Annotated in this window: 429 protein-coding genes, 6 pseudogenes and 1 riboswitch (1 of these 436 running past the window's edge); of the genes and pseudogenes, 264 read left to right on the top strand and 171 right to left on the bottom strand. The window is 71.3% G+C overall.

Translation table 11 applies throughout. The annotated features are described in order from the left end of the window. The first annotated feature begins 87 nt into the window (after nt 1–87). On the top strand, nt 88–3,570 hold the full coding sequence (gene rpoB, locus OHT74_RS15955) for a DNA-directed RNA polymerase subunit beta (RefSeq protein WP_266664774.1): 3,483 nt from the start codon (nt 88–90) through the stop codon (nt 3,568–3,570). Nucleotides 3,571–3,667: 97 nt separating this feature from the next. Beyond that, nucleotides 3,668–7,567, top strand: a complete 3,900-nt coding sequence (locus tag OHT74_RS15950; protein WP_266664772.1) for a DNA-directed RNA polymerase subunit beta' — start codon at nt 3,668–3,670, stop codon at nt 7,565–7,567. A gap of 72 nt (nt 7,568–7,639) precedes the next feature. Here OHT74_RS15950 and OHT74_RS15945 read toward each other — a convergent pair whose 3' ends face one another. From OHT74_RS15945 to OHT74_RS15930, 4 genes are all read right to left on the bottom strand, one after another. Next, the gene (locus OHT74_RS15945; RefSeq protein WP_328620561.1) at nt 7,640–8,575 is read right to left on the bottom strand and encodes a M48 family metalloprotease; all 936 of its coding nucleotides are present in this window, start codon (nt 8,573–8,575) and stop codon (nt 7,640–7,642) included. A gap of 24 nt (nt 8,576–8,599) precedes the next feature. Then, the gene (locus OHT74_RS15940; RefSeq protein WP_328620560.1) at nt 8,600–8,878 is read right to left on the bottom strand and encodes a Pycsar system effector family protein; all 279 of its coding nucleotides are present in this window, start codon (nt 8,876–8,878) and stop codon (nt 8,600–8,602) included. A gap of 211 nt (nt 8,879–9,089) precedes the next feature. Continuing rightward, nucleotides 9,090–10,211: a hypothetical protein gene (locus OHT74_RS15935; protein WP_328620559.1), complete on the bottom strand. Its 1,122-nt coding sequence runs from the start codon at nt 10,209–10,211 to the stop codon at nt 9,090–9,092. Between the two features lie 12 nt (nt 10,212–10,223). Further along, entirely contained in the window at nt 10,224–12,119 is a 1,896-nt protein-coding gene (locus tag OHT74_RS15930) for a hypothetical protein (RefSeq protein ID WP_328620558.1), read from the bottom strand. Between the two features lie 20 nt (nt 12,120–12,139). Between OHT74_RS15930 and OHT74_RS15925 the strand changes: the two genes are divergently transcribed. Next, nucleotides 12,140–13,431, top strand: a protein-coding gene (locus OHT74_RS15925) for an IS3 family transposase (RefSeq protein WP_328620557.1) whose coding sequence is annotated in 2 segments (ribosomal slippage) — nt 12,140–12,425 and nt 12,425–13,431 — 1,293 coding nt in all. Because the reading frame shifts where the segments join, the coding sequence is not laid out codon by codon here. A 281-nt stretch (nt 13,432–13,712) separates the two neighbouring features. Here OHT74_RS15925 and OHT74_RS15920 read toward each other — a convergent pair. The 3 genes and pseudogenes from OHT74_RS15920 to OHT74_RS15910 form a co-directional block, all read right to left on the bottom strand. Then, nucleotides 13,713–14,438: a hypothetical protein gene (locus OHT74_RS15920; protein ID WP_328620556.1), complete on the bottom strand. Its 726-nt coding sequence runs from the start codon at nt 14,436–14,438 to the stop codon at nt 13,713–13,715. A 93-nt stretch (nt 14,439–14,531) separates the two neighbouring features. Next, nucleotides 14,532–15,252: pseudogene (locus OHT74_RS15915) on the bottom strand (Crp/Fnr family transcriptional regulator). Nucleotides 15,253–15,331: 79 nt separating this feature from the next. After that, nucleotides 15,332–17,818 (bottom strand): YfhO family protein, encoded by a 2,487-nt coding sequence (locus tag OHT74_RS15910; protein ID WP_328620555.1) that lies wholly within the window; start codon nt 17,816–17,818, stop codon nt 15,332–15,334. Nucleotides 17,819–18,260: 442 nt separating this feature from the next. On the opposite strand from OHT74_RS15910, the gene rpsL reads away from it, so the two are divergent. The 4 genes from rpsL (at nt 18,261) to tuf (ending at nt 22,618) form a co-directional block, all read left to right on the top strand. After that, nucleotides 18,261–18,632 carry a 30S ribosomal protein S12 gene (gene rpsL, locus OHT74_RS15905; protein WP_007265893.1) on the top strand — a complete coding sequence of 124 codons (372 nt, stop codon included), beginning with the start codon at nt 18,261–18,263 and terminating at the stop codon, nt 18,630–18,632. Between the two features lie 2 nt (nt 18,633–18,634). Further along, nucleotides 18,635–19,105 carry a 30S ribosomal protein S7 gene (gene rpsG / locus OHT74_RS15900; RefSeq protein WP_266626462.1) on the top strand — a complete coding sequence of 157 codons (471 nt, stop codon included), beginning with the start codon at nt 18,635–18,637 and terminating at the stop codon, nt 19,103–19,105. 39 nt (nt 19,106–19,144) lie between these two features. Further along, entirely contained in the window at nt 19,145–21,277 is a 2,133-nt protein-coding gene (gene fusA, locus OHT74_RS15895) for an elongation factor G (protein ID WP_266664768.1), read from the top strand. A gap of 147 nt (nt 21,278–21,424) precedes the next feature. Next, on the top strand, nt 21,425–22,618 hold the full coding sequence (tuf, locus tag OHT74_RS15890) for an elongation factor Tu (RefSeq protein ID WP_266626458.1): 1,194 nt from the start codon (nt 21,425–21,427) through the stop codon (nt 22,616–22,618). 186 nt (nt 22,619–22,804) lie between these two features. On the opposite strand, the gene rfbC is transcribed toward tuf, so the two are convergent. Together rfbC and rfbA are read right to left on the bottom strand one after the other, a co-directional pair. Further along, nucleotides 22,805–23,407, bottom strand: coding sequence for a dTDP-4-dehydrorhamnose 3,5-epimerase (gene rfbC, locus OHT74_RS15885; RefSeq protein ID WP_328620554.1), 603 nt, complete (start codon nt 23,405–23,407; stop codon nt 22,805–22,807). After that, the gene (gene rfbA / locus OHT74_RS15880; RefSeq protein WP_030298189.1) at nt 23,404–24,279 is read right to left on the bottom strand and encodes a glucose-1-phosphate thymidylyltransferase RfbA; all 876 of its coding nucleotides are present in this window, start codon (nt 24,277–24,279) and stop codon (nt 23,404–23,406) included. The genes rfbC and rfbA overlap by 4 nt, the downstream gene beginning before the upstream one ends. An 82-nt stretch (nt 24,280–24,361) precedes the next feature. Between rfbA and rfbB the strand changes: the two genes are divergently transcribed. From rfbB to glmM, 44 genes are all read left to right on the top strand, one after another. After that, nucleotides 24,362–25,339 carry a dTDP-glucose 4,6-dehydratase gene (gene rfbB / locus OHT74_RS15875; protein WP_266664760.1) on the top strand — a complete coding sequence of 326 codons (978 nt, stop codon included), beginning with the start codon at nt 24,362–24,364 and terminating at the stop codon, nt 25,337–25,339. Then, nucleotides 25,336–26,256 (top strand): dTDP-4-dehydrorhamnose reductase, encoded by a 921-nt coding sequence (gene rfbD / locus OHT74_RS15870; protein ID WP_328620553.1) that lies wholly within the window; start codon nt 25,336–25,338, stop codon nt 26,254–26,256. Before rfbB ends, rfbD begins: the two co-directional genes overlap by 4 nt. Continuing rightward, a complete protein-coding gene (locus tag OHT74_RS15865) occupies nt 26,253–28,340 on the top strand; it encodes a glycosyltransferase (protein ID WP_328620552.1) in 2,088 nt (695 codons plus the stop codon). Before rfbD ends, OHT74_RS15865 begins: the two co-directional genes overlap by 4 nt. Continuing rightward, nucleotides 28,340–28,783: a DUF2304 domain-containing protein gene (locus OHT74_RS15860; protein WP_328620551.1), complete on the top strand. Its 444-nt coding sequence runs from the start codon at nt 28,340–28,342 to the stop codon at nt 28,781–28,783. Before OHT74_RS15865 ends, OHT74_RS15860 begins: the two co-directional genes overlap by 1 nt. A gap of 9 nt (nt 28,784–28,792) precedes the next feature. Continuing rightward, the gene (locus tag OHT74_RS15855; RefSeq protein ID WP_266664750.1) at nt 28,793–29,695 is read left to right on the top strand and encodes a glycosyltransferase family 2 protein; all 903 of its coding nucleotides are present in this window, start codon (nt 28,793–28,795) and stop codon (nt 29,693–29,695) included. 24 nt (nt 29,696–29,719) lie between these two features. Next, nucleotides 29,720–31,618, top strand: a complete 1,899-nt coding sequence (locus tag OHT74_RS15850; RefSeq protein WP_328620550.1) for a hypothetical protein — start codon at nt 29,720–29,722, stop codon at nt 31,616–31,618. 146 nt (nt 31,619–31,764) lie between these two features. Further along, nucleotides 31,765–34,425, top strand: a complete 2,661-nt coding sequence (locus tag OHT74_RS15845; RefSeq protein ID WP_328620549.1) for an N-acetylmuramoyl-L-alanine amidase — start codon at nt 31,765–31,767, stop codon at nt 34,423–34,425. A 66-nt stretch (nt 34,426–34,491) separates the two neighbouring features. After that, nucleotides 34,492–35,619 (top strand): hypothetical protein, encoded by a 1,128-nt coding sequence (locus OHT74_RS15840; RefSeq protein ID WP_328620548.1) that lies wholly within the window; start codon nt 34,492–34,494, stop codon nt 35,617–35,619. Between the two features lie 512 nt (nt 35,620–36,131). Continuing rightward, nucleotides 36,132–36,440, top strand: a complete 309-nt coding sequence (rpsJ, locus tag OHT74_RS15835; protein ID WP_003948644.1) for a 30S ribosomal protein S10 — start codon at nt 36,132–36,134, stop codon at nt 36,438–36,440. A 14-nt stretch (nt 36,441–36,454) separates the two neighbouring features. Further along, nucleotides 36,455–37,099, top strand: coding sequence for a 50S ribosomal protein L3 (gene rplC / locus OHT74_RS15830; protein ID WP_007265899.1), 645 nt, complete (start codon nt 36,455–36,457; stop codon nt 37,097–37,099). Between the two features lie 5 nt (nt 37,100–37,104). Continuing rightward, nucleotides 37,105–37,755 (top strand): 50S ribosomal protein L4, encoded by a 651-nt coding sequence (rplD, locus tag OHT74_RS15825; protein ID WP_030008466.1) that lies wholly within the window; start codon nt 37,105–37,107, stop codon nt 37,753–37,755. Continuing rightward, a complete protein-coding gene (gene rplW, locus OHT74_RS15820; RefSeq protein WP_030154694.1) occupies nt 37,755–38,078 on the top strand; it encodes a 50S ribosomal protein L23 in 324 nt (107 codons plus the stop codon). Before rplD ends, rplW begins: the two co-directional genes overlap by 1 nt. Before the next feature lie 39 nt (nt 38,079–38,117). Continuing rightward, nucleotides 38,118–38,954 carry a 50S ribosomal protein L2 gene (rplB, locus tag OHT74_RS15815; RefSeq protein WP_266664742.1) on the top strand — a complete coding sequence of 279 codons (837 nt, stop codon included), beginning with the start codon at nt 38,118–38,120 and terminating at the stop codon, nt 38,952–38,954. Between the two features lie 12 nt (nt 38,955–38,966). After that, complete coding sequence (rpsS, locus tag OHT74_RS15810) at nt 38,967–39,248, top strand: 30S ribosomal protein S19 (protein WP_008739713.1); 282 nt, start codon at nt 38,967–38,969, stop codon at nt 39,246–39,248. Nucleotides 39,249–39,291: 43 nt separating this feature from the next. Beyond that, complete coding sequence (gene rplV, locus OHT74_RS15805) at nt 39,292–39,639, top strand: 50S ribosomal protein L22 (RefSeq protein WP_037792011.1); 348 nt, start codon at nt 39,292–39,294, stop codon at nt 39,637–39,639. Continuing rightward, nucleotides 39,639–40,481, top strand: coding sequence for a 30S ribosomal protein S3 (gene rpsC, locus OHT74_RS15800; protein ID WP_266626437.1), 843 nt, complete (start codon nt 39,639–39,641; stop codon nt 40,479–40,481). The genes rplV and rpsC overlap by 1 nt, the downstream gene beginning before the upstream one ends. 5 nt (nt 40,482–40,486) lie before the next feature. Continuing rightward, nucleotides 40,487–40,906, top strand: coding sequence for a 50S ribosomal protein L16 (gene rplP / locus OHT74_RS15795; protein ID WP_030026326.1), 420 nt, complete (start codon nt 40,487–40,489; stop codon nt 40,904–40,906). Then, complete coding sequence (gene rpmC, locus OHT74_RS15790) at nt 40,906–41,130, top strand: 50S ribosomal protein L29 (protein WP_008739703.1); 225 nt, start codon at nt 40,906–40,908, stop codon at nt 41,128–41,130. Before rplP ends, rpmC begins: the two co-directional genes overlap by 1 nt. Further along, complete coding sequence (rpsQ, locus tag OHT74_RS15785; RefSeq protein ID WP_266664738.1) at nt 41,130–41,411, top strand: 30S ribosomal protein S17; 282 nt, start codon at nt 41,130–41,132, stop codon at nt 41,409–41,411. Before rpmC ends, rpsQ begins: the two co-directional genes overlap by 1 nt. Before the next feature lie 101 nt (nt 41,412–41,512). After that, entirely contained in the window at nt 41,513–41,881 is a 369-nt protein-coding gene (rplN, locus tag OHT74_RS15780) for a 50S ribosomal protein L14 (protein ID WP_008739701.1), read from the top strand. A gap of 2 nt (nt 41,882–41,883) precedes the next feature. Beyond that, entirely contained in the window at nt 41,884–42,207 is a 324-nt protein-coding gene (gene rplX, locus OHT74_RS15775; RefSeq protein WP_266626434.1) for a 50S ribosomal protein L24, read from the top strand. Next, nucleotides 42,207–42,758: a 50S ribosomal protein L5 gene (gene rplE, locus OHT74_RS15770; RefSeq protein ID WP_030154702.1), complete on the top strand. Its 552-nt coding sequence runs from the start codon at nt 42,207–42,209 to the stop codon at nt 42,756–42,758. Before rplX ends, rplE begins: the two co-directional genes overlap by 1 nt. Before the next feature lie 5 nt (nt 42,759–42,763). Continuing rightward, nucleotides 42,764–42,949 (top strand): type Z 30S ribosomal protein S14, encoded by a 186-nt coding sequence (locus tag OHT74_RS15765; protein ID WP_003956452.1) that lies wholly within the window; start codon nt 42,764–42,766, stop codon nt 42,947–42,949. A 223-nt stretch (nt 42,950–43,172) separates the two neighbouring features. After that, on the top strand, nt 43,173–43,571 hold the full coding sequence (rpsH, locus tag OHT74_RS15760) for a 30S ribosomal protein S8 (RefSeq protein WP_007265911.1): 399 nt from the start codon (nt 43,173–43,175) through the stop codon (nt 43,569–43,571). Nucleotides 43,572–43,591: 20 nt separating this feature from the next. Beyond that, nucleotides 43,592–44,131, top strand: a complete 540-nt coding sequence (rplF, locus tag OHT74_RS15755; RefSeq protein WP_328620547.1) for a 50S ribosomal protein L6 — start codon at nt 43,592–43,594, stop codon at nt 44,129–44,131. 2 nt (nt 44,132–44,133) lie between these two features. Further along, nucleotides 44,134–44,517 carry a 50S ribosomal protein L18 gene (gene rplR, locus OHT74_RS15750; RefSeq protein ID WP_008739696.1) on the top strand — a complete coding sequence of 128 codons (384 nt, stop codon included), beginning with the start codon at nt 44,134–44,136 and terminating at the stop codon, nt 44,515–44,517. A gap of 45 nt (nt 44,518–44,562) precedes the next feature. Next, the gene (rpsE, locus tag OHT74_RS15745) at nt 44,563–45,165 is read left to right on the top strand and encodes a 30S ribosomal protein S5 (protein WP_073912880.1); all 603 of its coding nucleotides are present in this window, start codon (nt 44,563–44,565) and stop codon (nt 45,163–45,165) included. Next, nucleotides 45,165–45,347: a 50S ribosomal protein L30 gene (gene rpmD / locus OHT74_RS15740; RefSeq protein ID WP_053682614.1), complete on the top strand. Its 183-nt coding sequence runs from the start codon at nt 45,165–45,167 to the stop codon at nt 45,345–45,347. The genes rpsE and rpmD overlap by 1 nt, the downstream gene beginning before the upstream one ends. A gap of 2 nt (nt 45,348–45,349) precedes the next feature. Then, nucleotides 45,350–45,805 (top strand): 50S ribosomal protein L15, encoded by a 456-nt coding sequence (gene rplO / locus OHT74_RS15735; RefSeq protein ID WP_030154704.1) that lies wholly within the window; start codon nt 45,350–45,352, stop codon nt 45,803–45,805. 188 nt (nt 45,806–45,993) lie between these two features. Next, nucleotides 45,994–47,307 carry a preprotein translocase subunit SecY gene (secY, locus tag OHT74_RS15730; RefSeq protein ID WP_136227546.1) on the top strand — a complete coding sequence of 438 codons (1,314 nt, stop codon included), beginning with the start codon at nt 45,994–45,996 and terminating at the stop codon, nt 47,305–47,307. Then, a complete protein-coding gene (locus tag OHT74_RS15725; RefSeq protein ID WP_030298220.1) occupies nt 47,307–47,954 on the top strand; it encodes an adenylate kinase in 648 nt (215 codons plus the stop codon). The genes secY and OHT74_RS15725 overlap by 1 nt, the downstream gene beginning before the upstream one ends. A gap of 170 nt (nt 47,955–48,124) precedes the next feature. Then, entirely contained in the window at nt 48,125–48,976 is an 852-nt protein-coding gene (gene map / locus OHT74_RS15720; protein WP_266996570.1) for a type I methionyl aminopeptidase, read from the top strand. A 140-nt stretch (nt 48,977–49,116) separates the two neighbouring features. Then, nucleotides 49,117–49,338 carry a translation initiation factor IF-1 gene (gene infA / locus OHT74_RS15715; protein ID WP_003956442.1) on the top strand — a complete coding sequence of 74 codons (222 nt, stop codon included), beginning with the start codon at nt 49,117–49,119 and terminating at the stop codon, nt 49,336–49,338. 74 nt (nt 49,339–49,412) lie between these two features. After that, nucleotides 49,413–49,526 (top strand): 50S ribosomal protein L36, encoded by a 114-nt coding sequence (rpmJ, locus tag OHT74_RS15710; protein ID WP_003956441.1) that lies wholly within the window; start codon nt 49,413–49,415, stop codon nt 49,524–49,526. A 199-nt stretch (nt 49,527–49,725) separates the two neighbouring features. Beyond that, nucleotides 49,726–50,106: a 30S ribosomal protein S13 gene (gene rpsM, locus OHT74_RS15705; protein ID WP_266664727.1), complete on the top strand. Its 381-nt coding sequence runs from the start codon at nt 49,726–49,728 to the stop codon at nt 50,104–50,106. 54 nt (nt 50,107–50,160) lie between these two features. After that, nucleotides 50,161–50,565 (top strand): 30S ribosomal protein S11, encoded by a 405-nt coding sequence (gene rpsK / locus OHT74_RS15700; RefSeq protein WP_003956432.1) that lies wholly within the window; start codon nt 50,161–50,163, stop codon nt 50,563–50,565. A gap of 139 nt (nt 50,566–50,704) precedes the next feature. Continuing rightward, the gene (locus tag OHT74_RS15695) at nt 50,705–51,727 is read left to right on the top strand and encodes a DNA-directed RNA polymerase subunit alpha (protein WP_008739666.1); all 1,023 of its coding nucleotides are present in this window, start codon (nt 50,705–50,707) and stop codon (nt 51,725–51,727) included. A gap of 84 nt (nt 51,728–51,811) precedes the next feature. Further along, nucleotides 51,812–52,285, top strand: coding sequence for a 50S ribosomal protein L17 (rplQ, locus tag OHT74_RS15690; RefSeq protein WP_266664725.1), 474 nt, complete (start codon nt 51,812–51,814; stop codon nt 52,283–52,285). 112 nt (nt 52,286–52,397) lie between these two features. Beyond that, nucleotides 52,398–53,249: a tRNA pseudouridine(38-40) synthase TruA gene (truA, locus tag OHT74_RS15685; RefSeq protein WP_266626424.1), complete on the top strand. Its 852-nt coding sequence runs from the start codon at nt 52,398–52,400 to the stop codon at nt 53,247–53,249. A 55-nt stretch (nt 53,250–53,304) separates the two neighbouring features. Next, complete coding sequence (locus OHT74_RS15680; RefSeq protein ID WP_328620546.1) at nt 53,305–54,933, top strand: ABC-F family ATP-binding cassette domain-containing protein; 1,629 nt, start codon at nt 53,305–53,307, stop codon at nt 54,931–54,933. 68 nt (nt 54,934–55,001) lie between these two features. Beyond that, a complete protein-coding gene (locus OHT74_RS15675) occupies nt 55,002–56,258 on the top strand; it encodes a glycosyltransferase family 87 protein (RefSeq protein ID WP_328620545.1) in 1,257 nt (418 codons plus the stop codon). A gap of 232 nt (nt 56,259–56,490) precedes the next feature. Further along, entirely contained in the window at nt 56,491–56,934 is a 444-nt protein-coding gene (gene rplM / locus OHT74_RS15670; protein WP_266664718.1) for a 50S ribosomal protein L13, read from the top strand. A 42-nt stretch (nt 56,935–56,976) separates the two neighbouring features. Continuing rightward, nucleotides 56,977–57,498, top strand: a complete 522-nt coding sequence (gene rpsI / locus OHT74_RS15665) for a 30S ribosomal protein S9 (RefSeq protein WP_266664716.1) — start codon at nt 56,977–56,979, stop codon at nt 57,496–57,498. A 133-nt stretch (nt 57,499–57,631) separates the two neighbouring features. Next, nucleotides 57,632–58,990 (top strand): phosphoglucosamine mutase, encoded by a 1,359-nt coding sequence (gene glmM / locus OHT74_RS15660; RefSeq protein WP_266664714.1) that lies wholly within the window; start codon nt 57,632–57,634, stop codon nt 58,988–58,990. Nucleotides 58,991–59,062: 72 nt separating this feature from the next. On the opposite strand, the gene OHT74_RS15655 is transcribed toward glmM, so the two are convergent. Both OHT74_RS15655 and coaA read right to left on the bottom strand, forming a co-directional pair. After that, nucleotides 59,063–60,010, bottom strand: coding sequence for a DUF389 domain-containing protein (locus OHT74_RS15655; RefSeq protein WP_328620544.1), 948 nt, complete (start codon nt 60,008–60,010; stop codon nt 59,063–59,065). A gap of 25 nt (nt 60,011–60,035) precedes the next feature. Then, entirely contained in the window at nt 60,036–61,028 is a 993-nt protein-coding gene (coaA, locus tag OHT74_RS15650) for a type I pantothenate kinase (RefSeq protein ID WP_266664710.1), read from the bottom strand. A 366-nt stretch (nt 61,029–61,394) separates the two neighbouring features. Between coaA and OHT74_RS15645 the strand changes: the two genes are divergently transcribed. The 8 genes from OHT74_RS15645 (at nt 61,395) to OHT74_RS15610 (ending at nt 69,337) form a co-directional block, all read left to right on the top strand. Next, on the top strand, nt 61,395–62,132 hold the full coding sequence (locus OHT74_RS15645; RefSeq protein ID WP_328620543.1) for a hypothetical protein: 738 nt from the start codon (nt 61,395–61,397) through the stop codon (nt 62,130–62,132). Between the two features lie 125 nt (nt 62,133–62,257). Further along, the gene (gene glmS / locus OHT74_RS15640; protein WP_328620542.1) at nt 62,258–64,105 is read left to right on the top strand and encodes a glutamine--fructose-6-phosphate transaminase (isomerizing); all 1,848 of its coding nucleotides are present in this window, start codon (nt 62,258–62,260) and stop codon (nt 64,103–64,105) included. A 31-nt stretch (nt 64,106–64,136) separates the two neighbouring features. After that, on the top strand, nt 64,137–64,505 hold the full coding sequence (locus tag OHT74_RS15635) for a holo-ACP synthase (RefSeq protein ID WP_266664704.1): 369 nt from the start codon (nt 64,137–64,139) through the stop codon (nt 64,503–64,505). 37 nt (nt 64,506–64,542) lie between these two features. Beyond that, the gene (locus OHT74_RS15630) at nt 64,543–65,937 is read left to right on the top strand and encodes an NAD(P)H-hydrate dehydratase (protein WP_328620541.1); all 1,395 of its coding nucleotides are present in this window, start codon (nt 64,543–64,545) and stop codon (nt 65,935–65,937) included. A 156-nt stretch (nt 65,938–66,093) separates the two neighbouring features. Further along, nucleotides 66,094–67,230, top strand: a complete 1,137-nt coding sequence (gene alr / locus OHT74_RS15625) for an alanine racemase (RefSeq protein ID WP_266664700.1) — start codon at nt 66,094–66,096, stop codon at nt 67,228–67,230. 34 nt (nt 67,231–67,264) lie between these two features. Next, complete coding sequence (locus tag OHT74_RS15620; RefSeq protein ID WP_328620540.1) at nt 67,265–68,464, top strand: alpha/beta fold hydrolase; 1,200 nt, start codon at nt 67,265–67,267, stop codon at nt 68,462–68,464. Next, nucleotides 68,400–68,972, top strand: a complete 573-nt coding sequence (tsaE, locus tag OHT74_RS15615) for a tRNA (adenosine(37)-N6)-threonylcarbamoyltransferase complex ATPase subunit type 1 TsaE (protein WP_266664696.1) — start codon at nt 68,400–68,402, stop codon at nt 68,970–68,972. The genes OHT74_RS15620 and tsaE overlap by 65 nt, the downstream gene beginning before the upstream one ends. Nucleotides 68,973–69,142: 170 nt before the next feature. Then, nucleotides 69,143–69,337 carry a hypothetical protein gene (locus OHT74_RS15610; RefSeq protein WP_328620539.1) on the top strand — a complete coding sequence of 65 codons (195 nt, stop codon included), beginning with the start codon at nt 69,143–69,145 and terminating at the stop codon, nt 69,335–69,337. Nucleotides 69,338–69,435: 98 nt separating this feature from the next. On the opposite strand, the gene OHT74_RS15605 is transcribed toward OHT74_RS15610, so the two are convergent. Continuing rightward, a complete protein-coding gene (locus OHT74_RS15605) occupies nt 69,436–69,993 on the bottom strand; it encodes a hypothetical protein (protein ID WP_266996582.1) in 558 nt (185 codons plus the stop codon). Nucleotides 69,994–70,151: 158 nt separating this feature from the next. Between OHT74_RS15605 and tsaB the strand changes: the two genes are divergently transcribed. From tsaB to OHT74_RS15580, 5 genes are all read left to right on the top strand, one after another. Further along, entirely contained in the window at nt 70,152–70,814 is a 663-nt protein-coding gene (gene tsaB, locus OHT74_RS15600) for a tRNA (adenosine(37)-N6)-threonylcarbamoyltransferase complex dimerization subunit type 1 TsaB (RefSeq protein ID WP_266664692.1), read from the top strand. Next, entirely contained in the window at nt 70,811–71,356 is a 546-nt protein-coding gene (gene rimI / locus OHT74_RS15595) for a ribosomal protein S18-alanine N-acetyltransferase (protein WP_266664690.1), read from the top strand. The genes tsaB and rimI overlap by 4 nt, the downstream gene beginning before the upstream one ends. After that, nucleotides 71,349–72,467, top strand: coding sequence for a tRNA (adenosine(37)-N6)-threonylcarbamoyltransferase complex transferase subunit TsaD (tsaD, locus tag OHT74_RS15590; protein WP_328620538.1), 1,119 nt, complete (start codon nt 71,349–71,351; stop codon nt 72,465–72,467). Before rimI ends, tsaD begins: the two co-directional genes overlap by 8 nt. Beyond that, nucleotides 72,467–72,739: a hypothetical protein gene (locus tag OHT74_RS15585; RefSeq protein WP_328620537.1), complete on the top strand. Its 273-nt coding sequence runs from the start codon at nt 72,467–72,469 to the stop codon at nt 72,737–72,739. The genes tsaD and OHT74_RS15585 overlap by 1 nt, the downstream gene beginning before the upstream one ends. Nucleotides 72,740–72,837: 98 nt before the next feature. Then, nucleotides 72,838–73,470: a hypothetical protein gene (locus OHT74_RS15580; protein ID WP_266664684.1), complete on the top strand. Its 633-nt coding sequence runs from the start codon at nt 72,838–72,840 to the stop codon at nt 73,468–73,470. On the opposite strand, the gene OHT74_RS15575 is transcribed toward OHT74_RS15580, so the two are convergent. Next, on the bottom strand, nt 73,454–74,635 hold the full coding sequence (locus tag OHT74_RS15575) for a class I SAM-dependent methyltransferase (protein ID WP_266664682.1): 1,182 nt from the start codon (nt 74,633–74,635) through the stop codon (nt 73,454–73,456). The two genes, OHT74_RS15580 and OHT74_RS15575, sit on opposite strands and share 17 nt — an antisense overlap. Before the next feature lie 100 nt (nt 74,636–74,735). Between OHT74_RS15575 and OHT74_RS15570 the strand changes: the two genes are divergently transcribed. Continuing rightward, nucleotides 74,736–75,686 carry a polysaccharide deacetylase family protein gene (locus OHT74_RS15570; protein ID WP_443047405.1) on the top strand — a complete coding sequence of 317 codons (951 nt, stop codon included), beginning with the start codon at nt 74,736–74,738 and terminating at the stop codon, nt 75,684–75,686. A gap of 14 nt (nt 75,687–75,700) precedes the next feature. After that, nucleotides 75,701–76,552, top strand: coding sequence for a polysaccharide deacetylase family protein (locus OHT74_RS15565; protein WP_328620535.1), 852 nt, complete (start codon nt 75,701–75,703; stop codon nt 76,550–76,552). Nucleotides 76,553–76,678: 126 nt separating this feature from the next. Here OHT74_RS15565 and OHT74_RS15560 read toward each other — a convergent pair whose 3' ends face one another. The 4 genes and pseudogenes from OHT74_RS15560 to OHT74_RS15545 form a co-directional block, all read right to left on the bottom strand. After that, nucleotides 76,679–78,088 (bottom strand): FtsW/RodA/SpoVE family cell cycle protein, encoded by a 1,410-nt coding sequence (locus OHT74_RS15560; protein WP_328620534.1) that lies wholly within the window; start codon nt 78,086–78,088, stop codon nt 76,679–76,681. Next, a complete protein-coding gene (locus tag OHT74_RS15555; RefSeq protein WP_328620533.1) occupies nt 78,076–78,423 on the bottom strand; it encodes a hypothetical protein in 348 nt (115 codons plus the stop codon). Before OHT74_RS15555 ends, OHT74_RS15560 begins: the two co-directional genes overlap by 13 nt. 35 nt (nt 78,424–78,458) lie before the next feature. Beyond that, complete coding sequence (locus tag OHT74_RS15550; RefSeq protein WP_328620532.1) at nt 78,459–79,940, bottom strand: sensor histidine kinase; 1,482 nt, start codon at nt 79,938–79,940, stop codon at nt 78,459–78,461. A 79-nt stretch (nt 79,941–80,019) separates the two neighbouring features. Beyond that, nucleotides 80,020–80,722, bottom strand: a pseudogene (locus tag OHT74_RS15545) (response regulator transcription factor). 337 nt (nt 80,723–81,059) lie between these two features. Here OHT74_RS15545 and groES point away from each other — a divergent pair. Together groES and groL are read left to right on the top strand one after the other, a co-directional pair. Next, nucleotides 81,060–81,368, top strand: a complete 309-nt coding sequence (gene groES / locus OHT74_RS15540; RefSeq protein WP_030154760.1) for a co-chaperone GroES — start codon at nt 81,060–81,062, stop codon at nt 81,366–81,368. Nucleotides 81,369–81,491: 123 nt separating this feature from the next. After that, complete coding sequence (groL, locus tag OHT74_RS15535) at nt 81,492–83,120, top strand: chaperonin GroEL (RefSeq protein ID WP_266664667.1); 1,629 nt, start codon at nt 81,492–81,494, stop codon at nt 83,118–83,120. Between the two features lie 90 nt (nt 83,121–83,210). Here groL and OHT74_RS15530 read toward each other — a convergent pair whose 3' ends face one another. The 3 genes from OHT74_RS15530 to OHT74_RS15520 form a co-directional block, all read right to left on the bottom strand. Then, nucleotides 83,211–83,900, bottom strand: a complete 690-nt coding sequence (locus tag OHT74_RS15530) for an ester cyclase (protein WP_266664665.1) — start codon at nt 83,898–83,900, stop codon at nt 83,211–83,213. Between the two features lie 104 nt (nt 83,901–84,004). Next, a complete protein-coding gene (locus tag OHT74_RS15525; RefSeq protein ID WP_266664663.1) occupies nt 84,005–84,778 on the bottom strand; it encodes an SDR family NAD(P)-dependent oxidoreductase in 774 nt (257 codons plus the stop codon). 161 nt (nt 84,779–84,939) lie between these two features. Beyond that, nucleotides 84,940–85,620, bottom strand: a complete 681-nt coding sequence (locus tag OHT74_RS15520; protein ID WP_328623325.1) for an MOSC domain-containing protein — start codon at nt 85,618–85,620, stop codon at nt 84,940–84,942. A gap of 107 nt (nt 85,621–85,727) precedes the next feature. Between OHT74_RS15520 and OHT74_RS15515 the strand changes: the two genes are divergently transcribed. Then, nucleotides 85,728–86,627, top strand: coding sequence for a LysR family transcriptional regulator (locus tag OHT74_RS15515; protein WP_328620531.1), 900 nt, complete (start codon nt 85,728–85,730; stop codon nt 86,625–86,627). Nucleotides 86,628–86,730: 103 nt separating this feature from the next. Here OHT74_RS15515 and OHT74_RS15510 read toward each other — a convergent pair whose 3' ends face one another. Beyond that, nucleotides 86,731–87,057: a WhiB family transcriptional regulator gene (locus tag OHT74_RS15510; RefSeq protein WP_053786417.1), complete on the bottom strand. Its 327-nt coding sequence runs from the start codon at nt 87,055–87,057 to the stop codon at nt 86,731–86,733. A gap of 379 nt (nt 87,058–87,436) precedes the next feature. Between OHT74_RS15510 and OHT74_RS15505 the strand changes: the two genes are divergently transcribed. The 4 genes from OHT74_RS15505 (at nt 87,437) to OHT74_RS15490 (ending at nt 92,028) form a co-directional block, all read left to right on the top strand. Next, nucleotides 87,437–88,048, top strand: coding sequence for a response regulator transcription factor (locus OHT74_RS15505; protein ID WP_003948568.1), 612 nt, complete (start codon nt 87,437–87,439; stop codon nt 88,046–88,048). A gap of 409 nt (nt 88,049–88,457) precedes the next feature. Further along, nucleotides 88,458–89,087 (top strand): sigma-70 family RNA polymerase sigma factor, encoded by a 630-nt coding sequence (locus OHT74_RS15500; protein ID WP_328620530.1) that lies wholly within the window; start codon nt 88,458–88,460, stop codon nt 89,085–89,087. A gap of 165 nt (nt 89,088–89,252) precedes the next feature. Continuing rightward, a complete protein-coding gene (gene guaB, locus OHT74_RS15495) occupies nt 89,253–90,758 on the top strand; it encodes an IMP dehydrogenase (RefSeq protein WP_266664658.1) in 1,506 nt (501 codons plus the stop codon). Between the two features lie 145 nt (nt 90,759–90,903). Continuing rightward, nucleotides 90,904–92,028, top strand: a complete 1,125-nt coding sequence (locus OHT74_RS15490; protein WP_266626374.1) for a GuaB3 family IMP dehydrogenase-related protein — start codon at nt 90,904–90,906, stop codon at nt 92,026–92,028. A 66-nt stretch (nt 92,029–92,094) separates the two neighbouring features. Here the strand turns inward: OHT74_RS15490 and OHT74_RS15485 are convergent, their stop codons facing one another. From OHT74_RS15485 to OHT74_RS15475, 3 genes are all read right to left on the bottom strand, one after another. Further along, nucleotides 92,095–93,810 carry a M16 family metallopeptidase gene (locus OHT74_RS15485; RefSeq protein WP_328620529.1) on the bottom strand — a complete coding sequence of 572 codons (1,716 nt, stop codon included), beginning with the start codon at nt 93,808–93,810 and terminating at the stop codon, nt 92,095–92,097. A gap of 194 nt (nt 93,811–94,004) precedes the next feature. Next, nucleotides 94,005–94,484, bottom strand: coding sequence for a hypothetical protein (locus OHT74_RS15480; RefSeq protein ID WP_328620528.1), 480 nt, complete (start codon nt 94,482–94,484; stop codon nt 94,005–94,007). A 138-nt stretch (nt 94,485–94,622) separates the two neighbouring features. Continuing rightward, a complete protein-coding gene (locus tag OHT74_RS15475; protein ID WP_328620527.1) occupies nt 94,623–95,852 on the bottom strand; it encodes a nucleotide sugar dehydrogenase in 1,230 nt (409 codons plus the stop codon). A gap of 262 nt (nt 95,853–96,114) precedes the next feature. Here OHT74_RS15475 and OHT74_RS15470 point away from each other — a divergent pair, with 262 nt between their 5' ends. From OHT74_RS15470 to OHT74_RS15440, 7 genes are all read left to right on the top strand, one after another. After that, on the top strand, nt 96,115–97,821 hold the full coding sequence (locus OHT74_RS15470) for a glycerol-3-phosphate dehydrogenase/oxidase (RefSeq protein ID WP_266664649.1): 1,707 nt from the start codon (nt 96,115–96,117) through the stop codon (nt 97,819–97,821). A gap of 176 nt (nt 97,822–97,997) precedes the next feature. Beyond that, nucleotides 97,998–100,466, top strand: a complete 2,469-nt coding sequence (locus OHT74_RS15465) for a serine/threonine-protein kinase (RefSeq protein WP_328620526.1) — start codon at nt 97,998–98,000, stop codon at nt 100,464–100,466. A 111-nt stretch (nt 100,467–100,577) separates the two neighbouring features. Further along, nucleotides 100,578–103,322 carry a serine/threonine protein kinase gene (locus OHT74_RS15460; RefSeq protein WP_328620525.1) on the top strand — a complete coding sequence of 915 codons (2,745 nt, stop codon included), beginning with the start codon at nt 100,578–100,580 and terminating at the stop codon, nt 103,320–103,322. A gap of 124 nt (nt 103,323–103,446) precedes the next feature. Continuing rightward, nucleotides 103,447–105,087 carry a serine/threonine-protein kinase gene (locus OHT74_RS15455; protein ID WP_328620524.1) on the top strand — a complete coding sequence of 547 codons (1,641 nt, stop codon included), beginning with the start codon at nt 103,447–103,449 and terminating at the stop codon, nt 105,085–105,087. Between the two features lie 93 nt (nt 105,088–105,180). Further along, on the top strand, nt 105,181–106,809 hold the full coding sequence (locus OHT74_RS15450) for a succinic semialdehyde dehydrogenase (RefSeq protein ID WP_266664643.1): 1,629 nt from the start codon (nt 105,181–105,183) through the stop codon (nt 106,807–106,809). A gap of 32 nt (nt 106,810–106,841) precedes the next feature. Then, nucleotides 106,842–108,635, top strand: a complete 1,794-nt coding sequence (locus tag OHT74_RS15445) for a GMC family oxidoreductase (RefSeq protein WP_328620523.1) — start codon at nt 106,842–106,844, stop codon at nt 108,633–108,635. 192 nt (nt 108,636–108,827) lie between these two features. Then, complete coding sequence (locus tag OHT74_RS15440) at nt 108,828–110,468, top strand: peptidase (RefSeq protein ID WP_328620522.1); 1,641 nt, start codon at nt 108,828–108,830, stop codon at nt 110,466–110,468. A gap of 303 nt (nt 110,469–110,771) precedes the next feature. Here OHT74_RS15440 and OHT74_RS15435 read toward each other — a convergent pair. The 3 genes and pseudogenes from OHT74_RS15435 to OHT74_RS15425 form a co-directional block, all read right to left on the bottom strand. After that, a pseudogene (locus tag OHT74_RS15435) lies at nt 110,772–111,068 on the bottom strand (chorismate mutase); the annotation flags it as partial. A 142-nt stretch (nt 111,069–111,210) separates the two neighbouring features. Further along, nucleotides 111,211–111,495: a DUF7848 domain-containing protein gene (locus tag OHT74_RS15430; RefSeq protein ID WP_266664640.1), complete on the bottom strand. Its 285-nt coding sequence runs from the start codon at nt 111,493–111,495 to the stop codon at nt 111,211–111,213. Continuing rightward, on the bottom strand, nt 111,489–111,683 hold the full coding sequence (locus tag OHT74_RS15425) for a hypothetical protein (protein WP_266664639.1): 195 nt from the start codon (nt 111,681–111,683) through the stop codon (nt 111,489–111,491). Before OHT74_RS15425 ends, OHT74_RS15430 begins: the two co-directional genes overlap by 7 nt. Before the next feature lie 169 nt (nt 111,684–111,852). Between OHT74_RS15425 and OHT74_RS15420 the strand changes: the two genes are divergently transcribed. From OHT74_RS15420 to OHT74_RS15395, 6 genes are all read left to right on the top strand, one after another. Beyond that, nucleotides 111,853–112,593, top strand: coding sequence for a DUF6879 family protein (locus OHT74_RS15420; protein WP_328620521.1), 741 nt, complete (start codon nt 111,853–111,855; stop codon nt 112,591–112,593). 19 nt (nt 112,594–112,612) lie between these two features. Then, nucleotides 112,613–113,455, top strand: coding sequence for a helix-turn-helix domain-containing protein (locus OHT74_RS15415; protein WP_328620520.1), 843 nt, complete (start codon nt 112,613–112,615; stop codon nt 113,453–113,455). A gap of 116 nt (nt 113,456–113,571) precedes the next feature. Further along, on the top strand, nt 113,572–115,164 hold the full coding sequence (gene guaA, locus OHT74_RS15410; RefSeq protein WP_266664635.1) for a glutamine-hydrolyzing GMP synthase: 1,593 nt from the start codon (nt 113,572–113,574) through the stop codon (nt 115,162–115,164). Nucleotides 115,165–115,305: 141 nt separating this feature from the next. Then, nucleotides 115,306–116,073: a class II aldolase/adducin family protein gene (locus OHT74_RS15405; protein ID WP_328620519.1), complete on the top strand. Its 768-nt coding sequence runs from the start codon at nt 115,306–115,308 to the stop codon at nt 116,071–116,073. A 155-nt stretch (nt 116,074–116,228) separates the two neighbouring features. Beyond that, entirely contained in the window at nt 116,229–117,479 is a 1,251-nt protein-coding gene (locus OHT74_RS15400) for a hypothetical protein (protein WP_443047707.1), read from the top strand. Between the two features lie 18 nt (nt 117,480–117,497). Further along, nucleotides 117,498–118,001 carry a DoxX family membrane protein gene (locus tag OHT74_RS15395; RefSeq protein WP_266996619.1) on the top strand — a complete coding sequence of 168 codons (504 nt, stop codon included), beginning with the start codon at nt 117,498–117,500 and terminating at the stop codon, nt 117,999–118,001. On the opposite strand, the gene OHT74_RS15390 is transcribed toward OHT74_RS15395, so the two are convergent. Together OHT74_RS15390 and OHT74_RS15385 are read right to left on the bottom strand one after the other, a co-directional pair. After that, on the bottom strand, nt 117,947–118,171 hold the full coding sequence (locus OHT74_RS15390; protein ID WP_328620518.1) for a hypothetical protein: 225 nt from the start codon (nt 118,169–118,171) through the stop codon (nt 117,947–117,949). The two genes, OHT74_RS15395 and OHT74_RS15390, sit on opposite strands and share 55 nt — an antisense overlap. Beyond that, the gene (locus OHT74_RS15385) at nt 118,158–119,546 is read right to left on the bottom strand and encodes a PspC domain-containing protein (RefSeq protein WP_328620517.1); all 1,389 of its coding nucleotides are present in this window, start codon (nt 119,544–119,546) and stop codon (nt 118,158–118,160) included. Before OHT74_RS15385 ends, OHT74_RS15390 begins: the two co-directional genes overlap by 14 nt. A 131-nt stretch (nt 119,547–119,677) precedes the next feature. On the opposite strand from OHT74_RS15385, the gene OHT74_RS15380 reads away from it, so the two are divergent. The 3 genes from OHT74_RS15380 to OHT74_RS15370 all read left to right on the top strand — a co-directional run bounded on the left by OHT74_RS15380 (nt 119,678) and on the right by OHT74_RS15370 (nt 122,877). Next, nucleotides 119,678–120,973, top strand: coding sequence for an ATP-binding protein (locus tag OHT74_RS15380; RefSeq protein ID WP_266664624.1), 1,296 nt, complete (start codon nt 119,678–119,680; stop codon nt 120,971–120,973). Continuing rightward, a complete protein-coding gene (locus OHT74_RS15375) occupies nt 120,970–121,662 on the top strand; it encodes a LuxR C-terminal-related transcriptional regulator (protein WP_266664623.1) in 693 nt (230 codons plus the stop codon). Before OHT74_RS15380 ends, OHT74_RS15375 begins: the two co-directional genes overlap by 4 nt. A gap of 102 nt (nt 121,663–121,764) precedes the next feature. Next, on the top strand, nt 121,765–122,877 hold the full coding sequence (locus tag OHT74_RS15370; protein WP_328620516.1) for an alpha/beta hydrolase: 1,113 nt from the start codon (nt 121,765–121,767) through the stop codon (nt 122,875–122,877). A 57-nt stretch (nt 122,878–122,934) separates the two neighbouring features. Here OHT74_RS15370 and OHT74_RS15365 read toward each other — a convergent pair whose 3' ends face one another. Together OHT74_RS15365 and OHT74_RS15360 are read right to left on the bottom strand one after the other, a co-directional pair. Next, nucleotides 122,935–123,987 (bottom strand): C40 family peptidase, encoded by a 1,053-nt coding sequence (locus OHT74_RS15365; RefSeq protein ID WP_328620515.1) that lies wholly within the window; start codon nt 123,985–123,987, stop codon nt 122,935–122,937. 126 nt (nt 123,988–124,113) lie between these two features. After that, on the bottom strand, nt 124,114–124,467 hold the full coding sequence (locus tag OHT74_RS15360; RefSeq protein ID WP_328620514.1) for a hypothetical protein: 354 nt from the start codon (nt 124,465–124,467) through the stop codon (nt 124,114–124,116). 89 nt (nt 124,468–124,556) lie between these two features. On the opposite strand from OHT74_RS15360, the gene OHT74_RS15355 reads away from it, so the two are divergent. Continuing rightward, nucleotides 124,557–124,904, top strand: coding sequence for an ArsR/SmtB family transcription factor (locus tag OHT74_RS15355; RefSeq protein WP_266664618.1), 348 nt, complete (start codon nt 124,557–124,559; stop codon nt 124,902–124,904). Continuing rightward, complete coding sequence (gene pcrA / locus OHT74_RS15350; RefSeq protein ID WP_266664617.1) at nt 124,888–127,392, top strand: DNA helicase PcrA; 2,505 nt, start codon at nt 124,888–124,890, stop codon at nt 127,390–127,392. Before OHT74_RS15355 ends, pcrA begins: the two co-directional genes overlap by 17 nt. Before the next feature lie 53 nt (nt 127,393–127,445). Here pcrA and OHT74_RS15345 read toward each other — a convergent pair whose 3' ends face one another. Together OHT74_RS15345 and OHT74_RS15340 are read right to left on the bottom strand one after the other, a co-directional pair. Continuing rightward, nucleotides 127,446–129,065 carry a M23 family metallopeptidase gene (locus tag OHT74_RS15345; RefSeq protein ID WP_328620513.1) on the bottom strand — a complete coding sequence of 540 codons (1,620 nt, stop codon included), beginning with the start codon at nt 129,063–129,065 and terminating at the stop codon, nt 127,446–127,448. A 221-nt stretch (nt 129,066–129,286) separates the two neighbouring features. After that, nucleotides 129,287–130,072: an esterase/lipase family protein gene (locus tag OHT74_RS15340; RefSeq protein ID WP_328620512.1), complete on the bottom strand. Its 786-nt coding sequence runs from the start codon at nt 130,070–130,072 to the stop codon at nt 129,287–129,289. Nucleotides 130,073–130,294: 222 nt separating this feature from the next. Here OHT74_RS15340 and OHT74_RS15335 point away from each other — a divergent pair, with 222 nt between their 5' ends. Then, nucleotides 130,295–130,699: a cobalamin B12-binding domain-containing protein gene (locus tag OHT74_RS15335; RefSeq protein WP_266664611.1), complete on the top strand. Its 405-nt coding sequence runs from the start codon at nt 130,295–130,297 to the stop codon at nt 130,697–130,699. A gap of 54 nt (nt 130,700–130,753) precedes the next feature. Here the strand turns inward: OHT74_RS15335 and OHT74_RS15330 are convergent, their stop codons facing one another. Both OHT74_RS15330 and OHT74_RS15325 read right to left on the bottom strand, forming a co-directional pair. Continuing rightward, nucleotides 130,754–132,370, bottom strand: a complete 1,617-nt coding sequence (locus tag OHT74_RS15330; protein ID WP_328623324.1) for a DUF5691 domain-containing protein — start codon at nt 132,368–132,370, stop codon at nt 130,754–130,756. Nucleotides 132,371–132,578: 208 nt separating this feature from the next. Then, nucleotides 132,579–133,919 (bottom strand): SWIM zinc finger family protein, encoded by a 1,341-nt coding sequence (locus OHT74_RS15325; RefSeq protein WP_328620511.1) that lies wholly within the window; start codon nt 133,917–133,919, stop codon nt 132,579–132,581. Nucleotides 133,920–134,053: 134 nt separating this feature from the next. Between OHT74_RS15325 and OHT74_RS15320 the strand changes: the two genes are divergently transcribed. The 5 genes from OHT74_RS15320 to sucD all read left to right on the top strand — a co-directional run bounded on the left by OHT74_RS15320 (nt 134,054) and on the right by sucD (nt 141,151). Then, a complete protein-coding gene (locus OHT74_RS15320; protein WP_266996630.1) occupies nt 134,054–135,160 on the top strand; it encodes an ATP-binding protein in 1,107 nt (368 codons plus the stop codon). After that, a complete protein-coding gene (locus OHT74_RS15315; protein ID WP_328620510.1) occupies nt 135,157–137,421 on the top strand; it encodes a DUF5682 family protein in 2,265 nt (754 codons plus the stop codon). The genes OHT74_RS15320 and OHT74_RS15315 overlap by 4 nt, the downstream gene beginning before the upstream one ends. A gap of 202 nt (nt 137,422–137,623) precedes the next feature. Further along, complete coding sequence (locus tag OHT74_RS15310; protein WP_328620509.1) at nt 137,624–138,790, top strand: VWA domain-containing protein; 1,167 nt, start codon at nt 137,624–137,626, stop codon at nt 138,788–138,790. Nucleotides 138,791–139,060: 270 nt separating this feature from the next. Next, on the top strand, nt 139,061–140,239 hold the full coding sequence (sucC, locus tag OHT74_RS15305) for an ADP-forming succinate--CoA ligase subunit beta (protein WP_266626308.1): 1,179 nt from the start codon (nt 139,061–139,063) through the stop codon (nt 140,237–140,239). Nucleotides 140,240–140,260: 21 nt separating this feature from the next. Then, a complete protein-coding gene (sucD, locus tag OHT74_RS15300) occupies nt 140,261–141,151 on the top strand; it encodes a succinate--CoA ligase subunit alpha (protein ID WP_266664599.1) in 891 nt (296 codons plus the stop codon). 89 nt (nt 141,152–141,240) lie between these two features. Here sucD and OHT74_RS15295 read toward each other — a convergent pair whose 3' ends face one another. After that, complete coding sequence (locus OHT74_RS15295; RefSeq protein ID WP_328620508.1) at nt 141,241–142,992, bottom strand: helix-turn-helix domain-containing protein; 1,752 nt, start codon at nt 142,990–142,992, stop codon at nt 141,241–141,243. Nucleotides 142,993–143,114: 122 nt separating this feature from the next. On the opposite strand from OHT74_RS15295, the gene OHT74_RS15290 reads away from it, so the two are divergent. Further along, nucleotides 143,115–144,731 carry a cell division protein PerM gene (locus OHT74_RS15290; protein ID WP_328620507.1) on the top strand — a complete coding sequence of 539 codons (1,617 nt, stop codon included), beginning with the start codon at nt 143,115–143,117 and terminating at the stop codon, nt 144,729–144,731. A 39-nt stretch (nt 144,732–144,770) separates the two neighbouring features. Here OHT74_RS15290 and OHT74_RS15285 read toward each other — a convergent pair whose 3' ends face one another. Continuing rightward, the gene (locus OHT74_RS15285) at nt 144,771–145,379 is read right to left on the bottom strand and encodes a hypothetical protein (RefSeq protein WP_328620506.1); all 609 of its coding nucleotides are present in this window, start codon (nt 145,377–145,379) and stop codon (nt 144,771–144,773) included. A gap of 212 nt (nt 145,380–145,591) precedes the next feature. Here OHT74_RS15285 and purN point away from each other — a divergent pair, with 212 nt between their 5' ends. Both purN and purH read left to right on the top strand, forming a co-directional pair. Next, nucleotides 145,592–146,215: a phosphoribosylglycinamide formyltransferase gene (purN, locus tag OHT74_RS15280; protein WP_266664591.1), complete on the top strand. Its 624-nt coding sequence runs from the start codon at nt 145,592–145,594 to the stop codon at nt 146,213–146,215. Next, nucleotides 146,212–147,801: a bifunctional phosphoribosylaminoimidazolecarboxamide formyltransferase/IMP cyclohydrolase gene (gene purH / locus OHT74_RS15275; protein WP_266664589.1), complete on the top strand. Its 1,590-nt coding sequence runs from the start codon at nt 146,212–146,214 to the stop codon at nt 147,799–147,801. The genes purN and purH overlap by 4 nt, the downstream gene beginning before the upstream one ends. A 100-nt stretch (nt 147,802–147,901) precedes the next feature. Here the strand turns inward: purH and OHT74_RS15270 are convergent, their stop codons facing one another. Continuing rightward, a complete protein-coding gene (locus OHT74_RS15270) occupies nt 147,902–148,579 on the bottom strand; it encodes a hypothetical protein (RefSeq protein WP_266664587.1) in 678 nt (225 codons plus the stop codon). Between the two features lie 258 nt (nt 148,580–148,837). On the opposite strand from OHT74_RS15270, the gene OHT74_RS15265 reads away from it, so the two are divergent. The 6 genes from OHT74_RS15265 (at nt 148,838) to OHT74_RS15240 (ending at nt 154,529) form a co-directional block, all read left to right on the top strand. Next, nucleotides 148,838–149,701: a bifunctional methylenetetrahydrofolate dehydrogenase/methenyltetrahydrofolate cyclohydrolase gene (locus tag OHT74_RS15265; protein ID WP_266664585.1), complete on the top strand. Its 864-nt coding sequence runs from the start codon at nt 148,838–148,840 to the stop codon at nt 149,699–149,701. Continuing rightward, nucleotides 149,691–150,239 carry a DUF3017 domain-containing protein gene (locus OHT74_RS15260; RefSeq protein ID WP_328620505.1) on the top strand — a complete coding sequence of 183 codons (549 nt, stop codon included), beginning with the start codon at nt 149,691–149,693 and terminating at the stop codon, nt 150,237–150,239. The genes OHT74_RS15265 and OHT74_RS15260 overlap by 11 nt, the downstream gene beginning before the upstream one ends. Before the next feature lie 271 nt (nt 150,240–150,510). Next, nucleotides 150,511–151,500: a malate dehydrogenase gene (locus OHT74_RS15255; RefSeq protein WP_266626289.1), complete on the top strand. Its 990-nt coding sequence runs from the start codon at nt 150,511–150,513 to the stop codon at nt 151,498–151,500. 151 nt (nt 151,501–151,651) lie between these two features. Continuing rightward, on the top strand, nt 151,652–153,406 hold the full coding sequence (locus tag OHT74_RS15250) for a hypothetical protein (RefSeq protein ID WP_328620504.1): 1,755 nt from the start codon (nt 151,652–151,654) through the stop codon (nt 153,404–153,406). Next, the gene (locus OHT74_RS15245) at nt 153,396–153,797 is read left to right on the top strand and encodes a hypothetical protein (protein ID WP_328620503.1); all 402 of its coding nucleotides are present in this window, start codon (nt 153,396–153,398) and stop codon (nt 153,795–153,797) included. The genes OHT74_RS15250 and OHT74_RS15245 overlap by 11 nt, the downstream gene beginning before the upstream one ends. Before the next feature lie 3 nt (nt 153,798–153,800). Next, nucleotides 153,801–154,529, top strand: a complete 729-nt coding sequence (locus OHT74_RS15240; RefSeq protein WP_328620502.1) for a hypothetical protein — start codon at nt 153,801–153,803, stop codon at nt 154,527–154,529. Nucleotides 154,530–154,579: 50 nt separating this feature from the next. Here the strand turns inward: OHT74_RS15240 and OHT74_RS15235 are convergent, their stop codons facing one another. Next, a complete protein-coding gene (locus OHT74_RS15235; protein WP_266664575.1) occupies nt 154,580–155,083 on the bottom strand; it encodes a carboxymuconolactone decarboxylase family protein in 504 nt (167 codons plus the stop codon). A gap of 46 nt (nt 155,084–155,129) precedes the next feature. Here OHT74_RS15235 and pdxR point away from each other — a divergent pair, with 46 nt between their 5' ends. Next, nucleotides 155,130–156,524, top strand: coding sequence for a MocR-like pyridoxine biosynthesis transcription factor PdxR (gene pdxR / locus OHT74_RS15230; protein ID WP_328620501.1), 1,395 nt, complete (start codon nt 155,130–155,132; stop codon nt 156,522–156,524). A gap of 81 nt (nt 156,525–156,605) precedes the next feature. Here the strand turns inward: pdxR and OHT74_RS15225 are convergent, their stop codons facing one another. After that, entirely contained in the window at nt 156,606–157,442 is an 837-nt protein-coding gene (locus OHT74_RS15225) for a hypothetical protein (protein WP_266672788.1), read from the bottom strand. A 97-nt stretch (nt 157,443–157,539) separates the two neighbouring features. Between OHT74_RS15225 and OHT74_RS15220 the strand changes: the two genes are divergently transcribed. Both OHT74_RS15220 and OHT74_RS15215 read left to right on the top strand, forming a co-directional pair. Next, a complete protein-coding gene (locus tag OHT74_RS15220; RefSeq protein WP_443047403.1) occupies nt 157,540–157,875 on the top strand; it encodes a hypothetical protein in 336 nt (111 codons plus the stop codon). Nucleotides 157,876–157,880: 5 nt separating this feature from the next. Continuing rightward, on the top strand, nt 157,881–159,074 hold the full coding sequence (locus OHT74_RS15215) for a glutathionylspermidine synthase family protein (RefSeq protein ID WP_266664571.1): 1,194 nt from the start codon (nt 157,881–157,883) through the stop codon (nt 159,072–159,074). A gap of 224 nt (nt 159,075–159,298) precedes the next feature. On the opposite strand, the gene rocD is transcribed toward OHT74_RS15215, so the two are convergent. After that, nucleotides 159,299–160,486 (bottom strand): ornithine--oxo-acid transaminase, encoded by a 1,188-nt coding sequence (gene rocD / locus OHT74_RS15210; RefSeq protein WP_443047401.1) that lies wholly within the window; start codon nt 160,484–160,486, stop codon nt 159,299–159,301. A gap of 167 nt (nt 160,487–160,653) precedes the next feature. Then, a riboswitch (ZMP/ZTP riboswitch) is annotated at nt 160,654–160,744 on the top strand. Nucleotides 160,745–160,779: 35 nt separating this feature from the next. On the opposite strand from rocD, the gene glyA reads away from it, so the two are divergent. The 4 genes from glyA (at nt 160,780) to OHT74_RS15190 (ending at nt 165,045) form a co-directional block, all read left to right on the top strand. Continuing rightward, the gene (gene glyA, locus OHT74_RS15205) at nt 160,780–162,048 is read left to right on the top strand and encodes a serine hydroxymethyltransferase (RefSeq protein ID WP_266664570.1); all 1,269 of its coding nucleotides are present in this window, start codon (nt 160,780–160,782) and stop codon (nt 162,046–162,048) included. A 155-nt stretch (nt 162,049–162,203) separates the two neighbouring features. After that, nucleotides 162,204–163,217 carry a tryptophan--tRNA ligase gene (trpS, locus tag OHT74_RS15200; protein ID WP_266664567.1) on the top strand — a complete coding sequence of 338 codons (1,014 nt, stop codon included), beginning with the start codon at nt 162,204–162,206 and terminating at the stop codon, nt 163,215–163,217. 132 nt (nt 163,218–163,349) lie between these two features. Beyond that, nucleotides 163,350–163,967 carry a 2'-5' RNA ligase family protein gene (locus OHT74_RS15195; protein WP_328620499.1) on the top strand — a complete coding sequence of 206 codons (618 nt, stop codon included), beginning with the start codon at nt 163,350–163,352 and terminating at the stop codon, nt 163,965–163,967. Nucleotides 163,968–164,136: 169 nt separating this feature from the next. Further along, the gene (locus tag OHT74_RS15190; RefSeq protein ID WP_266664563.1) at nt 164,137–165,045 is read left to right on the top strand and encodes a YihY/virulence factor BrkB family protein; all 909 of its coding nucleotides are present in this window, start codon (nt 164,137–164,139) and stop codon (nt 165,043–165,045) included. A gap of 14 nt (nt 165,046–165,059) precedes the next feature. On the opposite strand, the gene OHT74_RS15185 is transcribed toward OHT74_RS15190, so the two are convergent. Continuing rightward, a complete protein-coding gene (locus tag OHT74_RS15185) occupies nt 165,060–166,313 on the bottom strand; it encodes a D-alanyl-D-alanine carboxypeptidase family protein (RefSeq protein ID WP_328620498.1) in 1,254 nt (417 codons plus the stop codon). Between the two features lie 121 nt (nt 166,314–166,434). On the opposite strand from OHT74_RS15185, the gene OHT74_RS15180 reads away from it, so the two are divergent. Both OHT74_RS15180 and OHT74_RS15175 read left to right on the top strand, forming a co-directional pair. Next, nucleotides 166,435–166,719, top strand: a complete 285-nt coding sequence (locus OHT74_RS15180) for an SCO4848 family membrane protein (protein WP_266664559.1) — start codon at nt 166,435–166,437, stop codon at nt 166,717–166,719. An 8-nt stretch (nt 166,720–166,727) separates the two neighbouring features. Next, on the top strand, nt 166,728–168,053 hold the full coding sequence (locus tag OHT74_RS15175) for a metallophosphoesterase (RefSeq protein WP_328623323.1): 1,326 nt from the start codon (nt 166,728–166,730) through the stop codon (nt 168,051–168,053). A gap of 45 nt (nt 168,054–168,098) precedes the next feature. Here OHT74_RS15175 and OHT74_RS15170 read toward each other — a convergent pair whose 3' ends face one another. From OHT74_RS15170 to OHT74_RS15145, 6 genes are all read right to left on the bottom strand, one after another. Beyond that, nucleotides 168,099–168,830 (bottom strand): TetR family transcriptional regulator, encoded by a 732-nt coding sequence (locus OHT74_RS15170; RefSeq protein ID WP_266664557.1) that lies wholly within the window; start codon nt 168,828–168,830, stop codon nt 168,099–168,101. A gap of 11 nt (nt 168,831–168,841) precedes the next feature. Beyond that, complete coding sequence (locus OHT74_RS15165; protein ID WP_266664555.1) at nt 168,842–169,282, bottom strand: thiol-disulfide oxidoreductase DCC family protein; 441 nt, start codon at nt 169,280–169,282, stop codon at nt 168,842–168,844. A gap of 3 nt (nt 169,283–169,285) precedes the next feature. Next, on the bottom strand, nt 169,286–169,690 hold the full coding sequence (locus OHT74_RS15160; RefSeq protein ID WP_266664553.1) for a hypothetical protein: 405 nt from the start codon (nt 169,688–169,690) through the stop codon (nt 169,286–169,288). Between the two features lie 88 nt (nt 169,691–169,778). Next, nucleotides 169,779–170,777, bottom strand: a complete 999-nt coding sequence (locus OHT74_RS15155) for a protein kinase family protein (protein ID WP_328620497.1) — start codon at nt 170,775–170,777, stop codon at nt 169,779–169,781. Nucleotides 170,778–170,877: 100 nt separating this feature from the next. After that, entirely contained in the window at nt 170,878–171,723 is an 846-nt protein-coding gene (locus tag OHT74_RS15150; protein WP_328620496.1) for a hypothetical protein, read from the bottom strand. Between the two features lie 60 nt (nt 171,724–171,783). Next, nucleotides 171,784–173,706: a bifunctional metallophosphatase/5'-nucleotidase gene (locus OHT74_RS15145; protein ID WP_328623322.1), complete on the bottom strand. Its 1,923-nt coding sequence runs from the start codon at nt 173,704–173,706 to the stop codon at nt 171,784–171,786. Nucleotides 173,707–173,966: 260 nt separating this feature from the next. Here OHT74_RS15145 and OHT74_RS15140 point away from each other — a divergent pair, with 260 nt between their 5' ends. Next, entirely contained in the window at nt 173,967–174,533 is a 567-nt protein-coding gene (locus OHT74_RS15140; protein WP_328620495.1) for a CAP domain-containing protein, read from the top strand. A 33-nt stretch (nt 174,534–174,566) separates the two neighbouring features. Here OHT74_RS15140 and OHT74_RS15135 read toward each other — a convergent pair whose 3' ends face one another. After that, complete coding sequence (locus OHT74_RS15135; RefSeq protein ID WP_328620494.1) at nt 174,567–175,040, bottom strand: hypothetical protein; 474 nt, start codon at nt 175,038–175,040, stop codon at nt 174,567–174,569. Further along, nucleotides 175,040–175,798, bottom strand: a complete 759-nt coding sequence (locus OHT74_RS15130; RefSeq protein ID WP_328620493.1) for an alpha/beta fold hydrolase — start codon at nt 175,796–175,798, stop codon at nt 175,040–175,042. Before OHT74_RS15130 ends, OHT74_RS15135 begins: the two co-directional genes overlap by 1 nt. Nucleotides 175,799–175,931: 133 nt before the next feature. Between OHT74_RS15130 and OHT74_RS15125 the strand changes: the two genes are divergently transcribed. Both OHT74_RS15125 and OHT74_RS15120 read left to right on the top strand, forming a co-directional pair. Beyond that, complete coding sequence (locus tag OHT74_RS15125; RefSeq protein ID WP_266996659.1) at nt 175,932–176,264, top strand: hypothetical protein; 333 nt, start codon at nt 175,932–175,934, stop codon at nt 176,262–176,264. A 1-nt stretch (nt 176,265) separates the two neighbouring features. After that, nucleotides 176,266–178,761: a DUF4132 domain-containing protein gene (locus OHT74_RS15120; protein ID WP_328620492.1), complete on the top strand. Its 2,496-nt coding sequence runs from the start codon at nt 176,266–176,268 to the stop codon at nt 178,759–178,761. Here the strand turns inward: OHT74_RS15120 and OHT74_RS15115 are convergent. From OHT74_RS15115 to OHT74_RS15085, 7 genes are all read right to left on the bottom strand, one after another. Then, nucleotides 178,737–179,321: a hypothetical protein gene (locus OHT74_RS15115; protein ID WP_266664535.1), complete on the bottom strand. Its 585-nt coding sequence runs from the start codon at nt 179,319–179,321 to the stop codon at nt 178,737–178,739. The genes OHT74_RS15120 and OHT74_RS15115 overlap by 25 nt on opposite strands. 42 nt (nt 179,322–179,363) lie before the next feature. After that, complete coding sequence (locus tag OHT74_RS15110; protein ID WP_266664533.1) at nt 179,364–179,993, bottom strand: Uma2 family endonuclease; 630 nt, start codon at nt 179,991–179,993, stop codon at nt 179,364–179,366. Between the two features lie 153 nt (nt 179,994–180,146). After that, on the bottom strand, nt 180,147–180,914 hold the full coding sequence (locus OHT74_RS15105) for a succinate dehydrogenase iron-sulfur subunit (RefSeq protein ID WP_266664531.1): 768 nt from the start codon (nt 180,912–180,914) through the stop codon (nt 180,147–180,149). Further along, nucleotides 180,914–182,668: a succinate dehydrogenase flavoprotein subunit gene (gene sdhA, locus OHT74_RS15100; protein WP_266664529.1), complete on the bottom strand. Its 1,755-nt coding sequence runs from the start codon at nt 182,666–182,668 to the stop codon at nt 180,914–180,916. Before sdhA ends, OHT74_RS15105 begins: the two co-directional genes overlap by 1 nt. 23 nt (nt 182,669–182,691) lie before the next feature. Beyond that, entirely contained in the window at nt 182,692–183,189 is a 498-nt protein-coding gene (locus tag OHT74_RS15095) for a succinate dehydrogenase hydrophobic membrane anchor subunit (RefSeq protein WP_266664523.1), read from the bottom strand. An 8-nt stretch (nt 183,190–183,197) separates the two neighbouring features. Next, nucleotides 183,198–183,578, bottom strand: coding sequence for a succinate dehydrogenase, cytochrome b556 subunit (gene sdhC, locus OHT74_RS15090; protein ID WP_078987295.1), 381 nt, complete (start codon nt 183,576–183,578; stop codon nt 183,198–183,200). A gap of 152 nt (nt 183,579–183,730) precedes the next feature. Further along, on the bottom strand, nt 183,731–184,336 hold the full coding sequence (locus tag OHT74_RS15085) for a 2-oxo-4-hydroxy-4-carboxy-5-ureidoimidazoline decarboxylase (RefSeq protein ID WP_443047400.1): 606 nt from the start codon (nt 184,334–184,336) through the stop codon (nt 183,731–183,733). Between the two features lie 365 nt (nt 184,337–184,701). On the opposite strand from OHT74_RS15085, the gene OHT74_RS15080 reads away from it, so the two are divergent. Together OHT74_RS15080 and OHT74_RS15075 are read left to right on the top strand one after the other, a co-directional pair. Beyond that, on the top strand, nt 184,702–185,445 hold the full coding sequence (locus OHT74_RS15080) for an RNA polymerase sigma factor (protein ID WP_266999591.1): 744 nt from the start codon (nt 184,702–184,704) through the stop codon (nt 185,443–185,445). After that, a complete protein-coding gene (locus OHT74_RS15075; protein ID WP_328620491.1) occupies nt 185,445–186,506 on the top strand; it encodes a hypothetical protein in 1,062 nt (353 codons plus the stop codon). The genes OHT74_RS15080 and OHT74_RS15075 overlap by 1 nt, the downstream gene beginning before the upstream one ends. Nucleotides 186,507–186,870: 364 nt before the next feature. Here the strand turns inward: OHT74_RS15075 and OHT74_RS15070 are convergent, their stop codons facing one another. Beyond that, nucleotides 186,871–187,743, bottom strand: coding sequence for a L,D-transpeptidase family protein (locus OHT74_RS15070; protein WP_328620490.1), 873 nt, complete (start codon nt 187,741–187,743; stop codon nt 186,871–186,873). A 266-nt stretch (nt 187,744–188,009) separates the two neighbouring features. Between OHT74_RS15070 and OHT74_RS15065 the strand changes: the two genes are divergently transcribed. From OHT74_RS15065 to leuE, 3 genes are read left to right on the top strand one after another with little or no spacing between them, the layout of a single operon-like run. Then, nucleotides 188,010–188,246 (top strand): hypothetical protein, encoded by a 237-nt coding sequence (locus tag OHT74_RS15065; protein WP_328620489.1) that lies wholly within the window; start codon nt 188,010–188,012, stop codon nt 188,244–188,246. A gap of 53 nt (nt 188,247–188,299) precedes the next feature. Beyond that, nucleotides 188,300–189,880 carry an acyl-CoA mutase large subunit family protein gene (locus OHT74_RS15060; protein WP_328620488.1) on the top strand — a complete coding sequence of 527 codons (1,581 nt, stop codon included), beginning with the start codon at nt 188,300–188,302 and terminating at the stop codon, nt 189,878–189,880. A gap of 57 nt (nt 189,881–189,937) precedes the next feature. Next, nucleotides 189,938–190,600, top strand: a complete 663-nt coding sequence (leuE, locus tag OHT74_RS15055; RefSeq protein ID WP_266664514.1) for a leucine efflux protein LeuE — start codon at nt 189,938–189,940, stop codon at nt 190,598–190,600. A gap of 33 nt (nt 190,601–190,633) precedes the next feature. On the opposite strand, the pseudogene OHT74_RS15050 reads toward leuE, so the two are convergent. From OHT74_RS15050 to OHT74_RS15040, 3 genes and pseudogenes are all read right to left on the bottom strand, one after another. Next, a pseudogene (locus OHT74_RS15050) lies at nt 190,634–191,696 on the bottom strand (acyltransferase family protein). 71 nt (nt 191,697–191,767) lie between these two features. After that, nucleotides 191,768–193,135: a polysialyltransferase family glycosyltransferase gene (locus OHT74_RS15045; protein ID WP_328620487.1), complete on the bottom strand. Its 1,368-nt coding sequence runs from the start codon at nt 193,133–193,135 to the stop codon at nt 191,768–191,770. Next, nucleotides 193,135–194,112, bottom strand: a complete 978-nt coding sequence (locus tag OHT74_RS15040) for a glycosyltransferase family 2 protein (protein WP_328620486.1) — start codon at nt 194,110–194,112, stop codon at nt 193,135–193,137. The genes OHT74_RS15045 and OHT74_RS15040 overlap by 1 nt, the downstream gene beginning before the upstream one ends. 176 nt (nt 194,113–194,288) lie before the next feature. On the opposite strand from OHT74_RS15040, the gene OHT74_RS15035 reads away from it, so the two are divergent. The 13 genes and pseudogenes from OHT74_RS15035 (at nt 194,289) to OHT74_RS14975 (ending at nt 208,472) form a co-directional block, all read left to right on the top strand. Continuing rightward, complete coding sequence (locus tag OHT74_RS15035) at nt 194,289–195,662, top strand: DUF6716 putative glycosyltransferase (protein ID WP_328620485.1); 1,374 nt, start codon at nt 194,289–194,291, stop codon at nt 195,660–195,662. Then, nucleotides 195,659–196,378: pseudogene (locus OHT74_RS15030) on the top strand (acylneuraminate cytidylyltransferase family protein); the annotation flags it as partial. The gene OHT74_RS15035 and the pseudogene OHT74_RS15030, both read left to right, overlap by 4 nt. 47 nt (nt 196,379–196,425) lie before the next feature. Further along, a complete protein-coding gene (locus OHT74_RS15025; protein WP_266626214.1) occupies nt 196,426–197,337 on the top strand; it encodes an N-acetylneuraminate synthase family protein in 912 nt (303 codons plus the stop codon). A gap of 93 nt (nt 197,338–197,430) precedes the next feature. Continuing rightward, nucleotides 197,431–198,702 carry a hypothetical protein gene (locus OHT74_RS15020; protein WP_328620484.1) on the top strand — a complete coding sequence of 424 codons (1,272 nt, stop codon included), beginning with the start codon at nt 197,431–197,433 and terminating at the stop codon, nt 198,700–198,702. A gap of 137 nt (nt 198,703–198,839) precedes the next feature. Continuing rightward, a complete protein-coding gene (locus tag OHT74_RS15015) occupies nt 198,840–200,084 on the top strand; it encodes an amidohydrolase (protein WP_266672774.1) in 1,245 nt (414 codons plus the stop codon). Nucleotides 200,085–200,302: 218 nt separating this feature from the next. Continuing rightward, complete coding sequence (locus OHT74_RS15010; RefSeq protein WP_266664502.1) at nt 200,303–201,364, top strand: BMP family lipoprotein; 1,062 nt, start codon at nt 200,303–200,305, stop codon at nt 201,362–201,364. Between the two features lie 226 nt (nt 201,365–201,590). Beyond that, nucleotides 201,591–203,246: an ABC transporter ATP-binding protein gene (locus OHT74_RS15005; RefSeq protein WP_443047706.1), complete on the top strand. Its 1,656-nt coding sequence runs from the start codon at nt 201,591–201,593 to the stop codon at nt 203,244–203,246. Beyond that, the gene (locus tag OHT74_RS15000) at nt 203,243–204,358 is read left to right on the top strand and encodes an ABC transporter permease (protein WP_266664500.1); all 1,116 of its coding nucleotides are present in this window, start codon (nt 203,243–203,245) and stop codon (nt 204,356–204,358) included. The genes OHT74_RS15005 and OHT74_RS15000 overlap by 4 nt, the downstream gene beginning before the upstream one ends. Next, nucleotides 204,355–205,620 carry an ABC transporter permease gene (locus OHT74_RS14995; RefSeq protein ID WP_266664498.1) on the top strand — a complete coding sequence of 422 codons (1,266 nt, stop codon included), beginning with the start codon at nt 204,355–204,357 and terminating at the stop codon, nt 205,618–205,620. The genes OHT74_RS15000 and OHT74_RS14995 overlap by 4 nt, the downstream gene beginning before the upstream one ends. After that, nucleotides 205,617–206,015: a cytidine deaminase gene (locus tag OHT74_RS14990; protein ID WP_266664496.1), complete on the top strand. Its 399-nt coding sequence runs from the start codon at nt 205,617–205,619 to the stop codon at nt 206,013–206,015. Before OHT74_RS14995 ends, OHT74_RS14990 begins: the two co-directional genes overlap by 4 nt. A 93-nt stretch (nt 206,016–206,108) precedes the next feature. Next, entirely contained in the window at nt 206,109–207,386 is a 1,278-nt protein-coding gene (locus OHT74_RS14985) for a thymidine phosphorylase (protein ID WP_266664494.1), read from the top strand. 95 nt (nt 207,387–207,481) lie between these two features. Continuing rightward, entirely contained in the window at nt 207,482–208,084 is a 603-nt protein-coding gene (locus tag OHT74_RS14980) for a Uma2 family endonuclease (RefSeq protein WP_328620483.1), read from the top strand. A gap of 52 nt (nt 208,085–208,136) precedes the next feature. Beyond that, complete coding sequence (locus OHT74_RS14975; RefSeq protein WP_328620482.1) at nt 208,137–208,472, top strand: STAS domain-containing protein; 336 nt, start codon at nt 208,137–208,139, stop codon at nt 208,470–208,472. On the opposite strand, the gene OHT74_RS14970 is transcribed toward OHT74_RS14975, so the two are convergent. From OHT74_RS14970 to OHT74_RS14960, 3 genes are all read right to left on the bottom strand, one after another. Further along, on the bottom strand, nt 208,359–209,372 hold the full coding sequence (locus tag OHT74_RS14970) for a sigma-70 family RNA polymerase sigma factor (RefSeq protein WP_328620481.1): 1,014 nt from the start codon (nt 209,370–209,372) through the stop codon (nt 208,359–208,361). The genes OHT74_RS14975 and OHT74_RS14970 overlap by 114 nt on opposite strands. Before the next feature lie 76 nt (nt 209,373–209,448). Continuing rightward, entirely contained in the window at nt 209,449–210,165 is a 717-nt protein-coding gene (locus OHT74_RS14965; RefSeq protein ID WP_328623321.1) for a L,D-transpeptidase family protein, read from the bottom strand. Between the two features lie 144 nt (nt 210,166–210,309). Next, complete coding sequence (locus tag OHT74_RS14960; RefSeq protein ID WP_328620480.1) at nt 210,310–211,593, bottom strand: MFS transporter; 1,284 nt, start codon at nt 211,591–211,593, stop codon at nt 210,310–210,312. A 99-nt stretch (nt 211,594–211,692) separates the two neighbouring features. Here OHT74_RS14960 and OHT74_RS14955 point away from each other — a divergent pair, with 99 nt between their 5' ends. Beyond that, nucleotides 211,693–212,694, top strand: coding sequence for a LysR family transcriptional regulator (locus OHT74_RS14955; RefSeq protein ID WP_328620479.1), 1,002 nt, complete (start codon nt 211,693–211,695; stop codon nt 212,692–212,694). Here OHT74_RS14955 and OHT74_RS14950 read toward each other — a convergent pair. After that, complete coding sequence (locus tag OHT74_RS14950; RefSeq protein ID WP_328620478.1) at nt 212,634–213,677, bottom strand: helix-turn-helix transcriptional regulator; 1,044 nt, start codon at nt 213,675–213,677, stop codon at nt 212,634–212,636. The two genes, OHT74_RS14955 and OHT74_RS14950, sit on opposite strands and share 61 nt — an antisense overlap. Before the next feature lie 419 nt (nt 213,678–214,096). Between OHT74_RS14950 and OHT74_RS14945 the strand changes: the two genes are divergently transcribed. Then, complete coding sequence (locus OHT74_RS14945) at nt 214,097–215,557, top strand: CehA/McbA family metallohydrolase (protein ID WP_328620477.1); 1,461 nt, start codon at nt 214,097–214,099, stop codon at nt 215,555–215,557. A gap of 62 nt (nt 215,558–215,619) precedes the next feature. Here OHT74_RS14945 and OHT74_RS14940 read toward each other — a convergent pair whose 3' ends face one another. Both OHT74_RS14940 and OHT74_RS14935 read right to left on the bottom strand, forming a co-directional pair. Then, a complete protein-coding gene (locus tag OHT74_RS14940; RefSeq protein WP_266664478.1) occupies nt 215,620–215,985 on the bottom strand; it encodes a cupin domain-containing protein in 366 nt (121 codons plus the stop codon). Nucleotides 215,986–216,082: 97 nt separating this feature from the next. Then, nucleotides 216,083–216,814, bottom strand: a complete 732-nt coding sequence (locus OHT74_RS14935) for an alpha/beta hydrolase (RefSeq protein WP_328620476.1) — start codon at nt 216,812–216,814, stop codon at nt 216,083–216,085. Nucleotides 216,815–216,927: 113 nt separating this feature from the next. Here OHT74_RS14935 and OHT74_RS14930 point away from each other — a divergent pair, with 113 nt between their 5' ends. The 3 genes from OHT74_RS14930 to OHT74_RS14920 all read left to right on the top strand — a co-directional run bounded on the left by OHT74_RS14930 (nt 216,928) and on the right by OHT74_RS14920 (nt 219,448). Further along, on the top strand, nt 216,928–218,076 hold the full coding sequence (locus OHT74_RS14930) for an adenosine deaminase (protein ID WP_266664474.1): 1,149 nt from the start codon (nt 216,928–216,930) through the stop codon (nt 218,074–218,076). A 140-nt stretch (nt 218,077–218,216) separates the two neighbouring features. Continuing rightward, nucleotides 218,217–218,495, top strand: a complete 279-nt coding sequence (locus OHT74_RS14925) for a hypothetical protein (RefSeq protein ID WP_266664472.1) — start codon at nt 218,217–218,219, stop codon at nt 218,493–218,495. 176 nt (nt 218,496–218,671) lie between these two features. After that, nucleotides 218,672–219,448, top strand: a complete 777-nt coding sequence (locus OHT74_RS14920; RefSeq protein ID WP_266664470.1) for a hypothetical protein — start codon at nt 218,672–218,674, stop codon at nt 219,446–219,448. Nucleotides 219,449–219,463: 15 nt separating this feature from the next. Here the strand turns inward: OHT74_RS14920 and OHT74_RS14915 are convergent, their stop codons facing one another. Together OHT74_RS14915 and OHT74_RS14910 are read right to left on the bottom strand one after the other, a co-directional pair. After that, a complete protein-coding gene (locus OHT74_RS14915; RefSeq protein ID WP_266664468.1) occupies nt 219,464–219,664 on the bottom strand; it encodes a PspC domain-containing protein in 201 nt (66 codons plus the stop codon). Between the two features lie 66 nt (nt 219,665–219,730). Continuing rightward, a complete protein-coding gene (locus tag OHT74_RS14910) occupies nt 219,731–220,321 on the bottom strand; it encodes a VanZ family protein (protein WP_266664466.1) in 591 nt (196 codons plus the stop codon). A gap of 176 nt (nt 220,322–220,497) precedes the next feature. Here OHT74_RS14910 and OHT74_RS14905 point away from each other — a divergent pair, with 176 nt between their 5' ends. Continuing rightward, a complete protein-coding gene (locus OHT74_RS14905; protein ID WP_266664464.1) occupies nt 220,498–220,635 on the top strand; it encodes a hypothetical protein in 138 nt (45 codons plus the stop codon). Between the two features lie 32 nt (nt 220,636–220,667). Here OHT74_RS14905 and OHT74_RS14900 read toward each other — a convergent pair whose 3' ends face one another. The 3 genes from OHT74_RS14900 to OHT74_RS14890 all read right to left on the bottom strand — a co-directional run bounded on the left by OHT74_RS14900 (nt 220,668) and on the right by OHT74_RS14890 (nt 222,785). Continuing rightward, nucleotides 220,668–221,315, bottom strand: a complete 648-nt coding sequence (locus OHT74_RS14900) for a PH domain-containing protein (protein WP_266664462.1) — start codon at nt 221,313–221,315, stop codon at nt 220,668–220,670. Between the two features lie 25 nt (nt 221,316–221,340). Continuing rightward, on the bottom strand, nt 221,341–221,979 hold the full coding sequence (locus OHT74_RS14895; RefSeq protein ID WP_328620475.1) for a class F sortase: 639 nt from the start codon (nt 221,977–221,979) through the stop codon (nt 221,341–221,343). A gap of 89 nt (nt 221,980–222,068) precedes the next feature. Then, nucleotides 222,069–222,785, bottom strand: a complete 717-nt coding sequence (locus OHT74_RS14890) for a hypothetical protein (protein ID WP_328620474.1) — start codon at nt 222,783–222,785, stop codon at nt 222,069–222,071. A 307-nt stretch (nt 222,786–223,092) separates the two neighbouring features. Here OHT74_RS14890 and deoC point away from each other — a divergent pair, with 307 nt between their 5' ends. From deoC to OHT74_RS14875, 3 genes are read left to right on the top strand one after another with little or no spacing between them, the layout of a single operon-like run. Further along, a complete protein-coding gene (gene deoC, locus OHT74_RS14885) occupies nt 223,093–224,055 on the top strand; it encodes a deoxyribose-phosphate aldolase (RefSeq protein ID WP_266664451.1) in 963 nt (320 codons plus the stop codon). Nucleotides 224,056–224,060: 5 nt separating this feature from the next. Further along, nucleotides 224,061–225,497 (top strand): aldehyde dehydrogenase family protein, encoded by a 1,437-nt coding sequence (locus OHT74_RS14880; RefSeq protein ID WP_328620473.1) that lies wholly within the window; start codon nt 224,061–224,063, stop codon nt 225,495–225,497. Further along, a complete protein-coding gene (locus tag OHT74_RS14875) occupies nt 225,490–226,386 on the top strand; it encodes an aldehyde dehydrogenase family protein (protein WP_266664447.1) in 897 nt (298 codons plus the stop codon). Before OHT74_RS14880 ends, OHT74_RS14875 begins: the two co-directional genes overlap by 8 nt. Nucleotides 226,387–226,488: 102 nt before the next feature. Here OHT74_RS14875 and OHT74_RS14870 read toward each other — a convergent pair whose 3' ends face one another. Beyond that, on the bottom strand, nt 226,489–226,833 hold the full coding sequence (locus OHT74_RS14870; protein WP_266664445.1) for a hypothetical protein: 345 nt from the start codon (nt 226,831–226,833) through the stop codon (nt 226,489–226,491). Nucleotides 226,834–226,887: 54 nt separating this feature from the next. Between OHT74_RS14870 and OHT74_RS14865 the strand changes: the two genes are divergently transcribed. Beyond that, on the top strand, nt 226,888–227,586 hold the full coding sequence (locus tag OHT74_RS14865; protein WP_266633288.1) for a uridine kinase family protein: 699 nt from the start codon (nt 226,888–226,890) through the stop codon (nt 227,584–227,586). Nucleotides 227,587–227,763: 177 nt separating this feature from the next. On the opposite strand, the gene OHT74_RS14860 is transcribed toward OHT74_RS14865, so the two are convergent. Next, nucleotides 227,764–228,468: a SigE family RNA polymerase sigma factor gene (locus OHT74_RS14860; RefSeq protein WP_266626161.1), complete on the bottom strand. Its 705-nt coding sequence runs from the start codon at nt 228,466–228,468 to the stop codon at nt 227,764–227,766. Nucleotides 228,469–228,646: 178 nt separating this feature from the next. On the opposite strand from OHT74_RS14860, the gene afsQ1 reads away from it, so the two are divergent. Genes afsQ1 through OHT74_RS14845 form a run of 3 tightly spaced genes read left to right on the top strand, consistent with a single transcriptional unit; the run spans nt 228,647 to nt 231,406 of the window. Then, nucleotides 228,647–229,324: a two-component system response regulator AfsQ1 gene (gene afsQ1 / locus OHT74_RS14855; protein ID WP_266664443.1), complete on the top strand. Its 678-nt coding sequence runs from the start codon at nt 228,647–228,649 to the stop codon at nt 229,322–229,324. A 53-nt stretch (nt 229,325–229,377) separates the two neighbouring features. Continuing rightward, nucleotides 229,378–230,805, top strand: coding sequence for a sensor histidine kinase (locus OHT74_RS14850; RefSeq protein WP_266672767.1), 1,428 nt, complete (start codon nt 229,378–229,380; stop codon nt 230,803–230,805). Further along, on the top strand, nt 230,789–231,406 hold the full coding sequence (locus OHT74_RS14845; protein ID WP_328620472.1) for a hypothetical protein: 618 nt from the start codon (nt 230,789–230,791) through the stop codon (nt 231,404–231,406). The genes OHT74_RS14850 and OHT74_RS14845 overlap by 17 nt, the downstream gene beginning before the upstream one ends. A gap of 373 nt (nt 231,407–231,779) precedes the next feature. Here OHT74_RS14845 and OHT74_RS14840 read toward each other — a convergent pair whose 3' ends face one another. From OHT74_RS14840 to OHT74_RS14830, 3 genes are all read right to left on the bottom strand, one after another. Further along, the gene (locus OHT74_RS14840; protein WP_266664439.1) at nt 231,780–233,426 is read right to left on the bottom strand and encodes a phospho-sugar mutase; all 1,647 of its coding nucleotides are present in this window, start codon (nt 233,424–233,426) and stop codon (nt 231,780–231,782) included. 50 nt (nt 233,427–233,476) lie between these two features. After that, nucleotides 233,477–234,283, bottom strand: a complete 807-nt coding sequence (locus OHT74_RS14835) for a purine-nucleoside phosphorylase (protein ID WP_266664437.1) — start codon at nt 234,281–234,283, stop codon at nt 233,477–233,479. Between the two features lie 141 nt (nt 234,284–234,424). Next, complete coding sequence (locus OHT74_RS14830; RefSeq protein WP_053786320.1) at nt 234,425–234,862, bottom strand: gamma-glutamylcyclotransferase; 438 nt, start codon at nt 234,860–234,862, stop codon at nt 234,425–234,427. A gap of 185 nt (nt 234,863–235,047) precedes the next feature. On the opposite strand from OHT74_RS14830, the gene OHT74_RS14825 reads away from it, so the two are divergent. Continuing rightward, nucleotides 235,048–236,487 carry an NAD(P)H-quinone dehydrogenase gene (locus tag OHT74_RS14825; protein ID WP_266664434.1) on the top strand — a complete coding sequence of 480 codons (1,440 nt, stop codon included), beginning with the start codon at nt 235,048–235,050 and terminating at the stop codon, nt 236,485–236,487. A 175-nt stretch (nt 236,488–236,662) separates the two neighbouring features. Beyond that, complete coding sequence (locus tag OHT74_RS14820; RefSeq protein ID WP_266664432.1) at nt 236,663–237,613, top strand: DeoR/GlpR family DNA-binding transcription regulator; 951 nt, start codon at nt 236,663–236,665, stop codon at nt 237,611–237,613. Nucleotides 237,614–237,767: 154 nt separating this feature from the next. Here OHT74_RS14820 and OHT74_RS14815 read toward each other — a convergent pair whose 3' ends face one another. Further along, nucleotides 237,768–239,522 carry an acetyl/propionyl/methylcrotonyl-CoA carboxylase subunit alpha gene (locus OHT74_RS14815; RefSeq protein ID WP_266664430.1) on the bottom strand — a complete coding sequence of 585 codons (1,755 nt, stop codon included), beginning with the start codon at nt 239,520–239,522 and terminating at the stop codon, nt 237,768–237,770. Nucleotides 239,523–239,875: 353 nt separating this feature from the next. On the opposite strand from OHT74_RS14815, the gene OHT74_RS14810 reads away from it, so the two are divergent. Further along, the gene (locus tag OHT74_RS14810) at nt 239,876–240,424 is read left to right on the top strand and encodes a hypothetical protein (RefSeq protein WP_328620471.1); all 549 of its coding nucleotides are present in this window, start codon (nt 239,876–239,878) and stop codon (nt 240,422–240,424) included. On the opposite strand, the gene OHT74_RS14805 is transcribed toward OHT74_RS14810, so the two are convergent. The 4 genes from OHT74_RS14805 to OHT74_RS14790 form a co-directional block, all read right to left on the bottom strand. Next, on the bottom strand, nt 240,405–241,019 hold the full coding sequence (locus OHT74_RS14805; RefSeq protein ID WP_328620470.1) for a Maf family protein: 615 nt from the start codon (nt 241,017–241,019) through the stop codon (nt 240,405–240,407). The two genes, OHT74_RS14810 and OHT74_RS14805, sit on opposite strands and share 20 nt — an antisense overlap. A gap of 64 nt (nt 241,020–241,083) precedes the next feature. Continuing rightward, entirely contained in the window at nt 241,084–241,215 is a 132-nt protein-coding gene (gene mmpB / locus OHT74_RS14800; protein ID WP_266664424.1) for a morphogenic membrane protein MmpB, read from the bottom strand. Between the two features lie 95 nt (nt 241,216–241,310). Further along, on the bottom strand, nt 241,311–241,517 hold the full coding sequence (locus OHT74_RS14795) for an acyl-CoA carboxylase epsilon subunit (protein WP_266999597.1): 207 nt from the start codon (nt 241,515–241,517) through the stop codon (nt 241,311–241,313). A gap of 22 nt (nt 241,518–241,539) precedes the next feature. Further along, complete coding sequence (locus OHT74_RS14790) at nt 241,540–243,135, bottom strand: acyl-CoA carboxylase subunit beta (RefSeq protein ID WP_053786314.1); 1,596 nt, start codon at nt 243,133–243,135, stop codon at nt 241,540–241,542. A gap of 131 nt (nt 243,136–243,266) precedes the next feature. Between OHT74_RS14790 and OHT74_RS14785 the strand changes: the two genes are divergently transcribed. The 3 genes from OHT74_RS14785 to OHT74_RS14775 all read left to right on the top strand — a co-directional run bounded on the left by OHT74_RS14785 (nt 243,267) and on the right by OHT74_RS14775 (nt 246,283). Further along, nucleotides 243,267–244,145 (top strand): biotin--[acetyl-CoA-carboxylase] ligase, encoded by an 879-nt coding sequence (locus OHT74_RS14785; RefSeq protein WP_328620469.1) that lies wholly within the window; start codon nt 243,267–243,269, stop codon nt 244,143–244,145. 129 nt (nt 244,146–244,274) lie between these two features. Further along, nucleotides 244,275–245,459 (top strand): adenylate/guanylate cyclase domain-containing protein, encoded by a 1,185-nt coding sequence (locus tag OHT74_RS14780; RefSeq protein ID WP_443047397.1) that lies wholly within the window; start codon nt 244,275–244,277, stop codon nt 245,457–245,459. Nucleotides 245,460–245,485: 26 nt separating this feature from the next. After that, the gene (locus tag OHT74_RS14775; protein ID WP_328620468.1) at nt 245,486–246,283 is read left to right on the top strand and encodes an enoyl-CoA hydratase/isomerase family protein; all 798 of its coding nucleotides are present in this window, start codon (nt 245,486–245,488) and stop codon (nt 246,281–246,283) included. Between the two features lie 45 nt (nt 246,284–246,328). Here the strand turns inward: OHT74_RS14775 and OHT74_RS14770 are convergent, their stop codons facing one another. Next, nucleotides 246,329–247,045, bottom strand: a complete 717-nt coding sequence (locus OHT74_RS14770) for a hypothetical protein (RefSeq protein ID WP_328620467.1) — start codon at nt 247,043–247,045, stop codon at nt 246,329–246,331. A gap of 296 nt (nt 247,046–247,341) precedes the next feature. Here OHT74_RS14770 and OHT74_RS14765 point away from each other — a divergent pair, with 296 nt between their 5' ends. Together OHT74_RS14765 and hutH are read left to right on the top strand one after the other, a co-directional pair. Continuing rightward, nucleotides 247,342–248,457 (top strand): GGDEF domain-containing protein, encoded by a 1,116-nt coding sequence (locus OHT74_RS14765; protein ID WP_328620466.1) that lies wholly within the window; start codon nt 247,342–247,344, stop codon nt 248,455–248,457. Between the two features lie 106 nt (nt 248,458–248,563). Then, a complete protein-coding gene (gene hutH, locus OHT74_RS14760) occupies nt 248,564–250,105 on the top strand; it encodes a histidine ammonia-lyase (RefSeq protein WP_266672761.1) in 1,542 nt (513 codons plus the stop codon). Between the two features lie 87 nt (nt 250,106–250,192). Here hutH and OHT74_RS14755 read toward each other — a convergent pair whose 3' ends face one another. Continuing rightward, nucleotides 250,193–250,543, bottom strand: a complete 351-nt coding sequence (locus tag OHT74_RS14755; RefSeq protein ID WP_328620465.1) for a hypothetical protein — start codon at nt 250,541–250,543, stop codon at nt 250,193–250,195. 107 nt (nt 250,544–250,650) lie between these two features. Here OHT74_RS14755 and OHT74_RS14750 point away from each other — a divergent pair, with 107 nt between their 5' ends. The 3 genes from OHT74_RS14750 to OHT74_RS14740 all read left to right on the top strand — a co-directional run bounded on the left by OHT74_RS14750 (nt 250,651) and on the right by OHT74_RS14740 (nt 253,539). Continuing rightward, complete coding sequence (locus OHT74_RS14750; RefSeq protein ID WP_328620464.1) at nt 250,651–250,995, top strand: hypothetical protein; 345 nt, start codon at nt 250,651–250,653, stop codon at nt 250,993–250,995. Nucleotides 250,996–251,142: 147 nt separating this feature from the next. Beyond that, complete coding sequence (locus tag OHT74_RS14745; protein WP_266664409.1) at nt 251,143–252,414, top strand: L,D-transpeptidase; 1,272 nt, start codon at nt 251,143–251,145, stop codon at nt 252,412–252,414. 129 nt (nt 252,415–252,543) lie between these two features. Continuing rightward, nucleotides 252,544–253,539 (top strand): GNAT family N-acetyltransferase, encoded by a 996-nt coding sequence (locus OHT74_RS14740; RefSeq protein ID WP_328620463.1) that lies wholly within the window; start codon nt 252,544–252,546, stop codon nt 253,537–253,539. Here the strand turns inward: OHT74_RS14740 and OHT74_RS14735 are convergent. After that, nucleotides 253,529–254,470 (bottom strand): helix-turn-helix domain-containing protein, encoded by a 942-nt coding sequence (locus OHT74_RS14735; protein ID WP_328620462.1) that lies wholly within the window; start codon nt 254,468–254,470, stop codon nt 253,529–253,531. The genes OHT74_RS14740 and OHT74_RS14735 overlap by 11 nt on opposite strands. Nucleotides 254,471–254,638: 168 nt before the next feature. Here OHT74_RS14735 and OHT74_RS14730 point away from each other — a divergent pair, with 168 nt between their 5' ends. Further along, the gene (locus OHT74_RS14730; protein WP_266664403.1) at nt 254,639–255,685 is read left to right on the top strand and encodes an NAD(P)-dependent alcohol dehydrogenase; all 1,047 of its coding nucleotides are present in this window, start codon (nt 254,639–254,641) and stop codon (nt 255,683–255,685) included. On the opposite strand, the gene OHT74_RS14725 is transcribed toward OHT74_RS14730, so the two are convergent. The 6 genes from OHT74_RS14725 to OHT74_RS14700 all read right to left on the bottom strand — a co-directional run bounded on the left by OHT74_RS14725 (nt 255,652) and on the right by OHT74_RS14700 (nt 261,733). Continuing rightward, nucleotides 255,652–256,029, bottom strand: a complete 378-nt coding sequence (locus OHT74_RS14725) for a MerR family transcriptional regulator (protein ID WP_266664401.1) — start codon at nt 256,027–256,029, stop codon at nt 255,652–255,654. The two genes, OHT74_RS14730 and OHT74_RS14725, sit on opposite strands and share 34 nt — an antisense overlap. Before the next feature lie 57 nt (nt 256,030–256,086). Next, entirely contained in the window at nt 256,087–256,848 is a 762-nt protein-coding gene (locus OHT74_RS14720) for an SDR family NAD(P)-dependent oxidoreductase (RefSeq protein ID WP_266626123.1), read from the bottom strand. A 115-nt stretch (nt 256,849–256,963) separates the two neighbouring features. After that, nucleotides 256,964–257,629, bottom strand: coding sequence for a peptide-methionine (S)-S-oxide reductase MsrA (gene msrA, locus OHT74_RS14715; RefSeq protein WP_266664398.1), 666 nt, complete (start codon nt 257,627–257,629; stop codon nt 256,964–256,966). 87 nt (nt 257,630–257,716) lie between these two features. Beyond that, nucleotides 257,717–258,808 carry a hypothetical protein gene (locus tag OHT74_RS14710; RefSeq protein ID WP_328620461.1) on the bottom strand — a complete coding sequence of 364 codons (1,092 nt, stop codon included), beginning with the start codon at nt 258,806–258,808 and terminating at the stop codon, nt 257,717–257,719. Further along, nucleotides 258,808–260,403 (bottom strand): M48 family metallopeptidase, encoded by a 1,596-nt coding sequence (locus OHT74_RS14705; protein WP_328620460.1) that lies wholly within the window; start codon nt 260,401–260,403, stop codon nt 258,808–258,810. Before OHT74_RS14705 ends, OHT74_RS14710 begins: the two co-directional genes overlap by 1 nt. Before the next feature lie 223 nt (nt 260,404–260,626). Continuing rightward, entirely contained in the window at nt 260,627–261,733 is a 1,107-nt protein-coding gene (locus tag OHT74_RS14700) for a hypothetical protein (protein WP_266664392.1), read from the bottom strand. 128 nt (nt 261,734–261,861) lie between these two features. Here OHT74_RS14700 and OHT74_RS14695 point away from each other — a divergent pair, with 128 nt between their 5' ends. Further along, nucleotides 261,862–263,019, top strand: coding sequence for a cystathionine gamma-synthase (locus OHT74_RS14695; RefSeq protein WP_266664390.1), 1,158 nt, complete (start codon nt 261,862–261,864; stop codon nt 263,017–263,019). A gap of 80 nt (nt 263,020–263,099) precedes the next feature. Here OHT74_RS14695 and OHT74_RS14690 read toward each other — a convergent pair whose 3' ends face one another. The 3 genes from OHT74_RS14690 to OHT74_RS14680 all read right to left on the bottom strand — a co-directional run bounded on the left by OHT74_RS14690 (nt 263,100) and on the right by OHT74_RS14680 (nt 264,367). After that, on the bottom strand, nt 263,100–263,351 hold the full coding sequence (locus OHT74_RS14690; RefSeq protein WP_030290839.1) for a hypothetical protein: 252 nt from the start codon (nt 263,349–263,351) through the stop codon (nt 263,100–263,102). Continuing rightward, on the bottom strand, nt 263,348–263,776 hold the full coding sequence (locus tag OHT74_RS14685) for a sigma factor-like helix-turn-helix DNA-binding protein (protein WP_323139558.1): 429 nt from the start codon (nt 263,774–263,776) through the stop codon (nt 263,348–263,350). The genes OHT74_RS14690 and OHT74_RS14685 overlap by 4 nt, the downstream gene beginning before the upstream one ends. 69 nt (nt 263,777–263,845) lie before the next feature. Beyond that, a complete protein-coding gene (locus OHT74_RS14680) occupies nt 263,846–264,367 on the bottom strand; it encodes a MarR family winged helix-turn-helix transcriptional regulator (protein WP_053786297.1) in 522 nt (173 codons plus the stop codon). 248 nt (nt 264,368–264,615) lie between these two features. Here OHT74_RS14680 and ilvA point away from each other — a divergent pair, with 248 nt between their 5' ends. The 3 genes from ilvA to OHT74_RS14665 all read left to right on the top strand — a co-directional run bounded on the left by ilvA (nt 264,616) and on the right by OHT74_RS14665 (nt 267,991). Next, the gene (ilvA, locus tag OHT74_RS14675) at nt 264,616–265,848 is read left to right on the top strand and encodes a threonine ammonia-lyase (RefSeq protein ID WP_266999601.1); all 1,233 of its coding nucleotides are present in this window, start codon (nt 264,616–264,618) and stop codon (nt 265,846–265,848) included. Between the two features lie 197 nt (nt 265,849–266,045). Next, on the top strand, nt 266,046–267,137 hold the full coding sequence (locus OHT74_RS14670) for an ATP-binding cassette domain-containing protein (RefSeq protein ID WP_328620459.1): 1,092 nt from the start codon (nt 266,046–266,048) through the stop codon (nt 267,135–267,137). After that, nucleotides 267,134–267,991: an ABC transporter permease gene (locus OHT74_RS14665; RefSeq protein ID WP_328620458.1), complete on the top strand. Its 858-nt coding sequence runs from the start codon at nt 267,134–267,136 to the stop codon at nt 267,989–267,991. The genes OHT74_RS14670 and OHT74_RS14665 overlap by 4 nt, the downstream gene beginning before the upstream one ends. 66 nt (nt 267,992–268,057) lie before the next feature. Here the strand turns inward: OHT74_RS14665 and greA are convergent, their stop codons facing one another. After that, a complete protein-coding gene (greA, locus tag OHT74_RS14660) occupies nt 268,058–268,555 on the bottom strand; it encodes a transcription elongation factor GreA (protein WP_266664378.1) in 498 nt (165 codons plus the stop codon). 136 nt (nt 268,556–268,691) lie between these two features. Then, nucleotides 268,692–269,117, bottom strand: coding sequence for a DUF4307 domain-containing protein (locus OHT74_RS14655; protein WP_266664376.1), 426 nt, complete (start codon nt 269,115–269,117; stop codon nt 268,692–268,694). A gap of 121 nt (nt 269,118–269,238) precedes the next feature. On the opposite strand from OHT74_RS14655, the gene mca reads away from it, so the two are divergent. Together mca and OHT74_RS14645 are read left to right on the top strand one after the other, a co-directional pair. Continuing rightward, complete coding sequence (mca, locus tag OHT74_RS14650; protein ID WP_328620457.1) at nt 269,239–270,126, top strand: mycothiol conjugate amidase Mca; 888 nt, start codon at nt 269,239–269,241, stop codon at nt 270,124–270,126. Further along, nucleotides 270,123–270,353: a hypothetical protein gene (locus tag OHT74_RS14645; RefSeq protein WP_266664372.1), complete on the top strand. Its 231-nt coding sequence runs from the start codon at nt 270,123–270,125 to the stop codon at nt 270,351–270,353. Before mca ends, OHT74_RS14645 begins: the two co-directional genes overlap by 4 nt. Before the next feature lie 174 nt (nt 270,354–270,527). On the opposite strand, the gene OHT74_RS14640 is transcribed toward OHT74_RS14645, so the two are convergent. After that, entirely contained in the window at nt 270,528–273,791 is a 3,264-nt protein-coding gene (locus tag OHT74_RS14640) for a tetratricopeptide repeat protein (protein ID WP_328620456.1), read from the bottom strand. 147 nt (nt 273,792–273,938) lie between these two features. On the opposite strand from OHT74_RS14640, the gene OHT74_RS14635 reads away from it, so the two are divergent. The 7 genes from OHT74_RS14635 to OHT74_RS14605 all read left to right on the top strand — a co-directional run bounded on the left by OHT74_RS14635 (nt 273,939) and on the right by OHT74_RS14605 (nt 285,261). Further along, nucleotides 273,939–274,661 carry a DUF4344 domain-containing metallopeptidase gene (locus OHT74_RS14635; RefSeq protein WP_328620455.1) on the top strand — a complete coding sequence of 241 codons (723 nt, stop codon included), beginning with the start codon at nt 273,939–273,941 and terminating at the stop codon, nt 274,659–274,661. 76 nt (nt 274,662–274,737) lie between these two features. Beyond that, nucleotides 274,738–276,054: a recombinase family protein gene (locus OHT74_RS14630; protein ID WP_328620454.1), complete on the top strand. Its 1,317-nt coding sequence runs from the start codon at nt 274,738–274,740 to the stop codon at nt 276,052–276,054. Between the two features lie 48 nt (nt 276,055–276,102). Beyond that, nucleotides 276,103–278,157 carry a thioredoxin domain-containing protein gene (locus OHT74_RS14625; protein WP_328620453.1) on the top strand — a complete coding sequence of 685 codons (2,055 nt, stop codon included), beginning with the start codon at nt 276,103–276,105 and terminating at the stop codon, nt 278,155–278,157. A gap of 236 nt (nt 278,158–278,393) precedes the next feature. Beyond that, nucleotides 278,394–279,710 carry a glycosyltransferase gene (locus OHT74_RS14620; protein WP_443047394.1) on the top strand — a complete coding sequence of 439 codons (1,317 nt, stop codon included), beginning with the start codon at nt 278,394–278,396 and terminating at the stop codon, nt 279,708–279,710. A gap of 191 nt (nt 279,711–279,901) precedes the next feature. Beyond that, on the top strand, nt 279,902–281,566 hold the full coding sequence (locus OHT74_RS14615) for an ArnT family glycosyltransferase (protein WP_443047392.1): 1,665 nt from the start codon (nt 279,902–279,904) through the stop codon (nt 281,564–281,566). Nucleotides 281,567–281,572: 6 nt separating this feature from the next. After that, nucleotides 281,573–282,799: a glycosyltransferase family 2 protein gene (locus tag OHT74_RS14610; RefSeq protein WP_328620452.1), complete on the top strand. Its 1,227-nt coding sequence runs from the start codon at nt 281,573–281,575 to the stop codon at nt 282,797–282,799. 38 nt (nt 282,800–282,837) lie between these two features. Further along, nucleotides 282,838–285,261, top strand: a complete 2,424-nt coding sequence (locus tag OHT74_RS14605) for a galactose oxidase-like domain-containing protein (RefSeq protein WP_328620451.1) — start codon at nt 282,838–282,840, stop codon at nt 285,259–285,261. A gap of 69 nt (nt 285,262–285,330) precedes the next feature. On the opposite strand, the gene trhA is transcribed toward OHT74_RS14605, so the two are convergent. Next, nucleotides 285,331–286,044, bottom strand: a complete 714-nt coding sequence (trhA, locus tag OHT74_RS14600; protein ID WP_443047389.1) for a PAQR family membrane homeostasis protein TrhA — start codon at nt 286,042–286,044, stop codon at nt 285,331–285,333. A gap of 220 nt (nt 286,045–286,264) precedes the next feature. Between trhA and OHT74_RS14595 the strand changes: the two genes are divergently transcribed. Further along, nucleotides 286,265–288,109: a phosphoenolpyruvate carboxykinase (GTP) gene (locus tag OHT74_RS14595; protein ID WP_266664354.1), complete on the top strand. Its 1,845-nt coding sequence runs from the start codon at nt 286,265–286,267 to the stop codon at nt 288,107–288,109. Nucleotides 288,110–288,231: 122 nt separating this feature from the next. Here the strand turns inward: OHT74_RS14595 and OHT74_RS14590 are convergent, their stop codons facing one another. From OHT74_RS14590 to OHT74_RS14575, 4 genes are read right to left on the bottom strand one after another with little or no spacing between them, the layout of a single operon-like run. After that, on the bottom strand, nt 288,232–288,873 hold the full coding sequence (locus tag OHT74_RS14590) for a hypothetical protein (RefSeq protein WP_266996732.1): 642 nt from the start codon (nt 288,871–288,873) through the stop codon (nt 288,232–288,234). Continuing rightward, nucleotides 288,860–290,479: a substrate-binding and vWA domain-containing protein gene (locus tag OHT74_RS14585; RefSeq protein ID WP_328620450.1), complete on the bottom strand. Its 1,620-nt coding sequence runs from the start codon at nt 290,477–290,479 to the stop codon at nt 288,860–288,862. Before OHT74_RS14585 ends, OHT74_RS14590 begins: the two co-directional genes overlap by 14 nt. After that, nucleotides 290,476–291,672: a toxic anion resistance protein gene (locus OHT74_RS14580; protein WP_328620449.1), complete on the bottom strand. Its 1,197-nt coding sequence runs from the start codon at nt 291,670–291,672 to the stop codon at nt 290,476–290,478. The genes OHT74_RS14585 and OHT74_RS14580 overlap by 4 nt, the downstream gene beginning before the upstream one ends. A gap of 13 nt (nt 291,673–291,685) precedes the next feature. After that, nucleotides 291,686–292,777, bottom strand: a complete 1,092-nt coding sequence (locus tag OHT74_RS14575) for a hypothetical protein (protein ID WP_328620448.1) — start codon at nt 292,775–292,777, stop codon at nt 291,686–291,688. Between the two features lie 143 nt (nt 292,778–292,920). On the opposite strand from OHT74_RS14575, the gene OHT74_RS14570 reads away from it, so the two are divergent. Continuing rightward, nucleotides 292,921–293,340, top strand: coding sequence for a hypothetical protein (locus OHT74_RS14570; RefSeq protein ID WP_266664344.1), 420 nt, complete (start codon nt 292,921–292,923; stop codon nt 293,338–293,340). Between the two features lie 114 nt (nt 293,341–293,454). Here OHT74_RS14570 and OHT74_RS14565 read toward each other — a convergent pair whose 3' ends face one another. Together OHT74_RS14565 and OHT74_RS14560 are read right to left on the bottom strand one after the other, a co-directional pair. Further along, entirely contained in the window at nt 293,455–293,868 is a 414-nt protein-coding gene (locus OHT74_RS14565; RefSeq protein WP_328620447.1) for an SCO4983 family protein, read from the bottom strand. 145 nt (nt 293,869–294,013) lie between these two features. Continuing rightward, on the bottom strand, nt 294,014–295,225 hold the full coding sequence (locus tag OHT74_RS14560; protein ID WP_266664340.1) for a pyridoxal phosphate-dependent aminotransferase: 1,212 nt from the start codon (nt 295,223–295,225) through the stop codon (nt 294,014–294,016). 312 nt (nt 295,226–295,537) lie between these two features. On the opposite strand from OHT74_RS14560, the gene OHT74_RS14555 reads away from it, so the two are divergent. Further along, entirely contained in the window at nt 295,538–296,014 is a 477-nt protein-coding gene (locus OHT74_RS14555; RefSeq protein ID WP_328620446.1) for a macro domain-containing protein, read from the top strand. A 68-nt stretch (nt 296,015–296,082) separates the two neighbouring features. Here the strand turns inward: OHT74_RS14555 and OHT74_RS14550 are convergent, their stop codons facing one another. The 5 genes from OHT74_RS14550 to OHT74_RS14530 form a co-directional block, all read right to left on the bottom strand. Further along, a complete protein-coding gene (locus OHT74_RS14550; RefSeq protein WP_266664336.1) occupies nt 296,083–296,547 on the bottom strand; it encodes a nitroreductase family deazaflavin-dependent oxidoreductase in 465 nt (154 codons plus the stop codon). Between the two features lie 161 nt (nt 296,548–296,708). After that, the gene (locus OHT74_RS14545) at nt 296,709–296,894 is read right to left on the bottom strand and encodes a hypothetical protein (protein WP_266664334.1); all 186 of its coding nucleotides are present in this window, start codon (nt 296,892–296,894) and stop codon (nt 296,709–296,711) included. Nucleotides 296,895–296,981: 87 nt separating this feature from the next. Next, nucleotides 296,982–297,992 carry a YdcF family protein gene (locus OHT74_RS14540; RefSeq protein WP_266664332.1) on the bottom strand — a complete coding sequence of 337 codons (1,011 nt, stop codon included), beginning with the start codon at nt 297,990–297,992 and terminating at the stop codon, nt 296,982–296,984. 57 nt (nt 297,993–298,049) lie between these two features. Beyond that, complete coding sequence (locus tag OHT74_RS14535; RefSeq protein ID WP_328620445.1) at nt 298,050–299,621, bottom strand: N-acyl-D-amino-acid deacylase family protein; 1,572 nt, start codon at nt 299,619–299,621, stop codon at nt 298,050–298,052. A gap of 8 nt (nt 299,622–299,629) precedes the next feature. Further along, entirely contained in the window at nt 299,630–300,910 is a 1,281-nt protein-coding gene (locus OHT74_RS14530; RefSeq protein ID WP_328620444.1) for an alanine racemase, read from the bottom strand. A gap of 155 nt (nt 300,911–301,065) precedes the next feature. On the opposite strand from OHT74_RS14530, the gene OHT74_RS14525 reads away from it, so the two are divergent. Together OHT74_RS14525 and OHT74_RS14520 are read left to right on the top strand one after the other, a co-directional pair. Next, nucleotides 301,066–301,848 carry an IclR family transcriptional regulator gene (locus OHT74_RS14525; protein ID WP_328620443.1) on the top strand — a complete coding sequence of 261 codons (783 nt, stop codon included), beginning with the start codon at nt 301,066–301,068 and terminating at the stop codon, nt 301,846–301,848. Continuing rightward, nucleotides 301,845–302,255: a RidA family protein gene (locus tag OHT74_RS14520; protein ID WP_266664324.1), complete on the top strand. Its 411-nt coding sequence runs from the start codon at nt 301,845–301,847 to the stop codon at nt 302,253–302,255. The genes OHT74_RS14525 and OHT74_RS14520 overlap by 4 nt, the downstream gene beginning before the upstream one ends. Nucleotides 302,256–302,262: 7 nt before the next feature. Here the strand turns inward: OHT74_RS14520 and OHT74_RS14515 are convergent, their stop codons facing one another. Continuing rightward, nucleotides 302,263–302,466: a hypothetical protein gene (locus tag OHT74_RS14515; RefSeq protein WP_266664322.1), complete on the bottom strand. Its 204-nt coding sequence runs from the start codon at nt 302,464–302,466 to the stop codon at nt 302,263–302,265. 231 nt (nt 302,467–302,697) lie between these two features. On the opposite strand from OHT74_RS14515, the gene OHT74_RS14510 reads away from it, so the two are divergent. Continuing rightward, the gene (locus tag OHT74_RS14510; protein ID WP_328620442.1) at nt 302,698–304,242 is read left to right on the top strand and encodes a tetratricopeptide repeat protein; all 1,545 of its coding nucleotides are present in this window, start codon (nt 302,698–302,700) and stop codon (nt 304,240–304,242) included. Between the two features lie 46 nt (nt 304,243–304,288). On the opposite strand, the gene OHT74_RS14505 is transcribed toward OHT74_RS14510, so the two are convergent. Together OHT74_RS14505 and OHT74_RS14500 are read right to left on the bottom strand one after the other, a co-directional pair. Next, on the bottom strand, nt 304,289–305,635 hold the full coding sequence (locus OHT74_RS14505) for a M14 family metallopeptidase (RefSeq protein ID WP_328620441.1): 1,347 nt from the start codon (nt 305,633–305,635) through the stop codon (nt 304,289–304,291). 125 nt (nt 305,636–305,760) lie between these two features. Continuing rightward, entirely contained in the window at nt 305,761–307,455 is a 1,695-nt protein-coding gene (locus OHT74_RS14500) for a chitinase (protein ID WP_328620440.1), read from the bottom strand. A gap of 381 nt (nt 307,456–307,836) precedes the next feature. Here OHT74_RS14500 and OHT74_RS14495 point away from each other — a divergent pair, with 381 nt between their 5' ends. The 14 genes and pseudogenes from OHT74_RS14495 to OHT74_RS14430 all read left to right on the top strand — a co-directional run bounded on the left by OHT74_RS14495 (nt 307,837) and on the right by OHT74_RS14430 (nt 318,928). Further along, entirely contained in the window at nt 307,837–308,820 is a 984-nt protein-coding gene (locus OHT74_RS14495; RefSeq protein WP_328620439.1) for a hypothetical protein, read from the top strand. Nucleotides 308,821–308,860: 40 nt separating this feature from the next. Next, nucleotides 308,861–309,562 carry a Flp pilus assembly protein CpaB gene (gene cpaB, locus OHT74_RS14490; protein ID WP_266664312.1) on the top strand — a complete coding sequence of 234 codons (702 nt, stop codon included), beginning with the start codon at nt 308,861–308,863 and terminating at the stop codon, nt 309,560–309,562. 7 nt (nt 309,563–309,569) lie between these two features. Then, nucleotides 309,570–310,883 (top strand): AAA family ATPase, encoded by a 1,314-nt coding sequence (locus OHT74_RS14485; RefSeq protein WP_266664310.1) that lies wholly within the window; start codon nt 309,570–309,572, stop codon nt 310,881–310,883. Between the two features lie 3 nt (nt 310,884–310,886). Further along, entirely contained in the window at nt 310,887–311,273 is a 387-nt protein-coding gene (locus tag OHT74_RS14480; RefSeq protein WP_266664308.1) for a TadE/TadG family type IV pilus assembly protein, read from the top strand. 1 nt (nt 311,274) lies between these two features. Then, nucleotides 311,275–311,637 (top strand): TadE/TadG family type IV pilus assembly protein, encoded by a 363-nt coding sequence (locus tag OHT74_RS14475; protein WP_266664306.1) that lies wholly within the window; start codon nt 311,275–311,277, stop codon nt 311,635–311,637. Then, a complete protein-coding gene (locus OHT74_RS14470) occupies nt 311,634–312,980 on the top strand; it encodes a CpaF family protein (protein ID WP_328620438.1) in 1,347 nt (448 codons plus the stop codon). The genes OHT74_RS14475 and OHT74_RS14470 overlap by 4 nt, the downstream gene beginning before the upstream one ends. Then, the gene (locus OHT74_RS14465) at nt 312,977–313,915 is read left to right on the top strand and encodes a type II secretion system F family protein (protein ID WP_266664302.1); all 939 of its coding nucleotides are present in this window, start codon (nt 312,977–312,979) and stop codon (nt 313,913–313,915) included. Before OHT74_RS14470 ends, OHT74_RS14465 begins: the two co-directional genes overlap by 4 nt. 13 nt (nt 313,916–313,928) lie before the next feature. Beyond that, complete coding sequence (locus tag OHT74_RS14460) at nt 313,929–314,822, top strand: DUF5936 domain-containing protein (protein ID WP_266664300.1); 894 nt, start codon at nt 313,929–313,931, stop codon at nt 314,820–314,822. Nucleotides 314,823–314,825: 3 nt separating this feature from the next. Continuing rightward, a pseudogene (locus tag OHT74_RS14455) lies at nt 314,826–315,941 on the top strand (sensor histidine kinase); the annotation flags it as partial. After that, the gene (locus OHT74_RS14450) at nt 315,851–316,711 is read left to right on the top strand and encodes a response regulator (RefSeq protein WP_443047705.1); all 861 of its coding nucleotides are present in this window, start codon (nt 315,851–315,853) and stop codon (nt 316,709–316,711) included. The pseudogene OHT74_RS14455 and the gene OHT74_RS14450, both read left to right, overlap by 91 nt. A gap of 110 nt (nt 316,712–316,821) precedes the next feature. After that, complete coding sequence (locus OHT74_RS14445) at nt 316,822–317,022, top strand: hypothetical protein (protein ID WP_328620436.1); 201 nt, start codon at nt 316,822–316,824, stop codon at nt 317,020–317,022. Then, nucleotides 317,019–317,660: a pilus assembly protein TadG-related protein gene (locus tag OHT74_RS14440; RefSeq protein ID WP_328620435.1), complete on the top strand. Its 642-nt coding sequence runs from the start codon at nt 317,019–317,021 to the stop codon at nt 317,658–317,660. Before OHT74_RS14445 ends, OHT74_RS14440 begins: the two co-directional genes overlap by 4 nt. 28 nt (nt 317,661–317,688) lie before the next feature. Further along, nucleotides 317,689–318,276 (top strand): hypothetical protein, encoded by a 588-nt coding sequence (locus OHT74_RS14435; protein WP_328620434.1) that lies wholly within the window; start codon nt 317,689–317,691, stop codon nt 318,274–318,276. Nucleotides 318,277–318,280: 4 nt separating this feature from the next. Then, a complete protein-coding gene (locus tag OHT74_RS14430) occupies nt 318,281–318,928 on the top strand; it encodes an OmpA family protein (protein WP_328620433.1) in 648 nt (215 codons plus the stop codon). Here OHT74_RS14430 and OHT74_RS14425 read toward each other — a convergent pair. Next, nucleotides 318,925–320,394 (bottom strand): MFS transporter, encoded by a 1,470-nt coding sequence (locus OHT74_RS14425; RefSeq protein ID WP_328620432.1) that lies wholly within the window; start codon nt 320,392–320,394, stop codon nt 318,925–318,927. The two genes, OHT74_RS14430 and OHT74_RS14425, sit on opposite strands and share 4 nt — an antisense overlap. A gap of 95 nt (nt 320,395–320,489) precedes the next feature. On the opposite strand from OHT74_RS14425, the gene OHT74_RS14420 reads away from it, so the two are divergent. Further along, nucleotides 320,490–320,969 carry a MarR family winged helix-turn-helix transcriptional regulator gene (locus OHT74_RS14420; RefSeq protein WP_328620431.1) on the top strand — a complete coding sequence of 160 codons (480 nt, stop codon included), beginning with the start codon at nt 320,490–320,492 and terminating at the stop codon, nt 320,967–320,969. Nucleotides 320,970–321,213: 244 nt separating this feature from the next. Here the strand turns inward: OHT74_RS14420 and OHT74_RS14415 are convergent, their stop codons facing one another. Continuing rightward, nucleotides 321,214–321,765 carry a TetR/AcrR family transcriptional regulator gene (locus tag OHT74_RS14415; protein WP_266664283.1) on the bottom strand — a complete coding sequence of 184 codons (552 nt, stop codon included), beginning with the start codon at nt 321,763–321,765 and terminating at the stop codon, nt 321,214–321,216. A gap of 107 nt (nt 321,766–321,872) precedes the next feature. On the opposite strand from OHT74_RS14415, the gene OHT74_RS14410 reads away from it, so the two are divergent. The 3 genes from OHT74_RS14410 (at nt 321,873) to OHT74_RS14400 (ending at nt 324,555) form a co-directional block, all read left to right on the top strand. Then, entirely contained in the window at nt 321,873–322,298 is a 426-nt protein-coding gene (locus OHT74_RS14410) for a nuclear transport factor 2 family protein (protein WP_328620430.1), read from the top strand. 91 nt (nt 322,299–322,389) lie between these two features. After that, nucleotides 322,390–323,211 carry an alpha/beta fold hydrolase gene (locus OHT74_RS14405; RefSeq protein ID WP_266664279.1) on the top strand — a complete coding sequence of 274 codons (822 nt, stop codon included), beginning with the start codon at nt 322,390–322,392 and terminating at the stop codon, nt 323,209–323,211. 273 nt (nt 323,212–323,484) lie between these two features. Next, nucleotides 323,485–324,555, top strand: coding sequence for a YncE family protein (locus OHT74_RS14400; RefSeq protein ID WP_328620429.1), 1,071 nt, complete (start codon nt 323,485–323,487; stop codon nt 324,553–324,555). A gap of 189 nt (nt 324,556–324,744) precedes the next feature. On the opposite strand, the gene OHT74_RS14395 is transcribed toward OHT74_RS14400, so the two are convergent. Next, on the bottom strand, nt 324,745–324,942 hold the full coding sequence (locus tag OHT74_RS14395) for a hypothetical protein (protein WP_266664275.1): 198 nt from the start codon (nt 324,940–324,942) through the stop codon (nt 324,745–324,747). An 11-nt stretch (nt 324,943–324,953) separates the two neighbouring features. Beyond that, the gene (locus tag OHT74_RS14390) at nt 324,954–325,805 is read right to left on the bottom strand and encodes a helix-turn-helix domain-containing protein (RefSeq protein WP_266996767.1); all 852 of its coding nucleotides are present in this window, start codon (nt 325,803–325,805) and stop codon (nt 324,954–324,956) included. Between the two features lie 210 nt (nt 325,806–326,015). Here OHT74_RS14390 and OHT74_RS14385 point away from each other — a divergent pair, with 210 nt between their 5' ends. Continuing rightward, nucleotides 326,016–326,558, top strand: a complete 543-nt coding sequence (locus tag OHT74_RS14385) for an ATP-binding protein (protein WP_327361770.1) — start codon at nt 326,016–326,018, stop codon at nt 326,556–326,558. Here the strand turns inward: OHT74_RS14385 and OHT74_RS14380 are convergent. Both OHT74_RS14380 and OHT74_RS14375 read right to left on the bottom strand, forming a co-directional pair. Further along, nucleotides 326,519–327,094, bottom strand: coding sequence for a hypothetical protein (locus tag OHT74_RS14380; RefSeq protein ID WP_328620428.1), 576 nt, complete (start codon nt 327,092–327,094; stop codon nt 326,519–326,521). The genes OHT74_RS14385 and OHT74_RS14380 overlap by 40 nt on opposite strands. Nucleotides 327,095–327,224: 130 nt before the next feature. Then, nucleotides 327,225–327,803, bottom strand: a complete 579-nt coding sequence (locus OHT74_RS14375) for a TetR/AcrR family transcriptional regulator (RefSeq protein WP_266664267.1) — start codon at nt 327,801–327,803, stop codon at nt 327,225–327,227. A 120-nt stretch (nt 327,804–327,923) separates the two neighbouring features. Here OHT74_RS14375 and OHT74_RS14370 point away from each other — a divergent pair, with 120 nt between their 5' ends. The 3 genes from OHT74_RS14370 (at nt 327,924) to OHT74_RS14360 (ending at nt 331,111) form a co-directional block, all read left to right on the top strand. Beyond that, on the top strand, nt 327,924–329,507 hold the full coding sequence (locus OHT74_RS14370; protein ID WP_328620427.1) for an MDR family MFS transporter: 1,584 nt from the start codon (nt 327,924–327,926) through the stop codon (nt 329,505–329,507). Between the two features lie 288 nt (nt 329,508–329,795). Beyond that, a complete protein-coding gene (locus OHT74_RS14365; RefSeq protein WP_328623319.1) occupies nt 329,796–330,686 on the top strand; it encodes a polysaccharide deacetylase family protein in 891 nt (296 codons plus the stop codon). Nucleotides 330,687–330,787: 101 nt separating this feature from the next. Further along, nucleotides 330,788–331,111 carry a nuclear transport factor 2 family protein gene (locus OHT74_RS14360; protein ID WP_328620426.1) on the top strand — a complete coding sequence of 108 codons (324 nt, stop codon included), beginning with the start codon at nt 330,788–330,790 and terminating at the stop codon, nt 331,109–331,111. Here the strand turns inward: OHT74_RS14360 and OHT74_RS14355 are convergent. Next, nucleotides 331,102–332,283, bottom strand: a complete 1,182-nt coding sequence (locus OHT74_RS14355; protein ID WP_328620425.1) for a serine hydrolase domain-containing protein — start codon at nt 332,281–332,283, stop codon at nt 331,102–331,104. The two genes, OHT74_RS14360 and OHT74_RS14355, sit on opposite strands and share 10 nt — an antisense overlap. A gap of 142 nt (nt 332,284–332,425) precedes the next feature. Here OHT74_RS14355 and OHT74_RS14350 point away from each other — a divergent pair, with 142 nt between their 5' ends. Beyond that, nucleotides 332,426–333,046 carry a hypothetical protein gene (locus OHT74_RS14350; protein WP_266664257.1) on the top strand — a complete coding sequence of 207 codons (621 nt, stop codon included), beginning with the start codon at nt 332,426–332,428 and terminating at the stop codon, nt 333,044–333,046. Nucleotides 333,047–333,220: 174 nt separating this feature from the next. On the opposite strand, the gene OHT74_RS14345 is transcribed toward OHT74_RS14350, so the two are convergent. The 3 genes from OHT74_RS14345 to OHT74_RS14335 form a co-directional block, all read right to left on the bottom strand. After that, entirely contained in the window at nt 333,221–334,504 is a 1,284-nt protein-coding gene (locus tag OHT74_RS14345; RefSeq protein WP_328620424.1) for an ABC transporter substrate-binding protein, read from the bottom strand. 295 nt (nt 334,505–334,799) lie between these two features. Beyond that, nucleotides 334,800–335,417 (bottom strand): SMI1/KNR4 family protein, encoded by a 618-nt coding sequence (locus tag OHT74_RS14340; protein WP_266664253.1) that lies wholly within the window; start codon nt 335,415–335,417, stop codon nt 334,800–334,802. A gap of 36 nt (nt 335,418–335,453) precedes the next feature. After that, the gene (locus tag OHT74_RS14335; RefSeq protein ID WP_266664251.1) at nt 335,454–335,855 is read right to left on the bottom strand and encodes a DUF192 domain-containing protein; all 402 of its coding nucleotides are present in this window, start codon (nt 335,853–335,855) and stop codon (nt 335,454–335,456) included. Between the two features lie 71 nt (nt 335,856–335,926). Here OHT74_RS14335 and OHT74_RS14330 point away from each other — a divergent pair, with 71 nt between their 5' ends. Further along, nucleotides 335,927–336,751: a prepilin peptidase gene (locus tag OHT74_RS14330; RefSeq protein ID WP_328620423.1), complete on the top strand. Its 825-nt coding sequence runs from the start codon at nt 335,927–335,929 to the stop codon at nt 336,749–336,751. Nucleotides 336,752–336,882: 131 nt separating this feature from the next. Here the strand turns inward: OHT74_RS14330 and mgrA are convergent, their stop codons facing one another. Continuing rightward, a complete protein-coding gene (gene mgrA, locus OHT74_RS14325) occupies nt 336,883–337,920 on the bottom strand; it encodes an L-glyceraldehyde 3-phosphate reductase (protein WP_266664247.1) in 1,038 nt (345 codons plus the stop codon). 129 nt (nt 337,921–338,049) lie between these two features. Here mgrA and OHT74_RS14320 point away from each other — a divergent pair, with 129 nt between their 5' ends. The 5 genes from OHT74_RS14320 to OHT74_RS14300 all read left to right on the top strand — a co-directional run bounded on the left by OHT74_RS14320 (nt 338,050) and on the right by OHT74_RS14300 (nt 343,832). Next, nucleotides 338,050–338,811, top strand: coding sequence for an isoprenyl transferase (locus OHT74_RS14320; protein ID WP_266664245.1), 762 nt, complete (start codon nt 338,050–338,052; stop codon nt 338,809–338,811). 384 nt (nt 338,812–339,195) lie between these two features. Next, nucleotides 339,196–340,512 (top strand): PhoH family protein, encoded by a 1,317-nt coding sequence (locus OHT74_RS14315; RefSeq protein WP_266664238.1) that lies wholly within the window; start codon nt 339,196–339,198, stop codon nt 340,510–340,512. A gap of 424 nt (nt 340,513–340,936) precedes the next feature. Then, nucleotides 340,937–341,635, top strand: a complete 699-nt coding sequence (locus OHT74_RS14310; RefSeq protein ID WP_443047387.1) for a transglycosylase SLT domain-containing protein — start codon at nt 340,937–340,939, stop codon at nt 341,633–341,635. Between the two features lie 108 nt (nt 341,636–341,743). After that, nucleotides 341,744–343,165: an AI-2E family transporter gene (locus OHT74_RS14305; RefSeq protein ID WP_266664236.1), complete on the top strand. Its 1,422-nt coding sequence runs from the start codon at nt 341,744–341,746 to the stop codon at nt 343,163–343,165. Continuing rightward, nucleotides 343,149–343,832, top strand: a complete 684-nt coding sequence (locus tag OHT74_RS14300; protein ID WP_328620422.1) for a hypothetical protein — start codon at nt 343,149–343,151, stop codon at nt 343,830–343,832. The genes OHT74_RS14305 and OHT74_RS14300 overlap by 17 nt, the downstream gene beginning before the upstream one ends. 72 nt (nt 343,833–343,904) lie before the next feature. On the opposite strand, the gene OHT74_RS14295 is transcribed toward OHT74_RS14300, so the two are convergent. Beyond that, a complete protein-coding gene (locus tag OHT74_RS14295; RefSeq protein WP_053786237.1) occupies nt 343,905–344,441 on the bottom strand; it encodes an alkyl hydroperoxide reductase in 537 nt (178 codons plus the stop codon). Nucleotides 344,442–344,444: 3 nt separating this feature from the next. Beyond that, the gene (locus tag OHT74_RS14290; RefSeq protein WP_266664233.1) at nt 344,445–344,999 is read right to left on the bottom strand and encodes a peroxiredoxin; all 555 of its coding nucleotides are present in this window, start codon (nt 344,997–344,999) and stop codon (nt 344,445–344,447) included. Nucleotides 345,000–345,135: 136 nt separating this feature from the next. Here OHT74_RS14290 and OHT74_RS14285 point away from each other — a divergent pair, with 136 nt between their 5' ends. After that, nucleotides 345,136–346,083 (top strand): hydrogen peroxide-inducible genes activator, encoded by a 948-nt coding sequence (locus OHT74_RS14285; RefSeq protein WP_266664231.1) that lies wholly within the window; start codon nt 345,136–345,138, stop codon nt 346,081–346,083. A 48-nt stretch (nt 346,084–346,131) separates the two neighbouring features. On the opposite strand, the gene OHT74_RS14280 is transcribed toward OHT74_RS14285, so the two are convergent. The 6 genes from OHT74_RS14280 to OHT74_RS14255 form a co-directional block, all read right to left on the bottom strand. Beyond that, nucleotides 346,132–348,480 (bottom strand): ABC transporter permease, encoded by a 2,349-nt coding sequence (locus OHT74_RS14280; protein WP_328620421.1) that lies wholly within the window; start codon nt 348,478–348,480, stop codon nt 346,132–346,134. Beyond that, a complete protein-coding gene (locus OHT74_RS14275) occupies nt 348,477–349,163 on the bottom strand; it encodes an ABC transporter ATP-binding protein (RefSeq protein ID WP_328620420.1) in 687 nt (228 codons plus the stop codon). The genes OHT74_RS14280 and OHT74_RS14275 overlap by 4 nt, the downstream gene beginning before the upstream one ends. Beyond that, nucleotides 349,160–349,684 (bottom strand): PadR family transcriptional regulator, encoded by a 525-nt coding sequence (locus OHT74_RS14270; protein ID WP_266996785.1) that lies wholly within the window; start codon nt 349,682–349,684, stop codon nt 349,160–349,162. The genes OHT74_RS14275 and OHT74_RS14270 overlap by 4 nt, the downstream gene beginning before the upstream one ends. A gap of 100 nt (nt 349,685–349,784) precedes the next feature. Then, nucleotides 349,785–351,104: a serine hydrolase domain-containing protein gene (locus tag OHT74_RS14265; RefSeq protein WP_328620419.1), complete on the bottom strand. Its 1,320-nt coding sequence runs from the start codon at nt 351,102–351,104 to the stop codon at nt 349,785–349,787. Between the two features lie 133 nt (nt 351,105–351,237). Beyond that, a complete protein-coding gene (locus tag OHT74_RS14260) occupies nt 351,238–351,522 on the bottom strand; it encodes a hypothetical protein (protein ID WP_266664223.1) in 285 nt (94 codons plus the stop codon). Further along, nucleotides 351,519–352,430, bottom strand: coding sequence for an SPFH domain-containing protein (locus OHT74_RS14255; protein ID WP_328620418.1), 912 nt, complete (start codon nt 352,428–352,430; stop codon nt 351,519–351,521). The genes OHT74_RS14260 and OHT74_RS14255 overlap by 4 nt, the downstream gene beginning before the upstream one ends. A gap of 230 nt (nt 352,431–352,660) precedes the next feature. Between OHT74_RS14255 and OHT74_RS14250 the strand changes: the two genes are divergently transcribed. Further along, on the top strand, nt 352,661–354,901 hold the full coding sequence (locus OHT74_RS14250) for a transglycosylase domain-containing protein (RefSeq protein WP_328620417.1): 2,241 nt from the start codon (nt 352,661–352,663) through the stop codon (nt 354,899–354,901). Between the two features lie 91 nt (nt 354,902–354,992). On the opposite strand, the gene OHT74_RS14245 is transcribed toward OHT74_RS14250, so the two are convergent. The 3 genes from OHT74_RS14245 to OHT74_RS14235 all read right to left on the bottom strand — a co-directional run bounded on the left by OHT74_RS14245 (nt 354,993) and on the right by OHT74_RS14235 (nt 359,997). After that, the gene (locus OHT74_RS14245; RefSeq protein WP_443047704.1) at nt 354,993–357,065 is read right to left on the bottom strand and encodes a SpoIIE family protein phosphatase; all 2,073 of its coding nucleotides are present in this window, start codon (nt 357,063–357,065) and stop codon (nt 354,993–354,995) included. 717 nt (nt 357,066–357,782) lie between these two features. Then, nucleotides 357,783–358,478 carry a cytidylyl-2-hydroxypropylphosphonate hydrolase gene (gene fomD / locus OHT74_RS14240; protein ID WP_266664215.1) on the bottom strand — a complete coding sequence of 232 codons (696 nt, stop codon included), beginning with the start codon at nt 358,476–358,478 and terminating at the stop codon, nt 357,783–357,785. Nucleotides 358,479–358,581: 103 nt separating this feature from the next. Continuing rightward, complete coding sequence (locus OHT74_RS14235) at nt 358,582–359,997, bottom strand: class II fumarate hydratase (RefSeq protein WP_328620416.1); 1,416 nt, start codon at nt 359,995–359,997, stop codon at nt 358,582–358,584. A gap of 105 nt (nt 359,998–360,102) precedes the next feature. Here OHT74_RS14235 and OHT74_RS14230 point away from each other — a divergent pair, with 105 nt between their 5' ends. Then, nucleotides 360,103–361,632, top strand: coding sequence for a ricin-type beta-trefoil lectin domain protein (locus OHT74_RS14230; RefSeq protein ID WP_328620415.1), 1,530 nt, complete (start codon nt 360,103–360,105; stop codon nt 361,630–361,632). An 83-nt stretch (nt 361,633–361,715) separates the two neighbouring features. Here OHT74_RS14230 and OHT74_RS14225 read toward each other — a convergent pair whose 3' ends face one another. The 8 genes from OHT74_RS14225 to OHT74_RS14190 all read right to left on the bottom strand — a co-directional run bounded on the left by OHT74_RS14225 (nt 361,716) and on the right by OHT74_RS14190 (nt 368,656). Beyond that, on the bottom strand, nt 361,716–362,489 hold the full coding sequence (locus OHT74_RS14225; protein WP_266996799.1) for a glycerophosphodiester phosphodiesterase: 774 nt from the start codon (nt 362,487–362,489) through the stop codon (nt 361,716–361,718). A 123-nt stretch (nt 362,490–362,612) separates the two neighbouring features. Beyond that, a complete protein-coding gene (locus OHT74_RS14220; RefSeq protein ID WP_266664209.1) occupies nt 362,613–363,227 on the bottom strand; it encodes a hypothetical protein in 615 nt (204 codons plus the stop codon). 152 nt (nt 363,228–363,379) lie between these two features. Continuing rightward, nucleotides 363,380–363,823 carry a hypothetical protein gene (locus OHT74_RS14215; protein WP_328620414.1) on the bottom strand — a complete coding sequence of 148 codons (444 nt, stop codon included), beginning with the start codon at nt 363,821–363,823 and terminating at the stop codon, nt 363,380–363,382. Between the two features lie 69 nt (nt 363,824–363,892). Then, nucleotides 363,893–364,732: a histidine kinase gene (locus OHT74_RS14210; protein WP_328620413.1), complete on the bottom strand. Its 840-nt coding sequence runs from the start codon at nt 364,730–364,732 to the stop codon at nt 363,893–363,895. A 44-nt stretch (nt 364,733–364,776) separates the two neighbouring features. Continuing rightward, the gene (locus OHT74_RS14205; RefSeq protein ID WP_328620412.1) at nt 364,777–365,388 is read right to left on the bottom strand and encodes a hypothetical protein; all 612 of its coding nucleotides are present in this window, start codon (nt 365,386–365,388) and stop codon (nt 364,777–364,779) included. Nucleotides 365,389–365,400: 12 nt separating this feature from the next. After that, entirely contained in the window at nt 365,401–366,519 is a 1,119-nt protein-coding gene (locus OHT74_RS14200; RefSeq protein ID WP_328620411.1) for a hypothetical protein, read from the bottom strand. A 174-nt stretch (nt 366,520–366,693) separates the two neighbouring features. Beyond that, nucleotides 366,694–366,840: a hypothetical protein gene (locus OHT74_RS14195; protein ID WP_328620410.1), complete on the bottom strand. Its 147-nt coding sequence runs from the start codon at nt 366,838–366,840 to the stop codon at nt 366,694–366,696. Between the two features lie 151 nt (nt 366,841–366,991). Beyond that, nucleotides 366,992–368,656 carry a fumarate hydratase gene (locus OHT74_RS14190; RefSeq protein WP_328620409.1) on the bottom strand — a complete coding sequence of 555 codons (1,665 nt, stop codon included), beginning with the start codon at nt 368,654–368,656 and terminating at the stop codon, nt 366,992–366,994. A 150-nt stretch (nt 368,657–368,806) separates the two neighbouring features. On the opposite strand from OHT74_RS14190, the gene OHT74_RS14185 reads away from it, so the two are divergent. Next, nucleotides 368,807–369,472, top strand: coding sequence for a DUF1707 SHOCT-like domain-containing protein (locus tag OHT74_RS14185; RefSeq protein WP_443047385.1), 666 nt, complete (start codon nt 368,807–368,809; stop codon nt 369,470–369,472). A 71-nt stretch (nt 369,473–369,543) separates the two neighbouring features. Here OHT74_RS14185 and OHT74_RS14180 read toward each other — a convergent pair whose 3' ends face one another. Continuing rightward, complete coding sequence (locus tag OHT74_RS14180) at nt 369,544–369,981, bottom strand: hypothetical protein (protein ID WP_328620407.1); 438 nt, start codon at nt 369,979–369,981, stop codon at nt 369,544–369,546. Between the two features lie 272 nt (nt 369,982–370,253). Between OHT74_RS14180 and OHT74_RS14175 the strand changes: the two genes are divergently transcribed. Beyond that, a complete protein-coding gene (locus OHT74_RS14175; protein ID WP_399246598.1) occupies nt 370,254–370,652 on the top strand; it encodes a WhiB family transcriptional regulator in 399 nt (132 codons plus the stop codon). 92 nt (nt 370,653–370,744) lie between these two features. Here the strand turns inward: OHT74_RS14175 and glpX are convergent, their stop codons facing one another. After that, nucleotides 370,745–371,776, bottom strand: a complete 1,032-nt coding sequence (glpX, locus tag OHT74_RS14170; RefSeq protein ID WP_266625948.1) for a class II fructose-bisphosphatase — start codon at nt 371,774–371,776, stop codon at nt 370,745–370,747. Nucleotides 371,777–371,988: 212 nt separating this feature from the next. On the opposite strand from glpX, the gene OHT74_RS14165 reads away from it, so the two are divergent. Next, a complete protein-coding gene (locus tag OHT74_RS14165) occupies nt 371,989–372,513 on the top strand; it encodes a DUF4245 domain-containing protein (RefSeq protein ID WP_328623316.1) in 525 nt (174 codons plus the stop codon). Between the two features lie 141 nt (nt 372,514–372,654). Here the strand turns inward: OHT74_RS14165 and OHT74_RS14160 are convergent, their stop codons facing one another. The 4 genes from OHT74_RS14160 to OHT74_RS14145 form a co-directional block, all read right to left on the bottom strand. Next, the gene (locus tag OHT74_RS14160; protein ID WP_266664201.1) at nt 372,655–373,245 is read right to left on the bottom strand and encodes a malonic semialdehyde reductase; all 591 of its coding nucleotides are present in this window, start codon (nt 373,243–373,245) and stop codon (nt 372,655–372,657) included. A 125-nt stretch (nt 373,246–373,370) separates the two neighbouring features. Further along, entirely contained in the window at nt 373,371–373,616 is a 246-nt protein-coding gene (locus OHT74_RS14155) for an exodeoxyribonuclease VII small subunit (protein WP_328620406.1), read from the bottom strand. A gap of 57 nt (nt 373,617–373,673) precedes the next feature. Further along, complete coding sequence (gene xseA, locus OHT74_RS14150) at nt 373,674–374,903, bottom strand: exodeoxyribonuclease VII large subunit (protein WP_328620405.1); 1,230 nt, start codon at nt 374,901–374,903, stop codon at nt 373,674–373,676. 108 nt (nt 374,904–375,011) lie between these two features. After that, entirely contained in the window at nt 375,012–376,382 is a 1,371-nt protein-coding gene (locus OHT74_RS14145) for an APC family permease (RefSeq protein ID WP_328623315.1), read from the bottom strand. Nucleotides 376,383–376,468: 86 nt separating this feature from the next. On the opposite strand from OHT74_RS14145, the gene OHT74_RS14140 reads away from it, so the two are divergent. Beyond that, nucleotides 376,469–377,473: a 4-hydroxy-3-methylbut-2-enyl diphosphate reductase gene (locus tag OHT74_RS14140; protein WP_266664193.1), complete on the top strand. Its 1,005-nt coding sequence runs from the start codon at nt 376,469–376,471 to the stop codon at nt 377,471–377,473. Nucleotides 377,474–377,506: 33 nt separating this feature from the next. After that, complete coding sequence (gene ppgK / locus OHT74_RS14135) at nt 377,507–378,253, top strand: polyphosphate--glucose phosphotransferase (RefSeq protein WP_266664191.1); 747 nt, start codon at nt 377,507–377,509, stop codon at nt 378,251–378,253. Nucleotides 378,254–378,262: 9 nt separating this feature from the next. Here the strand turns inward: ppgK and OHT74_RS14130 are convergent, their stop codons facing one another. Further along, the gene (locus OHT74_RS14130; RefSeq protein WP_266664189.1) at nt 378,263–378,793 is read right to left on the bottom strand and encodes a DUF6542 domain-containing protein; all 531 of its coding nucleotides are present in this window, start codon (nt 378,791–378,793) and stop codon (nt 378,263–378,265) included. 135 nt (nt 378,794–378,928) lie between these two features. Here OHT74_RS14130 and ychF point away from each other — a divergent pair, with 135 nt between their 5' ends. Further along, nucleotides 378,929–380,017 carry a redox-regulated ATPase YchF gene (ychF, locus tag OHT74_RS14125; protein WP_266625934.1) on the top strand — a complete coding sequence of 363 codons (1,089 nt, stop codon included), beginning with the start codon at nt 378,929–378,931 and terminating at the stop codon, nt 380,015–380,017. 111 nt (nt 380,018–380,128) lie between these two features. On the opposite strand, the gene OHT74_RS14120 is transcribed toward ychF, so the two are convergent. Further along, on the bottom strand, nt 380,129–380,710 hold the full coding sequence (locus tag OHT74_RS14120) for a Uma2 family endonuclease (protein WP_328620404.1): 582 nt from the start codon (nt 380,708–380,710) through the stop codon (nt 380,129–380,131). 108 nt (nt 380,711–380,818) lie between these two features. On the opposite strand from OHT74_RS14120, the gene OHT74_RS14115 reads away from it, so the two are divergent. The 3 genes from OHT74_RS14115 (at nt 380,819) to OHT74_RS14105 (ending at nt 385,562) form a co-directional block, all read left to right on the top strand. Next, complete coding sequence (locus tag OHT74_RS14115; RefSeq protein ID WP_328620403.1) at nt 380,819–381,571, top strand: hypothetical protein; 753 nt, start codon at nt 380,819–380,821, stop codon at nt 381,569–381,571. A gap of 354 nt (nt 381,572–381,925) precedes the next feature. After that, entirely contained in the window at nt 381,926–385,165 is a 3,240-nt protein-coding gene (locus OHT74_RS14110) for a M36 family metallopeptidase (RefSeq protein ID WP_328620402.1), read from the top strand. Then, nucleotides 385,158–385,562: a hypothetical protein gene (locus OHT74_RS14105; protein WP_328620401.1), complete on the top strand. Its 405-nt coding sequence runs from the start codon at nt 385,158–385,160 to the stop codon at nt 385,560–385,562. Before OHT74_RS14110 ends, OHT74_RS14105 begins: the two co-directional genes overlap by 8 nt. Before the next feature lie 78 nt (nt 385,563–385,640). On the opposite strand, the gene OHT74_RS14100 is transcribed toward OHT74_RS14105, so the two are convergent. The 3 genes from OHT74_RS14100 to OHT74_RS14090 form a co-directional block, all read right to left on the bottom strand. Then, the gene (locus OHT74_RS14100; protein ID WP_266664182.1) at nt 385,641–385,823 is read right to left on the bottom strand and encodes a hypothetical protein; all 183 of its coding nucleotides are present in this window, start codon (nt 385,821–385,823) and stop codon (nt 385,641–385,643) included. Between the two features lie 108 nt (nt 385,824–385,931). Continuing rightward, nucleotides 385,932–386,624, bottom strand: a complete 693-nt coding sequence (locus tag OHT74_RS14095) for an anti-sigma factor family protein (protein ID WP_266664180.1) — start codon at nt 386,622–386,624, stop codon at nt 385,932–385,934. Next, nucleotides 386,621–387,190, bottom strand: a complete 570-nt coding sequence (locus OHT74_RS14090) for an RNA polymerase sigma factor (protein WP_133896993.1) — start codon at nt 387,188–387,190, stop codon at nt 386,621–386,623. Before OHT74_RS14090 ends, OHT74_RS14095 begins: the two co-directional genes overlap by 4 nt. 140 nt (nt 387,191–387,330) lie before the next feature. Here OHT74_RS14090 and OHT74_RS14085 point away from each other — a divergent pair, with 140 nt between their 5' ends. Together OHT74_RS14085 and OHT74_RS14080 are read left to right on the top strand one after the other, a co-directional pair. Beyond that, the gene (locus OHT74_RS14085) at nt 387,331–387,771 is read left to right on the top strand and encodes a copper-binding protein (RefSeq protein WP_266996835.1); all 441 of its coding nucleotides are present in this window, start codon (nt 387,331–387,333) and stop codon (nt 387,769–387,771) included. 85 nt (nt 387,772–387,856) lie between these two features. After that, nucleotides 387,857–390,028 (top strand): DEAD/DEAH box helicase, encoded by a 2,172-nt coding sequence (locus tag OHT74_RS14080; protein ID WP_328620400.1) that lies wholly within the window; start codon nt 387,857–387,859, stop codon nt 390,026–390,028. A gap of 100 nt (nt 390,029–390,128) precedes the next feature. Here the strand turns inward: OHT74_RS14080 and OHT74_RS14075 are convergent, their stop codons facing one another. After that, on the bottom strand, nt 390,129–391,127 hold the full coding sequence (locus OHT74_RS14075; protein ID WP_266664173.1) for an SMP-30/gluconolactonase/LRE family protein: 999 nt from the start codon (nt 391,125–391,127) through the stop codon (nt 390,129–390,131). A 79-nt stretch (nt 391,128–391,206) separates the two neighbouring features. On the opposite strand from OHT74_RS14075, the gene OHT74_RS14070 reads away from it, so the two are divergent. The 4 genes from OHT74_RS14070 (at nt 391,207) to OHT74_RS14055 (ending at nt 394,957) form a co-directional block, all read left to right on the top strand. After that, nucleotides 391,207–391,644, top strand: a complete 438-nt coding sequence (locus OHT74_RS14070; protein WP_266664171.1) for a MarR family winged helix-turn-helix transcriptional regulator — start codon at nt 391,207–391,209, stop codon at nt 391,642–391,644. A gap of 205 nt (nt 391,645–391,849) precedes the next feature. After that, a complete protein-coding gene (locus OHT74_RS14065) occupies nt 391,850–392,881 on the top strand; it encodes an alpha/beta hydrolase (RefSeq protein WP_328620399.1) in 1,032 nt (343 codons plus the stop codon). Nucleotides 392,882–393,056: 175 nt separating this feature from the next. After that, nucleotides 393,057–394,163 carry an alpha/beta hydrolase gene (locus OHT74_RS14060; protein ID WP_266664167.1) on the top strand — a complete coding sequence of 369 codons (1,107 nt, stop codon included), beginning with the start codon at nt 393,057–393,059 and terminating at the stop codon, nt 394,161–394,163. Beyond that, nucleotides 394,160–394,957: a trypsin-like serine peptidase gene (locus OHT74_RS14055; RefSeq protein WP_328620398.1), complete on the top strand. Its 798-nt coding sequence runs from the start codon at nt 394,160–394,162 to the stop codon at nt 394,955–394,957. Before OHT74_RS14060 ends, OHT74_RS14055 begins: the two co-directional genes overlap by 4 nt. An 18-nt stretch (nt 394,958–394,975) precedes the next feature. Here the strand turns inward: OHT74_RS14055 and OHT74_RS14050 are convergent, their stop codons facing one another. From OHT74_RS14050 to OHT74_RS14040, 3 genes are all read right to left on the bottom strand, one after another. Further along, on the bottom strand, nt 394,976–395,911 hold the full coding sequence (locus tag OHT74_RS14050) for an EamA family transporter (protein WP_328620397.1): 936 nt from the start codon (nt 395,909–395,911) through the stop codon (nt 394,976–394,978). A 43-nt stretch (nt 395,912–395,954) separates the two neighbouring features. Next, a complete protein-coding gene (locus OHT74_RS14045; protein ID WP_266664161.1) occupies nt 395,955–396,764 on the bottom strand; it encodes an isocitrate lyase/PEP mutase family protein in 810 nt (269 codons plus the stop codon). 123 nt (nt 396,765–396,887) lie between these two features. After that, a complete protein-coding gene (locus OHT74_RS14040; RefSeq protein ID WP_266664159.1) occupies nt 396,888–397,997 on the bottom strand; it encodes a threonine synthase in 1,110 nt (369 codons plus the stop codon). Between the two features lie 197 nt (nt 397,998–398,194). On the opposite strand from OHT74_RS14040, the gene OHT74_RS14035 reads away from it, so the two are divergent. From OHT74_RS14035 to OHT74_RS14005, 7 genes are all read left to right on the top strand, one after another. After that, nucleotides 398,195–399,778, top strand: a complete 1,584-nt coding sequence (locus OHT74_RS14035) for a S8 family peptidase (protein ID WP_328620396.1) — start codon at nt 398,195–398,197, stop codon at nt 399,776–399,778. 125 nt (nt 399,779–399,903) lie between these two features. Beyond that, the gene (locus OHT74_RS14030; RefSeq protein ID WP_328620395.1) at nt 399,904–401,043 is read left to right on the top strand and encodes a DUF4190 domain-containing protein; all 1,140 of its coding nucleotides are present in this window, start codon (nt 399,904–399,906) and stop codon (nt 401,041–401,043) included. A 150-nt stretch (nt 401,044–401,193) separates the two neighbouring features. Further along, entirely contained in the window at nt 401,194–401,946 is a 753-nt protein-coding gene (locus OHT74_RS14025; protein ID WP_266664153.1) for a GntR family transcriptional regulator, read from the top strand. 326 nt (nt 401,947–402,272) lie between these two features. Continuing rightward, on the top strand, nt 402,273–402,458 hold the full coding sequence (locus tag OHT74_RS14020) for an SPOR domain-containing protein (protein ID WP_266664151.1): 186 nt from the start codon (nt 402,273–402,275) through the stop codon (nt 402,456–402,458). Nucleotides 402,459–402,488: 30 nt separating this feature from the next. Next, nucleotides 402,489–402,929 carry a (deoxy)nucleoside triphosphate pyrophosphohydrolase gene (locus tag OHT74_RS14015; RefSeq protein WP_328620394.1) on the top strand — a complete coding sequence of 147 codons (441 nt, stop codon included), beginning with the start codon at nt 402,489–402,491 and terminating at the stop codon, nt 402,927–402,929. A gap of 163 nt (nt 402,930–403,092) precedes the next feature. After that, nucleotides 403,093–403,521 (top strand): ATP-binding protein, encoded by a 429-nt coding sequence (locus OHT74_RS14010; RefSeq protein ID WP_266633254.1) that lies wholly within the window; start codon nt 403,093–403,095, stop codon nt 403,519–403,521. 158 nt (nt 403,522–403,679) lie between these two features. Further along, nucleotides 403,680–406,295: a SpoIIE family protein phosphatase gene (locus OHT74_RS14005; RefSeq protein WP_328623314.1), complete on the top strand. Its 2,616-nt coding sequence runs from the start codon at nt 403,680–403,682 to the stop codon at nt 406,293–406,295. 52 nt (nt 406,296–406,347) lie between these two features. On the opposite strand, the gene OHT74_RS14000 is transcribed toward OHT74_RS14005, so the two are convergent. The 7 genes from OHT74_RS14000 to OHT74_RS13970 form a co-directional block, all read right to left on the bottom strand. Continuing rightward, nucleotides 406,348–407,067, bottom strand: a complete 720-nt coding sequence (locus tag OHT74_RS14000) for a PspA/IM30 family protein (RefSeq protein WP_266664147.1) — start codon at nt 407,065–407,067, stop codon at nt 406,348–406,350. A 32-nt stretch (nt 407,068–407,099) separates the two neighbouring features. Further along, complete coding sequence (locus OHT74_RS13995) at nt 407,100–409,217, bottom strand: TPM domain-containing protein (RefSeq protein ID WP_443047703.1); 2,118 nt, start codon at nt 409,215–409,217, stop codon at nt 407,100–407,102. 91 nt (nt 409,218–409,308) lie between these two features. Beyond that, nucleotides 409,309–412,758, bottom strand: coding sequence for a serine/threonine-protein kinase (locus OHT74_RS13990; protein ID WP_328620393.1), 3,450 nt, complete (start codon nt 412,756–412,758; stop codon nt 409,309–409,311). Nucleotides 412,759–412,818: 60 nt separating this feature from the next. Further along, nucleotides 412,819–413,592: a succinate dehydrogenase/fumarate reductase iron-sulfur subunit gene (locus OHT74_RS13985; protein WP_266996866.1), complete on the bottom strand. Its 774-nt coding sequence runs from the start codon at nt 413,590–413,592 to the stop codon at nt 412,819–412,821. Then, complete coding sequence (locus OHT74_RS13980; RefSeq protein ID WP_328620392.1) at nt 413,589–415,508, bottom strand: fumarate reductase/succinate dehydrogenase flavoprotein subunit; 1,920 nt, start codon at nt 415,506–415,508, stop codon at nt 413,589–413,591. Before OHT74_RS13980 ends, OHT74_RS13985 begins: the two co-directional genes overlap by 4 nt. A gap of 1 nt (nt 415,509) precedes the next feature. Next, a complete protein-coding gene (locus tag OHT74_RS13975) occupies nt 415,510–416,331 on the bottom strand; it encodes a hypothetical protein (protein WP_328620391.1) in 822 nt (273 codons plus the stop codon). Nucleotides 416,332–416,448: 117 nt separating this feature from the next. Next, on the bottom strand, nt 416,449–416,670 hold the full coding sequence (locus OHT74_RS13970) for a hypothetical protein (protein ID WP_266664135.1): 222 nt from the start codon (nt 416,668–416,670) through the stop codon (nt 416,449–416,451). 350 nt (nt 416,671–417,020) lie between these two features. On the opposite strand from OHT74_RS13970, the gene OHT74_RS13965 reads away from it, so the two are divergent. The 21 genes from OHT74_RS13965 to OHT74_RS13865 all read left to right on the top strand — a co-directional run bounded on the left by OHT74_RS13965 (nt 417,021) and on the right by OHT74_RS13865 (nt 442,507). Beyond that, nucleotides 417,021–419,468, top strand: coding sequence for an ABC transporter family substrate-binding protein (locus tag OHT74_RS13965; protein WP_328620390.1), 2,448 nt, complete (start codon nt 417,021–417,023; stop codon nt 419,466–419,468). Nucleotides 419,469–419,796: 328 nt separating this feature from the next. Then, a complete protein-coding gene (gene typA, locus OHT74_RS13960; protein ID WP_266664131.1) occupies nt 419,797–421,701 on the top strand; it encodes a translational GTPase TypA in 1,905 nt (634 codons plus the stop codon). 426 nt (nt 421,702–422,127) lie between these two features. Then, nucleotides 422,128–423,750 carry a peptide ABC transporter substrate-binding protein gene (locus OHT74_RS13955; protein ID WP_266664129.1) on the top strand — a complete coding sequence of 541 codons (1,623 nt, stop codon included), beginning with the start codon at nt 422,128–422,130 and terminating at the stop codon, nt 423,748–423,750. 93 nt (nt 423,751–423,843) lie between these two features. After that, nucleotides 423,844–424,791 carry an ABC transporter permease gene (locus OHT74_RS13950; protein WP_266664127.1) on the top strand — a complete coding sequence of 316 codons (948 nt, stop codon included), beginning with the start codon at nt 423,844–423,846 and terminating at the stop codon, nt 424,789–424,791. Further along, nucleotides 424,784–425,740: an ABC transporter permease gene (locus OHT74_RS13945; RefSeq protein WP_266996874.1), complete on the top strand. Its 957-nt coding sequence runs from the start codon at nt 424,784–424,786 to the stop codon at nt 425,738–425,740. Before OHT74_RS13950 ends, OHT74_RS13945 begins: the two co-directional genes overlap by 8 nt. 13 nt (nt 425,741–425,753) lie before the next feature. Beyond that, on the top strand, nt 425,754–426,809 hold the full coding sequence (locus OHT74_RS13940) for an ABC transporter ATP-binding protein (RefSeq protein ID WP_328620389.1): 1,056 nt from the start codon (nt 425,754–425,756) through the stop codon (nt 426,807–426,809). Next, the gene (locus tag OHT74_RS13935) at nt 426,802–427,854 is read left to right on the top strand and encodes an ABC transporter ATP-binding protein (RefSeq protein WP_328620388.1); all 1,053 of its coding nucleotides are present in this window, start codon (nt 426,802–426,804) and stop codon (nt 427,852–427,854) included. The genes OHT74_RS13940 and OHT74_RS13935 overlap by 8 nt, the downstream gene beginning before the upstream one ends. 152 nt (nt 427,855–428,006) lie before the next feature. After that, entirely contained in the window at nt 428,007–428,972 is a 966-nt protein-coding gene (locus OHT74_RS13930; protein WP_328620387.1) for a GNAT family N-acetyltransferase, read from the top strand. Nucleotides 428,973–429,077: 105 nt separating this feature from the next. Next, nucleotides 429,078–430,706, top strand: coding sequence for a peptide ABC transporter substrate-binding protein (locus tag OHT74_RS13925; RefSeq protein WP_328620386.1), 1,629 nt, complete (start codon nt 429,078–429,080; stop codon nt 430,704–430,706). Nucleotides 430,707–430,736: 30 nt separating this feature from the next. Beyond that, a complete protein-coding gene (locus OHT74_RS13920; protein ID WP_266664115.1) occupies nt 430,737–431,660 on the top strand; it encodes an ABC transporter permease in 924 nt (307 codons plus the stop codon). Further along, the gene (locus OHT74_RS13915; protein ID WP_328620385.1) at nt 431,653–432,657 is read left to right on the top strand and encodes an ABC transporter permease; all 1,005 of its coding nucleotides are present in this window, start codon (nt 431,653–431,655) and stop codon (nt 432,655–432,657) included. Before OHT74_RS13920 ends, OHT74_RS13915 begins: the two co-directional genes overlap by 8 nt. An 11-nt stretch (nt 432,658–432,668) precedes the next feature. Continuing rightward, the gene (locus OHT74_RS13910; protein WP_328620384.1) at nt 432,669–433,643 is read left to right on the top strand and encodes an ABC transporter ATP-binding protein; all 975 of its coding nucleotides are present in this window, start codon (nt 432,669–432,671) and stop codon (nt 433,641–433,643) included. After that, nucleotides 433,636–434,706, top strand: coding sequence for an ABC transporter ATP-binding protein (locus OHT74_RS13905; protein ID WP_266664106.1), 1,071 nt, complete (start codon nt 433,636–433,638; stop codon nt 434,704–434,706). Before OHT74_RS13910 ends, OHT74_RS13905 begins: the two co-directional genes overlap by 8 nt. Before the next feature lie 366 nt (nt 434,707–435,072). Continuing rightward, a complete protein-coding gene (locus OHT74_RS13900; RefSeq protein ID WP_030291103.1) occupies nt 435,073–435,267 on the top strand; it encodes a hypothetical protein in 195 nt (64 codons plus the stop codon). 24 nt (nt 435,268–435,291) lie between these two features. After that, entirely contained in the window at nt 435,292–436,218 is a 927-nt protein-coding gene (gene mshB / locus OHT74_RS13895) for an N-acetyl-1-D-myo-inositol-2-amino-2-deoxy-alpha-D-glucopyranoside deacetylase (protein WP_328620383.1), read from the top strand. Continuing rightward, entirely contained in the window at nt 436,215–436,598 is a 384-nt protein-coding gene (locus tag OHT74_RS13890; protein ID WP_328620382.1) for a DUF6113 family protein, read from the top strand. Before mshB ends, OHT74_RS13890 begins: the two co-directional genes overlap by 4 nt. Before the next feature lie 206 nt (nt 436,599–436,804). Continuing rightward, nucleotides 436,805–438,763: a hypothetical protein gene (locus OHT74_RS13885; protein ID WP_443047383.1), complete on the top strand. Its 1,959-nt coding sequence runs from the start codon at nt 436,805–436,807 to the stop codon at nt 438,761–438,763. A gap of 189 nt (nt 438,764–438,952) precedes the next feature. Further along, entirely contained in the window at nt 438,953–439,915 is a 963-nt protein-coding gene (locus OHT74_RS13880; RefSeq protein ID WP_328620380.1) for an ABC transporter ATP-binding protein, read from the top strand. Next, the gene (locus tag OHT74_RS13875) at nt 439,909–440,664 is read left to right on the top strand and encodes an ABC transporter permease (protein ID WP_266664096.1); all 756 of its coding nucleotides are present in this window, start codon (nt 439,909–439,911) and stop codon (nt 440,662–440,664) included. The genes OHT74_RS13880 and OHT74_RS13875 overlap by 7 nt, the downstream gene beginning before the upstream one ends. Before the next feature lie 62 nt (nt 440,665–440,726). Then, nucleotides 440,727–441,893 (top strand): sensor histidine kinase, encoded by a 1,167-nt coding sequence (locus OHT74_RS13870; protein WP_266672746.1) that lies wholly within the window; start codon nt 440,727–440,729, stop codon nt 441,891–441,893. Next, nucleotides 441,890–442,507, top strand: coding sequence for a response regulator transcription factor (locus OHT74_RS13865; RefSeq protein WP_328620379.1), 618 nt, complete (start codon nt 441,890–441,892; stop codon nt 442,505–442,507). Before OHT74_RS13870 ends, OHT74_RS13865 begins: the two co-directional genes overlap by 4 nt. Nucleotides 442,508–442,564: 57 nt before the next feature. Here the strand turns inward: OHT74_RS13865 and OHT74_RS13860 are convergent, their stop codons facing one another. Continuing rightward, a complete protein-coding gene (locus OHT74_RS13860; protein WP_328620378.1) occupies nt 442,565–443,356 on the bottom strand; it encodes a transglutaminase-like domain-containing protein in 792 nt (263 codons plus the stop codon). Then, entirely contained in the window at nt 443,353–444,339 is a 987-nt protein-coding gene (locus OHT74_RS13855; protein ID WP_328620377.1) for a GNAT family N-acetyltransferase, read from the bottom strand. The genes OHT74_RS13860 and OHT74_RS13855 overlap by 4 nt, the downstream gene beginning before the upstream one ends. Nucleotides 444,340–444,456: 117 nt before the next feature. Here OHT74_RS13855 and fdxA point away from each other — a divergent pair, with 117 nt between their 5' ends. After that, the gene (gene fdxA / locus OHT74_RS13850; protein WP_030291119.1) at nt 444,457–444,783 is read left to right on the top strand and encodes a ferredoxin; all 327 of its coding nucleotides are present in this window, start codon (nt 444,457–444,459) and stop codon (nt 444,781–444,783) included. Nucleotides 444,784–444,905: 122 nt separating this feature from the next. Then, nucleotides 444,906–446,024, top strand: coding sequence for a succinyldiaminopimelate transaminase (gene dapC / locus OHT74_RS13845; RefSeq protein ID WP_266996890.1), 1,119 nt, complete (start codon nt 444,906–444,908; stop codon nt 446,022–446,024). A gap of 98 nt (nt 446,025–446,122) precedes the next feature. On the opposite strand, the gene OHT74_RS13840 is transcribed toward dapC, so the two are convergent. Further along, a complete protein-coding gene (locus OHT74_RS13840; protein ID WP_266664086.1) occupies nt 446,123–446,509 on the bottom strand; it encodes an ATP-binding protein in 387 nt (128 codons plus the stop codon). Nucleotides 446,510–446,778: 269 nt separating this feature from the next. Further along, nucleotides 446,779–447,735, bottom strand: coding sequence for a hypothetical protein (locus tag OHT74_RS13835; protein WP_266996892.1), 957 nt, complete (start codon nt 447,733–447,735; stop codon nt 446,779–446,781). 86 nt (nt 447,736–447,821) lie between these two features. Here OHT74_RS13835 and dapE point away from each other — a divergent pair, with 86 nt between their 5' ends. Both dapE and OHT74_RS13825 read left to right on the top strand, forming a co-directional pair. Beyond that, nucleotides 447,822–448,901 carry a succinyl-diaminopimelate desuccinylase gene (gene dapE, locus OHT74_RS13830; RefSeq protein WP_266664082.1) on the top strand — a complete coding sequence of 360 codons (1,080 nt, stop codon included), beginning with the start codon at nt 447,822–447,824 and terminating at the stop codon, nt 448,899–448,901. Between the two features lie 64 nt (nt 448,902–448,965). Beyond that, the gene (locus OHT74_RS13825; protein ID WP_266664080.1) at nt 448,966–449,724 is read left to right on the top strand and encodes a TIGR00730 family Rossman fold protein; all 759 of its coding nucleotides are present in this window, start codon (nt 448,966–448,968) and stop codon (nt 449,722–449,724) included. Between the two features lie 9 nt (nt 449,725–449,733). On the opposite strand, the gene folP is transcribed toward OHT74_RS13825, so the two are convergent. Then, nucleotides 449,734–450,594: a dihydropteroate synthase gene (gene folP / locus OHT74_RS13820; RefSeq protein WP_053784552.1), complete on the bottom strand. Its 861-nt coding sequence runs from the start codon at nt 450,592–450,594 to the stop codon at nt 449,734–449,736. Nucleotides 450,595–450,676: 82 nt separating this feature from the next. Between folP and OHT74_RS13815 the strand changes: the two genes are divergently transcribed. Beyond that, the gene (locus OHT74_RS13815) at nt 450,677–451,024 is read left to right on the top strand and encodes a DivIVA domain-containing protein (protein ID WP_266999614.1); all 348 of its coding nucleotides are present in this window, start codon (nt 450,677–450,679) and stop codon (nt 451,022–451,024) included. Continuing rightward, nucleotides 451,021–451,596, top strand: a complete 576-nt coding sequence (locus tag OHT74_RS13810) for a DNA-3-methyladenine glycosylase I (protein WP_323139556.1) — start codon at nt 451,021–451,023, stop codon at nt 451,594–451,596. The genes OHT74_RS13815 and OHT74_RS13810 overlap by 4 nt, the downstream gene beginning before the upstream one ends. Nucleotides 451,597–451,635: 39 nt before the next feature. Here OHT74_RS13810 and OHT74_RS13805 read toward each other — a convergent pair whose 3' ends face one another. Next, the gene (locus OHT74_RS13805; RefSeq protein WP_266625785.1) at nt 451,636–452,439 is read right to left on the bottom strand and encodes an enoyl-CoA hydratase/isomerase family protein; all 804 of its coding nucleotides are present in this window, start codon (nt 452,437–452,439) and stop codon (nt 451,636–451,638) included. A 333-nt stretch (nt 452,440–452,772) separates the two neighbouring features. Between OHT74_RS13805 and OHT74_RS13800 the strand changes: the two genes are divergently transcribed. Next, nucleotides 452,773–452,940, top strand: coding sequence for a DUF3117 domain-containing protein (locus OHT74_RS13800; protein ID WP_003966491.1), 168 nt, complete (start codon nt 452,773–452,775; stop codon nt 452,938–452,940). Nucleotides 452,941–453,079: 139 nt separating this feature from the next. Further along, nucleotides 453,080–453,697 (top strand): hypothetical protein, encoded by a 618-nt coding sequence (locus tag OHT74_RS13795; protein ID WP_266664076.1) that lies wholly within the window; start codon nt 453,080–453,082, stop codon nt 453,695–453,697. A gap of 28 nt (nt 453,698–453,725) precedes the next feature. On the opposite strand, the gene OHT74_RS13790 is transcribed toward OHT74_RS13795, so the two are convergent. Further along, nucleotides 453,726–454,388 carry an O-methyltransferase gene (locus OHT74_RS13790; protein ID WP_266664074.1) on the bottom strand — a complete coding sequence of 221 codons (663 nt, stop codon included), beginning with the start codon at nt 454,386–454,388 and terminating at the stop codon, nt 453,726–453,728. A 216-nt stretch (nt 454,389–454,604) separates the two neighbouring features. Here OHT74_RS13790 and sigE point away from each other — a divergent pair, with 216 nt between their 5' ends. After that, a protein-coding gene (gene sigE, locus OHT74_RS13785) for an RNA polymerase sigma factor SigE (protein ID WP_328620376.1) crosses the window boundary here: on the top strand, nt 454,605–455,215 show its 5' portion. 169 nt of this gene lie beyond the right edge of the window; only the first 611 of its 780 coding nucleotides appear in the window; it begins with the start codon at nt 454,605–454,607; its stop codon lies beyond the right edge, outside the window.

The raw sequence follows: 455,215 nt of genomic DNA, 5'->3' as shown, positions 1-455,215 counted from the left end.
TTATCGGCCAGATCAGGGGGGTTGTCTTCTGTGTCAGCTGGGACCGGTACGCGCGTAGTGAGTCCGAGCCCTCGGAAGGACCCCCTCTTGGCCGCCTCGCGCAACGCCTCGACCAATACGAACACCGGTGCCAGCACCGCCCCGCTGCGCATCTCCTTTGCAAAGATCAAGGAGCCCCTCGAGGTTCCGAACCTCCTGGCGCTGCAGACCGAGAGCTTTGACTGGCTTCTCGGCAATGCCGCCTGGAAGTCTCGCGTCGAGTCGGCGCTCGAGAGTGGACAGGACGTCCCCACCAAGTCCGGTCTGGAAGAGATCTTCGAGGAGATCTCGCCGATCGAGGACTTCTCCGGTTCCATGTCGCTGACGTTCCGCGACCACCGGTTCGAGCCGGCGAAGAACTCCGTCGACGAGTGCAAGGACCGCGACTTCACGTACGCGGCGCCGCTGTTTGTCACGGCCGAGTTCACGAACAACGAGACCGGAGAGATCAAGTCTCAGACGGTCTTCATGGGCGATTTCCCGCTCATGACCAACAAGGGCACCTTCGTCATCAACGGCACCGAGCGTGTCGTCGTGTCGCAGCTTGTCCGCTCCCCCGGTGTCTACTTCGACTCCTCCATCGACAAGACGTCCGACAAGGACATCTTCGCCGCCAAGATCATCCCGTCCCGGGGTGCCTGGCTCGAGATGGAGATCGACAAGCGCGACATGGTCGGTGTCCGCATCGACCGCAAGCGCAAGCAGTCCGTCACCGTCCTCCTGAAGGCTCTCGGCTGGACCACCGAGCAGATCCTCGAGGAGTTCGGTCAGTACGAGTCCATGCGCGCCACCCTGGAGAAGGACCACACCCAGGGTCAGGACGACGCGCTGCTCGACATCTACCGCAAGCTGCGTCCCGGCGAACCGCCGACCCGCGAGGCCGCTCAGACGCTGCTCGAGAACCTCTACTTCAACCCGAAGCGCTACGACCTCGCCAAGGTCGGCCGCTACAAGGTGAACAAGAAGCTCGGCGCCGACGAGCCGCTCGACGCCGGTGTGCTCACCACCGACGACGTCATCGCGACGATCAAGTACCTGGTCAAGCTGCACGCGGGCGAGACCGAGACGGTCGGCGAGTCGGGCCGGGAGATCGTCGTCGAGACCGACGACATCGACCACTTCGGCAACCGTCGTATCCGCAACGTCGGCGAGCTCATCCAGAACCAGGTCCGCACGGGTCTGGCTCGTATGGAGCGCGTCGTGCGCGAGCGCATGACGACCCAGGACGTCGAGGCGATCACGCCGCAGACCCTGATCAACATCCGGCCGGTCGTCGCCTCCATCAAGGAGTTCTTCGGCACCAGCCAGCTGTCGCAGTTCATGGACCAGAACAACCCGCTGTCGGGTCTGACGCACAAGCGTCGTCTCAACGCCCTCGGCCCGGGTGGTCTGTCCCGTGAGCGGGCCGGCTTCGAGGTCCGTGACGTTCACCCGTCGCACTACGGCCGCATGTGCCCGATCGAGACCCCTGAAGGCCCGAACATCGGTCTGATCGGCTCGCTGGCCTCCTACGGCCGGATCAACCCGTTCGGCTTCATCGAGACCCCGTACCGCAAGGTCATCGAGGGTGTCGTCACCGACGAGGTCGACTACCTCACGGCCGACGAGGAAGACCGCTTCGTCATCGCCCAGGCGAACGCCGCCCTGAACGATGAGATGCGCTTCACCGAGAACCGCGTCCTGGTCCGCCGTCGTGGTGGCGAGATCGACTACATCGCCGGCGGCGACGTCGACTACATGGACGTCTCGCCGCGCCAGATGGTGTCCGTCGCGACCGCGATGATCCCCTTCCTCGAGCACGACGACGCCAACCGTGCCCTCATGGGCGCGAACATGATGCGCCAGGCCGTTCCGCTCATCAAGGCGGAGGCGCCGCTCGTCGGCACCGGCATGGAGTACCGCTGTGCGGTCGACGCCGGTGACTCGATCAAGGCGGAGAAGGACGGTGTCGTCCAGGAGGTCTCGGCCGACTACATCACCGTCGCCAACGACGACGGCACGTACACCACGTACCGCGTCGCCAAGTTCTCCCGCTCGAACCAGGGCACCTCGGTCAACCAGAAGGTCATCGTCAACGAGGGTGACCGGATCATCGAGTCCCAGGTCCTCGCCGACGGTCCCGCGACCGAAGAGGGCGAAATGGCCCTCGGCAAGAACCTGCTCGTCGCGTTCATGCCCTGGGAAGGTCACAACTACGAGGACGCGATCATCCTGTCGCAGCGCCTCGTGCAGGACGACGTCCTCTCCTCGATCCACATCGAGGAGCACGAGGTCGATGCCCGTGACACCAAGCTGGGCCCCGAGGAGATCACCCGGGACATCCCGAACGTCTCCGAGGAGGTCCTCGCCGACCTCGACGAGCGCGGCATCATCCGCATCGGTGCGGACGTAGTCGCCGGCGACATCCTGGTCGGCAAGGTCACGCCCAAGGGTGAGACCGAGCTGACCCCGGAGGAGCGCCTGCTCCGCGCGATCTTCGGTGAGAAGGCCCGCGAGGTGCGTGACACCTCGCTCAAGGTCCCTCACGGTGAGATCGGCAAGGTCATCGGTGTCCGCGTCTTCGACCGCGAGGAGGGCGACGAGCTTCCTCCGGGCGTGAACCAGCTGGTCCGCGTCTACGTCGCCCAGAAGCGCAAGATCACCGACGGTGACAAGCTCGCCGGCCGCCACGGTAACAAGGGTGTCATCTCCAAGATCCTTCCGATCGAGGACATGCCCTTCCTGGAAGACGGCACGCCGGTCGACATCATCCTCAACCCGCTGGGTGTCCCGTCCCGAATGAACCCGGGACAGGTCCTGGAGATCCACCTCGGCTGGCTCGCCAGCCGCGGCTGGGACGTCTCCGGCCTCGGTGAGGAGTGGGCCGAGCGTCTGAAGGTCATCGGGGCCGACCGTGTCGAGCCCGGTACCAACGTCGCCACCCCCGTGTTCGACGGTGCCCGCGAGGACGAACTCGCCGGCCTCTTCGAGCACACGATCCCGAACCGCGACGGGGACCGCCTGGTCCTGCCGACCGGCAAGGCGCACCTGTTCGACGGCCGCTCCGGTGAGCCGTTCCCGGACCCGGTCTCGATCGGGTACATGTACATCCTCAAGCTCCACCACCTGGTCGACGACAAGCTCCACGCTCGGTCGACCGGTCCGTACTCGATGATCACGCAGCAGCCGCTGGGTGGTAAGGCGCAGTTCGGTGGCCAGCGCTTCGGTGAGATGGAGGTGTGGGCGCTCGAGGCTTATGGCGCCGCTTACGCCCTCCAGGAGCTGCTGACCATCAAGTCCGACGACGTTACCGGCCGCGTGAAGGTCTACGAGGCCATCGTCAAGGGCGAGAACATCCCCGAGCCGGGCATTCCCGAGTCCTTCAAGGTGCTCATCAAGGAAATGCAGTCGCTCTGCCTCAACGTGGAGGTGCTGTCCTCGGACGGCATGTCCATCGAGATGCGCGACACCGACGAGGACGTCTTCCGCGCGGCGGAGGAGCTCGGTATCGACCTGTCCCGGCGCGAGCCGAGCAGCGTCGAAGAGGTCTGACGGGCCTGACGGGGGGCTCGCTCAAGAGCCCCCCGTCATCCCCGGGACCGTTCAGACCATGATTGAGACTCGACCCCGAAAGAGGGATTGACGCACAGTGCTCGACGTCAACTTCTTCGACGAGCTGCGGATCGGCCTTGCCACCGCGGACGACATCCGAACCTGGTCCCACGGCGAGGTCAAGAAGCCGGAGACCATCAACTACCGCACCCTCAAGCCCGAGAAGGACGGACTCTTCTGCGAGAAGATCTTCGGTCCGACCCGGGACTGGGAGTGCTACTGCGGTAAGTACAAGCGTGTCCGCTTCAAGGGCATCATCTGTGAGCGCTGTGGCGTCGAGGTCACGCGCGCCAAGGTGCGTCGTGAGCGGATGGGCCACATCGAGCTTGCCGCTCCCGTCACCCACATCTGGTACTTCAAGGGCGTCCCGTCGCGCCTCGGCTACCTGCTGGACCTCGCGCCGAAGGACCTCGAAAAGGTCATCTACTTCGCCGCGTACATGATCACGTTCGTGGACGACGAGCGCCGCACCCGCGACCTCCCGTCGCTGGAGGCCCACGTCTCCGTCGAGCGTCAGCAGATCGAGAACCGCCGCGACTCGGACCTCGAAGGCCGTGCCAAGAAGCTCGAGACCGACCTGGCCGAGCTCGAGGCCGAGGGCGCGAAGGCCGACGTACGCCGCAAGGTGCGCGAAGGTGCCGAGCGCGAGATGAAGCAGCTCCGTGACCGCGCCCAGCGCGAGATCGACCGCCTCGACGAGGTCTGGGCGCGCTTCAAGAACCTCAAGGTCCAGGACCTCGAGGGCGACGAGCTGCTCTACCGCGAGCTGCGCGACCGCTTCGGTACGTACTTCGACGGTTGCATGGGTGCCGCGGCGCTGCAGAAGCGCCTGGAGTCCTTCGACCTCGACGAGGAGGCCGAGCGCCTCCGCGAGATCATCCGTACCGGCAAGGGCCAGAAGAAGACCCGTGCGCTCAAGCGCCTCAAGGTCGTCTCCGCGTTCCTGCAGACCAGCAACAAGCCCAAGGGCATGGTTCTGGACTGCGTCCCGGTGATCCCGCCGGACCTGCGTCCGATGGTGCAGCTGGACGGTGGCCGCTTCGCGACCTCCGACCTGAACGACCTGTACCGCCGCGTGATCAACCGCAACAACCGTCTGAAGCGTCTCCTCGACCTCGGTGCCCCCGAGATCATCGTGAACAACGAGAAGCGCATGCTTCAGGAGGCCGTGGACGCCCTCTTCGACAACGGTCGTCGTGGTCGTCCGGTGACCGGTCCCGGTAACCGCCCGCTGAAGTCCCTGAGCGACATGCTCAAGGGCAAGCAGGGTCGATTCCGTCAGAACCTTCTCGGCAAGCGCGTGGACTACTCCGCGCGTTCCGTGATCGTCGTCGGTCCGCAGCTGAAGCTGCACCAGTGTGGTCTGCCCAAGGCCATGGCGCTGGAGCTCTTCAAGCCGTTCGTGATGAAGCGCCTGGTCGACCTGAACCACGCGCAGAACATCAAGTCGGCGAAGCGCATGGTCGAGCGCGGCCGCACGGTCGTGTACGACGTGCTCGAAGAGGTCATCGCCGAGCACCCGGTGCTGCTGAACCGTGCACCCACGCTGCACCGCCTCGGCATCCAGGCCTTCGAGCCCCAGCTGGTCGAAGGCAAGGCCATCCAGATCCACCCGCTCGTCTGCACCGCGTTCAACGCGGACTTCGACGGTGACCAGATGGCCGTGCACCTGCCGCTCTCCGCGGAGGCGCAGGCCGAGGCCCGCATCCTGATGCTGTCCTCGAACAACATCCTGAAGCCGGCCGACGGCCGTCCGGTCACGATGCCGACCCAGGACATGGTCCTCGGTCTGTTCTTCCTGACCACCGACGGTGAGCTCCGTGACACCAAGGGCGAGGGCCGCGCGTTCGGCTCCACGGCCGAGGCGATCATGGCGTTCGACGCCGGCGAGCTCGCGCTGCAGTCGTCCGTCGACATCCGCTTCCCGGTGGGCACCATCCCGCCGCGTGGCTGGGTGCCGCCGGTCGCCGAAGAGGGCGAGCAGGAGTTCCAGCCGGGCGACAGCTTCCGTCTGCGCACCTCCCTGGGCCGCGCGCTCTTCAACGAGCTGCTGCCCGAGGACTACCCGTTCGTCGACTACTCGGTGGGCAAGAAGCAGCTCTCCGAGATCGTCAACGACCTGGCCGAGCGCTACCCCAAGGTCATCGTGGCGGCGACGCTCGACAACCTGAAGGCGGCCGGCTTCCACTGGGCGACCCGTTCGGGCGTCACCGTGGCCATCTCCGACGTCGTCGTGCCCGAGGCCAAGAAGGCCATCGTCGCGGGCTACGAGGCGATGGACGAGAAGGTCCAGAAGCAGTACGAGCGCGGTCTGATCACCAAGGACGAGCGCACGCAGGAGCTCATCGCGATCTGGACCAAGGCGACCAACGAGGTTGCCGAGGCGATGAACGCGAACTTCCCCAAGACGAACCCCATCTTCATGATGGTTGACTCGGGTGCCCGAGGAAACATGATGCAGATGCGACAGATCGCCGGTATGCGTGGTCTGGTGTCGAACGCGAAGAACGAGACCATCCCGCGTCCGATCAAGGCGTCCTTCCGTGAGGGCCTCACCGTTCTGGAGTACTTCATCTCCACGCACGGTGCCCGTAAGGGTCTGGCGGACACCGCCCTGCGTACCGCCGACTCGGGTTACCTGACCCGTCGTCTGGTGGACGTCTCGCAGGACGTGATCATCCGCGAGGAGGACTGCGGCACCGAGCGCGGCCTGAAGCTGAAGATCGCCGTTCGCGGCGAGGACGGCGTGCTGCGCAAGGCCGACGACGTCGAGACCTCGATCTACGCCCGCATGCTGGCCGAGGACGTCGTCATCGACGGCAAGGTCATCGCGCCGGCCAACGTCGACCTCGGTGACGTCCTGATCGACGCCCTGGTCGCCAACGGCGTCGAGGAGGTCAAGACCCGCTCGGTCCTGACCTGTGAGTCCGCGGTCGGCACCTGTGCCTTCTGCTACGGACGCTCGCTCGCCACCGGCAAGCTGGTCGACATCGGTGAGGCGGTCGGCATCATCGCCGCCCAGTCCATCGGTGAGCCCGGTACCCAGCTGACGATGCGTACCTTCCACACCGGTGGTGTGGCCGGTGACGACATCACGCAGGGTCTGCCGCGTGTCGTCGAGCTCTTCGAGGCCCGTACCCCGAAGGGTGTCGCCCCGATCTCCGAGGCCGCCGGCCGCGTGCGGATCGAGGAGACCGAGAAGACGAAGAAGATCGTCATCACGCCGGACGACGGCAGCGACGAGACGGCCTTCCCGATCTCGAAGCGCGCCAAGGTCATCGTGCACGAGGGTGACCACGTCGAGGTGGGCCAGAAGCTCACCGCGGGTGCCACCAACCCGCACGACGTGCTGCGCATCCTCGGCCAGCGTGCGGTCCAGGTCCACCTGGTCGGCGAAGTCCAGAAGGTCTACAACTCGCAGGGCGTGTCGATCCACGACAAGCACATCGAGATCATCATCCGGCAGATGCTCCGCCGCGTGACGATCATCGAGTCCGGCGATGCGGAGCTCCTGCCGGGCGAGCTCGTCGAGCGCTCGCGCTTCGAGACCGAGAACCGTCGTGTGGTCACCGAGGGCGGTCACCCCGCCTCCGGCCGTCCGCAGCTGATGGGTATCACCAAGGCCTCGCTGGCGACGGAATCCTGGCTGTCGGCCGCCTCCTTCCAGGAGACGACCCGAGTCCTGACGGATGCGGCGATCAACGCCAAGTCCGACAGCCTCATCGGCCTCAAGGAGAACGTCATCATCGGTAAGCTCATCCCGGCCGGTACGGGCCTCGCCCGCTACCGCAACATCCGGGTCGAGCCCACCGAGGAAGCGAAGGCCGCGATGTACTCGGCCGTCGGCTACGACGACATCGACTACTCGCCCTTCGGCACCGGCTCCGGCCAGGCTGTCCCGCTGGAGGACTACGACTACGGCCCGTACAACGGCTGAGTCGCAGCAGAGCAGTAACCGCAGGGCGGTCACCCGAGAGGGTGGCCGCCCTGCGGCGTTCCCGGCCACGCATCACAGGTACCGCTGGAGGTGGTGGAGCCGGGTGCGGTGGTCGGGGTGGTGCGACAGGAGGCGTGCCGCCAGCCCGGGCGCGGCGGACTGTTCGGTGAGCCGCTCGTGAAGGGACCGGGCGAGGGGCCGCCCGAAGCCGAGGCGAGCCGCGTGCACGTCGGCACGAAGCTCCGCCCGCCTGCCGACCGCGGCCGTCAGATAGGGCAGCACGAACAGGAGCAGAGGGAGGCCGTACGTGGCCTTCAGTGTGGTGAATGCCAGGTAGCAGGTGAGCACCGTGAGCACGCACAAGGCCATGCCCGAGGCGCCGCGCGCGGTCCGGATCATCCGGGGTTTCATTCGGGCCAGCCCCCGCCACACCAGGCGTCCGGGCATCGCGTACCACCAGCCGAGCATCCCCGACCACGAATGACCACTGGTGTGGTGTCCCAGCTCGTGCGCGAGTACGGCGGCCAGCCGGGAAGTGGGCAGGTCCCGCAGGGCCCGCCTGGTCACGGCGACGATGTGGCCGGCGGCGGCGAGGGCGTTCAGCTCGTCGCTGTCCTCGACCCACAGTTCGTACCGGCTGCCGTCCACCCCGGCGCGGGCCGTAACCTCGCGCCACACCGGCGCCAGCCTGGTCAGCTCGGTGGGGACGGGCCGGTGCAGGTGCAGTACGTGACGGGCGAGGAGCACTTCGGTCGGTCGGTGGAAAGCCAGGCCCCCGGAGGCTGCCCACAGCGCGACGGGCAGCCAGACCGGTACGCCCAGCAACGAGTCGAGTGCCAGGGCCACGGCCAGGACCACTGCGGAGCTGAGCAGGAACGCGGGCAGGTGCAGTGCAAGCCGAAGCCACACGGTGTGATCGGTCCGCCGCTGCCGGGCCCGGTAGGTGACACGGGTACCGGGGCCATTGCGGTATTCGAGGTCGTCGGGTGGCGCTGGTGTGTTGTCCATACGGGCCTCCACGGGCGGATCGGGTCAGTAGAGGAACAGGGCCGCGGGCAGAAGCAGCGCCCCGAAGCCATAGGCCACCAGGCCGACCCGGATCCACTGGTGCTTGCGGACTGCGATCAGGCTGTTCGCGGCCAGCGCGGCACGTACCGCGCTGCCCGGGTCATTGCCGGTGTCGGAGAGGGCCTCCGCCAGGCGGCCCTGCAGGTCGGCGGTGCGGATGTCGCCGAAGTAGGCCAGTGGGCTGCCCGCCTGCCAGTCTGAGCGCAGGGAACGGGGCAATACCGCGAGGAGAAGAGCCATCATGGCCACCGCCAGAGCCGCCGCACCGGCCCACCAGAGCGACAGGCCGCAGCCCGACAGGGAACCGGGGCCCGACGCGGCCCGGACTGCTGGCCACTGACTACACCGGCGGTCAGTCCCAGGGCTCCGACGAGCAAGGCCGCCTTGCTGTCGGCGCGGGCGATCTCGACGCGCAGGTCGGCGAGGAGCCGGACCGCGACCTCGTCATCGGCGGTCACCGGGGCTCACCGGGAGCTTCGGGAGAGGCCGGGGGAACCGCCGGCTGCCAGGTGGGTACGTCCGCTACCGGCTGCGCGGGTAGCCGTGCGGGGTCGGGCGCCGGCCGGGACACCGTCTTCTTCTCGGCTTCCTCGTCTTTCGGGCCCCTCTCGCCGGGTACGTGCTGCCCGAAAACGGCATGGAACGCGTCGATCGCGAGCCGTCGCGGTCCCTCCAGCTCGAATGGCTCGGTGCCCGTCTTGGTCAGCATCTCCTTGATCAGGTTCATCTGGGCCCGCACGCGGTCCCGCTGGTCCTCGCGAAGGGTGGCCAAGGCGTTCGCGGAGTCCTGAGGATGCTGAGCCAGGTGCAGGGCCCAGGCGTCGATACCGCCACGTGCCAGGTACTCGCGGTAGAAGTCGATCCGCTGCGCCTCGTATTCCTGCAGCTCCAGGCGCTGCTGGTGCTGCACTTTGGCGCGTGAGGCCTTTTCCAGATCGACTCGGGTGCCACCCTGCTGGGTGAGGAGCTCCTCGGCGGTCGTGTGCTCGATCGCCTGGAGGCGCCGGGCGTGGGCGACGTTGTCCTCGTCGCGACGGAGCTGGACGGTCCACAGGACTCGCAGGCCCCCCTCTTCACCCAGAGGTTTTCCCTCACGGACCACGATCAGCACCTCCGCCTCGGCGCCCGCGCTGTCGGCGATCGGGAACCGGCGGGTGACCGGACGGGCGGCCCGTTCGAGTTCCCCCAGCAGGAGTCGGGGGACGTCGCGGTGCCCGCTGCGGACGAATCGGACCGGGTCGGTGACCTGCCAGTCGAGTTCGACGCTCACGTCGAACTCGTGGGCGTCGTCGACGCTGGGCAACGGCACTCGGGTTCGTACGGCATGCACGCCCATGTCCACCTCGTAGACCGCGGTGTAACGCCGAGGGATCCGACGAGGTCGGTGCGGCGGGGGGAAGACCTCGAAGCCGCCACGCCTGGTCGTGTAGACGAGGGTGTGATCGATGCGGGTCGGCGGGCCGCCGGTCAGGCCCAGACGACCCAGCTGGCGGACCGTGACGACCGGATCCTTCAGCAGGGTGTGCCGGTCGGCGTGCTGGTCCCAGTCGGTGGAGCGGTACAGCGGGCTGGCCATGTCGGCCTCCTGTCAGGTGTGGGCCAGAGGACGGGCGAGAACGGCGCGCAGCCGGTCCGCGACCGCCGGCCGGGGCTGGCCATCCAGCCCCTGCAAGGTCTCGAGCAGGTGGTCGAGGCGGGCCGCGTCGCGGGGGCCGGCGGCGACCATGGGGAGCAGGCCCGCGAGGGCCCGTGCTGTGCCTGTGTCTGCCTCGGCGGCCCGGATCCAGCTCCGCAGCGCGTCCTCGGCGCGTTCATTCGTCGTACGGTCGTTGAGCGCGACCCGGAGCAATCGGGCGATGCCGGCCGAGGCGGAGGGCGACTGGGCCGCCGTACCCAGCAGGGCAGGACAAGCGGACTCATCGAGCCGTTCGCAGGCGGTGAGGAAGCCCTCCAGGGCGAGCGCACGCGCCGAAGGGTGGCCGTCGAGGGCAGGCAGCAGGGCGCCCAGGGTCGGATCGGATGCTGTCGAGAGCAGCAGCAGGGCGACCGACTGGGGGAGTTCCGCAGCAACCTGCTGGTCCCCTGCCCCGATGCGGGACTGCTTGAGCCTTCTGTCGTACTGGTGCCGGGCTTGTGCCTGAAGGGCGGAGAGCGTCTCGACCGGGCGCTCGGGACCGATCAGCCCGAGTGCCCGGACTCCCACCCAGCAGCGCTTCGGGTCCTGGTCGGAAACGCTCCAGGCGTCGACGATCCGCGGGATGTTCGGGGCTCCGATGCGGTGGGCCAGGGTAAGGGCGCTGACCGCCGTCAGCTGGCGCCGGGATTCTCTCGCCCCTGCCCAGGGCTCGATGATCAGAGCCATCGTCGACGGCAGGTCGGTGTAGGCGAGGACGGCGACGGCGGCCGCCGCCCGGGTTCGCACGAAGGGGCGCCCGTCGACGGAGAGGGCGTTGAGCCATTTGATCAGCGCAGGCCGGGCTGCAGGGTGGCCGGTCCAGACCTCGCGCAGCACGACCGGCGCCACACGTTCGTCGTGAAAGGCGGCCTTGACCTGCGTGACCGGCCCCCACTCGGTCATTTCCCTGTCGGGATAGCTTCGTGCCCGTGCGTTCTGAAGCCGTTTGCCGATGTGGGTGCCGAAGACTGGAATCGGCTTCTGGTACTTGTCGTCGCCGGTGCTGCGCAGGAAGCCGTACAGGATGTCACTGAGTTCCGCGGTCAGCGCGTACGGCCCCTGGTCGAAGGCGGCCAGAGCGATCAGGAAGGCCTTCTCCCGTAACTGCACCGGTGTCTCCGCCTCCTCGAACCACTCTTGGACCTGCGCTTCCAACGCGTCGAGCGAGTACTGCTCGATCCGGTCCCCGTCGGCCTCCGCGAGGACCGCGACGTAGCGCACGATCTCGCGGATCTGGCGCTCGTGCGTGAGGAACTCGGCAACGGCGGGCAGGGCCAGCAGCCGCTGCGCGTGTGCCGCGCCCGTCCTCTTGGGCAGCAGGGCCGAGAGGACGGTCTCCGCCGCGGGCGGGTGCCAGACGGCGAGCTCGACGGTGTCCTCGACGTATGGGCTACGGCCCGTGGTGATTACGAGGTAGCCGTTGAGTTCCCGCATGCGTCCGCTCAGCGCCAGCAGGTGGGCCTCCCGCAGCGGCTGCTCACGTGAGATGTCCAGGTCGCAGAGCACGTGGCCGGCGGCGCCATCACCCGAAGCCAGACGCAGGCTCAGCTCGCTCGGCTTCACGTCCCGGTCCAGGGCGCGGACCGGTGTGGCGCCGAGATGGTGCAGCAGCATGAGGGCCGCGGTGCGGCGGCCGGTGAACGGGTTACCCGCCAGGACGATCACCCGTTCCTCGCGCAGCCTCTCCAGCAGATGCGTAAACGGGGTGCCTTCCGGCACGAAGTCGTCGGCCAGCCGTTCCAAGGTCTCCGATGGGATCTCGCCGGGGACCTGCCCACTGAACCGCCCCGGCGTGTTCGGAGACTCCACTTCGTGAGGAGATGGAGTCCATGTCACGTCCTTCGAGGAATTACCCGGCCGAGTTACGCGAGCGTGCGGTGCGGCTGGTGGCCGAGGTCCGGCCGGAGCATCCGACCGAGTGGGCGGCGATCTGCTCGGTCGCAGGCAAGCTCGGCATCGGCAGCGCGGAGACGCTGCGCAAATGGGTCCGCCAGGCCGAGGTCGATGCCGGCGCCAGGGCGGGGACCAGCACCGCGGAGTCGGCCGAGATGCGCCGGCTGCGGGCCGAGGTGCGGGAACTGAAGCGGGCCAACGAAATCCTGCGGGCGGCCTCGATTTTCTTCGCGGCCGAGCTCGACCGGCCACGCAGGTCCTCGTGAACTTCATCAGCGCCCACAAGGACACCACCAGCGAGACGGGGGTGCGGTGGGGAGTCGAGCCGATCTGCCGCGTGCTGAGTGAGCACGGGGCACCGATCGCGGCGTCCACCTACTACGACGCCACAGCCCGAAAGCAGCGTCCCTCCGGCTCCGGCTCTGAGGGAGCGTCCTCGCGGGACGAGATGCTGAAACGGGAGATCATCCGCGTGTTCGACAAGAACTTCCGGGTCTACGGAGCGCGGAAGGTGTGGCTGCAGCTCAACCGGGAGGGCATACCGGTGGCCCGCTGCACCGTCGAGCGCCTGATGCGCGAGCTGGGCCTGCGAGGTGCGGTCCGGGGCAGGAAGTACCGCACCACGGTGCCCGATCCGACCGCCGCCCGCCCCACCGACCTGGTGAAACGCCGGTTCGACCGGCCCTCGCCGAACCGGCTGTGGGTCACCGACTTCACCTACGTGGCCACCCTGTCCGGCACCGCCTACGTCGCGTTCGTCATCGACGTCTACGCCCGCCGGATCATCGGCTGGTCCGCGGCCGGCCACATGCGCACCGGCCTGGTCCTGGACGCCCTGGAGATGGCCGTCGCCGCCCGCTTCCGCGCCGGCGCCACCGACCTCACCGGCCTGATCCACCACAGCGACGCCGGATCTCAATACCTTGCCATTCGCTACACCGACCATCTTCAGGAGGCCGGGATCGCACCGTCCGTCGGCACGGTCGGCGACGCGCTGGACAACGCCCTCGCCGAGAGCACGATCGGCCTGTTCAAGACCGAGGTCATCAAACCCGGCGGGCCGTGGCAGTCCCTGACCGACGTCGAGATCGCCGCCCTGACCTGGGTCGACTGGTACAACAACCGGCGTCTGCACGGCGCCTGCGACGACCTCACCCCCGCCGAGGCCGAACAAGCCCACTACCATCACCACCGCGACCCCGTCCGGGCCGCTCATCCAACAAACTGAGTCCCCGGACACGCCGGGGCGGTTCACACCGCCGAAGCCACCGAAGTTGTAGTGGTTCTCGGTCTTGCCGCCCGTGATGATGTCGCCGATGACCTTCCCGGCCACGACGCCGTGACTGGTGCCACGGAAGTGGAGCCCCATCGAGCTCGGAGCGTGGTCGTTCAGGTCCCGCCGGGCAGCCCAGGGTTCCTGTGCGGGCTGCTCGGCCTCGGCAGCCTTCTCGCCCTCGGCCGGCCCGGCCGCGGGTCCCTCCGGATCGGTATGCGGCGCCGCTTCCTCGCTCACCGGCGCTCACCGGGGGTGCCGAAGGTGATGTCGCCCTGGACGTGGTTCGCGACCAGGCCGTGGTTCGTGCCGCGGAAGTCGAGGCCGGCTGGGGTGGGCGGCTGCGGGTTGTTGGTCGGGGTCTGCTTCGGAGTGGAAGGTGCGGTGGGCAGCGGGCCGTGGAGCCAGGCGGCCATCGGGCCGTTCTTGGTGGGGACGGTGATCGGGTGGAACTCGTCCTTGGGAATGCCGAGGTGGTCGTGGGCGACGATGCCCGCGTGCACGGATTCCGAGACGCACAGCGCGTAGTCGTCCGGGCGCTCGCGCAGTGCGGCCCGCAGTGGGTCGCCGTCGAGGAGACGGCAGGCGTTGTTCAGGTCCGTGCCCACCCAGCCGTCGAACTCGTCGATGTGGACGAACCCCGTCGCCAGAACGGCACGCAGTCGGATCTGCGCGGAGCTGGCGGCGAGCCGGTTCACGGCGCGCAGTTCCGCCGGTGCGTCCTTCAGCAGTGCCCGCAGCAGGTCGGTCAGCGGAACGGCGGGATCGATCAGTTCCATGACCGCATCGCCGCGGTCTTCCCGTCGGCGCAGGCTCTGGTCGGCGCCGGCCGAGAGCAGAACGCGGTCGACGATCCCGAAGAGCATGCGCCGGAAGTAGCCCTGCTGGACGTCGTCGCGGTCGCTGTACCGCTCGGTGTCGATGAGGAGCAGGGTGCGGAACAGTGGCTGTGGCTGTGTCATGCGAGCAGCGTCGGACAGCCGGCCCCGGCGTCGTGAGGGCGGATGACACACGTGAATGTGACCGTGTGCACTGAAGGGGCGGGGCACCGTCCCTCAAGAGGGCGGTGACTGGGCCCGCGCGATCCGGTGCAGCACGTCCGGCCGAACGATCACCAGGGTCCGCCGTCCCGTGCTGATGACGCCCCTGTCCCGTAGGCCTTTCAGCTCCCGCTGGACCATCTCGCGCGAGGCGCTGACGGCACCCGCCAGCTCCTGTTTGGTGAGTGGGACGGCCACCTCCCACCCCTCCGTGGTGCGCCTGCCGTGGATCTGGGCCAGGTCCAAGAGGAGCACCGCGAGCCGCTCGCGGACGGGCATGGAGGCGAACTGGAGATTGCGCTGGTCCGCGGCCCGCGTCCGGTCGGAGGCGAGGGCCAGCAGCTGGAGCGCGACGTCGGGGAAGCGGCTGAGGAAGGAGCGGAAGTGTTCGTGCTCGATGACGACCGCGCGGACCCGTTCGAGTGCGGTCACGGTCGCGGAGCGTGGGCGGCGGGTGAGGGCGGCGGACTCACCGATGATGTCGCCCGGACCGCGCAGCGCGAGCAGGGCCTGGTAGCCGTTGGCGTGCGCGGCGGTGACCTTGGTCCAGCCGTGCAGTACGAGGAGGACATGGGTGGTGGGCTCGTCCTGATGGAGCAGGGTGCTGCGGGGCTGGTAGACCACATCGCGCCCGAGAGTCCGTAACGCGGCGCCGTCCGCCTCCTCCAGCCCGGGCGAGGAAGGGGACCCTGTCGTCGAGTCCTTCGCCGCCCAGCGGATCCGCACCCTCGGTCATCTGCCGTCGCCCCCGCCCCGGTGATCAAGGCGGTCAATGTACTCAACAACGGCTTCGGTGCGCTCCGGAACGGCGGGATTTACCCCGCGTCCGCGCGGCGGCGGCGGAGGCTCGTCACCGTGGCCGACGTGAGGGCCAGGAGGGCCAGGGTGGCGGCTGCCAGGCCTGGGGTGAGGCCCTTGGGGGTGAAGGTGCAGGAGACCTTGTCCGTGCCCGGGGGGAGGGGGAGGGAGACCAGGCCGTGGAAGGGGGTCGGGGCCGTCGTGCGGGAGCCGGCCGTGCACTGCCAGCCCGGGACGTCGGTCATCGCGAAGACCGCCGTGCCCGTGGCGCCCTTCGGGAGGGTGGCCTCGATGGTGTGGCCGCCCGTCGTGACCTTCGTGGCGCCGGTGGACGTGAGGGAGCCGATCGCCGTGTCCAGGCCGGCGCGGTTCAGGCAGCCGACGGGGTGCTCGCCCGCCGTCGCGTCCTCCGTACGGGTGTTCACCGCCACCGCGACCTTGCCGTCCGCGGGGACCGCGCCCAGCTTGACGACCCCGGTCATCCGGTCCTCAAGGGGGCGGAAGGTGCCGGCGAAGGAGAGGGTGCCGTAGAGCTCCGGGGAGAACCAGTACGCCTCCGAGCCCGGGGTGCACTGGGCGGTGTACGTCTGCTCCGTGGCGCTGCCGCCCCGGGTGACCTGCGGGACCTGGTAGACGGTGGCGCCCAGGACGTTCTCCTGGCGGGCGTAGACGCTGTCGGCCGGGTTCGGGGAGGTGTAGGCGGTGCTGCGGACCGTCACCAGCGGGGGCGCGGGGAAGCGGGTCGAGGTCCAGGTGTCCTTCGCCGGGCCGGGGTGGACCCGGGCGCCGATCGCGAAGATCGCGTCGAGCACCGGGTTGTCCGCCCCGAAGAAGGTGCGGCCGTCGTTCTTGAAGCCGTACCCGAGGGGCTCCAGGGCCTGGTACGTCGCCTCCGGCAGGTAGCTGCTGTAGTACTGCGGGCCCTCGGCCCGCAGGGCGAGGGCGTCGTTGTACGAGGTCTGCGGCGCGCCCGAATCCGTCCGGTATGCGGGCCAGCCGTCCACCTGTCGGACGGCGTCGAAGTGCGCGCCGATCGAGCGGTTCGAGGTGGCGACCGGCTTCGCCCAGCGCTCCCGGGCCCGGCGGGCGTCCGCGCCCGCGGCCGCCACCGTGGACTCCGCGAAGACCACGCCGACCATGAGGACGGCGGCCACGGGGATCAGTACCCGGTGTTTCGTGCCCAGGGAGAGAAGGACCAGGGCCAGGAGCGAGACGCCTCCGCCCACCAGCACCGCGTGCCAGGTCCAGCCGCCGAAGTCGTCGGTGCGGCACAGGACGAAGGTGGCCGCGACCAGCAGGGCGGCCGTCAGTGCCAGGTGGAGGGGGCGCGGGCGGTGGGCCAGGGCCAGCCAGGCCAGGATCACGACCATGCCGCTGAAGACGAAGGCCTCGCGGTACGGATTGCCGTTCGGCACGGCCAGCCCGTGCCATAGGTACTGCGTCGGCGGGAACTGGAACGAGGCGGCGACGAGCAGCGTCGCCGCGGTCCACACCAGGCGGGTCTTCTTCGCGATGGCGGCGTTGAACAGGAACGATCCGGCGAGGATCAGGCCCAGCGAGGCCACGTACAGCCGCGGCCGGCCGCCCCACAGGTGGGTGGCCGGGAGCATCCCGGCGAGGAAGACCTCGATCCGCACCGGCTCGAAGGCCCCGGCCTGGGTGGGCTGCGCGGAACCGCTGGACAGGAACGACGGCAGCAGCAGCGGGAGGGTGAGCAGGATGCCGGTCGCGGTGGCGCTCGAGGCCCGCCACAGGGCGCGCAGCCGCTGCCGGCCGGTCATGTCCCGGGTGATCAGGCGGATGCCGAGCAGGACGCAGGCCGCCATCGTCGCCATCATCGCGGTGTAGAAGTTGCCGAACCAGGCGAGCGCGACGAACAGCGCCACCCCCGGCCAGCGGCGCTCCTCCAGGCACCACTCGACGGCGATGCCGAGGAGGGGGAGGGCGACCAGGCCCCACAGCCACATGGGGATGTACGAGGCGTCGCTGAGCGCCCAGCCGCACAGGCCGTAGCAGGCGCCGAGTACCCCACGCTGCCACCACGGGCCGGGGTGCAGCTTGCCGAGGTAGACCGTCATGACGGCGGCGGCGGCGCCCATCGTGATCGGGGTGACCGCGAAGACGGCGAGGTCGACGTGGGCGCGCGGGACGAGGACGGCCAGCCAGGAGAACGGGTTGCCGAGGTACGTGTAGTAGTCGGACAGGAACTGCTGGCCGAAGCCGCCGCGCCAGGTGAAGAGCACGTCGCCGGCGGCCTGCCCGTGGACCAGGTCCCACAGCGCCCGGTGGAAGGGCACGTACTGGTTGGCCTGGTCGTTGAGGGCCCGGCCGGTGTCGCCGAAGGGGAAGGTGCCGCGGGCCGCCCAGGCCGCGCAGAACGCGGCCGAGGTGACGAGGAACGCCAGCAGGGGCCCGTACGGGCGGGCGGATCGCGGGGACCGGCGGCGGGGCGACGGGTGGACCGGGCTGTCGGCGGCCGTCGTCTCCGTGGTGACCGTCCGCAATGTCTCGCTCCCTGGTGGTTGGCCGTGCCGTCTGGGGTGAATCGCCGAATGCGCTGCTTCGCCGAATGCCGAGGCAGTTTAGTTCGCGGGGGAGGCCGTTCCGTCCGGCACCGCTTAGCACGCCGTTACCACATGCGCGAGTCGGAGCGGCCACACGAGGGCCTCGCCCAAGTGGCACATGACCGGCGGCGATGTCCCGGTCGTCCCGCGCGGGCTTTTGTTTTGACCGGATGGGATGCGGTAGGTACGCTCAGACCTTGTGCCTGGGGTGTGCCTGGGCTCCTGTGCGTGTCCATCAACCGCATGAGAGCCGGATCAGCCACCGCGATCCATGCGTTTCCGTGCTTGCGCGGAGCTCCGCCGGATCCGACACACCCGACCGCGTGGGTCGGCAAAGTTCCAGGTTAGCTTCACTACACGGCACACAGAAACCGGAGAAGTAGTGCCTACGATCCAGCAGCTGGTCCGTAAGGGCCGGCAGGACAAGGTCGAGAAGACGAAGACGCCCGCGCTTGAGGCTTCGCCCCAGCGTCGTGGCGTCTGCACGCGTGTGTTCACGACCACCCCGAAGAAGCCGAACTCGGCGCTCCGTAAGGTCGCGCGTGTGCGTCTGACCTCCGGCATCGAGGTCACCGCTTACATTCCGGGTGAGGGACACAACCTGCAGGAGCACTCGATCGTGCTCGTGCGTGGTGGCCGTGTGAAGGACCTGCCGGGTGTTCGTTACAAGATCATCCGCGGTGCGCTTGACACCCAGGCTGTCAAGAACCGCAAGCAGGCCCGCAGCCGCTACGGCGCCAAGAAGGAGAAGTAAGAATGCCTCGTAAGGGCCCCGCCCCGAAGCGCCCGGTCATCATCGACCCGGTCTACGCATCTCCTCTGGTGACGTCGCTCATCAACAAGATCCTCCTGAACGGCAAGCGCTCCACCGCCGAGCGCATCGTCTACGGCGCCATGGAAGGCCTCCGCGAGAAGACCGGCGCTGACCCGGTCATCACGCTGAAGCGCGCGCTCGAGAACGTCAAGCCGTCGCTCGAGGTCAAGTCCCGCCGTGTCGGTGGCGCCACCTACCAGGTGCCGATCGAGGTCAAGCCCGGTCGCGCCTCGACCCTCTCGCTGCGCTGGATCGTGGGTTACTCCCGCGCCCGTCGCGAGAAGACCATGACCGAGCGCCTCATGAACGAGCTCCTCGACGCCTCGAACGGCCTCGGTGCGGCCGTCAAGAAGCGTGAGGACACGCACAAGATGGCCGAGTCCAACAAGGCCTTCGCGCACTACCGCTGGTAGTCCCAACCCACATCGAGACCGAGAGAAGACTGAGCCGATATGGCTACCACTTCGCTTGACCTGGCCAAGGTGCGCAACATCGGCATCATGGCTCACATCGACGCGGGCAAGACGACCACCACCGAGCGCATCCTGTTCTACACCGGTGTCTCTTACAAGATCGGTGAAGTCCACGACGGCGCTGCCACGATGGACTGGATGGAGCAGGAGCAGGAGCGCGGCATCACGATCACGTCCGCCGCGACGACCTGCCACTGGCCGCTCGAGGACGTCGACCACACCATCAACATCATCGACACCCCGGGTCACGTGGACTTCACGGTCGAGGTGGAGCGTTCGCTCCGCGTCCTCGACGGTGCCGTCACCGTGTTCGACGGTGTCGCGGGTGTGGAGCCGCAGTCGGAGACGGTGTGGCGTCAGGCCGACCGTTACGGCGTGCCGCGCATCTGCTTCGTGAACAAGCTCGACCGCACCGGTGCCGAGTTCCACCGCTGCGTCGACATGATCAAGGACCGCCTCGGTGCGGTTCCGATCGTCATGCAGCTCCCCATCGGTGCCGAGGCCGACTTCCAGGGTGTCGTCGACCTCGTCACGATGAAGGCGTTCGTCTGGTCCGCCGAGGCGACCAAGGGCGAGATGTACGACATCGTCGACATCCCGGCCACGCACGCCGAGGCCGCTGAAGAGTGGCGCGGCAAGCTGGTCGAGACCGTCGCCGAGAACGACGACGAGATCATGGAGCTCTTCCTGAACGGCGACGAGCCGTCCGTGGAGCAGCTGCACGCCGCCGTCCGTCGCATCATCCTCGGCTCCGGCAAGGGCAAGGGCGAGCCCACGATCACCGCGGTGTTCTGTGGCACGGCGTTCAAGAACAAGGGCGTTCAGCCCCTGCTCGACGCTGTCATCCGCTACCTGCCGTCGCCGCTGGACATCGAGGCCATCGAGGGCCACGACGTCCGCGACGCCGAGACCGTCGTGAAGCGCAAGCCGTCCGACGAGGAGCCCCTCGCGGCGCTGGCGTTCAAGATCATGCGCGACCCGCACCTCGGGAAGCTCACCTTCGTCCGGGTTTACTCGGGCCGCCTGGAGGCCGGCACCTCGGTGCTGAACTCCGTCAAGGGCAAGAAGGAGCGCATCGGCAAGATCTACCGCATGCACGCGAACAAGCGTGAAGAGATCGCCGCGGTGGGCGCCGGTGACATCGTCGCCGTCATGGGCCTGAAGCAGACCACCACCGGTGAGACGCTGTGTGACGACAAGGCACCCGTGATCCTGGAGTCCATGGACTTCCCGGCTCCGGTCATCCAGGTCGCCATCGAGCCCAAGTCCAAGGGTGACCAGGAGAAGCTGGGTGTCGCCATCCAGAGTCTCGCGGAGGAGGACCCCTCCTTCCACGTTCACTCGGACGAGGAGACCGGCCAGACCATCCTCGGCGGTATGGGCGAGCTGCACCTCGAGGTGCTGGTCGACCGTATGAAGCGCGAGTTCAAGGTCGAGGCCAACGTCGGCAAGCCGCAGGTCGCGTACCGCGAGACGATCCGCAAGACCGTCGAGCGTCACGACTACACCCACAAGAAGCAGACCGGTGGTACCGGTCAGTTCGCCAAGGTGCAGATCGCGATCGAGCCGATCACGGACGCCGATGGTCCGGCGTACGAGTTCGTGAACAAGGTCACCGGTGGCCGCATCCCGAGGGAGTACATCCCCTCGGTCGACGCCGGTGCGCAGGAGGCCATGCAGTTCGGCATCCTGGCCGGCTACGAGATGACCGGCGTCCGCGTCATTCTTCTCGACGGTGGCTACCACGAGGTCGACTCCTCGGAGCTCGCCTTCAAGATCGCCGGTTCGCAGGCCTTCAAGGAGGCCGCGCGCAAGGCTTCCCCCGTGCTGCTCGAGCCGATGATGTCCGTTGAGGTCACCACGCCCGAGGAGTCCATGGGCGACGTCATCGGTGACATCAACTCCCGCCGTGGCCAGATCCAGGCCATGGAGGAGCGTCACGGCGCGCGTCTCGTGAAGGGCCTCGTGCCGCTTTCGGAGATGTTCGGCTACGTCGGAGACCTCCGCAGCAAGACCTCGGGTCGCGCCAGCTACTCGATGCAGTTCGACTCCTACGCCGAGGTTCCCCGGAACGTCGCCGAGGAGATCATCGCGAAGGCCAAGGGCGAGTAACTCTTCCGAGTACACGCTTTAGGCTTGTCACCGGAGCCTCTGGGGCAACAGGAGTATCCCTCCGTTGCCCCGGAGGACCGGCTTTCCAGCAAAGATCACCTGGCGCCGATGAGCAAGGCGTACAGAACCACTCTCCAGGAGGACCCCGTGGCGAAGGCGAAGTTCGAGCGGACTAAGCCGCACGTCAACATCGGCACCATCGGTCACATTGACCACGGTAAGACGACCCTCACGGCCGCCATTACCAAGGTGCTGCACGACGCGTACCCGGACCTGAACGAGGCCTCGGCCTTCGACCAGATCGACAAGGCTCCTGAGGAGCGCCAGCGCGGTATCACCATCTCGATCGCGCACGTCGAGTACCAGACCGAGGCGCGTCACTACGCCCACGTCGACTGCCCGGGTCACGCCGACTACATCAAGAACATGATCACCGGTGCCGCGCAGATGGACGGCGCGATCCTCGTGGTCGCCGCCACCGACGGCCCGATGCCGCAGACCAAGGAGCACGTGCTCCTGGCCCGCCAGGTCGGCGTCCCCTCCATCGTTGTCGCCCTGAACAAGGCCGACATGGTGGACGACGAGGAGATCCTGGAGCTCGTCGAGCTCGAGGTCCGCGAGCTGCTCTCCGAGTACGACTTCCCGGGCGACGACCTGCCGGTCGTCCGCGTCTCCGCGCTGAAGGCGCTCGAGGGCGACAAGGAGTGGGGCGAGAAGCTTCTCGGCCTCATGTCCGCCGTCGACGACTTCATCCCGACCCCCCCGCGTGACACCGAGAAGCCGTTCCTCATGCCCGTCGAGGACGTCTTCACGATCACCGGTCGCGGTACGGTCGTCACCGGCCGTATCGAGCGTGGTGTCCTGAAGGTCAACGAGACCGTCGACATCATCGGCATCAAGGAAGCCAAGACCACCACCACGGTCACCGGCATCGAGATGTTCCGCAAGCTGCTCGACGAGGGCCAGGCCGGTGAGAACGTCGGTCTGCTCCTCCGTGGCATCAAGCGCGAGGACGTCGAGCGCGGCCAGGTCATCATCAAGCCCGGTTCGGTCACGCCGCACACCGAGTTCGAGGCCCAGGCCTACATCCTGTCGAAGGACGAGGGTGGCCGTCACACCCCGTTCTTCAACAACTACCGCCCGCAGTTCTACTTCCGTACCACGGACGTCACGGGTGTCGTCACCCTGCCGGCCGGCACGGAGATGGTCATGCCGGGCGACAACACCGAGATGACGGTCGCGCTGATCCAGCCGGTCGCCATGGAGGAGGGCCTGAAGTTCGCCATCCGTGAGGGTGGTCGTACGGTCGGCGCCGGCCAGGTCATCAAGATCACGAAGTAATTCGTGCTCTGACCTGGTAGCTCGCGCGAGCGGGCACCATGTTTGACGGACGGGCCCCTTCCCCACCGCTTCGGCGGCGGGGGAGGGGCCCTTCGTCGTACGTGCGTGCAGGACGTACGGGACACGGAAGAGGGCCGCACCCCGATCGCGGGTTGCGGCCCTCTTCCGTGTGCTGCGGGGGAGCGGTCAGCCGGTCACGCGCAGCGACTCGGTGAACTCCTTGCAGGCGGCGTAGTCCGGCAGCAGGCCCGACTCGATGGCCTCGGCCAGCGTCGGCGCGGCCTCGTCGCGGGCGGACAGCAGCGGCACGTCCGCCGGCCACTCGATGCCCAGGTCCGCGTCGAGCGGGTGAACCGAGTGCTCGCCGGTCGGGTTGTACGTCTCCGAGCAGAGGTACGAAAGCGTGGCGTCGTCGCTCAGCGCGCAGAACCCGTGGCCCAGGCCCTCCGGGATGTAGACCGCGCGGCGGTCCACGTCGTCCAGCCGGACACCCTCCCAGCGGCCGAAGGTCGGGGAGCCGACCCGCAGGTCCACGATGACGTCGAGCACGGCACCCCGTACGCAGGTCACGTACTTGGCCTGGCCGCGCGGTACGTCGGCGAAGTGGATGCCGCGGACCACGCCGCGCGAGGACACCGAGAGGTTCGCCTGCGCCAGGTTCAGCGGGTGGCCGACGACCTCGGACAGCTTGTCGAAGCGGTACCACTCGGTGAACATGCCGCGCGGGTCGCCGTGCAGCTGCGGGGTGATCTCGTAGGCGCCCTCTATCGAGAGCTGACGGAACTTCACCGGGAGGACTCCTCGTCGAGCAGGCTGATCAGGTAGTCGCCGTAACCGCTCTTGAGCAGCGGCTGGGCCAGCTCGCGCAGCTGCGCGGAGTCGATCAGGCCGGCCCGCCAGGCCGCCTCCTCGATGCATCCGATCTTGAAGCCCTGGCGCTCCTCGATCACGCGGACGAACTCCGAGGCCTGGACCATGGAGACGAAGGTGCCCGTGTCCAGCCAGGCGGTGCCGCGGTCGAGGATGGTGACATTCAGCTCACCGGCCTGGAGGTACGCGTCGTTGACCGCGGTGATCTCCAGTTCGCCGCGCGCGCTGGGCTTCAGGGTGCGGGCGATCTCGACGACGCGGTTGTCGTAGAAGTACAGACCGGGCACCGCGTAGCGGGACTTGGGCTTGACCGGCTTCTCCTCGATGGAGATGGCCTGGCCGTTCTCGTCGAACTCGACCACGCCGTACGCCGTCGGGTCCGCCACCGGGTACGCGAACACCCGGCCGCCCTTCGAGTCGGTGTGCTCCGCCAGGCGGGTGCCGAGACCGCTGCCGTGGAAGATGTTGTCGCCGAGGATCAGGGCGACGGACTCGTCGCCGATGAAGTCGGCGCCGAGCACGAAGGCCTGGGCGATGCCCTCGGGGCGCTCCTGGACCGCGTACTCCAGCCGGATGCCGAACTGGGAGCCGTCGCCGAGCAGTCGCTCGAACTGGGCACGGTCCTCCGGCGTGGTGATGACGAGAATCTCGCTGATTCCGGCCATGACCAGGGTGGAGAGCGGGTAGTAGATCATCGGCTTGTCGAAGACGGGGAGCAGCTGCTTCGAGACTGCCCGGGTCAGCGGCCAGAGTCGGGATCCGGTGCCACCGGCCAAGAGAATTCCACGCATGGGCACAACCCTATGCGAGAGCGCGGGGGCGGCGTGGTCCGGGCCCGAACGGTGGTGTACGAGCGGCTAGACTCTTCGTATTATGCGCATCCTCGTGACCGGCGGCGCCGGCTTCATCGGTTCAGAATTCGTTCGCCAGCAGCTCGGTGCAGACGCATCGGCTCGGATCACGGTCTTCGACAAACTGACCTACTCCGGTGTCGAAGCCAATCTCGCCCCGGTCGCGGACCACCCCGGGTACACCTTCGTCAAGGGCGACATCTGCGACGCCGAGGCCGTCGATCAGGTCATGCCCGGGCACGACGTCGTGGTGCACTTCGCGGCGGAGTCCCACGTGGACCGCTCGATCGCCGGCGCCGGCCCGTTCGTGATGACCAACGTCGTGGGCACGCAGGTCCTGCTGGACGCCGCCCGCAAGCACGGCGTCGGCCGCTTCGTCCACATCTCCACCGACGAGGTGTACGGCTCGATCACCGAGGGCTCCTGGACCGAGGAGTGGCCGCTGGTCCCGAACTCCCCGTACTCCGCCTCCAAGGCCTCGTCCGACCTGCTGGCCCTGGCCTACGCCCGTACGCACGGCATGGACGTCGTCGTCACGCGCTGCTCCAACAACTACGGGCACTACCAGTTCCCGGAGAAGGTCATCCCGCTGTTCGTCTCGAACCTGATGGACGGCAAGAAGGTCCCGCTGTACGGCAACGGCGGCAACGTCCGCGACTGGCTGCACGTCTCCGACCACTGCCGCGGCATCGACCTGGCCATGCGCAAGGGCCGGGCCGGCGAGGTCTACAACATCGGCGGCGGCACCGAGCTCACCAACAAGGAGCTCACCGGCGTGCTGCTCGAGGCGGCCGGCCTCGGCTGGGACATGGTCGAGCAGGTCGAGGACCGCAAGGGCCACGACCTCCGCTACTCCATCGACATCAGCAAGATCGGCGCGGAGCTCGGCTACGCCCCGCAGGTCACCTTCGAGGACGGCATCAAGGCCACCATCGAGTGGTACCGCGAGAACCGTGCCTGGTGGGAGCCGCTGAAGGCGAAGGCGGCCCTCCAGAAGTGAAGACCAACCCGCGAGCCGGCCGCTGGCTCGTCACCGGCGCCGCCGGGATGCTCGGCCAGGACGTCCTGACCGTCCTGAAGGCCTCCGGGATCGAGGCTGTGGGCCTGCGCCGCGCAGACCTCGACATCACCGACCCGGCCGCCGTCCGGGCCGCGGTCGAGGGCATCACCGTGGTCGTCAACTGCGCCGCCTGGACCGACGTGGACGGCGCCGAGACCGCCGAGGAAGCCGCCACCGCCGTCAACGGCACCGGCGTACGCGTCCTCGCCGAGGCCTGCGCCGCCGCCCATGTGCGCCTGCTGCACGTCTCCACCGACTACGTGCTGCCCGGCGACGCCTCGGAGCCGTACCGCGAGGACGCGGCCACCGGGCCCGTGAACGCGTACGGCCGCTCCAAGCTGGCCGGCGAGCAGGCCGTGGCCGAACTGCTGCCGCAGGACGGCTACACAGTGCGCACCGCCTGGCTGTACGGCGAGCACGGGCCGAACTTCGTCGCCACCATGCTGAAGCTGGCCGCCCAGCGGGACACCCTCGACGTGGTCGACGACCAGCACGGCCAGCCCACCTGGTCCTACGCGCTGGCCCGCCACCTGGTCGAGCTCGGCCTGGCCGCGCTGAAGGGCCACGCCATGGGCGGGGTCTACCACGGCACCGCGAGCGGCCGGACCACCTGGATGGGGCTCGCCCGCGAGACCTACCGGCTGAGCGGCCTCGACCCGGAGCGGATCCGGCCGACCACCTCCGCCGCGTTCGTCCGCCCGGCCGCTCGCCCGGCGTTCAGCGTTCTCGCGCACGACCGCTGGGCCGACGCGGGCCTGGCCCCGCTCGCCGACTGGTACGAGCAGCTCGCCGAGGCGCTCGCCGCCCCCGCGTTCACCGTCCTGGCCGACGCGGCCAGGAACGGCAGTACGGGATGAAGTCCCTGCTGAGCAGGCTCACCGCGGCGCTGCCGCCGGGCACCGTCGCGGTGGCCGGCGGCACCGTCGTGCTCGGTGCGGCCTCGTACGTCCACCTGGGCGTGGCCGGCTACAGCCTGTCCACGGAGGCCGTGGCGAACGTCTCGGTGCTGTGGACGATCGTCATGGCGCTCGGGCTCGGCATCTTCTTCCCGATCGAGCAGGAGCTCACCCGGCTCGTCGCCGCCCGCGTGGTGCTCGGCCAGGGCGCGGCCCCCGTGCTGCGCCGGGCCACACTGCTGACCTCGGGGATCCTCGGCACGACCCTGCTCCTCCTCGCCGTGGGTGCGGGCCCGATCGCGGACCTGCTGTTCCACGGCGACCGCGGCCTGGTCGCGGCCCTCGGCGGCGCTTTCACCGGCATGGCCGTCTGCTACCTGACCCGCGGTGTCCTGGCCGGCCTCGGCCGGTTCGGCGCGTACGGCACCCAGTTGGCCGTCGACGGCGGGCTGCGCATCGCCCTCGCCTTCGGCTGCGCGGTGTCCGGGCTGCACTCCGCGCTCGCCTTCAGCCTGGTCCTGGCCGTGGCGCCCGTCGCCGCGACGCTGATCACCCTGCCTGCGCTGCTGCGCGCGGTGGAGCCCGGCGAGGAGATCGCCTGGCGGGAACTGACCGGCGGGCTCGGCCTGCTGATCTGCTCGACCCTGCTCTCCCAGGTCGTCGTCAACGCAGCGGTGATGAGCACCAAGCTGCTCGCCCCCACCGACAGCGTGCTGATCGCGGCGCTGCTGAACGCGCTGGTCCTGGCCCGGGTGCCGCTGTTCGTCTTCGGCTCGCTGCAGGCCTCGCTGCTGGGCGGGCTCACCGCCGCCTACACGGCCGGCGACAGGGCGGCGTTCTCCGCGATGCTGCGCCGGATCGGCGTGGTCGTCGGGCTGTTGGGGCTGCTCGGCGGAGTGCCCGCGACCGCCATGGGCCCCTGGCTGATCGAGGTCCTCTTCCACGCCAAGCCGGCGCTGGGATGCCTCGACTTCTTCCTTTTGTCCGCCGGCACCGTGGCGTACATGTTCGCGATGGTGCTCGGACAGGCGCTGATGGTATTCAAGCGGCACAACCTGCAACTGCTCTGCTGGGCCATCGGCACCGTCGTCCTGATCGGCATCACTTTTGCTCCGGGCGACGTTGCCGTGCGTGTCACCCTGGCCTACGCTCTCGGGTCCCTTGCCACCGTGCTCGGTATGCTGGCCGTGCTGAGGCTGAGGTTCCCCGGAGCTGCTCCGGGCGTGACCGAAGGACCCGGGCACAAGGTCGCCCCGAGCCCACTGGGCGCCGGAGCGGTCGGGGGAGTGACCATGCCGGCTTCCGACGTCCCACCGATCACCGAGCACGCGCACGTGCCACATTCCGCTGGAGCTACCGTGTCCCAATACGACGATGTCTGGCTGGTCATTCCGGCCTATAACGAGGGCCAGGTGATCGCCGATGTGGTCGAGGGAGCGCGTGCGACCTTCCCGAACATAGTCGTCGTCGACGACGGCAGCTCCGACAACTCGGCCGAGCACATCGCGACGACCGGCGCCCACCTGGTGCGGCACCCGGTCAACCTCGGCCAGGGCGCTGCCCTGCAGACGGGCCTCAAGTACGCCCTCAGCCAGCCCGGTGCCCGCTACTTCGCGACCTTCGACGCGGACGGCCAGCACCAGACGCACGACGTCGAGAAGATGGTCCAGGTGCTGCGCGACGACGAGGCCGACGTGGTCCTCGGCTCGCGCTTCATCGAGCAGAACGGCCAGGTGCCGTGGATCAAGCGCGTCGTGCTGCGTACGGCCGCGTCGGTCAGTCCGACCGCCCGCAAGCTGAAGCTCACCGACTCGCACAACGGCCTGCGCGTGCTCAGCCGCAAGGCCGCCGAGCAGCTGAACATCACCATGAACGGCATGGCGCACGCGTCGGAGATCGTCGGTTACCTGGCCGGGTCCGGCCTGCGCGTCACCGAGGTCCCGGTGGACATCCTCTACACCGAGTACTCGCGCGCCAAGGGTCAGTCCCTGATCAACGGCGTCAACATCATCTTTGACATCACGATGCGGGAGCGAAGCCGCTGATGAAGTACTTCTGGATCCAGCTGCTGCTCATCGCAGGCTCGGTGTCGATGGCACTGATGTTCATACGCACGTGGGGGCAGGCGAAGAACCGCGCCTGGAAGCGCATCGCGTTCTCGCTGTTCGTCATCGTCAACGTGTACGCCGTGCTCCGCCCCACGGACGTCACGTGGGTGGCCCACCAGCTCGGCGTCGGCCGTGGCACCGACCTCGTGCTGTACGTGATGGTGCTGGCGATGGGCTTCCTGACCCTCAACACCTTCCTGCGCTTCCGCTCGTTGGAGAAGAAGCTCACCGACCTGGCCCGGACGGTGGCCCTGAGCGAGGGCGCACGGCACAACGACGCGCGCCTCGGCTCGACCACGACCGCCGCCGCTGCCGTCGCGACCGAGGCCGGCGCTGCCGCCGAGCCGGAGCCCGCCGACTCCGACACCGTGAAGGCCTGACGTCCCGTGGTGACCTTCGACTTCATGCTCCCCTACTACGGGGACGTGCAGCTGATGCAGGACGCCGTCCGCAGCGTCCTGGCCCAGACGGACCCGGACTTCCGCCTCGTCGTCATCGACGACGGCAAGGAGCCGGACGTCCCGGGCTGGTTCGAGGCACTCGGCGACGAGCGGGTGCACTACTCCCGCAACGAGCAGAACCTCGGCATCACCAAGAACTTCCAGAAGTGCGTACGGCTCTCCGAGGCCGATTACGTCGTCATCATGGGCTGCGACGACCTGCTGCACCCGCACTACCTGGAGACCGTCCGCGGCCTCATCGCGGCCAACCCGGGCATCGGCATGGTCCAGCCCGGCGTCGAGGTGATCGACGGCGACGGGCAGCTGACGTCCGGGCTCGCCGACCAGACCAAGCGGCGGCTGTACGCCCCGCAGGTCAAGGGCCGGCGCCTGATGGGCGGCGAAGAGCTCGCCACCAGCGTGCTGCGCGGGAACTGGCTGTACTTCCCGTCGATCTGCTGGCGCGGCGAAGCCCTGCGCGGCATCAACTTCCGCGACGAGTACTCGGTGATCCAGGACCTGGCCCTGGTGGTCGACCTCCTCGAGCTCGGCGAGCAGATGCTGATCGACGAGACCACCACGGTCTTCCAGTACCGCCGCCACGCGGTCAGCGAGTCATCGGTGCAGGCGTTCTCCGGCACCCGCTTCACCGAGGCCGAGCGGTACTTCTCCGCCGTGGCCGGCCGGATGGACGCCCGGGGCTGGCCCAAGGCCGCACGCGCGGCCCGCTTCCACAGCGGCTCCCGGTTCCACGCCATCACCATGCTCCCCGGCGCCCTGCTCCGCGGACACCGCGAGGGCGTCCGTACGCTGGCGAAGCACGCCTTCACCGCCGGTCAGCGCGCCGACTGACACCCGCGACGGAATTGGACTGAGATGACACACCTGGCCCCCGAGGTCGTCGGAACATCCGGCCCGGCGCACAGCCGGACCGGGACCGCGGACCCCGGGCCGGTCCCGTCCAGCTCGGCGGCCCGCCGTCCGTGGACGTCACGGCGCCGGGTGCTCGCCCTCGCCGAGGCCGTCGTCAGCCTCACGGCGGCCCTCGGCTACATGCTGCTGAGCCGCCACATCAGCGTGAACCCGATCGTCCGCCTCGGCCAGGTCAGCGGGCTCGCCACGCTCCAGCAGTACGCCGCGGTCATCGGCCTGCCGCTGCTCGCACTGCTCCTGTACACCGCCCACCGGGGCGCGGCCCGGCGCCACCAGCTGGTCAAGCGCCTGGTCTGCGCCGCCCTCGCGGGCCTGGCCACCGGGGTGATCGCCGGCGGTGTCGTCGTCGCCCTGCGCGGCACGCCGCACCCGCTCGGAGGCCAGGAGGCCGACCCGGGCGTCCTCATCGACATGGCCAACTCGTTCCTGCACCACGAGGGGATGTCGGGCATCTACCCACCCGCCTTCCCGGCCCTCATGGCCCTCTGGGCGAAGATCCGCTACAACGGCCGCGGCGAGACCGGCTTCGCCCTGCACGACCTGCAGATCTTCTTCACCGCCGTGGCCGGCCCGATGGCCTACCTGGCCTGGCGGATACTGCTGAGGCCCTTCTGGGCGCTGCTGATCGCGGTTCCGGCCGCGGTGCTCTTCCTCGACCCGATCCGCCCGTACAGCCACATCGTCATGATCGTGCTGCTGCCGCTGCTCGGCTACTGGCTGCGCGAGATGCGCCTGGCCGGGCGGCGCGACACGCGGCACCTGCTGCTGCGCGGCCTCGTCCTCGGCCTGATCTTCGGCGCGCTGTTCCTCTGGTACTCCGGCTGGTACATCTGGGCCGCGCCGGGCGCGCTCGGCGCCGCGCTGTTCTTCTTCCCGTGGCGCCAGGGCGCGGCGACGGCCAAGAAGGCGGGCCTGTACATAGGGGTCACGCTGCTGTCGGCGGCCGTCGTCGGCGCCCCGCTGCTCTACCAGATGGTCCGGCTGGGCTCGGAGAACCCCGACCGCTACGCCTTCCTCGCCGTGTACGCGGACCCCGGGTACGTCCTCGGCTGGGTCTCGGACCGGTCCTCGCCCTTGACGTACCAGACCTGGCCCGTGGCCGGCGAGATGGCCGGCCAGAGCGGGTTCGCGCTGCTGCTGCTGTTCGGGGTGGGCCTCGGCCTCGGTCTCGGCCTGCGCAACATCATGGTCCGCACCGCGGCGGCGGTCCTGGCCGGCGCCTGGCTCGCCCGCTTCTGGTTCGCCGGGCACATGGCCCACGACAAGGCCATCCAGCTCTACCCGCGCACCACGTGGATCATCATGTACTGCCTGATGATCCTGGCCGTGCTCGGCATGATGGCCGTGGTCAACCGGGGCTCCGGGTGGATCGAGCGCACGCTGCGCCCGAGCGGCGGCGGGGCCGGTTCCGGGGCCGGGCTCGCCCGGGTCGTTCCGCCGCGGGTGATCCGCCAGCTCGCCGCCGGCATGGTGTGCGTGGTCGCCCTGTTCGCGGCCATGGGCGCGTCCTGGTCGGCCAACCGCTACATGCCCTCGTCCGACGTCGACTCGATGGGCATCGACGCGTACCGCGCACACGTCATCAAGACGCGGGACGGCAGCTGCCCGCGCTTCTCGCCCCGCGAGAACTGCTGGGACATCGAGAAGGACGACTGGAAGCCCGGCCCCATCCAGGACTACATCTGGTGCGCCGGCATCGTGGCCGACGACTGGCCCAGCGTCTGCGGGATGAAGGCGCCCAAGCGCGTGCGGTCGAGGGCGGACATCGAACGGGACGCCGAGGTCGAAAAGCAGGCCCGGAAGGACGCCGCCGGGACCGAGAAGGACGCACAGAAGAGGTAAAGCCACGCGGTCCGGTTGCCCGGGGCGCCCTCCGGGCGACCCCACCCGTGCCACCTGTCACAGCCGACCAGTAGCATCCGCCCCGTCACTGGTGTCGTACGGCGCAATCGCCACAGGGGTGGGGAACAGACTTGAGATTGACACGCGTGCGCGGTACCGCGCTGGCGGCCGCGATCGGTGCCGCCGCGGTACTGGGCGTTCAGGGATGGGCCGGGGGAGCCGAACTGGGCTCGGACGGCAACGGACCGGCGAAGGCCTACAGCGCCGGCGTCAAGGAAACCGGACCGGTCGAGGGCGAGGTGCACAAGCTCGCGCTCAAGCCCAAGGGCAGCGGCGAAGCCGTGCTCTCACAGCAGGGCACCGAGCCCTTCGGCCTGCTGGGCGTCTCCTGGACGGACCCCAAGGCCGAGGTGAAGGGGACCATCGAGGCCCGCGCCCGCGACGCGAAGACCGGCAAGTGGTCGCACTGGATCGCCCTCGACCCGGTGAAGGCCGGGATGGACGGCGTACGCCCCGGCGCGCACGGCTCGACGGAGCCCGTCTGGGTCGGCGCGTCGGACGGTGCCGAGGTACGGATCAGCGGCGGCGGTGCGCTGCCCGCGGGCCTGGAGCTGAACCTGGTGGACCCGGGCGGCGCCAACAGTCCGGCGAAGAAGAGCGGCGCGAAGAAGAACGGCGCCCAGCAGAGCGGCTCCCTGAACGCCGGCCCGGCCGCGTTCGCCGCGCCGGCGGCAGGCCCGGCCCCGGCGGACCCGCCCACCACTCCGCCGTCGGTCCCCGGGCCCGTCTCCACGGCCCCGCAGCCGAACGTGGTCTCGCGCCTCGCCTGGGGCGCCGACGAGACGATGAACACCGAGGGCCCGATCTACCTGCCCGGCGGGAAGGTCAAGGCGGTCTTCGTCCACCACACCGCCGACACCCAGCCGTACGACTGCTCGCAGTCCGCGGCGATCGTCCGCGGCATCCACGTCTACCACGTGAAGACCAACGGGTGGCGGGACCTCGGCTACAACTTCCTCGTCGACAAGTGCGGCACGATCTTCGAGGGCCGGCAGGGCGGTACCGACCAGCCCGTCCTCGGTGCGCACACGTACGGCTGGAACAACGAGTCGGCGGGCATCGCCGTCCTCGGCGACTACAACGCCGCGGGCGCATCGGCCGCCGCCCAGGACGCCATCTCCAGGATCGCGGCCTACAAGCTCGGCCAGTACGACGGCGACATGAACGGCACGGCGACGCTGACCGCGGGCGCCACGCAGACCAACTTCTTCGGGACCGCGTTCGAGGCCGGCAAGCCGTACACGTTCAAGTCGCTCTCGGGCCACCGGGACGGCTTCAACACCGAGTGCCCGGGCAACCAGCTCTACGGGCAGCTCGGCGCGCTCCGCACCTCCGGCCCCGCGGCGCAGCTGAAGGTGGCCACCGTCAACGGTGTGCCGGTCCAGCCGGGCGTCGACGCGAAGTCCGACGGTGTCCTGTCCGTCGGCTGGTCGTCGAGCACGGCGAGCGACCGCATCGGTTCGTTCGAGGTGCTGGTCGACGGGGCCTCGGTGGCGACTGCCTCCGGTACGGCCCGGACGGCGATCACGACACTGACGGACGGCACCCACCAGGTCCAGGTCAAGGCGACCGCGACCAACGGCAAGACCTCCACCACCCTCCCCGTCACGGTCGTGGCCGAGGTGAAGCCCGCCACGTTCACGCCGGTCACGCCGAAGCGTCTGATGGACACGCGGTCGGGTCTGGGTGTGCCGCAGGCGAAGGTCGGCGCGGGTGGCGTGGTGACGCTGCCGGTGGCCGGCACCAACGGCATCCCGGCGACCGGTGTGACCGCCGTGGTCCTGAACGTGACGGCGACCAACCCGACGCAGCCGAGCTTCGTGTCGGTGTACCCCAGCGGTACGACGCGTACCAGTGCCTCGAACCTGAACTTCACTCCGGGCCAGACGATCCCGAACCTGGTGGTCGTCCCGGTCGTGGACGGGAAGATCAGCTTCTTCAACAACCAGGGCACCGTGGACCTGATCGCGGACATCACCGGCTACTTCACGTCGGCCGGTGGCGGCGCCACGCACACCAACATCGGTCCGAAGCGTCTGATGGACACGCGGTCGGGTCTGGGTGTGCCGCAGGCGAAGGTCGGTGCGGGTGGTGTGGTGACGCTGCCGGTGGCCGGTACCGACGGCATCCCGGCGACGGGTGTGACCGCGGTCGTGCTGAACGTGACGGCGACCAACCCGACGCAGCCGAGCTTCGTGTCGGTGTACCCCAGCGGTACGACGCGTACCAGTGCCTCGAACCTGAACTTCACCCCCGGCCTGACCATCCCGAACCTGGTCGTGGTCCCCGTCGTGGACGGGAAGATCAGCTTCTTCAACAACCAGGGCACCGTGGACCTGATCGCGGACATCACCGGCTACTTCACGTCGGCCGGTGACGGCGCCACGCACACCAACATCGGTCCGAAGCGTCTGATGGACACGCGGTCGGGTCTGGGTGTGCCGCAGGCGAAGGTCGGCGCGGGTGGCGTGGTGACGCTGCCGGTGGCCGGCACCAACGGCATCCCGGCGACCGGTGTGACCGCCGTGGTCCTGAACGTGACGGCGACCAACCCGACGCAGCCGAGCTTCGTGTCGGTGTACCCCAGCGGTACGACGCGTACCAGTGCCTCGAACCTGAACTTCACTCCGGGCCAGACGATCCCGAACCTGGTGGTCGTCCCGGTCGTGGACGGGAAGGTCAGCTTCTTCAACAACCAGGGCACCGTGGACCTGATCGCGGACATCACGGGTTACTTCAGCAAGTAGCAGAGACGTTTCGGCGGGGCCCCCAGGACCTGGTCCTGGGGGCCCCGGACATTCCAGGGGTGGGACATGGGAACGAACAACGACGACCACACACCAGCGGTCTCCGACGAGGAGTGGGCCCGGTTCATGGAGCAGGCCCAGGCGGGTACGGGCCAGGCCCCCCGGGAGCCGTCCGCCCGGGCGCGCATGGTCACCGCGCGGCTGCAGGGCGAGCCCGCCGAGCCGCCCGGCTGGCGCACCGGTCCGGCCTGGCAGGAAAGGGAACGGCAGGGGAGGGGCAAGCGCAGACTCAAGGCCGCCGGGGCGATCGTCTTCATCGCCGCCCTCGCACTGATCGCCATCCGCCCGGAGATGGTCATCGACCGGGTCACCGGCAAGGCCGCACAGAACGGCAAGGCCGCGGAGCCGCTGCCCGCCGAGACCGCCCGGCCCAGCGCCCCGCCCTCCGCCCTGTACCCGGACCGGCCCACCCTCAAGGAGCCCTTCAAGGGGTCCCCGGCCCTGCAGTGGGCCGACGGGGCGGCCGGGATCGAGGTCCCGGTGGCGGAGGCCGTCGGCGGGATGAGCAAGGAGCAGGTGGCCGACGCGCTGGAGAAGGCCAAGCAGTTCCTGGTCGCGGCCAACCTGGACCCGGCGACCCTGCGCGGGGAGCGGCCCGCGGCGGCGCTGGCGCTCCTCGACCCGAAGCTCGAGGAGCAGCTGGGCCGCCTGGAGGGGTCGCTGACGGCTCCGACGAAGGAGAACGACCCGCTGCACCTGTTCAGCCGGGTCAAGCCGGCCGAGCTGAAGCCCGCGGGCGACGTGGTCAAGGTCCGCGGCCGGATGTGGGTGGAGCCCGGCAAGGAGGCCGGTCAGGCCAACGTGCTGGCCGACTACACCTTCGTCTACCCGTTCGTGAAGGCGAAGCCGGGCGCCGAGCAGGTGGAGCGCACCGTCGTGCGGCGCGAGATCACCTTCTCGATCGCGGACCCGCGCAAGTGGCAGGCCACCGCGGGCAAGATCTGGCTCGAGAAGTTCAACGTCGACCTCGCCAACAGCGCCTGCGACGTCTACGACGGATTCCTGCACCCCGCCTTCGACGAGGACACGCCGACCGGGCCCGCGCCCTCCGGGACGCCCGTGGACCCGTACGACCGCAGCAAGAGCATGGAGACCGGCGGCCAGGAGGGCTGCGGCACCGTCTCGCGTACCTGAGCGAGGGCCGCGGAGAGGTTTCCGAGGCCCGTGGACGGGCCCGGGCGGACCCCAAGGGGCGCCCGGGCAATCCCGCTGCGCGGCGCAGTTTGACCGATCACCGTGGAGGGGTATTCTCTTCGGCCCGATTGGCGCAGTACGTGTCTTGTATGGCAGACTACTCAAGTTGCTCGGCTGAGTGCCGATGCTGCGCGCCTCCCGCCGGGAGGACCGGAAGCGAGTCCCACAGTACTCGTCGCCTTTATCTGCCTCTCGGGGCAGCAATGGGGCGGACGTACGGGAATCTTCTGGGAAGCGTCAGCACGGTGTCGGCCAGGCACTCGGTGGGTGTTTCTCCCCCGAACCGCGGTCTTGGGACCGCACCCCCTTGGACGAGGGAATTTCCGTATGGGAATTTTCTGTGGAGGGAGTGCGACACGCCCGACCGCGTGGGTCGGAGAGAAGCGGTGGAGAGATCCACAGCCGACCGAGAGCCAGAGCGTTTCCACAACAGACAGGACTACGGAGTAGCCATGGCGGGACAGAAGATCCGCATCCGGCTCAAGGCCTACGACCACGAGGTCATCGACTCCTCGGCGAAGAAGATCGTCGAGACGGTGACCCGCACTGGTGCGTCGGTCGCAGGCCCGGTGCCGCTGCCCACTGAGAAGAACGTGTACTGCGTCATCAAGTCGCCGCACAAGTACAAGGACTCGCGCGAGCACTTCGAGATGCGCACGCACAAGCGCCTGATCGACATCCTCGACCCGACGCCCAAGACCGTTGACTCGCTGATGCGCCTGGACCTTCCGGCCGGCGTTGACATCGAGATCAAGCTCTGAGAGGCGTCGAGAAGATGGCAAAGCAGATCAAGGGCGTCCTGGGCGAGAAGCTCGGCATGACCCAGGTCTGGGACGAGAACAACCGTGTCGTCCCGGTGACCGTTGTCAAGGCCGGGCCCTGCGTCGTTACCCAGGTCCGTACGAACGACATCGACGGCTACGAGTCGGTCCAGATCGCCTTCGGCGAGATCGACCCGCGCAAGGTGAACAAGCCCCTCAAGGGCCACTTCGCCAAGGCCGACGTGACCCCCCGCCGCCACCTGGTGGAGCTCCGCACCTCCGACGCCAGCGAGTACACGCTCGGCCAGGAGATCACTGCTGAGGTGTTCGAGTCCGGCGTCAAGGTTGACGTCACGGGCAACAGCAAGGGCAAGGGCTTCGCCGGTGTCATGAAGCGGCACAACTTCCGGGGCCTCGGCGCCGGTCACGGTGTGCAGCGCAAGCACCGCTCCCCCGGTTCGATCGGTGGCTGCGCCACCCCTGGGCGTGTCTTCAAGGGCATGCGCATGGCCGGTCGTATGGGCAACGAGCGCGTCACCACCCAGAACCTGACCATCCACGCGGTTGACGCGGAGAAGGGTCTGCTCCTCATCAAGGGCGCAGTCCCCGGTCCGAACGGCGGCCTCGTCCTGGTCCGTACCGCGGCCAAGGGGGCTTGAGGTTAATGAGCACCATTGACATCCTTTCGCCGGCAGGCGACAAGGCCGGTACCGTCGAGCTCCCCGCGGAGATCTTCGACGCGAAGACCAGCGTTCCGCTGATCCACCAGGTCGTTGTCGCCCAGCTGGCTGCTGCCCGTCAGGGCACGCACAAGACCAAGCGTCGTGGCGAAGTCCGTGGTGGTGGCCGCAAGCCGTACCGCCAGAAGGGCACCGGCCGCGCGCGTCAGGGTTCGACCCGAGCCCCGCAGTTCGTCGGCGGTGGCGTCGTCCACGGCCCGCAGCCGCGTGACTACTCCCAGCGGACCCCGAAGAAGATGAAGGCCGCCGCCCTCCGCGGTGCCCTCTCGGACCGTGCGCGTCACTCCCGCATCCACGTCGTCACCGGCGTGGTCGAGGGTGCCGCCTCCACGAAGGCCGCCAAGACGCTGTTCGGCAAGATCTCGGAGCGCAAGAACCTGCTCCTGGTCGTCGAGCGTGCCGACGAGGCCGCGTGGCTGTCCGCCCGCAACCTGCCCCAGGTTCACATCCTGGAGCCGGGCCAGCTGAACACGTACGACGTGATCGTCTCTGACGACGTGGTCTTCACTCAGGCCGCTTTCGAGTCCTTCGTGTCTGGCCCCAAGGCCGATGAGACCGAAGGGAGCGACGCCTGATGTCTGAGGCGACCGTTACCAGCAAGACCTTCACTGACCCGCGCGACCTGCTGATCAAGCCGGTTGTCTCGGAGAAGAGCTACGCGCTGCTGGACGAGAACAAGTACACGTTCATCGTCGCGCCCGGCTCCAACAAGACCCAGATCAAGCAGGCCGTGGAAGCGGTCTTCGGGGTCAAGGTCACCGGGGTCAACACGATCAACCGTCAGGGTAAGCGCAAGCGCACCAAGACCGGTTTCGGCAAGCGCGCTGACACCAAGCGCGCCATCGTGACCCTCGCTGAGGGCGACCGAATCGACATCTTCGGCGGCCAGGCCTCCTAACGGAGGTCTAGTCGTCCGGAATCGGACGAGGACTGAGAAATGGGTATCCGCAAGTACAAGCCGACGACCCCGGGCCGTCGTGGCTCCAGCGTCGCCGACTTTGTCGAGATCACGCGGTCCACGCCGGAGAAGTCGCTGGTTCGCCCGCTGCACAGCAAGGGCGGCCGTAACAACACCGGTCGGATCACTGTTCGCCACCAGGGTGGCGGTCACAAGCGCGCCTACCGCGTGATCGACTTCCGTCGTCACGACAAGGACGGCGTGCCGGCCAAGGTCGCGCACATCGAGTACGACCCCAACCGCACCGCGCGCATCGCGCTGCTGCACTACGCCGACGGCGAGAAGCGCTACATCATCGCGCCGAAGGCACTGAAGCAGGGCGACCGGATTGAGAACGGCCCCACGGCCGACATCAAGCCCGGTAACAACCTGGCGCTTCGCAACATCCCGGTCGGTACCACGATCCACGCGATCGAGCTCCGTCCCGGTGGTGGCGCCAAGTTCGCCCGCTCCGCTGGTGCCTCCGTGCAGCTGCTGGCGAAGGAGGGCACGATGGCCCACCTCCGCATGCCGTCCGGCGAGATCCGTCTCGTCGACGCGCGCTGCCGCGCCACGATCGGCGAGGTCGGCAACGCCGAGCAGTCGAACATCAACTGGGGCAAGGCCGGCCGCATGCGCTGGAAGGGCGTTCGCCCGTCCGTCCGCGGTGTCGCGATGAACCCGGTTGACCACCCGCACGGTGGTGGTGAGGGCAAGACCAGTGGTGGTCGCCACCCGGTCTCCCCGTGGGGTCAGAAGGAGGGTCGTACTCGCTCGCCGAAGAAGGCTTCGAGCAAGTACATCGTCCGCCGCCGCAAGACGAACAAGAAGCGCTAGGAGCGGGTTTAGATGCCGCGCAGTCTCAAGAAGGGGCCCTTCGTCGACGACCACCTCGTAAAGAAGGTGGACGTCCAGAACGAAGCCGGCACCAAGAACGTCATCAAGACCTGGTCCCGTCGCTCGATGATCATCCCCAGCATGCTGGGTCACACCATCGCGGTGCACAACGGCAAGACCCACGTCCCGGTGTTCGTCACCGAGTCGATGGTCGGCCACAAGCTCGGCGAGTTCTCGCCGACTCGCACCTTCCGCGGCCACGTCAAGGACGACCGGAAGTCGAAGCGCCGCTAAAGGCGGGGTGGTTACGACTATGACTTACACCGAAGGGACAACCATGGAAGCCAGGGCCCAGGCGCGGTACATCCGCGTCACGCCCATGAAGGCCCGCCGAGTGGTGGACCTTATCCGTGGCATGGATGCCACGGAGGCTCAGGCGGTCCTGCGTTTCGCCCCGCAGGCCGCGAGCGTGCCGGTCGGCAAGGTGCTTGACAGCGCCATTGCCAACGCCGCACACAACTACAACCACCCGGACGCCTCCACGCTGGTCATCAGCGAGGCGTTCGTGGACGAGGGCCCGACCCTGAAGCGGTTCCGTCCGCGTGCGCAGGGCCGTGCCTACCGGATCCGCAAGCGGACCAGCCACATCACCGTGGTCGTCAGCAGCAAGGAAGGTTCCCGGTAATGGGCCAGAAGGTAAACCCGCACGGGTTCCGGCTCGGCATCACCACCGACTTCAAGTCGCGTTGGTACGCCGACAAGCTGTACAAGGACTACGTCAAGGAAGACGTCGCCATCCGTCGGATGATGACGTCCGGCATGGAGCGCGCCGGCATCTCGAAGGTTGAGATCGAGCGCACCCGTGACCGCGTGCGTGTGGACATCCACACCGCTCGTCCGGGCATCGTCATCGGCCGCCGTGGCGCCGAGGCCGACCGCATCCGCGGTGACCTCGAGAAGCTCACGGGCAAGCAGGTCCAGCTGAACATCCTCGAGGTCAAGAACCCCGAGCTCGACGCTCAGCTGGTTGCCCAGGCCGTTGCCGAGCAGCTCTCCTCCCGCGTCTCCTTCCGTCGCGCCATGCGTAAGAGCATGCAGGGCACGATGAAGGCCGGCGCCAAGGGCATCAAGATCCAGTGTGGCGGCCGTCTCGGCGGCGCCGAGATGTCCCGCTCCGAGTTCTACCGCGAGGGTCGTGTGCCGCTGCACACGCTGCGCGCGAACGTGGACTACGGCTTCTTCGAGGCCAAGACCACCTTCGGCCGTATCGGTGTGAAGGTCTGGATCTACAAGGGCGACGTCAAGAACATCGCCGAGGTTCGCGCCGAGAACGCTGCGGCCCGTGCGGGTAACCGCCCGGCCCGTGGTGCAGCAGGCGCTGGCGACCGTCCCGCCGGCCGTGGTGGCCGTGGTGGCGAGCGCGGCGGCCGTGGTGGCCGCAAGCCGCAGCAGGCTGCTGGTGCCGAGGCCCCCAAGGCCGACGCTCCCGCCGCCGCTCCGGCCGAGAGCACCGGAACGGAGGCCTGACCGACATGCTGATCCCTCGTAGGGTCAAGCACCGCAAGCAGCACCACCCGAAGCGCCGCGGTATGGCCAAGGGCGGTACTGAGGTCTCGTTCGGCGAGTACGGCATCCAGGCGCTGACCCCGGCGTACGTGACGAACCGCCAGATCGAGGCGGCTCGTATCGCGATGACCCGCCACATCAAGCGTGGCGGCAAGGTCTGGATCAACATCTACCCGGACCGTCCGCTGACGAAGAAGCCTGCCGAGACCCGCATGGGTTCCGGTAAGGGTTCTCCCGAGTGGTGGATCGCGAACGTGCACCCGGGCCGGGTCATGTTCGAGCTGTCCTACCCGAACGAGAAGATTGCTCGTGAGGCGCTCACCCGCGCTGCTCACAAGCTTCCGATGAAGTGCCGGATTGTTCGGCGCGAGGCAGGTGAGTCGTGATGGCGACGGGAACCAAGGCGTCCGAGCTGCGTGAGCTCGGCAACGAGGAGCTCGTTGGCAAGCTGCGCGAGGCCAAGGAGGAGCTGTTCAAGCTCCGCTTCCAGGCGGCCACGGGTCAGCTGGAGAACAACGGCCGGCTCAAGTCCGTCCGTAAGGACATCGCTCGCATCTACACCCTGATGCACGAGCGTGAGCTCGGTATCGAGACGGTGGAGAGCGCCTGATGAGCGAGAAGAACGTGACTGAGTCGAACGAGCGCGGTTTCCGCAAGACCCGTGAGGGTCTCGTCGTCAGCGACAAGATGGACAAGACCGTCGTCGTCGCCGTCGAGGACCGTGTGAAGCACGCGCTGTACGGCAAGGTCATCCGCCGTACGAACAAGCTCAAGGCTCACGACGAGCAGAACGCTGCCGGCGTCGGCGACCGCGTCCTCATCATGGAGACGCGTCCGCTGTCGGCGAGCAAGCGCTGGCGCATCGTCGAGATCCTCGAGAAGGCCAAGTAATCACCTGAGGGGTTTCCCTCAGGTCAGTTCCGCCAGGCTCGGCGAGGGGTTCCGGTAACGGACCCCTCGCCGGGAACCGGCAGACAAATCAGGAGATACACGTGATCCAGCAGGAGTCGCGACTGCGTATCGCCGACAACACTGGTGCCAAGGAAATCCTTTGCATCCGTGTTCTCGGTGGTTCCGGTCGCCGCTACGCGGGCATCGGTGACGTCATCGTCGCCACCGTCAAGGACGCGATCCCCGGTGGCAACGTGAAGAAGGGTGACGTCGTCAAGGCGGTCATCGTTCGCACCGTCAAGGAGCGCCGCCGCCAGGACGGCTCGTACATCCGCTTCGACGAGAACGCCGCTGTCATTCTCAAGAACGACGGCGACCCTCGTGGCACCCGTATCTTCGGCCCGGTGGGCCGTGAGCTGCGCGAGAAGAAGTTCATGAAGATCATCTCGCTCGCGCCGGAGGTGCTGTAAGCATGAAGATCAAGAAGGGCGACCTGGTTCAGGTCATCACCGGTAAGGACAAGGGCAAGCAGGGCAAGGTCATTCAGGCCATCCCTACTGAGAACCGTGTCCTCGTCGAGGGTGTCAACCGGGTCAAGAAGCACACCAAGGCCGGCCAGACCGCTGGTGGCTCGCAGACCGGTGGCATCGTGATCACCGAGGCGCCGATCCACGTCAGCAACGTTCAGCTGGTTGTGGAGAAGGACGGCCAGAAGGTCGTTACCCGCGTCGGTTTCCGCTTCGACGACGAGGGCAACAAGATCCGCGTTGCCAAGCGGACGGGTGAGGACATCTGATGGCTACCACTCCGCGTCTCAAGACGAAGTACCGCGAGGACATCGCGGGCAAGCTGCGTGAAGAGTTCTCGTACGAGAACGTCATGCAGATCCCCGGCCTCGTGAAGATCGTGGTCAACATGGGTGTGGGCGACGCCGCCCGCGACTCCAAGCTGATCGACGGCGCCATCCGCGACCTCACGACGATCACCGGTCAGAAGCCGGCCGTCACGAAGGCCCGCAAGTCCATCGCGCAGTTCAAGCTGCGTGAGGGTCAGCCGATCGGCTGCCACGTCACCCTCCGTGGTGACCGCATGTGGGAGTTCCTGGACCGTACGCTGTCGCTCGCGCTGCCGCGTATCCGTGACTTCCGTGGTCTGTCGCCGAAGCAGTTCGACGGCCGTGGCAACTACACCTTCGGTCTCACGGAGCAGGTCATGTTCCACGAGATCGACCAGGACAAGATCGACCGTACCCGGGGTATGGACATCACCGTGGTCACCACGGCGACCAACGACGCTGAGGGCCGCGCGCTCCTTCGTCACCTCGGCTTCCCCTTCAAGGAGGCGTAAGCGAGATGGCGAAGAAGGCTCTCATCGCGAAGGCTGCCCGCAAGCCCAAGTTCGGTGTGCGTGCGTACACCCGCTGCCAGCGCTGCGGTCGTCCCCACTCCGTGTACCGCAAGTTCGGCCTGTGCCGCGTCTGCCTTCGTGAGATGGCTCACCGTGGCGAGCTGCCGGGCGTGACCAAGAGCTCCTGGTAATTCCCTCCCGTCCGCAAGGACTTGGGAACTTCCAGGCACTCTCGGTAAGCATCTGGTCGGTGGGTGCCCTGCTCCGCATGCCGTAGGCTTGTGGGGTTGGGCGTCCGCCGTCCATAACGACTTACTACGCCGTAGGTCCCCGCACCGCACCCGTCCCGCCACTGAGTGGGGAGAGGGATGGCGCATACAGGAAACCCCGGCGAGAGAGGCCGAAGGCCACTTCATGACCATGACTGACCCGATCGCAGACATGCTGACCCGTCTGCGTAACGCTAACTCGGCGTACCACGACACCGTCGTGATGCCGCACAGCAAGATCAAGTCGCACATCGCAGAGATCCTCAAGCAGGAGGGTTTCATCACCGGCTGGAAGGTCGAGGACGCCGAGGTCGGCAAGAACCTCGTCCTCGAGCTGAAGTTCGGGCCGAACCGTGAGCGCTCCATCGCGGGCATCAAGCGGATCTCGAAGCCCGGTCTGCGCGTGTACGCGAAGTCCACCAACCTGCCGAAGGTGCTCGGCGGCCTGGGCGTGGCGATCATCTCCACGTCCCACGGTCTCCTCACCGGCCAGCAGGCAGGCAAGAAGGGCGTAGGTGGGGAAGTCCTCGCCTACGTCTGGTAGTCGGGAACGGAGGAAAAGCAATGTCGCGAATCGGCAAGCTCCCCATCCAGGTTCCCGCCGGTGTGGACGTCACCATCGATGGCCGCACGGTCGCAGTGAAGGGCCCCAAGGGTCTCCTTTCGCACACCGTCGCCGCGCCGATCGAGATCGTCAAGGGTGAGGACGGCGTTCTGAACGTCACCCGCCCCAACGACGAGCGTCAGAACAAGGCCCTGCACGGCCTGTCCCGCACGCTGGTGGCGAACATGATCACCGGCGTGACCGCGGGATACGTCAAGGCTCTCGAGATCAGCGGTGTCGGTTACCGCGTCGCCGCGAAGGGCTCCTCCCTGGAGTTCCAGCTTGGTTACAGCCACCCGATCCTGATCGAGGCGCCCGAGGGCATCTCCTTCAAGGTCGAGTCGCCCACCAAGTTCACGGTCGAGGGCATCGACAAGCAGAAGGTCGGCGAGGTCGCCGCCAACATCCGCAAGCTGCGGAAGCCCGACCCGTACAAGGCCAAGGGTGTCAAGTACGCCGGCGAAGTCATCCGCCGCAAGGTCGGAAAGGCTGGTAAGTAGCCATGGCATACGGTGTGAAGATCGCCAAGGGCGACGCGTACAAGCGCGCTGCCAAGGCTCGCCGCCACATCCGCATTCGCAAGAACGTGTCGGGTACGGCGGAGCGTCCGCGCCTCGTCGTGACGCGTTCCAACCGCAACATCGTTGCTCAGGTCATCGACGACCTCCAGGGTCACACCCTGGCGTCCGCGTCGACCCTGGACACCTCGATCCGCGGTGGCGAAGGCGACAAGAGCGCCCAGGCCCAGGCCGTCGGCGCGCTCGTGGCCGAGCGTGCGAAGGCTGCCGGCGTCGAGACCGTTGTCTTTGACCGCGGTGGCAACCGATACGCCGGGCGCATTGCCGCTCTGGCTGACGCCGCCCGCGAAGCCGGGCTGAAGTTCTAAGCCCCGGTTCCGGGACTCACGGACGTAACAGAGAGAGGTAATCCAATGGCTGGACCCCAGCGCCGCGGAAGCGGTGCCGGTGGCGGCGAGCGGCGGGACCGGAAGGGTCGCGACGGTGGCCCTGCCGCCGAGAAGACCGCTTACGTTGAGCGCGTTGTCGCGATCAACCGCGTCGCCAAGGTTGTCAAGGGTGGTCGCCGCTTCAGCTTCACCGCGCTGGTCGTGGTGGGCGACGGTGACGGCACTGTAGGTGTCGGTTACGGCAAGGCCAAGGAAGTTCCCGCGGCCATCGCCAAGGGCGTCGAGGAAGCCAAGAAGAGCTTCTTCAAGGTTCCGCGTATCCAGGGCACCATTCCTCACCCGATCACGGGCGAGCGTGCTGCGGGCGTCGTGCTGCTGAAGCCGGCTTCCCCCGGTACCGGTGTTATCGCCGGTGGCCCGGTGCGCGCCGTTCTGGAGTGCGCCGGCGTTCACGACATCCTGTCGAAGTCGCTCGGCTCTTCCAACGCGATCAACATCGTGCACGCGACCGTGGCGGCCCTCAAGGGCCTGCAGCGTCCCGAGGAGATCGCGGCTCGCCGTGGTCTGCCCCTCGAGGACGTCGCCCCCGCGGCTCTCCTTCGTGCACGTGCCGGGGCGGGTGCGTAATGGCTCGCCTCAAGATCACGCAGACGAAGTCGTACATCGGCAGCAAGCAGAACCACCGCGACACGCTGCGTTCGCTCGGGCTCAAGCGCCTGAACGACGTCGTCGTCAAGGAGGACCGCCCCGAGTTCCGCGGAATGGTGCAGACCGTCCGCCACCTCGTGACGGTTGAGGAGGTTGACTAATCATGGCTGAGAACAGCCCGCTGAAGGCCCACAACCTCCGTCCCGCCCCCGGTGCCAAGACCGCGAAGACCCGTGTCGGTCGTGGTGAGGCGTCGAAGGGTAAGACGGCCGGTCGTGGTACGAAGGGCCAGAAGGCCCGTTACCAGATCCCGCAGCGCTTCGAGGGTGGGCAGATGCCCCTCCACATGCGCCTGCCGAAGCTCAAGGGCTTCAAGAACCCGTTCCGCACCGAGTTCCAGGTCGTGAACCTGGACAAGCTCGGCGCTCTCTACCCCGAGGGTGGAGAGGTCACGGTGGCCGACCTGGTCGCCAAGGGCGCGGTTCGCAAGAACAGCCTCGTCAAGGTCCTGGGCCAGGGCGAGATCTCCGTGGCGCTGACGGTTTCGGTTGACGCCGTTTCCGCCTCCGCCAAGGAGAAGATTGCCGCTGCCGGCGGCACCGTCACCGAGCTCGTCTAAGACGAAACTCTTGTGACAAATAGCTAGAAACCCGACCGGGGATGCCTCACATATGGGGCATCCCCGGTTGGTCGTTCCACGGGGGGCACACTCGCCGGTAAGGTGGCGTGCACCTTTGCTTGTACGTATTCACCGATCCCTCAGACCGTCACCTCTGACGCAGTAGCGCGGGGGTCGCAGGAGGCACCGTGCTCACCGCGTTCGCCCGGGCGTTCAAGACGCCCGACCTGCGCAAGAAGCTGCTCTTCACGCTCGGCATCATCGTGCTGTTCCGGCTCGGGTCCCATATCCCGGTACCCGGCGTGAGCTACAAGAACGTTCAGATCTGTGTCGACCAGGCCGGGAGCAGCAACAGCCTCTTCGGTCTCGTCAACATGTTCAGCGGCGGTGCGCTGCTGCAGATCACGATCTTCGCGCTCGGCATCATGCCGTACATCACGGCGAGCATCATCCTGCAGCTGCTGACCGTGGTCATCCCGAAGCTGGAGAACCTCAAAAAAGAGGGTCAGTCCGGCACGGCGAAGATCACTCAGTACACGCGCTATCTGACGGTCGCACTCGCGATCCTGCAGGGCACCGGCCTCGTCGCCACCGCCCGCACTGGCGCCCTGTTCCAGGGTTGCCAGGTCGCCAGCCAGATCGTTCCGAACCGGTCGATCTTCACCACCATCGTCATGGTCATCACCATGACCGCGGGTACCTGCGTCGTCATGTGGCTCGGTGAGCTCGTGACCGACCGCGGCATCGGCAACGGCATGTCGATCCTGATGTTCATCTCCATCGCCGCCGGCTTCATGGGCGCCCTGTGGCAGATCAAGCTCCAGGGCAAGATCGCCGACGGCTGGGTCGAGTTCGGCGTGGTCATCCTCGTCGGTCTGGCCATGGTCGCGCTCGTCGTCTTCGTCGAGCAGGCGCAGCGACGGATTCCGGTCCAGTACGCGAAGCGCATGATCGGCCGCCGTGCGTACGGGGGCACCTCGACGTACATCCCGCTCAAGGTGAACCAGGCCGGTGTCATCCCGGTCATCTTCGCCTCGTCGCTGCTGTACATCCCGGCGCTGATCGTGCAGTTCAGCGGTTCGACCGCCGGCTGGGCCACCTGGATCCAGAAGCACTTCGTCAAGGGCGACCACCCGTACTACATCGCCGCCTACTTCCTCCTGATCGTCTTCTTCGCGTTCTTCTACGTGGCGATTTCGTTCAACCCCGAGGAAGTTGCAGACAACATGAAGAAGTATGGTGGGTTCATCCCGGGTATCCGTGCCGGTCGACCCACCGCCGAGTACCTGAGCTACGTGCTCAACCGGATCACCTGGCCGGGGTCGCTGTACCTGGGTCTCATCGCTCTTGTGCCGACGATGGCGTTGGCCGGCTTCGGAGCGAACCAGAACTTCCCGTTCGGCGGGACGAGCATCCTCATCATCGTGGGTGTGGGTCTGGAAACCGTGAAGCAGATCGAGAGCCAGCTCCAGCAGCGCAATTACGAAGGGTTCCTCCGCTGATGCGAATCGTCCTCGTCGGACCGCCCGGTGCGGGCAAGGGAACGCAGGCCGCGTTCCTTGCGAAGAACCTGTCGATCCCGCACATCTCCACGGGCGACCTCTTCCGCGCCAACATCAGCCAGAACACCGAGCTGGGTCAGCGTGCGAAGGCGTTCATGGACGCCGGTGACCTCGTCCCCGACGAGATCACCATCGGCATGGCCAAGGACCGGATGGAGCAGCCGGACGCCGTGAACGGCTTCCTGCTGGACGGCTTCCCGCGCAACGTCTCGCAGGCCGAGGCGCTGGACGAGATGCTGCAGACGGCGAGCATGAAGCTCGACGCCGTCCTCGACCTCGAGGTCGAGGAGGACGAGGTGGTCAAGCGCATCGCCGGCCGCCGGATCTGCCGCAACGACTCTGCACACGTCTTCCACGTCGTGTACGCGGCGCCGAAGACCGAGGGCGTCTGCGACGCCTGCGGTGGCGAGCTGTACCAGCGCGACGACGACTCCGAGGCCACGGTCCGCAACCGGCTCGAGGTCTACCACACGCAGACCGAGCCGATCATCGACTACTACAAGGCCCAGGGCCTGCTGGTGACCATCCCGGCCCTCGGTGAGGTCGCGGACGTCACGCAGCGCGCGATGGATGCCCTCAAGAAGTAGTACCCCTGTCTCGTGCAGTACGGCCGCGGTGTCCCCAGGGGCGCCGCGGCCGTCCGCATGAGGCGGGTTTGTGAGACGTCGGCCAATAATTGAGGAACCACAGCGGAGAGTAACCACCTCCGCGAGAGCGGCGGCGGTTCAGCCGCACAAAGACGCGGAAGGCACTTCCCATGGTCCAGATCAAGACCCCCGAGCAGATCGCGAAAATGCGCGAGGCAGGGCTGGTCGTCGCCGCGATCCACGCGGCGACCCGTGAGGCGGCCGTGCCGGGCGCCACGACGCGGGATCTGGACATGGTGGCCCGCAAGGTCATCGCGGATGCCGGGGCCAAGTCGAACTTCCTCGGCTACGGCGGCTTCCCCGCGACGATCTGCACCTCGGTGAACGAGGTCGTCGTCCACGGCATCCCGGACGACAAGACGGTCCTCAAGGACGGCGACATCATCTCGATCGACGCCGGCGCGATCATCGACGGCTGGCACGGCGACGCCGCGTACACGGCCTTCGTGGGCACCGGTCACGCTCCGGAGCTCGTCGAGCTCTCCCGGGTGACCGAGGAGTCCATGTGGGCCGGCATCGCCGCCATGAAGCTCGGCAACCGCCTCGTGGACATCTCCAAGGCGATCGAGACGTACATCAAGCGGCAGCCCCGCCCCAGCACCGGCGAGCACAGCCTCGGCAAGTTCGGGATCATCGAGGACTACGGCGGCCACGGCATCGGGTCCGAGATGCACATGGACCCCCACCTGCTGAACTACGTCTCGCGCAAGCGGGGCAAGGGCATCAAGCTGGTCCCGGGCGTCTGCCTGGCGATCGAGCCGATGGTCTCCCTGGGCACGCCCCAGACGGAGGTCCTGGCGGACGACTGGACGGTCATCACGACGGACGGCACCTGGTCCTCGCACTGGGAGCACTCCATCGCCCTGACGGAGGCCGGGCCCATCGTCCTGACCAGCCCGGACTGCGGCAAGGCGAAGCTGGCGGAGTACGGCGTGACCACGGCGCCCGACCCTCTCGGTTAATGATCTACGCTGTGGGGCAAACTTTCCGGATTCGTCTTTCTGGGTGCCCTGACGTAGACTGACTCGTCGGCTCCTTTGCACCCGCATGTCCACATGTGAAGCAGGGAGCTGATCAAGGTAGCCGATTCGAAGGGCGAAGCGTGGCCAAGAAGCAAGGTGCCATCGAAATCGAGGGCACCGTGATCGAGTCCCTCCCGAACGCGATGTTCAAGGTGGAACTGCAGAACGGTCACAAGGTCCTCGCGCACATCAGCGGCAAGATGCGTATGCACTACATCCGCATCCTCCCGGATGACCGGGTCGTTGTGGAGCTGTCTCCGTACGACCTGACGCGTGGCCGGATCGTCTACCGATACAAGTAGATCTTGTCCTCACTCCTGCCTGGGCGCAATGTCCTGGTACGGGTGGTGGCACTGACCCGGAGAACCTCACCAACATGAAGGTCAAGCCGAGCGTCAAGAAGATCTGCGACAAGTGCAAGGTGATCCGCCGTCACGGTCGGGTCATGGTCATCTGCGACAACCTGCGCCACAAGCAGCGCCAGGGCTGACGCACGCCGACCGACCTGCCTTTCGCAGTTCTTCGCGCGACGTAAGAAAACGTACATACGCAGAATCCGCCCAGCCCTGAGAAGGGCCGGCGGCACCTCCGGCGGGGGCCGGGGACCCGGACGTACCACCACCCATCAGGTGTGGTCGGCGGTCGGGGTTGATTCTGCTGAAGACCCCCGAACACACAGGAGCCATTGAATGGCACGCGTTTCCGGTGTTGACATCCCGCGCGAAAAGCGCGTGGAGATCGCACTTACCTACGTCTTCGGTGTCGGTCGCACCCGGTCCAAGGAGATCCTTGCGGCCACCGGTGTGAACCCCGACACCCGCGTTCGTGACCTGGCCGAAGAGGACCTCGTCAAGATCCGCGAGTACGTGGACGCCAACCTCCGTACCGAGGGTGACCTCCGCCGCGAGATCCAGGGCGACATTCGCCGCAAGATCGAGATCCAGTGCTACCAGGGCATCCGCCACCGTCGTGGCCTGCCGGTGCACGGTCAGCGCACCAGCACGAACGCGCGTACCCGCAAGGGCCCGCGTCGCGCGATCGCCGGTAAGAAGAAGCCGGGCAAGAAGTAGTCCTGTTCAGCGGTCTTGCGCTGTAGGACCGACCACCTCCCGTAGGAGATTTAGATGCCCCCCAAGGGTCGTCAGGGCGCTGCCAAGAAGGTGCGCCGCAAGGAAAAGAAGAACGTCGCTCATGGGCACGCCCACATCAAGAGCACGTTCAACAACACGATCGTCTCGATCACGGACCCCTCGGGCAACGTGATCTCCTGGGCCTCCGCCGGCCACGTCGGCTTCAAGGGCTCGCGCAAGTCCACCCCCTTCGCCGCGCAGATGGCCGCCGAGTCGGCCGCCCGCCGCGCGCAGGAGCACGGCATGCGCAAGGTTGACGTCTTCGTCAAGGGTCCCGGCTCCGGCCGCGAGACCGCGATCCGCTCCCTCCAGGCCACCGGCCTCGAGGTCGGCTCGATCCAGGACGTCACCCCCACCCCGCACAACGGCTGCCGCCCGCCGAAGCGCCGCCGCGTCTGACGCAGCGACGCCTGTGCGTCTTTGAGTGTCCGGGCGGTACGAACCCCTTCGGGGGGACGTACCGCCCGTACCCTTGCTGTACCTGGCTTTACCCGTCGGGCGTCAAATAGTGGGCGTCCACGACTGAAGGAACACAGACATGCTTATCGCTCAGCGTCCTTCGCTGACCGAAGAGGTCGTCGACGAGTACCGCTCGCGGTTCGTGATCGAGCCGCTCGAGCCGGGCTTCGGCTACACCCTCGGCAACTCGCTGCGCCGCACGCTCCTGTCCTCGATCCCGGGTGCCGCTGTCACCAGCATCCGCGTGGACGGCGTCCTGCACGAGTTCACCACCGTGCCCGGTGTCAAGGAAGACGTCACCGACATCATCCTCAACATCAAGCAGCTGGTCGTCTCCTCGGAGCACGACGAGCCGGTCGTGATGTACCTGCGCAAGCAGGGTCCCGGCCTGGTCACCGCTGCCGACATCGCGCCCCCGGCCGGTGTCGAGGTGCACAACCCGGACCTGGTCCTCGCCACGCTCAACGGCAAGGGCAAGCTGGAGATGGAGCTGACCGTCGAGCGCGGCCGCGGCTACGTCTCCGCCGTCCAGAACAAGCAGCTGGGCCAGGAGATCGGTCGTATCCCGATCGACTCCATCTACAGCCCGGTCCTCAAGGTCACCTACAAGGTCGAGGCGACCCGAGTCGAGCAGCGCACCGACTTCGACAAGCTGATCGTCGACGTCGAGACCAAGCAGGCCATGCGCCCGCGTGACGCCATGGCGTCCGCCGGCAAGACCCTGGTCGAGCTGTTCGGTCTGGCCCGCGAGCTCAACATCGACGCCGAGGGCATCGACATGGGCCCGTCCCCGACGGACGCCGCCCTGGCCGCCGACCTGGCGCTGCCGATCGAGGAGCTCGAGCTCACCGTTCGGTCGTACAACTGCCTCAAGCGCGAGGGCATCCACTCCGTGGGTGAGCTCGTCGCCCGCTCCGAGGCCGACCTGCTCGACATCCGCAACTTCGGTGCGAAGTCGATCGACGAGGTCAAGGCGAAGCTGGCCGGCATGGGCCTGGCCCTCAAGGACAGCCCGCCCGGATTCGACCCGACCGCCGCTGCCGACGCCTTCGGCGCCGACGACGACGCGGACGCCGGTTTCGTCGAGACCGAGCAGTACTAAGAAAAGACTTTCCCGGGGCAGCCGCCCCGGGAGAACTGACACCGGTACCTGACACGGCCGGTGCAGATATGAAGGAGTAACACCATGCCGCGTCCCGCAAAGGGTGCCCGTCTGGGCGGCTCCGCCGCGCACGAGAAGCACCTTCTCGCGAACCTCGCGAAGGCGCTCTTCGAGCACGGCCGCATCACCACCACCGAGGCCAAGGCCCGTCGCCTGCGTCCCTACGCCGAGCGTCTGGTCACCAAGGCCAAGAAGGGCGACATCCACAACCGTCGCCTGGTGCTGCAGACGATCACGGACAAGAGCATCGTGCACACGCTGTTCACCGAGATCGCCCCGCGCTACGAGAACCGCCCCGGTGGTTACACGCGCATCACCAAGATCGGCAACCGTCGTGGCGACAACGCCCCGATGGCCGTGATCGAGCTGGTCGAGGCCCTTACGGTCGCCCAGCAGGCCACCGGTGAGGCCGAGGCCGCCACCAAGCGTGCGGTCAAGGAGGCGGAGGCCAAGGCCGAGGCCGTCGAGACCCCCGCCGAGGAGACCAAGGAGGCCTGATCCCGCTTCGGGATCGAGCTTGCTTGATCGGCTCTGAACGGGCCCGCCCCTTCCCGGGGCGGGCCCGTTCTGTATTTCCTGACGTTCTTGCGCCTCTGAGAGGATCTGTCACGTGAGTGACGAGGTGGAGCCCGGGCACGTCCGGGTGCGGCTGGACCTGAGCTACGACGGCAAGGACTTCTCCGGCTGGGCGAAGCAGCGCGTGCTGCGGACGGTGCAGGGCGAGCTGGAGTCGGCCCTGCAGACCGTGATGCGGCTGCCGGACCCGGTCGAGCTGACCGTGGCCGGGCGGACCGACGCCGGCGTGCACGCGCGCGGGCAGGTCGCCCAGTTCGACCTGGCCGAGGAGGTGTGGGCCGAGCACCACGACAAGCTGCTGCGCCGCCTCGCGGGCCGGCTGCCGCACGACGTACGGGTATGGAAGGCCGCCGAGGCCCCGGAGGGCTTCAACGCCCGGTTCTCCGCCATCTGGCGCCGCTACGCCTACCGCGTCGGCGACCACCAGGGCGGCGTCGACCCGCTGCGCCGCGGGCACGTGCTGTGGCACCAGTGGCCCCTGGACGTGGACGCCATGAACGAGGCCGCCGCCCCGCTGCTCGGCGAGCACGACTTCGCCGCGTACTGCAAGAAGCGCGAGGGCGCCACGACCATCCGCACCCTCCAGCAGCTCAGCTGGGAGCGTGCAGAGGACGGGATCATCACGGCGACCGTCCGCGCCGACGCCTTCTGCCACAACATGGTCCGCTCGCTGGTCGGCGCACTCCTGCACGTCGGGGACGGGCACCGGCCGACCGACTGGCCCGGGAAGGTCCTGCGCGCCGCCGTACGGGACTCCTCGGTGCACGTCGTGAAGCCGCACGGGCTCACCCTGGAGGAGGTCGGCTACCCGGCGGACGAGCTGCTGGCCGCCCGCAGCAAGGAAGCGCGCAACATGCGCACCCTCCCGGGCGCCGGCTGCTGCTGATCCGCCGGTGACCGCTGCCCAATCCGTTTGGGCGGATCGGCGCCGGGCCTGGACAATGCCCGGCATGGGACATCTCGAAGCCAGCCACCTGGAGTACTACCTTCCCGACGGGCGGGTCCTGCTCCCCGACGTCTCCTTCCGCGTGGGGGAGGGGGCGGTCGTCGCCCTCGTCGGGGCGAACGGGGCCGGCAAGACCACCCTGCTGAAGCTGATCTCCGGTGACCTCCAGCCGCACGGCGGCGGGGTCACCGTCAGCGGCGGCCTCGGCGTGATGTCGCAGTTCGTGGGCTCCGTACGGGACGAGACGACCGTGCGGGACCTGCTGGTCTCGGTGGCCCAGCCGCGGATCCGGGCCGCCGCGAAGGCCGTCGACCACGCCGAGCACCTGATCTTGACGGTGGACGACGAAGCCGCCCAGATGGCGTACGCGCAGGCGCTCAGCGACTGGGCCGACGTACAGGGCTACGAGGCGGAGACCCTGTGGGACGTCTGCACCATGGCCGCGCTCGCCGTCCCGTACGACGCCGCGCAGTTCCGCGAGGTGCGCACGCTGTCGGGCGGTGAGCAGAAGCGGCTGGTCCTGGAGGCCCTGCTGCGCGGGCCGGACGAGGTGCTGCTGCTCGACGAGCCGGACAACTACCTGGACGTCCCGGGCAAGCGGTGGCTGGAGGAGCAGCTGAAGGCCACCCGCAAGACGGTGCTGTTCGTCTCCCACGACCGGGAACTGCTCACCCAGGCCGCCGAGAAGATCATCAGCCTCGAGGCGAGCCCGATGGGCAGCGACGTGTGGGTGCACGGCGGGGGCTTCGACACGTACCACGACGCCCGCAAGGAGCGCTTCGCGCGCTTCGAGGAGCTCAAGCGGCGCTGGGACGAGGAGCACGCCCGGCTGAAGGCGCTGGTCCTGCGGCTGCGCAACCAGGCGGCGAGCAGCCCCGACATGGCCTCGCGCTACCGGGCGATGCAGACGCGCTTCCAGAAGTTCGAGGAGGCCGGCCCGCCCCCGGAGCCGCCGCGCGAGCAGGACATCCGGATGCGCCTGAAGGGCGGCCGGACCGGCGTGCGCGCGCTGACCGTGGAGAACCTCGAGCTCACGGGCCTGATGAAGCCGTTCTCGCTGGAGGTCTTCTACGGGGAGCGGGTCGCGGTGCTCGGCTCGAACGGTTCCGGGAAGTCGCACTTCCTGCGGCTGCTGGCGGGCGAGGACGTCAAGCACACGGGCGACTTCAAGCTGGGTGCCCGGGTGGTGGCCGGACACTTCGCGCAGACCCACGCGCACCCCGAGCTGTTCGGCCGCACCCTGGTCGACATCCTGTGGACGGAGGCCGCGAAGCCGCTCGGCGCCGCGATGGGCGTCCTGCGCCGGTACGAGCTGGAGCGCCAGGGGGAGCAGCCGTTCGAGAAGCTGTCGGGCGGCCAGCAGGCGCGTTTCCAGATCCTGCTCCTGGAGTTGGCGGGCACCACGGCACTGCTGCTGGACGAGCCGACCGACAACCTGGACCTGGAGTCCGCGGAGGCGCTGCAGGACGGCCTGGAGTCGTACGACGGCACTGTGCTGTGCGTCACGCACGACCGCTGGTTCGCGCGGACATTTGACCGTTTCCTGGTCTTCGGTTCCGACGGTGTTGTGCGAGAGACTCAGGAACCCGTTTGGGACGAACGTAGGGTCGAGCGGAAGCGCTAGGGGGAGACCGCCCCCTCGGCCGGGAGTGAGGGGGAGGCGTTGTGGGCCTGCGGCCTGGCATCTGGCTCATGAAGCGGGAGTACCACGGCCCCGGCCACCGGCTGCTCGACCGGCTGCTGCGGCCCGCGTCCCGGCCCTGGCAGCTCGTCTCCCTCGCGGTGGTCCTGGGGGTCTGCGTCTCCACGAGCCTGCGGGAGAACTGGGGCTCCGACAACGCCTTCGTGGTCAAGGCGGCGCAGACGCTGCTGGCCGGCGGGTCCCCGTACGAGGACAAGCGCTTCCTGTACCTGCCCAGCGCGGTCCTGATGGCCGTTCCCGAGGCGCTGCTGCCGACGACGGTGCTGCGCTGGAGCCTGCCGGTAGCGATGTCCGGGCTGCTGGGCATCGGGTGGCTGGCCGCGCTGCGGATGTTCTCGGTGCCGCTGCGCTCGCGCTTCGCGGTCGTCGGGTTCCCGGTGCTGGCCCTGGCCTACAAGCCGTATGTGAACCTCGTGCTGATCGGCAACTGGACGGCGATCTCGGCGGCCGCGCTGCCGGTGGCGCTGCTGCTCGCGCACCGGCGGCGCTGGGGGACGGCCGGGCTGGTGGTCGGGCTGGCGATCGCCTGCAAGCCGATGCTGGTGCCGGTCGGGCTGCTGTTCGTGATCGCGCGGCGTTGGCGGGGTCTGGCAGCGGCCGTGCTGGTGCCGCTGGGGCTCTCGCTGGCGGGCGCGCTGCTGATGCCGAGCCCGTCGCTGTTCTTCACCAAGACCCTGCCGTTCCTGCTCGGGGGGCAGGACGCGTACGCGCTGCCCTGGGACGCCTCGCCCATAGCGGTGCTGCCCCGGCTGGGGGTGCCGGAGCCGGTGGCGGTGCTGGTGGCCTTCGCCGGGGCCGGGGCGGGACTGTGGGCCGCCTGGACGCGGTGGCGGCGCACGGGGGAGGAGACGGACGGGGGAGAGCTGCGGCTCGCGGAGACGGCCTGCATGGTGATGTTCGCCGCATTCCTGGTCTCGCGGCCGTCCTTCGACCACTACCTGCTGGTGGTGCTGCCGCTGCTGCTGGCTTCGGGGGTGCGGCCGGGGTCGATGCCCCGCTCGCCCTGGTTCTGGCTGGCCCTGACGCCCCAGGTGGCGCTGGTGCCGTGGCCCTCCGAGCTGGCCCACAAACGGCGCGCCTTCAAAGACTGCGCCACCCTGTGCGGGCTCGCGATCCTTCTGGCGCGTCGTGCGCTGCGCTCCGGCCGGGTTACTGTGGACCCTGTAACAACTGCGGGGTCCCCACCCAGGACCGAACCGGAGTGCGCCGCGACGCCAGCAGAATCGGCATCGCGGACCGCGTTTTGACCCGTACGGGTCTGCTTGGGTATCCTGCTGGTTTGTTATGCGTATTGGCTTTCTCATTCTCACGTGAAAGGGCCTTGCGCCGGTCCACCGGACCGATGACCAGCGGTTCACATGGGTTGCGTCCCCGTTGTGAACGAGGGCTGTCGTGATCGTCCGTGGTGACCCTGTCAGGACCTTCCCGTGGGGGCTTGCGCCCCTGGGATACCACCACTGAAGAAGCGAAGGCATACGCGTGCGTACGTTCAGCCCTAAGCCCGGCGACATCTCGCGCCAGTGGCTCGTCATCGACGCCCAGGACGTTGTCCTCGGCCGTCTGGCGACCCAGGCCGCTGCCCTCCTGCGGGGCAAGCACAAGCCGACCTATGCGCCTCACATGGACATGGGCGACTTCGTCGTCATCATCAACGCCGACAAGGTTCACCTGTCCGGCAACAAGGCGACCCAGAAGATGGCGTACCGCCACTCCGGTTTCCCGGGCGGTCTGCGTTCCGTGCGCTACGACGACCTCCTGGCGAACAACCCGGAGAAGGCCGTCGAGAAGGCCGTCAAGGGCATGCTCCCCAAGAACACCCTGGGCCGTCAGATGCTCTCGAAGCTGAAGGTCTACTCGGGCGACCAGCACCCCCACGCTGCCCAGCAGCCGGTGCCGTTCGAGATCACCCAGGTCGCGCAGTAGTTCCGGCCACCCCCTAAGACGTAGAAAATTCTGAGGAGCATCGTGGCCGAGACCACCGCCGAGACGACCCCCGTCGAAGAGTTCGAGGGCAACGTCGAGGAGTACACCAGCGAGTCCGAGGTCGTCGTCGAGGGCGACTACACCTCCGAGTCCCTTGCCGGCCGCTTCGGCGACCCGCAGCCGGCCGCAGGCCTGGGCCGTCGCAAGAACGCCATCGCCCGCGTCCGGATCGTTCCGGGCACCGGCAAGTGGAAGATCAACGGTCGTACCCTTGAGGACTACTTCCCCAACAAGGTGCACCAGCAGGAAGTCAACGACCCGTTCAAGCTCCTTGAGCTGGACAACCGCTACGACGTCATCGCCCGTATCTCGGGTGGCGGCGTCTCCGGCCAGGCCGGCGCCCTGCGCCTCGGTGTGGCCCGTGCGCTGAACGAGGCGGACGTCGACAACAACCGCCCGGCGCTGAAGAAGGCCGGCTACCTCTCCCGCGACGACCGTGCGGTCGAGCGCAAGAAGGCCGGTCTCAAGAAGGCCCGTAAGGCCCCGCAGTACAGCAAGCGTTAATCTGCGCCTGCTGTTCAGCAACAACCGCCCCGGCAGCACTCTCCGTGCTGCCGGGGCGGTTCGTTTACCGCCACAAGCGGCAAATACATGTCACAAGCGGTCACAAACGAAGCGTGAACTCGGGAGGACAACAGTGGGACAACTCTTCGGGACGGACGGTGTGCGCGGCGTCGCCAACGCGGATCTGACGGCTGAGCTCGCGCTCGGTCTCTCCGTGGCAGCTGCCCACGTACTCGCCGAGGCGGGCACCTTCGCGGGCCACCGGGCGACCGCGGTCGTCGGCCGCGACCCCCGCGCCTCCGGCGAATTCCTGGAGGCCGCGGTCGTCGCCGGCCTCGCGAGCGCAGGCGTGGACGTCCTGCGCGTCGGTGTGCTGCCCACCCCGGCGGTGGCGTATCTCACCGGTGCGCTGGGTGCCGACCTCGGCGTGATGCTCTCCGCCAGCCACAATGCGATGCCCGACAACGGCATCAAGTTCTTCGCCCGCGGCGGCCACAAGCTCGCCGACGAGCTCGAGGACCGCATCGAGGCCGTCTACGACGAGCACCGCACCGGCGCTCCCTGGGACCGGCCCACCGGCGCCGGCGTCGGCCGTGTCTCCGACTACGACGAGGGCTTCGACAAGTACGTCGCGCACCTCATCGCGGTCCTCCCCAACCGCCTGGACGGGCTCAAGATCGTCCTGGACGAGGCGCACGGCGCCGCCGCCCGCGTCTCGCCCGAGGCCTTCACCCGGGCGGGTGCCGAGGTCGTCACCATCGGCGCCGAGCCGGACGGCCTCAACATCAACGACGGCTGCGGCTCCACCCACCTGGGTCTCCTCAAGCAGGCCGTGGTCGAGCACGGCGCCGACTTCGGCATCGCGCACGACGGCGACGCGGACCGCTGCCTCGCGGTCGACGGCTCCGGCGCGGAGATCGACGGCGACCAGATCCTCGCGGTGCTGGCGCTGGCCATGCGCGAGGCCGGCCAGCTGCGCGGCGACACCGTCGTCGGCACCGTGATGTCCAACCTCGGCTTCAAGCTGGCCATGGAGGGCGAGGGCATCCAGGTCGTGCAGACCGGCGTCGGCGACCGGTACGTGCTCGAGTCGATGAAGCAGCACGGCTACGCACTGGGCGGCGAGCAGTCCGGCCACGTGATCATCCTCGACCACGCCACGACCGGCGACGGCACGCTCACCGGCCTGATGCTGGCGGCGCGCGTCGCGGCCACCGGCCGGTCCCTGGCCGACCTGGCGGGCGTCATGCAGCGGCTGCCGCAGGTGCTGATCAACGTCCCCGACGTGGACAGGTCCCGGGTCGGGACCTCCGCCGAGCTGGCCGCGGCCGTCGCCGACGCCGAGCGCGAGCTGGGCACCACCGGCCGGGTGCTGCTCCGTCCGTCGGGTACCGAACCGCTCGTCCGGGTGATGGTCGAGGCCGCCGACATCGAGCAGGCCCGCGCGGTCGCCGGGCGGCTCGCGGACGTCGTGAAGTCGGCGCTCGGCTAGGTCCCGGTTCGTACGTCGGCCCCGCCCTCCCGTTGATCGCGGAGGGCGGGGCCGACGGCGTCACCGGGCCGCTCAGGTCTTCGGCCGGCGGACCCAGCGGCCGCGCTGGGTCCGCCAGAGCGCTTTCTGCCCGTACAGGGTCAGGACGCCCGCCAGCATGATCCCGGCCAGGTTCAGCAGCAGCTGCTCCGACGACCCCCACATCTGGGAGAAGTCGCCGTAACTGAGGGCCACGGCGGCGTTCGCACCGGCCGGGACGGTGGTCACGGAGATCGCGACGCCCACCAGCGCCCCGGACTTCGCGGAGGTCAGGGACAGCACCCCCGCCACGCCCGCGAGCAGCGACACCACGAAGGAGAACGGGTCCGGCTGCCAGATGAAGCCGGTGTTCGGGCGGGGCCGCTCCAGCATCCCCTCCTGGAACTGCCCGATCGCGTCCATCCCCAGGCTGAAGACGGTCGTAGCGACGATCGCGGCGGCGAAGCCGATCAGCAGTGCGCTGAGAGACCGCAGGACGAGCCGCGGCGCCCGCTGCACCACCGCGGTGCAGACGCCCGCGAGCGGGCCGAACTCCGGACCGACCGCCATGGCTCCCACGATCAGGATGGCGTTGTCGAGGACGACACCGCACGCCGCGATCATGGTCGCGAGGATCATGAACGCGACGTACGTGATGGTGAGCGTGGACTCCTCGTGGGTGGCCTCCGTCAGCTGCTCCCACAGCACCGCGTCGGCGGCCTCGCCCGGGGCCTCCTCCTCGGCCGCGTCGGCCCGCCGGGACAGCGACAGGTCGATGTTCTCGACGGCGATCGAGCCGTCCTGCTCGATGCCCAGCTCCCGGAGCTCGTTCAGCAGCTCGTCCCCCGCCTCGCGGGCGACGTCGCACAGCACGACGTCGCCCCGGGGTTCGCGGGCGACGCCGGGCAGTACGACCAGATGGGTGGTGCCGACCGTCGATTCGATGGCCGAGACCACGGCCTCGGTCCGGTCGGCCGGGGTGATCAACCGAAGGTGCAGCATGGCCGCACCCTAGTGGGTGACGGCTTCAGAGTTTGCGGAGACTGAGCTTCTGCACCTTGTGGTCCGGGCCCTTGCGTACGACGAGGGTCGCGCGGCCGCGGGTGGGGGCCACGTTCTCCAGCAGGTTGGGCTTGTTGATGGTGCGCCACATGGTCTGCGCGTACTCGATGGCCTCCTCCTCGGAGACCTGGGTGTACTTGCGGAAGTAGGAGAAAGGATTCTGGAAGGCGGTCTCGCGCAGCTTCCGGAACCGGTTGAGGTACCAGCGCTCGATGTCCTCCGGGCGTGCGTCCACGTACACGCTGAAGTCGAAGTAGTCGGCGAGGCCGACGCGCGTGCGGCCGTCCTTCCCGGGCAGGGCCGGCTGGAGGACGTTGAGCCCCTCGACGATCAGGATGTCCGGGCGGCGCACGACGAGCTGCTCGCCCGGGACGATGTCGTAGATCAGGTGCGAGTAGACGGGGGCCGTCACCTCGTCCTTGCCCGCCTTGATGTCCGCGACGAAGCGGGTGAGCGCGCGGCGGTCGTACGACTCCGGGAAGCCCTTGCGGGAGGTGAGCCCGCGGCGCTGGAGCTCCTTCATGGGGTACAGGAAGCCGTCGGTGGTGACCAGCTCGACGCGGGGGTGCTCGGGCCAGCGGGCGAGCAGGGCCTGGAGCAGGCGGGCCACGGTGGACTTGCCGACGGCGACGGAGCCGGCGACCCCTATGACGAACGGGGTGCCCTGCTGCGCGCCGTGGCCGTTGCCGGCGTCGCCGAGGAAGGTGTTGAGGGTGCCGCGGAGGTTGCTCGTGGCGCCGACGTAGAGGTTGAGGAGGCGGGAGAGCGGGAGGTAGACGTCCCGGACCTCGTCGAGGTCGATGACGTCGCCGAGACCGCGCAGTCGCTCGACCTCGTCGGCGGTGAGGGGGAGCGGGGTGCGCTCGCGCAGGGCGCTCCACTCGTCCCGGGTGAGGTCGACGTACGGAGAGACCTCGGCCCGGCGGTGAGGTCGCTCGGGACGGTCGGGGCGCTCCATTGCGCTGTCCGGCGTGCTTCGTGGCGGCGAAGTGATCACAGGGCCATTGTCGTGGCTCGGGGGCGGTTGTGGGTGGTGTGGTCGGTCACGTGCCGGGGGCCCCGGGCCGTCGCAGCGGTGTCTGCGGGGTGACGTGCAGTGGTTCCCGTGCCGGTATCGAGCCGGCTGCGAGCCGGGCTGGGACGGGGCTCGGGTCGGGGCTCGGGCTGGGGCCCCGGTACGGGATCTCACCCTGGTCACGATTGGCTGCATCCGGCGGAAAATGGACTGTTCATGATCGGATCGCCCCGTAGATTTGCTGATCATCGCGGCTCTCTGTCTGCAGCCGCTGCTGTCGTTTTTCGTGTGTTCTGGGGGAGATCCTTCGTGCGTAGCACCCTTGTCCGTCGTACCGTCCTGACCGCCTCCGCGGTGTCCCTGGCCCTGCTGTCCACCGCCTGCGGTTCCGACAAGGCGGACGACAAGGTGGGCGGCGCCACGCCGACCCCCTCCGGCGCGGCGACGTCGGCGGCGCCGGCGGCGAAGGCGAAGACCGACGCCGAGTTGGTCGCGCTGCTGGTGACGCAGGCCGAGCTGCCGACCCACGCGGTCCGGGCGGCCACCCCGGCCGAACTCGCGGCGGCGGCCAGTGCCGGGAGCGACAAGCCCGAGTGCCTGCCGCTGGTCAAGGCGCAGTCCTCGGCCCCGGTCGGCACCCCGGTGGGCAGGGCGGGCACCAAGGCGGTCGCCGTGCCGAAGTCCGCGGGTGACGTCCTGGGCGCCACCGTCACGTCCATCGCCCTCGCCTCGTACGAGGGCAAGGGCGCCGAGGCGGCCTTCGCCTCCGTCAAGGCCGCGGCCACGGCCTGCGCCGGCGGTTACACGGGCAGCCAGGCCGGCGACTCCCTCAAGATCTCCAAGGTGGTCCCGGGCGCCCCGGTCACCGCGGGCGACGAGGCGCTCGCCTACACCGCGACGGCCGACGTGGACGGCGAGAAGGCCTCCACGGAGCTCGTGGTCGTGCGCAAGGGCAGCATCATCGCCACCTTCTCGGCCGTGAGCCCGAGCGGCTCCGCCGAGCAGCCGAAGGCCGTCGTCGAGATCCAGGCCAAGAAGCTCGGCTGAGGTCCGGCCCGGGCGGCCGGGCGTTCGAGCAGCCGTCAAGCCCGCTCCGGCGCATTCGCCGGGGCGGGTTTTTCGTCTTGTTCAGGTACGGGGCAGGCGGCAAGGTTCCGCGTACGCTGCGCCGTATGTGCGGAATTGTGGGTTACGTGGGAGCGCAGTCGGCGCTCGATGTGGTCATCGCCGGACTCAAGCGGCTCGAGTACCGCGGCTACGACTCGGCGGGCGTCGCCGTGCTCGCCGACGGGGGGCTCGTCGCCGCCAAGAAGGCCGGGAGGCTGGTCAATCTGGAGAAGGAGCTGGTCGGGCACCCGCTGCCGGCCGGTTCCACGGGACTCGGGCACACCCGCTGGGCCACCCACGGCGGGCCCACCGACGCCAACGCGCACCCGCACCTGGACAACGCGGGCCGGGTGGCCGTCGTGCACAACGGCATCATCGAGAACTTCGCCGCGCTGCGCGCCGAACTGGCCGAGCGCGGGCACCGGCTGGAGTCCGAGACGGACACCGAGGTCGTCGCGCACCTGCTTGCGGAGCGGTTCGAGGCCGGCGGGGATCTCGCGGAGGCCATGCGGCAGGTGTGCCGGCGGCTGGAGGGTGCGTTCACGCTGGTCGCGGTGCACGCCGACGCGCCGGACGTGGTGGTCGGGGCGCGCCGGAACTCCCCCCTGGTGGTGGGCGTTGGGGAAGGTGAGAACTTCCTCGCCTCGGACGTGGCCGCGTTCATCGCCCACACCCGGTCCGCGATCGAGCTGGGGCAGGACCAGGTCGTCGAACTCCGCCGCGACGGGGTCACGGTGACCGACTTCGCCGGTGCGCCCGCATCCGTGCGGGCGTACCACGTCGACTGGGACGCCTCGGCGGCCGAGAAGGGGGGGTATGACTACTTCATGCTCAAGGAGATCGCCGAGCAGCCGAAGGCTGTCGCCGACACCCTCCTGGGCAGGATCGACGCGAGCGGCTCGCTGACCCTGGACGAGGTGCGCATCCCCGTCTCGGTGCTCAGGGAGGTCGACAAGGTCGTGATCGTGGCGTGCGGTACGGCGTACCACGCGGGCATGATCGCGAAGCTGGCCATCGAGCACTGGACCCGCATCCCGTGCGAGACGGAGCTGGCGAGCGAGTTCCGCTACCGCGACCCGATCCTGGACCAGCGGACGCTGGTGGTCGCGATCTCGCAGAGCGGCGAGACCATGGACACCCTGATGGCGCTGCGGCACGCGCGCGAGCAGGGCGCCAGGGTGCTGGCCATCTGCAATACGAACGGGTCGACGATCCCGCGCGAATCGGATGCGGTGCTGTACACGCACGCCGGTCCCGAGGTGGCCGTCGCCTCGACCAAGGCGTTCCTGACGCAGCTGGTGGCCTGCTATCTGGTCGCGCTGTACCTCGGGCAGGTACGGGGTACGAAGTGGGGCGACGAGATCGGGACGGTGATCCGCGAGCTGTCCGACATCGCCGCGGCCGTGGACACCGTACTGGAGACCATGGAGCCGGTACGGGAGCTGGCGCGGTCGCTGGCGGACAAGAACACCGTGCTGTTCCTCGGGCGGCACGTCGGGTACCCCGTGGCCCTGGAGGGCGCGCTCAAGCTCAAGGAGCTGGCGTACATGCACGCCGAGGGCTTCGCAGCGGGCGAGCTCAAGCACGGGCCGATCGCGCTGATCGAGAAGGACCTGCCGGTGGTGGTGGTCGTGCCGTCGCCCCGAGGGCGCTCCGTGCTCCACGACAAGATCGTGTCGAACATCCAGGAGATCCGGGCGCGCGGGGCGCGGACCATCGTGATCGCGGAGGAGGGCGACGATGCGGTCGTCCCGTACGCCGACCACCTGATCCGCATCCCGGCGACGCCGACGCTGCTGCAGCCGCTGGTGGCGACGGTGCCGCTGCAGGTCTTCGCCTGCGAGCTCGCGACGGCGCGGGGCAACGAGGTGGACCAGCCGCGTAATCTCGCGAAGTCCGTGACGGTGGAGTGAGCGCAGCGAGTGAGCGAAGCGAGTTGGCGTTGTGATTATCGGTGTGGGGATCGACGTTGCCGAGATCGAGCGGTTCGGTGAGGCGCTGGCGCGCACCCCGAACATGGCTCAACGGCTGTTCGTCGACTCGGAGTTGACGTTGCCGAGCGGCGAACGGCGCGGGATCGCCTCGCTCGCCGCCCGGTTCGCGGCCAAGGAGGCCCTCGCCAAGGCGCTCGGCGCGCCCGGCGGGATGCTGTGGACCGACGCCGAGGTGTACGTCGAGGAGACCGGGCAGCCGCGGCTGCGGGTGTCGGGGACGGTCGAGGCCAGGGCGCTGGCGCTGGGCGTGAAGTCCTGGCACATCTCCCTGAGCCACGACGCGGGTGTCGCCTCGGCCGTGGTGATCGCCGAAGGATAGCGACGGGCAGGGCCGGCTTTTCGGGCACGCTGGTGGCATGCGTACTGCTTACAGCGTGGAGACCGTACGGGCCGCCGAGCGGGAGTTGATGGCCCGGCTGCCGGAGGGCGCCCTGATGCAGCGGGCGGCGGCCGGACTGGCCGCCGTGTGCGCGGGCCTGCTGCGCCGGGTGTACGGGGCGCGTGTCGTCCTGCTCGTCGGGCCCGGGGACAACGGCGGTGACGCCCTGTACGCGGGCGCCCGGCTGGCCCGGCGCGGCGCCGGGGTGACGGCGGTGCCGATGGATCCGGAGCGGGTGCACGCGGGCGGGCTGCGGGCGCTGCTGGCCGCCGGGGGCCGGGTCGCGCCGGGCGTTCCCGGCCGGGCGGATCTCGTACTGGACGGGCTCGTCGGCATCGGCGGGCGCGGCGGGCTGCGGCCGGCCGCGGCGGCGCTGGTGGAGCAGATCCCGGCCGGGGCGGTCGTGGTCGCGGTGGACCTGCCGAGCGGGGTCGACGCGGACACCGGGGAGGTGGCCGGGCCGGCCGTCCGGGCCGATGTCACGGTGACCTTCGGGGCGTACAAGCCGGGGCTGCTCATCGACCCGGGGGCTTCGCGCACGGGCGCGCTGCACCTGGTGGACATCGGGCTGTCGCTCCCGGACCCGGACGCGGAGGCGTTGCAGCACGCCGATGTCGCGGCGCTGCTGCCAGCTCCGACGGCGTCGAGCGACAAGTACCGCCGGGGCGTGGTCGGCATCGTCGCCGGGTCGGCGCAGTACCCGGGCGCGGCGGTGCTCGCCGTCGCCGGGGCGCTGCGGGGCGGCGCGGGCGCCGTGCGGTACGTCGGGCCGGCGGCGGACGCGGTGCTGGCGCGGTACCCCGAGACGCTGATCGGGCGGGGCCGGGTGCAGGCGTGGGTGGTCGGGCCGGGGCTGGGGGAGAGCCGCGCGGCGGAGGTCGCGGAGGTCCTGGCCGACCCGGTGCCGGTGCTGGTGGACGCGGACGGGCTGCGCGGGCTGGACCCGGAGGTGCTGCGGGCCCGGCCGGCCGAGACGCTGCTGACCCCGCACGCGGGGGAGGCGGCGGCGCTGCTGGGGATGCCCCGGGAGGCGGTGGAGTCGGCCCGGCTGTCGTCCGTACGGTCGCTGGCGGCGCGGTACGGGGCGACGGCCCTGCTGAAGGGGTCGACGACGCTGGTGTCCCGCGGCGGCGGCCCGGTCCGGGTCAACCCGACGGGAACGGCGTGGCTGGCGACGGCAGGCAGTGGTGACGTCCTGTCGGGCCTGGCCGGCTCCCTGCTGGCCTCGGGCCTGCCGGCGGTCGACGCCGCTTCGGTCGCGGCGTACCTCCACGGCCTGGCGGGGCGCCGGGCCGCCTCCGGAGCCCCGCTCCTCGCCCAGCAGATCGCGGAATCCCTCCCGGAGGCCTGGCGCAGCATCCAGAGCCCGTGACGCCCCGGCCCCACCCGGACGGCCCCCGCTCCGCGAGGTCGGTATGCGGACCCGCGGCGCCACCGGAGTGGTCCCAACAGGGGTGAGACATCCCGGTGTGCAGGGTCGGGACGGCGGTCGCGCAGGCCGGGGCCGGGCTCTGAGAGACTGGGGGCGATGAACGAGACACCGACGCGCGTGTACGCCGAGATCGATCTTGACGCCGTACGGGCGAACGTACGCGCACTGCGCGAGCGGGCGCCCGGGGCCGAGTTGATGGCCGTCGTCAAGGCGGACGCCTATGGCCACGGCGCGATCCCCTGCGCCCGCGCGGCTCAGGAGGCCGGTGCCACGTGGCTCGGCACAGCCACCCCCGAGGAGGCGCTCGCGCTGCGCGCCGCCGGGATCGGCGGGCCGGTCATGTGCTGGCTGTGGACCCCCGGCGGCCCCTGGCAGGCGGCCGTCGAGGCCGACCTGGACATCTCCGTCAGCGGGATGTGGGCCCTCGACGAAGTACGCAAGGCCGCGCACGCCGCCGGCCGCCGGGCCAGGATCCAGCTCAAGGCCGACACCGGCCTCGGCCGCAACGGCTGCCAGCCCGCCGACTGGGCGGAGCTCGTCGGAGCGGCCGTCGCCGCCCAGGCCGAGGGCACCGTCAAGATCACCGGCGTCTGGTCCCACTTCGCCTGCGCCGACGAACCCGGCCACCCCTCCATCGCGCTCCAGCTGACGGCGTTCCGCGACATGCTGGCGTACGCCGAGAAGGAGGGCGCCCGGCCCGAGGTCCGGCACATCGCCAACTCGCCCGCGACGCTGACGCTGCCCGAGAGCCACTACGACCTCGTGCGCTGCGGCCTCGCCGTCTACGGCGTGTCCCCCGCCCCCGAGCTCGGCACCTCCCAGGAGCTGGGCCTGCGGCCCGCCATGACCCTCAAGGCCTCCGTGGCGCTGGTCAAGGCCGTGCCCCCGGGCCACGGGGTGAGCTACGGGCACCACTACGTCACCGAGGCCGAGACGAATCTCGCCCTCATCCCCGCCGGATACGCCGACGGCATCCCCCGCCACGCCTCGGGCCGCGGGCCGGTCTCCGTCGGCGGGAAGGTCCGCCGCGTGGCCGGGCGCGTCGCGATGGACCAGTTCGTCGTCGACCTGGGCAGTGACCTGGTACGCGCCGGGGACGAGGCCGTCATCTTCGGCAGCGGCGAGCACGGCGAGCCCACCGCCGAGGACTGGGCTCGAGCAGCAGACACCATCGCCTATGAGATCGTCACCCGTATCGGGGTGCGCGTTCCTCGGGTCTACCGCAACGGCTGAGGCTGAGTGAGGACGACGTGAGCGTGAGGACGGCGTGAGCGAGAACTGGCGCAAAGCCGGCTGGGCAGGTGCCGCGATCGGCGTGATAGCCGCAGGCGCGGCAGCCGGCGTCGCGGTCGAACGGATCACGGTCGGACGCGGCATGCGACGCAAGGCGCGCCTCGCGCTCGACGCCACCGGGGACTACGGCTCCCTGCGCGGCACCGCCGGAGCCTGCTACGCCGAGGACGGCACCGAGATCTACTACGAGGTCGACGAGCCGTCCGAGGGCCCGAAGAAGCGGCCCCGGCTGCGCCGCAAGGAGCCGGCCGCCCCGACCGTCGTGTTCTGCCACGGCTACTGCCTCGGCCAGGACTCCTGGCACTTCCAGCGCGCCGCCCTGCGCGGACTGGTCCGCGCCGTGTACTGGGACCAGCGCAGCCACGGCCGCAGCGCGCGCGGGTTCTCCCAGGCCGACGGCGAGCGCGTGACCATCGACCAGCTCGGCCGCGACCTGAAGGCCGTCATCGACGCCGCCGCGCCCGAGGGCCCGCTGATCCTCGTGGGTCACTCGATGGGCGGCATGACGATCATGGCGCTGGCCGAGCAGTTCCCCGAACTCATCCGCGACCGGGTGATCGGCGTCGCCCTCGTCGGCACCTCCGGCGGGCACCTCGACCAGGTGACGTACGGGCTGCCCTCGGTCGGCATGGGCGCCGTGCGCCGCATCCTGCCGCCCGTGCTCAAGGTGCTCGGCTCGCAGGTGGAGCTTGTGGAGAAGGGCCGCCGGGCCACCGCAGACCTCTTCGCGGGCATGATCAAGATGTACTCGTTCGGCGCCCCCCGCCAAGTGGACCCGGGTGTCGCGCGCTTCGCCGAGCGGCTCATCGAGGCCACCCCGATCGACGTGGTCGCCGAGTTCTACCCGGCCTTCCAGATCCACGACAAGAGCGCCGCCCTCCAGCGGTTCGCCGACATCCCCGTCACCGTCATCGCCGGCGACCGCGACATGGTCACCCCGGCCGCGCACAGCCAGGCCATCAAGGACGCACTGCCGGCCGCGGAGCTCGTGGTCCTGGAGTCCGCCGGCCATCTGATGATGCTGGAGTACCCCGAGACGGTGACCGGGCTGCTCACCGACCTGCTGGCGCGCACCGGTGCGGTGCCCGCAGCGACTAACGTTGGCGGGCATGGAAGAAGTACCGCTGGAAGCGCCACGAGCACTGCACAGTCAGGCACCGCAGCAGGGAACTGAGACGGCCGACGCCGAGGCGCGCATCACCGTCGACTCGCCCGAGGCCATGCAGGAGCTGGGCCGCACCCTCGCCGGCCTGCTCCGCCCGGGCGACCTCGTCCTGCTGACCGGGGAGCTCGGCGCGGGCAAGACCACGCTGACCCGGGGCCTGGGCGAGGGGCTGGGCGTCCGGGGCGCCGTGACCTCGCCGACCTTCGTGATCGCCCGGGTGCACCCCTCGCTGCGCGGCGGGCCGGCGCTGGTGCACGTGGACGCGTACCGGCTCGGCGGCGGGCTGGACGAGATGGAGGACCTGGACCTCGACGTCTCGCTGCCCGAGTCCGTGGTCGTCGTGGAATGGGGCGACGGCAAGGTCGAGGAGCTCTCCGACGACCGGCTGCACGTGGTGATCGCCCGGGCGGTCGGCCACGAGGAGGTCCTGGACGACGTACGGGAGGTCTCGGTGCGCGGGATCGGGTCGCGCTGGTCCGGGCCGGGCGCACTGGCGGCGCTGGCCCCGGTGCGCTGAGCCGACGGCAGCCGAGGGGCACCGCGAGGGGCGGCCGAGGGGCACCGCGGGAAAACGTACCGACAACTCGTCGGCAAGATATTGCGCCGATGGAGTCGCACGTGGTGACATGGTACAGAGGGCTGGTTAGGCCTACCTAAGTACGGGCCGGCCCGGGCCAGGAGGCAGCCATGTCCGCAGCAGGAGTGCAGCGCGACCCCCGCTCGTCCGTCGTGTCCATGGGGGCGCTGCTCGCCGCCGGCGCGGCCGCCACGGCGGTCTCGACGCCACCCGCGCCGGAGCACGCCCCGGACGCACCCGAAGGCACCTGCGCCGACGTGGCCGACGTACGCGAACAGGCCGCCCCGGAGTCCGAGGCGGCCTGAGAGGCGCAATGCGCAGTGGCTCGCAATGCGCGGTGGCCCGCACGTCAGGTAGCCCGTACGGGTGAATCCGCGTGGGCTCCCCGGTCGGGGGCAGGGCGTCAGGGGACGACGACGACCTTCGAGTTGATCGTCGCGAAGGCCCACATCGCATCGCCGTCGGTCCGCGTCATGCGGATGCCGCCGGTCTTCTTGTTCGGGTCGGGCTCCGGCGTCTGGCCGTCCACCCGGGAGCTGAACCCGACCACGACGCCGTCCGCCGTGGCGAACCGTACGACGTGCTCGATCGGCACCCCGTCCGAGCCGGTGACCGCGCCCGAGCGCGAGTTCACCAGGTACGTGCCCGGCTTCGGGTGCGCCGTGCTCGGCTTGACCGGGAACGACTTCTGCTCCTGCCCGCTCTCGCCGACCAGCCACACCCGCTTCAGGCTCACCGAGTACACGACGCGCGAGCCCGTACCCGACTCGGCCGGCACGGCCGCCGGCTTCGCCGAGTCGGCCGCGTGGGCGGACGGGACGGGGGAGGGCGCCGTGGCCGGCGGGGCAGCCTGCGGAGGGTGCGCCGGCGCGGTCGCAGAGGCCTGGTAACCGAGGAAGCCGACGGCGGCGAGCGCCACCACGGTGAGCCCGGCCACGATTCCCGAGCTGCTGCGTGCCACCTTGCTCCACCTCTCCCGTGCTTCCCCTGCGCCGAGCGCCGGCCGGGCACTTGGTGCCCCGGCTCGGACCTCGGCCGATACCTGGGTCGAAGGTAGCAGCCGGGGTGCCCCGCGACCGGCCGCGAGGGCCCGGGGCCCCGGAGTCGTAGGCTGTTCGCGTGCTCTTGCTCGCTGTAGATACCGCCACGCCCGCCGTCACCGTCGCCCTGCACGACGGCGAGTCCGTCCTCGCCGAGTCGAACCAGGTCGACGCCCGCCGCCACGGGGAGCTCCTGCTGCCCTCCGTCGACAAGGTCCTCGCCGAGGCCGGGCTGAAGCTCGACGCCCTCACGGGCATCGTCGTCGGCGTGGGACCCGGCCCCTACACCGGGCTGCGCGTCGGCCTCGTCACCGCCTCCACCTTCGCCACCGTGCTCGGCATCCCCGTGCACGGTCTGTGCACCCTCGACGGCCTCGCGTACGCCGCGGGCGCCGCCGGGATCGAGGGCCCCTTCACCGTGGCCACCGACGCGCGGCGCAAGGAGGTCTACTGGGCCCGGTACGAAGACCCGCGCACCCGCGTCGGCGAGCCCGCGGTGGACCGCCCGGCCGACATCGCCGAGCAGGTCGCCGGCCTGCCCGCGGTGGGCCAGGGCGCACTGCTCTACCCGGACGTCTTCACCGACGCGCGGGCCCCCGAGCACCAGAGCGCCGCCGCCCTCGCCGCCCTGGCGGTGGAACGGCTCGCGGCCGGGGCCGAGTTCCTGCCTCCGACGCCGCTGTACCTGCGCCGGCCCGACGCGCAGGTGCCGAAGAACTACAAGGTGGTCACCCCGCAGTGACGGCAGTGACCGCAGTACTGCGCGAGATGCGCTGGTGGGACATCGAGCCGGTGCTGGAACTGGAGCACGAGCTGTTCCCCGAGGACGCCTGGTCCGCGGGCATGTTCTGGTCCGAGCTCGCCCACGCCCGCGGCCCGCACGCCACCCGCCGCTACGTGGTCGCCGAGATCTTCTCCGACAGCGGCTCCGCCGCGGGCACCACCGCCCGTCTCGTCGGCTACGCCGGGCTGGCCGCCGCCGGCGACCTGGCCGACGTACAGACCATCGCGGCCGCACGCGACCAGTGGGGGACCGGGCTCGGCGCCCGGCTCCTCACCGACCTGCTGCGCGCCGCCACCGCGTTCGAGTGCGCCGAGGTGCTGCTGGAGGTACGGGTGGACAACACCCGGGCCCAGAAGCTCTACGAGCGCTTCGGCTTCGAGCCGATCGGCTTCCGGCGGGGCTACTACCAGCCCGGCAACGTGGACGCGCTCGTGATGCGCCTGACCGACCCCGCACAAGCAACGACTGAGAGCACTGAGAGCAGTGAGAGCAATGGCTGACGAACCGCTCGTCCTCGGCATCGAGACCTCCTGCGACGAGACCGGCGTCGGCGTCGTCCGCGGCACCACCCTGCTGGCGGACGCGATCGCGTCCAGCGTCGACGAGCACGCGCGCTTCGGCGGCGTCGTGCCCGAGGTGGCCTCCCGGGCGCACCTGGAGGCGATGGTCCCCACCATCGAGCGCGCCCTGAAGGAGGCCGGGGTCAGCGCCCGCGACCTCGACGGCATCGCCGTCACCGCGGGTCCCGGCCTCGCGGGGGCGCTGCTGGTGGGCGTCTCGGCGGCCAAGGCGTACGCGTACGCGCTCGGCAAGCCGCTGTACGGGGTGAACCACCTGGCCTCGCACATCTGCGTCGACCAGCTGGAGCACGGGCCGCTGCCGGAGCCGACCATGGCGCTGCTGGTGTCCGGCGGGCACTCCTCGCTGCTGCTCGCCCCGGACATCACCTCCGACGTACGGCCGCTGGGCGCGACCATCGACGACGCGGCGGGCGAGGCCTTCGACAAGATCGCGCGTGTGCTGCAGCTGGGCTTCCCCGGCGGTCCGGTCATCGACCGGCTCGCGCGCGAGGGCGACCCGAAGGCGATCAAGTTCCCGCGGGGGCTGACGGGGCCGCGCGACGCGGCGTACGACTTCTCCTTCTCCGGGCTCAAGACGGCGGTTGCCCGCTGGATCGAGGCGAAGCGGAACGCGGGCGAGGAGGTGCCGGTGCGCGATGTGGCGGCGTCCTTCCAGGAGGCCGTGGTGGACGTGCTGACCCGCAAGGCGATCCGCGCGTGCAAGGACGAGGGTGTCGACCACCTGATGATCGGCGGCGGTGTGGCGGCCAATTCCCGGCTGCGGTCGCTGGCGCAGGAGCGGTGCGACGACGCAGGGATCATCCTGCGCGTGCCGCGGCCGAAGCTGTGCACGGACAACGGTGCGATGGTGGCGGCGCTGGGCGCGGAGATGGTCAAGCGGAACCGGCCGGCCTCGGACTGGGACCTGTCCGCGGACTCCTCGCTGCCGGTGACGGACCCGCACGTTCCGGGCACCGCCCACACGCACTCCCAAGCTCACGGCCATGACCACGACCACGTGCACGAGTTGAGCAAGGACAACCTGTACTGATGGCCACCGTCGCGCTGATGTGGGAGGCCCGGGCCGCCGCCGGGCGGGGCAACGAGCTGCTGGAGTGGGCCCGTTCGCAGGTGCTGGCGCGCGAGCCGGTGCGCCGCGAGCTGCTGCGGGCCCCGCAGGACCGGGTGCTGGTCGTCACGTGGTGGGAGGCCGCCGAGGGCCTGGCGGCGGAGCTGCCCGAACTCCCGGAGCCCGCCGCCGATCTGATCACCCGTCCGGTGCATCGCTGGCGCTTCGAGTCGGTGGAGACCACCGGCAGTTGACACGTAGGGGGTGCCCGGCGGTCGCGGCCGGACATCCCCTGGCCCTCTCGAGCGGCTCCGGACCGGAGTTGTGGCCGGATGCCGATATCGTCATGTGCATGCCTCGTCGTGACCTGCCGCCTCCGCCGCCTCCCGCCCACCTGCGTGCCTGGCTGGACGAGAGCACCGTGCGGGCCGACCGGGCGCGGTTCCTGCAGGACCTGCGCCGGCGCAGCCTGGGCCTGGGGCGGTTGCTGCTGCTCTGGACCGTCGCCGCGGTCTTCGCGCTCGGCTGGTCCTTCATCGGCATGGCCCTGATGTCCTTCGAGGTGCCCGGCGACCCGTTCGCGTACGTTTTCGGCCTCATCTTCGCCGTGCTCGGCGCGGGCGTGCTGATCCCTGCCGGGTTCTGGTTCGCCTGGGGTGCCAAGCGCGACCGCCGGGTGCGTCAACTGCTGTGCGCTTGGGCGGAGTCGGACCGGGATCCGGCCGCCGACGCCCGGCTCCGCGCCCCCGGCCTGAGCCTGACGTGGCTGCTGGCCTCCTTCGCGCTGGGCGTGTTCGGGCTGTACGTGACCTTCGGGTCCGCGGCGTCGGCCCGCCCGGGCGAGACGACGTACGGCGAGGTCACGTACTTCATGGGCCTCGGCATGATCCTTTGGATCACGGGCCTGCTGGGCCTCGGCAAGGCGGGCGCGCACTACCGGTGGGCGGTGCGCGCCTTCCGCGGCGGCGCTACTGCGGTGCGCTGACCGGCGAGCCGATCAGCATCGAGGGGGCGCCCGCGACCCGGGTGAGGAAGACGGTCGCGGAGTGCGGCCCCTGCGGCTTGACCTTCTTGCGCAGTTCCTCGGGCTCGACGGCCGAACCGCGCTTCTTCACGGTCAGGATGCCCACCTCGCGCTCGCGCAGCAGCGCCTTGAGCTTCTTGAGGCCGAAAGGCAGCACGTCGGTGATCTCGTACGCGGTGGCGTACGGCGTCGCGCGCAGCTCGTCGGCGGTGATGTAGGCGATGGTCGGGTCGATGAGCCGGCCGGCCAGCTGCTCGGCGACCTCGGCGACGAGGTGGGCGCGGATCACGGCGCCGTCGGGCTCGTAGAGGTAGCGGCCGACCGGCCCGGCCTCGGGGTCGGGCAGCGGATCGGCGGTGTGCAGGGTGCGCGGGCCGGGCAGCAGGGTGGCGCGGACGGTGCCGGGCGCGGTCCCGAACCACAGCACGGCCTCCTTCACGTCCCCCTGGTCCGAGATCCACTCGGCTTCGGCCTCCTGCGGCACGGCCTCGTGCGGGATCCCGGGAGCGATCTTGATGGCGGCGTACTTGGCCGTACGGGCGGCCTCGACGGCCCACGACAGCGGCGGCGAGTAGCTCTCGGGGTCGAATGTCCGGCCGCGGCCGGATCGCCGGGCCGGGTCGAGGAAGACGGCGTCGTACCCGGAGGTGTCCACGTCGGCCACGTCCGCCTCGCGGACCTCGATGAGCTCCGCCAGCCCCAGGGTCTCGGCGTTGGCGCGGGCGACGGCGACGGTCAGCGGGTCGCGGTCCACGGCCAGCACGCGGATGCCGAGCCGGGCCAGGGCGAGGGCGTCCCCGCCGATGCCGCAGCACAGGTCGGCGACGCTGCGCACGCCGAGTTCCGCGAGCCGCTCGGCGCGGTACGAGGCCACCGAGGCGCGGGTGGCCATCTCGCCGCCGCCGGACGTGAAGTACATCCGGAACGCGTCCTCGGCGCCGAACTTCGCCACCGCGCGCTGCCGCAGCCGGGCCTGCCCGAGCGCGGCGGAGACCAGTGCGGCGGGGTGCTCGCGGCGCAGCCGCGTGGCGACGGCGAGCTCCTGGGACGGGTCGTAGTCGCGCAGGGAGTCGAGGAGGGCGCGGCCCTCGGGGGTGAGGAGCGCGGCGAAGTCTTCGGGGGTCACCGGTTCATTGTCGGTCAGTGTGGGCCACTCGATGGAAGGTCGTCTTCCGTTCGCGGTGTCGGCGGGGCGGTGTGCGTGCCGGATGCCAGGATGCGCTGCTATGCAGCTAGTCAGACAAAAGGAACATAAGACGCTCCATGGTCACCGGTCCGCGGCGGGTCCGCGCGGCCGAGTCGGGGTGGCACTGGCCGCACTGCTGGTCGCCGCCCTCGGAACGGGCTGCGGCTCCTCCGCGGACTCCGAAACGCCCGCCAAGACCAAGGCCGGCAAGGGCGCCGAGGCAGCGGGCGCGGCGGGCGCGGTCGCAGGCTCGGCCGAGCAGCTGAAGGCCGCCCGGCAGGCCCGGATCGCCGCGGCGAAGAAGTGGAAGCTGGCCAAGCCGCCGCTGATGGCGCCGGCCGCCCCGCAGACGAAGCCGGAGATCAGCACCCGCGAGGGCTTCGAGGTCGAGGGCGGCGACGAACTCCCGCCGGTCTTCACCACCGTCCCCACGGAGGACAAGGTCGTCTTCCTGACGATCGACGACGGCGCGGAGAAGGACCCCGAGTTCCTGAAGATGATGCAGGAGCTGAAGATCCCGTACACGGCGTTCCTCAGCGACTATCTCGTCCGCGACAGCTACCCCTACTTCAAGGAGATGCAGGCCGCCGGCGTCACCCTGAACAACCACACGCTCAACCACCGGTACATGCCGGCCCTCTCGTACGAGGAGCAGCACGAGGAGATCTGCGGCCAGCAGGACACGATCCAGAAGCAGTTCGGCAAACGGCCGACGCTCTTCCGGCCGCCGTACGGCAACTACAACGAGGACACGCTGCGCGCGGCGAAGTCCTGCGGCATCAAGGCGGTCCCGCTGTGGAACGCCGAGGCCTTCCCGAACCGCATGGACTGGCGGGAGTGGGACCGCGACCTCCACCCCGGCGACATCATCCTGACTCATTTCCGAGGGCGGGAGGACTGGAAGGGGTCGATGCCTGACATGATCCGTCATGTCATGAAGACCGTCACGGACAAGGGGTATGCCGTGGCTCGCCTGGAGGACTACTTGTGAGGTACGCGCGCCGGTTGACGGCCGGAACGCTGGCGGCCGGCGCGCTCGCGCTGTCCCTGACGGGGTGCGGGAACAGCGTGGACCCGATCGAAAGACTGGGCCGCAAGACGACGGAGTCGCAGCAGTCGCCGACGGCGACTCCGTCGCAGTCGGCGGCCACTGCCGTGCCCGGGGACGAGGCATACAAGAAGTGGGGCTTGAAGTCCCCTCTGGAGTTCGCCCCGAAGCCGCCCCAGAAGCCCTCCCTCGCGCCGGCGGCCCCGGGCAAGGCCCAGGTGGTGGACCGAATACCCGTCCCGCCCACGGACAAGGTCGTCTTCCTGACCTTCGACGACGGCGCGGAGAAGGACCCCGAGTTCCTGAAGATGGCGGCCGACCTCAAGCTGCCGATCAGCATGTTCCTGACGGACAACATCGCCTCGTCGGACTACGGGTACTTCGAGAAGCTCCGCGACAACGGCTCCGGCAGCACGATCAACAACCACACCCTGACGCACCCGAACCTCCGGACCCTGCCCTTCGCGGCGCAGAAGAAGGAGATCTGCGGCCAGCAGGAACGCCTGGAGAAGCGCTTCGGCACCAAGCCGGTCCGCTTCCGCCCGCCGTACGGCAACTACAACGACGACACCCTCAAGGCCGCCGCCGAATGCGGCATTTCGCAGGTGGTCCTGTGGCGCGTGTCGATGCAGATCAACAACTTCCAGTACGCCGAGGGCTCCGCCCTCAAACCGGGTGACATCATCCTGGCCCACTTCCGCGGCCCGTCGGAACTCAAGGGCTCGACGGAGGTCCAGATGACGACCCGCATGCTCCAGCGCATCCAGGACCAGGGCTACCGCATAGGCCGCCTGGAGGACTACCTCTGACCCGGCTCGCCGTACGGCGGATTTCCGTCCGGTGCAGGTTGACCCTGCCGGGGTCCGGGTTCGGGCCTATGGGCCCTTGAGAGGGAGCCGACCACTCCCCGTACCCCGCCCCCTCACCCTCACCCCTCACGCCCGAGCGGCCCCAGCCGCCACCACCGGCGTGATCGTCGTTTCCGCCGGGCCCCGGGCGTCCGCCTCGCGTTGGCGTTCCGCGCTGTCGCTGATGCGGATGAGCAGGGCGATCATGATCCAGTTGGCCAGGAGGGACGAGCCGCCCTTCGCCAGGAACGGCAGCGCCTTGCCGGTCAGCGGGATCAGGCCCGTCACGCCGCCCGCCACCACGAAGACCTGCAGCGCCAGCGCCGCCGACAGGCCCACCGCCAGCAGCTTCCCGAACGGGTCGCGGGCGCCCAGAGCCATCCGCAGCCCCCGCTGGACCAGCAGTGCGTACAGGATCAGCACCGCCATGACCCCGGCCAGCCCGAGCTCCTCGCCCACCGTGGTCAGGATGAAGTCGCTGCGCCCCGCGAAGCCGATCAGCTCCGGGTGGCCCTTCCCCAGCCCCGTGCCCGACATGCCGCCGGTCCCGAAGCTGAACAGCGCCTGCGCGGACTGGTCCGAGATGACCCCCGGCGGCCGCTCCTTCCAGTAGTACGACAGCGGCTCCAGCCAGGCGGCCACGCGCCCCTTGACGTGCGGTTCCGTCGAGCCCACCACGAAGGCGCCGACCCCCGCCATCAACAGCCCCGTCACGATCCAGCTCGTGCGCTCGGTGGCGACGTACAGCATCACCACGAACACACCGAAGAAGATCAGCGACGTACCCAGGTCGCGTTCGAAGACCAGCACCAGCAGCGACACGATCCACACCGTGATGATCGGCCCGAGCTGCCGCATCGGGGGCAGCCGCATGCCCAGGAACTTCCGCCCCGTCAGGGCCAGCGAATCGCGGTGGATGACGAGATACCCCGCGAAGAAGACCGAGATCATGATCTTCACGAACTCGCCCGGCTGGAGCGAGAACCCGAAGAGGATGATCCAGCGCTTCGCCCCGTACGTGTCCGCGCCGAAGAACGCCGGCGCGATCAGCAGCACCAGCGCGACGGCCATCGTGATGTAGATGAACCGTTGCAGCAGCCGGTGGTCGCGCAGCAGCGCCACCACCGCCAGGCACGCGGCCACGCCGATGACCGTCCACTGCAGCTGCCCGGGCGCGTTCGCCTCGCCGCCGTACCGCGCGATGTACGACTGGTCGAGCCGGTGCAGCAGCACCAGCCCCAGCCCGGACAGCAGCATCGCGAGCGGGAAGATCAGCGGATCCGCGTACGCCGCGAACCGGCGCACGCCCAGGTGCCCCACCAGCGCCAGCAGCGTCATGCTGATCGTGAAACCGGTGAGGCTGGCGGGCAGCTCGTCGTTCATCGCCAGGCCGGCGCTCGCATGCCCGAAGACGGTGAGGGCGACGACGAAGACGAGGAGCAGCGCCTCGGTACGGCGGCGCGCGCCCGCCGTCGTGAGGGGTCTCAGTCCACGCACGGTATGCCGCCGCCGTCGATGGCGGGGCTGCCGCTCGCGGTCGGAGCCGGGGCGGCGGCAGCCGGTCCCGGAGGCGCCCCCGGTGCGTCGCTCGGGCTCGGAGCGGCCGCAGAGGCGGAAGCTTCCCGTCCGATCTGCTCGGCAATGAGGCGCTTTATCTTCATATCGTCTACGACGTTTATGTCCTCGCCATGGTTCCTTCCGAACCGCTCGACGGGCAGTGTCGTGAACGCCACTTTCCCGCCGGACAGGTTCTTCGCCTGCTTCACGAACGACAGCAGGTCCCAGCCCTCGTCCGTCACCACGTCCTGTTTCGCGGCGTCGACCAGCTTCATCAGCTTGACCGGATCGGTGAAGGTCCCGGCCGAGTTCAGCTTCTGCGTGGCGCCCGCCAGGACCGGGAGCGCGTCGCCGATCCGGGCCCGCCCGCCGGCAGGCGCACGACCAGGCGGATGCCGGGGCCGCCCGCGCGCGGCGGCAGGGCGCGCGCCTCGCCGCCGTGGGCGCGGGCGATCTCGCGGACGATGGGCAGGCCGAGGCCCGTACCGCCGCCGGCCCGGCCGCGGTCCGCGTCGAGCCGGACGAACCGCTCGAAGACCCGGTCCCGGTCCGCCGCCGGGATGCCCGGGCCGTCGTCCTCGACCTCCAGCACCGTCCAGCCGGCGCCGCCCGGGTACTCCGCGGACTCGGCGGCCGCCCGTACGACGACCTGCGTACGGGCATGCCGCAGCGCGTTGTCCACCAGGTTGGCCAGCGCCCGCTCGAGGCGCGCCGGGTCCCCGGCCGCCGGTACGGGCGCCGGCGCGTCCAGCCGGAGCGGAACCCGCGGGGACGGGCGCCGGGCCAGGTCCTCCGCGGCCAGCAGCGCCAGGTCCACCGGCTCGGTCCGAGGCGCCGGCACCGGGCCGCCGTCCAGGCGGGCCAGCAGCAACAGGTCCGCGGCGATGCGCTGCAGCCGCTCGGTATCGGCCAGCGCGGCCGCGACCGACTCCCGGTCGGGGCGGTCCAGGGCCACCTCCAGCCGGGACCGGACCGCGGCCAGCGGATTGCGCAGCTCGTGCGAGGCGTCGGCGGTGAACTGCCGCTGCCGGGCGTCGGACCGCTCCAGCCGGTCGAGCGTGTCGTTGACGGTCCGGGCCAGATCGGCGATCTCGTCCGCCCCGCCCGGATCCGGAACCCGCCGGTCCAGCTCGCTGGCGGTGACCGCCGCCAGCCCGGTCCGGATCGCGGTGACCGGCCGCAGCGCATGGCCCGTCACCCACCAGGCCAGGGCCGCCGCGAAGCCGATCAGCGGGGGCGCGCCGGCCAGCAGGCCGAGGGCGATGGCCCGGGTCGCGTCGTCCACGTCGCCGAGCACGGTGACGGCGTACACCTCGTGCGCCCCCGGCGCATCCACCACGACCACCGCGCGCCGTTCCGCGCCGGGGCGCGCGGGCGGGAGCACCGCCGACCGCGAGTCCTCGCCGGATGCACCCGATGCACCGGATGCACCCGGTGCACCGGACGCGCCCGATGCACCGGATGCGGGCGGGCGCAGGCCGCCGAGGCCGGGGGTGTCCCCGAGGTCCCCGGTGGAGGCGACGGTCCGTCCCTGCGCGTCCCGTACGAGGACCAGGTCCACCCCGCTCTCCGGCGCGGGCAGCCGGCCGCCGGGCGGGAGGGCGCGGCCGTCGAGCTGGGCGGCGACCTTGCGCGCGGCCAGCTCGGTCCGGTTGGTGGTGTTGTCGAGGAGGTTGGTCCGCAGCAGCGTGTACAGCCACAGCCCGCCGACGCCCAGGACCGCGGTCATCGCGAGGGCGGCGGCCACGGCCGCGCGCCGCCGGAGCGGCCCGGGACCGGTCTTGCGGATCACGCCGGGCCGGCCCCCACTGCCCGGACCCTTTCCCCGGCCTTGTGATCGGGCCGATCCAGCCGTTTCCGAACGAGCCGTCCTAGCCACCGTCCGGGGCCATCCGGTAGCCGGTGCCGTGGACGGTGCGGATCGAGCGGCGGCCGAAGGGGGCGTCGATCTTCTTGCGCAGCGAGGAGACCGTACACCTCGACGATGTTCGGGTCGATGGTGTGCGGGGTGTCCCAGACCTGGTCCAGGATGTCCTGCTTGGCAACGGCCGTGCCGGGCCGCTCCATCAGGCAGGCGAGCACGCCGAGCTCGCGGGCGGTGAGCTCGATGTCGTGCGTACCGCGGCGGCAGCGGCGGCCGGCGGGATCGAGGACGAGGTCGCCGGCCTGGAGCGTGCCGGCGCCTCCGGCGGCCCCGGCGGCGGCTGTTGCAGCGGTCGCCCGGCGGGCGAGGGCGCGCAGGCGGGCGGCCAGGACCACGAACGAGAACGGCTTGGTGAGGTAGTCGTCGGCGCCGGAGTCGAGGCCTTCGGCCTCGTCGTACTCGCCGTCCTTGGCGGTCAGCATGAGCACGGGCGTGGGGTCGCCGTCGGCCCGTATGCGGGAGCAGATCTCGTAGCCGCTGAGGCCGGGCAGCATCAGGTCGAGCAGGACGGCGTCGTACGAGCCGGTGCGGGCGAGGTCCAGGCCGCGGTGGCCGTCGTGGGCGATGTCGACCCAGTGGCCGTCGGCGGAGAGGCCGCGCCGCAGGGACTCGGCGAGGCCTTCTTCGTCTTCGACCACGAGAATGCGCACGCCCACAACTGTCACATACCGGTCGCGCTCACCCTCCGCTGCACGGTGCCCGTGACGGGGGCACGGCGGGCGCACGGCGGGCGCGGCCGGTGCGGCGCCGCTGCCGGGGGCGGCCCCCGGACCCCCGCGCCTCGAACGCCGGCGGGGCTGGATTCGCGGAGCGTGTTGGCACTCCGCTTGACCGAGTGCTAATCGCCGGAATAGTCTCGCACCTGGCACTCGCCACCGGTGAGTGCCAATACGGCGACGGGCAGGTCCGGCACCCGCGACGACGGATCCACCTGGTCGCCACCCAGACAGTTAGCCCCGTGAGATCTCCGAAGGGGGAGGTCGGATCGTGACGACCACCAGCTCCAAGGTTGCCATCAAGCCGCTCGAGGACCGCATCGTGGTCCAGCCGCTCGACGCCGAGCAGACCACGGCTTCCGGCCTGGTCATCCCGGACACCGCGAAGGAGAAGCCCCAGGAGGGCGTCGTCCTCGCCGTGGGCCCGGGTCGCTTCGAGGACGGCCAGCGTCTCCCGCTGGACGTCAGCGTCGGCGACATCGTGCTGTACAGCAAGTACGGCGGCACCGAAGTGAAGTACAGCGGCGAGGAGTACCTCGTCCTCTCGGCTCGCGACGTGCTCGCGATCATCGAGAAGTAAGACGCACCGGTATTTCGCGTCACCTGTATTGCTGAGCTGCGCCCCTGGTCACCCCGCTGATTGCCGGGCGGCAAGGGGCGCAGTTCGTTAAACCCGAGTTTTCGAGAGGGCTGAACCGCTCCCATGGCGAAGATCCTGAAGTTCGACGAGGACGCCCGTCGCGCCCTCGAGCGCGGCGTCAACAAGCTTGCCGACACGGTCAAGGTGACGATCGGCCCCAAGGGCCGCAACGTCGTCATCGACAAGAAGTTCGGCGCCCCCACCATCACCAACGACGGTGTCACCATCGCCCGCGAGGTCGAGCTGGACGACCCGTACGAGAACCTGGGCGCGCAGCTCGTGAAGGAGGTGGCGACCAAGACCAACGACATCGCGGGTGACGGCACCACCACCGCCACCGTGCTGGCCCAGGCACTGGTCCGCGAGGGTCTGCGCAACGTCGCCGCGGGTGCCTCCCCGGCCGCCCTGAAGAAGGGCATCGACGCCGCGGTCAAGGCCGTGTCCGAGGAGCTCCTCGCGACCGCCCGCCCGATCGAGGACAAGTCCGACATCGCCGCCGTGGCCGCGCTCTCCGCGCAGGACCAGCAGGTCGGCGAGCTCATCGCCGAGGCGATGGACAAGGTCGGCAAGGACGGTGTCATCACCGTCGAGGAGTCCAACGCCTTCGGCCTGGAGCTGGAGTTCACCGAGGGCATGGCCTTCGACAAGGGCTACCTCTCGCCGTACATGGTCACCGACCAGGAGCGTATGGAGGCCGTCCTCGACGACCCGTACATCCTGATCAACCAGGGCAAGGTCTCCTCCATCCAGGACCTCCTGCCCCTGCTCGAGAAGGTCATCCAGGCCGGCGGCTCCCGCCCGCTGCTGATCATCGCCGAGGACGTCGAGGGCGAGGCGCTCTCCACCCTCGTCGTCAACAAGATCCGCGGCACCTTCAACGCGGTCGCCGTCAAGGCCCCCGGCTTCGGTGACCGCCGCAAGGCGATGCTCCAGGACATGGCCACCCTCACCGGTGCCACCGTCATCGCCGAGGAGGTCGGCCTCAAGCTCGACCAGGCCGGTCTGGACGTCCTCGGTTCCGCGCGCCGCGTGACCATCTCCAAGGACGACACCACCATCGTCGACGGTGGCGGCAGCCACGAAGAGGTCCTCGGCCGCGTCAACCAGATCAAGGCCGAGATCGAGTCCACGGACTCGGACTGGGACCGCGAGAAGCTGCAGGAGCGCCTGGCGAAGCTCGCCGGCGGCGTCTGCGTCATCAAGGTCGGCGCCGCCACCGAGGTGGAGCTCAAGGAGAAGAAGCACCGCCTCGAGGACGCCATCTCGGCGACCCGCGCCGCGGTCGAGGAGGGCATCGTCTCCGGCGGTGGCTCCGCGCTCGTCCACGCCGTGAAGGTGCTCGAGGACAACCTGGGTCTGACCGGCGACGAGGGCACGGGTGTCGCGGTCGTCCGCCGCGCCGCCGTCGAGCCGCTGCGCTGGATCGCCGAGAACGCCGGCCTCGAGGGCTACGTCATCACCGCGAAGGTGGCGGAGCTGGAGAAGGGCAACGGCTTCAACGCCGCGACCGGCGAGTACGGCGACCTGGTCAAGGCCGGCGTCATCGACCCGGTCAAGGTCACCCGCTCCGCGCTGGAGAACGCCGCTTCCATCGCCTCCCTGCTGCTCACGACCGAGACCCTGGTCGTCGAGAAGCCGGCCGATGACGAGGGCGACGCCGGTCACGGGCACGGCCACGGCCACAGCCACTGACCCGTCAGTAGCTGAACGGGCCCCGGTCGCCGCCGTCAACGCGGTGGTGACCGGGGCCTTTTCCGTGGGTGGGCCGTGCGAGAGGGGCGACTACATCGCGCCGAGTTCCTTCATCAGGCGCATGGCGTCGTAGTGCCACCAGCCTTCCTTGATCTTTCCGTCCTCGCAGCGGAAGACCGTCGTGCCGGTCATCGTGCAGGTCTTGCCGGTCGGGGCGATCCCCATGAACTCGCCCTTGTGCTTGCCGGTCCAGGTCCACAGGGTGGTGATGTAGTCGTCCTGCGCCATCTGGGCGTCCCGCGTGAAGGTGAAGTCGAAGGCGCTGCGCCACATCTGCACGTCCTCGCGCATGCCCTCGGGGCCCATCTTGTCCATGGGGTTGCTGATGTCGTGGTCGCGGTAGTCCGACGCGAAGATCTCGTCGGCGGTGGACATGTCGCCCTTCATCGCGAGCTCGTCGAACATCCGGTTCGCGATCAGGGTGTTGAGGTGCTCGTCGCGGATGACGTCCAGGTTGGTGAACCGGGGCATCCCGTCGCAGAGGGCCACCATCTCCTGGAACATCTTGTCCGTCTCCGCGAGATGAGAGTTCTTCATGGCGTCTTCGTACGACGGGAATTCGACGACGTCGACGAAGTGCGTGTCGGATTCGCGGTCCCTGCCCACCATGGTGTGGGACACGGTGCGCTTGCCCTGCGTCTGCGCCAGGTATCGGTCGAAGACCTCGTTGACGGCCTCGGGCCTGCTGGTCTCGTAATCGACTATTTGTACGAATGTCATGGCGTCTCCCGGGCTGGATCGGACACGTCCAGTTTAGGGAGATTTCACCCGGTCGGCCGGTTTCGGGACCGGCCTACCCGTAGGTCACTTCGCGGTCACTCGGACTACTGGGGGCCGTACTTGCGGCCCGTACGCGAGGACACCCCGCCCAGCAGCCCGCGCGGCGTCAGCTTCACCACGCCCATCAGCGCCTTGTACCGCGGATCCGGGATCGAGACCGTCTTGCCGCGTGCCAGGTCGTCCAGGGCCGCGGCCACCAGCTTGTCCGCGTCCAGCCACATCCAGTTGGGGATGTTGTCCGTGCCCATGCCGGCGCGCTCGTGGAACTCCGTCCGTACGAAGCCGGGGCACAGCGCCATCAGCCGTACGCCGGATCCCGCCAGGTCCTTCGCCGCGCCCTGGGTGAACTGCACGACCCAGGCCTTGCTCGCCCCGTACGTGCCGCGCGGCAGGAAGGCCGCCACCGAGGCCACGTTGACGACGCCGCCCCGGCCGCGCGTGCGCATCGACTCGGTGGCCGCCGAGGTCAGCCGCAGGACGGCCTCGATGTGCACCTTCAGCATGGTCAGCTCGTCGGCCATGGAGACCTCGAGGTAGCGGCCCTTGTTGCCGAAGCCCGCATTGTTGACCAGCAGGTCCACCGGGTGCGTACGGTCGCCGAGGCGCTGCTCGACCGCCGCGATGCCCTCGTCGGTGGACAGGTCGGCGGTCAGCACCTCGGCCTCGATGCCGTGCCGGTCGTGCAGCTCGGTGGCCTGCTCGCCGAGCCGCTTCGTGTCGCGGGCCACCAGCACGAGGTTGTGGCCCTGGGCGGCGAGCCGCCGGGCGAATGCGGCGCCGATGCCCGCCGTGGATCCCGTAATCAACGCAGTCGTCATAGGCGCAACCTAGCCGCCCTGGACGACAGCTCAAGGGGAGCCCGCCGGGCGGTACCCCTTCGTGACGGTTCACGCCGCCCGTCGTCGCTTCCCGCTGCGGAACCGCTACTTCCGGCTACATTCGCCCTGCTCGCGGGCCACTTGCCGGGTTGCTCGCCGGGCTACTCCCCGTCCTGCGTCCCGTACTTCTCCATGTACGCGCGGACCGTGTCGTGCGCCTGCGGCTCCATCGCCTCGCCCGCCGCCAGCGTGCGCGGGAGCAGTGACCGGTCCGTGGTGAAGGCCCGGAACCAGAGCTCCACCGTCACATCGTGGTCCGGGCGGTGGATGACCTCGATGGCGTCGCCGGGGGAGACCGCGCCCTCCTGGACCACGCGCAGGTACGCACCCGGCCGCGCGGCCTGCGTGTACCGCTTGACCCAGGCCGTCTCGCCGAGGGCACCCTGGAAGGTCCGGCACGGGATGCGGGCCGAGGCCACCTCGAGGACGAGGCCCGCGCCGATCCCCCAGCGCTCCCCGAGCAGCGCGCCGGTCACGTCGAGGCCGGAGGTGGTGAGGTTCTCGCCGAAGAGCCCGGCAGGCAGCTCGCGGTCCAGCTCGCCCTCCCACCAGTCCAGGTCCTCGTGCGCGTAGGCGTAGACGGCCTGGTGGTCCCCGCCGTGGTGGCGCAGGTCGCAGACGGCGTCGCCCTCGAGGCCGCTGCCGCCGATGCCCTTGGGCCCCGGGGCGGACACCCGGACCGGACCGGGGACGGGGCGCTTGCCGATGCCGGTGAATCCGCCCGGCGCGTCGGTGTGGTCGACGGCCGTCGCGCGGCCGAGGTTCACGGAGAGGACGTGCATGGGGGCAAGGGGGGCGATGGAGGCCATGGAGACCACGGTAGTCCAGCTTCCTCAAAGGGGCACGGGAGTATTCACGCTGTGCTCAAAGCTGGGCTTATGCTCGGAGGATGATCGAGGCACGTCATCTCCGGGTGCTGCGCGCCGTGGCCGGCACCGGGTCCTTCTCCGCCGCCGCCCGCGAGCTCGGGTGCACCCAGCCCGCCGTCTCCCAGCAGATGAAGGCGCTGGAGCAGTCGGCCGGCACCCCGCTGCTCATCCGGGCCGGCCGCGAGATGCGGCTGACCCAGGCCGGTACGGCCCTGGTGCGGCACGCCGCCGGGATCCTCGCCGGGCTGACCGCCGCCGAGGAGGAGGTCGCGGCGATCGCCGGGCTGCGCGCGGGCCGGGTCCGGCTGGTGTCCTTCCCCAGCGGGAGCTCCACGCTGGTGCCGACCGCGCTGGCCGCGATGCGCGCCGAGCACCCCGGTACGCGGATCTCGCTGGTCGAGGCGGAGCCCCCGCGGTCCGTGGAGATGCTGCGCGAGGGCGACTGCGACCTGGCGCTGGCCTTCCGGTACGGCGGGGCCGCCGGATCGGCCGCCGAGTGGGAGGACCTCGTCGTGCGGCCGTTGCTGACGGACCGGCTCGTCGGGCTGGTGCCGGACGGGCACCGGCTGGCCGGGGCCGAGCGGGTGGGCATGGCGGACCTCGCCGACGAGCCCTGGATCGCGGGCTGTCCGCGCTGCCGCCGCCACCTGGTGGAGGTGTGCGAGGAGGTGGGCTTCACCCCGCGCATCGACTTCGCGACCGACGACTACCCGGCCGTGGTCGGCCTGGTCGGCGCCGGGCTGGGCGTCGCGGTGCTGCCGGAGCTCGCGGTGGAGTCCGTACGGGCCAAGGGCGTGAGCACGGTGGCCGTGGAACCGGCCGTGGAGCGGGAGGTCGTGGCGCTGACCCTGCCCGACCTGGCGCGGGTGCCGGCCGTGGCGGCGACCCTGGCCGAACTGGAGCGGGCCGCCACGCGCTGACCGTGACCGTACGGCGGCACGGCGATACGGCCGAACGCGTGGCGTTCCGGTTCGCGTGCGGGTCGAAGAAACGTTCCTTCGTACGTTTCGGCGAACCCGTGGATCAGTGCGGGGGGATGGGGCCGATCGTGCTCGATGCGGGGATCAGGCGATGGCGCGCGCGCCCCATGAGCTCTTCGCGTTCGTCTTCGGTGAGCCCGCCCCACACCCCGTAGGGCTCGCGGACGGCCAGTGCGTGCGCGGCGCATTCCGAGCGCACCGGGCATCTCATGCAGACCTCTTTAGCCGAGGCCTCGCGCGCACTCCTCGCCGCGCCCCGCTCGCCCTCCGGGTGGAAGAAGAGGGAGCTGTCGACCCCTCGGCAGGCGGCCAGCAGCTGCCAGTCCCAGAGGTCGGCGTTCGGTCCGGGGAGGCGGGAGAAATCTGCCATGGGTAGTCCTCTTGGTGCCGGTACTGAGACGGATACGGTCCAAGTCTCCACACCTACTGTCGGAGTAGATGTAAATATGACTCATTGGGAATCTAGCCTCAGACACCTGCCAAACGGAAGAAAAGCCGCCAAATAGGGCATAGCTCCAGATGGAGGACACACCGTGAGTGGCACCCGCGTCGTGATCGCTTCCTCACGTAGAGTGCCGAAGGTGTCCGTCCGACCCGTAACTCTTTCGAGTGACCATCGTTGAGAGTGCGAAGGCGGTTGAACCAAGAAGTTCCCGGACAGGTGTCCGAGGGCATCGACCGCACAGGTGACGATACGTACCAGCCTGGAGGCTCAAGGTGACGCGCATCAGCAGCTGCGGAGGGCGGTCATGACTTCCGTCCTCGTCTGCGACGACTCCCCGCTTGCCCGAGAGGCGCTCCGTCGCGCGGTTGCCACCGTGCCCGGCGTCGAGCGTGTGACGACGGCTGCCAACGGCGAGGAAGTCCTCCGCCGCTGGGGTGCCGACCGCTCCGACCTGATTCTGATGGATGTACGGATGCCCGGGCTCGGCGGTGTGGAGACGGTGCGCCGGCTGCTCTCGGCCGATCCGGGCGCCCGCATCATCATGCTGACGGTCGCCGAGGACCTGGACGGCGTGGCCCTCGCGGTCGCCGCCGGCGCCCGGGGCTATCTGCACAAGGACGCCTCGCGCGCCGAACTGCGGGCCACGGTCACCCAGGCACTCGCCGACCCGACCTGGCGACTGGCCCCGCGCCGGCTCCGCTCGGCCGAGATGGGCGCCGCGCCCACGCTCACCGCGCGCGAGATCCAGGTCCTGGAGGGCATGAGCCACGGCCGGTCCAACGCGGAGATCGGGCGCGAGCTCTTCCTCTCCGAGGACACGGTCAAGACGCACGCCCGCCGGCTGTTCAAGAAGCTGGGCGCCTCGGACCGGGCGCACGCCGTGGCGCTCGGGTTCCGCTGGGGCCTGGTCCGCTGACCGCGAGCCCGCAGGCCGGACGCTGAGAGCGGTCCCGTCCGCCACCGGCGGGCGGGGCGGCGCGCCGCGTGCCGCCGATCGGGCCCGACCGCGGCCGGCCCCGTCCGGTCCTGTCCGGTCCCGTGTCCCGTACGGTCCGTCCGGAGGACCGTCCCGCCTGTTTCCGTCCCGTCGCACCCGGTGCGTACCCGGGGATCGGCGGGGCACAATCCGGGGGACGTGTCGCTTCGCGCGCGATGCCGCATGCTTGAGGTGTGGCGCATTTTCTGGGATGGGGCCTCGGGGAGTACTCGGTCGAGCGGGAGGGGAGGGCGCAGTGATGGGTTCAGGCGCACCCGCTCATAACGCTTCGACGCACAACACGGGCCGTGGCGGCGCGAATGCTCCGGCGCCAAGGCACCATGGATTGATGCGCGAGGACGAGGCCCCGGGGTCACCCGCGGCCACAGGCTCCACCGGCGCCGCCAAGAGCGGTAGCGCCGGGGCTGTCAGCGCGCTCGTACGCCGAGCGGTGGAGGGCGACGAGCAGGCGACGCACGACCTGCTCGCCTTCGTGCACCCGCTGGCCATCCGCTACTGCCGCGCACGGCTCTCGCGCCTTCCGGGCGACGCCCGCCACTTCGTGGAGGACCTGGCGCAGGAGGTGTGCGTCGCCGTCCTGATGGCGCTCCCGCGGTACCGGGACACCGGCCGCCCCTTCGAGGCCTTCGTCTTCGCCATCGCCGCGCACAAGGTCGCCGACCTGCAGCGGGCCGCCATGCGGCACCCGGGCAGCACGGCCGTGCCCTCCGACGAGATGCCCGAGCGGCCGGACGACTCGCTGGGGCCGGAGGAGCGGGCGCTGCTGAGCAGTGACGCGGCCTGGGCCAAGAAGCTGCTGGCCAACCTTCCGGAGAACCAGCGCGAGCTCCTCGTACTGCGGGTGGCGGTCGGGCTCACGGCCGAGGAGACCGGGCAGATGCTCGGGATGTCCCCCGGTGCGGTGCGGGTGGCCCAGCATCGTGCGCTCAGCCGGCTGCGCGCGCTCGCCGAGCAGTAGCCCGGAAACAACCGGGCTCCGGCCGAATCCTGTCGACGGTCGATACGCCGACGATCAATAGGAGGAAGCCACGAAACTTGGGCTTGACCCGGCTCGTGGAATGAGACGCGTCGCGATCCCGTTAGCATGGAGATCCGCGCTGAGCAAGACCATTGGGAAGGTGTCATGACTGTGAACGCCGACGGAGTGCCCGACAAATTCGCCACACTCGGCCTCACCTATGACGATGTCCTGCTGCTGCCGGGCTCGTCCGACATGGCGCCGGACGAGATCGACACCTCCTCCCTCATCTCCCGGAACGTGCGCGTCAACGTTCCGCTGCTGTCCGCCGCCATGGACAAGGTCACCGAGGCCCGCATGGCCATCGCGATGGCCCGCCAGGGCGGCGTCGGCGTACTGCACCGCAACCTGTCGATCGCCGACCAGGCGAACCAGGTCGACCTGGTGAAGCGCTCCGAGTCCGGCATGGTCACCGACCCGATCACGGTGCACCCCGACGCGACCCTGCGCGAGGCCGACGAGCTCTGCGCGAAGTTCCGCATCTCCGGCGTCCCGGTCACCGACCCGGCGGGCAAGCTGCTCGGCATCGTCACCAACCGCGACATGGCCTTCGAGTCGGACCGCAGCCGCCAGGTGCGCGAGGTCATGACCCCGATGCCGCTGGTCACGGGCAAGGTCGGCATCTCCGGCGTCGACGCCATGGAGCTGCTGCGCCGCCACAAGATCGAGAAGCTTCCGCTGGTCGACGACGCGGGCATCCTCAAGGGCCTCATCACGGTCAAGGACTTCGTCAAGGCCGAGAAGTACCCGAACGCCGCCAAGGACAAGGGCGGCCGCCTCCTGGTCGGCGCCGCGGTCGGCGTCGCCGGCGACGCGTACGACCGCGCCCAGGCCCTGATCGAGGCGGGCGCCGACTTCATCGTCGTCGACACCGCCCACGGCCACTCCCGCCTGGTCGGCGACATGGTCGCCAAGATCAAGTCGAACTCCTCCGTCGACGTCATCGGCGGCAACGTCGCCACCCGCGACGGCGCCCAGGCGCTGATCGACGCCGGCTGCGACGGCATCAAGGTCGGCGTGGGCCCCGGCTCCATCTGCACCACCCGCGTCGTCGCCGGCATCGGCGTCCCGCAGGTCACCGCCATCTACGAGGCCTCGCTCGCCGCGAAGGCGGCCGGCGTCCCGGTCATCGGCGACGGCGGCCTGCAGTACTCCGGCGACATCGCGAAGGCGCTCGTCGCGGGCGCCGACACGGTGATGCTCGGCTCGCTGCTCGCGGGCTGCGAGGAGTCCCCGGGCGAGCTGCTCTTCATCAACGGCAAGCAGTTCAAGTCGTACCGCGGCATGGGCTCGCTCGGCGCGATGCAGTCCCGCGGCGACCAGCGCTCCTTCTCCAAGGACCGCTACTTCCAGGAGGGCGTGGGCGGCGACGACAAGCTCATCCCCGAGGGCATCGAGGGCCAGGTCCCGTACCGCGGCCCGCTCTCCGCGGTCGTGCACCAGCTCGTCGGCGGCCTGCGCCAGTCGATGTTCTACGTCGGCGGCCGTACGGTGCCGGAGCTGCAGGACCGCGGCCGCTTCGTCCGCATCACCTCGGCGGGCCTCAAGGAGAGCCACCCGCACGACATCCAGATGACGGTCGAGGCTCCGAACTACAGCCGCAAGGGCTGATCCGAGCTGCACCGGAGGGGCGGGCCCGCACGGGTCCGCCCCTCCGGCGTGCCCGGCGCATGCGTCCGTACAGCGGTCACCGGAACGCGACGTGCCGGGGTTCGGGGATACTGGACGGGCAGACCCAGAGGAAAGGCCACCACACGTGACTGAGATCGAGATCGGGCGCGGCAAGCGCGGCCGCAGGGCGTACGCGTTCGACGACATCGCCATCGTCCCGAGCCGGCGGACGCGGGACCCGAAGGAGGTCTCGATCGCCTGGCAGATCGACGCCTACCGCTTCGAGCTCCCGTTCCTCGCCGCCCCCATGGACTCGGTCGTCTCCCCGCAGACCGCCATCCGCATCGGCGAGCTCGGCGGCCTCGGCGTGCTGAACCTCGAAGGCCTGTGGACCCGGTACGAGGACCCGCAGCCGCTGCTCGACGAGATCACGGAGCTGGACGAGGAGTCCGCGACCCGTCGTCTCCAGGAGATCTACTCCGCCCCGATCCAGGCGGACCTGATCCGGCAGCGCATCAAGGAGGTCCGCGACTCCGGTGTCGTCACCGCCGCCGCGCTCTCCCCACAGCGCACCGCCGAGTTCTCCAAGGCCGTCGTCGACGCCGGTGTGGACATCTTCGTGATCCGCGGCACCACCGTGTCGGCGGAGCACGTCTCCGGCGCCGCCGAGCCGCTGAACCTGAAGCAGTTCATCTACGAGCTCGACGTCCCGGTCATCGTCGGCGGCTGCGCCACGTACACCGCGGCCCTGCACCTGATGCGCACCGGCGCCGCGGGCGTCCTGGTCGGCTTCGGCGGCGGCGCCGCGCACACCACGCGCAACGTGCTCGGCATCCAGGTCCCGATGGCCACCGCCGTCGCGGACGTGGCCGCGGCGCGCCGCGACTACATGGACGAGTCCGGCGGCCGCTACGTGCACGTCATCGCCGACGGCGGCGTGGGCTGGTCCGGCGACATCCCGAAGGCCGTCGCCTGCGGCGCCGACGCCGTGATGATGGGCTCCCCGCTGGCCCGCGCCACCGACGCGCCCGGCAAGGGCCACCACTGGGGCATGGAGGCCGTCCACGAGGACGTGCCGCGCGGCAAGAAGGTCGACCTGGGCACGGTCGGCACCACCGAGGAGATCCTCACCGGCCCGTCGCACATCTCGGACGGCTCGATGAACATCTTCGGCGCGCTGCGCCGCTCGATGGCCACCACCGGCTACAGCGAGCTCAAGGAGTTCCAGCGGGTCGAGGTCACGGTCGCGGACTCGCAGCACCGCCGCTGACCCCCACGCACGCACGCGAAGGGCCGGCTCCCCGGAGGGGGAGCCGGCCCTTCGGCGTCCGGCCGGTCAGTTCTTGCCCTTGATCCGGCGATCCAGGCAGACGCCCCACGGGATCAGGAAGACGCCCGCGAAGATCAGCCACTTGAGCAGGTCCTGCGCGGTGCCCTGGGGTATCTGGTCGTGATCGTCACCCAGGGCGATGCCCAGCAGGAGCACCGACCCGCCGATGAGCAGCCCGGGCACACCGAGCACCCACAGCAGCGCGGTGAACCAGACGGAGCGCACGGCGGGCGCGGCCACAGGGCCGGGCGCGGCCGGCTGCGGGATCCGCGACGGGTGACGGGGCGGCATCGCGACCACCACCGCGGGCGGGACGGCCGCGTCGATCGCCGCCAGTTCGGCAGGGGTGATCCGGTGGTAGAGGGTCGGCTCGACGGTGACGGTGAACCCGTCGTGGCCTACCAGGTGGCGGGCGCCGTCCGGGTAGACCTGCATCAGGGAGCATTCGGCGTAGCGGACGGTGACCCGCTGGCCCGGCGAGACCCGGCTGACGCCGTCGTCCGCCAGACGCAGGAAGACGCCCGTGTCCGCCACCGCCGGGTGGCGCCTGCCGCTGACGAGCTCCGGGGAATCGGTGGGTGCGGCCGCCAGGCCGGCCCGGTCCGCGCCCCGGCCGGGCACCTGCATCAGGGCGTCGTCCCACACGGCGAGGGCGACCCGGTGCAGGTCGGCGACGGTGACCGCCTCGATCTCGGCCTTCGCCTCGGCGACGGTGAGGTTGCGGTGGCCCAGCAGCAGGTTCACGGCATGCCCGGGGAGCATGCAGCCGGCGAGCTCCGGCGCGTCGAACTGCGCCAGCGCGGATGCTCGTACGGAGTCCAGGTCGGCCTGTTCGATCCGGCCGGCCCGGAGCTTCGCGAAGACGTCGACGAAGGCACCGACCAGGGCGTCCTGCTTCTGCGGGAGGGCGTCGGCGTACGCGGTGACGGTCGCGGAGTCGGCGTCGCGCGGGGAGTAGTCGCCGGTCGCGGTGGAGGAGTAGCCGCCCTTCTGGCGCAGCTCGCGGAACAGCTCCTTGCCCAGGACCTCGGCGAACAGGCCCGCTTCGGTGGAACGGGGCACGACCGCGGTCAGGACGACGCCGCGGTCGTCGCCCCGGAAGCAGGCGGGGGTGGCGGGCAGCGCGGAGGTGGCCGCCGGGGCCGGGTGCCACTCGCCGCTCGGGAGCGTGAGGTCGAGGCCCTCGGGGACGGTGTCGCCGGTGATCCACAGGACGGCGTTCCGGGCGGTGAACCGGGTCTGCACCCATGCGCGGACATCGTCCGCGGTCAGGCGGTACAGGCCCGTCTCGGCGTAGCCGGTGAGTCCGTACGAGCGGGAGCCGTAGCGCCACAGGGTGGCGGCGTGGGCCGGGCCGTGACTCTTGCCGGCGGCCTCGGTGCGCAGGATCTCCTTCTCGGTCTCCAGCCGTTCCATCGGGAGGTCGCGCAGCGCCGCGCACACGCCGTTGAGGTACTCGACCACGTCGGCGGGAGTGCCCGTGACGTGGAACTCGGTGTGCGCGGCGGCGGTGGCGCCGTTGTGGTGCACGTCGCCGAGGCCGTGCCGGTGCAGGGCGAGGTGCTCGACCAGATGGGTGATGCCGCTGGTGGCGAGGGTCTCGTCGGCGCGTCCGACGCGGAAGAGGAGCCCGGCGGTGAGGAGCCCCGAACGGGGGGCGAGGACGGTGCGGATGCCGTCCACGGTGGTGGTGGTGATGCCGTCGGCGTCGGTCGTGTCCATGATGTCCCCCTCAGCCCTTGGCCAGGGCGGTCATGCGGTGGCGGCTGAACTCGGCCTCGTGGTCGGAGCCGCCGGTGTAGCCCCACGGGAACGGCCGAGCCGGGGGTGAGCGGGCACGTGCGGATCATATGACCGCCGGACGGGCCGTCAACAGGGATTTCTGCCGAACGTGCCTGCTCAGAGCCGCCCTTGGATCAGTCGCTGATCTTCTTGGCGGTGCCGAAGGCGACGAAGCCGCCGATGACGAGGAAGACGTAGTCCATCGCCTCGGCGCCCTCCTGCCAGATGTCGTTGAGACCGCTGACGCCCGCGTGGCTCAGGACGTCGCCGACGCCGACGTTGCCGTAGTCGGCCAGCTTCAGCGCGATGTAGAACAGCTGGCCGAGGTAGACGGCGCCGAGCGAGAGGATCGCGCCGACCACGGGGAGCACGGGGTTCTTGCCGCCGAGCTTTCCGGCGGCAAAGCCGACCAGGATGCCGACGCCGACCGCCGCGTAGCCGATCTGGCGGTCGATCGCGTTCATGATCCCGCCGTACGCGGCGGCCGCGACCAGTGCGGCGACCAGGGCCGCGGCGATGCCGAGGCCGATGTTGCCGGTCCGGGCGGGCTCGGCCGGGTACGGGACGGCCGGGGTCGCGGAGTCGGGCGCGGGCGGCTGGATGTGCTGGCTCATGGAGAAATCCCCCCCAGGGATTCGGGCATACGTGTGGGCGGGTGCAGGAGGCACGGGGCGCTGCGGACGTATGTGCGAGATAAGTCGCCGCAGGCTAGCAGCCGGATCCGGCATCCGCAGAGGGGATTTGCGGCGTGGTCAGAGCCGGTGTGCCGCGCCCGCCGGGCTGGCGCCGCGGGTGTCCAGAAGCAACTGTGCCTTCACCGCCAGACCTTGGAGGTCGTACGTGCGGTGGTGCTGGAGCAGGATCGTCAGATCGGCGTTCGCGGCGGCCTCGTACAACGATTCGGCGCGGGGGACGGGCTGGTCCCTGACGCGCCATCCGGCGATGTACGGGTCGTGGTAGCTGATCAGCGCGCCGAGGTCGAGGAGCCGGCTGGCGATCTCGCAGGCCGGTGAGCCCTCCTGGTCGCCCAGATCGGGCTTGTACGTGACGCCGAGCAGCAGGACCCGGGCCCCGCGGGCCGATTTCCCGTGCTCGTTCAGCAGGGTGGCGGAACGCTGGATGACGTACTGGGGCATCCGGCCGTTGATCTCCTGCGCCAGCCCGACCATGCGCAGGGGGTGGCCCGGGGTGCGGGTGGTGTGGGGGAGGTAGTTGGGGTCGAGGGGGACACCGTGGCCGCCGACCCCCGGGCCGGGCCGGAACGCCTGGAATCCGTACGGCTTGGTCTCGGCGCAGCGGATGACGTCCCACAGGTCGACGCCGAGGTCGTGGCAGAGCACCGCCATCTCGTTCATGAGGGCGATGTTGACGTGCCGGTAGTTGGTCTCCAGGAGCTGTACGGTCTCGGCCTCGCGCAGGCCGCGCGCGCGGACCACCTTCTCGGTGAGACGGGCGTAGAAGGCGTGCGCGGACTCGGTGCAGGCGGGGGTGAGGCCGCCGATCACCTTGGGGGTGTTGGCGATGCCGTGGGTGCGGTTGCCCGGGTCGAGGCGGCTGGGGGAGTAGGCCAGGTGGAAGTCCCGGCCCGCGCGCAGTCCGGAGCCGGTCTCGAGGATCGGGCGCAGGTAGTCCTCGGTGACGCCCGGGTGGGCGGCGGACTCGAGGATGACGGTGGTGTGCGGGCGCAGCCGGGCGGCGAGCGTGCGGCCCGCCTCGCCGACGGCGGAGAGGTCGAGCGCGCGGTCGGCGCCGAGCTGGGTGGGGGCGCAGATGACGGCGGTGCGGACCCTGCCGAGTTCGGCGGGGTTGGTGGTGACCCGGAAGCCGGCGGCCGACATGCGGCGGACCTCGGCGGCGGTGAGGGTGGAGTCCGTGGCCGGACCGCTGTCGTAGCCGACCGTCTCGATTCCGGCGGCGACGGCCGCCTGGGCCAGCGGGAGGCCGAGGTGGCCGAGTCCGATGACGGCCAGATCTGCGGGCATGGGGTGCCGTCCCTTCCCTGGCATGCATGAGGGGGCTGGGTGCGCAAGTCCTGTGGACCGTGCGGGTCCAGGTGTGGAGCTGGCGCGATGTCAGACTAGGCGTATATATGACCGATGTGTCGTATTACGGGGTGATGGTCGCCGTTGTGTTGTCCACAGGCGGTGGCTGATGTGGGTGCGGCGGGTCAGAATCGAGGGCGGGGGATGTGAGCGGGATCACCCGCACCGAGCGGGGAACACCCGCACCGAACGGGAGGCAGCCGTGAGGACAGCGACACTGGGGCCGGTCCAGCGCGAAGAGGCGCTCGCCCGGATGGCCGAGCGGGAACTGGACGTGCTGGTGGTGGGCGCGGGCGTGGTGGGCGCCGGCACCGCCCTCGACGCCGCGACCAGAGGCCTCTCGACGGGGCTGGTGGAGGCCCGGGACTGGGCGTCCGGCACCTCCAGCCGGTCGAGCAAGCTGATCCACGGCGGTCTGCGGTACCTGGAGATGCTGGACTTCGCCCTCGTACGGGAGGCCCTCAAGGAGCGCGGCCTGCTGCTGGAGCGGCTGGCCCCGCACCTGGTCAAGCCCGTGCCGTTCCTGTATCCGCTCCAGCACAAGGGCTGGGAGCGGTTCTACGCCGGATCGGGCGTCGCGCTGTACGACGCGATGTCGGTGTCCAGCGGGCACGGGCGGGGGCTGCCGTTGCACCGGCACCTGTCGCGGGGGCGCGCGCTGCGGGTCGCGCCGGCGCTGCGCAAGGACGCGCTGGTGGGGGCCCTGCAGTACTACGACGCCCAGATGGACGATGCGCGGTACGTGGCCACGCTGGTCCGGACGGCCGCGGCATACGGGGCGCAGTGCGCCAATCGGGCGAGGGTGGTCGGCTTCCTGCGCGAGGGGGAGCGGGTCGTCGGGGCGAGGGTGCAGGACGTGGAGGGCGGCGGGGAGTACGAGATCCGCGCGCGGCAGATCGTGAACGCGACGGGGGTGTGGACGGACGACACGCAGGCTCTGATCGGGGAGCGGGGGCAGTTCCACGTCCGGGCGTCGAAGGGCATCCACCTGGTCGTCCCGAAGGACCGGATCCACTCCTCGACGGGCCTGATCCTCCGGACGGAGAAGTCGGTCCTGTTCGTGATCCCGTGGGGGCGGAGCTGGATCGTGGGGACGACGGACACGGACTGGGACCTGGACAAGGCGCATCCGGCGGCGTCCAGCGCGGACATCGACTACCTGCTGGACCACGTGAACTCGGTGCTGGCGGTGCCGCTGACGCGCGACGACGTGCAGGGGGTGTACGCGGGCCTGCGGCCGCTGCTGGCCGGGGAGTCGGACGCGACGAGCAAGCTCTCGCGCGAGCACACGGTGGCCCATCCCGTACCGGGGCTGGTGGTGGTCGCGGGCGGCAAGTACACGACGTACCGGGTCATGGCGAAGGACGCCGTGGACGAGGCGGTGCACGGGCTGGACCAGCGGGTCGCGGAATGCGTGACGGAGGACGTGCCGCTGGTGGGGGCGGAGGGGTACCGGGCGCTGTGGAACGGGCGGGCCCGGATGGCGGCCCGGACGGGCCTTCATGTGGTGCGGGTGGAGCACCTGTTGAACCGGTACGGCTCGATGACGGAAGAACTGCTGGACCTGATCGCGGCGGACCCCGGGCTGGGGCAGCCGCTGGGCGGGGCGGACGACTACCTGCGGGCGGAGGTGGTCTACGCGGCCTCGCACGAGGGGGCGCGGCACCTGGACGACGTGCTGACGCGGCGGACGCGGATCTCGATCGAGACGTTCGACCGTGGGACGCGGTCGGCGAGGGAGTGCGCGGAGCTGATGGCTCCGGTCCTGGGGTGGGACAAGCAGCAGACCGAGAAGGAAGTGGAACACTACGAGAAGCGGGTACAGGCGGAACGGGAATCGCAGCGTCAGCCGGACGACCAGACGGCGGATGCGGCGCGGTTGGGGGCTCCCGACATCGTTCCGTTGTAACTCCGGGATGCGGAGGGGGGAACCGCGGACCCGGGGCGCCCGTCCGTTGCGGAGTGAGGAACAATGAGGGTTCTGCCGGGGCGGGTTACCGCACGGGTTCTCCCGGGGCGGGCCACCGGGGACCCCGGAGGCTGCCGGAGCAGCCTGAGCAGGCGGCACGATCGCAGAGGGGACGCATGTCGAAGCCGGAGCACACCGAGTCGCCCGCCGAGTCGCCTGCGGCGAAGCAGGACCGGGCGAAGCCTGTGTCGGCGGAGCCGAAGTCGCCTACGGCGAAGCCTGGCGCACCGCAGGCTGCGAAGCCTGACGCTGCGAAGCCTGCCGTCCCGCCTGCGGCGAAGCCGGACGCGGGCAAGCCTGCGTCCGGTGCCGCAGAGCCGGCGGAGGCTGCGGCTGGTGCCGCCGAGGCCGGGAAGCCGGCCCCGGGCGGGGCCGGTGGCGGCGCGGCCGAGGACGCGAAGCCTGCCGTGGCGTCTGCCGAGCCGGCGGAGCCGGCGGGCGAGGAACCTGCTGCGGCCAAGGCCGACCTGGGCAAGCCTGCGGCTGCCGCCGGTGTCACCGAGGGCGGGAAGCCGGACCTGGGCAAGGCTGCGGCGGCGTCTGCCGAGGCCGAGGACAAGAGGCCTGCTGCGGCGAAGCCTGTGGCCGCGGGGAATTCCGTCGTCGAGAAGGCCGATGCCGTTGCGGCCGCGGTCAAGGCGGCTGCCGCCAAGGCCGCTGAGGGCGCGGGAGCCGAGGGCCGGCTGCTCGCGCGCCGCTACCGGCTGCGCGAAGTCCTCGGCAAGGGCGGCATGGGCACCGTGTGGCGCGCCGAGGACGAGACCCTCGGCCGGACGGTCGCCGTCAAGGAACTCCGCTTCAGCACCGGAGTCGACGAGGACGAGAAGCGCCGCCTCATCACCCGCACCCTGCGCGAAGCCAAGGCGATCGCCCGGATCCGCAGCGGCGGCGCCGTCACCGTCTTCGACGTCGTGGACGAGGACGAGCGCCCGTGGATCGTCATGGAGCTCATCGAGGGCCCCTCGCTGGCCGAGTTCATCCGTGAACAGGGCCCGCTGACCCCGCACCGCGCCGCCGAGGTCGGCCTCGCCGTGCTCGACGTGCTCCGCGCCGCGCACGGCCAGGGCATCCTGCACCGGGACGTGAAGCCGTCCAACGTGCTCATCGCCCGCACCGGCCGCGTCGTCCTCACCGACTTCGGCATCGCCCAGGTCGAGGGCGACCCCTCCGTCACCTCCACCGGCATGCTCGTCGGCGCCCCCTCGTACATCTCCCCCGAGCGCGCCCGCGGCCAGAAGCCCGGCCCGCCCGCCGACATGTGGTCCCTCGGCGGACTGCTCTACGCCGCCGTCGAGGGGGTGCCCCCGTACGACAAGGGGTCCGCGCTCGCCACCCTCACCGCCGTGATGACCGAGCCGGTGGATCCGCCCAAGAACGCGGGTCCGCTGACCGAGGTCATCTACGGCCTGCTGGCCAAGGACCCGGCCCGCCGCCTCGACGACGCGCGCGCCCGGGCGATGCTCACCGCCGTCGTCAACGCGCCGGAGCCCGCCCCCGCCCCGGTCCTTGCCCCGGCCGTCGAGGAAACCCGGCAGATCTCGCTGGCCGACGCCAAGGAGGCCGCGGCCAAGGTCACCGCCGAAAGGGCCGCCGAGAAGGCGGAGAAGAAGGAGCGCGAGCGGCTCGAGCGCGAGCAGCGCGACCGGGCCCGCGCTGCGCTGAAGGCGACCCGCAAGGCCGCGGCAGCCGCAGCGGCGACGACGGCTGCCTCGGCGGCCGAGCCCCCGGCGACGGGCAAGCGCTCGCCGGTCGCGGCGCCCCTCACCGACGTCATGTCCCGCCGCACCATCGCCCTCGCGATAGCGGGCGTGGTCGTCGCGCTCGCCGTCATCGGATCCCTGATCGCGTACGCGTTCATCGGTGACGACCCGTCCGGCAAGAAGAAGGAAGAGGGCAAGGGCGGTCCGGGTGCGACGGCTTCCGGCACGCCGAACCCCAGCGCGTCCGCCAAGACCGGCGAGACCAACGCCACCGCGGGCAAGGGCGGCAGCGGCGGCACCACCGGCACCGGCACCGGCGGCACCGAGCCCAGCCAGGGGCAGTCCCCGGGCGGCCAGCAGGGCCAGAGTCAGGGCCAGGGGCAGAGCCAGGGTCAGGGCGCCTCGCCGGGCGGTCCCGGAGGCGTACTCCCCGAGGGCTACGCCAAGGTGACGGACCCTGGGTTCCACTTCTCCATGGTGATGCCCTCGGGCTTCCACGTGACGGGCATAGCCGGCAAGAACTCCGGCGCGATATACAGCCGCGACGGCGGCTTCCCGCGCATCCAGGTCGACCACACCTCCAGCCCCGGCAACGACGCCCGCGCCGCATGGGCGGAGGCGGTCGCCGGAACGGCGAGCTCCAGCACGAACTACCGGACGATCCGGATCGACGCGACGGAGTACAACGGCTACCCGACCGTCGCCGACTGGGAGTTTGAGCGGGAGCAGAACGGCATCAAGGTCCGGGTGCTCAACCGTGGTTTCAAGGTGGACGCGAAGAACGGCTACGCCATCATGATCAGCTGCGCGGCGGACCAGTGGGACGGCGCGGAGTGCACGACGATGCGCAACACGGCGTTCCAGACCTTCCAGCCGCTCGGCTGAGCAGCCGCTCGCCACGAGCCTTTCCAGGCCCGGGACGCGGGCGCCCTGCGCGACGTATCGTGGCAGCGGGGCCATGGGACACGTGCGCCCCCAGCACTCGGGGGAGGCGAAGTGGAGGACTACGCGGGCCGGATCCTGGCCGACCGCTACCGTCTGCCGCTCCCGCCGTCGGACGAGTACGAGCTGGTCGAGACCCGCGCCTTCGACACGCGCAGCGGGCAGGAAGTCCTGGTACGGCAGGTGCCGTTGCCGGAACTCGTGGATGCCGAGTTACTGGACGGGGATGCGGCGGCCGGGGCCGGGGCCCGGGCCCCGGTGGCGGCCGGGCGCCGGGCGCCGGGGGATCTGCCGGCCGTGCGCAGAGCCATCGCCGCCGCGCAGGCGGCCGCGTCCGTGCCGGACCATCCGCGGCTGGACCAGGTCTTCGACGTGTTCGCCGAGGGCGGGTCGCTGTGGATAGTGAGCGAGTTGGTGCCGGCGCGTCCGCTGGCCGCGCTCATCGCCGATGAGCCGCTGAGCCCGTACCGGGCGGCGGAGGTCGCTGCGGACGTGCTCACTGCGTTGCGGGTGCTGCACGCGCATGGCTGGACGCACCGGAACATCACGGTCCGGACCGTGTTGATATGCGAGGACGGGAGGGTCGTGCTGACGGGGCTGGCGGCGGGTGCCGCCGAGGACGCCCTGTGCGGCTACGACCCGGTCCCGCCGAACCCCGGCGGATCCGGCGCCTGGGCCCCGCCCGCCGCGCCGCCGCCCCCTGCCCCGCCCCGGGGCTGGGTCAAGTCCCCCGCGGCCCAGGCCCGGATTGCACCGCCCCCGGCGTCACCGGAGCCGGGCACGGACGTCTTGGCCGCCGGCCCGGGCCGGGGCACGGCACCGAACCCTGGCGGGGAGCAGGACCGGGGGGCGCCGCCCGGTGCGGGACTTGCCGTACGGGGGCCCCAGGGCAGGGACCCGGACGGGTCGGCGGGCGGCGGGCGGGATGCCGGTCCGGGCGCGGGCGGTTACGCCCCCCTCGTGGCGCCCGGCTACGACACCGGACCGCGGTACTCCGACCACATCACCCCCGCGGCGACCGAGGAGCGGCCCGACCTCAAGGCGGCCGCCCGCGCCGGGGCCATCGCCGCGTACAGGGCAGGGGCACAGGCCGCCGCCGCGCGGGTCACCGAGCAGCGCAAGGGCGGATCCGAGCCCGCGCCGGAGCCGAGGCCGCAGGGGTCGAACCTGCCGCAGGGGTACTCGTACCCGTACGGCGGCCCGGAGAGCGGTACGAGCGCGCCGTGGCACGGGGCCACCCCGCGCCGGCAGGCCGCCCTTCCGCCCGCCGAGCAGCCGGAGCCGGAGCCGGAGCCGGAGCCCGAGACGCAGCCCGAGCCCGAGACGCAGCCCGACCCGGCGCCGCCCCGTCCCGTGCTGCCCGCCCAACTCGCCCTGCCCCAGGGATACCACCAGGCCGACCCCCCGCCCCCGGCCTCGCCGCAGGGGGCCGAGGGCCCGGACATGGCCTCGTACCTGCCCCCGGGCGAGCCCGGCCCCGTTCGGCAGAACGGGTCCGAGGGCCCGGACACGGGCTCGTACATGCTCCCCGGCGAGTCGGCCGCCCTGCTCCGGCCCAGCCGGCCCAGCCGGCCCAGTCAGGCCAGCCGGCCCAGTCGGCCCGGCCACGACGGGGGTTGGGGCGGTGCGGGGATTCGGAGTGGCCTGGATGCCGAGCGGGCGCGGCAGACGCGGATGGCCGTCGTCGGGGCCGTCACCGAGCGGTGGGCCCCCGAGCAGGCCGGGCCCGTCACCGGGCCCTGGCAGCTGGCCGCCCCCGTCGGGCCCGCCACCGACCTCTGGGCGCTCGGCGCGCTGCTGTACCGCGCCGTCCAGGGCCATGCCCCGTACCCCGAGGACAGCGTCACCGAGCTCGTCGAGATGGTCTGCGCCGAGTCCCCCGCCTTCGCCGAGGAGTGCGGCCCGCTGCGCCCGGTCGTGGAGTCGCTGCTGCGCCAGGACCCCACCGAGCGCCCCGACTTCGAGGAGCTCCGCGGCTGGCTGCGCTCGCTCGTACGGTCCGCCCCCGAGCCGGACGGCGGCCTCGGCGCGCTCCCGATGCCGGAGCCGGATCCCGCGCGGCTGCCCGTCGTACGCCGGCGGGGCGACCTGCACGGCCGGCACCGCAACCCCGCCCCCTCCCGCAAGCCGCGCTCGCTGGGGCGGATCCTGCTCGTCGGCATCCTCGCCCTGCTCGCCGGGACCGTGGCCTACGCCATGCTCTTCCTGCCCAGGGACGGGGGCCAGGGGGATGCCGACGACAAGACCCCCGTGGCGCAGCAGTCTCCGTCGCCGTCCCCCTCCGCCCCGCCCTCGCCGAAGCAGAGTCAGACGCCCCAGACCCCGCAGACCGGGGCCCCCGCCCCCGCCCCGCCCGGCTACAGCACCCAGCAGGACCCCGAGCACTTCGAGATCGCCGTCCCGGGCGGCTGGGAGCGGCGCGGCGTGAACGAGGCCGGGCAGGTCCGCTACACCGACGGGGAGTACGTCCTGACGGTCGTCCCCGGCCGCGACAAGGTCGACGGCAATCCGGACCCGGCGACGTACCAGAAGGACAAGGAGCCGGAGCTGGCCCCGTACCGGTCCTCCACCTGGGCCAGCGGCGGCGACGTCAAGACCACGAAGGTCGGCAACCAGCTCCGCGTCACCGGCCGGTACACGTGGATCGACGGCAACGGCCGCAGCGTCGTCGCCCGGAATTTCGTCGTGGCGCTCGGCGGCAGCTACCACGTCGTCATGGTCACCGGTCCGCAGGACGGGGAGGGCAAGGTCACCGAGGTCTTCGAAAAGGCCACGGGGAGTTACAAATCCGGTGGCTGAGGCCGACTGACGGTGACTCAGTACGGCGATTGCGTCACAGTGCTGCCGGAACCGCGCCTTCACGGTTCCAGCAGCCCCGAGGGCTCCGTAATCTGGCCCGAAGTGCACAGAGTGGCGGGGTTTCGTGGAACAGCAGACAGGTGCGGGCGCGGTGCTCGCTGGCCGGTACCGGCTCGTGGAGCCCATCGGCAGCGGCGGCATGGGCAAGGTGTGGCGCGCGCATGACGAGCTGCTGCACAGGACCGTCGCCGTCAAGGAACTGACGGCGGGTCTGTACGTCGCCCAGGCCGACCGGGAGGTCCTGCACGCCCGGACGCAGAAAGAGGCCCGGGCCGCGGCCAGGATCCAGCACCCGGCGGTCGTCGTCGTCCACGACGTGCTGGAGCACGACGACCGGCCGTGGATCGTCATGGAGTACATCGACGGCCCCTCCCTCGCGGACGCGGCCAAGGCGGCCGGCCGGATCGAGCCCAACGAGGCGGCCCGGATCGGGCTGCACGTACTGGGCGCGCTGCGCGCCGCGCACGCGGTCGGCGTCCTGCACCGGGACGTGAAGCCCGGCAACGTGCTGCTCGCCAAGGACGGGCGGGTCCTGCTCACGGACTTCGGGATCGCCGCGATCGAGGGAGACTCCTCCATCACGCGGACCGGCGAGATCGTGGGCTCCATCGACTACCTGGCCCCGGAGCGGGTCACCGGCGGCACCCCCGGCACGGCCTCCGACCTGTGGTCGCTGGGCGCGACCCTGTACACGGCCGTCGAGGCCCGTTCGCCCTTCCGCCGTACCTCGCCCATCTCGAGCCTGCAGGCCGTGGTCAACGACGAGCCGCCGGCGCTGCGGCAGTCGGGGGCCCTGGGGCCGGTCATCACCGCCCTGCTGCGCAAGGACCCGGACGAGCGGCCCTCGGCCCAGGAGACCGAGCGGATGCTGATCGAGGCGATGGAGGGCCGGGAGCCGAAGGCGGCGCACGCGTACGTGCCCACCCGCGCGGTGACTCCGGAGGAACTCACCGACGCCCAGGAGCCCGGCACCGGCGCCGCGACCGAGCCCGTCCCGCCCACCGGCCCGGCGCCCGATCAGGGACGTACGACGGCCCTGCCCGAACAGGCCGGACCCGCTCCCGCAGCGGGGAGCCCGGCCACGGGCCGGATCAAGCGGGCCGCGGCCGTCGCCCTCGTGGCGGCGCTGGTCGGCGGCGGCGCCGTGTTCGGAGTACTGAAGTTCGTCGGGGACACGGATGGGGGCGGCGGCTCCGACAAGAACGCGAGCGCCTCCGACCAGCAGGACGGCGACGAGGACGCCCCTCCGGCGGGCTACAAGGAGGTCACCGACCCCATCGCCGGCTTCACCCTGTTCGTCCCGGAGGGCTGGACGCGCAAGGCGAACGGCGATCAGATCGACTACACGCCGGACGACGGAAAGCACTTCATCCGGATCGCCTCCGATTCCACCCCGGACTACCAGGACCCGTACGCGCACCTGCTCGACCTGGAGAAGCAGGTGGCGAAGCGGACCGACTACAAGAAGGTGCGGCTGAACCAGAACACGTTCCGGGACAGCACCCGGGCCGCGCTCTGGGACTTCAGCTGGACGGAGAAGCAGAACCACCCCGGTCCGCGCAGGGCCAAGGAGCAGATGTACGTCGCCCCGGACGGCACGGAGTACGCCATCTACATGTCGAGCCCGGTCGCCGACTGGGCCACGACCGAGCAGCAGTTCGACATCGTGCTCAGCGGCTGGGAACCGCCTGCCAAGAAGCCCTGATCCCGCTACTCTGCCAGCGATCACTGGCGGAAATGGCAAAATCCGGTTACCGGCGGGTACCCAAAGGCTGTCCGGCGCAATACGCTCACCGGCATGACGGACTCGCAGGCCCCGGCCCCCCTCCGCACCGCACCGGCACCCACCAATCCGGTCGCCCCGGCCCCGGCCGGTGCCCGCACCGCCGCCGACGTGGTGACCCCCGACCTGGTCGCCCGGCTGACCCGCGGAGTGCTCGGCTCCGGGCGCACCGCCAACCACACCCCGTTCACCGGGGACCGGCTGGCGGAGCTCCCCGAGGCCACCCCCGAGGACGTGGCCGAGGCCTTCGACCGGGCCCGCGCCGCCCAGAGCGCCTGGGCGGCCGTCCCCGTCGCCAAGCGGGCGGCCGTGCTCCTGCGCTTCCACGACCTGGTCCTGGACCGGCAGGCCGAGGTCCTCGACCTGATCCAGCTGGAGACCGGCAAGGCCCGCCTGCACGCCCACGAGGAGGTCCAGGCGGTCGCCGTCTCGGCCCGCCACTACGGGCGCAAGGCCCCCGGGTACCTGCGCCCCAAGGGCCACACGGGCGCCATGCCCACCCTCACGAAGGTCACCGAGCTGCGCCAGCCGCGCGGGGTCGTCGGCCAGATCGCCCCTTGGAACTACCCCCTCGAGCTGTCCGTCGGCGACGCGCTGCCCGCCTTCGTCTCCGGCAACGCCGTCGTCATGAAGCCCGACACCGAGACCGCGCTCACCGCCCTGTGGGCCCGTGACCTGCTGATCGAGGCCGGACTGCCCGCCGAGGTCTTCCAGATCGTCCTCGGCGACGGACCCGTCGTCGGCCCCGAGGTGGTCCGGCACGCCGACTACGTCTCCTTCACCGGCTCCACCCGCACCGGCCGCGAGGTCGCCCAGGGCGCGGCCGCCCGCCTCGTCGGGGTCTCGCTCGAGCTCGGCGGCAAGAACGCCATGCTCGTGCTGCACGACGCCGACATCGAGAAGGCCGCCGCGGGCGCCGTCCGCGCCTGCTTCTCCTCCGCCGGCCAGCTCTGCATCTCCATCGAGCGGCTGTACGTCCACGCCTCGATCGCCGACGCGTTCGTCGAGCGCTTCGCCGCCCGTACGAAGGCCATGCGGCTCGGCGCCTCCCTCGCGTACGGCGCGGACATGGGCTCGCTGGTCGGCGAGCGCCAGCTGGAGACCGTCCAGCGGCACGTGGACGAAGCCGTGGCCAAGGGCGCCACCCTCGTCGCGGGCGGCACCGCCCGCCCCGACATCGGCCCGCTGTTCTACGAGCCCACCATCCTCGACGGCGTCGAGGCGCCGATGGCGGTCTGCGGCGAGGAAACGTTCGGCCCGGTGGTCTCCATCTACCGGTTCACCGACGAGGACGAGGCCGTCGCGCAGGCCAACTCCACCGCGTACGGGCTCAACTCCAGCGTCTGGACCAAGGACGCCCGCCGCGGCCACGCCGTCGCCGCCCGCCTGCGCACCGGCACCGTCAACATCAACGAGGGCTACGCCCCCGCCTACGGCAGCGCCCAGGCGCCCATGGGCGGCATGAAGGACTCCGGCCTCGGCCGCCGCCACGGCTCCGAGGGCATCCTCAAGTACACCGAGGCCCAGACCGTCGCCCACCAGCGGCTGCTCCCGATGGCGCCCTCGCTGGGCATGGACGACGAGAAGTACGCGGCGTTCATGACCCGCAGCCTCAAGGTCATGAAGGCTCTCCGTCTGCGCTAGGCACGCCAGGACCCAACCGGGAGGCACAAGCAGTGTCGTACGACCACGATTACGACTACGACGTCATCGTCATCGGATCGGGCTTCGGAGGGTCGGTCTCGGCGCTGCGGCTGACCGAGAAGGGCTACCGGGTCGGCGTCCTGGAGGCAGGGCGCCGGTTCACCCGCGAGAGCCTGCCCCGCAACAGCTGGGACCTGCGCAACTACCTGTGGGCCCCGGCCCTCGGGCTGTACGGGATCCAGCGGATCCACCTGCTCGGCAACGTGATGGTGCTCGCGGGCGCCGGGGTGGGCGGCGGCTCGCTCAACTACGCCAACACCCTGTACGTGCCGCCCACCGCCTTCTTCGAGGACCGGCAGTGGGCGTCCATCACCGACTGGCGCGAGGAACTCGCCCCGTACTACGACCAGGCCAAGCGGATGCTCGGCGTACGCCTCAACCCGACGCTGACCCCCTCCGACGTCCACCTGAAGGCCGCCGCCGAGAAGATGGGCGTCGGGGACTCCTTCCACATGGCCCCGGTCGGCGTCTTCTTCGGCGACGGCGCGGACGCCGAGGGCGGCTGCGAGGCCCGCCCCGGCCAGGAGGTCCCCGACCCGTACTTCGGGGGCGCCGGCCCCGCCCGCAGGGCCTGCACCGAATGCGGCGAGTGCATGACCGGTTGCCGGCACGGCGCGAAGAACACCCTGAACGAGAACTACCTGCACCTCGCCGAGCGCGCCGGCGCCGTCATCCACCCGATGACCACCGTCACCGCGCTCGCCGAGCACCCCGACGGCGGCTACCGCATCCGTACCGTCCCCACCGACGCGCGCCGCCGGGGAATCGCCAAGGAGCTGCGCGCCCGGTACGTGGTCGTCGCGGCGGGCACGTACGGCACCCAGACCCTGCTGCACACCATGAAGGACAACGGGCTCCTCCCGCGGATCTCGGACCGGCTCGGCGAGCTGACCCGGACCAACTCGGAGGGCCTGGTCGGCGCGCAGACCGACGACCGCCGCTACCGCCGACGCCGCGGCGCGGGCCCCGGCGAGGAGCAGCGCGCCGACTTCACCCGGGGCGTGGCGATCACCTCGTCCGTGCACCCCGACGCCGACACCCACATCGAGCCCGTCCGCTACGGCAAGGGCTCCAACGCCATGGGGTTCATGACCGTCCTCCAAGTGCCGTTCGGCAGGCACCGGGTCCGGGCCTGGTTCGCCCGGACCGCGAAGCACCCGGTGCAGCTGGCGCGCTCGCTGTCCAACCGGCGCTGGTCGGAGCGGACGATCATCGGGCTGGTCATGCAGTCGCTGGACAACTCGCTGACGACGTACCGCAAGCCCGGCGGGCTCGGGAAGGGCCTGCTCACCGCCCGCCAGGGGCACGGCGCGCCGAACCCGGTGCAGATCAAGGAGGCCACCGAGGCGGCCACCCTGCTGGCCGAGGAGATCAACGGCTTCCCGGGCAGCAACATCGGCGAGCTGATGGGCACCCCGCTGACGGCGCACTTCCTCGGCGGCTGCCCGATCGGCGCCTCCGCGGAGGAGGGCGTGGTGGACCCGTACCACCGGCTGTACGGGCACCCGGGCATCTCGGTGGTGGACGGCTCGGCGGTCTCCGCGAACCTCGGGGTGAACCCGTCGCTGACGATCACGGCGCAGGCGGAGCGGGCGATGTCGTACTGGCCGAACAACGGCGAGCAGGACCCGCGGCCGGAGCAGGGCGGGGCCTACGCCCGGCTGGCGGCGGTGGAACCGGCCCGTCCGGCGGTCCCGAAGGAGGCGTTCGGCGCGTTGCGGCTGCCTTTGCTGCTGCCGGTGCCGGAGGTTCCGAAGAAGGCGTGACACGTGTAGCGGCGGCAAGGTCTGCGCTCCCCCTCCGAGCGCAGAACCCGCCGCCGCGTACATAAGTGACAGGTGATCAGTCCGGATGGTTGCATGTGATGCCCGTCACGCCGCGAAGTGTGCAACTGTGACCCGCCCTCGGCGGTCTCGATCATCATGGACAAGCGCATCTCCCTTTTGGCAGCTACGGGGTTGGCGACTCTGAGCCTCGGCGTGGCCGCCCCCGCGCTCGCCGCGGAACCCGCCTTCCCGCTCGGAGGCCCCTCCGCCCAGGTGCTCCAGCCGTACCCGGACACGGGCGCCCCGAAGGAGCGGAGCCTTCGCTACAACCTGAGCTATGTGGGCCCCGGGAACAGCTTCCCGGGCGAGTTCACCATCACCGTCGACCTGAGCAAGGTCGCCGGGGTGGCGTCGGTCCGGCTCGATCCGGCCAAGCCCCGGCCGAACTGCGCCGCGAGCGCCACCGCGATCGTCTGCAAGCAGCAGGGCCTGTCGGTCGGGAACGGGAGCAACAGCTTCGACCTGCTCGTCTCCGCCGCCCAGGGCAGCAAGAACGGCGCGAGCGGCGCGATCGCGGTCACCGGCAAGGTGGCCGGGGCGAGCGTCACGCCCGTCACCACCACGATGACCGTCGGCGGCCCCGATCTGCTCGTGGGGGAGCTGAAGCTCAAGGCGGACGTGGCGGCGGGCGAGCAGCAGGACCTGCCCCTCGCCTTCGCGAACCGGGGCACGCTGCCCGCCAAGTCGGTGGCGCTGGAGCTGGACACCTCGGCCGGCCTGGAGCCTGCGGAGACGTACGACAACTGCCGGCGGCAGGACCACGGCGGTATGGGCGACACCACGGTGTGCCTCGTCGAGGGCGAGTTCCTGCCGGGCGAGTCCTACCAGCTCGCCCCCGACTCCCCGCTGCACCTCAAGACGACCGAGCGGGCCTACCGGGACACGCTGAGGTACGGGGTCATCCCCGACCCGGCGCCGGGCAAGGACGCGCCTGCGGGCAAGTCGGCCACCGGTAAGAAGCTGACGCTGGTCAAGGCGTCGGCTGCCGTGCCGGTCACGGAATCCAACCTGGACCCGCGGGTCGCCAGGCGGGCCGAGGACACCGATCTGAACCCGCGCGACAACGAGCGCTCGTTCGACTTCGACGCCAAGGGCGCCAAGGCCGACTTCGAGGCGGTCACCGCCTCGCCCTCCGGCAAGGTGGGCGACACGGTCGTGGCCGAGCTCGGCTTCCGCAACAAGGGCCCGGCCGTGATCAGCCACCTGCGCTCGGGTCAGAGCGTGGCCCGTGCCGACATCGTGATGCCGGCCGGCGTGCAGGTCACGGACGTGCCCCGGAACTGCCGCGCGGTCAACGCCGACGGCAGCGACCGCGCGGAGCAGCTGGGCGCGCCGCGCTACTTCTGTGACGGCGGGCTGTTCGCGGACGTCCCCGGTACGTACGCCAGCCGGTTCGCGATGAAGATCGAGAAGGCCGTGGCGAACGCCAAGGGCTCGGTCACCGTTGGTGAGCCGGTCCCGGGCGGCACCAAGCAGCACGCCTTCGACCCGGTCGCGGGCAACACCACGGCCGCCTTCGTGGTCGAGGTGAAGAGCGGCGCGAGCCCGTCCCCGTCCGCCTCGGCCTCCGCCTCGCCGTCGCCGTCCGCGTCCGCCTCGGCGTCGGCCACGCCCTCCGCGTCGTCCTCCACCACCGCTGCCGGCGGTACGGGCGGCAACCTGGCCTCGACCGGCAGCTCCGTCGGCCCGGTCGCGCTGGGCGCGCTGGCGGCCGTGGCCGTCGGCGGTGCGCTGTACGTGGGGGTGCGCCGCCGGTCCGGCGGGCACGCGTAAGCGCCGGAAACACAGAGAACGGCCGGCCCGGGGCGTCTCCTGGGCCGGCCGTCCCTTTTTGGGGTGACCGGGCTGCTGTCCCCTGCCGTCCGGTCACGCGAAGGAGCGAGGTCCCACGACGCACGTCCCCGACGGGCCGTACGTCTCATCGCTCCGGCGGAGCCACGCGTGGTGTTCGGTCCCGCGCCTGGCTGACGCGGCCATCCACACCAACGAAGCCCGTCGGGGCCGGTCACGGTCCGGACGAGTGACGAACAGGCGTAAGAGGCGCAAGAGGCGTGGGCGCACGGGGCGGGGACGGCCTCAGACGCGGCCGCGGCACAGCTCCAGCAGGGTCATGGCGAGCGCGGTCCCGGGCTTCCCGAGGGCATCGCGCCAGTGCTCGAGCACCTCCATCTCGCGCGAAAGGTTCACCCGGCGGCCGCCCGAGGAGATCCGGGCCTCCTGGATGACGGTCGAGACGGCCATCCGCTCCTGGATCAGGCCGATGATCCGGTCGTCGATGGCGTCGATGCGCCGGCGGGAGTCGGAGATCAGCTGCGCGGGGGTGGTGGTCACGGTCATGTTCTTACTCCTGTGGGTAGTTCCGGCAGGAGCGGAAACGCCAGAGCGCCCCGGTCCTGTCGGACCGGGGCGCTCTGGGAAGTCAGCGGCTCAAGCGAGCATCACGAGGACCCATGGCGACCGGACCGGCCGGTGCCATAGGTAAAGAGGAAGCTCAGCTGCTTGCGCATGGAGTGGATTATGGCCGCCCGCCCCCGCCCGGGCCAACCCGGCCCGGATCGTGAGACGGCCCGGCCGTCCGCGTGACGCGCGCATGGTCGGTGAACACCCGGCGGAACAGGTCATGGCCGGTCCGCCCGGTGTGCCGCAGCGCCCAGTCCTGCGCGGCCTCCTGCTCGTCCTGCGGGCCCGACTCCGCTCCGCACCGGTAGGCGGCGCAGAACACCTCGTAGGTGGTCCCGCCCTCCGGCGCGTGCCGGATGGTGTGCGCGACGTACCGGAACACGCCGCCCGGGCTCAGCACCGGCTCCGCCCGCGGTGCGCGACGATCTCGACGTTGCAGTCCGACACCGCCGAGCGGTCCCCCCGCCGGTACGCCTCCGACCGCTGCCCGGCCAGCGCGGCGCACACATCGCAGCCGACGGCCGGTCTCGGGGCCTCGGCGGGCAGGCTGAGGTGGACGGGCGGGCTCATGGTGGTCCGAGTTGCCATGAACTGGACGTTAGGGCGGGGGAGTTGGGCTCATGCGAACTATTCGTAACTATTCTCACCCGGTCGGGATCTATATCCGGAAATTCTCGCGCAGTGTCCTGGAGGCCATGGCAGAAGGGGCGATCCCTCCCCGATGCTGAGGCCGCCGGCTACGAGAAGGGGTAATGCCATGGCGCGTCGACTGCGATTCAACGGCACGGGCAGCGGGGTCAACGGGTGCCCGGCAGTGCACGAGGACCTGGACAGCGGTGAAGTCATCGTCCACGGACCGCCGCTCACCGACCCGGAGGACATCGCCCAGCTCCGGCACCTGTCGGAAGGGGAAGTGCCCATCGTGGTTCCGCGGGAACTGCTCGTCGACTTCGGCCCCAAGGAGATCAACCGCGTGCCGCACATCATCGACCTGGACGAGTTCGACCGGCTGTTCACGCGGTTCGAGCACGTGACGTGGCGGCTGGAGACCCGGCGCCGCTACGCGTCGGACGAAGCCACCGAGACCTACGCGCAGTTCACCCGTGGCGAGCCCGTGAACTGGGAGGGCACCGACCCGGAGTGGTGCGCCGAGCGCCGTGAACAGGTTGCGCTGGGGAAGCGGTTCGAGCGCGTCCGGATCGTCGACGAACCGGCCATGCCCGGGCAGCTCTACCTGCTCGACAACGCGCGCCGGAACAGCGCCCTGGGCGAGGACATCCGCATCCTGCGGCGCAGTGACGCCGAGCGGCTGCACCTGCCCGAGGAGGACTTCTGGATTCTCGACTCGCGGACGGTCGCGCTGCTGAACTTCGACGAGGACGACAACTTCGTCGACGTCGAGCTGATCACCGAGCCGGCCGCGGTGCTCCGCTACGCCCAAGTGCGCGACGCGGCTTCGCACTACGCTGTCCCGTACGAGGTGTTCCAGGCCAAGTAGCGGCAATGAGCGGGTACCGGTGAGCACGGACTATCAGCAGGCACGGGAAGCGCTCGGCATACGGCTGCGCGAACTCCGGCTCGGGGCCGCTGACGGTCGGCTCACCGGTGCGGCGCTGGCCCGGCGGCTCGGCTGGCCCCAGCCCAAGGTGAGCAAGCTGGAGAACGGTCGGCAGACCGCGACCCCCGAGGACCTGCGTGCCTGGGCCGACGGGACCGGTCAGCCGGAGGCGTACGACGAACTGCTGGCCCGGCTCCGGGGCTTCGAGAGCCACATCCGCTCATGGCGACGCCAGCTGAGCTCGGGGCACAAACCCGTGCAGGACACGCACCTCGCCGCGCACGCCGACGCCACCGTGCTCCGGGGGTGGGAGACGTCCATGGTCATGGGGATCCTGCAGACGCCCGACTATGCGAGGGCCGTCTTCACCCGCTACGCCGAGCTCCAGCAGTCGCCCCGCGACACGGAAGAAGCCGTCCGCTCGCGCATGCGTCGGCAAGAAGCGCTGTACGACCCGGCCAAGCGCTTCCACATCCTGATGTGGGAGGCCGCGCTCCATGCCAGGATCTGCCCGCCCGCCGTGCTCGCGGCGCAGCTCGACCGCCTGCTGGGGGTGATCGGTCTCGACACAGTGGAGCTCGGGATTGTGCCCCTCGGTGCGGCGCTGAAGATCCCTCCGGCCACGGGGTTCTGGATGTACGACGACCGTCAGGTCATCGTCGAGACCTGGCACGCCGAGCTGTGGCTGGACGACGCCGAGAGCGTCGCCACCCACCTCAGGGTGTGGAACACCCTGCGCGAGTCCGCCGTGTACGGCGCCGAGGCTCAGCGCGTGATCAGCGAGGCGCGGCGGGCGCTGTGACGGGGGTGTCGCGGGGTGTCACGGTGACGTGCGCCTCGGATGGTGCGACAAAGTGGCGGCCGGCGCCACCGGTAGAATCGACAAAACAGCCACCTCTTCCGCCGGAAGGCCGCCCCGTGCCAGAAGCACCCTCCGCCGCCCACGACAGCGCCCCGGACACGGTTCTCGTCGTCGACTTCGGCGCCCAGTACGCCCAGCTCATCGCCCGCCGCGTCCGCGAGGCAAGGGTCTACAGCGAGATCGTGCCCAGCACGACGCCCGTGGCCGAGATGCTGGCCAAGGACCCCAAGGCGATCATCCTCTCCGGCGGCCCGTCCTCCGTCTACGAGGAGGGTGCCCCGCGTCTGGACGACGCCCGCGCCCTCTTCGAGTCCGGGGTCCCGGTCTTCGGCATGTGCTACGGCTTCCAGCTGATGGCGACCACCCTCGGCGGCACCGTCGACAACACCGGCGCCCGCGAGTACGGCCGTACGCCGCTCGCCGTCTCCAAGGCCGGCTCGACCCTCTTCGAGGGCACCCCCGAGAACCAGTCGGTGTGGATGTCCCACGGCGACGCCTGCTCCGCCGCCCCCGAGGGCTTCACCGTCACCGCGTCGACGAACGTCGTCCCGGTCGCGGCCTTCGAGAACGACGCGAAGAAGCTGTACGGCGTGCAGTACCACCCCGAGGTGATGCACTCCACGCACGGCCAGCAGGTGCTGGAGCACTTCCTCTACCGCGGCGCCGGCCTCGAGCCCACCTGGACCACCGGCAACATCGTCGAGGAGCAGATCGCGGCCATCCGCGAGCAGGTCGGCGACAAGCGCGCCATCTGCGGCCTCTCCGGCGGCGTGGACTCCGCGGTCGCCGCGGCCCTCGTCCAGAAGGCCATCGGCTCCCAGCTGACCTGCGTGTACGTCGACCACGGCCTGATGCGCAAGGGTGAGACCGAGCAGGTCGAGAAGGACTTCGTCGCCGCCACCGGCGTGCAGCTGAAGGTCGTCGACGCGCAGGAGCGCTTCCTGAGCGCACTCGCCGGCGTCTCCGACCCGGAGACCAAGCGGAAGATCATCGGCCGCGAGTTCATCCGCGTCTTCGAGCAGGCCCAGTTGGAGATCCTCCAGGAGGACGGCCCCGCGGTTGCCTTCCTGGTCCAGGGCACCCTGTACCCGGACGTCGTCGAGTCCGGCGGCGGCACGGGCACCGCGAACATCAAGTCGCACCACAACGTGGGCGGCCTGCCGGACGACATCGAGTTCGAGCTCGTCGAGCCGCTGCGCCAGCTGTTCAAGGACGAGGTCCGGATGGTCGGCCAGGAGCTCGGCCTGCCCGACGAGATCGTCCAGCGCCAGCCCTTCCCGGGCCCCGGCCTCGGCATCCGCATCGTCGGCGAGGTCACCAAGGACCGCCTGGACCTGCTCCGCGAGGCCGACGCCATCGCCCGCCACGAGCTGACCGCGGCCGGCCTGGACCGCGAGATCTGGCAGTGCCCGGTCGTCCTGCTCGCGGACGTCCGCAGCGTCGGCGTCCAGGGCGACGGCCGCACCTACGGCCACCCGATCGTGCTGCGCCCCGTCTCGTCCGAGGACGCCATGACCGCGGACTGGACGCGCATGCCGTACGAGGTGCTCGCCCGGATCTCGACCCGCATCACCAACGAGGTGCCGGACGTGAACCGCGTGGTCCTCGACTGCACGAGCAAGCCCCCGGGCACCATCGAGTGGGAGTAGTTCCCACCCGCCGCCCGTGACGAAGCCGCCGTTCCCCCCTGGGAGCGGCGGCTTCGCCGTTGGTATGGCCTGTTGCGGGAGCCGCCGGTACCTTGCGCCGCGAGCCGAGCCGAGCCGAGCCGAGCCGTCGAAGGAGCGCCCATGGCCCAGCAGCCCGCACTCGCACCCGCACCCGTCCCCGTGGACCGGCTGCGGTTCTCGATGCCGCCCGTGCACACCGGGGCGGCCGAGGAGCGCGCCCACCGCAAGGAGCGGCTGGCCGGGGCGCTGCGGCTGTTCGGGCGGCTCGGGTACGAGGACGGGGTCACCGGTCATGCCAGCACGCGGGACCCGGAGTTCGAGGACTGCTACTGGGTGAACCCCTTCGGGCAGGCCCTGTCCGCACTCACCGCCGACGACCTGCTCCTCGTCGACGGGGACGGGCGCGTGCGCCGGGGGGACCGGCGGGTCAACGAGCTGGCCTTCGCCGTGCACGCGGCCGTGCACCGGGCCCGCCCCGAGGCCGTCGCCGTGGTGCACACGCACGCCCCGTACGGCAGGGCGCTGGCCGCGCTCGGGGAACTGCTCGCCCCGATCAGCGAGGAGGCCTGCGCCTTCTACGAGGACCACGCACTCCTGGACGGGTTCGCGGGGCCGGAGGACTCGGGGAGGATCGCCCGCGCCCTGGGCCCGTACAAGGCGCTGGTCCTGCGCAACCGCGGGCTGCTGACGGTCGGCGACTCCGTGGACGCGGCGGCCTGGTGGTTCGTCGCGGCGGAGCGCGCGGCGCAGGTGCAGCTGATCGCGCGGGCCGCCGGGAAGCCGGCGGCGATCGACCACCGCAGTGCGCTCGCGGCGCGGGAGAGGTTCGGCTCGGATCTCGCCGCCTGGGTCAGCTACCAGCCCCTCTGGCAGACCGTCGCCCCGTGACGCGGGACTGGGCCGGGCGGGTGACGTCAACATCATGAACGGTTAATCACCTGCTCTGACATCGTGCGCAATCCGGAACACTGCCGCAGTGGTGCACAATTCGCTGGCATCGCACCGTAGTTCAGAGAGGCGGCACGCACGTGGCTGTCCAAGAGATGTCCCGAAGCACCCACGGCGGCACCTGCACCTGTGACGACTGCCCGCACGGCGCGCAGGAGGGGCACCGGCGAGCGGTCGCCGCGTTCACGGAGAAGAGGGACGAGTTCGCCTCGGGCCAGGGCCTGCCGGCGGCGGTGGCCCGGTCCGCCGGGGCGTCCCGGCAGTGGGTCTCCGACGAGCTGACCCTGTCGGCCCGTACGGTCGCCGACCGGGGCCGGGAGGCCGGCAACTCCTGGCTGTACCTGTTCTCGCGGCGGGCCGTGCTCGCCGTGTGGATCGCCGCCGGGGTGCTGCTGCTGGTCCAGGTCGGCACCGCGCTCGGCACCGGCTGGTCCACGGCGCGCACCGCCGGGCTGCTCGCGGCGGTGGTCCTGGCCGGGCTGCTCACGGTCGCCGCCCGCGCCCAGTCGGTGCGCGGCGGGCTGCTCGCCCCGCTGGTCGGGGAGGACAACCGGCTGTCCACCTCGAAGGCGGTGCCGAGCGCGTGGGTGGTGCTGACGGCGTTCGCCGCGCTGCTGCCCGCGCTGCGGCTGGCGGCCTCCTCGCCCGGGCCGGAGCGGCAGGCGCTGTACGCGGGGCTGGCGCTGGGGCGGGCGCTGCCGCTGCTGGCGGTGGTCGCGCTGACCTCGGCCGTGGCGGTGCTGGTGCGCCGGGTGGTCACCGTACGGATCATGGCCCAGCGGATGCAGAAGCTGCCGGCGGACCGGCCGCGCGGGGTGGACCTGCTGACGGACGATGCGGGCCGCGGGAGCTTCCCGGACGCGCAGTACGTGCTGGTCTCCATGGTGGTGCTGGCCTTCGCGGCGGTGTCGATGGCCCGGTTCCCGGACCGGCTGCCGCGGCTGCCGTGGGCGCTGGCCATGCTGGTGGCCCTGTCGGCGGCGGTGTACCTCGCGGCGAAGTACGCGGAGGTGACCCGTCCGCTGGTGCTGTCGGTGGTCCGCAGACGGGAGCCCGGCGACCTCGACGCGGCCATCCGGCCGGGCGACGACATCGAGATCCGCGGCGTGGGTTTCGTACCGCCGGGGGCGCAGACGCCGGAGATGCTGGCCCGGCTGGTCGTACGGGTCGGCGCGGTGCACGTGCACGTGCCGCTGGTGCCGGTCGCGGGCGGGTTCACCAACCCCTCGGACTCGGTCCTGACGGTGCCGGTCCCGGCGGAAGTGGAACCCGGGCGCATCGAGGTCCAAGTGGTCACGGCCGCCGGAGTGGAATCCAACCGTTGCACCATCGACGTGGCCGAGTGAACGGGGTACACATGGGGCGTGACCCGAACTGATGTCCCTTCCGCCGCCCCGGCCGGACTGCGGGAACAGGCCGCCCGGTACGCCCTGCTGCCGCTGCGGATCTTCCTCGGCGTGACCTTCGTCTACGCGGGCCTGGACAAGCTGACCGACTCCGCGTTCCTGTCCGCCTCCGGCCCCGGCTCCATCGGCGAGCTGATGCACGGCGTGCGCGACACCTCCGCGATCCCCGCCCTGGTGGACTGGGCCCTGCTCTCGCCCGTCGGCTTCGCCGTGGTCCTCGCCATCGGGGAGCTCCTGGTGGGCCTCGGCGTCCTGGCCGGCCTGCTGACCCGGATCGCGGCCACCGGCGGAGCGCTGATCTCGCTCAGCCTGTGGCTCACGGTGTCCTGGCAGGTGTCCCCGTACTACTACGGCAACGACCTGATCTACCTGATGGCCTGGATCCCGATGATCCTGGCCGGTGCTCCCTACCTGTCGCTGGACTCGGTGATCCGGTCGCGCCGGTCGCGGCGTACGGCGTAGGTCACCACTCCGACCAGCGCGGCCAGGCAGAGCCCGCCCACGGTCATCGGGATGGCCAGGAACCAGGGCAGGTCGGCCTCGCCGGTCGCGTCGAGCAGGTACAGCACGCCCGCGGCCACCAGGACCAGGCCGGCCAGCAGCCGTCCGGGCTGGAACTCATGACGCCGCACGGGCCACCTCCACCTGTCCCACACCTGCGTTCAGGTGCAGCTCGATCGTTCCCCCGGCCTCGGTGCCGGCGGGCGGCTCGAGGGTCGCCCGCTGGGTTTCGCCGCCGCTCTTGATACGTACTTCCTGGCTGGTGTCCCCGGGCAGCCTGATGTCGCCCAGCTTCACCGAGACGTCGGCCTGCGCCGTGACCTCGCGGGGCACGATCACCTTGAGCCGGCCCGCCTCCGCGGTGGCGCGGACGGACAGGGTGGTGCCCTTCGGCACGTCCAGCCGGCTCAGGTCCAGCGTGGCGAGCCCGGTGCCCGCCGTGTACAGGGGTTTGACGTCGGCCACGGCGGCCGGCCGCCATGCCACGGCCTTCCAGTCGGTGCCGATCTCGCGGGGCAGCGCGGAGGCCCCGGCGAGCAGCCCGGCGGTGATCATCGCGAGCAGGACGGTGCCGAAGCCGGTGCGGCCCTTGACCGAGCTGACCGCGAGGCCGAGACCGAAGACCGCCAGGGCCGAGGCGAGCCCGATCTGGAGGGCGTGCGAGAGGGTGCTGCCCTGCCAGACCGAGGCCGTGGCCGCGCCCCCGGCCAGCAGGGCCAGTACGAACACCCGGCCGCCGATGCCGCCGCGCGGGACCCTCGGGGCGGCGGCCCGCTCGGGCGCCACCGCGGCCTTGCCGCCCGCGGTGTCCGGGACGGCGCCGGCCTCGGCGGAGTCGTCCGGGCCCCACAGGTATCCGGTGCTCCCGACGGGGCCGGTGGTGCCGTCCTTGACCAGCGGGTCCCGCCACCAGGAGGGGGCGCCGGGCACGGGCGGAGCCTGGGTCTCCGGCGGGCCCGGGCGGTGGGCCGCCTGGGGCTCAGCCTCGGGGGCGGCGGCGGCGCGGCGGCGCTGCGACCAGTACGAGGCCCCGCCGAGGGCCAGGATGACCAGCACGGAGAACACGGCCAGTCCGCCGTTGTCCAGCATCGACAGGAACAGCGCGCAGCCGACCAGGGCCGCGAACACCGCGGCCAGGGTGGCGCCCTCGACCCGGCCCGTCAGCAGCTTCTTCGCCTCGCTGTCCTCCTCGCCCTCCACCGGCAGCAGCAGCCAGGCGAAGCCGTAGAAGATCAGGCCGACGCCGCCGGTGACCGCGAGGACGCCGAGCACGATCCGGAAGATCGCCGGGTCCAGGTCGAAATACCGGCCGAGGCCGCCGCACACGCCCGCCAGGACCTTGTCGCGCTTGCTGCGGCGCAGCGGCGGCCGGTCGGCGCGATCGGCGGCGCGGTCTGCGGCGCGGTCTGCGGGCCGGTCCGCGGCGTGGCTGCCCGCGGCGGGCTCGCCCGGCGGCGGTGCCGCGCCGGCACCGGCCGCCGACGGCGGGGAGTCGTGCTTGGTCATGGATCCATGGTGACGGGCTGCCGAGCCCCGCGGCACCGGGCCCGACCCTGGCACAACCCTGATATCCCCCCTACAGAACTGGGGGGATGCCCTGATGCCCCGCGCGCCGCGCGCGTGTGACCATCAGGAACATGCCCGTTTCCGCCGCCCCCCGTCCCCCGCACGCAGCAGACGCCGACGAACCGCCGCAGCGCAAGCTCTACCGCAGCGCCGACGGCCGGATGCTCGGCGGTGTCGCGCGCGGTCTCGCCGGGCACCTCGGGCTGCCCGTCATCTGGGTCCGGCTCGCCTTCCTCGGCCTGTTCATGTGGGGCGACGGGCTGGGCGTGCTGCTCTACGCAGCCTTCTGGGTCTTCGTGCCGCTGGGCGTCGGCGGGCGCACCGGCCACCGCTCCTTCTTCGAGACCCTCCCGGACGGCACCCGGCGCCTGCGCAAGCCCGACAAGGGGCAGATCACCGCGCTCATCGCGCTGTGCATCGGCGCCGGGATCTTCATCGCCAAGGTCCAGGTCGGGGGCGCGTCAGGGCGCTACGTGTGGCCGACGCTGCTGGTCGGCGCCGGCGTGGTCCTCGTCTGGCGGCAGGCCGACAACGCCCGCCGCGCCCACTGGGGCACCGCCGGCGGGCGCAACGCCCGCCTGCTGCAGATGGCCCGCGGGTTCGCCGGGGTCGCGCTGGTCGGCGTGGGTCTGACCGTCTTCATCGTCGTACGCGGCTCCGCGGCGCAGCTCGGCAACGTGCTCACCGCAGCCCTCGCCGTCCTCGTCGGCATCGCCCTGCTCGCCGGGCCCTGGCTGATCCGGATGACCCAGGACCTCTCCGAGGAGCGCCTGATGCGCATCCGCGCCCAGGAGCGCGCCGAGGTCGCCGCCCACGTGCACGACTCGGTGCTGCACACGCTCACCCTGATCCAGCGCAACGCGGAGGACGTGGGCGAGGTGCGCCGCCTCGCCCGCGCCCAGGAGCGGGAGCTGCGGAACTGGCTGTACAAGCCGGAGGGCACCGGCAAGGACGAGGCCGAGGAGCCGGCCACCCTCGCGGAGGCCGTCAAGAAGACGGCCGCCGAGGTCGAGGACCACCACGGGGTCCCGATCGAGGTCGTCGTGGTCGGCGACTGCCCGCTGGACGAGAAGCTCGCCGCACAGATCCAGGCCGCGCGCGAGGCGATGGTCAACGCCGCCAAGTACGGTGGCGAGGGAGGGCCGGTGCAGGTGTACGCCGAGGTGGAGGGGCAGACGGTGTTCGTGTCCGTACGGGACCGGGGACCGGGCTTCGACATCGACGCGGTACCGGACGACCGCATGGGCGTACGAGAATCGATCATCGGCCGGATGCAGCGCAACGGCGGGACCGCACGGCTGCGGTCCGCGCCCGACGGCGGCACGGAAGTCGAGCTGGAGATGGAGAGGGCGGCGAACGCAGCATGACCGAAGAGACCGGCAGCGGGGGAGTGGCCAGGAACGTTCGGGTGGTGCTCGTCGACGACCACCGGATGTTCCGTACGGGCGTGCAGGCCGAGATCGGTGAGACCGCGCGGACCGGCGTCGAGGTCGTCGGCGAGGCCGCCGACGTCGACCAGGCCGTCACCGTCATCACCGCCACCCGGCCCGAGGTGGTCCTGCTCGACGTGCACCTGCCCGGCGGCGGCGGGGTCGAGGTGCTGCGGCGCTGCGCCCCGTTGATGTCGGCGGCCGAGGACCCGGTGCGGTTCCTGGCCCTGTCGGTGTCGGACGCGGCCGAAGACGTCATCGGGGTCATCCGGGGCGGCGCACGCGGGTACGTCACCAAGACCATCACCGGGACCGACCTGGTGGACTCGGTCTTCCGGGTGCAGGAGGGCGACGCGGTGTTCTCGCCGCGGCTGGCGGGCTTCGTGCTCGACGCCTTCGCCTCGACGGACGCGCCGCCGGTCGACGAGGACCTGGACCGCCTCACGCAGCGCGAGCGCGAGGTGCTGCGGCTGATCGCGCGCGGGTACGCGTACAAGGAGATCGCCAAGCAGCTCTTCATCTCGGTGAAGACCGTCGAATCGCACGTCTCGGCGGTGCTCAGGAAGCTCCAGCTCTCCAACCGGCACGAGCTGACCCGCTGGGCGACGGCGCGCCGCCTCGTCTGAGTACGCACCGGTCCGAGCAGGTGCGGGTCTGCGCGCGTGTGACCCACGCCGCAGGGGGCGGGGGCAACCGCGCGGCGTCACGCGGCACTCTTGGGTGGCGTGATGAGCTTGACCGGGATCCCCCTCTTCGCGACGGCGATCGCCCTCACGGCGATCGCCGTCGTCCTGCCGCTGGCCGTGTGGAGCAAGGTGCGCGGCCCCGCCGCCGTACGCGTGTCGACCCGCGCCCTGATGGTGGTGTTCGCCCAGGTCACCGCCGTTGCGCTGGTGTTCATCGCGGTGAACCGGCAGGAGACCTTCTACAACTCCTGGGGCGATCTGCTCGGCACCGGCAAGTACGTCACCGCCGCCCCCGACCTGGGCCCGGACGGGCTCGGCGGGAAGAAGGCCACGGAGGTCAAGGCGGAGCCGAAGGTGCTCCAGGAGTTCCAGCCGGTCGACGGCCTCGGCGGCCGGGTCAAGAAGACCGAGCTCAACGGCAAGATCTCCGGGGTCAAGGGCGAGGTCATGGTGTGGCTGCCGCCGCAGTACGACGACCCGGCGTTCAAGAACAAGAAGTTCCCCGTGGTCGAGCTGATCCCGGGCATACCGGGGACGGGCAAGTCCTGGTTCCAGGGGCTCAAGGCGCACGAGGTGCTGGAGCCGCTGATGAAGAGCGGCAAGGTGCAGCCGTTCATCCTGGTCTCGCCGCGCGCCATGCTGCTGGGCAACGGCGACACCGGCTGCGCGAACATCCCCGGCAAGGTCAACGCGGACAGCTGGTTCAGCGTCGACGTCCGCAAGATGGTCGTCGACAACTTCCGGGCGTCGGACGAGGCCCGCACCTGGGGCGTGGCCGGGTACTCGGCAGGCGCGTACTGCGCCGCCAAGCTGGGCATCCTCCACCCCGACCGCTACAGCGCGGCCGTCTCCCTGTCCGGCTACAACGACCCGGGCCAGGAGCCCACCTCGCTGGTCGCCCAAGACCCGGAGATGCGGCGCACCCACAACCTGAAGGCCCTGCTCAAGGCCGCGCCCACGCCGCCGGCGATCGCGCTGTGGATGTCGGGGGCCGAGCAGGACGGCTACCTGTCCGGCACGGACCTCAAGGCCATCGCGCAGAACCCGACCACGGTGCACGCGGAGAAGGTGGTCGGCGGCCACAACCTCGACTCGTGGTCGAAGCAGATCCCGCAGACCTTCGGCTGGCTGAACACGCAGGTCAAGGCGCCGTAGGGCCCCTCACGCCGGGCGATCCCTCACGCCGGGCGATCCCTCACGCCGGGCGATCCCTCACGCCGGGCGGGAGGCGCCGGCCCAGGGCATCGAGTCGATCGGGGCCACACGGACCGTCGAACCGGGGCGGGGGGCGTGGATCATCTGGCCGTTGCCGATGTACAGGCCGACGTGCGTGACCCCGGAGTAGAAGAACACCAGGTCGCCGGGGGCCAGCTGGTCGCGCGAGACGCGCTGTCCGGCGTTGATCTGCGTGTACGTGGTGCGCGGGAGGGAGACCCCGGCCGAGCGCCAGGCCGCCTGGGTCAGCCCGGAGCAGTCGAACGAGCCCGGTCCCGTCGCGCCCCACACGTACGGCTTGCCGATCGCCCCGTACGCGAAGGCCACCGCGTGGGCGGCGCGCGTACCGTCCGCGACAGGCGCCGTCGGGGTCGTGGCGCGCGGACCGGCCGGGGCCGCGCCGGCCGACTGCGCCTCGTACGCGGCGCGCTGCTCGGCGGTGAGCTTGGCCAGCAGCCGCTTGGCGGTGCCGAGTTTGCCCTCGACGGTGGCCTTGTACTCGGCGAGTTCGCCCTCGCGGGAGCGCAGGTCGGCGAGCCGGCCGGCGGCCTGGTCCCTCAGCTGTCCGACCTCGTCGAGCTGGCGCCGTACGGAGGAGATCTCGGCGGCGCTGCGGTCGCCGGTCCGGGTGAGGAACGAGGCCCGGTCCAGGTACTCCTGCGGGTCCGCGGCCAGCGCCAGCTGCGTGGCGGGCCCCAGGCCGCCGCTGCGGTACTGGCCGGCGGCCAGGGAGCCGAGCGCCCGGCGGGCGGTGTTGAGCCGGTCGGTCTTGCGGGCGGTCTCGTCGCGCAGCCCGTCGAGCGCGCGCTGGGCCTCGTCGGCCTTCTCCTTCGCCCCGTTGTACCGCTCGGTCGCCGCCTCGGCCTCCTCGTAGAGCCGGTCCACCTCCGCCTTCACCTGGGAGGGCGTCTGCTGGGGGTCGGCCTGCGAGGTGCCTTCGAAGGCGGTGGCGGTGGCAGCGCCCGCGAGGGCGAGCGTGGCGGCGGTCCGTACGGTGCCGCGGGAGAGCGGGTGGAGCGGGCGCTGCCTGGGCTTTCGGTGACTGGCCACGAGGGCCTCACGTCCTTCCTCGCTCGGGAGCTCGGTGCTTGGAGGAGGACGCTAGACCTGAAGGTAACGGTCGGATGACGAGATGATCGCAAGTGCCCTGACGTGACCGGATATGGCGCTTGCGGATCAGCGCCAGAGGACGGCGATGAAGATATTGACCACGGTCAGACCGCCGACCGCGCCGAACAGCGCCTTCTCCACCCGCTCCTCGTCCCGCTTCACGTAGACGAGGACGAGGATCACGAAGAGGACGGCGAGCTTCACGCCGATCTTGATGTTGTTGACGTGGCCGCCGTCCATCTCACGGAAGCCGACCAGCAGGACGCCGGTGACGAGCATCGTCAGCGCGCCGTGCAGCATCGCGGGCACGAAGCGGGCGGTGCCGGCGCTCATCGCCTTCATCTGCGTCAGGAAGCCGCCCAGGAGGGCGGCGATACCGATGATGTGCAGGCCCACGAAGACATTGATGAGTACGTCCATGGCGCCGAGCGTACGGGCGCTCCCGGTCCGCCCGGGAAGCGGGTCGGCTCATCGAAAATGTCCGTACGAGATCTGCGTACAGTGATGGCATGCCTGCCACCGCCGAGCCGACCCACCCCTGCGCCGGGGATCTCGACCTGGCCGAGGTGCTCGCGGCCCTCGGGCACCCGGCCCGCCTCGAGATCGTCCGCAAGCTCGCCTCCGGCGAGGAGACGTTCTGCGGCGAGGTGGTGCCCGACCTGCCCCGGTCGAGCGTCACGCACCACCTCAAGACGCTCCGCGAGGGCGGGGTGATCCGCCAGAGCCCGCAGGGCCGCAGGCTCTGCCTCACGCTGCGCCGGGACGACCTGGAGATGCGTTTCCCCGGTCTGCTGGAACTCGTACTGGCGTGTCGGTCCCGCCCTCTAGACTCGGAAAGCGATGAGCAGCCTCTTTGACGACAGTTTCCTGGCGGACCTCACCCCCTCCGACGAGGTCCCTCCGCCGCCCGAGGACCACGCCGCCCCGGAACCGGGTGCGGACGATCTCTTCGGGGGCCGATTCGACATGGCCGGCGGCAGTGAGGGGCGGGGTGACGCGTACTACCGGGACGGCTCCCCGAAGCCCGTCATCGACCCCGCGACCCTCCTGGACGGGCTGAACGAGCAGCAGGCCGCGGCCGTGGTGCACGCGGGCTCCCCGCTGCTCATCGTGGCCGGCGCCGGCTCCGGCAAGACCCGGGTGCTGACCCACCGCATCGGCCACCTGCTGGCCGCGCGGAACGTCCACCCCGGCCAGATCCTGGCGATCACCTTCACCAACAAGGCCGCCGGCGAGATGAAGGAGCGCGTCGAGGGCCTGGTCGGCCCGCGCGCCAACGCCATGTGGGTGTCCACCTTCCACAGCGCGTGCGTGCGCATCCTGCGCCGCGAGTCGAAGCGGCTCGGCTTCACCTCGTCCTTCTCGATCTACGACGCGGCCGACTCGAAGCGTCTGATGGCGCTCGTCTGCCGCGACCTGGACCTGGACCCGAAGAAGTTCCCGCCCAAGGCCTTCAACGCCAAGATCTCGAACCTCAAGAACGAGCTCATCGACGAGGACGCGTTCGCCGGCCAGGCCGCCGACGGCTTCGAGAAGACGCTCGCCCAGGCGTACGCGATGTACCAGGGGCGGCTGCGCGAGGCCAACGCGCTCGACTTCGACGACATCATCATGACCACGGTGCACCTGCTCCAGGCGTTCCCGGACGTCGCCGAGCACTACCGGCGCCGCTTCCGGCACGTCCTGGTGGACGAGTACCAGGACACCAACCACGCCCAGTACACGCTGGTGCGCGAGCTCGTCGGCACCGGCTACCCGGACCTGCCGCCGGCCGAGCTGTGCGTGGTGGGTGACGCCGACCAGTCGATCTACGCCTTCCGCGGCGCGACCATCCGCAACATCCTCCAGTTCGAGGAGGACTACAAGGACGCGAAGACGATCCTGCTGGAGCAGAACTACCGCTCCACCCAGACGATCCTCTCCGCCGCCAACGCGGTCATCGAGCGCAACGAGAACCGCCGCGCCAAGAACCTGTGGACCCAGGCCGGCACCGGCGCCGTCATCACCGGTTACGTCGCGGACACCGAGCACGACGAGGCGCAGTTCGTCGCCGACGAGATCGACCGGCTGACGGACGCGGGCGACGCCAAGGCGGGCGACGTGGCGATCTTCTACCGGACGAACGCGCAGTCGCGTGTGTTCGAGGAGATCTTCATCCGGGTCGGACTGCCCTACAAGGTCGTCGGCGGCGTCCGCTTCTACGAGCGCAAGGAGGTCCGCGACGTCCTCGCGTACCTGCGCGTCCTCGCGAACCCGGAGGACAACGTCCCGCTGCGCCGGATCCTGAACGTGCCCAAGCGCGGCATCGGCGAGCGCGCCGAAGCGATGATCGACGCCCTCGCGATGCGCGAGAAGATCACCTTCCCGCAGGCGCTGCGGCGCGTGGACGAGGCGTTCGGCATGGCCGCGCGCTCGACCAACGCGGTGAAGCGGTTCAACGTGCTGATGGAGGAGCTCCGCACGATCGTCGACTCGGGCGCGGGCCCGGCGGTGGTCCTGGAAGCGGTGCTGGAGCGTACGGGCTATCTGGCCGAGCTCCAGGCATCGACCGACCCGCAGGACGAGACGCGCATCGAGAACCTCCAGGAACTCGCGGCCGTGGCCCTGGAATTCGAGCAGGCCCGCGGGGAAGACAACCCTGGCACGCTCGCGGAGTTCCTGGAGCAGGTCGCGCTCGTCGCCGACTCCGACCAGATCCCGGACGAGGACGAGGACGGCTCGGGCGTCATCACGCTGATGACCCTGCACACCGCCAAGGGCCTCGAGTTCCCGGTGGTCTTCCTGACCGGCATGGAGGACGGGGTCTTCCCGCACATGCGGGCGCTGGGCCAGACCAAGGAGCTGGAGGAGGAGCGCCGCCTCGCGTACGTGGGCATCACGCGGGCGCGCGAGCGGCTGTACCTGACCCGGTCGAGCATGCGCAGCGCGTGGGGCACCCCCTCGTACAACCCGCCCTCGCGGTTCCTCGAGGAGATCCCGGCGGAGTACATGCAGTGGAAGCGCACGGGCGCCGCGCAGAAGCCGGCGGGCCCGATGCGGAGTTCGGGCTCGGGGTACGGGTCGTCCGGCTCGGGCGGCGGGAAGGCCACGTTCGGCACCTCGCCGGAGGCGTTCCTGTCCTCGTCCCGTACGAAGTCGGGGCCGTCCGGGTTCGCGACGCGCCGGGCCGCCGACAAGCCGGTCATCGCGCTGGCGGTCGGGGACCGGGTGACGCACGACCAGTTCGGGCTGGGCACGGTCATGGAGGTCAGGGGCGCCGGCGCGGACGCGCAGGCCACCGTCGACTTCGGGGACGACAAGCCGAAGCGCCTGCTGCTGCGCTACGCGCCGGTGCAGAAGCTGTAACCGGGGGGGCCGGGGCCGGGGGCCGGGAGGATCGGTTCCCCGGCCGGTCGGGCTTAGGTCGGGTCCAGGCCGTGGCTGCGGAGCCAGGGCAGGGGGTCGATCGCCGAGCCGCCGCCGGGGCGTACCTCGAAGTGGAGGTGCGGGCCGGTGGAGTTGCCGGAGTTGCCCGAGTAGGCGATGACGTCGCCCGCCTTGACCTTGCCGGACCGGATCTTGGTGCTGCTGAGGTGGCAGTACCAGGTCTCGGTGCCGTCGGGCGAGGTCACTATGGCCATGTTGCCGTAGGCGCTGTTCCACTGGGTGCGCACGGTGCCGTCGGTGGCGGCCATGACCGGGGTGCCGTAGGAGACCGGGAAGTCGATGCCGGTGTGCACGGACATCCACATGCCGCCGGCCTGGCCGAAGCTGGCGCTGAGGCCGTGCTGCCCGACCGGGATCGCGAACTTGGGGCGGGCCGCCTCCTTGGCCGCCTCCTCCTCCGCCTTCTTCTTCTTTTCGTCTTCCTGGCGCTGGCGCAGGTCGATGCGCTCCTGCGTGCGGCTCGCGCGGTCCGCGAAGTCACCCGCGTCGGCGCTGAGCGCCGTCAGCTGGGTGTCGAGCTTGCTGTTCGCCGCGACGGGCTTCACCGAGGCCGGGTCGGGCGCGGCCATCGTGGTGGTGTCCTCGGCGGGCTTGTCCACGGTGCTGAGTCCGCCGACGGAGGCGGCCGCGACACCGGCGACGCCCATCACGCAGGCGGAGGGCACGGCCACGGTCAGCAGGGCGGAACGCTTCGCCGGGGTGCGGCGCCGGCTGTTGCCGCCGCTTCCGGACGGGGAAGCGGCCGTGGACGCCGACTTGGTCTTGGCGCCGGCGCGGCGCGAGCCGCGCGGTACGGGCGCGGCGGCCGGGGTGACCGGCATGGCCTGGGTGGGCAGGTCGTGCACCGGGGCGGCCGCGAGGTCGGCATCGAGATCGAGCCCGAAGTCGTGGTCGAGGCCGAGGTCGTGGTCGAGGCCGAGGTCGTGGTGCTGCTCGAGGCCCTGCTCGAGGCCGAGGTCGTGGTCCTGCTCGGGGGCTTCGTTGCCGAGGACCTCGAAGACGGCGGTCTCGCTGTAGACGTCGGCGGCGGGGGCGGCCGGCGCCTCGTAGGCGTAGGCCGTGTCCTGGTGCTGCTGCGGCTGTGCCTCGTGCTGCTGCTGCTGCTGCTGGTACTCGTACTGGTAGTCGTACGAGAAGGTCTGCGTCTGCTGCTCGTGCTGCGGGACGGTGTTCCAGGCGGTGGCGTCGTACGCGCCGGTCTCGGTGCCCGTGGTGCCGTAACCCGGCATCGCCCACTGCCCGGTCTGAGCGGCCTGCCCGGTCTGCTCGTAGCCGAAGGCGGTGGCCTGGTAGTCCGTGCTGCCCGGCTGGTTCCAGGCGCTCGCATCCCACTGTCCGGTGCCGGCGTCCTCGGTGACGCCGCCCTGGGCGGGGATGGTCGACAGATAGCCGCCGTCCTGCGGGTAACTGCCCTGGGCGGACCAGGCGGTGGAGTCGTACGCGCCGGTCTCGTAGGAGGCGTAAGAGGCGTAGTCGTACCCCTGGCCCTGCGTTTCGTAGGAAACGTAGGCCGAGCCACCAGCGAAAGTGGTGTCGGAAAGGCCGTCGTACCCGGAATCGGGGTACAGGCCCGACGAGGGGCGGTCGTTCACCAACTTCTCTTTCGCCTCGGCAGTGGGGGCCTGGGTGGCCAGGGAACTCGAGGTTCCCTGGGGAGAGCAGTGGCGTGACTGTACCCGGCGGTTACTGGCAACGACAATCTTCGAGGGGTTCCGAGCTTTCCGGAACCGGGCATTCGGCCGCCTTTCGGTCGCGGCAAGGCCGAGCCTTGGCCTTGAGTTCGAAATCCGTTCGAGTCCGGGTGGGTTGGAGTTCACGCGACGGAAGCGGCGTCTCCCAGGCTCTCGACCGCGGCCGGGCCGGGTCCGTCGAGCGCGCGCCGGACCGCCGCCGTCACCGCGGGATGGGCGGGCAGGGCGAGGTGTCCGATGCCGGTGACCTGCACGTTCTCCACGCGGAGATCCGGATGCTCGATGCGGGCCGTCTCGGTCGGATCCATCAGCTCGTCGAACTCGCTCCAGAACGCCACGCATCGGGTCCGGCAGCCGGGCGCGGGTGCCCGCAGTTCGGCCATCACCTCGGAATCCGGGCGCATCTGCCGGACCAGCGGGTGGGCGTCCATGAAGGGGGCGACCCGCGTGCCGGAATGCGGGGTGCCGAGCGTGACGAGCGTGCGGACGCGGGCCTCGCCGCCGAGACGCTGGACGTAGTACCGCCCGACCAGCCCGCCCAGGCTGTGCCCGACCAGGTCCACCCGCTCCTGTCCCGTGCGCTCGCACAGCTCCTCGACGCGCCGGGCGAGGTGGCGGGCGGTGACGCGCAGGTCGCGGGTGAAGGGGGAGTAGTTGTACGTCTCCACCTGCCGCCGTCCGCCCGCGGCGAGCGTGCGGCGCAGCAGGACGAAGACGGACCGGTTGTCGGTGAACCCGTGCAGGAGGAGTGCGGGTGTCTGTCCGAGGTGTTTTCTGCTGGTTTCGGCTGGCTTCTCCTGGCGTATCCCGGTCGGGTAGAGGAGCAGATGGCCGCCGAGGACCACCGCCTCGAGCACGCCGGCCCGCAGTGCGGCCCCGGATACGGGTACGGGTATGGACACCCCCATGGACGGCCCCCCTCAGCCTTGTGGGACAGCGCCTCTTGGGGCTGCGGCCGGCCGCGCCACCGTGCCGTGCGGCTGTCGGTACGGTGGCGCGGCGCCCCCGGTGCGGCTCCCCTGGCGGTGAATCAACGCCGTCCCACGTGTGATTTCCCCCTCGTGGTTCACCGTGAAACGGGGGTGTGCGCGATGCTGTACTTAACGTTCGTTCACTCGGGAGGCAGTGCGATGGGTGTGACCGGTCCGATCCGTGTGGTGGTGGCCAAGCCGGGTCTCGACGGCCACGACCGCGGGGCCAAGGTGATCGCGCGTGCGCTGCGGGACGCGGGCATGGAGGTCATCTACACCGGCCTCCACCAGACCCCCGAGCAGATCGTGGACACCGCCATCCAGGAGGACGCCGACGCGATCGGCCTCTCGATCCTCTCCGGCGCCCACAATACGCTGTTCGCGCGCGTCCTCGAGCTCCTCAAGGAGCGCGACGCGGAGGACATCAAGGTCTTCGGCGGCGGCATCATCCCGGACGACGACATCGCCCCCCTGAAGGAAAAGGGCGTTGCCGAAATCTTCACCCCGGGCGCAACGACGACGTCGATCGTGGACTGGGTCCGCGCCAACGTCCGCACCGTGTAGCCGCCGGGCCACCGCTGCGCGGAGTCGATGCTGCGCAGCGGTACCCCGGGCAGGTCAGGGCCTCGGGGCCAGCTCCGCGAGCATCGTGGCGCGTAGGCGCAGCGTGGCGACCAGGCGTTGGAAGGCCTCCGACCAGTACGCCGCCGCGCCCGGGGACGTGTCCGGCGGGCCGCCCGAAGCCGTCGTCAGGGACTCCAGATGGTCGGCCGCCGCGGGATCCAGGCAGCGCTCGGCCAGGCCCATCACCCCGCTGAAGCTCCATGGGTAGCTGCCCGCCTCCCGTGCGGCGTCCAGTGCGTCCACCACCGCCCGCCCCAGCGTCCCCGCCCACGGCACCAGGCACACGCCGAGCAGCTGGAAGGCCTCCGAGAGGCCGTGGGCCCGTATGAACCCCGCGACCCACTCCGCCCGTTCCCCGTCCGGCAGGATCGACAGCAGCTTCGCCCGCTCCGCGAGCGACGCCGTGCCGGGGGCCGTCGCGGGCGGTGCCGAGGCCGCGCCGAGCAGGGCCTTCGACCAGTCCGGATCACGCTGGCGGACCGCCGCCCGGCACCACGCCGCGTGCAGCTCCTCCCGCCAGCTCTCGCCCTCGGCCACCGGCAGCGCCACGATCTCCGCCGGGGCAAGCCCGCCGAACCGCTCCCGCCAGCAGGACAGCGGCGCCGCCTCCACCAGCTGGCCCAGCCACCAGGCCCGCTCCCCGCGCCCGGCCGGCGGGCGCCTGACCACTCCGTCCCGGAGCATCCCCGCATCGCACTCGGCCGGCGGAGTCACCCCCTCCGGCCCCACGCAGGCCAGCGCCCGCTCCGCCATCCGCCCGGCCAGCGCGGACTCGGGCAGCGCGGACAGCAGCTCGGCGGCCGTCGCCCGGACGTTGCGGCTCCGGTCGCCCAGGGCCGCCTCGAGGAACGGCTCGTCGCCCGCAGTCAGCCCCACCCGCAGCGAATCGAGGAACATCAGCCGGTCCTCGGCCCGTTCCGTCGCCCAGGTCGTCGACAGCAGCAGCGTCGCGGCCGCCGCCTCGTGCGCCCGTACGGACCCCAGCAGGGCCACGCGCTCCGCGAACAGCCCCTCCTGCCACAGCCGTTCCACCCCTGGTCGGTTCTCGGGCCGGGGCAGTTCCCCGGCGCCGCCCGCCCCGCCGCGCAGGGCGAACCGCCAGTCCGGGTTCAGCCGGGCCAGCCACAGCCCCCGCGCCCCGGCCAGGGCCAGCGCCTGCGGGCGCAGGTCCGTACGGGCCCGGGCCGCGTCCAGCAGCGCCGGCACCAGCGCGGCCGGCGCCCGGTATCCGTACCGCCCGGCGGCGGCCAGCCACTGCGGCAGCAGCTCCGTCAGATCCGGGGCGGCCCCGCGCCGCCCGCCGCCGCTGCCCGCGCCGGTCCGGCCGGCCAGCAGCTGGGCGAGCCGCCGCCGGGCCGGCTCCGGCGGGGCCGGGCGCGGATCCCGCGGTGCGGGCTCCGGCCGCGGACCCGCCTCGGCGGGCCGCAGCCCGGCCCGGCGCCGTACGGTCTGCACGGCCGCCGCATCGAGCAGCGCCGCCGGACTCCCTTGGCGCCGCCCGGTCCCCAACAGCGCGGCCCCGACCAGCTCCTCCCACTCCCCGTAACCCGCCTCCGCGGTAGCACCCGTAGTCGTGGTCGTGGCTGTCGTCGTGGTTGTCGTCGTGCCCATGGTCGTCGTGGCCGTCACCGCGTCCCTCCCTCTCGTCGTGCAGTGCTCCGGTCCCGCCCCCTCCGCGGGACCGGAGCAGCTTTCGCGCCCCGTCTGCCGACCCTTCAGCTTGCGTGGTTGTCGTTCACAAAAGCCCCCCGGCTTCGTCGTTTGTGCACGCCGGCGCCCCCGCGCCAACGCTCCCTCCCTCAGCGGGTGCCCGGCCCCGTCACCCCAAGGCGACCGGTTCCGGGCAGCCCGGATGCCATGCCGTCAATGGAGTGAATCCGCGGTGTCCGCATTCGCCGAACACCGTGACCGGGCCGCCGCCCGAGAGCGCGGCCAGCTGCCACAGCCCGGACCGCGACCCGCCGCCGACGAGCGCGACCGGCAGCGCAGAGTTGCCCTCCGCGTCCGCCAGCTGCCAGCCCCGTTCCCCCGGTATCGGGATCACCGAGCCCAGCACCACCGGCCACGAGTCGAGCCACGGATCCTCCCGCAGCGCCGCCCCGTACGCCTCCAGTGCCGCCCCCGTACCGACCCCGGCCGGGACCCGGTCGCACGGCGTGGCCGCCGCGGATCTCTCCCCGAGATCCGCCCGCAGCCCCGCCGAACCGGGCCGGAAGCGAGCCTCCGCCTCCAGCACCAGCCCCACGGGCAGTGACAGCCCCGGAGGCCGCCCGGGCGGACCGAAGTCCAGTACCAGGGCCGGGCGCCCGCTCCCCAGCCCGCGCAGCCAAGTCCGCCGGGTGGTGAGCCGGCCGTCCGGTGACACCGAGTCGTACTGGGCCAGCACCAGCCAGCGGTCCCGTACGACCTCCCCCTCCGCGGCGGTACCCGGAAGCCCCACCCTGCTCCGGACCGTCGCGGCGAGCGGCTCCGGCAGGCCTGCCAGCCCGAGCCAACCCCGGTTCAGCAGGTGCAGCAGCGCGCCCTCCTCCAGCATCCGGGCGGGCCATCCGGGACCGCAACTGGGTATCGTCCCCAACTCCCGCACCCGCGCCGCCAGTCCGGGCGCCTGGGCGTCGACCATCCGGGCGGCCGTCTCCTCCCAGGGCGCGTACCCCGCCTGCTGCTGGCCGGCCAGGCCCGCGCGCAGCAGGTCCTCGAGCCGCTGCTCCAGTTCGCCGACGCCCGCACTGATCCGGGCCGCCCTCCGTTCGGCCCGGCGCTTCGCCGCCTCCTCGTCCACCGGTCTGTCTGCCGCGGCCGCCGGGCGCTCGGCCTTCGCCACCCGCTCCGCCAGCCACCCGGCGGCCCAGTCCGGCGCCTCGCCGGGCTCGCCGAACCCCTCCGCCGTCCAGAGCAGCAGCAGCCCGAGTGCGTGCTTGCACGGGAACTTCCGGCTCGGGCAGGAGCACTTGTACGCCGGGCCCCTCAGGTCCACGACCGTCCGGTACGGCGTACTGCCGCTGCCCTTGCACAACCCCCACACCGAACCGGAAGCGGAATCTCCGGTCTGTGACCACGGACCCGCCCCGCCCAGCTTGGCCCCCGCCTTGCGTGATGCATCGTCAGGAGCCAGAGCCAGTACCTGTTCCGCCGTCCAGCGGACCCCCTGCTCAGTCATGTGTCCCACCGTAGAGACCCCCACTGACAATCGCTCTGACCTGCAACAACCGTGCGAGCGAGGGGCGTTGTCAGTGGCGTGGTGCACGGTTGTTCCAGCAGTCGGGAGCGGCTGCCGAGCATTGGAGGGGGACCATGACCATGCCCGAGAACGGCAAGGGCGCCGAGGTGCTGCGACCGCACGCCGAAGACGCCTTCGGCGACGAACTGAAAGCCCTCGCGGCCGCCGACGACCGGCCCCGCCCGACGCGCTGGAAGCTCTCCCCGTGGGCCGTCGCGACCTACCTCCTGGGCGGCACCCTCGACGACGGCACGGTCATCACGCCCAAGTACGTCGGCCCGCGCCGCATCGTCGAGGTCGCCGTCACCACCCTCGCCACCGACCGCGCCCTGCTCCTGCTCGGCGTCCCCGGCACCGCCAAGACGTGGGTGTCCGAGCATCTGGCCGCTGCCGTCAGCGGAGACTCCACCCTCCTCGTCCAGGGCACCGCCGGCACCCCCGAGGAGGCGATCCGGTACGGCTGGAACTACGCCCGCCTGCTCGCCCAGGGGCCCAGCCGAGAAGCCCTCGTACCGAGTCCCGTCATGCGGGCCATGGCCGAGGGCATGACCGCCCGCGTCGAGGAGCTCACCCGCATCCCGGCCGACGTCCAGGACACCCTCATCACCGTCCTGTCCGAGAAGACGCTCCCCATACCGGAGCTCGGCCAGGAGGTGCAGGCCGTGCGCGGCTTCAACCTCATCGCCACCGCCAACGACCGAGACCGCGGGGTCAACGAGCTCTCCAGCGCGCTGCGCCGCCGCTTCAACACCGTCGTGCTGCCGCTGCCCGCCACCGCCGACGCCGAGGTCGACATCGTCGCCCGCCGCGTCGACCAGATGGGCCGCGCCCTCGACCTGCCGGCCGTGCCCGAGGGCCTGGAGGAGATCCGCCGCGTCGTCACCGTCTTCCGCGAGCTGCGCGACGGGGTCACCGGCGACGGCCGTACGAAGGTGAAGTCGCCGAGCGGCACCCTGTCCACCGCCGAGGCCATATCGGTCGTCACCGGCGGTCTCGCCCTGGCGGCCCACTTCGGGGACGGCGTACTGCGCCCGTCCGACGTGGCCGCCGGGATCCTCGGCGCCGTGGTCCGGGACCCGGCCGCCGACAAGATCGTCTGGCAGGAGTACCTCGAGGCCGTGGTGCGCGAGCGGGACGGCTGGAAGGACTTCTACCGCGCCTGCCGGGAGGTGACGGCATGAACGGTATGGGCAGTCCGGCCGCCGAGTGGCGGGGGCCGCTGCTGCTGGGTGTACGGCACCACGGGCCCGGCTCGGCCCGCGCGGTGCGGGCCGCCCTCGACGCGGCCCGCCCGGCGGCCGTGCTGATCGAGGGCCCGCCGGAGGGGGACGCGCTGCTGCCGCTGGCCGCCGACCCGGGGATGCGGCCGCCCGTCGCCCTGCTCGCGCACGCCGCCGACGATCCGGGCAGGGCCGCGTTCTGGCCGCTGGCCGCGTTCTCGCCGGAGTGGGTCGCCATCCGCTGGGCGCAGGAGCAGGAAGTACCCGTTCCGGTGCGGTTCATCGACCTCCCGGCGGCGCACACGCTGGCCGCGCGGGCCGACACCGACACCGACCCGGATGCGGCCGAGTCCGTACGGCCGGACCCTCTTGCGGTGCTGGCCGAGACGGCCGGGTACGACGACCCCGAGCGCTGGTGGGAGGACGTGGTCGAGCACCGCGGCGCCGTCCGGGAGGACCCTCTCGCCGCGTTCGAGGCCCTCGGGGAGGCGATGGGGGCGCTGCGCGAGGCGTACGGGGACGGCGGCCACGCCCGGGACCTGGTGCGCGAGGCGTACATGCGGCAGCGGATGCGGGCCGCCCGCCGGGAGTTCGGGGACGCGTACGCCGTCGTGTGCGGGGCCTGGCACGTGCCGGCGCTGCGCGTGAAGACCACGGCCGCCGCGGACAAGGCGCTGCTCGCCGGGCTCCCCAAGGTCAAGGTGGAGACCACCTGGGTGCCCTGGACCCACCGGCGGCTCGCCCGGGCCGGCGGGTACGGCGCGGGCATCACCTCGCCCGGCTGGTACGCGCACCTCTTCGCGGCCCGGGACCGGCCGGTGGAGCGCTGGCTGACCAAGGTCGCCGGGCTGCTGCGGGAGGAGGACCGGCAGGTCTCCTCGGCGCACGTCATCGAGGCGGTCCGGCTGGCGGGGACGCTGGCGGCGGTGCGGGGGCGGCCGGTGGCCGGGCTGACGGAGACCCTCGAGGCGGTGCGGGCCGTGATGTGCGACGGCTCCGACATACCGCTCGCGCTCGTCGAGGACCGCCTGGTCGTCGGCGACGTGCTCGGCGAGGTCCCCGACGGGGCGCCCGTCGTGCCGCTGCAGCGGGACCTGACCCGGCAGCAGCGCTCGCTGCGGCTCAAGGCTGAGGCGCAGGAGCGCGAGCTGGAGCTCGACCTGCGCAAGGACACCGACGCGGCCAAGTCCCTGCTGCTGCACCGGCTGCGGCTGCTCGGCATCGACTGGGGCACGCCGGCCGCCTCGCGGGGGAGCACGGGGACGTTCCGCGAGACGTGGCGGCTGCGCTGGGAGCCGGAGCTGTCGGTGCGGGTCGCCGAGGCCGGGATCTGGGGCACCACCGTCGTGGCGGCCGCCACCGCCAAGGCCGAGGCGGATGCGGCCGGGGCGGCGGAGCTCGGCGAGGTGACGGCGCTGGCCGAGCGGTGCCTGCTGGCCGGGCTGTCCGAAGCCCTGCCCGCCGTATTGCGGGCCCTCGCGGACCGGGCGGCGCTGGACACCGACGTGGCACGGCTCGCCAAGGCCCTGCCGGCGCTGGCCCGTTCGCTGCGGTACGGAGACGTACGGGGGACGGACGCGTCGGCCCTGGGCACGGTCGCGGGCGGGCTCGCGGAGCGGATATGCGTGGCGCTGCCACCCGCGTGCGCGGCGGGTCTGGACGGGGACGCGGCGGCGGAACTGCGGGGCCATGTGGACGGGGTCCACGGCGCGATCGGACTGCTGGAGGCGGACGGCCTGCGGGAGCGCTGGGCGGCGGTGCTGCGGGCGCTGGCCGGGCGGGACACGGTGCCGGGGGTGATCCGCGGGCGGGCGGCCCGGCTGCTCCTGGACGACGGGCAGCTGCCGGCGGAGGAGACGGCGCGGCTGATGGGGCTCGCGCTGTCCCCGGCGGCGTCGCCGGCGGACGCGGCGGGCTGGATCGACGGATTCGCGGGGGGCGGGGGCACGTTGCTGGTCCACGACGAGCGGCTGCTGGGGCTGATCGACGCGTGGCTGGTGGGGGTGCCGGAGCAGGCCTTCACCGACGTACTGCCGCTGCTGCGGAGGACGTTCGGGGCGTACGAGGCGGGCGTGAAGCGGAGCCTGGGCGAGCTGATCCGCCGCGGCCCGTCGGCGAAGCACGCGCCGTCCCAGGCCCCCGAGGGCTTCGCCCCCACCCTGGACCCCACCCGCGCGGACGCAGTCCTCCCCGTCCTCCGCCTCCTCCTCCCCACCCCGTGATGACCACAGACGCCCCGCCAGTCCGGGCGGAGCCCGGGGAACGGGGGAAGGGCGGGGCGGGGCGGGGCGAGGCTCCGCGCAGCGGTGGGGCGGGGCGGGACGCACGGCATCCGGTGGGTACGGGGGCTCGGTGCACCGGAGACGGAATGGACACGCGCCGTCGGCACGGGCCGGTGGCCGGGATGAGCAGGGGGACGGGTAGATGAGCAGTACGGGGATCTCGGCAGTGGGCGACGCCGCCGCGGAGGCGCGGTTGCGGCGGTGGCGGATGGTGCTCGGGGGGGACGGGGACGGGACCGGGTGCGTGCTGAGCGGGCGGGATGTCGGCATGGACGCCGCGCTCTCGGCGCTGTACGGCGCAGGCGCGGCCCCGAAGCGCGGCGGGGAGCGGAGCGGGGGGCTCGGGGGGTCCGCGCCCAACGTGGCCCGCTGGCTCGGGGACATCCGTACGTACTTCCCGAGCTCCGTCGTCCAGGTCATGCAGCGGGACGCCATCGAGCGGCTCGGTCTGTCGACCCTCCTCCTGGAGCCCGAGATGCTGGAGGCCGTCGAGCCCGACGTCCATCTCGTGGGAACGCTGCTTTCCCTCAACAAGGTCATGCCCGAGACGACCCGGGAGACGGCCCGCGCCGTCGTCCGCAAGGTGGTCGAGCAGTTGGAGAAGCGGCTCGCGTCCCGCACCCGCGCCACCCTCACCGGCGCCCTCGACCGCTCCGCCCGGACCGGCCGCCCCCGGCACGCCGACATCGACTGGGACCGGACCATCCGGGCGAATCTGAAGAACTACCTGCCGGAGTACAAGACCGTCGTCCCCGAGCGTCTCGTCGGGTACGGGCGCGCCGCCCAGGCGGTGAAGAAGGAGGTGGTGCTCTGCATCGACCAGTCCGGATCGATGGCGGCCTCCGTCGTCTACGCCTCCGTCTTCGGCGCGGTGCTCGCCTCGATGCGTTCGATCGCGACCCGGCTCGTCGTCTTCGACACCGCCGTCGTGGACTTGACGGATCAGCTCGATGATCCGGTCGACGTCCTGTTCGGCACGCAGCTCGGCGGCGGCACCGACATCAACCGCGCCCTCGCCTACTGCCAGTCGAAGATCACCCGCCCTGCCGACACCGTCGTGGTCCTGATCAGCGATCTCTACGAGGGCGGCATACGCAACGAGATGCTGGGCCGCGTCGCGGCGATGAAGGCGTCGGGAGTCGAGTTCGTGACCCTCCTGGCCCTCTCCGACGAGGGCGCTCCCGCCTACGACCGCGAGCACGCCGCGGCCCTTGCGGCACTGGGCGCCCCGGCCTTCGCCTGCACCCCCGACCTGTTCCCGGAAGTCATGGCCGCGGCCCTGGAGAAGCGCCCCCTGCCCGCCCCCTGACGCGTCCCCGATCGGCGCCGCCGGGCATGGCAGATCACACGAACTTCCAGTTCAACCGTGAGGCGATCTGTGACAGGTATCACCGCTCAGGTGTGATCTGCGATTTAGGGACCCACGTCCCACGGGGATAACCTGCGGGACGGACATGCCGCGTCCACGGTCACCGTGTGCGCCTCCCTAGTGACAGCGCCGTCACGTTGCCCTCCGCGGCACGCCCACGCAGACAACCGCGAATCACTGCGAATCTTTGAAGACAAGGGACGGACGCGCGTGGACCTGTTCGAGTACCAGGCGAGGGACCTCTTCGCCAAGCACGGTGTACCGGTGCTGGCCGGTGAAGTCATCGACACGCCTGAGGCGGCTCGCGAGGCCACCGAGCGGCTGGGCGGCAAGTCGGTCGTCAAGGCGCAGGTGAAGGTCGGCGGCCGCGGCAAGGCCGGCGGCGTCAAGCTCGCCGCCACCCCGGACGAGGCCGTCGCCCGCGCGACGGACATCCTGGGCATGGACATCAAGGGCCACACGGTCCACAAGGTGATGATCGCCGAGACCGCTCCCGAGATCCTCGAGGAGTACTACGTCTCGTACCTGCTGGACCGCACCAACCGCACCTTCCTGGCCATGGCCTCGGTCGCGGGTGGCATGGACATCGAGCAGGTCGCCGAGGAGACCCCGGAGAAGCTCGCCAAGGTCCCGGTGAACGCCAACGAGGGCGTGACCATCGAGAAGGCCCGCGAGATCGTCGCGCTGGCGCAGTTCCCGGCCGAGGTCGCCGAGAAGGTCGCCGAGGTCCTCGTGACTCTGTGGGCGACCTTCATCGCCGAGGACGCGCTCCTCGTCGAGGTCAACCCGCTCGCGAAGGTCGCCAACGGCGACGTCATCGCGCTCGACGGCAAGGTCTCGCTCGACGAGAACGCCGAGTTCCGCCAGCCGGGCCACGAGGAGTTCGTGGACCACGCGGCCGCGAACCCGCTCGAGGCCGCCGCCAAGGCGAAGAACCTCAACTACGTCAAGCTCGACGGTGAGGTCGGCATCATCGGCAACGGCGCGGGTCTCGTCATGAGCACCCTCGACGTCGTCGCCTACGCCGGCGAGAACCACGGTGGCGTCAAGCCCGCCAACTTCCTGGACATCGGCGGTGGCGCCTCCGCCGCCGTCATGGCCAACGGTCTCGAGATCATCCTCGGTGACCCGGACGTCAAGTCCGTCTTCGTCAACGTCTTCGGTGGCATCACCGCTTGTGACGAGGTCGCCAACGGCATCGTCCAGGCGCTGGCCCTGCTGGAGGAGAAGGGCGAGGCGGTCACCAAGCCGCTCGTCGTCCGTCTCGACGGCAACAACGCCGAGCTGGGTCGCAAGATCCTCTCGGACGCCAACCACCCGCTGGTGCAGCGCGTGGACACCATGGACGGCGCGGCCGACAAGGCCGCCGAGCTCGCGGCTGCGAAGTAAGGGCAGAGGTCACAGACTCACATGGCTATCTTCCTCAACAAGGACAGCAAGGTCATCGTCCAGGGCATGACCGGTGCCACGGGCATGAAGCACACCAAGCTGATGCTGGCTGACGGCACCAACATCGTCGGTGGCGTGAACCCGCGCAAGGCCGGCACGACCGTCGACTTCGACGGCACCGAGGTCCCGGTCTTCGGCTCCGTCGAAGAGGCGATGAAGGCGACGGGCGCCAACGTCTCCGTCCTCTTCGTCCCGCCGGCCTTCGCCAAGGCCGCCGTCGTCGAGGCCATCGACGCCGAGATCCCGCTGGCCGTCGTCATCACCGAGGGCATCGCGGTCCACGACTCCGCCGCCTTCTGGGCGTACGCGACCGCCAAGGGCAACAAGACCCGGATCATCGGCCCGAACTGCCCGGGTCTGATCACCCCCGGCCAGTCCAACGCCGGCATCATCCCGGGCGACATCACCAAGCCCGGCAAGATCGGTCTCGTGTCCAAGTCCGGCACGCTGACCTACCAGATGATGTACGAGCTCCGTGACATCGGCTTCACCTCCGCCGTCGGCATCGGTGGCGACCCGATCATCGGCACCACGCACATCGACGCCCTGGAGGCCTTCGAGGCCGACCCGGACACCGAGCTGATCGTCATGATCGGCGAGATCGGCGGCGACGCCGAGGAGCGTGCGGCGGACTTCATCGCGAAGAACGTCACCAAGCCGGTCGTCGGCTACGTCGCGGGCTTCACCGCCCCCGAGGGCAAGACCATGGGCCACGCCGGCGCCATCGTCTCCGGCTCCTCCGGCACCGCGCAGGCCAAGAAGGAGGCCCTCGAGGCCGCCGGCGTCAAGGTCGGCAAGACGCCGACCGAGACGGCGAAGCTCGCGCGCGAGATCCTGAACGCCGCGAAGTAACGCTTGCCGCTGCTGTACGTGTGTACGGCTGTACGGGCGTGGCCCGCATCCCGAACGGGGTGCGGGCCACGCCCGTTTCCGCTCCGGTTCTACTCCAGGCCGGGGGCGAGCCGCTCGGGCCTGTGCGCCGGATGCGCGCGCAGCTTCTCGCGCAGCTGCCGGGTCTCGTCGGTGAGCCGCTGGGGGCCGCTGAGCGGGGGGACCCCGGAGACGCTCGCGCCGGGCGCGATGGGGGGCTCGTACTGCCGGGGCGCGGTCGCGGCGGTGTACGCGGTCGCGACGGCGATCACGGCGCTGAGGCCGAGGACCGCGCGGGTCCACCGCGTGGCGCGGTGCTCGGCGGCGACGCGTACGGCGGCTGCGGCGCGGGGTTCCAGCCGGACGGCCGGCTTGACCGCGCCGAGCCGCTCGCGCAGCAGCGCGGACCGCTTCTCGGGCGGCGCGGCGGCCAGTTCCGGGATCCGGTCGGCGAGGGCGGCGTGCGCGTACAGGAGGCGGCTGCCGGCGGTGGGGGTGCTGGCCTCGGTCTCGGCGGCGGTGTCGGGGAGGTCGAGGCCGACGCCGTCGTAGAGCAGGACCGTACGGCGGTGGGTCGGCGGGAGCGCCAGCATGGCGTCCATCAGGATCCGGTCGGCAGGGGCGGCCGGGGCCTTGTCGGGGTGCTTGTGGGCGCGGCGGAACCGGTGCCAGGGGGAGAGGGCGTACTCGTACGCGGCTGCGCGCACCCAGCCGACGGGGTCGGGATCGGTGGCCACCTCGGGCCACCGCGCCCAGGCGAGCTGGAACGCCCGCTCGACGGCCTCCTGGGAGAGGCGGCGGCGGCCGGTGAGCAGGTACACCTGCCGCGTGAGGGCGGGGGCGGCGTACCCGTACAGCGCATCGAACACCTCTCTGGGACCCAACGGACCCAACGGACCCAACGGCCCCTCCGCAGCCCCGTCATCCGGAACCTCCGGCGCCCCCTCCGCCCCGCCCGGCGCCTGCCCCTCCCCTTCGGGCCGGGCCGCGTCGGGCGACGACGCCCCGGGCTGCTCGGTGGCGCCGTCCGGTGCCTGCGCGTGCCCCTCCGGCCCGGCCGGCACCGGTGCCGGCCCTCCGGGGTGGGGTGCAGCGGCCCCTTCGGGTGGGGGCCCGTGCTCCTCCGGGGTTGCGGGCGGGGTGTCAGCGGGGGTCTGTCCCGGACCCTCCGGGTGGGGTGCGGCCTCACCGGCGGGCGCGTGCTCATGCCCCTCCGGGGTGGTTTCCGGCGGGGCGTGGGGCGGTTCCTGCTCGGACGTGGGTGCGTGGCCGTCGTGATGCGGGGGCTCCGGGGGGCGGTCGGCCGGGCCGGAGGTTGCGCTGCCGGGCGTGCCGATGCCGCGGGCGGTGGCCTTGACGTTGATCTCGGCCACGTGGCGGGGCATGGCCGCGGGGGGCCTCGTAGCCCGCTTGGCCGCGACCGGCGGCCGGGTCCGCGGCCCGTGCCCGCCCATGCCGAAGGGCCGGATGCCGCCTGCCATCCGCGCCGGGGTCGCTTCGATTTCGGCCGCGCCGGTGCTCTGCGCGTCCGCGTCGGTGTCTCCCGGCGCAGGCCCGGCGGCCTGGGCGGGGTCCGTGCCCGGGTCCGGCTCCGCAGAGGCGGACTTCTGCGCCTCCGGGGGGTGGAGGGCCGTCAGGAAGCCCGCGTACGCCTCGCGTTTACGGCCCCGGGGGTCCGTGCGGCCCGTCTCCCAGGAGCGGACCGTGCTGACCGTGACCCCCACCGCCGTCGCGACGTCCTCGTACGCCAGGCCCGCCGCCTCGCGCAGTCTGCGGCGTTCCTTGGGCGAGGGGAGCCTCGGCTCCTCGACGCTCTCTGTCATGCCACACTCCCCGTGACCTGGCGGCAGCCCTGGGCGAAAAAGTACATAAACGTATATTGAGCGACACCACGGACATTCGCCTGTTACCCGCCCATAGCGCGTGTCGTTGGCACCATGGCGGGGTGACCCAAGTGACCGAACGCAGCACCTCGTTGCCGACTGCGTTGCCGCCCGCCCCGCGGGCCGCCGCCGGGCGGCGGCGCTCGCCGGCCGCCGCGGCCTGTGTGCTGGGCGGGGCCGTGGCCGCCGGGCTGGGGCTCGGCTTCCTCGCCGTGCTCGTCATCGTGCTGTGGATCAGCTCCCCCTACCCCGACAGCGGCCCCGGCGGCGCCCTGCACCTGGCCGCCGGGCTCTGGCTCCTCGCCCACGGGACCGAGCTCGTCCGGTACGAGACCCTCTCCGGGGTCCCGGCCCCCGTCGGGGTGACCCCGCTGCTGCTCGTCGCGCTGCCCGCCCTGCTCATGCGCCGAGCCGCCCGCCTGGGCAGCGCCTCGGGCGACGGCAGCGACGGGGACGAGGTCCTGCCCGCCGGCGCCGTCTTCTCCGCCGTGACCTGCGGATACCTCTCCGTCGGATCGCTGGCCACCGTCTACGCGGCCGGCGGCCCCATGCCCGCCGACCCGCTCAGCGCCGCCTGGCACGTCCCGCTGGTCGCCGTGCTCGCCGCCGCCGGCGGGGTGTGGGCGGCCAAGGGGCGTCCGGTCGGGCCGCTGCCGGAGTGGGTGCCGGGGGGCGTACGGAGGGCCGTCGCACGCCCCCGCTACGCCCTCGCGCTGCGGGCCGGAGCCGCCGGGGCCCTCGTCCTCCTGGGCGGCGGCGCGCTGCTCGTCGGGGCCTCGCTCGCCTGGCACGCCGCGGAGGTCCAGGAGTCCTTCCTGACGCTGACCGGGGTCTGGTCCGGCCGCTTCGCCGTCCTGCTCCTCGCCCTCGCGCTGCTCCCGAACGCCGTGGTGTGGGGCGCGGCCTACGCCCTGGGGCCCGGCTTCGCCCTCGGCGCCGGCGCGACCGCGACCCCGCTCGGCTTCGCCGGAGCACCCGCGCTGCCGAGGTTCCCGCTGCTGGCGGCGCTGCCGCCGGAGGGGCCCGGGACGCTGCTGACCTGTGCGACCGCCGGGGTGCCGCTGCTGGCCGGGCTGGCAGTCGGGTGGTTCGCAGTACGCCGGGCGCGTGAAGTCTCCTACAAGGAAACCGCTCTGACGGCTGCTCTGGGCGCCCTCGTGTGCGCGCTGGTGCTGGCCGGGCTCGCGGCGGCCTCGTCTGGGCCGCTCGGCTCGCGGGGGCTGGCGAGCTTCGGCCCGGTGTGGTGGGCGACCGGCGTGGCGGCCTTCGCGTGGACGCTGCTCCCGGCGGTGCCGGTGGCGGTGGCCGTGCACTCCTGGCGGATCCGGCCCGCCCGGCAGGCGGACGCGATCGCCATGGAGGGGGAGGACGACTGGCACGACAACGGTGGACGGGAGCTGCGCTGGGAGGCCCTGCGGCGTGCCGCGGGCGCCCTGATCCCCGACCTGACCCAGGACGCGCCGCCGGCCCCCGCCGAGCCCGTGCCCACCGCCCCGGCACCCGCCGCACCCGTCAAACCGTCGCGCCGGTTCACCGTCGTGACGGGACTTCAGCTGGACCTGACGCCGGCTCCGGTCCCGGCGGAGCAGGCCCCGCCACAGGAACCCGAGCCGTCCGGGTCACTCGTACCGCCCGTGACCGGCGCCCGCGTACTGGCCCGCCGCAAGCCCCCGGCCTGAGCCGGCGGAATCGCAACGGGTGGCCGCTACTGCCGGCCGCTACTGCTGGACCTTGAGGATCTTGCCGAGCATGTTGTCCGGCAGCAGCGTGTTGCACTGCAGCTCCGCCGACTTCGTGAGGGCGTCCTCGCGGCAGATGTAGAAGTCCTTGTACGCCAGCTGCAAGCCGTACGAGCTCAGGGCCAGCAGGATCGCCAGCGAGGCCGTGACCAGCCCGCCGATCGCCGCCGTCCGCTGGGGGCGGGCGGCCGGCCCGAGGGCCGCCAGGCCCCCCTGGGCGGCAGCGCCCGTCACGGCGTCGGCCCTCGCGTCCGACGCGGATCCGGCCGCCGGCTTCCCGCGCAGCCCGCTGATCCCCCAGTACAGGGCGAGCGCACCCAGCAGCAGACCCACCGACGGGATCCCGAAGATCCCGAAGAAGAAGCCCCACATGCCGGCCAGCAGCGCGTACCGGGCGCGCCGCTGGACCGGGTCCGTCGGGTCCCAGCGCACGGGACCGCTCGGGCCCGTCCCGGGGTCCTCACCGGGGCGGCCGCCATCGCCGTCGCCACCGCTGCGCGGCTGCCACGGCTGGTCGGGCCGGCCTTCCGGGGGAGCCGCGAAGGGGTTGTCGTCGGTGGAGGAGTCGGGCTGGCGGCGATCCGGCATCGAGTGCGTTTCTTCCCCTGTGTCGTGGCCGTATGCGGCTTGTACGCCAGACGCTACCGCCCGCCCGTCCCCCCGTCCCTCGGGGGCTGTCCGGTGTGCCGGTATCGTTGCAGGCGGTCGGCGGCTTCGTAGGGTCCCCCGTATTTCGGGATACCGAAGTTTTGTCTGATCACACGAGATGTATGGAAGCATTCCCGCAGAAAGGGCCTCCCATGGCCGCCTCCCGCCTGGTCGTGCTGGTCTCCGGTTCCGGCACCAACCTCCAGGCCCTGCTCGACGCCATCGACGCCCACCCGGGCGGATCCGAGGGCTTCGGCGCCGAAGTCGTCGCCGTGGGGGCCGACCGCGAGAACATCGTCGGCCTGGAGCGGGCCGAGAAGGCGGGGATCCCCACCTTCGTGTGCCCGGTCAAGGCGTACGGGACCCGTGAGGAGTGGGACGCCGCCCTCACCGGGGCGACCGCCGCCCACGCGCCGGACCTCGTCGTGTCCGCCGGGTTCATGAAGATCGTGGGCGCGTCGTTCATCGGCCGCTTCGGCGGCCGCTTCATCAACACGCACCCCGCCCTCCTCCCGGCCTTCCCGGGCGCCCACGGCGTACGGGACGCCCTCGCCTACGGCGCGAAGGTCACCGGCTGCACGGTCCACTTCGTGGACGCCGGCGTGGACACCGGTCCGATCATCGCCCAGGGTGTCGTCGAGGTCCGGGACGAGGACGACGAAGCCGCTCTGCACGAGCGCATCAAGGAAGTCGAGCGCCAGCTGCTCGTCGACGTCGTGGGGCGCCTGGCCCGGCACGGCTACCGCATTGAGGGACGAAAGGTAACAATCCAGTGACCGCCGTAGAGAGCAGCACCACCTCGTCGAGCTCGTCGAAGCGACCGATCCGGCGCGCGCTCGTCAGTGTCTACGACAAGACGGGACTGGAGGAGCTGGCCCGCGGCCTGCACGAGGCGGGCGTCGCGCTCGTCTCCACCGGCTCCACCGCCTCCAAGATCGCCGCCGCCGGCGTGCCCGTCACCAAGGTCGAGGAGCTCACCGGCTTCCCCGAGTGCCTGGACGGCCGGGTCAAGACCCTGCACCCGCGCGTGCACGCCGGCATCCTCGCCGACCTGCGCCTGGAGGACCACCGGAGCCAGCTCGCCGAGCTCGGCATCGAGCCGTTCGACCTGGTGATCGTCAACCTCTACCCGTTCCGGGAGACCGTCGCCTCGGGCGCCACCCCCGACGAGTGCGTCGAGCAGATCGACATCGGCGGCCCGTCGATGGTCCGCGCCGCCGCCAAGAACCACCCCTCGGTCGCCGTCGTCACCAGCCCCGCCCGGTACGCCGACGTCCTCGCCGCGGCCCAGGGCGGCGGCTTCGACCTCACCGCGCGCAAGCGGCTGGCGGCCGAGGCCTTCCAGCACACCGCCGCGTACGACGTCGCCGTGGCCTCCTGGTTCACGAATGCGTACGCCCCGGAGCCGGAGGCCGTGCTGCCCGAGTTCCTGGCCGGCGCGTGGGACCGCAAGTCCACCCTCCGCTACGGCGAGAACCCGCACCAGGCCGCCGCGCTGTACACGGACGGGCAGCCGGGCGGGCTCGCCAACGCCGAGCAGCTGCACGGCAAGGAGATGTCCTTCAACAACTACGTGGACACCGAGGCCGCCCGCCGCGCCGCGTACGACCACGACGAGCCCTGCGTCGCGATCATCAAGCACGCCAACCCGTGCGGCATCGCCGTCGGCGCGGACGTCGCCGGCGCGCACCGCAAGGCCCACGCCTGCGACCCGCTCTCGGCCTTCGGCGGCGTCATCGCGGTCAACCGCCCGGTGACCGTCGAGCTCGCCGAGCAGGTCGCGGAGATCTTCACCGAGGTCATCGCCGCCCCGGCGTACGAGGACGGCGCGGTCGAGATCCTGGCCAAGAAGAAGAACATCCGCGTCCTGAAGGTCGACGGCACCCCGCACCAGCCCGGTGACCTCAAGCCGATCTCGGGCGGCACGCTGCTCCAGCAGTCGGACGTCTTCCAGGCCGAGGGCGACGACCCGAAGAACTGGACCCTCGCCACCGGCGACGCCCTCTCCCCGGAGGAGCTCGCCGAGCTCGCCTTCGCGTGGAAGGCCTGCCGGGCCGTCAAGTCCAACGCGATCCTGCTCGCCAAGGACGGCGCCTCGGTCGGCGTCGGCATGGGCCAGGTCAACCGCGTCGACTCGGCGAAGCTGGCCGTCGAGCGGGCGGGCGCCGAGCGCGCGCAGGGCTCGTACGCCGCCTCCGACGCCTTCTTCCCCTTCCCGGACGGGCTGGAGATCCTGACCGCCGCGGGCATCAAGGCCGTGGTCCAGCCGGGCGGTTCGGTCCGTGACGAGCAGGTCGTCGAGGCCGCGAAGGCGGCCGGAGTGACCATGTACTTCACCGGCACCCGGCACTTCTTCCACTGAGCACCGGGCGCCGGGCCGGCGCCCCGAGTACGGCGAAGGCCGCCACCCGCAGCACTGCGGGTGGCGGCCTTCGCCGCACTGACGGGTCTTGTACTGCGTCCTAGTACTGCGGGCGCCGGAAGTACGCGCCGGCGGCCGAGTTGGCCAGGCCGACGAGGACCCAGAGGGCCAGTCCGAACTCGACCAAGCCCAGGATCAGCGAGAACACGACGGCGCCTGCGGCCGTGTCGCTGCTGAGCGCCACGAAGTTGGCCAGCACGCCGATCCCGGAGAAGAGGGTCATCAGCGAGCCGTAGATGATGCCGGAGACCCGGACACCGCCGCGGCCCTTGCCCAGCTTGGCGGCGGTCAGGATCGGCCACAGCGACAGGGCCAGGGCGAAGATGCCGGCGACGACGATCACGCCGCCGGCCAGCGCGCCCGCGTCGCTCGCCGAGGAGCCGTAGTCCGAGGAGCTGGAGCCCGAGAACACCGAGGCGAACAGCGCCCCGCCGATGAGGACGACGATCCCGCCCAGGACCTGGAGGCCACCGACGATGAACAGGATGACGCGAGCGGCCTTCACCCCGCCGGGCATGGGCATCTGGGCGCCCGGGTATCCGCCGGGACCGGCCGGGTAAGCCTGGTTCGGGTAGCCCATCGGTGCCTGCTGCGGGTAGGCGTAGCCACCCTGCGGCGGGACGCTGGGCGGTGCCTGCTGGGGGTAGCCGTAGCCGGGCTGCCCCTGCGGGGCCGGCTGCTGCTGCCCGTACGGGTTGTTCGGGTCGCCGAAGCTCATCTTGGGGTGTTCCTCCGTGGAAGTGCGGGGACGCACGGCACGCACGGAGGAAAATACTGGGATTTGCGGTCCGCCCCCCGGCACTGCCCGCGGCACTCTTTCGGTCATCGTCGTCCGATCGGGCCGGAGTTGTCCAGCCGCGGAGCGACCGGCCCGTCACTTGTTGTGCAAGTGCAATGAATGGTTCAAGCCTGTGACGAAACCCGCGGCGGCCCCCACGACTGGAACCGGGGGCGTCCCATCCGGGAGGATGGGACCATGACCGCCCAGATTCTCGATGGCAAGGCCACCGCCGCCGCGATCAAGTCCGAACTGACCGCCCGCGTGGCGGAGCTCAAGGCCCGGGGCATCACCCCCGGCCTCGGCACCCTGCTGGTCGGCGACGACCCGGGCAGCCGCTGGTACGTCAACGGCAAGCACAAGGACTGCGCCGAGGTCGGCATCGCGTCCATCCAGCGCGAACTGCCCGCGACGGCCTCCCAGGAGGACATCGAGGCGGTCGTACGGGAACTCAACGCGAACCCGGACTGCACCGGCTACATCGTCCAACTCCCGCTCCCCAAGGGCATCGACACCAACCGGGTCCTGGAGCTGATGGACCCGGCCAAGGACGCCGACGGCCTGCACCCGATGTCGCTCGGCCGGCTGGTGCTGAACGAGCCGGGTCCGCTGCCCTGCACCCCGTACGGAATCGTCCGGCTGCTGCGCCACCACGGCATCGAGATCAACGGCGCGCACGTGGTGCTCCTCGGCCGCGGCATCACCGTCGGGCGCTCCATGGGCCTGCTGCTGACCCGCAAGTCGGAGAACGCCACCGTGACCCTGTGCCACACCGGCACCCTCGACCTGCCCGCCCAGCTGCGCCAGGCGGACATCATCGTCGCGGCCGCCGGCGTCCCGCACCTGGTCAAGCCGGAGGACGTGAAGCCCGGCGCGGCCGTCCTGGACGTGGGCGTCAGCCGCGACGAGCACGGCAAGATCGTCGGCGACGTGCACCCGGGCGTCGCCGAGGTGGCCGGCTGGATCTCCCCCAACCCGGGCGGAGTCGGCCCGATGACCCGCGCGCAGCTGCTCGTGAACGTCGTCGAGGCGGCGGAACGGACGTCGACCAGTGCAGGCTGAGCACGAAGCGGAAGCCGGGACCGGCGCCGACTCGGGGACCGGCGCCGCCGCCGTCCCCGGGGCCGACAGCGGCGCCGGCACCGGCGCTGACACCACGTCCGAAGCCGGGCGCGGCGCCGAAGCCGCCGCGGCCGGGGCCGCGGGCACGGAGGCCGCGAAGTCGCGCCGCTTCCCCTCCGTCACCCAGGACACGGCCCGCCCCGAGGGCCACGGCCGCGCCGCGCCCGGGGACGCCCTCGCGGCGCGCCAGTGGCCGATGCTCAGCGTGCTCGCCGCGACCGCGGTCGGACTGCTCCTGACCGCGCTGGGACACCCCCGCGTGGGCTGCCTGGTGATCGGCGTGGCCCTGATCACGGCCTCCGTACTGCGGCGCGTGCTGCCGTCGGTGGGGATGCTCGCGGTGCGCTCCCGCTTCACGGACATGGTCACGTACGGGCTGCTGGGGGTGGCGATCACGCTGCTCGCGCTGGTGATGGAGCCCAAGCCGTTGCTGGAGATCCCGTTCCTGGAGAGCGCGGTCCGCTTCACGGTCCGCTGAGGCGCCCACGGAGGCCCGCCGAGCCTTTCGTGCGCCTGCGCGACACCCGTCCGGCGGTACTGGATGGCTGAAAAGCGGGGGGAAATCCCGCTCCGTGCCTTCGAACTCCCGGTCTGTGTGCCGTGCACCACACAGACCGGGGGATTGGGCCGCCGGAAGGTCGGATAGCCTGACGCCGGATGTCTCTTCACGTCAAGATTCGCAGGGGAGCGGCGTCCGCCAGCACATGGGGCGGGGACGCCCCACCGCCAGCTGTCTAACGGAGAAGGCCATGACCCGCACTCCCGTGAATGTCACCGTCACCGGCGCCGCCGGCCAGATCGGCTACGCGCTGCTCTTCCGCATCGCTTCCGGTCACCTGCTCGGCGCGGACGTGCCGGTCAAGCTCCGTCTTCTGGAGATCCCCCAGGGCATGAAGGCCGCCGAGGGCACCGCCATGGAGCTCGACGACTGCGCCTTCCCGCTGCTCAAGGGCATCGACATCTTCGACGACCCGAACGCGGGCTTCGAGGGTGCGAACGTCGCCCTGCTCGTGGGCGCCCGCCCGCGCACCAAGGGCATGGAGCGCGGTGACCTGCTCGCCGCCAACGGCGGCATCTTCAAGCCGCAGGGCGCTGCGATCAACGCGCACGCCGCGGACGACATCAAGGTCCTGGTCGTGGGCAACCCGGCCAACACCAACGCGCTCATCGCGCAGGCCGCCGCCCCGGACGTACCGGCCGAGCGCTTCACCGCGATGACCCGCCTGGACCACAACCGCGCGATCTCGCAGCTCGCGGCGAAGACCGGCACCGCCGTCTCCGACATCAAGCGCCTCACCATCTGGGGCAACCACTCGGCGACCCAGTACCCGGACATCTTCCACGCGGAGATCGCCGGCAAGAACGCCGCCGAGGTCGTCAGCGACGAGCTGTGGCTCGCCGACACCTTCATCCCGACCGTCGCCAAGCGCGGCGCCGCGATCATCGAGGCCCGTGGCGCGTCCTCGGCCGCCTCGGCCGCCAACGCCGCCATCGACCACGTCCACACGTGGGTCAACGGCACCGCCGCGGGCGACTGGACCTCCATGGGCATCCCGTCGGACGGCTCCTACGGCGTCCCGGAGGGCATCATCTCCTCCTTCCCCGTCACCACCAAGGACGGCAAGTACGAGATCGTCCAGGGCCTGGACATCAACGAGTTCTCCCGCACCCGCATCGACGCCTCGGTCGCCGAGCTCGTCGAGGAGCGCGACGCGGTCCGCGAGCTCGGCCTGATCTGATCCGATCCGGCCGGTCCGATCCGGCCGGTCCGATCCGAAACGCCTGAAAGGGCCCCGGCGCACTGCGCGCCGGGGCCCTTTGGCGTGAACCGCCCTGTCCCTCACTCCACCCGCCCCGTACGGTTTCCCTCCTCCCGACCGAGGGGAACTCGTGAGCGGCACACCGGACGGCAGGACTCCCGTGGACCCGGCGGTATCGGAGGCGGGACGCCTCCTGTGCGCCGGCACCTACCTCGACGCCGCCTACCGCGACCGGGTGATCGAGGAGCTGTACGTCCACGAGGAACGGTTCCCCGCCCCCTCGTACGGGTTCGACGCAGCCCGCGTCCTCGCCCACGCCCTGCGTGCCCTGCGCACCGAAGTGGCCTGGTCGGCAGCGATCGTCGCGGCGTGGGGCCTCGGCCTGTTCCTCACCCGTGCGTTCTTCGTCTTCCTGCTCGTCCCGGCGCTGCTCCTGAGCGGGGCCGGGCGGATCAAGAAGCGCCGCGAGCGGAACGGCCGTGGCGGCGGCCGGGTCTTCGAATGGATCCTGCGCGGCTGCGCCTGCTTCCTCCTCGGCCGCATCCTGTGGGGGGTGCTCCGCGGGTTCTTCGCGGACGACGCGAGCAACGGGGACGACCTGGACCTCAGCGACCTCGGCAGGTACCTGACCCAGCTCCTGCAGACCGACCCGTTGGCCGTCCTCCTGGAGATCCCGAGGATCGGCCAGGTCTACGGGGAGGCCTACTCGTGGACGGTCGTCCTGATCGCCGTGCTGGTCACGGTCCTCGTCGGCCTGCAGCGCGGGCACTTCGCGCAGATCATCCACTCCTCGCTCAGCCGGGCACAGTACGAGGACCGGTCCGGCGACCCCGCAGCCGGCCGGCGCTTCGAGCGGGCCCGGGAGGACATCGAACGCGCCCAGCACGCACCGCTGGTCCTTTACGACGTCGGCAATCCGTTCTGCGGCGCCGGCAAGGCCCATCTGCCGTGGCAGCTCGCCGTGGAGCTGCGCCCGCGCACCGGGGCGGGAGCCCGGCGCCTCGACAACGAACGGATCATCGAACAGATCCGGCCCAGGCTGGAGGCCCTGCGGACCCCCTCGCCGCGCGGTTCCGAGGCGGCGGACGACGCCGTACTGGACCGGCTGCGCGAGCTGGTCGTCGACGAGTGCGTGTTCCTGCCCGCCGCCGGAGTGCCCGACGTGGACGCGGTGGACCTGTCCGCTGAGGCCTTCGCCGAGCACCGCGCCGCCGCGGTCGAGGAGGCCGGCGAGCGGCGCCGGCACTTCCTGCGCGTCCGGATCGGCGGCTGGGACGAGAACCTCGTCATCACCGTCTTCATCCGGGTCCACACGCAGGGCGGCATGCTCATGCTGGAGGTCGCGCCGCACGTGCTGCTGCCGGTGCGGCCCGATTTCCAGCGGGCCGACGACATCGCCCGCCGGTACCGCCGCAACACCCCCGTGGCCAAGGTGCTCCTGGCCCTCATCCATGCGCCCGGCTCCCTCGGCGTGGCCGTAGCGACGCTGGGCGGGGCCTGCCGGGTCCCGTGGCGGCTGGCGACCGCCGGGCACGGCGTCGCGTACGCGGCGGGGCCGGCGGCCTCCGTACGCGAACTGGCGTCGCAGGAGGACGGGTCGCTGTTCCAGCTGATGGACCTGGACCGGTACCTGAAGACCATCCAGGAGCGGATCGTCGGCGGCGTGACGCTGGCGCTGCACGATGCGGGCTGGCACACCGAGGAGTTCGCGGAGCGCGCCGTCAACGTCGCGGAAGGCGGGGTGTTCATCCAGTCCGTGAGTAACAGCGCCTTCGGGATCCACGGCGTGAGCCACAACAGCACGGTGAACAACAGGGCGACGGACAAGGCGGAACGTAGCGACGGGCGCGTGCGCGCGGGCAAGGAGAGCAGAAGTGGCAAGTAGCGCAGACGCCGGGCAGCCGCTGCCCTCGGTGCGGATCGGCGACGTGCAGGGCAGCGCCTTCAGCATCGGCGGCACGGACGTCGGCAACAGCACGGTCAACCACGCCGGTACGGACCCGGGCACAGGTGCGGCCGGCCCGACCGCGCAGGAGCTGCTGGAGGCCGTACGCGACCTCCGCGCCGCCCTCGTACGGCTGCCCCGCAGCGACGGGCGGACCGCCCTCGATGCCGAACTGGACGCGGCGGCAGAGGAGTTGGAGGGTCCCGGCGAGGAGGTCCGGCCGGGCCTGGCCGCCCGGCTGCGCGGGGCGCTGGAGCGGTGGGCCCCGCTGGTGGACTCGGTGAGCGCGGCCACGGCGCTGGCCGCCCTGCTGACCTCGTTCGGGGGGTGATCCGTGGCCCCGGAGAGCGGCCCCGTCCGCTGGAACCCGCAGTCGCAGCAGTGGGAGGAGGCGGAGCCGGAGGGGCGGGAGGGTCCGGAGCCGGGGTCCGAGGGGCCGCCGCAACCGTCGGGCCCGCAGCCGCCGCCGAAGCCCGCCTACCTGCCGGACGCCGTACCGCCCGTGCAGCGCACGGCGCGCAGGTGGTGGCCGCGGGCGGCCGTCGTCGGCGGCCTGGTGGTGGTCCTCGGCGGGGCCGCGCTGGCGGCCGTGTTCGTACTGAGGGAACCTCCGGGGCTGCCGGCCGGCTACAAGGTGCTGCGCAGCGCCGGGTCGGGCTTCCAGGTCGCGGTCCCCGACGACTGGGAGCTCAGCACGTCCGAGTCCGGGACCGGAGCCGGCACGGTGTTCCGCCCCGCACAGGGCCGGGGCAGCCTGCTCCAGGTCTTCCCGGTCACCGGCGGCCCCGACGACCCGTGCGAGGTCCTGCACGAGGGAACCAGGGAGCTGAGCACCCGGGACGGCTACCGGCGGCTGTCCCTCGACCCGAAGGACGGCCGCGGCTGCGAGCTCGTCTACGAGGTGCCCGACCCGGACGGCAACGGAACCGCGCGCGGCATCGGGCGGCTGACCGTCGCCTCCGACGGCAGCCGGTGGGTGCTCATGACCTTCGGACCGGCCGACCGGGCCAAGGCCGTCCGCGCACACATGGCGGCGGCCCTGGGCTCGTTCCGGCCGGGCTGACGGCCGGACTGACCGCCGGTCCTGCCCGGCCGGTCCCGCTGGGCCGTTTCCTACTTGAACATGCCCGGCGTGTAGTGGCCCGGGACCATGCGGGTGGTCACCGCGAAGCGGTTCCAGACGTTGATCGTCGCGATCACGGCGATCAGCTGGGCGAGCTCCTTCTCCTCGAAGTGCTTCGCGGCCCTCTCGTACACCTCGTCGGGAACGAACCCGTCGGTCAGGACGGTCACGGCCTCGGTCAGCTCGAGCGCCGCGGCCTCCTTCTCGGTGTAGAAGTGGCGCGACTCCTCCCAGGCGGCGAGCTGGACGATCCGTTCGACGCTCTCGCCCGCGGCGAGCGCGTCCTTCGAGTGCATGTCCAGGCAGAACGCGCAGTGGTTGAGCTGCGAGGCGCGGATCTTGACCAGCTCGACCAGGACCGGGTCCAGGCCCTTCTTCGAGGCGATCTCCAGGCCCACGACGGCCTTGTAGACATCGGGCACGTGCTGGGCCCAGCCCATGCGCGGGGTGTGCTCGGGTGCGTGTGCGGCGGTGTGTTCGTGCGTGGTGGTCATGTCTCCACCCTAGGCAGCAGGCGGCCCGCCGATATGGTCCATATCCATGACGGAATCATGGGCCACTTTCGGCGCCGACCTGCATCTGGACCTCTCCGCCGGGCGAGGTCTGCGGGCCGGTCTCGCCGACGCGCTGCGCGAGGCCGCGCGCAGCGGGCGGCTCGCGCCCGGGACCCGGCTGCCGTCCTCACGGTCGTTCGCCGCCGACCTCGGGATCGCGCGCAACACGGTCGCGGAGGCGTACGCCGAGCTCGTCGCCGAGGGCTGGCTGACGGCCCGGCAGGGCTCGGGCACCCGGGTCGCCGAACGGGCCCGGCCGCGGCGGCCCGCGGGCGCCGCCCGGGTCCGGCATCCCGAGCGGCGGCGGCCCTCGTACAACCTGCAGCCGGGCACCCCGGACCTGGGCGGCTTCCCGCGCGCCGCCTGGCTGACGGCCGCCCGGCGGGCGTTGACGGACGCGCCGAACGACGCCTTCGGGTACGCGGTCGACGCGCGCGGCCGGGTGGAGCTGCGGGAGGCGCTCGCCGGGTACCTGGCGCGGGCGCGCGGGGTGTACGCGGACCCGGAGCGGATCGTGCTGTGCGCGGGGTTCGTGCATGCCCTGACGCTGCTGGCGGGGGTGCTGCGGGCGCGGCGGGTACGGGAGGTGGCGGTGGAGGGGTACAGCCTCGACCTGCACCGGGACCTGCTGACGGGAGCGGGGCTGCGGACCCGGCCGCTGACGGTGGACGCCTCGGGGGCGCGGACGCCGGACCTGTCCGCCGAGTCGGGGGCGGTGCTGCTGACCCCCGCCCACCAGTTCCCCACCGGGGCGGCACTGACCCCGGCCCGGCGGGCGGCGGCGGTCGACTGGGCCCGGACCACGGGCGGGCTGATCCTGGAGGACGACTACGACGGGGAGTTCCGCTACGACCGCCAGTCGGTGGGGGCGTTGCAGGGACTGGACCCGGACCGGGTGGTGTACCTCGGCACGGCGAGCAAGTCGCTCGCGCCGGGGCTGCGGATGGGGTGGATGGTGGTGCCGCCGGGGCTGCTGGACGAGGTCGTCGCGGCGAAGGGGCGGACCGACTGGACGTCGAGTGCGCTGGACCAGCTGACGCTCGCGGAGTTCATCCGGTCCGGGGCGTACGACCGGCACGTGCGCGGGATGCGGCTGCGGTACCGCAGGCGCCGGGACGAGCTGGTCGCGGCCGTCTCCGGCCGGGTGGCGGTGTCGGGCATCGCGGCGGGCCTGCACGCGGTGCTGGACCTCCCGGCGGGGACGCAGGCCTCGGTGCTCCGGGCCGCGGCCTGGCAGGACCTGGCCCTGGAGACCCTGTCCCGCTACACCCACCCGGAGGCGGGGTTTCTGCCCCGCGAGGCGCTGGTGGTGGGCTACGGGACCCCGTCGACGAGCGCATGGTCCCCGACGCTGGCGGCCCTGCTTTCCGCTCTGCCGTGACGCGTGCGCCGGCGGGTGCGGGTGCGGGTGCCGGTCCCGGTGCGGCGCCGTTGCGGGGGCTCCGCCCGCGAGCCCCGCGCCTCAAACGCCGGCGGGGCCGGGTTCTGTCGGGGGCTCGCCGAAGCGGGTCAGGAGGAGGGCTCCGGCGACCGATACCGCGAAGCCGAGGACGGCCAGCCAGGTCAGGCCCTCGCGGGTGCGGTCGCCGAGCCAGACCACCCCGACCACCGCCGGGCCGATCGTTTCGCCGATCACCATCCCCGCCGTGGCCGTCGTCACCGAGCCCCGCTGCAGCGCCGAGGTGAGCAGCAGGAACGCCGCGCCCCCGCCCAGCAGCAGTGCGTACAGCGCCGGGTTCGCGAGCGACGCGAACGAGATGTCGTCGATGAGGCGGACCGCCACCTCCACCACCCCGAAGCCCGTCCCCGCCGCCAGGCCGAGGACCAGCGCCCGGGAGCGGTCCGGGAGTCCGCCGGCCGCGGCCCCCACCAGCAGCACCAGCCCGGCCACCACCAGCAGCCCCAGCTGCAGCGCGAACGACCCCGTCCCCGAGCCCTCCTCGCCCGACGCCAGCCCCAGCATCGCCAGCCCCGCGCACACCACGCCCACCGCGCCCCACTCGGCCCCGCGCAGCCGTACGTGCAGCAGCCACGCCGAGACCACCGCCGTCACCGCGAGGCTCGCCGCCAGCGCCGCCCCGACCGTGTAGATCGGGACGTTCTTCAGCGCCACGATCTGGAGGACGAACCCGGCCGCGTCCAGCCCCAGGCCCAGCACGTACCGCCACTGCCGTGCCGCCCGCAGCAGCAGTGCCGTGTCCACCCCCGACCCGGTTCCCGGCTCCACCGCCCGGGCGGCCATCGCCTGAAGGACCGACGCCGTGCCGAAGCAGACCGCCGCACCGAGCGCGCAAACCATCCCAAGAAGCACGAATTGACTCTAGGTCATGGAGGTGATGAGAGGGTTTCGACGGCCGGATTCCATCGCTTCGCCGCCCCGTTCTAGTCTGTCCGCCATGGATGGCATGGACGACAGCAGTAGTAGAAGCAGCAGCACCACCCGACGCCGCATGCGCTCCGGCAGCGTCGCCCTCGGCGGCATGGGCCTGCTCGCCGCCGCCCTCGTGGCCTGCGGCAGCAGCAGCGAGCCCGACAAGCGCTGCGTGGACCGCGCCACCATGGAGAAGCTGAACAGCAAGGAGTGCAAGAGCGGCAGCGGCAGCAGCAGCAGCCGCGGCGTGTACTACTACGGCGGCAGCGTCTCCAACAACCGGGTCAGCGGCGGCAGCTTCGACAAGTCCGCCGTCACCCGCGGTGGCATCGGCGGCCACTCCAGCTCCAGCGGCGGCTGAACCGCGTGCGCCGTCACACCATCGAGCCGCGCCCCGACTGGCAGAAGACCGTCGAGGAGCAGGGGCTGATCTACCCGCTCACCCGCTACCCCGACGACTCCCTGCGCCCCTACTGGGACGAGAGCGCGTACTACTCCTTCTCGCTCCCCGAGGTCGAGGCGCTGGAGAACGTCGTCGAGGAGCTGCACGCCATGTGCCTGGCCGCGGCCGCGCACATCGTCGAGCACGACCGCTTCGCGGACCTCGGCATCACCGACCCGCACCTCGCGGAGCGCATCGCCGAGTCCTGGCGCCGGCGCGCCGAACAGCCGTCCCTGTACGGCCGGTTCGACCTGCGCTACGAGGGTGACGGCAGCCCGGCCAAGATGCTGGAGTACAACGCCGACACCCCCACCTCCCTCGTGGAGGCGGCCAGTCCGCAGTGGTTCTGGATGGAGGAGCGCTTCCCCGGCGCCGACCAGTGGAACTCCCTCCACGAGCGGCTCGTCGAGGCCTGGCGCCGGCAGGCGGAGCTGCTTCCGCCCGGCCCGCTGCACTTCGCGCACTCCGAGACCGACGAGCTCGGCGAGGACCTGATGACGGTCGCCTACCTCCAGGAGACCGCCGAGCAGGCGGGCCTGGAGACCGAGGCGCTGGCCGTCGAGCAGATCGGCTGGGACAGCCTGTCCGGCCGGTTCGTGGACCAGAAGCTCGGCTTCATCCGCAGCTGCTTCAAGCTCTACCCGTGGGAATGGCTGGCCACCGACGCGTTCGGCCCGCAGGTCCTCGGTACGTACGACCACGGCGGCGGAACCGGGACCACCACCTGGATCGAGCCGCTGTGGAAGATGCTGCTGTCCAACAAGGCGCTGCTGGCGATCCTGTGGGAGCTCTTTCCGGAGCACCCGAACCTGCTGCCGGCCTACCTCGACGGCCCGCGCGAGCTCGCGGAGACCACCGGGTACGCCGCGAAGCCCCTGCTGGGCCGCGAGGGCGCCGGGGTCACCCTGCACCCGGCCGGCGGCGGCGAGCCGTTCGTGCCGGACGAGGACGAGGCGTACGTCTTCCAGGGCCTGGCCCCGCTGCCCGACTTCGACGGCAACCGCGTGGTGCTCGGCGCGTGGGTCGTGGAGGAGGAGGCGGCGGGACTCGGCATCCGCGAGTCGGCGGGCCCGGTCACGGACGAATACGCCCGCTTCCTGCCGCACGTCATCCTTTAAGGGCTGTCCCGTAATCCCCGGCGGGCGCACGGCGTCGGCTACGGCGCCTCGCCGCGTTGTCGCAGCGCCCGCATACGCCCAGTATGAGGACGCTCCTCCGCCTTGCGATGCACCGCATCCGACGCCGCGCGCTGATCCACCAGGGATTACGGGACAGCCCTTAGCCGCAAGCGCGGCCGGGACCTGCCCGGTTCCCGGCCGCGCCCGCGGTGGCGGATCCGGGGTCAGCCGGCTGCGAGCACGGACCGCAGCTGGTCCAGGCCCCAGTCCAGATCCTCCTTGGTGATCACCAGCGGCGGCGCGATCCGGATCGTCGACCCGTGCGTGTCCTTGACCAGCACGCCCAGCTCCATCAGCCTCTCGGAGATCTCCCGGCCCGTGCCGTGCCCCGGGGCGATGTCCACGCCGGCCCAGAGCCCGCGTCCGCGTACGGCGGTCACCGCACCCCCGCCGACCAGCAGGTTCAGCTCCCGGTGCAGGTGGTCGCCGAGCTCGGTGGCGCGCTGCTGGTACTCGCCGGTGCGCAGCATCGCGATCACCTCCAGGGCGACCGCGCAGGCCAGCGGGTTGCCGCCGAAGGTGGAGCCGTGCTCGCCGGGCCGGAACACCCCCAGCACGTCCCGGTCGGCGACGACGGCCGACACCGGGACCACGCCGCCGCCCAGCGCCTTGCCGAGGATGTACACGTCGGGCACGACCTCCTCGTGCTCGCACGCGAACGTCTTCCCGGTCCGGCCCAGCCCCGACTGGATCTCGTCCGCCATGAACAGCACGTTCCGCTCGCGCGTGAGCTCCCGTACGCCCCGCAGGTAACCGGCGGGCGGCACCAGCACCCCCGCCTCGCCCTGGATCGGCTCCAGCAGCACGGCCACGGTGTTCGCCGTGACCGCCGCGGCGAGCGCGGTGAGGTCCCCGTACGGGACGATCTCGAACCCAGGCGTGTAGGGCCCGTAGTGGTCGCGGGCCTCGTGGTCCGTCGAGAAGCTCACGATCGTCGTCGTCCGGCCGTGGAAGTTGCCGGACGCGACCACGATCTTGGCCTGCCCGTCCGGGACGCCCTTGACCTCGTAACCCCACTTGCGCGCGGTCTTCACCGCCGTCTCCACGGCCTCCGCACCCGTGTTCATCGGCAGCACCATCTCCTTGCCGCACAGCGCGGCGAGCTCGGTGCAGAAGTCGGCGAACCGGTCGTGGTGGAAGGCCCGCGAGGTGAGGGTGACCCGCTCCAGCTGCGCCTTGGCGGCGTCGAGCAGACGCCGGTTGCCGTGGCCGAAGTTGAGCGCCGAGTAGCCCGCGAGCATGTCCAGGTACCGGCGGCCCTCCACGTCGGTCATCCACGCGCCTTCCGCGGACGCCACGACGACGGGCAGCGGGTGGTAGTTGTGCGCGCTGTGGGCCTCGGCGGAACGCATGGCTTCAGCAGTTGTCGACACGGGGTCTCCGATCGTCGGTCAGGCGGGCCGGGTGACAGGGGTGACGAGGGTGGTGCCACCGGCGTCACATCACCTTGTATACGGCTATACGTCGCTCGTACACCGGACGGGGAAACCTTTCCTGTGGACCGCCCGCTAAGGTGGGCGGCACGCACGGCGACTGGCGTACGGAGAACCAACTCCGGGGGAGTCGTGCGCGCACGACCGCATTCAGGGCCGCTCGCCTGGGCCTCGCGGGGACGAGAACTGACATCGACCCCGGAGGAGCCGCCATGAGCGCGAGCCGCCACCCCGCCCTTCTTGCCACCGACCCCGAGCTGGCGTCCTACGTCACCGCCGAGGAATCCCTGCAGGCGCAGACCCTGCGCCTGATACCCAGTGAGAACTACGTGTCCGCCGCCGTGCTCGAGGCCTCCGGCACGGTGCTGCAGAACAAGTACAGCGAGGGCTACCCGGGCCGCCGCTACTACGAGGGCCAGCAGAACATCGACCGCGTCGAGGCGCTGGCCGTCGAGCGGGCGAAGGGCCTGTTCGGGGTGGACCACGCCAACGTCCAGCCGTACTCCGGCTCGCCGGCGAACCTCGCGGTGTACCTGGCCTTCGCGAAGCCCGGCGACACGGTGATGGGCATGGCCCTGCCGATGGGCGGGCACCTGACGCACGGCTGGGGCGTCTCGGCGACGGGGTCCTGGTTCCGGGGCGTGCAGTACGGGGTGTCCGCCGAGACGGGCCTGATCGACTACGACGCGGTGCGCGACCTCGCGCTCGCGGAGCGCCCGAAGATCATCTTCTGCGGCGGTACGGCGCTCCCGCGCACGATCGACTTCGAGGCGTTCGCCTCGATCGCGCAGGAGGCGGGCTCGATCCTGGTCGCGGACGTGGCGCACATCGCGGGCCTGATCGCGGGCGGGGCGCACCCGTCGCCCGTCGGGCACGTGGACGTGGTCTCCACGACCACCCACAAGACGCTGCGCGGCCCGCGGGGCGCGATGCTGATGTGCCGGGAGGAGCACGCGAAGGCCATCGACAAGGCGGTGTTCCCGGGCCTCCAGGGCGGTCCGCACAACCAGACGACGGCGGGCATCGCGGTGGCGCTGCACGAGGCGGCGCAGCCGTCGTTCGTGACGTACGCGCATGCGGTGGTGGCGAACGCGAAGGCGCTGGCGGCGGCCCTGCTCTCCCGGGGCTTCGACCTGGTCTCGGGCGGTACGGACAACCACCTGATCCTGATGGACCTGACCTCGCGGGGGGTCCCGGGCAAGGTGGCTGCCAAGGCGCTGGACCGCGCGGGGATCGTAGTGAACTACAACACGGTCCCGTTCGACCCGCGCAAGCCGTTCGACCCGTCGGGCATCCGTATCGGCACGCCGTCGCTGACGTCGCGGGGCCTGGGCGTGGAGCACATGCCGGTGGTGGCGGACTGGATCTCCCGAGCCGTGGACGCCGCCGCCAAGTCGGACGAGCCGGCCCTGTCCGCGATCCGCAGCGAGGTGGCGGACCTCCTCGCGGCCTACCCGGCCCCGGGCCTGCCGGTCTCCTGACCCGGGCCTGGGTGGGGGGCCGCTGCGCGGGGCTGTCCCCCACCCGCCCTTCCACCTCCCCCGGACTCCGTCCGAGGCGCGGGGTCTGGGGGAGGAGCCCCGGGGATCGGCCAGGTGCGGCCCGGCACGGCTCCGGTACCTGAGAGAATGGAGCCATGGCTTCTGATCGTCCTCGCGCGCTCTCCGGTATCCAGCCCACCTCCGGTTCGTTCCACCTCGGGAACTACCTCGGAGCCATCCGCCAGTACGTCGCCCTGCAGGAGACGCACGACGCCTTCTACATGGTGGTCGACCTGCACGCGATCACCATGCCGCAGGATCCGAAGGATCTCCGCGCGAACACCCGGCTCTCCGCCGCGCAGCTGCTCGCCGCCGGTCTCGACCCCGAGCGCTGCACGCTCTTCATCCAGAGCCACGTCCCCGAGCACGCGCAGCTCGGCTGGGTGATGAACTGCATCACCGGCTTCGGCGAGGCCAGCCGGATGACCCAGTTCAAGGACAAGTCCGCCAAGGGCGGCGTCAACAACGCCACCGTCGGCCTGTTCACGTACCCGATCCTCCAGGTCGCCGACATCCTGCTCTACCAGGCGAACGCCGTCCCCGTCGGTGAGGACCAGCGCCAGCACATCGAGCTGACCCGCGACCTGGCCGAGCGCTTCAACCAGCGCTACGGCCAGACCTTCACCCTCCCCGCCGCGCACATCGTCAAGGAGGTCGCGAAGATCTACGACCTCCAGGACCCGACGATCAAGATGTCGAAGTCCGCGTCGTCCCCCAAGGGCCTGATCAACCTCCTCGACGAGCCCAAGGTCACCGAGAAGAAGATCAAGAGCGCGGTCACCGACACCGAGGCCGAGGTCCGCTTCGACGCCGAGCACAAGCCCGGCGTCAGCAACCTGCTCACGATCTACGCCACCCTCACGGGGGAGTCGATCCCCGCCCTCGAGGCCAAGTACGAGGGCAAGGGCTACGGCGCGCTGAAGACGGACCTGGCCGGTGTGATGGTCGATTTCGTCACACCGTTCAAGCAGCGCACCCAGGAATACCTGGACGACCCGGAGACGCTGGACTCCATCCTCGCCAAGGGCGCGGAGAAGGCCCGCGCGGTCGCCGCCGAGACCCTGGCGCAGGCCTACGACCGCCTCGGCCTGGTCCCCGCCAAGCACTGAACCGGGGCTGACAAATCGGTCAGGGAAAGAGGCCCTGGCAATCCGGGGGGTGCTGGCCCCACACTGGGTCGACAGGACCCGTACACAACCTGTACGCACCAGACGACGGACCGGACGACGGAGGAGACATACGTGGGGACCGTAACGCTCGGCGTTTCGATCGCGGTCCCGGAGCCGTACGGCAGCCGGCTCCAGGAGCTGCGCGCCGGCTTCGGGGACGCTGCCGCGCACGGCATCCCCACGCATGTCACCCTCCTCCCGCCCACCGAGGTGGAGGCGGACCGGCTGCCGGAGATCAGGGCCCACCTGACCGAGGTCGCGGCCGCGTTCGGCCCCTTCGCGATGCGGCTCGCCGGCACCGGCACGTTCCGCCCGCTCTCCCCGGTGGTCTTCGTCCAGGTCGTCGAGGGCGGTACGGGCTGCACCCGGCTCCAGGGCCTGGTCCGCGACCCGGACGGGCCGCTCGACCGGGAGCTGGCGTTCCCGTACCACCCGCACGTCACGGTCGCCCACGGGATCTCCGAGGAGGCGATGGACCTGGCGTTCACGACCCTCGCCGAATACGCGGCGCAGTGGACCTGCACGGGCTTCGCGCTCTACGAGCAGGGCTCGGACGGGGTCTGGCGCAAGCTGCGCGAGTACCCCTTCGGCAGTGGCCCGATCACCGGCGTCCCGGCGCAGCTCGGGTCACCGGTCGACGAGGCCGCGGGGGCCGCCGGTGCGGCCGAGACCGCCGTACGGCGCCCCTGACGGCGCGGCCTGAGCGTCTGACGGGCGTGGAACCGGAGCGTGCGCAGGACCAGGGTGTGGAACGGACGGTCGTCCATCGGACGCGCTTCGCGAAAAGTCACAATCGACGACCGTAGTGCCCAAAACCGGCAATCCCGGCTATTTCCGTCAGCTCCTTTACGGTGACCTCATGGACTGGCTGACGAAACTCCCGGTGATCGGGCCACTCGTGGTCCGGCTGATGCGGACGCACGCGTGGCGTGCCTACGAACGCCTCGACCGGGTCCACTGGAGCCGGCTCGCCTCCGCGATCACCTTCATCAGCTTCATCGCGCTCTTCCCGCTGATCACGGTGGCCGCCGCCATCGGCGCGGCGCTGCTCAGCCAGGAGCAGCTCGACCGGCTCCAGAAGAACCTCGCCGAGCAGGTCCCCGGCATCTCCGAGCAGCTCGACATCAACGGTCTGGTCGCCAACGCGGGCACGGTCGGGCTCGTCGCCGCCGCCCTCCTGCTCGTCACCGGCATCGGGTGGGTCGGCTCGATGCGGGACTGCCTGCGCGCCGTGTGGGACAAGGACGACGAGGACCTGGGCAACCCCGTCGTCCGCAAGGGCAAGGACGCGCTCGTGCTCGTCGGCCTCGGCGCCGTGGGCCTGTGCTCGGCCGCGGCCTCGATCCTCGGCTCCAGCGCGGTCGGCAAGTTCGGCGGCTGGCTGGGCGTGCCGCAGCACGGCGCGGGCGGCGCACTCCTGCGGGCCGGCGCCTTCCTCGTCGGTGTCGTGGCGGCCTTCCTGCTCCTGCTCTACGTGCTGACCCTGCTGCCGGGCGTCGAACCGCCGCGCCGCCACCTCATCCAGGCGGCCCTCCTCGGCGCGGCCGGCTTCGAACTGCTGAAACTCCTGCTCAGCGGCTATATGCGCGGGGTCGCCGCGAAGAGCATGTACGGGGCCTTCGGCGTACCGGTCGCCCTGCTGATCTGGATCAACCTGATGGCGAAGCTGCTGCTGTACTGCTCGGCCTGGACGGCCACCCGAGCCGCCGCGGACGGCGACGGCGCGGAAGACCCCGAGGAGCCCGCGAACCAGGAGCAAGAGGCCTAGGCGACCTAGGACGCCTAGGACGCCTGGCCGCCGCCGGTGCGGCGGCCACGCGGGCCGCGCGGCCAGCGGCGGTTGACGGCGTACGCCCCACCGGCGATCACGGCCAGCGCCCCGCCCGCGACGCCGAGCGCGGTGCCGACACCGCCGCTCGCGCCCTCGCCGGCCGCCGAGGGGTTGTGCTCGTGCGACTGGGCGGGGGAGCCGAGCGAGGAGGTGTCCGCGCTCTTCGGTGGGACCAGCTCGCCCACCGGCTTGACCTTCCCGATCGCCGCGAAGCCCCAGTCGAAGAGGCCGGCGGTCTCCTCGTAGACGGAGTTCAGGCCGCCCGCGCTCGGGTTCATCACCGTGACCAGCAGCTTCTTGTTGCCCTGCTGCGCCGCGCCGGTGAAGGTGGAGCCGGCCATGGTCGTGTTGCCGTTCTTCACCCCGGCGATGCCCTTGTACGGGGAGAGGCTGCCCGAGCCCGTCATCAGCCGGTTGGTGTTCTGGATCTCGAAGTACTCGCGTGGCTTCCCGGGCTCCTGCAGGCCGGGGAACTTCGCCTCCGCCGTCCCGCAGTACTCGCGGAAGTCCGGCTTCTGCAGGCCGGAGCGGGCGATGAGGGTGAGGTCGTACGCGCTCGACACCTGCTCCGGGGCGTCGTACCCGTCGGGGGACACGACGTGGGTGTCGAGGGCCTGGAGCTCCTCGGCGTGCGCCTGCATGTCCTTGACGGTCTTCTCGATGCCGCCGTTCATGGCGGCGAGCACGTGCACGGCGTCGTTCCCGGACCGCAGGAACACCCCGAGCCACAGGTCGTGCACGGAGTACTCGTGGTCCTCCTTGACCCCGACCAGGCTGGAGCCGGCCCCGATGCCCTCCATGTCGTGTTCGGTGACCTTGTGGACCTTGTCCTTCGGGAGGCTGGGCAGCACCGTGTCCGCGAAGAGCATCTTCAGGGTGGAGGCCGGGGGCAGTCGCCAGTGCGCGTTGTTGGCGGCCAGGACCTCGCCGGTCTCGGCGTCGGCCACGATCCACGAACGCCCCGTCAGGTTCGTCGGCAGGGCGGGGGCGCCGGCCAGCGGGTTCACCTGGACGCCCGGCTTGCCGAGCAGGGCTCCGCCGACGGTGGACATCGACGCCGGCGGCCCGGCCGCGGCCGGGGCCTTGGGCGGCTGCCCCTTCCCGTCCTGCGGCGGGGTGGGCGCGGCGTGCGCGGGCACCACGAGCATCGCGGGGACCAGCAGCCCGGCGGAAAGGACCGTCAGCGCGGTCTTCTTGGCAGACACGCAGGTGAAAGTACATCCCGATCGGCTGTCTGCAGCCCGGGACCGGCCAACTTGTCCGAACCACCGCCGGTACAGCCCACCCCGACGCGTCCGTCCTGGGGACCAAACCGATACTGGGGGCATGAAACTCAGCCGTGCCGTCTCCTGGTTCCTGCTCGCCTTCGGAGTGTGGAGCTGGTTCATCTGGGTGTCTTTCGTCCGGAACCTGTGGAAGGACGCCAGCGGTCTGGCTTTCGACGCGGCGGGCGAGCCGACGGCCTACTTCTGGGTACACCTTCTCCTGGCCATCGCCTCCTTTCTCCTGGGGACGGCCGTTGGTGTGATCGGGTTGCGCGGCGTCCTCGCGCTGCGGCGCGCATCACGCCGGGGTCCGGACGCGGGTTCGGACGCGGGTCCGGACGCGTGAAGATCGCGATGTTCGCGATGTTCGCGGTGATCGCGGTGCTGGTCTTGGCCCTGCTGGTCCTGGTCCACCGCTGGCTGTGGATCCGTCTGGTCCGCGATACGACGGTCCCGCGCGGCACGGCGCGCCGGATCGGCACCACCCTCGCGTTCACCCTGCCGCTCCTCTCGCTGGCCGCCCTCACCACGGGCCGCGCCGGCGCCCCCTTCTGGCTCCAACAGTCCGTGGCCTGGCCGGGTTACATGTGGCTTGCGGTCCTCCTGTACCTGACACTGGCGATGCTGCTCGCCGAACCGGTCCGAGCCCTTCTCCTCCGCCGGGCGCCTGCGCATGTCCAGCCCCTCGGGCCACCCCGGCCCCTCCGGCGTTCGAGGCGCGGGGTCCGCGGCGGAGCCCCGGGAAACGGCGCAAGGGTGGGTAGGGGAGAAGCCCCGCAGGGCCCTGCGACCGCCCTGGAAGACCCGCTCCCGCCCGAGCAGACCCAGAGCCCGGCGGCCCAGGCCCCCGCGGGGGCGACCCGACGCCAATTCGTCGCACGAGCGATCGGCGGAGCCGCCGCCGCAGCAGCAGCCGGCACGGTCGGCTACGGCACGTACGGCGTCCTCCGCGGCCCCCGCGTCAAGCGCGTCCAGGTCCCCCTCGCCAAACTCCCCCGCGCCGCGCACGGCTTCCGGATCGCCGTCGTCAGCGACATCCACCTCGGCCCGGTCCTCGGCCGCGCCCACACCACCCGCATCGTCGAGACGATCAACCGCACGCAGCCCGACCTCATCGCCATCGTCGGCGACCTCGTGGACGGCAACGTCCACGACCTCGGCAGTGCCGCCGAACCGCTGCGCCGGCTCCGCGCGCGGCACGGCTCGTACTTCGTCACCGGCAACCACGAGTACTTCTCGGGCGCCCAGCAGTGGATCGACCACGTCCGCGAGCTCGGCCTCACGCCCCTGGAGAACGCCCGCCGGGCGCTCCCGTACTTCGACCTCGCCGGGGTCAACGACGTGCAGGGGGAGACCGAGGGCCACGGCCCGGACTTCGTCGCCGCCCTCGGCGACCGCGACCGGGCGCGCGCCGCCGTGCTCATGGCCCACCAGCCCGTCGTCATCCACGACGCCGTCCGCCACGGCGTCGACCTCCAGCTCTCCGGGCACACCCACGGCGGCCAGCTCTGGCCGGGCAACTACCTCGCCGAGCTCGCCAACCCCACCGTCGCCGGCCTCGAGCGCTACGGCGACACGCAGCTCTACGTCTCCCGTGGCGCCGGCGCCTGGGGACCCCCGGTCCGGGTCGGCGCTCCGTCCGACATCACGGTCGTCGAACTCGCCTCACACCAGGCCTGACCGGTCGCAGCACTAGCGGGTGCGCAAGCGGCGCCGCCCCGGGCGCTACGCGGGCCCGGGGTCCGGGTCGGAGGCCCGCTTCTTCTTCGACACCACCGTCTGCGCCATGCCCGGCAGGAAGTCCGCGAACAGCTCGTGGACTTCGCGCACCAGCGGCCGGAGCACCCGGAACCGGGCCAGGACGATGCCCCGCGTCGTCAGCTGCGCGCCGCGCTCCGCGAGCCGCCGCGTCTTCTCGCTGTTCGGGGACCGGTCGAAGACCCAGTACAGGACGAGCCCCATCTGCGAGAGCCACATCAGCTCCGGCAGTACGTCGGCCAGCTCGTCCGGGACCTTCGTCTTCGCGCCCGCCAGCACCTCGCGGTGCATGTCGATCGCGGCCTTGCGCGCGGGTTCCGATTCCGGGGAGAACGGGCTGAGCGGGCTCTCCGGGTCCGCCGCGTTCTTGAAGAACTGCGAGGCGAACTCGTGGTACGGCGCCGCGATGTCCAGCCAGCTCGTCAGCACGCCCGCGAGCCGCTTCTGCAGATCGGTCTCGCTGTCCAGGATGGGCCGGACCGCCGCCTGGTGTGCAGCGCCGATCCGGTCGTAGAACCCCTGGACGAGGTGTTCCTTCGAGGCGAAGTAGTAGTAGGCGTTGCCGACCGAGACCCCGGCCTCCTTGGCGATGGCCCGCATGGTCGTCTTGTCGAAGCCGCGCTCCTGGAAGAGACGGAGCGCGGTTTCGAGGATGAGCGTGCGGGTCTGCTCGCTCTTGGGAGCCTTCTGATCAGTCACGGTGTACGAGCCTATCCGGGTACGGCGCAGTGGTCGTCACAGGCCGGTGCCTCGGGCTCCACTTCACCCTCCGACCCGGGCTCGGTCCGTACGGCCTGCCGCCATGCCGAGGCCGTGTACATGGCGGCGCGGGCGAAGGGCCGGCCCGCCGGGGTGGCGAGCCAGTTCGCCTTCGGCCGGTGCTCCGCCAGCGCCCACAGGCACACGATGAAGGCGTCGGTCCCGGTCCATACCTGCCCGCCGTCCCCGATGACGGTGATCTCGCGGAGCGTCGCCGCATGGTCGAGCTGCGGGTAGCGCCGCTGCGCCTCGTAGGACCCGGCCGGGATCAGCCGGAGCGGTACCAGCCGGCGCTGCCCGAGGAGCCAGTGCCGGATGTGGACGCAGAGCGGGCAGTTGGCGTCGTACAGCACCGTCAGGTGGTGCGTGGCGGCCGTTGTTGCCGTGGCCATCGGTCAGGCCCCGGCCGGAGCGGTCCACGCGTTCGGGGCGACCGGCGGGGTCTGCTGACGCTCCATGATCCCGCGGCGGCGCATCTTGTTCAGCACCCAGACGTTGCCGAGGTGCATGACGCCGAGGACGAGCAGGACGACACCGATCTTGACCGACAGCGCCTCGAAGAGCTGGCGGGCGGTGTCGATGCCGACGTCCGAGCGCAGGTAGAGCGTCACGAAGCCGATGTTGACGAGGTAGAAGCCGACCACCAGGAGGTGGTTCACGGCGTCCGCGAGCTTCTCGTTCCCGTGCAGGACGTCGGCGATGAAGATGCGCCCGTTGCGGCTGAGCGTGCGGGCCACCCAGACGGTCAGCGCGATGCTGATGAGCAGGTAGATGACGTATGCGACGACGGTGAGGTCCATGCCCTCGCCCCCCTTGAACGTGTTCAACTTGTTGGCAGGACTGACTGTAGACCTCTTTTTGAACAGGTTCAAGCTCTCTGGGGGAGGGTTACCGAGAAGCCTCCGCGACCTCCGCCGCCGGGAACGGCGTCCGCTTGCTCTCCGTCACCAGCCGCCGGTGGAAGCCCGCCATCAAGAGCCCCGTCGCGGCGTGCCGGTCGAGCAGCGCGGCGGCTTCGGCGGGCACCCCGCCGCGCCCGCGCCCCGCGATCCACTCCCGCAGGAAGGCCTCGTGCGCCAGGTCGTCGCGCTCGTCGGCGCCGGGCAGGTGGTACCGCAGGAGATGGCTCGCGGTGTACGCGCGGTCGTATCCCAGGTGCTCCGACAGGAACCGGGCCTCGTCGGGCGCCAGCTCGAAGCGGGTGCTGAGCGCGAGCCCGAAGTCGGCGAAGTGGATGAGCTCGCCGTCGGTCAGCACGTTGTGGAAGTGGGCGTCGAAGTGGACCAGCCCGCGCGAGCTCATGAACTCCGCCCCGCGGAGCAGGGCCCGGTCCGCCCGGTCGTACGCGGGGTGCCCGGCCAGCCAGGCGCCGAGCCGGTGCGGCACGTGCTCCAGGAAGAGCACCAGGCTGTACGAGGCCCGCCCGATGGCCTCCAGCCGCCGGCGCACGGCGTCCGACCCCTCCCACCGGGCGACGGCCGCGTCGATGCCGTCGCCTCCGGGCGGGGAGTCGGGCAGTACCCGCCAGTGGTACATCAGCGGAAAGCCGTCGTACGCGCCCTCGATCACCCAGCCGGTGGTCATGGCGTGCGCGGCGAGCTCCCGCCAGGCCCCGAACCCGGCCGAGCCGACCCCGTACTGGTAGTGCAGCGGCAGTCCGAAGAGGTTCGCGGTGGACCGTACGTTGCGCGGCAGCAGCTCGATGCCGGTCAGCGGCACGCGCTTGACGAAGACCCGCGTCCCGTCGACGTCCAACTCGGCGGACCGGCCGCCGATACCGGACCCGAGGGGTGTCGCGGCGGCCGTCAGTGCGCGGAGCCGGTGGTCGCTCAGCAGGGACAGGCGGGTGGAGACGGCGGAGTACGCCATGAGTCGCTCTCGGTGCATCCGGCCGACGCTACCGGCGGGAGCGTCAGGCCCCGGTCACCTTTTCCGGCAGGTCCGGATCCACGTACGGCGCCCCGCGGGTCGGCACGCGGAAGGCACCTCACGCCGAGCCGACGTCGAACCGGGCGAGGATGCTCTGGACCACCCACACGCGGTCACTGGTGGGCGAGAGTTCCGGGAGGAGGGCCCGCAGCTGCCGGATGACCCCCACGGGCGTCTGATCCACCCCCTGCGCATCGACCAGCGCGTCGATGGCCTGGAGGCCCCAGTACTGGCTGAAGCTGAGCTGCTCATCGCGCACGGCGGGGACCAGCGCACCCAGCTTGGCCCCGTCGGGCACGGCGTAGAGCCGCGCGTATGCGGACAGCCGGATTCCCGGGTCCTCGACGACGAGCGCGGCGTCGATGTCGAAGTCGGCCACGTGCGGTGTCACAGCAATCAGATCCGCGAAGATCCGTTCCATCCGGTGGGTGCGAGCGGATCCCTGCACCTGGGTTTCGCGGACCCGGACGTACTCGGCGGCCAACCGGTCGACGGCATCGGCGGCCGCCGCCGCGGACGGCTCCTCGGTGTCCGCACCGCCCGCGGCAACGAGCGCAACACGGGCGGTGCGTGACGCGCCGCCGATCGCCCGTCCGATCCGCACGGTACGTTCCTCACCCGCCTCGATGCGGTGTACGAGCTGCGCGTACTGGAACTTCGCTCCGCCCGGCAGCTCGATGCTGTCGAACAGGTCGCCCAGCCACGGCACCGCGGCGACCACCAGCAGCACCACGGTGATCCCGTCGATCTTCAGGTCGGGCTTGATGACGTGCACCGCCGCCGCCCCGATCGCCGAGCACGTCAGGACCGCCGCAACGATGTGACGCCGTAAGCCGTGAGTGCGGCGAGCCTGCCCGCCCGAGTCCCCCTCGTCCATGCGGCCCAGCATTTCAAAGGCCGGCACGCCACCGACGGTGAATCACGGGATCGGTGGCGCAGCGGCCCTCAGGGGAGCGCGGGCGGATCAGCAGGGCGGCCGGAGGCCGTCGCGGTCGGTGTGGGGGCGGTCCGCCGAGACGATTGCGGCCTCGGGGCGGGGCATGAGGGTGCCGTCGGGGAGGAGGAGGGGGGCGGGTTCCAGGACGATGCCGACGTCGGCGCCGCGGCGGGTGGTGTTGGCGGCCGTCACGCGGTTCAGGGGGGCCGGGGTCAGGGTCTGCGTCTCGCGGATGTACGCGACGAAGCTCTCGAAATCGCGCTGGTGGCGGTACGGGGCCTGGAAGCCGCCCAGTGCGTCGTAGCCGTCGTTCGCCAGGAAGGTGTACGAGGGGGACGCGAGGCGGTAGGTGCCGGTGAGGTTGAGCGCGGCGCCGTCGATGAACACGTCGGCCGGGTTCACGCGGTCGCCGACCCTCCCCAGGGTGTTGAAGGTGTAGCGGACGTTCTTGGAGACGGCCAACGGCGCGAACAGCAGCTCCCCGCTCGCCGCGATCGTCCACTGCTGCTCGAGGGCGTCGTGGATCTGCTGCCCGGTCACCGTCGCGCTGACGATCGGATCGCCGAAGCCGACGGCCTTCCAGGCGCGGCCGAACGTGACGGCGCCGCCGGAGGCCGTGTCGCGGACCAGGTCGCCCGCGATGATGGCCTGGCCGACCCGCGGTGCCGCCGCGACCAGGGCGAGCCGGGCCGGGACGTTGGGGTGGATGTTGGCGTCGTTCTCGGGGTCGGCCGGCCGGCGCCCCGCCCACAGCGCCCAGTCGGCGACCAGGTCGCCCATGGTGCTCTCGCCCGCGGTGTTGCGCGTACGTACGAACGATCCGGTCTGCTTCCCGATGCGGGTGGTGTTACGCGCCGCGGCCTGGCCGGTCCAGTAGTCGACGACCTCCTTGAGGGCCGGATCGGGGGTGACGTCACGGGTGTTGGGGTGGTTCGTCGAGACGGTCAGCTCGCGGATCACCCTGCCGGTGGCCGGGTCGAGGCGGAGGTTGATCTCGTTGATGAGCTGGCCGTAGCAGCCGGCCTCGACGAAGGGGCGGGGGACGCCGTTGGGGTCCGGGACCATCATGTTGAACCGGGTGTGCCAGTGGCCCGTGACGATGGCGTCGATGTCGGGGGAGACCCGCAGCGCCAGGTCGAGGGCCGGACCGGAGGGGTCGGTGCCGCTGTTGAAGTCCGCGCCCGCGACCGCTCCGTCGTGCATGCTCAGCACGATCGCGTTGACGCCCTGGGCCTTGAGCAGCGCCGCGTACCGGTCGGCGGTGGCGACCTCGTCGAGGGTGGCGAGGCCCGGCTGGTAGGAGCCGGGGAAGAGCTCGGTGCCGAGGGCGGTGAGGTGGATGAAGCCGATCTGCAGCTCCTGGCCGGCGGCCGTGCGGACCTTCTCGATGTTGTACGCGGGCAGGACGGTGCGCTGGTCGGCGTCCCAGACGACGTTGGCGCTGTAGTAGCGGAAGCCGGAGCCGTGGAAGCGGGCGCCGGATGAGTCGGTGAAGGTGGCGTCGCGGCCCTCGACGGGGAACGGGACGCCCTGCTCCATGTGCCGCTGGAGGAAAGCCGGGGACTTGTCGAACTCGTGGTTCCCGGCGGTCGCGAAGTCGAGGCCCATGCGACCCAGGGCCTCGACGGTGGGCTCGTCGGCGAAGGCGGCGGCGCCGAACTCCCAGCCGGAGAACGAGTCTCCGGCGGTGAAGAAGAGCGAGTTGAGCCGGCCGGCGCGGAGGCGGGCGAGGTGGGCGCCCATGTACGCGACACCGCCGACGGTGTAGGTGCGGCCCCCGTTCCCGCTGATGGTGGCGTTGCTGCCGGGGGCGGCCTGGAGGTAGCCGTGGAGGTCGGTGATGCTGAGGAGCTGGACGTCGACGTACTCGACGGCGGAGGCGGCGTCGCGCGCATGATCGGTGGCGTGGGCGGGGATGCCGGTGGCGAAGGTGGCTGCGGCGGTTCCCATGGCGGTGAGGAACGTCCGCCGCCCGACGTGGTGAGAACTGAGGTCCGGATACGTGCTCTTGGAGTGCGAGTGCCTCGTCACGGGGGAATGGTCCCGCCGGGCGGGGCAGGTGTCGACGCGCCGGGCCGTACGCCTGCGGCGGGGCCCGGATGGCGGGGCGGCGGGGCCGGTGGCAGCCTGGAGGGGCGGGGGCGTGAAAGGGGAGGTGGATCTCCTTGAGCAGGCACGTTTCACTCATCCGAACAGCACGGACCCTGGCCGTGGCCGGAATCCTGTCGGCGGCACTCGTACCGGTCTCGGCGGCGCCGGCGACGGCCGTCACATGCGATGCTGCGGCCGCTGCCCGGGCGCCGACCAGCAGCAACGACAGCGCCGCGCGGAACGCGGTGATCTGCCTCATCAACGCCCAGCGCACGCAGCGGGGGCTGCCGGCCCTCACCGTGAACCAGGCCCTGACGAATGCGGCGCAGCAGCACTCGGCGGCGGCCGTGCAGCTGAAGTGGTGGGGCCCGGACAAGGATTCGCACACCAACCCCCAGACCGGTTCGACACCGGGGACCCGGATCAAGGCCGCGGGCTACTGCCCGAACCCCAGGTCGTGGGGCTACGCCGAGATCACGTACACGGGCTGGGGCGGCTCGGGGACCCCGAACGCCGCGGTCAACTGGTGGGTGAACGTCAGCACGTACGGCCACCGGCAGATCGTCCTCGACCCGTCGATGCGGGAGATCGGCGCCTGGGCCCAGCCGGGCGCGGCGGACCGCGCCGGAGCCGGCGCGAGCCAGGCCGGCACCTACGTCGTGACGTTCGGCCGCTGCCAGCAGTGACCGGTCACTCGGATGCGGTGCCGCGGCGCGCGGTCATGGGCGCGGGCCCAGGTCGCGGGCCCAGACGAGGAGGGGTGGTTCGAGGGGATCCGGGGTTTCGTCCGACTCCGGCGACTCCGGCTCTTGGAGTTCGGTCCACGGGACGAAGCCCGGAGTCGTGTCGGACAGGTAGGCCTCGACGATCGGGGTGAGGGCGTCGGTCACTGCGTACGCGCCGCCGAACGGGAGCGCGTGCGCGGGCAGGGACGCCGTGGAGCAGCGCAGCTGCCCGGCCTGCTCGTCGTGCCAGACGTAGAAGGTGGCCGGCCCGCGGTGGCCGAGGTCGCGGACCCGGGTGCCGAGCGCGGCGGCGGTGCGCTCGAAGGCGGCCGTCACCTCCCCTGCGGAGAGGGACCCGTCATCGGGCCCGCGGCCCAGCCACCAGGTGTTGGTCTCCCGCTCCGCCGCCCGGTCCGCGGGGTCCAGCACGAGCGGCTCGGTGGCCACTTCGGCGATCCAGGCCACCATCACCGCAGGAAGTCCAGCAGCAGGGCCGTCGTGTCCTGCGGGCGTTCCAGGGACGGGAGGTGGCCCGCCCAGGGGAGTTCCAGGTGGCGGGCGCCGGGGATGCGGTGCGCGAGGTCGGCGGCGATGTCGCGGAAGTCCTCGACGTCGTGGGCGCCGCCGATCGCAAGGGTCGGGGCGGCGACGGCCCCGAGGTCGATCTCGTGCTCCGGGAGCTCGTGGTGCTCCTCCACGGTCAGCGCCACGTCGAAGATGCGGCGCTGCATGGTCCGTACGAGAGCCCGGGCCTCGTCGTCCGCCGACGGGCCGAGCCAGGTGTCCACCATCAGCTCCACCGCCCCCGCGACGTCCCCCGCCTCCAGCAGCGCGTCCTCCGCGTCGGCGACCTTCTGGAGGGCCGGGCCGCGCTGCTGCGCGGGGACGGCGGAGCAGAGCAGGGCCAGTGCTGACACCCGCTCCGGGTGCAGGGACGCGATCCCCAGGGCGACGCGGCCGCCGTACGAGGACCCGGCGAAGGCGGCCCGTTCGATGCCGAGGGAGTCCAGCAGGTCCAGTACGTCGTCCGCATCGCGGTAGGGCGCGACCGCCGGCGGCGAGTCCCCGCAGGTACGGAAGTCGGCCCGGACGACCCGGAATCCGGCCTCGGCGAGCGGGCCCCACTGCGGCTCCCACATCCGGCGGTCGCAGACGGAGGAGTGGAGCAGGACCAGCGCCGGGCCGTCCGCCGGGCCGGCGACGTCATGCGCAAGGAGGGGGTTCACGGGGTTTACGGGGTTCACAGGGTTCATGGGGTTCACGGGAGTCATGGGGGCATCCTGTCCGAGACGCGGGCCAACCGCCCCTGGATATCAGGCAGCCGATCCGCTGTCAGAGGCCCCCCTTACGCTCCTGGTCATGGGAATGGTGACCTTCGTCGACGAGACGACAGCGGGCGGCCGGGGCGACGGCTGGGAGTTCGAGGTGGCCGAGGAGCGGCTCGCGCTGCGCGAGCTGATCCGGCGGCGGGTGTTCCAGGAAGTCGCCGAGCGGCGCGCCGCCACCCTCGTGCCGCAGAGGAACCAGCCCGATGCCCACGAACAGGCCGAACTCGCGCTCACCGCCTTCGGGCGCAACGGGTTCCTCGTGCTCGTCGGGGACCGCCAGGTCACCGATCTCGACGAGGTCGTCGACCTGCCGCTCGGCACCGAGGTCACGTTCCTGAAGCTCGTCGCCCTGGTGGGCGGCTGACATGGCCGGGAACAGGAAGACGAACAACGGCTACGCCGACGCCGTCCACCGCGCCCTGGAGGAGGAGAACGCCGCGGAGCTCGCCACCGCGCTGCTGAAGGCCGCCATCCACTACAGCGGCCACTGGGGCAACGGGGAGGCGGCCGAGGTGATCGGCGCCGTCCGCGCCCGGCCGGTGGAGTTCCGCGTGCGGCTCGTGGACCGGCTGGCCGACACCTTCCGGTCCCTCGCGGAGGACTCCCCGGCCCGGGTGAACGCGCTGGCCCTCATCGCCGCCGCCGGACGGGACCTGCCCGGGGGCGACCCGCTCCCCGCCGAACGGCTGGGCAAATTCGAGGAGCTCGGCCGGATGGGGCAGGTCCACTACTACGGATGGGCCCCGGAGCTGGTCCTCGCCGAGCTGGACGCGGGCCGCACGATCCCGCCGGCCGCCGTCGCCACCCTGCGCCGCAGCGCCCAGGTCGCGTACGGCTACAAGCCGGTCATCGCGCTCGCCGCGCGGCTGACGGAGCCCGTGCTCAACGTCGGCGAAGCCTGGTCGGACCGGGCGATGGCGGACGGGGAGAGCCGGCACGCCCTCCTCGCGCACGCGGCGACCGCGACGGCCACCAAGCCCAGCGCCACATGGGAGAAGACCGGCCGGGCGCTGATCGAGGAAGCCGGGGAGGACGCCGTACGCGAGCAGCTGCTCGGCTGGCTCCGGCTCGTCGGCGCGCCCCGCACCCTCGCCCTCGACGAGGAGCGGTACGGGCCGAACCCGAACGACATGTGGGACGCGTACAACGCCAACGCGCTGCGCGGACTGGCCTGGCTGCTGTCCTTCCTGCCCCCGCACCCGGACATCGCGCGGGCGCTCGGCGCGCTCGTCGAGAGCTCGCTGCGCAAGGTCGCGGGACTGGGCCCGCGCAGCCCCAAGGTGGCCAACGCCGGAGTCACCGCCCTGTCCCGCATCGACAGCGAGGCCGCCCTCGCCGAACTGGCCCGGCTCGCCACCCGCGTGACGTTCAAGGGCACCCTCAAGATGCTGGACTCCGCCCTCGAGGCGCGGGCCACCGCGCTCGGGCTGGGCCGGGAGGAGATCGAGGAGCTCGCCGTGCCCGCGTACGGGCTGACGTCCGTCGGGCAGGCCGAGTACGCCCTGGGCGCCACCACCGCCCTCGTGGAAGTCCGCGGCCCCAAGGCGGCGCTCTTCTGGCGCAGCGCCACGGGCAAGGCGGTCAAGGGCGTGCCGGCGGCCGTGCGCCGCGACCACGCCGAGGAGCTCAAGGAGCTCAAGGCAGCCGTCAAGGACATCGACAAGATGCTCGGCGCGCAGGCCGAGCGGCTGGACCGGCAGTTCCTCGCCCGGCGCACCTGGACGTATGCGCAGTGGCGCGAGCGGTACGTCGACCACCCCCTGGTCGGGACCCTCGCCCGCCGCCTGCTGTGGGTGGTGGACGGCACCCCCGTCGGCTTCGCCGACGGCGAGCTGCGCACCCTCGCCGACACGCCGGTCACCGCGGGCGCCGAGGTGACCCTCTGGCATCCCATCGACCGCGAGCCGGCCGAGGTCGCGGCCTGGCAGGACTGGCTCGAACGGCACGGCATCACCCAGCCGTTCAAGCAGGCCCACCGCGAGGTGTACCCGCTCACCGACGCCGAGCTCCGCACCGGCACGTACTCCAACCGGTTCGCCGCGCACTACCTGCGCCAGCACCAGTTCCACTCGCTGGCCGCCGTCCGAGGCTGGCGCAACAAGCTGCGCCTCGCCGTCGACGACAGCGCGCCGCCCGCCGTGCGCGAGCTGCCCCGGTGGGGGCTGCGGGCCGAGTACTGGATCGAGGGCGACAGCGGGGACGGCAGCTACGAGGACATCACCGACTCGGGCAGCTTCCTGCGGCTGTGCACCGACCAGGTGCGCTTCTACCCGATCGGCGCCCCGCAGAACCTGGCACACGCCTGCGGCGGCGACTACACGATGTGGCTCCGCAGCGGCGAGGACCCGGTCGACCCGGTGCCGCTGGCCGAGGTCCCCGCGCTCGTGCTCAGCGAAGTCCTGCGCGACGTCGACCTGTTCGTCGGCGTGGCCAGCGTCGGCAACGACCCGGCCTGGCAGGACGGCGGCCCCGCGGGCCGCTTCCGCGACTACTGGACCTCGTACGGCTTCGGCGAGCTGAACCAGAGCGCCGAGACCCGCCGGCTCCTGCTGGAGCGGCTGGTCCCGAGGCTGGCCATCGCCGACCGGTGCCGGATCGAGGGGCGGTTCCTGCACGTGCGGGGCGAGCTGCGCACGTACCGGATCCACCTCGGGTCGGGGAACATCCTCATGGACCCGGGCGACCAGTACCTGTGCATCGTCCCGGCGGGGCGCGCGGCCCCCGGGACGGAGACCGGCTACCTGCCCTTCGAGGGGGACCGGACGCTCGCCCTGATCCTCAGCAAGGCGATGATGCTGGCGGACGACACCGGCATCACCGACCCTACGATCACCCGTCAGATACTGAGGGAACGGGCGTAGTTGATCTGCTGCATCACCCACGGGTACGTGCTCGCGTCGACCGCCGGGATCATCGTGGAGTGGTGGCGGCCACCGCTGGTGACGGTGACCTGGATGTAGCCGGTGGTGGTCTTCTCCTTCATGAGGAGGAAGAGCAGGCCGAGCAGGCAGAACAGGAAGAAGATGACCGCGAGCACGATCGCGTGCGCCGGGATCTTCGTCTCGGTGCGCGAGAGGTCCGAGGCGTTCCACATGGCGCCCCTGAGCGGCATCGGGCCCGAGGGGGTCATGATCTGGTCCCCGGCGATGGTGATGTCGCCGAGGGCGAACCCGGACCCTCCGGCGCCCTGCGGGGCGGCCGGGTAGGCCATGGGCTGCGCCGGCGGCATCACGGGAGGCTGCGCCTGCGCCGGAATGCCCGCGCCACCGACGGTCGGCTGGTACCCCGGGGCGGGCGGAGTGGCCGGGTACCCGTATCCGGCACCCCCGGGGGCCGCCGGATACGGCGGCGGATAGCCATAACCGGGGCTCCCCGGAGCCCCGTTGTCACTCGCGTACGGATTCGGCTGCTGGTCGCTCATGCGCTCGATCTTTCCACAGCCACCCCCAACCGAGTACCCCGGTCAGGAGAGGCCGTTCTCTTCGCTCCGGGGCTTGCGCCGCGCCGCCGTGAGAACGGCCTCGACGTCCAAGGTGACCTTGGCGCCGATCGACTCGGGCAGGGTGACGAGCTCGCCGGGGGCGTGGACGCGGTGGGTGGCGTACTCGTCCTGGGCCGGATCGGTGAGGACGTGCAGGCGGTTGTGCCTGCGGTCGACGATCACGTAGACCGGGACTTTGGCGTTGGCGTAGGCGGTGACCTTGGTGCGCAGGTCGGCCTGGTAGTTGCTGGAGGTGACCTCCAGAACGAGGCGGAAGGCGACGGGGTCGTAGCAGTTGTTCTCGACGTACCGGCCTTCGAAATCGGCGTCGACCAAGGAAAGATCCGGGATGGCGTAGTCCTCGCGGCCGGTAGGCAGCCAGAGACCGATGCCCTGGAGCACGTTCGACTGTTCACCGTGCAGCCCTGCCGCCAAGAACGGCAGCATCAGGTCGGTGAGGCCGACCGCATGAGACCCGTCTGCCGGTGGTGACATGAGGATCTGCCCTCCGATGATCTCGACGCGGTAGCCGGGGTACTGCTCCATGAGCCGGTTGGCCACGTCGATGAGCGGCCATTCGCTCTGGGGCTGCTCAGCGGGTGCTGCGGACATCACGTGCCTCCCGTGGGCTGTGGTCGAGAGCATCATCGTAGGACGGGGACCGGCTCAGCCGCCGGATGCCGCCCGCTCACCCGAACGGGCGAGGGCCCCGCCCCCGGAACGGAATCCGGGGGCGGGGCCCTCGTACAGGCGACCGCCAAGCGGTCAGAAGCGGCGCGTGATCAGCGCACGCTTCACTTCCTGGATCGCCTTCGTGACCTCGATGCCGCGCGGGCAGGCATCGGTGCAGTTGAAGGTCGTGCGGCAGCGCCACACGCCGTCCTTGTCGTTCAGGATCTCCAGCCGCTGCTCGCCGGCCTCGTCACGCGAGTCGAAGATGAAGCGGTGGGCGTTGACGATCGCCGCCGGGCCGAAGTACTGGCCGTCGTTCCAGAACACCGGGCACGACGAGGTGCACGCCGCACACAGGATGCACTTCGTCGTGTCGTCGAAGCGCTCGCGGTCCTCGGCCGACTGCAGACGCTCACGCGTCGGCTCGTTGCCCTTGGTGACCAGGAACGGCATGACGTCGCGGTACGCCTGGAAGAAGGGGTCCATGTCGACGACGAGGTCCTTCATCACCGTGAGGCCCTTGATGGCCTCGACGGTGATCGGCTTCTCCGGGTTGATGTCCTTGATCAGCGTCTTGCAGGCGAGCCTGTTCTTGCCGTTGATCCGCATCGCGTCGGAGCCGCAGATGCCGTGCGCGCACGAGCGGCGGAAGGTCAGCGTGCCGTCGAGGTCCCACTTGATCTTGTGGAGACCGTCGAGCACGCGCTCCTTCGGGTCGATCTCGACCTGGAAGTCCTGCCAGGTCGACTCGTCCGAGATCTCCGGGTTGAAGCGGCGGATCCGGAACGTGACCGTGATGAAGGGGGAGGCGGCGGCCGCCTCTTCCATCTTGTCCGTCTTGGACAGGGTCGGGGTGGCCATCAGTACTTACGCTCCATCGGCTGGTAGCGGGTGACGACGACGGGCTTGTAGTCCAGCCGGACGGTGTCCTGACCGTTGTCGTCGACCTCGCGGTACGCCATGGTGTGGCGCATGAAGTTGACGTCGTCGCGGTTCGGGTAGTCCTCGCGGTAGTGACCGCCGCGGGACTCCTTGCGCGCCAGTGCGGACACGGCCATGACCTCGGCCAGGTCGAGCAGGTTGCCCAGCTCGACGGCCTCCAGCAGGTCCGTGTTGAAGCGCTTGCCCTTGTCCTGGACGGACACGTTCTTGTAGCGCTCGCGCAGCTCCGCGATCTTCTCGACCGCGGTCTTGATGGTCTGCTCCGTACGGAACACCATCACGCAGGCGTCCATCGTCTCCTGGAGCTCCAGGCGCAGCTCGGCGACCCGCTCCTTGCCCGTGGAGTTGCGCAGCTGCTCGACCAGGTCGATGACCTGCTGTGCCGGGTTCTCGGGGAGCTCGACGTAGTCGTTCTCCTGCGAGTACTTCGCCGCGGCGATACCGGAGCGCTTGCCGAACACGTTGATGTCCAGCAGCGAGTTGGTGCCGAGGCGGTTGGCGCCGTGCACGGAGACACAGGCGACCTCGCCGGCCGCGTACAGGCCCGGGACGACGGTGGTGTTGTCGCTGAGGACCTCACCCTCGACGTTCGTCGGGATGCCGCCCATGGCGTAGTGCGCGGTGGGCTGGATCGGGATCGGGTCCGTGTACGGCTCGATGCCCAGGTACGTACGGGCGAACTCGGTGATGTCCGGGAGCTTCGCGTCGAGCTGCTCCGGCGGCAGGTGCGTCAGGTCCAGGTACACGTGGTCGCCGGCCGGACCGCAGCCGCGGCCCTCGCGGATCTCCGTGTAGATGGAGCGCGAGACGACGTCACGGGACGCGAGGTCCTTCATGACCGGCGCGTACTTCTCCATGAAGCGCTCGCCGTCCTTGTTGCGGAGGATGCCGCCCTCACCGCGGGCGCCCTCCGTCAGCAGGATGCCCATGCGCCAGATGCCCGTCGGGTGGAACTGGAAGAACTCCATGTCCTCGAGCGGCAGGCCGCGGCGGTAGCAGGCCGCCTGGCCGTCACCCGTGAGGGTGTGCGCGTTGGAGGTCACCTTGAAGAACTTGCCGGTGCCGCCGGAGGCGTAGATGACGGCCTTCGCCTGGAACACGTGGATCTCGCCGGTGGCGAGCTCGTACGCGACCACACCGGCCGACTTCTTGACGCCGTCCTCCTCGACCAGGAGCTGGTCCAGGACGTAGAACTCGTTGAAGAACTCCACGCCCTCCTTGACGCAGTTCTGGTAAAGCGTCTGGAGGATCATGTGGCCGGTGCGGTCCGCGGCGTAGCAGGACCGGCGGACCGGGGCCTCGCCGTGGTTGCGCGAGTGGCCGCCGAAGCGGCGCTGGTCGATGGTGCCGTCCGGGGTGCGGTTGAACGGCAGGCCCATCTTCTCCAGGTCGAGGACCGCGTCGATGGCCTCCTTCGCCAGGATCTCGGCGGCGTCCTGGTCGACCAGGTAGTCACCGCCCTTGACCGTGTCGAAGGTGTGCCACTCCCAGTTGTCCTCTTCCACGTTCGCCAGCGCGGCGGCCATGCCGCCCTGCGCGGCACCCGTGTGGGAGCGGGTGGGGTAGAGCTTCGTCAGCACCGCGGTGCGGCTGCGCTTCGTCGACTCGATGGCGGCGCGCATGCCGGCGCCACCTGCGCCGACGATGACGGTGTCGTACTTGTGGATCTTCATTGGATTCGCCTCAGCCCCGTTGCCTAGCGGATGTTCGGGTCGAAGGTGAAGATCACCAGCGTGCCCAGAAGGATGGTGAACACGGTGGCGGTGTAGAGCAGGCCCTTCAGCCACAGCCGCGTGTTGGCGCGCTCCGCGTAGTCGTTGATGACGGTACGCAGGCCGTTGGCGCCGTGCAGCATGGCCAGCCACAGCATCAGCAGGTCCCAGACCTGCCAGAACGGGGACGCCCAGCGGCCGGCCACGAAGGCGAAGCCGACCTTGGAGACGCCGCCGTCCAGCACCAGCTGGATGAGGAGGTGGCCGATGACCAGGACGACGAGGACGATGCCCGAGAGGCGCATGAAGAGCCACGCGGCCATCTCGAAGTTGCCGCGGGTCGAGCGCGGAGTCTTGCCCGTGCGCTTGCGCGGGGCCTCGATGTACGGCGCCGGGTTGTCGACGTCGTAGAGGCTCACGCCCTCCACGTCGCCGATGGCCTGGGCGGAAGAAGCGTCAGAAACCGTGTTGTTCGAAGACATGGCGCGTGTCACTTCCCGAACAGTTCAGCAGCTGCGTGACCGAGGACGGGGTACAGGGCCCCGGCCATCAGGATGATCCAGACGATCATCACGCCCCAGAGCATCTGCTTCTGGAGGCGGGGGCCCTTGGACCAGAAGTCCACGGCGATCACACGGAGACCGTTGAGCGCGTGGAAGAGGATGGCGGCCACGAGGCCGTACTCCATCAGCGCAACGATCGGAGTCTTGTAGGTAGCCACGACATCGTCGTACGCCTCGGGGGAGACGCGGACGAGAGCGGTGTCGAGGACGTGTACGAACAGGAAGAAGAAGATGAGGACGCCGGTGACTCGATGAGCCACCCAGGACCACATTCCTTCCCGGCCGCGGTACAACGTTCCAGCCGGCACGGAAAACCCTCCGGAAGCGGGGCGGGGGCCAGCCGGCTTCTTTGTCGGTCGGGCCCGGCCGGGTACGGTCCTCCGGCCCCGGACATCGTAGCGACGCTTTGTCGGTTCCCTCGCGCCGGGTCCATCGGTGTGATCAAACAGGCACGGACGGACTATCCCACAGGGGCGAATAGCCCTGAATCCGCGGCGGAAACCCCGTCCGGCGAGGTCAGCCAATGTGTCAGGTCGGCGAGCCGGACCTGGGCGAGGCGGCGCAGCTCGTCCGCCGAGATCGACCGCTCCTCGTCCGTCTCGAGCTCCATGCGCCGCCGGATCGCGGTCAGCAGCTGGTCCGCCTGCTCCTCCGGCGGATGCCCGTCCAGGCAGACCACGAAGGCGTGGCCGAACTTGCGCTCGTACTCCGCATGGGCCGCGTCGAGTGCCAGGAGCGCGGCGTACGAGGCCCCGTGGTCCAGCTCCACCGGGACCTCCGAGGCCAGCGCCTCGCTCAGATCCCCCTGGGAGAGGTCGTACGAGGCCTCGTCGGCGGCGGCCAGCAGCGCACCGGGATCCGGGTAGGGACGGTGGGTCGCCACCCGCAGGGCCCAGCGCCGGCTCCCGCAGCAGTGCAGCAGGACGGCCTCGGCGGCTTCGGGGGAGAGGGCGTTGAACCGCGCCAGCCCGGAGCCGTGAGAAGGATCGGAGGAGCCGCGGGCCTGTGCCGGAAGGTGGCTGGACAGCGGGGGGCTCCTCGGGGCGTGACGCGGGTGTACCGCCACGCTAGCGACGCCGGGCCGGGTGTGTCGTACCCATCCGAGGTTTTCACCCGGAAGTGAGCCGAAAGGATGACGTCATGACGGGCGGCGCGCCGGAAAGCCGGGAGCAGCGGCGGTGCAGGGAGGGGCGGAGGGAGATGAGGAAGACGACCGAGGCCGCCACCCCCCACAGGAGAGGCCCCGGTCGCCGTCCGTACGGGCTCGTGCGACAAGCCCGTACCCCTGTCAGCGCCGCGAGTGCGTTTTGTGTCACACCCCGCTTCGCGCACGATTGGTTGCTCCCCGTACACCACGTGGACGAAGGTACTTGAAAGCCGTAACGTGCTGATTTGCGCCACACGTACAGGACAGTGAACGGGTTGGGGACTTTGCTGGGGGACGACGCGGAGCTGACCGCCGCGGTGCTCGCGGCACAGGGCGGCGACGAGACCGGATTCCGTACTGTGTACCGCGCCGTGCACCCACGCCTGCTCGGTTACGTACGCACGCTCGTCGGGGACGCCGACGCCGAGGACGTGACCTCCGAGGCCTGGCTGCAGATCGCCCGCGACCTCGACTCCTTCACCGGCGACGCCGACCGCTTCCGCGGCTGGGCCGCCCGGATCGGCCGCAACCGGGCCCTCGACCACATCCGCATGCGCGGGCGCCGCCCCGCCATCGGCGGCGACGAGACCGAACTGACGGGCCGCGCCGCCGACAGCGACACCGCCGGCGAGGCGATGGAGGCCCTGTCGACCGGCCGGACCATGGCGCTGATCGCACAGCTTCCGCAGGACCAGGCCGAGGCCGTGGTGCTCCGCGTCGTGGTCGGCCTGGACGCCAAGAGCGCGGCCGAGACCCTGGGCAAGCGCCCCGGCGCGGTACGCACCGCAGCCCACCGGGGCCTGAAGAAACTGGCCGAGCTGCTCGGCCAGGAGGGCGGCTTCGCGCCGGACCTGGATCCGGGGTCGGATGCGGCGGGGCCGGTCGGCCATAATGCCGGTGGCCAGGCGCGGGACGGCAGGGGCGGGAGCGATCTCGACGCCGTACCCGCTCAGCGCGGCCGGGGCAGTGGCCTCGTAGAGCAAACCGGTGTGACGCATTCACGTTGGCGGACGCAGAAGGACATGTGATGGCCGACGAGCGCAACAGGTGGCTGGACAAGGCCGCGGCGGAACGAGTGCTGCGCGGCGGCCCGGCCGCACCTGGCGCCGACCGGCGCGCCCACGAAGCGGAGGCCCGGCTGCGGGCCGCTCTCGACATGCTGGCCGCGCCGCAGCCGCCCGCCGGGGTGGAACTGCCCGGCGAGGCCGCCGCAGTGGCAGCCTTCCGTGCGGCGCGCGGCGGAACCGTCGCGGGCGGGGCGTCCGGGGTTGCTTCGGCGGCCGGGGTATCCGCGATATCCGCAGTGCCCGGGATGTACGCACCGGCCGGCGCCGACACCACCCCCCTCGTGGAACTCGGCACGGCCGCCGTCCCCCTCACCGTCGCCGCGTCCCGGCGCAGCCGACCGGCGCGCTTCGCCCTGGTCGCCGCACTGGCCGGCGTCGCCGTCGGCAGCCTGGCGGTCGCCGCCGGGGCCGGCCTGCTGGACCGGGTCACGAACGACACGGCGGGACCCGCACCCGCGGTCTCCCTCAGCGCCGACGAGGACCAGACGACGGCCGGCGACACCGCGGGCCCGACCCTCGCACCGCAGCTGCGCCCCACCCCGCTCCGCGGCACCGACGGCTCGGCGCCCAGCCCGGGCACGGCTCAGACGCCGGGCGCGGACGCGGGCGCGGTCCCTGGATTCGGAACCGGAACGGGAACCGGACCCGGCACCTCGTCCGGCGGCAGCGCCGGCCAGGCCGATGCGGGCGGCACGGGCACGAAGGACGGCAAGGACACCTTCGCCGGCGGGACCACCTCGCTGAAGGACACGGACAAGCAGAGCCGCCTCAAGGCGGTGGACCTGTGCGAGGCCTACCGGTCGGGGCACATGACCTCCGACCGCCGCGAGCGGCTCTCGAAGCTGGCGCAAGGACTCGCGCGCATCCCGCACTTCTGCGAGGCGCTGCTCGACGGGCCCACCCGGAGCGGCGCGCCGACCGTTCCGCGCACGGCCGACGACGGGAGCCCCGTACTCAAGGCCCCGACGTTCGTCCCGGCGAGCCCGATCGCATCCTCCCCGGTGGCCCGCACGCCGCGCTGACGGCTGCCGCTACCGCTGCCAGGCGTTCCATCAGGAGCTCCGCCAGGCGTTCCTTCGGGTGGTCCGCGAGCATTCCTCGAGCGGGTTCCGAGCGGCGGGGTGAACGGGCTGTAACACTTTTCGAACCTGCGGCGCAGTACATAACGAGCCGACTGGTCATCGGCCGCGCATGAGCCGGGGTTCCCCCCGTACCCCTGGGCTCTGCGCACCTGGCGCGGGCGGGGTTCGTTCCCCCGGCCCTGCCCGCGCCCTCTACTTCTTCGACCGGATCACCGGGATCCCAGGGATCACCCGGGGAACGTCGCAGTCGCGCGGATCACGCGGATCACGCGGATCACACGCGGATCACCCGGTTCCCCCGGGATCACCAGTAGACGACAACCTTGTCGCCGACGTGCACCTGGTCGAACAGCGAAGCGAGCTTGCCCTTGTCCCGGACGTTCACGCAGCCGTGCGAGGCGCCGGCGTAGCCGCGGGCCGCGAAGTCGGCGGAGTAGTGCACCGCCTGGCCCTGGCTGAAGAACATGGAGTACGGCATCGGCGTGTGGTAGATGGTCGACGTCCAGTCCTTGGCCTTCCACTCCACCTTGAACTCGCCCTCACGGGTCGGAGTGTTCTCGGAGCCGAAGCGGACGTCCAGGGTGGAGACGATCTTGCCGTCGATCATCCAGGCGAGCGTGCGGCTCTCCTTGCTGATGCACATGACGCGGCCCGTCATACAGCGCGGGTCCGGCGCGTCGACCTCGTTGACGGTCGGCGGGCGCAGCTCGTCGGCGGTGGGCTTCTTGCTGAGGCTCTGGATCTTCTTCCAGGTGGCCTCGTCGACCGCACCGGACGCCGTCAGGCCGTTCTTGGTCTGGAAGGCCTTGACCGCGGCGGTCGTCTTCGAACCGTAGAAGCCGGTGGGCGCGACCGTCATGTACTTGAGCTGCTTCAGGCGGGCCTGGAGCTCGCGCACCTGCTCGCTCTCGTCGCCGTTCGCCATGATGGCCTTGACCGTCGGCGAGGGAGACGCGGACGGCGAGGCCGACTGCGAGGCGGACGGCGAGGGCGAGGCGTCGGCGGGCTTGTTGTCCGTCGACGGGGAGCTCTCGGGGGTGGAACCCGCCGCGGACGCGGACGGAACCGAAGAGGCGGAGCCGGCCGGCTCCGCCTTCTGGGGCCCGCAGGCGGTCGCGGCGAGCGCGACGGCGGTGGCCACCCCAAGCGTGCGGACTATGACTCTCTGGCGGTGCATTGCAGTCCCCCGATTTCTACGTCGTGTATCTAGGTGATGCCTGGCGGGCGCGGAGAGTTGCAGACGATCCAGGGATGTTGCGCCATTGTGACCAGCGGCCGTCAGGGGACGGCCGCAGCCGTCGCGGGGAGGTTTTATCAGCCCCGGGGCCGTTTGCTCTACATCCCCTCTCGGACAGCGTTCCGTCAGCCAGGATGGATATGGCACACATCTATGGACATGGTCTTGTTTGCCATGGAATGACGGCATGAGTGCGGAACTTGCATATGAGAAACGCCAGTTCGGGCATCGTGCGCGTCTTGCGCTCTCCTGAACTCGCGCTGAAGGTCGATGACCAAGCTCACACCGCGCGCACGATGTGGAACCTGCTGCACGGCAACGCGGACCACAACGCTGCGCGGAACGTCTTGCACCTGTATCGGATGGGCCTCGCGCTCGTCCCGGCTGGCGGGAAGGCAGTCGTCAGGCGCGTCCAGCGCGCCAAGCCCGCCGCCGCAAGGTAGGCAGGAATCTCCCGATTCGGACTGGGAGAGCACTTCAAGGAGGGCTTCGTCACATGGCGAGTACTGAGAGCGGATTTCCGATCGAACCCGTTTACGGGCCCGGTGATCTGACGGGGTGGGATCCCGAGGGCAAACTGGGTGAACCAGGGGCGTATCCGTACACACGGGGGGTCTACCCGACGATGTACACCGGCAAGCCGTGGACCATGCGGCAGTACGCCGGGTTCGGGACGGCGGCCGAATCCAACGCCCGCTACCGGCAGCTCATCGCCGGCGGCGGCACCGGGCTGTCCGTCGCCTTCGACCTGCCGACCCAGATGGGGCACGACTCCGACGCGCCGCTCGCGCACGGGGAGGTCGGCAAGGTCGGCGTCGCGATCGACTCGGTCGAGGACATGCGGGTGCTGTTCGACGGGATCCCGCTCGACCGGGTCTCCACGTCCATGACGATCAACGCCCCCGCGGCTCTCCTGCTGCTGATGTACCAGCTGGTCGCCGAGGAACACGGGATCGACGGCGGGCAGCTGACCGGGACCGTCCAGAACGACGTGCTCAAGGAGTACATCGCGCGCGGCACGTACATCTTCCCGCCCGAGCCCTCGCTTCGGCTGACGGCCGACACGTTCCGCTACTGCAAGGCCGAGATCCCCCGCTGGAACACCATCTCCATCTCCGGCTACCACATGGCCGAGGCCGGGGCCTCGCCCGCGCAGGAGATCGGCTTCACGCTGGCGGACGGGATCGCGTACGTACGGACGGCGCTGGCCGCCGGGATGGAGGTCGACGAGTTCGCCCCGCGCCTCTCCTTCTTCTTCGTCGCCCGCACCACGCTGCTGGAGGAGGTCGCGAAGTTCCGGGCCGCACGGCGGATCTGGGCCCGGGTCATGCGCGAGGAGTTCGGGGCCCGGAACCCGAAGTCGCTGATGCTGCGCTTCCACACCCAGACGGCCGGGGTCCAGCTGACGGCGCAGCAGCCGGAGCTGAATCTCGTACGGGTGGCCGTGCAGGCGCTCGGGGCGGTGCTGGGCGGCACACAGTCGCTGCACACGAACTCCTTCGACGAGGCGATCGCCCTGCCCACGGAGAAATCGGCGCGGCTGGCGCTGCGGACGCAGCAGGTGCTGGCGTACGAGACGGACGTACCGCACACCGTCGACCCCTTCGCCGGGTCGTACGCGGTGGAGCGGATGACGGACGAGGTCGAGGCGGCGGCGCTCGCGCTGATGCGACGCGTCGAGGACCTGGGCGGGGCGGTCGCAGCGATCGAGGCGGGCTTCCAGAAGGGGGAGATCGAGCGGAACGCGTACCGCATCGCACGGGAGACGGACGACGGCGAGCGCGTGGTGGTCGGGGTCAACCGGTTCGCGCTGGAGCAGGAGGAGCGGTACGAGCCGCTCCGCGTCGACCCGGAGATCGAGAACCGGCAGCGGGAGGCGCTGGCCGCCTTGCGCGCGAGCCGCGATGCCGAGGCGGTGTCGACGGCGCTGGCCGCGCTCCGCGAGGCGGCGGCCGGCACGGCGAACGTGCTCCATCCGATGAAGGAGGCCCTGCGCGCCCGCGCCACGGTGGGCGAGGTCTGCAACGCCCTTCGGGAGGTGTGGGGTACGTACGAACCGACGGATTCCACATGGTGATATCCACATGGTGAAATCAAGCCACGACAGGTGCATCCCTATGGGACACTCCTGCTCATGCTGGGTGTCACCGATCTGCCGACCTACCTCGTCGGGCTCATACTGATCATTTTGCTGCCGGGGCCGAACTCGCTGTACGTGCTGTCCGTCGCGGCGCGCCGCGGCGTGCGCACCGGGTACAAGGCCGCCGCCGGGGTGTTCACCGGCGACGCCGTGCTGATGGTGCTCGCCGCCGCCGGGGCGGGGGCGCTGCTCCAGGCCAGTCCGGTGGCCTTCGGCATCGTCAAGGTGCTCGGCGCCGGGTACCTGACCTGGCTCGCCGTCGGGATGATGCGCGGTGCGTGGGCGCTGTGGCGCTCGCGGGCCGAGCGGGACGAGCGGGACGAACAGGCCGAGGCGTCGGCCGCGGCCGAGGGCGCCGAGGGGGAGCGGCCTTACCGGCGGGCGCTGCTGATCAGCCTGTTCAACCCCAAGGCGATCCTGTTCCTCGTCTCCTTCTTCGTGCAGTTCGTGGATCCCTCGTACGCCTACCCGGCGCTCTCGTTCCTCCTGCTGGGCGTGCTGCTCCAGCTCGGCAGCTTCCTGTACCTGACCCTGCTGATCTTCGGCGGCACCCGGCTGTCCGCCGCCTTCCGGCGTCGCAAGCGGCTCTCGGCCGGGGCCACCTCGGCGGCGGGCGTGCTGTTCCTCGGCTTCGCCGCCAAGCTCGCCGTCAGCTGAGCCGACTGCTTCGACGACTGCTTCGACGACTGCTCAGCTGAGGGCTCGGCGCAGCCGCGGGCCCAGCGGGCGTTCCACCCCGCGGTGGACGGCCCAGGCCAGCGCCGGCATGGCCGCCACCGTCAGCGCGAACACCATCCCGGGCGGCAGGCCCGCCCGCCGGTGCAGGGCTGCGATGAGCACCCAGCCGAGGTGCTCGTGGACCAGGTAGAAGGGGTACGTCAGGGCCCCGGCCGGCGGCAGCCACCGCCACCCGGCCCACCCGCCACCCGGCCCACCCGCCGGCGGCCCACCCGCCGGCGGCCCGCCCGCCTGCCCGGCCGAGCGCCACCAGGGCCACCGCCGCGAAGCCGGCCGTGACCACCGCGATGATCACCACCGCGCTGCGGTACGAGAAGAAGCGCGGGTCCGGCGCGTGCCACAGCCCCGCCACCGCGTAGTGCTGTCCGAGCAGCCAGCCGGCCACGGCCACCGCCCAGGCGAGCCGGTCCCGCGGGTCCCGGTGCACCAGGTACAGGCCGATGCCGCCGATGAAGAACGGCGCGTACTCCGGCATCAGGGCCTGGGCCAGGAAGCCCATTCCGGCGGGGTCGGCCGCGTCCGCGAGGGCCGCCGCCACCGTCCAGCCGGCGCAGAACAGCAGGGCCCGGCGGCGGCCCCCGCCCGGCAGGACGACACAGAGCGCGAAGAGCACGTAGAACCGCAGCTCCGCCCAGAGCGTCCAGCACACCCCGAGGATCCGCTCGGCCCCCAGCGGCTGCTGGAGCATCGTCAGGTTGACCAGGAAGTCCGACGGCGCCGCGCCCCGGGCCGCCACCGTGACCAGGACCAGCGCCACCCAGTACGCGGGGTAGAGCCGGGCCGCACGGGAGGCGGCGAAGGCGCGCACCGAACGTCCCTCGGCGCTCAGGCAGATCACGAAGCCGCTGATCACGAAGAAGATCTGCACCCCGAGGCAGCCGTACGCCAGCCAGGGCGCGGCGGTGGGGAACAGCTGCCGCGGCGATGCGCCCCAGGCGGCGCTGATCTCCCCGCCGCGGCCGCCGTAGTGGTACCCGGCGACCATCAGCGCGGCGAGCAGCCGCAACCCGTCCAGGGCCCGTAACCGCCCGGCCGCGCCCTCGGTACGAGGAGCCGGAACGGTGGTCTCCGTGGTGGCGGTCGCCGTCACCGCGGGCGGGCCGCGCGCAGCCGCTTCAGCCGGCGGACCACGCGGCGCACGGCCGGGCTGTGCGGCAGGAAGGACAGCTGGGCCGGGATGCCGCCGGGCAGCCCGAGGGTGGTCAGCCGGCGGCGTTTGAAGTAGCGCCGGGTGCGGTCGTCCAGATGGGCGGCGAGATAGCGTTCGGCGTCCGTGCGGCGCGGCGCCAGGATCTGCGGCTGCATGGTGAACCCGACCGCGGTGAGCAGCCCGGCCAGCCCGTCCCGGACCTCGTCGGGGCCGGGTGCGCTCCAGCCGGCGACGGCCTCGGCGTCCGCGAGGGCGGGGAGCAGCGCGTCGACCGCCGTGAGCGGGATCCGGTTGCTGTTCTGGTACGGGGCGAGGCGGGCCAGTATGGCCTCGGTCCCGGTGCGCGCGACGGGCAGCCCGTACAGGGTGGCGGCGGTCAGCAGCCCGGTGGAGAAGCAGCCGACGACCAGGGCGGGGCGCAGCCGCTGGTAGAGGGTCTCGGCCAGGACCGGGGTGGCCATGACGGTGAGGCGGGCGCCGAGCCGCTCGGCCTCGGCCTCGGCGCGGCGGGAGTACTCGGCGGGGGCGCTGGGGTGGGGCTTGAAGACGAGCTCCCGGTGGCCGAGGGCGTACGCACCCCGGACCATCTCCACGTGGAGGTCCTCCTCCTCCTGCGGGGAGAGGAGTTCGAGGGCGGAGAGGTACTGGCCCAGCAGCAGCGCCGGTGCCTCGCCGATCCCGTCCAACTCTGGCCCGTGCGAGGGGAGTTCGCCGAGCACCTTGAGGAACTCCGCCGTCGGGACCAGCTCCGGCGGTACGTCGAACTCGGTGAGCAGCAGCGGCTCCAGACCTGGCACCAGGTCCAGGTGCAGGACGCGGCGCACGCGCATGCCGAGCTGCGGGTCGAGGCGGAAGCGGGTGGGTCCGTAGCTCATCAGCCCGTCGGCGTAGACGTCGACGGCGGCGCCGGGGAACAGCGTGCACAGGGTCCGGGCGGGCGGGACCTGGATCGACTCCACGATGATCTCGACGCGGTCCTCGCCCAGTCCCCAGGCCGTCCGGAGCTGGCGTTCCCACAGGGGGACGTCCTCGGGGCGCGGGGCCCAGGCGCTGGGGTGCTGCGGGGCGATGGCGGCGTTCCAGTCGAGCACCTCGTCGAAGCGGGTGCGCAGCGCGTCGAAGCCCGGCATGTCGGCGAGGCCGGGGGAGACCTCGGCGGTGAGGGCGTGGTTGCTGGTGAGCAGGATGCGGCGGCCGGCCGGCGGGAAGCTGCCCGCGTCGATGCCGGCGGCGAGCGTGGCCGTCCCGTAGAGCGTGGAGGCGAGGAAGATCTGCGTGCAGGGGACGGTGTCCTGAGCGGCCATCAGAGCGTGGCTCCCGCTCGTGCGGGTCGGCGGCGCAGGCGGCGCAGCACTCCGGCGCGGTCGGCGTCCATCGTGTTCAGGGCCTGGTCCAGTACGTCCTGGGGCATGCGTCCGAGCGCGGCCGTGCTCATCGAACGGAGTTTCTTGGCCACGGCCGGTTCATACCTTTCGATGGTGCCGATATGGTGCGCGATAATTGCACAATATGTTCGGACGGCTTTCGGAAGCAGAAGATCACTTTCTCGGTCTTCCGTCGTATCGGCCAGAACCTGGTCGAATGCCTTGATGAAATCGAGCTGGCGCTCGTCCTTGATCTGCGTGAGCGAGGTCGCGACCCCGCGCCGGTAGAAGATCCCCGGCAGCCCGACCGCCGCGAACGACTCGGCCCCCCGGTGCAGCCGCCAGATCCACGGCCGGTCCTCCGCCGTCCGCAGCCCGTCGGTGAAGTGCAGCAGCCCGCGGTCCAGCAGCCGCCGGTGGTACATGCCCGCCCAGGCGTACGGGTAGTCGACCGAGGTGGCCCGGGAGGCGGGCAGGATCCCGCTCCGCGGATCGCCGACGACCAGCTGGGGGCCGTACGGGACGCGCTGCACCGAGCGGGTGCGGCCGGTCACCTGGACATGGTCGTTGCGGACGAAATCGCAGCTCAGGGCCTCTATGGCGGCCAGTGTGCGGGCCAGGTGGCCGGGCGCCAGCCAGTCGTCGCCGTCCAGGAACGTCACGTACTGGCCGCGGGCCGCGTCCAGGCCGGTGTTCCGGGCGGTGGCCAGGCCGCCGTTCCGTTCGTGTCTGAGGAGCACCGCCCCCGGCAGCTCGCGCGCCGCCCGCTCCAGGAGTTCGGGCGTCCCGTCCGTCGAACAGTCGTCGACGAGCAGGAACTCGAAATCGTCCCGGGCGTTGAGTTCGAGGCTTTTCAGGGCATCCGGTGCGTATGTCTGCACGTTGTAGAACGGCACGACAACAGAGAGCTTGAGCACCCGCGAGACATTAAAGCGTCGTCCGGCATTCACCATGGCCCGTGTGCGGATTCCATGTGAACGACGCACGGCGGGCGCGTTAACCCGTGCGGTTTCGCATGACGTAGACGGGTTGTTAACCCGCTGTTGTACGTTCGTTGGGCCGATCACCGAAATTGCGGAATAGCTTCTGCCGGGTGCCAGCCAGTAATCGCGCAGCATCTCGTAGTCATCCCCGGACTGCCCTCCGCGTCGCCGTACTCGCCGATTCCGATACGCGATGGAAATGGGGCGCACTCACCGCCCGCCGCCTCGCGGCGGGGGCACCCCCGGCGGTAGCCGGGGGCGAACCGCACCTCACCGGATTCCTGCTCCGAGGCCGGGCCACCCCGACCGCGCGCCAGCTCGGCGAAGTGGGCGTCCAGGCGGACCGGCTCTCCGAGGTGACCTGCGCACAGTTCCTCGCGGAGATCGAGCGCGAGAAGTACGACGTCATCGTCCTCGCCCTCGTCGGCGGGGCCGTCCAGGCCGTCCTGCACGGGGTCCGCGCCCTGTGGCCCGAGCCCGCCGCCCGCCCCGTCCTCGTCACCGGGTACGTGGGCGTCGTATACGAGAAGCTCGCCGACGGGCTGCTGCTGCGGCACGGGGCCGACCTCGTCCTCGCCAACTCCCGGTACGACGCGGGACGCTTCCGCGCGGTCTACGAGGGCGTCGGCGCGGACGCCGGCGCCGTCACGGAGACGGCACTGCCGTTCCTTGACGGAGCGGCGTACGAGAAGGCCGGCGGCCGCGCGCACACGGTCGTCTTCGCCGTGCAGCCCTCCGTCCCCGAAAGCCGCGCCGACCGCGCGTACCTGCTGGAGCGGGCCGCCCGGCACGCCCGTCTGCATCCGGAGCGCGAGGTGCTGATCAAGCTGCGCAGCCGGCCCGGGGAGCACACCACGCACCTGGAGGAGCAGCCCTACCAGCGGCTCGCCGAGCGGATCCCTGGCGGACTGCCCGCCAACTGCCGGCTGGTGTACGGGAACATGGGCGAGGTCCTGGACGGCACGGACCTGCTGGTCACCGTCTCCTCCACGGCCGCCCTGGAGTCCCTGCACCGCGGGATCCCGACGGCCGTCCTCACCGACCTCGGCATCCGCGAGGTGCTCGGCAACCACCACTTCCTCGGCTCGGGCTGCCTGGCGTCCTGGGACCAGCTCGACGCAGGCCTGCTGCCGCAGGGCGACGCGGACTGGCTGGCCGACCAGGGTGTGACGGGTGCGTCCGGCGCCGAGGACCCCTTCGCCGCCGCCCGCGCCCGGCTCGGCGAACTGCTGGACCTCCCGGTCCTCCCCGCCGTCGCCCCCTACTACACGCAGGTCACCGCACCCGGTTACCTGCCCGGGATCCTGGCCCGGCACCATCTCGCCCCCGACGGGACCCCGCTGCCCGGCGCCGTCCGGGAGAGCGGCGGCGAGTCCCGGCTGCGCCGCCGGCTCCGCTCGTGCCTGCGTGAGGCTGCCCGCGGGGCGTACCGGCACGGCGTCCAGCGCGTGGCCCCGATGATCCGCCGGATGGGGGAGCTGTGAGCCCCCACTCGAACCCGGCCGCGAACCCCGCCGCCGCCCGCCCCCGCGTCCTGGCCGTGATCCCGGCCCGGGGCGGCTCCAAGGGCGTCCCGGGGAAGAACCTCGCCGAGGTGGCCGGAGTCCCGCTCGTCGTCCGGGCCGTCCAGGCCTGCCGGGGCGCCGCCACCGTCACCGACGTCGTGGTCTCCACCGACGCCGGGCCCATCGCCGACGCCGCCCGCACCGCCGGGGCCGACGCGATCCGCCGGCCCGCGACGATCTCCGGGGACACCGCGAGCAGCGAAGCCGCCGTGCTGCACGCGCTCGACGCCTTCGAGGAACTGCACTCCCTCGCCGTGGACGTCGTCCTCCTCGTCCAGTGCACCAGCCCCTTCCTGACCTCCTCCGACGTCGAGTCGGTCGCCGCCGCCGTCGCATCCGGCGCGGCCGACTCGGCCCTGACCGTCGCCCCCTTCCACGGCTTCCTCTGGCGGGAGGCGGCCGACGGCGCCGGCAGCGGCGTCAACCACGACAAGGCCGTACGCCCCCGCCGGCAGGACCGGCCCCAGGACCTGCTGGAGACCGGCGCCGCCTACGCCATGGACGCCGCCGGCTTCCGTACCGCCCGGCACCGCTTCTTCGGGCGCACCCTCCCCGTCGCCACCGACCCCGCACGGGTCCTGGAGATCGACGACCCGCACGACCTGGCCCGCGCCCGCCTCCTCGCCCCCCTGTTCACACCCCCTCTGCACCCCCACGCACCGAACGAAGGACCTGAGCTGCCATGACCGTCGCCACCCCCAACTCCCGCCTGCGCACCTTCGGCTCGCGCACCGCCGGCCCCGGCCGCCCCGTCTACGTCGTCGGCGAGATCGGCATCAACCACAACGGCGACCTCGGCAACGCGTTCGCCCTCATCGACGCCGCCGCCGAAGCGGGCTGCGACGCCGTGAAGTTCCAGAAGCGCACCCCGGAGATCTGCACCCCGCGCGACCAGTGGGACATCGAGCGGGACACCCCCTGGGGCCGGATGACGTACATCGACTACCGCCACCGCGTGGAGTTCGGCGAGGCCGAGTACCGCTCCATCGACGAGCACTGCGCCAAGCGCGGCATCGACTGGTTCGCCTCCCCGTGGGACACCGAGGCCGTCGCCTTCCTGGAGAAGTTCGACGTCCCCGCCCACAAGGTGGCCTCCGCCTCCCTCACCGACGACGAGCTGCTGCGCGCCCTGCGCGCCACCGGCCGTACCGTCGTCCTCTCCACCGGCATGTCCACCCCGAAGCAGATCCGCCACGCGGTGGAGGTGCTCGGCAGCGACAACATCCTGCTCTGCCACGCCACTTCGACGTACCCGGCCAAGGCGGAGGAGCTCAACCTGCGGGTCATCAACACCCTGCAGGAGGAGTACCCCAACGTCCCGATCGGCTACTCCGGCCACGAGACGGGCCTGCAGACCACCCTCGCGGCCGTCGCCCTCGGCGCCACCTTCGTCGAGCGGCACATCACCCTCGACCGCGCCATGTGGGGCTCCGACCAGGCCGCCTCCGTGGAGCCGGGCGGCCTCGCCCGCCTGGTCCGCGACATCCGCACCATCGAGACCGCCCTCGGCGACGGCATCAAGCGCGTCTACGACTCCGAGCTCGGCCCCATGAAGAAGCTCCGCCGGGTCCGGGGCGAACTCGCCTCGGTCTGAGCTGCGGTCTCCCGGCCCCTCGGCCCTTCCGCCGCCCCGCCCGGTGTCCGTCCGGTACGACGCTCCGCCCCCGCCCCTGACGAGGAGTACGTGGTGACCCCCTCAGCCTCCACCCTGGCTTTCGTCGAGAGTCCGGTCCAGCTCCTGAACGTGCTGGAGTGGGCGTACGCCGAAGCCGTGTCCACACCGGGCGGTGCCGTCCGGCTGGCCGGCGTCCCCCGCCAGCCGGGCCCGATCGCCTCCCGCGGACCTGAACCTGAAGAGGGCGGCTCTCCCCGCCCCGCCCTTGGCCGGCCGGGCGGGTTCACCGCCCCGAGCCCGGCCTCGGAAACCGGACGGCCTGCGGTCGGCCTCGGCGTCGGGCCCGGTTCGGCGAGCGCAGCGTCCTGGCTGCGGATCGTCGTACTGCCCCCCACCGACCCCATGTCCCGCGGCCAGCTCCGCCGGATGGCGGGCCTCGCGCGGGACGAGGGGTACGAGGTCGCCTGGCAGGAGGCCCGCGGCGGCCGGCTCGCGCCCTTCAAGGCGCTCGCCGCGCTCGCCCGGGACGTGCGCGCGGCCCGCCGGGTCGTCGTCGGCGACCCCTTCTCCCGGTACGTGCAGCTCCTGCTCACCCTCGTACGGGCCGAGGAGCTCGTGGTGGTCGACGACGGGACCGCCACCATGGAGTTCGTCGCCCAGACCGGCCGCGGCGAGCGCCTCGTACGCTGGCACCGGGTCGGCGGCGGAGGCGTGCCCGGCCGCGTCCGCGAGCTCGCGTACGCACCGGTCTCGGCCACCGCCCGGCGCCGCTTCACCCCGGCCGCGGGCAAGGGGCGCCGCGTAGAGGTGTTCAGCTCGATGCCCGTCACCGTCCACGGCGCGATGACCCTGCGGGTCAACGAGTTCGCCTGGACCCGCTCCCGGTTCGGCCCGCCGCGCCTGACCAAGGGCACCGACCTCGTCGGCACCTCCCTCGTGGAAACCGGCGTGGTCGACCCGGCCCGCTACCTGGACGCCGTACGCGCCCTGGCCCTGGAGCACGGGGCCACCCGCTACTTCGCGCACCGCCGGGAGTCCGCGGAGAAGCTGCGCACGCTCAGCGAGGCGACCGGGCTCGAGATCGTCCGCCCGGACCTGCCGCTGGAGCTGATCGCCCGGCGCGGACCCGTCGGCCGGACGATCGTCAGCTTTCCGTCCACCGTCGTCCACACCCTGCCGTACGCGCTGACCGGTACCGGTGTGACCGTCGCCGTATGCGATGTCGACCCGGCCTGGCTCGCCGGCTCCGCCTCGCCGCGGGCCCGCAGCTTCCTCGCCGGGGTCACCGAGACCGCCCGTGATGTGCACAGACTCCCTGCCCAGACGGCCTCTGCGGCCGGATGAGCGCGCGAGTGTACCCCCAGGTGCATCCGGTCATGCGTCCAGAGGTCTGGTTTTTTTCCCCTAACGGCATGAACTTTTGGTGATCTCCAGCCAGTTGGCCCATAGGTGGGCCTACCCTTCAACGGGTGAACCAGTTGATGTCCCGCGAGTCCCAGACCGCCCTGCCCGGCACGCCCGACCGGCCCGAGCTGCCCGGCAAGCTTCCGGACCACCTGCGTGCCGAACTGATCGCCTTCCGCCGGGACTTGCACATGCACCCCGAGCTAGGACACCAGGAGTTCCGCACCACGGCGGCGATCAAGGCCCGGCTGGAGAAAGCCGGCCTGCGCCCCCGCGTGCTGAAGTCCGGAACCGGCCTGATCTGTGACGTGGGCACCTGGGACGGGGGCCGGCCGATGCTGGCCCTGCGCGCAGACATCGACGCCCTGCCCATTCCGGACACCAAGACCCACGTCGCGTACCGCTCGACCTTCCCCGACCGCGCCCACGCCTGCGGCCACGACGTGCACACCGCGGTCGTCCTCGGCGCGGGCCTGGTCCTCGCCGACCTCGACCGGCAGGGCCTGCTGCCCCGCCCCGTGCGGCTGCTGTTCCAGCCCGCCGAGGAGGTGCTGCCCGGCGGAGCCACCGACGCCATCGAATCCGGTGTCCTGGACGGTGTGGGCCGGATCGTCGCGGTGCACTGCGACCCGCGGGTCGACGCCGGGAAGATCGGACTGCGGACCGGGCCCATCACCTCGGCCTGCGACCGGCTGGAGATCACGCTGGCCGGCCCGGGCGGGCACACCGCCCGCCCGCACCTGACCACCGACCTGGTCACGGCCGCCGCCCGGGTCGCCGTCGACCTGCCGGCCGTGCTGTCCCGCCGGATGGACGCCCGCTCGGGCATGTCCATCACCTGGGGCCGGATCGAGGCCGGGCACGCCTGCAACGTGATCCCGATGCACGCCGAGCTGTCCGGAACCATCCGCTGCCTGGACATCAACGCCTGGCACGGGGCGCCCGACCAGATCCACGCCGCGATCGACGAGATCGCCGCGATGCACCGCGCCAAGTCGGAGATCACCTACGTGCGCGGGGTGCCGCCGGTCGTCAACGACCCGGTGGTCACCGAGCTGCTGCGCGAGTCGATGGAGGCCCGGCTCGGCAAGGAGTCCGTCGAGGACACCGAGCAGAGCCTCGGCGGCGAGGACTTCTCCTGGTACCTCGAGCACGTGCCCGGAGCCATGGCCCGGCTCGGCGTGCACACCCCCGGCGCGAGCGCCAAGAGGGACCTGCACCGGGGCGACTTCGACGTGGACGAGTCCGCGATCGGGGTCGGCGTGGAGTTCTTCACGGCCGCCGCACTGCTCGACGGGCGGCGTTCGAGGCCGATCGGGTAAAAATTCCTACAACATCTGAGCGCCTGCCGTCACAGCTGTCCAGCCCTTGGTACACAAGGGCTGGACGTCCGGGCAGTCACCAATTGGTCACTGTCCGATTCGCGACGATCCGATAACGACTCATGAACGGCTCTTTAACTGACATCTACGCGCGTTACGATCGCCGCGAAACCAGCGCCGGTCGTGGCGCTTCGGTCAGGTTTTGAAGGAGCCTCCCCTTGCGCCGGATCACCAGGATCGCCACTGTGGGCCTCGCGTCCGCGGCGCTGGCCCTCTCGGCCACCGCCTGTGGTGGAAAGAAGTCGTCCGACACCTCCGCCTCCCCCTCGGAGTCGGGTGGTGCCAAGTCCGCCGCCATCGCCTACGACATCGGCGGCCGCGGTGACCAGTCGTTCAACGACGCTGCGTTCGCGGGTCTGGACAAGGCTGAGAAGGAACTGAAGATCAAGGGCGCCGAGGCGGAGCCCACCGAAGGCGAGAGCGAGGCCGACAAGGTCCAGCGCCTCACCGAGCTGGCCCGCAAGGGCAACAACCCGGTCATCGGTGTTGGCTTCTCGTACGCCCCGGCCATCAAGAAGGTCGCCTCGAAGTTCCCGAACACCACGTTCGCGATCATCGACGACACCTCGGTGACCGACAAGAACATCGCGAACCTGGTCTTCAACGAGGAGCAGGGCTCCTACCTGGCCGGCGTCGCCGCCGCCAAGGCCTCCAAGACCGGCACGGTCGGCTTCATCGGCGGTGTCGAGGTTCCGCTGATCAAGAAGTTCGAGGCGGGCTTCACCCAGGGCGTCAAGGACACCAACCCGAACGCCAAGGTGCTGTCGACCTACCTGACCCAGCCGCCGGACTTCTCCGGTTTCGCCAAGCCCGACCTGGGCAAGGCCGCCGCCAAGGGCCAGCTCGACAACGGCGCCGACGTGATCTACTCCGCCGCCGGTCTCGCCGGCTCCGGTGCGATCGAGGCCACCGCCACCGCCGGCAAGTGGGCCATCGGCGTCGACTCGGACCAGTACAACCAGGCCGGTCTGGCCAAGTACAAGGACCACATCCTGACTTCGGTCACCAAGGACGTGTCCGGTGCGGTCTACAACGTGATCAAGTCCGTTGAGGACGGCAAGCCGGAGAACGGCGAGGTCCGCTACGGCCTCGACAAGAACGGCGTGGGCCTGGCCGACTCCAACCCGGAGTACAAGAAGATGGCCGACGTGACCGCCGCCGTCGAGAAGGCCAAGGCCGACATCATCGCCAAGAAGATCAACGTCAAGACCGCCCCGTAAGGCCGTCCCAGACGTGAAGTAGATGGTCCCGGGGCCCGGGAAGCGGTCTCCACCGCTCCCGGGCCCCGAACCGCATTCCGTGATCCTTGTGGCCAGTTGGCCGCAAGTTTTCACTTTCGACAGTGCTACGCGCGTAGAGGCATCGTGGACGCGATACCTTCTCTCCCCGCCCTGTCCCCCCTGCCTCCAGGCTTTCCAGCTCCTTCCGCGCCAAGGAGAGTGCGTCATCAACGCGTCCAGCCCCCCTGCCGTAGAACTGCACGGCATCACCAAGCGTTTCCCCGGCGTCGTCGCCAACAAGGACATCGCCATCACCGTCCGCAAGGGCACGGTCCACGCCCTGATCGGTGAGAACGGTGCCGGCAAGTCGACCCTGATGAAGATCCTCTACGGTATGCAGAAGCCGGACGAGGGCACCATCGCCATCGACGGGGAGCAGGTCTCCTTCAACAACCCGGGCGAGGCCATCGCCCGCGGCATCGGCATGGTGCACCAGCACTTCATGCTCGCCGACAACCTCACCGTCCTGGAGAACGTCGTTCTCGGCGGCGAGAAGCTGTACGGCATCGGCGGCAAGGCCCGCAAGAAGATCCTGGAGATCTCGGACGCGTACGGCCTCGGCGTGCGACCCGACGCCCTGGTCGAGGACCTCGGCGTCGCCGACCGGCAGCGCGTGGAGATCCTCAAGGTCCTCTACCGCGGCGCCCGCACCCTCATCCTCGACGAGCCGACCGCCGTGCTCGTGCCGCAGGAAGTCGACGCACTCTTCGACAACCTGCGCGAGCTCAAGGCCGAGGGCCTGACCGTCATCTTCATCTCGCACAAGCTGGGCGAGGTGCTCAAGGTCGCCGACGACATCACCGTCATCCGCCGCGGCACCACCGTCGGCACCGCCGACCCGAAGACCGCGACGACCAAGCAGCTCGCCGAGCTCATGGTCGGCAGCGAGCTGCCCTCGCCGGAGACCCGCGAGTCGACGGTCACGGACGTCCCGATGCTGACCGTCCAGAGCCTGACCCTCGCCGCGTCCGACGCCGTTGTCGTCGAGCCCGAGACCATGGCCCCGACGGACCCGGAGGACTCCACCCTCCACGAGCACGTCGAAACCGGCCGGCTCCTGCTCGACGACATCAACTTCACCATCCACAAGGGCGAGATCCTCGGCATCGCGGGTGTCGAGGGCAACGGCCAGACGGAGCTCATCGAAGCCCTGATGGGCATGAACTCCGCCGACTCGGGCGTGATCACCCTTGACGGCCGCGACATCACGAAGACGCCGGTGCGCAAGCGCCGAGAGGGCGGCATCGGGTACATCCCCGAGGACCGCCACCGCCACGGCCTGCTGCTGGAGTCCTCGCTCTGGGAGAACCGCATCCTCGGCCACGTGACCGAGGCGCCCAACTCCAAGCGCGGCATCCTCGACCCGAAGGCCGCCCGCAAGGACACCGAGCGGATCGTGCGCGAGTACGACGTGCGCACGCCCGGCATCGACGTGACCGCGGCCTCCCTCTCCGGCGGCAACCAGCAGAAGCTGATCGTCGGCCGCGAGATGAGCCACAACCCGAAGTTCCTCATCGCCGCCCACCCCACCCGCGGTGTGGACGTCGGTGCGCAGGCGCAGATCTGGGACGCGATCCGCGAGGCCCGCCGCGAGGGCCTGGCCGTGCTCCTGATCTCCGCCGACCTCGACGAGCTCATCGGCCTGTCCGACACCCTGCGCGTCATCTACCGCGGCCGCCTGGTCGCGGACGCCGACCCGGCGACCATCACGCCGGAGGAGCTCGGCACCGCCATGACGGGTGCCGCGCGCGGCCACCTGGACGAATCCGACAACCACTCCGCCGATGCCGACGGTGACACGACGGAGGACGAGGCACGATGAAGAAATTCGACAAGGACCGGCTGCTCCTCGCTGCCGCCGGCCCGGTGCTCGCGCTGGTCAGCGCCTTCCTGCTGACCATGATCGTGCTGGCCGCCTCGGGCGTGGACCCGATCGAGCCGCTGCGCATCATGATCGAGCAGGCCAGTTACGAGGACGTCCAGGTCCTGATCATCAATCAGGCCGGCATCTACTACCTGGCAGCCCTGGCCGTGGCCATCGGCTTCCGGATGAACCTCTTCAACATCGGTGTGGACGGCCAGTACCGCCTCGCCGCGATGATCTCGGCCGTCGTCGGTACCGCGGTCACGCTGCCGGGTCCGCTGCACATCCTGCTGATCGTGGCCGTGGCCATGCTCACCGGTGCCTTCTGGGCCGGCATCGCGGGCATCCTCAAGGCCAAGCGCGGTGTGAGCGAGGTCGTCTCCACGATCATGCTCAACGCCATCGCGACCGCCGTGATCGCCTGGCTGATCCTGCCCAAGAACCTGGGCGTGCAGCCGGCCGGCTCCAACGACCTGACCACCGGCGAGATCGCCGAGTCGGGCTGGTTCCCGTCCCTGACCATGGGTGACGGCCTGGAGGTCTACGGATTCACCTTCGTGGCCTTCGCCCTCGGCATCGTCTACTGGTTCGTCCTCAACCGGACCCGGTTCGGCTTCGACCTGCGCGCCACCGGCGCCAGCGAGTCCGCCGCCCAGGCCTCCGGCGTCGACGCCAAGAAGATGATCATGACGTCGATGCTCATCTCGGGCGCGGTCGCCGGCCTCACCGGCATGCCGCTGCTGCTCGGCGAGTCCCACACGTACAACCTGTCCTTCCCGCTGGGCGTCGGCTTCACCGGCATCACCATCGCGCTGCTGGGCCGCAACAACCCGCTCGGCATCTTCTTCTCCGCCCTCCTGATCGCCTTCATCGACAAGGCGTCCGCCGGTCTCGACCAGAACGGCTACGCCAAGGAGATCGGCACGATCATGCAGGGCCTGATCGTGATCGCGGTCGTCGTCAGCTACGAGCTCGTCCGCCGCTACGGCATCCGCCGCCAGCAGCAGAAGGTCGGCGAGGAGCTGGCCGCCGGCCACGCCATCAAGACCGACAAGGAGGTTGCGGCGTGAGCACCAGCACCGTTTCCGCGACGAGCGCCGCGCCCAAGAAGAACGGCGGCCGCCGCAAGCTCACCCTGCCCTGGATCCTGCTGATCATCGCGGGCGGTCTCGCCCTGATCTCGCTGGTCCGGGTCGTCTCCGGCGCCAATGACCTGACCTCTATCGGCCAGGTCTCCGGTGCCCTCCAGCTCGCCGTGCCGATCGCCATGGCCGGCCTCGGCGGCCTGTGGGCCGAGCGCGCAGGCGTCGTCAACATCGGCCTCGAAGGCATGATGATCCTCGGCACCTGGTTCGGCGCCTGGGCCGGCTACCAGTGGGGCCCGTGGACCGGCGTTGCGATGGGCATCGTCGGCGGCGCCATCGGCGGCCTGCTGCACGCGATCATCACGGTCACGTTCAACGTCAACCACATCGTCTCCGGTGTGGCGGTCAACATCCTGGCCATCGGCTTCACCCAGTACCTGTCGAACTTCACCTTCGACAAGGCCCCGGGCGGCTCCTCCAAGCAGTCCCCGCGCATCGACCCGATCACCGAGATCACCATCCCAGGACTGTCGGACGGGTTGGCCACGCTCCAGGGCAAGCACTGGTTCCTGATCTCGGACCTCGCCGGCATCCTCGGCGGTCTCGTCACCAACCTGTCGCTGCTGACCGTCGTGGCGATCCTGCTGATCCCCGCCACCTGGTGGGTGCTGTGGCGCACGGCCTTCGGCCTGCGGCTGCGCTCCTGCGGTGAGAACCCGATCGCCGCCGAGTCCCTCGGCGTCAACGTCTACAAGTACAAGTACATCGCCGTGGTCGTCTCCGGTGCGATGGCCGGCCTCGGCGGCGCGTTCCTCGCGATCGTCTCCACCGGCATCTACCAGGAGGGCCAGACCGGCGGCCGCGGCTACATCGGTCTCGCCGCGATGATCTTCGGTAACTGGATGCCGGGCGGCATGGCCCTCGGCTCGGGCCTGTTCGGCTTCACCTACAGCCTGAAGCTGCGCGGCGGCGCCGAGAACGTCCACGCGATGCTGCTGCTCATCGCGATCCTGCTCGTGGTGGCCTGCGCCTGGCAGCTGTACAAGAAGAAGCACGTCCAGGCCGCCATCGCGGCCGCGTGCGCGGCCGGCCTGTTCCTCTGGTACGCGCTGACCGACGCGGTGCCGAGCCAGTTCGTGGACGCGGCCCCGTACGTCACCACGCTCCTGGTGCTCGCGCTCTCCGCGCAGCGGCTGCGGATGCCGAAGGCGGACGGCATGCCGTACCGCAAGGGCCAGGGCAAGTGACGACGGCGCCCACCCCCGACTGGGAGGCCCTGCGGGAGGCCGCCCGGGAGGCCATGTCCCGGGCGTACGCCCCGTACTCCGGCTTCCGGGTCGGTGCCGCCGCCCTCGTCGACGACGGCCGCACCGTGGCCGGCTGCAACGTGGAGAACGCCAGCTACGGCCTCAGCCTGTGCGCCGAGTGCGGGATGGTCTCCGCGCTCCACGCCACGGGCGGCGGCCGCCTGACGCACTTCACGTGCGTGGACGGCAAGGGCGAGAACCTCGTCCCGTGCGGGCGCTGCCGCCAGCTGCTCTTCGAGTTCGGCGGGCCGGAACTGCTGGTGGAGACCCCGAAGGGGATCCTTCCGCTGGCCGAGATGCTGCCGCAGGCCTTCGGGCCGGACCACCTGAGATAGCCGTACCGACGGCCCTTCGCCCCCCGGGTGAGGGGCCGTCTCCCTTCCGTCTTTCTTTCCCCTCATCTCTATGCGCGTAGAAGGAAGCACCACATGGACGTCATCTCCGTCATCCGCACCAAGCGGGATCGCGGCGAGCTGAGCCCCGAGCAGATCGACTGGGTCATCGACGCGTACACGCGCGGTGTCGTCGCCGACGAGCAGATGTCGGCGCTGGCGATGGCCATCCTGCTGAACGGCATGAACCGGTCCGAGATCAAGCGCTGGACCGCCGCGATGATCGCGTCGGGCGAGCGGATGAACTTCGACTCGCTGTCCCGCCCGACCGCCGACAAGCACTCCACGGGCGGCGTCGGCGACAAGATCACCCTCCCGCTGGCCCCGCTCGTCGCCGCGTGCGGCGCGGCCGTTCCGCAGCTGTCGGGCCGCGGCCTCGGCCACACCGGCGGCACCCTGGACAAGCTGGAGTCGATCCCCGGCTGGCGCGCGCTGCTCTCCAACGAGGAGATGCTGCACGTCCTCGACACCACCGGCGCGGTCATCTGCGCGGCGGGCGACGGCCTGGCCCCCGCCGACAAGAAGCTGTACGCGCTGCGCGACGTGACGGGCACCGTCGAGGCCATCCCGCTGATCGCCTCCTCGATCATGTCGAAGAAGATCGCCGAGGGCACCGGCTCGCTCGTCCTCGACGTGAAGGTCGGCACCGGCGCGTTCATGAAGAACATCGAGGACGCGCGCGAGCTGGCCTCGACGATGGTCGCCCTCGGTACGGACAGCGGCGTCAAGACGATCGCCCTGCTCACCGACATGTCCACCCCGCTCGGCCTGACCGCCGGCAACGCGCTGGAGATCCGCGAGTCGGTCGAGGTCCTGGCCGGCGGCGGCCCCTCCGACGTCGTCGAGCTGACCCTGGCGCTGGCCCGCGAGATGCTGGACGCGGCGGGCATCAAGGACGCCGACCCGGCCAAGGCGCTGGCCGACGGCTCCGCGATGGACGTCTGGCGCCGGATGATCGCGGCCCAGGGCGGCGACCCGGACGCGGCCCTCCCGGTGGCCCGCGAGCAGCACGTCGTCACCGCCCCCGAGTCCGGCGTGCTGACCCGCCTGGACGCGTACGGCGTCGGCGTCGGCGCCTGGCGCCTGGGCGCCGGCCGCGCGCGCAAGGAGGACCCGGTGCAGGCGGGCGCCGGCATCGAGCTGCACGCCAAGCCGGGCGACACCGTGGTGGCCGGCCAGCCGCTGATGACGCTGCACACGGACACCCCGGAGAAGTTCGACTACGCCCTGGCCTCCCTGGAGGGCACGTACGACATCGCCCCGGCCGGCACGGCGTTCTCCGCCACGCCGATCGTGCTGGACCGCATCGCCTGACCTGCGGCTTTCCTTTCGGGTGAACGGGACCGGTGGACCTGCGCCGGTCCCGTTCGGCATGCTGGGATCGGTGCCAACAGCTTGAGGAGCACACCATGAGCGCACTCACCGTCCAGCACGAGTCACGAGGTGGCGACGGCTGGGAGGACCTGGTCCGGCTCTGGGAGGAGTCGGACTGGCCGGAGGGCTGCAAGGTGGAGATCATCGAGGGGATCATCACCGTGGCACCGACGCCCGCAAACATGCACAACCTGATCACTGCCAAGGTGCAGCGGCAGCTATACACAGTCCTTCCCGACGACTGGGACATCCATCAGACGCAGAGCGTCGTCGTTCCGTCGCGCAGGGGACTGTTCATCCCGGACCTCCTGGTCCTGCCTTCCGCCGTCTTGTCGGAGTCCGGATCCGACTCCGAACACCACGTGCCCGCCGCCGTGGCGGAACTCGTCGTCGAGGTCACCTCCCCCTCGAATGCCTCGCACGACCGCATCGCGAAAGCTGCCGGATACGCGCAGGCGGGTGTTCCGTTCTACCTCCTCATCGACGCGTTCGCCACGGGCGGGCCCACCGTCACGCTGTACGGCGAGCCGGGCGGCGGCGTCTATCGGCTCCTCCGGGCCGGCAAGTTCGGGGAGACCTTCCACCTGCCCGAGCCGTTCGACCTCAAACTGGACACGTCCGCCTTCCCCACCCCGTGAGCGGGACCGCCCAGCGCCGATGAGTTCCGGCTGCCCGGGCAGTCACCCCCTCGTGGAGATCACCCGACTCGTCCTGCCCGGACCCAGCCCGACCGCGCGTGATGCCGTACTGCTGTGCGCCCGCCTGGCCCGGCTCTGCGACGCCGGGGCGACGGAGGTGGTGTGCGATGCCGCCGCCGTCACCGACCCGGACCTGGGCGCCGTCGAAGCACTGGCCCGGCTGCGGCTCGCCGCGCGGGGCCGGCCGCTCCGGGTGGCCGGCGCCCCGCCCGCCCTACGCGCCCTGCTGGAGCTCGTCGGACTCCTCCAGCTGCTCGGGGAGGCCGAAGAGCGGGAACCACCGGTCGGTGTCCAGGAAGGCGTTGAGCCCGGTGATCCGCCCGTCTGAAATCTCCAGCACCTGGAGTGCCCACGGCACGTGACCCGGCTTCCCGTCCTCCCGCGGCCGGTACTGGCCGAAGGCCGGCAGGCCGTTCGCCGTGGTCGGGACGAGGCGGGAGCCCTTGCAGCCGATGCCCTGGTTCAGATGCCACGCCGCGATGTCCGCATGCCCCTGGAGCCACAGGTCGAACGGCGGCATCGACAGCACCGCGTCCTCGTGCAGCAGGGTGGTCAGCCGCGAGATGTCGTACGCCTCGAAGGCCGAGAGGTACTGCTCCAGCAGCTTCACCTGCTCCGCGTCCAGCGGGTCCGCCGCGTCGCTCTCGCGCATGCGGGTGGCGGACATCGTGGCCCGGGCCCGCTGCAGGGCGCTGTTCACCGAGGCCACCGTCGTGTCGAGCAGCGTCGCGACCTCGTCCGCCTTCCACGCCAGCACCTCGCGCAGGATCAGCACCGCCCGCTGCTTCGCCGGAAGGTGCTGCAGCGCCGCCACGAACGCGAGGCGTACGGATTCCTTCGCCAGCGCCATCTCGGCCGGATCGGCGGTCTGCGGCAGCACCCGCCCGTCCGGCACCGGCTCCAGCCACGTGACCTCCGGCCGCTCGTTGAGCACCGCCGAGGCCTGGTGCTGCGGGGCGCTGAGGTCCATCGGGCGGGCCCGCTTGTTCCCCGCGCTCAGCAGGTCCAGGCAGACGTTGGTGGCGATGCGGTACAGCCACGAGCGCAGCGAGGACCGGCCCTCGAACTTCTCGAAGCTGCGCCAGGCGCGGACGTACGTGTCCTGCACCGCGTCCTCGGCGTCGAAGGAGGAGCCGAGCATGCGGTAGCAGTAGCCGGTGAGCTCGACCCGGTAGCGGTCCATCGCCGCATCCAGGTCGGACTCGATGCCCGTGGCGAGGTCACTCATGGCTGTCTTCCCCCAGTCGGTCCGATATATCGAAAACTACCGGAGGGGTCTGACAACGGCAGCCGGAAAGCCCTGCCTAGGTACCGGGCTTGCGGCCGTACACGTACACGTCGTCGCCCTTGACCAGCAGGTTCCAGTACGCCTTCGCGTCCGCGGCCCGCATGTTCACGCAGCCGCCGGACCCCGGCGGGTTCCACATGCTCTTGTCGACGGAGTGGAAGGCGATCCCGTTGTCGAAGAACTGCGCGTACGGCATCGCCACGTCGTAGATCGTCGACCAGTGGTCGATGCTGCGGTAGTAGATCCGCTTCAGCCCGGTCCGGGTCTCGGTGCCGTCCTTCCCGGTGCGGACCGGCACCGGCCCGTACTTCAGCATGGCGCCGTCCTGGACCCAGCTGAGCTGGCGGGTGAGGTCGACGCAGGCGATCCGGCCCAGATTCACCGGGCACTTCCCGTCCTTGTTCGGCGTCGTGCCCGCCGCCCGCTGCGCCAGCATCGTGCTCATCGTCTGCCAGGTCAGCGGCCCCGCGTACCCCGCGGTCGGGGTGATCCCGTGCTTCGCCTGGAACGCCTTGACCGCCTGGCAGTCGGCCGCGGACTGCCACCCGTCGACCGGCCGACCCAGGAACTGCTCCGCCTCCCGCTGGTACGGCCCCGTGGTCACGTTGCACGAGCCGGCGGCCTGCGCCGCCCCGCCCCCGCCGACCACCAGCGGGGCCGCGAGCGCCACCACCCCGCAGACCACCGCCGCCGCACGTCGCCCCGTACGCATCCGCCCCGTACGCATCCGCATGGATTTCACGCCGGACTCCCTCCCACCTCCTCATGCCTTCCCGGCGAGGAGGGGCAACGCGCCGGAGCCCGGGGCGGCTTGCGCTTCCGGGCTCCGTAATTCCGCTCGTACCGATGCCGTACGGGCGATCCGCGCGCGGCCGTATCAGCGTGCGGCCGCCAGCGAGGTGAGGCGGCGCTCCGCGCGGGCCGCGTGCGAGCCGTACAGGGTGATCGAGACGACGCCGAGCACGGCCAGCAGCGCAATGCCCACCGTGGCCGCCCAGCCCGCCGAGTGGTAGGCGAGCGCGCCGAGCGTGCCGCCCGCGCTGGAGCCCAGGTAGTACGCCGACTGGTACAGCGCCGAGGCCTGCGCGCGGCCCGACGTCGCGGTCCGGCTCACCGCGGCGGACGCCACCGCGTGGCCCGCGAAGAAGCCCGCGGTGATCAGGACCAGGCCGAGCAGGATCGCGGCGAGCGAGTCCGCCAGGGACAGCAGCAGGCCCAGCGCGGTCGTGGTCACCGCCAGGTACAGCGCGCCGCGCCGCCCCGTCCGGGCCACCAGCTGCCCGGCGGCGGCCGAGGAGACCGTACCGACCAGGTAGATCAGGAAGATCGAGCCGATCACGCCCTGCCCGAGGGAGAACGGCTCGTCGACCAGCCGGTAGCCGATGACGGTGTACACGGCCCCGAAGACGGTCATGAACAGCGCGCCGATCCCGTACAGGCGCAGCAGCAGCGGATCCCGCAGGTGCCCGGCGACCGTACGGCCGACCGCGCGCGGGTTCAGCGAGGCCGGGCGGAAGAACCGGGCCCGGGGGAGCAGCACCAGGAAGGCCGCCGCGCACGCCAGGGACATCAGGCCGACGGCCAGCAGCCCGCCCCGCCAGCCCCACACCTGGGCCGCCCAGCCGGTGACGAGGCGGCCGCTCATGCCGCCGATGGAATTGCCCGCCACGAACAGGCCGATCGCGCCCACCAGCGCCTTCGGCTTGACCTCCTCCGCCAGGTACGCCATCGCGGAGGCCGGGATGCCGGCGATCGCCGCACCCTGGACGGCGCGCAGCGCCACCAGCCACTCCAGGTTCGGCGCGAACGGCACCAGGAGCCCGACGCCGACGGCGACCAGCATGGAGACCGTCATCATCCGGGTCCGCCCGAAGCGCTCGGAGAGCGCGCTGAGGGGCAGGACGAACAGGGCGAGTGCGCCGGTGGCCGCGGACACGGTCCAGCTGGCCTGACCCGCCGTCACCCCGAACCCGTCGGAGATCGCGGGCAGCAGCGCCTGGGTGGAGTAGAGGAGGGCGAACGTCGCGAGTCCGGCGGCGAAGAGCGCGAGGCTCATGCGGCGGTAGCCGGGGCGGCCGGGGGAGCGGGGTTCCGGTGCGGCAGGGGACGACGGGGTGGAGGCACCCGTGGTGACGGGCGCCCCGGTATGAACGGGAGGCATGCAACGACCGTAGACCCGTCCCGTTTCATGCGTCCAATGCACAGAATCGCGATAATCAATCCACTGATGCATGACCGCAGCTCAGAGGGGTGCCTGTAAATGAACCGTTACGAAGAAGACATCGCTGTGACAGGTTTGCTGGCCCCGCGCCTGGCGTACTTCGCCGCCGTCGCCCGCCACGAGCACGTCACCCGCGCCGCGCACGAGCTGGGCGTCCCGCAGTCCACCCTGTCCCGGGCCATGGTCCGGCTCGAACAGGACCTCGGCGTCGCGCTGTTCGCCCGCAAGGGCCGCACCGTCGCGCTCACCACGGCCGGCCGGACCTTCCTCGCGTCGGCCGAGCGGGCCCTCGCCGAAATCGCCCGCGCCGCCGAGTCGGTGCAGCAGGACGCCGACCCGGCCTTCGGCAAGGTGGCGTTCGGCTTCCTCCACACCCTCGGCCCCGAGACCGTACCCGGCCTGATCCGCGCCTTCCGCGCCGACCACCCGCGCGTGCGCTTCTCCCTGGTGCAGAACTACGGCGAGGCCATGCTCGAGAAGCTGCGGGCCGGCGAGCTCGACCTCTGCCTGACCTCACCGCTCCCCGATGCCCCCGACCTGGTCGCCCGCCGCCTGGACGTGCAGCGGCTGCGCCTGGTGGTCCCCGACGACCACCGCCTGGCCACCCGCAAGCGCATCCGCCTCGCCGAGGCCGCCGAGGAAACCTTCGTCACCCTGGAGCCGGGCTACGGCATGCGCCGCATCACCGACGACCTGTGCGCGGAGGCCGGGTTCACCCCGCGCGTGGCCTTCGAGGGCGAGGAGGCCGAGACCCTGCGCGGCCTGGTCGCGGCAGGCCTCGGCGTGGCCCTGCTGCCGCCGCCGGCCGTGGCCCGCCCCGGCGTGGTCGAGCTGACGGTGACGGCTCCGCGCGCGGTCCGCGAGATCGGCGTCGCCTGGCTCGACGGCCACCCCGACACCCCGCCGGTCGCCGAGTTCAAGCGCTTCCTGCTGTCCCGTCGCGGCCGGCTGATCCCGGAGCTGCACGGCTGGCACCCCGGTCAGGATCCGGCTTCGTCCCCGGAGGCGGCGGCGGGAGGCGCCGCCGAGGAGAGCAAATAGCCCGCCTGGAAACGCGACTTGGCGCCCACTGCCCGCATGATCTCCGCGATGTGGCGCTGGCAGGTCCGCTCCGACATGCCCAGCCGGCGCGCGATCACCTTGTCCTCCAGACCCTCCGACAGCAGCCGCACGATCGTCTGCCGCAGCTCGTCCGAGAGCGAGCGGGCCGCGTCCGGGCTCACCGTCGTGGGGAACGGCTCCGCTTCCACCCAGCACCGCTCGAACGCCGACGTCATGAAGTGCACGACCGCCGGCTCGCGCACCACCAGCGCCGCCCCGCTGCGGTCCGGTACCGCCATCAGCCCCGTGTGCCCGTCGAAGACCAGCATCCGCATCAGGGCGTCGCCCAGCGTCCGCACCTGCGCGCCCAGCGCCGTCACCCGCTCCACGTACGCCGCCGTGGGCCGCGAGTAGCGGGCCGTGTGCTGGTAGATCGTGCGCATCCGCACCCCGCGTGCCAGCAGCGACTCGTCCCGCCCGATCGCCTCCTCCAGCGTCTCCACCGGCCGGCCCCCGCCCGGCTGCGAGGTCAGCAGCTCCCGCTCGCACCCCGCGACCAGCTCCGCGATCAGCCCGCGCACCGCTCCCAGGTCCGTGATCAGCTCCAGCTTCGCCCGCCCCGACCCGTTGCGTTCGAGGTGAGCCGCCCCCGCCTCGTACGCCGGGACCAGCGTCTCCAGCCGCCCGCGCAGCCGGTCCATCTCGTCGTGGGTCTCCCGTACGAGCAGGGCCAGCGGGGCCAGCGCCCGGGCCGCCGCCGCCCGCGGCGCCACGGCGCTCCACCGCTCCGGACCGTCGCCGGAGGCCCGCTGGAGCAGGTGCGCGGCGGCCAGCTCGGTGATCGCCGCGGCCGCCCGCGCCCCGAGGGCCTCGGTGGCCTCGGCCGCGGCGAACGAATGCCGCTCCACGGCGTACGCGTACAGCCGCCGGGCGGCGCGGCTCAGGTCGCCCCCGCGTGGCTGGTCGGCTTCGTCGGCTGGCATATGCGTATTCGTCCCGGCTTGCGGATGTTTGTAAACCCCTCGTGTTCCCGCAAGGCGGCAAGACGACCCCCGATCGGGCGTCTTCCGGATATACCGAACCGGCACAGTGTTCACACCGGGTGAAGGGGGAAACGCGGTGACGGGGGAGCGGGAGCTGGTTCGCAGGACCGGGCGGGGGCCCATGGCGGTCCTGCCGAGCCGGCGCCCCGCCGTGGTGGTCGCGCCGGGCGCACCTCCCAGCGGTAGCTGGGGGAGGTCCGCCGGTGCCCTCCGACCGTGAGGGGACGGAGCGGCGGGTACGGACGGACCGGCGCGACCACCGCCGCCCGGCGTGCACCGGGCTGTGACCCTGCTCGGACAGCCGGTACCCCTCACCCCGGATTCACACGGGATTCACGTACCGCCGCCACCGTGGAGGGATGGCCCTCACGAGACGTGAAGTTCTGGCGACCGGTGCGTCCGGTGCCGCCGCAGCCGCCGCCCCGCACCTGTCCGCCCCCTCGCCGGACACCCGGATCCTGACCGGCACGATCCCCCCGGGCGCCCCGGACTTCGTCGAGATACCCCTCGATGTGCCGCGCGGCGTACGCGAGTTAAGAGTGGCGTACACGTACGGGAAGCCGCCCGTACCGCCCGGCACCCCCGGAAATGCCCTCGACATCGGCATCTTCGACCAGCACGGCACCGCCCTCGGCGGCCGCGGCTTCCGCGGCTGGTCGGGCGGCGCCCGCAGCGAGTTCTTCCTGCGCGCCGACGACGCGACCCCCGGCTACGTGCCCGGCCCGATCGAAGCCGGCCGCTGGCACATACTGCTCGGCCCGTACACCGTGGCCCCGCAGGGGCTCCCGTACGAGATCACCGCACGCTTCACCTTCGGGGACCCGGGCCGCACCCCCCGCCCCGTCTACCCGCCCCAGCGGGCCCGCGGCCGCGGCCGGGCCTGGTACCGGGGCGACTGCCACATCCACTCGGTGCACTCCGACGGGCGCCGCACCCCGGCCGAGATCGCCGGCCTCGCCCGGGCCGCCGGCCTGGACTTCATCAACTCCTCGGAGCACAACACCCACTCCGCGCACGCCGCCTGGGCCGACGCGCTCTCCCCGGACCTGCTGATCCTGACCGGCGAGGAGATCACCACCCGCACCGGCCACGTCCTGGCGGTCGGCACCGACCCCGGGACCTTCGTCGACTGGCGCTACCGGGCCCGCGAGGGCCGCTTCGGCCGGTTCGCCCGTGCCATACGGGGCGCAGGCGGGCTGGTCGTGCCCGCCCACCCGCACGCCACCTGCATCGGCTGCGCCTGGAAGTTCGGCTTCGGCGAGGCCGACGCGGTCGAGGTCTGGAACGGCCCGTGGACCCCGGACGACGAGGTCTCCCTGGCCTCCTGGGACGCCACCCTGCGCGGCGCCGACGGCGAGCGTTGGCTGCCGGCCATGGCCAACAGCGACCACCACCGCGATCCGGACCGCATCGGCGGCCCGCAGACCGTGGTCCTCGCCGAGGACCTGACCCGGGAGGCCGTCCTCGCCGGGATACGGGCCGGCCGGTCCTACGCCGCGGAATCCGCGCAGGTCACGGTCGGCTTCGAGGCCGTCGCAGGGCGCGGGGAGCATGCCGGCATCGGGGAGCGCCTGCGGGTGGCCCCGGACGCGGACGTGCTGATCCGGCTCACGGTCACGGGCGCCCCGGGCTGCGAACTACGGCTGATCACCGATCAGGGCCTGGCCGTCACGGCCCCCGACGCCACCACCCTGGAATGGCACACCACCCCGGCCCGCTCCGCCTACGTCCGGGCCGAGGTCCGCCACCCCGCCGCGGCCCCGCCCCTGCCGGGCGCCCCGGCGGCGTTCACGAACCCGGTGTGGCTGCCCGCGGGGTGAGGTGACCGGCTGACGTGACCGGTGATGTGACCAGCGATGTGACCGGTGACGTGACGGGGATGTCAGGCCGGCTTCGCGTACTGGCCGAAGCCGGTCCAGTCCACCGCGACGCACCGCTCGTCGCCGACGACCCAGGCGTCGTGTCCGGGCGCGATCTCCATGAGGTCGCCGGGGCCGTACTCCTCACTGCTCCCGTCGTCCATGACGACCTTCATCCGGCCGCTCACCACGTAACCCGTGTGCGCGGCCTCGCAGCTGTCCGTGCCCACCAGCGGCTTGATGTGTTCCGACCAGCGCCAGCCCGGCTCGAAGACCGCGCGGCCCACGGCGCCGCCGTCCGTCTGGATCACGTCGAGCCTGCCCTTGCCGTCTTCGAACGGACGGGTCTCGTCCGCCTGGTCGAAGCTCTTGCGCACGATCCCGGCCATGCCGAACCGCCTCCCGCAGAGAAGGACCCCGAGTTCACTCCTCACCATACGTCCGGCGGCCGGGCGCCTCATCCGCTCGCGGCCCGGCCCCCGCAGGTCAGCCCCGCAGCGACCGTCCGAACCCGGAGGCGAGCGGCATCCGCAGCCCCAGCGGAGGCGGCGCCGCCAGCGCGTCCGTCACAGGCCGCGAGTACCGCCCCGAGAACATCGCCCCCAGGACGAAATCCACGGACAGCGCCACGACTTCCGCCTGGTGCTCCCGCAGCCGGTGCCCGTCCGAGTGGACCTCGAACCGGCACGTCGCCCGGTTCGCCTTCTTCGCCTGCGCCGCCAGCCGAAACGATGCTTCAGGATCGCTGTGCGCATCGTTCGTCCCGTGCACGATCAGCACCTGCCGCCCCGACAGCTGCTTCACCGGTTCCGGGGAATCCGCCGAGACCACCTCGCCTAAGGAAGGGGCAAGCGCCAGCACCGAGTTGACGGCATCGTGGCCCGCCGCCCGCAGCGCCGCCCGGCCGCCCGCGTCGTAGCCGACGAGGCACACCGGCACGTCCCCGTACCGGCGCACCACCTCGTCGGCCGCCCACCGGGCGTCGTCCTCCCGGCAGGCCCCCCGGCCGTGCAGGACCGTGTGCGCGACCAGCCCGTCCGCTCCGCCCGCCCGGGCCAGTGCCCGCGCGAGCGGGCGCACCGGACCGGGGAACAATCTGGACGTTCCGGGGAGCAGGAGGACCGCTCCGTTGACTGTGCTTCCCGTCGAGACCGAGCCGTTCGCGCCGGCCGCCCGCCCCAGGCGGGCCCCGCGCGCCGGCGGCGCATGCTGTGCCATGGCGGAACATTCTCAGACTGACAGGTGTACGCGACCCGTCCGTACGGTCTCTGTTGCGTATCGACCCCTGTCGCCGACGCGCTGCTCTACGCGCGTAGGAGTAGAGTGCCCGGATGACGAGCGAGACCCCCAACCTGCCGACCCCGGATCAGATCCGCCGCTCCCCGAAGGTGCTGCTCCACGACCACCTCGACGGTGGCCTGCGCCCCGGGACCATCATCGAGCTGGCCCGCGAGGCCGGCTACGAGAGCCTTCCCGAGACGGACGCCGACAAGCTCGGCATCTGGTTCCGCGAAGCCGCCGACTCCGGCTCCCTGCCCCGCTATCTGGAGACGTTCGCGCACACGTGCGCCGTCATGCAGACGAAGGCGGCGCTGTTCCGTGTCGCCGCCGAGTGCGCCGAGGACCTGGCCGAGGACGGCGTCGTGTACGCCGAGATCCGCTACGCCCCCGAGCAGCACCTGGAAGCCGGCCTGACCCTCGAAGAGGTCGTCGAGGCAGTGAACGACGGCTTCCGCGAGGGCGAGCGCCGCGCGAAGGCGAGCGGCCGCCGCATCCGCGTCGGCGCGCTGCTCACCGCGATGCGCCACGCCGCCCGCGCCCTGGAGATCGCCGAATTGGCGAACCGCTACCGCGACAACGGCGTGGTCGGCTTCGACATCGCCGGCGCCGAGGCCGGGTTCCCTCCCACCCGCCACCTCGATGCGTTCGAGTACCTCAAGCGCGAGAACAACCACTTCACCATTCACGCGGGCGAGGCCTTCGGTCTGCCGTCGATCTGGCAGGCCCTGCAGTGGTGCGGCGCCGACCGCCTGGGCCACGGCGTGAAGATCATCGATGACATCGAGGTCGCCGCCGACGGCTCGGTGAAGCTGGGCCGGCTGGCCTCGTACGTCCGGGACAAGCGCATCCCCCTGGAGATGTGCCCCACCTCGAACCTGCAGACCGCCGCGGCCGCCTCGTACGCCGAGCACCCGATCGGCCTGCTGCGCAAGCTGCACTTCCGCCTGACGGTCAACACCGACAACCGGCTGATGAGCGGCACCAGCATGAGCCGCGAGTTCGAGCACCTGGTCGACACCTTCGGCTACACGCTCGACGACATGCAGTGGTTCACCGTCAATGCGATGAAGTCCGCGTTCATTCCTTTCGATGAACGACTGGCCATGATCAACGAGGTCATCAAGCCCGGTTACGCGGAGCTGAAGTCGGAATGGCTGTTCCAGCAGACTGCTTCGACCAGCGGTTCTGTCTCGCTCTAGGCCACGGCATGACGTGAGGAAAGCGCCCGGGGACGGCAATCCCCGGGCGCTTTCTCGTATTTACGTATGTTTGCGGCCGGGGGTTTGAAGTGACTAGTTTGCGGAGCCGCTCAATTCCCCGTCGCAAGGACTAAATCTTCATGAAGAAGTCAGCTGCCAAGACTCTCGGTGCCGCCGCCCTCGGTGCCGCCTTCGTCGCCGCCGCCGCGGGTTCCGCGTCGGCCGCCGTGCCCGCCATCGGCCTGTCCGACGCCCTGGGCACCGTCACCGGCGCCACCGCTGGGCTCACGAGCCAGCAGCAGGTGAGCCCCGAGGGTGGCCAGCAGTCCAGCGACCCGGCTGCCCCCCTCAACCAGCTCACCGACGCGGTCGGCCCCACGCTCGGCGGCCTGCCCATCGGTGGCGCGCTCGGCGGCTGATCCCCGCCGGATCCGCACGCGGATCCGTCCGCGACTCGTCCGCGATTCGTCCGCGGATTCTTCGCACACGCACGCACGTGGCGCACGCCGGTTCGATCGGGTGTGTGCCGCGTCGTGCCGTGTGCCACGATCACCACCAACTGCCCGCCGACGCACTGGGTATGAGGTCATCGGTCATGCGCTTGAACGCACGAGTCACGGTCGCAGCGGCCACCGCCGCCCTGCTCCCCGCCCTCCTCCTGGGAGCCGTGGGATGCAGCAGCAAGGACGCCCCCGCGGCCGGCAAGGCGCCCGACCCGAAGGGCTCCGCCCCCGCCGGCTCTCCCGCCGCGTCCCCGGGCGGCGCCCCGAGCGGCTCGGCCGCACCGAAGGCCGGGGCGACCAAGCTGGAGCGCTCCGCGCTCGAACAGGGCGATCTGCCCGGCTACCAGGTCTCCGCCCAGGGCAAGAACCCGAACGCCCCCGACGGCCAGCCGCAGGCCGACCGCAAGGCCTGCCAGCCCCTGGCCGACATCATGGGCGACAAGCCCGACCCGGCCGCCCGCGAGACCGTCAACCGCGGTGTCGGCTCCCAGAAACAGGTCGGACTGGCCGTCTCCGCCTCCGTCAGCTCCTACGCCGAGAGCGACGCCAAGGCCCTGATCGCCCGGCTGAAGGACGCCGTCGCCGCCTGCGGTACGGGCTTCTCCGCCACCGTCGAGAAGCAGAGCGGCAGCTACCGCGACGTACGGCCGGCCGAGTACAAGACGGCCGGCGACGAGAGCGTCAGCTGGACCACGACCGCGGCCGCCCAGGGCGTCTCCGCGCAGGTCCACGTGGTCGTCGTACGCCAGGGCGCCACCGTCGTGCGGCTGATGGCCCTCAACGTGGCGACGGCCGCGGCCCAGCAGAAGCCGCAGGTCCCGCACGAGGTGGCGGACAAGCAGCTCGAGAAGGTCCGCAGCGCGGGCTGAGCAGCCACGGAGGTGCTACCAGGCGTTGGAGGCGGACTTCTCGTTCGGCAGGAGCACCCACAGCGCCAGGTAGATCAGGAACTGCGGGCCGGGCAGCAGGCACGAGACGACGAATATCAGGCGCATCGTATTCGCGGAAATTCCGAAGCGGCGCGCCAGTCCGGCGCAGACGCCGCCGATCCAGCGGCCGTCACGGGGGCGGGCAATGGCGCTCATGGGTTTCTCCTCTGTGGGCTCGGCGGGCCACCAGAACCGTCGGTGATGGCGGGCTCCCGCGATACCTCAATACTCCCGCGGCACTGCGGACAGAACGTCGGTCCACGGACCGAGGCCGACCCTGGGAATTCTCGGGGTAGAGCCCTGAGAGGAGCGCTGCGAGCGCTGCGAGCGCTGCGAGCGCCGCAGCCGCGCACGCAGCGCCGGTACGACGGCCGCGTGCGCGAGCACCACGCCGAGGCCGTTCAGCAGGACCGAGTCCACGTCGACCACCTGTCCGGGCACGGCGCTCTGGAGCATCTCGATGCTGAGCGAGACCAGCGCGCCCGCGGCGGCGGTCCGGCCCAGCGAGGACCACGCGGCCAGCGGCGAGGGCGCCAGGTTCCCGTTGACGAGGGGCAGCAGCACCCCGAGCGGGGCGAGCAGCGCCAGCCCCTCCCCGATCCGCCGGACCGCCTCGAGCGGTCCGTACGAGAGGTCCGCCCGGATCCCCTCCAGCGGGGTCAGATTGGCGGCGGCCGCCCAGGGCACGTCCAGGGGCCGCAGGGTCAGCCAGGCGACGAGGAGGAGATGAGCGACCAGCAGCCCCCCGCCCAGAAGTCGGAGCCGGAGGTGAATGGCGGTGGCGGCACTGCGGCCGACCTCATTGCGCTGCACACCTGCGAGGACGCAGCGCCCGGTGGCTGCGGTTCCGGTCGGATCCGGCGAGCAGGCGGCATATGACGATCCGATCGGATGAAACCCCGGCGGGTCGGTGACGCACCCGCCTCCGGTACCGCTGCGGACCCGCACAGTGGGCGCGGCCCACCGGTGGCAGCCGAAGGAGAACAGCCATGCCCGCACGACGCAGCCCCGTACGACGCACAGCGGCGAACGGCGGCGTACGACGGCCGCTGCACACGATCGTGGCCGGGTTCTGCGGCCGCGCACTGGCCGCGGCCCTCGCCGGCCTCGGCGTCCCCCGCGCTTAACCCGGGGCCGCCGGGGCCGCCGGGGCCCGCCGTCAGCGGGTGGCGAGGAGGACGATCAGGAATACCGCACCCGCGACGGCGGGCGCGATGACCTCGTACGACCACCGCACGCGCACGCTGCCCTGGGCGCCCGCCCGCGAGGCGCCGCGCTCGGCCAGCTCCCGCAGCTCGTCCACCACCTGGTCCGCGTGGGCCCGCTGCGGTTCGACGGCGGCGGCAGCGGCCGTGTCGCCGCCCTCGGGCGAGCCGAGTCCCTTGCCGGTGAGCCCGCCGCGGCGGGAGAACTGCTGCCGGTTCGCCTTCTTCCGCTCGCGCAGCGAGACCGGGACGGACCACAGCTGGTACTTCGACCCCTCGGCCAGCACCTCCGCCGAGTACCCGGCACGCACCGCGTCCACGGCGGCCCAGGGCAGCTCGATGATCCGGAACGGGTTCCGTACGCGCATCCGGTTGTCGTTGGCGAAGACCGCGGGGCGGATGGTGAAGGCCACGGTCAGCGGTACGGCCAGCAGGGCGATCGCCGCGGCGAACCACGGGGCGTTCCCCGAACCCCGCACGATCGCGTCCCCGCACAGCCACGCGATGAGCGCGAGCAGCAGAACGCCGGTGACGACGGCCATGGGGGAGCGGTAGACCCGGTCGTCGTACACCGGTTCGTCAGTGGGCTGCTGGCTGCTCATGCGCCCGATTCTGCCTCAAGCCGTCTCAGCCCACGAGATCGGCGTACACGATGATGTTGTCGGGGCGGTGGCCGTCGGTGATCTCGCCGCCGCAGGTGATCAGCCGAAGCTCGGGGCGCGCGGTGTTCCCGTACACCTTGGCGGTCGGGAAGCTCTTCTTGTCGACCTGTTCCAGCTCGCGCACCCGGAAGGCGGCGGTCGTGCCGTCCGCCCGGGAGACGGTGATCCCGTCGCCGGTGCGGATCTTCGAGACGTTGCGCAGGACGGCCGGGCCGCGCGCGGTGTCGAAGTGCCCGATCAGTACGGCAGGGCCGGTCTCGCCCGGGGTGACGGCCTTGGTGTACCAGCCGATCCGGTCCCCGTCCGCTACGGAGGGCACCTCGACGCTGCCGTCGGCGGCCAGGCCCAGTTCCAGCAGCGGGCCCCTGTCCACCCCGGCGGCGGGGATCCGCACCCGTACGGGCTCAGAGGCGGGCAGCGGGGCGACGGGCGCGGCCGCCGTCGGGGCGGACGACGCCGCGGCGGCCGGCGCGGGCGCGGTGGCCGCGGCGATGTGCGGCGCAGGCGTGGGGGCGGCCGGTGCACCGCCGCAGCCGGTCAGGGCGGCGAGGGCGAGCGGACCGAGCAGGGCGGCGGCGAGCAGGGGGCGGACGCGGTGGGCCATGGGGTGCTCCGGGAAACGGGCCCGGCGGGCCACCGTGGAGGTGGCCCGCCGGAGGCAGGAACGGGAGGGAACGGGCCGGAAAGGGAAGATCAGCCCCGGCTGCGGGCGGCGCGGCGGCCGCGGGCCAGCAGGGCCACACCCAGCCCGGCGAGGATCGCGACGAGACCCGCGCCGGCGGCCACGGTGGTGCTGTTGTCGGTGTCCTCGGCGGCGAACTCGGCCCCGGCGGCCACCCCGCCCTTGGGCACGACCACGGTCTGCGCCCCGGTCTGCGCCTTCACGTCGGCGACCGGCTTGACGGAGGTCGTGGCCGGGGTCTTGGCGGTCGGCTGCGCGGAGGGCTTGGCGGAGGGCCCGGTCGACGGCTTGGTGGTCGGCGCGCCCTTCGGCAGCAGGTAGAAGTCCGAAGCCCCCTCGCCCTTCCGGTGGACGTTGAGCCCGTAGCCGCCCGCGTCGGTGAGCGTGTACTCGGTGTCCTCGATCACCGCGCGGCGGTTGGAGAGGTCCAGCTTCGCCAGCACGCGGCCCGCCCAGCCGTCGGCCGGCTTCCAGTTGTCGCCCACGGCGCGGATCCAGACCTCGGGGCCCTCGGACTCGTTGCGCAGCACCGCGATCCGGTTCTTGCCGACGAGAACGAGTTCGCCGTCGTAGCGGTCCTTGTCCGACGAGGCCGCGGAGACCGTGTTCACGGCCGAGACCGAGGTGCCGGCCTGCGGGGCGGGCGCGGCGAGTGCGGTCGCGGCCGGCGCGAGCAGGGCCCCGGCGAGGGCGGCGGTGACGATCGAGGTGCGGAGGGCGGTACGCATAACGACTCCTGGAAGCTGTCTCGCGGGAAGGTGGGAGAGTCGCATGCCCCTTTTCTCTACGGGTTCTCTGCCGAAGCTTTCATCCGGTGAGGTCTGGCGGGCTGCTGAAGAGAAATTTACGGATCTTGTTCGACCGGACGATGGGGTTCCCGTCTTCGCCGTGTAACAGGAAAAGCGGAGGTCAGCGGTCCGCAGACGCGGACCCGGGCCGACCCCTGCCGTGCCCGGATGTGGCCAAGCCCGCACAGATGTGCGGCCGCGGGGGGTGACAGGCCGCTACGCGCGTAGATATGCTCATCTTGTGACCATGCCCACCACCCTCACCGCATTCGCTGACGTGACGACGTCCGACAGCGCGCTGCGCCGCTTCCTGTACGGGCTGCCCGGCGTAGACGCCGTCGGCCTGGAGGCCCGCGCGGCCGCGCTCGGTACCCGTTCGATCAAGACCACGGCCAAGGCGTACGCCATTGACCTGGCCATTTCGATGATCGACCTGACCACGCTTGAGGGTGCGGACACCCCGGGCAAGGTCCGAGCGCTCTCCGCCAAGGCCGCCAATCCCGACCCGACCGACCGTACGACTCCCATGACCGCCGCGGTCTGCGTCTACCCCGACATGGTGGCCACCGCCAAGGCCGCCCTGAACGGCGCCGACGTCAAGGTGGCCTCCGTCGCGACGGCCTTCCCGGCCGGCCGCGCCGCGCTGCCCGTCAAGCTCGCGGACACCCGTGACGCCGTCGCCGCCGGCGCCGACGAGATCGACATGGTCATCGACCGTGGCGCCTTCCTCGCCGGCCGCTACCTGGAGACGTACGAGCTGATCAAGGCCGTCAAGGAGGCATGCGTACGCCCCGACGGCACCGTCGCCCGCCTCAAGGTCATCTTCGAGACCGGCGAGCTGTCGACGTACGACAACATCCGCCGGGCCTCCTGGATCGGCATGCTCGCGGGCGCCGACTTCATCAAGACCTCCACCGGCAAGGTCGGCGTCAACGCCACCCCCGCCAACACGCTGCTGATGCTCGAGGCCGTCCGCGACTTCAGGGCGCAGACTGGAATCCAGATCGGCGTGAAGCCGGCCGGCGGCATCCGGACCACCAAGGACGCCATCAAGTTCCTGGTCCTGGTCAACGAGACCGTGGGCGAGGACTGGCTGACCAACCACTGGTTCCGCTTCGGCGCCTCCAGCCTGCTCAACGACCTGTTGATGCAGCGCCAGAAGCTGAGCACCGGCCGTTACTCCGGTCCCGACTACGTGACGGTGGACTGATCACCATGGCATCTGTATTCGAGTACGCACCGGCTCCCGAGTCCCGCTCGGTCGTCGACATCGCCCCCTCGTACGGGCTCTTCATCGACGGTGAGTTCACCGACGCCGCCGACGGCAAGGTCTTCAAGACCGTCTCGCCGTCGTCCGAGGAGGTCCTCGCCGAGGTCGCCCAGGCCGGCGCCGCCGACGTCGACCGCGCGGTCAAGGCCGCCCGCAAGGCGTTCGCGGCCTGGTCCGCGCTGCCCGGCTCCGAGCGCGCCAAGTACCTCTTCCGCATCGCCCGGATCATCCAGGAGCGCAGCCGCGAGCTGGCCGTCCTGGAGACCCTGGACAACGGCAAGCCGATCAAGGAGACCCGCGACGCGGACCTCCCGCTGGTCGCCGCGCACTTCTTCTACTACGCGGGCTGGGCCGACAAGCTCGACCACGCCGGCTACGGGCCGAACCCGCGCCCGCTGGGCGTGGCCGGCCAGGTCATCCCGTGGAACTTCCCGCTGCTGATGCTGGCGTGGAAGATCGCCCCGGCGCTCGCCGCCGGCAACACGGTCGTCCTCAAGCCCGCCGAGACCACCCCGCTCTCCGCCCTGTTCTTCGCGGACATCTGCCGCCAGGCGGGCCTGCCCAAGGGCGTCGTCAACATCCTCACCGGATACGGCGACGCGGGCGCGGCCCTCGTCGAGCACCCGGACGTCAACAAGGTCGCCTTCACCGGCTCGACCGCGGTCGGCAAGGCCATCGCCCGCTCGATCGCCGGCACCGACAAGAAGGTCACCCTGGAGCTGGGCGGCAAGGGTGCCAACATCGTCTTCGACGACGCCCCCATCGACCAGGCCGTCGAGGGCATCGTCAACGGCATCTTCTTCAACCAGGGCCAGGTCTGCTGCGCGGGCTCGCGCCTGCTGGTCCAGGAGTCGATTCACGACGAGCTGCTGGACTCCCTCAAGCGCCGCCTGAGCACCCTGCGCCTGGGCGACCCGCTCGACAAGAACACCGACATCGGTGCGATCAACTCTGCCGAGCAGCTGGCCCGGATCACCGCGCTCGCGGAGACCGGCGAGGCCGAGGGCGCCGAGCGCTGGTCCCCGGCGTGCGAGCTGCCGTCCTCCGGCTACTGGTTCGCCCCGACGCTCTTCACGAACGTCACCCAGGCGCACACCGTCGCCCGCGACGAGATCTTCGGCCCGGTGCTGTCCGTGCTGACCTTCCGTACGCCGGACGAGGCCGTCGCCAAGGCCAACAACAGCCAGTACGGCCTGTCCGCCGGCATCTGGACGGAGAAGGGCTCGCGCATCCTCGCGGTCGCGAACAAGCTCCGCGCCGGTGTCGTCTGGGCCAACACGTTCAACAAGTTCGACCCGACCTCGCCCTTCGGCGGCTACAAGGAGTCGGGCTTCGGGCGCGAAGGCGGCCGTCACGGCCTGGAGGGCTACCTCGATGTCTGAGTCTTCGGCGCGACTGAGCGTCTTCAAGACCTACAAGCTGTACGTGGGCGGGAAGTTCCCGCGTTCCGAGAGCGGCCGGGTGTACGAGGTGTCGGACTCCAAGGGCAAGTGGCTGGCCAACGCCCCCCTGTCCTCCCGCAAGGACGCGCGTGACGCGGTCGTCGCGGCCCGCAAGGCCTTCGGCGGCTGGTCGGGCGCGACCGCGTACAACCGCGGGCAGATCCTCTACCGCATCGCCGAGATGCTGGAGGGCCGCCGCGAGCAGTTCGTCCGCGAGGTCGGCGAGGCCGAGGGCCTGTCCAAGTCGAAGGCGGCCGCGGTCGTCGACGCGGCCATCGACCGCTGGGTCTGGTACGCGGGCTGGACCGACAAGATCGCCCAGATCGTGGGCGGGGCCAACCCGGTCGCAGGCCCGTTCTTCAACCTCTCCACCCCGGAGCCGACCGGTGTCGTCACGGTCGTGGCCCCTCAGGACTCGTCCTTCCTGGGCCTGGTCTCCGTGATCGCCCCGGTGATCGCGACGGGCAACACCGCCGTGGTCATCGCCAGCGAGAACGCGCCGCTTCCGGCCCTTTCCCTGGGCGAGGTGCTGGCCACCTCCGACCTGCCGGGCGGCGTCGTCAACATCCTGTCCGGCAAGGCCGGCGAGATGGGCCCGCACCTGGCGTCCCACCAGGACGTCAACGCGATCGACCTGGCGGGTGCCGACGCGGCGCTGGCCAAGGAGCTGGAGATCGCGGCGGCCGACAACCTCAAGCGCGTCCTGCGTCCACAGCCTGTGGACGACTGGAGCGCCGACCCGGGCACGTCGCGCATGACGGCGTTCCTGGAGACGAAGACGGTCTGGCACCCCACGGGTTCGCTGGGCTCGGGCGGATCCTCGTACTGAGAGATCCCCTCTGAAACCGGCCCCGGCAGCGTCCCTCCCCCAGCTACCGCTGGGAGGTGCCCCCAGTGCTGCCGGGGCCTTTTCGTGCCCTGGTGCCTCCGGCTACTTCGGCAGCAGCGGGCCGAGCAGCGAGGACGCGGTCGCCTCGGGCAGCTCGCCGAGGGACGGCCCCTGCGTCAGGATCCCCGTGACCATGGTGGTGCCGACCGCCGGGAAGTCGGCGACCTTGGTGGCCACGCCGTTGTCGAGCGGGTCCACGCCGGTGTGTGCGAGGGGGTTCACCTTGAGGTTCGCGATGGGGTCGGCGACCCCGGCGAGGGCGGCCGGGACCGAGAGCTCACCGGCCTGGGCGCCGCCGGCGGCCATGGCCAGGGCCGCACCGGCCATGGAGAGCGTGAGGCCTGCGGAGCGCAGCGTGGAGCTGCCGGGGGCTGCGTGACGTGCCATGGGGATCCCGCCTGAGGTCGTAGTCGCGTGCGCACGCAGCGTAGTCGAGGTGTGATCCTGGATACCAACCGGCCACCGGAGGCATCCCCTGCGCGGGGGAATGGTTCAGACTGGTGTCCCGTGAGCTCTTCCTCTCCTCTGCCTACGCGTGTCGTCCTGTTGACCGGGCCTTCGGGCTCCGGCAAGTCCAGGTTGGCTGCCCGTTCCGGGCTGCCGGTGCTGCGCCTGGACGACTTCTACAAGGAGGCCGACGACCCGACCCTCCCGCTGGTCGAGGGCAGCTCCGACATCGACTGGGACTCCCCGCTGTCCTGGGACGCGGACGTGGCGGTCGCCGCGATCGTGGAACTCTGCGCGGCAGGCCGTACCGAGGTGCCGGTGTACTCCATCGCCACGTCCTCCCGTACGGGTACCGAGACGCTGGACATCTCCCGCACCCCGCTCTTCATCGCGGAGGGGATCTTCGCGGCGGACATCGTGGCCCGGTGCCAGGAACTGGGGCTGCTGGCGGACGCCATCTGCCTGCGCGGGCGGCCGTCGACGACGTTCCGGCGCAGGCTGATGCGGGACCTGCGCGAGGGCCGCAAGTCGCTGCCGTTCCTGCTGCGCAGGGGCTGGCGGCTGATGCGGGCGGAGCGGGGCATCGTGGCCCGGCACACCGCCCTCGGCGCGCACGCCTGCGGCCGCGACGAGGCCCTGGGCCGCCTGGCCGCCTGCGCAGCAGGCCGCCACCGTGCGGCCGCCCCGGCGTAGCCGCCGGTTCTGCGGTGCCGGCGGAGCCGCCGGTTCTGCGGTGCCGGCGGAGCCGGACATACGAGAAGGCGGGATCATGCGGCCCCCCGGCCGCCTGATCCCGCCCTCTCCCCCCGCAGGCCCCCGTCCCACCCCCGTAGGACGGGCCCCCTGGCCCATGGTCTGTGGTGTGCCGCGTTACGCGACGAGCTCCTCGAAGGACTCCGCCTCGTCGCGGCCGAAGCTCAGCACCTCGTCGTCCCGCAGGCGCCGCAGCGACCGCCAGATGCTCGACTTCACGGTGCCGACGCTGATGCCCAGGATCTCCGCGATCTCCGGGTCCGTACGGCCCTCGTAGTACCGCAGCACCAGCATCGTGCGCTGCGGCTCCGGGATGCGGGCCAGCGCCTGCCACAGCACCGCGCGCAGCTCCGTACCCCGCATCGCGTCCGTGTCCGAGGCCGTCTCCGGGAGCTCCTCGGTCGGGTACTCGTTCAGCTTCCGCCGGCGCCACGCGCTGATGTGCAGGTTCGTCATCGTGCGCCGCAGGTACCCGCCGACGGCCGCCTTGTCGCTGATCCGGTCCCAGGCGCGGTACGTGGAGAACAGCGCGCTCTGCAGCAGGTCCTCGGCCTCGTAACGGTCACCGGTCAGGTGGAAGGCCGTCGCGTACAGGGCGGCCCGCCGCTCCTGGACGTACGCCGTGAACTCGGCCTCCGAGGTGGAGGAGAGCTCGGGCGTGTGCTGCTCCGGGACGGAAGGGCGGTACGTGTTCGCGTCGATGGCCACCGTGTGCGCCGGCCGCGGACGGGCGACCGTCACCGAACGGACACCTGCCCGGCGGTTCACATCGTGCAGCCGCGTGACAACCGCGCTGGTGGTGGTGCTGTGCAGCGTGTTCATCTCGCGCCCCCCGTCGTGGAGTCTGCTTCGGATCCTGCTCGGTTTCGTTGGTAGAAGACTGCCCGGCGGACTTAACCGGGGTGTCCGCCGACTGTCACAGGCCTGTCACAGCGACCTCTGTGCGATCCCGTGCACCCGACGGTCGAACTCCGAACGGTCCATGGGACAGAATGAGCCCGTGCCTTTCCTGTTGCTGATCGAGGACGACGACGCCATCCGCACGGCCCTCGAACTCTCCCTGTCTCGCCAGGGCCACCGTGTGGCCACCGCGGCGACGGGCGAGGACGGCCTGAAACTGCTGCGCGAGCAGCGGCCGGACCTGATCGTGCTGGACGTGATGCTGCCCGGGATCGACGGTTTCGAGGTGTGCCGGCGGATCCGCCGCACCGACCAGCTGCCGATCATCCTGCTCACCGCGCGCAGTGACGACATCGACGTGGTGGTGGGCCTGGAGTCCGGCGCCGACGACTACGTCGTCAAGCCGGTCCAGGGCCGGGTGCTCGACGCCCGGATCCGGGCCGTGCTGCGCCGCGGGGAACGGGAGTCCACCGATTCCGCGGTCTTCGGGTCCCTGGTCATCGACCGGTCCGCGATGACGGTCACGAAGAACGGCGAGGACCTCCAGCTGACGCCGACCGAGCTGCGGCTGCTCCTGGAGCTCAGCCGCCGGCCCGGGCAGGCGCTCTCCCGGCAGCAGCTGCTGCGGCTGGTCTGGGAGCACGACTACCTCGGCGACTCCCGGCTGGTGGACGCCTGCGTCCAGCGGCTGCGCGCCAAGGTCGAGGAAGTGCCGTCCTCGCCCACCCTCATCCGGACCGTCCGTGGCGTCGGCTACCGGCTGGACTCGCCGCAGTGATCAAAGCTCTGTTCGCGGGCCGGCGCTGGACCAGCCTGCGGCTGCGGCTCCTGATGGTGTTCTGCCTGGTCGCGCTGGTGGCCGCGGTCTCCGCGTCCGGGATCGCGTACTGGCTCAACCGCGAGGCGGTGCTCACCCGTACCCAGGACGCGGCCCTCGGCGACTTCCGCCAGGAGATGCAGAACCGGGCCGCGGCACTGCCCGCCGACCCGACGCCCGAGGAGATGCAGCGCACCGCCGAGCTGATGGCGGGCAGCAGTCCCGGCTACAGCGTGCTGCTGGTCGACGAGCGGGGCGGCCGCAAGGTGTTCGGCGCGGCCGGTCCCGACTCCTTCGGGCTGGACGACGTACCGGCCTCGCTGCAGCGTGCGGTGAACGACCAGCAGAAGGCGACGGCGGCCAACGACTCCGAGTACCACATGTACTGGCAGCGGACGAAGCCGCGCGGCAATCCGTACCTGGTCGGCGGGACGCGGATCGTGGGCGGCGGGCCGACCGGCTACATGTACAAGTCCCTGGCGCAGGAGCGGGACGACCTGAACGCGCTGGGCTGGTCGCTGACCATCGCCACGGGTCTCGCGCTGCTCGGGTCGGCGCTGCTGGCGCAGGCCGCGGCCCGGACCGTCCTCAAGCCCGTACAGCGGCTGGGGGACGCGGCGCGGCGCCTCGGCGAGGGCGAGCTGGACCACCGGCTCGACGTGTCGGGGACCGACGAACTCGCCGATCTGTCGCACACGTTCAACAAGACGGCCGAGGCGCTGGAGAAGAAGGTCGCCGACATGAGCGCCCGGGAGGAGGCCAGCCGGCGATTCGTCGCGGACATGTCGCACGAACTGCGCACTCCGCTGACGGCGTTGACGGCGGTCGCCGAGGTGCTGGAGGAGGAGGTCGAAGACCTCGATCCGATGATCGCACCGGCGGTGGCGCTGGTGGTCAGCGAGACCCGGCGGCTGAACATCCTGGTGGAGAACCTGATGGAGGTCACCCGCTTCGACGCGGGGACGGCACGGCTCGTGCTGGACGACGTGGACGTCGCCGACCAGGTGACGGCGTGCATCGACGCGCGGGCGTGGCTCGACGCGGTCGAACTCGACGCCGAGCGCGGCATCGTGGCACGGCTCGACCCGCGCCGGCTCGACGTCATCCTCGCCAACCTGATCGGCAACGCGCTCAAGCACGGCGGCTCGCCGGTGCGGGTGTCGGTGGTCGTCGAGGGCGAGTGGCTGGTGATCGCGGTCCAGGACAACGGGCCGGGCATCCCCGAGGAGGTGCTGCCGCACGTCTTCGACCGGTTCTACAAGGCGAGCGCCTCGCGGCCGAAGTCGGACGGGAGCGGGCTGGGCCTGTCGATCGCCGTGGAGAACGCGCACATCCACGGCGGCGACATCACCGCCGCCAACGGGCCGGGGGGCGGCGCGCTGTTCACGCTGCGGCTGCCGGTGGACGTGGGGAAGGTGATCGCCGGTGACGCGGACGCGTAGGGCGGCAGCGCTGTTGGCCCTGGTGGGGCTGGTCTCCGGATGCGGGATCAGGGCGACGACGGTGCCGGTGGACGTCGGTCCGGCGCCTTCGCGGGTGTCGTGTGACACCCCGGAGCTGCAGACCGGCGTACAGGGCTTCCGGGCCACGGTGGAGCTCGTGTGCGGATCGCAGCTGGTCGGCGTGGAGCGGGTGGTGCCGGTGCCGGAGAAGAAGCCGGTACGCGACCCCGTGGTGCTGGTCGCCGAAGCGCTGCTGGAGGCGCTGGAGCGGGAGCCGTCGGCGGAGGAGCGGGACGCGGGCTTCACGACGGCGGTCCCCGACGGGCTGACCGTCGCGCCGGCGCGCCCGGGCGACCCGGCGGGCACGATCCGGCTCAGCCGCAAGCCCGAGGACCTGCCGCCCGTGGCGCTGTCGCAGGTGGTGTGCACGCTGGCGGGCAGCGAGGCGGTGTCGGCGGGGCCGGGGCCGGTGGTGCTGGGCGGGCCGGACGCGGATCCGCCGCGGGCGTGGGAATGCACGGAAGCGGTCCGCTCCCGCCCGGAATCGGTCCCCACCCTGGGCGAACTGGTCCGCCCGACGGCCAGCCCTGCACCTTCTTGACGCACCGCTTGCACCGCTCGGCCCTGGCGGGCCTCCCCGGCTTCGCGCCGCTGCGCCGGCCTCCGACCGGCGGGTGGGGGCCGGGGCGTTGGCCCCTGCCCGGCTCGGTCCCATCCGCTGGGACCGGGCCCTCTCGGCCCCTGAGCTCAGGCTCGGGGGCCTGGCCCCGCGCAGCGGGAAGCTCCGGCCCGGCAACGCCAACGGCCCCCCGAGCCGGAGCTCAGGGGGCCGTTGGCCGGGCCCCGGTGGACGGTACCGGGGTCCGGCAGGGGCCGAAGCCCCTGGACTGCACCCGACGGACGGAGTCCGGCGCAGCGGCGCGAAGCCGGGGAGGCCCCTCGGGGCCGAGCCGCGCGAGAGGCGCGGGAGGAACTCAGATGCCGGCGGCTGCCGACAGGTCCTTCTTGATCGCGTCCAGGATCTCCTGGCCGCGGGTGCGGGCCGGCGCGAGGTCCGCGGCGTCCGCCACCGGGACCACGACCTCCAGGTAGCACTTCAGCTTCGGCTCCGTGCCGGACGGGCGCACGATCACCCGGGCCTTGTAGTCGCCCTCCAGGTGGTAGCGCAGGCCGTCCGTGGGCGGCAGCGTCGCCGTGCCCTGCGTCAGGTCCTCCGCCGAGGAGACCCGCAGGCCGGCCAGGGAGGTCGGGGGCTCCGCGCGCAGCCGTGCCATCGCGTTGGCGATGATCGACAGGTCCTCCACGCGGACCGACAGCTGGTCGGTGTGGTGCAGGCCGTGCTCCATCGCCAGGTCGTCCAGCAGGTCGGTCAGCGTGCGGCCCTGCTCCTTGAGCTCCGAGGCCAGCTCCGCCACCAGCAGGGCGGCGGTGATGCCGTCCTTGTCGCGGACGCCCTCGGGGTCCACGCAGTAGCCGAGCGCTTCCTCGTAGCCGTAGCGCAGGCCCTCGACGCGGGCGATCCACTTGAAGCCGGTGAGGGTCTCCTCGTAGCCGACGCCCGCAGCCTCCGCGATCCGGCCCAGGAGCGAGGACGACACGATCGACTCCGCGAAGACGCCCTGCGCACCCTTGTGGACCAGGTGGGCCGCCAGCAGCGCGCCGACCTCGTCGCCGCGGAGCATGCGCCAGCCGTCCACGGTGGGGACGGCCACCGCGCAGCGGTCCGCGTCCGGGTCGTTCGCGATCACGATGTCCGGGCCCGCCTCGGCGGCCTTGGCGAAGGCCAGGTCCATGGCGCCCGGCTCCTCCGGGTTCGGGAAGGCCACCGTCGGGAAGGCCGGGTCCGGCTCCGCCTGCTCGGCCACGAGGACCGGGGCCGGGAAGCCGGCGCGGGCGAAGGCGGCCAGGACGACGTCCTTGCCGACGCCGTGCATGGCCGTGTAGACGGTCCGGACGCCCCGGGGGGAGCCGGGGGTCAGGACGGCGTCCGTACGGGCCAGGTAGGCCTCCAGGACCTCGTCGCCGAGGTCCTCCCAGCCGGACTCCGGACGGGGGACCGAGGCGAGGGTCTCCACGCGCCCGATCTCCGCGGCGATCTCCGTGTCCGCGGGGGACACGATCTGCGAGCCGTCGCCGAGGTAGACCTTGTAGCCGTTGTCCCGGGGCGGGTTGTGGCTCGCGGTCACCTCGACGCCGGCGACGGCACCCAGGTGCCGTATGGCGTACGCGAGGACGGGCGTCGGCAGCGGGCGGGGCAGGACGGCCGCGCGCAGGCCCGCGCCGGTCATCACGGCGGCGGTGTCGCGGGCGAAGTCGGCGGACTTGTACCGCGCGTCGTAGCCGACGACGACCAGGCCGCCGGCGTGGCCCTGGGCCTTCAGGTAGGCCGCGAGGCCCGCGGCGGCCCGGATGACCACTGAGCGGTTCATCCGCATCGGGCCCGCGCCGATCTCGCCGCGCAGTCCGGCCGTGCCGAACTGGAGGGTGCCGGAGAACCGGTCCGCCAGCTCGGTGACGTCCCCGGCCTCGATGATCTTCGCGAGCTCCCCGGCCGTCTCCGGGTCCGGGTCCTCCGCCAGCCAGGCCTGGGCCCGGGTGATCAGGTCGTCCTGTTCCTGCACTACTTCCGCCTTGTCTCTCGTACGGTCTTTTCTCGTACGGTGCCGATGCCTCAGATGCGGGCGAGGACCTGGGTCAGCAGCTTGCCCATGCGCGCGGCCGAATCACGGCCGGCCTGGAGCACCTCTTCGTGGTTCAGCGGCTCGCCGGAGAGGCCCGCCGCCAGGTTGGTGACCAGGGAGATGCCGAGCACCTCGGCGCCGGCCTCGCGGGCTGCGATCGCCTCGAGGACCGTGGACATGCCGACCAGGTCGGCGCCCATGACGCGGATCATGTTGATCTCGGCCGGGGTCTCGTAGTGCGGGCCGGGGAACTGGACGTAGACGCCCTCTTCGAGGGTCTCGTCGATGTCCTTGCACATCGCGCGCAGGCGCGGCGAGTACAGGTCGGTCAGGTCCACGAAGTTCGCGCCGACGATCGGCGAGGCGGCCGTCAGGTTGAGGTGGTCGCTGATCAGGACGGGCTGGCCGGGCTTCATGCCCTCGCGCAGACCGCCGCAGCCGTTGGTCAGGACGATGGTCTTGCAGCCGGCGGCGACGGCGGTGCGCACGCCGTGGGCGACGGCGGCGACGCCGCGGCCCTCGTAGTAGTGGGTCCGGCCGAGGAAGAGCAGCGCACGCTTGTCGCCGATCTTGTACGAGCGGATCTTGCCGCCGTGGCCCTCGACCGCGGGCGGCGGGAAGCCGGGCAGCTCGGTGACGGGGAACTCGGCCTCGGGCGCACCCAGCGCCTCTGCGGCGGGGGCCCAGCCGGAGCCCATGACGAGGGCGACATCGTGGGTTTCGGCGCCGGTCAGCTCACGCAGGCGGGCGGCTGCGGCGGAGGCGTCGGCGAAGGGGTCGGTAACAGATGCGTTCACGCAGACGAGCGTAACCGAGCATTGCCTACGCGCGTAGATGGCGCAGCTCACGGTGTTCGGATCGTTGTCTTGTCGTTTCCACCGAATCGACCACCGTCCGACGCATCGCCGGCGCAGCCCGGGAGCCCGCGCCGATGGGCCTCAGCAGGGGCGCTTGCGCAGTTCCATCACGTAGTCGTGCGGCGCGCCCGCCGATTCGGCCGCATCCGCGATCTCACCGAGGTACCGCGCCGAGGGCAGGCCGCCCTCGTAGCCGTTCAGTACGTAGCACCACGCCGCCTCCTCGCCGTCCAGCGTGTGGACGCGGATCCGCATCCGGCGGTAGATGTCGAGCCCGACGCCCTCCCACCGGTCCATGGAGTCCTCGTCCAGCGGCGCGATGTCGTACAGGGCGACGAACACCTGGTGGCGCGGGGCCTCGACGATCGTGGCGAGGGCGCCCTCCCACCCCATCTGCTCACCGCCGAAGGTCAGCCGCCAGTCGTTGATCCAGCCCGTGCCGCGCAGCGGCGAATGCGGAGCGCGGCGCGTCATCAGCCGCGGGTCGAGGTTGCCGGCGTACGCGGCGTAGAGCGACATGAGGTCGAGGGTACGGGAGGGGCGGGGATGGCCGCGTGCCCGGATGGTGCCCGGATGGCCGGACCGGGGGAGAAGCACCTTGAAGCGTGCGGGACAATGGGGCACGGAATGCATCCCCCGGGGAGACCCCCCGGAAGCCCCGGCCGGGGCGGCAGCCGGCCGGGTAGACGTGAGGCGGAGTTTTCGTGACCCGGATCGTGATCATCGGCGGCGGACCCGGCGGGTATGAGGCGGCCCTCGTGGGGGCCCAGCTCGGCGCGGAGGTGACCGTCGTCGACTGCGACGGTCTGGGTGGCGCGTCGGTGCTGACCGACTGCGTGCCCTCCAAGACTCTCATCGCGACCGCCGAGGTCATGACGACCTTCGACTCGTCGTACGAGGAGCTGGGCATCGTCGTCGCCGACGACACCCCGCACATCGAGCAGGCCGCGCGCGTCGTCGGCGTCGACCTCGGCAAGGTGAACCGGCGCGTCAAGCGCCTCGCGCTCGCCCAGTCGCACGACATCACCGCCTCCGTCACCCGGGCCGGCGCCCGCGTCGTACGGGGCCGCGGCAAGCTGGGCGGCCCGCAGGGCATCGACGGCACGCGCGACGTCATCGTCACCGCCGCCGACGGCACCGAGACGATCCTGACGGCCGACGCCGTGCTGATCGCGACCGGCGGCCACCCCCGCGAGATCCCGGACGCGATGCCCGACGGCGAGCGGATCCTGAACTGGACCCAGGTCTACGACCTGGACGAGCTCCCCGAGGAGCTCATCGTGGTCGGCTCGGGTGTCACCGGCGCCGAGTTCGCCGGCGCGTACCAGGCCCTCGGCTCCCGGGTGACCCTGGTCTCCTCCCGCGACCGCGTGCTGCCCGGCGAGGACCCGGACGCGGCCGCCGTCCTCGAGGACGTCTTCCGCCGCCGCGGCATGAACGTCATCGGCCGCTCCCGCGCCGAGTCCGCCAAGCGCGTCGGCGACCGGGTCGAGGTCACCCTCGCCGACGGCCGGGTCATCACCGGCACGCACTGCCTGATGGCGGTCGGCGCCGTCCCGAACACGGCGAACATGAACCTGGAGGAGTCCGGGGTCCGGCTCAAGGACTCCGGCCACATCTGGACCGACAAGGTCTCCCGCACGTCCGCGCCCGGCGTGTACGCGGCCGGCGACGTGACCGGCATCTTCGCGCTGGCCTCCGTCGCCGCCATGCAGGGCCGCATCGCGATGTACCACTTCCTCGGCGACGCCGTGGCCCCGCTGAACCTCAAGACGGTCTCCTCGAACGTCTTCACCGACCCTGAGATCGCCACCGTCGGCTACACCCAGGCCGACGTGGACGCCGGCAAGATCGACGCCCGCGTGGTGAAGCTCCCGCTGCTGCGCAACCCGCGCGCCAAGATGCAGGGCATCCGGGACGGCTTCGTGAAGCTGTTCTGCCGCCCCGGCACCGGGATCGTCGTGGGCGGCGTGGTCGTGTCGCCGCGCGCGAGCGAGCTCATTCACCCGATCTCGATCGCCGTCGACAACAACCTGACCGTCGAGCAGATCGCAAACGCGTTCACGGTGTACCCCTCGCTGTCGGGATCGATCGCCGAGGTGGCGCGCCAGCTGCACACGCGGAAGGCCGCCGGCGAGGCGTGAGAAAGGCAACCGCCCCACGTCGCAAGGGGACTTGGGGCGGGCCGCCAGGGAGCGAAGAGACGTTCACTCAGCCGACCGGACGCGTATACCACTAGTCGCCCTGTTTTATGGACAACTTCGGTATTCCGGCGCAAGGAGCTGAAACAAGACGGTCGTTGGGGTTACTGTCAGTTTCGTGTTCGCTGCAGAACGTCGCCAATTGATTCTCGAAATGGTGCGGGCCAACGGAGCGGTATCGCTCCGGGAGCTCGCCCGCGTCGTCCAGACCTCCGAAGTGACCGTACGGCGGGACGTGCGGGCGCTGGAGGCAGAAGGACTCCTCGACCGCCGACACGGCGGTGCGGTTTTGCCGGGCGGTTTCACGCGGGAGTCCGGGTTTCCGCAAAAGTCACATCTCGCGACGGCGGAAAAGACCGCCATTGCCGACGTAGCGGCCGGCCTTGTCGAAGAAGGCGAGGCCGTCGTCGTCGGCGCGGGTACCACGACCCAGGAGCTGGCCCGCCGGCTCGCCCGGGTGCCCGGACTGACCGTCGTCACCAACTCGCTGCTGGTCGCGCAGGCTCTGGCCCACGCGAACCGGGTGGAGGTGGTCATGACCGGCGGGACCCTGCGGGGCTCGAACTACGCGCTGGTCGGCAGCGGTGCCGAGCAGTCCCTCCAGGGGCTGCGGGTGTCGCGGGCCTTCCTCTCCGGGAGCGGCCTGACCGCCGAGCGCGGGCTGTCCACGTCCAACATGCTCAGCGCGAGCGTGGACCGGGCGCTGGTGCAGGCCGCGGCGGAAGTGGTGGTGCTGGCCGACCACACGAAGCTCGGGACCGACACCATGTTCCAGACCGTGCCGACGGACGTGATGACCCGTCTGGTCACGGACGAGCCGCCGCCGCACGACGACCGGGCGGCGACGGAGCTGCAGGCGCTCGCCGACCAGGGAGTGCAGATCACCGTGGCCGGGGCCGTTGCCTCCGGCGGTGAGGGGATGGTGGGCCGGCGCCCGCGCAGGGAGTCCCCGCTGCCGGTGCAGAGGCGTGGCGGGCCGTCGGCCCAGCTGCGCAGCGCGCCCGCCTCGCTGCTCGAGCAGCAGGCCGCCGGGGACCGCCCCCGCGTCGCGGACATGCGGCGCCGCTAGCGGCGGTCCGGCTGGTTGGTGAGGCGCCGCTAGCGGCGGTCCGGGCTGGTTGGTGCGGCGCCGCTGCTGAGGTTCCGCCCCGGACCCGGCGGCGGCGCCGCACACGAAAAAGGGGTCCCCGGGGCCGGAGCCCCGGGAACCCCGGTCAAGGACGTCAGTCCTTGATCTCGCAGATGGTGGCGCCGGAGGTGAGGCTGGCGCCGACCTCGGCCGTCAGGCCGACGATCGTCCCGGAGCGGTGCGCATTCAGCGGCTGCTCCATCTTCATCGCCTCGAGCACGACGACCAGGTCGCCCTCGTTGACCTGCTGGCCCTCCTCGACCGCGACCTTGACGATCGTGCCCTGCATCGGGGACGCGAGGGTGTCGCCGGAGGCCGCCGGGCCGGACTTCTTGGCCGCGCGGCGCTTCGGCTTGGCACCGCCGGCAGCGGCCGTGCGCGCCAGGGTCATGCCCAGCGAGGACGGCAGCGAGACCTCGAGGCGCTTGCCGCCGACCTCGACGACCACCGTCTCGCGGCCCGGCTCGTCCTCGGCGTCGTCCGCAGCCGGAGCCACGAACGCCGGGATCTCGTTGACGAACTCGGTCTCGATCCAGCGGGTGTGCACCCGGAAGGGGTCCGAGGTGAACGCCGGGTCGGCGACGACCGCGCGGTGGAACGGGATGGCCGTGGCCATGCCCTCGACCTCGAACTCGGCCAGCGCGCGGGCGGCACGCTGGAGCGCCTGCTCGCGGGTGGCGCCGGTGACGATCAGCTTGGCCAGCAGGGAGTCCCAGGCCGGGCCGATGACCGAGCCGGACTCGACGCCCGCGTCCAGGCGGACACCGGGGCCCGACGGGGCGGCGAACTTCGTGACCGTGCCCGGGGCCGGCAGGAAGCCGCGGCCCGGGTCCTCGCCGTTGATGCGGAACTCGAACGAGTGGCCGCGCAGCACCGGGTCGCCGTAGCCGAGCTCCTCGCCGTCGGCGATGCGGAACATCTCGCGCACCAGGTCGATGCCGGTGACCTCTTCGGTGACCGGGTGCTCGACCTGGAGGCGGGTGTTGACCTCGAGGAAGGAGATCGTGCCGTCGGTGCCGACGAGGAACTCGACGGTGCCGGCGCCGACGTAGCCGGCTTCCTTCAGGATCGCCTTGGACGCGGCGTACAGCTCCGCGTTCTGGGCCTCGGAGAGGAACGGCGCGGGAGCCTCCTCCACCAGCTTCTGGTGGCGGCGCTGCAGCGAGCAGTCACGCGTGGAGACGACGACCACGTTGCCGTGGCTGTCGGCCAGGCACTGGGTCTCGACGTGCCGCGGCTTGTCGAGGTAGCGCTCGACGAAGCACTCGCCGCGGCCGAAGGCGGCGACGGCCTCGCGGACGGCGGAGTCGTAGAGCTCCGGCACCTCTTCGAGGTTGCGGGCGACCTTCAGACCGCGACCGCCGCCGCCGAAGGCGGCCTTGATCGCGATCGGCAGGCCGTGCTCCTTGGCGAACTCCACGACCTCGTCGGCACCCGAGACCGGGTCCGGCGTACCGGCGACCAGCGGGGCGCCGGCGCGCTGCGCGATGTGCCGGGCGGCGACCTTGTCGCCGAGGTCGCGGATGGCCTGCGGCGGCGGGCCGATCCAGGTCAGGCCGGCGTCGAGCACGGCCTGCGCGAAGTCGGCGTTCTCGGAGAGGAAGCCGTATCCGGGATGGATGGCGTCCGCGCCGGAATCGGCTGCGGCCTGCAGGACCTTGGAGATGTCCAAGTAGCTGGCGGCCGGGGTGTCACCGCCCAACGCGAAAGCTTCGTCGGCCGCGCGGACATGCAGAGCGTCCCGGTCCGGATCGGCGTAGACGGCTACGCTTGCGATTCCGGCATCCCGGCAGGCCCGAGCAACGCGGACAGCGATTTCGCCACGGTTGGCGATGAGCACCTTGCGCACGATGGCTCCCTCCTTGAAACAAGCTGAGTTTAGGGACAGCCCACACGGCGTTTCGACCCTTCCCCGGTGGTGACCTTGCCCACACGCAGTGTGATTCGAGTCCACCTCCAAGGAGGAAAGCCCTTGTGGCGCCCCAGGTCAGGGGGATCCCCGACTGCACAGTAACCCCGTCATGTATCCAAGGTCTCTGTCCGCCGGGTCAGCGGCCCCATGTGATTCTTTGTCGAGTCCCTACGAACGGCCCACACATTCTTTGCGTGTCCCCGGCCCGGAGGCCCTTCACGTAACGAAGCTGCCCGGACCCCTTGTCCGTACGTTTACCCGTTAGTAGCCTCCAGGCGTCGAACAGGCTTGTGGCCGGGGACGTGTGGGAGGGGTGGGTCGTCGTGGGCGTCGTGCTGCGCAGACTCGTGGCCGGGCTGGCCGCGATCGTGCTCGTCGCCGAGGCGGCGGTGCTCGTTCTCGTCCACTTCGTGCTCGGCCGGACCACCCACAACCAGTCGATGTCCATCGCGGGCATGGATCCGGATGTCATGTCCCTGGCGACGTACGGGATGGGCGCCGGCATCGGCGCGTTCCTGCTCCTGTGCGCCGTACTGCTCGTCGTGGCGGCCGTACGCGACCGGGCCCCCGGCACCTTCGCCCGCATCGTGCTCGTCACCGCCGCCGTCACCCACGGGCTGCTCGGCGCCCTCGCCGTCGGCCTGGTCGGCTGGGGCGCCTTCGCGGTGATGATGCTGATCCTCTGCCTGCTCGTCCTGACCCTGGTGCTCTACGCGGCCCCGGGCGGGGCCGGGACGCCCGCAGGAGACACCCCGGGCGGTCCGGACGGCCAGGACGGGCGGGACGTCCAGGACACCCCGCCTCCGCCCTTCGGGGAGCTCAGGCCCACAAATCCGTGATGGACACGTCCAGTTCGGCCAGCAGGGAGCGCAGCAGCGGCATCGACAGCCCGATGACGTTCCCGGGGTCGCCGTCGATGCCCTCGATGAACGGCGCCGACAGCCCGTCCAGGGTGAACGCCCCGGCCACGTGCAGCGGCTCGCCGCTCGCCACGTACGCCGCCACCTCCGCGTCCGTCGGCTCGCCGAACCGGACCGTCGTGGACGCCGTCGCCGAGACCTGACGCCCGGTCGCCGTGTCGATCACGCAGTGCCCGGTGCGCAGTACGCCGGCCCGCCCGCGCATCGACTTCCAGCGGGCGGTGGCCTCCTCGGCGTCCGCCGGCTTGCCGAGCGCCTCGCCGTCCAGCTCCAGCACCGAGTCGCAGCCGATCACCAGGGCGCCCGCGGCCTCGTCCAGGGCCGCCACGACGCCCGCCTTGGCCTCGGCCAGCGCCAGCGCCAGCTCGGCCGGGGTCTCCGCGCTGAGCGCGTCCTCGTCGAAGTTGCTGACGATCACGTGCGGGGCCAGCCCGGCCTGCCGCAGCAGGTTGAGCCGGGCGGGTGAGGCGGAGGCGAGGACGAGGGCGTGGGCCTTGGCCTGGGCAGCAGTCATGCCGCCATCGTAGGGGCGGCAATCCGGCGCCCGGCACGCACCGGGACCCCCTGGAAGCCCACTCCTAGAAGCCCACGCCCAGCACGTACACGACCACCACCATCGCGAGGACGACCACCAGGGTCATCCGCCGGACCATCGCCTGCGCGTCGCGCATGTCCTTCGGCGGCTCGTTCTTCGGGTCTGACCAGAGCATGCCTCGATCCTGGCCCTGGAGACCGGAGCGGCGCCTGAGTACGCGTACTCAGGCGCCACGGTCCGTTCACGCCATCTTCACGAGCGGACGGCGGCCTAACCGGGCCAGTACGTACGGGCCCACGCGCGCGGCCCGGGCTGCGGCAGCGTCCGCCGCGCCACCCGGGCCGGCGCCGACCACTCGTCCGCCACCCGCGGCGCGCCCGACGGTGCCGAGGCCAGCACCGCCGCGCGCGCTTGGACCACCGCCAGTGCGGCGGCCAGCTCCTCGGGCGTCGGATTCCCCTTGACGACCTTGATCACCACAGGACTGCCTCCTTGCGTCCTAGAGGGGGATGTTGCCGTGCTTCTTCGGGGGCAGGGACTCGCGCTTGGTGCGCAGCTGGCGCAGCCCCTTGACCACGTGGGCCCGCGTCTCGGACGGCATGGTCACCGCGTCGATGTAACCGCGCTCGGCGGCCGTGTACGGGTTCAGCAGCGCGTCCTCGTACTCGGTGATGAGCCGCGCCCGGGTCTCCTCGGCGTTGCCCGCCTCCTCCGCCTCGGCGATGGCACGGCGGTGCAGGATGTTGACCGCGCCCTGCGCGCCCATGACGGCGATCTGGGCGGTCGGCCAGGCCAGGTTCAGGTCCGCGCCGAGGTGCTTGGAGCCCATGACGTCGTACGCGCCGCCGAACGCCTTGCGGGTGATGACGGTGATCAGGGGGACGGTGGCCTCGGCGTACGCGTAGATCAGCTTCGCGCCGCGCCGGATGATTCCGTTGTACTCCTGGTCCGTGCCCGGCAGGAAGCCCGGCACGTCCACGAACGTCAGCACCGGGATGTTGAAGGCGTCGCAGGTCCGTACGAAGCGGGCGGCCTTCTCGGAGGCGTTGATGTCCAGGCAGCCGGCGAACTGCATCGGCTGGTTGGCGACGATGCCCACCGGGTGTCCCTCGACCCGGCCGAAGCCGGTGAGGATGTTCGGCGCGAAGAGCGACTGGGTCTCCAGGAACTCCGCGTCGTCGAGCACGTGCTCGATCACGGTGTGCATGTCGTACGGCTGGTTCGCGCTGTCCGGGATGAGGACGTCGAGCTCGCGGTCGGCCTCGGTGACCTCGGTGTCCGCCTCCTCCGGGAAGGCGGGCGGCTCGGAGAGGTTGTTCGACGGCAGGTACGCCAGCAGGTTCTTGACGTACTCGATGGCGTCCTTCTCGTCCCCGGCCATGTGGTGCGCCACGCCCGAGGTGGAGTTGTGGGTGCGGGCGCCGCCCAGCTCCTCGAAGCCCACGTCCTCGCCGGTGACCGTCTTGATGACGTCCGGGCCGGTGATGAACATGTGCGAGGTCTGGTCGACCATCACGGTGAAGTCGGTGATGGCGGGGGAGTACACGGCGCCGCCGGCGCAGGGCCCGACGATCAGGCTGATCTGCGGGATGACGCCGGAGGCGTGGACGTTGCGGCGGAAGATCTCGCCGTACATGCCCAGCGCGCTGACACCCTCCTGGATACGGGCGCCGCCGGAGTCGTTGATGCCGACGAGCGGGCAGCCGGTCTTCAGCGCGAAGTCCATGACCTTCATGATCTTCTGGCCGTAGACCTCGCCGAGGGCCCCGCCGAAGACGGTGAAGTCCTGCGAGAACACGGCCACCGGGCGGCCGTCCACCGTGCCGTAGCCGGTGACGACGCCGTCGCCGTAGGGGCGGGTCTTCTCCAGCCCGAAGTTGGTCGACCGGTGCCGGGCGAACTCGTCGAGCTCGACGAAGGACCCCTCGTCCAGCAGCAGGGCGACCCGCTCACGTGCCGTCAGCTTCCCCTTGGCGTGCTGCTTCTCCACCGCGCGCGCTGACCCGGCGTGAGTGGCTTCGTCGATGCGGCGCTGCAGGTCCGCGATCTTGCCCGCGGTCGTGTGCATGTCGATCGGCTCTGAGGGTTGTGACATCGGGGTCGCGGCTCCCTGTGTGGTGTCAACTGCCTGGTCAATTGATTGACTACTGCTGGCTACTGGTGCGTAGCGTATCGGCGGGCATGGCGCTCGGCAGTGCGGCGTTTGACACACCTACTGTGGGTTGCATGACGCCATCAGATGCATCAGGAGGGGCTCCGTCCGGAGCCGCCTCCGGCCGCTGGTCGAGCCTCGACCGGCCGCCGCTGAACGCCGCCGTGCTGGAGCGGGCCCTCGTCGGGGACGGGGGGCTGTGGTCCTCGGTCGAGGTGGTCGCCGCCACCGGGTCCACCAACACCGATCTCGCGGCCCGGGCCGGCCGGCTGCCCGAAGGGGCCGTGCTCGTCGCCGAGGAGCAGACCGCCGGGCGCGGGCGGCTCGACCGGAGCTGGGTCGCGCCGGCCCGGTCCGGGCTGTTCTTCTCCGTCCTGCTCAAGCCGGGCGACTCCGTACCGCAGGAGCGGTGGGGGTGGCTGACCCTGCTGGCCGGGGTGGCCGCCGCGACCGGGGTGTCCCGGGCCGCCGGCGTGGACACGGCCCTCAAATGGCCCAACGACCTGCTGGTCACCGTGGAGGGGGAGGAGCGCAAGACCGGCGGCATCCTCGCCGAGCGGGTCAGCGACGGTGTCGTTCTCGGGATCGGGCTCAACGTCACCCTGACCGAGGACGAGCTGCCCGTACCGGAAGCCGGGTCGCTGATCCTCGCCAAGGCCGCCGTGACGGACCGGGAGCCCCTGCTGAAGGCCGTACTGCGGTCCCTGGAGCACTGGTACGGGGAGTGGCGGGCGGCGGGCGGCGACCCGGCCGCCAGCGGGCTCCAGGAGGCGTACGCGGCGGACTGCGTCACGCTCGGCCGGCACGTACGGGCGGACCTGCCCGGCGGCCGCACGCTCACCGGGACGGCCGAAGCGGTGGACGCGGACGGGCGGCTCGTCGTACGGACCGCCGAGGACCGGCACGAGACCGTGGGGGCCGGGGACGTGGTGCATCTGCGGTCGGTGCGGTAGCCCGCCGCAGCTGCAGGGAGTGGGGAGTGAGCTACGGCACACCTGCCGTATGGTTTAGGCGATCCCGGTCCTCCCGGCGATCACCCGGTTCGGCAGGGCAGTGCGCACGGAATGGACAGGAGGCGGCCCTTGACCGTCGACGACTCTACGTCCGGCGCGTCCGCCCCCCGGCCCGGCGGCCCGGGGCCCACCGGCTCGGGGCCCACCAGTCCGGGCACGCCGATCGGGCGCGACCAGCACACTCCCCACCACGAGGTCGACCACACCGCACAGCCGACGGCGGACCCGCTCGCCATCCGGCTGGAGCAGCTGATCCTGGGCGCGGAGCGCCGCTACACCCCCTTCCAGGCGGCCCGCAGCGCCGGCGTGTCGATGGAGCTCGCCTCCCGCTTCTGGCGGGCCATGGGCTTCGCGGACATCGGTCAGGCCAAGGCCCTGACGGAGGCGGACGTACTGGCGCTGCGCCGGCTCGCCGGCCTCGTCGAGGCCGGGCTGCTGAGCGAGCCGATGGCCGTGCAGGTGGCGCGGTCCACCGGGCAGACCACCGCCCGGCTGGCGGAATGGCAGATCGATTCCTTCCTGGAGGGGCTCACGGAGCCGCCGGAGCCGGGAATGACCCGTACGGAGGTCACGTACCCGCTGGTCGAGCTGCTGCTGCCGGAGCTCGAGGAGTTCCTCGTCTACGTGTGGCGCCGCCAGCTGGCGGCGGCCACCGGGCGGGTCGTGCAGGTGGCGGACGACGAGGAGATGGTCGACCGGCGGCTCGCGGTGGGCTTCGCGGACCTGGTGGGCTTCACCCGGCTGACGCGGCGCCTGGAGGAGGAGGAGCTCGGCGAGCTCGTCGAGTCCTTCGAGACGACCTCGGCGGACCTGGTGGCCGCGCACGGCGGCCGGCTGATCAAGACGCTCGGTGACGAGGTGCTGTACTGCGCCGACGACGCGGCGACGGCGGCGGAGATCGCGCTGCGGCTGATCGAGACGATGGAAGCCGATGCCCAGATGCCGGAGCTGCGTGTCGGCATAGCGTTCGGGACGGTGACGACCCGGATGGGCGACGTCTTCGGGACCACCGTGAACCTGGCCTCGCGGCTGACGTCGATAGCGCCGAAGGACGCGGTGCTGGTCGACGGGGCGATGGCGGAGGAGCTGGGGCGGACCGGCGCTGCGCCGGTCTCGGAGAAGGAGGCCGAGGCCGAGGAGGGCGGCGGGGCGTACCGCTTCGCACTCCAGCCGATGTGGCAGCGGCCGGTGCGCGGGCTCGGGGTCGTGGAGCCCTGGTCGCTGACGCGGCGGAAGCCTAAGATCCCCGGGTAACGTTCGTTAACCGGGAGGGCCCTGTGGTGTCGGAGTCGCAGTCGGAGTTCGTATCGGTACGTCGGCATGGCGACGACGGGGTCGCGGAGCTGGTCCTGGACCGGCCGAAGGCGATGAACGCGGTGTCGACGGACATGGCGCGGGCCATCGGCGACGCCTGCGCGGCGCTCGCGGCGGACGCGTCGGTACGGGTGGTCGTGCTCTCGTCGGCGGCGGAGCGGGCGTTCTGCGTCGGGGCCGACCTCAAGGAGCGCAACTCCCTGTCGGACGCCGAGCTGGTGCAGCAGCGGCCGACCACGCGGGGCGCGTACGGGGGCGTACTGGAGCTGCCGATGCCGACGATCGCGGCGGTGCACGGCTTCGCGCTGGGCGGCGGCTTCGAGCTGGCGCTGGCGTGTGACGTGATCGTGGCCGACGAGACGGCGGTGGTCGGCCTGCCGGAGGTCTCCGTGGGCGTGATCCCGGGCGGCGGCGGCACGCAGCTGCTGCCGCGGCGCGTGGGTGCGGCGCGCGCGGCGGAGCTGATCTTCACGGCGCGGCGGGTGGAGGCGGCGGAGGCGCTGTCGCTGGGCCTGGTGGACTCGGTGGTCCCGGCGGGCACGGACCGGGACGAAGCCCTTGCCCTCGCGGCCCGGATGGCGGCGAACTCCCCGGTGGGCCTGCGGGCGGCGAAGCGGGCCCTGCGGCTGGGGCACGGGATGGACCTGACGGCCGGCCTGGAGATCGAGGACGCGGCCTGGCGGACGGTGGCCTTCTCGGGAGACCGCGCAGAGGGCGTGGCGGCGTTCAACGAAAAGCGCAAGCCGCAGTGGCCGGGGAAGTAGGGGCAGGGACCGGGACCGGGGCAGGGACCGGCGGGCGGGTGCCGCTCACAGGCACTTGAGGGTGACCGGCAGCACCTCCGACGAGATGGCCGCCTGCCCGCCCTGCTTCGGAACCGTGAGCTGGACGGTCACTGTGGGGGCGGGGTCCTGGGGCCTCGTGCGCGCCGGGGCGGTCACGCTGAATTCGTCGACGCGCGTGGAGAAGCCGGGGAAGCGCATGGTCTTCTCGGTCCGCTTGCCCGTGCCGCTCGTCCACACGTACTTGACCCTCCCGCTGCCGCCGCCCTCGAGGGTGCCGTCGACGCGCACCTCGTGCGGCACGTTGCAGTTGACGCCGAACGCGGGGGAGTCCAGCTCCACCGTCGCTTCCGTGATGCCGGTGGGCGGGGTGACCGGTGGCCTGGGCGGCTTCTCGCAGCCGGTCTTCTGCTGGGGCGCCCCGCCCTGGCCCGTCGTGACGGTGTAATTGCCGCGGGGGACGTTTTCCTCGTCGAAGGCCCCCTGGGGGCTGGTGACGCCGTTGTACTCCTTCGGGCCGGTGATCTTCACGGGGTCCCCCGGCTTGAAGCCGGTGAGCACCAGGTCGAACTCGACCGGGTCGGTGCCGGGCGCCGCCTTCAGCGAGCAGACCGGAGCGAGGGGCGCGGTGTGGGACACGGGCATCCGGTCCGGGGGCCCCTGCGCGGTGGCGACGGCCGGCGGGAGGGCGATCGAGGAGGCGAGGAGCGGGGCGACGAGGGCGAGACGACGGTGCCGGTTCATGCTGTTTCCCTCCTGGGGCGGGACAGCGCGACGGGGCGTACGGAATGCAGAGCCGGACTCGGCATGGCGGGCGGCACGGCGGAAAGGTGCGGCGGCCGGGCATCGTCGAGGGACTGCCCCGGGGTGGCCCGTCGGGGCGTTCGTGCGTTCGTGGCCCCGTGCCCGGATGTCCGGTTCGATTTTATGCGCGGGGGTGTGTTCCGGCAGGTCGGGCGGCTTCCCCCTGAGGTCCTGCCCTGTGCTCTGATGCTGCAGCAAGCAGCACGAAATCGGATAAAACTCCCTAACCTGGGGTGATGGGAGTCGACGGGCGGCTACGAGCCGTCGTGGGCCTGGCGCAGGCCATGGCCGCCGCATGCGCGCCGCGGGACAGTGTCCGGGCGGCCGCCCGCGGGGCCCGCCTCGCGATGGACGGCTCGTTCGCCGCGATCTCCGCGTGGGAGCGCGAGCGGGGCCGGCTGCGGGTCCTCGTGAACGAGGGGGAGCTGCGGGCCGGGGAGGAGACGTTCCCCGAGGACGAGTCGTACCCCGTCCACGACTTCCCCGAGATCACCGAGTTCCTGCACGAGCGCTGGGTCGGCGGCAGCGGCCCGCACGCCTGGGTGGAGAGCGCCGGCGGCGGCCGCCCGGGGCGGCGCGGCGAGGCCCTGCGCCGGCGCGGCCGCGGCACCTGCGTCGTCGCGCCCATCGTGCTCAGCGGGCGCGCCTGGGGTGAGCTGTACGTCGCCCGCGACGACGGCCTGCCCGACTTCGACGAGGACGACGCCGAGTTCGCGGCCGTCCTGGCCGCCGTGGTCGCGGCCGGGCTGGCGCAGAACGAGCGGCTCGAGGAGGCCCGGCGGCTCGCCTTCACCGATCCGCTGACCGGCCTGGCCAACCGCCGCGCCGTCGACATGCGGCTCGACGAGGCCCTGGAGGAGCACCGGCGCAGCGCCGCCGTGGTCAGCCTGGTGGTGTGCGACCTGAACGGGCTCAAGAAGGTCAACGACAGCCTGGGGCATGCCATGGGCGACCGGCTGCTGGAGCGGTTCGGGTCCGTGCTCAGCCTCTGCGGGGCCATGCTGCCCGGCGCGCTCGTCGCCCGGCTCGGCGGCGACGAGTTCTGCCTGGTGAGCGTCGGGCCCCCCGCCGACGAGGTGGTGCGGGTGACCGAGGAGCTGTGCCTGCGCGCCGCCGAGCTGGAGCTCGGGGAGGGTGTCGCGTGCGGGGTCGCGTCCACCGGGGACCCGATCGGGCCCGTGACGTCCTCCCGGCGGCTGTTCCGGCTGGCCGACGCCGCCCAGTACAAGGCCAAGGCCGCCCGCTCGCCGAAGCCCGTCGTCGCAGGCCGGGACACCGCCGTGGTCCGGCTGGCCGATGCCGCCCAGGACGGGGCGGCCGGCGAGCGCCGCCGCTTCCGCGGCCGGGCGTAGGCCGCGCGCAGGCCGGGCGTAGGCCTTGTGGCGGAGGCGTAAGGGGCCCTCGTGAAACTTGCTAGTGACATGAAGCGATTCAGTCCGTAGGCTGCTGAATATGGATATGCACACTGTCGTGGTGGGGACGTCCGGGACCACCGCCGAGGACGTCATCGCCGTCGCCCGCGGCAACGCGCGGATCGAGCTGTCCGGCGAGGCGCTCGACGCCCTCGCCCGCGCCCGCGAGATCGTCGACGCCCTCGCCGCCAAGCCCGAACCCGTCTACGGGGTGTCCACCGGCTTCGGCGCCCTCGCCTCCCGGCACATCAGCCCCGAGCTGCGCGCCCAGCTCCAGCGCAACATCGTCCGCTCGCACGCCGCCGGCATGGGCCCGCGCGTCGAGCGTGAGGTCGTGCGCGCCCTGATGTTCCTGCGCCTGAAGACCGTCGCCTCCGGGCACACCGGCGTCCGGCCGTCCGTCGCGCAGACGATGGCCGACGTACTCAACGCCGGCATCACGCCCGTCGTCCACGAGTACGGCTCGCTCGGCTGCTCCGGCGACCTCGCGCCGCTCTCGCACTGCGCGCTCACCCTGATGGGCGAAGGTGACGCCGAGGGTCCGGACGGGGTCGTGCGCCCCGCCGGGGAGCTGCTCGCCGCGGCCGGGATCCAGCCGGTCGTGCTGAAGGAGAAGGAGGGCCTCGCCCTCCTCAACGGCACCGACGGCATGCTCGGCATGCTGGTCATGGCCCTCGCAGACCTCGACAAGCTGTACAAGTCCGCCGACATCACCGCCGCGCTGACCCTCGAGGCGCTCCTCGGCACCGAGAAGGTGCTGGCGCCGGAGCTGCACGCCATCCGCCCGCACCCGGGCCAGGGCGCCTCCGCCGCGAACATGGCCGCCGTCCTGAACGGCTCCGGGCTCACCGGGCACTTCCAGGAGGAGTCCGCCCCGCGCGTGCAGGACGCGTACTCGGTGCGCTGCGCCCCGCAGGTCGCCGGCGCGGGCCGTGACACCATGGCGCACGCCGCCCTGGTCGCCTCGCGCGAGCTGGCCTCCTCGGTCGACAACCCGGTGGTGCTGCCCGACGGGCGTGTGGAGTCCAACGGCAACTTCCACGGCGCGCCGGTCGCGTACGTCCTGGACTTCCTGGCCATCGCGGCGGCCGACCTCGGCTCCATCGCCGAGCGCCGCACCGACCGGCTGCTCGACAAGAACCGCTCGCACGGCCTGCCGCCGTTCCTGGCGGACGACGCCGGTGTCGACTCCGGTCTGATGATCGCCCAGTACACGCAGGCCGCGCTGGTCAGCGAGATGAAGCGGCTGGCCGTGCCGGCCTCCGCCGACTCGATCCCGTCCTCCGCCATGCAGGAGGACCACGTCTCGATGGGCTGGTCGGCCGCACGCAAGCTCCGTACCGCCGTCGACAACCTGACCCGCATCATCGCGATCGAGATGTACGCGGCCACCCGGGCCATCGAGCTGCGCCACGGGCTCACCCCGGCCCCGGCCAGCCGGGCGGCCATCGCGGCGGCCCGGGCGGCCGGTGTGGAGGGTCCCGGGCCGGATCGTTTCCTCGCCCCCGACCTGGCGGCTGCCGACGCGTTCGTCCGTACGGGCGGCCTCGTGGCCGCGGTGGAGCCGGTGACGGGTCCGCTCGCCTAGTCGTACCTAGTCGTACCGCTGCCGCGAAGGGCCGGCCCCGGGAACCGTCTCCCGGGGCCGGCTCTTCGGTGTGTGCCCGTACGGGTCCTACGCGCGCGAGCGGTGCACGGAGAAGGTGACGAACCCGGCCCCGAGGCCCAGGCAGAGCGTGCCGCCCAGCAGGTAGGGGGTGGTGTCGATCCCGCCGGTGTCGGCGAGCCCGAGGGACACCTGGCCGGCGGTCTGCGGTGAGGCGCCCGCGGGATCGGCCACGAGCGTCGTCACCGATCCGGGCCCGGGCGCGTTCGCGGACTCCGGCGCGGCGGAACCGGAATCGGACGCCGTGGAACCGGGCGCCGTGGACCCCGGTGCGGTGGCGTTGGCCGAGGGCACGAACCACAGGGCGGCGAGGAGGGTGGTCGCTCCGAGAGCGGTGAGCAGCGGTCGACGTGCGGACACGGTGCGATCCCCCTTGCGGAAGCAGCGAATTGGCCGTGTGCGGTGATGCTACGGACAAGGGCGGGTCGTGGGAAAGTCGGGGCTTCCCCGGGCTTAGTCTCCGTCGTATGAACCCTTCTGACACATCACGATACGTACGGCTTCGGGTGGATTTGGTGCTGGAGGTGCCCGACCCCGAAGCGCTGACCGGAGCCGCGCTCGAGCACATCGAGGCCGACGAGTTCATGCCGGACGAGGAGCGCGGCCACGCCGAGTCGGCCGTACGGGAGGACGAGTCGGAGGCGCTCGCGTACCTCGTCGACCCCACTGACCTGGTCGCGGACATCCCCGGCGTGGAGCTGGCGCAGGCCTCCTGGAGCAGCGAGCCCGTCGAATACGACCCCGAGTCCATGGAGTGGGACCTGGGCGAGGAAGATGGGGACTTCGACGAAGAGACGACCGACAACGCCTGACCGTGTGGTTGCACACATTCAAACGGAATGTGGAACCGATCCGGGCCTTCAACGCGTTGACTGGTGCGAGGCAGGGGGCGTGTCTCCCTGCCTTGATCGGGGCACCACCCGGCGGCTGCCGGGGGAAGCTCGGGGGTTCAGGCAACGATGGAGTGGCGTGTGAGGACGGACAAGAAGCGGCGGAGAAGGTCCCTCGTGGCCATATCCGCCGTACTCGGTGGCGTGCTGGTGCTCTCGGCGTGCGGCGGTGGCGACGACAAGCCCAAGGGCGGCGGGGACGGGAGCAGCAAGTCCCAGTCGGACGTGGACGCGGCCGCGGCCAAGGACGCCTCCAAGGCCAAGATAACGATCACGCCCAAGGACGGCGCGACCAACGTCGGCCTGAACGACGCGACCAACGTCGCCGTCGGTGACGGCACCCTCACGGCGGTCGAGCTCAAGACCTCCGAGGGCGCGGCCGTGCCCGGCAAGATAGCCGCCGACGGCAAGAGCTGGAAGCCGGACGCCGCGCTGAAGCGCTCCACGAAGTACGCCCTGTCGGCGACCGCCAAGGACGCCTCCGGCAAGGAGGCGCACGAGAACGCCTCCTTCACCACCGTCTCCCCGGAGAACAGCTTCGTCGGCTCGTTCATACCGGACGACGGCCAGACCGTCGGCGTGGGAATGCCGGTCTCGATCACCTTCAACAAGGCGATCAAGGACCAGAAGGCGGTCCAGGCGGCGATCACCGTCACCTCCAGCAGCGGCCAGGAGGTCGTCGGGCACTGGTTCAGCGCGCAGCGCCTGGACTTCCGCCCCGAGCAGTACTGGCAGGCCGGCTCCACCGTCACGCTGAAGCTGGCGCTGGAGGGGGTGCAGGGCGCCCCCGGCGTCCAGGGCGTGCAGAACCGCACCGCCACCTTCAAGATCGGCCGCAGCCAGGTCGCCACGGTCGACGCGAAGACGAAGAAGATGACCGTCACCCGGGACGGCGCGGTCCTCAAGACCATCCCGATCTCGGCGGGCTCTCCGGAGAACCCGACGTACAACGGCCAGATGGTGATCTCCGAGAAGTTCAAGGAGACCCGGATGGACGGCTCGACCGTCGGCTTCAAGAACAGCGAGGGCAAGGGCGAGTACGACATCAAGGACGTCCCGCACGCGATGCGGCTGTCCCAGTCCGGCACGTTCATCCACGGCAACTACTGGGGATCGGACTCGATCTTCGGCAGCGTGAACACGAGCCACGGCTGCGTCGGTCTGAACGACGCCCAGGGTGCCAACGACCCGAACCAGCCCGCGGCCTGGTTCTACGACAACTCGCTGATCGGTGACGTCGTCACGGTGGTCAACTCCCCGGACAAGACCATCAAGCCGGACAACGGCCTCAACGGCTGGAACATGAGCTGGGCGGACTGGAAGGCCGGCGCGGCCTCCTGACCTCCTGACCTGCGGACCTCTGGTCCCGACCGAACCCCGCGGATGGCGGGGAGCCCCTGACGGAGGCTCCCCGCCATCGGCTGTTTTTCCAGGGGCCACGGGCCCGTTTCAGGGGCTAAGGTCCGGATCATGCCCCAGCCCCCTGCTCCCACCCAGCTGTCCGTGCCGCCGACCGACGCCGAGGTGGACGCCTGGGCGGCGGTCCTGACCGCTGCCCACGCCGCCGACCTGCCCGGCGTACCCGTACCGGCCCGGGTGGAGATCGCGGGGCGGCTGCGCGTGGCGCCGACCACCGGCCGCTTCGCGCACTTCGCGGCGGACGAGGGCGTGGCGAGCCTGCTCCTGTTCACGGACGCAGGCAATGCGCACACCGCCTCGCTGGACGTGCTGACGGTACGCCCGGACGCGCGGCGGCGGGGGACCGGCACGGCCCTGTGGCACCGGGTCCGCGAGGAACTGCTGGCCCAGGGCCGCACCTCGGTCTCCACGATGGCCGACCTGGGCGGGGCGGGACAGGCGTTCGCCGAGTCGCTGGGCTTCGAGAACGTGCTGCCGCTCGGCTGGTACGTGCAAGACGTTCAGGGCGGGAAGGACGGGCACGACGTGGCGGCGGGGCCGGCGACTGCGGAGCCCGAACCCCCCGCGGGCTACGAGCTGGTGTGCTGGGAGGGCCTGGTCCCGGACGCGTGGGTGGCCGCGGCCGCCGTCGCCCACGGGTCGATGGAGGACGCGCCGACCGGGGACATGGACGAGCAGCCCCCGGCCTGGACCCCGGAGCGCCTGCACACGGTGCAGCGGCTGGTCCTGGACCGCGGCGGCCGGATGCTCATGGCCGCGGCGGTGACCCCCGCCGGCGAGGTGGCCGCGTACACGTCCCTGGTGCTCCCGGACCCGGCCGCCCTGCGCGCCCTCCAGTACGACACGGTGGTCGTCCCCGCCCACCGCGGCCGCGGCCTCGGACGCACGGTCAAACTCCGCATGCTGAGGGAGGCCACCGCCCGCTTCCCCGCCCTCCGCGAGATCGCCACCTCGGTGGCGGACGAGAACACCCCGATGCGCGCGGTGAACGCCGCCCTGGGCTACCGCCGCGAACGCGCGGCCGGCATCTTCCAGATCAAGCTGTAGCCCCGTCCGCGTCCGCCGAGGCCGGGGCCGGGGCGGAGGAGGCCGAAGGGATCGCAGGGGCGGAAGAGGTGGACGGGGCGGACGGGGCCGACCACGAGGCCAGCAGCCGCAGGGCGTCCGCCGAGGGGGAGCCCGCCGCGGCGTGGAAGGTCACCAGGAACTGCGCCGAGTCGTCCGGCAGCGCCAGGGTCTCGAAGGCCAGGTCCAGCTCACCCACCAGCGGGTGCCGCAGCCGCTTCACCCCGTGCGTCTTGTTGTCGGCCACCGTGTGCGCGGCCCACAGCCGCCGGAACTCCTCGTTCTTCACCGACAGTTCCCCGACCAGCGCGGACAGCTGCTCGTCCTCCGGGTGCTGGCCCGCGTACATGCGCAGGTTGCTCACCACCTCGCAGGCCCGGCACTCCCACTCCACGTACAGCTCGGCCGTCGCCGGGTCCAGGAACACCTGCCGTACGAGGTTCCGCTCCTGCGGCGGCAGCGCCCCGAAATCGCCGAACACCGCGGCCGCCAGCCGGTTCCAGCCGATCACGTCCTGACGCCGCCCCACCAGGTAGGCCGGCACCCCCTCCATCGCGTCCAACAGCGTCCGCAGCTCCGGGCGGACGTGCTGCGCCCGGTGCTGCTTGCCGCGGTGCCTGCGGGGCCGGGGGCTGGCCAGGTGGTTCAAGTGGGCCGTCTCCGTGCCGTCCAGGCGCAGGGCGCGGGCGATCGCGTCCAGCACCTCCGCCGACACGTTCTGCCCGTGCCCCTGCTCGAGCCGTGTGTAGTACGCCACCGAGACGCCCGCCAGCTGCGCCAACTCCTCACGGCGCAGCCCGGGCACGCGGCGGTGGCGCCCGTAGTCCGGCAGGCCCACGTCCGCGGGGCGCAGCCGCGCACGGCGGGAACGGAGGAACTCGCCCAGTTCGGCACGCTGATCAAGCTGGTCCATGACGCCAGTATCGCCGGGCGGCCCGCGCGGCGTGGTCCTGTTCCTGACCCCGCCAGGGGTAGGACCGCCAGTCCTAGGCAGGACAGGGGTCTGGGTGGCGGCGGCCCGGTCCGCAATCGTTGCTTGCACCGCACACCGTCCGCAGCAGCGTTCGAGGAGTCTCCACCCATGTCCGTCACCCAGGTCGCCGCCTACGCCGCTCCCGCCGCGAAGGCCCCGCTGGAGCGCACCACCGTCCCGCGCCGCCCCGTCGGCGAGCACGACGTGCTCATCGAGATCAAGTACGCCGGCATCTGCCACTCCGACATACACCAGGTCCGCGACGGGTGGGGCGAGGGCATCTACCCCATGGTCCCGGGCCACGAGATCGCCGGTGTCGTCACCGAAGCCGGCCCGGGCGTCACGAAGTTCGCGGTCGGCGACCACGTCGGCGTCGGCTGCTTCGTCGACTCCTGCCGTGAGTGCGAGTACTGCCTGCGCGGGCAGGAGCAGTACTGCGCGCAGGGCATAACCGGCACGTACAACGCCCGCGACAAGCAGGGCGACCCGACGTACGGCGGCTACTCCACGCACGTCGTCGTCGACGAGAACTACACCGTCCGCATCCCCGACGGCCTCGCCCTCGACGTCGCCGCCCCGCTGCTGTGCGCCGGGATCACCCTCTACTCCCCGCTCAAGCACTGGCAGGCGGGCCCGGGCAAGAAGGTCGCGATCGTCGGTCTCGGCGGCCTCGGCCACATGGGCGTGAAGATCGCCGCCGCGCTCGGCGCGGAGGTCACCGTCCTCTCCCAGTCCCTGCGCAAGCAGGACGACGGCCTGCGGCTCGGCGCCTCGCACTACTACGCCACGAGCGACGAGAACACCTTCGAGAAGCTGGCCGGCAGCTTCGACCTGGTCATCTCGACGGTCTCGGCGCCGCTCGGCCTCGACGCGTACCTCGACCTGCTGAAGGTCGACGGGGCACTGGTCAACGTCGGCGCCCCGGAGGAGGCGGTCGAGCTGAACCTGTTCTCCGTCATCACCGGCCGCAAGACCCTCGCCGGCTCGATGATCGGCGGCATCGCCGAGACGCAGGAGATGCTGGACTTCTGCGCCGAGCACGGCCTCGGCTCGGAGATCGAACTGATCCGCGCCGAGCAGATCAACGAGGCGTACGAGCGCGTCCTGGCCAGCGACGTCCGCTACCGCTTCGTCATCGACGCGTCGACGATCTGACCGGCCCGCTCCAGCGCGGCGGCGAGCCGGTCCCGGGCCGCCGTCTGCACGGCGATCCGCGCCTCCAGGACCGCGAGCCGCTCCCGGGCCACGGCCAGTCCCTTCGGGGACGGCGGCCCGGCGGCCACGTCACCGTCCAGGCAGTTCAGGAAGACCCGTACGTCGTCCAGCGTCAGCCCCGCGTCCAGCAGGGTCCGGATGTTGCGGACCCGTACGGCGGCCCCGGCGTCGTAGACGCGGTAGCCGTTGGGGGTCCGCCCGCAGGAGATCAGCCCGGCCTGCTCGTAGTGGCGCAGGGCGCGCGGGGTGGTCCCGGTCGCCTCCGCGAGTTCCCCGATCAGCATGCGTCCATGGTCGCCGAGGAGCACCGCCGCGGGGCCGCCGGGGTCGGGCCGCGCAGGTCAGGCCGGCAGCGCCCCGCCGTCCACCGGGAGCACGACGCCGGTCACGAACGACGCTGCCGGGTCGGCGAGCCGGGTGACCGCCCACGCGACCTCCTCGGGCCGGCCCACCCGCCCCAGCGGGGTCCGGGCCACCTGCCAGGCCCGCACCTCGGCGGCCCGTTCGGGGCTCAGCCCCTGGTGTGCGGCGATCGGCGTGTCCACCGCCCCGGGCGCGACCGCCGCGACCCGGATGCCGCGCGGGGCGAGCTCCACGGCCCAGCTGCGGGTCAGAGTGTCCAGAGCGGCCTTGGTGGCGGCGTAGAAGGAGTTCCCGGGCCAGCCGCGCTGCCCGACGGCGGTGGTGATGTTCACGACCACCCCGGCCGGGGCGGCCTCCAGGGCGGGGAGTGCGGCCTGGGTGAGGAGCACCGGGGCCAGCAGGTTGGTGGCCAGCTGCGCGGAGAGGTCCGGCTCGGCGAGGTCCCCGAGGGGGCCGCTGCGCACGATCCCGGCGTTGTTGACGAGCACGTCGATGCGGCCGTGGGCGGCAAGGACGGCCCGGACGATCCCCTCGGGCCCGCCGGGGGCGGTCACGTCGGCGGCCAGCGGGTGGATGCCCGGACGGCCCTCGGCCGTACCGGCGAGCGCCTCGGGGCGCCGGCCGACGACGACCACGCGGTCGCCGCCGTCGGCGAAGGCGCGTGCGGTGGCGCGGCCGATGCCGGTGCCTGCGCCGGTGACGAGGATGAGCCGCTGCGGGGTCTTGCTGCTGATGTCCATGACGAGAGGGAACAACCCTCCCCCCAACGGCAAGGTCAAGCCCCTCACCGCCCCGCCGCCCCGCACCCGACGGTCTGCCGGGCCCGGGGGCGGCGAGAGCCGCGCGGGCGGAGGGTCAGCCTTGGGCCCTGGCCACGCCGATCGGGCAGCTGACGCCCGTGCCGCCTATGCCGCAGTAGCCGTCGGGGTTCTTGTCGAGGTACTGCTGGTGGTAGGGCTCTGCCGGCCAGAAGGGGCGGTCCGTCGCCGGGAGGACCGCCGTCGTGATGTCGCCGTAGCCCGAGGACGCCAGGACCTGCTGGTACGCGGCGCGGGAGGACTCGGCCTCGGCCTGCTGGGCCTCGGAGTGGGTGTAGATCGCCGAGCGGTACTGGGTGCCGACGTCGTTGCCCTGGCGGAAGCCCTGGGTCGGGTTGTGGGACTCCCAGAACAGCTTCAGGAGGGTGGCGTACGAGACCTGCGCCGGGTCGAAGACCACGCGGACGACCTCGGTGTGGCCGGTCTGCCCCGAGCACACCTCCTCGTACGTCGGGTTCTCGGTGAAGCCGCCCTGGTAGCCGGCCAGCGTGGTCCACACCCCCGGGGTCTGCCAGAACTTGCGCTCCGCGCCCCAGAAGCAGCCCAGGCCGAAGTCGGCCACCTGGAGGTGGGCGGGGTAGGGCCCCGCGAGGGGGTTGCCGAGCACGGTGTGCCGGTCCGGGAGTGAGAACTGCGGGGTCGCGCGGCCTTGGAGGGCCTCCTCGCGGGTGGGGAGCTCGGGCGTGCGGCGGTACGAGAACATGATTCCCTCCTAGTGGTTCTCCCTTAACGGGCGGGGGCGGGCCGGGATTCCCCCCGGCCCGCCCCCGGCCGCCGCGTCAGACTTTCGTCATTTCTGCGTGACCGCCCGGCGCACGCTGAAGTCCCTCGCCTGCACGTACCGCGCCTTGGCGTCCGCCGAGTACGTCCACGGCGTCGCCCCGATGTACCCGTCGACGGCACGGAACTGCTCCACGGCCTCCGGGTACCGGTCCTGCCAGTACAGGTTCCACGCCAGCATGTGCCGTACCCGGGTCACCCGCCGGTCCGCCGGGTCCGCCGCCGCCACGTCCGCGAGCGCCGCGTCCGTGGCCGCCACGATCTCCGGCCGCTTGTAGTAGACGCTCGGGTCGAGCTCCGACTCCGACATCTCGTACTCCAGGTACGCGTACAGCGGCAGCAGCGACAGCAGCTCACCCGGCTCGCCCGCCGCCGCCGACCGCTGCGCGAACGCCTCGGCCTCCTCGTGCGAGCCGCGCCACTTGCGGCACCAGTACTGCAGGGCGCCGGTGTGCGCCGCCAGCACCTTTGGGCCGCGCCCCACGATCTCCGCCCACAGCTGCCCGTACCGCTCGTGGGAGTACCCCAGCGCCATGGCGACCGGCTGCTCCAGCATGTACGGCACCGGGTCCGCCGGGTCGGCGAGCCGCTGGGCCTCGTGCATCGCCTCCTGCGAGGCGGCGATCAGCCGGTGGAAGTTCCGGAACTGCTCCTGCGTCGTGTGCTTCGCGGTCAGCGAGCCGCGCACGTTCCACGCCACCAGCACCGACGCGTCCGCGTGCACCGCCGCCGCCGTCGGGTCCTGCGGCCGCGCCGCGCGCCAGGCCAGCAGCCAGGCGTCGTCCTCGGCGGCCCGCTCGGCCAGTTCCCGTACGCGCCGGATGCGCTCGTCCCAGTTCTGCCCGGCCGCGTCCGCCCAGGCCGCGCCGGCCTGCCAGTCGCCCGCCCGTACGGCGTCCAGGGCGGCCGTGTCGGCCGGCGCGAGCGGGGACCCGTTGTCGGTGTCGAGCCGCTCGGCCGGGGCGAAGCCCAGCGCGACCGCCGCCAGGCCGTCGGCCCGGCTCGCCCAGCGGCGCTTCCCGGCACCGCCGCCCTTGCGGGCCCGCAGCATCTTGTAGGCGCCGCTGATCAGCAGGATTCCGAGGATGATCAGGCCGAGCATCAGACAAGCACCAGCTTTCGCAGGGGTTCGGTGTCGGGCAGGTCCGCGACGAGCGCGTCCAGGGCGAGCTCCAGCTGCTCCTCGAACCCGTCGGCCGCGTACTGCAGGGCGGCCGAGTCGGACCAGGACAGCTGCCAGCGGGCGCCGCCGCGGGCCGTCAGCTCGGCGGTGACCAGCTGCTTCAGCGCGCGCCGCAGCAGGGGGCGGGTGAACTCGCGGGCGGCGCGGCCGGTGGCGGCCGCGGCCTCCTCGGACTTCGGGAAGCGGTCGGCGATCCGCCAGCGCAGCGCCGGGTCGGCGTCGACGGCGTCCAGCAGGGCCGCAAGCTCCGGGGCCGTGCCCTCGGCGGCGACGGCCTCGCGGATCTCCTGCGCGCTCCGGCCGACGTACCGGGTCATGCTCTCGTGGACGAGGTCCGCCCAGTCCACGCGGGTGAGCGCGAGCGCCTCCGGGGTCAGGACCGCGTGCTCCAGCGCCGCCAGCGCGGCCTGCGGGGAGGCGAGCAGCTCCAGCGCCGGGCGGGCCGCGTGCGCGCCGCGGCCGTCGTCGGGCAGGGCCTCGATGCGGGCCACGCGCTCGGCGAGCGCGGGGTGCGAGTCGTAGGGGGAGGTGGGCTCGGTGGACAGCTCGCGGCGCAGGCCGTCCAGTTCGTCCGAGCGGGCGTCGAGCAGCTGCCGCAGGCCGCCGAAGACCTGGCCGGAGGGCGGCAGCAGGCCGGCGCCGACGCCGAGGGTGGCGTACGAGTCCATGTAGAACTCGTGCGCGGGGCCGAGGGCGTTGAGCTCGCGCAGCGCGGAGGCGGCGGAGTCGCGGCCGGCGACGCGGACCGAGGCCAGGTCGGCGGCGAGCTCCTGGCGGCGGCTGCCGGAGAGGGTGGCGCGCATGTAGAAGCGCGCGTACGCCGTGTAGATCTTCGCCATGGCCCGGTACATCGCACCCTGGCCGGCGGTGTCGACCTCCTTGGCCTTCTTGCCCTTGGCGAGCCGCTTCTCGGCGGCCTTCTCCTGCCGGGCCCGCTCCTTGGCGACCTTGGTGTCGGCGCGGTCGTGGAAGTGCCCGATGGTGCGGATCAGCTGGGCGCGGCCGCGGGCGATCAGCGGGGTGAGACGGGTGTCGAGGTTGGCGTAGTGGCCCATCTCGTGGGCGAGTACGGCGCGCAGCTGCATCTCGTCCAGGCCGGTCATCAGGGGCAGGCCCACGTAGAGGCGGCGGGTGCCGGACTTCAGGCCCAGCAGCCGGGCGTCCTCGCTGACGGCCGCGTTGACCTCGTCGATCAGCAGGATCTCGTCCGGGGCGCGGGTGCCGACCTGGGCCGCGATGTCGCGGACGGTCTGCCACAGGACGGGTTCCTGCTGCTCGGTGACGGGCACGCCGGGCTGCGGGTCGCCCTTGGGGGTGCGGAGCATGAACATGCCGCGCACGATCGGGACCGCGAGGACCACCGAGACGATGAGGATCTTGAAGGCGATGCCGCCGTGCAGCCAGGTGACGGTCGCCCAGTCGGCGGCCGCGAGCACACCGAGCAGGATGAAGCCGAGCAGGTAAAAGCCTGCGAGCAGGACGAGGGCGCGCAGCGCGCGCAGTGAAGCGCCCATATGGACGGATCCCCCCACGGGATGAAGTGGTGCAGGTGCATGTGCAGATGCTGCGGGTGTGCCGCGGGCGCTCGGTGGTCGGCCGGGCCCGGCGGTCACGCCGGGTCATCATGCGGCCCGCAGATCTTTACGGCAACCTTATTCGCCGGGATTCCGCAGGTGGGAGCCAGGGGGGCGGGGCGGGGGTGGGGTGCGGGGTGCGGGGGCCAGGACGGCCGCCGCGTCAGTGCGGCAGCGTCGCCGGCGAGCCGCCGTTGGCCTCGTAGCCCGCCACCGCCAGGGCGCGGTACACCGCGTACTGCGCCGCCGGGTCCGGGGAGACCGACCACGGCAGGGCGCCGACGTAGCCGTCGATGTGGCGGACCTGCTCCATCGCCTCCGCCCAGCGCTCCATCGGCACCAGGAACGACAGCAGCATGTGCCGTACGTGCGCCAGCATCGGGTCGTCCTGGCGGGCGGTGTGCACCGCGTACAGCGCGCCCTCCACCGCCCGGGTCACGACCGCGCCCTGCCAGAAGTTCGTCAGGACGACCTCCGGGACGTGCTCGTACACCGCGAACAGCGGAAGCGCCGCCAGCAGCGAGCCCTGCGGGGCGCGGGCCGCCGCCGCGTGCGCGAAGGCGTCCGCCTGCTCCCGCGAGCCGTGCCACTTCTCGCACCAGTAGTGCAGGGCCGCCAGGTGCGCGCCCATGTGTGCCGGCGCGACGTCGATGACCTTCGCCCAGAGGGAGTCGAACTCCGCCCCCGAGTACCCGAGCGCCCGAGCGACCGCCAGCTCCGTGATGTACGGGACGGGGTCGCCCGGGGCCAGCAGCGCCGCCTTGCGGCACGCCTCCCGGGCCTCCTCCAGGATGATCCGGTGGTCCGTGGAGCCCACGCCGCCCGAGTGCCGCCACGCCTGCTGCACCAGCAGCTCCGCGTGCACCTGCGCGCCGCCCGCGTCCTTCTCCGCCTCCAGCCGCCAGGCCTTCAGCCACTGCGCGCCCACCCCGGGCCGCTCCACCAGCTCCAGCGCAGCCGCCCCGCCGAAGGCCTGGACCCGCTGCCAGCGCAGCTCGCCCTGCTTCGGGGTCCCGGCCAGCAGCTGGGAAGCGGCCTGCCAGCGGCCGCTGCTCTGCACGGCTCCGAGGGCGTCCATCAGGTCCTCGTCGGGCCCCGGGACGCGGATGTCCAGGTGCTCCTGGCGGGCGAAACCGTAGTTCTCGGGGTCGGCCGCGTCAGGGCTGCCCGGCGCGACCAGGCGTACGCCGCCGCCCCGCCGGCGCCGTATGTACGGGCTGAAGGCGGCCACGAGCAGGCCGAGCGCGATCAGGAACCACAGAATCTCCATGCCCCCAAGCGAACCAGACGCACCCGCGCAAAGGCCAATGCCGCACCAGCGCTCCGCTTTCGGCCGTGCACTGCCGCACCACCGGGTGCGCAGTGGGCTCGTCGGCGGCCGGGGCATAGCATCGGCCCATGAGCGACGACAGCCACGAGCACCAGAGCTTCGAGACCCGCGCGATCCACGCGGGCAACACGGCGGACCCGCTGACCGGCGCGGTCGTGCCCCCGATCTACCAGGTGTCCACGTACAAGCAGGACGGCGTCGGCGGACTGCGCGGCGGCTACGAGTACAGCCGCAGCGCGAACCCGACCCGGACCGCGCTGGAGGAGAACCTCGCGGCGCTGGAGGGCGGCCGGCGCGGTCTCGCCTTCGCGTCCGGGCTCGCCGCCGAGGACTGCCTGCTGCGTACGCTGCTCTCCCCGGGCGACCACGTGGTCATCCCGAACGACGCGTACGGCGGCACCTTCCGCCTCTTTGCGAAGGTCGTCTCCCGCTGGGGCGTGGAGTGGTCGGTGGCCGACACCTCCGACGCGGCGTCCGTACGGGCCGCCCTGACCCCGAAGACGAAGGTCATCTGGGTCGAGACCCCCTCCAACCCGCTGCTCGGCATCACCGACATCGCCGTCGTCGCCGACATCGCGCGCTCGGCCGGCGCCAAGCTGGTCGTGGACAACACCTTCGCCTCGCCCTACCTCCAGCAGCCCCTGGCGCTGGGCGCGGACGTGGTCGTGCACTCGCTGACCAAGTACATGGGCGGCCACTCCGACGTGGTCGGCGGCGCGCTGGTCACCGCCGACGCGGCGCTCGGCGAGGAACTGGCCTACCACCAGAACGCGATGGGCGCCGTGGCCGGCCCCTTCGACTCCTGGATCGTGCTGCGCGGCATCAAGACGCTGGCCGTCCGCATGGACCGGCACGCGGAGAACGCCGCGAAGATCGCCGAGATGCTGACCCGGCACCCCAAGGTGCACAAGGTCCTCTACCCGGGCCTGGCCGAGCACCCGGGCCACGAGATCGCCGCCAAGCAGATGCGCAACTTCGGCGGCATGATCTCCTTCTGCGTCGTCGGCGGCGAGCAGGCGGCGGTCGACGTCTGCGCCCGCACCAAGATCTTCACCCTGGCCGAGTCCCTCGGCGGCGTCGAGTCCCTCATCGAGCACCCGGGCCGTATGACCCACGCCTCGGTGGCCGGCTCGGCCCTGGAGGTCCCGGCGGACCTGGTCCGCGTCTCCGTCGGCATCGAGAACGCCGACGACCTGCTGGCGGACCTGACCCAGGCCCTCGGCTAGCCGCACCTCCGCGGCGTTCCCTTCAGCCCTTCAGCCCTTCAGCCCTTCAAGTCTTCACGGCAACAACCGCCGAGCGGTGGTCACCAGCCCTCCAGGGGCGGGGAGACACCGCTCGGCGGGATCTCCCACGGGCGGGCCAGCGAGGCCCACACCGCGAAGGCCACCGCCGCCGCGAACAGCAGGGCCCAGCCGGCCCGGCGCAGGGCCCGGCGGCGGCGCAGCAGCCGGTCCCCGCGGGCCGCGGCACTGGCCGCCAGCCCGGCCGGGACCACCGGGTGGGGGCCCTCCAGCAGCCGCCTGACCTGGTCCTCCTTGCGGTCGGGGACGCTCATGCGGCATCCCGCGAGCGCATCGCGGCCACGGCCCGGTTGCACAGCACCCGTACCCGCTCGACCGGCAGCCCCAGCTGCGCGGCGGTGACCTCCTCCGCGACGCCCTCGTACACGCGCAGCACCAGCACGAGCCGTTCCAGCGGGCCGAGCCGGGCGAGCAAGCCCCTGCCGCCGTGGTGGCGCCAGCCGGTGCGGGCGAAGGCGTCGCACAGCTCCCGGCGGGTGTGGTCGTACGGGTCGTCGCCGCGCACCCGGCGCCAGTTCGCGTACGTACGGGCCAGTGCGTCCGCGAGCAGCCGGCGGGCGGCGGCGGGTTCGGTCTCCGGCTCGGCCGTCAGCAGGACGGCGACATGCAGGAGCCGCCCCGCCGCACCCGCGACGAAGGCTTCGAACTCCGCGTAGGTGCCCGGCCCGTGGTCGTCCACAGGCCACATAGTGCGGGCAGCGGGACCGCCCGGGTCAAGAGGTCGGACGGCCCCGGCTCACGCCCGTCCTCAGGAAGCGGGGCCCGCCTCCGAGACGGCGCCCATCAGCTCCGACAGCGAGCCGTTGAAACGGGTCAGCAGCCCGGTGAAGGACTCGCGCTCGTCCTCGCTCCAGTCCTCGGTCACCCGGGCCATCAGCTCGCGCCGTGAGGAGCGGACCTCCTCGAGCCGGGCGAGGCCGCGCGGGGAGAGCGCGAGGACCACGGCCCGCCCGTCCTCCGGGTGCGAGGTGCGCTTGACCAGGCCGCTGTCGACGAGCGGCGCGACCTGGCGGGTGACGGTGGAGGAGTCGATGCCCATGCCGCCGGCGAGCGCCTTGACGCCCATCGGGCCTTCCAGGTCGAGCCGGTTCAACAGCAGGTACGCGGCGCGGTCCATCGAGTTGCGGGCCTGGCCGACCCCGCCCAGGCGGGTCTGCTCGGCGCGGCGGGCGAAGACGGCCACCTGGTGCTGGAGCGCGTCGAGGAGACCGGCTTCGGCGGACGCCTCGGCCGCCGTGGGCAGGTCGGAATTGGCCGGGGTGGAAGGCATGGCCGTGAGCTCTCTTCACGTGGGGCCGACAAGGATGGGGGACAGAGTACGCGGCCGTGGGGCGGCTCGTACGCCTCGTACGAGAACTGGTGCGGGCGGTTGGGACCAGGGCCCCGGACCCGTCCCGGATGGCCGGATTTCGCCCTCTGTGGGCTTTCCTCGCCGGGCCGTTGGCCGGGTTCGTGGCCGCGCTGCAGGCCCGGCTGTGGCCGGGCGCCGTGATCTGCGCGGGCTGCGAGACTGACGGCATGAACTACCGCGTGCCCGTGCCCGTCCCGCAGGTCATTCTCGACGACATCCGGGGGGCCCAGAAGATGCTCTCGGGCGTCGCCCGGGTCACGCCGATGGAAGGCAGCCGGCACCTGACCGCCCTCACCGGCTCCCCGGTCCACTTCAAGTGCGAGAACCTCCAGCGGACCGGCTCCTTCAAGCTGCGCGGTGCGTACGTGCGCATCTCGGGCCTGCGCCCCGAGCAGCGGGCCGCCGGCGTCGTCGCGGCCAGCGCCGGCAACCACGCGCAGGGCGTGGCCCTGGCCTCCTCCCTCCTCGGCGTCCGCTCGACGGTGTTCATGCCGGTCGGGGCGCCGCTGCCGAAGGTGGCGGCCACGCAGGAGTACGGCGCCGAGGTGCGGATGTCCGGACAGGTCGTCGACGAGACCCTGGCGGCGGCCCAGGAGTACGCGGACCGCACCGGGGCGGTGTTCATCCACCCGTTCGACCACCGCGACATCATCGCGGGCCAGGGCACGGTCGGCCTGGAGATCCTCGAGCAGTGCCCGGAGGTGCGGACGATCCTCGTCGGCATCGGCGGCGGCGGCCTCGCGGCGGGCATCGCGGTCGCGGTGAAGGCGCTGCGGCCGGACGTCAAGGTGATCGGGGTCCAGGCGGAGGGCGCCGCCGCCTACCCGCCCTCGCTGCGGGTCGGGCACCCGGTCTCGATCGACAACCCGGTCACGATGGCGGACGGCATCAAGGTCGGCCGCCCCGGCGACATCCCCTTCAACATCATCGGGGACCTCCTCGACGGCGTCCGCACGGTCTCCGAGGACGCCCTCTCCAGTGCCCTGCTGCTCTGCCTGGAGCGCGCCAAGCTCGTCGTCGAGCCCGCCGGGTGCAGCCCGGTGGCCGCCCTGCTGAGCAGGCCCGAGCTGTACGGCGGCGGCCCGGTGGTCGCGGTCCTGTCCGGCGGGAACGTCGACCCGCTGCTGCTCCAGCGGATCCTGCGGCACGGCATGGCGGCGGCGGGCCGCTACCTCTCGCTGCGGCTGCGCGTGGCCGACCGGCCGGGGGCTCTGGCCGGTCTCCTGGGGGTGTTGTCAGTGGTGGATGCGAACGTGTTGGACGTGAGCCACGTACGGACCGACCCGCGGCTGGGGCTCACCGAGGTGGAGGTGGAACTGCACCTGGAGACGAAGGGCCCGGAGCACTGCACCGAGGTCGCGCGTTCGCTGCACGCGGCCGGGTACACGGTCATGGGCTGAGCCAGGCCGACCTGAGCTGAGCCGACCTGAGCCGGGCCGACCGGTTCCCGCGGAACGGCCCGCAGCCCCATAGCGGCACGCGATATGACGCGATAGCGTAAGTCCCCCGAACGGCCGGGCGAGGGCGGCCCGGCGCCCCTAGGATTGCGTAGGAATGTAACGATTCTGCTGGCCCGATGCACACTGGGAGAACCCAAATGCCAGGCGCCATCTATGCCGAAGGCCTGGTCAAGACCTTCGGTGAGGTACGGGCACTGGACGGCGTGGACCTCGATGTCCCCGAAGGCACCGTGCTGGGCCTGCTCGGCCCCAACGGCGCCGGCAAGACCACGGCCGTGCGCGTCCTGACCACCCTCCTCCAGCCCGACAGCGGCAAGGCCGTCGTCGCCGGGATCGACGTCCTCAAGCACCCCAACGAAGTCCGCCGCGCCATCGGCCTGTCCGGCCAGTTCGCCGCCGTCGACGAGTACCTGACCGGCCGGGAGAACCTCCAGATGGTCGGCCGGCTCTACCAGATGAGCGGCAAGGCGGCGAAGGCCCGGGCCGCCGAACTCCTCGAACGCTTCAACCTCGTCGACGCCGCCGACCGCACGGCCAAGACGTACTCCGGCGGCATGCGCAGGCGCCTCGACCTCGCGGCCGCCCTCGTCGTCAGCCCGCCCGTCATGTTCATGGACGAGCCGACCACCGGACTCGACCCCCGCAACCGCCAGCAACTGTGGGGGATCATCCAGGAACTGGTCGCCGGCGGCACCACCCTGCTGCTCACCACCCAGTACCTGGAGGAGGCCGACCACCTCGCGCACGACATCTGCGTGGTCGACCAGGGCAAGGTCATCGCCCGCGGCACCTCCGACCAGCTCAAGGCCCGGACCGGCGGCGAACGGGTCGAGGTCGTCGTCCACGAGCGCGACCACATCCCCGACGCCCGTACGGTGCTCGCCGGCTTCGGCAAGGGCGAGACCACCGTCGAGGAGCACACCCGCAAGCTGACCGTCCCGGTCACCGGCGGCGCCAAGCTGCTCGCCGAGGTCATCCGCGAGCTGGACTCCCGCGACATCGAGATCGACGACATCGGCCTGCGCCGGCCCACGCTCGACGACGTGTTCATATCCCTCACCGGCCACGCGGCCGCCCTGGCCGACGAGGAGAACGGCGAGGGCGCCCCGGCGGACGCCAAGGGACGCCGCGGCCACAAGGCATCGGCATCGGCGTCGGTGCCGGCCTCGGCACCGGCACCGGAGTCGGCCTCGGCACCGGCACCGGCATCGAAGGAGGCGGCGAAGTGACCACCACCTCCCCGACCCGGCAGCTCGCGGCACCGCGCCCGCGCGGCGGCATCGTCCAGGGCGTCAACGACTCCCTGGTCATCGCCAAGCGGAATCTGATCCGTATGTCCAGGATTCCCGAAATGATAATTTTCGGGGTCATCCAGCCGGTCATGTTCGTCGTGCTGTTCAGCTACGTCTTCGGCGGCTCGATCAGCGTCGACGGCAACACCTCGCCCGCTGCCTACCGCGAGTTCCTGATGGCCGGCATCTTCGCCCAGACCGTCACCTTCGCCACGGCCGGCGCGGGCGCGGGCATCGCGGACGACATGCACAAGGGCCTGATCGACCGCTTCCGCTCGCTGCCCATGGCCCGCGGCGCGGTCCTGACCGGCCGCACCCTCGCCGACCTCGTCCAGACCACCCTCACCCTGGTCGTCCTGGCCGTGGTCGCCCTGCTCGTCGGCTGGCGCACCCACACCAGCGCCGGCGAGGTCCTGGGCGGCTTCGCCCTGCTGCTCCTGCTCGGGTACGCGTTCTCCTGGATCGGCGCGCTGATCGGCCTGTCGGTGCGCACCCCGGAGGCGGCCACCTCGGGCGGGCTGATCTGGCTCTTCCCGCTGACGTTCATCTCGAACGCCTTCGTCCCCTCCGACAACATGCCGACCTTCCTGCGGACCATCGCCGAGTGGAACCCCTTCAGCGCGACCGTCCAGGCGGCCCGCGGGCTGTTCGGCAACTTCCCGCCGGGGTACGAGGCACCGGCGGCCTGGCCGATGCAGCACCCGGAGCTCGCGTCGATCCTGTGGTCCGTACTGATCATCGCGGTCTTCCGGACCCTCTCGGTCCGCAAGTACCGCTCGGCGGCCGTGTAGGTCCCACGACACGGGAAAGCCCCCGCCGGATCGCTCCGGCGGGGGCTTTCCCGTGTCGTGGGGTGATCAGCCGGTGAAGGGCTTGACGTCGAGGATCTTGACGGCGGCCTTCTTGCCGTTCGGCAGCTCGTACTCGGCTTCCTCGCCGATCTTCTTGCCCATCACACCGGTGCCCAGCGGGGACTGCGGGGAGTAGGTCTCGAAGTCCCCGGACGCGTACTCGCGCGAGGCGAGCAGGAAGGACATCGTGTCGTCCTCGTCGCCGTCGAAGGCGATGGTGACGACCGTGCCGGGCGCGACCTCGCCGTCGGAGGCGGGCGCGGTGCCGACCTTGGCGTTCTCGAGGAGCTGCGTCAGCTGGCGGACGCGGAGCTCCTGCTTGCCCTGCTCCTCCTTGGCCGCGTGGTAACCGCCGTTCTCGCGCAGGTCGCCCTCCTCGCGGGCGGCTGCGATCTTGGTGGCGATCTCCGTGCGTGCGGGACCAGAGAGGTAGTCCAGCTCGGCCTTCAGCTGGTCGTACGCCGCCTGGGTCAGCCAGGTGACGCTCTCGCTCGTCTGGGTCACGGGTGCTCCTCGTCGGTACAGGGGACTTCAAAGCCGCCAGCGGCGGGCGAAACCACGAGCCTAACAATTCGGGAAGAAAAGGGGGAGGACACCATGTGTATGAAGTGTGTCATCGGGCCCGTGAGCAGGAAAGAGCTCAGTCTGCCGCGGGCGTGGTGCCCGCCGCTGCCTGGCAGCCCACCAGTTCGATCATCGTCGCGCGGCCGGTGGTCTTCAGAGAGAGCATCTCGTCCACGCGCGTGTCCTTCTGCGCGAAGGTGAAGTCGGCGCGGCCGACCTCGGCGTGCTCCTTGTTCTGGGAGCTCAGCGTGCACACCCCGGTGACCGAGGCATCCTTGCGCACCTCCAGGTGCACCTTCACCTCGGTGTCCGAGACCACCTGGAACTTGATCACCTCGGCGCTGACGCTCTGGCCGGCGACGTAGTCCCAGCCGATCCAGCCCACCAGGGCCAGCAGGCCGACGCCCAGCACCGACCCGACGATCTTGAGCTTCCGGTCCGCACGCTCGTCCGCCGACCGCCCGTAGCGACCCTCGGGCAGCCCCTCGCGCACCGCACTCATCGATCGTTCCTTTCGGGAGGGCCGGACTCCAGCATCCCAGGGGCAGCCCCGGAATTTTTCCACCCCTCGATTCGGTCACTATAAGAGGCGATGCCCCTGACGACTTAAAGAGGATCCTGTCTTGACCGAGCAGCTTCGACTGATGGCCGTCCACGCCCACCCCGACGATGAGTCGAGCAAGGGCGCGGCCACCATGGCCAAGTACGTGTCCGAGGGGGTTCCCGTGCTGGTGGTGACCTGCACGGGGGGCGAGCGCGGCTCGATCCTCAACCCCAAGCTCCAGGGTGACAAATACATCGAGGAGAACATCCACGAGGTCCGCGCCAAGGAGATGGACGAGGCGCGCCAGATCCTCGGCATCGAGCAGGAGTGGCTGGGCTACGTCGACTCCGGCCTCCCGGAGGGCGACCCGCTGCCCCCGCTGCCCGAGGGCTGCTTCGCCCTGGAGGACGTGGACGAGGCGGCCGGCCGCCTCGTGAAGAAGATCCGCGAGTTCCGGCCGCAGGTCATCACCACGTACGACGAGAACGGCGGCTACCCGCACCCCGACCACATCATGACCCACAAGATCTCGATGGTGGCCTTCGAGGGCGCGGCCGACACCGAGAAGTACCCGGAGGCCGAGTTCGGCCCGGCGTACCAGCCGCAGAAGCTCTACTACAACCAGGGCTTCAACAAGCCGCGCACCATCGCCCTGCACGAGGCGCTGCTCTCGCGCGGCATGGAGTCCCCCTACGGGGAGTGGCTGGAGCGCTGGAAGGAGTTCGAGCGCACCGAGCGGACGCTGACCACGCACGTGCCGTGCGCCGAGTTCTTCGAGATCCGCGACAAGGCGCTCATCGCGCACGCCACGCAGATCGACCCGGACGGCGGCTGGTTCCGCGTGCCGATGGAGATCCAGAAGGAGGTCTGGCCCACGGAGGAGTACGAGCTCGCGAAGTCGCTCGTCGACACTTCCCTCCCCGAGTCCGACCTCTTCGCGGGCATCCGGGAGAATGCGTTGCTATGAGCGCTACGCAGGCAGCACTGACCGAGCTCCTTCCGCTGGCGGGTGACACCTTCGACAAGAACAAGGTGACCCCCGGAGTCCTGGGCTTCATCGTGTTCGCGGCCCTCGCCCTCGCGGTGTGGGGCCTGATGAAGTCGATGAGCCGCCACATGGGCAAGGTCGACTTCGAGGAGGCCCCGGAGGCGGGCGCGGCAGCCGCCGCCCCCGCCGCGGACCGGGCTCCGTAGGGAGCCGTCCTCCGGGCTGTGCGCCGCCGCCCTCCCGCTGCGCGGGCGGGGCGGCGACTGCGCGTGCCTGCGGCCGGGCCGTACGGCCGCCAGGCGGTCCTGCGACGGGCGGAGCCCCCTACCGCGGTCGGCGGTCTTCGGCCCACCGGGCCGTACGGCTCCTGCGGTACGCGGTCATACGGCCGGCCGGGCCGGTGGCATCGGGACGCCCATGATCTCCCGCGAGTGCAGGTTCGGGACCAGCGCGAGACGCCACGCCTGCCAGCCCTCCGCCGGGTCCACACCCCGCCCCAGCACCACCGCATAGGTGTCCAGGCTGTCCTCCAGACGCCCGTCCCGCATCGGATGCGGCGACGCGGCCAGCCGCGCCAGCTCCGCCCGGGCCTCGTCCACGCCCGCACCCGCAAGCGCGTACGGCAGCAGCGTGCAGCGCAGGAACCGGGCCCAGTCCTCCCCGCGCCGGTCCCCGTACGAGATGAACAGCCGGGCCGCCTCCTCGCACAGGCCCAGCGCCTGCGACGCCCGGCCGTTGCCCGCGTCCACCACCGCCAGCTCCAGGCAGGTCCACGCCTCCCCGTGCGCCAGCCCGATCCGCCGGAAGTCCGCCCGCGCATCCACCAGCAGCTGCCGCGCGAACCCGGAGTTCTTCAGGTTCCCCGTCTGCGCCGCCCGCTGGTCGCGCGTCACCCGGCCCGAGTGGTGCCGGGCGTGGGCCAGCCCGTACACGTCGCGCATCCGCGAGAACATCGTCCGGGCCCGCTCCAGCTCCCGTACCGACTGGTCGCGCTCTCCGCCCTCCTCCAGCGCCTGGCCGAGGTAGTACAGCGTCCACGCCTCCCCGCGCGCGTCCTCCTGCTCCCGGTGCCGGGCCAGCGCCTCGCGCAGCCGCTCCACCGCCGGCCCCGGATCCCCGTCCACCACCCGGGCCCGGCCCAGCTGGGTCAGCGCCCAGGCCTGACCACGCTCGTCGCGCGTACGCCCGTACAGCTCGAGGGCGAGCTTCAGCTCCGCCTCCGCCCGCGGAACGTCCCCGAGCCGCAGGTACACCTGCCCCAGCTGGAAGTGCGCCCAGGCCTCGCCGTGCACGCTCTCGCTCTCCCGGTGCAGGGCCAGCGACTGCTCCAGCAGCGCCATCGCCTCCGCCAGATGCGCCCGGTCCCGCTCCACCGCCGCCAGCGCGTGCAACCCCCACGCCCGGTCGCCGGCCAGCTTGTCCGGCTCCTGCAGCACCAGCGCCTCGCGGATACGGGCCGCGGCCTCCGGCAGCTGCCCCTGGTGGTGCAGCGTGATGCCGAGCGAGATCAGCGCCATGCCCGCGCCCGCGTCCTGCTGCGCCTCGATGTACTGGTCGACCACCGAGGTCAGCGTGGTGCGGGCCTTGTCCAGCTCGCCGAGCTGGCGCGCCGCGATACCCGTACGCCACTGCACCGAGCGGACCATCCGCCCCTGGCCGGGCTCGCCCTGGCGGGCGGCCTCCACCGCCTGCGTCAGCTCGTTGATCTCGCCGAGCCGGTACAGGTCCCCGCGCAGCAGGCAGAAGTCGCACAGCGCACCCAGCAGGTCCAGCACCGCCTGCTGGTCCACGTCCTCCGAGTGCCGCAGCGCGGCCGTGATGAAGCTGGACTCGTCGTCCAGCCAGCGCAGCGCCGCGTCCAGCGAGGCGAAGCCGTGCCCGCCGAAGTGGTTCGCCCGGGTCGACATCTTCCCGTCGACCATCCGGATCACCGAGTCCGCGAGCTGCGCGTAGTTCCGGATCAGCCGGCCGTGCGCCGCCGAGGCCTCGGCCCGGTCCTCGTCCGCCGCGAGCCGCGCCGCCGCGTACGAGCGCACCGCGTCGTGCATCCGGAACCGCTCCCCGCGTACGGAGTCCAGCAGGCCCGCCTGCGCCAGCTCGCGCAGCAGCCGCCCGGCCGCCGCCTGGTCCGCGTCGATCAGCGCCGCCGCGGCCGACGGGCCGAGCGAGGCCCGCCCGGCCAGCGTGAGCCGCCGCAGCAGCCGACGCCGCTCCTCGGGCAGCCGTACGTAGGCCAGCCCGAGGGCGCCCTCGAGCGCATCGGCGCCCGCGGGGCCGTCCGTACCGGCGGGGCCGTCCGTACCGGGCGGACCTTCCTCCGGCGCCGCCCCCAGCGGGGCCAGGACGCGCAGGGCCAGCGGGAGCCCGCCGCCGAGCGCGAACAGCCCCCGCACGGCCTCCTCCTCGTACGCGGCCCCGCCGGCCGCCTCCGCACCGGCGCGCACCAGCTCCGCGCCCTCCGGCTCCGCCAGCCGCTCCACCGGCAGCTGATGCACCCACGCCGCCAGGTCCGGCAGTTCCAGCGGCTCCCCCGCCGTCACCAGCACCAGGCTCTCCGACCGCTCCGGCACCAGCATCCGCACCTGCGCCGCATCCACGGCGTCGTCCAGCAGCACCGTCACCGGCAGCCCCTGGAGGTGCTGGTGGTACAGCTCACCCAGGCGCCGTACCTGCTGCTCCGCCGAAGACCCCTCGCGGAACAGCAGCTGCTCGCGCGGTGCGCCCAGCCGGTTCAGCAGGTGCAGCAGCGCCTCCCGGATCGACAGCGGCGCCTCCCCGCTGAGCGAGCCGCCCCGCAGGTCCACCACGCAGGCGCCGCGGAACTGGTCCCGCAGCGCGTCCGCCGCCCGCAGCGCCAAGGCCGTACGGCCCACGCCCGGCTCCCCGTGCAGCACCACGACCACCGGGCGGGTCTCCGTACTGGCCCGGGCCGCCTGCACCCACTGCGCGATCCGCGTCAGCTCCGCCCGCCGGCCCGAGAACAGGGTTCCGGACTGCGGGAGTTGACCGAAGGACTGCTCCAGCACGCTGCGCCGCCGGGCCTCCGCACTGCGGTCGGTCCCGCGCAGCGACGCAGCCGCGGGCCGGGAGGGCTGCCGGGGCACCCGCGCCGCGGCGGCCACCGCGCGCTGCTGCTCCAGGAACGGCCGGATCCCGCGCACCTCCAGCGCCGTCAGCCACTGGAGCCTCAGCTGCTCCGGCCCGCCGGGGCGGCCGCGCACCCCGGCCCGGCGGTTCGCGGCGGGCAGGTGCAGGGCGGTCACCTTGGCGACCGTGGCCGCCGCCCCCGCGATGCCGGTGACGGCCCCGGCGGTCAGCGCGGTGCCCGCCGCCACGCCGAGCGACAGGTCGGCCCCGACGGCCGCGGCCGCCGCAACCGCCGTCACGAGCAGGGCCGTCGAGGTGTTCCCGCGCCGGAAGGCCTCGCCGAGGGACTCGTCCCCGGCCGCCGCCTCGTCCAGGGCCCGTACGTACGCCTCGTACTCCTCGACGGCGCTCGCCGCGAGCGCGTCCAGCGCCTCCAGGCCGCGCGCCAGCAGCGCCGCCCTGTCGACCGGTTGCCCCGTCCCGGCAGCCCGCTGGGCCTCCTCGTCCACGGCCCGCTCCAACAGCCGCTCGGCCTCACCGCGATGGCTGTCCCGCATCGGCAATCCCCCTCAAGAGAGCTCCGGCAACGTGCCCCAAGTGTCCGCCGGGACTGCCGCGAGCGCGAGGGAACTTGAGCTAGATCAGAGGGAGTTGGTCCAAGTTCGGTCGCTCGCACGCATATATGTACGTTCTAGGCTGGGTGGATGAGCCGACGGTGGAAGACCCTCGTAGCGTGCGTGTCCGTACTCCTCGCCTCCGCCGGCTGCGACGCACGGCCCGAGGCCGCGCCGCGCGGATTCGTACCGCGCTACGAGGAGCCGGCGGCGGCCGATGCCGCCCACGCCCGCTTCCTGCGCGAGCGGCGACTGCCGGAGCGGACGGCCGATGCCCTCAACGCCTACCTCGACCTCCCGTACGAGGTCACGGTCCTGGCCCGCTCCTGCGCCGGGGAGGGCTCCGGCTACGACCCCGACACCCGGCGGATCGAGCTCTGCTACGACGACCTGACGGAGGAACGGGAGCTCGTCACGACGGACGAGGAAGTGGCCGACGTGATGACCGAGACGCTGTACCACGAGGCCGGCCACGCCCTCGTCGACGCGCTCGACCTGCCGGCCGGCGGGGACCGCGCCGAGGAGGACGCCGCCGACCGCTTCGCCGCGCTCATGCTGATCCGCGAGGGCCCGGACGGCGAGCGCAAGCTCCGCACCGCCGCCGAGGCCTACGCCCGCACACCCCCGGACCCCGGCGCCGGCCGCGACGAACACGCACCGCCCGCCGCCCGGGCCGCCGCCCACCTCTGCCTGCTCCACGGCGCGGCCCCCGAGCGCCACCCCGACCTGGCCGACCGCACCCGCGGCTGCACCCCCACCTGGCCCCAGGCCCGCGACGCCTGGACCCACGACCTGGCACCGCTGCTCAGGTGAGGGTGATCGCGTAACCCGATCAGCGGTTCGTGCGTTGAAGCGAGCATCAGACGAACTCTCGAAGGGGGAGTGCGCCATGGACCTCATTCCGGTCGCCTCCTATGCGCGGACCTCTCAGGACTCATCGCAAGGCGACGAGTGCGGCGTGCGCAACCAGCACCGCATCAACGAACGCACTGCCGCAGAACATGGCTGCATCGTTGTCGCCACCTACACCGACAACGCGCGCAATGCCACGAAGGACGACCGGGAGCGCCCGGCGTTCGACCACTTGCTCGCAGACCTCCACCGGGGCCATGCCTTCACCGCCGGACCCCTGATGGGCGTCGTCGCCGTCGCCGACGACCGGCTCTACCGCAGGCCGGAGGACCTCGTCCGGTTCATGGCGGCGCTGACGGCCAACCCCGGCCGGGTGTACGTCGACCGGGATGGGCTGCGTGATCCGTACAGCAAGGAAGGGATCCTGGACGCGGCCGGATCCCTCCAGGGAGCGGTCGCCGAGGGGCAGCTGCGCAGCCGCCGAGTCCGGGACTGGCATTGGTCGCGCGCCATGGACGGGCTGCCGCACAGCGGGCCCAGGCCGTTCGGCTGGCTCGAGGACCGGCAGACTCTGCACCCGGTGGAGTCCGCGCTCGTGCGCCAGGCGATCGAGGACCGCATCGCAGGCAAGGCGGTTGCCGAGGTGGCGAGGGAGTGGACCGCGCTCGGCATCACAGGAACGCGCGGGGGCCGCCCCAACCAACAGACGATCACACAGATCATCACCAGCCCGCGGGTGTGCGGTTTCCGCGCCAATCACGGGGAGCTGATGATCGATCCGACTACGGAGAAGCCCTTGGCCGGGTCATGGCAGGTCATTGTCACACCCGAGCAGTGGTCCAAGGTGTGCGCGACCTTCTCGGCCGGCAGCCTCTACATGCACCGGGGCCCGCTCAGCCCACGATTGACCCGCCGCAAGGCCGGTCCGAAGTATCTCGCCAGCGGGTTTCTGCGGTGTGGGGCGGAGCTTTCCGGCGGCGACCCGTGCGGTCAGCCGATGGGCGGCACCAAGACCGCGCACAGCCGGAGGAGTCCGTACAACTACTTTTGCAACGGGGCTGCGGGGCGCGGCTGCGGGCGCTGTGCCATCAGTGGCCCCCTCGTTGAGGACGCCATCGAGCGGCTGCTCTTCCCCGGTGACGGGCGCGGACGGGTCCGGCTGCCGGAGCCGATGAGGCTGCGGTGGCAGTCGGGTGAGATGGGGTTCGAGGAGAAGCGGAAGGTGATCGCCTCGGTCTTCAGCGGCTTGGAGATCAGGCCCGGGCGAAAGGGGAACTCGACTTGGGACTACTCGCGTGTGGTCCCGGTATGGAAATGGGCCGATCGGGTGCCTGCCCCTGACGCGGCGGCCTGATGGCCCCGTTGCGGGCCGCGTTGCGTGGCGTGCGGCAGGATTGGTTTCATGCCGAACCGCCTCGCGAACGAGACCTCCCCCTACCTCCTCCAGCACGCCGACAACCCCGTCGACTGGTGGCCCTGGTGCCCGGAGGCGTTCGCGGAGGCGCGGGAACGGGGAATGCCTGTTCTGCTCAGCGTCGGTTACAGCTCGTGTCACTGGTGCCATCAGTTCAGCTTCGAAAGCTTCGAAGATGAACTGACCGCCGCCTACATGAACGAGCACTTCGTCAACATCAAGGTGGACCGCGAGGAGCGGCCCGACGTCGATGCCGTCTACATGGAGGCCGTGCAGGCTGCCACCGGGCAGGGTGGGTGGCCCATGACCGTGTTCCTCACCCCCGATGCCGAGCCCTTCTACTTCGGGACCTACTTCCCGCCCGAGCCCCGGCACGGGATGCCCTCCTTCATGCAGGTGCTCGAGGGCGTGCGGACCGCGTGGGTCGGGCGGCCCGAGGAGGTGACGGAGGTCGCGCAGCGGATCGTACGGGACCTTGCCGGGCGGCAGTTGGACTACGGCAAGGCCGGCGCCCCCGGCCCCGAGGAGCTGGCGCAGGCGCTGCTCGGGCTGACGCGGGAGTACGACGCCGTGCGCGGCGGATTCGGCGGGGCGCCGAAGTTCCCGCCGTCCATGGTGCTGGAGTTCCTGCTCCGCCACCATGCCCGCACCGGGGCCGAGGGGGCCCTGCAGATGGCCGCCGACACGTGCGAGGCCATGGCCCGCGGCGGGATCTACGACCAGCTCGGGGGCGGGTTCGCGCGGTACTCCGTGGACCGGGAGTGGGTCGTGCCGCACTTCGAGAAGATGCTCTATGACAATGCGCTGCTGTGCCGGGTCTACGCGCATCTGTGGCGGGCCACCGGGTCCGACCTCGCGCGGCGCGTCGCGCTCGAGACCGCCGACTTCATGGTGCGCGAGCTGCGCACCGCCGAGGGCGGCTTCGCCTCCGCGCTCGACGCGGACAGCGAGGATCCGCTGACCGGCAAGCACGTGGAGGGTGCGTACTACGCCTGGACGCCCGCCCAGTTGGCCGAGGTGCTCGGCGAGGGCGACGGGGCGCTGGCCGCCGCGTACTTCGGGGTGACGGACGAGGGCACGTTCGAGCACGGCGCGTCCGTGCTCCAGCTGCCGCAGGACGGGCCCGTCGTGGACGCCCGGGTGATCGCCGGGATCCGGGAGCGGCTGCTCGCGGCGCGCGCCGGGCGGCCCGCTCCCGGGCGGGACGACAAGGTCGTGGCCGCCTGGAACGGCCTGGCGATCGCGGCGCTCGCCGAGTGCGGGGCGTACTTCGACCGGCCGGATCTGGTCGAGCGGGCGACCGAGGCCGCGGACCTGCTGGTCCGGGTGCACATGGACGGCCGGGCGCGGCTGGCCCGGACCAGCAAGGACGGGCGGGTGGGCGCCAACGCCGGGGTGCTGGAGGACTACGGCGATGTCGCCGAGGGTTTCCTCGCGCTGGCGTCCGTGACCGGTGAGGGGGTCTGGCTGGAGTTCGCCGGGTTCCTCGTCGACCTGGTCCTGGACCGGTTCACGGCCGAGGACGGCTCCCTCTACGACACCGCGCACGACGCCGAGCAGCTCATCCGCCGGCCCCAGGACCCGACGGACACCGCGGCCCCGTCCGGCTGGACGGCGGCGGCGGGCGCGCTTCTCTCGTATGCGGCGCACACGGGCTCGCAGGCGCACCGCACGGCGGCCGAGCGGGCGCTGGGGGTGGTGCACGCGCTGGGTCCGCGCGTGCCGCGCTTCATCGGGCACGGACTCGCGGTGGCGGAGGCGTTGCTCGACGGTCCGCGCGAGGTGGCCGTGGTGGGGCATCCGGAGGATCCGGCTCTGGCCGGGCTGCACCGGGCGGCGTTGCTGGGGACGGCTCCGGGGGCAGTGGTGGCGGTCGGTCTGCCGCGGGCGGCCGACGGCAGCGGGGGCGAGTTCCCCCTGCTGGCCGAGCGCACACTCGTACACGACCTTCCCACGGCGTATGTGTGTCGACATTTCGTCTGCGCGCGGCCTACGACAGATCCGGTCGAGCTTGCCGATCAGTTGGGTGCGGTTCATCCCTGAATCTGCTGGAGTGCCGTCAATTCCGGTTACCTGTAGGCACGTTCGGAAACACGTTTTTTATCTCTGCAGCGCCTGAGTTTCATTTTTGCTGCCTAGTCTCGTGTCTTCGGGAGTCGCTGGGGAGTCGCCGGAACAGCGCACTGGGGGGTGCGCCCGAGGGGGAAGCAGGGGCGGGCGGGCCGGGGGCCCGCCTTGATCCCCTGGGGGGTTTGCCGATCGCCGCCGGGTGTCGCGGCATGTCTGTGGGGGACGTTTTGTACACCTCTGTTGTCATATCCGTGATTTCGTTTGCGCTCTTCTGGATGGCCGCTTTCACGCTGTGGTGGCAGATGCACGCGTGGCGCACGCCCGAGACGCTCGCCTCCACGCGGTTCGACCGCCCCGACGGCGAGGGCCGGCTGGCCTTCTCGCTGCTCCTGCCGGCCCGGCACGAGCAGGCCGTCCTGCAGCACACGATCGAGCGGCTGCTCGAATCGAGCCACACCGACTACGAGATCATCGTCATCGTCGGGCACGACGACCCGGAGACCGCTGCCGTCGCCGAGGCCGCCGCCGCCCATGCGCCCGAGCGGGTACGGGTCGTCGTCGACCACCACGAGACCAAGAACAAGCCGAAGGCCCTCAACACCGCCCTCCCGCACTGCCGGGGCGACATCGTCGGGGTCTTCGACGCCGAGGACCAGGTCCACCCCGAGCTGCTCGCCCACGTCGACCACGCCTTCCGCTCCACCGAGGCCGACGTCGTCCAGGGCGGGGTCCAGCTCATCAACTTCCACTCGAGCTGGTACAGCCTGCGCAACTGCCTGGAGTACTTCTTCTGGTTCCGCTCCCGGCTGCACCTGCACGCCGAGAAGGGGTTCATCCCGCTCGGCGGCAACACCGTGTTCGTGCGCACCGAGGTGCTGCGCGAGGCCGGCGGCTGGGACCAGAACTGCCTGGCCGAGGACTGCGACCTGGGCGTACGGCTCTCCTCGGTCGGCAAGAAGGTGGTCGTCGCGTACGACTCCGACATGGTCACCCGCGAGGAGACGCCCGGCTCGCTGATGAGCCTGCTCAAACAGCGCACCCGCTGGAACCAGGGCTTCCTCCAGGTCTACCGGAAGAAGGACTGGCAGCAGCTGCCCGGCCGCGGCCAGCGCTGGCTGGCCCGCTACACGCTGATGACGCCGTTCATGCAGGCCGCGTCCGGGGTGATCATCCCGGTGAACTTCGCCGTCGCGGTCTTCCTCGATGTGCCGGTCGGCGTTGCGATCATCACCTTCCTGCCGATGATCACGGCGATGGTGACGTTCGTCTTCGAGATCGTCGGCCTGCACGACTTCGGCCGGCAGTACGGCCTGCGCGTCCGCTTCGTGCACTACCTCAAGCTCGTCGTCGGCGGCCCGTTCTACCAGGTGATGCTGGCGGGCGCCGCGATCCGTGCGGTCTGGCGCGAACAGCGCGGCCGCAACGAGTGGGAGCTGACCAGCCACACCGGCGCCCACCTGACGGGGGCGACGGTGCCGACTGTGTTCTCTGTGCCCTCCGCGATGCGAGAGGACAGCCGCCATTGAATCCTCCCCCTCCGGGGAGGGGGATTCCTGGCTCACGCTGCCTGTTGGACCGGCGGCCCGTCAGGTCTTCCGCGATCAGCGCCAGCCGGGTTGAGACCAGCCCGGAAACACGCAGCAATGCGAAAGGCGACGCACGTGCTTGGTTCTCGCTACGCGCTGTCATTGACAGGTTACCCGATTTGGAGGTCCAGGTGACGGCCACTCTGCCGACGGTCACTGATCCCCAGCCCGCGACGGCCGCCATCCTCGCTCAGCGCACAGCCGCGGGCGGCCTCGGGGTCCGGCCGCCCGCCCCGGCCCACCCCCTCGTCCGCTTCCGCTCCTCCCGCCCCGACCTGCTGCTCTGTGGGACCGTCCTGCTCGCGATCGTCCTCGTCCAGGGCTGGAACATCACGCAGTTCCCGACCCTGAGCGACGACGAGGGCACCTACCTCGCCCAGGCGTGGGCCGTCCAACAGGGCGACGGCCTCGCGCACTACACGTACTGGTACGACCATCCGCCGCTGGGCTGGATACAGATAGCCGGCCTGACGTACCTGCCCTCCCTCTTCGTGCCCGACTGGATGACCGTCGCGCCGATGCGCTTCTCGATGGTCGCAGTCTCCGCCGTCAGCTCCGTGCTGATCTACGTCCTCGCGCGCCGGCTGTGGCTGCCGCGCTGGGCGGCCGGACTGGCGATGGCCCTCTTCGGGCTCTCCCCGCTCTCCGTCGTGCTCCAGCGGGAGATCTTCCTCGACAACCTCGCCGTGATGTGGATGCTGCTGGCCTTCTGCCTGGCCGCGTCCCCCAGCCGCCACCTGTGGCACCACTTCGGGTCCGGACTCGCGGCCGCCACCGCCGTCCTGACCAAGGAGACGATGCTGGTGGTGCTGCCCGCGCTGCTGGTGACGATGTGGCGCCACAGCCACCGGGACACCCGCAAGTTCGCCGTCACCGGGGCCATCACGGCCTGCGTGCTCATCGGGCTCTCGTACCCCCTGTACGCGCTGCTCAACAGCGAACTGCTGCCCGGCGCCGGGCACGTCTCGCTGATCGACGGCATCACGTACCAGATGAGCCGCCCGGGCTCGGGCTTCATCCTCACCCCCGGCTCCGGTTCGAACGGCGTGTTCCGTTCCTGGCTGTACTACGACACCGTCCTGCCGCTCGGCGGACTGGCGGGCGCGCTCCTGCTGATCGTCACCATCCGCTGGTCGGTCACCGCCCGAGCCCTCGCGGGCCCCGCACTCGCCGCCGTCATCCTCGCGGCCGTCGCGCTGCGGCCCTCCGGCTACCTGCCGGCGATGTACGTGATCCAGGCGCTGCCGTTCCTCGCACTGGTCCTCGCCGGGGGCGCGGCCAGCGTCACGCACGCCGTGCTGCGCCGCCGCCGTACGCCGGGGGAGCGCCGGTCCCTGACCTACGGGCGCCGGGCGCTGATCGGCGTACTCGCCGCGGCCGCCGCCGTGTACGTCCTGCCGCGCTGGTACGACGGCAACCGGACCGCACTCACGGCCGACGCGAATGCCCCGTACCGGCAGGCCGCCGCCTGGCTCGGCCGGGAGGTCCCCGACCCGGGGCGCACCCGGATCCTGGTCGACGACGCCCTATGGCTGGACGCCGTCCACCACGGCTTCGAGCCCGGGCTCGGCGCGATCTGGTTCTACAAGGCCGATCTCGACCCGGCCGTCACCGAGACGCTGCCGCGCGGCTGGCGGGACATCGACTACGTGGTCTCCTCGCCCACCGTCCGCCGGGATGCGGTGGACCTGCCCAACGTGAAGGCGGCGCTGGAGCATTCGACCGCGGTGGCCGTCTTCGGCTCCGGCGAGGACCGCATCGAGATCCGCAGGACCGACCGAGTCGACGGGAGCTGATCCGCCATGAGCGAGGACCTGTGGACCCCGCATGCCCTGAGCAATGCGGAACTTTCCATTCCGGAGCTGTCGATTCCGGCGCTGTCCGATTCGGACGGGGTGGTGGCGGGCAGCGTCACCCTCATCATCCCGACCTTCAACGAGGCGGGGAACATCGGCGAGTTGCTGAGCCGGCTCGCCGACTCGCTCCCCGCCCACCTGCCCTGCGAGGTCCTGTTCGTGGACGACTCCACGGACGACACCCCGGCCGTCATCGAGAAGGCCGCCCTCGACCTGCCCTTCCCGGTCTCCGTCCTGCACCGGGAGCGGGCGGTCGGCGGCCTCGGCGGCGCCGTCGTCGAAGGCCTGAAGCGGGCGGACACCGACTGGATCGTCGTCATGGACGCCGACCTCCAGCACCCGCCGCACCTGGTGCCCGAGCTCGTCGGCGAGGGCGAACGCACCGGCGCCGACCTCGTGGTCGCCTCCCGCTACATCCCCGGCGGCAGCCGGGCCGGGCTCGCCGGGAGCTACCGCATCGCCGTCTCGCGCGGCGCCACCTGGCTCACCAAGGGGCTCTTCCCGCGCGCCCTGCGCGGGATCAGCGACCCGATGAGCGGGTTCTTCGCCATGCGCCGCGCGGTCGTCACCGCGGACGCCCTCAAACCCCTCGGCTACAAGATCCTGCTGGAACTGGCGGTGCGCTGCCGCCCCGCCAAGGTCGCCGAGGTGCCGTTCGTCTTCCAGGACCGCTACTCCGGCGAGTCCAAGTCGAGCCCCCGCGAGGGGATGCGGTTTCTGGCCCACCTGGCCGCACTGCGTTCGGCGACCCCGCTGGCCCGGATGATCGGCTTCGGGCTGATCGGGCTCTCCGGCTTCGTCCCGAACCTGTTCGCGCTGTGGCTCCTCACGCACGCCGGGATGCACTACCTGTCGGCCGAGATCGCCGCCAACCAGGCCGGGGTGCTCTGGAACTTCGTCCTCATCGAGACGCTGCTCTTCCGCGACCGGCGCCGCCACCGCCACTGGGCGGACCGCATCGGCCGCTTCGCCGTGCTGGCCAATGCCGACCTGCTGCTGCGCATCCCGCTGATCGCCCTGTTCGTCGGCAGGTTCGGCATGGAGGTGCTGTCCGCCACCGCCCTCGCCCTGGTGACCACCTTCGTCCTGCGGTTCGCGGCCACCGAGGCCCTCGTCTACCTGCCGCGCAAGACGCGCAGCCGTACGCGTACCGCACGTCCCACCAGGAGTTGAGCCGCAAGCACAGAACAAGAACAGAAGGGAACTCGTCCATGCCAGCGAACATCCGGCGGAAGGCCGGGCGGCGCGCCGCCCTGGCCGCCGTCGGGGCGATGACCGCGGGCCTGCTGCTCACCGCACCGCAGCAGGCCACGGCCGGACCGCCCAATCTGCTCACCAATTCCGGTTTCGAGACCGCCGGCGCACCCGGCGACGACATGCCCTCCTGCTGGGAGAAGTCCGGCTGGGGGGACAACGACTTCACCTACGCCACCGTCGCCGACGCGCACAGCGGCACCAAGGCCATGAAGGTCTCGCTGACCCGCCGCCTCAGCGGTGACCGCAAGGCGCTGGTCACCGAGAACACCACCTGCGCCCCGACCGTCGTGCCGGGCAGGCAGTACGACCTGTCCGCCTGGTACAAGTCGAACACCCCGGACGTGTCGGTGACCGTGTTCCGCCACGACACCACCGCGGGCTGGCAGTACTGGACCGACCTGCAGAATCCGCCGGTCAGCGCCGGATGGGCGCGTACGGAGGTCCGTACGCCCGCCGTCCCGCCCGGCACCGACAAGATCACGTGGGGGCTCTCGGCCTACGGGGTGGGCACCCTCACCACCGACGACTACGCGTTGGAGGAGGTCGGCGCGGCCCCGCCGCAGCCGGGGTGCACGGGCACGGCCGAGCAGTGCGCCAAGGGCAAGTGGGAGGTGATCCCCGCCAAGAACCCGGTGCGTTCCATGCACGCCGTCGTGCTGAAGAACGGCAAGGTGCTGCTGATCGCGGGCTCGGGCAACGACATCGCCCAGTTCAACGCGGGTACGTTCACCTCGGCCGTGTACGACCCGGCGAACGGGTCCTTCAAGACGATCCCGACGCCGGTGGACATGTTCTGCTCGGGGCACGTGCAGCTGTCGGACGGCCGCGTGCTCGTGATGAGCGGCAACAAGGGGTACCCGTCCGCCGACGGCAAGATCGGCTACCAGGGGCTGAAGGACAGTTACGTCTTCGACCCGGCGACCGAGGCGTACACGAAGACCAACGACATGAACGGCGGTCACTGGTACCCGTCCGCGACGGTCCTCGGCAACGGCGACGTGATCTCCTTCGGCGGCCTGAAGGAGGACTCGACGGGCAATGTGACCGCGGAGAAGTTCTCGGCGGCGCAGGGCAAGTGGCTCCCGATGAACGAGGTCAACCAGACCTGGTCGTACTGGGGCCTGTACCCGTCGATGATCCTGATGCAGGACGGACGGCTCTTCTACTCGGGCAGCCACACCTTCGGCAACGGCACGCAGGGCAGCGGCGCGTCGATCTACGACTACAACGCCAACACGATCACGGACGTGCCCGGGCTGCGCAAGAAGGACGAGCGCGACGAGTCGGCGAGCGTGCTGCTGCCGCCCGCACAGGACCAGCGGGTCCTGACCGTCGGAGGCGGCAACAACGAGTCGAACCCGGCGGCGAACCGGCTCACCGAGCTGATCGACCTGAAGGCGGCGAGCCCCGCGTACACCGCCGGGCCGGACCTGCCGCAGGGCCTGGTCGACGTGGGCGGGGTCAAGCGGGCGCAGACCGGGGCCGAGGGCAAGATGTACGTGTCCGCCGTCCTGCTCCCGGACGGCAAGGTGCTGGAGACCGGCGGCGGGCTGCACGACCGGGCCGACCCGGTGTACGAGGCCTCGTTCTTCGACCCGGTGACCAACACCTACAAGGCCGGGCTGCCGGCCGACCCGATCCCGCGGACGTACCACTCGGGCGCCTTCCTGCTGCCCGACGGGCGGGTCATGACGGTCGGCGACAACCCGGGCAACGGCACGTACAACAACAACGTGTCGATCTACACCCCGCCGTACCTGTTCAAGGGCGCACGCCCGAAGCTCACCTCGGTGATCGACACGCAGTGGGTGTACGGGGACACGCAGCGGATCACCGTCGACCGGCCGATCGCCAAGGCGGAGCTGATCCGTCCGGCGGCGGTCACGCACTCCTCGGACCCGAACCAGCGGTTCGTGGACCTGCCGATGACGGTGGTCAACAACACGACCGTCGACCTCAACGTCACCAGCAACCCGAACCTGGCACCGCCGGGCTGGTACATGCTCTTCGGGGTCGACGCGAACGGCATCCCGTCGGTGGCGACCTGGGTGCACCTGGGCGGGCCGTCGGCGCTCGCGGCCACGGCGGAGGCCCCGTCGCCGCACGTCCACGAGTTCGCGGACGCGCCGCAGGCGGCCCCGAAGCAGAACCCGGGCAAGCGGGACTCGGTGCCCGTCGCCCCGAGCGTGGCCGGCTGCGACCGGCACTACGGCACGGTCAGCCAGTGCGTCCCGACGAACTTCCCGGCGGAGGTGAAGGAGACGGCCAAGGCCCGCTGCGACTGGCTGGCCTCCCACCAGTACCCGAAGCGCATGAAGGTCAACGGCAGCGACCCGCTGCGCCTGGACCCGGACGGCGACGGCTACGCCTGTACGTAGCCGCACCGGCAGAACGGAGCCCCGCCGCATACCGCGACGGGGCTCCGCCCGTGCTGGAAAGCCGCGGGGTCAGTGCGAGTACGCGGCGAGCGAGATGCCGACGTAGTGCGCGACGAAGGCCGCGAGGGTCAGCGAGTGGAAGACCTCGTGGAAGCCGAAGAAGCGCGGGGAGGGGTTGGGTCGCTTCATTCCGTAGATGACCCCTCCCGCGCTGTAGAGGAGCCCGCCGGCGATCACCAGGACCAGGACGGCGATGCCGCCGGTGCGCATGAAGTCGGGGAGGAAGAAGACCGCCGCCCAGCCCATCGCTATGTAGCAGGGGGTGTAGAGCCAGCGCGGGGCGCCGACCCAGAAGACGCGGAAGGCGATGCCGGCCGCGGCCGCGATCCAGACCGCCCACAGGAGCGTCCGTCCGGTGGAGGGCGGGAGCAGGAGCACCGTCAGCGGGGTATAGGTCCCTGCGATGATCAGAAAAATGTTGGCGTGGTCGAGACGCCGCAGGATGGCCTCACCCCGGGGGCCCCAGGTGCCGCGGTGGTACACCGCGCTGACGCCGAACAGCAGGCAGGCCGTGAGGATGTACACCCCGCACGCCACCCTGGCCCGGGTCGACTCGGTGAAGGCCATCAGGGCGAGGCCCGCGACGACGACGGCAGGGAACATCCCGGTGTGCAGCCAGCCGCGCATCAGCGGCTTGGCTTCCTCCGGTGCGTCGGAGGCGTCGGAGGCGTCGGGTGCGACGGGTACGGCGTCGACCGGCACGGCGGCGGCGTCAGAACTCATGGCCGCCATGCTACCTACGGGTCCGTAGGTTTCCGTTAGTGCGCTTTACGGAAGATTGACGGGAGTGGCGATGCTCACGTGAGAGGCCCCCTGGACATATGCGCACATGCACCGGATGATCAGATGAGTGCGGTCGGCACCGGATGAGCGGAGCGCGAAGCATCCGGGTCGCAGCCCCCACGGGGCAAACACCAAACACACCCCTCAACAAGGAGCAATCGTGGCGCGCGACAACGCGGCTCCCACCACCGTCCCGACGACTCACCAGGAGCTGATCTCCTGGGTGGACGAGATCGCAGCGATCACCCAGCCCGACCGGGTCGTCTGGTGTGACGGCTCCGAGGCCGAGTACGAGCGCCTGTGCGCGGAGCTCGTCGCCAAGGGCACGTTCAAGAAGCTCGACGAGGGCAAGCGCCCCAACTCGTACTACGCCGCCTCCGACCCGTCCGACGTCGCGCGCGTCGAGGACCGGACCTTCATCTGCTCCGAGAAGGAGGAGGACGCGGGCCCGACCAACCACTGGAAGGCCCCGGCCGAGATGAAGGCCCTTTTTACTGGTGAGGGGGGCTTCGCGGGGCAGGAAGGTATCTTCCGCGGCTCCATGAAGGGCCGGACGATGTACGTCGTCCCCTTCTGCATGGGCCCCCTCGGCTCCGAGCTCTCCGCGATCGGCGTCGAGATCACCGACTCCGCCTACGTCGCCGTCGCCATGCGCACCATGACCCGCATGGGCAAGCCCGTCCTCGACGAGCTGGGCACCGACGGGTTCTTCGTCAAGGCCGTCCACACCCTCGGTGCTCCGCTCGCCGAGGGGCAGGCCGACGTGCCGTGGCCCTGCAACACCACCAAGTACATCTCGCACTTCCCGGAGACCCGCGAGATCTGGTCGTACGGCTCGGGCTACGGCGGCAACGCCCTGCTCGGCAAGAAGTGCTACGCGCTGCGCATCGCCTCCGTCATGGCCCGCGACGAGGGCTGGCTCGCCGAGCACATGCTGATCCTCAAGCTCACCCCGCCGCAGGGTGAGGCGAAGTACGTCGCCGCCGCGTTCCCGAGCGCCTGCGGCAAGACGAACCTGGCCATGCTGGAGCCCACGATCCCCGGCTGGACGGTCGAGACCATCGGCGACGACATCGCCTGGATGCGCTTCGGCGAGGACGGTCGCCTGTACGCGATCAACCCCGAGGCCGGCTTCTTCGGCGTCGCGCCCGGCACCGGCGAGCACACCAACGCCAACGCCATGAAGACGATGTACGCGAACACCGTCTTCACCAACGTCGCGCTCACCCCGGACGGCTCCGACGTCTGGTGGGAGGGCATGACCGAGGAGCCCCCGGCCGAGCTGATCGACTGGAAGGGCAACCGCTGGACCCCGGAGTCCGAGACCCCGGCGGCCCACCCCAACGCCCGCTTCGCCGTCCCGGCCTCGCAGTGCCCGACGATCGCCCCCGAGTGGGAGGACCCCAAGGGCGTCCCGATCTCGGCGATCCTCTTCGGCGGCCGCCGCGCCTCCGCCGTGCCGCTGGTCACCGAGTCCTTCGACTGGAACCACGGCGTCTTCATCGGCTCGAACATCGCCTCCGAGAAGACCGCCGCCGCCGAGGGCAAGGTCGGCGAGCTGCGCCGCGACCCGTTCGCCATGCTGCCGTTCTGCGGCTACAACATGGGCGACTACATGGGTCACTGGGTCGACGTCGCCAAGGACAAGGACCAGTCCAAGCTCCCGAAGATCTACTACGTGAACTGGTTCCGCAAGAACGACGCGGGCAAGTTCGTGTGGCCGGGCTTCGGCGAGAACAGCCGCGTCCTGAAGTGGATCGTCGAGCGCCTCGAAGGCAAGGCCGAGGGCGTCGAGACCCCCATCGGCATCCTGCCGACCGTGGCGTCCCTCGACACCGACGGCCTCGACATCCCGGCCGAGGACCTCGACTTCCTCCTCACCGTCGACAAGGAGGTGTGGCGGGACGAGGCCTCTCTGGTCCCCGAGCACCTGAACACCTACGGCGACCACACTCCCAAGGAGCTGTGGGACCAGTACCACGCGCTCGTGGAGCGCCTGGGCTGAGCCAGGCCGCGCCCTGAAGAAGGGCCAATGAACGTGGGAGCCCCCGACCAAGCGGCGCCCACCGCTGTGGGAGCCCCCGACCAAGCGGTTCCCACCGCAGCACCGGCCAAAAGTCATACCTGTCAGGAGTGTTGTCCGCGCTCCTCCAGGTAGGTCGTGTGCGTCTGCTGACGGCGGGCCTCTGCTTCGCGGAGGTCCGCCGTCACGCGTTCCGCCTCCTCGTGCAACAGCGACAGCTGCCGCTCCAGGTGGCGTTCCGGCGATTCCCCGCCCGGAGTGAGCCGGGTCCACCAGCGCGTCCGGTTGTACGTGTCCACGCACTCCGGCACGTCCAGCTCGATCGCCCGCGACAGCGCGTGCACCGACTCCGGATCGGTGGCCAGGACGTCGGCCACCCACCCCGGCTCCAGCAGTGCCGCGTACAGCTCCATCAGCTCCGCGAGCCGCCCCTCGGCCGGAGCCGGCAGCTCCACCTCGGCCACGTACTCCCGCAGCCGGCCGAACTGCTCCCGTACGCCGTTCAGCTGCTCGGTGGGCCCCTCGGGCTCCGGTGGCGCCGGCCGCTGCGGCGGGGCGATCAGCGCGCCCGCGCCGTACAGCCCGGCCACGACCACCGGCCAGTACGTGCCCGCGACCCCGGTGAGGGTCAGGCCCAGCCCGGCGATCCCGCAGGCGCTCCCGGCCAGGTTCTTCTTCGACTCGAGGTAACCGAGAAGACGCGTGCCGAGGGCTCTCCCGGCAGCTCCGGATCTATTGGTAGCCACGGATCTCCTCGAAGGCTCCGTCCAGCGAACCGTTGCCGTCGGTGGCGTCGAAGAGCCGCCCGCCGGTCAGTTCGGTGATGTGGGTCAGCTCCTTGCGGTCCGAGTCCCCGAACAGCACCGCGAAGACCGGCGTGTGCTTCTGCGCGTCCGGCAGCCCGGCGTAGAAGGAGTCGAAGTCCTTCGCCTTGTCGCCGCTCTGCCCGTCCGTCATCAGCACGATCGAGGTGAACGCGTCCGCGTTGCCCTTCCCCAGGTGCTCGTACGCCGCCTTCAGACTGCCGTACACGGCCGTACCCCCCTCCGGCCGGAGCGATTTCACATCGCCTCGGATCGCATCCAGCGCGGGCCCGGGATTGCCCGGCTCGACGACGTGCGTCAGCACCTTCTTCACCTTGTCGCCGAACGGCAGGAGTGTCACCTCCTCGCGGTCCCGGAACCGCTGCCCGGGCCCCGAACCGCCCGTGCCCGTCAGCTCGGTGAGCGCCGACCGCAGCCGCCCGATGCGGTCCTCCTCCTCCATCGAGCCCGAGGTGTCCAGTACGTACACCGTGCGCGAGGGCCGGCGCAGCTCGTTCTCGTACGAGGCCAGCAGCCCGTCGGCGACCGACCGGGTGCCCGGGAACGGCAGCTCGCGCCGCTTGTCCGCGTTCAGCCCGGCCGCGGGCGCCACCCCGGCCGCGACCGGCCGGCGGAGGGTCTTCTCGGTGATCGCCTTCTGCGCCTCGGCGCCGCTCAGATAGTCGGTCAGGGCCCGCCCCGACTCGCGGGCCCCGGCCGGGGCCGAGGTCAGCAGGGTCAGCGGGTAGTGGGCGGTGACCACCCCGTCGCGCGGCCGGATCACCGTCAGGTCCGTCTTCGCGTCCCGGTTCATGGACAGCAGCACGGACTCGTAGTTCACCAGCGCGTCCACGTCCCCGCGCTTGGTGTACGCGGTGGCCAGCCAGCCGGAGGAACCCGAGGTCAGCTTCTGCCCGGCGAAGAACTCCTTCAGCTTGGGCTGGGCCGTCTTCACGTCCGCGTCGGTCAGCGCCGCCTGCGCGCCCGACAGCCCGGAGGCCACCGAGATCAGCGCGGAGAACCCGGAGTTGGAGCGCACCGGGTCGGTCATCCCGTACGACAGCTTCCCGGCGGCGACGGCCTCGTGCACCGCCGACCAGGTGACCTCCTCCGGCTTCCAGCCGAGCCGGGCCAGCGCGTCCGCCCGTACGCCGAGCGCGACCGGCGAGGACATCACAGGAGTCTCGCTGCTGAGCTTCCCGGCGGCCTCGGGGCGCAGCCGCAGATAGTCGTTGGAGGACAGCCAGATCGCGTCGTACTTGCCGTCGGCCTTGCCGGAGGCGACCTGCTCGACCGCGTCCAGGGTGCCGGACCAGGTGAGCTCGACGGTGACCCCGGTCGCCGCCTTCGCGGCCTTCAGCACCGGCTCCATGTCGGCCAGTTCACTGGAGGCCAGCACCCGCAGCTTGCCCTCCTGATACTTCGACTCGGCGGGCTTCGCGGGCCCGTCGGAGGTGCAGGCCGAGGCCCCCAGCAGGGTCGCGGCCAGCGCGACCGCCGCCGCGAGCCGTCTGCGCGCCGAAGCGGTACGGACGCCACGGATACTCATCGGTCCCCGCCTTCCAGCGCACCGGACGTGCGCGTACGGGCCAGGTAGGCCGAGGCGGTCTGCAGTTCCCCGGTCAGGGACTCGACGGTGGCGGCCATGTTCTCGGTGGCCTGCACCTTGAACGTGTCGATCGCGTCCAGCGTCCGGTAGATCTGCGCGAAGGCGGTACGCAGCGTCTCCGCGCCGACCGCCGGGTCGGCGGCGATCCGCTGGATCTCCCCGCTCTGCGTGGACAGCATCTCCGCGTTGCCGCGGATCAGGTCCTCGGTGGTCGTACGCAACGTGTTGACCTGCTCGATCACCTTGCGCTGGCTGTCGAGGGCCGAAGCCAGCATCACGGCGATCCGCAGCGCCGACACGGTGGTGGTGGCGGCCCGGTCGACGCCCTTGATCAGCTCGTCGTTGTTGCGCCGGACCACGTCCATCGCCAGGTAGCCCTGCGCGCACACCGCGAGCTGGGTCAGCAGGTCCTGGTGCTTCTGCCGGACCGGGAAGAGGAGGTCGGCGCGCATCGCGTCGGCCGCCGGCGGGTCGCTGTGCTCGGCCTCGGTGATCCGCTGCTCGACGGCCGTGTCGAGGGCCTCGGTGAGGACGGCGTACTCCTGGAGCTTGCCCATGGTCTCCCACAGGCGAGCCCGCTCGGTGTGCAGGGCCGCGTTGTCGCGGCGCAGCTCGTCCTGGCCGCCGCGCAGCGCGCCCACGATCTTGTTGAGGGTGGCCTGCGAGGAGGCGTACTTGGCCACGTGGTCGCGGAACTTGTTGCCGCCGGGCAGCTTCGCGAGGAGCGCCTTGACGCCCTTGGCGGGCGTGTCCCGCGGGTCGAGGTCCTCCACGGTGCGGCGCAGCTCGACCAGGGAGCCCGCGACGCGGGCCTGGGCGTCGCCTCCCCCGTCGGAGCCGAGGGACCGTACGGCCCGCTCGAGCATCCGGTTGGACTGCTGGGCGGCGCTGCGGATGTCGCCGGCGCCGAGCCCGGCGATCTCGCCGATGCGGCTCGCGAACTCGGGGGAGCGGGCGTCGATCCCGGCGAGCGAGCCGACGTACTCCCCGGCCCGGCGGGCCATCTCCTCGCGCACCCCGTCCTGGAGCGGTACGAGGCCCGAGGCCTGCTCCCGCTTGACGGGGGCGACGGGCTCGGGGGCGGTGAGGACGAGCGGGCTCTCTGTGCTGTCATCGGGTCGTGTCAACGACATGTACGTGGTCCCCCTAGCCCTTGGCGCGCGCGGCCAGCGCCATGAGGATCTTGACGGTCGGTGCGCTGACCTGGTGGATGCCGGTCAGCTCCGGGTTGAGGTACGCGGCGTGTGCGGCGGTTGCCGCGGTGAACTCGGGCACGCCGTTCTGCGGCCGGAACCCGTGCCGGAGGGCCAGCTCGCGCAGCTTCGGGTCGTTGGCGAGGAGGGAGCCGAGCTCCTTGGCGTTCTCGCTGATCGGCACGAAGGTGTGCGGGGAGTTGACCGTGGTGTCCGGGTAGAGCACCACCATGTTGTCGGCGGCACCCGTTTCCGGCTTCTGCTGGAGCAGGGAGGCCACCTGGGACTCGTACGCCAGGATGAGCGGTTCGCCGCTGCCGGAGATGAAGGCCCGGAAGGGGTCGTCGGTGCTCGGCTCCAGTGCCCCCTGGACGGAGATCAGCTTCTGCATCAGGGGCGCGGTGCGGTCGATCGCGGCCTGGTCGGAGACCACGCTGTTGCCGTTGGCGACGTTCGAGGTGGCGGCCAGGAAGAGCGCACCGGAGTTGGAGGTGGCGGGATCGGTGGTCTTGATGAACACGGTGCCGGTCAGCTCGGCGTACGCGGCGGAGCCGGACAGCTGCTGCCACTTGCGGTCCTCACCGGCAGCCTTGAGGTAGGGGCCCATGAGGAGGGTCCCGGAGTTCTTGCCGGTCATCTTGGCGAGGTTGTTGTCGGCGAGCACCTTGGCGGCGTTGGAGCGGGCGATGACCACGAGCGGGGAGAAGAAGGGCTTGGTGGTCTGTGCGCCCTTGACTCCGGCCGCGGCCTCGATCTCGGGGGCGGGCTCACTGCTGCCGGGGAAGGCGAAGTCGAACTCCTTGAGGGCGAGTTGGTCCATCGCCCAGGAGCCGGAGGTTTCGGTCTTCACGATGTAGCCCTTGTCGGCCAGGGCTTTGACGACGTCAGGGTCGCGGAAGTATTCGGACTTCTCGGATCCGATGACGCCTTTGACTTTCACGGTCTTCGTTGCCGTGGGTGGGGTCTTGTCTCCTCCGGCGAGCGCGACGGCGACCACGCCGCCGAGGAGGAGGACCGCCAGGGCGATTCCTAGGATGCGTCTCACGGGTGCAGAGTGCTCGCGGAAACCCACATTCCGCGTGAAGTTGAATGAACGTCAGGTGTCCAGGCGGTCCCACTTCGAAATGCTGTGTGGATCGGCCGGTGCTGGCAGGCGGGGCGGCAGGCCGGGAGGATCGTCCCATGGGCGTGAGCGCGTTGAAGTGGCAGGGCTGGGCGGTCGGCCTGACGGCCGTGGCCGGCCTGCTGGTGTTCGCCCCGCTGGGCCTGTACGTCTGGGCCAGCGGCGAGCCGGGCGCGGCGCCGCCGCGACCGGCGGTGGAGGACGTACGGGTCACCGGCTGCCGGATCGACCCCGGCAGCCGCCGCGTGGTGGCGACGGTGGAGGTGACGGGCCGCCCCGAGGGCACCGGCGCGTACGTGGTCACGGTCGAGTTCCGCGAAACGGCGGATCCGGACCCGGCCGTCCGCCCGGCCCAGGCCCTGGTGAAACTCCCGGGCGTAGCCCCGTCCGCCACGGAACACGCCGAGGCCCTGGGCCCTCTCTGGCCCCCGGCAACAACCCCCTGGTGCGGCATCGCGGCCGCAGACTTCACGCCGACCCGCTAGCCTCCCGGCCCTGCCGGCCCCATTCAGCCCGCCGGGCCGAGCCAGGACACGGCTCGGCCCGGCCAGGGCGGTGGCGCCCGGTCCGGAGCCTCCGCGGCCCCGGACCGGGGCCGATCAGAGGCTGCCGGCCAGGTTCTGCGAGGCCAGGGCGGCGGCGTGCGCATCCATCCGCTCGGCGGCGAGGATCGCGACGGTGGTGTCGGCGCGGGACGCGGCGACGACCAGCGCGCGGCCGGCGAGGTCATGGGCCCGCTGGTGCAGGGCGGTGAGCTCGGCGGCCCCGGCGATGTCGGTGCGCGGCGCCCGGGTGGGCTCGGCGCCGCGCAGCCGGGTCACCTGGGCGGCGATACGGGCGGCGGCGCCGTCGAGCCCGAGCTCGTCGGTGACGGTCAGCAGGGCCGCCAGGTGCCCGGCGAGCTGGGTGTCCAGGGCTTCGGCGCGGCTGCTGTGCGGATAGCCGGCGTGGCCGTCGGAGTGGCGGCCGCCCAGACGGTGGACGACCGGCTTCGTGCGGATCGGCTCGTACATGAGGGGGCCTCCTGCGTGGTCAGGAGGCCATCCTACATTGGATCCGTTCTAAAGTTGTGCTCGATCCGGCATCGAGTGCCCCGTGCTTGCTAGGGAGTGTCGTCAAAGTGGCTCCGCCAGCCAGACGGGACTTTGACGACACTCCCTAGGGCTGGCCGTATCCGTCGAGGAACTTGCCGATCCGGGTCACCGCGTCCGCCAGATCCTTGGGGTTCGGCAGCGTCACGATCCGGAAGTGGTCGGGCTCGGGCCAGTTGAAGCCCGTGCCGTGCACCACCATGATCTTCTCGGCCCGCAGCAGGTCGAGGACCAGCTGGCGGTCGTCCTTGATCTTGTAGACGGCCGGGTCGAGCTTCGGGAAGAGGTACAGCGCGCCCTTGGGCTTCACGCAGGTGATGCCGGGGATCTGCGTCAGCAGCTCGTACGCCGTGTCGCGCTGCTCCAGCAGCCGCCCGCCCGGGAGGACGAGGTCCGTGATCGACTGCCGGCCGCCGAGGGCGGTCGCGACGGCGTGCTGCGAGGGCATGTTCGCGCACAGCCGCATGTTGGCGAGGATCGTCAGGCCCTCGATGTACGACGCGGCGTGCTTCTTGGGGCCGCAGACCGCCATCCAGCCGGACCGGAAGCCGGCGACGCGGTAGTTCTTGGAGAGCCCGTTGAACGTGAGGGTCAGCAGGTCCGGGGCGATCGCGGCGGTGTTCGTGTGCGTGGCGCCGTCGTAGAGGATCCGGTCGTAGATCTCGTCGGAGCAGACGATCAGGTTGTGGCGGCGCGCGATGTCCGTGAGGCCGCGCAGCATCTCGTCGTCGTAGACGGCGCCGGTCGGGTTGTTCGGGTTGATGATCACCATCGCACGGGTGCGGTCGGTGATCTTGCGCTCGATGTCGGCGAGGTCCGGCATCCAGTCGGACTGCTCGTCGCAGCGGTAGTGCACGGCGGTGCCGCCGGCCAGCGACACGGAGGCGGTCCACAGCGGGTAGTCCGGCGCGGGGACGAGCACCTCGTCGCCGTCGTCGAGCAGCGCCTGCATCGACATCTGGATCAGCTCGGAGACGCCGTTGCCGAGGTAGATGTCCTCGACGTCCAGCTCGATGCCCTTGGTCTGGTAGTGCTGCATGACCGCGCGGCGCGCGGAGAGCAGCCCCTTCGCGTCCCCGTACCCGTGGGCGTTGCCCAGGTTGCGGAGCATGTCCTCAAGGATCTCCGGCGGGCACTCGAAGCCGAAGGCCGCGGGGTTGCCGGTGTTGAGCTTGAGGATGCGATGACCTGCTGCTTCGAGCCGCATCGCCTCTTCGAGGACGGGGCCGCGGATCTCGTAGCAGACATTGGCGAGTTTCGTTGACTGGATCACCTGCATGACGGGAGCTTACGGGCCGTACGGGCGGTCCGCCGAGGTATTCGGGACAGGAACAGGGGAGGGATATGTCCCGTTTCGCATGATGGGACGGTGATGGCGCGATCCCCCCTTGGAAACGGCGGCGCCGCGGCGTCCCGGCCTGCGGAATCGGTGGGGGCCGGGGACGGGGGAGCCGCGGTGTTGCGCTCGTCACGCTCGTCGATTCGAGGCGCGCGGACGGGGCTCGAGCAGGCGGTCCGTGCCCTGCACGAGCAGGCCGCCGCATTGTCAGTGGTCGCCCGTACCGTCGTGGGTGGGGGAAAGGGGCGGAACATGGAACATCTGCGCATCATCGCGGGGGACGCGACCAGCCCGCAGGCCAAGGGGCCGAAGATCATCGCGCACGTCTGCAACGACATCGGCGGCTGGGGCAAGGGCTTCGTGGTGGCGCTCTCGAAACGCTGGCCCGAGCCCGAGAAGGCGTACCGGGCCTGGCACCGGGGCCGCAGCGGGAACGACTTCGGGCTGGGCGCGGTCCAGCTGGTCCAGGTGGCGCCGGACGTCTGGGTGGCCAACATGGTCGGCCAGCGCGGCATACGCACGGGCAGCGGCGGCCCGCCGATCCGCTACGACGCCGTGGAACGCTGCCTGGCGGCGCTCGCCGACCACGCGCTCGAACGGGGCGCCTCGGTCCACATGCCCCGCATAGGCTGCGGCCTGGCCGGCGGCAAGTGGCCCCGCATCGAACCGCTGATCACCCAGGCCCTGTCCGCCCGGGACGTGCCCGTGACGGTCTACGACCACGGGTGAGCGCCGGACCGGCCGGCTGCCGGGCTTCCGGGCCGGTCCGACGCGGGGCGTGATCCGGAGGGCCGGCGTCAGGCGGAGCGGCCGGGGGCCGGCTCCAGGATGACCAGGGGGATCTCGCGGGGCGCCGCCGCCGTCCGGTAGTCGTCGAAGAGGGGCCACAGGGCCGTCATGGCGGGCCAGTAGACCTCCCGCTCGATCGGGCAGGCCGTACGGGCCGCGGCCTGGAAGACGGCCGGGCCGACCTGGAGGCGGACCTCCGGGTGGGCGGCCAGGTTCCGGTACCAGGCCGGGTGCTCCGGGGCGCCCCAGTCGGCCGCGAGCACGATGTGGCGGCCCGCGTCCTCGACGTAGATCAGCGGGGTCCGGGCGGTCCGGCCCGTGGTGCGGTCGACCGTGGTGAGCAGGAGCGTGGGGACCCCGTGCCAGAGATGGCCGTCGAGTCCGCCGGTCGTCACGTAATCCCGTACGTGGTCCCGTTCGCGGCCGGGCTTCGGGTCGGTGGGGTGGTTCCAGTCGATGGTGAGCGTCTGCATGGCGGTGCCTCCGAGTCAGGGCCCCCGCGAGGCTTAACGATCCTTCACCGATTCTGGATGCGGTCGGCCTCGGCCGGCGCAGCCGACGTGTGGCCCCGGTCCGGGGGCGCGGCCCCCGGACCGGGGCCACCAGCAGCTTTCGTGCCGCGCGACCGCCCGCGCTACGGGAGGTAGCGCTCGATGACCGACGGGCCCTCCTTCTCGATCAGCTGGCGCGCCTTCTCGAGCCGCTCCGGAGTCGGCTCCATGCCTTGCACCATCACGAGGTCCTCGGGGTCGTACGGCCGTTCCCCGCCGCTGAAGAGCTTGGCCGGCTGCTTGGGCTGCTGGTCCGATTCACTGTCCATCGGTTACCTCCTCGGAATGCCCCCCGATCCCCTCATAGTCCGGCGACATCGCCAAGAACGCACCTGCAGGGCCCCGGGCCCGCGCCGTCACGCCGAGGCGACCGCCGCAAAGGCCGTCAGGGCGACTATCGAGGCACAGATGCTCAGGTTGACCGCCCGGTGCTCCCAGAACACCGCGACGAACTCGCGGAGGGTGGCGCTCGGCCAGAAGTACGTGGCCGTCGGGGAACCCAGCACCTGCCCGTTGACCCCGGCCCTGCGGGCCGTCATCGCGGCCCGGAAGGCGTGGAAGTTGTTGGTGACGACCACGCAGCGGTAGCCGGGGTCCGCATCGACCATGATCGTGCGGCTGAAGGCGAGGTTCTCCCTCGTCGTACGGGAGCGGTCCTCGAGCCGTATCTGCTCCTCCGGGACGCCCTGCGCGATCAGCCAGTCGGCCATCGCCCGCGCCTCCGACAGCCTCTCGTCCGTCCCCTGCCCGCCCGAGACCAGCAGCAGCGGCACCCGGCCGCCGCGGGCCACCTGGGCGGCGTGGATCTGCCGGCCCTTCTCCAGCCGGGACGCCAGCAGCGGCGGCACCCGCTCGCCGCAGATGAGACCGGAGCCCAGCATCACCACGTAGTCGACGTCGCCGCGCACCGTGATCCGCCCGTAGAGGAAGGCGTACGCGAGGAAGCAGAGGAAGAGGAAGGAGACGTAGCCGACGAGCATGACCAGGCCCGCCACCATCGTGTCCACGACGCGCGAGCCCTGGCCGGCCACCCCGAGGACCAGCGCGATCAGCGCGAAGATCCCGATGCCCGCCGCCATGGACAGCATGTTGGTCGGGCTGCGGCCCTCCTTGCGGATCATCGTCAGGCCGTTGCGGATCAGATAGCCGCCGAGTACGAGCGTGCCGACCGTCGGCACGAGCAGCACCAGCAGGACCGCGATCCCGTCCAGAGGTGACGGCAGTTCAGGTATCTGGAACAGCAGGCCCGTCGACCCGGACATCAGGGTGAGGCCCAGCAGGACCGCGTTCCGGAAGCGCCGGCGGTCCTCCCGCACGCTCACGCAGAAGAGGACGAAGAACAGCGCGGCGGGGACGAAGGCGAGCATGCCGCCCATCGTAGGCGGACGGCCCGAACCCCCGGCGGGCTCAACGGCCTCGAGGTCTCAGCGCCCGTGGTACGGCGTCCTGCGGACCGACCGGCCGGCCAGGACGTCCGTCCTGCGCCCGTCCCGCATCACGAACCGGCCGTCGATCAGCACGTGCGGGATGCCGGCCGGCAGCGCGCGCGGGTTCTCGTACGTCGACCCGGCCGCGACCGTGTCCGGGTCGAACAGGACGAGATCGGCGCGGTAGCCGGTGCGCACCAGGCCCCGGTCGGGCAGCCGCAGTCGGGCCGCCGGGCGGCCGGACAAGTGGGCCACGCACTCCTCCAGCGAGAGCACGCGGAGCTCGCGCACATAGCGCCCGAGGTAGTGCGGGAAGGTGCCGTATGCCCGCGGATGCGGTTTCGCGCCCTGGAGGATGCCGTCGGAGCCGCCGGTGTGGACCCGGTGGCGCATGATCGCCCGGACGTTCGCCTCGTGGCCGACGTGCTGGAGGATCGTCGGCCCCAGCCGGTCCTCCACCAGCAGCTTCCGGGCGGCGTCCCAGTCCCGCAGGCGCGTGCCGACGTACGCCCCGTGGGCGGGGTCCGCCGTCCCCGAGATCTCGATCGTCGCCCAGTCGACCGGGACGCCGTGGCAGCCGTCGGCCCCGGTCACCTCCAGCGCGTACCGGATCCGCTCGGCCTCGGCGTCGTCGCGCAGCCGGGCGAGGACCGCGTCCGGCCCGCCCTCGCCCGCCCAGCTGGGCAGGAGCGCGACGAGCGTGGTGCAGCCCGGGGTGTAGGGGTACGAGTCGAGGGTGATGTCGGCCCCGGCGGCGAGGGCGTCGTCGAGGAGGGCGAGGAGTGCGCCCGCCCGGCCCTCGTTCTCCGCGAAGTTCATGGTGGCGTGCGCGAGATGGAGCGCGCAGCCGGCCTCCCGGCTCAGCTCGACCATCTCTGCGTACGCGCCGAGCGCGCCGCGCCCGTACGAGCGGTGGTGCGGGCAGTAGTAGCCGCCGTACGCGGCCACCACCCGGCACAGCTCGGTCAGTTCGGCGCCGGACGCGTACATGCCGGGGGTGTAGGTGAGCCCGGAGGACAGGCCGACCGCGCCCTGCGCGAGGCTCTCGGCGACGAGCGTACGCATCCGGTCGAGCTCGGCGGGGGTGGCCGGGCGGTCGTCCCAGCCCAGGGCGTACGCGCGGACGGTGCCCTGCGGGACGAGGTACGCGGCGTTGACGGCGATGCCGGTGCGGTCGAGCCGGTCCAGGTACCCGCCCACGTCCCGCCAGCCGAACTCGATGTCCTCGCCCGCGCCGTTCCAGCCGGTGATGGCGGCCCGCACCTCCGCCAGGGTGCGGTCGTCGACGGGCGCGTACGAGAGCCCGTCCTGGCCGAGGACCTCGAGGGTCACGCCCTGGGCGGCCTTGGCGCTGTGGTCCGGGTCGCGGAGCAGGGCGAGGTCGCTGTGGGCGTGCATGTCGACGAACCCGGGGGCCAGCGCGAGGCCGTGCGCGTCGACGGTGTGCCGGCCGCCGGAGCGGATCCGGCCGATCTCGGCGATCCGGCCCTCGTGCACGCCCACGTCGGCGGTGTACGAGGGCCCGCCCGTGCCGTCGACGACGCGGGCCCCGCGGATGACCAGGTCCACCGGCGCGGCTAGAAGAAGGTGCGGACGTAGTCGGTGACCGTGCCGTCGGCCGCGACGACCGGGATCAGCGGCCACTTCTCGAAGATCGTGCAGGGGTGGGACATGCCGAGCGCCACCCAGTCGCCGACGTTCACGTCGTCGGCGGAGTCGGTCTCCAGCCAGGCGTGCTGGTCGGACAGTTTGACCACGCGGACGCCGGTGGCCGGGCGCTCCTCGCCGGTCAGGGCGTCGCGCACCAGCTCGGCCTCGGGCAGGCCGAGGTCGTACGCGATGTCGCGCTTGCCGGCGTTGACGAAGGCCTGGGTGGGGGAGGGGCGGGAGACGACCTGCGTCCAGAGCCGGAAGGCGGGGCGCAGGCCGCCCTCCTCCGGGACCCGGTTGAAGGGGGTGAGGCGGGTGTACCAGCCGTGGTCGTGGGAGACGTACGCGCCGGAGCGCAGCAGCCGCAGCACGGGCCGGGACAGCTCCGGGAGCTCGGCGAACACGTCGGCGACGGCGTCGAACCAGGCGGAGCCGCCGGCGCTGACGACGATCTCGCCGAGGTCGGCGGCGAACCGCCCGGCCCGGTCGAACTCGACGGCGAGCGCGGTGAGCCGGCGCAGGTACGCGTGGACGGAGTCCGGGTCGGCGCCGGGGACCTCGGCCTCGTACCCGGCGATGCCGACGAGGCGCAGGGTGGCGGCCTCGGCCACGGCGTCGGCGACGGCCCGGCAGTCCTCGTCGGTCCGCGCGCCGGTGCGGGCGCCCTCGCCGGCGCCGAGTTCGACGACGACGTCGACGACCTGGTCCTGGCCCTGGAGCGCCCGGTCCATGAGCTGGACCCCGCGCACGGAGTCGACGTAGCAGACGAAGCGGAAGCCGGGGTCGGCGGCGAGCTCGGCGGCCACCCACTGCAGGGCGGCCGGGTCGACGAGCTCGTTGGCCAGGAAGATCCGCTGGATGCCGAAGGCACGGTAGACGCGGGCCTGGTGGGGGACGGCGGCGGTGATGCCCCAGGCGCCGTGGTCGAGCTGGCGCTGGAAGAGCTGCGGTGCCATGCAGGTCTTGCCGTGCGGGGCGAAGGCGAGGCCGTGGCGGGCGGCGTACGTGCCGAGGGCGGTGAGGTTGTGCTCCAGCGCGTCGGCGTCGAGCGTGAGGACGGGGGTGGTGAAGCCGCCGGTGTAGAGGTCCCGCTTCTCGGCGGCCAGCCGGCCCACGGTGAGCTTCGCCCGCTCCGCGTCGGGCGGCAGCCCCTTGAACCGGTGGTCGACCGGTTCGTCGGCGAGCCGGCGGACTGCTTCGGTGCCCATGCGGATTCCTCCTCGCGTTGCATGAGATGCAACGCTCGTTGCGTGCTGTGCCTATGGGTGTCTAACATCCCAGGTGGTGAAGGGTCAACGTCCCGCCATGTGTCTCGGGTTCCGTAGCGGACGGACGAACGGACGGACGGAAGGAAGGGCATGGCGTGAGTCAGTCGGTGGAGCGGGCGCTGCGGATCCTGCCGCTGCTCGCGAAGGGGGCGGCGGGGCTCGGCGCGGTGGCCGAGGAGCTCGGCGTGCACAAGAGCACGGCCCTGCGCCTGCTGCGCACCCTGCACGAGCACGGCTTCGTCTACCGCCAGCCCGACGGCCGCTACCGCCTCGGCGCGCAGCTCTTCGCGCTGGCCGGGCAGGCCCTGGAGAACCTGGACGTCCGCGCCGTCGCCCACCCCCACCTCGTCGAGCTGAACCGGCTGACCGGGCACACCGTGCACCTCGCCCTCCACCAGGACGACGAGGTGGTCTACGTCGACAAGGTGGACAGCCGCTACCCCGTCCGGATGTACTCCCGCATCGGCAAGCCCGTCCCGCTCACCGTCGCCGCCGTCGCGAAGCTGCTGCTCGCCGACCTTCCCGAGGCCGAGCGGCGCAGCCTCGCCGAGCGCATCGACTACCCCCGCTACACCGCCCGCTCCACCCCCGACGCGCAGGCCTTCCTGCGCGAGCTGGACCTCGTACGGGAACAGGGCTGGGCCACCGACCTGGGCGGGCACGAGGAGTCGATCAACTGCGTCGGCGCGCCCGTGTACGGCCCGGACGGGCGGGTCGTCGCCGCGCTGTCCGTCTCGGCTCCCGGCGTGGTCGTCCCTGCCGAGGGGCTGCTCGAACTGCTGCCCCTGGTCCTGCGTACCGCCGACACCGTCAGCCGGGAGTACTCCGGCTCCCCGCAGAACCCCGGCTCCCCAGAGAACAGCGAGGACACTCCGTGACCGAGAAGACCGCCATCACGCCGGACACCCACACCACCCCGCCCGCGAAGTTCTCGCACGGCGTGCGCAAGGGGAACATCCTCCAGGTCGCCGGCCAGGTCGGCTTCCTCCCGCACGTGGACGGCCGGGCGCCCACCCCGGCCGGGCCGACGCTGCGCGAGCAGACCCTCCAGACGCTGGAGAACGTCCGCTCCGTACTGGAGGCCGGCGGCGCGGGCTGGGACGACGTGATGATGATCCGGGTGTACCTCACCGACACCGGGCACTTCGCCGAGATGAACGCCCTCTACAACGCCTACTTCGAGGAGCAGGACCTCAAGGAGGCCCCGGCCGCCCGCACCACCGTGTACGTCGGCCTGCCCGCGGGCCTCCTCATCGAGATCGACGCCCTCGCCGTCCTCGGCTGACCGGGCCTCAGAAAGGCCAGTTGACGCCCACCCACACCCCGCCCGCAGAGACGAGCGCGGACCCCACCCAACCGATCAGCCGGGCCGGCCGCCGTTCCAGGCTCATCTCGAAGTCGCCGACGCGCAGCTCGAAGTAGGGGCGGCGCGGGCGTGTGGCAGCACCCGGCCTGGACTTGGACTTGGACCCAGACGGGTTCGGGGAAACGGGCATGGCCGGGCTCCTTCACGTCACGGCCGTGGCTCGTCCCCGGCCGTGGAACCCCAGGTCAACACGTGCGGGCTCGGCCCTGCGGATTCCGGGAAGGTCCGGCTGCGTCCCGGACGCCGCCGTGAGCGTCCCGGAAACGGCCCGTACCGTCCGGACGTCCGGGAAAATCGGCCCATGAACGACTCGTGGAGCCAATTCCGTTCGGATCTGCGGTCCTTGAAGGAAGCCGCCGGGATGAGCTACAAGCAGATCGCGGACGCGGCCGAGGCGCTGGGTGCCTGCCTGCCCAAGTCGACCGTGTCCGACCTGCTGAGCAAGGCGGAGACGAGGGCCGGGAGGGAATGCAGCGGGCAGCTCGCGGTCCTGGTCGCGATCCTGCTCGCGCACACCGCGGACGACCATCCGTCCGCCGCCCCCTGGCTTGATCGGGCGGGCTGGCAGGGCCGCTGGTGGGCGCTCGACGACAAGCACCGCGGCGCCGCCTCGCCGCCGCCGGTCACGGGAACCGAGGGGGCCTTCGGCTGGGACGGTGCCCTGGAGAAACTCGGTCTGGGCGCCGGGACCGAGACCGCCTGGCTGAAGGACCGGCGCCCGTCCCGGATGGCCGCCGTCATCAGTGAACTCGCGGCCCTGGGCATGTACCGCCAGGCCCACGACGTCGCGTGTGAACTCCTGCGCTGCACCGAAGGGACGCGCGGGCCGCAGGATCCGGGAGTGCTCGCCGCCCGGCACGTGGCCGCGTACTGGACCGGGGAGGCGGGGAATCCGCGCACGGCGAGGGACCTGACCGCCGCCCTGCTGGCCGACTGCCGCGAGGTCCTCGGCGAGGAGCACGCCCTCAGCCGGCTCGCCGCCCTCCGGCTGGCCGCCTGGACGACGGCCGGGGGCGACCCGGCGCAGGGGCGCAGGCTCTTCCGCGAGCTCGCCCGCGACGGCTCGGACGACCGGATCACCCTGCTCGCCCGGCTCGGCGGGGTCCGCACGGCCCTGTTGGCCGGCGAGGCAGACGAGGCCGGGGACCGGCTCCTGCGCCTGCTGCCCGACCTCGTGGCGGAGTATGCGGAGCACCACCCCGTGGTGATGGCCGCCCGGCTCTACGAGGCTCAGTCGCTCTGGGCAGGCGCACGGCGCGCGCACAGCCGCAGGCTGCTGGACGGTCTCGTCGCCGACGCGACCGAGCACCTCGGCCGGGCGCACCCGCTGACCCTGTACGCGCAGGGTCTGCACGCCCGGCTCGTCCTGGCCGACCGAGACGCGAACCGCGCGCTCGAACTGGCCGAGGACGCGTACGCCGAAGCCGTGCGCGTCCTCGGCGCGGACCATCCCGACAGCCTCTCCGTCGGCAATATGCTGGCCATCGTCCGGGCGAGCAGCGACGCGCTCGCCGCCGAGGAGATGTTCGGCGAGGTGTACCGGCGCGCCAGGCAAGCCCTGGGCCCCGAGCACCACCTCACTCTGGACATCAGCCACAACCTCGCCGTCGTGACCACGCGCTGGGACCTGCCGGCGGCCAGAGCGCTGTTCGAGGACGTGCGGGCGGCGCGGACCCGGGTGCTGGGGGCCGAACACCCCCACACGCTGCTGACCCGGATGGCTGTCGCCGTCGCGGTGCTGGAACTCGACGGCAAGGATGCGGCCCGGCCGCTCCTCGAAGAGGTCCACCACGCGCGCGTCCGGGTGCTCGGCTCCGCGCACCCGGACGTCGAGTTCACGCGCAAGTTCCTCCGGGCCGCGGCGCAGCCTGCGCCCGCCCTCCCGAGCGGACCGTCCGAGCACTGAGAGGGGCGCCCCCCTGGCGGTAGGGCGCCCCGGGATCACCTGTCCGTCACGTGCAGTACTGCGACTGCTTGCCGATCGAGCGGTACATGCAGTCCGCGTTCTCCAGCAGTTGCAGGACGGCGTCGCGGTTGCGTGCCGTCTCGCGGTCGATCACCTCGTCCGGCGGGTAGAAGCCGCCCCCGCCACCCGTGTCGGACGGGTACATCTCGAAGGTGTAGGCGAAGATCTTCTGGTTGCCCCACAGCCAGTCGTCGATCGTCCCGTCCGTGATGTACAGGTCGCTCGACTGCTCCGGCGTGTAGCCGTTGCTGTTGGCCATGCTCGTGCCGATGGTCTTGTACACGGCGAGGTCGTCGGCCGTCAGGCCCGGCGCCGTGTCGTTGTACGTCCACCCGAACGGCCAGAGCACCAGCTCGCTGTACGTGTGGAAGTCGATGGCGGCGGTGATCTGCTGCTTGCCGCCGACCACCCGGCTGCGGACGAAGTCCGAGACCACCTTCACCTCGGGACCCGACTCGGCGGCCGCACCGCGGTAGGTCTCGGAGCTCTTGCTGCCGCTGGAGCCGCCGCAGCAGCCCCACTTGTAGTTCCAGTTCCGGTTCAGGTCGGTGCCGACGTACGAGGAGCCCGAGTTCGGCTGCCGGTTCTTGCGCCAGGAGCGGTAGGAGCCGGTCGCGATGTCGTACTCGCCGCCGTCCGGGTTGAGGTCCGGCACGATCCAGATCTCGCGGCCGTTGACCATGTTGGTGATCCGTGTGTCGGTGCCGTACTTGGAGCCGAACTCCTTGAGCAGGTAGAGCGCCATCTCGACGGTCAGGTGCTCGCGGGCGTGCTGGTGGTGCGTGAAGAGCACCTCGGGCTCGTTCTCGTCGGTCGCGACGTTGTCGCTGATCTTGATGGCGACGATGTCCCGGCCCTGGTACGACTTCCCGATCACCTTCTTGCTCATGATCGAGGGGTACTGCGCGATGCGCTGGTCGATCTCCGTGTTCGCCTCGGCGTAGTTGTGGTACATCGAGTCCTTGGACGGGAAGTCCATCGGGCTCGCCGCGACCCCCCGTTCGGAGCGGTCCGGCGGCCCGGGGAGCGCGGTCAGCTTGTAACCGAGCGCCCGCAGCTCCTTGGCCTGCACGGGGTCGGCGCTGACGACGACCGAGCGGGCGTCGACCTCGTCGATCGAGACGCCCGTACGGAGCAGGGCAGTTCGCTCGGCGGCCGTGGACGGGCCCTTGACCTCGTACTGGACGATCGCGTCGTCTTCGGTGGACTGGGTTGCGTTCGACGGTGTGGGCGGTGGGGCCGCCGTCGCGCTCATGCCGTAGGCGGGTGCGCCGAGCGCGAGAGCGAGCAGGGCCGCCGTGACGGCGGCCCTGCGTCGGGTGTGGAGCCGCATGCGTTCTCCTGGGTGGGAGTGTGGGGGTAGCCGTGCGGACGCGCACAGCGTGCTCTTGTGGCATGTCCTGGTCAAGAACTGCATTCCGGCCAAATCTGCCGGGACGGCCACCCCACACGTACCGCCTAGGGCAGGCTGTGAACCTTCGGACCCACCGAGTTGGACCAAGCGCTACCCGCCTTGGCGTCCCAGTTGGTCGACCAGGTCATCGCGCCGCGCAGCCCCGGGTACGTCTTCGAGGGCTTGAAGGATCCGCAGTTCGTGCCCCTGGCCAGGCAGTCCAGGGCGTTGTTCACGATGGTCGGGGAGACGTACCCGCTGCCCGCGCCGCTCGGCGAGGCCGGTACGCCGATGCCCACCTGCGAGGGGTCGAGGCCGCCCTCGAGCTGGATGCAGGCCAGCGCGGTCAGGAAGTCCACCGAGCCCTGCGCGTAGACCTTGCCGTCGCAGCCGTTCATCGAGCCGCTGTTGTAGTACTGCATGTTGACGACGGTGAGGATGTCCTTGATGTTCAGCGCCGTCTTGAAGTAGCCGCCCGCCGTCGACTGCATGTCGATGGTCTGCGGGGCCATCGTGATGACGAGCGAGGAGCCGGCCTTGGCGGACAGCGAGCGCAGCGCCTGCGTCATGTAGGTCGGGTTGAGGCCGTTCTCCAGGTCGATGTCGATCCCGCTGAAGCCGTACTCCTGCATCAGCGCGTAGGCCGAGTTCGCCAGGTTGTTCGCGGAGGCCGAGTCGCCCACCGAGATGGTGCCCCGCTCGCCGCCGATGGAGAGGATGACCGACTTGCCGGCCGCCTTCTTCGCGGCGACGTCCGCCTTGAACTGCGCGACCGTGTAGCCGCCGAGACCGGCCGAGTCGAGGTTGAAGGTGATGGCCCCGGGCGTGGTCGTGGCGTCGGCGAAGGAGACGGCGATGATGTCGTACTGGGACGAGACGTCCGAGATCTTCTGGACGGTCGCGCCGTTGTTGAAGTTCTGCCAGTAGCCGGTCAGTGCGTGCTTGGGGACCGAGGGGTTCGGGTTCGGGTTCCCGCCACCGGTCGTCGTGCCGGTCACCGCCGCCGACTTCGGGCCCTCGCCGGCCGCGTTGTACGCGCTCACCTGGAACGAGTACGAGGTGGCGGCGGCGAGCCCGGTGATCTGGGCGGGGGAGCCGGACACGGTCTTGACCCGGGCACCGTCCTGATGGACGTAGTAGCCGGTCGCCCCGCTGACCGCGTTCCACGAAAGGGTGAGCCCGTTCGCGCTCTGGCCGGAAACGGCGGTCCCGGCCGGGGCGCCGGGCACGGACGGGCCGGGGTCGGTGCCGCCGCCCCCGTCCGGGCCGAAGACGCTGAAGTCGTCGACGACATAGGCGGCCTGCCCGTACCAGCCGTGCGTCCACACGGTGACCTGGGTGGTGTTCGGGCCGGTGGTGAAGGTGGTCGACAGCTTCTGCCAGCCGCCGCCCGAGCCGGGGGTCCAGGTGGACACGTCCTGCGTGCCCGTCCCGGTCGCGCCGAGGTACACGTAGGAGCCCTGCACCTGCTCGCTCAGCGTGTACGTCGAGTTCGGCTTGACCGTGACGGTCTGACTGCACTGTGCGTTGTCCTGGCCCGCGGGGGTGCCCTTGAGGGCGCCGGCCCCGGCGTACACGGGCGAGGACACGGCGGCGCCGCTCCCGGAGCTGCAGCTCCAGTTGGCGAGCCCGGACTCGAAGCCTCCGTTGCGGGCGACGTTGACGTCCGCGGCCTGCGCGGTGCCCGTGGCGAGGGCGGTCAGGCCGCCGGCGGTGAGGGTGGCGGCGCCCAGGAGGGCGAGCGAGCGTATGCGGTTCACGTGGTCTCCGTGGGGGGAGAAGGGGATGTGAAGGGGGTGGTGGAACAGGCGGAGGGCAAGCGGAGGAACGCCTTCGGGCGTAAGTGGGGGAACCCGTCAACGTGTTGGCCCCAAGTTGGTCCAGACCAATCTCCGTGTCAAGACTCTTTGCAATGTGGCTTGAATTGATCGGGCGTCCGATCCCGGTTGTCCGGGTTTCCCGCCACCTGTGACAGGTGCCTGCAGCACGGGAATTCCCAAGGCCCTGCCCTGCCAGGGACGACGCGGATATGGTGCTGGGGCAAGGGGGAAGGGCGCCGATCGTTTGCGGTCGCGCAGGGGTGCGCGTACGCGACGGCGGCGCCGACGTATGGGGCGTACGGGGTGAACAGGGGGATTCGCGTGCCGACCGCCATTGCCGTCACCAGCGCCGATCTGGTGCTGCCGGCCCCTGACCGGCACACACCGCCGGCCGTCGTACTGCACCCGCCGGGACAGCTCGACCTGGCGGGCGCGCTCGCCGAGACGAGCGCCCTGCTGGAGCGCCACGGCCACCTCGTGGTCTTCGTACCGCCCTGGCTGCCGACGGCGACGATCCAGCGGCTGCACACGGTGCGGGCCATCCTGGAGACCGACCGGATCGCGCTCCTCGACCTCGATCTGCCCCCGCTGGCCACGGCCCTGCTGGTACGTCAGCTGCGCCAGCTCAGCGTCTGTGACTTCAGCCCCGGGGTCATCGCCTCCGCGGCCCGGCTGCTGTCCCACTACATCCACGCGGGGGCCCTGCTGGGCTCGGTCGCCAAACTGGACCGGGTCGCGGTCGGCCTCAAGGCCCACGCGCGGTCGTGGTCGCCGAACGCGCAGTTCGCCGTACTGGCCCACCCGACCCCGCACCTGGTCAGGCTGAGCGGCTCCGGCGGCAAGGCCAATGGCGGGCGTGGCGGACACGGCGGGCGCGGCGGACACGGCGGGGGCGGGCGCTCCGGGGGCGCAGCGGGCGCCGGGCTGCCGCCCGGTCCCGGTTTCACCACCCACCTCACCTTCGCCCGCGGCCAGCTCGCCTCCGACTGGGTGGCGGCCGAACTCGCCCCCGCCTGGCAGGTCCAGGGCGTGATGGAGAACCCGCTCCCGGCCGACTCGCCGATCTGGTGGGCCACGACGAAGCTCGTGGAGTTCGCGGCCGCCATCCCGGACCCGTCCGTGCTGTACCAGCTCGTCGCCTCCGTCCGGCGCGAGCAGTGCCACTGGTGCGGCCTCGAGCTCATCGGCGACCGCTGCGGTTTCTGCGCCGCGCCGCTGGCCGCACCGCCGCCGGCCGAGGACGGGCGCCGGACGGCACCCCCGGCGTTCTCCGGCTCTCCCGGCTCCTTCAGACCAAGACACTGACCGGCCCGAACGAACGAAGAACGGCGAGGTAGTACGGCCCATGAACTCACGCCAGCGCCGCGGCGTCATCCTGCTGCTCCTGTCGGTCCTGTGCGCCCTCGCGGCGTTCGGCGGGGTCCTCGTGGTGATCGGCGACGTCAATTCCAAGGTCGGGGCCGAGGTCGTCGCGTACCGCGCCAAGGGCGACATCGCGCCGTACAGCCCGCTGTCGGCGGGGCAGTTCGAGGAAGTCTCGATCCCCGAGCGCTGGCTGTCCGACACCGCCGTCACCGACCTCGGGCAGCTCAAGGACAAGATCACGCTCACCACCCTGCGCAAGGGCTCACTGCTCCAGGCGGGCATGTTCGTCGACAAGCCGCAGCTCCAGCCCGGGGAGCAGGAGATCGCCATCATGATCGACGCGTCGACCGGCGTGGCCGGCAAGATCTACTCCGGGGCCAAGGTCAACATCATCGCCACCTTCAAGGGCGCCAAGGACACCGAGCCCTCCCGCTCGGTGATCATCGTGGCCAACGCGCGCGTCCTGAACGTCGGCAAGCTCACCGCCCTCGACAAGGACAGCGACAAGAAGGGCCCCGCCGAGGCGGTCCCGATCACCTTCGCCCTGAACACCAAGGACACCCAGCGCGTCGCGTACGCCGAGTCCTTCGCGGAGCACGTACGCCTGGCCCTGGTGGCCCCCGGCACCGACTCCGCGCCCGGCGCGGGCGACCGTACGTACACCCTCGACGGGGACAAGTGAGGCCCGGATGACCACCCGAATCCTCCCCGCGGCCGGCGACCCGGACGCCGCCCGCGCCATCTCCACCCTCCTCAGCCAGCTCCCGGCCGCCGAGCCGGGCGCCCCGGTCCCCGACTCCACCTCGCTGCTGGACACCCTGGGGCGGCTGGCCGCCGAGTCCATCGACGAACTGCCCGAAGTGGTCGTCGTCCACGAGCGGATCGGCCCGGTGCCCGCGCTCGACCTCATCCGTGAGGTCGCACTCCGCTTCCCGGCGGTGGGCGTGGTGCTGGTGTCCTCGGACGCGGGCCCGGCGCTGTTCTCCGCCGCCATGGACTCCGGCGCCCGGGGTCTGATCGGGCTGCCGCTCGCATACGAGGAACTCGCCGCCCGTGTCCAGGCCGCCGCCCAGTGGTCCGTGGGCGTACGCCGCCACCTGGGCCGGGGGGCCGACGTGTTCACCGGCCCCGGCGGCAAGGTGGTCACCGTCACCGGGGCCAAGGGCGGCGTCGGCACCACCTTCACCGCCGTGCAGTTCGCGCTGGCCGCGGCCGCCTCGGGGCGGCGTACCGCCCTGGTCGACATGGACCTCCAGGCCGGCGACGTCGGCTCGTACCTCGACGTGCAGTTCCGGCGCTCCATCGCCGACCTCGCCGGGATCCAGGACATCTCGCCGCGGGTGCTCCAGGACGCGGTGTACGACGACCGGACCGGGCTGGCACTGCTGCTGGCCCCGGCGGACGGCGAGCGCGGCGAGGAGGTCGACGAACGCGCCGCCCGGCACATCGTCGGAGCCCTGCGCAGCCGGTACGAGCTGGTCGTCATCGACTGCGGCACCCAGGTGACGGGCGCGAACGCGGCGGCGGTGGAGATGGCGGACGTGGCGGTCCTGGTCACCACCCCGGACGTGGTCTCCGTACGGGCGGCCAAGCGGCTGGTCCGGATGTGGGAGCGGCTCCAGGTCCGCAAGGCGGAGGACACCGCGATGGTGGTCAACCGCTGGAGCAAGCACACGGAGATCCAGCCCGCGCTCATCGAGAAGATCACGAAGACCCGGGCCACCCGGACCCCGGTGCCGGCGGCCTTCAAGGAGCTCCAGGCGGTCGTGGACGCGGGACGGGTGCAGGACCTCGACAACCGCTCCAGCGTGAAGCAGGCGCTGTGGACGCTGGCGGGCGAACTCGGCCTGCTTTCGCCCCCGTCCACGGCAGAGCCCGCAGCCGCCGCCTCGGGAACCCCGGGCGCGGCCCTGGCCGTACGGGCCCCCGGCCCGGTGGCGCGCCTGCGGGGCGGCGACCGGGGCGCGGCGGGCCCCTGGCTGCGCCGCGGCCGGGAGGGCTGACGCATGCCCGCGCGCAGACCCGTCCGCGCCGCCCGCGCCGCCCGGGGAGACCGCGGCCAGGTGGCGGTCGAGTTCGTCGGCATGGTGCCGCTGATCCTGCTGCTCGTGGCGGCGGTGTGGGAGTGCGTACTGATCGGGTACGCCTTCTCCCTGGCGGGCAACGCGGCGGACGAGGCGGCGCGGGTGGGGGCGGTGCACGGGGGCGGGGCCTGCGATGCCGCGGCGCGGCGGCATGTCGGGGGCGCCTGGAACATGAGCGTGGACTGCCGCGAGTCGGGCGACGTCTACAAGGCGACCGTGAAGCTCAACCTCCCGGTCTTCTTCCCGGGCCTCGACATCGGCACCCCGATCACGGGCGAGGGCGGCTCCGCGAAGGAAGAGGAGGACTGAGGTGGAACGAGACCGGGACCGGGGCCAAGTGGCCCTGGAGTACATCGGCTTCATCCCGATCCTGCTGTTCGTCGCGCTCTGCGGGATCCAGCTCGGCTGGGTCGGCTACGTCCACCAGCAGGCCGAGACCGCTGCCCGGACGGCCGCACGCGTGGAGGCCCGCAACCCGGGCGCCGGGTCGGCGGCGGGCATGGCGGCCATCAGCTCCGGCCTCGACGCGACGATCGACGTGTCCTCGGTCCCCGACGCGGTCACCGCGAAGGTCAGCATCCCGATCAAGTCCATCGTGCCGGGCCTGTCCATCGACCCGGCCAGGGCAACTGCCATCATGCCCAACGACGACCCGAAGGTGACCGGACCATGAGCCTGCGTTCCCGGGTCAACACCCCCGACGACCGGCACAGTCCCCGCGAGGACGGCCGGCTGGTCTCCGCGTACCGGGCGAAGCTGCTGGAGGAGATCGACCTCGCCGAGATGTCCGCGCTCGCGCCCGCCGAGCGCCGGGCCCGGCTGGAGCGCGTACTCGGGCACATCATCAGCCGCGAGGGGCCCGTCCTCTCCACCGTCGAGCGGGCGCAGCTGATCCGCCGGGTCGTGGACGAGGCGCTCGGTCTCGGTGTGCTCGAACCGCTCCTCGAGGACGCGTCGATCTCCGAGATCATGGTCAACGGCCCGGACCAGATCTTCGTCGAGCGCGCCGGCCGGGTCGAGCAGCTGCCGCTGCGCTTCGCCTCGCACGAGCAGCTGATGCAGACCATCGAGCGCATCGTCTCCACCGTCAACCGGCGCGTGGACGAGGCCAACCCGATGGTCGACGCCCGCCTGCCCAGCGGCGAGCGCGTCAACGTGATCATCCCGCCGCTGTCCCTGACCGGGGCCACCCTCACGATCCGCCGCTTCCCGCGCGCGTTCACCCTGCACGAGATGATCGGCCTCGGCTCGCTGGACGAGCAGATGCTCCTGCTCCTGTCCGGCCTGGTCCAGGCGAAGATGAACGTCATCGTGTCGGGGGCCACCGGCACCGGCAAGACCACGCTCCTCAACGCCCTCTCCGGCCTGATCCCCGAGGGCGAGCGGATCATCACCATCGAGGACTCCGCGGAGCTCCAGCTCCAGCAGGCGCACGTGATCCGCCTCGAATCCCGCCCGGCGAACGTGGAGGGCAAGGGCCGGATCACCATCCGCGACCTCGTACGCAACTCCCTGCGCATGCGCCCCGACCGCATCATCGTCGGCGAGGTCCGCGGCGGCGAGACGCTCGACATGCTCCAGGCGATGTCGACCGGCCACGACGGCTCCCTGGCCACCGTCCACGCGAACAGCGCCGAGGACGCCCTGATGCGCCTGCAGACCCTCGCCTCCATGTCCGAGGTGGAGGTCCCCTTCGAGGCCCTGCAGGACCAGATCAACAGCGCGGTGAACGTGGTCGTCCAGCTGACCCGCTTCGGCGACGGCTCGCGCCGCGTCACGGAGATCGCCATCCTCGACTCGCACGGCCGCGAGCCCTTCCGCATCACCACCGTCTGCCGGTTCGCCGCCCAGCCGATGGGCGCCGACGGCCGCGTCCACGGCTACTTCGAGTACTACCCGCTGCCGCGCCGGATCGCGGACCGCCTCTACATGAACAACCAGCCGATCCCGCAGGCCTTCGGGGTCGCCATGTCCGACGACCAGCTCGCGACCCGCATCACCCGGACACTCCTGTGAACCCACTCATCCTCCTCACCCTCGGCGCCACGCTGCTGGCCTGCGTCCTCGTGGTCGTCGGCGTCCACGCCTACGCCGCCGGCCGCGCCCAGCGCGCCGCCCTCATCGAACGCCTCGCCACGGACGGCGCACCGGAGCCGGCGGGCCGCAGACGCCGCTTCCCCGGCGTGGACCGGCGCCTGCGCAGGACCGCGCTGGGCAAGCGGATCGAGGTGAAGCTGGCCGTGACCGGCCTGGACCTCACCCCCGGCGAGTTCTTCGTCTACATGCTGATGTCCGTCGCCGGTGTGTGGCTCGTCGCGGCGAGCTTCCTGGCCCCGTTCTTCGGCCCGGTGGCCGGCCTGATCGGCCTGTGGGCCGCGGACGCCTTCCTCAACTGGCAGCGGGCGCGCCGTACCGAGCGGTTCATCAACCAGCTCCCCGAGCTCGCCCGCATCCTCGCCAATGCCACCCAGGCCGGGCTGGCCCTGCGTACGGCCATCGCCATAGCTGCGGAGGAGCTGGAGGCCCCGGCGGGCGAGGAGCTCGCGCGCGTCGCCGACCGGCTCGCCGTGGGGCACTCCATCGAGGAGTCCCTCGGCGAGATCGCGCAGCGGCTTCCCTCCCGGGAACTGGTCGTCCTCGTCTCCACGCTCGTCCTGTCCGCGCGCGCGGGCGGCGCCATCGTCGGCAGCCTGCGCAACCTCACGGTGACGCTGGAGCAGCGCAAGGAGACGCGGCGCGAGATCCGCACCCAGCTCTCCCAGGTGACGGTGACGGCCTACCTGGTACCGGCGATCGGACTCGGCTCGCTGCTGCTGGTGAACGTGATGATGCCGGGCGCGCTCGACCGGATGACCGGCGCGTTCATCGGCCAGACGGCGGTGCTGGTGGCGATCGGGCTCTTCACGCTCGGCTTCGTCCTGATCCGCCGACTCTCGAAGATCGACGTGTGAGGGGGCGACGGACATGACGGCTCTGCTGCTGGCCCTGCTGCTGGGGGTGTCGGTCTTCGGCGTCTTCCACGGCATCCGCCTCTACCGCGCCGAGACGAAACTGCCGAGCGACCTCGCGCTCGCCCTGGAGGTCGGCGCCACCCGTACGACGGCCGTCGGCTCGGCCGTGGACCGCCTCGGCATCCGCTGGGCGCCGCTCGTCCTGCGCCTGATGGGCCCGAACCGGGTCGCCCGCAAGCGCCGCCAGATCGACCTGGCGGGCAACCCGGCCGGCCTGACGATCGACCGGTACGCGGCGCGCCGTGCCGTGTACGGGTTCCTGGGCGCGCTCGGCGCGTTCTCGATGCTGATCAACGGCCAGCTCGTACCGGCCCTGCTGATGGTCGCCTTCGGCCTGTTCTGGATCGAGGTCGGCCTCTGGTCGGCGATCCGGGTCCGCCGCGACCACATCGAGCGGACGCTGCCGGACTTCCTGGACGTGCTGGCGGTCGTCGTGAGCGCGGGGCTCGGCTTCCGGCAGGCGCTGGAGCGGGTGGCCGCCAAGTACGACGGCCCCTGGTCGGACGAGATCCGGATCACCCTGCAGCAGATGGACATGGGCGTCAGCCGCCGCCAGGCCTTCGACGAGCTGCGCGCGCGCAACGACTCCGAGCAGGTGGCGCAGTTCGTGACCGCGCTCCAGCAGGGCGAGGAGCTGGGCTCGCCGATCGTCGAGACGCTGATCGCGATCGCCGAGGACATGCGCCGTACGGATGCCCAGAACGCCCGGCGGCGGGCCGCCCGGGCCGTCCCGAAGGCCACGTTCGCGGTGACGATGTTCATGCTGCCGGGCACGCTGATCCTGCTGGTCTGCGGCTTCGTGTACGGCGCGGACGTCGACTTCGGCGCGATGCTCGGGGGCGGGTGAGCCATGGCGGTCCTCCACATCCCCCTGGCCGCGCGCGCAGGGGCCCGGAGCCACGGCGGTGCGCCCCTCACCCTCCAGGCCAACGCCCTCCAGGCCCTGTGCCGCCGGGTGTTCGCGTTCCGGATGGTGGTGATCGGCCTGGGCGCGCCGCTGGCACTGGGGCGCACGGCCCGAGGCGGTCCGACGTACCTCGTGGGCGGCGCGATCCTGCTCACCTTCATGCTTTCGTACGCGCTCTTCCGCGACTGGGAGCGCTTCGGGCCGCTGCTGCTGCGCCACCGCTGGCTGCTGGCCCCGGACATGGCGTTCTGCGGGCTGCTGCTGGTCACGGCGACGCCGGAGTCGCCCCTCGGCTTCGCCGTGGTCTGCACGCCGCTGCTGGCCGGGCTGGTCCACGGGTGGCGCGGCTCGGCGGTCTATGCGGCGCTGGCGGCCGTCCTCGTGGTGGCCGTGGGCGGCGGCGGCCTGACCCTGCCGGTGCTCTGCCTCCTGGCGGGCGCGGCCGGCGCCTCGCTGCGGGACCTGCTGTTCCGCTTCGGCTCGGCGAGCCAGGCCCTGACGGAGACGCGGGCCCGGCTGGCGGTGGCCGAGGCGGTGCGCGCCGAACGGGACCACCTGGCCCGCGAGATGCACGACTCGGTGTCGAAGACCCTGCACGGCCTGGCCCTGGCGGCGGACGCCCTCGCCCGCACCACGGACCCGGCGGCCCTGCGCCGCCAGGCCTGTTTCCTCTCCGGCGCGGCCCGCGCGGCGGCGGCGGAATCCCGGGCACTGCTGACGGACCTGCGGCGCGAGGCGGACGCGCCGGGGGTCTCGCTGTCAGGGGAACTCCGCCGCCTGGTCGGCGCGGACGCGGAGCTCCGTACGGAGGGAGTCCTCCCCGTGCTCCCCTCCGCAGTGGCGCACCACCTCCTGGCGGTCACCTCGGAGGCCCTGGAGAACGCCCGCCGCCACGCGGGAGCCTCGCGCGTGACGGTCAAGGCGGCGGTGGACGCGGGGGACCTCACCCTGACCATCGAGGACGACGGCTGCGGCCTCCCGCCCGATGCCCTGCACCGCAGGGGCCGCTTCGGGCTGCTCGGCATGACGGAACGCGCGGCGTCGATCGGCGCCCGCCTCCACATCGGAGCCCGGCCGTCCGGCCCCGGCACCCTCGTCCGCCTGGACCTCCCGCTCGCGGCCCTGACCCCGGAGGGGAGCCCGTGATGCCGCTCCGCGTCCTGATCGCCGACGACAACCCGGTGGTACGGGCGGGCCTGGCGTCCCTCCTGGCGACGGCCGGGGACATGGAGGTGGTGGCCCAGGCGGCAGACGGCCGCGAGGCCCTGAGCCTGACCCGCCGGCACGCCCCGGACGTGATCCTGCTGGACGTCCGCATGCCGGGCGTCGACGGCATCTCGGCGCTGCCGCACCTCGTACAGCTGGCGCCCGTACTGATGCTGACGTACAGCCAGGAATCCGAGATTGTCCGAGAAGCCCTCCTCCTGGGTGCAGGCGGCTACCTCGTCCACGGCGAATTCACGCCCGAAGACCTGGTCCGAGCGGTCCGTGACGTCCGCGAGGGCCGGGCCCACTTCACGACGACGGCGGCGAGCGCGCTGCTCGCGGATCTCCGGACCTCTTCGCAACCGCAACGATCTGTGGCACGCTCTCCTGAGCGACTGCACAACACGGTTCTCTTCGGCCTGAGTTCGAGGGAGGTGGAGATCATGGATCTGATCGCGTCCGGGATGAGCAACCAGCAGATCGCGGCCACCTGCTTCATCAGCGAGAAGACGGTCAAGAACCACATCAACCGCATCTTCGCGAAGCTCCAGAGCACGAGCCGCAGCGAGGCGATAGCGCGCTGGCTGGGAACGGCCCGTCCAGGGGTGACCGGCCATGGGTAGACGGAGTGCGCAGTGGGTCCGTAATTGGGCCCCGGGACCCTTGGTTATCACCGGTGACTCCCCGTACGGTCCGCAAACCAACAGCGGCACCGGCCCGGGAGGGAACCCCCATGTTGCAGAACACCCTGGCGAGGATGCGGAAGCGGTACGAGGGCAAGGGCGCGAGCGATCGAGGCCAGACGGCCTTCGAATACCTGGGCATCATCCTGGTGGTCGTGGTGATCATCGGCGCGATCGTCGGCACGGGCATCGGCCAAGCCATCACCAACCGGATCTCCACGGCGGTCGCCTCGGTCACTGCCGGGAAGTGATCTCGGCGAGGTTCGACGAACGAGGGCAGGCGTTCCCCATCTACATCGCGGTGGTGGCAGGCATGCTCTTCGCTGCGTTCGCCTTTTTTGTCATAGGCCAGGCGGCACTTACGCGTAGCAATGCGCAGGGTGCCGCCGACGCGGCTGCCCTAGCGGCTGCGCGTGACGCGCGAGATCACCTGGTCCCAGGCCTGGACTTCGCGAAGTTCGAACCCGAGGACTGGGAGAGGATCCTTCGCGGGGAAATGCTGGACGCGACCGGAGCTTGCCGAGAAGCGCGTAACTTCGCGGAGCAGAACGATGCGTCGGCGACCTGTACACCGGCGCCTCGTAAGTTCGCCGTTGAGGTGACGACCAAGGGCACGGTCGGGAAGTCGGTCATCCCGGGCACCGACAGTGTGCACGGGAAAGCCAGCGCAACCGCGGCGATCGAGCCGCGCTGCTCTTTGGGCGCCACCCCGGCCCCTGCTCCCACCCCAGCCCCTACGGCTACCCCTGCCCCCACTCCCGCGCCGACTCCGGCGCCGCCCGTGACGTTCAAGTGCAAGGGCGGAAAGGCCTTGGTGCTGGATCCGTTGAAGCCCGATCCCTGGCGCAAGTTGGCCAGGATCCTGTTTGACGTGCGCTTGGTCGATTGACAGTGAATGAGAGAAGGAAGCGGCATAGATGAGCACTCGGCACTCGGTGAAGGTCCGCGGGGGAGCGGCTGCCGTAGCTGCGGCGGTTTTGGCGATCACGATGGCCGGTTGCGGTGGAGGTGACGACAACAAGCGCAAGGCGGGCCAGGCTCCGTCGTCGAACTCCCAGGGCGCCGCGCCCCAGTCGCAGGCTCCCAGTGGCAGCCCCAAGCCCACACCGACCGAAGTGCTCGCCACCGTCAACGGTGAGAGTGGCATGACCCTCACCATCAACTCGGCGGTGCGTGATGCGGGCGGGTTCCTCACGGTCAGTGGCCAGCTAAAGAACACCGGCAGTCAGGCCTTCGCCAGTACCGCGGCTTGGCGGGGCAATGAACTCAACGGCAGCGGAGCCTCAGTCGCAGGTGTCACTTTGGTCGACAAGGCTGGCAAGAAGAGGTATTACGTGCTTCGCGACACCGACGGCAGGTGTCTGTGCACCACTGGGCTGACCATCATTGAGGCCGGTCAGACGGTGCCCTTCTTCGCACAGTTCCCGGTGCCTCCGAACAGCACCACTCAGGTGGACTTCAACCTGCCCACCTTCGCCACGGCCACCATCAAAATCTCCGGGTGACCCCATGAATAAACGCCATCGTGTCTCCGCTGCGACAGCTGTCGTCGGTCTCGTCATTGCCGGCGCCCATCTGATCGGCGCGTCCAGCGCCTACGCTGACGACGTCAAGCCGTCGGCACCTCCCGGCACGGAGCCCTCCGCCGCCGCGCCCGTGCCCATCGACTCCAACGCTCCCGGGCTGAAGATCCCCCAGGGCGGAACCCTGGCTCCGATCAAGGTCCTGGACATCGCCGAGGTCGTCGAAGACCTCGGCGGTGAGCAGCGGCGGCAGGAGACCAACCAGTCCGTGATGATGGCCCTGCAGTCCGAGGTGCTCTTCCCCGAGAACAGCGCCGTCTTCAACGCCCAGGCCACCGCCCGGATACAGGCCATCGCCGGCGAGATCAACACGCAGAAGGCGACCCGCGTCCGGGTCTTCGGCTTCACCGACGACCAGGGCAGCTACGAGCACGGCAAGGAACTCTCCAAGCAGCGCGCCGACGCCGTTCAGGCGGAGCTCGCCAAGACCGTCACCAGCCCCGGCGTCATCTACGACGTCCGGGGCTACAGCGAGGACTACCCGATCGCCGACAACGGCACCGAGGAAGGCCGTAAGAAGAACCGCCGCGTCGAGATCACCTTCCCCCGCACCACCGCCGCCGGCGGCAACTAGCGGCGCCGGCTCCGCAGGAGGGTGGCCGCGAGGGCGAAGGCGGTCAGCAGCAGGCCGGCGCCGCCCGCGAAGGCCAGGTGGTAGCCGCCTGTCAGCGATGCGGCCGCGGTGTGGCCGGCGGATTCCAGGCTTTCGGTGCGCGAGGCCGCCAGGGTGGAGAGGACGGCGACTCCCAGGGCCATCCCGATCTGCTGGGTGGTGTTGAACAGGCCGGAGGCGAGTCCCGCGTCCCCTTCGCCGGCGCCGGACATGCCCAGCGTGGTGAGGGCCGGCAGGGCCAGGCCGAAGCCGGCGGCCAGCAGCATCACCGGCAGCAGGTCGGTGACGTAATCGGCGTGCACCGGCAGCCGGGTCAGCAGGCCGAGCGCCAGGATCAGCAGGGCGAGGCCGGCCAGCAGGACGCCGCGCTCGCCGAACCGGGTGTTCAGCCGGGCCGAGGCGCCGAGCGAGACGGCACCGATCACAGCGGCGGCCGGGAGCATGGCCAGGCCCGTCGCGGCGGCGCCGTAGCCCTGGACCTTCTGGAGGTAGAGGGCGACCAGAATCTGGAAGGAGAACAGCGCGGCCACCATCAGCATCTGGACGAGGTTCGCGCCGACCACGGTGCGTGAGCGGAAGATCCGCAGCGGCATCAGCGGCGTGCGGGCCCCGGCCTGGCGCAGGGTGAACGCGGCCAGCAGGGCGACGGAGAGCGTCCCCAGGCCGAGGGTGTGCGCAGAGGCCCAGCCGTACTGCTCCACCTCGACCACGGTGTAGATGCCCAGCATGAGTCCGGCGGTGACCAGCGCAGCGCCGAGCACGTCGGCCCCGGCGCGCAGGCCCGGAGTTGCGTGGGCGCTGTCGGCGGGGAGCGCGGGCGCGGCCATCAGTAGCGCGGCGAGGCCGATGGGCAGGTTGATGAAGAAGATCCAGTGCCAGTCGAGCGCGTCGGTGAGGATGCCGCCGAGCACCTGGCCCAGGGAGGCTCCGGCCGCGCCGGTGAAGGAGAAGACGGCAATCGCCCTGGCGCGCTCGCGGGACTCGGTGAACAGGGTGATCAGGATGCCGAGGCTGACGGCCGAGGCCATCGCACTGCCGAGCCCCTGGAGGAAGCGAGCGGCTACGAGCACTTCGGGGGAGGCGGCGAAGCCGGCGAGCACCGAGGCGGCGGTGAAGACGGCGGTCCCGGCCAGGAACATCCGCTTGCGGCCGATCAGGTCGCCCAGGCGACCGGCAAGCAGCAGCAGGCTGCCGAAGGCGATCAGGTAGGCGTTGACCACCCAGCTGAGGCTGCTGGGGGTGAAGCCCAGGTCGTTCTGGATGGCGGGCATCGCAACGGTGACGATGCTGCCGTCGAGGACCGTCATCAGCATGCCGGTGGAGAGCACGGCGAGGGCGCTCCAGCGGGAGCGCAGCCCCTGAGCGGCAGCCGGCGCGGAGGCGGGGGCAGTGAGAGGGGGAGCGGGGGCATCCGTAGCGACGGGCATCGGTTTCTCCAGTCAGGTGAGGGCGACTGGTGTGACCGTAGCAGATGGTTTCGTTGCAGACGATTTATTTCGGATCGAATTGCTAGACTGGGGGCATGACTGCGATGGCACCCACCCGGACCGAGCCCGACCTCTCCTTCCTCCTGGACCACACCAGCCATGTCCTGCGCACCCGCATGGCCGCCGCCCTCGCCGAGATCGGCCTCACCGCCCGCATGCACTGCGTCCTCGTGCACGCCCTGGAGGAGGAGCGGACCCAGATCCAGCTCGCCGAGATCGGTGACATGGACAAGACGACGATGGTCGTCACCGTCGATGCCCTGGAGAAGGCCGGGCTGGCCGAGCGGCGGCAGTCGAGCAAGGATCGCCGGGCCCGCATCATCGCTGTCACCGAGCAGGGCGCCGCCGTCGCCGCCCAGAGCCGGCGCATCGTCGACAAGGTCCACGCCGACGCCCTCAGCTCCCTTGCGGCCGCCGACCGCAAAGACCTGCTGCGCGTCCTGACGCAACTCGTCGAAGGCGACCTGGAGTCCCCCTCCGAGAGCCTCCGCCCGGCCCGCCGCGCCCGGATGTGACGCGCCGCCAAGGCCCTTTGCCGGATGGGCACATGGCTGTATGGCGGGCGGCGGTCACGGTGCGCGGGTGGCAGAACCCGGGTACGTGAGCGAGATCGGCGCCATCCGGGGAAGCCGCATGCCGACGACCGGCAACCGACGACCGGCAACCGACGACCGGCAACCGACGACCGGCAACCGACGACCGGCGCCTACGCGCCGTCGTGCCGGCGTGCCGACGTGCCGAACGTTGCCTGACCGGCAGTTAGCGACCGGCTCCGCCGGAACCCCGGAGCAGGGTCGACGCCGCCTCGCGCGCGCGCTGGGCCGGCTCCGGGCCGGGGGTCAGGGCCGCCACCACCGTCGCGCCCTCCACCAGGATCAGCAGCTGGTCCGCGAGGTCCTCGCGGCCGGGGCCGGCCAGTTCCGCCAGCAGCTCTCGCAGGTCCGTCTTGTGGCGGCGTACGACGTCCAGCACTCCGGCGGGGCCCGTGCCCAGCTCCCCGTACGCGTTCAGGAACGCGCAGCCCCGGAAGTCCGGCTCCGAGAACCACTGCGCCAGCCAGTCGAAGACGGCCTCGACCGGATCCGCGGAATCCGCCACCGCGCCCCGCAGGCTCGCCGTCCAGCGGCGGTCGCGGCGTTCGAGGTAGGCCGTGACCAGGGCCTCCTTGGCCGGGAAGACCTTGTAGAGCCGCTTGAGCGGCACCCCCGACTCCGTGCGGATGCGGTCCATGCCGACGGCCTGGATGCCCTCGGCGTAGAACAGCGCCTCCGCCGCGTCCAGCAGCCGGGTGCGGGCCTCTTCGTCGTCCATGAAGGCAGCGTAGCCCAGAATCGCTTGCGCGGAGAACGGTCGTTCTCTATCGTCCTTCCTGTCGAGAACGACCGTTCTCCGTCCCTTCGTCCGACCGAGGTGCGCCCATGACCGACCCCGCCGTACGCCCGCCCGTGCCGCCCTTCACCGAGGAATCCGCCCGGGCCAAGGTCCAGGCCGCCGAGGACGCCTGGAACAGCCGCGACCCCGAGCGCGTCGCCCTCGCCTACACCGAGAACTCGTTCTGGCGTAACCGTGACCGCTTCCTCAGCGGCCGCGACGAGATCCGGGAGTTCCTCGCCGAGAAGTGGGAGCGCGAGCTCGACTACCGGCTCCGCAAGGAGCTGTGGGCGTACACCGGCAACCGGATCTCCGTCCGCTTCGAGTACGAGTGGCACGACGCCGCCGGCCAGTGGTGGCGCAGCCACGGCAACGAGCAGTGGGAGTTCGACGGCAACGGGCTGATGCGCCGCCGCGAGGCCAGCATCAACGACATCCCGATCACCCCCGAGGACCGCCGCCTCACCTGCTGACCCGCAGGGAGGTGTGCCGTTCGCCGGCCCGCGGTATGTCTCTGCGCGGGTGCTCGGGCCCCCTCCGGTATCCCAGGTGAGGAGACTCGGCATGGCACGGGCTCGTGTGAACGGCGTGGACCTCTATTACGAGGTCGTGGGCGAGGGCGAACCCCTGGTCCTGGTCCACGGCTCGTGGGTCGACCACGAGAACTGGCAGCTCGTCGTCCCCCGCCTCGCGCAGTCGTTCCGCGTACTGGTCTACGACCGGCGCGGCCACAGCCGCAGCGAGCGCCCGCCGGGCCAGGGCAGCCGGCGGCAGGACGAGGACGACCTCGCGTCGCTCATCGAGACCCTCGGCGCTCCGGTCCACGTGGCCGGGAACTCCTTCGGGGCCTCGACCGCGCTCGGCCTCGCCTGCCGCCGCCCCGAGCTGCTGCGCAGCGTGGCCGCGCACGAACCTCCGCTCATGGGCATCGTGGGCGAGGAAGACCGGGAACTCCGCCCGGTGCTCCAGGCCATGGAGGCCGCCATCGACGGCGTCCTCGAGGCCCTTCGCGCGGGCGAGGACCGGGCCGGCGCCCAGCGGTTCGTGGACGACGTCGCCATCGGACCGGGCGGCTGGGAGCAGCTGCCGGAACAGTTCCGCGAGACGTTCACCGCGAACGCCCCCACGTTCCTGGACGAACACGGCGACCCGCACTGGGCGAGCCTCGACCTCGCCCGCCTCTCCGGCTACACCGGCCCCGCGATGCTGACCTTCGGCAGCGAGAGCCCGCCGTGGTTCCCGGTGATCGTCGGCAAGCTCGCCACCGCGCTCGGCGGCCGTGCGCAGATGCGCACGCTGGTGGGGGACGGGCACGTCCCCCATCTCACCCACCCGGACCGCTACGCCGACGACCTGATCGCCTTCATCGCCGCCTCGGCCTCCTGAGCGGCGTCGGAGCGTGGGGCTGCTCGTCCTGTCTCGGGTCGTGTTGCCCGCGTTCGCTTCATCGGGCGGGTGCCCCCGGACACCCCCTAGGGCTTGGGTAAGACCTGATAGGCCGTCTGTGCAGTTCGGAAATGTCCACCGGCCGAGCCTGCCAGGCAGGACTCCACGCCCGACTCAATGATGTGGGCGGCAGTCGCCGCTGGGCGCACAGCTCGGCGGTTGATTTGGGCCCAGGGCCCGGGAAGCGCGAGACGCAACAGGCAGGAGATGCAGATGAACACCACCTCAGCTGAGTGTGCCGAGAACGCCGCACAGTATTCGGTCAAGAGATCGAGACGGGCGCGACGGCAACACCGTGCCTGGGTGGTGGGCGCCGCGGCTGCGTTGTGCACGGCGCTGCTGCCCGGCATCACCCCGCACGCCTCTGCGGACTCGCACGCCGATCGCGCTTACGTGGCCAACGCCGACGGCGACACGGTGTCGGTGATCGATCTCAAGACCAAGAAGGTCACCGACACCATCGCCGTTGGCGACGTCCCTGTCGATGTCGCGGTGGACCCGACCCGGAGCCGCGCCTACGTGACCAACGCCGGCGGCGACAACGTGTCGGTGATCGACACCAAGACCAACAAGGTCATCGCCGGCATCCCCGTCGGCGACAGGCCGCGCGACGTGGCGGTTGACCCGGCCCGGGGCCGCGCCTACGTGACCAACAACGGTGATGACAACGTGTCGGTGATCGACACCAAGACCAACAAGGTCATCGCCACCATTGCCGTCGGCGACGTTCCCTGGGGTGTGGCACTGGACGTAGCCCGGAATCGCGCTTTCGTGACCAACCAGGAGAGCGGGACGGTATCGGTGATCGACACCAATACCAACACGGTGATCACCGACATTCCCGTAGGCCTCGCCCCACGCGGTGTGGCGGTGGACTCGAAGCGTGCCCGCGTCGACGTGGCCAACCAGTCGAGTGACACCGTGTCGGTGATCAATTCCAACAGCAACTTCGTCACCGCCACCATTCCCGTCGGCGACGGACCGTACGCGGTGGCGGAAGACCCCACCCGTGCTCGCGCCTACGTGGCCAACGTCTTCATCAGCACGGTGTCGGTGATCAACACCACGTCCAACGCCGTGATCGCCACGATCCACGTCGGCAACGGCCCGAGCGGGATCGCCTTGGACCGGACAGGTGACCGTGTCTACGTGACCAACTACGACGACGACAACGTGTCGGTGATCAACGCCAAGACCGACACGGTCGTCGCCACCATTCCCGTCGGCGACGGACCGATTGGAATCGACATCCTTCCCGGTGCTTCGCAGGCGAAGCACTCGTAGGACCGGACGTAGCGGCGCCCGGCTTCTTACGGGGCCTGCCCGGCCCGACCTCCGGAACCCGGATCTTCTCCAGGACCGGCTTGAACTGCGTGCAGTCCGCCCGCTGACCCGGTGTGACGGCCGGGACAGCGGGCGGCGGCAGGTCGGTGCGGGCACCCGCCGCATCCGCCGCGGCCTGCCATACGCGTCCTAGTCCGCCAGCAGGTGGTCGGCCTTGCCGGCCTTGATGTCCCGGATCAGCTGCCGCAGCGCGTCCGCCGTGTCGCTGACGTACACCGCCTCCTGCCCCGCCACCGCGATGTAGCTCCCGCCCTCTCCGTCCACCCCGATCCGGTAGCAGGAGTTGCCTTCTCCGCAGAACGGGTCTTCCCAGGTCACGGTGGTCATGGTGTCCCCTCTCACAGCTGGCTTGCGATAGTTCGGATGAAGTCCCGGGAGGCTTCGGCGGACAGGGCCAGACTTTCCAGCAGGGCGAAGTGGGCGCGGTACTTCGAGAGTTGCGTCTCCGCGTGGATGAAGTCGGGGCCATGCGAGTTGTCGACCTGCACGGTGTCGAGCTGTGCTGTCGGGCCCTCCGCGTAGATCACGGTCTGCCCCGCACCCGGGAACCCTCCCGCGTCGAACGGGAGAACGAGCACAGTCACATTGTCCTGCTCGGACCGGTTGAGCAAGTGGTCGAGCTGTGCGCGCAAGACGGCGCGTCCGCCGAACTGCATGCGCAGGGCGGCTTCGTGTACGACGGCCACGAACTCGGGTGCGTTCTCGCCGTCCAGGATGCGCTGGCGCTCGACGCGTAGCGCCAGCCGCAATGCGACCTCGCGCTCCGGCAGGGGAGGGATCACCATCCGGAAAAGGGCGAGCGCGTGGTCGGAGGTCTGCAGGAGTCCCGGCATGTGAATGGAGTAGGCGCCCCGCATGCGGACGCAGCGAGCTTCCATTTCCGCAATGTCCAGGAGGCCCTGGGGGAGTTGGCCCCGATAGCGATCCCACCACTGGCGTCCGGCTGGCTGCGCCATCTCCATCAGTCCGGAGATGTACAGCTCATCGGTGACTTCACAGTTGCAGGCCAGCGTGCGCAGCCGCTCGGTCGAGATGGCGCGCGTCCCGGACTCCATCGCGGAGATGGCGCCCCGGTCCACCCCCAGAAGTCCGGCTGCGAACTCGGCCGAAACCCCGGCTGCCGTACGCATCCTGCGTAGCTCGTACCCCAACCTCTTCTGGCGCTCTGTCGTGGCTGTCCTCGCGGTCATGGCGTGAAGTCTTGCGCGTCCCGACGCCCTCTGGGCACGAGCGGCTGACTTCTCCCGTCGAGCGGGCCAAATTTGGCCCGCTCGACGCTACATTGGGTAACGCACCGCTCACGCAACGGGAGTGGAAGTGCATCGCTGCGGCATGCGCATGCCGCAGCGACAGGCCACCACGCCCACGACGGAGCCACTCGCAACCACAGGGAGTTCGCGATGCTCAACCCCTTCATGCAGTCGGCCCAGGGCCGGTTCACCGTCTGTCCGGCTTCGCCGCCCGCTCCCGACGGGGACGAGCCGCCCTCGCCGGAGGCGCTGACCTGCAGCCTGACCGTGCCCGGCGAGGCGTACAGCGCGCAGATCGCGCGTCGGACCGTACGGTCCGTCCTTCATGCGCACCGGCTCGATGCGATCGCCGTCTCCGCCGAGCAGGTGACCGGCGAACTGCTCGCCGCCTCCTGGCATTTGGATCCTGGGCGGAGCCTCTACCTCTCCGTCCGCTACCGCGACGACGCGCTGCGGCTCACCGTCTACGACGGTCACGCACCCCACTCCCACCCCCGGCTGGCCGCTCACTGCGAGGCCCGGCGGCGGGCCGCGCTGCGGCTCATGGCCGTCGTGGTCCGGGAGTGCGGCGGGGCCTGGGGTTTCGGGGAGTCCCGGGAGCCGGGTGGCGGGACCCGGACCTGGGCGACCCTTCCCCGCGCGGGCGCCCTCGGCTACGGGGAAGGGGAGGGGCTCTCCGTGGGCTTCGGGTAGCAGGGCGATCGGACGGTGATGTAGGCGATGCCGTCACCGGTGCTTCTGTCCGTGATGCTGTTCTGGGCGCTCAGCGAGAAGTCGTCGGGCCTGGTGTGCATGAAGACGGCTGCTGCGGGATCCGACCAGTCGCCGTCCGAGCCTTTGCCCTGGAACTTGTAACCCAGCGCCACCCACGCGTCCCGGGTCTGACGGACGAGATCCCTCGCGGCAGAAGGGGGCACGCCCTCGAGCCGGTAGTCGACGGAGACCTGGTCCAGTTCGGCGGTGCCGAACTCGGTCGTGCACCCACTGCTGGAGTAGTGATCTTGCCGCAGTGTCGGCTTCGGAGACATCCCGGCAACGGCCTGCTGCACGATCTCCTCGGCGCGCAACCGGGCCTGCTGCTCGGTCAAGTCGGCCGTCTTCCTCGCGCACGCCGCTGTCGTGGCGGTCAGTGCCAACAGGGTCGCCCATGCCACCGCGCTCCGCAGCAGGGGTCGGCCCGAGTCCTCGAAGTGCGCCTGCGCCCGGGCCATGGCCCGACCGTGTCCCATCCGTCCACCTCCACAGCATGCTCCACACCGACCCGCCCACCGTATGGGCGGGCGAACGATCGGACGTGAGTGCGGATACTCATCTTCGGGTGGCCCCCGGTCCGGCCTTGGCCCGGCCCCCAGCCCCGCCTCAGGTCGCCTCGTGGGCCTGCGTGATGAGGTCCGTGGCGACCTCCAGGGCCGCCAGGCGGGTCTCCTCCGGGTCGCCCTCCACGTGCTGGAGGAACATCATCCCCGCATGCAGCGTGAACAGGGCGCTCACGCACCGCACCTGGTTCGTCAGGGGCCCGTCCTCCGTGCGGAGCAGCTCGACCAGCGTGAACAGCCGGCGCTTCACCGTCTCGCCGATGCTCAGCTCCCGCATCGTCGCCTGGTTCTCCTGCATGAACCGGTACAGCGGCGCGCCCGCCACCATCGCCTCGCTGTAGCGCCGGAGCACCTCGCGCTTCATGTCCAGCGTCGGCGGCTGCTGCTTCGCCCAGTCGATCAGCTCGTCGATCGGCCTCGTCAGGTCCTCGAAGACGCTGATGATGATGTCTTCCTTGGTCTTGAAGTGGTAGTACAGCGCCGCCTTCGTGACCTCCAGCCGCTCTGCGATCTCGCGCAGCGAGGTCTTCTCGTACCCCTGCTCGGCGAAGAGCTCCAGTGCGACGTCCTGGATGCGCTGGCGCGTGTTGCCACGGCGCGCCTGCGGACTGCTGCTGGACATGACTCTCCCCAAACTACTTACTTGACGCCCGGCTAGTAGCGGGTCTACCTTCCCCAGTGTAGTCAACTAGCCGGGCGGCAAGTAAGGGTCCGGAGTACGTGGGTGAACCGGGGAGTGGACATGGCTCAAAACACAAAGGCGGCGGAGATCTCCGAGGAGGTGAAGCCGCGCAGCGTCCGAGTCGTCCTCATGGCCCTCATGATCGCAATGCTCCTGGCCATGCTCGACAACATGATCATCGGTACCGCGATGCCGACGATCGTCGGTGAGCTCGGCGGTCTGGAGCACCTCTCCTGGGTGGTCACCGCGTACACGCTGGCCACCGCGGCCTCGACCCCCATCTGGGGCAAGCTCGGCGACATGTACGGCCGGAAGGGCTCCTTCCTCACCTCCATCGTCATCTTCCTGATCGGCTCCGCGCTCAGCGGCATGGCCCAGGACATGGGCCAGCTGATCGGCTTCCGCGCCATCCAGGGCCTCGGCGCCGGCGGTCTGATCGTCGGCGTCATGGCGATCATCGGCGACCTGATCCCGCCCCGTGAGCGCGGCAAGTACCAGGGCATGATGGCCGGCGTGATGGCCCTCGCCATGATCGGCGGACCGCTCGTCGGCGGCACCATCACCGACCACATGGGCTGGCGCTGGTCCTTCTACATCAACCTGCCGCTCGGCGCCGTCGCGCTGGCGATGGTCACCGCCGTCCTGCACCTGCCGAAGAAGAAGGCAAAGGGCAAGATCGACTACCTGGGCGCCGCGCTGCTGACCGTCGCCATCACCTCGACCGTGCTGGTCACGACCTGGGGCGGCACCGAGTACGCCTGGGGCTCCGGGGAGATCATCGGCCTGATCGTCGTCGCCATCGTGTCGATCGCCGCCTTCCTCTTCGCCGAGACCAAGGCCGCCGAGCCCGTCATGCCGCTGCACATCTTCCGCAGCCGCAACTTCACGCTCATGTCGGTCATCGGCTTCCTCGTCGGCTTCGCGATGTTCGGCGGCGTGGTCTACCTCCCCCTCTTCCAGCAGTCGGTCCAGGGCGCCTCCGCCACCAACTCCGGCCTGCTGCTCCTCCCGATGCTGCTCTCGATGATGGTCGTCTCGCTGATCGCGGGCCGGATCACCACCAGCAGCGGCAAGTACAAGATCTTCCCGATCGTGGGCGGCGCGCTCATGGTCGTGGGGCTCTTCCTGCTCGCGCAGATGGACACCGAGACCAGCCGCCTGATGTCCGGCGTCTACATGGCGATCCTCGGAGCCGGCCTCGGCTTCCTGATGCAGATCACCATGCTGGTCGCGCAGAACAGCGTGGAGATGAAGGACATGGGCGTGGCGTCCTCCTCGGCCACCCTCTTCCGTACGCTCGGCGGCTCGTTCGGCGTGGCCCTGATGGGCTCGCTGTTCACCAGCCGGGTCACGGACACCATGAGCGAGCGCCTCGGCCCGCAGGCCGCGCAGGCCGCCGGCTCAGCCCAGCTCGACGCGGCCAGCCTGGCGAAGCTGCCGGAAGCGGTGCGCGACGCCTACCAGCACGCGGTCGCCGCCGGTACGCACTCCGCGTTCCTGCTCGGCGCGGTCATCGCCGTACTGGGCTTCGCAGCCGCCTGGTTCGTCAAGGAGGTCCCGCTGCGGGGCGCGGGCCCGGCCCAGGGCGGCGACGCGGACGGCGACAAGGCGGCGCAGGCTCCGCAGGCGTCCCTCTCGCACTGACGAAGCCGTACGTTCCCCCAGCCCGGCCCCGGCGGATTTCCGCCGAGGCCGGGCTTTTTCCTGCCCTGAAGCCGGGTACTCATGGGTTCGGTGAATGCGGCTGATGCGGGGGAGGTTGATGTGGTTCCGTCCTGTTTCAGGTGGGGTCCAAATCGGGGCGATCAAGGACCAAGGTCCTATTAGCTGGATTTTACGGGGGAATTGGCGGGAACCCCGCCGCTTCAAGGGTCGTCCTGGAGGGCAGAGCGCACACAGGAACGGACGGGGAGGGGACGGTTCATGGGCTTCATGGCGCGCGCGAACAGGCAGGGCATCCGGGCCGGGGCAGTCGTCGTGGCCGCGGCCGCCGCAGTGGCCGGGACGGTGTGGGGGGTGACGGCCCTCGTGGAACCGGGGCCCGGCCGACAGGAGAACGCGGCACGCCAGACCGACACCGGTGGCACGGGCGCCGGTTCGGACGACGGTGCGAAGGGCGGCGGCGCGAAGGACGGCGGGGGGAAGAATGGTGGTGCCCAAGGCGCCGGAGGTGCCGACGCCGGAGCACCGCAGTCGCAGATACCCGACGGCATAGCGCACGCCTCCGAGAGCGGCGGCAACGCCGTCAACATCACCATCGACGACGGCCCCGACCCCCAGTGGACCCCCAAGGTCCTCGAGGTGCTGAAGAAGTACGACGTGAAGGCGACCTTCTGCATGATCGGGCCGCAGGCCAAGGCCCGCCCCGACCTGGTCAAGCGGGTCGTCGCGGGCGGCCACCGGCTCTGCGACCACACCATGAACCACGACACGGCCATGGACAAGAAGCCCGTCGACTACCAGGAGAAGCAGATCCTGGACGCGAAGAAGATGATCGAGGACGCCGCGGGCGGCGGCGCCGAGGTGGAGTACTACCGCGCCCCCGGCGGCGCGTTCACCCCCGACAGCCGCCGCATCGCCGCCGCGCACGGGATGCGCCCGCTCGGGTGGAACGTCGACACCAAGGACTTCGGGAAGCCCGGCGTCGCCGCCATCGTCAACGCGGTCAAGTCCGAGATAGGCAACGGCCCGACCGTCCTCTTCCACGACGGCGGCGGCAACCGTACCCAGACCGTCGCCGCCCTCGACCAGGTACTGGCCTGGCTGAAGGACCAGGGCCGCCCCACCGGCTTCCCCGTCCGCACCGCCCCCGACGCCTCCTGACACGCCGTCCGGCGGCGAACGGGTGAAGGTCGCCGCCCCGGCGCCGCCCGCGGTGTTCCCTGGTCGCGCACACAACCCGTACGACCGCCCAGGAGGCCCCCGTGATCCCGTCGAGCCAGCTGTCCGACCCCGCCGTCCGCGCCTTCGTCGCCGCCGTGAACGCGGGCGACCAGAACGCCTTCCGCGCCGTCCTCACCGAGGGCGCGACCATGTCCGACGACGGCTCCGACCGCGACGTCGCCCAGTGGGCCGAGAAGGAGATCTTCGCCTCCGACGGCCACATGGACATCGAGACCGAGGCCGACGGCGGCCGCGCCCTCGTCGTCAACTACCGCAACGACACGTGGGGCGAGATGCGCACCAAGTGGCGGTTCACCGTCACCGGCGACGGCCGCATCAGCCGCTTCGAGACCGGTCAGGCCTGAGCCGTCGTCCCCTGAGCCGTCGTCCCCTGTGCGGCGGCCGCCCGCAGCACCGCCGCAGTCAGGCGCTCGTTCTCCGGCGCGGCCCCGCCCGGGAAGGCGAACCGGCGGCGCGTGTACCCGTACGCGAGCCCCGTCGCCGGGTCCGCCCAGCCCAGCCCGCCCGACGCGCCGCAGTGCCCGAAGGCCTGAGGGCCCACGGCCTGCTGCCGCTCGAAGCCCAGCCCGAAGTGGTCCACCTCGGCGGTCACCCGGTCCTCGCCCGGGGTGTGGGGCCGCGCGAACTCGGCCGCCGTCTCCGGCTTCAGCAGCGCAGGCCGGCCGTCCAGTTCGCTGATCGCGGCCGCGTACATCCCCGCGACGCCGCGCGCCGTGCCGGTGCCGCCTGCCGACGCCGGGCCCAGTGCCTTCACCTTCGGGTGGTTCCCGTACTCCACCAGGTCCATCGCCGGATCCCGGTGCGCGTTGAAGGCGACCGGCAGCAGCTCCGGCACGGCCGCCCCGGCCATCGCGGTCAGCTGTTCGGGCGTGGGGAGCATCTCCAGGACCGGCTTCCAGCGGCCCTCGAGCTCCTGCGGCAGGCCCATGTACAGGTCGAGCCCGTAGGGTGCGCGGATCCGCTCCTCGAACACCTCCTGGAGGGACTTTCCGGTGGCCCGCCGCACCACCTCGCCGATCAGCGCGCCGATCACGAAGGCGTGGTACCCGTACGCCGTCCCGGGCTCCCAGTACGGCTCCTGCGCGGCCAGCCGTGCCGCGATCAGCGCGTCGTCCGCGATCTCCGCGTAGTCGAAGCCCTCGGCGGTGTTGACCAGTCCGGCCTGGTGCGAGACCAGCTGCCGCACCGTCAGCCGCTCCTTGCCGCCGCCCGTGAACTCCGGCCAGTACTCCGAGACACGGCGCTCCAGCTCCAGTACGCCGTCCTGTACGAGCAGCGCCACCACCAGGTGCGCGCCGCCCTTGGTGATCGAGTAGACCCCGGTCAGGGTGTCGGCACCGGTGTCCTCGCCGGCCCACAGGTCGACCATGCGGCGGCCGTCCCGGTACACCGCCAGCTGCGCCTCGGGGGAGTGCGCTTCGGCCGCGACGAAGGCCTCGAACTCCTCCCGGACGGGCTCCCAGCCCGCTGCCACCGTGCCGTACACGTTCGTACCCACACCCGCACTCGCGCTCATCGGGACTCCCTGTCGCTCGGTGTCGTCGCTTCACCCGGTAGAACGGAAGATGATCATGCGATATTCCGGTGCGCTGATCCCGTACGGGTGAAAGCCCGAGCGGCCTCGTTGCAGCCCTCCGCGGGGCCCCGTTGGACCGGGCATGAAGCGCACCCGCATCGCCGCTCTCGCCCTCGCCACCGCCGCAGCGGCCCTCGCCCCCGCCCTCGGCCAGCCCGCCACCGCCGCGGAGGGTACGTACCTGCAGGACCCGGCCGGCGGCGAGAAGACGATGAAGTCGCAGTGGACCAAGGACGAGATGCACAAGCTGGAAGGGCAGCTCCGCTTCTACCCCGGGATCCGGTACGAGACGGTGACCCGCCCCGGCCCCTCGGGCGCCCCCGACTACGAGCGGCAGGTCGCCGACCCCAAGACCCTGGCCTGGCAGCCCTCGTTCGACTTCGGCTGGGCGGTGTCGGACTCGAAGCTGGTGAAGAAGGCCGTGACGACCAAGGACGGCAGGCACCCGATCGTCCTGCACGCCGTACTGCGCTCCGCGGACCACGCCAAGGCGGTCGAGGTGCGCCAGGAGCTGGCGGACCGGCCGGCGACGGGGCGCGCCAAGGTGCCGGGCGGCAAGCGGATCGCCTGTGACACCGGTGAGTACACGGTGGAGTGGTCGCTCACGCGCTCGGGCTACGGGACGCTCACGGGGACCCTGAGCTGGGACTCCAGCTGTGAGCAGCACCGGACAGCGTTCTCGTCGGAGAACGGCAAGGTCTGACCCGGAGGCGGGGGAGAGGGGGAGGGAGAGGGCCGGCCGCCCCGTGCACCTTGTGGGTACTCGGCGGGCGACTGGTCCGCGGCCTTGGATCAAGAGCCGTAGCAGCCATTCTGCCGCACGGGGTGGGATGCGGCAGGGACGAAAGTCCCGTGTCGGGCTGGAAGTTCAGTACTTTCAGTGCTTCCTGCGGGCCTCGTTCGCCTTGGCGGCGATCTCCTCGAGGACGGACTTCGCGTCACCGTTCGGTTCCACGGCGCGGCCGATGTTGCGCTTGATGGTGTCGCTGACCGTCACCCAGGACGGGTCGTTCACCGGGTACAGCTGGGCACCGCGCAGGGCGGTCAGGAAGAACTGGTCGTTGCTGTCGAGGCCGGCGCCGGAGGGGTTGCGGGAGGCCGAGACGGTCGAGGGCAGCAAGTGGTAGCGGCCCGAGAAGTCCGACAGGTTCTTGTCCTGGTAGATGAACTCCAGGAACTTGCCGATCTCCGTGCGCTTTCCGTTCTGCTTGAACGCCATCATCCAGTCGGCGACACCCACGGTCGGCGGAGTCTCCCCGGAGCCGAGCGTGTCCGCGACCGGCATGGTCGCGGTGCGGACGTCGACGCCCTTGGCGCGCGCCTCGTGGAGGAGCTGCGGGTAGCCGTTCAGCATGCCGACCTCGCCGCGCACGAAGGCGGCGAAGGCGTCGGCGCGGTTGAGCTGGGACGGCGGGACGGGCCCGGTCAGGCCGGGGCCGACCAGGTGGTCCTTCAGCCAGCGGAAGGTCTGGATGTTCTGGTCGGAGGCCAGGTTGTAGTTGCCGGCGCTGTCGGCGTAGCCGCCGCCGTTGCTCAGCTCCCAGATCATCGCCTCGGCGTGCGCCTCCTCCGGGCCCAGGGGCAGCGCGTACGGGTACTTCACGCCCTTGCTCTTGAGCGCCTTGGCGGCGGTCTCCAGGTCGGACCAGTTCTTGGGCTCGCTGACGCCGGCCTGCTTGAAGAGGCCCTGGTTGTAGAAGAGGAGCCGGCTGCTCGCCACCCAGGGCAGGCCGTAGAAGGTGCTGCCGACCGAGCCGGCCTCGGCGAGCGGCTGCAGGAAGTTCGCCTCGGCGGTCACCGAGAGGAGTTCGTCCGCGGAATAGAGCTTGTCCTGCGCCGCGAAGTCCGAGTACGAGCCCATGAGGGCCATGTCCGGCGCATTGCCGGACTTGACCATACGGGTGACCTCACGGTCGATGTCCGCCCACGGCAGGAGCTGGACCTCGACCTTGATGCCGGGGTTGGCGTTGGTGAAATCGGCCGTGACCTTGTCCCAGAAGGCCTTGGAACTGGTGGCCTGGTTGTCGCCGTATTCCGCGGCGACCAGGCGCAGCGTGCCGCTGTCACCAGCGCCGTTGTCTGAACCGCCGCATCCGGCCAGCGGGATGAGCAGACCGAGCACGACCGCGGTCGCGCCCGTGCCGAAGATTCTTCGTCGCACGGGTGTATTCCCCTGAATTTCTTTGAGTCCCGTTACTGCTTATGAGTTGCTCCGGGCCGGGGTGTCCGTCCGTGGCCCGTTGGCCGGAATTCTCTCCTGCGGAAGGGCGGTTGATTCCATTGGGTCGGAACTTGTGGTCAATGCTCCAAGTGCGGCTTTTCCGGCTGGTGTTTTCCGATATGTGATCAACAATTCGGACGCGCGTAGACATGCCGAAAGGCCCGATTCCGGCCCATTGGGGCTGCGGAACGGGTCGGGGGTCCGGATCAGGTCAGTGGGCCGGTGCGCCCGGAGCTCAGTCGGCGAACTCGCCCGCGTACGGGTCGGGCTCGCCCGTCTCCGGGTTGCGGCCCTCCTGCCAGCGGCGCTGGGCCTTGCGCCAGTGCACGAAGCTGAGGTGCCCGCCGTCCCAGAAGGTGATGCTGACCGGGCTCACGTCGAACTCGTCGGCGCAGAGCCGGTACAGGAACTCGGCCATGCCGTACGGATAGACCGCGAACGCGTCGGCGGTGTGGCGGCCGACCACCAGGACGGGCCAGCGGTCCGGATCGGGGTCGGTGGTGAGCCAGCAGAGGATGTCGGAGCCGCCGGTGACGCCCCACGCGATGATCGACTCGGGGTCCACGCCGAAGGCGGCCCGGCCGCCCTCCGCCTCCCAGAGCTGGCGGGCGTTGCCGGTCTCCTCGGCCATCTCGGCCGGATCCCATTGCAGCCCGGGCTTGGGGAGGGGCAGCAGGATGCTGGCCTCGCCGTTGATGGATCCGGCGCCGAAGCGGCCCATGAAGGCGACGAAATCGGCCGGGAACCGGGTGTGCCAGGTGGCCTCCGCAGCCGGCCAGTCGATGTCCTCGTCGGCGCCGTGCGTCGCCGGCATGATCTGCTCCAGCGCCTTGATTCGCGCGTTCTCCGTCATGCCGCTCCCCTGAGACCCCAGCTCAACCGCCCCAACCTACCGCCGGGGCCGCGTGGGGCCTAGCGGCAGTTGAGACGGGTCCGGTCCGTCCGGTCCGTCGATGTGGAGTTGGGAGCCGACGTGCAGGCCCCAGGAGGCCATCGCCCCGGCCTCGGCCTCCAGTACGTGCCGGGAGCGGAGCCGGGGGAGCCCGAGCCGGCCGGGGGGCATGGTGGTCAGGGCGATGACGCGCAGGCGGCGGTCGAGGTACGCCACGTCGATCGCGAACCGCATCCGGAACGTGTGCACGCTCCCGGCCGGGGTGAGGAGCAGGGCGGCGCCGGGTATGCCGTCGCGGCCGAGGAGGCCGCGGGTGCGGGCCCGGTAGGAGGCCGCGATCTCCAGGGGCACCGGTTCCCGGTCCGGCCCGAGGCGGAGCAGGCCGTTGCTGGTGGTCATGGCGGCCAGGGTAGGGGCGGTTGGGCCCCCGGGCCCATGCAGGTGCCGGTGTCTGCGCCTACCGTCGGCGGATGGGCGTGTTAGTGATCACCGTCGCCGCACTGGCTTACGGCGTGGCTGTGGGGCTGCTGCTGCCGCGGGCGGCATACCGCCTGGCGGTCGAGCCGGATGAGCCCTGGCGGGACCGCTGCCCCGAGGGCCACCGGATCCGGGGCTGGCTGGGCCTGCCTTACTGCCGGGGGCGCTGCTCCCAGGCCCCCGCGCCTCGAGCGCCGGCGGGGCGGGCCGGTGCCGGCGCTACGGAGCCCGGCAGCGCGCAGCGGGAGTCGCAGCCGGCAGGGCCGTCGCATCGGTACGGGGTTTGCGTCGCGTGGAGCGGCGGCCTGGCCGGGGCGCTGTGCGGGGTGGTGGGCGGAGCCGTCGGGGAGCGGCCCGAGGGGGTGGTGTTCGTCGGGGTGGTGCCCCTGCTGCTCCTGCTGGCCCTCGTGGATCTGGCCGTGCAGCGGCTGCCCGATGTGCTCACCCTGCCCCTCGCGGGAGCGGTTGCCGCCGGGCTCGGCGCCGCCGCCCTCGTACCCGGCGCCGGGGGGTCCTGGACGGGGGCGCTGCTCGGCGGGGGCGCGCTCGGAGGGGCGTACCTCCTGCTGTTCCTGATCAACCCGGCCGGCATGGGCTTCGGCGACGTCAAGCTGGCGCTCGCGCTCGGGGTCATCCTTGGGTGGTACGGCTGGGGGGTATGGGCCGTCGGAGCCTTCCTCGGGTTCCTCTACGGCGCCCTGTACGGGCTGGCCCTTGTGCTGAGAGGCCTCGGAAGCCGCCGGACGGCGTTTCCGTTCGGCCCCTTCATGGCGGCCGGAGCCCTCACCGGAGTGCTGCTGGGTGGTTTCGGAGCGTAATCATCTTGCGCCGATGCACGCATAACGCTTTACGAAGGGTTATGGTGGAACCCCCCCCTCGGGCCGGTCCGTATCCCCCCCACGGACCGGCCCGTTTTTTATTTCCAGCACCCCCCGGGCAAAACCGCAGGTCAGCTGCGCTGGGCCCAGATGTTGGTGCCGGGGGTGGACACGGCGAAGGAGTCGATCTCCTTCAGCTCCTGATCCGAGAGCGGCGCACCGCCCAGAGCCGCCAGGTTTTCCTCCAGCTGCGACACGCTCGAAGCACCGATCAGCGCCGAGGTCATCCGCTCGTCCCGGAGCACCCAGGTCAGCGCCAGCTGCGCCAGCGACTGCCCGCGCCGCGCCGCGATCTCGTTCAGGCCCGCCAGGCGGCGCACCACGTCCTGCGACAGCAGGTCCGGGCTCAGGGACTTGCCCGCGGCGGCACGCGAGTCCTCCGGGATGCCCTTCAGGTACTTGCCGGTCAGCAGCCCCTGCGCGAGCGGCGCGAAGGAGATGCAGCCCATGCCGGCCTCCTCCAGGGTGTCCAGCAGGCCGTCCTCCTCCGTCCAGCGGTTGATCATGGAGTACGAGGGCTGGTGGATGAGGGGGCGGATGCCCATCTCGCGGAGGAGCCGCGCAGCCTCGGCCGTCTGCTCGGCGGTGTACGAGGACACGCCCACGTACAGCGCCTTGCCCTGCCGGACCGCGGACGCGAGCGCGCCCATGGTCTCCTCCAGCGGGGTCTCCGGGTCGAAGCGGTGCGAGTAGAAGATGTCGACGTAGTCCACGCCCATCCGCTTCAACGAGGCGTCGAGCGAGCTCATCAGGTACTTCCGGCTGCCCCACTCCCCGTACGGGCCCTCGTGCATGAAGTAGCCGGCCTTGGTGGAAAGGATCAGCTGGTCGCGGTAGGAGGCGAAGTCCTGCGCGAAGATCTTGCCGAAGTTGAGCTCGGACGAGCCGGGGGGCGGACCGTAATTGTTCGCCAGGTCGAAGTGGGTGACGCCGAGGTCGAAGGCCCGGCGCAGGATCGCCCGCTGGGACTCGAGGGACTTGTCGTCGCCGAAGTTGTGCCAGAGGCCGAGGGAGATGGCGGGGAGCTTGAGGCCGCTGTGGCCGGTGCGCCGGTACTCCATGGAGTCGTAGCGCGAGGGCTCTGCCCGATAGGGATTGTTATCAGTCACGTTGTCCTCCCTATCACGGACTTGTGACAGACCGAGTTGGGTACCCGATCCCACCGCGCAGTAATGTGGCGGCCTCGGGGGAAGGACCGCATTTCGCACGGGGGCATTGCACGGAGGGGCTGGAAGATCGTGAAGCTGCGCGACCTGGTGTACAGGCTCTACGCACGCCGGGTGGAAGGCCGCCTCGACCATGACGCGTCGCCCAAGCACATCGGCGTGATCCTGGACGGGAACCGGCGCTGGGCGAAGGCGTCCGGAGGCACGACGGAACAGGGCCACCAGGCGGGGGCCGACAAGATCTCCGAGATGCTGGGCTGGTGCACCGAGACCGACGTCGAGGTCGTCACCCTGTGGATGCTGTCCACGGACAACCTGGACCGGCCGGAGGTCGAGCTCCGCCCACTGCTCAACATCATCGAGAACACCGTGCGGGGCCTCGCCGCGGACGGCCGCTGGCGCGTCCACCACGTCGGCAACCTCGACATCCTGCCCGCACAGACGCAGTCCGTGCTCAAGGAGGCCGAGCAGGCCACCCACGACATCGACGGGATACTCGTCAACGTCGCCGTCGGCTACGGCGGCCGCCAGGAGATCGCCGACGCGGTCCGCTCCCTGCTGCTCGAGCACGCGGAGAAGGGGACCTCCTTCGAGGAACTCGCCGAGATCCTCGACATCGACCACATCGCCGAGCACCTCTACACGCGCGGCCAGCCCGACCCGGACCTGGTCATCCGTACCAGCGGCGAGCAGCGGCTGTCCGGATTCATGCTGTGGCAGAGCGCGCACTCCGAGTACTACTTCTGCGAGGTGTTCTGGCCGGCCTTCCGCAAGGTCGACTTCCTGCGGGCGCTGCGCGACTACGCCGCCCGCCACCGCCGCTACGGCTCCTGACGGCCCCTCGGTACGGCACTTTTCGGCACCTCTCGCGGCGCGCCCCGGACCTCCGGTGGCGCGCCGTCGCCGTACTCCCGGGGGTCCCCCCGGCCCCGGCCGTCCTCCCTGCAAGGCCTTCACCAGGGATTCACCGAGCGTCCGTCATATGCCATGGCATGGCCGGGCCTGATCGGGGAATATCCCTTTCAGGTCGATGCCCGATCCACGGGTGTCGAGTCTCAGCGGACGGCATGGGGTCGTCCGCCCGGGAGGCCCTTTGCACCAGGACGCACGTGCGGTTCGCACGGACGAATGGGAGGGCCGGAAATCGGCCCCGGCATGGGTGCCGATGACCGGTCCGGTCTTCATGGCCCGACCTCTTCCGAGGGGGTACGTCCTTCCGTGGTGACCAGCACAAAGCGCCGCCTGCCCGACAGGCGGACCTACGTCCTCGACACCAGCGTCCTGCTGGCAGACCCCAACGCGATCACCCGCTTCGACGAGCACGAGGTCGTGCTCCCGATCGTGGTGATCACCGAGCTGGAGGCAAAGAGGCACCATCCCGAACTCGGCTATTTCGCCCGTCAGGCCCTGCGCCTGCTCGACGACTTCCGGGTTCGCTACGGTCGCCTCGACGCCCCCATCCCGCTGGGCGATCTGGGCGGCACCCTGCGTGTCGAGCTCAACCACTCCGACCCCGGTGTCCTGCCGGCCGGCTTCCGGTTGGGGGACAACGACTCGCGGATCCTCGCGGTCGCCCGCAATCTCCAGGCCGAGGGCTACGACGTCACGGTCGTCTCGAAGGATCTCCCGCTGCGCATCAAAGCCTCCTCCGTGGGGCTGCTCGCCGAGGAGTACCGGGCGGAGCTCGCGATCACCGACGCCGGCTGGACCGGCATGAGTGAGCTCGCGCTGTCCGGGGAGCAGGTCGACCTGCTCTACTCCGAGGAGCGGCTGTACGTACCGGAGGCCGCCGAACTGCCCGTGCACACCGGGCTGGTCCTCCAGTCCGAGCGCGGCAAGGCCCTGGGCCGGGTCACCGCGGACGGCAACGTACGGCTCGTACGGGGCGACCGCGAGGCCTTCGGGCTGCACGGCCGCAGCGCCGAGCAGCGCATCGCCCTGGACCTGCTGCTCGACCCGGAGATCGGGATCATCTCCATGGGCGGCCGGGCCGGCACCGGAAAGTCGGCGCTGGCGCTGTGCGCGGGCCTGGAGGCCGTGCTGGAGCGGAGGCAGCATCAGAAGGTGATGGTCTTCCGGCCGCTGTACGCGGTGGGCGGCCAGGACCTCGGCTACCTGCCCGGGGACGCGTCCGAGAAGATGAGCCCCTGGGCGCAGGCGGTCTTCGACACCCTCTCGGCGGTGGCCGGGCGCGAGGTCATCGAGGAGGTGCTGAACCGCGGGATGCTGGAGGTCCTGCCGCTCACGCACATCCGCGGGCGCTCGCTGCACGACGCCTTCGTGATCGTGGACGAGGCGCAGTCACTGGAGCGGAATGTCCTGCTGACCGTTCTGTCCCGAATCGGAGCAAATTCGCGGGTTGTTCTGACCCACGACGTCGCCCAGCGGGACAATCTGCGGGTCGGCCGGTACGACGGGGTGGTGGCGGTCGTTGAGAAGCTGAAGGGGCATCCCCTCTTCGCGCACGTCACGCTCACCCGCTCCGAGCGCTCCCCGATCGCCGCGCTGGTCACCGAGATGCTCGAGTCCCTGTAGGGGCGAAGGGGGTAAAACCCCCATAGCGGGAAAGTGAGTTGGCGCCGCCCGGCAAAGGCACGAGAGCCTAGCCGGGCGGCGTCGTGCTGCACAGGTCTTTGGTGAAACCAACGGCAACATGCCAGGTGTGACCTTTCACACGCAACGGAGAATTGCCTTGCGGTGTCGGGGTCCGGCAGAGTCTGTTTTCCGTCAGGCCCCGCATACGGCACATCTGTATCTCCCGTTGTCCCAACGTGAGGTACAGGCAGCATCACAACTCCACAGTCGTTCGCCGTATGCCGCCCGAGCACCACGCGGCAGCCCCCGTAAGGGAGTTGCCCACGGGCCCGCGCCTCCAGTGATCGCAGCACCACGGAGGCCAGTGTCGAGGGGCACTATTGCGCCCGCCCGGTCACTGCGGACGCTGCTGGAAGGACACCGTGTGAGCCGGATCTCGGTCCGGGGATTCGCCGTGGCTTCGGCCACCGCAGTCACCACCGTCGGCGCAGTCGTGGGCGTTGCCGCTGGCGACCCCGCCTCGAACGATCTCGAGACCACCGCGTCCGGGGCGACCCTCCTCGCCGACATCCCGGTCGGCGACCAGGCGCAGGTCCAGAACGCGTCCCTGACGCAGCAGGCCGACGCCATCGCCCAGGGCGCCGACACCGACGCCAAGCGCGTCGCCGAGGAAGCCGCCCGCATCCAGGCCGCCGAGGACGCCAAGTCCAAGAAGGTCGAGGCGCAGAAGGCTGCCGACGAGAAGGCGAAGAAGGACCGCGACGAGAAGGAGCAGGTCGCCAGCCGCTCCGCGAGCCGCAGCGCCGGAGACTTCGCCGTCCAGAGCTCCTACACGGTCGCCCAGGTCAAGGAAATCGCCCGGCAGATCGTCCCGGCCGGGCAGTTCCAGTGCTTCTCGAACATCATCAACGAGGAGTCCACCTGGAACTACAAGGCCGTGAACTCGTCCTCGGGCGCGTACGGTCTGGTCCAGGCACTTCCGGGTTCGAAGATGTCCTCGGTCGCCGACGACTGGCGCACCAACCCGGCCACCCAGATCCAGTGGGGCCTCAACTACATGAACGAGCGCTACCACAGCCCGTGCAGCGCCTGGAGCTTCCACCAGGCCAACGGCTGGTACTAGTACCGGCCACCCGCTCAACCTCCGGGAGCCCCGCACCGTCCTACGGTGCGGGGCTCCTCGCGTGTACGGTCTTTCGAGGTGTGTCCACGGGCGGGGGAAGGGAAAGACATGGCGAAGAGGGCAGGCTGGCTCGGCCGGCTCGGGAACAGGCTGAGCCGCATGGAGGCGCGGCTCCAGGAGCGGCGTGCCGAGGTCGAGGCGGAGAGCATCCTCGCCGCTCCGGTCCCGGTCGCCGCCGGGGGCGCCGCCCGTACGAGCGTGGGCATGCGGGCCGGTGCGGGGGCTCCGGCAGCCCCGGCGGCCACCCCGGTGCCCAGCACCCCCGCCGAGCAGCCCGGCCACCCGCACCCGCACCCCCACCCGCCCGCCCTGCGCGGGCGTCCCGACCCCGTGAGCGTCGTCCCGTGGGGCATGCGCGTCGCCGCCGAGGTCAGCTGGCGGCTGCTGTTGCTCGCCGGGATGCTCTGGGTCGTGATGAAGGTGATCAGCGAAGTCCGCCTGGTCGTCCTCGCCTTCGCCGCCGCCCTGCTCGTCACCGCGCTGCTCCAGCCCTTCGTGGTCCGGCTGCGCCGCCTCGGACTGCCGCGCGGTCTCGCCACCGCCGTGACCGCGATCCTCGGGTTCGTGGTCATCGGGCTGGTCGGCTGGTTCGTGGTCTGGCAGGTCATGGAGAACCTCGACGACCTCTCCGCCCGCGTCCGCGACGGCATCAACGAGCTCAAACTCTGGGCACTGGACAGTCCGTTCCACGTGACCGAGAAGCAGATCAACGACATCGCGAAGAACCTCAGCGAGACCATCGGCACCAACACCGAGCAGATCACCTCCGCCGGCCTCCAGGGCGTGACGGTCCTCGTCGAGGTGCTCACGGGCATCCTGCTCGCGATGTTCTCGACGCTGTTCCTGCTCTACGACGGCAAGCGCATCTGGACCTGGGTGCAGGGCCTGGTCCCGGCCGCCGCCCGCCCCGGTGTTGCGGGCGCCGGTCCGCGCGCCTGGCGCACGCTGACGGCGTACGTCCGCGGCACGGTGCTCGTCGCGCTCATCGACGCCATCTTCATCGGCCTCGGGATCTACTTCCTCAAGGTGCCGATGGCGGTGCCGCTGGCCGTCTTCATCTTCCTGTTCGCCTTCATCCCGCTCGTCGGCGCGGTGGTCTCGGGCGCCCTCGCGGTGGTCGTCGCCCTGGTGACCCAGGGGCCGTGGACCGCGCTGATGGTGCTTCTCGTGGTGCTGGCCGTGCAGCAGATCGAGGGGCACGTGCTCCAGCCCTTCATCCTGGGCCGGGCGGTACGGGTGCACCCGCTCGCGGTGGTCCTGTCGGTGGCCGCGGGCGGCATGGTCGCGGGCATCGGCGGAGCGGTGGTCGCCGTTCCACTGGTCGCCGTCACCAACACGGTGGTCGTCTACCTGCGGGCCTACTCCCGCGACCAGCTCCTGCACGGCGCAGCGGCGATCGGCCCCGGTCCGCACGGCTCGACGGCGTTCGAGCAGGCAGCGCGGGAGGCCGGGCGTGATCAGCGAGCCTGAGCTCGAGGGGGAGTGGGACCCCGGCCGGCCGCCGACGGCTGCCGAGGAGCCCGAGTCCCCGCGCGAGCGCGTACGGGGGCCGCGTAGGGCCTGGTTATGGGCCCTCGGCGGGGCCGCACTGGCCTCGGCCGTCTGGGCCGGCGTTCTGACGGCGCAGGATCGTTTCGGCGATGCCGCGCCGCGGATCGCGTACCGGCATGTCGAGGACCTGTGCAAGGTGAAGCTGACCGCGGTGTCCGGGTCCACCGAGCAGCTCACCGGGCACTACGGGCGCCACGAAGAGCACCCCGCGCTCGACTGGGCGTACTGCGCGCACGGCGCGCCGTACGTCGACGGCCGCCTGTCGTACGAGGCCGAGGTGCTGGTCCGGCTGCACAAGAAGACCGATCCCCGCACGGAGTTCGGCGCGGGCCCCACCGGCCTCGGGGGCATCGGGGCCATGGCGAGTTCGGGCGGCGAGGTGGAGCAGGTCCCCGGGCTCGGCGAGCGGGCGCTGCTCACCCACCGGGTCGGCGGTTCACGGCTCGAAGTGCTCGACGGGGGCGCCGTCTTCAGCCTCACCGTTCAGTGGTACGGGGAGCCGGACGCCGCGGACCCGGACGAGGCCGCCGTCCAAGCGGCGATGGTCGAGGACATGCGCGCCCTGATGACGAGCCTGCGCAAGTGAACGACAGGGCCCCCGCGGCCGGGAACGGCTGCGGGGGCCCTGTCGTTGTACGGCCATCCGTACGAAGGGGTACTACTCGGCGGCGAGGGCGGCCTCGGCGTCGAGGGTGACCGCGACGGCCTGGATCACCGAGGCGATCTTGAAGGCCTCCTGGATCGTCTCGCGGTCGACGCCGGCCTTGCGCAGGACCTGCTCGTGCGAGTCCAGGCACTGGCCGCAGCCGTTGATCGCGGAGACGGCGAGCGACCACAGCTCGAAGTCGACCTTCTCCACGCCCGGGTTGCCGATGACGTTCATCCGCAGACCCGCGCGCAGGGTGCCGTACTCCGGGTCGGAGAGCAGGTGCCGCGTGCGGTAGAAGACGTTGTTCATCGCCATGACCGCGGCGGCGGACTTGGCGGCGGTGTACGCCTCCGGCGACAGCGCCGCCTTCGCCTCCGGCTCCAGCTCACGCAGGACGCGCGGGGAGCGGGCGGCGATCGCGCAGGACAGGACCGTGCCCCACAGCTGCTGCTGCGGGAGGTCGCTGTTGCCGATGACCGAACCGAGGTTCAGCTTCAGGTCCTTGGCGAAGTCCGGTATGGCGGACTTGAGGGAGTCGAGGGACATCCGTCACTCACCGGCCAGCAGCGCGCCGGCGTCCAGGGTGCCCTCGCCCTTGTTCCAGTTGCAGGGGCACAGCTCGTCGGTCTGCAGGGCGTCGAGGACCCGCAGGACCTCCTTGGGGTTACGGCCCACGGAACCGGCGGTCACCATCGTGAACTGGATCTCGTTGTTCTGGTCGACGATGAACACGGCGCGCTGCGCGAAGCCGTCCTCGCCCTGCACGCCACAGGCCTGCATGAGCTCGTGCTTGGAGTCGGCCAGCATCGGGAAGGGCAGGTCACGCAGGTCGGCGTGGTCCTTGCGCCAGGCGTGGTGGACGAACTCGGAGTCGCCGGAGACGCCGAGGACCTGGGTGTCGCGGTCCAGGAACTCGTCGTTCAGCTTGCCGAAGGCGGCGATCTCGGTCGGGCAGACGAAGGTGAAGTCCTTCGGCCAGAAGAACACCACGCGCCACTTGCCCTCATAGGTCTTGTGGTCGATCTGGGCGAACTCGCTGCCGGCCTCGAGCGAGACGCAAGCGGTCAGATCGTAGGTGGGGAACTTGTCACCGACAGTGAGCACGTGCTCTCCTTGCGGAAATGGAAAAGAGCCCTTTTGGGGGTTTTCCGAGGGGGTTGGACGGATCTCACATGCTGGCACAGCAGGATTGATTACGGAAATAGCTAGACTCGAGGCGGGTGATCGGAGGTACCTATCAGTGGCTGTCGGTAATAGAGGAGCGAAGCAGGCGACGCTCGCGCAGCTGCGCGCGTTCGCGGCCGTCGCCGAGCATCTGCACTTCCGGGACGCCGCCGCGGCCATCGGAATGAGCCAGCCGGCGCTCTCCGGCGCGGTCTCCGCGCTGGAGGAGGCCCTCGGCGTGCAGCTGCTGGAGCGCACCACCCGCAAGGTGCTGCTCTCCCCGGCGGGTGAGCGGATCGCGGCCCGGGCCCGAGCGGTCCTCGACGCGATGGGCGGGCTGCTGGAGGAGGCCGAGGCGGTACGCGCCCCCTTCACCGGGATCCTGCGGCTCGGAGTGATCCCCACGGTCGCCCCGTACCTGCTGCCGACCGTGCTCGGGCTCTTCCACCGGCGCTACCCGCGGATGGACCTCCAGGTGCACGAGGAGCAGACCTCCTCGCTGCTGGACGGGCTGGCCGGCGGACGGCTCGACCTGCTGCTGCTCGCGGTCCCCCTCGGCGTCCCCGGGGTGACCGAACTGCCCGTCTTCGACGAGGACTTCGTCCTCCTCGCGCCCAGGGAGCACCCGCTCGCCGGGCGCAGGGACATCCCGAGCGAGGAACTGCGGGGCCTTCAACTGCTGTTGCTCGACGAGGGGCACTGCCTGCGCGACCAGGCCCTGGACATCTGCCGCGAAGCCGGCCGGACCGACGGGGCGGACGTCACCACGACCGCCGCCGGGCTGTCCACCCTCGTACAACTGGTCGCCGGGGGACTGGGGGTGACACTGTTGCCGCGCACCGCGCTGCGGCTGGAGACCGCCCGCAACGAGTACCTGGCCACCGGGTACTTCGCCGAGCCCGCGCCGTCGCGGCGGATCGCGCTGGCGATGCGCACGGGGACGGCCCGCCAGGAGGAGTTCCGGGCCATCGCGGGCGCCCTGCGCGAAGCCGTGCGCCCGCTCCCGGTGTGGCCCGCCGAGTAGGGCGGGCCGGGCCGGGGAGCGGGCGTACGGGCCTGCGCGCGCCCGGCGTCACTCCGTACGCAGGCCGTCCGGGCGCATGAGCCGCAGCAGCGGCGGCAGGCTGAGCAGGGTGACCACCAGGGTCACCCACGCGCCGCTGCCGGCCATCATCGCGACCGAGGACCAGTCGATCCGGACCGGCACGTTGGTCATCCGCATCAGCACCGCGCCGAGCGAAAGGCCGACAGCGGTGGCCAGGGCCAGGCCGAGGGCGATCGGCAGAGCCGTCTGCCACAGCACCGACAGGCTCAGCGTGGAGCGCTTGGTGCCGAACGCGACCAGGGCGGACAGCAGCTTCTTGCGCTCGCGCAGCTGCTCCAGCTGGGAGACCAGCAGGCTGGCGCCGATCAGCACCAGCACCAGGGTGGCGCCGATGAACAGGCCGGTCCGGATCGAGCCGAACTCGGTGGTCGTGCGGGCCGACTGAAGGGTCATGGCGGTGGCCAGCGGGTCGGCCTTGTAGGCCGCGGTCCGGGCCAGCTCCAGCGCGTCCGGCACCTTCGGGTCCAGCTGGACGAACACCTGGGCCACTCCGCGGCCGCTCAGGTTCTTGGGAGCGGCCGCCGGGGTGACCAGCAGGCCGGCGCGCAGGCTGCCGTTCGGGTCCTTGCGGGCCTGCGCCGTCCGCGCGTCGGCGGGCACGGTCCACACGCTCGGCTCGGGGCCCTCGCGGTCGTAGAGGTTCCCGGTGAACAGCTTGTCGCCGGGCCCGGCGGTTGCGGTGGGCCCGTCCGGCTCGCCGGGGGCGCCGGTCAGGACGAACGCGTCGCCGTCCTTGCAGGAGGGCAGCTGCCCGACCTCGCGCAGGGCCTCGCACGTCCCGACGGTGAGAGCGATCGAACCGCCCTGTGCCTTCGGGGTGCGGGAGGCCGAAACGGATGTCAGCGGAACGGCCTTGAGGATGCCCTTGGTGCCGGCCACCGCCTTGCCGAGGGCGTCGACGTGGTCCTCGGTCCCGGAACGGGTGAGGATCGACATCGAGGCCCGGGAGGGGTCCTGGCCGGTGTCGTGGGTGTAGTCGCCCGCGACGCCCGCGAAGAGCATCTGCAGGGCGATGGCCCCGGCCACCGCGACCGCGATCCCGTTGACGAGCCGGGCGGCGCTCCCGCTGGTGAGCTGGAGCCGGCGCACGGCCAGCTGCCAGGAGACCCCGCCGGCGCCGCCGAGCCGGCCCACGACCCACTCCAGCAGCCAGGGCAGCAGGGCGGTGATGCCGACCAGAAGCAGCACCACACCGCCCGAGACCTGCCATTGGTTGAACTGCCCGTGGGTCTTGCCGCGGCCCATCATCGGGGCCAGCAGGCCGAGACCGGCCAGCGGCAGCAGCAGCCGCCACCAGATCCGGCGCCGGCGCGGGGTGGCCGTGCGGACCACGCCGAGCGGCTCGATGACCACGCCGCGCAGGGCGAACAGGGTCACGGCGACGGCGGCGGCCGGGACGGAAACCGCGACGAGCGCGGCCAGCGCCGGGCGCGGGTCGAGGTCGGCGGGGAAGACGCTGCGGCCCTGGAGGCTCAGGTTCGGTGCGAGCTGCCGGGCGATCAGGAAGAAGCCGGTACCGAGCACCAGGCCGATCAGCGCACCGGCGAGCGCCTCGCCCGCAGCGATCCGGCGTACCGTCCGGCCGTCGGCGCCGACCAGGCGCAGGGCCGCGAGCCTGCGGTCGCGGCGGTCCCCGCCGAAGCGGACGGCGGCCGCGATGAACACGGCGACCGGCGTCAGCAGGGCGGCGAACACCAGCACCACGAGGAGGGCGAGGACGGGGTCGAGCGGCTGGGCCTCGACGGTGTTCTCGAAGGCGGTGATCCGCTGGACGTACGCGCCGTCCGCCCGTGCTGCGAGCCGGTCGGTGCCGGCGTAGTAGTACAGGTCGCCGGGGCCGACCAGGCCCGCGTCGCCGATGAGCGACACGATCTTTCCGTCGAGGCGCTCGCGGAGCAGCTTGCCCTCATCGGTCTTCATCAGCCGGTCGAGGGCCGGGGAGAGCGCCAGTTCGCCCGGGCCGGGGTACTTCTTCAGGCCGGGCGGCAGCGGGGCGTCCGGGCCCTCGGGCTGGACGAGGCGCCCCTCGATGTCGTCCGAGTGGTACGACATGTTCCCGCGGGCGATCAGCAGGGTATCGCGCCCCGGCTGCTCGGCCGTCCGAGAGCTGATCGTCTCGCGCGCGGCGCCGCGCTGGTCGCGAGCGGCCAGGGCACTGGGCACGGCGGTGGTGACCAGCAGCAGCGCGACGCCGAGGCCCACGCCCATGCCGGTGAGGAGGGTGCGGGTCCAGCCCTCGCGGCCGCCGGCGAAGGCGAACCGGGCGCCCATGGCAAGGTCCTTGACCCAGGAGCTGCGGGTGCCGGGCGCCCTCATACGATCCGCTCCATGTCGCGCGACCTGCCGTCGCGCACGACGATCTCGCGGTCGGAATACGCGGCCACCCGGGCCTCGTGGGTGACGAGGACGACAGCGGTGTTCGCGGACCGGGCGGCCTCGGTCAGCAGCTGCATGACGAGCTCGCCGTTGAGGGAGTCGAGGGCGCCGGTGGGCTCGTCGGCGAAGATCACCCGGGGAGTGGTGACCAGGGCGCGGGCCACGGCGATGCGCTGGCCCTGACCGCCGCTGACCTCGCCGGGGCGCTTGTGGCCGAGGTCCTCGACCTGGAGGCGCTCCATCCACTGCAGGGCGGTCCGCTCGGCCTCCTTCCGCTTGGCGCCGGCGAGGCGGAGCGGGAGGGCGACGTTCTCCACGCAGCTCAGCTCGGGGACGAGCTGGCCGAACTGGAACACGAAGCCGAACTCGCTGCGGCGCAGGGCGCTGCGCTCGGCGTCGTTCATGGCGGACAGCTCGCGGCCGGCGTACGTGATGGTGCCGGAGTCGGGCGTGACGATCCCGGCGAGGCAGTGCAGCAGGGTCGACTTGCCGGAGCCGGAGGGCCCCATGACGGCGACGACCTCGCCGGGGTGGATGGAGAACTCCGCGCCGTCGAGGGCCTTGGTGGGCCCGTACGCCTTGCGGAGGTCCGTGGCGCAGAGCAGGGTGCCGGCCGGGGTCATCGGCGTACCTCCCGGGAGAGCTGGTCGAGGCGGGCAGCGGCGAGTTCCAGCCACCGCAGGTCCGCTTCCAGGTGGAACAGGGCGTGGTCACAGACGAGTTGGTCGGCGAAATCGCCCTTGCGCTTGCGCTGGGTCAGGATGCGCATGAGCCGCAGGTGCTCGGCCCGCTGCGTGTCCAGCAGGTCGGCGGCGCTGCGGCCGGTGAGCAGGGCGAGGACGACCTTGGTGTAGAGCGTCGACTGCAGGTAGGGCTCGGGCTTCTCGGGCTGGGCGAGCCAGCTGTCGACGTCGGTGATGCCGGCGTCGGTGATGGCGTACCGCTTGCGGTCGGGCCCGCCGCCGCTCTCTATCCCCTCGACCTCGACGAGGCCGTTCTTCAGGAGGCGGGACATGGTCGAGTAGACCTGCCCGTAGGCGAGGGGGCGGTCGTGGCCGAATCTCTCGTCGAAGGCGCGCTTGAGGTCGTAACCATGGCGTGGACCGGCCTCGAGGAGGCCGAGGAGCGTGTGACCGATGGACATGCCGAGGACTATACACGCGGTGTATACGCTCGATGTATACGCGCGGTGTAGAGGTGACTTTCGGCCTGCCTCGCGGCCGTGGGAAGGGGACCGAAAAGGCCTAGCCGGTGGGGAGGGCGAGCCCGGCGTAGATCTGGTTGAGGACGGTGGGCAGCAGGGCCTGGGCCGTGGTGCGGCCGTCGGGGGACAGGGTCAGGTTCGTCCAGATCACGAGCGTGACGTCGTTGTCCGGGTCGTGGCCCATGAAGGAGTTGAAGCCCGGGAGTTCACCGCCGTGGTAGTACATCGCGGCGTTCGGGGCGAAGCGCTGGTAGGCGATGCCGTAGCCGTACTTCTGGCCGTCGGGGGCCGCCGGGTCCTCGGCCTGCGGGCTGCGCAGCCACTGCTGCTGGGCTGCGGAGTCCAGGACCTTGCCCGTCACCAGCGCCTTGATCCATGCGGCCAGGTCGTCCGCGGTGGAGACGGCTCCTCCGGCAGCGGTGGCGTAGGAGGGGTTCTGGTGGGTGTAGTCGAGGGGCGCGAGCTTCCCCGCCTCTGCCGCCTCGCGCATCGCGGCGGGGTAGGGCTTGTCCTCCACCGCGTACGACGTCCCGCCGTACATGTAGCCGTGCGCGTAGGGCTCGGGGAGCGACAGATCGTGGATGCCGGGGAGGGACGTCCCCTTCAGTCCGAGCGGGGTGAACAGCCGGTCCTGGAACTGCCGGGCCAGGGGGCGGCCGCCGGCCTTTTCGGCGACGAGGCCCAGCAGGGCGTAGTTGGTGTTGGAGTACTCGTAGGACGCGTCGGGCGCGAAGTTCGGCGGGCGGCGGAACGCGATGGCCAGGACGTCCTCGGGGGTGTAGGCCTTCGCCGGGTCGGCGTCCAGGGCGGCCGCGAGTTCGGGGGCCATGGTGTAGTTGTAGAGCCCGCTGCGCATCTTCAGCAGCTCGGCGATGGTGATCTTCCCGCCGCCCGGCACCCCCGCGACGTAGGCCGAGACCGGATCGCTCAGCCGGAGCTTGCCGTCCTGGGCGAGGAGCGCGATCAGCGCCGCCGTCATGGTCTTGGTGTTGGAGGCGATCCGGAAGCTGGTGCCGCTGTCCGGCGGCTTGGCCGTGCCCCGTTCCGTGGTGCCGACGGCCGCGTGGAAGGTCCCCTGCGGGGTGCGGAGCAGGACCATCGCGCCGGGCACCATGAGCTTCTTCGCCGCGCGGTCCACGGTGGCCTGGAAGGCGGCCGGATCGATCGGCTTCAGGGCCGACGGAGCGGGGCTGGGGGCGGCGCCGGCCGTAGCGGCGGGTGTGGCCGACGGGTCCTCGAGCGCACCGGCGGCCGTCGCACCGGCGGGGAGGGCGCCGCCCGCGATCAGCAGGGCCACGCACGGTGCCAGCAGGGCCGTACGGCGTGCAGGGCGCGAGGTTCCGGCTCGGGAGGTCCTCATGCGTCCATTGTGGGCAGGGTCGCCCGCTCCGGCAGGTCGGGGCAGACCCCTGCGGGTGGCCGGCGGGTCTGCGGCCCGGTCGGCCGGAGATGCGCCGGAGATACCCGACAGGGGTCTGCCCGGGAAGCTGCCGTCAGGAATCGGGCGAGCTGCGGGGGCGGCCGCGAGGCCGGATCGGGCCGGCCCCGCCCGGCAGGCGGCCCGTCTCGGACAGGGCCCGCCGCAGCAGGAACTCGATCTGCGCGTTGGCGCTGCGCAGTTCCTCGCCCGCCCAGCGCGCGAGGGCGTCGTACACCTGCGGGTCGAGCCGCAGCAGCACCTGCTTGCGCGCCTGCCGCCCCGCGCGCGCGGCTCGCTCCTGGCCCTCGCCGGGGCCCCGTCCCGGTTGCGGGTCCTGCGGCTCGCCGGCGGGGCTCACTGGTAGAGCGTGCCCGCGTTGACCACCGGCTGGGCCGCCCGGTCGCCGCAGAGGACCACCATCAGGTTCGACACCATGGCGGCCTTGCGCTCCGGGTCCAGATCCACGATCTCCTCCTCCGCCAGGCGGGTCAGGGCCAGTTCGACCATGCCGACCGCCCCTTCTACGATCTGCTTGCGGGCCGCCACGACCGCGCCCGCCTGCTGGCGCTGGAGCATCGCGGAGGCGATCTCCGGAGCGTACGCGAGATGCGTGAACCGGGACTCGATGATGCGGACGCCCGCCGCCTCCACCCGCGCGTGCAGTTCGAGCGCCAGCTTCTCGGTGATCTCCTCGGCGTTGCCGCGCAGCGAGAGTCCGCCCTCCTCGTGCGAGTCGTACGGGTACTCGATCGCGATGTGCCGGACCGCGGCCTCGGTCTGGGTCTCGACGAACTGCGTGAAGTCCTCCACCTCGAACTTCGCCCGCGCGGTGTCCTCCACCCGCCACACCACGACGGCAGCCAGCTCGATCGGGTTGCCGTACGCGTCGTTGACCTTCAGGACGGCCGTCTCGTGGTTGCGGACCCGGGTGGAGAGCGTCTCCCGCGAGGTCAGCGGATTGACCCAGCGGAGGCCGTCCGCACGGATCGTCCCCCGGTACCGGCCGAACAGCTGGACCACGCGGGCCTCGCCCGGAGCCACCGTGTTCAGCCCGCTCATCGAGATGACCGCGGCGAGGATCAGCAGGACGCCCGCCGGTATCAGGGACGCGTGCATCACCGTGCCGTCGGCGGTCACGCCGAGGGCGATCAGGCCCGCGCCGGCCACCGCTGCCAACAGCCCCAGTATCAGGGCCAGTCCGCCGCCCATGCTGCGCGCCGTGAACTCCCGTACGTCTCCAGCGGTTGCCGCCGAGTTCGTCATCATCTGCCCCGTTTCGCTTGGTCGCGGCCGGTCGAGCCGCTTAGCAAAGTGATATCACTTTTTCGGGCTGCCGCAACCCTATGGGCTTGCTGCGCGTCGGTTCCCTTGATGTGGGTGCTGATTCTCACGTCCGAATTGACCGGTATTGGCCACGGTTGGCCAACCTTTGTCACAACCTGCGGTGTTAGCTTTCTGAGCTGACATCGGGGGGGAAATCGAGCGGAGCGGGAGCGATGGGCCGAGCAGAAGCGCGTAAGGCGCAGCAGCGCAGTGCGCGGCGGGCGCCGCGCGGGAGCGGCACCGGGAAAAAGGGGCGTGCCGGCAAACGGACCGGCATACGCCGCTTCTTCACGTGGAAGAAGATCCTGGGGACGCTCTTCGGGCTGATCCTGCTCGGCATGGGCGCGCTCGTCGCTCTCTACTTCTACGTGGACGAGCCCGACCCCAACGCCGACGCCCTCAAGCAGAGCAACGTCTACAAGTACGCGGACGGCTCGATCATGGCGCGCGACGGCGCGATGAACCGCGAGATCGTGCCGATCAGCCGGGTCCCCAAGGACGTCAAGACCGGCTTCATCGCCATCGAGAACAAATCCTTCTACGAGGACAAGGGCGTCGACTTCCTCGGCATCGGCCGCGGCCTGTTCAACACGGTCACCGGCAAGGGCAAGGCCGGCGGTTCGACGATCACCCAGCAGTACGTCAAGAACTTCTACCTGAACCAGGACCAGACGGCGACCCGCAAGCTCAAGGAGCTGGTGATCTCCCTCAAGGTCGACCGGCGCATGGAGAAGGACGACATCCTCGAGGGGTACCTGAACACCAGTTACTTCGGGCGCGGCGCGTACGGCATCCAGGCCGCCGCCCAGGCGTACTACGGCGTCGACGTCGACAAGCTGACCCTGGAGCAGGGCGCGTACCTCGCGGCCGTCCTCCAGGCGCCCAGCGACTACGACCTGGCGACCGCGGGCCCGAACGGCACGCGGCTGGTCAAGATCCGCTTCAACGGTGTGCTCGACAACATGGTCGAGATGAAGGCGCTCGACCCGGAGAAGCGCAAGCAGCTCCAGCTCCAGATGCCGATCAAGCCCAAGGCCGCCCCCGGCATGGAGGGCCAGAAGGGCTACCTGAAGCAGGCCGTGGACGCGGAACTGCGGCGCCAGACCAAGATGACCACCCAGGAGCTGCAGGCCGGCGGCTGGGAGATCACCCTCAACATCGACCCCAAGAAGCAGGCCGCGCTGGAGAAGGCCGTCCAGGACGAGCTGGAGGCCAAGCTCGACCGCAAGGACCGCGCCGTCGACGCGAGCGTGCAGGCCGGCGCCACCTCCGTGGACCCGAAGACCGGCGCGGTCGTCGCGATGTACGGCGGCACCGGGCTCTCCGACCACTGGGCGAGCAATGCCCTGCGCCAGGACTTCCAGCCCGGCTCGACCTTCAAGCCGGTCGTGCTGGCCTCCGCCCTGGAGAACAAGTCCAAGACGCACGACAAGAAGCCGATCACCCCGAACGCGCTCTACGACGGCACCAGCAAGCGCCCGGTCGTCGGCAGCGACACCCCGTTCGCCCCGCAGAACCAGGACAACACGAACTACGGCGACCCCTTCCTCACCGTCCAGGCGGCCACCAACTCCTCCGTGAACTCGGTGTACGCCCAGATGATCGTGGACGTGGGCCCCTCGAAGGTGAAGACGACGGCGCTGGAACTCGGCATGAAGGACCGCGACGGCTGGCCCGCCGACAAGCCGGCCATGTCGCTCGGCACCATGAGCGCCAACACCCTGGAGATGGCCGGCGTCTACGCCACCTTCGACAACCACGGCAAGAAGGTCACCCCGACGCTCATCAAGAGCGCCAAGCACGCCGCCCGGGAGTTCAAGCCGGTCGAGTCCGTGGGCGGCCAGGCCATCAGCCGCCCGACCGCCGACACCGTGACCAAGGTGCTCACCGGCGTCGTCCAGGACGGTTCCGGCAAGGCCGTGAAGAGCTCCGCCTACGAGGCCGCCGGCAAGACCGGTACCACCGAGTCCAACGTGGCCGCCTGGTTCACCGCGTACACGCCGGAGCTCGTCACCGTCGTCGCGATGTTCGGCGAAGAGCCCGGAACGGCCAAGCAGGTCACCCTGACCGGTACCGCGGGCGGTGGCCGAGCGGGTGGTTCCAGCTTCCCCGCCGAGATCTGGAAGGCGTACACGCTGGCCGCGCTCAAGGGTGTGGACACCGCGGAGTTCGACCTCTCCGAGGCGGACATGGGTCCCTCGCAGGCGCCGACCCGCAGCACCTCCCCGTCGTCGAGTCCCTCGGCCTCCACCTCGCCGTCGACGCCCGTCTCGCCTTCGCAGAGCTCCCCGGACCCCGGCAAGAGCTCGCCGAACCCGACCAAGAGCACGACGAAGAGCCCGGACCCGACCAAGAGTCCGGACCCGACGAAGAGCCCGGACCCGACCAAGAGCCCGCCGATCACGCTCCCGTAGCGCGCTCGTACGGCCCCTGACACACCGCCGCCCCGCAGCATCCATGCTGCGGGGCGGCGGTGTTCTCGCGTTCGGCCTCACGCCTGCCCGGTCAACGCCGGTCATTCGCCCCGGGCAACTGGAGCTCGAACCAGACCACCTTTCCGCTGCTCAGCCGGGTGGCGCCCCAGCGGCGGGCCATCCGGTTGACCAGGAACAGCCCGCGGCCGCCCTCGTCGGTGTCCCGGGCCCGGCGCTGGCGCGGCAGCTGCGGGGAGTCGTCGCCGACCTCGCAGCGCAGTACGTCCGTCCGCAGCAGGCGCAGCGTCACGGGCCGCTCGGCGTACCGTACGGCGTTCGTGACCACCTCGCTGACCAGCAGCTCCAGGGAGTCCTGGAGCTCCTCCAGGCCCCACCGGGTCAGCGCGCGGCGGGCGAACCGGCGGGCCCGGCCCGGAGCGGTCTCCTCCGGGTCCAGGAACCAGTACGCCACGTCACTGGGCGCGATGCCGTCGAAGCGGGCCGCGAGGAGCGCGATGTCGTCGTCCCGGTCGCCCGGGCCGAGCATGTCCAGGACGTCGTCGCAGAGCGCCTCCAGCGGCGGCGGATGGTCCAGGCCGGTCAGCTGGGCGGTGGTGGCGAGCCGCTCGCGGAGCTGCTCGATGCCGGTCCAGACATCGCGCAGCCGGGACTCCACCAGGCCGTCGGTGTAGAGCAGCAGCGTGGCCCCGGCGGGGGCGTCCAGCTCCACGGCCTCGAAGTCCACGCCGCCGACGCCGATGGGGGCGCCGGGGGGCACGCGGAGCACTTCGGCGCGGCCGCCGAGGTGCAGGAGCACCGGCGGCGGGTGGCCGGCGTTGGCGATGGTGATCCGGTGCGAGACCGGGTCGTAGACCGCGTACAGGCAGGTGGCCATCCGGTCGGAGCCGAGGCGCTGCGCCTGCTCGTCGAGGTGGTGCAGGACCTCGGCGGGCGGAAGGTCCAGCTGGGCCAGGGTCTGTGCGGTGGTGCGGAGCTGGCCCATGATCGCGGCGGAGGTCATGGAGTGGCCCATGACGTCGCCGACGACGAGTGCGACCCGGCTGCCGGGCAGCGGTATGGCGTCGTACCAGTCGCCGCCGACCCGGGCCGTCTCGGCAGCGGGCAGGTAGCGCGAGGCGAGCCGGACCCCGGTGGGCTGCGGGAGGCTGTCGGGGAGCATGGTGCGCTGGAGCTCGTCGGCGATGTACGCCTCGCGGCCGTACAGGACCGCCTTGTCGATGCCGAGCGCGGTGTGCGTGGCCAGCTGGGCGGCGACCAGGAGGTCGTTCTGCTCGAACGCGGGCCGCTCGGGGCTGCGCAGGAACACCGCGGCGCCGATGACGCGGCGGCGGCCGCGCAGCGGCGCGAGGATGGCCCGCTGGCCGCGCGGTACGGGGTGCTCCGAGCCGAGCAGCTCCGCCAGCGCGTCCTTGGCCCCGGCGGCGGACCCGAAGACGGGCCGTACGCCGCGCAGCACCTCGGCGAGCGCACCGCCGGTGCGGATCTCGCACAGCTCGGCCGCGGGCAGGTCACCCTGCGGGCCGACCAGCGGCAGCTGGCTGAAGTCGAGCTCGCCGGCGGCCCCCGCGGCCCCGGGAGCCCCCGTGCCGTCGGTTCCCGTCAGATCGTCGATCGGCCGGAGCCGGTCGGTGCGGCGCAGCCTTAAAACGACCGGGCCGACGGGACGCTCGTCGCCCACCGGCAGGGGATCCCGCAGGTAGACGAGGATGGCGTCCGAGAAGGTCGGCACGGTGGCCCGGCACAGTCCGAGCACGATCTCGTCGAGGTCGATGCCACGGGCGATCCGCCGGGTGGCGGCCCCGACGAAGCGCAGCCGGTCCCCCTCGCGCCGCGCCATTCCGCCGTCCGGCACCGGCGCGCCACCGCCGAGGACATCGGCCACTGCGGAGCCCTGCCCCTCGTACGCCGGCCCGGCGGCGCCGGTCCCGGCCGTGCGGGCGGGGTCCGTGTCCGCCGGGGTGCGGCCTTCACGTGCCTGCCCGGCGGCTGCGCCCTCGCCGCCTGCGGCGGCCGGGCCTTCGCGGCCCGTGGTGAGTGCGTCCGCGTCCGGTCCGGTTTCGCGGGGGCGGGAGGCGTCCGGTATCGCGGGTGCCCGACGGTCCTGGCCCGTGTCGGGGGCCTCGTGGGCCCGCCCGACGGGCAGGGCCGCGGAGGCCGGGTCCTCGTCGTGGGCGGCCGCCGCGTGCGCGGCGTTCCGTGCGGCTTCGCCGTCGCGCCGCCGGGATCCGCCCGCTGCGGTCTCGCGCGCGGCATTGCGGGCCGCCTCGCCGTCGCGGCCGCGGCGGCCGGCCGCGCCCTGCGCCGAGGTGGCGCGCGAGCGGCCTCGGCCCGGGCGGGGTGTGCCGTCCTGCGGGGCGGGCACGCCCTCGCCGCGCGGGTGCGGGACGTCCGAGCCCCGGCCGGCGGCCTCCGCGTGCGCGCGGACCGGGTCGTCGCCTGTCGCCGCCGAACCGCGTACGGCCTCGGCGGCGGGGACGGGGGCCTTGCCGTGGCCCAGTTCGTCCGCCGGGCCTCCGGAGGAGGCAGGCATGGCGGAGCCGCCCGGGGCCGGTGTCGCGGCGGCCGCGGCAGGCTGCGGGCCCTCCTGCGAGGTGGGGTACTCCGTCACGCGTGGAATTCCGTCCGTTTGCGCTCGATGTGCGCTGCACTCAACTCGGTCAGTCGCGGTATACCCGCTCAGCGGCGGGGACACCATCACCCCGCGGTACCGCGTCCCGCTCGTTACCTCCCGCTCTGCGTTGACCTCCGGTCAAGTCCCGCATACGGCACGACAATTACGGTTGTGCGGACGAGCGCGCCTCCCGCGCGCGACCCGCGGAGGGAGATCTTACGTTTGAACCCCGGGGGCGCATCAAGGGTCTCATGAGGTCATATGCGCCGGAGTGCGGTCCCAGTCCTCGGGAAGGGCCGGAACTCCCCAGGCGGGATCCGGCCGCCAGTCCTGCCAGCCATCGGAGAACGGAGCCCCCCACGCCTTGATCACGTCCACCGCGGACCGCCCCGCGACCTGCACCCGGCGGGCCTGTTCCGCGTCCATCAGACCGGACCGCTGAGCCTGCGCGAACTCGTCCTCGTCCCGCCACTTCCACGTGCGGTCCGGGTAGACGGAGATGTCCAGGAAGTGGTCCACGGAGTCGATCCCGCCGGACCAACGGGTCCGCGGTTCCTCGAGGTTCACGTACCAGCTCTTGAACCGCCAGCCGTGCTCCCAGAACAGCCATACCGACCAGGGGTCCCCGGGCCGGGCCAGCTTGAGCACGCCGGCGCCGAACCAGCGCGACCGTACGGTGGTGCGCGGCGCGGTGTAACGGGTGGCGAGCGGCTCCTCGTGGACGGGGGTGCCGTCGGACAGCACCGGCTTGACGCACTCGGTGCCGGGGGCCATCCACACCGCCAGCAGCTCGTCGGTGTCCTGCACCACGGTCACCGGGCGGCAGATGTGGACCGCGCCCTTCAGGCCCGGGGCGTGGTCGCGGTAGCGCCAGAGGATCTGCTCCCCGGGCCGCCAGCGGGTGCCCTGCGCGTCGCCGCCCCCGCGGCCTCCGGTACCTGTCATGCGCAGATCTTAGGGCTGGGGCCCCTGCGCCCGCTGCGGTGCAGGTCACGGAGGTGAGCGGGGACGGGAAACGACCGAATCCGGCCCCAGCCCGGAAACGTTTTCAGGGCCGGGTCATCCGCAGGACGTCGAGTGCCTCGTCCAGCTGTTCCAGTGTCAGGTCGCCGCGGTCGACGTACCCGGACTCCAGCACGACCTCCCTGATCGTCTTCCGTTCGGCGAGGGCCCTCTTGGCGACCTTGGCCGCCTCCTCGTAGCCGATGTACCGGTTCAGCGGGGTCACCACGGAGGGGGAGGACTCGGCGAACTCCCTGGCCCGCGCCTCGTTGGCGGTGATCCCGTCGACCGTGCGGTCGGCCAGCAGGCGGCTCGCGTTGCCCAGCAGCCGGATCGATTCCAGGAGGTTCTTGGCCATCACCGGGAGCATCACATTGAGCTCGAAATTGCCGGCCGCGCCCGCCACGGCGACGGTCGTGTCGTTCCCGGTCACCTGTGCGGCGACCATCAGTACGGCCTCCGGGACCACCGGATTGACCTTCCCGGGCATGATCGACGAGCCCGGCTGGAGATCGGGCAGATTGATTTCGGCCAATCCTGTCCGCGGCCCCGAGGCCATCCAGCGCAGATCGTTGGAGATCTTGGTCAGCGAGACGGCGATCGTACGGAGCATCCCCGAGGTCTCCACCAGCGCGTCCCGCGCCCCCTGGGCCTCGAAGTGGTTGCGGGCCTCGGTCAGCGCCAGCCCGGTCGCGGCGGCCACCTCGGCGATCACGGCCGCGGAGAACCCGGGCGGCGTGTTGATCCCGGTGCCCACCGCGGTCCCGCCCAGCGGCAGCTCGGCCAGCCGGGGCAGCGCCGCCCGCAGCCGCTCGACGCCGTAGCGCACCTGGGCGGCGTACCCGCCGAACTCCTGGCCCAGCGTCACCGGGGTGGCGTCCATCAGGTGCGTGCGGCCCGCCTTGACCACCTCGGCGAACTCGGCGGCCTTGCGCTCCAGGGCGGCGGCGAGGTGCTCCAGGGCCGGGATCAGCTCGCGGGTGACGGCGGCGGTCGCGGCGATGTGGATGGACGACGGGAACACGTCGTTGGAGCTCTGCGAGGCATTGACGTGGTCGTTGGGGTGGACCTCGCGGCCGAGCCGCTCGCCGGCCAGGGTGGCGATGACCTCGTTGGTGTTCATGTTGGAGGAGGTCCCGGACCCGGTCTGGAACACGTCGACCGGGAAGTGCTCGTCCCAGCGCCCCTCGGCCACCTCGGCGGCGGCGGACCGGATCGCGCCGGCGATGCCCTCGTCCACCACCCCCAGCTTCGCGTTCACCGCGGCGGCCGCGGCCTTGATCAGGGCGAGCGCCTCGATGTGGGCGCGCTCCAGGCGCTGCCCGGAGACGGGGAAGTTCTCCACCGCGCGCTGGGTCTGAGCTCGCCATTTCGCGTGCGCGGGCACCCGTACCTCGCCCATCGAGTCGTGCTCGATCCGGTACTCGCCTGTTGATCCCTGGGCCTGCTGAACGTTCGTCATCTTCGTGGCCTCCTCAAAAAGTTGAGCAATTGTCTTGTTCGAAGTGTTCCCAACTCCCCTACCGGCCAGTAAATACCGTGGGTAACACCGACAGGGGAGACGTTCATGACACGTGTGCGTACGAGACCCAGGCTCAGATCTACCTTCGCCGCCGTCGCGGCGATCGCGGCCGCCCTCGGGGGCGTCACCGCCATCACCCCCATGGCCCAGGCGGCGACCACCCCCGCCGCGGCCGCCACCCCGCTCTCGCCCGAACTGGAGGCCATCCGCGCGGCGGAGGCCGTCAAGATCTACGGTGACGCGGCGATCCGCCCGCTGAACGAGCGCAAGACCGGCCTGATCTCGCTCGGCGACAGCGAGATTTCGGGCGAGGGCGTGGGCAACTACGACCCGGCGACCAACACCCCGAACAACCAGTGCCACCGCTCGCCGGACTCCGCCATCCACCGCACCGGCATCCCGGCCGACCTGACCTTCAACGTCGCCTGCTCCGGCGGCTACACCGGCAACATACGGATCGGCGGCAGCAAGCAGTACGCCGACGAACTGGTGCAGAGCGACAGCCTGGCCGTCAAGGCGCGCAACACGAAGATCAAAATGGTGCTGCTCGTCGCCGGAGCCAACGACGACCTGCAGTTCGGCCCGGTCATGACCGACTGCGTGACCCGCTGGGTGCTCAGCCAGGGCACCTGCGAGCCCAAGTACGGCCCCGGCTGGCAGGCGCGCGTCGACGGCCTGAAGCCCAAGGTCGAGTCCACCGTCGCCGACCTCAAGACGGTCATGCGTGACGCGGGCTACGCCGACTCCGACTACAAGCTCGTCGTGATGGGCTACCCCAGCCCCATCGGCCCCGACTTCTACGACAACCCGAACTTCCCCGGCAAGCTCCCCGGAGGCTGCGCCGGCTACGACTCCGACGCCGCCTGGGGCCGCAACTACGCGGTGCCCACCTTCGAGAAGGGCATGCGCGCGGCGGCCCTGGCCTCGGGCGCCACGTACCTGGACAACTCGCGGCTCTTCCAGGGCCACGAGGTGTGCATGGAGGACACCTGGGCCCGCGGCCTCTACCTGGACCTCGGAGACCACTTCCCGTGGGACGAGAACACCGCCCGCCAGTCCTTCCACCCCAACTACCGCGGCCACGGCGCCTTCGCGGCCTGCCTGACCCAGCTCTACAACTCCGGCCTGCGCGAGGCCTCCTGCGCCGACCCGGCGAGCACCGGCACCCCCGTCCTGCAGACCGGCGCCTGGGACGACCTGTACAGCCCGCTGAAGAACGAGGCGACCGGCAACTGCCTCGACTCCAACGGCGGCGCCAGCGCCAATGACACCAAGGTCCTCGGCTGGGACTGCCACGGCGGCCGCAACCAGGGCTGGTGGTACGACTCCGCGAAGAAGTCCGTCCACATCGAGCTCACCCACGACCGCTGCCTGGACGCCCCGGGCGCCAACTACGGGGCCGGCACGGGCCTGATCATCTGGAACTGCCACGGCGGCGCGAACCAGCAGTGGGTCCGCGACGGCGCCACCCTGCACCCCGCGGCCGCCCCGGGCATGTGCCTCACCGTGGCCGCCGCCCACGACCAGCTGCGCCTGCAGACCTGCAACGGCTCGGCGAACCAGCGCTTCGTGTAGAGGACACGGCGTGTAACCCGCCCCGTACGACCCGAACCCCCCACACCCGGCCGGCGCACCCCGGCCGGGTGGCTGCACGTCGGTCACAGGCCGTTCAAGTACTCCCGTACTTCGCGGGGCCGGTTGGTGATCAGCGTGTCCACGCCGAGGCGCAGGCACAGCTCCACGTCCTCGGGCTCGTCGACCGTCCAGACCCGCACCCGCAGCCCCTCGGCCTTCAGCCGCGCCACCAGCCCCGGATCCTTGCGCAGCAGGTCGATACCCGGCCCGGCGTGCCCCGCGAACGGCGGCCTGGCAGGCCGCAGCCGCCGCTCGATCAGGTAGACGGCGGGCAGGCCGGGAGCCAGCCGGTTCAGCCGGATCAGGGCGTTGCGGGAGAAGCTCATCACCTCGATGCGGCCGTCGGATCCGTCGGCCAGCCCGTGGTCCTTAAGGACCCGTACGAGCTCGGCCTCCAGGCGTCCGCCTGCGCGGGTGGGGTGCTTGGTCTCGACGGCCAGCCCGACGGGCCGGTCGGCGGCCAGCGCCTCCTTGAGCAGGTCCTCGAAGAGCAGCACCTGCGCCCCGCGGTGCTCCTCCCCCTTCCAGCCGCCGAAGTCGAGCGCGGCCAGCTCCTCGTACGTCATGGCGGAGACGACCCCGCGCCCGTCGGAGGTCCGCTCCACCCGCCGGTCGTGCACGCACACGAGCCGCCCGTCGGCGCTCAGCCGTACGTCGCACTCCAGCGCGTCGGCGCCGTCGGCGATGGCCTGCCGGTAGGCGGCGAGGGTGTGCTCGGGGTGCTCGTGGGAGGCCCCCCGATGGGCGATGACCCGCACGTCGCGGGCGGTGACGGACTGCGCGTACTGCCGATTCATGGATCAGACGTTATCCGGATGCGTGGTGCTGCGCGGAGCCGGCGGCGACCGGGTGACCGAACAGTTCGTTACATCGGGGTGCGGGGAGACGGCTCCGCGGAGCGGGAGCCCTGACAGGACTGCTCAGTGGGGCCGGGGGGCCAGCGGCGCCGGGGTGACCTTGAAGCCGCCCTTCGTGACCTCCGTGAAGGGGGCCGGGGCCATGCACGTGCCCACGCGCGGCTCGGACACCGAGCCGTCGGGCTTCACGTCGACGTTGGCGATGCCCCACGAGAAGCCCACCCGGTCGGGCCCGCCGCGTTCGCCGTCCTGGACGCTGATCCCGATCCGCTTGCCCTCCCATCCGACGTTCGAGGACGTGACCACCGCGGTGATCGTGGCCGTCCTGCCGCCGGTCACCATGCAGTCCACCTCCGCCTCGGCGACGCCGGTGAAGCCCGCTTCGGGCATGGCGTGGTAGACGGTCACCTTGCCGCGCGCGTCGACCGGCATGCCCTGCTCCCCGCCCGGCGCCGGGAAGGGCCTGCTCCACGGGGCGGCGTCGGCGTCGACCGTGAAGCGGATGTCGTGCTCCTTCGGGACGTAGGGGTAGGACACCGTCCCGCCCCCGTGCACCGAGGCGAGCTTCGGCGTTCCCGGCTCCGCCGGCGCCGCGGGGGCCGGAGCCGCACCGATCAGCGACGCCACCAGGGCGGCGGCGCATCCGGCCAGGAGGAGGGCGCGCTTGCGGTTCTTCATCGTGAACTCCCGTTGACGGTGTGCCGTTCGTCTACGGGAACAGCCTCGCCGGGAGCCCGCCGGCCTGCCATCTGCCGATGGGCGGATATGCCTGAGGGCCTCTCCCCCGAACGGGGGAGAGGCCCTCAGGCTGTCGCGCTACAGACCCGGATCTACAGGCCGTTCAGCTTCGACTGGGCGCCGAGCGGCCGGAACTGGCCACCGAGGCCGACGTCATTGCTTACGAAGAGACCCGAGGCGCCCCGCAGGGCGCTCTTCTCGGACGAGAGCCGGCCCATCAGATTCTTGACCTGCGTGTCCCAGGTGTCCGCAACCTTCTTCAGGCCTGCAGCGGTGGCCCACCCGTCGAATCCCGTGACCGCGCTGTTCGTCGCCTCGTCCGCGTGCTCCGCGGCCTTCTTGGTGTTCGGCTCCAGCTCGGTCTCGATCGTGTTCGCCGCGGCCTTCTTCTCGGCCGGAGTGGAACCGAAGCTCCCCGACCCGCCGGGCGCCACCGGCCCCGCGGCACCGTCAGTGCTGTTCAACCGCATGTCCACGTGCTGATCGGCCGCGTCGACGCGCGACCGGCCCGACTCCTGATCGAAACCCACCGACATGTTTCAGCCTCCCCCTCAGTCTGTCTTCGATCGTACGTCTGACCATCGCGCGAGCCCTGTGCACCGGGCTCAGACGTGCCGCAGCTCGGCTTCCTCGGGCAGGAGTTCCGAGATCAGATCCCAGACCCTCTTCGGTGCCACGCGGACCAGCCGAACGGCGCTGTCCTGGCCCACCTGACCCGCGGCTATCGGCTCGGCCGGCAGTTCCCGGTGCCAGTACCCGAGCGGACCGCAGTCCCACACCGCGAAACCGCGTGCTTCCACCCCGTCCTGGCCCTCCTGGCGGCCCCGCCACGCGGCGGTCATCCGCCAGCTCGACCGCAGTTCGGCGATGAGAGCGGCGAGCAGCGTCGCCTGCGCCTCGCCGAGGGCCGCGTCCTGCGCCAGCGCCTCGTGGATGTAGGCACGTTCGGAACCCGGGGCCTCGGCCGCGGAGACGCCCTCCAGGGCGCTGAGACCCGCTTCGACCATCCCGAGCCGGGTCTCGACCACCTCGTCCGCGTGCACCGCGCCCCCGCCGGGACCGGACTGCTGCAGATTGACCATGTTCGCCAGCGCCCACACCAGCATCTTCGGCTCGACGGACGCGTACTCCGACTCGCTCGCGCCCGGCCAGGCCTGGTGGGCGATGACGTGATCCGGACCGATGAGCAGTCCGTGGTTCAACTGGCCTTGTCGGCCGACCGCTTCCAGCGAGATGACCACGGACGGGGCGATCAGGGTGTCGAGCAGGGGCAGGAGCACATGGGCCAGTTGCCCGTTCCCGTCGATCAGTCCGCACGTTCGCAGCTCCTCCTGCGCCGCGTGGAATTCGTCCGGTACGGGCTCTCCGGTTGCCACCGTGATGAGGACGAAGACGTGGTCGTCGCTCAGGCGGAAGCGGGCTCGGGAAAGGTCATAGGAAGGCATACGCTCACTCGCTCCATCAGTGGGTTCGTCGGGTCGGTCGGTGGTCACCCCAGGGCGGAGTCCGCCGCCACGTGGAAGACCCGCGAGAGGCCCGCACGCATGGCACCCCGCCTGGTCAGTACGGACCGGTCGACCCCTGCGAAGACGAGGGCGAGCGCGATGTCGGCCCCGAGGGCCCGGCCGGTCACGCTCACGTCGACGCGCTTCCACTTGGCCATGCCGGATTCCTTGACCTTGACGGTGACACCGCGGTCCTGGTTGTCCGCCTCGCGCATGAGGACGTACTCCCGGCGATTGACCGCCCAGAGCCGATACCGGTCGCCGGCGTGCTTCATGTGCAGAGCGCGGCCCCGGCGCGTGGCTCCCCACCGGTTCCGCTTCAGGTACACCAGAGCGTCCCCGATGCGCAGCGTCGCTCCGTTCAGCGTCGGCCGTTCGGCGGCCATCACGTGGATGCCGCGCGATTCGAAGACGCCCCGAGGGATCTGGCCGCCGGTGACCTCGGTGGCGCGGACGTTGTCGAGTGCGTGCGGCAGCGAGGCCACCGTGATCTCGCCCCACTCCGCGGACTTCCCCTGCCAACCGGTCCGGCGGAGCTGACCCTTCTCGCCGCCCTGCCACGTGCTCAGTGCGAACGGGGTGCTCTGGGTGTGCATGTCTCTGCCCTTCTAGTCGAACGGGTTCAGCGCGCTGCCGAGCTTCTTGGCGCCGTCGGCGATGCCGTCTCCGACCTTCTCCAGGCCCTTGCCTATGGCCTCGTGGTTGTCCCAGATCAGCGCGGCGCCGTAGGCGACGCCGGTTCCCACGGCGAATCCCGCGGTGATCGGGTTGGGGCACACGGTCATCGCGGTCATCGAGGCGCTGAAGGCCGTACCCGTGAGGTCGGTGGCGAACTTGGACGGATCCTTCTTGATCATGTCGGTGTCGTAGGTGCACAGGTTCGCCACGCCGTAGGCGGTGGCCGCGACGCCTCCCACCACACCCAGCCCGCGCATCGCACCGGCCGCCTTCATGGCGTTCGCCATACCGCCCTGCCGGGCGACCGTTATCAGGTTGGCCTCGGAGGCCGCCGGTATGAAGAACCGGCCGTTCTTCATCTTGGCGCCCCACATGGCCGCTTCGTCGGAACCCGTGAGCGCGCCGACGACGTTGGGGGGCAGTTTGCTCAACAGGCCGCCCGGAGCCCCACCCGCAATCCGCGCGTTGACGTTTCGTTCCATCAGGGTGCCGGGCGAGTTGAAGGCCTTCGGGAAGTTGCCGGCCTTCACGTCCTTGAAGTAGTTGGCCAGTTTGAAGGAGTTCATGCCGACGGCCGTGAGCGCGGTGGCGAAGGCACCGGCCGTCACGGTGCCCTTGTTGACGTTGGTGACCAATTCCGCCAGCTTCGGATTGCCCGTGAGGCGGGTCAGGCCCTCCTTCTGGAGCCGCTCAAGGTAGTCGTCGAGGGTCTCGTTGTCCCGCTTCTTCAACCAGGCGAGGTCCATGCGCTCCTGCTTCTGGGCGTCGTCGGCCTTCGCGACCTCCCCTGCCTGCCCGTTGAAGCCGGTGTCCAGCGTGCCGTCGCCCTTGCCGCCCTGGCCGTCCTTGACGACCGCCTCCAGGTCCTTGCGCAGGTCCTGGTCGGCCTCGTCGACCGCCTTGACGCACTCCTTGATGTAGTCGCGCCACGACTGCTCGGCGGTCCGCACGCTCGTCATGTAGTCCGGGTCGTGATGCATGGCGTTCTTCTCGGCGGCGCTGAGCTTCTCGGTGTCGAAGGCCACGTCCCCCGTCCCCGAGACGCTCATCCCCGCCTTGATCGCGTCGGCGCGCGCGTTCTCAAGGGTCTTCTTGAGCTCGGTCAGCTCCTGGTGCGCGTTGCGCAGCAGCGTGGCGGTCGCCTTCGCCTGGGTCTGGGCGGCCTGGTACTCGTACTGGGTCGCGGCGAAGTTCGTGTACGAGACGCTCGCACTGACTCCCAGTCAGTTGCCGCTCATGTGGACCTTCTGGACGCTGTCCCGATAGCGTCCTTCGACCTTGCGGAAATCCTCGGCCATCGACTGCCACTTGTCGGCGACCGTGAGGAGGCGTCCGTAGTCGGTGGTCATCACTTCCTGGTACGTCAACATGCCGTTCCCCCGCCGTGCGTCGATCACGTCCTGCACAGCAGCCTATACATTCGAATTCCCCCGGCTGCCGCACGGCTTGGGATTGCGGCCGGTCCTCGGGGCAGCCGGGGGCCCGGTGACGTCGCAACGCCCCGGGCCCCCGGCCGTCGCACTACAGACCCGGGCCGCGCACCGGGATGTGGGTGAACGTCGGCTCCGGAGCCGGGTTCTGGAAGAAGTCGTTGCCCTTGTCGTCCACGACGATGAACGCCGGGAAGTCCTCGACCTCGATCTTCCAGACCGCCTCCATGCCGAGCTCCTCGTACTCCAGGACCTCGACCTTCTTGATGCAGTCCTGGGCCAGGCGCGCCGCCGGGCCGCCGATCGAGCCGAGGTAGAAGCCGCCGTGCGTGCCGCACGCGTCCGTCACCTGCTGGGAGCGGTTGCCCTTGGCCAGCATGACCTTCGAGCCGCCCGCCGCCTGGAACTGCTCGACGTACGAGTCCATGCGGCCGGCCGTGGTCGGGCCGAAGGAGCCCGAGGCGTAGCCCTCGGGGGTCTTCGCCGGGCCTGCGTAGTAGACCGGGTGGTCCTTCAGGTACTGCGGCATCTCCGCGCCCGAGTCCAGCAGCTCCTTGATCTTGGCGTGCGCGATGTCGCGCGCCACGACCAGTGGGCCGGTCAGGGAGAGACGGGTCTTCACCGGGTGCTCGGTCAGCGTCGCGAGGATCTCGTCCATCGGCCGGTTCAGGTCGATGGAGACGACGTCCGAGGAGTCGCTGAGGTGCTCGTCCGTGGTGTCCGGCAGGAACCGGGCCGGGTCGCGCTCGAGCTGCTCCAGGAAGACGCCCTCGGCGGTGATCTTCGCGGTGGCCTGGCGGTCCGCCGAGCAGGACACGGCGATCGCGACCGGGAGGGACGCGCCGTGGCGGGGGAGGCGGACGACGCGGACGTCGTGGCAGAAGTACTTGCCGCCGAACTGCGCGCCGATGCCGATCTTCTGGGTCAGCTCGAAGACCTGCTGCTCGAGGTCGACATCGCGGAAGCCGTGTCCCAGGGGGGAGCCTTCCGTGGGGAGCTCGTCCAGGTAGTGCGCGGAGGCGTACTTCGCGGTCTTCAGCGCGTGCTCGGCGGAGGTGCCGCCGACCACGATCGCCAGGTGGTACGGCGGGCAGGCCGCGGTACCGAGCGAGCGGATCTTCTCCTCCAGGAACTTCATCATGGAGGCCTCGTTGAGGACCGCCTTGGTCTCCTGGTAGAGGAAGGACTTGTTGGCCGAGCCGCCGCCCTTGGCCATGAAGAGGAACTTGTACGCGCCGCCGTCGGTCGCGTACAGCTCGATCTGCGCGGGCAGGTTCGAGCCGGTGTTCTTCTCCTCCCACATGGTGATGGGGGCCATCTGCGAGTAGCGCAGGTTCAGGCGCGTGTACGCGTCGTAGATGCCGCGCGAGAGGGCCGCCTCGTCCCCGCCCTCGGTGAGGACGTTCTGGCCGCGCTTGCCCATCACGATCGCGGTGCCCGTGTCCTGGCACATCGGCAGGACGCCGGCCGCCGCGATGTTCGCGTTCTTGAGGAGGTCGAGCGCGACGAACTTGTCGTTCGACGAGGCCTCGGGGTCGTCGATGATCCGGCGCAGCTGCGCGAGGTGCGCGGGGCGCAGGAAGTGCTGGATGTCGTGGATGGCCTCTTCGGCGAGCTTGCGCAGCGCCTCCGGCTCGACCTTGAGGAACGTACGGCCGTCGGCCTCGAAGGCCGAGACGCCCTCCGAGGTCACCAGCCGGTAGGGGGTGGTGTCCTCGCCCAGGGGCAGCAGGTCGGTGTACGCAAACTCTGGCATGACGGCAGTCATTCCTCACTCGGCAGACGGCGCTGGCGACCAATTGGCAGCGCGGCTATCCAGCGTAGGACCTCCGTCCCGGGCTGTGTCTGTGAGGTAAGGCTCACTGGCGACTATCGCGATCTATCGCGTATCGCTATGCTGGCCGACGTGGACCTGGAAAAGAAGCCTGCCGCGCCCGCCGAACTGCGAGCCTCCGACGCCGACCGCGACCGGATCGCGCACATCCTGGCCGACGCCCTCGCCGAGGGCCGGCTGACCGCCGACGAGCACTCCGAGCGCCTGGATTCGCTGTACGCCGTGAAGACGGTCGGGGAGCTCGAGGTGCTCGTACGGGATCTGCCCGCGCCCGGCGCCGGGCCTGCGGCGCCCTCGTACGCACAGGCTCCGGCGGCTCCTGCGCAGGCCGGCCAGGCCGAGGTCTCGGAGACCGTGGTCGCCGTGTGCAGCAGCGTCACCCGCAAGGGCCACTGGCGGCCGGGCGCACACACCCGCGTGGTCTCCGTCCTGGGCGACGTCACCGTCGACCTCACCGAGGCGGTCTTCGAGCAGCAGGTCACCGAGATCAACGTGACGAGCGTGCTGGGGAACGTCGAGATCGTGGTCCCGGAGAACGTGACGCTCCGCGGCTACGGCAGCGGGGTCCTCGGCAACTTCGAGGTGCACGGCGAGGGCCGCGCCGGGACCACCGATCCGAACGCACCGGTGGTGATCGTCCGGGGCTTCGCGCTGCTGGGCAACATCGAGGCCCGGCCCAAGCTCGGCGCCCGCCTGGTCGACCTGGCCCTCAAGCTCCGCAAGCGCCTGGAGAGGTAGCGCCGGCCACTCCGTAGGCCCCGGGCCCCGGGCCGCGGGGCCCGGGGCCTACGGCCGGTCGGCAGGGCCGGTCAGAGGGACCAGACGTCCGTGCCGCCGGCGCAGGCGCCGACGTAGATGCCGCCGTTGCTCGCGCGGAACAGCTGGCACTCCTTGAGCTGGATGCGGCGCACGCTCGACGCGAAGCTGTACGCGCCGATGTTGACCTCTGCCCCGGCGCCGTTGGTGTTCCACACCTCCTCGTCGCGGGTGCCGCCGTCCGCGTACACGGCGTGGATCCGCAGGGCCGCACCCTTCTTGTCCGCCGAGGACGTGTCCTTCAGCTTGCCGTCCAGGTGCACTCGGCCGTCGGACGTCGTCCAGATGTTGCCGCGGGCCCAGGCCCCGGCGATGTCGCCGCCGGTGTGGGTGACGTCGTAGCCGGCGCCGGCGGCGGCCGGGCCGGCCGTCAGCAGCAGGGCCGCCGGGATCGCGGCCAAGGTCAGGGCTGCCTTCGTCTTCAGGTTCATCGTTCCTCCGTCGTGTCGGGCACGTCGTTCGGGACGGGGGAAACGTAGTCGCAGGAGTCCTTCGTTCTCGGCCCACCACGGGGTGATCCTCAGGGCCCACCCAGGGGGTAGCCGGCGTGCAACCAGAGGGGTAGGGGCCGGGCGGTGCGTCGGGTTTCGGTCGAAGTTCCTCACCGCGGCGCGCTTGCTCCACGCAGTGCATAGGGGCGCGTACAGCGGGTAGGGACAGGTGCATCGTCTCTCGCTTGCGTATACGTCGTCAGGAGTAGACCGTGCAGCATCCGCCGCATCAGTCCCTGCAGGTAGTCGCCGTACAGAGCCTCCAGGCGCGTCCGGCCGCCGTACCGAAGCCGCGGGTGCCGGCGAGGGAAGAGGACGGCCCATGGCACGCGGAGGCGGTGTGCCGCCGGGACGAGGCGGGGCTGTTCTTCGCGCCCTCCAAGGAGCCGACCGCGGCCAGGCTCTCCCGCGAGGAGGCCGCCAAGCGCGTCTGCGCGCGCTGCCCGGTGATGGTCGCCTGCCGCGAGCACGCACTGCTCCAGCCCGAGCCGTACGGGGTCTGGGGCGGGCTCACCGCCGCCGAACGGCGGGTGGTGCTGGCCCGGCGCCGGCGCCGGGCGGCGGAGCTGCGCCAGGCCCCGGGGGCCGGCCCGATAGCCGCCGCGGGCTGAGGGCCCGTACGCACGCGAGCGAGAGGGGCGCTACCGCCGCACGCGGTAACGCCCCTCTCGCTGTGCCGGCCGCCGGCCGGCCCCTCCGGGTGCTACTTCGCGCGGTCGAAGTCGACCGCGCTGTAGGCGCGCAGCTTCGACAGGCGGTGGGTCGAGTCGATCTGCCGGATCGTGCCCGACTTCGAGCGCATGACCAGCGAGGACGTGGTCGCGGTCTCCGAGCGGTAGTGGACGCCGCGCAGCAGCTCGCCGTCCGTGATGCCGGTGGCGACGAAGAAGACGTTCTCGCCGGACACCAGGTCGTCGGTGTGCAGGACCCGGTCCAGGTCGTGGCCCGCGTCGATGGCCTTCTGGCGCTCGGCCTCGTCCTTCGGCCACAGCTTGCCCTGGATCGTGCCGCCGAGGCACTTGATGGCGCAGGCCGAGATGATGCCCTCGGGGGTGCCGCCGATGCCCAGGAGCAGGTCCACACCGGTGCCCTCGCGCACCGCCATGACCGAGCCCGCGACGTCGCCGTCCGAGATGAACTTGATCCGGGCGCCGGTCTCGCGGATCTCCTTGACGATGCCCTCGTGGCGGGGGCGGTCCAGGATGATCACCGTGACGTCCTCGACGGCCATGTTCTTGGCCTTGGCGACGCGGCGGATGTTCACCGAGACGGGTGCGTTGATGTCGACGAAGTCGGCGGCCTCGGGGCCGGTGACCAGCTTCTCCATGTAGAAGACCGCGGACGGGTCGAACATGGTGCCGCGGTCGGCGGCGGCGAGCACGGCGATGGCGTTCGGCATGCCCTTGGCGTTCAGGGTGGTGCCGTCGATCGGGTCGACGGCGATGTCGACCTCGGCACCGGTGCCGTCGCCGACCCGCTCGCCGTTGAACAGCATCGGGGCTTCGTCCTTCTCGCCCTCGCCGATGACGACGACGCCGTTCATCGAGACGGTGGAGATCAGGGTCCGCATCGCGTTGACCGCGGCGCCGTCGGCGCCGAGCTTGTCGCCGCGCCCGACCCACCGGCCGGCGGCCATCGCGGCGGCCTCGGTCACCCGGACCAGTTCCAGGGCGAGGTTGCGGTCGGGGGCCTCCGGAGAGACTTCGAGCTGGGGCGGCAGGTTGTGCTCGGTCATCGGAGCGCACCTTTCTGTACGGCGACGGCCGGGAAGTGAGGGTGCTGGAACTCTATCGGTACGTCGACAAATTGAGCAGACCGGGTCACGTATGAGCGGAATATCGGTCAGGCGATTGGCCTGAGCGGACATCTTGCGAACGGGGGCGGGCGCCGCGGCCACCCCGGCGGAGATCGCTCCCGGCCATGGGGGACGATGGTGGCGTGGCAGGTATGAAGGGCAAGCAGACGGTCTGGGACATGGTCCGGTCGCTGGCGGTGATCGGTGTCGTCGTCGCGGTGATCTACATCTTCGTCCCACATGACGAGAAGGCCGATCCGACACACGTGGTCGACTACCGGGTGGAGACGATCACCGCCCGGCGCGCGGCGCCGTACCCGGTGGCGGCGCCCGTGGGGCTGCCGGCGGAGTGGCGGGCGACCTCGGTGAGGTTCGACCGCAGGGCCGCGAACGCCTGGCATCTGGGATTCCTGGACCCGCAGGGGCAGTACGTCGCGATCGAGCAGTCCGGCGACGCCTCGGCCAAGCGCGTGGCCGCCCTCACCCAGCAGGCGAAGGCCACCGGGCAGACGCAGCAGGTGGGCGACCTGACCTGGGAGCGCTGGGAGGGCGAGAAGTACGACGCGCTCGTCCGCCAGGAGCAGGGCTACGTCACGGTGGTGGCCGGAACGGCCTCCTTCGAGGGCCTCGGCACGATGGCGGCGGCGCTGGAGTTCAAGCAGGGCGCCGCCCAGTAGTCCGCCGTACGGCCGACAGCCCGCCGTACGGCCGGCAGCCCGCCGTACGGCTAGCAGCCCGCCGTACGGGCGCCGACATGCGGAAAAGGCCGCGCCCCCGGAATCCCGGGGGCGCGGCCTTCTGCGTACCTGCGTGCGGACTCAGACGGTGGTGATGACCTCGTCGAAGCTCAGGCGCGGGCCGCGCGGGTGCCACGCGTCCTCGCCCGGCTTGCCGATGTTGACGACCATCAGGGGGGTGTGGTCGCCGTCCAGGAACTCCTTCTGGACACCGGCGAAGTCCAGGCCGCCCATCGGGCCCGCGGCGAGGCCGGCGGCGCGGATGCCGACGATGAAGTACGCGGCCTGCAGGGCGGCGTTCATCACGGCGGCCTGCTCGCGGACCGGGCGCTCGCTGAAGAAGGCGTCCTTGGCCTGCGGGAAGTGCGGGAGCAGCTGCGGCAGCTCCTCGTGGAACTCGTTGTCCGCGGAGAGGATCGCGACGAGCGGCGCGGCGGCGGTCTTCGCCTGGTTGCCCTCCATCATCAGGTTCACCAGGCGCTCGCGGGCCTCGGGGGAGCGGACCAGCGTGATGCGCAGCGGGGTCGAGTTGAAGGCGGTGGGGCCGTACTTGACCAGGTCGTAGATCGCCTGGACCTGCTCCTCGGTCACCGGCTCGTCGGAGAACGAGTTGGCGGTGCGGGCCTCGCGGAACAGCAGGTCCTGAGCGGCGGAGTCAAGAACGAGAGACATCGGAAAGCCTTCTTCCATACGGAGGTGAAGCGATGTCCCGACATTAAGCCAAAAGTTGTATAACTTTCAACTAAATCGGCGTCGAGGTGACTCGGATCACGTTTGGCCTCGCGTTCGGCCCGGCCTCAGGCGCCCCGCTCGTCACTCCCGCCACCCCCGTCGGCCCCCGCTTCGCGGGCTGCCAGTGCCGAGTCGAGCCGGGCGCGGGCCCCTTCCAGCCAGTGCCGGCAGACCTTCGCGAGCTCTTCGCCGCGCTCCCAGAGCGCGAGGGAGTCCTCGAGGGAGGTGCCGCCGGCCTCCAGCTTGCGGACGACCTCGATGAGCTCGTCCCGGGCCTGCTCGTACCCCAACGAGGTATCGGTTTCAGTCATTCCCGTCCCACCTTGTGTGTGTGCAGTGCATCGAATATTCGGTGCGGGGCGCGCGGCTCACTCGCCGGGCTGCCCGGCGTCCGGTGCGACCCGTACGGAGAACTCGCCCTCCGCCACCCGCGCGCGCAGCACCTCGTCCGCCGAGACGTCCTGCGGCGAGCGCACCACGTGCCCGTCCGCCCGCTGCAGTACGGCGTACCCGCGCTCCAGCGTCGCCGCCGGGGACAGCGCCACCACCCGGGCCAGTGTGTGCGCGAGCTCCGAATCCGCCCGGTCCAGCAGGTGCCCGAGGGTGCGCCGGGTGCGGCCCAGCAGGGCCTCCAGCTCGGCCTCGCGGGTCTCCACCATCCGCTGCGGATGGACGAAGACCGGCCGGGCGAGCGCGTGAGCGAGGCCCCGCTCCTCCCGGTCGAGCAGCCCGCGCACCGCCCGGAGCCCCCGGCCCTGCAGCTGGCGTACCCGCTCCAGCTCCTCGCCGACGTCCGGGACCACCTTCTTCGCGGCGTCCGTGGGTGTGGAGGCCCGCAGGTCCGCGACCAGGTCCAGGAGCGGGGAGTCCGGCTCGTGCCCGATCGCCGAGACCACCGGGGTACGGGCCGCCGCGACCGTCCTTACGACCTCCTCGTCGGAGAACGGCAGCAGGTCCTCCACGCTGCCGCCGCCGCGCGCCACGATGATCACGTCGACCTCGTCCAGGGCGTCGAGCTCCTTGACCGCCCGGATCACCTGCGGCACCGCGTTCACCCCCTGGACGGCGACGTTCCGCACCTCGAAGCGGACCGCCGGCCAGCGCCGCCGGGCGTTCTCCAGTACGTCGCGCTCGGCCGCCGAGGCCCGCCCGACCACCAGCCCGATCAGCTGCGGCAGGAAGGGCAGCGGCTTCTTGCGGTCCAGCGCGAACAGGCCCTCGGAGGCGAGCGACCGCTTGAGCTTCTCCAGCCGGGCGAGCAGCTCGCCGATTCCGACGGGCCGTATCTCGGTGGCCCGCAGCGACAGCTGCCCGCGCGGGGCGTACCACTCCGGCTTGGCCAGGACGACGACCCGCGCGCCCTCCGTCACCGCGTCCGCGACCTCGTCGAAGACCTGGCGGTAGCAGGTCACGCTGAGCGAGATGTCGTGCGAGGGGTCGCGCAGCGTCAGGAAGACCACCCCCGCCCCCGGCCGCCGCGAGAGCTGCGTGATCTGCCCTTCCACCCACACCTGGCCGAGCCGGTCGATCCAGCCCCCGATGAGCCGGGACACCTGGCCGACCGGCAGCGGCGCGTCAGCCGACGTATTCAGACCCATGCACGAAGGCTAGCCGCCCGGGCTGACAGCGTCTCAGGGACCGGTGATGGTGTCGTGTCCCGGGTCCGGTGACGGTGTTGTGTCCGGGTCCGGTGAGGGTGTCGTGTCTCAGCGTCCGGTGTCGGCGTCCGGCCGCCGGCCGCGCTGGACGAAGAGCACCCCCAGGCCCACCGCCAGCCACACCGCCCCCACCACCTGAGCCGTCCAGGACGCCTCGACGATCACCGTCACGGTCACCGCCGCGCCGAGCACCGGGACCACCAGGTGCTTCCACCAGTTCGGGCTCCCCGCCCCGCGCCGCACCACGAACCAGCCCACCACCGAGGCGTGCAGCAGCGTGAACGCCACCAGCGCGCCGACGTCCACCACCGAGACCAGCTGGTCGAGCCCGTCGTCGCGGCGGGCCGCCCACACCGCCGCGACCAGCGTGATCGTCGCCGCCACCAGCAGGGCCGGCCGAGGCGTCCCGTCCGAGGTCCGCGCGAGCGCCCCCGGCAGCCGCCGCTCCCGGGCCATCGCGAACACCAGCCGGCCCGCCGCCGCCTGCCCGGCCAGTGCCGCGAACGCCGCCCCGATCGCCTTGCTGACCGCGACCAGGTCGTGCAGCCAGGGGCCGACCGAGGAGTCCACCGCGTTGTAGAAGGCCGGCCCCTGCTGCGCCGGCTCGGCCGCCAGCTCCGCCGAGGACACCGGCATCAGCAGCGCCGCCAGGTAGCTCTGTCCGATGAACAGCACCCCGGCCAGCGCCAGGCAGAACAGCACCGCGTGCGCCACCCGCGCCGAGCCTCCCGTCACCTCCTCCGCGAACGAGACGATCGCGTCGAAGCCGAGGTAGGAGAGCACCGCCACCGACACCGCGCCCAGGACGGCCGTCAGGGAGAAGGCCGGCGTGCCGTCCCCGGTCAGCGGCGAGAGCCAGCCGCGCTGCGCCCCGTCCCGGACCAGCACCGTCACCGCGGCCACCACGAACACCAGCAGCACCGCGATCTCCATGGCCAGCACGGCGAAGCCCACGCGCGCGGCCGCCCGTACGCCCCACAGGTTCAGCCCGGTGGTCACCAGCACGGCCAGCGCCGTCCACACCCACCGGGAGACCTCCGGGACCAGCGCGTTCATCGCGATCCCGGAGAAGAGGTACGCGACCGCCGGGATCAGCAGGTAGTCGAGCATCGCCATCCAGCCGGCGATCAGCCCGGGCCCCTCGCCGAGCCCCTTGCGCGCGTACGTGAACACCGAGCCGGCCTGCGGGGCCACCCGGACCATCTGCGCGTACGAGAACGCCGTGAAGGCCATCGCGATCGTCGCGAAGACGTAGACGAGGGCGACGGCGCCGTGCGATTTCGCGTCCAGGGCGCCGAAGACCCCGACCGGGGCCATGGGGGCGATGAAGAGGAGCCCGTACACGACCAGGTCCCGGAATCCGAGGCTCCGCCGGAGGGCCGGCTTCGGGGCCGTACCGGGCTCCGTGACGGACGCCATCATTCCTCCGGGGGGCGGTCGGTTCTCACGTTCGACCCAGTCTGTGCCGAATGGGCGACGCCGGGCCTCTTGGAGACCCCCGTACGATGGACCGCATGACTGCTGCCGCACCTGCTCCCGCTTCCCGACGCGTCCTGCTCGCCGCCCCGCGCGGCTACTGCGCGGGCGTGGACCGAGCCGTGATCGCCGTCGAGAAGGCCCTCGAGCAGTACGGTGCGCCGGTCTACGTCCGGCACGAGATCGTGCACAACAAGTACGTCGTCCAGACGCTGGAGAAGAAGGGCGCCATCTTCGTCGAGCGGACGGAAGAGGTGCCCGAGGGCTCCATCGTGATGTTCTCCGCGCACGGTGTGGCGCCGGTGGTGCACGAGGAGGCGGCGGCCGGCAAGCTCGCGACGATCGACGCGACCTGCCCGCTGGTCACCAAGGTGCACAAGGAAGCCATCCGGTACGCGAACGAGGACTTCGACATCCTCCTCATCGGCCACGAAGGCCACGAAGAGGTCATCGGGACCTCCGGCGAGGCCCCGGACCACATCACGATCGTGGACGGCCCGGACGACGTGGACAAGGTCGTCGTGCGCGACGAGTCGAAGGTCGTCTGGCTCTCGCAGACCACCCTCTCGGTCGACGAGACCATGGAGACGGTCGACGCGCTGAAGACCAAGTTCCCGCTGCTGGTCTCGCCGCCGAGCGACGACATCTGCTACGCCACCTCGAACCGCCAGGCCGCGGTCAAGGTGATGGGCGCCGACTCCGACCTCGTCATCGTCGTCGGCTCCAAGAACTCCTCGAACTCGATCCGGCTGGTCGAGGTCGCCCTCGACGCGGGCGCTCGCGCCGCGTACCTCGTCGACTTCGCGAGCGAGATCGACGAGGCCTGGCTGGAGGGCGTCACCACGGTCGGCCTGACCTCGGGCGCCTCGGTGCCGGAGGTGCTGGTCGAGGAGGTCCTGGAGTGGCTGGCCGCGCGCGGCTTCGAAGACGTGGAGATCGTCAAGACCGCCGAGGAGTCGATCGTCTTCTCGCTGCCGAAGGAGCTGCGCCGCGACCTGCGCGCGGAAGCGGCCGCGCTGGTCGCCGAGAAGTAGGCCCCTGCCCGCGAAGTTCCCTACGGTGTTTCCATGCAGATCTTCGGCGTGGACATCGGTGGTTCCGGGATCAAGGGCGCTCCCGCGGACCTGGACCGTGGCGAGCTGGCGCAGGAGCGTCACAAGGTACTGACACCGCAGCCGGCCACCCCCGACGGGGTGGCCGGCTGTGTCGTCGAGGTGGTGCGCCACTTCGACTGGGACGGCCCGGTGGGAGTGACGTTCCCGGGCGTCGTCACGGGGGGCGTCACCCGCACGGCGGCCAACATGGACAGCGCGTGGATCGGCGTCGACACGGCGACCCTGCTGTCGCAGCGGCTCGGCGGCCAGCCCGTCACCGTCCTCAACGACGCGGACGCCGCCGGGATCGCGGAGATGACGTACGGCGCGGGCCGGGGCCGCGACGGCACGGTGATCATGCTGACGCTGGGCACCGGCATCGGCAGCGCGCTGTTCACGGACGGCCGGCTGGTTCCGAACTCGGAGCTCGGCCACCTGGAGCTGAAGGGCCACGACGCGGAGAAGCGGGCGTCGGTCAAGGCCAAGGAGGACGGGGAGCTCACCTGGGAGCGCTGGGCGCACCGGGTGCAGAGGTATCTGGAGCACGTGGAGATGCTCTTCTCCCCGGACCTGTTCATCATCGGCGGCGGCGTCAGCCGCAAGCCGGAGAAGTTCCTTCCGCTGATCCAGGACGTCCGGGCCGAGATCGTCCCGGCCAAGCTCCAGAACAACGCGGGCATCGTGGGGGCGGCGATGGCGGCGAGGGGATCGAGCAGTTAGGCGGCTGCGCTAGGCCGTACGGCGGGGGAGTCTACGCCGGGAGATGAGCACGGCCTTCCGTACGACGACGATCAGCGCGGAGATCAGGGTCCCCCCGTACAGCCAGCCGGCGTGCAGCGACAGGGCGGACACGATGCCCATGAGCTCTGCGCCGAAGCCGCCCGAGCCGCCGGTGATGGGCCAGACCCCGACGGCGAAGGCGATCGGCGCGGAGATCGGCGCGGTGATCAGGTCGGCGGGGCGCACCCAGAGGGCGGTGGCGGCCGCGACGGGCAGGAAGAGCAGTCCGTACGCGAGCAGCGAGCCGCCGAAGAGCAGCCAGGCGATCCCGGCGACCAGGGTCATCGCGACGCACGCGAACAGCCCGCCGCCGAGCCCGGTCAGCCGGGCCCGCGGCAGCCGCCGGGCGGGCGCGGGCTGCGGGCGGCCGCCCTGGGCGGGCACCCCGCCGATGGGCGGGGCGGCCGGGCGCCGCGGCTGCTGCCGCTCCGGCTGCTGTCGCTGCGGGTGATCCGCCGAACGCGTCCTGTATTGCTCCACCCCACCAAGCTAGGCGGGCCGAGCGCGGTATCGGGGTGGGGACACGCGTACAACGACTGCCACTCATCGGAAAGTAAACTGTCCGGTGGCCCACTCCCGGGCCGCCGCCCCCTCCAGCTACGGGAAGTCGCCAACGTGTCGCTCACGATCGGAATCGTCGGCCTGCCGAATGTCGGCAAGTCGACCCTGTTCAACGCCCTGACCAAGAACGACGTGCTGGCGGCCAACTACCCGTTCGCCACCATCGAGCCGAACGTCGGCGTCGTCGGCGTCCCGGACCCGCGCCTGGCCGTCCTCGCCGGGATCTTCGGCTCGCAGCGCATCCTCCCGGCGACGGTCGACTTCGTCGACATCGCGGGCATCGTCCGCGGCGCCTCGGAGGGTGAGGGCCTGGGCAACAAGTTCCTCGCGAACATCCGTGAGTCGGACGCGATCTGCCAGGTCATCCGTGCCTTCAAGGACGAGAACGTCGTGCACGTCGACGGCAAGGTCTCGCCGAAGGACGACATCGAGACGATCAACACCGAGCTGATCCTCGCCGACCTCCAGTCCATCGAGAAGGCCGAGCCCCGCCTGACGAAGGAGTCCCGCCTCCAGAAGGAGAAGGTCGCGGTCCTCGCGGCCGTCGTCGAAGCCAAGAAGATCCTCGAGGCCGGCGACACCCTGTTCTCCAAGGGCATCACCAAGGGCACGGAGCAGGGCGACCTCCTCCACGAGCTGCACCTGCTGACCACGAAGCCGTTCCTCTACGTCTTCAACGTGGACGAGGACGAGCTGGTGGACGACGCCTTCAAGGCGGAGCAGAGCGCGCTGGTCGCCCCGGCGGAGGCGATCTTCCTGAACGCCAAGCTGGAGCAGGACCTCTCCGAGCTGGACGACGAGGAGGCCCTCGAGCTCCTCCAGTCGGTCGGCCAGGAGGAGCCCGGCCTGGCCACCCTCGGCCGCGTCGGCTTCGCCACCCTGGGCCTCCAGACGTACCTGACGGCCGGCCCGAAGGAAACCCGCGCCTGGACCATCAAGCAGGGCGCCACGGCCCCCGAGGCGGCCGGCGTGATCCACACCGACTTCCAGCGCGGCTTCATCAAGGCCGAGGTCATCTCCTTCGCGGACCTGGTCGCCTGCGGCTCGGTGGCCGAGGCCCGCGCCAAGGGCAAGGCCCGCATGGAGGGCAAGGACTACGTCATGCAGGACGGCGACGTGGTCGAGTTCCGCTTCAACGTGTAGTCGTGTCGTTACTGCATGTGAGATGACTTCGTCAAATGTGCAGGTCAGAAGGGGTCGGACTCTGGTGAGTCCGACCCCTTCTGCATTCCCGTGCTGACTTGGTGCTGACTTTCAGCTGCTTCGGGGCGGCGTGAGCTTGTCGAGGTCCAGGCTGACTTCGAAGGGCACCGGGCGCTGGAGGGTGCCCCGGAAGATCCCGGCGGGCGCGTATGCGCCGGTGGGTTCGTCGAGCTCGTAGACGTGGACGACGGGTGCCCCGTCTTCGTCCTCGATGCACCAGTAGTGCGGGATGCCGGCCTCCGCGTACTTGCGGAGCTTTACTGTGCGATCGCGATGGGCGGACTCGGGGGAGACGACCTCGATGACGAGCTGGACGTCCTCTGGTGCGAACCAGGTGCGGTCACCGTCGAAGTCGGCCGTCGTCACCAGCAGGTCCGGTTCGGGACGGTTGCGCGGGTCGAGCTTGATGGTCATCTCGCGGCCGACTCTGGCGTCGGCGGGCGCCTGTTCCATGAGTGCGACCGTGAGCATGGTGACGAGGTGGCCATGCCACCACCTCTGGGGCGACATCATGAAGACGAGGGCTCCGTCGATCAGCTCGGTGTGGCGGGGCGCCTCGGGGAGGCGGTCGAGGTCCTCCGCGAACCAGCCTTCCGCGCGCGGCGGGCGCATCCAGTCGGGCAGTGCGGTCATGGCTTCACGGTAGCGGCCTGAAGCTCAGGCTGGAGAGCCAACGATCTCGGCCGGATGATTTTCGGGACCTTTCCACGCTGTAACCACCCACCTGCCTAGCATCCGGTCATGAGCGACTCAGCGGTTCAGATCGCCACGGTGGTCATTTCCGTGGCGGCTCTCGTCTTCTCCACTACGGCCGCGTTTTGGGCTCTCGTCTACAACCGGCGTCAGGCGAGGGCGGTTGCCCAGGCCAACGCCCTCACGGAGAAGGCTCAACAGGGGCAGGCGGAACCGTACGTCATCGTCGACATCAGGCCCCGCATCCCTGGTTCGTCATTGCTTGTGCTGGTGATCGAGAACATCGGCCAGACGTTGGCCCGCAACGTACGCATCTCGGTGAGTCCTCCGCTCCAGACCACTCTGGGGGCCGAGCGGGCCGAAACCCTCAACCGTGCTGTTGGTCGGCGCATCGCGACCCTTCCTCCCAAGCGCCGCATCCCCTTCGTCATGGATGTGGGCCATCAACTCTTCTCCTCGGAGCTGCCCAAGGTCTACGAGTTCCGGGTGGAGTCGGACGGACCCTTCGGTCGCGTGGACCCGCTCACCTACACGGTGGATCTCGAAGCTCTCAGGGACAGTGCCCTTGAGACTGATTCGACGGAGTGGAGTGCGCACCAGATCGCCAAGCACCTCAAGAGAAGTGCCGATGCGCAGGAGGGGCAGTCGCGCTCCGTCGAAGCACTGAGCCGTCAGATCCAGAGGGCACTGGAACGTCCGAACCCGGAACACGGGGCGGACATTGAGGGCGCTGGCTCGTTGGAGTCCGCCGTCCAGCAGATCCCCATGGAGCCGCTGGGTGATGGCGGTGCTCTCACGTGATGGATGACGTAATCCCGTGCTGACTTGGCCCGCTCAGAACCATGTTTTCGCAGGTGAGAGCCCTGTAATGCACGTTCCGCTTCAACGTCTGAGTGGATGAAATAACGCCACGTCGCTGACGTGGCAAACATGCAGGTCAGAAGGGGTCGACTCCGCCGAGAGTCGGCCCCTTGTTGTTTCCCGTGCCGGGATATGCGCCCGCCGCGCTTGTGGGTGCTTGCCCGCAAATGGGGACGGGGGTGGGGGCGGGCGGAGAGCCTCGTTGACGGGTGGATCTTGGTGAGTAGGGTCACGGAGCGCGCGCGGTCTCGACAGCAGACCCGGGGGAGCGTCGGCGCTCGGGAGGCTCAGGCCGTGACCAGATGGCGATTCCGCACGAGGCTGTGGACCGCAGTGACCGCCACGAGCCTGCTCCTGGCTCTGGCGCCGGGCCTGGCCGCCGCCGCGCCGCCGGGTGTCGACGACCCCGCCGATCCGACCGTACGGCGCGACCCCGCGACCGGGCACGCCCGGATGATCTTCAACTCCGGCGGTTATCTGACGCCGCCCTCCAAGCGGGCTCCCGAGCACGTCGCACTTGCCTACGTGCGTGACCATCGGGGGGAGTTCGGGCTCACCGCCGAGCAGGCCGCGCAGCTCGTCGTCGTCTCCACGTACCCCACGAAGCACAACGGGGCCCAGCAGGTGACGATCGGTCAGAGCATCGACGGCATGCGCGTACACGGCGGGCTCCTCACCGCCACCGTCGACAAGCGCGGCCGCCTCGTCATCCTCGGCGGCGCCGTCGTGACCGCCGAGCCGGCCGGCAGCGTAGAGCTGACGGCGAAGCAGGCCCTCGACCACGCGGCCGAGGCGCAGGGCGCCAGGGCGCAGCACGAGCTGACGGGAACGGACAACCGCGACAAGGGCAAGCAGAAGTTCAAGAACGTCTACGCCAAGAGGCTCACGAAGCCCAACGACGTGACCGCCGAGCTGGTGTGGTTCCCCACCGACTCCGGCCGCGAGCTGCGCCCGGCCTGGCTCACCGACATCGAGGTCTCGGGTACGTCCTGGTACCAGACGGTGGTCGACGCCGCCGACGGCCGGCTGCTGAGCCGCGAGAGCCGGTACCACCACGCCGGCCCCGAAGGGACCGTCTTCACGGCGCAGCACCCGGACGCCGCCGGCGCCGCCCGTACGGTCACGCCCTTCACCGGGCGCGACGGCTCCTGGGTGGCGGACCGGCTGACCCAGGGCAACAACGCCAACGCGTACCGGGACGAGGACGGCGACAACACGGTGCCGGACACCGGGAACGACGCGCTGCGCCCGCAGTCCCCGGCCAGTGGCGACCCCGCCTTCCAGCACTTCAACTACACGTTCAGCGCCACCTGGCGCACCAACGCCACCGCGACGCAGGCCAACCTCGACGCGGACGTGAACCCCGTCGTCACGCAGCTCTTCTACTACACCAACGTGATGCACGACTACCTCTACAACCTGGGGTTCGACGAGGCGTCGCGGAACTTCCAGGTCGACAACTTCGGTCGCGGCGGCTCGGGCAACGACCCGGTGCTGGCCGAGGCGCAGGACGGCTGGGACTTCGACTGCCTGGACAGCAGCACGCCGCCGAACGCGATCCGGTGCACGAACAACGCCAACTTCGGCACCCCCGGGGACGGCGCCAGCCCGCGCATGCAGATGTACATGTGGCAGCCGCCGGGCCGGCCGTGGCGTGACGGTTCGCTCGACGGCGACGTCATCGCGCACGAGTACGGGCACGGCGTGTCCAACCGCCTCGTCGGCGGCGGCAACCTCGGCGGCGGTGCCCAGACCGGCGCCCTCGGGGAGGGCTGGAGCGACGCGATCTCCTTCCTCAAGTGGGGCGACGCGACGGTCGGCGAGTACGTCACCGGCAACACCGCCACCGGCATCCGCACGCAGGCGTACGACACGTCCACCGAGAAGTGGGGAACGTTCCGCCCGGCCCGCGGCGTGCACCGCAACGGTGAGATCTGGGCCGCGACGATGTACGACATCCGCGAGGCGAAGGGCGTCGCGTTCACCCAGCAGCTCGTCATCGACGGCATGAAGAACACCGTCACCGCGCCGAGCTACCTCGACGCCCGCGACGGCATCCTGGCCGCCGACATGACCAACAACGCGGGCGCGAACCAGTGCCTGCTGTGGCGGGTCTTCGCCGGCCGCGGCATGGGCACGGGCGCCGCGTCGAGCGCGGACCAGAACACCGTGACGGCCGACGAGACCGTCCCCGCCGCCTGCCTGCCGACCGCGAACGCGGGCGGCCCGTACACGACGGGCGAGGGTACGGACGTCACGCTCAGCGCCGCCGGCTCCGCGAAGGGGAGCGCGCCCTCGGCCGGGAACCTGACGACGTACGCCTGGGACCTCGACAACGACGGGCAGTACGACGATGCCACCGGGGTCGGCACCACCTTCAGTCAGGTGGGCCAGGACCGCGTCTTCACCATCGGACTCCGGGTGACGGACAGCGCCGGGAACACCGACACCGACTCGACGACGGTCACCGTCGAGAACATCGCGCCGGCCGTGTCCCTGCAGCCGGTGCCCCCGGCCGGGGAGAACACCCCGGTCACCCTGACGGGCGGCATCAGCGACCCGGGCTGGCTCGACCCGCTGACCGCCACGGTCGACTGGGGTGACGGAGCGGGCCCGCAGGCGCTGGCCGGCACGCTGGAGAACGTACGTCCCGACGCGACGCTGAGCTTCGCCGTGGCGCACACGTACGGGGACGACGGGACCTTCACGATCGAGGTCTGCGGCAGTGACGACGCCACGAGCACCTGCCGGTCGGCCGACGCGGCGATCACCAACACCGACCCGACCGCGGCCTTCTCGGCCGACGGGCAGACGCCGTACAACGGGCAGAAGGCCTTCATCGCCCACGCCGGCGCGCCGGTCGCCGTGAAGGGCACGTCGAGCGACCCCGGAAGCGACGACCTGAGCCTGACGTGGCTGTGGGGGGACGGGGCCTCGGACAACCTGGTCTCGCTGGTGAACCCGCCGGCCACCGACCCGGACCCGAGCCCCTCGATCCAGCCGCGCAACGTGACGGCGACGAAGTCGCACGCGTACCCGGCCGCCTGCCTGTCCACGCTGACCTTCACCGGCCAGGACGACGGCGCCGCCGCCTCCGACACGGCGGCCGTCATCACCACCGGCAATGCACTGCGGGCGCGCAACCAGGCGTTCTGGATGGGCGAGTACGACGGGCGGGCACCGAACCAGTTCATGCTGGCCCAGCGGGCCTGCCTGCTGAGCGTGGCCTCGTTCATGAGCGCGGTCTACGGGCCGCTGACCGAGGCCCAGGCGTACGCGATCCTGAGCTCGGGCTCCCCGCAGCCGAGGCCGCTGGTGTCCCAGCAGCTGCTCGCGGCGTGGCTCAACTTCGCGAACGGGTCGTACGACCTGGCCACGCCGGTGGACACCAACGGCGACCGGAAGACGGACTCGACCTTCGGGGCGGCGATGGCCCGCGCCGAGGCCGTCTACAACAACCCGGCGTCGACGCGGAACCAGCTGCTGTCCCAGGTCGACGTCCTCCTGCGGTTCAACGTGCGTGACGGTGGCTGACCGACGCCTGGTGTGCCTCGCCGCCCTCGCGCTCTTCACCGGGTGCGGGGGCGGCCGGGTGCGTCCGACGGCGAACGAGTCGCGTGACCCGGGCGGTACGGGCGCCACGGGAGCCGGCGCACCGACGCCGGCGCAGGGCCGCGTACTCACCGGGGCCGACGACGGCTTCACGGGGCGGCTCGAGGTCGGCCAGACGGCCCGGCTCCGGCTCCCCCTCCCGGAGGGCGGCCCGGAACCCACCGCTCAGGGCGAGTCGGTCCTGCTGATCCCCGTCAGCAACGTGACGGCCACGGGCCACCGGGAATGGGAACTGCGCGCGGTCCGCGAGGGCACCACCCACATCTCCGTCCCCCGCCCCGCCACCTCCCCGGCCACGCTGACCTTCGTGGTCCCGTGAGCCGACCGGTGCGGGTGCTCCGCGCTGCGGACGTGGCGAAGGCGCGCCCGGGGGAGTCGGGCGCGCCTTGTGGTGCCGCTAGTGCAGGGACTCGGAGGAGCCTGACGGGCGGGGGCGGTCTTGGGGCATGTCCATGTCCATGTCCATGTCCTCGGACTTGCGGTCCGGGTTCTTCGCCTGGCTCTTGGCTTCCTGCATCTTCTGCTTGGCCTGCTCCTTGAGCTTGTTGGCCTTGTCCTGCGGCGGCTGCTTCTTGACCATGCCGGTTTCGCTCCTCGAAGAGGGTGAGGGGACGTCCACTGGGGACGTCCACCACCCTGGCACCGGGTGGTGACTCCCGCATTTCGAAGCGTTACTCTCCGTGACTAGTCAAGCGAAGTCGGCCTTTGCCAGCACCGTGCCGTCCGGGGTGAGGAGGTTGGCCCCCGCGAGGGTCGTGGGGTTCACATCGGCCGCCGCGACCCAGTAGCCGTAGCCGCCCTGGAGCGAGAACGTGCCGAGGCGGGTCGTCGTGCCGTCCTTGTTGACGAGTACGCAGCTGACCTCCGGCGTCGTCTTCTCCAGGTCCACCGACATGTACACCCAGCCCTGCTGGCCCGGATGGGCGAAGACCCGGCCCACCTGCCCGCCGTCCGCCATCAGCGGCGCCTGCAGCAGCTGCGCGTTCGCTTCGGCCGCCGGGGACGCGGGGCCCGAGGCCTGCTCGATCACCGTGCCCGCCGCCCAGCCGGCGAAGCCGCACGCCACGGCCAGCGCCGCCGCCGCGACCGCGACCCGGGGCCGCAGCAGCCGGCGCCGGGCCGGCACGGGCTGCGGGGGAGGCTGCTGCGGCGCCGGCCGGAGGGCGGTCGTGACGCGGCTCTCGAAGCCGACCGGGGGCTCCGTACCCGGCAGTAGGCCCAGCAGCCCGTCGCCGACCGAGGCCAGCTGCTCGATGTGCACCCGGCAGCCGGGGCACCGGTCCAGGTGGGCGACCGCACGGGCGCGCTCCCGGGCCGGAAGGATGTCCAACGCCAGCTCGGCGTCGAGCTCCCTCAGCTGCTCGCAGGTCATCTCGCTCATCGCCGGCTCTCCTCGGCCCCCAGGGTCCTGCGCAGCTTGTGCATGGCCGTCCGGATCCGCGTCTTGGCCGTCCCCAGCGGGATCCGCTCCATGTCGGCGACCTGCTGCGCGGTCATCCCGTAGATCCCCGCCATCACCAGGGCGCGGGCCTGCTCCCGGGGCAGGGCCGCCACGGCGGTCCGTATCCCGGCCGACGTCTCGGCGGCGAGCGCCTGCTGCTCGGGGGTCTGCGTCACGATGTCGAGGAGGGCGTCCAAGTCCTCGGGGGCGACCGGGTTGGCCCGGCGGGCCCGGACCGCGTCGATCGCCAGATGGTGCGCGATCGCCGTCAGCCAGGTCCGTACCGAACCGCGGCGCGCATCGTAGACCTGGGCGTGCCGCCACGCCCGCTCGAACGTCAGCTGGGCGATGTCCTCGGCGAGCTGCGCATCTCCGACCACGGCGATGGCCACGCCGAACACCGTGCGCTGGAAGCGGCGGACGAACGCGACGGCGATCTCGGGATCACCCGTCGCCAGGCCCGACAGCAGTGCTTCGTCCGGCGCACGCCCGAGCGGGAGGCCCATTCTCTGCACATCAGTGGATACGTTCGGCCTCCCCGAATGGATTGGTTCGGGTTCGCGCGGAAACACCCCTTCATTCTGCTCCTCTCCCGGCCGCCGTTCCCGTTCGCAATCTCCCGGCGGCGGTCAGCCGTATCCCTGCCATGACAAGGACACGCACCACCCGGACCACCCGTGTGGGAACGGGGCTGGCGGCCGGAGCGCTCGCGGGGCTGCTGGCCGCCTGCGGGGGCGGCGGCGACGGAGCCGGAAACGGCCCGGCGGCGCCGCCCGCCCCACCCGCGCCCGCCGCGACGCAGGTCACGGCGGACCTCAGCGACTTCCACATCGCCCTGTCCCAGAAGACGTTCACGGCAGGGGCCTACTCGTTCACCGTCAACAACACCGGCCACCACGACCACGCCCTGGAGGTCGAGGGACCGGGCGGGGAGCAGCGCTCCAAGACCCTGGCACCGGGGGAGAGCGGGAAGTTCGACATCACCCTGAAGGACGGTACGTACGAGCTCTACTGCCCCGTCGACGGGCACAAGGACCTCGGGATGAAGGCGGAGATCACCGTGGGCGGCGCCGTGAACGGCTACTGAGCGTCCCGCCGGCGGCGGTAGGTTGCGTGCATTCGTTACCCGGCGCAGCCGGGAGCAGTCGGCGGGAGCGGTCGAGGGGAGGGGTATGCGGCACAGGGCGGCCGAGGCGATCGACGCGGGCGAGCGGCTGCATGCGGCGGCCGGCGCGCTGCTGGCCGACCACCGGCGGGCCGTCGAAGCCGTACGGGAGGCCTGGGCGCCGGTCCACGCGGAGCTGGCCCGCCTCGAGCTGCGGCGGATCCCCGTCGACCGGCTGGCCCAGGTCACCGAGGGGCGGCTGCGGGTGGCCGCCATCGAGGCGGCCGGGTTCGACACCGTGCAGCAGGTGCTGGACGCCGGACGCCACCGGCTGCGGCAGATCCCCGGGGTCGGGCAGCAGACCGCCGACCAGGCGCTGGGCGCCGCCCGGCAGCTCGCCGAGGCCGTCGGGGAGACCGTCGCCGTGCACCTCGACGTGGACCGCCCCGAACCCCGGACCACCGCACTCGTGACCGCCCTGCAGCTCCTCGTCGAGGCCGGGCCCGAAGCCCGCCGGGCCGTCGCGGCCGCCCGGCAGCTGGACGCCGGGCTCGGGCCGCTGCTCGCCGAAGCCGGGCCCGCCGCAGGCCGGCTGCGGATGTGGTTCGCGGGACGGGAGCGGCGGGATCGCGCCCTGGCCGCCGTCGGGGAGATCGGCCGGCTGACCGCGCAGGCCGCCGGGAGCGGGGTGCCCGTACTGCTCGGACAGGCCTCGGTCGACCTGCTGCGCGGCCCCGCCGACGAGTCGGCCGCCTGGGTCGACTTCGAGCTGCGCTCCGCCGAGTACTACGGGCTGCTCGCGGAGCTCACCGAGCGCCGCGGGAGCGGCCCCGACCCGGCCGCCGCCCAGGGGTTCCTGCCCGAAGCGCTGGCCGAACGGGTCCGCGCCCAGGACCTCGACGAAACGCACCGCCGGGTCTCGCTGCGCGGGTACCAGTCCTTCGGCGCCCGCTTCGCCCTCGCCCAGCGGCGGGTGATCCTCGGCGACGAGATGGGGCTGGGCAAGACGATCCAGGCGCTCGCCGCCCTCGCGCACCTCGCCGCGCAGGGGCAGCGCCACTTCCTCGTGGTCTGCCCGGCCGGCGTCCTGATCAACTGGACCCGCGAGATCGAGGCGCGCAGCACCCTGCGCGCGGTCGCCCTGCACGGCCCCGGCCGGCACGACGCCTTCGCGGACTGGCGGGGGGAGGGCGGGGTGGCCGTGACGACCTTCCAGGCGCTGACCGGATTCCCCGAACTCGCCGCCGAGGAGCTGGGGATGCTCGTCGTGGACGAGGCGCACCACGTCAAGAACCCGCGCGCGCAGCGCTCCCTGGCGGTCGCCGCCTGGGCCGCCCGCTGCACGTACGTCCTCTTCCTCACCGGCACCCCGATGGAGAACCGGGTCTCCGAGTTCCGCAGTCTCGTACGGATCCTGCAGCCCGAGGCGGTCTCCGGGATCGGGGACGTCGACTCGGTCGCCGGGTCCAAGGCGTTCCGCAAGGCGGTGGCGCCCGCGTACCTGCGGCGCAACCAGCGCGACGTACTCGCCGAGCTGCCCGAGCTCCAGTGGACCGACGAGTGGGAGGAGCTGAGCGCCGCGGACCGGGACGCCTACCGGGCGGCGGTGCGGGCCGGCAACTTCATGGCGATGCGCCGGGCCGCGTACGCGAAGCCGGAGAAGTCGGCGAAGCTGCAACGGCTGCGCGAGCTGGTGGCGGACGCCGCCGCCAACGGGCTGAAGGTCGTGGTGTTCTCCTCCTTCCGCGAGGTGCTCGGGGCGGTCGAGGAGGCGCTGGGGCGCCGGCCGCACGCAGGCAGCGGCCTCCTCTTCGGGCCGATCTCCGGAAGCGTGCCGCCGGCGCGGCGCCAGCGGCTCGTCGACGGGTTCGGCGCGGCGGCCGGGCATGCCGTACTGCTCGCGCAGATCGAGGCGGGCGGCATCGGGATCAACCTGCAGGCGGCGTCCGTGGTGATCCTCTGCGAGCCGCAGGTCAAGCCGACCATGGAGCAGCAGGCGGTGGCCCGCGCCCACCGGATGGGCCAGGTGCGCGCCGTACGGGTGCACCGTCTGCTGGCCACGGACGGGGTGGACCAGCGGATGCTGGAGGTGCTGGAGCGCAAGGCCCGGCTGTTCGACGCGTACGCCCGGCGCAGCGTGGTGGCGGAGTCGGCGCCCGAGGCGGTCGACGTCTCGGACACCTCGCTGGCCCGGCGCATCGTCGAGGAGGAACAGGCGCGGCTCGGTGCCGCCCGCTGACGCCGAGGCGCCTGGCGGGACCGCCGGACGGAGTCCGGCGCAGCGGCGCGAAGCCGGTGAGGCCCGCCAGGGCCGAGGCGTGCGAGCGGCGCGTCAAGAATCAAAGACCGCGGACCGAGGCGATCGTGAAGGACGCCGGCGTACCCGGGCCCATGGGACCGCCCTTGTCGAACTGGGAGCGGACCACGAGCGTGCGGCCCGGGGTGTGGCTCAGCGTGGTCGGGATCTGCAGGGACGGGTCGGTGATCGTCCGGGTCAGCCGGGCCCGGGTGCCGTCGGGGCTCAGGTGCCACCGGGTCAGGGTGTTCGTGGTGTTGTGGGCCACCCGCAGGGTGCCGTCGGGGGCGAGGTCGAGGCCGTCGGCGTGGGTGAGGTCGCCGCCCTGGAGGGCGACGCGGGATATCGCGCCGGTGCGCAGGTCGATGCGGTGCAGGTCGCCCGCGGTCATGTCCACGGTCAGCAGGAAGCGGCCCGCCGGGTCCGAGACGATGCCGTTGAGGGCGAAGCTGCCCGCCGGGGACGGGGTCAGGTGCCCGCTCAGGTCGTACGCGGGGAGCAGCGCGCCCGAGCCGGCCGCCAGCTGGGCCGGGGTGATGCGGTAGATCACCGAGCGGACGCTGTCCGTCAGGTAGGCGGTGCCGTCCGGGGTGATGGCCAGGTCGTTGACGAAGAGCCCGCCGCTCCCGGCGACCTCGAAGTGGGCCAGGCGCCTGCGGGACGCGGTGTCGTAGACGGAGACCCCGGAGGTGGAGTCGGTCACCCACAGGCGGCCGCGGGCGTCGACGCGCAGGCCGTTCGCCGTGTGGCGGCCGTCGGTGCCGGCGGGCAGGAACACCTCGGCGGTGCGCTGTCCGGGGCGGGCCCGGTAGACGGTGCCGTCCGCGTACGAGCCGACGTAGACGGTGTGGTTGCGGGGGTCGGTGGCTATGCCTTCGGGGTAGACCTTCTCGCCGGGGAGGGTGAAGGCCGTCGAGATCCGGTTGTCGTAGGCCGGGGCGGGGGCCGACGCAGCCGGGGCAGCCTGCGCGGCCGGGATCGCGCCCAGGGTGAGCGCCGTGGTCAGGATCAGGAACGTGGCGGGCAGGAACTTCTTCAGCACAGCGAGTGTCCTCTTCCGAGTAGGTGAACACGAAGATAGGTTAGAGCTCTAATGCTTGCAAGGGCCTTAGGATGCGGGGATGACCTCCATGCCTCCCGAGGAGCGCATCGGCTCGCACGTCAAGCGCGCCGAGCAGGCGCTTCTCGCGGCCAAGAACGCTGCGCTCAAGCCCGCCGCAGTAACGGTTCCGCAGTACGCCGCGCTGCTCTGGCTCTCCGAGAAGCCGGGGATCTCCGCGGCCGCGCTCGCCCGGCTGTGCGGGGTGACGCCGCCGACCATGAACACCGTGCTGAAGAACCTCCGGGAGCGCGGGCTCATCGAGCGCACCCCGCACGAATGGCACCGCAACGTGCTCGAGACCCGGCTCACGGAAGAGGGCCGGGCCGCGATGGAGCTCGCCGACGCCGGCGCCGTACGGGTCGAGCGGGCGCTCGCCACCGCGTTCTCGGCCAAGGAGCGGGAGCAGCTGATCAGCCTGCTGGGGCGGTGCGCGGAGGCGCTCGACGCCCAGAGGTGAGTTCTGCTGTCGGGGTTCCGGACGGATGAGATTCCGACCATGTTTTTGACGGGTTCTGGAACTGTCCGTGGGATTCGCACATCAGGGCTGAAGGGATACCCAGCCGTTCTGTCCCGGCCCGGGGCAGTCATGACCGTTCGGAGCGAAGTTCGTGCACCAAGACCCGCCCCGGCGTTCCCGCCGGGCGATATGGATATCCGCCGTCGTGGCCTTCGTGCTGCTGCTCGGCGGCGGAGGCTTCGCCGCCTGGAAGCTCGAGTGGTTCTCCGGCAACGGCGAATCCGTGAGCTTCGGCAAGGCTCCCGCGTCCGCCACCCCCGATGCGGGCAAGCCGTCCCCGGGTGCGCCGTCGGCCTCTCCCACGCCGACCGGCGATCCGGACGTACTCCTGCCGACCGGCCCGAAGTCCGACTTCAAGCAGACCGCCAAGCTCGACGACGGCACGATCATCGCGAAGACCCGCCTCGCGGGCGCGAAGTCCGGCTTCGAGGGCGACGTCTGGGTGTGGACGCCCAAGGAGTACGACGAGGCGAAGTACGAGAAGAGCGCCTTCCCGGTGCTCATCGCCCTCCCCGGCGGCAACGGCTTCCCCAGCAACTACTGGGCCGACCGCAGCCTGGGCCTGCAGAAGGCCATCAGTGAGGGCGTCCAGGCCGGTACCAGCCTGCCGTTCATCGTGGTCATGCCGGTGCTGAACCCGGACAGCAAGTACTACTACGACGGCGCCGACATCCCCGGCCAGCCCAAGATGGGCACCTGGATCGCCGAGGACGTCCCGGCGTTCACCAGGGCCAACTTCCGTACGTACCAGTCCCGCGACGGCTGGGCCTTCATGGGCTCCTCCTCCGGCGCCTTCGTCGGCATGAAGACGGTCCTGCAGTACCCGGACCGGTTCAAGGCCGTGATCGCCAGCGGCGGCGAGATCGTTCCCGACTCCCCGCTCTGGAAGGGCCACCAGGCGGAGATGGACGCGAACAACCCCGAGAAGCTCGCGAAGAAGCTGATCGACGGCAACGGCCCCGAGGTCTACATCAACTTCCAGGTCGGCACCAAGGAGACCGGGAAGGAGCGGATGGCCAAGTTCCAGCAGCAGTACGGCAAGGGCCCCGTCAAGATGACCATCCGCGACATCCAGAACGGCGAGCACAACGGCTGGCACTACGTCCGGGGCATGAAGGAAGGCTCCCTGGAGTGGATCAGCAAGGTGCTCAAGGGCCCGAAGCCCCAGGCCGGCTGACCAGTCGGCTGACCAGGCCGTACGCACGGAGCCCGGGAGCGGGGTGGCGCAGGCCACGTCCCGCCGGTCCCAGGCAACCCATCCGATCGTTGACACCTCTGTAAGGGGTGTAAGGGGGACCGATCGGTCTGACCCGCGCTCTTCGGGAGCGCCGGAGAAGGAACGGGACAAAACCGTGCAGCATGACCAGCTTCAGGGTGACGGCGACCTCATGACCGAGGAAGGCCCGCTGACCACGGGCCGTCGCCGCCCCAAGCGCCTGCGCAGGCTTCTGATCGGCGGTGCGCTGGCGTTCACGCTCGCCGCCGGCGGCGGCGCGGCGGCGTACAAGTACGGGCTCTTCTCGGACATAGGGGATCCGGTCTCCTTCGGGAAGGTGCAGGAGTCGGCCGCCGCGGCCGAGGAGATCCGGCCGGGGGTGAGCATGCCGACCGGGCCGAAGTCCGAGTTCGTCCGGACCTACCGGATGCCCGACGGCACGCAGATCGGCCGGACGACCCTGACCGGCGCGAAGTCGGGGTTCACCGGTGACGTGTGGGTGTGGGTCCCGAAGGAGTACGACGAGCCGAGATACGCCAAGAGCGCCTTCCCGGTGCTGATCTCCCTGCCCGGCGGCCGGGGCTACCCCACGAACTACTGGGGGACGGGCCCCGGCCTCGGCCTCCAGAAGGCCGTCAGCGACGGGGCGAAGGCCGGTACGAGCCTGCCCTTCATTCTGGTCATGCCGGTGCACAACGCGGACACCAAGCACCACTTCGACGCCTCGGACATCCCCGGCGAGCCCAAGATGGGCACCTGGATGGCCGAGGACATCCCGGATTTCACGAAGGCCAATTTCCGGACCTTCACCTCCCGGGACGGGTGGGCCTTCATGGGCTCCTCCGCGGGCGGATTCGGTGCGTTCAAGCACGTCCTGAAGTACCCCGACCGGTTCAAGGCGGCCATCGCGAGCGGGGTCGACATCGTCCCCGATTCCCCGCTGTGGAAGGGGAACACGCAGGCCATGGACGAGAACAACCCCGAGAAGCTCGCCGAGAAGCTGATCAAGGAGGGTGGTCCGGACGTCTACATCAACTTCCAGATCGGCACCAGGGAGACCGGCCGCGAGAGGGCCGAGAAGTTCATGAAGGAGTACGGAAAGGGCCCCGTGCACACCCAGCTCCAGGTGATCCAGGATGGTGAGCACAACGGAAAGTCGTACGTACGCGGTATGAGGGAGGGTGCTCTGGAGTGGATCAGCAAGGTCATGCTCGCACCGACCCCCGACCCCGGCGTGCGGTGAACGTAGTCGTCAAGGGTGCGTCGGCGGCGGCCGCCGCCGGGGTGGCGGCGGCCCTGGCCGTTGGCTTCCTCAAGGCGACGGACGTGGACGCGCACGCGGTGCACGCCTTCCCCGGCGTCGGCGTGCTCATGGCGAACGGGGAGCACTGGTGCACGGCGAGCGTCGTCGACAGCCCCAAGGGCACGGTCGTCGCGACCGCCGCGCACTGTGTGGCCCCGGCGGGCGAGGACGGCGAGCCCGGAGCGGTCGCCCCCGACGGCCGGGCCATCGGCGATCTCTCCTTCGCCCCCGCCTTCACCGGGGAGGGCGTGGGCCGCCAGCCCCTCGGGGTGTGGAAGGTCCGCGCGGTCCACGTGGACGAGCGCTGGACCAGATGGGGCGAGGACACCGCCGACTTCGCCTTCCTCAGCATCGAGCCGGACGAGGACGGCCGCGGCGTGCAGCAGGCGGCCGGCGGCGCCGAGGAGGCCCCGAAGCCCGACTGGACCTCCGGGTACGAGCGCGAGGTGACGGTCGTCGGCTACCCGGAGTCGGACCGCAACCCGCAGAACAAGCCCATCTCCTGCACCACGCAGACCAGCCACGACCAGCAGGACCCCGCGATGCTGTACATCAGCTGCGCGGGCTTCTGGTCGGGCACCAGCGGCAGCCCCTGGATCGCCGACCGGGGCGGTCCGGGCCGTCCCGGGCGGCTGATCGGGGTGCTGAGCGGCGGGGAGACGGACGTGGACTCCACGGCCGCCCTGTTCGACGAGAAGGCCAAGGCGCTGTACGAGCAGGCCGCACGGGACTGAGCCCGGGCCGGGCCCCCGCTACTGCCTGCGCTCGGTGCTGACGATCACGCACACCGCCGCGACGACGACCGCACCGCCGACCAGGATCGGCCAGGTCAGGGCCTCGTCGAGGATCAGCGCACCCAGCGCGACGGCGACGACCGGATTGACGTAGGCGTACGTGGCGACCAGCGACAGCGGCGCCGACTGGAGCAGCCACGCGTACGCCGTGAAGGCGACCAGCGAGCCGAACACGACGAGGTAGCCCAGCGCCAGCCAGGAGGCGGTGGAGTAGCCGGCCCAGTCCAGGTCCTGGTGCTCGCCGCGCAGCAGGCCGACGAAAATGCCGCCGGCCCCGCCCGCGAGCATCTGGTACGCGCTGCCCGTGAACGGGTTGCCCGGCAGCGACAGCTTCGACGCGGAGAACGAGCCCAGCGACCAGAGCACCGACGCCACCAGCACCAGCAGCACCCCGGAGAGCTGCACCGCACCGCCGATGCCCGGACTGGTCAGCACCGCGAGCCCGGCGAAGCCCAGCACTACGCCGCCCAGGGTGTGCAGCGGCGGCCGGTCGCCGGTGGCGGTCCGCAGCACCACCAGCCACATCGGCACCGCCGCGATGAGCAGCGCGGCCAGGCCGGACGGCACCTCGGTCTCGGCGAGCACGACGAGGCCGTTGCCGCCGAGGATCAGCAGCAGGCCGACCACGACCGCCGAACCGACCTGGGCGCGGGTGGCCCGGAGCGCGGCCGGCCCGTACCGCCAGGCGACGAGGCCGAGCAGCAGCAGGCCGGCCGCGATGAAGCGGGCACCGGCGGAGAGGAACGGCGGCATGGTCTGGACGACCACGCGGATGGCGAGGTAGGTGGAGCCCCAGAGGACGTAGACGAGGGCGAGCGCGGTCCAGACGGCGCCCGTGACCCTGCGGGCGGTGGATTCCGGCGGCTTGCTCTCAGCAGTCTCCGAGGTGCGCATGACGGGATCCTAGGGTCGTTGGCGCCTACACGCTTCCTGAGTCTCAGCCCTTGAGCAGGGCGTTCAGCTCGCCGTACGGGAGGGAGGCGTCGAGCGCGGTGTACGTGCCGCCCGCGATCAGCTCCTCGGCGGCGCGGCGGACCACGTCGTACGCGGCCGACGCGACCCAGGAGCCGAGGCTGACGCGGGCGACGCCGAGGGCGCCGAGCTCGGCGACGGACGGGGCGCCGGGGCCGACGAGGATGTTGAGCGGCGCGTCGATGCCCTTGGCCAGCTCGGTGACGGTGGCCGGGTCGGTGACGCCGGGGACGAAGATGCCGGTTGCGCCCGCGCGGAGGTAGGCGGCGGCGCGGGCGAGGGTCTCGTCGAGGCGGTTCGCCTCCTCCCCGAGGCCGAAGAGGAACGTGTCGATGCGGGCGTTGATGTACAGCGGGACCCCGGCGGTGTCGGCGGCGGCCCGGGCCGCGGCCACCCGCTCCGCGTGGTCGGCGGCGGCCCGGGTGCCGTCCTCGATGTTGATGCCGACCGCGCCGGCGGCGAGCACCCCGGTGACCGTCTCCGCGACCCCGGCGGGGTCGGCGCCGAAGCCGCCCTCGATGTCGGCGGACACGGGGACGGAGACGGCCTCGGCCACCCGGGCGACGAGGTCGAGGGCGCGGTCGCGGGTCAGGGCGTCCCCGTCGGGCGCGCCGAGTGACCAGGCGACACCGGCGCTGGTGGTGGCGACGGCGGGGGCGCCGGCGGCCTCGACGAGGCGGGCGCTGACTACGTCCCAGGCGTTGGCCAGGGCCAGCGGCGCGGCGGGGGTGTGGAGCGCGGTGAAGCGGCGGGCGAGATCAACGGTGGTGGTCATGGGCCCAGTTCAGCAGACCGGGCCCGGCCCCGGCTGGCGATTTTCCGACGTGTAGGGGGCGCCGGCCCCCGGGCACCCGCGCCTCGAGCGTCGGCGGGGCCGGATGTGCCGGCGGGGGCTGGACTACGCGAGGCCTCCCTTCAGGCCTGCTCCGCACAGGGGGAGGACCGTCGTGCGGCCCTGCAGGGGGTCGGTGGGCGCGAGCGGGCCCACCGCCGCCCAGCAGGCCGCCGCCGTCGGCTCCACGAAGAGCCCGCGCTGCGCCAGGTCCCGCTGGGCCGCGCGCAGGGCCGGTTCCGGGACCGTCAGGAAGGTGCCGCCGGACTTGCGGACCGCCGCCAGGATCTGGCGGGCCCGCGGAGGGGCCGGGATCGCGATGCCCTCGGCCAGGGTGGGCCGCTGTTCCACCGGGTCGGCGTCCTCCGCGCCCGCCGCGAAGGCGGTGGCGAGCGGGGACACCGCCTCCGCCTGTACCGCGATCAGCGCCGGCGGCTTCACCCCGCGCCGGGCCAGCTCCTCGACCGCCAGCGCCGCCCCCAGCAGCAGGGTGCCGTTGCCGACGGGGACGACGAGGGTCTCCGGGAGCCGGCCGCCGAGCTCCTCCCACACCTCGTACGCGTACGTCTTGGTCCCGTGCAGGAAGTACGGGTTGAAGACGTGGCTCGCGTAGAAGACCCCCGGGAGGCCGGCCGCCTCCCGGGCCGCCACCGCCGTCGCCTCCCGGCCGCCCGGTACGACGCGGACCGCCGCCCCGTGCGCCCGCATCTGCTCCGTCTTCTTCTCCGAGGTGCCCTCGGGCACGAAAACTTCACACTTCAGCCCGGCCCGCGCGCAGTACGCGGCCACGGCCGTCCCCGCGTTCCCGCTGCTGTCCGCGACGACCCGCTCCGGAGCCAGCCGCCGGGCCAGCTCCGCGAGCATCACCGCGCCGCGGTCCTTGAACGACAGCGTCGGCATCAGGAAGTCGAGCTTGGCGTGAATCCGCTCCCCGAGCGGGACCAGCGGGGTGTTCCCCTCCGACAGCGTCACGGAGAACGCCCCCGGCAGCGGCAGCACGGACCCGAACCGCCAGAGCGAGTTGGGTCCGGCGGCCGGTTCGAGCGGACTGGCCGGATCCGGTGTGAAGTCGAGATCCCACGGTCCGCCGCAGAGCGGGCAGCACCAGGGCGCCGTCCGGGCATCCGCGCGCGTGGCGTCTTCGGGGCAGACGTAGCCGGGCAGTGCGTGCGTCATGTGCAGAGCGCCTTTGCTCATTCATGGCCGTTGTATGGCACGGATGTTACGCGTTCGCCGTCCTCTTGTGGTGGGGCGAACGCGTGGGTCAACCTTTTGGAGGCGGCAGCCCGGCAGACCCCGAAGCGGTTGTCATGCCCATGTCTTTCTGCCGCCTCACCCCCCGCAATGCACCACCTATGAGGAGGACCCCTCACATGTCCGTGATGCGTCACACCCGCCGGAAATTCGCCGGCATCAGCGCGACCGCCGTCGTGGCCCTCGCGCTCGGCGCGGCCGCCGCGTTACCCGCCTCCGCGGCCGACAACGGCCCCCAGGGCGTCGTCGAGAACGCCGGCGCCCCCGGCTCGGTCGCCGGCAGCTACATCGTGACCCTGAAGGACTCGGCCGCCCGCTCCACCGCCGACAGCGGCAAGGCCGTCGCCCAGCGCTACGGCGCGACGATCGGCAGGACCTACAGCGCCGCCCTCAACGGCTACTCCGTCAAGGTCTCCGAGGCGCAGGCGAAGAAGCTCGCCGCCGACCCGGCGGTCAAGTCCGTGGTGCAGAACCGGACGTTCACCGTCGACGACGCCCAGGGCACCCAGCCCAGCCCGCCCTCCTGGGGACTGGACCGCATCGACCAGCACCCGCTCCCGCTCGACAACAGCTACACCTACCCGGACAAGGCCGGCGAGGGCGTCACCGCGTACATCATCGACACCGGCGTCCGCATCACCCACGGCGAGTTCGGCGGCCGCGCCTCCTACGGCTACGACGCCATCGACAACGACAACACCGCCCAGGACGGCCACGGCCACGGCACGCACGTCGCCGGCACCGTCGCGGGTACCTCGTACGGCGTGGCCAAGAAGGCCAAGATCGTCGGCGTCCGCGTCCTCGACAACAACGGCTCCGGTACGACGGAGCAGGTCGTCGCCGGCATCGACTGGGTGACGCAGCACGCCGTCAAGCCGGCCGTGGCGAACATGTCGCTCGGCGGCGGAGCCGACTCCGCGCTCGACACCGCCGTACGCAACTCCATAGCCGCCGGCATCACGTACGGCGTCGCCGCGGGCAACGAGTCCACGGACGCGAGCACCAAGTCCCCGGCGCGCGTCGCCGAGGCCATCACGGTCGGCGCCACCACCAACACCGACGCCAAGGCCAGCTACTCCAACTACGGCTCGATCCTGGACATCTTCGCCCCGGGCTCTTCCATCACCTCCTCGTGGGGCACCGGCGACACCGCCACCAACACCATCTCGGGCACCTCGATGGCCACGCCGCACGTCGTGGGCGCGGCCGCCCTGTACCTCTCGCAGAACCCCTCGAGCACCCCGGCCCAGGTCTCAGCGGCCCTGGTGGCCGCGGCCACCCCGAACGTGGTGACCGGCCCCGGTTCCGGCTCCCCGAACCGCCTGCTCTACGTGGGCGGCGGCACCACCCCGCCGAACCCGGGCACCCGCTTCGAGAACACCGCCGACTACGCGATCAACGACAACGCCACGGTCGAGTCGCCGCTCACCGTCAGCGGCGTCTCCGGCAACGCCCCGGCGGCGCTGAGCGTTTCGGTCGACATCAAGCACACGTACACCGGTGACCTGAAGGTCGACCTGGTCGCCCCCGACGGCTCCGTGTACACCCTGCACAACCGCAGCGGCGGCAGTGCGGACAACATCATCAAGGCCTTCACCGTCAACGCCTCCTCGGAGGTTGCCAACGGCGTGTGGAAGCTCCGTGTGAACGACAACGCCAACATCGACACCGGCAAGATCGACTCCTGGGCGCTCCAGTTCTGACCCACCGGGGGTGAACGCGGCCCAAGGCCGCGGTGAACTGCGGGGGCGACCGTCACGGCGGTCGCCCCCGCTGCGTACTATTTCGCGCATTCGTTCGCGCCCCCTGTGATGGAGCACCCCGCCCCGTGAGCACCCCGCCCCCGCCCTACTGGCCCGCTCCGCCCCCGCAGCAGGCGTACCGGGAGCCCGCTCTCAACGGCTTCGCGCTCGCGTCGCTGCTGGTCGGGCTGTTGTGCGTGCCGCCGCTCGGGGTCGTCTTCGGGATCGTGGCGCTCGTCCAGATCGCGCGGAGGGGAGAGCGGGGCAGGGCGCTCGCCATCGCGGGTCTGGCGGTGTCGCTCGCGATGACCGCCGCCGTCGTCTTCGCCGCGGACCGGGTGGCGGAGCGATTGTTCGACCGGCTGGACACGCTCCAGCAGTTCGAGGGCGTCGAGGGCGAGTTGACCCCGGTGGACGACATGCGCGCCGGCGACTGCTTCAACGTCCCCCGCGGAGACCTGCTCGACGAGAGCCCGCTCATCTACCGGATCGCGTGCACGGAGGTGCACGAGGGCGAGGTCACCTCCTCGACCCGGTTCGACGACACGGTGTTCCCGGGCGGGCCCGAGCTGAAGAAGACCGCCACGGACACGTGCTGGAAGGCGCAGGACGCGTACGCGATGGACTCGTGGGCGCTGCCCTCGTATGCGGAGATGTTCTACTTCGCGCCCTCGCGCGAAGCATGGAGCGGCGGCGACCGGCGGCTGCTTTGCGTCATCGGCACGGCGGAGCGGGAGCACCGCGGAAGCCTGCGCAAGGACGCCGGGACGCTGAAGCCGGAGCAGGTGGCCTTCCTGCGCGTGATGAACGAGGCCGACCTGGCGCTGGGGGGCGGGCCGGAGGAGGAGCTCGACGAGGCGCTGCCGCAGTACCGGGAGTGGGCCCGCGAGGTCGACCGGGCGCTGGCCGCGGAGGCGGGGCTGCTGGACGGGGTGAAGGCCCGGCCGGAGCTGGCCGGGCCGGCGCGGGCGCAGCTCAAGGGGGTCGAGGCGGCGCGGGCGGCGTGGCAGCGGGCGGCGAAGGCGACGAAGCCGGCGGAGTTCCAGGACGCGTGGGACGCGGCCTCGGGTGCACTGACCGTGGACACGGAGAAGGCGCTGCGCGGGGCGTACGGGCTGTCGACGAGGGTGCCGGACTGGCTCGCGGGGCAGCCGGGCGACTCGGACGGCGGCTCGAAGGGCGATCCTGACGGCGAGTCGGACGGGTCCTCTTCGGCCTCGGTGTGAGGAGCCGTTGAGGATAGCGCGCGGTAACGCGCGGTAACGGGTTTCAGTGACCTGGCTTCATCACTTCGGGTGAAACTCTGGCCCTTGCTTGCGGTCTACAACCGTCGGTTGCCAGGGTGTAGCTGTCTGTCAACCTGATGGGAGTGGCCAGTGACTTTCGGTGAGCAGCCGGCCTATCTGCGCGTCGCCGGGGATCTGCGACGGAAGATCGTCGATGGGTCCCTGCCCCCGCACGCCCGGCTCCCCTCGCAGGCCCGGATCCGCGAGGAGTACGGGGTCTCCGACACCGTGGCCCTGGAGGCGCGCAAGGTCCTCATGGCGGAGGGGCTGGTCGAGGGCCGGTCCGGGTCGGGTACGTACGTACGGGAGCAGCCCGTGCCGAGACGGGTCGCGCGCTCGGGATACCGCACGGGCGGGACGTCGACGCCGTTCCGGCAGGAGCAGGCCGAGGCGGGCGCTCGGGGCACCTGGGAGTCCGGCAGTGAGCAGACGGCCGCACCGGCGGAGATCGCCGAGCGGCTCGGCATCGAGCCCGGCGAGCGGGTGATGCGGACGCGGTACGTGTTCCGCGACGCGGGGGAGGCGATGATGCTGTCGACCTCCTGGGAGCCGCTCGCGGTCACGGGCCGGACCCCGGTGATGCTGCCGGAGGAGGGGCCGCTCGGGGGCTCGGGGGTCGTCGACCGGATGGCTGCGATCGACGTCGTCGTGGACAACGTGGTGGAGGAGGTCGGGGCGCGGCCCGGCCTGGCCGAGGAGATCATGCTGCTGGGCGGGGTCCCGGGCCATGTGGTGCTGGTGATCGGCCGTACGTACTTCGCGTCCGGGCGGGCGGTCGAGACCGCCGACGTGGTGGTCCCGGCGGACCGCTACCGCCTCTCGTACCACCTGCCGGTCCGGTGAGCGGACAGGGCGCGCCAGGGCGTTGACCGGGCGGCGGGCGGTGACGCGGGGGCGCGGGGCGTAACCCCGGGGCCGTGTCCACGCGTGACGGGGTGTCATGGACTGCCGCAAGGCGCCGCAGGAAGGTGCGGTGGTGCTGTCGATGCCCACGGTGCGCCGGTTCTGAACCGGCGTACACAGCCCTGTCGTACGCATGGCCGGATGCGTACGCCTGCGAGGTACCTCTTCGTGAAAAACCGTATCCGCTCCGTAAAGGTCGGGCGTAAGGTCGGGCATATGCGCAATGCGGTTTCCCGGGCAGGTACATCGGCGGAGGGTGAAACGCGATGAACGACAGCGGTGCCCTGCTCCCATGGCTGGTCATACGTCAGGACGACAACGGCAACCGCTACCGGGTGGGCCGGTACCCCACCCGGGCCGAGGCCCAGAAGGTCGCCGACGGCCTCGAAGACGGAGGCCACAAGCAGCTGTACTGGGTCGAGCGGACCGGTCAGACGGCCACGACGAACTGAGTATCCGCGCGTTGGCATAGGCTCCGCCCCATGACGGTACGAGTGGTCGTGGGCGGAGCCCTTTGTCATGAGGGCCGCCTGCTGGCCGCCCGCCGCAGCGCACCCCCGGAGCTGGCCGGACGCTGGGAACTGCCGGGCGGGAAGGCCGAGCCGGGCGAATCCGTCCCCGAGGCGCTCGTACGCGAACTGCGCGAGGAGCTCGGCGTGGAGGCCGAGCCGCTGGAACGGATCCCGGGGGAGTGGCCGCTCAGGCCCGGGCTCGTCCTGCACGTGTGGACCGCCCGGCTGCTGTCCGGGGACCCCGCGCCGCTGGAGGACCACGACGAGCTGCGCTGGCTCGGGCCCGGGGAGCTGGACTCGGTGGACTGGCTCGACCAGGACCGGCCGGCCGTCGCCGAGGCCGGACGCCGGCTGCGTGCCGAGCGCGCCGAGCGCGACGAGCAGCACAGCAGGTCGCACGGGGGCGCGTGACGCGCGTGCGCTGGGCCGTCTGCGCCACAGTGCGCCGGTGCGTGAAGGATCGGGTGGTACGGCGCCTCGAATATCGGGTATGTCGCTATTAGTCCCTATCGTGTACTGCCCCTCGTGGCTCTGTCCCTGATGAATCGGACTGGGGTCGTTGCCGGCCCGGGAAGTGATCGGCGTGATCGACACAGACGGTGAATGCGCCGAGTGGGCCTTCCCCGCCGAACCCGGCGCCGTCCGCACCGCCCGGCACGCCGTGCGTGGCACGCTCGGTTCCTGGGGTCTCGACTCCGTCGGCGACGTCACCGTCCTGCTGGTCAGCGAGCTGGTCACCAATTCACTGAGGTACGCCTCCGGCCCCATCGGCGTCCGGCTGGTGCGGCGCAATCCGGCCAGTGGAAGTGTGACGGGGGGTGCCGCCTTGCTCGTGGAGGTTTCCGATCCGCTTCCGGATCCGCCCCGCGAACGGGTCGCGAAGCCGGACGACGAGGGTGGCCGGGGACTTCACCTGGTGGCGTCCTCCGCGCAGCGCTGGGGGACGCGGCACGGGAAATCGGGCAAGACCGTGTGGTTCGAGTTGGCACTTCCTGGTGAGTAACAAGGTGAAGGATGGCCGACGATCACAGGGCATGGCTCGAAATAGTCGGGACCTTTTTGTGATCGTGAACGCCGTGCCGTGCGGGGCCGTGGTGCTGAATACTTCGGTCATGGCCGGTCCGGTTGCGGTGAGCTGGAGGGGACGGTCGCGTGAGCGAGATACCTGCGCAGGCACATCAGGCCGGTGTGCCCGGGGAGACATGGCACGACTCCCTGTGGCACAGCAGCCCGCCTGGCTCGATATATGACTACATAAAGGTCGCGTCCTTCTCCATCGGACCCGACGGGCTCATCGATCAGTGGAGCCTGCGCGCCGAGGAGCTGTTCGGGCTGACCGCCGCACAGGCCGTGGGCCGGGACCCGGTGGACGCCTTCATGCCGCCGGAGCTGCGCGCCGGCGGACACCGCAGGGTGGCCGAGATCCTCGACGGCAAGGAATGGACCGGCCTCGTCCCCTTCCGGATCCCCGGCGGGAACGGCGCGCACGGCGTGGCCGAGATCTATGTGATGCCCACCCAGACCGAGACCGCCGAGCGGGCCGCGCTGTGCGTCGTGGTCGACGTACGCGCGCTGCGCCGGATCGAATCCGATCTCGCCGCCTCGCAGGCCATATTCGGCCAATCTCCTTTCGGCTTCCTGCTCTTCGGCACGGACCTCACCGTGCAGCGGGCCAACCGCCGTTTCGCGACCGTCTTCGGCGGCGCCGTCGAGGAGCACCGCGGCCGCACGGTCCACGACTACCTCCCGCCCCAGGAGGCCGACCGGATGGCCGAGGCCCTGCGGCGGGTCCTGGAGACCGGCGACTCCGTCACCGACCTCCAGATCACCGGCGCCGCCCCCGGCAGCCGGGAGCACCGCCACTGGTCCATCAACCTCTACCGCGTCCACGGCGGCACCGGCCGCCCCATCGGCGTCGCAGGCCTGGGCACCGACGTCACCCGCCGCCACCTCGCCGCCCGAGAGGCCGCCGGGGTCCGGCGCAATCTCGCGCTGCTCAACGAGGCCGGGCACCGCATCGGGAACTCCCTCGACCTCGAGACCACCGCCCGCGAACTGCTGGACGTGACCGTCCCGGGCTTCTGCGACCTCGCCGCCGTCGACCTCTACCAGGGGCTGCTGCTCGGCGACGACGACCGGCCCGCCCGGCCGCAGGGCCCCGGCGTGCCCTCGCTGCCGCCCGGGCTCGGCGCCGGCCGGGCGCCCTCCGCGCCCCTGCGGCGCGTCGCCTTCGCCTCGGCCGTGTCGGACGCCCCGCTGTCCGGTCCGGGCGCGCTGGTCTCCGTAGGGGAGATCCACCGCTACCCGGCGGCCTCGCCGGGCGCGCTCGCCCTGCGGACCGCGCGGCCGAGGCTGATCGAGGGCGGCGGATCGGACGACCTCGTGCAGTCGACGCTCGTCGTACCGATGGTCGCGCACGACACCGTCGTCGGGCTCGCCCAGTTCTCCCGTACGAAGGGCAGCGAGCCCTTCGGCGAACGGGACCGGGCGGTGGCCGTGGAACTCGCCGCCCGGGCCGCCGTCTGCATCGACAACGCCCGCCTCTACCGGCGCGAGCACGAGCGGGCGCTGATACTGCAGCGCAGCCTGCTGCCGCCCGGGGACCCCGAGGCGGCCGGCCTGGACATCGCCTGCCGGTACCTGCCGGGGAACGCGGCCACCGAGGTCGGCGGGGACTGGTTCGACGTCATCGAACTGCCCGGGCACCGCACGGCGCTGGTCGTCGGCGATGTCATGGGCCGCGGGCTGCGGGCGGCCGTCGCGATGGGCGAACTGCGCACCGCCGTACGGACCCTGGCGCTGCTGGACCTGGAACCGGCGGAGGTGCTGACCGCGCTGGACGAGATCGCCCGCGGGCTCGGCGCGCCCGGCGGCTCCCAGCAGGCCTCCCGGGCGGCGCTGCACTCGCGGGACGCGGACCGCTCCGAGGTGTACCTCGCAACTTGCGTGTACGCCGTCTACGACCCGGTGACCCGGCGCTGCACCATCGCCAACGCCGGCCACATGCCGCCCGTGCTGGTGGAACCGCCCGAGCCGGGCGCGCCGCCGCGGCCCGCACTGCTGCTGGAGGTGCCGCCCGGGATGCCGCTGGGAGTGGGCGGGGAGCCGTTCGAGGAGGTGGAGGTGGACCTCCCGGAGGGGGCACTGCTGGCCCTGTACACGGACGGGCTGGTGGAATCGCGGGACCACCCGCTGGAGGAAGGGCTGCGGGGGCTGCGCGACGCGCTGTCCGACCCGGTGCGGCCGCTGGAAGACGTGTGCGACCACGTGCTGAACACGCTGGACACGCGGCACGGTGAGGACGACATCGCGCTCCTGATGGCGCGGGTGCAGGGGCTGCCGGTGGAAGCGGTGGGGGACTGGCAGCTGCCGCGCGAGGCGCGGTCGGTCGGCCGGGCGCGGGAGCTGGCACGGGCGAAACTGCCGGGCTGGGGGCTGGAGGGGCTGCTGGACACCACCGAGCTGCTGGTGAGCGAGCTGGTGACGAACGCCCTGCGGTACGGGGAGGGCGAGATCCGGCTGCGGCTGCTGCTGGACCGCACCCTGGTCTGCGAGGTCTGGGACGGCAACCTGGTGCAGCCGCGGCGCCGCCGGGCCCGGGACACGGACGAGGGCGGGCGGGGGCTGCAGCTGGTCGGCATGCTGTCGGCGGGCTGGGGCACGCGCCGCACCCACCGGGGGAAGACGGTCTGGTTCGAGCTCCCGCTCCCGGGCGCGGCGGCGGAGGCGGTCTCGGAACTCTCGGCCGAGCAGCTGCTGAGCATGTACAACGGCTGACCGCGCCGCTGCCGGGGCTCCGCCCCCCGGCAGCGGCCGCGCAGCGCTTTCGTCAGGCGGCCTTGCGGGATTTCAGGGCGGCGAGGCGGGCTTCGACCTCCGAGGTCTTGTCGAGGTCGTCCAGGGCCTCGAACTGGGCGTCCAGGGAGGACGCCGCCAGTTCCTGCCGGCCCAAGGCCCTGGCCTCCTCCCGGCGCACCTTGTCCTCGAAGCGGGCGATGTCGCTCGTCGGGTCCATGACGTCGATGTTCTTCACCGCGTCCAGCATGGTGTTCTGCGCCTGCGCGGTCTTCGCCCGGGCCACCAGCTCGTCCCGCTTGGCCGTCAGCTCGGTCAGCTTCTCCTTCATCGCGTCCAGCCCGGACTTGAGCTCGTCCACGACCTCCGTCTGCGCGGCGATCGTCGGCTCCGCCGTCCTCGCCTCCTTCTCCGACCGGAGCTGGCGGCCGAGGGCGACCTTCGCGAGGTTGTCGAACTTGTCCGCATCCGCAGTGGACCCCCCGGCCCGCAGTCCGTCCGCCTTCCGGCTCGCCGCGAGCGCCTTGGCGCCCCATTCCGCGGCCGCCTCCACGTCCTCCTTGTGGTCCGCCTCCAGCATCCGCAGATTGCCGATCGTGGTGGCGACCGCCTGCTCCGCCTCCGTGATGTTGTCCGAGTAGTCGCGGATCAGCTGGTCCAGCATCTTCTGCGGATCCTCCGCCTGGTCCAGCAGCGCGTTGATGTTCGCCTTCGCGAGCTGGGTGACACGGCCGAGGATGGTCTGCTTGCTCATCGGTGACCTTTCACGGGGTGAGGGAGAGTGGATCAGAAGCGGCCGCCGCCACCCATGCGGCCACGGGTGCCGCCGCCGCCGAAGGAGCCGGGGCCTGGTCCGCCGCCCCCGAAGCCTCCGCCCCCGAACCCGCCGCCGAAGCCCCCGCCTCCGCGGCCGCCGCCCAGGATCTCGCCCAGGATGATCCCGCCGAGGACCGCGCCGCCCATGCCGCCGCCCTGCTGCCGCTGCCCGCCGCCGTACGGGTTCTGGTACGCCCGTACGTCCTGCTCCGCCAGCTGCTGCGCCTGCCGCGCCAGGCCGTCCGCCTGCTGCGCCTGCGCCAGCGCCGCCGCCGGGTCCGAGCCCGCGAGGGCCGCCGACCGCTCCATGCGCCGCTGTGCCTCCGCCAGCCGGGTGCGGGCCTGGCTGCCGACCGCGCCCCGGCTCGTGGTGATGTAGTCCGCCGCCGCGCCGATCGCGCTGCGCGCCGAGAGCACCGCCTGGTCCAGCAGGGCGGCCGCCCGCCGGCCGCCCGCCTCGCGCTCCCGGGCCCCGGCCAGCGCCTCGTCGAGGACGGCGTCGGCCTCCTCGACCCGGCGCAGGGCATCGATCGGGTCGTACCGGCCGGCCTCCTGCGCCCGCCGTACGTCGGCCAGGACCGCCTCCGCCCGGCCGATGCGCCCGCGCAGATCCGCCGTGGAGGCCCCTTCCGCGGTGCCGGTCAGCAGGCCGCGGGCATCGGCGAGGTCGGCGTCCGTCTCCGTGAGCGCCCCGGGCAGCTTCCCGGCCGCCTCCGCCAGTTCCTGCGCCCGCCGCTCCACCGCGTCGACCAGCGTCGCCGCCTGGTCCACCGCGCCCTCGGCGGCCCGTACGTGCACGGCCGCCTTCCCGTTGTCGCCGCCCTCGATCGCCGCCCGGGCCTCGCCGAGGCTGGTCGTCGCGAACAGCAGCCGGTCCTCGGCCTGTTCGGCGTTGGAGGCCACCGGCGCGGACGCCGAGTCCGCGTAGCGCCGGGCCAGCGCGGTCAGGGTGGCCTCGGCCGTCGCCGTACGGCCCGTCAGGGCCCGGAAGTGCGCCTCCACCGTCGCCACGGCCTGCGGGGCGTTCTTCTCCAGGTCCCGCAGCCGGTCGAAGTCCGCCGACTCGGCGTCGAGCCGCCGGTTCGCCTCCGTACAGCGGGCCACGATCTCGTCGAGCATCCGCCGCCGGGTGGGGTCGTCCTCGGGATACGCGTCGTCGAGCTGCTGGCGCAGCCGGAACGCGGCCGTCAGCTCGCTCTGCGCGAAGGCCAAGGCCTCGGTGAACGTGCCGACCGCCGCGTCGCCGAACTGCGCCGAGGCGAAGCCGAGCTCCTCGGTGCTGGTACGGATCGCGTCGTCGGTCTCCACCAGCAGGGCCTTGGCCTTGGCGTCCAGCTCGGGCAGCGGCAGGGCGGTCGTGGTCGCGGGCTGCTCGCCCCAGCCCGTCGTGCTGCCGGCCCAGCCGGCCTTGCGCTTGCGGCGGCTGTACGCGTACGCCCCGAGGGCGCCGGCCGCGCCGACGACGACCACCGGGAGCACGTAGTCCCCGGCTCCGTTGCCCTCGCCCGAGCCGCCGCCGGGGTTCGCCACGCCGGGGGTGACGGCGGGCACGGGTACGGGCTTCCCGGCGAGCACGGCGCCGTACCCGTCGGCGGCGCCGATCGCAGCGCCCGCCCAGTCGTTCTGCTTCAGCGCGGGCTCGATGGCGCTGCGGGCGACGTCCGCGAGCTGCTCCTGGGTGAACCCGGAGTCGACATCGGCCGAATAGGCGTACTGGCGCGCCCCGGTCGCCACCGCCAGCAGCACGTCGTCCTGGCCGAGGCCGTTCTTCTGCGCGGTGGCGTCCGCCCAGCTCTGGGCGGAGCGCCCGGAGAAATCGTGCACGTACGTCACGAAGAGCTGGATGCGATGGTCGGCGTACAGCTTGTCCAATGCGGCGGTGACGGCGGCCTTCCGGTCGCCGAGGGCGCCCACGCGGTCGGTGATCTGTCCCTGCTGGGACAGGGTGACGGGATCGTCGGCCCGAGCGGCCGGCGCCCCGGCTACCCTCCACCCGCCGAGCCCCAGCAGCGCGGCGGCCAGCACGAGCCCGACCCGTACGGACATCCCGGCGGCGGTGCGTCTCTTCGACCTGCCTCTGGGCGCCATCACATTTGGGAGAGTATGGGTGCTTTCGACCCCTCGCATCCGGAGCACCGCACGAGGCACGGGCCCGCACGGGAGGGCGTACGCCCTGCCCTCACGGGAGGGCGTACGCCGACAGTTCCGGGCGGGAGACCACGAGCTGGTCGCCGATCAGCAAGGTGTCGCCCTCGCCGAGCCCCGGCTGCGCCCAGTGGCGGCGCGGTTTGCCCGTTTCCCGGTCCAGGACGGCGATGGACGGGCCCGTCGTCCGGCTCAGCATCCCGCGGCGACCACCGCGGGGGACGCTGACGTAGACGCCCCACGGCCGGAAGCCCAGCAGCTCGACGGCGCACGCCGTGCCCTCGTGCCGGGTCAGCGACCGCTGCCAGTACAGCTCCCCGTTGACCGCGCTGAACGCGAACACCACGTCCCCGCCCTGCTCCGGGCGGTTCGCGGCCGCGTACACGGTGGACCGTTCGACCAGTAGCCGCTCGGCCGGAGCGCCCAGCCTGAACCGCCACATTTCCCGGCCCGTGTCGCGGTCCAGCGCGAGGAGGTGATCCACGTCCAGGATGTGGACGGGCTGCCCGTGGACCGTGCGGCCGGCGGGCCGGTCGCGGCGTCGTGACCACACCTGCCGCCCGCTCGACAGGTCCAGCGCCTGGTACTCCCGGTCGTCCGCGAGGACCAAGCGGTCGGCCGCCGCGGCCGACGACCGGGTGGTGGTGTCCCGCAACGTGCGCTGCCACAGGGTCTCGCCCGTCGCCGCCCGCAGCGCGGTCAGGTCGCCGGGCGCCCCGTGCACCAGCACCGGCCCCGCGCTCCGCAGCGGCCGTTCCTGCGGCAGGTCCCGCCACCACCGCACCCGCCCGTTGCGCGGCTCGCGCGCCAGCAGCCGCACGCCCGGCTCGCCCTCCCGCCGTACCTTCACGTACACCGTGGCCGCGTCCGCCACGCAGGACACCAGCACCCGCCCGGACCCGGGCAGCGGCGGAGCGACCGCGCCCTCGTCGGCGTAGGCCGTCCAGCCGGTCATGCCCGAGTCGGCTCGTACGCAGCCCACCTCGGGCCCCGACCGCCACACGACGTACGCACCGGCCGCGTACAGGGCGTCCGGCCGAGCGCCGGTCTGCCAGACCTGGGACCCGGGGGCTGCCTGCTGGAGCAACGGGGGCGCCTCGGGGCCCCCACCCCGCAGACGGGCGTACGTCGCAGGGGCCACCGCGGGCCCCGTGAACGGGCCGCCCAGGGCCGTCGTGCCGGGCGGCGGAGGGGCCCCCGCGTCGGCCGCTGCCTCCGGCAGCCAGGGCACCCGCCCCGTCGCCAGGCACTCCCGGGCGGTCCCGGCCAGCGCCAGGGCCCGCTGCGCCGGCTCCGGCAGACTCCGGGCCCGGTCCGCGCGGGCCTGGGCCCGCACCCGCTCCAGCGGCTCCCGCGTGCCCTCCGCGACCCGGGCACGGGCGGCTTCGAGCGTGGTGAGCGCGTGGCCGGCCTTCTCGTCGGCGGAGGCCTCCACCCGGCCGCGGAGCAGGCCGGCGGCCCGGTTGCGCAGCCGCTCCGCCTCCACCGGCTGCGACTGCCCGGCGAGCCGGTCGGCCTCCTCCCGCAGCCACGCCGCCCGCTCCTCCAGCACCCGGGGCAGCTCCTCCTCCGCGTGCGCCAGGGCATGGGACGCGCCCACCGGATCTCCGGCCGCGGCGCGGTCCTGGGCCAGCTGGCACAGCACGAGCAGCCGGCCGCCGGCCGAGCCGATGCGCTCGCTCAGCCGCATGGCCGCGGGCAGGTCCCGCGGGGCGAGGGCGACGACCAGGTCGTACGTGGTGGCCGCGCGCTGGCCCGGGTCCTGGATCCGGGTCAGCCGGTGCTCGGCCTCCTCGGGCCGCTCCGCCGCGAGGGCCGCCTCGATGCGGGCGCGGAGCCCGCCGGGCGCCGGACGCCCGCTGAGGTGGTACCCGGCGATCTGGGAGGCCTGCTCGGGGGCCACCTTGATCAGTTCCTCGGCCAGCGCGCGCAGCGGCCCCTCCCGCTTTGAGCCGGGCACCGTGAACAGTGCCTGCTGCGCCTCGGTCAGCAGCCGCCGGGCCCGGGCCGGGGCCTGCCCCGAGGTGGCGCGGGCCAGCGCCGTCAGCAACCGGGCCACCCGGGCCCCGTCGCCCTCGCCGTCGGCCCACGCCGCGCTCTCGGCGTCGGCCAGCAGCCGGGCCGCGAGGTCCGCGTCGAAGCGGGCCGCGGCGTCGGCGGCGACGGCCAGCACCTCGACGCGGGCGTCGCCGCCGCCCGGGAGCTCCCGCAGCGCGTCCTCCGCCTCGACGAGCAGGCCCCGTACGAACTCCCGCACCCCGGAAGCCACACCCTCGGCCGCCACGGGAGCGGCCCCTGCCCCGTCGGCCTGCTCGGCCTCTACCCCGTCGGCCTGCTCGGACACCGCCCCGGCCCCCCGCCCGCCGCCGGAGCCGGACGCAGGCTCCGGAGCCGCCGCGGCCCCCGACCCGGGCACCGGCGCCTGCTCGGCCCCGGCCCCGGGCCCTGATCCGGGCGCCTGTCCGGCCCCGCCCTTCGGGCCTGGTCCGGGCGCCTGTCCGGCTCCGCCCTCCGAACCAGATCCCGGCCCCTGGTCGGCCCCGGCGCTGGGCCCCGTACCCGGCCCCTGGCCGGGCGCCGGCGCAGGGGCCGGGTCCGGCAGGGTGGACCCCGGGACCGGGCCGTCCCCGTTCTCGCCCCCGCGAAGGCCGCGCAGCTCCCGGAGGGCCTTCCCGACCACCTCCGCCGACTCCGGCCGGTCCGCCGGGTTCTTCGCCAGCAGGGCCAGCACCAGCCGGTCCAGCTCCGCCGGAACCGGCGTTCCCGCCTCGCGCAGCGGCAGCGGCGCCTCCGCGACGTGCCGGTGCATCAGGACGTACGGCCCCTCGGTCTGGCCGAACGGCGGGGCCCCGCTCAGCAGGGCGTACAGCACGCACCCCAGCGCGTACAGATCGCACCGCGCGCCCACCCGCTCGCCCCGCCACTGCTCCGGCGCCATGTACGCGGGGGTGCCGATGATCCGCCCCGTGACCGTCCAGCCCGCCGTCGCGTCCGCGGAGTGCGCGATGCCGAAGTCGCAGATCTTGATCCGCCGGCCCGGCAGCAGGAACAGGTTTCCCGGCTTCAAGTCCCGGTGGACCACGGCCTGTCCGTGCGCGACGGCCAGCGCCTCCGCCGTCTGCGCGGCCAGATCCACCGCGAGGTCCACCGCCAGCGCACCGTCCCGCGCCAGCGCCGTGGCCAGGTCCTCGCCCGCCAGCAGCTCCATCACGATGAACAGCCGTCCGTCCTGCTGCCCGACGTCGTGCACCACGGTGATCCCGGGGTGCTGGAGCCGCGCCCCGATCGTGGCCTCGCGTCTGAACCGCGCGACCACCTCGTCGTTCGTGGCCGCCTCCAGCAGCACCTTGACCGCCACGGACCGGTCCAGCATCAGGTCGTGCCCGCGCCACACCTCGCCCATGCCGCCCTGGCCGAGCCGCTGCTCCAGCCGGTACCGGCCGGCCAGTTCATCCCCCACCCGCACCGCAAAGCCCCCTGACATCACGTCATGCGACGTTTTCCCAGGGGGCATTCTGTCTTGCGAAGTGAACGGCCGGGGGTGCTACAGGTCAGCGCGCCTGCGGATCTTGTTGCCCAGCCACACCAGAGGGTCGTACTTGCGGTCCACCGCCCGCTCCTTCAGCGGGATCAGCGCGTTGTCAGTGATCTTGATGCCCTCGGGGCAGACCTCCGTACAGCACTTGGTGATGTTGCAGTAGCCGAGCCCGTGCTCCTCCTGGGCCGTGCGCTTGCGGTCCAGGCCCGCCTCCGCCGCCGCGTCCAGCGGGTGCATGTCCAGCTCCGCGACCCGCATCAGGAAGCGCGGACCGGCGAACGCCTGCTTGTTCTCCTCGTGGTCGCGCACCACGTGGCAGGTGTCCTGGCACAGGAAGCACTCGATGCACTTCCTGAACTCCTGGGACCGGTCCACGTCCACCTGCTGCATCCGGTACGCCCCCGGAGCCACCCCTTCCGGCGGCACGAAGGCCGGGACCTCGCGGGCCTTGCGGTAGTTGAACGACACGTCCGTGACCAGGTCCCGGACGACCGGGAAGGCGCGCAGCGGCGTGACCGTGATCGTTTCGGCCCGGTCGAAGGTCGACATGCGCGTCATGCACATCAGCCGTGGCCGGCCGTTGATCTCCGCACTGCACGAACCGCACTTGCCCGCCTTGCAGTTCCAGCGCACCGCCAGGTCCGAGGCCTGGGTGGCCTGGAGCCGGTGGACGATGTCCAGGACGACCTCGCCGTCGTGCACCTCGACGGTGAAGTCCCGCAGTTCCCCGCCTTCCGCGTCGCCCCGCCAGATCCGGAAGCTCGCGTCGTACGCACTCATGAGTAGAGCTCCTCTTCGGCGAGGTACTTGACCAGCTCTTCCTTCTCGAAGAGCGCGAGCAGGTCGGGGCGGATGGGCTCGGTACGGGTGCGGACGAGGGCGATCCGGTCGGCCGAGGGATCCGCCGGGGGCGGGTCGACCGGACGGCACAGCAGGTTCACCGGGCGCCACCCGCGCTCCATCGTCGGGCAGTCCTCCCGGGTGTGCCCGCCGCGGCTCTCGGTGCGCTCCAGGGCCGCGCGGGCCACGCACTCACTGACCAGCAGCATGTTCCGCAGGTCCAGGGCGAGGTGCCAGCCCGGGTTGAACTGCCGGTGCCCCTCGACCCCGGCCCGGGCCGCCCGTACGCGCAGGCCCGCCAGCTTCTGCAGGGCCTCGGCCATCTCGCCCTCGCGGCGGATGATCCCGACCAGGTCGTTCATGGTCGTCTGGAGCTCCTGGTGGAGCGTGTACGGGTTCTCCGCGCCGTCGGCGGCGTGGAACGGGGCCAGCGCCTCCGCCGCCGCCGCGTCGATCTCCGCCTGGGAGACCGCGGGCAGCGCCGCGGCCTGGCCCGTGGCGTACTCGGCCGCGTGCAGGCCGGCCCGCCGGCCGAACACCAGCAGGTCGGACAGGGAGTTCCCGCCCAGCCGGTTCGAGCCGTGCATGCCGCCGGCGACCTCGCCCGCCGCGAACAGGCCCGGGACCCCGACGGTGGCCGCCGTGTCGGAGTCGACCGCGATCCCGCCCATCACGTAGTGGCAGGTCGGGCCGACCTCCATCGGCTCGGCGGTGATGTCCACGTCCGCCAGCTCCTTGAACTGGTGGTACATGGAGGGCAGCCGCCGTTTGATCCGCTCGGCCGGCATCCGGGTGGACACGTCGAGGAAGACCCCGCCGTGCGGGGAGCCGCGGCCCGCCTTGACCTCGGAGTTGATGGCCCGGGCCACCTCGTCGCGGGGGAGCAGCTCGGGCGGACGCCGGTTGTGGTCCGGGTCCTCGTACCAGCGGTCGCCCTCCTCCTCGGACTCCGCGTACTTCTCCTTGAAGACGTCCGGGACGTAGTCGAACATGAACCGCTTGCCCTCGCTGTTGCGCAGCACCCCGCCGTCGCCGCGCACCGACTCGGTGACGAGGATGCCCTTGACCGAGGGCGGCCAGACCATGCCGGTCGGGTGGAACTGCACGAACTCCATGTTCAGCAGGGGCGCGCCCGCGAGCAGCGCCAGCGCGTGGCCGTCGCCCGTGTACTCCCAGGAGTTGGACGTCGTCTTGAAGGACTTGCCGATCCCGCCCGTGGCCAGGACCACCGCCGGGGCCTCCAGGACGAAGAACCGGCCGGACTCGCGCTCGTAGCAGAAGGCCCCCGAGACCCTCTCCTGATCCTTCGAACCGCGATCCTTCAAAACCCGGGTGACCGTGCACTCCTGGAAGACCTTGAGCCGGGCCTCGTAGTCCCCGAACTCCTTGAAGTCCTCCTGCTGGAGCTGGACGATCTTCTGCTGGAGGGTGCGGATCAGCTCCAGGCCGGTCCGGTCGCCCACGTGCGCGAGGCGCGGGTACTCGTGCCCGCCGAAGTTGCGCTGGGAGATCTTCCCGTCCGGGGTGCGGTCGAAGAGCGCGCCCCAGGTCTCCAGCTCCCAGACCCGGTCCGGGGCCTCCTTCGCGTGCAGTTCCGCCATCCGCCACTGGTTCAGGAACTTCCCGCCGCGCATGGTGTCGCGGAAGTGCACCTGCCAGTTGTCGCCCTCGTTGACGTTGCCCATGGAGGCGGCGATCCCGCCCTCCGCCATCACCGTATGGGCCTTGCCGAACAGGGACTTGCAGATCACGGCCGTACGCTTGCCCCGCTCGCGCGCCTCGATCGCAGCCCGCAGCCCGGCGCCGCCCGCACCGACCACGACCACGTCCCACTGCTGCCGGTCGACTTGAGCCATGTCAGAAGAACCTCGGATCCGTGAAGGCGCCGCCGGCCAGCAGGTACACGTAGAAGTCGCACAGGGCGACGCTGATCAGCGAGGCCCACGCGAGCTGCATGTGACGGGTGTTGAGCCGGCTGATCCAGCCCCACAGCCGGTAGCGCACCGGGTGCTTGGAGAAGTGCCGCAGGCGGCCGCCCATGATGTGCCGACAGGAGTGGCAGGACAGGGTGTAGGCCCAGATCAGCGCGATGTTGACGAGGAACAGCAGCGTCCCGAGGCCCATGTGGCCCCACTCGTAGTGCTCGTCGCGGAAGGTCAGCGCCGTGTCGTACGTGAGGATGCCCGCGACCGGCAGCGCCGCGTAGAAGAAGTACCGGTGGATGTTCTGGAGGATCAGCGGGAAGCGGGTCTCGCCGGTGTACTTCGCGTGCGGCTCGGCGACCGCGCAGGCGGGCGGCGAGGCCCAGAAGCCCCGGTAGTACGCCTTGCGGTAGTAGTAGCAGGTCAGCCGGAAGCCGAGCGGGAAGATCAGGATCAGCAGGGCGGGGGAGAGACCCCACCAGCTGCCGAACAGGTCCAGGTTGGGGCCGCCGCGCATCTCCTGGCAGTTCTCCGCGAGACACGGGGAATAGAACGGCGAGACGTACGGGGCCGCGTAGTAGTCGGCGTTGGCGAAGGCCCGCCACGTCGAGTAGACGATGAAGGCGAGCAGTCCGGCCGCGGTGACGGCGGGGGCCAGCCACCACCGGTCGGTGCGCAGGTGCCGGGCGGCGATCGCGGCCCGGGAGGCGTCGTGGACGCCGGTCAGCTGCCGGGGTGGTTCCGTGCCTGTGGCCAAGGGGGACTCCGGGTGGAGTGATGACGGATGACCCACGAGGCCCAGCCGCGGACGGCTGGGCCTGGTGGGGTGCGGGTGTGCCGGCGTGTGCGGGGTGCGGGGCCGCGTACGCCAGGGTCAGGGTGCCCGGCGGTCGCGGGCGCCGAGACCCTCGTCGTCGACGTCCTTCCACAGCGAGCTGTCGTACGGGGCGTCCGGAACGGAGACCATCCCCTCCTGGCGTGGGGCCCGCGGGGTGTCCGGGGCCTGCCGGGCGATGTCCTTCTCGAGCCGCTCGACCGAGCGGACCAGCTCGTTCAGGTTGCGTCGTACGGCGGTCAAATCGTCTTGCAGGGACATGACTTGCCCTCACTTCCGCTGGTTGCGGTGGCAACGCTCATGTGCGCCTGCGAGTGTCGCGCCTCCCGTCCCCCGTTGTGAAGGGACGTGCAGCGATTGCGGGCGCGCAGGCGCAATCTGTGCGCCCCTCCCTGCCCCCATTTTGATCCCTCTTACGAGGGAACGCCCGTCCGTGACGCAAGTGGGATTGGTCCGCACGGGTGGGGTTCGCGGCGTGGCGAGGGCCGGCTGCGAGAGGTACGGCGGGCTGTGGATTTCAGTGTGTTGCGGCACCCAGTGTGATCAGCTCCATATACCGCCAAACGTGATCAAGCTGCCCCCTTTCACGCCCCGCCCCGGAGGTACCACCCATGTCCCAGAGAAGGCGCAGATCCTTGGCGCTCCTGACCTCGGGAGTCCTCGCACTGCCGCTGCTCGCGGGCTGCGGCGCTGGTGACGACGAGGGCGGTCCCGTGGCCGCCGGCCAGGACATCGCGGCCACGACCCGCGACAAGATCGCCGACGGCGGGGTGCTGCGCTGGGCCGTGGACAGCCTCCCGGACACCCTGAACACCTTCCAGGCCGATGCGGACGCCACCACCAACCGGATCGCCGGGGCGGTGCTGCCCCAGCTGTTCACGCTGGACGACAAGGGCCGGCCGGTGGCCAACCCGGACTACCTGGAGAAGGCCGAGGTCGTCGAGCGCGAGCCCAAGCAGGTCGTCCTGTACAAGCTGAACCAGCAGGCGGTGTGGAGCGACGGGCGCGAGATCGGCGCCGCCGACTTCGTGGCGCAGTGGCGGGCCCTGAACGGCAAGGACTCCGCCTACTGGACGGCCCGCAACGCCGGATACGACCGGATCGAGAAGATCGAGCGCGGCAAGACCGACCTCGAGGTCAAGGTCACCTTCGCCAAGCCGTACACCGACTGGCGCTCCCTGTTCTCCCCGCTCTACCCCAAGCAGGTCACCGGCACCCCCGACGCCTTCAACGAGGGCGCCCGCGGCACCCTCAAGGTCACCGCCGGACCCTTCAACCTCGGGGCGATCGACAAGAAGACCGGCACCGCCGCGCTGACCCGCAGCGCACGCTGGTGGGGCCGGCCGGCCAAGCTGGACACGCTGGTCCTGACCGCCGTGCCGCGGGCCCAGCGCCCGGCCGCGCTGGCCGCCGGGAAGGTCGACCTGGCGGAGATCGACCGTGCCGGCGCCGATCGGATCGCGCTGGCCGGCCGGGCCGCGGCGAGTACCCCGGGTTCGGGCGGGGCCCCGGCGCACGGACCGGGCGCCTCGGTGACCCCGGCCGAGGCCACGCTGTCGTGGGCGATCGCGTACGGCGCCGACGAGGGCAAGGCGGCGACGGAGCGGGAGAGCCGGGCGCAGAACGCCGAGGCGGCGAAGAACCACGCCGACGAGCAGTCGGCCCTGCGCACCTTCACGGTCCGCAAGTCCCTGGAGCCGGCCTACACCCAGCTCGCCCTGAACGGGTCCGCCGGCCCGCTGGCCGACGAGCGGGTCCGGCGGGCGGTGGCCCGGGCCCTGGACCGCAAGGAATTGGCCGAGATCGTACTGAAGCCCCTGGGCCTGCCGGCGAAGCCGGTCGGCAGCCACGTGGCGCTGGCCGGGCAGCGGGCGTACGCGGACAACAGCGAGGCGCTCGGCGGCAAGGACATCCACGCGGCCGAGGCCCTGCTCGCGGACGCGGGCTGGCGCCGGGGCGGCAAGCTCGCCGAGCCGGTGGGCGCGAAGGCCGGCTCCGAGAACGCGGAGGACGGCCAGGACGACTCGAAGACCCCGTCGGGTCCGGGCACCGGCAACGACGGCCTCTACATCGTGGGCGAGACCGACGAGCGCAACGGCGACATCCTGGACCGGGGGCTCCCGGCGGTCAGGTCCGCGATCAGGACGGACGCGGAAACGTTCGCGCAGGGCGACCAGGGCGACCAGGGCGACCAGGGCGACCAGGGCGACGAGGGCGCCGGGAACGGCCCCCTCGCCCAAGGCGGGCGCCTCTCCCCGGTCCTGGCCGCGGCCCCGTTCGCGGACGAGCAGCGGGCCGCCCTCCTCGCCCAGGCCGAAGCCCTCGGCGCCGACGCCCCCGACCCGGCGGACGCGGCAGAGGCCGCAGACTCCGCCGGCGACGCCAAGAGCGGCCCGGCCCGCGACGGCGCCGCCCCCGGGCCCGGCAAGGCCGGGAGCAGCCCCAGCCCGGCGCCGGCCCCGGTCAAGCAGACCCGCAACTCCGGAAACATGCTGGCCAAGGACGGCAAGGCGCTCTCCCTGCGCTTCGTCCTCCCGGCCGGCCCCGGCTCCGAGGCCCTGCGCACGGTCGGCGAGCGGATCGCCCAGATGCTCCAGAAGGTCGGCGTGCACACCGAGCTGACGAAGGTGGCCGACGAGAGCTTCTTCAAGGATCACGTCGCCTCGGGCCAGTACGACCTGGCGCTCTACTCCTGGCCGGCGACGGCCTACCCGGCCACCGACGCCCGCCCCATCTTCGCCAAGCCGGAGCCGGCCGCCGACGGCTCGCTCCTCGTCGAACAGAACTACACACGGGTCGGCACCGACCACATCGACCAGCTCTTCGACCAGGCGCTCGGCGAGCTCGACGAGGAGGCCTCGCGCGAGCTGATGCGCAAGGCCGACGCCCGGATCTGGGCCGCCGCCGGCTCCATCCCGCTGTACCAGCGCCCCGAGCTGGTGGCCGCCAAGGCGAACCTGGCCAATGCCGGCGCCTTCGGCCTCGGCACCCCCCGTTTCCAGGACATCGGCTGGAAGAAGGCTCAAGCCGCCAAGGAAAAGCAGGAGAAGAAGAAGTGACAAAACGGGGCCAGACAGATTGAGCTTCGGCTCACAAGCTCAGATGTGACTCAAGTCGCTTGCCCGCCGGATCTCCGGCGGGCAAGGTCGTGTCACACCCATTGACCACGCCTGTTGACCCGCAGCAAACCCGCAGGACCCACGGCCGGGACACCCCACCCCACACCCGGCTCTTCTCAGTCGTCCGGCCTCTTGACAGACCCCCCGGCGAGCGGTTCCCGCCACGCGACGTAGGATGGGGTAAGGCCGTGGCAGGTTTTCCGCCCGGTCGAGGCGCGCGTGCCGGACCGTACGCGACGCCATCCACGATCCCGGGAGAAGCGCCGAAGTGCCCACGCGCCACGACATCCGTAACGTCGCCATCGTCGCCCACGTCGACCATGGCAAGACGACCATCGTCGATGCCATGCTCAAGCAGGCCGGTGCCTTCGCCGCCCACCAGCACCTCGACGACCGCATGATGGACTCGAACGACCTGGAGCGTGAGAAGGGCATCACGATCCTCGCCAAGAACACGGCGGTGAAGTATCACCCCAAGGACGGCGGGGCCCCGATCACGATCAACATCATCGACACCCCCGGCCACGCCGACTTCGGTGGTGAGGTCGAGCGCGGTCTGTCGATGGTGGACGCCGTCGTTCTGCTGGTGGACGCCTCCGAGGGTCCGCTGCCCCAGACCCGCTTCGTCCTGCGCAAGGCCCTGCAGGCGAACATGCCGGTCATCCTCTGCATCAACAAGACGGACCGGCCGGACTCCCGGATCGACGAGGTCGTCAACGACACGTACGACCTCTTCCTGGACCTGGACGCCACCGAGGACCAGATCGAGTTCCCGATCGTCTACGCCTGCGGCCGTGACGGCGTCGCCTCGCTGACCAAGCCGGAGGACGGCACCGTCCCCCCGGACAGCGACAGCCTGGAGCCGTTCTTCTCCACCATCCTGGAGCACGTCCCCGCCCCGGTGTACGACGAGGAGGCCCCCCTCCAGGCCCACGTCACCAACCTGGACGCCGACAACTTCCTCGGCCGTATCGCGCTGCTCCGCGTCGAGCAGGGCGAGCTGCGCAAGGGCCAGACCGTCGCGTGGATCAAGCGTGACGGCACCATGTCGAACGTCCGCATCACCGAGCTGATGATGACCGAGGCGCTCACCCGCAAGCCGGCCGAGGTGGCGGGTCCCGGTGACATCTGCGCCGTCGCCGGTATCCCCGACATCATGATCGGCGAGACCCTGGCCGACCCGGAGAACCCGATCGCGCTTCCGCTGATCTCGGTCGACGAGCCGGCGATCTCCATGACCATCGGTACGAACACCTCCCCGATGGTCGGCCGCGGCGGCAGCGGCAAGGGCGCGGACGCCAAGTCCGCGGTCAAGGACCGCAAGGTCACCGCCCGCCAGGTCAAGGACCGTCTGGACCGCGAGCTGGTCGGCAACGTCTCGCTCCGCGTCCTGGACACCGAGCGTCCGGACGCCTGGGAGGTCCAGGGCCGTGGTGAGCTCGCGCTCGCCATCCTGGTCGAGCAGATGCGCCGCGAGGGCTTCGAGCTGACCATCGGCAAGCCGCAGGTGGTCACGCAGGAGATCGACGGCAAGGTGCACGAGCCGGTCGAGCGCATGACGGTCGACGTCCCCGAGGAGCACATGGGCGCGGTCACGCAGCTCATGGGCGTCCGCAAGGGCCGCATGGACAACATGTCGAACCACGGCTCCGGCTGGGTCCGCATGGAGTTCGTCGTCCCGTCGCGCGGCCTCATCGGCTTCCGTACGGAGTTCCTGACGAACACCCGCGGTACGGGTATCGCCCACTCGATCCACGAGGGCCACGAGCCGTGGTTCGGCACGCTGACCACCCGTAACAACGGTTCGCTGGTCGCGGACCGCTCGGGTTCGGTCACGCCGTTCGCGATGATCAACCTGCAGGAGCGCGGCGTCCTGTTCACCGACCCCGGCACCGAGGTGTACGAGGGCATGATCGTTGGCGAGAACTCGCGCTCCGACGACATGGACGTGAACATCACCAAGGAGAAGAAGCTCACCAACATGCGTGCGGCTTCCGCGGACAACACCGAGAACGTGGTGCCGCCGCGCAAGCTCTCCCTGGAGCAGTCCCTGGAGTTCTGCCGCGACGACGAGTGCGTCGAGGTGACCCCGGAGGCCGTCCGCATCCGCAAGGTCGTCCTGGACCAGAAGGAGCGCTCGCGCACCGCGTCGCGCGCCAAGTCCGGCAAGTAGTGCGGTAGTTCCCCTGCGCCCCTAGGGCACGGCTCCAACGAGCAGCCCCTTCCCCACAGTTGTCTGTGGCGGGAGGGGCTGTTCGCGTTTGTCAACCGGATTGTTGCGTTCTGGTGTCCGCATTCCGACCGTGACACTCCGGAAGATGAGCTAACCGTCCGTTTCGCACGTGTCTGTCTCCTATCCGTTTGTCCGGATTTCGGGTTTTCGCCATGGGGTGATGTTGTGAAAACGAGACCACTTAAGTGTGGTTTACGGTCTGGCGGTCCCTGAGGATGGCTCCATTGAGCTCGGGTCAATGGGTCACACGCTGTGGGGAGCGTCGACTCACGAGCACACACGATGGGGCCGGATTTCGCTGTCAGGGGTGTCAGCGGGGCCGGGTCCTTCACGTATCTATCGTGACTCCTGAGGAGGCAATTACCCATGCGCGGAGCAACGAGCGCCAAGTGGGTCGCGGGTGCCGTCATCGTGGCGATGGCCGCCACCGCATGCAGCACCAGCAAGGACTCGAACGCCGGCAAGTCCGGTGGAAACATCACCGTGGTGCTCGGCGAGCCGCAGCACGGCCTGGTGGGTCAGAACACCGCCGAGTCCGAAGGCGCTGAGGTTCTCAACGCGCTCTTCAAGGGCCTGGTCGACTACGACAACAAGACCAACGAGCCGAAGCTCGCGGTCGCGGAGTCGATCGACACCACGGACTCGAAGACGTGGACCATCAAGATCAAGGACGGCTTCACCTTCCACAACGGCGAGAAGGTCGACGCTGCGTCCTTCGTCCGTGCCTGGAACTGGGGCGCCAACCAGGACAACGCGGCCGAGGGCCTGCCGTTCTTCTCGAAGATCGAGGGCTCCGAGGAGCTCGCGCCGGGCAAGGACAAGAAGCCCACGGCCAAGGAGCTCAAGGGCCTGAAGGTCGTCGACGAGAAGACCTTCACCGTCACCCTGAAGGACCCGTTCTCCCAGTTCAAGACCATGCTGGGCTACAACGCCTTCTACCCGCTGCCCAAGGCGTTCGAGGCCGACCCGAAGAAGTTCGGCGAGGCTCCGATCGGCAACGGCCCGTTCCAGATGGACGGCGCCTGGGAGCACAACAAGCAGATCAAGATCAAGAAGTACGACAAGTACCCGGCCGAGGGCCGCGCCAAGCTCGACGGCGTCACCTTCAAGGTCTACGACAACCTGGACACGGCGTACAACGACCTGCGCGCCGACACCATCCAGATCGTCGACAAGCTCCCGATCTCGGCGATGGCCACCGTCTCCCAGGAGTTCGGCGACCGCTACATCTACAAGCCCGAGTCCGGCGTCGGCTACATCGGTCTCCCGCTGGAGCAGAACCCCGAGGCGTTCGGCAAGGTGGAGATCCGCAAGGCCATCTCCATGGCCATCGACCGGGATGCCATCACGAAGACCATCTTCAACGGCACCCGCAAGCCGGCCGACGACTTCATCAGCCCGATCATCCCGGGCTACCGCAAGGGCGCGCTGGGCGAGGCCGGGACCTACAACCCGACCAAGGCCAAGGAGCTCTACACCCAGGCGGGCGGTGTTCCGGGCAACAAGATCGAGCTCGGCTACAACGCCGACGGCGGCCACAAGGAGTGGATCGAGGCCGTCGCCAACCAGCTGAAGGCGAACCTCGGCATCGAGGTCACCGCCAAGCCGTACGCCAAGTTCGGCGACCTGCTGGACGACCTGGGTGCCTCGAAGTACAAGGGCGCCTTCCGCATGGCCTGGTCGATGGACTACCCGGCCGCGGAGAACTACCTCCGTCCGATCTTCTCGAAGGTCGCGATCGAGAACGGCTCCAACTACGGCCACTACGTGAACGAGGCGTTCGAGGCGAAGCTCGCCGAGGCCGACAAGGCCACCGACGCCGCTGCGGGCCAGAAGCTGTACCAGGAAGCCGATGACATCATCATCAAGGACCTGCCGTACATCCCGGTCTTCACGTACATGTCTTCTTCGGCCTACTCCAAGACCGTGAAGAACGTCGAGGTCGACGCCCAGGGCCGCATGGACCTGGCGAACGTCGAGCTCAACTAACACCCCTCTTCACTAAGGGGATCCCGGGGGCGGGCAGGCGGAATCAGGTTTCCGTCTGCCCGCCCTTTCCCCCTGTTCTTCGTTGGAGGTCTGATGGGCCGCTACCTCATCCGCCGACTCATACAGGCGATCCCTGTACTGATCGGTGCCACGTTCCTGATCTACGCGCTGACGTTCGCCATGCCGGGCGCTGACCCGATCCAGCTGCTCGCCGGCGAGAAGAAGGCAGACCCGCTCGTCACGGCGATGCTGCGTGCCAAGTACCACCTCGACGACCCGTTCCTGCTGCAGTACTGGAACTACATCTCCGGTGTGTTCCAGGGCGACCTCGGTGAGACCCTCACCGGCCGCAAGGTCCTCGACCTGTTCTCCGAGGCGTTCCCGTACACGGTGAACCTGGCAATCGTCGCCTTCGTCATCGAGGCCGTCGTCGGCGTGCTGGCCGGTGTCATGGCCGCCCTGCGCCGCGGCAAGTTCCTCGACCAGCTGGTGCTCATCTCCACGCTGATGGTCATCTCCATCCCCGTCTTCGTCACCGGCTTCGTGCTGCAGCTGACGCTCGGCGTGCAGCTGAAGACCAACTGGGGCATCGACTTCTTCCCCGTCTCCTTCAACGAGAACGACGGGATCCGCGCCTACCTCCTGCCGGCGTTCGTCCTGGCCTCCACGTCCCTCGCGTACGTGGCCCGCCTGACGCGCACCAGCCTGATGGAGACGATGCGCGCCGACTACGTCCGCACCGCGACCGCGAAGGGCCTGCCCCGCCGCCGCGTCGTCGTGAACCACGCGCTGCGCAACGCCCTCATCCCGATCATCACCTTCCTGGGCGCCGACCTCGGCTCCCTCATGGGTGGTGCGGTCATCACCGAGCGGATCTTCAACATCCACGGAGTCGGCGGCCTGCTCGCCCAGTCCGTGTACCTCAAGCAGGGTGCGGTCGTGGTCGGCGGTGTGACGATCCTCGTCCTCGTCTACCTGATCGGCAACCTGCTCGTGGACCTGCTCTACGCCGTGCTCGACCCGAGGATCCGCTATGCGTGACACAACTACGGTGGAGGACTCGATGACCGACACCCAGCTCGCCGGAGCCACCTCCGCCGGCGCCGCGGTCAAGGACGGCGGAAAGAAGAAGAAGGACCGCGAGGCCAGCCTCTGGTCCGACGCCCTGAGCGACCTGCGCCGCAACCCGGTCTTCCTGATCGGCGGGTTCCTCGTCGTCTGCATGCTGGTCATCTCCGCGTTCCCGCAGTGGTTCACCGACGGCAGCCCGTTCGACGCCACCGCCTGCACCCTGCAGAACTCGCTCAAGAAGCCGAGCGGGGACCACTGGTTCGGCTACGACATCCAGGGCTGCGACGTCTACACCCGCACGGTGTGGGCGGCCCGCAACTCGGTGATCGTCGGCATCGTCACCACCACGCTGGTGGTCGTCGTCGGCGGTGCGCTCGGCCTGCTGGCCGGCTGGGCCGGCGGCATGCTGGACAGCTTCCTGTCCCGCTTCACCGAGATCTTCTTCGCGATCCCGCTCCTGCTCGGCGGCATGCTGATCATGTCCGCCCTGCCGGGCAACGCCTGGACGGTCTCCCTGGTGCTCGCGATCCTCGGCTGGCCGCAGATCTTCCGCATCATGCGGTCCTCGGTGCTGCAGAACAAGAACAACGACTACGTGGTCGCCGCCCGCGCCCTCGGCGCCGGCACCCTGCGCATCACCATTCGCCACATCCTGCCGAACGCCATCGCCCCCGTCATCGTGGTCGGCGCGATCAGCCTGGGTGTGTACATCTCCGCCGAGGCGGCCCTGTCGTACCTCGGCATCGGCGTCCAGCCCCCGGAGATCTCCTGGGGCCTCATGGTCAGCGACGCCTCCGTCCGCTGGCTGCAGGCCCCGCACGTGCTCCTCTTCCCGGCCGCTGCGCTGAGCGTCACCGTGCTCGCGTTCATCATGGTCGGCGACGCGGTGCGCGACGCCCTCGACCCGAAGCTGCGCTGAGGAAGGGCGTACGTTGACCATCATCGACAAGACCTCGAACGTCCCCGCGCCGCGCTCGGCGCCGGAGGGGACCCCCCTGCTCGAAGTGCGCGACCTGCACGTCGAGTTCCACACCCGCGACGGTGTCGCCAAGGCCGTCAACGGTGTCTCGTACTCCGTGAACGCCGGCGAGACCCTCGCGGTCCTCGGCGAGTCCGGCTCGGGCAAGTCCGTGACGGCGCAGGCCATCATGGGCATCCTCGACATGCCGCCCGGCAAGATCGCGGGCGGTGAGATCCTCTTCCAGGGCACGGACCTGCTCAAGCTCCCGTCCGAGGAGTACCGCAAGATCCGCGGTTCGAAGATCGCCATGATCTTCCAGGACGCGCTGTCTTCGCTGAACCCGGTGCACACCGTCGGCGCCCAGCTCGGCGAGATGTTCCGCGTCCACCGCGGGATGTCCAAGAAGGACGCCACGGCCAAGGCCGTCGAACTCATGGACCGCGTGAAGATCCCCGCCGCCAAGGAGCGCGTGGGCGACTACCCGCACCAGTTCTCCGGCGGTATGCGCCAGCGCATCATGATCGCCATGGCGATGGCCCTCGAGCCGGACCTGATCATCGCCGACGAGCCGACCACGGCTCTCGACGTGACGGTCCAGGCCCAGGTCATGGACCTGCTCGCGGAGCTCCAGCGCGAGATGAACATGGGCCTGATCCTGATCACCCACGACCTCGGCGTCGTCGCCGACGTCGCGGACAAGATCGCCGTCATGTACGGCGGCCGGATCGTCGAGACCGCCCCGGTCCACGACATCTACAGCCGCCCCGCGCACCCGTACACCCGCGGTCTGCTCGACTCGATCCCGCGCCTGGACCAGAAGGGCCAGGAGCTCTACGCGATCAAGGGCCTGCCGCCCAACCTGCTGAACATCCCGTCGGGCTGCGCCTTCAACCCGCGCTGCCCCAAGGCGCAGGACATCTGCCGCACCGACGTGCCGGTCCTGCACCGGGTGACCGATCAGGACGGCACCGAGCTGCCCGGCCGCGGCAGCGCGTGCCACTTCTGGAAGGAGCAGATCCATGGCTGAGCTCACCAAGAACGCCACCGAGCGAGAGCCGATCCTCCAGGTCCGCAACCTGGTCAAGCACTTCCCTCTGACCCAGGGCATCCTGTTCAAGAAGCAGGTCGGCGCGGTCAAGGCGGTCGACGGGATCTCCTTCGACCTGTACCGGGGCGAGACCCTCGGCATCGTCGGTGAGTCCGGCTGTGGCAAGTCCACCGTCGCCAAGCTGCTGATGAGCCTGGAGAAGGCCACCGCAGGCGAGGTCTTCTACAAGGGCCAGGACATCACCAAGCTGTCGGGCAGGGCCCTCAAGGCCGTCCGCCGCAACATCCAGATGGTGTTCCAGGACCCGTACACCTCGCTGAACCCGCGCATGACGGTCGGCGACATCATCGGGGAGCCCTTCGACATCCACCCCGAGGTGGCTCCGAAGGGTGACCGGCGCCGCAAGGTCCAGGAGCTCCTGGACGTCGTGGGCCTCAACCCGGAGTACATCAACCGGTATCCGCACCAGTTCTCCGGCGGCCAGCGCCAGCGCATCGGCATCGCCCGCGGCCTCGCGCTCAACCCGGAGATCATCATCTGCGACGAGCCGGTCTCCGCGCTCGACGTGTCGGTGCAGGCGCAGGTCATCAACCTGATGGAGAAGCTCCAGGACGAGTTCGACCTGTCCTACGTCTTCATCGCGCACGACCTGTCGATCGTCCGGCACATCTCGGACCGCGTCGGCGTGATGTACCTGGGCAAGATGGCCGAGATCGGCAGTGACGCCCAGATCTACGAGCACCCGACGCACCCCTACACCCAGGCGCTGCTGTCGGCCGTCCCGGTTCCCGACCCGCAGGCCCGCGAGGGCCGCGAGCGGATCATCCTCACCGGTGACGTCCCCTCCCCGGCCAACCCGCCCTCGGGCTGCCGCTTCCGCACCCGCTGCTGGAAGGCCGAGGACCGGTGCGCCACGGAGGAGCCGCTGCTGGCGATCCCGACGCGCTTCCAGGGTGTGAACACCCCGGCCGCGCACGAGTCGGCGTGCCACTTCGCGGAGGAGAAGGCCATCCTGGCCGTCTGATCCCGCACCGCCGTACGCAGTGAAGGGCGCCCGGACCGGATTCTTCCGGCCCGGGCGCCCTTGCGTACGGGTCCCTGCGCCCGCGCCCTTGCGTACGGCAGCGCGCCGAAAGGGAGTTGCGGGCGCGCCGCTGCCGAGGGGACAGTGTCCGGATGGCCGAGACACCGTACGACCGCCGAGGCCGGCGCACGCCGGCCGTACGGCCCGCAGGGCCCGGGGACGCGTCCGACATCTGCGCCCTGCTCAACGCCGTCGACGTCTTCGAGATCGGCAGACCGGAGACCGACATCGGGACCGTCGAGGCCGATCTCCACCGCCCCGACGTCGACCTCGCGAAAGACTCCTGGCTGGCCTTCGAGGGCGGCCGGCTCGTCGCGTACGCCCTGGTGTGGACCGACTCCGGACCCGGCAGGGTCGACTCCGACCACTACGTCCTGCCCGGCCACCGCGAGGCCGCCGTCCGGCTGCTGGAGCTGATGGAGGTCCGGGCCCGCGAGCTCACCGCCGGCGCCGGGGAGGCCGCGCTGCGGCTCCAGCTCAACGTGAAGCCCACCCTCGACGCGGACCTGCTGCCCGGCCGCGGCTACCGCACCGTGCGCCGCTACCAGGTGATGACCCGAGCCCTCGCGCCGGCCGCCGACCTGCCTCCCGCCCCGCCGGAGGGGCTCGTCCTGCGCGACTGCGGCGCCGACGAGGCCGACCGCCGCCGGGCCCACGCCCTGGTGGAGGAGACCTTCGCGGCCCACTTCGGCCATGTGGAGCGCCCGTACGAGGCATGGCTGGACCACCTCGACGCCCGTGAGCTCGACTGGTCGCTGGTCTGGATCGCGAGCCTGCACGGCGAGGGCGACGTGGGCGTCCTGCTGACCCGCGACGACCGCACCGGCATGGGCTGGCTCAGCCGCATCGGCGTGCGCGCGGACCTGCGCGGCCACGGCATCGGCGGCTTCCTGCTCCGCCACGGCTTCGCCGCCTACGCGGCCCGCGGCCGGGACACCGTCGGCCTCGGCGTGGACGTCCACAACGAGACCGGCGCACTCGCGCTCTACGAGGCGCACGGCATGGGCCTGCACTACGCGGTCGACACCTGGGAGCTGCCTTTGCACCCGCAGGGGTGACAGGCGGAAGACGCGAGGGTGCAATCGGCCGAACCGGGAGTGCTCAGGCCCGCACATAGGGTGACATGGGCCCCAAGTGAGTCTTGGGAGCATAGGAGGCACTCCATGCGCGGAGCCACCCACGCCCAGTGGGCCGCATGTGCGGTGGCCGTCGCCCTCGCGGCGACGGCCTGCGGCGGCGGCGACAGCGGCGGCGGAGGCGGTGACGCGGGGATCGTCAGCTCCTCCTGGGGTGACCCGCAGAACCCGCTGGAGCCGGCCAACACCAACGAGGTGCAGGGCGGCAAGGTCCTCGACATGCTCTTCCGGGGCCTCAAGCGGTACGACCCGAAGACCGGCGAGGCCAACAACATGCTCGCGGAGAAGATCGAGACCACCGACAGCCAGCACTTCACCGTCACGCTGAAGGACGGCTGGAAGTTCAGCAACGACGAGCCGGTCACCGCGCAGTCCTTCGTGGACGCCTGGAACTACGGCGCGGACGTGCGCAACAAGCAGAACAACGCGCCGTTCTTCTCCGACATCGTCGGCTACGCGGACGTCCACCCGGCGTCCGGCGAGCCCAAGGCCAAGACGATGTCAGGGCTGGTGGTCAAGGACGCCAAGACCTTCACGGTCGCCCTGAAGAACAAGTTCTCCACGTGGCCCGAGACCCTCGGCTACCAGGCCTTCTCCCCGCTGCCCAAGGCCTTCTTCACCGACCACGCCGGCTGGCTGAACAAGCCGATCGGCAACGGCCCGTACACGGTGGACTCGTACACCAAGGGCACCGGCATGAAGCTGCGCACCTGGGCCGGCTACCCGGGCGATGACAAGGCGCAGAACGGCGGCGTCGACCTCAAGGTCTACACCGACAACAACACCGCCTACACGGACCTGATCTCCGGCAACCTCGACCTCGTCGACGACGTCCCCGCGCAGCAGCTGAAGAACGTCAAGAACGACCTCGGCGACCGGTACATCAACCAGCCGGCCCTCATCATCCAGACCCTCACCTTCCCGCTGTACGACCCGCAGTGGAGCAAGGAGGGCATGGAGAACGTCCGCCGCGGCATCTCCATGGCGATCAACCGCGACGAGATCACCAAGCAGATCTTCCGCGAGACCCGCACCCCGGCCAAGGACTGGACCTCCCCGGCCCTCGGCGAGAAGGGCGGCTTCAGCGCCACGCTCTGCGGCGACGCCTGCAAGTACGACCCGGCCGCGGCCAAGAAGCTCATCCAGGACGCCGGCGGGCTCCCCGGCGGCAAGGTCACGCTGACGTCCAACGTGGACACCGGCTCGCACCGCGACTGGATGGACGCCGTCTGCAACAGCATCAACAACGCGCTCGGCGAGGGCCCGGTCTGCACGGTGAACCCCATCGGCACCTTCGCCGACTTCCGCAACCAGCAGAGCTCCTTCAAGCTGACCGGCCCCTTCCGCTCCGGCTGGCAGGCCGACTACCCGCTGATCCAGAACTTCCTCCAGCCGCTCTACTACACCGGCGCCTCCTCCAACTACGGCAAGTTCAGCAACCCGGACTTCGACAAGCTCGTCGACGAGGCCAACCAGGAGAGCGACGCGGCCAAGGCCATCGTGAAGTTCCAGGACGCCGAGAAGATCCTCGTCGCGCAGATGCCGTCCATCCCGCTCTGGTACCAGAACGGCAGCGCCGGCTACGCCGAGCGGCTCACGGACGTGGCGCTCAACCAGTTCAGCGTCCCCGTCTACAACGAGATCAAGGTCAGCTGACCCTCCGTCGGATCGATCCTGGAGCAGTCCATGGGACGTTATGTGATCCGGCGGCTGCTCCAGATGATCCCGGTGTTCATCGGCAGCACGTTCCTGATCTTCTTCATGGTGTACGCGCTCGGCGACCCGGTCGCGGCCCTCTTCGGCGACAAGGCGCCCGACCCCGCCACCGCCGCGCGCATCCGCAAGGACCTCTACCTCGACCGCCCGCTGTGGGAGCAGTACCTCCACTACATGGGCCAGATCTTCCAGGGCGACTTCGGCACGGCCTTCAACGGCCAGCCCGTCACCGAGCTGATGGCCTCGGCCTTCCCCGTCACCCTGCGCCTGACCATGGTCGCGATCTTCTTCGAGATCGTCATCGGCATCACCCTCGGCGTGATCAGCGGGCTGCGCCGGGGCAAGTCCGTCGACACGAGCGTGCTGGTGCTCACCCTCGTCGTCATCTCCGTACCGACGTTCGTGACGGGCTATGTGCTCCAGTACCTCTTCGGCGTCAAATGGGGCTGGGTGCGGCCCACCGTCTCCCCGGACGCCCCCTTCAACGAGCTGATCCTGCCCGGCATCGTGCTCGCGCTGGTCTCCCTCGCCTACGTCACCCGGCTCTCGCGCACCTCCATCGCCGAGAACGTCAAGGCCGACTACGTGCGCACCGCCGTCGCCAAGGGCCTGCCGCGCCACCGGGTCGTCACCCGCCACCTGCTGCGCAACTCGCTCATCCCCGTCGTCACCTTCATCGGCACCGACATCGGCGCCCTGATGGGCGGCGCCATCGTCACCGAGCGGATCTTCAACATCCACGGCGTCGGGTACCAGCTCTACCAGGGCATCCTGCGCAACAACTCCCCGACGGTCGTCGGCTTCGTGACCATCCTCGTCATCGTCTTCCTGCTGGCGAACCTGCTCGTCGACCTGCTCTACGCGGTCCTGGACCCGAGGATCCGTTATGCCTGAGCGCAACGAGCCCGCCTTCGACCCGCTGCAGCCCGCAGAGGGGGAGGCCATGGCACCCACCGGCCAGGGCGGGCCCATAGACCTCGCGATCGAGGAGGCCGAGAGCCTCGAGAAGAAGCTGGGCGACGCGCCCACCGGCGGCCCCTCGGAGAAGGCCCGCTCCCTGTGGTCCGACGCCTGGCACCAGCTGCGCCGCAACCCCGTCTTCGTCATCTCCTCGCTGATGATCCTCTTCCTCGTGATCATCGCGATCTGGCCGCAGCTCATCGCGAGCGGCGACCCGCTGCAGTGCGACCTGTCCAAGTCCCAGCAGGGCTCCGCCCCCGGCCACCCCTTCGGCTACGACACCCAGGGCTGCGACGTCTACACCCGAACCGTCTACGGGGCCCGCGCCTCCATCACCGTAGGCGTCTGCGCCACCCTCGGCGCCGCCCTGCTCGGCTCGGTGCTCGGCGGGCTCGCCGGGTTCTTCGGCGGCTGGGGCGACTCGCTGCTCTCCCGGGTCGCGGACATCTTCTTCGGCATCCCCGTCGTCCTCGGCGGCCTGGTCTTCCTGTCCGTGGTCACCAGCACCACCGTCTGGCCGGTCGTCGGCTTCATCGTGCTCCTCGGCTGGCCGCAGATCGCCCGCATCGGCCGCGGCTCCGTCATCACCGCCAAGCAGAACGACTACGTCCAGGCCGCCCGGGCCCTCGGCGCCGGCAACGGCCGGATGATGCTCCGGCACGTCGCGCCCAACGCCGTCGCGCCCGTCATCGTCGTCGCCACCATCGCGCTCGGCACGTACATCGCCCTGGAGGCCACCCTGTCCTTCCTCGGCGTCGGCCTGCGACCGCCCACCGTCTCCTGGGGCATCGACATCTCCAACGCGGCCTCGCAGATCCGCAACGCCCCGCACATGCTGCTCTGGCCGGCCGGCGCGCTGAGCCTGACCGTGCTCGCGTTCATCATGCTCGGCGACGCGGTACGCGACGCCCTCGACCCCAAGCTGCGCTGAGGAGTGGGCACATGCTGCTCGAAGTCCGCGACCTCCATGTGGAGTTCCGTACGCGGGACGGAGTCGCCAAGGCCGTCAACGGTGTCAACTACTCGGTGGACGAGGGCGAGACGCTCGCCGTGCTCGGCGAGTCCGGCTCGGGCAAATCGGTGACCGCCCAGGCCGTGATGGGCATCCTGGATGTGCCGCCGGGCCGGATCGCGGGCGGCGAGATCCTCTTCAAGGGCAGGAACCTGCTGAAGATGAAGGAGGAGGAGCGGCGGAAGATCCGCGGCGCCGACATGGCGATGATCTTCCAGGACGCCCTGTCCTCCCTGAACCCGGTGCTCAGCGTGGGCGCCCAGCTGGGCGAGATGTACGAGGTCCACCGCGGGATGTCCCGCAAGGACGCCAGGGCCAAGGCCGTCGAGCTGATGGACCGGGTGAAGATCCCGGCGGCGAAGGAGCGGGTGGGCGACTACCCGCACCAGTTCTCCGGCGGCATGCGCCAGCGCATCATGATCGCCATGGCGATGGCCCTGGAACCCTCGCTGATCATCGCGGACGAGCCGACCACGGCCCTGGACGTCACCGTCCAGGCGCAGGTCATGGACCTCCTCGCGGAGCTCCAGCGCGAGCTCAACATGGGCCTCATCCTGATCACCCACGACCTCGGCGTCGTCGCCGACGTCGCCGACAAGATCGCGGTCATGTACGCGGGCCGGATCGTCGAGGCGGCCCCCGTCCACGAGATCTACGCCGCGCCCGCGCACCCGTACACCCGCGGTCTGCTCGACTCGATCCCGCGCCTGGACCAGAAGGGCCAGGAGCTCTACGCGATCAAGGGCCTGCCGCCCAACCTGCTGAACATCCCGCCCGGCTGCGCCTTCAACCCGCGCTGCCCGATGGCGCAGGCGGTCTGCCGCACCGACGTCCCGCCTCTCGCGCAGGCCGGCCCGGACCGCGCGAGTGCGTGCTTCTTCTGGAAGGAGTGCCTCGGTGGCTGAGTCCATCCTGGAGGTCAGGGACCTCGTCAAGCACTATCCGCTGACCCGGGGCATCCTCTTCAAGAGGCAGGTCGGCGCCGTCAAGGCGGTCGACGGGGTCTCCTTCGGCCTCGCCCGGGGCGAAACCCTCGGCATCGTCGGCGAGTCCGGCTGCGGCAAGTCCACGGTCGCCAAGATGCTGGTCAACCTGGAACGCCCGACGGCCGGCGCGATCTCGTACAAGGGCGAGGACATCACCAAGCTGTCCGGCAAAGCCCTCAAGGCCGTCCGCCGCAACATCCAGATGGTGTTCCAGGACCCGTACACCTCGCTGAACCCCCGGATGACGGTCGGCGACATCATCGGGGAGCCGTACGACATCCACCCCGAGGTGGCTCCGAAGGGCGACCGGCGCCGCAAGGTCCAGGAGCTCCTCGACGTGGTCGGGCTCAACCCGGAGTACATCAACCGGTATCCGCACCAGTTCTCCGGCGGCCAGCGCCAGCGCATCGGCATCGCCCGCGGGCTCGCCCTGCGGCCGGAGGTCATCGTGGCGGACGAGCCGGTCTCCGCGCTCGACGTCTCGGTCCAGGCCCAGGTGATCAACCTCCTGGAACGCCTCCAGAACGAGTTCGACCTGTCGTACGTCTTCATCGCGCACGACCTCTCGATCGTGCGGCACATCTCCGACCGGGTCGGCGTGATGTACCTGGGCCGGGTGGTGGAGATCGGCACCGACACCCAGATCTACGACCACCCCACCCACCCCTACACCCAGGCCCTGCTGTCGGCCGTGCCCGTCCCGGACCCGCAGGCGCGCGCCCGCCGCGAGCGGATCATCCTGACCGGCGACGTGCCCTCCCCGGCCAACCCGCCCTCGGGCTGCCCGTTCCGCACCCGCTGCTGGAAGGCGCAGCAGCGCTGCACGGACGAGGTCCCGCTGCTGGCCGTCCCGGAGGCCTTCCCGTCCGGCCCGGCGGCGCACCCGTCGGCCTGTCACTTCGCGGCGGAGAAACAGGTCGTCCCGGCCCCGGGCGAGCTTCCCCCGCCTCCCGCCGCGCCGGCCCCGCCGGCGAAGGAATGACCGGCGCAGCCCCGAGGGGTGAAATCCGGCCACCCCCCGCGGATTCGCTCCGTCAGGGCCACTTTCCCGCCAACGCGGTTTACACGTAGGCAACTTGACCGTTTCTGTCCCGAGATCTGAGGCGTGCAGCCTGGGTCCCGTGCGGCCGTGCGGGTGCCGACAGTCGGCCGGGGAGGCGTACAGGCTCCCCGGCCGGCCTCCCCCGTGACCCTGCGCATGCGCGGCATGCGCCCCTCGTGCTGCCGGAATTCGATCGATGCGCTGGTACGGATAGTTATGATCCGTAGCGCACGGTGGGTATGACTCCGCCGAGCACTGAGTACGAGTACGCGTACCGATGTCCGCTCGACGTGGAGGTGAAACGCCGTGGCACTCTCGATCTCGGCCGTGGTGCTGCTGGCTATCGTCGTCTTCCTGCTGGTCCGCCGGTCGGGCCTGAAGGCGGGACACGCCGTTGTCTGTGTGCTCCTCGGGTTCTATCTGGCGAGTTCGACCATCGCGCCGACCCTCAGTCAGCTGACCACGAACGTGGCCAGCATGATCAGTGGACTCAAGTTGTAGGCCGGTCCTCGTAGTCTTGGCCCCATGAACGGTCTTCCCGCCCGTCGGCTTCTCCTCGTGCACGCGCACCCGGACGACGAGTCGATCAACAACGGCGTCACCATGGCCAAGTACGCGGCCGAGGGTGCCCACGTCGCACTCGTGACCTGCACCCTCGGCGAGGAGGGCGAGGTCATCCCGCCCGGGCTCGCCCACCTGGCGCCCGACCGCGACGACACCCTGGGGGCCCACCGCATCGGCGAGCTCGCCGCCGCCATGGCGGAACTCGGCGTCACCGACCACCGGTTCCTCGGCGGCCCCGGCCGCTTCCGGGACTCCGGGATGATGGGCGCCGAGCAGAACCGCCGGCCGGGCTCCTTCTGGTCCACCGACGTGGACGAGGCCGCCGCCCACCTGGTCGAGGTCATCCGCGAGGTCCGCCCGCAGGTGCTCGTGACCTACGACCCCGACGGCGGCTACGGGCACCCCGACCACATCCAGGCCCACCGGGTCGCCATGCGCGGCGCGGAGCTGGCCGCGGAGGCCACGTACCGCCGGGACCTCGGCGACCCTTGGGGGATCGGGAAGATCTACTGGAACAGGGTCCCGCGCTCGGTGGTCGAGGAGGGCTTCGCCCGGCTGAGGGCGGCGTGGGGGCACCCCCCGACGGCAGTCGAGGGGGAGGCCAAGGCGCCCTTCCCGGGGCTGGCTTCGCCGGACGACGTGCCCGGTGTCGTCGCCGACGAGCGGATCACCGCCGAGATCGGGGCCGACGAGGCGTTCGTGGCGGCCAAGGCGGCCGCGATGCGCGCCCACGCCACCCAGATCGCCGTGGAGGGGCCCTTCTTCGCCCTCTCCAACGACCTCGCGCAGCCGCTGTTCACCCGCGAGTACTACGAACTGGCCGCGGGCCGTCCGGGCGCCCCGGCGGGCGAGCGCGAGCACGACCTGTTCGCGGGGGTGCAGGCATGACCGGGACCCTGACGCCCGCGCGGATCGCCGTCCTGCTCGGCCTGTTGGTGGCGGGAGTGCTGACCGGCATCGCCGGCTGGCTCGTCGTGGACCTGTGGTTCCCCGGCGGGCTGCTGCTGGGACTGCTGGCGCTCTTCGGGCTGTTCCTCGGCGGCCGGATCGCCGTCGGGACCGGGCTCGGGGTGGGCGCCGGCGTGGTCGGCTGGTTCCTCGCGTACGTGCTGCTCGGTGCCCCGCGCCCCGAGGGGGACTTCCTGCTCAGTTCGTCCGGAATCGGCATGTACGCCTACCTTTTGGGCGGGACGGTGCTGGCTGTGATGTGCGCCACGCTGCGCGGCCCGTTCGAGGGGCCGGTTTCGGCCGCGCAGTCCGGCAAGTGACGTGCCGTTGAACTCCGTCGAGGTGCGGGTTCACGGGGGTTGGGCGGGGGCTCCCGGGCTGCTCGGAGGGGCCCTGGAGGGGCCGAAGGGGAACCCCTGATTCCCCTAGGACAGTTGCGCGAGGGCGACGGCCAGTATGGTGGTCGGGCCGCCGAGCTGCCCGCGCACGGTATGACGGGCGGCGGAGCCAACCGGGAGAACCTGCCTTGAGTCGTGAAACCGACAGTTCGTCCTCCGGGCCCCAGGGGCGCGGTGGAGCCGCTTACCCCTCGGGTACACCGCCGTACGGAACCGGCCAGTACCCGTCCATGCCCGTGCCGTCCGGGCCCGGCGCGGCGACTGCCTCGGAGGAGAACCCTGTGACCTCGAACCCGTCCACGCCCGACACCGGCGGGCCGAAGACCGAGACCACCCTGACGACCCGGATCCGGATCAACATCCCGGGTTCGCGGCCGATCCCGCCGGTGGTCGTACGCAAGCCGGTGGCGGCTGCCGCCGCCGAGCCGGAGCCCGAGGCCGAGCCCGCCGCCGAGCAGGCCGCGGCGGAGCCCGCGCCGGCCGCCGAGCCGGAGGAGCCGACCAGCAACTGGTTCGCCCCCCGCAAGTCGGCACCTGCGGCGCCCGCTCCGGCCCCGGCGCTGCCGACCCGTACCCCGGCCGCGGCGGGCCCTGCGCCCGCGCTGCCCAACCGCACGCAGGCCGGCCCGGCCCCGGTGCTGCCGACCCGTACCCCGGCGCCGCCCGCCGGGGGAGCTCCGGGCGCTCCGGTGTCCGGCTTCGCCCCGGGCGTCCCCGGCCCCGCGGGCCCGCGTACGGGCGGCCCGGCACCCGGCTTCGACGCGCCCGCCCACGGCTTCGCCCCGGCGCCCGCTCCGGCCGGCCCCGGCTACGGCCCCGGCCCCGACGCGCCGCTCGCGGCCCGGCGGCCCGGCGGCCCCGGCGTCGGCACGCCCCCGGGCCTCCCCGGCTACGGCGGCGGCGACGGCGGCCCCGCCACCGAGCCGTTCCCCGCGTACGGCGGCCCGGCAGGCCCCGGAGCCCCCGCGGGCCCCACCGGCGGCCCCGCGCTCGGCACCGTCCCGCTCGGCGCCGAGGCCCCCCGCTGGCCCGGACCGGAGCTGGACGATCCGTTCCCGCCGGTCCCGACGCCGACCCCGGTCCCCGCCCCGGCACCGGCCGCCCCCGCGCGCCCGAAGCCGGCCGCCGCCACGCCGACCAAGATCAAGAAGGGCCGCTCCAAGCTGGTCCTCGTCGGCAGTGGCCTCATCGCCCTGCTCGGCGTGGCCTACGGCGCCGGGCTGCTCCTGAACCACTCCGACGTCCCCAAGGGCACCACCGTCCTCGGCGTCGACATCAGCGGCAGCCGCGACGAGGCCGTCGGCAAGCTCCAGACGGCCTTCGGCAACCGCGCCGCGGCCCCGCTCACGCTCACCGTCGGCGGCAAGCCGGTCGAGCTCAAGCCCGAGAAGGCCGGCCTGAGCCTGGACGCCCAGACCACCGTCCGCAACGCGGCGGGCAGCGACTACAACCCCGTCACGGTCATCGGCTCGCTCCTCGGCAACGAGCGCATCGCGGAACCCGTGATGCCGATCGACGAGGAGAAGCTCCAGGTCGCGCTCCAGGAGCTGGCCGGAACCGCCGGCACCGCCACCGAGGGCACCATCACCTTCGACACGGGCAAGGCCGTCGCCGTCGCCGGCAAGCCGGGTTCCACCCTGGACGCGGACGCCTCCGCCGAGCTGGTCAAGAAGGCCTTCCGCGACATGGTCGCCACCGGGAAGCCGGCCCCCGTCGAACTCCCCGTCGCCACCAAGAACCCCGTCATCGACCAGGCCGAACTGAACCGGGCCATGAAGGAGTTCGCGGAGCCCGCGATGTCCGCCCCCGCCACGGTCAAGGCCGGCGCCAAGTCCATCCCCTTCGGGGCCAAGTCCCTGCCCAAGATCCTCAGCATGCAGGTCGTGGACGGGCACCTGGTCGAGAAGTACGACCTGGAAGCGCTCAAGGCGACGTACGGGAACACCTTCGACGGCGTCCTGATCACGCGCGGTACGGGCGAGAAGACCGCGGTCACCCCGCAGGACGTCGCCGGCGCCCTCGGCACGGCCCTGCGCGGCAAGACCACCGCCGAGCGGACCGCCACCATCAACACCAACCCCAACTAGCGACCAGGCTGCACACGAGCCCCCGTCCGGCCTCCGGGCGGGGGCTCCGCCGTGCCCGCCGCCGTATCCGCCGCAGGTCCCGCCACCTGGCGCGGCCGGCCTGTCATGCCGACCGCATGACATCTGTCATCCACCGGTCACGACCGCAGACACTGCCGCGCGCACCCCGGTACGGGGGAGTCTTCGGTCATGACGACGACCTCGGCGCACACCGCCGCCGCACAGGACACCGGACCCGGCGCCGGCCCCGTGGTGGCCTTCCACGACGTGACCAAGAACTACGGCGCGGTCCGCGCGGTCGACGGCCTCTCCCTCGAACTCCACCCCGGCGAGACCGTCGCACTGCTCGGCCCCAACGGCGCAGGCAAGTCCTCCACCCTCGACCTGCTGCTGGGCCTGCGCCCCGCCGACTCCGGCACCGTCCGCCTCTTCGGCACCACCCCGCGCGAGGCCATCGCGGCGGGCCGGGTCGGCGCGATGCTGCAGAGCGGCGGCTTGATGGAGGACGTGACCGTACGGGAGATCGTCGCCCTCGGCTGCGCCCTGCACCCCCGCCGCCACCCGGTCGAGGAGGTGCTCGGCCGCGCCGGGATCACCGAGATCGCCGACCGTATGGTCAACAAGCTCTCCGGAGGCCAGGAGCAGCGCGTCCGCTTCGCCCTCGCCACCGCGGGACACAACGACCTGATCGTCCTCGACGAGCCGACCACCGGCATGGACGTCACCTCCCGGCAGGCCTTCTGGGCCACGATGCGCGAGCAGGCAGCCCAGGGCCGCACCGTCCTCTTCGCCACCCACTACCTGGAAGAGGCCGACGCGATCGCCGACCGGGTCCTGGTCCTCAACAAGGGCCGGCTGCTCGCCGACGGCACCGCCGCCGAGATCAAGGCCAAGGCCGGCGCCCGCCGGATCGCCTTCGACCTCGCCGGGGACGCCCCGGTGGACGAGGTGGCGCTGCGCGCCCTGCCCCACCTGACGGCCTACGAGCGCCACGGAGACACGGTCAGGCTCCAGTCGCGCGACGCCGACGCCACCGTTCACGCCGTGTACGCGCTGGGGCTCTACCCCCGGAACCTGGAAGTCGCCGGGCTGGGCCTGGAACAGGCCTTCATCGCCCTCACCGAGGCCGAGGAGGCCGACGCATCATGCTGACCACTGGAACGATCAGGCTCATCAAGCTCGAGATAACCCGAGCCCTGCGCAACAAGAAGTACCTGTTCTTCACCGTCCTCTACCCGGCCGCGCTGTTCCTGATGCTGGGCGGCACCCTGAACGGCACGACGAAGGTCATGGGCACCGAACTGACCATGCCCGCCTTCTACATGGTCGCCATGGCCTCCTTCGGCGCCCTGACCGCCGTCCTGATGGGCAACAGCGAGCGCATCGCCAAGGAGCGCGAGAAGGGCTGGGTCCGCCAGCTGCGGCTGACCGCCCTGCCCGGCCGCGGCTACGTCCTGGGCAAGACCGCCAGCGCGGGCGTGCTCTCGCTGCCCGCCATCCTGGTCGTGTTCGCGGTCGCCGCGGGCGTCAAGGGCGTCCGGTTCGACGCCTGGCAGTGGCTCGCCCTCACCGGTTCCATCTGGGCCGGCAGCCTGGTCTTCGCCGCCCTCGGCGTGGCGATCGGCTACCTCGCGAGCGGGGACACCGTCCGCCCGATCACGATGCTGTTCTACTTCGGCCTCTCGATCCTCGGCGGCCTGTGGATGCCGACCGCGAACTTCCCGCAGTGGCTGCAGAACATCTGCGAGTGGCTGCCGACCCGGGCGTACGCGGGCCTCGGCCAGGCCATCGAGCTCGGAGGCGCACCACACCTGAAGGACGTGGCGATCCTGGCGGTGTACTTCGTACTGTTCACCGGTGCCGCCGCCTGGCTGTACCGCAAGGACTCGCTGAAGGCGTGACGGGTGTGACGAGCGTGATGGGTGCGACGGGAGCGACCGGTGGAATCGGCGCGACGGAGCCGATGACCGAGACCGGTCTGTGGGGAACCAAGGGCGGGCCCCGGGTCGGGCTCCGCCCCGAGAACCGCCGGCAGAAGATCGTGAAGTCGCTGTGGATCAGCGTCTGGCTGTTCTACCTCAGCGCCCCCGTCACCGACCTGGTCAGCGGCGGACACAGCCTCGGAGCCCGGCTGCTCGGCGGCCTGGGCCTCGTGGCCTTCGTCGCCTGGTACCTGATCATGGTCTTCCGCACTGCCCGGCAGATCGAGGCGTGGCGGGTACTGCTTTCGGTGGCGGTCCTCTCCGCGCAGGCCACGATCCTGTCGCTGGCCCTGGGCCGCGAATGGCTCGTCCTCTTCGTCTACGTGGCGATAGCCTCCGGCGCCGCGCTGCCGGGGGAGATCTCCCGGTTCACGGTGCCCGGCGCCACCGCCCTGCTCGCGGTGACGGCCTTCGCGGTCCCGGGCGGCGACGCATACCTGGCCGGGCTGCTGCTCCCGGCCCTGATGGGCGGGTTCGCGATGGTCGGCATCCGCGCCATGATCCGCACGACGATGGAACTGCGCGAGGCGCGGGCCACGGTGGCGCAGCTCGCGGCGAACGAGGAACGCCTGCGGATGGCCCGGGACCTGCACGACCTCCTCGGCCACTCGCTGTCCCTGATCACGCTCAAGAGCGAGCTGGCGGGGCGGATGCTGCCCGGCAGTCCCGAGCAGGCGGCCCAGCAGGTGGCCGACATCGAGCAGGTCAGCCGGCAGGCGCTGGTCGACGTACGGGAGGCCGTGAGCGGCTACCGGCGGGCGACCCTGCCGGGCGAACTGGCCGGCGCGCGGACCGCGCTGACCGCGGCGGGCGTACGGGCGGACCTCCCGGCGGAGCCGGTGGAGGACCTCCCCGAGGAAGTGGAGTCGGCGCTGGCCTGGTCGCTCCGGGAAGCGGTGACGAACGTGGTCCGGCACAGCGGGGCGCAGCGGTGCACGGTCCGGCTGGAGACCCTGCAGACCCTCGCCGGACCGGTGGTGGAGCTGTCGGTCGCGGACGACGGCGCGGGCGGCCCCGCGGAGGCGGGCAACGGCCTGACGGGCCTGACGGAACGCCTTGAGGCGGTCGGCGGCACGCTGTCGGCGGGCCAGACCGGCAAGAAGGGCTTCCGCCTGCTGGCCCGCATCCCCCTAGGATCGGGATCATGACCACACGCCCCATCCGGATCCTCCTGGCGGAGGACCAGTCCATGGTCCGGGAAGCCCTCGCGGCCCTCCTCGGACTGGAGCCGGACATCGAGGTGCTGGCCCAGGTCGCCCGCGGCGACGAGGTGGTGACGGCGGCCCGGGCGCACGACGTGAACGTCGCGCTGCTCGACATCGAGATGCCGGGCATGACGGGCATCGAGGCGGCGGCGGCCCTGCGGACCGCGGTCCCGAACCTCAAGATCGTCGTCCTGACGACCTTCGGCCGCCCCGGCTACCTGCGCGGCGCGATGGAGGCGGGGGCCTCGGCGTTCCTGGTCAAGGACGCCCCGGCCGCGCAGCTGGCGGAGGCGGTGCGCAAGGTCCTGGCGGGCGAGCGCGTCATCGACCCCACCCTGGCGGCGGCGGCCCTGGCGGAGGGCGCGAACCCGCTGACCGACCGGGAACGGGAGGTCCTGCGCGCTGCCGAGGACGGCGCGACGAACGCCGAACTGGCGGCCCGCCTCCACCTGTCCCAGGGCACGGTCCGCAACTACCTCTCGACGGCGATCCAGAAGCTTGCCTCCCGCAACCGCACGGAAGCTGTCCGTACAGCCCGCGAAAAGGGCTGGCTCTAGGCCCTGTCGTCAAAGTGGCGCCTGGCCCGCGGCGCGGGGCCCGGGGCGCAGCCCGGGTCAGTTCAACAGGGCCCGCGCGGACAGCGCCTCGGCGCGGATGCGCCCCGCCGCTCCCGAGTCGATCGCGTCGACGACCACCGCGTACGCCTCCAGCTCCGCCGCGCCGGAGGCGAACTCCCCCCGCTCCACCAGAAGCTTGGCCCGCTCGTACCGCAGCGACGCCGGATGCGACGGCAGCAGCAGCGACAGGTCCAGCGCCCACAGCGCCACCCCCGACTGCTCGGGCCGGGCCGAGGCCCACGCCCTGATGTTGTTCAGGATCCGCAGGACGATGTCCAGCGTCCGGGCCGGCGTACGCGGCTCCGCGGCCAGTTCCGCCGGACCGGCGCCCAGCGAGGCGCCCCCGGCGAACGGGTCCACGACCAGCCCCTCGTCCGGGTCCCCGAACCCCACCACGAAGTGCCCCGGCAGCCCCAGTCCGTACACCGGCGCACCCGCCCGCCGTGCGACCTCCAGCCAGACGACGGACAGGAGGATCGGCAGGCCCCGGCGCCGCCGCAGCACCTCGTGCAGCAGGGAGGACGACAGCCGGTCGTAGTCCGCGGGGGTGCCGTGGAAGCCCATCCGGCCGCCCAGCAGCCCGGTGACCGCCGAGGCCCACGCCTTCCCGCCGCGCAGTCCGTACGGCAGCATCCCCGCCAGCCGGTCCAGCTCGATCTGCGCCCAGTCCATGGCCCGTTCGTCCAGCTCCGGGTCCGCCTCCGCGGCGAGCAGCAGGCACAGCAGCGCCAGGTCGGGCCGCTCCGAGCGGGCCTCCTCCGCGAACCGCTCCCGGGACTCCGCGCTCATCGCGCCGCCCGGAAGTGGTGGTACGCGTGGTGCGTCGCGAAGCCCAGGCCGTCGTACAGCGCCCGCGCCCCCGCGTTGTCCGCCTCCACCTGCAGCCACGCCGCCGACGCGCCCTCCTCCAGCGCCTGCCGGGCCAGTACCGCCATCACCGTCGTGCCCAGGCCCGCGCGCCGGTGCGCCGGGTCGACCTCGACCGCCGCGAAGCCGGCCCACCGGCCGTCCACCACCAGCCGCCCGATCGCCCGTCCGGGCAGCGTCGCGAACCACACCGACGGCCCCGCGACCAGCACCCGCCGGGCCACCTCCGGGTCCTTGACCCGCCCGTACCGCCCGAGCCACTCCTCGTCCGGGGCGCGGGTCAGCCATACCTCCGAGCCGGTGGCGGCGGTGTCCACGTCCGCGATCGGCGCCAGCGCCGCGATCCGGACCTCCGCCGACACCTCGTTCACCCAGCCCCGGCGCTCCAGCTCCGCGCCCAGCAGCTCCTGGGTGCCGACCGCCCCCGTCGCCGTCTGCACATACGCCGGAAGCTCACGTTCCGCGTACCAGGACGTCACTCGGGCGAGTGCTTCGTCCAGCGGGACCCCCGGGTCGCCGAGCGGCAGCACGGAATTGGCCCGCCGGGTGAACCCGCCGGCCGCCCGCAGCGTCCACTCGCCCAGCGGCTCGCTCTCCAGCGGCTGCCAGGCCCGCGCCCCGGTCCGCGCCAGCTCCGCGAAAGAGGCTGCGGGACCGCGCCGCCGGGCCGGCGCCGGAGGCACGATCTTGCCCGCGACCAGCATCGATTCCGCGATGTGGACCGACTCGCCGCTCTTTCGTGTGATCGTCAGCACACCCTGGTTCCAGGATGTGAGAACTCCTACCGTGTCGGTGAACGACGGTGACCCGCTCGAGCCACTCTCCACCCGTCGTACAGAGACACGTTTACCCACGTCAGCCGGGGTAATACGGATCTCCAGCAGCCCACCGGCAGTGATTTCCACAGCTCTGTCCGCCCCTCCTGTTCGGATCGTGCCCGGGAACGGAGATACTAGGCGTGGGCATCGACGACGCCGCGCTCCCGCGCGATATGGAAAGCCCTACCGAGGAGGAACGAGAGCGTGACCTACGTCATCGCGGAGCCTTGTGTCGACGTCAAGGACAAGGCATGCATCGAAGAGTGCCCCGTCGACTGCATCTACGAGGGCCAGCGGTCCTTGTACATCCACCCGGACGAGTGCGTCGACTGTGGTGCGTGTGAGCCGGTCTGCCCGGTCGAGGCCATCTTCTACGAGGACGACACTCCGGAAGAGTGGAAGGACTACTACAAGGCGAACGTCGAGTTCTTCGACGAGCTCGGATCGCCCGGTGGTGCCTCCAAGCTGGGCCTGATCGAGCGCGATCACCCCTTCATCGCCGCGCTGCCGCCCATGGGCGAAGGCCACTGACGGCCACTGCCCCACCCGGCAGAACGCGTGCTTCGGTCCCGTACGGCCCCCGTGCCGCGCGGGACCGACTCGTTTGCCCGTACGTCCAGCACGTCCAGCACCAGTAGAGAGCAGAGAACACCGTGGCCGCAGTATCCGCACGTCTTCCCGCCTTCCCCTGGGACAAGCTGGAGCCGTACAAGAAGACGGCGGCGGCCCACCCGGACGGCATCGTCGACCTGTCCGTCGGCACGCCCGTGGACCCGGTCCCGCAGCTGATCCAGGACGCCCTCGTCGCGGCCGCCGACTCCCCGGGCTACCCCACGGTGTGGGGCACCGTCGCGCTGCGCGACGCGATCACCGGCTGGCTGCAGGCCCGCCTCGGCGCGAGCGCCGCCGGGCACCGCAACGTCCTGCCGGTCGTCGGCTCGAAGGAGCTGGTGGCGTGGCTGCCGACCCAGCTGGGCCTGGGCGCCGGAGACAAGGTCGCATACCCCCGGCTCGCCTACCCGACGTACGAGGTCGGCGCGCGGCTGTGCGGCGCCGAGCCGGTGGTCTACGACACTGAGACATTTGCGGGTGACCCCGCGGGGACCGAGCTCGACCCGGCCGGTGTGAAGCTGCTGTGGCTCAACTCCCCGTCCAACCCCACCGGCAAGGTCATCCCCAAGGAAGACCTGATCCGGATCGTGGCCTGGGCGCGCGAGCACGGCATCCTGCTCTTCAGCGACGAGTGCTACCTGGAGCTGGGCTGGGAGGCCGAGCCCGTCTCCGTGCTGCACGACGACGTCTGCGGCGGCTCGTACGAGGGCATCGTCGCCGTCCACTCCCTCTCCAAGCGCTCCAACCTGGCGGGCTACCGGGCCGCGTTCATCGCCGGTGACGCCGACGTGCTCGGCGAACTGCTGGAGATCCGCAAGCACGGCGGCATGATGACCCCGGCCCCGGTGCAGGCGGCCACGGTCGCCGCGCTCGGCGACGACGCGCACGTCGAGGAGCAGCGCGTGCGCTACGCCGCGCGGCGCGAGGCGCTGCGGGCGGCCCTGGAGGCGCACGGCTTCCGGGTCGAGCACAGCGAGGCCAGCCTGTACCTGTGGGTGACCCGGGACGAGGCCTGCTGGGAGACGGTCGGCCACCTCGCCGAGCTGGGCATCCTGGTCGCGCCGGGCGACTTCTACGGCGAGGCGGGCGCGCAGTTCGTCCGCGTCGCCTTCACGGCCACCGACGAGCGCGTCGAGGCGGCGGTCAAGCGCCTCGCCTGATCCGGCGCCGGCGCCGGCGCCGTGTCCGCACCCTGCACACAGGCCGAGGGGCCGGGAGTTCGTGCTCCCGGCCCCTCGGCGTTCCTGCTTGCGGCGGATCAGCCACCCAGGGGGAGGCCGCCCAGCGGCAGCCCCTGGGTGGGAACCGCGCTGGTGAGGTCGCCGGTGGGCACGGCGCCGGTCGGCAGGTTCCCGGTCGGCAGACCCTTGGCCGGCAGCCCGCCGATCAGGCCGGTCGCGGCGTCGGTGACCCCGGCGGGGGCGCCGGGTACGGCCTTGGCGGCGGTGTCCGTGGCGGTGGTGGCAGCGGCCTCACCGGTGCCGACCACGTCGCCCGCGGCGTCCGGGCTGGTGAGGGCGCCCAGCTGCGGCACGGACTCCAGGCCCGCGGCGCTGGCCGCGCCGGCCGCACCGACCACGGGAGCTGCCCCGGCTGCGAGCAGCAGCGCGGTACGGGCGATCCGGCGGGTCAGGGGGAGGGACATGATGCTCCTAAGCGGTAGCGGCTGAGTACGCCGTGTACAACCGCTCAGGGGGCGGGTGGAGTTGCGGAGCCACCGGGTAAAGGATCAGTAACGCATCGTTTAATCGGCTTCCGCGAAAAGCTCATGAATGCGCGCCGACCAGGGCTTCCGTCTCCCGGGGGCGGATCGGGCCGCCCTCCGGGTCACCCCCGTACGGGGGACGTCTCGTACGCGCGACCGTGCCGCGCGGCCGGCGTGTCAGCGGGCCGCGGCTGCGCGCCGGCGCCGGCTCAGCGGGCCACGAAGATCCGTACCTCGTCGTGCTCGGCGCCGTAGGGATCACCGGCGCCCGACTTCCCGCCCTGGCTGCCCTTCTGCTGCCACTTGCCCTTGGCCTCGCCCGCCACCCAGCCGTCCCGGCCGTACGAGACCCGCGCGATGCCCATTCCCCGCGAGTTGGCCACCGCCCAGCCGGCCATCGCCTTGCTGCCGCGCGCCGCGGACGCGCCGCCGTCCTGCTTCTCGACGAAGGTCACCTCGGCCTCCTTGACCTCCTGGCCCGCGGCCGGCGTCCGGCGCGGCTCCGCGGGAGCGGAGTGCAGCTTGTCCTTGGCGAAGATCCGGGTGAGCTCCGTCCGCACCTTCTCCGGGTCGCCCGGCGTGGTGGGCGCGGGCCCGCCGCACGTCAGCTCGCCGTCACCGGCGAAGGCGGCCGTCAGGACGGTCGCGTCCGGCTCGTGCTTCGCGTACGCCTGGGGGAAGCCGCTGAGCTGCACCTGCTGCGCGGCCTCCGTCAGCGGGAGCCGCGAGTACCCCTTGACCGCGACGAGGCGCTCGTAGAAGATCCCGGCCGAGTACACCGGGTCCATGATCTGCTGCTCGGTGCCCCAGCCCATCGAGGGCCGCTGCTGGAACAGGCCCAGCGAATCCCGGTCGCCGTGGGGCAGGTTGCGCAGCCCGGACTCCTGCATCGCGGTCGCCAGCGCGATGGTCAGGGCCCGGTCCGGCAGGCCCTTGGCCACGCCGACCGCGGCTATCGTCGCCGCGTTGCCCGCCTGCTCGGGGGTCATGTCGACGAGGGTCGGATTCGTCCGCATCGAGGCCGTGCAGTGCGGGGCGCCGCCACCGCCGTTCGTCGAGTCGTACTGCACGGCGAAGTAGCCGATCAGCGCGAGCAGCACGAACGCACCGGCGACTTTGAGCAGCGGCCGGCGGCGGCGAGGACGGGGGTGATCGCTCTTGGACACGCCGCCCACCGTACTTGAGCCATGTGACGCGTCCACCGGCCGGACGTGGGACGTTCGTCGCAGCCCGGGGCGTTAGGGTCAGAGCCATGTCCGAATCCGAGCTCGACCTCACCCTGGACGCCGCCGAGCTGACCGCCCGGCTCGTCGACATCCCGTCCGTGAGCGGCGACGAGAAGGTCCTCGCCGACCTGGTGGAACACGCCCTGCGGGCCCTCCCGCACCTCACGGTCGACCGGTACGGCAACAACGTCGTGGCCCGTACGAACCTCGGCAGGGCCGAGCGCGTCGTGCTCGCCGGCCATCTCGACACGGTGCCGATCGCCGACAACGTCCCGTCCCGCCTGGACGAGAACGACGTCCTGTGGGGTTGCGGAACCACCGACATGAAGTCCGGCGTCGCCGTACAGCTGCGCATCGCCGCGACCGTGCCCGAGCCCAACCGCGACCTCACCTTCGTCTTCTACGACCAGGAGGAGGTCGCCGCCGACCTGAACGGCCTGGGCAAGGTCGCCGACGCCCACCCCGACTGGCTGACCGGCGACTTCGCGGTCCTGCTGGAGCCGTCGAACGCAGAGGTCGAGGGCGGCTGCCAGGGCACCCTGCGCGTCCTGCTCCGCACCGCCGGCGAGCGCGCCCACTCCGCGCGCAGCTGGATGGGCTCCAACGCCATCCACGCGGCGAGCCCGATTCTCGCCAAACTCGCGGCGTACGAGCCCCGCAAGCCCGTCATCGACGGCCTGGAGTACCACGAGGGCCTCAACGCGGTCCGCATCGAGGGCGGCGTCGCCAACAACGTCATCCCGGACGCGTGCACGGTGACCGTGAACTTCCGCTTCGCCCCGGACCGCAGCATGGACGACGCGATCGCCCACGTCCGGGAGGTCTTTGCGGACTGCGGCGTCGACGAGTTCGTGATCGACGACTTCTCGGGCGGCGCCCTCCCGGGCCTCTCCCACCCCGCGGCGGCGGCCTTCATGGAGGCGGTCGGCGGCCGCGCCATGCCGAAGTTCGGCTGGACGGACGTGTCCCGCTTCAGCGCCCTCGGCGTCCCGGCCGTGAACTACGGCCCGGGCGACGCCCTGCTGGCGCACAAGGTGGACGAGCGCGTGGAGACGAAGGCGATCCTCCACTGCGAAGAACGACTCCGCGCCTGGCTGACCACCTGAATTCCGCTTCTCGTCACCTTTGTGCGCCTACCCTGATCCAACGATCAGCAGGAGGGAGCACATCATGGGCAACCCCGAAGGCAACGCTCGTCGTCGGCCCGAGGAGCAGCAGCTCGGGCCGGTGCTGCGCAGGCGGAGCCAGGTGCAGGCGGGCAGTACGACGGACCAGCGGCTGCTGGATTCGGCCGGGCCTTCCGAGTGGGTGCACACCGATCCCTGGCGGGTCCTGCGCATCCAGTCGGAGTTCATCGAGGGCTTCGGCACGCTGGCGGAGCTGCCGCCGGCGATCAGCGTGTTCGGCTCGGCCCGTACGCCCGCCGGCTCGCCGGAGTACGAGGCCGGCGTGCAGATCGGCAGCGCGCTCGTCGAGGCGGGCTTCGCGGTGATCACGGGCGGCGGCCCGGGCGCGATGGAGGCGGCCAACAAGGGCGCCCGGGAGGCCAACGGGGTCTCCGTGGGCCTGGGCATCGAGCTGCCCTTCGAGCAGGGGCTCAACCAGCACGTGGACCTCGGGCTGAACTTCCGGTACTTCTTCGTCCGCAAGACGATGTTCGTGAAGTACAGCCAGGGCTTCGTGGTGCTGCCGGGCGGACTCGGCACGCTGGACGAGCTGTTCGAGGCCCTGACCCTGGTCCAGACCCAGAAGATCACCCGGTTCCCGATCGTGCTGTTCGGGTCGGCGTACTGGTCCGGCCTGGTCGACTGGCTCAAGAACACGGTGATCGCGCAGGGCAAGGCCTCGGAGCGCGACCTCTACCTCTTCCACGTCACGGACGACGTGGACGAGGCGATCGCGCTCGTCACCAAGGAAGTCAGCAAGTAACCCCTGCCACTACGCGAGCCCCCGGCGGGCGACCGCCGGGGGTCGGTGGCCCTGGATCGAGCGGACCATGTCCAGGACCTGCCTGGTCTCCGCGACCTCGTGGACGCGGTAGACCTGGGCGCCCAGCCAGGCCGAGACGGCCGTCGTGGCCAGGGTGCCCAACAGGCGCTCCTTGACCGGCTTGTCGAGGGTCTCGCCGACGAAGTCCTTGTTGGACAGCGAGACCAGCACCGGCCAGCCGGTGTCCGTCATCTCGCCCAGGCGACGGGTGGCCTCCAGCGAGTGCCGGGTGTTCTTCCCGAAGTCGTGGCCCGGGTCGATCATGATCGCGTCCCGGCGGACGCCGAGTGCGGCGGCGCGTTCGGCAAGTCCGACCGTGACGCGCAGGATGTCCGCCACCACGTCGTCGTACGTCGTCCGGTGCGGCCGGGTGCGCGGCTCGACCCCGCCCGCGTGGGTGCAGACCAGGCCGACGTCGTGACGGGCGGCGACCTCCGCCAGCTTCGGGTCCACGCCGCCCCAGGCGTCGTTCAGGAGGTCGGCCCCGGCTTCGCAGACCGCCTCGCCGACCTCGTGCCGCCAGGTGTCGACGCTGATCACCACGTCCGGGTGGCGGCGGCGTACCTCCGCCACGAAGCCGACCGTGCGCCGGGCCTCCTCGGCCGCGTCGACGTGCTCGCCCGGGCCCGCCTTGACCCCGCCGATGTCGATGATCGCGGCGCCCTCGGCGACCGCCTGCTCGACCCGGTCCAGCGCGGGCTCGTCGCGGAACGTCGCGCCCTGGTCGTAGAAGGAGTCCGGAGTCCGGTTCACGATGGCCATGATCACCGGCTCGTGGGTGTCGAACTCGCGCCTGCCCAGTCGCAGCATCCCGTTCTTTCCTCCTCCGGCGGCCCTCGCGCCTCGCTGCGACCTTAACCTGGTGGCCGGTGGCCCGATGTCTCTCAGGGAGTTGCTCGTGTTCTGGTTCTTGCTGATCGCGCTGGTCGTGGTCGTCGCCGCGGTCACCCTGGCCGTGGTGGGCGGTGGTTCCGAGGCCGTGCTGCCCGACGCGGAGCCGGACCGGGTGGCCGACGCGCTGCCGGAGAGCCGCCCGGTCGTACGGGCCGACATCGATGCGCTGCGGCTGCCGGTCGCGCCGCGCGGGTACCGGATGGCCGAGGTGGACGACGTACTGGAGCGGCTCGCGGCGGAGATCGCCGAGCGGGACGCGCGCATCGCGGAGCTGACGGCGGCGGCCGCGCACAGCCGCGCGCAGGCGCAGGGCGGCGCGGTCGACCTGCACAAGGAGGAGCAGTGACGGCCGTCGCGGGTCCGGACGGAGGCCTGCGCTGCCCCTGGGCGCTGGCCACCGAGGACTACATCGCGTACCACGACACGGAGTGGGGCCGCGCGGTGCACGGGGACGACGCCCTGTACGAGCGGCTGTGCCTGGAGGCCTTCCAGTCCGGGCTGTCCTGGCTGACGATCCTGCGGCGGCGGGAGGGATTCCGTACGGCCTTCGCGGGGTTCGTGATCGCCGAGGTCGCGGAATTCGGGCCGGCCGACGCGGAGCGGCTGCTCGCGGACGAGGGGATCATCCGCAACCGGGCCAAGATCGACGCCACGCTCGCCAACGCGAAGGTCCTGGCGGGGTGGGAGCCGGGCGAGCTGGACGCCCTGATCTGGTCGCACGCGCCGGAGCCGGACCGCCCGGCCCCCGCGACGATCTCCGAGGTCCCGGCGGTGACGCCCGAGTCCACGGCCCTGTCCAAGGCCCTGAAGAAGGCCGGGATCCGCTTCGTCGGCCCCACGACGGCCTACGCCCTGATGCAGGCCTGCGGGCTGGTCAACGACCACCTGGCCGCCTGCGCCGCCCGTACCCCCGCCTGAGCTGAGCGGCGGGGGCAGGCGGCAACGGGAGTGCCGGGCTCAGCGGCCCAGGTACTTCGGCGGCTGCTTCGCGAGGAAGGCCTCGACGGCGATGGAGTGGTCCTCGGAGGCGCCGGCGCGGGCCTGCAGGGTGTCCTCGTGGGACAGGGCCTCCGCCAGCGAGCGGTCGGCCCCGTAGGCCAGGGACTCCTTCAGGGCCGCGTAGGCCACCGTCGGGCCGGCCGCCAGGGTGCGGGCCACCGCCTCGGCCTCGGCGTGCAGGGAGTCCGAGGGGACCAGGCGGTTCACGATGCCGAGCTCGTACGCCTCCTGCGCCTTCACGGAGCGGGGGAAGAGCAGCAGGTCGGAGGCCCGGGAGGCGCCGATCAGGCGGGGCAGGGTCCAGGAGACGCCCGAGTCCGCGGTGAGCGCCACGCCCGCGAAGGAGGTGTTGAAAGAGGCCGTGTCGGCGACGACCCGGAAGTCCGCCGCGAGCGCGAAGCCGAAGCCCGCTCCGGCCGCGACGCCGTTGACGCCCGCCACCACCGGCTTGGGCATCTCGGTCAGGGCGCGCACGATCGGGTTGTAGTGGTCCGCGACCGTGCTCATGGTCAGCGAGGACCCGTTCTTGCGGTCCGCCGCCAGGTTCCCGATGTGCTCCTTGAGGTCCTGGCCGACGCAGAACGCCCGGTTGCCGGCCGCGGTCAGCAGCACCGCCCGGACGGCCGTGTCCGCGGCCGCCGCCTGGACCGCGTCGCGGAGCGCCACCTTGGCCTCGGTGTTCATCGCGTTCATGGCGTCGGGACGGTTGATCGTGATTTTTGCGAGTCCGTCGGTCACTTCGTAGAGCACGCTGTCGGCCATGGCAGGGGGTCCCCCTTCGTCGCGGGCTTGGCTACCGGCCGGTACCGGCCGGTGCAAGGGCCAGCATGGCGGACCGGACCGTCCCGGGGCATGTGATGTGCGTCAAAGAAAGCGGAGGGCTAACGCCGGGTGCGGCGGCGAAGTATCGCAGGCACGTCCCCGAAATGAGTGGTTTTGGCCGAGCGCGTTGCGCAAGCGTTCCCTGCCGATGTTGGTCATCGGGTCCTGACATGCGGGATAATGGCCAAGAAGCAATGTGTTCGATGCCGGGTTCCAGGCGCCTGAATGGGGCCGTCGGCTGACGATGAGCTGGTTTCAGGAAGGGGAACGAGCATGGCGGCCATGAAGCCGCGGACGGGCGACGGCCCGCTCGAGGTCACCAAGGAGGGGCGGGGCATCGTCATGCGCGTACCGCTCGAGGGCGGCGGTCGGCTTGTCGTCGAGCTGACTCCGGACGAGGCGGACGCCCTGGGTGACGCCCTGAAGAAGGTCGTCGGCTAACCAGTCGGCAGCACCGCGCACCATCTGCATTCCCGTATTCTCTGCGCTGCCCCGTCCGCTCTCCGCGGCCGGGGCAGCGTTGTGTCGTGCCCGGGGACCTCGTCACCGGACTGATCCCCTGCGCCTCGCGGAGCCCGTCGTGACCTTCTCCCCGCCTGCGCCGCCGGCCTTCGCCGAGTGCACTCCCCGCCAGAAGGCCGCCCGCGTCGTCTCCGACGGGCTGGCGCCGGCCAACATGGTCGTCGCCCTTCTCCTGCTCATCGGATGGCACGGCAGTGCGTCGTGGACCGGTCTCGGCTGGGGCCTGCTCGCCGCCCTGTTCTGCGGTGCGGTCCCGGTCGGGATCATCGCCTTCGGCGTCCGCCGGGGGGCGCTGACCGACCAGCACATCCGGGTGCGGAGGCAGCGGATCGTCCCGATGGCCCTGAGCCTGGTCTCCGTGGTCGCCGGGATCACCCTGCTGCGCGTCCTCGGCGCCCCCGGCGAGGTGTTCGCGCTCGTCGTCGCGATGCTCGTGGGTCTGGTGTCGTCCCTGCTGGTGACGGTCGGCTGGCAGATATCGATTCACATGTCGGTGGCCGGCGGCACCGTGATGATCCTGCTGCTCGTCTTCGGACCGCGGGCGCTCCCGGCGGCCCTGATCGCCGCCGCCGTCGCCTGGTCCCGGCTGGTCCTGCGGGCGCACACCCCCGCGCAACTCCTCGCCGGCACGGCGCTGGGCGGTACGTCGGCCCTCACCTTCCTGCTCCTGAGCTGAGCCGGGTCCGACCCGGCCGTACGGGCACTCAGCGCCGGACCGCGCACAGCAGGCCGTCGCCCACCGGGAGCAGGGCCGCCTCCAGTGCCGGGCTCTCCCGGACGCTGCGCAGCAGCTCCCGTACCCGCATCACCTCGATCTGCTGCGCCGCCGAGTCGACGGTGCGGCCGTCGGAGAAGACCCCCTCGAAGCACACCAGCCCGCCGGGGCGCAGCAGGCGCAACGATTCGGCGAGGTAGTCGAGGGACTCGGACGGGTCCCCGTCGCAGAAGACGAGGTCGTACCCGCCGTCGGCGAGCCGGGGGAGTACGTCGAGTGCGCGGCCCGGGATGAACCGGGCGCGGTTGCCCGCGAAGCCGGCGGCCCGGAAGGCCTGGCGGGCGAAGGCCTGCCGGTCGGCCTCGGGATCCACGGTGGTCAGCACCCCGTCGGGGCGCATGCCGTGGAGGAGGTGGATGCCGGAGACGCCGGTGCCGGTGCCGATCTCGGCGACCGCCTTGGCGTCCGCGGTGGCGGCGAGCAGGCGCAGCGCAGCCCCGGTGCCCGGGGAGACGGAGCGCAGGCCCGCTTCCCTGGCCCGGTCGCGGGCCCACCGCAGAGCGTCGTCCTCGGCGACAAACGCGTCGGCGAACGCCCAGCTCGTCTGCCGGTTGCCGGTAATGACCCTCTCCTGTCCCCATAGTTGGCGCAACGGTGACTGTATCCGTTGGCGTCGGGAACCCGCAGATGGGACCGGGCGTTGAAGAAAGCAGCGGCGGAAAGACCCAGCGAGGCAAAAGGGGCGTAAGGGCGGGGCGCAGCCGGGATAGATGGGGACGGCACCGGGCAGATCGTCGGCCCGGCGTGTCGAAGGCACGTGCAAAGTTACTGCAAAAATGCTTATCCGGAGCTGACGGGAGGGGTGGCTATGGTAGGGACTCCACTGGACACCACCAGAGCCGATAGGGGAGGTGCGGCTGCGCCTGTGGATCGTGGAGGTGTATTCAGACGCCTCTTCTGGTCGGTGGGTGAGCCGAAATCCGTGACCAACATTGCTGACCGCTTCCACACCGCTGCCACCGCAACCACCGCGACCTTTGCCGCCGATGCGGGCACCCAGGCGTGGACCCCTCCCTCATGGGAGGAGATCGTCAGCACGCACAGTGCGCGGGTCTACCGCCTTGCCTACCGTCTGACGGGTAACCAGCACGACGCCGAGGACCTGACGCAGGAGGTCTTCGTCCGCGTCTTCCGCTCGCTGTCCACATACACGCCGGGCACGTTCGAGGGCTGGCTGCACCGGATCACCACCAACCTGTTCCTGGACATGGTCCGCCGCAAGCAGCGGATCCGGTTCGACGCGCTCGCCGACGACGCGGCCGAGCGGCTGCCGAGCCGTGAGCCGTCCCCGCAGCAGGTCCTCCACGACACCCACTTCGACGCGGACGTGCAGCAGGCGCTGGACACCCTTGCGCCCGAGTTCCGTGCGGCCGTGGTGCTGTGCGACATCGAGGGCCTCTCGTACGAGGAGATCGCCGC

This window comes from Streptomyces sp. NBC_00354, from assembly GCF_036106915.1.
In the GTDB taxonomy this organism is placed as follows: Bacteria; Actinomycetota; Actinomycetes; order Streptomycetales; family Streptomycetaceae; genus Streptomyces.
Note: the sequence above shows the minus strand (reverse complement) of the source record. Positions and strands in the feature narration are given on the sequence as shown.

Coding starts and splice junctions, on each gene's coding strand:
- rplB (WP_266664742.1), top strand. CDS start 38,118: ATGGGTATCCGCAAGTACAAGCCGACGACCCCGGGCCGTCGTGGCTCC.
- OHT74_RS15145 (WP_328623322.1), bottom strand. CDS start 173,706: ATGGGAACCGCCGCAGCCACCTTCGCCACCGGCATCCCCGCCCACGCC.
- mshB (WP_328620383.1), top strand. CDS start 435,292: ATGAACGGTCTTCCCGCCCGTCGGCTTCTCCTCGTGCACGCGCACCCG.
- OHT74_RS14435 (WP_328620434.1), top strand. CDS start 317,689: ATGAGCACTCGGCACTCGGTGAAGGTCCGCGGGGGAGCGGCTGCCGTA.
- OHT74_RS15095 (WP_266664523.1), bottom strand. CDS start 183,189: ATGTCTTCGAACAACACGGTTTCTGACGCTTCTTCCGCCCAGGCCATC.
- OHT74_RS14890 (WP_328620474.1), bottom strand. CDS start 222,785: ATGCGTACCGCCCTCCGCACCTCGATCGTCACCGCCGCCCTCGCCGGG.
- OHT74_RS14480 (WP_266664308.1), top strand. CDS start 310,887: ATGCCCGCGCGCAGACCCGTCCGCGCCGCCCGCGCCGCCCGGGGAGAC.
- OHT74_RS15340 (WP_328620512.1), bottom strand. CDS start 130,072: ATGGGGGTGTCCATACCCGTACCCGTATCCGGGGCCGCACTGCGGGCC.
- coaA (WP_266664710.1), bottom strand. CDS start 61,028: ATGGAGCGCCCCGACCGTCCCGAGCGACCTCACCGCCGGGCCGAGGTC.
- rplC (WP_007265899.1), top strand. CDS start 36,455: ATGGCAAAGCAGATCAAGGGCGTCCTGGGCGAGAAGCTCGGCATGACC.
- OHT74_RS15475 (WP_328620527.1), bottom strand. CDS start 95,852: ATGCCCGCAGATCTGGCCGTCATCGGACTCGGCCACCTCGGCCTCCCG.
- OHT74_RS15335 (WP_266664611.1), top strand. CDS start 130,295: ATGGGTGTGACCGGTCCGATCCGTGTGGTGGTGGCCAAGCCGGGTCTC.
- OHT74_RS14920 (WP_266664470.1), top strand. CDS start 218,672: ATGCGCTTGAACGCACGAGTCACGGTCGCAGCGGCCACCGCCGCCCTG.
- pcrA (WP_266664617.1), top strand. CDS start 124,888: ATGAGCAGCCTCTTTGACGACAGTTTCCTGGCGGACCTCACCCCCTCC.
- OHT74_RS15225 (WP_266672788.1), bottom strand. CDS start 157,442: ATGGTTTGCGCGCTCGGTGCGGCGGTCTGCTTCGGCACGGCGTCGGTC.
- rpsC (WP_266626437.1), top strand. CDS start 39,639: ATGGGCCAGAAGGTAAACCCGCACGGGTTCCGGCTCGGCATCACCACC.
- OHT74_RS15385 (WP_328620517.1), bottom strand. CDS start 119,546: ATGACCAAGCACGACTCCCCGCCGTCGGCGGCCGGTGCCGGCGCGGCA.
- OHT74_RS14645 (WP_266664372.1), top strand. CDS start 270,123: ATGAGCGCTACGCAGGCAGCACTGACCGAGCTCCTTCCGCTGGCGGGT.
- rplW (WP_030154694.1), top strand. CDS start 37,755: ATGTCTGAGGCGACCGTTACCAGCAAGACCTTCACTGACCCGCGCGAC.
- rfbB (WP_266664760.1), top strand. CDS start 24,362: ATGCGCATCCTCGTGACCGGCGGCGCCGGCTTCATCGGTTCAGAATTC.
- OHT74_RS15295 (WP_328620508.1), bottom strand. CDS start 142,992: ATGACAGAGAGCGTCGAGGAGCCGAGGCTCCCCTCGCCCAAGGAACGC.
- OHT74_RS14860 (WP_266626161.1), bottom strand. CDS start 228,468: ATGAACACGCTGCACAGCACCACCACCAGCGCGGTTGTCACGCGGCTG.
- OHT74_RS15465 (WP_328620526.1), top strand. CDS start 97,998: ATGTCGAAGCCGGAGCACACCGAGTCGCCCGCCGAGTCGCCTGCGGCG.
- OHT74_RS14940 (WP_266664478.1), bottom strand. CDS start 215,985: ATGGCCGGGATCGTGCGCAAGAGCTTCGACCAGGCGGACGAGACCCGT.
- rplE (WP_030154702.1), top strand. CDS start 42,207: ATGGCTACCACTCCGCGTCTCAAGACGAAGTACCGCGAGGACATCGCG.
- tsaE (WP_266664696.1), top strand. CDS start 68,400: ATGGAAGAAGTACCGCTGGAAGCGCCACGAGCACTGCACAGTCAGGCA.
- OHT74_RS14365 (WP_328623319.1), top strand. CDS start 329,796: ATGGCGCGCGCGAACAGGCAGGGCATCCGGGCCGGGGCAGTCGTCGTG.
- OHT74_RS15370 (WP_328620516.1), top strand. CDS start 121,765: ATGAGCTTGACCGGGATCCCCCTCTTCGCGACGGCGATCGCCCTCACG.
- OHT74_RS15510 (WP_053786417.1), bottom strand. CDS start 87,057: ATGGCAGATTTCTCCCGCCTCCCCGGACCGAACGCCGACCTCTGGGAC.
- OHT74_RS14145 (WP_328623315.1), bottom strand. CDS start 376,382: ATGGCGTCCGTCACGGAGCCCGGTACGGCCCCGAAGCCGGCCCTCCGG.
- rpmD (WP_053682614.1), top strand. CDS start 45,165: ATGGCTCGCCTCAAGATCACGCAGACGAAGTCGTACATCGGCAGCAAG.
- OHT74_RS13935 (WP_328620388.1), top strand. CDS start 426,802: ATGGCTGAGCTCACCAAGAACGCCACCGAGCGAGAGCCGATCCTCCAG.
- OHT74_RS15075 (WP_328620491.1), top strand. CDS start 185,445: ATGGCCGACGAGCGCAACAGGTGGCTGGACAAGGCCGCGGCGGAACGA.
- OHT74_RS14470 (WP_328620438.1), top strand. CDS start 311,634: ATGAGCCTGCGTTCCCGGGTCAACACCCCCGACGACCGGCACAGTCCC.
- OHT74_RS13880 (WP_328620380.1), top strand. CDS start 438,953: ATGACGACGACCTCGGCGCACACCGCCGCCGCACAGGACACCGGACCC.
- leuE (WP_266664514.1), top strand. CDS start 189,938: ATGCTGGGTGTCACCGATCTGCCGACCTACCTCGTCGGGCTCATACTG.
- OHT74_RS14790 (WP_053786314.1), bottom strand. CDS start 243,135: ATGTCACAACCCTCAGAGCCGATCGACATGCACACGACCGCGGGCAAG.
- rpsM (WP_266664727.1), top strand. CDS start 49,726: ATGGCACGCGTTTCCGGTGTTGACATCCCGCGCGAAAAGCGCGTGGAG.
- OHT74_RS13840 (WP_266664086.1), bottom strand. CDS start 446,509: ATGTCCCTCCCCCTGACCCGCCGGATCGCCCGTACCGCGCTGCTGCTC.
- OHT74_RS14390 (WP_266996767.1), bottom strand. CDS start 325,805: ATGACCGCGAGGACAGCCACGACAGAGCGCCAGAAGAGGTTGGGGTAC.
- OHT74_RS15175 (WP_328623323.1), top strand. CDS start 166,728: ATGTTCGCGATGTTCGCGGTGATCGCGGTGCTGGTCTTGGCCCTGCTG.
- OHT74_RS14115 (WP_328620403.1), top strand. CDS start 380,819: ATGAGCGACTCAGCGGTTCAGATCGCCACGGTGGTCATTTCCGTGGCG.
- OHT74_RS14725 (WP_266664401.1), bottom strand. CDS start 256,029: ATGCTGATCGGGGAACTCGCGGAGGCGACCGGGACCACCCCGCGCGCC.
- rpsS (WP_008739713.1), top strand. CDS start 38,967: ATGCCGCGCAGTCTCAAGAAGGGGCCCTTCGTCGACGACCACCTCGTA.
- folP (WP_053784552.1), bottom strand. CDS start 450,594: ATGCTGCGACTGGGCAGGCGCGAGTTCGACACCCACGAGCCGGTGATC.
- OHT74_RS14415 (WP_266664283.1), bottom strand. CDS start 321,765: ATGGACGACGAAGAGGCCCGCACCCGGCTGCTGGACGCGGCGGAGGCG.
- OHT74_RS15480 (WP_328620528.1), bottom strand. CDS start 94,484: ATGAGCCAGCACATCCAGCCGCCCGCGCCCGACTCCGCGACCCCGGCC.
- OHT74_RS15320 (WP_266996630.1), top strand. CDS start 134,054: ATGACCATGCCCGAGAACGGCAAGGGCGCCGAGGTGCTGCGACCGCAC.
- OHT74_RS14405 (WP_266664279.1), top strand. CDS start 322,390: ATGGCACGGGCTCGTGTGAACGGCGTGGACCTCTATTACGAGGTCGTG.
- OHT74_RS14210 (WP_328620413.1), bottom strand. CDS start 364,732: ATGCCTTCCTATGACCTTTCCCGAGCCCGCTTCCGCCTGAGCGACGAC.
- OHT74_RS14555 (WP_328620446.1), top strand. CDS start 295,538: ATGGAACATCTGCGCATCATCGCGGGGGACGCGACCAGCCCGCAGGCC.
- groL (WP_266664667.1), top strand. CDS start 81,492: ATGGCGAAGATCCTGAAGTTCGACGAGGACGCCCGTCGCGCCCTCGAG.
- OHT74_RS14270 (WP_266996785.1), bottom strand. CDS start 349,684: ATGTCCATCGGTCACACGCTCCTCGGCCTCCTCGAGGCCGGTCCACGC.
- OHT74_RS14250 (WP_328620417.1), top strand. CDS start 352,661: ATGGGCCGAGCAGAAGCGCGTAAGGCGCAGCAGCGCAGTGCGCGGCGG.
- OHT74_RS15945 (WP_328620561.1), bottom strand. CDS start 8,575: ATGGACAACACACCAGCGCCACCCGACGACCTCGAATACCGCAATGGC.
- OHT74_RS14925 (WP_266664472.1), top strand. CDS start 218,217: ATGAAGAAGTCAGCTGCCAAGACTCTCGGTGCCGCCGCCCTCGGTGCC.
- OHT74_RS14805 (WP_328620470.1), bottom strand. CDS start 241,019: ATGACTGCTGCCCAGGCCAAGGCCCACGCCCTCGTCCTCGCCTCCGCC.
- OHT74_RS14515 (WP_266664322.1), bottom strand. CDS start 302,466: ATGCCCGTTTCCCCGAACCCGTCTGGGTCCAAGTCCAAGTCCAGGCCG.
- OHT74_RS14340 (WP_266664253.1), bottom strand. CDS start 335,417: ATGACGGAGAACGCGCGAATCAAGGCGCTGGAGCAGATCATGCCGGCG.
- OHT74_RS14015 (WP_328620394.1), top strand. CDS start 402,489: ATGACGGTACGAGTGGTCGTGGGCGGAGCCCTTTGTCATGAGGGCCGC.
- OHT74_RS14680 (WP_053786297.1), bottom strand. CDS start 264,367: ATGCCTTCCACCCCGGCCAATTCCGACCTGCCCACGGCGGCCGAGGCG.
- OHT74_RS14375 (WP_266664267.1), bottom strand. CDS start 327,803: ATGTCCAGCAGCAGTCCGCAGGCGCGCCGTGGCAACACGCGCCAGCGC.
- OHT74_RS15865 (WP_328620552.1), top strand. CDS start 26,253: ATGAAGTCCCTGCTGAGCAGGCTCACCGCGGCGCTGCCGCCGGGCACC.
- OHT74_RS14550 (WP_266664336.1), bottom strand. CDS start 296,547: ATGCAGACGCTCACCATCGACTGGAACCACCCCACCGACCCGAAGCCC.
- OHT74_RS15270 (WP_266664587.1), bottom strand. CDS start 148,579: ATGAGCTTCGGCGACCCGAACAACCCGTACGGGCAGCAGCAGCCGGCC.
- OHT74_RS14160 (WP_266664201.1), bottom strand. CDS start 373,245: ATGTCTCTCGTTCTTGACTCCGCCGCTCAGGACCTGCTGTTCCGCGAG.
- OHT74_RS14200 (WP_328620411.1), bottom strand. CDS start 366,519: ATGAGCGTCTCGGGGACGGGGGACGTGGCCTTCGACACCGAGAAGCTC.
- glmS (WP_328620542.1), top strand. CDS start 62,258: ATGTGCGGAATTGTGGGTTACGTGGGAGCGCAGTCGGCGCTCGATGTG.
- OHT74_RS15285 (WP_328620506.1), bottom strand. CDS start 145,379: ATGCCGGATCGCCGCCAGCCCGACTCCTCCACCGACGACAACCCCTTC.
- OHT74_RS14700 (WP_266664392.1), bottom strand. CDS start 261,733: ATGGAGATTCTGTGGTTCCTGATCGCGCTCGGCCTGCTCGTGGCCGCC.
- OHT74_RS14505 (WP_328620441.1), bottom strand. CDS start 305,635: ATGCGGCTCCACACCCGACGCAGGGCCGCCGTCACGGCGGCCCTGCTC.
- OHT74_RS14530 (WP_328620444.1), bottom strand. CDS start 300,910: ATGGGCACCGAAGCAGTCCGCCGGCTCGCCGACGAACCGGTCGACCAC.
- OHT74_RS13875 (WP_266664096.1), top strand. CDS start 439,909: ATGCTGACCACTGGAACGATCAGGCTCATCAAGCTCGAGATAACCCGA.
- trhA (WP_443047389.1), bottom strand. CDS start 286,044: ATGAGTTCTGACGCCGCCGCCGTGCCGGTCGACGCCGTACCCGTCGCA.
- OHT74_RS14765 (WP_328620466.1), top strand. CDS start 247,342: ATGGGAGTCGACGGGCGGCTACGAGCCGTCGTGGGCCTGGCGCAGGCC.
- trpS (WP_266664567.1), top strand. CDS start 162,204: ATGGCTTCTGATCGTCCTCGCGCGCTCTCCGGTATCCAGCCCACCTCC.
- OHT74_RS15110 (WP_266664533.1), bottom strand. CDS start 179,993: ATGTCCGCAGCACCCGCTGAGCAGCCCCAGAGCGAATGGCCGCTCATC.
- OHT74_RS14545 (WP_266664334.1), bottom strand. CDS start 296,894: ATGGACAGTGAATCGGACCAGCAGCCCAAGCAGCCGGCCAAGCTCTTC.
- OHT74_RS13910 (WP_328620384.1), top strand. CDS start 432,669: ATGCTGCTCGAAGTCCGCGACCTCCATGTGGAGTTCCGTACGCGGGAC.
- OHT74_RS14985 (WP_266664494.1), top strand. CDS start 206,109: ATGGACGTCATCTCCGTCATCCGCACCAAGCGGGATCGCGGCGAGCTG.
- OHT74_RS14690 (WP_030290839.1), bottom strand. CDS start 263,351: ATGAGCGTCCCCGACCGCAAGGAGGACCAGGTCAGGCGGCTGCTGGAG.
- OHT74_RS14050 (WP_328620397.1), bottom strand. CDS start 395,911: ATGCGCACCTCGGAGACTGCTGAGAGCAAGCCGCCGGAATCCACCGCC.
- OHT74_RS14980 (WP_328620483.1), top strand. CDS start 207,482: ATGAGCGCACTCACCGTCCAGCACGAGTCACGAGGTGGCGACGGCTGG.
- xseA (WP_328620405.1), bottom strand. CDS start 374,903: ATGGGTCTGAATACGTCGGCTGACGCGCCGCTGCCGGTCGGCCAGGTG.
- OHT74_RS14255 (WP_328620418.1), bottom strand. CDS start 352,430: ATGATGACGAACTCGGCGGCAACCGCTGGAGACGTACGGGAGTTCACG.
- OHT74_RS14275 (WP_328620420.1), bottom strand. CDS start 349,163: ATGACCCCGGCCGGCACCCTGCTCTGCGCCACGGACCTCCGCAAGGCG.
- OHT74_RS14225 (WP_266996799.1), bottom strand. CDS start 362,489: ATGAATCGGCAGTACGCGCAGTCCGTCACCGCCCGCGACGTGCGGGTC.
- dapE (WP_266664082.1), top strand. CDS start 447,822: ATGTCCGAATCCGAGCTCGACCTCACCCTGGACGCCGCCGAGCTGACC.
- OHT74_RS14540 (WP_266664332.1), bottom strand. CDS start 297,992: ATGCTCGCCTTCGTCCCCGCCGCGCTGTTCTTCGTCCTCTTCTGCGTG.
- OHT74_RS15680 (WP_328620546.1), top strand. CDS start 53,305: ATGCCCGGCATGGGACATCTCGAAGCCAGCCACCTGGAGTACTACCTT.
- OHT74_RS13860 (WP_328620378.1), bottom strand. CDS start 443,356: ATGAGCGCGGAGTCCCGGGAGCGGTTCGCGGAGGAGGCCCGCTCGGAG.
- OHT74_RS14970 (WP_328620481.1), bottom strand. CDS start 209,372: ATGAGTGACCTCGCCACGGGCATCGAGTCCGACCTGGATGCGGCGATG.
- OHT74_RS15485 (WP_328620529.1), bottom strand. CDS start 93,810: ATGGACACGACCGACGCCGACGGCATCACCACCACCACCGTGGACGGC.
- OHT74_RS15725 (WP_030298220.1), top strand. CDS start 47,307: ATGCGAATCGTCCTCGTCGGACCGCCCGGTGCGGGCAAGGGAACGCAG.
- OHT74_RS14695 (WP_266664390.1), top strand. CDS start 261,862: ATGAGCGACGACAGCCACGAGCACCAGAGCTTCGAGACCCGCGCGATC.
- OHT74_RS14430 (WP_328620433.1), top strand. CDS start 318,281: ATGAATAAACGCCATCGTGTCTCCGCTGCGACAGCTGTCGTCGGTCTC.
- OHT74_RS15220 (WP_443047403.1), top strand. CDS start 157,540: ATGGATGGCATGGACGACAGCAGTAGTAGAAGCAGCAGCACCACCCGA.
- rpsE (WP_073912880.1), top strand. CDS start 44,563: ATGGCTGGACCCCAGCGCCGCGGAAGCGGTGCCGGTGGCGGCGAGCGG.
- OHT74_RS13925 (WP_328620386.1), top strand. CDS start 429,078: ATGCGCGGAGCCACCCACGCCCAGTGGGCCGCATGTGCGGTGGCCGTC.
- OHT74_RS14120 (WP_328620404.1), bottom strand. CDS start 380,710: ATGACCGCACTGCCCGACTGGATGCGCCCGCCGCGCGCGGAAGGCTGG.
- OHT74_RS15860 (WP_328620551.1), top strand. CDS start 28,340: ATGAAGTACTTCTGGATCCAGCTGCTGCTCATCGCAGGCTCGGTGTCG.
- cpaB (WP_266664312.1), top strand. CDS start 308,861: ATGAACTCACGCCAGCGCCGCGGCGTCATCCTGCTGCTCCTGTCGGTC.
- OHT74_RS15060 (WP_328620488.1), top strand. CDS start 188,300: ATGGCGAGTACTGAGAGCGGATTTCCGATCGAACCCGTTTACGGGCCC.
- OHT74_RS14625 (WP_328620453.1), top strand. CDS start 276,103: ATGCCGAACCGCCTCGCGAACGAGACCTCCCCCTACCTCCTCCAGCAC.
- OHT74_RS15585 (WP_328620537.1), top strand. CDS start 72,467: ATGGCCACCGTCGCGCTGATGTGGGAGGCCCGGGCCGCCGCCGGGCGG.
- OHT74_RS14205 (WP_328620412.1), bottom strand. CDS start 365,388: ATGCACACCCAGAGCACCCCGTTCGCACTGAGCACGTGGCAGGGCGGC.
- OHT74_RS14900 (WP_266664462.1), bottom strand. CDS start 221,315: ATGAGCAGCCAGCAGCCCACTGACGAACCGGTGTACGACGACCGGGTC.
- OHT74_RS14620 (WP_443047394.1), top strand. CDS start 278,394: ATGTCTGTGGGGGACGTTTTGTACACCTCTGTTGTCATATCCGTGATT.
- glyA (WP_266664570.1), top strand. CDS start 160,780: ATGAGCGCGAGCCGCCACCCCGCCCTTCTTGCCACCGACCCCGAGCTG.
- OHT74_RS15355 (WP_266664618.1), top strand. CDS start 124,557: ATGCCTGCCACCGCCGAGCCGACCCACCCCTGCGCCGGGGATCTCGAC.
- hutH (WP_266672761.1), top strand. CDS start 248,564: ATGCACACTGTCGTGGTGGGGACGTCCGGGACCACCGCCGAGGACGTC.
- OHT74_RS14350 (WP_266664257.1), top strand. CDS start 332,426: ATGAAGCGCACCCGCATCGCCGCTCTCGCCCTCGCCACCGCCGCAGCG.
- OHT74_RS14080 (WP_328620400.1), top strand. CDS start 387,857: ATGCGGCACAGGGCGGCCGAGGCGATCGACGCGGGCGAGCGGCTGCAT.
- OHT74_RS14485 (WP_266664310.1), top strand. CDS start 309,570: ATGACCACCCGAATCCTCCCCGCGGCCGGCGACCCGGACGCCGCCCGC.
- OHT74_RS14610 (WP_328620452.1), top strand. CDS start 281,573: ATGAGCGAGGACCTGTGGACCCCGCATGCCCTGAGCAATGCGGAACTT.
- OHT74_RS15420 (WP_328620521.1), top strand. CDS start 111,853: ATGGCGCGTCGACTGCGATTCAACGGCACGGGCAGCGGGGTCAACGGG.
- OHT74_RS15375 (WP_266664623.1), top strand. CDS start 120,970: ATGACCGAAGAGACCGGCAGCGGGGGAGTGGCCAGGAACGTTCGGGTG.
- OHT74_RS14850 (WP_266672767.1), top strand. CDS start 229,378: ATGGTGTTCTGCCTGGTCGCGCTGGTGGCCGCGGTCTCCGCGTCCGGG.
- rpsH (WP_007265911.1), top strand. CDS start 43,173: ATGACCATGACTGACCCGATCGCAGACATGCTGACCCGTCTGCGTAAC.
- deoC (WP_266664451.1), top strand. CDS start 223,093: ATGCCCACCACCCTCACCGCATTCGCTGACGTGACGACGTCCGACAGC.
- guaB (WP_266664658.1), top strand. CDS start 89,253: ATGACTGTGAACGCCGACGGAGTGCCCGACAAATTCGCCACACTCGGC.
- OHT74_RS14705 (WP_328620460.1), bottom strand. CDS start 260,403: ATGGGCGCTTCACTGCGCGCGCTGCGCGCCCTCGTCCTGCTCGCAGGC.
- OHT74_RS14460 (WP_266664300.1), top strand. CDS start 313,929: ATGACGGCTCTGCTGCTGGCCCTGCTGCTGGGGGTGTCGGTCTTCGGC.
- OHT74_RS15520 (WP_328623325.1), bottom strand. CDS start 85,620: ATGCACGTCCTCTCCGTGAACCTCGGCCGCGCGACGGCCGTCGACCAC.
- OHT74_RS15070 (WP_328620490.1), bottom strand. CDS start 187,743: ATGCACCGCCAGAGAGTCATAGTCCGCACGCTTGGGGTGGCCACCGCC.
- OHT74_RS14730 (WP_266664403.1), top strand. CDS start 254,639: ATGTCCGTCACCCAGGTCGCCGCCTACGCCGCTCCCGCCGCGAAGGCC.
- OHT74_RS14710 (WP_328620461.1), bottom strand. CDS start 258,808: ATGCTCGGCCTGATCATCCTCGGAATCCTGCTGATCAGCGGCGCCTAC.
- OHT74_RS14235 (WP_328620416.1), bottom strand. CDS start 359,997: ATGACGAACGTTCAGCAGGCCCAGGGATCAACAGGCGAGTACCGGATC.
- OHT74_RS15580 (WP_266664684.1), top strand. CDS start 72,838: ATGCCTCGTCGTGACCTGCCGCCTCCGCCGCCTCCCGCCCACCTGCGT.
- OHT74_RS14380 (WP_328620428.1), bottom strand. CDS start 327,094: ATGGGACACGGTCGGGCCATGGCCCGGGCGCAGGCGCACTTCGAGGAC.
- OHT74_RS13915 (WP_328620385.1), top strand. CDS start 431,653: ATGCCTGAGCGCAACGAGCCCGCCTTCGACCCGCTGCAGCCCGCAGAG.
- OHT74_RS14190 (WP_328620409.1), bottom strand. CDS start 368,656: ATGCCAGAGTTTGCGTACACCGACCTGCTGCCCCTGGGCGAGGACACC.
- OHT74_RS14630 (WP_328620454.1), top strand. CDS start 274,738: ATGGACCTCATTCCGGTCGCCTCCTATGCGCGGACCTCTCAGGACTCA.
- OHT74_RS15065 (WP_328620489.1), top strand. CDS start 188,010: ATGAGAAACGCCAGTTCGGGCATCGTGCGCGTCTTGCGCTCTCCTGAA.
- OHT74_RS15505 (WP_003948568.1), top strand. CDS start 87,437: ATGACTTCCGTCCTCGTCTGCGACGACTCCCCGCTTGCCCGAGAGGCG.
- rplX (WP_266626434.1), top strand. CDS start 41,884: ATGAAGATCAAGAAGGGCGACCTGGTTCAGGTCATCACCGGTAAGGAC.
- OHT74_RS14770 (WP_328620467.1), bottom strand. CDS start 247,045: ATGAACCGGCACCGTCGTCTCGCCCTCGTCGCCCCGCTCCTCGCCTCC.
- OHT74_RS15935 (WP_328620559.1), bottom strand. CDS start 10,211: ATGGCCAGCCCGCTGTACCGCTCCACCGACTGGGACCAGCACGCCGAC.
- OHT74_RS13990 (WP_328620393.1), bottom strand. CDS start 412,758: ATGTCAGGGGGCTTTGCGGTGCGGGTGGGGGATGAACTGGCCGGCCGG.
- rpsJ (WP_003948644.1), top strand. CDS start 36,132: ATGGCGGGACAGAAGATCCGCATCCGGCTCAAGGCCTACGACCACGAG.
- fusA (WP_266664768.1), top strand. CDS start 19,145: ATGGCTACCACTTCGCTTGACCTGGCCAAGGTGCGCAACATCGGCATC.
- OHT74_RS15630 (WP_328620541.1), top strand. CDS start 64,543: ATGCGTACTGCTTACAGCGTGGAGACCGTACGGGCCGCCGAGCGGGAG.
- OHT74_RS15655 (WP_328620544.1), bottom strand. CDS start 60,010: ATGCTGCACCTTCGGTTGATCACCCCGGCCGACCGGACCGAGGCCGTG.
- OHT74_RS14960 (WP_328620480.1), bottom strand. CDS start 211,593: ATGCCTCCCGTTCATACCGGGGCGCCCGTCACCACGGGTGCCTCCACC.
- OHT74_RS14580 (WP_328620449.1), bottom strand. CDS start 291,672: ATGTCGTTGACACGACCCGATGACAGCACAGAGAGCCCGCTCGTCCTC.
- OHT74_RS15255 (WP_266626289.1), top strand. CDS start 150,511: ATGACCCGCACTCCCGTGAATGTCACCGTCACCGGCGCCGCCGGCCAG.
- OHT74_RS14305 (WP_266664236.1), top strand. CDS start 341,744: ATGGCGAAGAGGGCAGGCTGGCTCGGCCGGCTCGGGAACAGGCTGAGC.
- rplF (WP_328620547.1), top strand. CDS start 43,592: ATGTCGCGAATCGGCAAGCTCCCCATCCAGGTTCCCGCCGGTGTGGAC.
- rpsG (WP_266626462.1), top strand. CDS start 18,635: ATGCCTCGTAAGGGCCCCGCCCCGAAGCGCCCGGTCATCATCGACCCG.
- OHT74_RS14020 (WP_266664151.1), top strand. CDS start 402,273: ATGAACGACAGCGGTGCCCTGCTCCCATGGCTGGTCATACGTCAGGAC.
- OHT74_RS13825 (WP_266664080.1), top strand. CDS start 448,966: ATGGGCAACCCCGAAGGCAACGCTCGTCGTCGGCCCGAGGAGCAGCAG.
- OHT74_RS15155 (WP_328620497.1), bottom strand. CDS start 170,777: ATGCACCGAGAGCGACTCATGGCGTACTCCGCCGTCTCCACCCGCCTG.
- OHT74_RS15120 (WP_328620492.1), top strand. CDS start 176,266: ATGGCCGGGAACAGGAAGACGAACAACGGCTACGCCGACGCCGTCCAC.
- OHT74_RS14295 (WP_053786237.1), bottom strand. CDS start 344,441: ATGTCCCTCGACTCCCTCAAGTCCGCCATACCGGACTTCGCCAAGGAC.
- OHT74_RS13805 (WP_266625785.1), bottom strand. CDS start 452,439: ATGGCCGACAGCGTGCTCTACGAAGTGACCGACGGACTCGCAAAAATC.
- OHT74_RS15310 (WP_328620509.1), top strand. CDS start 137,624: ATGAGCAGTACGGGGATCTCGGCAGTGGGCGACGCCGCCGCGGAGGCG.
- OHT74_RS15025 (WP_266626214.1), top strand. CDS start 196,426: ATGACCGTCGCCACCCCCAACTCCCGCCTGCGCACCTTCGGCTCGCGC.
- rpsQ (WP_266664738.1), top strand. CDS start 41,130: ATGAGCGAGAAGAACGTGACTGAGTCGAACGAGCGCGGTTTCCGCAAG.
- OHT74_RS15920 (WP_328620556.1), bottom strand. CDS start 14,438: ATGACACAGCCACAGCCACTGTTCCGCACCCTGCTCCTCATCGACACC.
- OHT74_RS15235 (WP_266664575.1), bottom strand. CDS start 155,083: ATGACCACCACGCACGAACACACCGCCGCACACGCACCCGAGCACACC.
- OHT74_RS15180 (WP_266664559.1), top strand. CDS start 166,435: ATGAAACTCAGCCGTGCCGTCTCCTGGTTCCTGCTCGCCTTCGGAGTG.
- OHT74_RS14445 (WP_328620436.1), top strand. CDS start 316,822: ATGTTGCAGAACACCCTGGCGAGGATGCGGAAGCGGTACGAGGGCAAG.
- OHT74_RS15000 (WP_266664500.1), top strand. CDS start 203,243: ATGAAGAAATTCGACAAGGACCGGCTGCTCCTCGCTGCCGCCGGCCCG.
- OHT74_RS14195 (WP_328620410.1), bottom strand. CDS start 366,840: ATGTTGACGTACCAGGAAGTGATGACCACCGACTACGGACGCCTCCTC.
- OHT74_RS15315 (WP_328620510.1), top strand. CDS start 135,157: ATGAACGGTATGGGCAGTCCGGCCGCCGAGTGGCGGGGGCCGCTGCTG.
- OHT74_RS14395 (WP_266664275.1), bottom strand. CDS start 324,942: ATGACCACCGTGACCTGGGAAGACCCGTTCTGCGGAGAAGGCAACTCC.
- alr (WP_266664700.1), top strand. CDS start 66,094: ATGAACGAGACACCGACGCGCGTGTACGCCGAGATCGATCTTGACGCC.
- OHT74_RS14785 (WP_328620469.1), top strand. CDS start 243,267: ATGACGCCATCAGATGCATCAGGAGGGGCTCCGTCCGGAGCCGCCTCC.
- OHT74_RS14740 (WP_328620463.1), top strand. CDS start 252,544: ATGCCCCAGCCCCCTGCTCCCACCCAGCTGTCCGTGCCGCCGACCGAC.
- OHT74_RS13890 (WP_328620382.1), top strand. CDS start 436,215: ATGACCGGGACCCTGACGCCCGCGCGGATCGCCGTCCTGCTCGGCCTG.
- OHT74_RS15450 (WP_266664643.1), top strand. CDS start 105,181: ATGACGGACTCGCAGGCCCCGGCCCCCCTCCGCACCGCACCGGCACCC.
- OHT74_RS14745 (WP_266664409.1), top strand. CDS start 251,143: ATGGAGTGGCGTGTGAGGACGGACAAGAAGCGGCGGAGAAGGTCCCTC.
- OHT74_RS14720 (WP_266626123.1), bottom strand. CDS start 256,848: ATGGACATCAGCAGCAAGACCCCGCAGCGGCTCATCCTCGTCACCGGC.
- OHT74_RS15675 (WP_328620545.1), top strand. CDS start 55,002: ATGAAGCGGGAGTACCACGGCCCCGGCCACCGGCTGCTCGACCGGCTG.
- OHT74_RS15325 (WP_328620511.1), bottom strand. CDS start 133,919: ATGACTGAGCAGGGGGTCCGCTGGACGGCGGAACAGGTACTGGCTCTG.
- rplO (WP_030154704.1), top strand. CDS start 45,350: ATGGCTGAGAACAGCCCGCTGAAGGCCCACAACCTCCGTCCCGCCCCC.
- OHT74_RS14265 (WP_328620419.1), bottom strand. CDS start 351,104: ATGAGGACCTCCCGAGCCGGAACCTCGCGCCCTGCACGCCGTACGGCC.
- rplP (WP_030026326.1), top strand. CDS start 40,487: ATGCTGATCCCTCGTAGGGTCAAGCACCGCAAGCAGCACCACCCGAAG.
- OHT74_RS14095 (WP_266664180.1), bottom strand. CDS start 386,624: ATGAGCGAGATGACCTGCGAGCAGCTGAGGGAGCTCGACGCCGAGCTG.
- OHT74_RS14355 (WP_328620425.1), bottom strand. CDS start 332,283: ATGAGCGCGAGTGCGGGTGTGGGTACGAACGTGTACGGCACGGTGGCA.
- OHT74_RS14330 (WP_328620423.1), top strand. CDS start 335,927: ATGGGCGTGTTAGTGATCACCGTCGCCGCACTGGCTTACGGCGTGGCT.
- OHT74_RS13950 (WP_266664127.1), top strand. CDS start 423,844: ATGGGCCGCTACCTCATCCGCCGACTCATACAGGCGATCCCTGTACTG.
- OHT74_RS15555 (WP_328620533.1), bottom strand. CDS start 78,423: ATGAAGCTGGTCGACGCCGCGAAACAGGACGTGGTGACGGACGAGGGC.
- OHT74_RS14035 (WP_328620396.1), top strand. CDS start 398,195: ATGTCCGTGATGCGTCACACCCGCCGGAAATTCGCCGGCATCAGCGCG.
- OHT74_RS14155 (WP_328620406.1), bottom strand. CDS start 373,616: ATGACTGAAACCGATACCTCGTTGGGGTACGAGCAGGCCCGGGACGAG.
- OHT74_RS15265 (WP_266664585.1), top strand. CDS start 148,838: ATGACCGCCCAGATTCTCGATGGCAAGGCCACCGCCGCCGCGATCAAG.
- OHT74_RS14870 (WP_266664445.1), bottom strand. CDS start 226,833: ATGGCACGTCACGCAGCCCCCGGCAGCTCCACGCTGCGCTCCGCAGGC.
- OHT74_RS15530 (WP_266664665.1), bottom strand. CDS start 83,900: ATGACATTCGTACAAATAGTCGATTACGAGACCAGCAGGCCCGAGGCC.
- OHT74_RS14040 (WP_266664159.1), bottom strand. CDS start 397,997: ATGACGCACGCACTGCCCGGCTACGTCTGCCCCGAAGACGCCACGCGC.
- OHT74_RS13980 (WP_328620392.1), bottom strand. CDS start 415,508: ATGGCTCAAGTCGACCGGCAGCAGTGGGACGTGGTCGTGGTCGGTGCG.
- OHT74_RS14070 (WP_266664171.1), top strand. CDS start 391,207: ATGACCTCCATGCCTCCCGAGGAGCGCATCGGCTCGCACGTCAAGCGC.
- OHT74_RS14400 (WP_328620429.1), top strand. CDS start 323,485: ATGAACACCACCTCAGCTGAGTGTGCCGAGAACGCCGCACAGTATTCG.
- OHT74_RS15165 (WP_266664555.1), bottom strand. CDS start 169,282: ATGGCCACGGCAACAACGGCCGCCACGCACCACCTGACGGTGCTGTAC.
- OHT74_RS15045 (WP_328620487.1), bottom strand. CDS start 193,135: ATGGCCGCTCAGGACACCGTCCCCTGCACGCAGATCTTCCTCGCCTCC.
- fomD (WP_266664215.1), bottom strand. CDS start 358,478: ATGACAGGTACCGGAGGCCGCGGGGGCGGCGACGCGCAGGGCACCCGC.
- OHT74_RS14830 (WP_053786320.1), bottom strand. CDS start 234,862: ATGTCGCTCTACGCCGCGTACGCCGGCAACCTCGACCCGCGGCTGATG.
- OHT74_RS14100 (WP_266664182.1), bottom strand. CDS start 385,823: ATGGTCAAGAAGCAGCCGCCGCAGGACAAGGCCAACAAGCTCAAGGAG.
- OHT74_RS15105 (WP_266664531.1), bottom strand. CDS start 180,914: ATGGCCACCCCGACCCTGTCCAAGACGGACAAGATGGAAGAGGCGGCC.
- OHT74_RS13970 (WP_266664135.1), bottom strand. CDS start 416,670: ATGTCCCTGCAAGACGATTTGACCGCCGTACGACGCAACCTGAACGAG.
- OHT74_RS15850 (WP_328620550.1), top strand. CDS start 29,720: ATGACACACCTGGCCCCCGAGGTCGTCGGAACATCCGGCCCGGCGCAC.
- OHT74_RS14670 (WP_328620459.1), top strand. CDS start 266,046: ATGCCAGGCGCCATCTATGCCGAAGGCCTGGTCAAGACCTTCGGTGAG.
- OHT74_RS14735 (WP_328620462.1), bottom strand. CDS start 254,470: ATGGACCAGCTTGATCAGCGTGCCGAACTGGGCGAGTTCCTCCGTTCC.
- OHT74_RS14955 (WP_328620479.1), top strand. CDS start 211,693: ATGAACCGTTACGAAGAAGACATCGCTGTGACAGGTTTGCTGGCCCCG.
- OHT74_RS14385 (WP_327361770.1), top strand. CDS start 326,016: ATGCTCAACCCCTTCATGCAGTCGGCCCAGGGCCGGTTCACCGTCTGT.
- OHT74_RS13955 (WP_266664129.1), top strand. CDS start 422,128: ATGCGCGGAGCAACGAGCGCCAAGTGGGTCGCGGGTGCCGTCATCGTG.
- OHT74_RS14510 (WP_328620442.1), top strand. CDS start 302,698: ATGAGCTACAAGCAGATCGCGGACGCGGCCGAGGCGCTGGGTGCCTGC.
- OHT74_RS15695 (WP_008739666.1), top strand. CDS start 50,705: ATGCTTATCGCTCAGCGTCCTTCGCTGACCGAAGAGGTCGTCGACGAG.
- rpmC (WP_008739703.1), top strand. CDS start 40,906: ATGGCGACGGGAACCAAGGCGTCCGAGCTGCGTGAGCTCGGCAACGAG.
- OHT74_RS14585 (WP_328620450.1), bottom strand. CDS start 290,479: ATGAGTATCCGTGGCGTCCGTACCGCTTCGGCGCGCAGACGGCTCGCG.
- OHT74_RS13985 (WP_266996866.1), bottom strand. CDS start 413,592: ATGAGTGCGTACGACGCGAGCTTCCGGATCTGGCGGGGCGACGCGGAA.
- OHT74_RS13800 (WP_003966491.1), top strand. CDS start 452,773: ATGGCGGCCATGAAGCCGCGGACGGGCGACGGCCCGCTCGAGGTCACC.
- rplR (WP_008739696.1), top strand. CDS start 44,134: ATGGCATACGGTGTGAAGATCGCCAAGGGCGACGCGTACAAGCGCGCT.
- OHT74_RS14895 (WP_328620475.1), bottom strand. CDS start 221,979: ATGGCCCACCGCGTCCGCCCCCTGCTCGCCGCCGCCCTGCTCGGTCCG.
- OHT74_RS15400 (WP_443047707.1), top strand. CDS start 116,229: ATGTCCCGAAGCACCCACGGCGGCACCTGCACCTGTGACGACTGCCCG.
- OHT74_RS15525 (WP_266664663.1), bottom strand. CDS start 84,778: ATGACGACTGCGTTGATTACGGGATCCACGGCGGGCATCGGCGCCGCA.
- OHT74_RS14410 (WP_328620430.1), top strand. CDS start 321,873: ATGACCGACCCCGCCGTACGCCCGCCCGTGCCGCCCTTCACCGAGGAA.
- OHT74_RS14140 (WP_266664193.1), top strand. CDS start 376,469: ATGGACCGCATGACTGCTGCCGCACCTGCTCCCGCTTCCCGACGCGTC.
- sucD (WP_266664599.1), top strand. CDS start 140,261: ATGGCTATCTTCCTCAACAAGGACAGCAAGGTCATCGTCCAGGGCATG.
- OHT74_RS14045 (WP_266664161.1), bottom strand. CDS start 396,764: ATGACCACCACCGTTGATCTCGCCCGCCGCTTCACCGCGCTCCACACC.
- OHT74_RS14165 (WP_328623316.1), top strand. CDS start 371,989: ATGAAGGGCAAGCAGACGGTCTGGGACATGGTCCGGTCGCTGGCGGTG.
- OHT74_RS15570 (WP_443047405.1), top strand. CDS start 74,736: ATGCAGCTAGTCAGACAAAAGGAACATAAGACGCTCCATGGTCACCGG.
- ilvA (WP_266999601.1), top strand. CDS start 264,616: ATGAACTACCGCGTGCCCGTGCCCGTCCCGCAGGTCATTCTCGACGAC.
- pdxR (WP_328620501.1), top strand. CDS start 155,130: ATGACGGAATCATGGGCCACTTTCGGCGCCGACCTGCATCTGGACCTC.
- OHT74_RS14215 (WP_328620414.1), bottom strand. CDS start 363,823: ATGTCGGTGGGTTTCGATCAGGAGTCGGGCCGGTCGCGCGTCGACGCG.
- OHT74_RS15380 (WP_266664624.1), top strand. CDS start 119,678: ATGCCCGTTTCCGCCGCCCCCCGTCCCCCGCACGCAGCAGACGCCGAC.
- rfbA (WP_030298189.1), bottom strand. CDS start 24,279: ATGCGTGGAATTCTCTTGGCCGGTGGCACCGGATCCCGACTCTGGCCG.
- OHT74_RS15765 (WP_003956452.1), top strand. CDS start 42,764: ATGGCGAAGAAGGCTCTCATCGCGAAGGCTGCCCGCAAGCCCAAGTTC.
- OHT74_RS15190 (WP_266664563.1), top strand. CDS start 164,137: ATGGACTGGCTGACGAAACTCCCGGTGATCGGGCCACTCGTGGTCCGG.
- OHT74_RS14965 (WP_328623321.1), bottom strand. CDS start 210,165: ATGCGGATGCGTACGGGGCGGATGCGTACGGGGCGACGTGCGGCGGCG.
- OHT74_RS13995 (WP_443047703.1), bottom strand. CDS start 409,217: ATGGCGCCCAGAGGCAGGTCGAAGAGACGCACCGCCGCCGGGATGTCC.
- OHT74_RS13965 (WP_328620390.1), top strand. CDS start 417,021: ATGTCCCAGAGAAGGCGCAGATCCTTGGCGCTCCTGACCTCGGGAGTC.
- OHT74_RS14420 (WP_328620431.1), top strand. CDS start 320,490: ATGACTGCGATGGCACCCACCCGGACCGAGCCCGACCTCTCCTTCCTC.
- OHT74_RS13920 (WP_266664115.1), top strand. CDS start 430,737: ATGGGACGTTATGTGATCCGGCGGCTGCTCCAGATGATCCCGGTGTTC.
- OHT74_RS15125 (WP_266996659.1), top strand. CDS start 175,932: ATGGGAATGGTGACCTTCGTCGACGAGACGACAGCGGGCGGCCGGGGC.
- OHT74_RS15940 (WP_328620560.1), bottom strand. CDS start 8,878: ATGATGGCTCTTCTCCTCGCGGTATTGCCCCGTTCCCTGCGCTCAGAC.
- map (WP_266996570.1), top strand. CDS start 48,125: ATGGTCCAGATCAAGACCCCCGAGCAGATCGCGAAAATGCGCGAGGCA.
- OHT74_RS13945 (WP_266996874.1), top strand. CDS start 424,784: ATGCGTGACACAACTACGGTGGAGGACTCGATGACCGACACCCAGCTC.
- glpX (WP_266625948.1), bottom strand. CDS start 371,776: ATGACCGAGCACAACCTGCCGCCCCAGCTCGAAGTCTCTCCGGAGGCC.
- rpmJ (WP_003956441.1), top strand. CDS start 49,413: ATGAAGGTCAAGCCGAGCGTCAAGAAGATCTGCGACAAGTGCAAGGTG.
- sdhA (WP_266664529.1), bottom strand. CDS start 182,668: ATGAAGATCCACAAGTACGACACCGTCATCGTCGGCGCAGGTGGCGCC.
- OHT74_RS14640 (WP_328620456.1), bottom strand. CDS start 273,791: ATGCGGGACAGCCATCGCGGTGAGGCCGAGCGGCTGTTGGAGCGGGCC.
- OHT74_RS15515 (WP_328620531.1), top strand. CDS start 85,728: ATGATCGAGGCACGTCATCTCCGGGTGCTGCGCGCCGTGGCCGGCACC.
- OHT74_RS15115 (WP_266664535.1), bottom strand. CDS start 179,321: ATGAGCGACCAGCAGCCGAATCCGTACGCGAGTGACAACGGGGCTCCG.
- OHT74_RS14930 (WP_266664474.1), top strand. CDS start 216,928: ATGACGAGCGAGACCCCCAACCTGCCGACCCCGGATCAGATCCGCCGC.
- OHT74_RS14945 (WP_328620477.1), top strand. CDS start 214,097: ATGGCCCTCACGAGACGTGAAGTTCTGGCGACCGGTGCGTCCGGTGCC.
- mmpB (WP_266664424.1), bottom strand. CDS start 241,215: ATGCTCTGGTCAGACCCGAAGAACGAGCCGCCGAAGGACATGCGCGAC.
- OHT74_RS14635 (WP_328620455.1), top strand. CDS start 273,939: ATGAGCCGACGGTGGAAGACCCTCGTAGCGTGCGTGTCCGTACTCCTC.
- OHT74_RS14180 (WP_328620407.1), bottom strand. CDS start 369,981: ATGAACCTGAAGACGAAGGCAGCCCTGACCTTGGCCGCGATCCCGGCG.
- OHT74_RS14605 (WP_328620451.1), top strand. CDS start 282,838: ATGCCAGCGAACATCCGGCGGAAGGCCGGGCGGCGCGCCGCCCTGGCC.
- OHT74_RS14905 (WP_266664464.1), top strand. CDS start 220,498: ATGCCCGCACGACGCAGCCCCGTACGACGCACAGCGGCGAACGGCGGC.
- OHT74_RS14085 (WP_266996835.1), top strand. CDS start 387,331: ATGACAAGGACACGCACCACCCGGACCACCCGTGTGGGAACGGGGCTG.
- purN (WP_266664591.1), top strand. CDS start 145,592: ATGGCCGCCTCCCGCCTGGTCGTGCTGGTCTCCGGTTCCGGCACCAAC.
- ppgK (WP_266664191.1), top strand. CDS start 377,507: ATGCAGATCTTCGGCGTGGACATCGGTGGTTCCGGGATCAAGGGCGCT.
- OHT74_RS15360 (WP_328620514.1), bottom strand. CDS start 124,467: ATGGACGTACTCATCAATGTCTTCGTGGGCCTGCACATCATCGGTATC.
- OHT74_RS14875 (WP_266664447.1), top strand. CDS start 225,490: ATGTCTGAGTCTTCGGCGCGACTGAGCGTCTTCAAGACCTACAAGCTG.
- OHT74_RS14000 (WP_266664147.1), bottom strand. CDS start 407,067: ATGAGCAAGCAGACCATCCTCGGCCGTGTCACCCAGCTCGCGAAGGCG.
- OHT74_RS14880 (WP_328620473.1), top strand. CDS start 224,061: ATGGCATCTGTATTCGAGTACGCACCGGCTCCCGAGTCCCGCTCGGTC.
- rplV (WP_037792011.1), top strand. CDS start 39,292: ATGGAAGCCAGGGCCCAGGCGCGGTACATCCGCGTCACGCCCATGAAG.
- rplQ (WP_266664725.1), top strand. CDS start 51,812: ATGCCGCGTCCCGCAAAGGGTGCCCGTCTGGGCGGCTCCGCCGCGCAC.
- OHT74_RS13930 (WP_328620387.1), top strand. CDS start 428,007: ATGGCCGAGACACCGTACGACCGCCGAGGCCGGCGCACGCCGGCCGTA.
- OHT74_RS14335 (WP_266664251.1), bottom strand. CDS start 335,855: ATGACCACCAGCAACGGCCTGCTCCGCCTCGGGCCGGACCGGGAACCG.
- OHT74_RS15405 (WP_328620519.1), top strand. CDS start 115,306: ATGGCCCAGCAGCCCGCACTCGCACCCGCACCCGTCCCCGTGGACCGG.
- OHT74_RS15160 (WP_266664553.1), bottom strand. CDS start 169,690: ATGGACCTCACCGTCGTCGCATACGTCATCTACCTGCTCATCAGCATC.
- OHT74_RS14560 (WP_266664340.1), bottom strand. CDS start 295,225: ATGCAGGTGATCCAGTCAACGAAACTCGCCAATGTCTGCTACGAGATC.
- OHT74_RS13865 (WP_328620379.1), top strand. CDS start 441,890: ATGACCACACGCCCCATCCGGATCCTCCTGGCGGAGGACCAGTCCATG.
- OHT74_RS14655 (WP_266664376.1), bottom strand. CDS start 269,117: ATGAGTGCGGTGCGCGAGGGGCTGCCCGAGGGTCGCTACGGGCGGTCG.
- OHT74_RS15610 (WP_328620539.1), top strand. CDS start 69,143: ATGTCCGCAGCAGGAGTGCAGCGCGACCCCCGCTCGTCCGTCGTGTCC.
- OHT74_RS14280 (WP_328620421.1), bottom strand. CDS start 348,480: ATGAGGGCGCCCGGCACCCGCAGCTCCTGGGTCAAGGACCTTGCCATG.
- OHT74_RS15135 (WP_328620494.1), bottom strand. CDS start 175,040: ATGGTGGCCTGGATCGCCGAAGTGGCCACCGAGCCGCTCGTGCTGGAC.
- OHT74_RS14950 (WP_328620478.1), bottom strand. CDS start 213,677: ATGCCAGCCGACGAAGCCGACCAGCCACGCGGGGGCGACCTGAGCCGC.
- rpsK (WP_003956432.1), top strand. CDS start 50,161: ATGCCCCCCAAGGGTCGTCAGGGCGCTGCCAAGAAGGTGCGCCGCAAG.
- OHT74_RS14220 (WP_266664209.1), bottom strand. CDS start 363,227: ATGAAGAACCGCAAGCGCGCCCTCCTCCTGGCCGGATGCGCCGCCGCC.
- msrA (WP_266664398.1), bottom strand. CDS start 257,629: ATGTTCTCGTACCGCCGCACGCCCGAGCTCCCCACCCGCGAGGAGGCC.
- OHT74_RS14370 (WP_328620427.1), top strand. CDS start 327,924: ATGGCTCAAAACACAAAGGCGGCGGAGATCTCCGAGGAGGTGAAGCCG.
- OHT74_RS14230 (WP_328620415.1), top strand. CDS start 360,103: ATGACACGTGTGCGTACGAGACCCAGGCTCAGATCTACCTTCGCCGCC.
- OHT74_RS14090 (WP_133896993.1), bottom strand. CDS start 387,190: ATGGGCCTCCCGCTCGGGCGTGCGCCGGACGAAGCACTGCTGTCGGGC.
- OHT74_RS14935 (WP_328620476.1), bottom strand. CDS start 216,814: ATGGCACAGCATGCGCCGCCGGCGCGCGGGGCCCGCCTGGGGCGGGCG.
- OHT74_RS14915 (WP_266664468.1), bottom strand. CDS start 219,664: ATGAGCGCCATTGCCCGCCCCCGTGACGGCCGCTGGATCGGCGGCGTC.
- rocD (WP_443047401.1), bottom strand. CDS start 160,486: ATGCGTTCCGCCGAGGCCCACAGCGCGCACAACTACCACCCGCTGCCC.
- OHT74_RS15840 (WP_328620548.1), top strand. CDS start 34,492: ATGGGAACGAACAACGACGACCACACACCAGCGGTCTCCGACGAGGAG.
- OHT74_RS14425 (WP_328620432.1), bottom strand. CDS start 320,394: ATGCCCGTCGCTACGGATGCCCCCGCTCCCCCTCTCACTGCCCCCGCC.
- OHT74_RS13870 (WP_266672746.1), top strand. CDS start 440,727: ATGACCGAGACCGGTCTGTGGGGAACCAAGGGCGGGCCCCGGGTCGGG.
- OHT74_RS15330 (WP_328623324.1), bottom strand. CDS start 132,370: ATGGGCACGACGACAACCACGACGACAGCCACGACCACGACTACGGGT.
- rplD (WP_030008466.1), top strand. CDS start 37,105: ATGAGCACCATTGACATCCTTTCGCCGGCAGGCGACAAGGCCGGTACC.
- tsaD (WP_328620538.1), top strand. CDS start 71,349: ATGGCTGACGAACCGCTCGTCCTCGGCATCGAGACCTCCTGCGACGAG.
- OHT74_RS15425 (WP_266664639.1), bottom strand. CDS start 111,683: ATGGCAACTCGGACCACCATGAGCCCGCCCGTCCACCTCAGCCTGCCC.
- OHT74_RS15500 (WP_328620530.1), top strand. CDS start 88,458: ATGCGCGAGGACGAGGCCCCGGGGTCACCCGCGGCCACAGGCTCCACC.
- OHT74_RS15015 (WP_266672774.1), top strand. CDS start 198,840: ATGTCCCGCGAGTCCCAGACCGCCCTGCCCGGCACGCCCGACCGGCCC.
- OHT74_RS14565 (WP_328620447.1), bottom strand. CDS start 293,868: ATGTACGAGCCGATCCGCACGAAGCCGGTCGTCCACCGTCTGGGCGGC.
- OHT74_RS14750 (WP_328620464.1), top strand. CDS start 250,651: ATGAACCCTTCTGACACATCACGATACGTACGGCTTCGGGTGGATTTG.